The sequence below is a fragment of the Psychrobacter sp. R86515 genome, assembly GCF_042466315.1.
Classification (GTDB): Bacteria; Pseudomonadota; Gammaproteobacteria; order Pseudomonadales; family Moraxellaceae; genus Psychrobacter.
In genome coordinates this window covers 634386-1095758 of record NZ_JAXHCC010000001.1, presented here as the reverse complement: position 1 = coordinate 1095758, position 461373 = coordinate 634386, and the positions used below count along the sequence as shown (strand labels likewise).

376 protein-coding genes, 16 tRNA genes, 9 rRNA genes and 1 riboswitch (1 of these 402 cut by a window edge) are annotated in these 461373 nt (G+C 42.9%); of the genes, 188 read left to right on the top strand and 213 right to left on the bottom strand.

Features of this window, described 5'->3' with window-relative positions; genetic code table 11:
• From SJY28_RS04655 to SJY28_RS04620, 8 genes are all read right to left on the bottom strand, one after another.
• Positions 1–1179 carry the 5' portion of an NAD(P)/FAD-dependent oxidoreductase gene (locus tag SJY28_RS04655; RefSeq protein WP_379543613.1) on the bottom strand. It extends 18 nt beyond the left edge of the window, so the window shows 1179 of its 1197 coding nt (coding positions 1–1179); the start codon lies at positions 1177–1179; the stop codon falls past the left edge of the window.
• A 277-nt stretch (positions 1180–1456) separates the two neighbouring features.
• A complete protein-coding gene (gene acs / locus SJY28_RS04650; RefSeq protein ID WP_379543612.1) occupies positions 1457–3418 on the bottom strand; it encodes an acetate--CoA ligase in 1962 nt (653 codons plus the stop codon).
• Positions 3419–3832: 414 nt separating this feature from the next.
• Positions 3833–5071, bottom strand: a complete 1239-nt coding sequence (locus SJY28_RS04645) for an ABC transporter substrate-binding protein (protein WP_379543611.1) — start codon at positions 5069–5071, stop codon at positions 3833–3835.
• A 121-nt stretch (positions 5072–5192) separates the two neighbouring features.
• The gene (locus tag SJY28_RS04640; protein ID WP_379543609.1) at positions 5193–7169 is read right to left on the bottom strand and encodes an AMP-dependent synthetase/ligase; all 1977 of its coding nucleotides are present in this window, start codon (positions 7167–7169) and stop codon (positions 5193–5195) included.
• 5 nt (positions 7170–7174) lie between these two features.
• Positions 7175–7969, bottom strand: coding sequence for an ABC transporter ATP-binding protein (locus SJY28_RS04635; RefSeq protein ID WP_037032897.1), 795 nt, complete (start codon positions 7967–7969; stop codon positions 7175–7177).
• 47 nt (positions 7970–8016) lie between these two features.
• A complete protein-coding gene (locus SJY28_RS04630) occupies positions 8017–8784 on the bottom strand; it encodes an ABC transporter ATP-binding protein (protein ID WP_201548964.1) in 768 nt (255 codons plus the stop codon).
• The gene (locus SJY28_RS04625; protein WP_379543608.1) at positions 8781–9878 is read right to left on the bottom strand and encodes a branched-chain amino acid ABC transporter permease; all 1098 of its coding nucleotides are present in this window, start codon (positions 9876–9878) and stop codon (positions 8781–8783) included. The genes SJY28_RS04630 and SJY28_RS04625 overlap by 4 nt, the downstream gene beginning before the upstream one ends.
• A 76-nt stretch (positions 9879–9954) precedes the next feature.
• Complete coding sequence (locus tag SJY28_RS04620; RefSeq protein ID WP_057758078.1) at positions 9955–10833, bottom strand: branched-chain amino acid ABC transporter permease; 879 nt, start codon at positions 10831–10833, stop codon at positions 9955–9957.
• Between the two features lie 347 nt (positions 10834–11180).
• Here SJY28_RS04620 and SJY28_RS04615 point away from each other — a divergent pair, with 347 nt between their 5' ends.
• Positions 11181–12512, top strand: coding sequence for an NAD(P)/FAD-dependent oxidoreductase (locus SJY28_RS04615; RefSeq protein WP_379543607.1), 1332 nt, complete (start codon positions 11181–11183; stop codon positions 12510–12512).
• A gap of 241 nt (positions 12513–12753) precedes the next feature.
• Complete coding sequence (locus SJY28_RS04610) at positions 12754–13719, top strand: pirin family protein (RefSeq protein ID WP_379543606.1); 966 nt, start codon at positions 12754–12756, stop codon at positions 13717–13719.
• Positions 13720–13806: 87 nt separating this feature from the next.
• Here SJY28_RS04610 and SJY28_RS04605 read toward each other — a convergent pair whose 3' ends face one another.
• Both SJY28_RS04605 and SJY28_RS04600 read right to left on the bottom strand, forming a co-directional pair.
• Positions 13807–14910 carry an alkene reductase gene (locus tag SJY28_RS04605; RefSeq protein WP_379543605.1) on the bottom strand — a complete coding sequence of 368 codons (1104 nt, stop codon included), beginning with the start codon at positions 14908–14910 and terminating at the stop codon, positions 13807–13809.
• 250 nt (positions 14911–15160) lie between these two features.
• A complete protein-coding gene (locus SJY28_RS04600; RefSeq protein WP_379543604.1) occupies positions 15161–16084 on the bottom strand; it encodes a DMT family transporter in 924 nt (307 codons plus the stop codon).
• Between the two features lie 604 nt (positions 16085–16688).
• Between SJY28_RS04600 and SJY28_RS04595 the strand changes: the two genes are divergently transcribed.
• The 5 genes from SJY28_RS04595 (at position 16689) to SJY28_RS04575 (ending at position 19916) form a co-directional block, all read left to right on the top strand.
• Complete coding sequence (locus SJY28_RS04595; RefSeq protein ID WP_379543603.1) at positions 16689–17102, top strand: hypothetical protein; 414 nt, start codon at positions 16689–16691, stop codon at positions 17100–17102.
• Between the two features lie 104 nt (positions 17103–17206).
• Entirely contained in the window at positions 17207–17386 is a 180-nt protein-coding gene (locus SJY28_RS04590) for a hypothetical protein (RefSeq protein WP_379543602.1), read from the top strand.
• Complete coding sequence (locus SJY28_RS04585) at positions 17383–18387, top strand: lipoate--protein ligase (protein ID WP_379543601.1); 1005 nt, start codon at positions 17383–17385, stop codon at positions 18385–18387. Before SJY28_RS04590 ends, SJY28_RS04585 begins: the two co-directional genes overlap by 4 nt.
• Before the next feature lie 209 nt (positions 18388–18596).
• On the top strand, positions 18597–19013 hold the full coding sequence (locus SJY28_RS04580) for a VOC family protein (protein WP_379543600.1): 417 nt from the start codon (positions 18597–18599) through the stop codon (positions 19011–19013).
• A 129-nt stretch (positions 19014–19142) separates the two neighbouring features.
• On the top strand, positions 19143–19916 hold the full coding sequence (locus SJY28_RS04575) for a lysozyme inhibitor LprI family protein (RefSeq protein ID WP_379543599.1): 774 nt from the start codon (positions 19143–19145) through the stop codon (positions 19914–19916).
• 133 nt (positions 19917–20049) lie between these two features.
• Here SJY28_RS04575 and SJY28_RS04570 read toward each other — a convergent pair whose 3' ends face one another.
• Complete coding sequence (locus SJY28_RS04570) at positions 20050–22185, bottom strand: FAD-dependent oxidoreductase (protein WP_379543598.1); 2136 nt, start codon at positions 22183–22185, stop codon at positions 20050–20052.
• Positions 22186–22588: 403 nt separating this feature from the next.
• On the opposite strand from SJY28_RS04570, the gene SJY28_RS04565 reads away from it, so the two are divergent.
• Positions 22589–24253: an AMP-binding protein gene (locus tag SJY28_RS04565; protein ID WP_379543597.1), complete on the top strand. Its 1665-nt coding sequence runs from the start codon at positions 22589–22591 to the stop codon at positions 24251–24253.
• Between the two features lie 208 nt (positions 24254–24461).
• Here the strand turns inward: SJY28_RS04565 and SJY28_RS04560 are convergent, their stop codons facing one another.
• The 4 genes from SJY28_RS04560 to hemA form a co-directional block, all read right to left on the bottom strand.
• On the bottom strand, positions 24462–24881 hold the full coding sequence (locus SJY28_RS04560; protein ID WP_379543596.1) for a DUF6691 family protein: 420 nt from the start codon (positions 24879–24881) through the stop codon (positions 24462–24464).
• Positions 24882–24979: 98 nt separating this feature from the next.
• Positions 24980–25417 (bottom strand): YeeE/YedE family protein, encoded by a 438-nt coding sequence (locus tag SJY28_RS04555; RefSeq protein ID WP_165597767.1) that lies wholly within the window; start codon positions 25415–25417, stop codon positions 24980–24982.
• A gap of 234 nt (positions 25418–25651) precedes the next feature.
• Complete coding sequence (locus tag SJY28_RS04550) at positions 25652–26788, bottom strand: aminotransferase class V-fold PLP-dependent enzyme (RefSeq protein WP_379543595.1); 1137 nt, start codon at positions 26786–26788, stop codon at positions 25652–25654.
• 358 nt (positions 26789–27146) lie between these two features.
• On the bottom strand, positions 27147–28559 hold the full coding sequence (gene hemA / locus SJY28_RS04545; protein WP_379543594.1) for a glutamyl-tRNA reductase: 1413 nt from the start codon (positions 28557–28559) through the stop codon (positions 27147–27149).
• Between the two features lie 551 nt (positions 28560–29110).
• On the opposite strand from hemA, the gene SJY28_RS04540 reads away from it, so the two are divergent.
• The 10 genes from SJY28_RS04540 (at position 29111) to SJY28_RS04495 (ending at position 38117) form a co-directional block, all read left to right on the top strand.
• A complete protein-coding gene (locus tag SJY28_RS04540; RefSeq protein ID WP_379543593.1) occupies positions 29111–31066 on the top strand; it encodes a hypothetical protein in 1956 nt (651 codons plus the stop codon).
• Positions 31067–31257: 191 nt separating this feature from the next.
• Complete coding sequence (gene lolB / locus SJY28_RS04535) at positions 31258–31890, top strand: lipoprotein insertase outer membrane protein LolB (RefSeq protein WP_379543591.1); 633 nt, start codon at positions 31258–31260, stop codon at positions 31888–31890.
• A gap of 90 nt (positions 31891–31980) precedes the next feature.
• Positions 31981–32946 carry a 4-(cytidine 5'-diphospho)-2-C-methyl-D-erythritol kinase gene (gene ispE, locus SJY28_RS04530; protein ID WP_379543590.1) on the top strand — a complete coding sequence of 322 codons (966 nt, stop codon included), beginning with the start codon at positions 31981–31983 and terminating at the stop codon, positions 32944–32946.
• 167 nt (positions 32947–33113) lie between these two features.
• A tRNA-Gln gene (locus tag SJY28_RS04525) sits at positions 33114–33189 on the top strand.
• Positions 33190–33429: 240 nt separating this feature from the next.
• Positions 33430–33505: transfer RNA gene (locus SJY28_RS04520), tRNA-Gln, on the top strand.
• Positions 33506–33614: 109 nt separating this feature from the next.
• Complete coding sequence (locus SJY28_RS04515) at positions 33615–34562, top strand: ribose-phosphate pyrophosphokinase (protein WP_057758042.1); 948 nt, start codon at positions 33615–33617, stop codon at positions 34560–34562.
• Positions 34563–34983: 421 nt separating this feature from the next.
• Positions 34984–35664, top strand: a complete 681-nt coding sequence (locus tag SJY28_RS04510; protein ID WP_057758040.1) for a 50S ribosomal protein L25/general stress protein Ctc — start codon at positions 34984–34986, stop codon at positions 35662–35664.
• A 176-nt stretch (positions 35665–35840) separates the two neighbouring features.
• The gene (pth, locus tag SJY28_RS04505; RefSeq protein ID WP_101205142.1) at positions 35841–36422 is read left to right on the top strand and encodes an aminoacyl-tRNA hydrolase; all 582 of its coding nucleotides are present in this window, start codon (positions 35841–35843) and stop codon (positions 36420–36422) included.
• A gap of 100 nt (positions 36423–36522) precedes the next feature.
• Entirely contained in the window at positions 36523–36903 is a 381-nt protein-coding gene (gene panD / locus SJY28_RS04500) for an aspartate 1-decarboxylase (protein WP_010196068.1), read from the top strand.
• 188 nt (positions 36904–37091) lie between these two features.
• The gene (locus tag SJY28_RS04495) at positions 37092–38117 is read left to right on the top strand and encodes a calcium/sodium antiporter (RefSeq protein ID WP_379543589.1); all 1026 of its coding nucleotides are present in this window, start codon (positions 37092–37094) and stop codon (positions 38115–38117) included.
• 78 nt (positions 38118–38195) lie between these two features.
• Here the strand turns inward: SJY28_RS04495 and SJY28_RS04490 are convergent, their stop codons facing one another.
• The 3 genes from SJY28_RS04490 to SJY28_RS04480 all read right to left on the bottom strand — a co-directional run bounded on the left by SJY28_RS04490 (position 38196) and on the right by SJY28_RS04480 (position 39508).
• On the bottom strand, positions 38196–38858 hold the full coding sequence (locus SJY28_RS04490; protein WP_379543588.1) for an RDD family protein: 663 nt from the start codon (positions 38856–38858) through the stop codon (positions 38196–38198).
• Positions 38859–39160: 302 nt separating this feature from the next.
• Positions 39161–39237: transfer RNA gene (locus SJY28_RS04485), tRNA-Arg, on the bottom strand.
• Between the two features lie 181 nt (positions 39238–39418).
• Positions 39419–39508 (bottom strand) — tRNA-Ser (locus SJY28_RS04480).
• A 351-nt stretch (positions 39509–39859) separates the two neighbouring features.
• Here SJY28_RS04480 and SJY28_RS04475 point away from each other — a divergent pair.
• Complete coding sequence (locus tag SJY28_RS04475; protein ID WP_379543587.1) at positions 39860–40654, top strand: hydroxymethylpyrimidine/phosphomethylpyrimidine kinase; 795 nt, start codon at positions 39860–39862, stop codon at positions 40652–40654.
• A gap of 108 nt (positions 40655–40762) precedes the next feature.
• Here SJY28_RS04475 and SJY28_RS04470 read toward each other — a convergent pair whose 3' ends face one another.
• From SJY28_RS04470 to ppx, 5 genes are all read right to left on the bottom strand, one after another.
• On the bottom strand, positions 40763–41323 hold the full coding sequence (locus SJY28_RS04470) for a YggT family protein (protein WP_224737825.1): 561 nt from the start codon (positions 41321–41323) through the stop codon (positions 40763–40765).
• 128 nt (positions 41324–41451) lie between these two features.
• Complete coding sequence (gene proC, locus SJY28_RS04465; RefSeq protein WP_379543586.1) at positions 41452–42285, bottom strand: pyrroline-5-carboxylate reductase; 834 nt, start codon at positions 42283–42285, stop codon at positions 41452–41454.
• Between the two features lie 177 nt (positions 42286–42462).
• Positions 42463–44034 carry a tRNA lysidine(34) synthetase TilS gene (gene tilS, locus SJY28_RS04460; RefSeq protein ID WP_379543585.1) on the bottom strand — a complete coding sequence of 524 codons (1572 nt, stop codon included), beginning with the start codon at positions 44032–44034 and terminating at the stop codon, positions 42463–42465.
• A 166-nt stretch (positions 44035–44200) separates the two neighbouring features.
• Entirely contained in the window at positions 44201–45004 is an 804-nt protein-coding gene (locus tag SJY28_RS04455) for an acetyl-CoA carboxylase carboxyltransferase subunit alpha (RefSeq protein WP_379543583.1), read from the bottom strand.
• Positions 45005–45181: 177 nt separating this feature from the next.
• A complete protein-coding gene (gene ppx / locus SJY28_RS04450; RefSeq protein ID WP_201548998.1) occupies positions 45182–46747 on the bottom strand; it encodes an exopolyphosphatase in 1566 nt (521 codons plus the stop codon).
• 460 nt (positions 46748–47207) lie between these two features.
• On the opposite strand from ppx, the gene SJY28_RS04445 reads away from it, so the two are divergent.
• Entirely contained in the window at positions 47208–47543 is a 336-nt protein-coding gene (locus SJY28_RS04445; RefSeq protein WP_227511221.1) for a DUF962 domain-containing protein, read from the top strand.
• Positions 47544–47704: 161 nt separating this feature from the next.
• Here the strand turns inward: SJY28_RS04445 and hemL are convergent, their stop codons facing one another.
• Positions 47705–49006 (bottom strand): glutamate-1-semialdehyde 2,1-aminomutase, encoded by a 1302-nt coding sequence (hemL, locus tag SJY28_RS04440; RefSeq protein WP_379543582.1) that lies wholly within the window; start codon positions 49004–49006, stop codon positions 47705–47707.
• 103 nt (positions 49007–49109) lie between these two features.
• Positions 49110–49463: a zinc ribbon domain-containing protein YjdM gene (locus tag SJY28_RS04435; protein WP_101211332.1), complete on the bottom strand. Its 354-nt coding sequence runs from the start codon at positions 49461–49463 to the stop codon at positions 49110–49112.
• A 457-nt stretch (positions 49464–49920) separates the two neighbouring features.
• Between SJY28_RS04435 and SJY28_RS04430 the strand changes: the two genes are divergently transcribed.
• Both SJY28_RS04430 and SJY28_RS04425 read left to right on the top strand, forming a co-directional pair.
• Entirely contained in the window at positions 49921–50673 is a 753-nt protein-coding gene (locus SJY28_RS04430; protein WP_379543581.1) for a YgfZ/GcvT domain-containing protein, read from the top strand.
• Between the two features lie 93 nt (positions 50674–50766).
• Complete coding sequence (locus SJY28_RS04425) at positions 50767–52092, top strand: D-amino acid dehydrogenase (RefSeq protein WP_379543580.1); 1326 nt, start codon at positions 50767–50769, stop codon at positions 52090–52092.
• A gap of 91 nt (positions 52093–52183) precedes the next feature.
• Here the strand turns inward: SJY28_RS04425 and SJY28_RS04420 are convergent, their stop codons facing one another.
• The gene (locus tag SJY28_RS04420) at positions 52184–54382 is read right to left on the bottom strand and encodes a molybdopterin oxidoreductase family protein (protein ID WP_379543579.1); all 2199 of its coding nucleotides are present in this window, start codon (positions 54380–54382) and stop codon (positions 52184–52186) included.
• A 63-nt stretch (positions 54383–54445) separates the two neighbouring features.
• Positions 54446–55141 carry a TetR/AcrR family transcriptional regulator gene (locus tag SJY28_RS04415; protein ID WP_379543578.1) on the bottom strand — a complete coding sequence of 232 codons (696 nt, stop codon included), beginning with the start codon at positions 55139–55141 and terminating at the stop codon, positions 54446–54448.
• Positions 55142–55339: 198 nt separating this feature from the next.
• Between SJY28_RS04415 and SJY28_RS04410 the strand changes: the two genes are divergently transcribed.
• The 4 genes from SJY28_RS04410 (at position 55340) to SJY28_RS04395 (ending at position 59080) form a co-directional block, all read left to right on the top strand.
• Complete coding sequence (locus SJY28_RS04410) at positions 55340–56581, top strand: NADH:flavin oxidoreductase/NADH oxidase family protein (protein WP_379543577.1); 1242 nt, start codon at positions 55340–55342, stop codon at positions 56579–56581.
• Between the two features lie 437 nt (positions 56582–57018).
• A complete protein-coding gene (locus SJY28_RS04405; RefSeq protein ID WP_379543576.1) occupies positions 57019–57222 on the top strand; it encodes a CsbD family protein in 204 nt (67 codons plus the stop codon).
• 736 nt (positions 57223–57958) lie between these two features.
• Entirely contained in the window at positions 57959–58621 is a 663-nt protein-coding gene (locus SJY28_RS04400; RefSeq protein ID WP_379543575.1) for a hypothetical protein, read from the top strand.
• Positions 58622–58705: 84 nt separating this feature from the next.
• Positions 58706–59080 (top strand): hypothetical protein, encoded by a 375-nt coding sequence (locus tag SJY28_RS04395; protein ID WP_379543574.1) that lies wholly within the window; start codon positions 58706–58708, stop codon positions 59078–59080.
• Between the two features lie 142 nt (positions 59081–59222).
• Here SJY28_RS04395 and SJY28_RS04390 read toward each other — a convergent pair whose 3' ends face one another.
• From SJY28_RS04390 to SJY28_RS04380, 3 genes are all read right to left on the bottom strand, one after another.
• Complete coding sequence (locus tag SJY28_RS04390; protein ID WP_379543573.1) at positions 59223–59534, bottom strand: NGG1p interacting factor NIF3; 312 nt, start codon at positions 59532–59534, stop codon at positions 59223–59225.
• 37 nt (positions 59535–59571) lie between these two features.
• Entirely contained in the window at positions 59572–60204 is a 633-nt protein-coding gene (locus tag SJY28_RS04385; RefSeq protein ID WP_379543572.1) for a DNA-3-methyladenine glycosylase, read from the bottom strand.
• A 321-nt stretch (positions 60205–60525) separates the two neighbouring features.
• Positions 60526–61245, bottom strand: coding sequence for a tetratricopeptide repeat protein (locus tag SJY28_RS04380; protein WP_379543571.1), 720 nt, complete (start codon positions 61243–61245; stop codon positions 60526–60528).
• 49 nt (positions 61246–61294) lie between these two features.
• On the opposite strand from SJY28_RS04380, the gene SJY28_RS04375 reads away from it, so the two are divergent.
• Complete coding sequence (locus SJY28_RS04375) at positions 61295–61612, top strand: barstar family protein (protein WP_290178307.1); 318 nt, start codon at positions 61295–61297, stop codon at positions 61610–61612.
• Positions 61613–61950: 338 nt separating this feature from the next.
• Here SJY28_RS04375 and purC read toward each other — a convergent pair whose 3' ends face one another.
• From purC to SJY28_RS04350, 5 genes are all read right to left on the bottom strand, one after another.
• Positions 61951–62664: a phosphoribosylaminoimidazolesuccinocarboxamide synthase gene (gene purC, locus SJY28_RS04370; protein WP_379543570.1), complete on the bottom strand. Its 714-nt coding sequence runs from the start codon at positions 62662–62664 to the stop codon at positions 61951–61953.
• 128 nt (positions 62665–62792) lie between these two features.
• Positions 62793–63119, bottom strand: a complete 327-nt coding sequence (locus SJY28_RS04365; RefSeq protein ID WP_379543569.1) for a hypothetical protein — start codon at positions 63117–63119, stop codon at positions 62793–62795.
• A gap of 141 nt (positions 63120–63260) precedes the next feature.
• Complete coding sequence (dapA, locus tag SJY28_RS04360) at positions 63261–64166, bottom strand: 4-hydroxy-tetrahydrodipicolinate synthase (protein ID WP_379543568.1); 906 nt, start codon at positions 64164–64166, stop codon at positions 63261–63263.
• 449 nt (positions 64167–64615) lie between these two features.
• Entirely contained in the window at positions 64616–65824 is a 1209-nt protein-coding gene (locus SJY28_RS04355) for a hypothetical protein (protein WP_379543567.1), read from the bottom strand.
• Positions 65825–66101: 277 nt separating this feature from the next.
• Entirely contained in the window at positions 66102–67466 is a 1365-nt protein-coding gene (locus tag SJY28_RS04350) for a Do family serine endopeptidase (protein ID WP_379544919.1), read from the bottom strand.
• Positions 67467–68413: 947 nt separating this feature from the next.
• On the opposite strand from SJY28_RS04350, the gene SJY28_RS04345 reads away from it, so the two are divergent.
• Positions 68414–70687, top strand: a complete 2274-nt coding sequence (locus tag SJY28_RS04345; RefSeq protein ID WP_379543566.1) for a cation:proton antiporter — start codon at positions 68414–68416, stop codon at positions 70685–70687.
• 164 nt (positions 70688–70851) lie between these two features.
• Here the strand turns inward: SJY28_RS04345 and tmk are convergent, their stop codons facing one another.
• Positions 70852–71583: a dTMP kinase gene (gene tmk, locus SJY28_RS04340; protein ID WP_379543565.1), complete on the bottom strand. Its 732-nt coding sequence runs from the start codon at positions 71581–71583 to the stop codon at positions 70852–70854.
• A gap of 88 nt (positions 71584–71671) precedes the next feature.
• A complete protein-coding gene (gene mltG, locus SJY28_RS04335) occupies positions 71672–72961 on the bottom strand; it encodes an endolytic transglycosylase MltG (RefSeq protein ID WP_379543564.1) in 1290 nt (429 codons plus the stop codon).
• A 170-nt stretch (positions 72962–73131) separates the two neighbouring features.
• Between mltG and SJY28_RS04330 the strand changes: the two genes are divergently transcribed.
• Positions 73132–73896, top strand: coding sequence for a DpnI domain-containing protein (locus SJY28_RS04330; RefSeq protein ID WP_379543563.1), 765 nt, complete (start codon positions 73132–73134; stop codon positions 73894–73896).
• A gap of 5 nt (positions 73897–73901) precedes the next feature.
• On the opposite strand, the gene SJY28_RS04325 is transcribed toward SJY28_RS04330, so the two are convergent.
• Positions 73902–74387: a hypothetical protein gene (locus tag SJY28_RS04325; protein ID WP_379543562.1), complete on the bottom strand. Its 486-nt coding sequence runs from the start codon at positions 74385–74387 to the stop codon at positions 73902–73904.
• Between the two features lie 144 nt (positions 74388–74531).
• On the opposite strand from SJY28_RS04325, the gene SJY28_RS04320 reads away from it, so the two are divergent.
• Complete coding sequence (locus SJY28_RS04320) at positions 74532–74729, top strand: DpnD/PcfM family protein (RefSeq protein WP_379543560.1); 198 nt, start codon at positions 74532–74534, stop codon at positions 74727–74729.
• A gap of 3 nt (positions 74730–74732) precedes the next feature.
• Here SJY28_RS04320 and SJY28_RS04315 read toward each other — a convergent pair whose 3' ends face one another.
• Positions 74733–75725, bottom strand: coding sequence for an aminotransferase class IV (locus SJY28_RS04315; RefSeq protein WP_379543559.1), 993 nt, complete (start codon positions 75723–75725; stop codon positions 74733–74735).
• A gap of 3 nt (positions 75726–75728) precedes the next feature.
• Positions 75729–76391, bottom strand: a complete 663-nt coding sequence (locus SJY28_RS04310) for a hypothetical protein (RefSeq protein ID WP_379543557.1) — start codon at positions 76389–76391, stop codon at positions 75729–75731.
• Positions 76392–76881: 490 nt separating this feature from the next.
• Between SJY28_RS04310 and aroE the strand changes: the two genes are divergently transcribed.
• A complete protein-coding gene (gene aroE / locus SJY28_RS04305; protein ID WP_379543556.1) occupies positions 76882–77745 on the top strand; it encodes a shikimate dehydrogenase in 864 nt (287 codons plus the stop codon).
• A gap of 32 nt (positions 77746–77777) precedes the next feature.
• Here the strand turns inward: aroE and SJY28_RS04300 are convergent, their stop codons facing one another.
• Positions 77778–78899, bottom strand: a complete 1122-nt coding sequence (locus tag SJY28_RS04300) for an FUSC family protein (RefSeq protein ID WP_290178295.1) — start codon at positions 78897–78899, stop codon at positions 77778–77780.
• A 382-nt stretch (positions 78900–79281) separates the two neighbouring features.
• Here SJY28_RS04300 and SJY28_RS04295 point away from each other — a divergent pair, with 382 nt between their 5' ends.
• A complete protein-coding gene (locus tag SJY28_RS04295) occupies positions 79282–81102 on the top strand; it encodes an acyl-CoA dehydrogenase C-terminal domain-containing protein (protein ID WP_290178294.1) in 1821 nt (606 codons plus the stop codon).
• 123 nt (positions 81103–81225) lie between these two features.
• Here the strand turns inward: SJY28_RS04295 and SJY28_RS04290 are convergent, their stop codons facing one another.
• The gene (locus tag SJY28_RS04290) at positions 81226–81600 is read right to left on the bottom strand and encodes a 5-carboxymethyl-2-hydroxymuconate Delta-isomerase (RefSeq protein WP_101204592.1); all 375 of its coding nucleotides are present in this window, start codon (positions 81598–81600) and stop codon (positions 81226–81228) included.
• A gap of 204 nt (positions 81601–81804) precedes the next feature.
• On the bottom strand, positions 81805–82293 hold the full coding sequence (gene ybaK, locus SJY28_RS04285) for a Cys-tRNA(Pro) deacylase (protein WP_379543554.1): 489 nt from the start codon (positions 82291–82293) through the stop codon (positions 81805–81807).
• A gap of 247 nt (positions 82294–82540) precedes the next feature.
• On the opposite strand from ybaK, the gene plsB reads away from it, so the two are divergent.
• Positions 82541–85330 carry a glycerol-3-phosphate 1-O-acyltransferase PlsB gene (plsB, locus tag SJY28_RS04280; protein WP_379543553.1) on the top strand — a complete coding sequence of 930 codons (2790 nt, stop codon included), beginning with the start codon at positions 82541–82543 and terminating at the stop codon, positions 85328–85330.
• A gap of 103 nt (positions 85331–85433) precedes the next feature.
• Here plsB and ettA read toward each other — a convergent pair whose 3' ends face one another.
• On the bottom strand, positions 85434–87095 hold the full coding sequence (gene ettA, locus SJY28_RS04275; protein WP_101204595.1) for an energy-dependent translational throttle protein EttA: 1662 nt from the start codon (positions 87093–87095) through the stop codon (positions 85434–85436).
• Between the two features lie 450 nt (positions 87096–87545).
• On the opposite strand from ettA, the gene SJY28_RS04270 reads away from it, so the two are divergent.
• The 4 genes from SJY28_RS04270 to SJY28_RS04255 all read left to right on the top strand — a co-directional run bounded on the left by SJY28_RS04270 (position 87546) and on the right by SJY28_RS04255 (position 91298).
• Positions 87546–88748 carry a flavin reductase family protein gene (locus SJY28_RS04270; RefSeq protein ID WP_379543552.1) on the top strand — a complete coding sequence of 401 codons (1203 nt, stop codon included), beginning with the start codon at positions 87546–87548 and terminating at the stop codon, positions 88746–88748.
• A gap of 158 nt (positions 88749–88906) precedes the next feature.
• Positions 88907–90355, top strand: coding sequence for a fatty acid desaturase family protein (locus SJY28_RS04265; RefSeq protein WP_379543551.1), 1449 nt, complete (start codon positions 88907–88909; stop codon positions 90353–90355).
• A gap of 199 nt (positions 90356–90554) precedes the next feature.
• Entirely contained in the window at positions 90555–90848 is a 294-nt protein-coding gene (locus SJY28_RS04260) for a GNAT family N-acetyltransferase (RefSeq protein ID WP_379543550.1), read from the top strand.
• A 156-nt stretch (positions 90849–91004) separates the two neighbouring features.
• Entirely contained in the window at positions 91005–91298 is a 294-nt protein-coding gene (locus tag SJY28_RS04255) for a 4a-hydroxytetrahydrobiopterin dehydratase (protein ID WP_057757953.1), read from the top strand.
• Positions 91299–91395: 97 nt separating this feature from the next.
• Here the strand turns inward: SJY28_RS04255 and SJY28_RS04250 are convergent, their stop codons facing one another.
• Entirely contained in the window at positions 91396–91551 is a 156-nt protein-coding gene (locus SJY28_RS04250; protein WP_082624527.1) for a DUF1328 domain-containing protein, read from the bottom strand.
• 472 nt (positions 91552–92023) lie between these two features.
• On the opposite strand from SJY28_RS04250, the gene SJY28_RS04245 reads away from it, so the two are divergent.
• Both SJY28_RS04245 and SJY28_RS04240 read left to right on the top strand, forming a co-directional pair.
• Positions 92024–93310 carry a saccharopine dehydrogenase family protein gene (locus tag SJY28_RS04245; protein ID WP_379543549.1) on the top strand — a complete coding sequence of 429 codons (1287 nt, stop codon included), beginning with the start codon at positions 92024–92026 and terminating at the stop codon, positions 93308–93310.
• A 750-nt stretch (positions 93311–94060) separates the two neighbouring features.
• Positions 94061–94639 (top strand): hypothetical protein, encoded by a 579-nt coding sequence (locus tag SJY28_RS04240; RefSeq protein ID WP_379543548.1) that lies wholly within the window; start codon positions 94061–94063, stop codon positions 94637–94639.
• Positions 94640–94754: 115 nt separating this feature from the next.
• Here SJY28_RS04240 and SJY28_RS04235 read toward each other — a convergent pair whose 3' ends face one another.
• A complete protein-coding gene (locus SJY28_RS04235; RefSeq protein WP_379543547.1) occupies positions 94755–97301 on the bottom strand; it encodes a Tex family protein in 2547 nt (848 codons plus the stop codon).
• A 377-nt stretch (positions 97302–97678) separates the two neighbouring features.
• Here SJY28_RS04235 and ompR point away from each other — a divergent pair, with 377 nt between their 5' ends.
• Both ompR and SJY28_RS04225 read left to right on the top strand, forming a co-directional pair.
• Complete coding sequence (gene ompR, locus SJY28_RS04230) at positions 97679–98437, top strand: two-component system response regulator OmpR (RefSeq protein ID WP_057757943.1); 759 nt, start codon at positions 97679–97681, stop codon at positions 98435–98437.
• Between the two features lie 79 nt (positions 98438–98516).
• Positions 98517–99770 carry a CobW family GTP-binding protein gene (locus SJY28_RS04225; RefSeq protein WP_379543545.1) on the top strand — a complete coding sequence of 418 codons (1254 nt, stop codon included), beginning with the start codon at positions 98517–98519 and terminating at the stop codon, positions 99768–99770.
• Between the two features lie 81 nt (positions 99771–99851).
• Here the strand turns inward: SJY28_RS04225 and SJY28_RS04220 are convergent, their stop codons facing one another.
• The 4 genes from SJY28_RS04220 to ubiG all read right to left on the bottom strand — a co-directional run bounded on the left by SJY28_RS04220 (position 99852) and on the right by ubiG (position 102794).
• Positions 99852–100118, bottom strand: coding sequence for a DksA/TraR family C4-type zinc finger protein (locus tag SJY28_RS04220; protein WP_101204603.1), 267 nt, complete (start codon positions 100116–100118; stop codon positions 99852–99854).
• Positions 100119–100276: 158 nt separating this feature from the next.
• Complete coding sequence (locus SJY28_RS04215) at positions 100277–101113, bottom strand: YciK family oxidoreductase (RefSeq protein ID WP_379543544.1); 837 nt, start codon at positions 101111–101113, stop codon at positions 100277–100279.
• Between the two features lie 75 nt (positions 101114–101188).
• The gene (locus SJY28_RS04210) at positions 101189–101899 is read right to left on the bottom strand and encodes an HAD family hydrolase (protein WP_191114535.1); all 711 of its coding nucleotides are present in this window, start codon (positions 101897–101899) and stop codon (positions 101189–101191) included.
• Positions 101900–101966: 67 nt separating this feature from the next.
• Positions 101967–102794, bottom strand: coding sequence for a bifunctional 2-polyprenyl-6-hydroxyphenol methylase/3-demethylubiquinol 3-O-methyltransferase UbiG (gene ubiG / locus SJY28_RS04205; RefSeq protein WP_379543543.1), 828 nt, complete (start codon positions 102792–102794; stop codon positions 101967–101969).
• Between the two features lie 505 nt (positions 102795–103299).
• Here ubiG and SJY28_RS04200 point away from each other — a divergent pair.
• The gene (locus SJY28_RS04200) at positions 103300–103920 is read left to right on the top strand and encodes a thiol:disulfide interchange protein DsbA/DsbL (protein ID WP_057757933.1); all 621 of its coding nucleotides are present in this window, start codon (positions 103300–103302) and stop codon (positions 103918–103920) included.
• A 199-nt stretch (positions 103921–104119) separates the two neighbouring features.
• Here the strand turns inward: SJY28_RS04200 and yjgA are convergent, their stop codons facing one another.
• The 8 genes from yjgA to mazG all read right to left on the bottom strand — a co-directional run bounded on the left by yjgA (position 104120) and on the right by mazG (position 111744).
• Positions 104120–104632: a ribosome biogenesis factor YjgA gene (yjgA, locus tag SJY28_RS04195; RefSeq protein ID WP_057757930.1), complete on the bottom strand. Its 513-nt coding sequence runs from the start codon at positions 104630–104632 to the stop codon at positions 104120–104122.
• A 49-nt stretch (positions 104633–104681) separates the two neighbouring features.
• The gene (rapZ, locus tag SJY28_RS04190) at positions 104682–105647 is read right to left on the bottom strand and encodes an RNase adapter RapZ (RefSeq protein WP_379543542.1); all 966 of its coding nucleotides are present in this window, start codon (positions 105645–105647) and stop codon (positions 104682–104684) included.
• 52 nt (positions 105648–105699) lie between these two features.
• Positions 105700–106602 (bottom strand): pantoate--beta-alanine ligase, encoded by a 903-nt coding sequence (panC, locus tag SJY28_RS04185; RefSeq protein WP_379543541.1) that lies wholly within the window; start codon positions 106600–106602, stop codon positions 105700–105702.
• 66 nt (positions 106603–106668) lie between these two features.
• Positions 106669–107469 carry a 3-methyl-2-oxobutanoate hydroxymethyltransferase gene (panB, locus tag SJY28_RS04180; RefSeq protein WP_379543539.1) on the bottom strand — a complete coding sequence of 267 codons (801 nt, stop codon included), beginning with the start codon at positions 107467–107469 and terminating at the stop codon, positions 106669–106671.
• Positions 107470–107595: 126 nt separating this feature from the next.
• Complete coding sequence (gene folK / locus SJY28_RS04175) at positions 107596–108117, bottom strand: 2-amino-4-hydroxy-6-hydroxymethyldihydropteridine diphosphokinase (protein ID WP_379543538.1); 522 nt, start codon at positions 108115–108117, stop codon at positions 107596–107598.
• 1 nt (position 108118) lies between these two features.
• On the bottom strand, positions 108119–110353 hold the full coding sequence (gene pcnB / locus SJY28_RS04170; protein WP_379543537.1) for a polynucleotide adenylyltransferase PcnB: 2235 nt from the start codon (positions 110351–110353) through the stop codon (positions 108119–108121).
• Positions 110354–110519: 166 nt separating this feature from the next.
• A complete protein-coding gene (locus tag SJY28_RS04165; protein WP_379543536.1) occupies positions 110520–110894 on the bottom strand; it encodes a ComEA family DNA-binding protein in 375 nt (124 codons plus the stop codon).
• Positions 110878–111744, bottom strand: a complete 867-nt coding sequence (gene mazG, locus SJY28_RS04160; protein WP_379543535.1) for a nucleoside triphosphate pyrophosphohydrolase — start codon at positions 111742–111744, stop codon at positions 110878–110880. Before mazG ends, SJY28_RS04165 begins: the two co-directional genes overlap by 17 nt.
• A gap of 138 nt (positions 111745–111882) precedes the next feature.
• Here mazG and SJY28_RS04155 point away from each other — a divergent pair, with 138 nt between their 5' ends.
• Positions 111883–113370, top strand: a complete 1488-nt coding sequence (locus tag SJY28_RS04155) for a phosphomannomutase CpsG (RefSeq protein ID WP_379543534.1) — start codon at positions 111883–111885, stop codon at positions 113368–113370.
• Positions 113371–113472: 102 nt separating this feature from the next.
• On the opposite strand, the gene SJY28_RS04150 is transcribed toward SJY28_RS04155, so the two are convergent.
• From SJY28_RS04150 to sdhC, 25 genes are all read right to left on the bottom strand, one after another.
• The gene (locus tag SJY28_RS04150) at positions 113473–114831 is read right to left on the bottom strand and encodes a UDP-glucose/GDP-mannose dehydrogenase family protein (protein WP_379544918.1); all 1359 of its coding nucleotides are present in this window, start codon (positions 114829–114831) and stop codon (positions 113473–113475) included.
• A gap of 64 nt (positions 114832–114895) precedes the next feature.
• Complete coding sequence (pgi, locus tag SJY28_RS04145; protein WP_379543533.1) at positions 114896–116575, bottom strand: glucose-6-phosphate isomerase; 1680 nt, start codon at positions 116573–116575, stop codon at positions 114896–114898.
• 3 nt (positions 116576–116578) lie between these two features.
• Positions 116579–117472, bottom strand: a complete 894-nt coding sequence (locus tag SJY28_RS04140; RefSeq protein ID WP_102078662.1) for a UTP--glucose-1-phosphate uridylyltransferase — start codon at positions 117470–117472, stop codon at positions 116579–116581.
• A gap of 115 nt (positions 117473–117587) precedes the next feature.
• Positions 117588–118703 carry a hypothetical protein gene (locus SJY28_RS04135; protein ID WP_379543532.1) on the bottom strand — a complete coding sequence of 372 codons (1116 nt, stop codon included), beginning with the start codon at positions 118701–118703 and terminating at the stop codon, positions 117588–117590.
• 168 nt (positions 118704–118871) lie between these two features.
• Complete coding sequence (locus tag SJY28_RS04130) at positions 118872–119999, bottom strand: phytanoyl-CoA dioxygenase family protein (protein WP_379543531.1); 1128 nt, start codon at positions 119997–119999, stop codon at positions 118872–118874.
• 24 nt (positions 120000–120023) lie between these two features.
• A complete protein-coding gene (locus SJY28_RS04125; RefSeq protein ID WP_379543530.1) occupies positions 120024–121016 on the bottom strand; it encodes a GSCFA domain-containing protein in 993 nt (330 codons plus the stop codon).
• Positions 121017–121220: 204 nt separating this feature from the next.
• On the bottom strand, positions 121221–122378 hold the full coding sequence (locus SJY28_RS04120) for a tetratricopeptide repeat protein (protein WP_379543529.1): 1158 nt from the start codon (positions 122376–122378) through the stop codon (positions 121221–121223).
• Positions 122371–123297 (bottom strand): hypothetical protein, encoded by a 927-nt coding sequence (locus SJY28_RS04115; protein ID WP_379543528.1) that lies wholly within the window; start codon positions 123295–123297, stop codon positions 122371–122373. Before SJY28_RS04115 ends, SJY28_RS04120 begins: the two co-directional genes overlap by 8 nt.
• 120 nt (positions 123298–123417) lie before the next feature.
• The gene (locus tag SJY28_RS04110; RefSeq protein WP_379543527.1) at positions 123418–126366 is read right to left on the bottom strand and encodes a hypothetical protein; all 2949 of its coding nucleotides are present in this window, start codon (positions 126364–126366) and stop codon (positions 123418–123420) included.
• Between the two features lie 2 nt (positions 126367–126368).
• Complete coding sequence (gene pseI, locus SJY28_RS04105) at positions 126369–127433, bottom strand: pseudaminic acid synthase (protein WP_379543526.1); 1065 nt, start codon at positions 127431–127433, stop codon at positions 126369–126371.
• Positions 127430–128332, bottom strand: a complete 903-nt coding sequence (locus SJY28_RS04100) for an NAD(P)-dependent oxidoreductase (RefSeq protein WP_102078638.1) — start codon at positions 128330–128332, stop codon at positions 127430–127432. Before SJY28_RS04100 ends, pseI begins: the two co-directional genes overlap by 4 nt.
• Entirely contained in the window at positions 128329–129468 is a 1140-nt protein-coding gene (locus SJY28_RS04095; protein ID WP_290189875.1) for an acetyl-CoA carboxylase biotin carboxylase subunit family protein, read from the bottom strand. The genes SJY28_RS04100 and SJY28_RS04095 overlap by 4 nt, the downstream gene beginning before the upstream one ends.
• Positions 129469–129476: 8 nt before the next feature.
• The gene (gene pseF / locus SJY28_RS04090) at positions 129477–130163 is read right to left on the bottom strand and encodes a pseudaminic acid cytidylyltransferase (RefSeq protein WP_102078640.1); all 687 of its coding nucleotides are present in this window, start codon (positions 130161–130163) and stop codon (positions 129477–129479) included.
• On the bottom strand, positions 130160–131326 hold the full coding sequence (gene pseC / locus SJY28_RS04085; protein ID WP_379543524.1) for a UDP-4-amino-4,6-dideoxy-N-acetyl-beta-L-altrosamine transaminase: 1167 nt from the start codon (positions 131324–131326) through the stop codon (positions 130160–130162). Before pseC ends, pseF begins: the two co-directional genes overlap by 4 nt.
• Positions 131326–132324 (bottom strand): UDP-N-acetylglucosamine 4,6-dehydratase (inverting), encoded by a 999-nt coding sequence (pseB, locus tag SJY28_RS04080; protein ID WP_379543523.1) that lies wholly within the window; start codon positions 132322–132324, stop codon positions 131326–131328. Before pseB ends, pseC begins: the two co-directional genes overlap by 1 nt.
• A gap of 252 nt (positions 132325–132576) precedes the next feature.
• Positions 132577–133647 (bottom strand): UDP-glucose 4-epimerase GalE, encoded by a 1071-nt coding sequence (galE, locus tag SJY28_RS04075; RefSeq protein ID WP_379543522.1) that lies wholly within the window; start codon positions 133645–133647, stop codon positions 132577–132579.
• An 80-nt stretch (positions 133648–133727) separates the two neighbouring features.
• Positions 133728–134603: a succinate--CoA ligase subunit alpha gene (gene sucD, locus SJY28_RS04070; protein WP_101204626.1), complete on the bottom strand. Its 876-nt coding sequence runs from the start codon at positions 134601–134603 to the stop codon at positions 133728–133730.
• Positions 134604–134753: 150 nt separating this feature from the next.
• Entirely contained in the window at positions 134754–135920 is a 1167-nt protein-coding gene (gene sucC / locus SJY28_RS04065) for an ADP-forming succinate--CoA ligase subunit beta (protein WP_057757869.1), read from the bottom strand.
• Between the two features lie 157 nt (positions 135921–136077).
• On the bottom strand, positions 136078–137532 hold the full coding sequence (gene lpdA / locus SJY28_RS04060; protein ID WP_201547476.1) for a dihydrolipoyl dehydrogenase: 1455 nt from the start codon (positions 137530–137532) through the stop codon (positions 136078–136080).
• Positions 137533–137793: 261 nt separating this feature from the next.
• Entirely contained in the window at positions 137794–139041 is a 1248-nt protein-coding gene (odhB, locus tag SJY28_RS04055; protein WP_379543520.1) for a 2-oxoglutarate dehydrogenase complex dihydrolipoyllysine-residue succinyltransferase, read from the bottom strand.
• 155 nt (positions 139042–139196) lie between these two features.
• A complete protein-coding gene (locus SJY28_RS04050) occupies positions 139197–142073 on the bottom strand; it encodes a 2-oxoglutarate dehydrogenase E1 component (protein ID WP_379543519.1) in 2877 nt (958 codons plus the stop codon).
• 908 nt (positions 142074–142981) lie between these two features.
• A complete protein-coding gene (locus tag SJY28_RS04045; RefSeq protein WP_055123743.1) occupies positions 142982–143692 on the bottom strand; it encodes a succinate dehydrogenase iron-sulfur subunit in 711 nt (236 codons plus the stop codon).
• Between the two features lie 223 nt (positions 143693–143915).
• A complete protein-coding gene (gene sdhA, locus SJY28_RS04040; RefSeq protein WP_057757857.1) occupies positions 143916–145766 on the bottom strand; it encodes a succinate dehydrogenase flavoprotein subunit in 1851 nt (616 codons plus the stop codon).
• A 331-nt stretch (positions 145767–146097) separates the two neighbouring features.
• Entirely contained in the window at positions 146098–146502 is a 405-nt protein-coding gene (gene sdhD / locus SJY28_RS04035; protein ID WP_057762261.1) for a succinate dehydrogenase, hydrophobic membrane anchor protein, read from the bottom strand.
• 2 nt (positions 146503–146504) lie between these two features.
• Positions 146505–146891 carry a succinate dehydrogenase, cytochrome b556 subunit gene (gene sdhC, locus SJY28_RS04030; protein WP_082624524.1) on the bottom strand — a complete coding sequence of 129 codons (387 nt, stop codon included), beginning with the start codon at positions 146889–146891 and terminating at the stop codon, positions 146505–146507.
• Positions 146892–147908: 1017 nt separating this feature from the next.
• Here sdhC and gltA point away from each other — a divergent pair.
• Entirely contained in the window at positions 147909–149189 is a 1281-nt protein-coding gene (gene gltA, locus SJY28_RS04025) for a citrate synthase (protein ID WP_057757851.1), read from the top strand.
• Between the two features lie 132 nt (positions 149190–149321).
• Here the strand turns inward: gltA and SJY28_RS04020 are convergent, their stop codons facing one another.
• Entirely contained in the window at positions 149322–150254 is a 933-nt protein-coding gene (locus SJY28_RS04020; protein ID WP_379543518.1) for a hypothetical protein, read from the bottom strand.
• Positions 150255–150473: 219 nt separating this feature from the next.
• Positions 150474–151007, bottom strand: coding sequence for a type IV secretion protein Rhs (locus SJY28_RS04015; RefSeq protein WP_379543517.1), 534 nt, complete (start codon positions 151005–151007; stop codon positions 150474–150476).
• A gap of 437 nt (positions 151008–151444) precedes the next feature.
• On the opposite strand from SJY28_RS04015, the gene SJY28_RS04010 reads away from it, so the two are divergent.
• The gene (locus tag SJY28_RS04010) at positions 151445–152734 is read left to right on the top strand and encodes a replication-associated recombination protein A (protein WP_379543516.1); all 1290 of its coding nucleotides are present in this window, start codon (positions 151445–151447) and stop codon (positions 152732–152734) included.
• A 345-nt stretch (positions 152735–153079) separates the two neighbouring features.
• Positions 153080–154192, top strand: coding sequence for a bifunctional 3,4-dihydroxy-2-butanone-4-phosphate synthase/GTP cyclohydrolase II (ribBA, locus tag SJY28_RS04005; RefSeq protein WP_379543515.1), 1113 nt, complete (start codon positions 153080–153082; stop codon positions 154190–154192).
• Positions 154193–154335: 143 nt separating this feature from the next.
• Here the strand turns inward: ribBA and SJY28_RS04000 are convergent, their stop codons facing one another.
• The 7 genes from SJY28_RS04000 to SJY28_RS03970 all read right to left on the bottom strand — a co-directional run bounded on the left by SJY28_RS04000 (position 154336) and on the right by SJY28_RS03970 (position 160334).
• Entirely contained in the window at positions 154336–154827 is a 492-nt protein-coding gene (locus tag SJY28_RS04000; protein WP_379543514.1) for an acyl-CoA thioesterase, read from the bottom strand.
• A 52-nt stretch (positions 154828–154879) separates the two neighbouring features.
• Positions 154880–155200: a hypothetical protein gene (locus SJY28_RS03995; RefSeq protein ID WP_379543513.1), complete on the bottom strand. Its 321-nt coding sequence runs from the start codon at positions 155198–155200 to the stop codon at positions 154880–154882.
• 111 nt (positions 155201–155311) lie between these two features.
• Positions 155312–155905: a hypothetical protein gene (locus SJY28_RS03990; protein WP_379543512.1), complete on the bottom strand. Its 594-nt coding sequence runs from the start codon at positions 155903–155905 to the stop codon at positions 155312–155314.
• Positions 155906–155965: 60 nt separating this feature from the next.
• Entirely contained in the window at positions 155966–156961 is a 996-nt protein-coding gene (locus SJY28_RS03985) for a uroporphyrinogen-III synthase (protein ID WP_379543511.1), read from the bottom strand.
• Between the two features lie 110 nt (positions 156962–157071).
• Complete coding sequence (gene hemC, locus SJY28_RS03980; protein ID WP_379543510.1) at positions 157072–158106, bottom strand: hydroxymethylbilane synthase; 1035 nt, start codon at positions 158104–158106, stop codon at positions 157072–157074.
• A gap of 228 nt (positions 158107–158334) precedes the next feature.
• The gene (locus SJY28_RS03975; protein ID WP_102078269.1) at positions 158335–159072 is read right to left on the bottom strand and encodes a LytTR family DNA-binding domain-containing protein; all 738 of its coding nucleotides are present in this window, start codon (positions 159070–159072) and stop codon (positions 158335–158337) included.
• Between the two features lie 329 nt (positions 159073–159401).
• The gene (locus SJY28_RS03970) at positions 159402–160334 is read right to left on the bottom strand and encodes a histidine kinase (RefSeq protein ID WP_379543509.1); all 933 of its coding nucleotides are present in this window, start codon (positions 160332–160334) and stop codon (positions 159402–159404) included.
• Between the two features lie 332 nt (positions 160335–160666).
• On the opposite strand from SJY28_RS03970, the gene argH reads away from it, so the two are divergent.
• Together argH and SJY28_RS03960 are read left to right on the top strand one after the other, a co-directional pair.
• A complete protein-coding gene (gene argH / locus SJY28_RS03965; RefSeq protein WP_114701548.1) occupies positions 160667–162040 on the top strand; it encodes an argininosuccinate lyase in 1374 nt (457 codons plus the stop codon).
• Positions 162041–162357: 317 nt separating this feature from the next.
• Entirely contained in the window at positions 162358–162648 is a 291-nt protein-coding gene (locus SJY28_RS03960) for an oxidative damage protection protein (RefSeq protein WP_057757820.1), read from the top strand.
• 97 nt (positions 162649–162745) lie between these two features.
• Here SJY28_RS03960 and phoU read toward each other — a convergent pair whose 3' ends face one another.
• From phoU to pstS, 5 genes are all read right to left on the bottom strand, one after another.
• A complete protein-coding gene (phoU, locus tag SJY28_RS03955) occupies positions 162746–163528 on the bottom strand; it encodes a phosphate signaling complex protein PhoU (protein WP_057757817.1) in 783 nt (260 codons plus the stop codon).
• 119 nt (positions 163529–163647) lie between these two features.
• Entirely contained in the window at positions 163648–164484 is an 837-nt protein-coding gene (gene pstB, locus SJY28_RS03950; RefSeq protein ID WP_101204716.1) for a phosphate ABC transporter ATP-binding protein PstB, read from the bottom strand.
• A 172-nt stretch (positions 164485–164656) separates the two neighbouring features.
• Positions 164657–165562 (bottom strand): phosphate ABC transporter permease PstA, encoded by a 906-nt coding sequence (gene pstA / locus SJY28_RS03945; protein WP_379543508.1) that lies wholly within the window; start codon positions 165560–165562, stop codon positions 164657–164659.
• Positions 165563–165623: 61 nt separating this feature from the next.
• A complete protein-coding gene (gene pstC / locus SJY28_RS03940; protein ID WP_101204645.1) occupies positions 165624–166577 on the bottom strand; it encodes a phosphate ABC transporter permease subunit PstC in 954 nt (317 codons plus the stop codon).
• Positions 166578–166786: 209 nt separating this feature from the next.
• Positions 166787–167953 carry a phosphate ABC transporter substrate-binding protein PstS gene (gene pstS / locus SJY28_RS03935; protein WP_101211185.1) on the bottom strand — a complete coding sequence of 389 codons (1167 nt, stop codon included), beginning with the start codon at positions 167951–167953 and terminating at the stop codon, positions 166787–166789.
• A gap of 293 nt (positions 167954–168246) precedes the next feature.
• Positions 168247–168391, top strand: a riboswitch (TPP riboswitch).
• 248 nt (positions 168392–168639) lie between these two features.
• Between pstS and thiC the strand changes: the two genes are divergently transcribed.
• Positions 168640–170754, top strand: a complete 2115-nt coding sequence (gene thiC, locus SJY28_RS03930; RefSeq protein WP_379543507.1) for a phosphomethylpyrimidine synthase ThiC — start codon at positions 168640–168642, stop codon at positions 170752–170754.
• Positions 170755–170878: 124 nt separating this feature from the next.
• Here thiC and SJY28_RS03925 read toward each other — a convergent pair whose 3' ends face one another.
• Both SJY28_RS03925 and SJY28_RS03920 read right to left on the bottom strand, forming a co-directional pair.
• Positions 170879–171769, bottom strand: a complete 891-nt coding sequence (locus SJY28_RS03925; RefSeq protein WP_379543506.1) for a fructose bisphosphate aldolase — start codon at positions 171767–171769, stop codon at positions 170879–170881.
• Positions 171770–171945: 176 nt separating this feature from the next.
• A complete protein-coding gene (locus SJY28_RS03920) occupies positions 171946–172794 on the bottom strand; it encodes an EamA/RhaT family transporter (protein ID WP_379543505.1) in 849 nt (282 codons plus the stop codon).
• Positions 172795–173163: 369 nt separating this feature from the next.
• Here SJY28_RS03920 and SJY28_RS03915 point away from each other — a divergent pair, with 369 nt between their 5' ends.
• From SJY28_RS03915 to SJY28_RS03905, 3 genes are all read left to right on the top strand, one after another.
• Positions 173164–175080: an ABC transporter ATP-binding protein gene (locus tag SJY28_RS03915; protein ID WP_379543504.1), complete on the top strand. Its 1917-nt coding sequence runs from the start codon at positions 173164–173166 to the stop codon at positions 175078–175080.
• Between the two features lie 81 nt (positions 175081–175161).
• Positions 175162–176052 (top strand): alpha/beta fold hydrolase, encoded by an 891-nt coding sequence (locus tag SJY28_RS03910; protein ID WP_379543503.1) that lies wholly within the window; start codon positions 175162–175164, stop codon positions 176050–176052.
• Positions 176053–176072: 20 nt separating this feature from the next.
• Positions 176073–176690 (top strand): alpha-ketoglutarate-dependent dioxygenase AlkB family protein, encoded by a 618-nt coding sequence (locus SJY28_RS03905; protein ID WP_379543502.1) that lies wholly within the window; start codon positions 176073–176075, stop codon positions 176688–176690.
• Between the two features lie 32 nt (positions 176691–176722).
• Here SJY28_RS03905 and SJY28_RS03900 read toward each other — a convergent pair whose 3' ends face one another.
• The 4 genes from SJY28_RS03900 to SJY28_RS03885 form a co-directional block, all read right to left on the bottom strand.
• Positions 176723–177595, bottom strand: a complete 873-nt coding sequence (locus tag SJY28_RS03900) for an EcsC family protein (RefSeq protein ID WP_379543501.1) — start codon at positions 177593–177595, stop codon at positions 176723–176725.
• Between the two features lie 195 nt (positions 177596–177790).
• Positions 177791–178822: an NADP-dependent oxidoreductase gene (locus tag SJY28_RS03895; RefSeq protein WP_379543499.1), complete on the bottom strand. Its 1032-nt coding sequence runs from the start codon at positions 178820–178822 to the stop codon at positions 177791–177793.
• Between the two features lie 186 nt (positions 178823–179008).
• Positions 179009–179764 carry an endonuclease/exonuclease/phosphatase family protein gene (locus SJY28_RS03890; RefSeq protein ID WP_102078254.1) on the bottom strand — a complete coding sequence of 252 codons (756 nt, stop codon included), beginning with the start codon at positions 179762–179764 and terminating at the stop codon, positions 179009–179011.
• A 193-nt stretch (positions 179765–179957) separates the two neighbouring features.
• Positions 179958–181070 (bottom strand): hypothetical protein, encoded by a 1113-nt coding sequence (locus SJY28_RS03885; protein WP_379543498.1) that lies wholly within the window; start codon positions 181068–181070, stop codon positions 179958–179960.
• 490 nt (positions 181071–181560) lie between these two features.
• Here SJY28_RS03885 and SJY28_RS03880 point away from each other — a divergent pair, with 490 nt between their 5' ends.
• The 4 genes from SJY28_RS03880 to SJY28_RS03865 all read left to right on the top strand — a co-directional run bounded on the left by SJY28_RS03880 (position 181561) and on the right by SJY28_RS03865 (position 185318).
• Positions 181561–183771, top strand: coding sequence for a M3 family metallopeptidase (locus SJY28_RS03880; RefSeq protein WP_379543497.1), 2211 nt, complete (start codon positions 181561–181563; stop codon positions 183769–183771).
• Positions 183772–184029 carry a YheV family putative metal-binding protein gene (locus SJY28_RS03875; protein ID WP_101204656.1) on the top strand — a complete coding sequence of 86 codons (258 nt, stop codon included), beginning with the start codon at positions 183772–183774 and terminating at the stop codon, positions 184027–184029.
• Positions 184030–184171: 142 nt separating this feature from the next.
• A complete protein-coding gene (locus tag SJY28_RS03870; protein WP_379543495.1) occupies positions 184172–184720 on the top strand; it encodes a hypothetical protein in 549 nt (182 codons plus the stop codon).
• Between the two features lie 34 nt (positions 184721–184754).
• On the top strand, positions 184755–185318 hold the full coding sequence (locus SJY28_RS03865; RefSeq protein ID WP_379543494.1) for a hypothetical protein: 564 nt from the start codon (positions 184755–184757) through the stop codon (positions 185316–185318).
• Positions 185319–185437: 119 nt separating this feature from the next.
• Here the strand turns inward: SJY28_RS03865 and pnp are convergent, their stop codons facing one another.
• From pnp to tpiA, 14 genes are all read right to left on the bottom strand, one after another.
• On the bottom strand, positions 185438–187540 hold the full coding sequence (pnp, locus tag SJY28_RS03860) for a polyribonucleotide nucleotidyltransferase (protein ID WP_101204658.1): 2103 nt from the start codon (positions 187538–187540) through the stop codon (positions 185438–185440).
• A gap of 689 nt (positions 187541–188229) precedes the next feature.
• Positions 188230–188496 carry a 30S ribosomal protein S15 gene (gene rpsO / locus SJY28_RS03855; RefSeq protein WP_045443035.1) on the bottom strand — a complete coding sequence of 89 codons (267 nt, stop codon included), beginning with the start codon at positions 188494–188496 and terminating at the stop codon, positions 188230–188232.
• Between the two features lie 383 nt (positions 188497–188879).
• A complete protein-coding gene (locus SJY28_RS03850) occupies positions 188880–189056 on the bottom strand; it encodes a hypothetical protein (RefSeq protein ID WP_379543493.1) in 177 nt (58 codons plus the stop codon).
• A gap of 113 nt (positions 189057–189169) precedes the next feature.
• Positions 189170–189331 carry a hypothetical protein gene (locus SJY28_RS03845; RefSeq protein WP_341610002.1) on the bottom strand — a complete coding sequence of 54 codons (162 nt, stop codon included), beginning with the start codon at positions 189329–189331 and terminating at the stop codon, positions 189170–189172.
• Positions 189332–189428: 97 nt separating this feature from the next.
• On the bottom strand, positions 189429–189953 hold the full coding sequence (locus SJY28_RS03840) for a type 1 glutamine amidotransferase domain-containing protein (RefSeq protein ID WP_379543492.1): 525 nt from the start codon (positions 189951–189953) through the stop codon (positions 189429–189431).
• A 397-nt stretch (positions 189954–190350) separates the two neighbouring features.
• Positions 190351–191445 (bottom strand): tRNA pseudouridine(55) synthase TruB, encoded by a 1095-nt coding sequence (gene truB, locus SJY28_RS03835; protein WP_379543491.1) that lies wholly within the window; start codon positions 191443–191445, stop codon positions 190351–190353.
• A gap of 9 nt (positions 191446–191454) precedes the next feature.
• Complete coding sequence (locus tag SJY28_RS03830) at positions 191455–191844, bottom strand: ribosome-binding factor A (RefSeq protein WP_102078739.1); 390 nt, start codon at positions 191842–191844, stop codon at positions 191455–191457.
• A gap of 200 nt (positions 191845–192044) precedes the next feature.
• Positions 192045–194771, bottom strand: coding sequence for a translation initiation factor IF-2 (gene infB, locus SJY28_RS03825; protein WP_057757754.1), 2727 nt, complete (start codon positions 194769–194771; stop codon positions 192045–192047).
• A gap of 148 nt (positions 194772–194919) precedes the next feature.
• The gene (nusA, locus tag SJY28_RS03820) at positions 194920–196404 is read right to left on the bottom strand and encodes a transcription termination factor NusA (RefSeq protein WP_057757751.1); all 1485 of its coding nucleotides are present in this window, start codon (positions 196402–196404) and stop codon (positions 194920–194922) included.
• A gap of 135 nt (positions 196405–196539) precedes the next feature.
• On the bottom strand, positions 196540–197040 hold the full coding sequence (gene rimP / locus SJY28_RS03815; RefSeq protein WP_057757748.1) for a ribosome maturation factor RimP: 501 nt from the start codon (positions 197038–197040) through the stop codon (positions 196540–196542).
• Between the two features lie 452 nt (positions 197041–197492).
• Positions 197493–197569: transfer RNA gene (locus SJY28_RS03810), tRNA-Met, on the bottom strand.
• Between the two features lie 122 nt (positions 197570–197691).
• Positions 197692–197775 (bottom strand) — tRNA-Leu (locus SJY28_RS03805).
• Positions 197776–197916: 141 nt separating this feature from the next.
• Positions 197917–198225 (bottom strand): preprotein translocase subunit SecG, encoded by a 309-nt coding sequence (gene secG / locus SJY28_RS03800; protein ID WP_191114493.1) that lies wholly within the window; start codon positions 198223–198225, stop codon positions 197917–197919.
• 202 nt (positions 198226–198427) lie between these two features.
• Complete coding sequence (tpiA, locus tag SJY28_RS03795) at positions 198428–199252, bottom strand: triose-phosphate isomerase (protein WP_379543490.1); 825 nt, start codon at positions 199250–199252, stop codon at positions 198428–198430.
• Positions 199253–199636: 384 nt separating this feature from the next.
• Here tpiA and pilB point away from each other — a divergent pair, with 384 nt between their 5' ends.
• The 4 genes from pilB (at position 199637) to coaE (ending at position 204516) form a co-directional block, all read left to right on the top strand.
• Positions 199637–201352, top strand: a complete 1716-nt coding sequence (pilB, locus tag SJY28_RS03790; protein WP_379543489.1) for a type IV-A pilus assembly ATPase PilB — start codon at positions 199637–199639, stop codon at positions 201350–201352.
• 220 nt (positions 201353–201572) lie between these two features.
• On the top strand, positions 201573–202796 hold the full coding sequence (locus tag SJY28_RS03785; protein WP_201572148.1) for a type II secretion system F family protein: 1224 nt from the start codon (positions 201573–201575) through the stop codon (positions 202794–202796).
• Positions 202797–202803: 7 nt separating this feature from the next.
• Positions 202804–203703 (top strand): prepilin peptidase, encoded by a 900-nt coding sequence (locus SJY28_RS03780; RefSeq protein WP_379543488.1) that lies wholly within the window; start codon positions 202804–202806, stop codon positions 203701–203703.
• A gap of 126 nt (positions 203704–203829) precedes the next feature.
• Positions 203830–204516 carry a dephospho-CoA kinase gene (gene coaE, locus SJY28_RS03775; protein WP_379543487.1) on the top strand — a complete coding sequence of 229 codons (687 nt, stop codon included), beginning with the start codon at positions 203830–203832 and terminating at the stop codon, positions 204514–204516.
• Here the strand turns inward: coaE and rlmB are convergent.
• On the bottom strand, positions 204479–205249 hold the full coding sequence (gene rlmB / locus SJY28_RS03770; RefSeq protein ID WP_379543486.1) for a 23S rRNA (guanosine(2251)-2'-O)-methyltransferase RlmB: 771 nt from the start codon (positions 205247–205249) through the stop codon (positions 204479–204481). The two genes, coaE and rlmB, sit on opposite strands and share 38 nt — an antisense overlap.
• A gap of 221 nt (positions 205250–205470) precedes the next feature.
• A complete protein-coding gene (locus tag SJY28_RS03765) occupies positions 205471–205806 on the bottom strand; it encodes a pyrimidine/purine nucleoside phosphorylase (protein WP_057757729.1) in 336 nt (111 codons plus the stop codon).
• A gap of 764 nt (positions 205807–206570) precedes the next feature.
• Between SJY28_RS03765 and recN the strand changes: the two genes are divergently transcribed.
• The 7 genes from recN to SJY28_RS03730 all read left to right on the top strand — a co-directional run bounded on the left by recN (position 206571) and on the right by SJY28_RS03730 (position 212001).
• Positions 206571–208250: a DNA repair protein RecN gene (gene recN / locus SJY28_RS03760; RefSeq protein WP_379543485.1), complete on the top strand. Its 1680-nt coding sequence runs from the start codon at positions 206571–206573 to the stop codon at positions 208248–208250.
• Between the two features lie 167 nt (positions 208251–208417).
• A complete protein-coding gene (locus SJY28_RS03755) occupies positions 208418–208981 on the top strand; it encodes a YqgE/AlgH family protein (protein WP_379543484.1) in 564 nt (187 codons plus the stop codon).
• Between the two features lie 50 nt (positions 208982–209031).
• Complete coding sequence (ruvX, locus tag SJY28_RS03750) at positions 209032–209607, top strand: Holliday junction resolvase RuvX (protein WP_379543483.1); 576 nt, start codon at positions 209032–209034, stop codon at positions 209605–209607.
• Positions 209608–209693: 86 nt separating this feature from the next.
• A complete protein-coding gene (locus SJY28_RS03745; protein WP_201572155.1) occupies positions 209694–210188 on the top strand; it encodes a hypothetical protein in 495 nt (164 codons plus the stop codon).
• An 83-nt stretch (positions 210189–210271) separates the two neighbouring features.
• Complete coding sequence (gene tusA / locus SJY28_RS03740; protein WP_379543482.1) at positions 210272–210598, top strand: sulfurtransferase TusA; 327 nt, start codon at positions 210272–210274, stop codon at positions 210596–210598.
• 66 nt (positions 210599–210664) lie between these two features.
• A complete protein-coding gene (gene xerD / locus SJY28_RS03735) occupies positions 210665–211603 on the top strand; it encodes a site-specific tyrosine recombinase XerD (RefSeq protein WP_238052746.1) in 939 nt (312 codons plus the stop codon).
• Positions 211604–211671: 68 nt separating this feature from the next.
• Entirely contained in the window at positions 211672–212001 is a 330-nt protein-coding gene (locus SJY28_RS03730; RefSeq protein WP_379543481.1) for a DUF3817 domain-containing protein, read from the top strand.
• Positions 212002–212064: 63 nt separating this feature from the next.
• On the opposite strand, the gene SJY28_RS03725 is transcribed toward SJY28_RS03730, so the two are convergent.
• Complete coding sequence (locus SJY28_RS03725) at positions 212065–212508, bottom strand: PH domain-containing protein (RefSeq protein WP_379543480.1); 444 nt, start codon at positions 212506–212508, stop codon at positions 212065–212067.
• A 241-nt stretch (positions 212509–212749) separates the two neighbouring features.
• Here SJY28_RS03725 and SJY28_RS03720 point away from each other — a divergent pair, with 241 nt between their 5' ends.
• Complete coding sequence (locus tag SJY28_RS03720; RefSeq protein ID WP_101204678.1) at positions 212750–213358, top strand: class I SAM-dependent methyltransferase; 609 nt, start codon at positions 212750–212752, stop codon at positions 213356–213358.
• A 111-nt stretch (positions 213359–213469) separates the two neighbouring features.
• On the opposite strand, the gene lptG is transcribed toward SJY28_RS03720, so the two are convergent.
• Entirely contained in the window at positions 213470–214678 is a 1209-nt protein-coding gene (gene lptG, locus SJY28_RS03715) for an LPS export ABC transporter permease LptG (RefSeq protein ID WP_379543479.1), read from the bottom strand.
• Entirely contained in the window at positions 214678–215994 is a 1317-nt protein-coding gene (gene lptF / locus SJY28_RS03710; RefSeq protein ID WP_379543478.1) for an LPS export ABC transporter permease LptF, read from the bottom strand. The genes lptG and lptF overlap by 1 nt, the downstream gene beginning before the upstream one ends.
• Before the next feature lie 492 nt (positions 215995–216486).
• On the opposite strand from lptF, the gene SJY28_RS03705 reads away from it, so the two are divergent.
• From SJY28_RS03705 to sstT, 4 genes are all read left to right on the top strand, one after another.
• Entirely contained in the window at positions 216487–217104 is a 618-nt protein-coding gene (locus tag SJY28_RS03705; RefSeq protein ID WP_379543477.1) for a cysteine hydrolase family protein, read from the top strand.
• Between the two features lie 225 nt (positions 217105–217329).
• Positions 217330–218985: a leucyl aminopeptidase gene (locus SJY28_RS03700; protein ID WP_379543475.1), complete on the top strand. Its 1656-nt coding sequence runs from the start codon at positions 217330–217332 to the stop codon at positions 218983–218985.
• 7 nt (positions 218986–218992) lie between these two features.
• The gene (locus SJY28_RS03695) at positions 218993–219484 is read left to right on the top strand and encodes a DNA polymerase III subunit chi (RefSeq protein ID WP_379543474.1); all 492 of its coding nucleotides are present in this window, start codon (positions 218993–218995) and stop codon (positions 219482–219484) included.
• Positions 219485–219779: 295 nt separating this feature from the next.
• The gene (gene sstT / locus SJY28_RS03690) at positions 219780–220982 is read left to right on the top strand and encodes a serine/threonine transporter SstT (RefSeq protein ID WP_057757687.1); all 1203 of its coding nucleotides are present in this window, start codon (positions 219780–219782) and stop codon (positions 220980–220982) included.
• A 62-nt stretch (positions 220983–221044) separates the two neighbouring features.
• On the opposite strand, the gene SJY28_RS03685 is transcribed toward sstT, so the two are convergent.
• From SJY28_RS03685 to SJY28_RS03665, 5 genes are all read right to left on the bottom strand, one after another.
• Positions 221045–221488 (bottom strand): hypothetical protein, encoded by a 444-nt coding sequence (locus SJY28_RS03685; protein ID WP_379543473.1) that lies wholly within the window; start codon positions 221486–221488, stop codon positions 221045–221047.
• A 96-nt stretch (positions 221489–221584) separates the two neighbouring features.
• Positions 221585–221905 (bottom strand): chaperone modulator CbpM, encoded by a 321-nt coding sequence (locus SJY28_RS03680; RefSeq protein WP_379543472.1) that lies wholly within the window; start codon positions 221903–221905, stop codon positions 221585–221587.
• Between the two features lie 100 nt (positions 221906–222005).
• Complete coding sequence (locus SJY28_RS03675; protein ID WP_379543471.1) at positions 222006–223031, bottom strand: DnaJ C-terminal domain-containing protein; 1026 nt, start codon at positions 223029–223031, stop codon at positions 222006–222008.
• 151 nt (positions 223032–223182) lie between these two features.
• Positions 223183–225189 carry a DUF4105 domain-containing protein gene (locus SJY28_RS03670; protein WP_379544915.1) on the bottom strand — a complete coding sequence of 669 codons (2007 nt, stop codon included), beginning with the start codon at positions 225187–225189 and terminating at the stop codon, positions 223183–223185.
• A gap of 167 nt (positions 225190–225356) precedes the next feature.
• A complete protein-coding gene (locus SJY28_RS03665; protein ID WP_101204686.1) occupies positions 225357–225848 on the bottom strand; it encodes a DUF3015 family protein in 492 nt (163 codons plus the stop codon).
• Between the two features lie 499 nt (positions 225849–226347).
• Here SJY28_RS03665 and SJY28_RS03660 point away from each other — a divergent pair, with 499 nt between their 5' ends.
• A complete protein-coding gene (locus tag SJY28_RS03660; RefSeq protein WP_057757673.1) occupies positions 226348–226710 on the top strand; it encodes a septal ring lytic transglycosylase RlpA family protein in 363 nt (120 codons plus the stop codon).
• Positions 226711–226782: 72 nt separating this feature from the next.
• On the opposite strand, the gene SJY28_RS03655 is transcribed toward SJY28_RS03660, so the two are convergent.
• Positions 226783–228804: an ATP-binding cassette domain-containing protein gene (locus SJY28_RS03655; RefSeq protein WP_379543470.1), complete on the bottom strand. Its 2022-nt coding sequence runs from the start codon at positions 228802–228804 to the stop codon at positions 226783–226785.
• Positions 228805–229465: 661 nt separating this feature from the next.
• Between SJY28_RS03655 and erpA the strand changes: the two genes are divergently transcribed.
• The 8 genes from erpA to SJY28_RS03615 all read left to right on the top strand — a co-directional run bounded on the left by erpA (position 229466) and on the right by SJY28_RS03615 (position 237940).
• Entirely contained in the window at positions 229466–229846 is a 381-nt protein-coding gene (gene erpA / locus SJY28_RS03650; protein WP_057757666.1) for an iron-sulfur cluster insertion protein ErpA, read from the top strand.
• 353 nt (positions 229847–230199) lie between these two features.
• The gene (gshA, locus tag SJY28_RS03645; RefSeq protein WP_298810983.1) at positions 230200–231774 is read left to right on the top strand and encodes a glutamate--cysteine ligase; all 1575 of its coding nucleotides are present in this window, start codon (positions 230200–230202) and stop codon (positions 231772–231774) included.
• Between the two features lie 105 nt (positions 231775–231879).
• Positions 231880–232392 carry a disulfide bond formation protein B gene (locus SJY28_RS03640; protein WP_379543469.1) on the top strand — a complete coding sequence of 171 codons (513 nt, stop codon included), beginning with the start codon at positions 231880–231882 and terminating at the stop codon, positions 232390–232392.
• A 441-nt stretch (positions 232393–232833) separates the two neighbouring features.
• Entirely contained in the window at positions 232834–233472 is a 639-nt protein-coding gene (locus SJY28_RS03635) for a copper resistance protein NlpE N-terminal domain-containing protein (protein WP_379543467.1), read from the top strand.
• A 261-nt stretch (positions 233473–233733) separates the two neighbouring features.
• Positions 233734–235215 carry a UDP-N-acetylmuramate:L-alanyl-gamma-D-glutamyl-meso-diaminopimelate ligase gene (mpl, locus tag SJY28_RS03630; protein WP_379543466.1) on the top strand — a complete coding sequence of 494 codons (1482 nt, stop codon included), beginning with the start codon at positions 233734–233736 and terminating at the stop codon, positions 235213–235215.
• A 359-nt stretch (positions 235216–235574) separates the two neighbouring features.
• Positions 235575–235829 (top strand): GlsB/YeaQ/YmgE family stress response membrane protein, encoded by a 255-nt coding sequence (locus tag SJY28_RS03625; RefSeq protein WP_057757652.1) that lies wholly within the window; start codon positions 235575–235577, stop codon positions 235827–235829.
• Between the two features lie 234 nt (positions 235830–236063).
• Positions 236064–236618, top strand: a complete 555-nt coding sequence (gene def / locus SJY28_RS03620) for a peptide deformylase (protein ID WP_057757649.1) — start codon at positions 236064–236066, stop codon at positions 236616–236618.
• Between the two features lie 146 nt (positions 236619–236764).
• Positions 236765–237940, top strand: a complete 1176-nt coding sequence (locus SJY28_RS03615) for a type III PLP-dependent enzyme (RefSeq protein WP_379544913.1) — start codon at positions 236765–236767, stop codon at positions 237938–237940.
• 83 nt (positions 237941–238023) lie between these two features.
• On the opposite strand, the gene SJY28_RS03610 is transcribed toward SJY28_RS03615, so the two are convergent.
• The 4 genes from SJY28_RS03610 to SJY28_RS03595 all read right to left on the bottom strand — a co-directional run bounded on the left by SJY28_RS03610 (position 238024) and on the right by SJY28_RS03595 (position 241556).
• Positions 238024–238959 carry a hypothetical protein gene (locus SJY28_RS03610; protein WP_379543465.1) on the bottom strand — a complete coding sequence of 312 codons (936 nt, stop codon included), beginning with the start codon at positions 238957–238959 and terminating at the stop codon, positions 238024–238026.
• A 77-nt stretch (positions 238960–239036) separates the two neighbouring features.
• Positions 239037–239867: a 4-hydroxy-tetrahydrodipicolinate reductase gene (dapB, locus tag SJY28_RS03605; protein WP_379543464.1), complete on the bottom strand. Its 831-nt coding sequence runs from the start codon at positions 239865–239867 to the stop codon at positions 239037–239039.
• A gap of 172 nt (positions 239868–240039) precedes the next feature.
• A complete protein-coding gene (gene dnaJ, locus SJY28_RS03600) occupies positions 240040–241176 on the bottom strand; it encodes a molecular chaperone DnaJ (protein ID WP_057757637.1) in 1137 nt (378 codons plus the stop codon).
• Between the two features lie 251 nt (positions 241177–241427).
• Positions 241428–241556 (bottom strand): hypothetical protein, encoded by a 129-nt coding sequence (locus SJY28_RS03595; RefSeq protein ID WP_267442830.1) that lies wholly within the window; start codon positions 241554–241556, stop codon positions 241428–241430.
• A 43-nt stretch (positions 241557–241599) separates the two neighbouring features.
• Between SJY28_RS03595 and SJY28_RS03590 the strand changes: the two genes are divergently transcribed.
• Positions 241600–242250: a DUF2939 domain-containing protein gene (locus tag SJY28_RS03590; RefSeq protein ID WP_191114469.1), complete on the top strand. Its 651-nt coding sequence runs from the start codon at positions 241600–241602 to the stop codon at positions 242248–242250.
• Positions 242251–242404: 154 nt separating this feature from the next.
• Here the strand turns inward: SJY28_RS03590 and SJY28_RS03585 are convergent, their stop codons facing one another.
• Together SJY28_RS03585 and SJY28_RS03580 are read right to left on the bottom strand one after the other, a co-directional pair.
• Positions 242405–243481, bottom strand: a complete 1077-nt coding sequence (locus SJY28_RS03585) for a disulfide isomerase DsbC N-terminal domain-containing protein (RefSeq protein ID WP_379543462.1) — start codon at positions 243479–243481, stop codon at positions 242405–242407.
• Positions 243482–243858: 377 nt separating this feature from the next.
• Positions 243859–244563 carry a pseudouridine synthase gene (locus SJY28_RS03580; RefSeq protein WP_102091327.1) on the bottom strand — a complete coding sequence of 235 codons (705 nt, stop codon included), beginning with the start codon at positions 244561–244563 and terminating at the stop codon, positions 243859–243861.
• Positions 244564–244760: 197 nt separating this feature from the next.
• Here SJY28_RS03580 and SJY28_RS03575 point away from each other — a divergent pair, with 197 nt between their 5' ends.
• From SJY28_RS03575 to SJY28_RS03560, 4 genes are all read left to right on the top strand, one after another.
• Positions 244761–245363: a YigZ family protein gene (locus tag SJY28_RS03575; protein WP_379543461.1), complete on the top strand. Its 603-nt coding sequence runs from the start codon at positions 244761–244763 to the stop codon at positions 245361–245363.
• Positions 245364–245606: 243 nt separating this feature from the next.
• A complete protein-coding gene (locus SJY28_RS03570; protein ID WP_379543460.1) occupies positions 245607–246704 on the top strand; it encodes a YheT family hydrolase in 1098 nt (365 codons plus the stop codon).
• Positions 246705–246763: 59 nt separating this feature from the next.
• Positions 246764–247315: an acyl-CoA thioesterase gene (locus SJY28_RS03565; RefSeq protein WP_057757622.1), complete on the top strand. Its 552-nt coding sequence runs from the start codon at positions 246764–246766 to the stop codon at positions 247313–247315.
• Positions 247316–247492: 177 nt separating this feature from the next.
• Entirely contained in the window at positions 247493–247870 is a 378-nt protein-coding gene (locus SJY28_RS03560) for a DsrE family protein (RefSeq protein WP_379543459.1), read from the top strand.
• 140 nt (positions 247871–248010) lie between these two features.
• Here SJY28_RS03560 and SJY28_RS03555 read toward each other — a convergent pair whose 3' ends face one another.
• Positions 248011–248268: an abortive infection family protein gene (locus SJY28_RS03555; protein ID WP_379543458.1), complete on the bottom strand. Its 258-nt coding sequence runs from the start codon at positions 248266–248268 to the stop codon at positions 248011–248013.
• 216 nt (positions 248269–248484) lie between these two features.
• Here SJY28_RS03555 and SJY28_RS03550 point away from each other — a divergent pair, with 216 nt between their 5' ends.
• Positions 248485–249528, top strand: coding sequence for an NAD(P)H-dependent flavin oxidoreductase (locus SJY28_RS03550; protein ID WP_379543457.1), 1044 nt, complete (start codon positions 248485–248487; stop codon positions 249526–249528).
• A 25-nt stretch (positions 249529–249553) separates the two neighbouring features.
• On the opposite strand, the gene SJY28_RS03545 is transcribed toward SJY28_RS03550, so the two are convergent.
• Positions 249554–250273, bottom strand: coding sequence for an aspartate/glutamate racemase family protein (locus SJY28_RS03545; protein WP_379543456.1), 720 nt, complete (start codon positions 250271–250273; stop codon positions 249554–249556).
• Positions 250274–250610: 337 nt separating this feature from the next.
• Between SJY28_RS03545 and SJY28_RS03540 the strand changes: the two genes are divergently transcribed.
• The gene (locus tag SJY28_RS03540; protein WP_379543455.1) at positions 250611–250865 is read left to right on the top strand and encodes a DUF2798 domain-containing protein; all 255 of its coding nucleotides are present in this window, start codon (positions 250611–250613) and stop codon (positions 250863–250865) included.
• Between the two features lie 110 nt (positions 250866–250975).
• On the opposite strand, the gene oppF is transcribed toward SJY28_RS03540, so the two are convergent.
• The 5 genes from oppF to SJY28_RS03515 all read right to left on the bottom strand — a co-directional run bounded on the left by oppF (position 250976) and on the right by SJY28_RS03515 (position 256982).
• Positions 250976–251998: a murein tripeptide/oligopeptide ABC transporter ATP binding protein OppF gene (oppF, locus tag SJY28_RS03535; RefSeq protein WP_379543454.1), complete on the bottom strand. Its 1023-nt coding sequence runs from the start codon at positions 251996–251998 to the stop codon at positions 250976–250978.
• A gap of 3 nt (positions 251999–252001) precedes the next feature.
• Entirely contained in the window at positions 252002–253171 is a 1170-nt protein-coding gene (gene oppD, locus SJY28_RS03530; protein WP_379543453.1) for an oligopeptide ABC transporter ATP-binding protein OppD, read from the bottom strand.
• Positions 253172–253198: 27 nt separating this feature from the next.
• Positions 253199–254104, bottom strand: a complete 906-nt coding sequence (gene oppC / locus SJY28_RS03525; protein WP_057757598.1) for an oligopeptide ABC transporter permease OppC — start codon at positions 254102–254104, stop codon at positions 253199–253201.
• 98 nt (positions 254105–254202) lie between these two features.
• Entirely contained in the window at positions 254203–255123 is a 921-nt protein-coding gene (oppB, locus tag SJY28_RS03520; RefSeq protein ID WP_191114461.1) for an oligopeptide ABC transporter permease OppB, read from the bottom strand.
• A gap of 188 nt (positions 255124–255311) precedes the next feature.
• The gene (locus tag SJY28_RS03515) at positions 255312–256982 is read right to left on the bottom strand and encodes an ABC transporter substrate-binding protein (protein WP_379543452.1); all 1671 of its coding nucleotides are present in this window, start codon (positions 256980–256982) and stop codon (positions 255312–255314) included.
• Positions 256983–257900: 918 nt separating this feature from the next.
• Between SJY28_RS03515 and SJY28_RS03510 the strand changes: the two genes are divergently transcribed.
• The 3 genes from SJY28_RS03510 (at position 257901) to SJY28_RS03500 (ending at position 261057) form a co-directional block, all read left to right on the top strand.
• Positions 257901–258878: a zinc-binding dehydrogenase gene (locus tag SJY28_RS03510; protein WP_379543450.1), complete on the top strand. Its 978-nt coding sequence runs from the start codon at positions 257901–257903 to the stop codon at positions 258876–258878.
• Positions 258879–259070: 192 nt separating this feature from the next.
• Entirely contained in the window at positions 259071–260075 is a 1005-nt protein-coding gene (locus tag SJY28_RS03505; protein WP_379543449.1) for a YhdH/YhfP family quinone oxidoreductase, read from the top strand.
• Positions 260076–260208: 133 nt separating this feature from the next.
• Complete coding sequence (locus SJY28_RS03500; protein WP_379543448.1) at positions 260209–261057, top strand: HNH endonuclease; 849 nt, start codon at positions 260209–260211, stop codon at positions 261055–261057.
• A 212-nt stretch (positions 261058–261269) separates the two neighbouring features.
• On the opposite strand, the gene guaA is transcribed toward SJY28_RS03500, so the two are convergent.
• Positions 261270–262880: a glutamine-hydrolyzing GMP synthase gene (gene guaA, locus SJY28_RS03495; protein WP_379543447.1), complete on the bottom strand. Its 1611-nt coding sequence runs from the start codon at positions 262878–262880 to the stop codon at positions 261270–261272.
• Between the two features lie 221 nt (positions 262881–263101).
• A complete protein-coding gene (locus SJY28_RS03490) occupies positions 263102–264259 on the bottom strand; it encodes a MalY/PatB family protein (RefSeq protein ID WP_379543446.1) in 1158 nt (385 codons plus the stop codon).
• 366 nt (positions 264260–264625) lie between these two features.
• Between SJY28_RS03490 and SJY28_RS03485 the strand changes: the two genes are divergently transcribed.
• Positions 264626–265444, top strand: a complete 819-nt coding sequence (locus SJY28_RS03485; RefSeq protein ID WP_379543445.1) for a hypothetical protein — start codon at positions 264626–264628, stop codon at positions 265442–265444.
• A gap of 194 nt (positions 265445–265638) precedes the next feature.
• Here the strand turns inward: SJY28_RS03485 and SJY28_RS03480 are convergent, their stop codons facing one another.
• On the bottom strand, positions 265639–266439 hold the full coding sequence (locus SJY28_RS03480; protein WP_379543444.1) for a crotonase/enoyl-CoA hydratase family protein: 801 nt from the start codon (positions 266437–266439) through the stop codon (positions 265639–265641).
• 229 nt (positions 266440–266668) lie between these two features.
• Here SJY28_RS03480 and SJY28_RS03475 point away from each other — a divergent pair, with 229 nt between their 5' ends.
• Both SJY28_RS03475 and rlmF read left to right on the top strand, forming a co-directional pair.
• Complete coding sequence (locus SJY28_RS03475; protein ID WP_379543443.1) at positions 266669–267424, top strand: LysE family translocator; 756 nt, start codon at positions 266669–266671, stop codon at positions 267422–267424.
• Positions 267425–267511: 87 nt separating this feature from the next.
• Entirely contained in the window at positions 267512–268549 is a 1038-nt protein-coding gene (gene rlmF / locus SJY28_RS03470; protein ID WP_379543442.1) for a 23S rRNA (adenine(1618)-N(6))-methyltransferase RlmF, read from the top strand.
• A 106-nt stretch (positions 268550–268655) separates the two neighbouring features.
• On the opposite strand, the gene SJY28_RS03465 is transcribed toward rlmF, so the two are convergent.
• The 5 genes from SJY28_RS03465 to dnaA form a co-directional block, all read right to left on the bottom strand.
• Positions 268656–269282, bottom strand: coding sequence for a manganese efflux pump MntP family protein (locus tag SJY28_RS03465; RefSeq protein ID WP_379543440.1), 627 nt, complete (start codon positions 269280–269282; stop codon positions 268656–268658).
• 126 nt (positions 269283–269408) lie between these two features.
• Positions 269409–272024, bottom strand: coding sequence for a DNA topoisomerase (ATP-hydrolyzing) subunit B (gyrB, locus tag SJY28_RS03460; protein WP_379543439.1), 2616 nt, complete (start codon positions 272022–272024; stop codon positions 269409–269411).
• 511 nt (positions 272025–272535) lie between these two features.
• Positions 272536–273747: a DNA replication/repair protein RecF gene (gene recF / locus SJY28_RS03455; RefSeq protein WP_379543438.1), complete on the bottom strand. Its 1212-nt coding sequence runs from the start codon at positions 273745–273747 to the stop codon at positions 272536–272538.
• Between the two features lie 138 nt (positions 273748–273885).
• Positions 273886–275061, bottom strand: coding sequence for a DNA polymerase III subunit beta (gene dnaN / locus SJY28_RS03450; RefSeq protein ID WP_379543437.1), 1176 nt, complete (start codon positions 275059–275061; stop codon positions 273886–273888).
• Positions 275062–275221: 160 nt separating this feature from the next.
• A complete protein-coding gene (dnaA, locus tag SJY28_RS03445; RefSeq protein WP_379543436.1) occupies positions 275222–276661 on the bottom strand; it encodes a chromosomal replication initiator protein DnaA in 1440 nt (479 codons plus the stop codon).
• 590 nt (positions 276662–277251) lie between these two features.
• Between dnaA and rpmH the strand changes: the two genes are divergently transcribed.
• The 8 genes from rpmH to SJY28_RS03405 all read left to right on the top strand — a co-directional run bounded on the left by rpmH (position 277252) and on the right by SJY28_RS03405 (position 284706).
• Positions 277252–277386 (top strand): 50S ribosomal protein L34, encoded by a 135-nt coding sequence (gene rpmH, locus SJY28_RS03440; RefSeq protein WP_007394757.1) that lies wholly within the window; start codon positions 277252–277254, stop codon positions 277384–277386.
• A gap of 179 nt (positions 277387–277565) precedes the next feature.
• Positions 277566–277937 carry a ribonuclease P protein component gene (rnpA, locus tag SJY28_RS03435; RefSeq protein ID WP_379543435.1) on the top strand — a complete coding sequence of 124 codons (372 nt, stop codon included), beginning with the start codon at positions 277566–277568 and terminating at the stop codon, positions 277935–277937.
• Between the two features lies 1 nt (position 277938).
• Positions 277939–278319, top strand: coding sequence for a membrane protein insertion efficiency factor YidD (gene yidD, locus SJY28_RS03430; protein WP_379543434.1), 381 nt, complete (start codon positions 277939–277941; stop codon positions 278317–278319).
• Between the two features lie 215 nt (positions 278320–278534).
• Positions 278535–280217: a membrane protein insertase YidC gene (yidC, locus tag SJY28_RS03425; RefSeq protein ID WP_379543432.1), complete on the top strand. Its 1683-nt coding sequence runs from the start codon at positions 278535–278537 to the stop codon at positions 280215–280217.
• 280 nt (positions 280218–280497) lie between these two features.
• The gene (gene mnmE, locus SJY28_RS03420; protein ID WP_379544911.1) at positions 280498–281886 is read left to right on the top strand and encodes a tRNA uridine-5-carboxymethylaminomethyl(34) synthesis GTPase MnmE; all 1389 of its coding nucleotides are present in this window, start codon (positions 280498–280500) and stop codon (positions 281884–281886) included.
• Positions 281887–281971: 85 nt separating this feature from the next.
• Positions 281972–282430, top strand: a complete 459-nt coding sequence (gene nrdR, locus SJY28_RS03415) for a transcriptional regulator NrdR (RefSeq protein ID WP_057762240.1) — start codon at positions 281972–281974, stop codon at positions 282428–282430.
• 113 nt (positions 282431–282543) lie between these two features.
• The gene (gene ribD, locus SJY28_RS03410; RefSeq protein WP_379543431.1) at positions 282544–283599 is read left to right on the top strand and encodes a bifunctional diaminohydroxyphosphoribosylaminopyrimidine deaminase/5-amino-6-(5-phosphoribosylamino)uracil reductase RibD; all 1056 of its coding nucleotides are present in this window, start codon (positions 282544–282546) and stop codon (positions 283597–283599) included.
• 432 nt (positions 283600–284031) lie between these two features.
• On the top strand, positions 284032–284706 hold the full coding sequence (locus tag SJY28_RS03405; protein WP_379543430.1) for a riboflavin synthase: 675 nt from the start codon (positions 284032–284034) through the stop codon (positions 284704–284706).
• 105 nt (positions 284707–284811) lie between these two features.
• Here the strand turns inward: SJY28_RS03405 and SJY28_RS03400 are convergent, their stop codons facing one another.
• Positions 284812–287565, bottom strand: coding sequence for a response regulator (locus SJY28_RS03400; RefSeq protein WP_379543429.1), 2754 nt, complete (start codon positions 287563–287565; stop codon positions 284812–284814).
• A 327-nt stretch (positions 287566–287892) separates the two neighbouring features.
• Between SJY28_RS03400 and fmt the strand changes: the two genes are divergently transcribed.
• The 8 genes from fmt (at position 287893) to SJY28_RS03360 (ending at position 298096) form a co-directional block, all read left to right on the top strand.
• The gene (gene fmt / locus SJY28_RS03395; RefSeq protein ID WP_379543428.1) at positions 287893–288963 is read left to right on the top strand and encodes a methionyl-tRNA formyltransferase; all 1071 of its coding nucleotides are present in this window, start codon (positions 287893–287895) and stop codon (positions 288961–288963) included.
• Positions 288964–289028: 65 nt separating this feature from the next.
• Positions 289029–290612, top strand: a complete 1584-nt coding sequence (locus tag SJY28_RS03390) for a transcription antitermination factor NusB (protein ID WP_379543427.1) — start codon at positions 289029–289031, stop codon at positions 290610–290612.
• 45 nt (positions 290613–290657) lie between these two features.
• A complete protein-coding gene (gene thrC, locus SJY28_RS03385; protein ID WP_379543426.1) occupies positions 290658–292079 on the top strand; it encodes a threonine synthase in 1422 nt (473 codons plus the stop codon).
• A 331-nt stretch (positions 292080–292410) separates the two neighbouring features.
• A complete protein-coding gene (locus SJY28_RS03380; RefSeq protein ID WP_379543425.1) occupies positions 292411–293502 on the top strand; it encodes a LysM peptidoglycan-binding domain-containing protein in 1092 nt (363 codons plus the stop codon).
• 75 nt (positions 293503–293577) lie between these two features.
• Positions 293578–294828 carry a DNA-processing protein DprA gene (dprA, locus tag SJY28_RS03375; protein ID WP_379543424.1) on the top strand — a complete coding sequence of 417 codons (1251 nt, stop codon included), beginning with the start codon at positions 293578–293580 and terminating at the stop codon, positions 294826–294828.
• Positions 294829–294945: 117 nt separating this feature from the next.
• A complete protein-coding gene (locus SJY28_RS03370) occupies positions 294946–295575 on the top strand; it encodes an L-threonylcarbamoyladenylate synthase (protein ID WP_379543423.1) in 630 nt (209 codons plus the stop codon).
• Positions 295576–295865: 290 nt separating this feature from the next.
• The gene (locus SJY28_RS03365; RefSeq protein ID WP_379543421.1) at positions 295866–296876 is read left to right on the top strand and encodes a TIGR01777 family oxidoreductase; all 1011 of its coding nucleotides are present in this window, start codon (positions 295866–295868) and stop codon (positions 296874–296876) included.
• Between the two features lie 86 nt (positions 296877–296962).
• The gene (locus tag SJY28_RS03360; RefSeq protein ID WP_379543420.1) at positions 296963–298096 is read left to right on the top strand and encodes a metallophosphoesterase; all 1134 of its coding nucleotides are present in this window, start codon (positions 296963–296965) and stop codon (positions 298094–298096) included.
• Positions 298097–298132: 36 nt separating this feature from the next.
• Here SJY28_RS03360 and SJY28_RS03355 read toward each other — a convergent pair whose 3' ends face one another.
• Positions 298133–299545, bottom strand: coding sequence for an alpha/beta hydrolase (locus tag SJY28_RS03355; protein ID WP_379543419.1), 1413 nt, complete (start codon positions 299543–299545; stop codon positions 298133–298135).
• 433 nt (positions 299546–299978) lie between these two features.
• Between SJY28_RS03355 and grpE the strand changes: the two genes are divergently transcribed.
• Positions 299979–300578, top strand: a complete 600-nt coding sequence (gene grpE / locus SJY28_RS03350) for a nucleotide exchange factor GrpE (protein ID WP_057762215.1) — start codon at positions 299979–299981, stop codon at positions 300576–300578.
• A gap of 183 nt (positions 300579–300761) precedes the next feature.
• Positions 300762–302702, top strand: coding sequence for a molecular chaperone DnaK (dnaK, locus tag SJY28_RS03345; RefSeq protein WP_379543418.1), 1941 nt, complete (start codon positions 300762–300764; stop codon positions 302700–302702).
• Positions 302703–302945: 243 nt separating this feature from the next.
• On the opposite strand, the gene SJY28_RS03340 is transcribed toward dnaK, so the two are convergent.
• Both SJY28_RS03340 and SJY28_RS03335 read right to left on the bottom strand, forming a co-directional pair.
• On the bottom strand, positions 302946–303755 hold the full coding sequence (locus tag SJY28_RS03340) for a methyltransferase domain-containing protein (protein ID WP_379543417.1): 810 nt from the start codon (positions 303753–303755) through the stop codon (positions 302946–302948).
• Between the two features lie 71 nt (positions 303756–303826).
• Positions 303827–305059: an 8-amino-7-oxononanoate synthase gene (locus SJY28_RS03335; RefSeq protein ID WP_379543416.1), complete on the bottom strand. Its 1233-nt coding sequence runs from the start codon at positions 305057–305059 to the stop codon at positions 303827–303829.
• Between the two features lie 304 nt (positions 305060–305363).
• Between SJY28_RS03335 and SJY28_RS03330 the strand changes: the two genes are divergently transcribed.
• The 3 genes from SJY28_RS03330 (at position 305364) to SJY28_RS03320 (ending at position 307490) form a co-directional block, all read left to right on the top strand.
• Positions 305364–305903, top strand: a complete 540-nt coding sequence (locus SJY28_RS03330) for a porin family protein (RefSeq protein WP_201547565.1) — start codon at positions 305364–305366, stop codon at positions 305901–305903.
• Positions 305904–306133: 230 nt separating this feature from the next.
• Positions 306134–306613 (top strand): NfeD family protein, encoded by a 480-nt coding sequence (locus SJY28_RS03325; protein WP_379543415.1) that lies wholly within the window; start codon positions 306134–306136, stop codon positions 306611–306613.
• A gap of 16 nt (positions 306614–306629) precedes the next feature.
• Positions 306630–307490 carry an SPFH domain-containing protein gene (locus SJY28_RS03320; protein WP_057762202.1) on the top strand — a complete coding sequence of 287 codons (861 nt, stop codon included), beginning with the start codon at positions 306630–306632 and terminating at the stop codon, positions 307488–307490.
• 77 nt (positions 307491–307567) lie between these two features.
• Here SJY28_RS03320 and hemN read toward each other — a convergent pair whose 3' ends face one another.
• On the bottom strand, positions 307568–309061 hold the full coding sequence (hemN, locus tag SJY28_RS03315) for an oxygen-independent coproporphyrinogen III oxidase (protein WP_379544909.1): 1494 nt from the start codon (positions 309059–309061) through the stop codon (positions 307568–307570).
• Between the two features lie 431 nt (positions 309062–309492).
• Between hemN and SJY28_RS03310 the strand changes: the two genes are divergently transcribed.
• The gene (locus SJY28_RS03310; protein WP_379543413.1) at positions 309493–311076 is read left to right on the top strand and encodes a YifB family Mg chelatase-like AAA ATPase; all 1584 of its coding nucleotides are present in this window, start codon (positions 309493–309495) and stop codon (positions 311074–311076) included.
• Positions 311077–311125: 49 nt separating this feature from the next.
• Here the strand turns inward: SJY28_RS03310 and SJY28_RS03305 are convergent, their stop codons facing one another.
• Both SJY28_RS03305 and SJY28_RS03300 read right to left on the bottom strand, forming a co-directional pair.
• Complete coding sequence (locus tag SJY28_RS03305; RefSeq protein WP_379543412.1) at positions 311126–311809, bottom strand: phosphoglycolate phosphatase; 684 nt, start codon at positions 311807–311809, stop codon at positions 311126–311128.
• A gap of 117 nt (positions 311810–311926) precedes the next feature.
• Positions 311927–312427: a DUF4385 domain-containing protein gene (locus SJY28_RS03300; RefSeq protein WP_165597783.1), complete on the bottom strand. Its 501-nt coding sequence runs from the start codon at positions 312425–312427 to the stop codon at positions 311927–311929.
• Between the two features lie 122 nt (positions 312428–312549).
• Here SJY28_RS03300 and SJY28_RS03295 point away from each other — a divergent pair, with 122 nt between their 5' ends.
• Complete coding sequence (locus SJY28_RS03295; protein ID WP_379543411.1) at positions 312550–312990, top strand: hypothetical protein; 441 nt, start codon at positions 312550–312552, stop codon at positions 312988–312990.
• 124 nt (positions 312991–313114) lie between these two features.
• Here SJY28_RS03295 and SJY28_RS03290 read toward each other — a convergent pair.
• Positions 313115–313190: transfer RNA gene (locus SJY28_RS03290), tRNA-Phe, on the bottom strand.
• A 123-nt stretch (positions 313191–313313) separates the two neighbouring features.
• Complete coding sequence (locus tag SJY28_RS03285) at positions 313314–313736, bottom strand: hypothetical protein (protein WP_102091078.1); 423 nt, start codon at positions 313734–313736, stop codon at positions 313314–313316.
• 374 nt (positions 313737–314110) lie between these two features.
• Here SJY28_RS03285 and hisB point away from each other — a divergent pair, with 374 nt between their 5' ends.
• The 3 genes from hisB (at position 314111) to SJY28_RS03270 (ending at position 316173) form a co-directional block, all read left to right on the top strand.
• The gene (gene hisB, locus SJY28_RS03280; protein ID WP_379543410.1) at positions 314111–314776 is read left to right on the top strand and encodes an imidazoleglycerol-phosphate dehydratase HisB; all 666 of its coding nucleotides are present in this window, start codon (positions 314111–314113) and stop codon (positions 314774–314776) included.
• Positions 314777–314964: 188 nt separating this feature from the next.
• Positions 314965–315600, top strand: coding sequence for an imidazole glycerol phosphate synthase subunit HisH (hisH, locus tag SJY28_RS03275; protein ID WP_379543409.1), 636 nt, complete (start codon positions 314965–314967; stop codon positions 315598–315600).
• 204 nt (positions 315601–315804) lie between these two features.
• Complete coding sequence (locus tag SJY28_RS03270; RefSeq protein ID WP_224738026.1) at positions 315805–316173, top strand: hypothetical protein; 369 nt, start codon at positions 315805–315807, stop codon at positions 316171–316173.
• 51 nt (positions 316174–316224) lie between these two features.
• Here the strand turns inward: SJY28_RS03270 and SJY28_RS03265 are convergent, their stop codons facing one another.
• The 16 genes from SJY28_RS03265 to SJY28_RS03190 all read right to left on the bottom strand — a co-directional run bounded on the left by SJY28_RS03265 (position 316225) and on the right by SJY28_RS03190 (position 335172).
• Positions 316225–317547, bottom strand: a complete 1323-nt coding sequence (locus SJY28_RS03265; protein WP_379543408.1) for a valine--pyruvate transaminase — start codon at positions 317545–317547, stop codon at positions 316225–316227.
• Between the two features lie 317 nt (positions 317548–317864).
• Entirely contained in the window at positions 317865–318542 is a 678-nt protein-coding gene (locus SJY28_RS03260; protein WP_379543407.1) for a hypothetical protein, read from the bottom strand.
• Positions 318539–320020, bottom strand: a complete 1482-nt coding sequence (locus tag SJY28_RS03255) for an AAA family ATPase (protein ID WP_379543406.1) — start codon at positions 320018–320020, stop codon at positions 318539–318541. Before SJY28_RS03255 ends, SJY28_RS03260 begins: the two co-directional genes overlap by 4 nt.
• Positions 320021–320127: 107 nt before the next feature.
• Positions 320128–322770 carry an ABC transporter permease gene (locus SJY28_RS03250; RefSeq protein WP_379543405.1) on the bottom strand — a complete coding sequence of 881 codons (2643 nt, stop codon included), beginning with the start codon at positions 322768–322770 and terminating at the stop codon, positions 320128–320130.
• 19 nt (positions 322771–322789) lie between these two features.
• On the bottom strand, positions 322790–323509 hold the full coding sequence (locus SJY28_RS03245; RefSeq protein WP_290163936.1) for an ABC transporter ATP-binding protein: 720 nt from the start codon (positions 323507–323509) through the stop codon (positions 322790–322792).
• Positions 323510–323534: 25 nt separating this feature from the next.
• Positions 323535–324398, bottom strand: a complete 864-nt coding sequence (locus SJY28_RS03240; RefSeq protein WP_379543404.1) for a GDSL-type esterase/lipase family protein — start codon at positions 324396–324398, stop codon at positions 323535–323537.
• A gap of 329 nt (positions 324399–324727) precedes the next feature.
• On the bottom strand, positions 324728–325960 hold the full coding sequence (locus SJY28_RS03235; RefSeq protein ID WP_379543403.1) for a CynX/NimT family MFS transporter: 1233 nt from the start codon (positions 325958–325960) through the stop codon (positions 324728–324730).
• 396 nt (positions 325961–326356) lie between these two features.
• Positions 326357–326602 (bottom strand): (Na+)-NQR maturation NqrM, encoded by a 246-nt coding sequence (gene nqrM / locus SJY28_RS03230; RefSeq protein ID WP_057762175.1) that lies wholly within the window; start codon positions 326600–326602, stop codon positions 326357–326359.
• 200 nt (positions 326603–326802) lie between these two features.
• The gene (locus SJY28_RS03225) at positions 326803–327957 is read right to left on the bottom strand and encodes an FAD:protein FMN transferase (RefSeq protein ID WP_379543402.1); all 1155 of its coding nucleotides are present in this window, start codon (positions 327955–327957) and stop codon (positions 326803–326805) included.
• 123 nt (positions 327958–328080) lie between these two features.
• Positions 328081–328881 carry an SDR family NAD(P)-dependent oxidoreductase gene (locus tag SJY28_RS03220; protein WP_379543401.1) on the bottom strand — a complete coding sequence of 267 codons (801 nt, stop codon included), beginning with the start codon at positions 328879–328881 and terminating at the stop codon, positions 328081–328083.
• Between the two features lie 175 nt (positions 328882–329056).
• Positions 329057–330292 carry an NADH:ubiquinone reductase (Na(+)-transporting) subunit F gene (nqrF, locus tag SJY28_RS03215; RefSeq protein ID WP_102078341.1) on the bottom strand — a complete coding sequence of 412 codons (1236 nt, stop codon included), beginning with the start codon at positions 330290–330292 and terminating at the stop codon, positions 329057–329059.
• A gap of 122 nt (positions 330293–330414) precedes the next feature.
• Positions 330415–331023 carry an NADH:ubiquinone reductase (Na(+)-transporting) subunit E gene (gene nqrE, locus SJY28_RS03210; RefSeq protein ID WP_011281361.1) on the bottom strand — a complete coding sequence of 203 codons (609 nt, stop codon included), beginning with the start codon at positions 331021–331023 and terminating at the stop codon, positions 330415–330417.
• On the bottom strand, positions 331023–331694 hold the full coding sequence (locus tag SJY28_RS03205) for an NADH:ubiquinone reductase (Na(+)-transporting) subunit D (protein ID WP_057762168.1): 672 nt from the start codon (positions 331692–331694) through the stop codon (positions 331023–331025). Before SJY28_RS03205 ends, nqrE begins: the two co-directional genes overlap by 1 nt.
• A gap of 1 nt (position 331695) precedes the next feature.
• On the bottom strand, positions 331696–332598 hold the full coding sequence (locus tag SJY28_RS03200) for a Na(+)-translocating NADH-quinone reductase subunit C (protein ID WP_165598635.1): 903 nt from the start codon (positions 332596–332598) through the stop codon (positions 331696–331698).
• Positions 332579–333814, bottom strand: coding sequence for an NADH:ubiquinone reductase (Na(+)-transporting) subunit B (locus tag SJY28_RS03195; RefSeq protein WP_057762164.1), 1236 nt, complete (start codon positions 333812–333814; stop codon positions 332579–332581). Before SJY28_RS03195 ends, SJY28_RS03200 begins: the two co-directional genes overlap by 20 nt.
• A 5-nt stretch (positions 333815–333819) precedes the next feature.
• On the bottom strand, positions 333820–335172 hold the full coding sequence (locus SJY28_RS03190; RefSeq protein ID WP_165598636.1) for a Na(+)-translocating NADH-quinone reductase subunit A: 1353 nt from the start codon (positions 335170–335172) through the stop codon (positions 333820–333822).
• Positions 335173–336268: 1096 nt separating this feature from the next.
• Here SJY28_RS03190 and hisA point away from each other — a divergent pair.
• The 3 genes from hisA to SJY28_RS03175 all read left to right on the top strand — a co-directional run bounded on the left by hisA (position 336269) and on the right by SJY28_RS03175 (position 339126).
• The gene (gene hisA / locus SJY28_RS03185) at positions 336269–337006 is read left to right on the top strand and encodes a 1-(5-phosphoribosyl)-5-[(5-phosphoribosylamino)methylideneamino]imidazole-4-carboxamide isomerase (protein WP_102091064.1); all 738 of its coding nucleotides are present in this window, start codon (positions 336269–336271) and stop codon (positions 337004–337006) included.
• Positions 337007–337089: 83 nt separating this feature from the next.
• Positions 337090–338763 (top strand): mechanosensitive ion channel domain-containing protein, encoded by a 1674-nt coding sequence (locus SJY28_RS03180; protein ID WP_379543400.1) that lies wholly within the window; start codon positions 337090–337092, stop codon positions 338761–338763.
• An 81-nt stretch (positions 338764–338844) separates the two neighbouring features.
• Positions 338845–339126 carry a hypothetical protein gene (locus tag SJY28_RS03175; protein ID WP_379543399.1) on the top strand — a complete coding sequence of 94 codons (282 nt, stop codon included), beginning with the start codon at positions 338845–338847 and terminating at the stop codon, positions 339124–339126.
• A gap of 117 nt (positions 339127–339243) precedes the next feature.
• Here SJY28_RS03175 and rnr read toward each other — a convergent pair whose 3' ends face one another.
• The 4 genes from rnr to thrS all read right to left on the bottom strand — a co-directional run bounded on the left by rnr (position 339244) and on the right by thrS (position 345772).
• Complete coding sequence (gene rnr, locus SJY28_RS03170; protein ID WP_379543398.1) at positions 339244–341520, bottom strand: ribonuclease R; 2277 nt, start codon at positions 341518–341520, stop codon at positions 339244–339246.
• A gap of 139 nt (positions 341521–341659) precedes the next feature.
• The gene (locus SJY28_RS03165) at positions 341660–342904 is read right to left on the bottom strand and encodes a toxic anion resistance protein (RefSeq protein ID WP_298811134.1); all 1245 of its coding nucleotides are present in this window, start codon (positions 342902–342904) and stop codon (positions 341660–341662) included.
• A gap of 406 nt (positions 342905–343310) precedes the next feature.
• Positions 343311–343814 carry a translation initiation factor IF-3 gene (gene infC, locus SJY28_RS03160; RefSeq protein WP_057762155.1) on the bottom strand — a complete coding sequence of 168 codons (504 nt, stop codon included), beginning with the start codon at positions 343812–343814 and terminating at the stop codon, positions 343311–343313.
• 23 nt (positions 343815–343837) lie between these two features.
• Complete coding sequence (gene thrS, locus SJY28_RS03155) at positions 343838–345772, bottom strand: threonine--tRNA ligase (RefSeq protein WP_379543397.1); 1935 nt, start codon at positions 345770–345772, stop codon at positions 343838–343840.
• Between the two features lie 1131 nt (positions 345773–346903).
• Here thrS and SJY28_RS03150 point away from each other — a divergent pair.
• The 16 genes from SJY28_RS03150 to SJY28_RS03075 all read left to right on the top strand — a co-directional run bounded on the left by SJY28_RS03150 (position 346904) and on the right by SJY28_RS03075 (position 364656).
• Positions 346904–348442: ribosomal RNA gene (locus SJY28_RS03150) — 16S ribosomal RNA — on the top strand.
• Between the two features lie 75 nt (positions 348443–348517).
• Positions 348518–348594, top strand: a tRNA-Ile gene (locus tag SJY28_RS03145).
• A 9-nt stretch (positions 348595–348603) separates the two neighbouring features.
• Positions 348604–348679: transfer RNA gene (locus SJY28_RS03140), tRNA-Ala, on the top strand.
• Between the two features lie 347 nt (positions 348680–349026).
• Positions 349027–351882: ribosomal RNA gene (locus SJY28_RS03135) — 23S ribosomal RNA — on the top strand.
• A gap of 183 nt (positions 351883–352065) precedes the next feature.
• Positions 352066–352179 (top strand): 5S ribosomal RNA (rrf, locus tag SJY28_RS03130).
• 694 nt (positions 352180–352873) lie between these two features.
• A 16S ribosomal RNA gene (locus tag SJY28_RS03125) occupies positions 352874–354412 on the top strand.
• 74 nt (positions 354413–354486) lie between these two features.
• A tRNA-Ile gene (locus SJY28_RS03120) sits at positions 354487–354563 on the top strand.
• A 9-nt stretch (positions 354564–354572) separates the two neighbouring features.
• A tRNA-Ala gene (locus SJY28_RS03115) sits at positions 354573–354648 on the top strand.
• Between the two features lie 348 nt (positions 354649–354996).
• A 23S ribosomal RNA gene (locus SJY28_RS03110) occupies positions 354997–357852 on the top strand.
• 184 nt (positions 357853–358036) lie between these two features.
• Positions 358037–358150, top strand: a 5S ribosomal RNA gene (gene rrf, locus SJY28_RS03105).
• A 694-nt stretch (positions 358151–358844) separates the two neighbouring features.
• Positions 358845–360383 (top strand): 16S ribosomal RNA (locus SJY28_RS03100).
• A 75-nt stretch (positions 360384–360458) separates the two neighbouring features.
• Positions 360459–360535, top strand: a tRNA-Ile gene (locus SJY28_RS03095).
• A 9-nt stretch (positions 360536–360544) separates the two neighbouring features.
• Positions 360545–360620: transfer RNA gene (locus tag SJY28_RS03090), tRNA-Ala, on the top strand.
• Between the two features lie 347 nt (positions 360621–360967).
• Positions 360968–363823: ribosomal RNA gene (locus SJY28_RS03085) — 23S ribosomal RNA — on the top strand.
• A 185-nt stretch (positions 363824–364008) separates the two neighbouring features.
• Positions 364009–364122 (top strand): 5S ribosomal RNA (gene rrf, locus SJY28_RS03080).
• Together the 16S, 23S and 5S rRNA genes with 6 tRNA genes alongside form the textbook arrangement of a ribosomal RNA operon.
• A gap of 225 nt (positions 364123–364347) precedes the next feature.
• A complete protein-coding gene (locus SJY28_RS03075; RefSeq protein WP_379543396.1) occupies positions 364348–364656 on the top strand; it encodes a hypothetical protein in 309 nt (102 codons plus the stop codon).
• A 37-nt stretch (positions 364657–364693) separates the two neighbouring features.
• Here the strand turns inward: SJY28_RS03075 and SJY28_RS03070 are convergent, their stop codons facing one another.
• Positions 364694–364954: a DUF1289 domain-containing protein gene (locus SJY28_RS03070; protein WP_101206003.1), complete on the bottom strand. Its 261-nt coding sequence runs from the start codon at positions 364952–364954 to the stop codon at positions 364694–364696.
• A 187-nt stretch (positions 364955–365141) separates the two neighbouring features.
• Here SJY28_RS03070 and SJY28_RS03065 point away from each other — a divergent pair, with 187 nt between their 5' ends.
• From SJY28_RS03065 to SJY28_RS03055, 3 genes are all read left to right on the top strand, one after another.
• Positions 365142–365810, top strand: coding sequence for a YqiA/YcfP family alpha/beta fold hydrolase (locus SJY28_RS03065; RefSeq protein ID WP_379543395.1), 669 nt, complete (start codon positions 365142–365144; stop codon positions 365808–365810).
• Between the two features lie 110 nt (positions 365811–365920).
• Positions 365921–367807: a DNA topoisomerase IV subunit B gene (gene parE / locus SJY28_RS03060; RefSeq protein WP_379543394.1), complete on the top strand. Its 1887-nt coding sequence runs from the start codon at positions 365921–365923 to the stop codon at positions 367805–367807.
• Positions 367808–367972: 165 nt separating this feature from the next.
• On the top strand, positions 367973–368668 hold the full coding sequence (locus SJY28_RS03055; RefSeq protein WP_379543393.1) for a lysophospholipid acyltransferase family protein: 696 nt from the start codon (positions 367973–367975) through the stop codon (positions 368666–368668).
• Positions 368669–368849: 181 nt separating this feature from the next.
• Here SJY28_RS03055 and SJY28_RS03050 read toward each other — a convergent pair whose 3' ends face one another.
• Entirely contained in the window at positions 368850–369632 is a 783-nt protein-coding gene (locus tag SJY28_RS03050; RefSeq protein WP_057762139.1) for an SDR family NAD(P)-dependent oxidoreductase, read from the bottom strand.
• A 295-nt stretch (positions 369633–369927) separates the two neighbouring features.
• Between SJY28_RS03050 and SJY28_RS03045 the strand changes: the two genes are divergently transcribed.
• Positions 369928–371379 (top strand): hypothetical protein, encoded by a 1452-nt coding sequence (locus SJY28_RS03045; RefSeq protein WP_379543392.1) that lies wholly within the window; start codon positions 369928–369930, stop codon positions 371377–371379.
• A gap of 116 nt (positions 371380–371495) precedes the next feature.
• Here the strand turns inward: SJY28_RS03045 and SJY28_RS03040 are convergent, their stop codons facing one another.
• Positions 371496–373160 carry a mechanosensitive ion channel gene (locus SJY28_RS03040; protein ID WP_379543391.1) on the bottom strand — a complete coding sequence of 555 codons (1665 nt, stop codon included), beginning with the start codon at positions 373158–373160 and terminating at the stop codon, positions 371496–371498.
• Positions 373161–373616: 456 nt separating this feature from the next.
• Here SJY28_RS03040 and SJY28_RS03035 point away from each other — a divergent pair, with 456 nt between their 5' ends.
• Complete coding sequence (locus SJY28_RS03035; protein ID WP_057762133.1) at positions 373617–374348, top strand: FKBP-type peptidyl-prolyl cis-trans isomerase; 732 nt, start codon at positions 373617–373619, stop codon at positions 374346–374348.
• A gap of 140 nt (positions 374349–374488) precedes the next feature.
• On the opposite strand, the gene argA is transcribed toward SJY28_RS03035, so the two are convergent.
• Positions 374489–375811 (bottom strand): amino-acid N-acetyltransferase, encoded by a 1323-nt coding sequence (gene argA, locus SJY28_RS03030; RefSeq protein WP_057762129.1) that lies wholly within the window; start codon positions 375809–375811, stop codon positions 374489–374491.
• 398 nt (positions 375812–376209) lie between these two features.
• On the opposite strand from argA, the gene SJY28_RS03025 reads away from it, so the two are divergent.
• Positions 376210–376797, top strand: coding sequence for a hypothetical protein (locus SJY28_RS03025; protein ID WP_114701925.1), 588 nt, complete (start codon positions 376210–376212; stop codon positions 376795–376797).
• Between the two features lie 174 nt (positions 376798–376971).
• Here the strand turns inward: SJY28_RS03025 and SJY28_RS03020 are convergent, their stop codons facing one another.
• The gene (locus SJY28_RS03020; RefSeq protein WP_379543389.1) at positions 376972–377976 is read right to left on the bottom strand and encodes a patatin-like phospholipase family protein; all 1005 of its coding nucleotides are present in this window, start codon (positions 377974–377976) and stop codon (positions 376972–376974) included.
• A gap of 279 nt (positions 377977–378255) precedes the next feature.
• Between SJY28_RS03020 and recG the strand changes: the two genes are divergently transcribed.
• The 6 genes from recG (at position 378256) to SJY28_RS02990 (ending at position 388641) form a co-directional block, all read left to right on the top strand.
• Complete coding sequence (gene recG / locus SJY28_RS03015) at positions 378256–380607, top strand: ATP-dependent DNA helicase RecG (RefSeq protein WP_379543388.1); 2352 nt, start codon at positions 378256–378258, stop codon at positions 380605–380607.
• A gap of 539 nt (positions 380608–381146) precedes the next feature.
• Positions 381147–382439, top strand: a complete 1293-nt coding sequence (locus SJY28_RS03010) for an efflux RND transporter periplasmic adaptor subunit (protein WP_379543386.1) — start codon at positions 381147–381149, stop codon at positions 382437–382439.
• Positions 382436–385525, top strand: a complete 3090-nt coding sequence (locus tag SJY28_RS03005) for an efflux RND transporter permease subunit (protein WP_379543385.1) — start codon at positions 382436–382438, stop codon at positions 385523–385525. The genes SJY28_RS03010 and SJY28_RS03005 overlap by 4 nt, the downstream gene beginning before the upstream one ends.
• A 97-nt stretch (positions 385526–385622) precedes the next feature.
• On the top strand, positions 385623–386333 hold the full coding sequence (locus SJY28_RS03000; RefSeq protein ID WP_379543384.1) for a helix-turn-helix domain-containing protein: 711 nt from the start codon (positions 385623–385625) through the stop codon (positions 386331–386333).
• Between the two features lie 89 nt (positions 386334–386422).
• Positions 386423–387358 (top strand): DMT family transporter, encoded by a 936-nt coding sequence (locus SJY28_RS02995; protein ID WP_379543382.1) that lies wholly within the window; start codon positions 386423–386425, stop codon positions 387356–387358.
• Between the two features lie 281 nt (positions 387359–387639).
• Positions 387640–388641, top strand: a complete 1002-nt coding sequence (locus SJY28_RS02990) for an NAD(P)-dependent alcohol dehydrogenase (RefSeq protein WP_379543381.1) — start codon at positions 387640–387642, stop codon at positions 388639–388641.
• Between the two features lie 303 nt (positions 388642–388944).
• On the opposite strand, the gene glmS is transcribed toward SJY28_RS02990, so the two are convergent.
• From glmS to hisF, 7 genes are all read right to left on the bottom strand, one after another.
• Positions 388945–390789, bottom strand: coding sequence for a glutamine--fructose-6-phosphate transaminase (isomerizing) (gene glmS, locus SJY28_RS02985; protein WP_379543380.1), 1845 nt, complete (start codon positions 390787–390789; stop codon positions 388945–388947).
• A 168-nt stretch (positions 390790–390957) separates the two neighbouring features.
• Positions 390958–392334 carry a bifunctional UDP-N-acetylglucosamine diphosphorylase/glucosamine-1-phosphate N-acetyltransferase GlmU gene (gene glmU / locus SJY28_RS02980; RefSeq protein ID WP_379543379.1) on the bottom strand — a complete coding sequence of 459 codons (1377 nt, stop codon included), beginning with the start codon at positions 392332–392334 and terminating at the stop codon, positions 390958–390960.
• Between the two features lie 206 nt (positions 392335–392540).
• Positions 392541–393122: a phosphatidylglycerophosphatase A gene (locus tag SJY28_RS02975; protein ID WP_379543378.1), complete on the bottom strand. Its 582-nt coding sequence runs from the start codon at positions 393120–393122 to the stop codon at positions 392541–392543.
• Positions 393123–393125: 3 nt separating this feature from the next.
• Complete coding sequence (thiL, locus tag SJY28_RS02970) at positions 393126–394157, bottom strand: thiamine-phosphate kinase (protein WP_379543377.1); 1032 nt, start codon at positions 394155–394157, stop codon at positions 393126–393128.
• An 8-nt stretch (positions 394158–394165) separates the two neighbouring features.
• Entirely contained in the window at positions 394166–395008 is an 843-nt protein-coding gene (nusB, locus tag SJY28_RS02965) for a transcription antitermination factor NusB (RefSeq protein ID WP_379543376.1), read from the bottom strand.
• A 216-nt stretch (positions 395009–395224) separates the two neighbouring features.
• On the bottom strand, positions 395225–395743 hold the full coding sequence (gene ribE / locus SJY28_RS02960) for a 6,7-dimethyl-8-ribityllumazine synthase (RefSeq protein ID WP_057762077.1): 519 nt from the start codon (positions 395741–395743) through the stop codon (positions 395225–395227).
• 185 nt (positions 395744–395928) lie between these two features.
• Positions 395929–396711 carry an imidazole glycerol phosphate synthase subunit HisF gene (gene hisF / locus SJY28_RS02955; RefSeq protein ID WP_379543374.1) on the bottom strand — a complete coding sequence of 261 codons (783 nt, stop codon included), beginning with the start codon at positions 396709–396711 and terminating at the stop codon, positions 395929–395931.
• A gap of 185 nt (positions 396712–396896) precedes the next feature.
• Here hisF and SJY28_RS02950 point away from each other — a divergent pair, with 185 nt between their 5' ends.
• From SJY28_RS02950 to SJY28_RS02940, 3 genes are all read left to right on the top strand, one after another.
• A complete protein-coding gene (locus SJY28_RS02950; protein WP_379543372.1) occupies positions 396897–398060 on the top strand; it encodes a homoserine kinase in 1164 nt (387 codons plus the stop codon).
• Between the two features lie 68 nt (positions 398061–398128).
• Positions 398129–398458 (top strand): hypothetical protein, encoded by a 330-nt coding sequence (locus SJY28_RS02945; RefSeq protein WP_379543371.1) that lies wholly within the window; start codon positions 398129–398131, stop codon positions 398456–398458.
• On the top strand, positions 398459–399379 hold the full coding sequence (locus SJY28_RS02940) for a class II glutamine amidotransferase (protein WP_057762068.1): 921 nt from the start codon (positions 398459–398461) through the stop codon (positions 399377–399379).
• Positions 399380–399399: 20 nt separating this feature from the next.
• Here SJY28_RS02940 and SJY28_RS02935 read toward each other — a convergent pair whose 3' ends face one another.
• Both SJY28_RS02935 and SJY28_RS02930 read right to left on the bottom strand, forming a co-directional pair.
• The gene (locus tag SJY28_RS02935; RefSeq protein WP_379543370.1) at positions 399400–399972 is read right to left on the bottom strand and encodes a YchJ family protein; all 573 of its coding nucleotides are present in this window, start codon (positions 399970–399972) and stop codon (positions 399400–399402) included.
• 59 nt (positions 399973–400031) lie between these two features.
• Positions 400032–400748: a hydrolase gene (locus SJY28_RS02930; protein ID WP_379543369.1), complete on the bottom strand. Its 717-nt coding sequence runs from the start codon at positions 400746–400748 to the stop codon at positions 400032–400034.
• Between the two features lie 126 nt (positions 400749–400874).
• Here SJY28_RS02930 and SJY28_RS02925 point away from each other — a divergent pair, with 126 nt between their 5' ends.
• The gene (locus SJY28_RS02925; protein ID WP_379543368.1) at positions 400875–401954 is read left to right on the top strand and encodes a DUF3025 domain-containing protein; all 1080 of its coding nucleotides are present in this window, start codon (positions 400875–400877) and stop codon (positions 401952–401954) included.
• A gap of 296 nt (positions 401955–402250) precedes the next feature.
• On the top strand, positions 402251–405088 hold the full coding sequence (locus SJY28_RS02920; RefSeq protein ID WP_379543367.1) for an aconitate hydratase: 2838 nt from the start codon (positions 402251–402253) through the stop codon (positions 405086–405088).
• Positions 405089–405188: 100 nt separating this feature from the next.
• Here SJY28_RS02920 and SJY28_RS02915 read toward each other — a convergent pair whose 3' ends face one another.
• The 5 genes from SJY28_RS02915 to gltX form a co-directional block, all read right to left on the bottom strand.
• Complete coding sequence (locus tag SJY28_RS02915; protein ID WP_379543366.1) at positions 405189–405842, bottom strand: LysE family translocator; 654 nt, start codon at positions 405840–405842, stop codon at positions 405189–405191.
• Positions 405843–406134: 292 nt separating this feature from the next.
• Positions 406135–406210: transfer RNA gene (locus tag SJY28_RS02910), tRNA-Glu, on the bottom strand.
• A 148-nt stretch (positions 406211–406358) separates the two neighbouring features.
• Positions 406359–406434, bottom strand: a tRNA-Ala gene (locus tag SJY28_RS02905).
• 122 nt (positions 406435–406556) lie between these two features.
• Positions 406557–406922 (bottom strand): hypothetical protein, encoded by a 366-nt coding sequence (locus SJY28_RS02900; RefSeq protein WP_379543364.1) that lies wholly within the window; start codon positions 406920–406922, stop codon positions 406557–406559.
• 158 nt (positions 406923–407080) lie between these two features.
• A complete protein-coding gene (gltX, locus tag SJY28_RS02895; protein ID WP_379543363.1) occupies positions 407081–408604 on the bottom strand; it encodes a glutamate--tRNA ligase in 1524 nt (507 codons plus the stop codon).
• Between the two features lie 367 nt (positions 408605–408971).
• On the opposite strand from gltX, the gene rsmH reads away from it, so the two are divergent.
• From rsmH to SJY28_RS02855, 8 genes are all read left to right on the top strand, one after another.
• Positions 408972–410006, top strand: coding sequence for a 16S rRNA (cytosine(1402)-N(4))-methyltransferase RsmH (gene rsmH, locus SJY28_RS02890; protein ID WP_379544907.1), 1035 nt, complete (start codon positions 408972–408974; stop codon positions 410004–410006).
• 429 nt (positions 410007–410435) lie between these two features.
• Positions 410436–410918: a cell division protein FtsL gene (locus SJY28_RS02885; protein WP_379543362.1), complete on the top strand. Its 483-nt coding sequence runs from the start codon at positions 410436–410438 to the stop codon at positions 410916–410918.
• Positions 410915–413005, top strand: coding sequence for a peptidoglycan D,D-transpeptidase FtsI family protein (locus SJY28_RS02880; protein ID WP_379543360.1), 2091 nt, complete (start codon positions 410915–410917; stop codon positions 413003–413005). Before SJY28_RS02885 ends, SJY28_RS02880 begins: the two co-directional genes overlap by 4 nt.
• Before the next feature lie 66 nt (positions 413006–413071).
• Positions 413072–414784 carry a UDP-N-acetylmuramoyl-L-alanyl-D-glutamate--2,6-diaminopimelate ligase gene (locus SJY28_RS02875; RefSeq protein ID WP_379543359.1) on the top strand — a complete coding sequence of 571 codons (1713 nt, stop codon included), beginning with the start codon at positions 413072–413074 and terminating at the stop codon, positions 414782–414784.
• A gap of 82 nt (positions 414785–414866) precedes the next feature.
• Positions 414867–416315, top strand: coding sequence for a UDP-N-acetylmuramoyl-tripeptide--D-alanyl-D-alanine ligase (gene murF / locus SJY28_RS02870; protein ID WP_379543358.1), 1449 nt, complete (start codon positions 414867–414869; stop codon positions 416313–416315).
• 3 nt (positions 416316–416318) lie between these two features.
• The gene (gene mraY, locus SJY28_RS02865) at positions 416319–417437 is read left to right on the top strand and encodes a phospho-N-acetylmuramoyl-pentapeptide-transferase (protein WP_101205970.1); all 1119 of its coding nucleotides are present in this window, start codon (positions 416319–416321) and stop codon (positions 417435–417437) included.
• Between the two features lie 139 nt (positions 417438–417576).
• Positions 417577–418524: a putative RNA methyltransferase gene (locus SJY28_RS02860; RefSeq protein WP_379544905.1), complete on the top strand. Its 948-nt coding sequence runs from the start codon at positions 417577–417579 to the stop codon at positions 418522–418524.
• 379 nt (positions 418525–418903) lie between these two features.
• Positions 418904–419215, top strand: a complete 312-nt coding sequence (locus SJY28_RS02855) for a hypothetical protein (protein ID WP_379543357.1) — start codon at positions 418904–418906, stop codon at positions 419213–419215.
• A gap of 94 nt (positions 419216–419309) precedes the next feature.
• Here SJY28_RS02855 and SJY28_RS02850 read toward each other — a convergent pair whose 3' ends face one another.
• Together SJY28_RS02850 and SJY28_RS02845 are read right to left on the bottom strand one after the other, a co-directional pair.
• The gene (locus SJY28_RS02850) at positions 419310–420029 is read right to left on the bottom strand and encodes a hypothetical protein (protein ID WP_379543356.1); all 720 of its coding nucleotides are present in this window, start codon (positions 420027–420029) and stop codon (positions 419310–419312) included.
• Positions 420030–420529: 500 nt separating this feature from the next.
• Positions 420530–420620: transfer RNA gene (locus tag SJY28_RS02845), tRNA-Ser, on the bottom strand.
• 177 nt (positions 420621–420797) lie between these two features.
• On the opposite strand from SJY28_RS02845, the gene SJY28_RS02840 reads away from it, so the two are divergent.
• The 3 genes from SJY28_RS02840 to SJY28_RS02830 all read left to right on the top strand — a co-directional run bounded on the left by SJY28_RS02840 (position 420798) and on the right by SJY28_RS02830 (position 422623).
• Positions 420798–421643: a DNA/RNA non-specific endonuclease gene (locus SJY28_RS02840; protein WP_201548412.1), complete on the top strand. Its 846-nt coding sequence runs from the start codon at positions 420798–420800 to the stop codon at positions 421641–421643.
• Between the two features lie 71 nt (positions 421644–421714).
• A complete protein-coding gene (locus tag SJY28_RS02835; RefSeq protein WP_379543355.1) occupies positions 421715–421978 on the top strand; it encodes a hypothetical protein in 264 nt (87 codons plus the stop codon).
• Between the two features lie 261 nt (positions 421979–422239).
• Positions 422240–422623: a DUF2147 domain-containing protein gene (locus SJY28_RS02830; protein ID WP_101205965.1), complete on the top strand. Its 384-nt coding sequence runs from the start codon at positions 422240–422242 to the stop codon at positions 422621–422623.
• Positions 422624–422816: 193 nt separating this feature from the next.
• Here the strand turns inward: SJY28_RS02830 and SJY28_RS02825 are convergent, their stop codons facing one another.
• The 4 genes from SJY28_RS02825 to SJY28_RS02810 form a co-directional block, all read right to left on the bottom strand.
• Positions 422817–424079 (bottom strand): ammonium transporter, encoded by a 1263-nt coding sequence (locus SJY28_RS02825; protein WP_101205964.1) that lies wholly within the window; start codon positions 424077–424079, stop codon positions 422817–422819.
• 107 nt (positions 424080–424186) lie between these two features.
• Positions 424187–424525 (bottom strand): P-II family nitrogen regulator, encoded by a 339-nt coding sequence (locus SJY28_RS02820; protein WP_010197981.1) that lies wholly within the window; start codon positions 424523–424525, stop codon positions 424187–424189.
• Between the two features lie 479 nt (positions 424526–425004).
• Entirely contained in the window at positions 425005–425859 is an 855-nt protein-coding gene (locus SJY28_RS02815) for a universal stress protein (protein ID WP_102092102.1), read from the bottom strand.
• 174 nt (positions 425860–426033) lie between these two features.
• Complete coding sequence (locus SJY28_RS02810) at positions 426034–427533, bottom strand: SulP family inorganic anion transporter (RefSeq protein ID WP_057762027.1); 1500 nt, start codon at positions 427531–427533, stop codon at positions 426034–426036.
• A 689-nt stretch (positions 427534–428222) separates the two neighbouring features.
• Here SJY28_RS02810 and murD point away from each other — a divergent pair.
• Both murD and SJY28_RS02800 read left to right on the top strand, forming a co-directional pair.
• Complete coding sequence (murD, locus tag SJY28_RS02805; protein WP_379543354.1) at positions 428223–429647, top strand: UDP-N-acetylmuramoyl-L-alanine--D-glutamate ligase; 1425 nt, start codon at positions 428223–428225, stop codon at positions 429645–429647.
• Positions 429648–429927: 280 nt separating this feature from the next.
• Complete coding sequence (locus tag SJY28_RS02800; protein ID WP_179799106.1) at positions 429928–431124, top strand: FtsW/RodA/SpoVE family cell cycle protein; 1197 nt, start codon at positions 429928–429930, stop codon at positions 431122–431124.
• 132 nt (positions 431125–431256) lie between these two features.
• Here SJY28_RS02800 and gluQRS read toward each other — a convergent pair whose 3' ends face one another.
• The 6 genes from gluQRS to SJY28_RS02770 all read right to left on the bottom strand — a co-directional run bounded on the left by gluQRS (position 431257) and on the right by SJY28_RS02770 (position 437197).
• The gene (gluQRS, locus tag SJY28_RS02795; protein ID WP_379543353.1) at positions 431257–432252 is read right to left on the bottom strand and encodes a tRNA glutamyl-Q(34) synthetase GluQRS; all 996 of its coding nucleotides are present in this window, start codon (positions 432250–432252) and stop codon (positions 431257–431259) included.
• Between the two features lie 242 nt (positions 432253–432494).
• Positions 432495–432932 carry an RNA polymerase-binding protein DksA gene (gene dksA, locus SJY28_RS02790; RefSeq protein WP_057762021.1) on the bottom strand — a complete coding sequence of 146 codons (438 nt, stop codon included), beginning with the start codon at positions 432930–432932 and terminating at the stop codon, positions 432495–432497.
• Positions 432933–433415: 483 nt separating this feature from the next.
• Complete coding sequence (locus SJY28_RS02785; protein WP_379543352.1) at positions 433416–434255, bottom strand: metallophosphoesterase; 840 nt, start codon at positions 434253–434255, stop codon at positions 433416–433418.
• Positions 434256–434831: 576 nt separating this feature from the next.
• On the bottom strand, positions 434832–435635 hold the full coding sequence (locus tag SJY28_RS02780; protein ID WP_160022079.1) for a metal ABC transporter permease: 804 nt from the start codon (positions 435633–435635) through the stop codon (positions 434832–434834).
• A 113-nt stretch (positions 435636–435748) separates the two neighbouring features.
• Positions 435749–436546: a metal ABC transporter ATP-binding protein gene (locus tag SJY28_RS02775; RefSeq protein ID WP_379543351.1), complete on the bottom strand. Its 798-nt coding sequence runs from the start codon at positions 436544–436546 to the stop codon at positions 435749–435751.
• A 72-nt stretch (positions 436547–436618) separates the two neighbouring features.
• Positions 436619–437197, bottom strand: a complete 579-nt coding sequence (locus SJY28_RS02770; RefSeq protein ID WP_165598211.1) for a Fur family transcriptional regulator — start codon at positions 437195–437197, stop codon at positions 436619–436621.
• Positions 437198–437407: 210 nt separating this feature from the next.
• Here SJY28_RS02770 and SJY28_RS02765 point away from each other — a divergent pair, with 210 nt between their 5' ends.
• The 13 genes from SJY28_RS02765 to SJY28_RS02705 all read left to right on the top strand — a co-directional run bounded on the left by SJY28_RS02765 (position 437408) and on the right by SJY28_RS02705 (position 450501).
• Positions 437408–438301, top strand: coding sequence for a metal ABC transporter solute-binding protein, Zn/Mn family (locus tag SJY28_RS02765; protein ID WP_379543350.1), 894 nt, complete (start codon positions 437408–437410; stop codon positions 438299–438301).
• Positions 438302–438578: 277 nt separating this feature from the next.
• Entirely contained in the window at positions 438579–438977 is a 399-nt protein-coding gene (locus tag SJY28_RS02760) for an ATP synthase subunit I (protein WP_102092097.1), read from the top strand.
• Positions 438978–439653: 676 nt separating this feature from the next.
• Positions 439654–440520 (top strand): F0F1 ATP synthase subunit A, encoded by an 867-nt coding sequence (atpB, locus tag SJY28_RS02755; RefSeq protein WP_101205957.1) that lies wholly within the window; start codon positions 439654–439656, stop codon positions 440518–440520.
• Between the two features lie 33 nt (positions 440521–440553).
• Complete coding sequence (gene atpE / locus SJY28_RS02750) at positions 440554–440802, top strand: F0F1 ATP synthase subunit C (RefSeq protein WP_010197960.1); 249 nt, start codon at positions 440554–440556, stop codon at positions 440800–440802.
• A gap of 117 nt (positions 440803–440919) precedes the next feature.
• Positions 440920–441390 (top strand): F0F1 ATP synthase subunit B, encoded by a 471-nt coding sequence (locus tag SJY28_RS02745; RefSeq protein ID WP_101205956.1) that lies wholly within the window; start codon positions 440920–440922, stop codon positions 441388–441390.
• Between the two features lie 13 nt (positions 441391–441403).
• Positions 441404–442027: a F0F1 ATP synthase subunit delta gene (locus SJY28_RS02740; protein WP_057762004.1), complete on the top strand. Its 624-nt coding sequence runs from the start codon at positions 441404–441406 to the stop codon at positions 442025–442027.
• 93 nt (positions 442028–442120) lie between these two features.
• Positions 442121–443665, top strand: coding sequence for a F0F1 ATP synthase subunit alpha (gene atpA, locus SJY28_RS02735; RefSeq protein ID WP_057762002.1), 1545 nt, complete (start codon positions 442121–442123; stop codon positions 443663–443665).
• A 216-nt stretch (positions 443666–443881) separates the two neighbouring features.
• Positions 443882–444763, top strand: a complete 882-nt coding sequence (gene atpG, locus SJY28_RS02730; RefSeq protein ID WP_379543348.1) for a F0F1 ATP synthase subunit gamma — start codon at positions 443882–443884, stop codon at positions 444761–444763.
• 38 nt (positions 444764–444801) lie between these two features.
• Positions 444802–446235: a F0F1 ATP synthase subunit beta gene (atpD, locus tag SJY28_RS02725; protein ID WP_057761998.1), complete on the top strand. Its 1434-nt coding sequence runs from the start codon at positions 444802–444804 to the stop codon at positions 446233–446235.
• 114 nt (positions 446236–446349) lie between these two features.
• A complete protein-coding gene (locus tag SJY28_RS02720; protein WP_057761996.1) occupies positions 446350–446766 on the top strand; it encodes a F0F1 ATP synthase subunit epsilon in 417 nt (138 codons plus the stop codon).
• Positions 446767–447373: 607 nt separating this feature from the next.
• Positions 447374–448090: a response regulator gene (locus tag SJY28_RS02715; protein WP_057761994.1), complete on the top strand. Its 717-nt coding sequence runs from the start codon at positions 447374–447376 to the stop codon at positions 448088–448090.
• A gap of 329 nt (positions 448091–448419) precedes the next feature.
• A complete protein-coding gene (locus SJY28_RS02710; protein ID WP_379543346.1) occupies positions 448420–450117 on the top strand; it encodes an ATP-binding protein in 1698 nt (565 codons plus the stop codon).
• Between the two features lie 204 nt (positions 450118–450321).
• Complete coding sequence (locus tag SJY28_RS02705; protein WP_201548390.1) at positions 450322–450501, top strand: hypothetical protein; 180 nt, start codon at positions 450322–450324, stop codon at positions 450499–450501.
• Between the two features lie 38 nt (positions 450502–450539).
• Here the strand turns inward: SJY28_RS02705 and SJY28_RS02700 are convergent, their stop codons facing one another.
• Positions 450540–452015 carry an ATP-binding protein gene (locus SJY28_RS02700; protein WP_379543345.1) on the bottom strand — a complete coding sequence of 492 codons (1476 nt, stop codon included), beginning with the start codon at positions 452013–452015 and terminating at the stop codon, positions 450540–450542.
• Between the two features lie 426 nt (positions 452016–452441).
• Between SJY28_RS02700 and rpsP the strand changes: the two genes are divergently transcribed.
• The 4 genes from rpsP to rplS all read left to right on the top strand — a co-directional run bounded on the left by rpsP (position 452442) and on the right by rplS (position 454880).
• Positions 452442–452711: a 30S ribosomal protein S16 gene (gene rpsP / locus SJY28_RS02695; RefSeq protein WP_021812802.1), complete on the top strand. Its 270-nt coding sequence runs from the start codon at positions 452442–452444 to the stop codon at positions 452709–452711.
• 165 nt (positions 452712–452876) lie between these two features.
• Entirely contained in the window at positions 452877–453410 is a 534-nt protein-coding gene (rimM, locus tag SJY28_RS02690) for a ribosome maturation factor RimM (protein WP_379543344.1), read from the top strand.
• A 77-nt stretch (positions 453411–453487) separates the two neighbouring features.
• Entirely contained in the window at positions 453488–454252 is a 765-nt protein-coding gene (trmD, locus tag SJY28_RS02685; RefSeq protein WP_379543343.1) for a tRNA (guanosine(37)-N1)-methyltransferase TrmD, read from the top strand.
• Between the two features lie 205 nt (positions 454253–454457).
• Positions 454458–454880, top strand: a complete 423-nt coding sequence (gene rplS / locus SJY28_RS02680; RefSeq protein WP_057761981.1) for a 50S ribosomal protein L19 — start codon at positions 454458–454460, stop codon at positions 454878–454880.
• Between the two features lie 238 nt (positions 454881–455118).
• Here the strand turns inward: rplS and SJY28_RS02675 are convergent, their stop codons facing one another.
• Positions 455119–455679, bottom strand: a complete 561-nt coding sequence (locus SJY28_RS02675) for a DUF4442 domain-containing protein (protein ID WP_379543342.1) — start codon at positions 455677–455679, stop codon at positions 455119–455121.
• A gap of 512 nt (positions 455680–456191) precedes the next feature.
• On the opposite strand from SJY28_RS02675, the gene SJY28_RS02670 reads away from it, so the two are divergent.
• Together SJY28_RS02670 and uvrC are read left to right on the top strand one after the other, a co-directional pair.
• On the top strand, positions 456192–457715 hold the full coding sequence (locus tag SJY28_RS02670) for a DUF3360 family protein (protein ID WP_290178531.1): 1524 nt from the start codon (positions 456192–456194) through the stop codon (positions 457713–457715).
• A 154-nt stretch (positions 457716–457869) separates the two neighbouring features.
• The gene (gene uvrC / locus SJY28_RS02665) at positions 457870–459714 is read left to right on the top strand and encodes an excinuclease ABC subunit UvrC (RefSeq protein WP_379543341.1); all 1845 of its coding nucleotides are present in this window, start codon (positions 457870–457872) and stop codon (positions 459712–459714) included.
• Positions 459715–459847: 133 nt separating this feature from the next.
• On the opposite strand, the gene SJY28_RS02660 is transcribed toward uvrC, so the two are convergent.
• Both SJY28_RS02660 and SJY28_RS02655 read right to left on the bottom strand, forming a co-directional pair.
• Positions 459848–460420: a dihydrofolate reductase gene (locus SJY28_RS02660; protein WP_379543340.1), complete on the bottom strand. Its 573-nt coding sequence runs from the start codon at positions 460418–460420 to the stop codon at positions 459848–459850.
• A gap of 64 nt (positions 460421–460484) precedes the next feature.
• Entirely contained in the window at positions 460485–461354 is an 870-nt protein-coding gene (locus SJY28_RS02655) for a thymidylate synthase (RefSeq protein ID WP_379543339.1), read from the bottom strand.
• Positions 461355–461373: the final 19 nt, after the last annotated feature.

Here is a 461373-nt window from a genome sequence, read left to right as displayed (position 1 = left end):
GGTTTGCTGCGCCATTCGATAGCAGCTTTCTATATTACCTTTTGCACACCAGTCACCACTGACGATCCACTGCTTAGTTGCATCGATTAAGATGCCCAACTCTTCAGTATCCTTATTTACGATAGTAGCTGCATAGCGCCAACGATGGCAGTCTGTTTGACTAGGTGCGCTGTCTTCATTCCAATTTAATGCTTGTTTTGCCGCCTGTAATAATTGTTCTTTGACTGTCTCAATATCGTCATCGACATGGGCTTCTGACCAGTCATTACGTGCATGTATGGTGACACTTGGTAGTAGCTCATCATGGGCAGGTTTTTGATGCTCAATGAATATCCTATCGAGAATAGCGCTATTTAAATAAGCGACATCCCATTGCGGTGCTAGCTGACCCTTTAATGTCTCAGGTAGCTTTTGCACATCATCCCAACCAAGCATCAGCGTATAGCAGGCTTGCATTTGCGGTTTAGTAATTTTGTCTTGTTGAGTAAAGCCGCTATCTGCAACCAACTCTACCGCCTGACCATTTGGCGCTGTGCAGATCACCCAATCAAACCAACCCAGACTGGCGCCAGTTTCGTCAAATAGCTCAGTTTGCTTGCTGTTTTGATTATAAGTTTGTTTCTGGATCTGATGCTGAGCCTGCTGCGGGTTTTGAGACTGCAAATACTGAGTAAGCGGTGCGACACGCGTCTTAAATACTATGGTCGTGTGCTTGAGTGCGGCGGCCAATTCACGGCCCCAACCGGTCATTTTCGGTGTACTGATATAGCGCGCATGCACCGCGTCCCATTGTTCTTTACTTTGGATATTAGGCGGTTGCCCATTGTCATCTGCTGGGGTTAATTCAACCACTTCGGCACACCACGGCTGTAGCAACCCCGTATCTAGCCAAGGCGCGATAAATTGTTGAAAATCAGCAGTTTTCGCAGTGAAAAACTGCGCTCCGAACGACCATTGCCAGTTCTTACCAGTTTCACTATCGCGGCGATAGCGGGTCGCTAAACGGCCTACACTACGTGATTTTTCAAAGATAGTGATTTGCGGTGTGTTAGATGACGAGCTTGATTGGTTTGACGCACGCTCTAATAGTGTTGCTGTGAGCAATCCCGTTAGGCCACCACCGATGATGGCGATTTTTGGGGCAGATAGAACAGTTGAGCACGAAGCATGATCAGTCATGATGACAGTAGACCTTATAAAATATTTATGAGTCGCTACTATGTTAATTATCTAGCCTAGTAAGTACCGAGTGGCTCGTCAATTAATCCTCAATTAAAATGGTAGCGATGTTGTCTTGTTAGTATTATTGAACCTTCAAAGTGACTCAATATCAATATCGTCTACGTAAAAAAGCCATGCTATTCTCGATAACATGGCTTTTATTTAACTTTGATATGTAAATATTAATGGCTAGTACTGAATAACTATCCTTAACAATACAGGGTCGTTAGCAGACTTACTCTCCACGGCCCGCTTTGACTTCTTCAACCAAGTCATTAATTACTGAGCTATCAGCAAGCGTAGACAGGTCGCCCAGTCCCACATATTGCCCTGCTGCAAGATTACGCAAGATACGGCGCATGATTTTTCCTGAGCGCGTTTTTGGTAGTGCATCGACCATATAAATAGCATCTAACGTAGCAATTGGTCCAATCTCAGCACGCACATGGCGTTTTAATTCTGCTTTTAGATCGTTGGTCTTTTCTTCACCTGATTTTAGAATGATAAATGCACAGATACCTGTACCGCGTATCTCATGAGGCATACCGACAATTGCAGCTTCAGCAGTTGCAGGATGCGCAACTACGGCGCTTTCAATCTCTGCTGTGCCCAAGCGATGCCCTGCCACGTTGAGTACATCATCGACACGACCGGTAATCCAGTAATGCCCATCTTCATCACGTTGAGCGCCATCACCTGTGAAATAATGACCCGGATAATCGCTAAAGTAAGTTTTCAAAAAGCGTGGATGGTCATTGTAGATAGTACGCATCTGCCCTGGCCAACCGCTACTGATCACCAAATTGCCTTCTGCAGGGCCTTCTAAAATCGCACCATCACTATCGACGACTTCTGGTTTGACACCATATAGCGGTGTCATTGCCGCGCCCGGTTTGAGATCGACCGTACCTGGTATTGGCGCCATTAAGATACCACCAGTCTCGGTCTGCCACCATGTATCGACGATAGGACATTTACCATCGCCGACGACATTGTAATACCAGTCCCACGCTTCTGGGTTGATGGGCTCACCGACTGACCCTAGCAGACGCAAACTAGAACGATCCGACTCTCGAACGAAAGCATCGCCCTCTTTCATCATTGCACGAATGGCTGTCGGTGCAGTGTATAGGATAGTCACGTCATGCTTATCGATAATATGACCGATGCGCGCCCATGTTGGATGCTCTGGCACACCTTCGAACATTACCGTCGTCGTCCCATTGGCCAATGGTGCATAGGTTGAGTACGTGTGGCCAGTAATCCAGCCCACATCTGCCGTACACCAATAGACGTCATCTTCTTTAATATCAAACACATCACGGAACGTTGAGATAGCATAGGTGATATAGCCGCCTGTAGTATGCACTACACCTTTTGGCTTACCAGTAGAGCCAGACGTATATAATAAGAATAGCGGGTCTTCGGCATTCATGACTTCAGGCTCGCAGATCTCTGATTGACCATCGACCAAATTGTGATACCACACATCACGGCGACCACTCATCGGTATAGAGTTACCCGTACGATGAACGACGATGACTTTTTCGACACTCTCAGTGCCATCCATGTCGAGTGCGTGATCAACATTGGCTTTAAGCGGTGTGTGCTTGCCGCCGCGTAAACCTTCATCAGCGGTAATAACAACTTTTGAGCGACTGTCTATCAAGCGATTACCCAAACTCTCGGCAGAAAAACCACCAAACACCACTGAATGCACCGCACCGATACGCGCACATGCCAGCATCGCTACCATGGCTTCCGGTATCATCGGCATATATAACGTTACGCGGTCACCTTTTACAACGCCAAGCTTGCGCAATGAATTACCTAAGCGGCAGACAGCTTCATGTAACTCTTTAAAAGAAATGATTTTGTGCAATGAAGGGTGATCACCTTCCCAGATGATAGCCGGCTTGTATGGGTTTTCTTCAAGGTGACGATCAAGACAGTTGACTGAAATGTTCAGCTCACCATCTTCAAACCATTTGATGCGAAAATCATCTAAGTCATAATTGACGTTACTGACCTTGGTTGGTTTTTTTATCCAGTCGATTAGCTCAGCACGCTTCGCCCAAAAAGCATCAATGGCTTCGGCTGATTCGATAGATTGCTGGTAGTCTGTAAGGTACTTATCAGGTGTGGTATTGGCAGCAGCCATAAACTCGGCTGAGATAGGAAATGATTTCTGAGTCATAGTATTGGGTCCCTTTTAATTATTATGACCTACACGGATAAACGTCTATGACGCGCCCCATGTAAGCGATAAGAGTCATCTTCCATAATGTGTGACACTCATCGTTAGTTTGACAAATAAGCGTGACGGTTGCAAGACATCAAAAGCCAAACATAACAATTTCACTGTACATCTGTATGTTTAGGCACAAATAATCTAGTCGCTATAAGGAAATTGACTCATTATTCCAGTCAATTTTTATTGTCTATGACTTATGGCTTATTTTTATTGAGAAGGGTTTTGGACTTATAAATAATCGTAAAACAGTTAACATATAAAATGAAATTATTGCCAAACCCAAAGCGTATAAACGACACAAGCCATACTTATGTATGGCTTGCTGCTATCGAAAATTCACTAAACACCTAGGACGTATTATTTAAGCTGCGTCACCGTTTTCCATTGACCATTTTGTACTTGCGACAAGTAGATGTCATTGATCGCGACATGGCTCTCAGGCGTGATGGCAACTGTAGATCCTGTAACCCCATCGACAAAGCTGACGGTCTCTAGACCCTTATTGAAAGTGTCGGCATTTAAGTCAGGACCTGCTGCGCTTAGACCATCAACGGTTACTTTAGCGGCTAGATAACCAAGAATAGCACCTGCTGATACTTCCTCTCCTGTGGCTTTTTCAAACTTCTCAACCCAAGCTTTAGTCTCAGGTTCATTCGCTCTTAGTGCCAAATCATTGTAGTACGATACAGAGTATAGGCCTTCACTTGCGCCGCCTGGTGCCGCTGCAACTGCGGGATGGAAGCCCGTTACAGGAGCGATAAATTTCACATCACTCCAGCCCATAGCGTTTGCTGTACCGACCGCTGTGATAGCGCCGCGAATGGTTAGAGATAAGGCAATAAGCTCACATTTAGCGTCTTTTAACTTGGCCATTGCCCCAGCAAAGTCTGTTTCATCAGGACGATGTGAGCTGGACTGAACTAAAGTGACGTTAGGATTGCTATCGCTGATATCTTTAGCCGCCTCATTGGTCTCTTCACCGTAGTCTGACGGGATATACATGACACATAAATTGCTAACTTTGTTTTCGGCAATAAGGTACTCCATGCCTAACTTTATTGAATCATAATAGGTACTACCAGCGGTATAACGACGATTGAAATCCCCTTCTTCTTGCATAGCTCGAGCAAAAGTGAGCGGCATGATACTAGGAACATTGGCGCGATCCATAATAGGGAAACTCGCTAAGTTGTGTGGTGTGCCTAGCGACATCAGCATCGCAAACACTTTATCGCGGCTGACCAGTTTGTTCGCAGACTGTACGGCCTTTGGTACTTGATAAGAATGGTCCTCAACGATATAGCGAATCTTTCGTCCATTGACCCCACCTGCCGCATTCACTTCATCAAAATACATATTGGCTGCGGCGACTGCAGGATTACCAAATCCAGCAAACGGACCGGATAAATCATTTGCACCGCCTAAGATAATCTCAGTATCGGTCACGCCTTGTACTGGCATGTCACTTGTAGAAGTAGATGTAGCAGCCTCAGTATCAGTGCCCGTCGCTGCGGTCGTTTCTGGATCACTACACCCTACTAGACCCATCGTACCGACTGTGAGTGCTAGTAGCGTGGTCTTGAATGTCCATTTCATTGCCTTTCTCCTTGCGACTCAGTCGCTGTTAGTTTAATGCTCTTGAGATTAATACTTTCGAGGTTGAGACGATTTCAAAAAAGCTGAACGGTGCTAAGCTGAACTGTGTTAAAGAGCTAGATCAGTACATAGAGTCGATGAGAGCATGATGCTTTTTCTCAACCAAGTTTCTTTTCAATTTCATCGTCGCGGTCAATTCGTCATCTTCAGGACTGAGCAGCACATCTATAAGCCTGAATTGCTTTATGGTTTCTACTTGAGCTAGGGTTTCGTTAGCAGACTGTACGACGTCATCTATCAAGGCAATGACTTCTGGCGCGTGACACAAAGAGCGAAAATCAGAAAACATCACTTGATTGTCTTGCGCATATTTTTCGACGTTTTCTTGATCTATCATGATCAGACAAGTCAAATACTTTCGCTTATCGCCAATGACGACCGCATCTGAGATATAAGGTGAGAATTTAAGTTTACTTTCAATCGCAGCTGGTGTGACGTTTTTGCCGCCTGCAGTGATAATGATGTCCTTGATACGACCCGTGATGAATATATAACCGTCTCTTATCTCGCCAACATCCCCCGTATGTAGCCAACCATCCCGTAAATCCTCAGCCGTTTTTTCCGGCTTGTTCCAGTAGCCTGCAAATACGTTCGCCCCTCTTACTAGTATCTCTCCATTGTCAGCGATACGGACTTCAGAGTCTGGTAGTGCCTTACCTACGCTACCGGCCATCTGCGCTTCAGGGGTATTGACCGATATCACGCCCGCACTTTCGGTCATGCCATAGCCTTCATAGATAGGCACCCCTATCGCATGAAACCAGCGGATAATATCTAGCGAGATGGGTGCAGCACCAGTAGTGGCACGGCGAATATTACTCATGCCTATAAGGTCACGAATTTTATATAGCACCAGTCGATTCCAAAACTCGTAACGCAGTCGTTGACCTGTCGTAGGAGTATTGCCTGCCATGACGATATCAGCGTAGTCATGACCTGCTTTTATGGCTTGATCAAATGCCCAGCCATTGAATGCACTGGCGTCGCTACGCATATTACTGATAGAGGCGTACATTTTTTCCCACAGTCTAGGCACAGCGGTAAAGGTATCAGGTGAGACTTCTTTCATATTCTCAAATACCGTTTCTGTGCTCTCAGCAAAGTTAACGATACAGCCTCGATGGATAGGCAAATCCACTGACGTTAAACGTTCGAGTACATGGCATAAAGGCAGAAAACACAGCTGCTCATCAGTGGGCAATATAGGAAGAATATCTATGCTTGTTTTTAGCTCAAAGAGGACATTGGCGTGCGTTAAAATGGCGCCTTTTGGATTGCCTGTTGTGCCAGAGGTATAGATTAAAGTGCGTATGTCGTTAGGTGTACCTTGATCGATATAATCACTAAAACGCTCTCTTGCGTTATCAACACTTCGACCAATCGTATATAGCTCATCGAGGAAGATAACCTGATCATCCTCTAGGCTCCGCAAGCCTTTACGGTCAAGGACAATGACCTTTTTGACATGAGGTGTCTGCTCACGAATCTCTAAAAACTTATGCAATTGCTCATCGTTTTCTACAATCAGAAACTTTGAGTGGCTATCATTTAATATATAAGCAAGCTGCTCGGGACTGTCTGTCGTATAGACACCGTTAGGTATCCCGCCTACGCCGCAGACACCCATATCAAAATAAAGCCATTCTTTATTATCTTCACTCAAGATAGAGACAGTATCGCCTTTGCTCAGACCAAGTTCGACGAGTGCCATGCCGATATCGCAGCTATGATGATAATAGTCCAGCCAACTATAACTTTGCCAAATACCAAAGCTCTTTTCTCGATGAGCAATCCTGTCGCCTCGGCTCAAGCAAACCTGTCGCCAAAGTTTGCTTAACGTATCGCACCCTTCTAGAATTTGAGGTGCATGATCAAAAGGCGCATTGTGTATCTGTTGACCCGTATCGTAATCATAACTTTTAGAATTATCGCGAGACGATACTGGCGCAGCAGATGTTTCTTTCATGTCTGCTGCATCCGCAGGAGAAAGTGAAGTATTGTTTTCAGTATTAACATCAATATCAATGGAGGTCGTCATGATTATTATCGCCAAGTCTTTTTGCGTTTCCACCGAGTGGCTTCCGCAGTGTTATCTTTGGTTTGTCCCAAATAGAACTCTTTAATATCATCAGAGTGCATGAGTTTGTCCGCTGAGCCTGCCATGACAATACGCCCTGTTTCTAACACATAACCGTAATCCGCTGCTGCCAAGGCAACTCTGGCATTTTGCTCAACTAGCAAAATCGTCACACCTTGCTCTTTATTTAATCGTCGAATAATGGCAAATATCTCTTGTACCAATAATGGAGACAGCCCAAGAGACGGCTCATCGAGCAGCATAAGAGAGGGTCGTGACATCAGCCCTCGACCGATAGCGAGCATCTGCTGCTGACCACCAGACATCGTGCCAGCTGCTTGTGTACGGCGATCTTTTAGAATAGGAAAATACTCATATATCATCTCTACATCGCGCTGTATCTCAGACTTGTCACGCCGAGTATAAGCGCCCATCGCTAAATTTTCGGCGACATTCAAAAAGGGAAATACCTCGCGCCCTTCGGGTACGTGCGACAATCCTTTTTTGACCAAGCGATCAGGCTCAGTGCCATCGATACGCTCTCCGTGGAACCATACTGCGCCCTTGCGAGGATTGATGACACCAGAGATAGTCTTCATTAACGTCGTTTTACCTGCACCATTCGCGCCCAAAATCGTGACAACTTTGCCTTCGGGAACCTCTAGACTCACGCCTCTCAATGCCATCACTGGACCATAAGCGGATTCTAGATTTCGCACCTCTAGCACGTTATTCTTTACTTCAGAGTCGACCAAATTCATTTCAGTAGCAGGCGCGGCAGAGGATAGTGATTTTTTGATAGATGACATTACACACTCTCCTGTCCAAGATAGGCTTCAATAACCTGTGGATTGGCTTGCACCTCAGCTGCCGTGCCCTGAGCCAAAAACTTACCTTCAGCGACGGCCAATACTCGATCTGATACGCGATTCACAAGACTCATGTCATGCTCTACCATCAAGATAGTCAAGCCAAGATCCTTTTGCATATCTTCAATCCACCACGCCATCTCGGATGTTTCCTCCACGCTAAGACCAGAGGCAGGCTCATCGAGCAAAATAAGCTTTGGATTAGCGGCTAATGCGCGAGCAATCTCGACCACTTTTCTAATACCATAAGGCAGACCTGCAATGAGTTTATCTCGATAAGGCGCTAACTCTAAAAAATCTATAATCTTCTCAACTTGCAAACGATGCTCGCGCTCGCTACGGCGCACCTTTGGTAAAAACAGCAAGTCCTGTATCCATGACGTATTGCGCTGCGAATGGCGACCGATAAGTAGATTTTGAAGCACGCTTGAGTGATCAAACAACTCGATGTTTTGAAACGTACGGGCAATACCCAGTTTTGCGATATCATGAGCAGGTAGCTTGGTAATATCAGTGTCATCAAAGGTAATACGACCACTAAGCGGCTCGTACAAGCGACTGATTAAGTTAAAAATCGTGGATTTACCAGCCCCATTAGGTCCTACGATAGTAAATACCTCGCCCTCGTTTACCTCAAAACTAATATTATCAACGGCTTTTACACCACCGAACGCGATAGATAAGGAGTCAACTTTTAGTAAGCTCATCGCATACGCTCCGTTTTAAGATAAGTTTTAGAACGGCGAAACAGTCCTTTTCGATATAACGGAAACATCTGAAACCAAGTCCGTATCTTTATCCAAATGCCGTATATACCGCGTGGCTCATAGATGATCATGATGACAATAACTAAGGCAAACAGCGCCGTATCAATACCAGGAATACTGGTGATACTAGAGCCCGCACCTTGACCAACCATATCGCCTAAGATAGCAATCACTTGTGGCAATAAGACAACGACGACAGCACCAAAAAACGCACCATGTATGGAGCCCAAACCGCCAATGACAATTTGCAGGAGGATGGTGATGGAGATGATAACGGTGAAGCTCTCATAATTGACCGCTTGCACAAAATGCCCGTACATGGCGCCGCCAACAGCGGTAATCGCGCAAGATATGCTAAAAGCGAGCGTTTTGGCTTGCGGCACATTGACGCCAAGCGCGCGGGCCGATACTTCGCTGTCTCTGATGGCTAAGAACGATCGTCCAGTGCCGCTTCTGAGTAAGTTGATATACCCTAAGGTAACCAACACCACGAGTGCGAGGCATAAGTAATAAAAGGCCTTTGGCGTGATGTAGCGATCGATGGTGTAGCCAAACAGATTGATAGGAGAGGCAAAGGTGCCAGAGATTCCGCCCGTAATAGGCTCAGCCACGATAGCGATGTCCTCAACGATAATACTAAGTGCTAAGGTTGCGATGGCTAAATAGATACCGCTAGTTCGTAGGATAGGTCTGGCAATAATCGCACCGATAACCCCAGTGATCAGTGCACAGGCAATCAAAGCAGGGAAAAAATTCCACCCTCGAGCCATCAGTGCCATATGGCTAAATGCCCCTATTGCCATAAAGGCGGCATGCCCTAAGCTGACCTGTCCGGTATGCCCCGTCAAGAGCATCAGACCGAGTCCAGAGATAGACCAAATCAATATAGCGCTAAGCTCACTGATGTAATAGTTGCTCAACAACCAAGGCGCCATCAGTAATAGCAAGAGAAGCACGCCATATTTTATAAGTTGGCTTTTGTTATCGAAGATATTGATATCTTGATCATAGCTGTGTTTAAACTGAGCTTTCATGGGCAGTACTCATCCTTGAAAAGATTTGGAGGCCGCTTTGTCATCCTTGAATCAAAGCTGCCTTGGATCAAAGCTTCTATACTTTTTTCTGTTTGACCTGAGAAAAAATACCGCCCGGACGTACAATTAGTACGATCAACATAACCACATAAGGCGCAATTTGACTAAGACCTAGCGGTAGATAACGACCAGCAAAGGGCTCTATCACCCCTACTAGCAACCCGCCTGCCAGCGCACCAGGCAAGGAGCCTAGCCCACCGATTACCGCAGCGGCGAAGGCCTTGATACCGAACAGTAATCCGACAGAAGGTTCAATGGCGCCTTTGGCCGCAAATAGTATGCCGGCAAGTGCGGCAACCACCCCTGACAATGCCCAAACGATACCGTTGACCCGCTTGACGGGAATACCCATATAGTAGGCTGCCATCTGGTTTTGACTGCTGGCTTGCATCGCAATACCAAGCCGCGTATGGGCAAAAAAGAAGTACAAAATAGAGGTTAATGCGATAGTAGATATGATGATAATGATGTCAACATAAGCGATACTCAGCGAGCCTAATGCCAACATCTTGCCTGAAAACGGTGTCTGTAATGAGACTGGGCTATGTCCCCAGATAACACCAGCGACAAAGCGCATTAAGAAACCAAGCGAGATGGTAAGGATGACCATCGCAAATTGCGGTTGACCAAAAATACCACGTAGGATAAAGCGATCGAGTAAGTAGCCAAATGCACCCATGATGACAGCAGCAAAGGTGATGCCTAATAAGAAGGGAAGGTTTGCCTGATCGGCATTGATGAAAGATATGCCCAAAAAGGCACCGAGCATAAGCATGTCGCCTTGGGCGAAATTGACCGCTTCTGAAGCTTTGTAAATGAGTACAAAACCCAGCGCTAACAGCCCATATATACAACCATTAGCAATCCCGCTAATGAGCAGTTGTAGGATATCCATAAAGTCCCTTTTGTCTTAACATTATCATCCGTGACAATGTTTGAATAAGCGGTTCAATCGACTGACTTTTTCATCAACTACTTGTAAAGAAATTCATTTTCTTTGTATCAAAACGACTAGCGTTTTAGGAAGTAATCAATATGGCAGCAGTAGTAGCGAATAATATTCATATATTCACATTATACCAACTACGAATTATTGTCTATAGAAAAATCAAAGTTATTCAATGATTTATAGCAAGCGGCAAAAGCTATTTATATTACTTCCCTAAAAACACTGCCATTGTTGCCATGGTATAATTAGCTACTTTATATCGTCTATCCAAACCTATTCTATAAGTCATCATCATGAGTCAAATGTCAAAACAAGCAAAGCCAAGCAATTCATCAGTGGGTAATTCATCGTCAGTTAAGAAATCCATTGATAATCACTATGACGTCATCATCATCGGCGCTGGTGCTTCAGGATTGTATTGCGCACTGACTGCTGGTCGCCGTGGTCGCCGCGTATTGGTGTTGGATCATGCCAATAAAGCTGGCAAAAAGATTTTGATGTTGGGTGGTGGTCGCTGCAACTTTACCAATTACTTTGTGGAGCCTGAGCATTTTATTGGTGCCAACCCCCACTTCTGCAAATCAGCGCTAAGTCGTTACCCGAGTTGGGAGTTTATCGGTATGGTAGAGTCGCATAAGATTGCCTACCATGAGCGCGAACATGGTCAGCTATTCTGTGACGACTCGGCACAAGACATCTTGTCTATGCTGCTAGATGAGTGCGCGGCCGTAGGCGTACAAGTAAAGCTTAATGCTCAAATTGATCATGTTAAAACTGCTGCTCATGATAACGGCGAACGCTTTTATCTAACGACGAGCAAAAAGCTTGGTAAAAAAGACATCGCAAGCGGTACTCAGTCCGCGCAAACACGCTATAGCTGTGAGTCTTTGGTGGTCGCTACTGGTGGTCTGTCTATCCCGACCATGGGAGCAAGTGGTATCGGCTATGAGTTGGCACAGCAGTTTGGGCATACTCTCGTGCCTACTGATGCCAGTCTTGTGCCGTTTACCTTCACTGATAAAACAGGCGAGCTTATCCGTGCCTTGGCTGGTATCAGTCTGCCAGTTATTGCCAGTAACGAGCGTATCTCTTTTAAATTGCCCGTCTTATTTACCCATCGCGGTCTCTCTGGCCCTGCCATGCTACAGCTCTCCAACTATTGGCAGACTGGCGAAACCATCCGTATCAATCTGTTGCCTGAAATAGACGTCACTGATCTTTTACTGACTCGCAAAAAATCACATCCACGCCAACTGATTCGTACCGTATTGGCAGAAAACACGGACAATGCGCTACCCAAGAAACTATTAGCAGCGTTACAGACGCATCTATGGGAAGACATCAAAGATACAGAACTTGCCAATGTTAAAGACGAGCGACTTACAGAACTTGGAACTACGCTCAATGGCTGGCAGCTCAAGCCCTCTGGTACAGAAGGTTACCGCACTGCTGAGGTCACACGTGGCGGCGTCACCACTGATGAGGTATCTTCCAAAACAATGCAAAGCAACTTGCAAGATGGCTTGTACTTTATCGGTGAGGTGCTCGATGTGACAGGCTGGCTTGGCGGCTATAATTTCCAATGGGCTTGGGCCAGTGGTTTTGTCAGTGGTGAAGTCGTTTAATCACCTTAATGGCTTCACTATTTATAGCGACAATAATAGCCTTAATGACTGTCAGCATTTGAATAATTGAGCAGTATGCATATAATTGCTGACAGTATGTTTGATGATAGTTGAGTGGTTTTAGATACTAATCTTAGAGAGCAATGAGAATAAACAAAACATAAGTCTATTTTCATAGTAGAATTAACGTAAGGCATTCATCCTATTGATAGCAATGCCACTTAGACTTATGAGGTAATCCATGCGTCCAATCAAGCATATTCATGGTGATAAAAAGCCGCATTGGGTAGGTGATGGTTTTTTTGTAAAAACCCTAATCAATCATCTCGATGACAATCCTGATTTTAACTATAGCCATACCGATCCCTTTTTATTATTTGACTACGGTAAGCCTACGACCTTTTCGCCCAATCCTGATTATAAGCTGCAACCGCATGGTGTTGGACTGCACCCACACAAAGGTTTTGAAACCGTAACCATCGCTTATTCAGGTGAGATTAGTCATGCAGACTCAACAGGTGGGCGCGGCGATATTTTAGAAGGTGATGTACAGTGGATGACTGCGGGTCGCGGTATTCTGCACGAAGAGTTCCACTCTGAAGCATTCGGCCAACATGGCGGCGTCTTTAGTATGGTGCAGTTATGGGTCAACTTGCCAAGCGCCCACAAACTGACCGACCCCAAATATCAATCTATCAAACGTGCTGATATGCCTATCATTGATCTGATAGACAATAGTGACGAGCAAACTGTCATCGGTCAAGCTGCTATCATTGCCGGTGACTGGCATGGGCTAACGGGCGCGGCAACGACCTTTACGCCAGTCAATATGTGGGATATCGAGCTACATACAGCAGGTACAACCACGCTACAAGTACCAAAAACGCACAACACCCTACTGCTGGTACAAGAAGGTCAAGTATTGGTCAACGGTACAGCCGTCAGCGCAGGTAGTTTGATAGAATTTTCAGCGCCTATTCGAAATCACGTAGAGACTCAATCTGAACATCCATCATTACCTGCTACTGACACTATCGAATTGACCTACCCTGCAACTACTGATGACGATACCCCTATCAAATTGCTACTGCTAAGCGGCGAGCCAATCGGTGAACCGGTCGCAGGTCACGGTCCTTTTGTCATGAATACTCAAGAAGAACTACGCCAGACCTTCCGTGATTATCAAATAGGCATTTTCGGCAAATAATAAAAATCTAGGCTTAAAAAAAGCCGCTCAACTATTAATAGTTAAGCGGCCTTTTTATGTTGCGTTATTTAGTTAAAAATCTAACTATTACGCTTGGTCTAAAAATGGATAGTCGGTATAACCTTCAGCACCGCCACCATAGAAAGACTCTGGATGTTGCTCATTGAGTGGCGCGCCTTTTTGGATACGCTCAGCCAAGTCAGGGTTGGCGATATAGTCACGGCCAAAGGCGACTGCATCGATATAACCCGCTTTTACATTTTGCTCTGCTTTTTCGGCAGTGTAGCCACCAGCTGCGATAATCATTTGATCAAAAGCAGCACGCACACGCTTACGGAAGTCTTCGCTATAAGGCGTACCACCTGCCCAATCTGGCTCTGACAAATGCAGATACATGATTCCGCGTTTATTAATCTGCTCAATCATCCAGATATTTTCGTCTTCGTTATATCCAGCTTCTACGTTGTTGAACGTACCCAGTGGTGAAATACGAATACCGACATGATCTGCATCCCAAGCGTCTACGCACGCATCGATAACATCAAGCGTCAAGCGCGCACGGTTTTCGCGGCTACCGCCATATTCATCATCACGCTGGTTGGTTTGCTCAACCCAGAACTGATGCAATAGATAACCGTGAGCACCATGAATCTCTACCCCATCAAAACCCGCTTCTTTGGCGTTCTTAGTGGCTTGACCAAAGTCAGCGATAACTTGCTTGATTTCTTCAAGTGTGGCTGGACGAGGCGGCGTTGCATCTACACGAATGGCTTGGTTATCGCTGTCACGTAGCGAGGTACGTACACCAACATCAACGTTAGAAGCAGAGATAGGCGCTTTACCGTCTGGCTGTACACTCTCGTGAGAAACTAAGCCTGTATGCCATAGCTGTACTACGATTTTGCCACCTTTAGCATGGACATTATCTACGATGGTTTTCCACGCAGTGATTTGGTCTTTGGTATGAACGCCTGGCGCACCAGCATAACCTTTCGCTTGAAAAGATACTTGCGTCGCTTCAGTGATTACCAAGCCAGAACCTGCACGCTGTGAATAATATTCGCTTGCAAGTGCTGTTGGTACATCGCTTGGCTCGACCGAACGCAGACGCGTCAACGGTGCCATAATGATGCGGTTTTCTAGGGTTTGGGTACCCATCTTGACGGTTTCAAATAAATTATCGTGTGCCATAAAAAGCCCTGTTTATTGTTTTAAACCTTACTATCAGGTTTACTATTATTAGTAATAAATAGCACTTATATTAGTAGGTAGCACTTAGCTATCGTTCTATAATTTGCGAAGTACGCTACTCATAAGCCGAGTTCTTTATAGGGGGCAAATGCAATTATTCCAAGCAATATTTACAAACAGAAACACCAATATTTAGATATTTGAATCTTCATAATTAAAGGCTACGAAGACAGTTTACCAAAGCTTAAACTCACGTCGCCCGCGTGGGATTCTTTGGTTGTAGCATCTTTTTGACAGACAGCTCAAGTGACAAATATGTGCCAAACAATATCACCACTGAACCGATGATGGCTTGGATATTTAGGGCTTCACCAAGTAGTAGATACCCTAAAATAATAGCAAAAATCGGAATGACTAAAGTAATACTGGTGGCACGCGTCGGGCCAATATTTTTAATCAGCTGATTCATAAAGATAAGGGCGATGGCGGTCGAAAATACACCAATACAGATCACTGATACCCACGCCTTTATGCTGATATCTTTACCATAAGGGAACTCATTAAAAGCCACAGGCAGCATAATAATACTACCGATAATGAGCGAGCCTGCGGTGATAGCGACTGGCGATACTTCATACAGATAGTTTTTGGTGATGTTGGCCCCAAGCGCATAACCTACACAGGCTAGTAGCGCGTAACCCATCGGTAGGAGTCCTTCGACCAACCCTTTGCCTGGCTCGCCGCCACCAAATAAGCTTTCGCTCATCAGTATGATTACCCCGATCACCCCAATGACCAAACCAAGTGCTTGTTTTTTCGATAGTCTATCCTTAAAGAAGACTCTAGCGATAAAACCACTCATCATCGGTACAGAAGCATTTAGCACGGCTAGCACGCCTGCGTTCACTGATTGCGCGGAAAACGAGAACAACACAAAAGGTAGCGCTGCTGAAAACAAGCCAACGAGCGCTAGCATTTTCCAATGCTCCTTGATGCCTACTCTGTTTTTCTTATTTAATAATACAAAGACCAACATGACCAATCCGGCGAATATCACACGCAAACTGGCGAATGCCAATGAGCCAAACTCAGGCACGCCGATACGATAAAAAACGAAGGAGAGTGACCACATAAAAGAGAGCGTCACAAAGATGATGAGGTCACGGTTGGTCATTTGGTAATCCTATTAAGCGTTTAGACTGCGTTTGCCAACTCGTGTCGGTCATAAGCGTCTGATGCGTTGGGGAAATTATCATGTGATTAAAAACTCACGATGATAACTTTTTAATTGTTTGATGGGTAATTTTTTATAAAATTTATAGTGAGTTTTTATCCATTCATTAATTTTTTTAGTACAGTTTTAAGGTTTGCACCTTTTGATAATTTATAAATCTGGACAAATCCCTTTTAGTAAGCACCATACAGCAAGCAGCGCTGATCCTATATTTCTTATACTTTAGCTTATTCCAGCGCTTTTCTATTCACATACTAAAGAACTCCAAAGTCATCCTTAAGTAAACGATCAGATCAATACCTACAAAAACAGATTCACGGTCATAGTAAACCCTGCTTATATCACTACCTTATAACAGCTATTCTTAATAATACTGATGTTAAAAGTAGCTTTAATACATCAATTCAAGATTTTCTTAAAATATATTAGTTGATATTTGTTTACTAATTTTCTACTATCTAAAAGGTATTGGTTAGTATTTGGCAATACAAAAAATAGATGGCAAACATCATTAGTAGGATTTATAAATTATTGAGGAATGATTATGAAAAGGATAGCGTTATTTTTCGGTATGATGTCAGTTGCAACGGCAGGTTTTTGCGGGGTTGGTCAGTTCTCAGATGAGACCACTTGCTATGTTTATAAACAAGATAAACTGCAAAAAAAGCTAAACTGTCAGTATGAGGGCGCTGAGGGTGCAGCGATGAGTTATAGTTTTAGGCAGGTCTCCTATAACCTGCCAGGGTTTGGCAAAATGGCAACCTCTACCAGTGCAAACTATAATGACCGTAATGAAGTGACTGGATGGACGACCACCGTCAATGACGAGCCCGCGATCATCAGATATCGTCTGCCAACCAATCAGCGTATCGTCAGTGATGCCTATGCGCAATCTGGTAAAGCAGTTATGCAATGTTATCTTAGTACAAAATCGCAGTGGGAGATTTGTGCTAAATAGAACAAAATACTCTGGCAATTTATAGTGCAATAAAGCTGAGCGTTTTGCTTGGCTTTTATTGCCGCCTGCTAAAAACTGAAGCATCAACCTTAGCCCCATCCTCTATGAAACTTTCTCACAGTTTTTTCTATGTACTCAACGTCTTCACCACTGTCAAAGCCACTGATAAAATCAACCTCCCTGTTGGACAGCCATTGAATTACAACCCTGCATCAGTAAGAATGGTGCTACCTATTTATAAAACCTACTCACCAACCCAGTTTATTAAAGAGTCAAATACATGAAACTGCGCATCCTGAAATCTGCTGTGACCAATCCTTGGTTTAATCTTGCTACCGAGGATTGGATATTTAATACGCTCAATCCCGACTCTCATACCCTATTTTTATGGCGTAACTCTGAGACCGTGGTTATTGGACGCTCACAAAATCCATGGGTAGAGTGCAAAACCAATAAGATGGAAGCAGACGATGTGTTTTTAGCGCGGCGTCAGAGTGGCGGCGGCGCTGTATTCCATGACTTGGGCAATACCAATTTTACTTTTTTATCACCCAGTGATGCTTACGACCAAGAAGCAAACTTCACCGTCATCATTAATGCGCTTAAGAAACTCGGCATAGACGCCACGCTGTCTGGTCGTAACGATATGCAGGTCGGCGACCGCAAAATATCGGGCAGCGCATTTAGACATGCCGCCGATCGCAGCTTTCATCATGGCACATTGCTGGTCAATGCCAACATGCAAAAGCTTGGCGATTATCTGAATCCGCATCCACTAAAGCTCAAAGCAAAAGGCATCAAATCTGTGCGCGCTCGCGTAGCAAACTTAGTAGATTTTAATGAGACTATCAATCACGAGACATTGTCTGATGCGATTATCGAAGCGTTCTGTGAATATCATGGAGAGAGTGCACAGGTCGAGCAGTTAGATGAAGCCAGCCTTGCTAAGCAGCCGACGCTAAACGCTTACTATCAACAGATGGCAGACTGGGATTGGCGCTTTGGTAAAACGCCTGAGTTCACCCATCATATCGAAACACGCTTTGATTGGGGCATGATGGATGTGCATATGGATGTGAAGCAGGCAATGATTACCGAAGTTGTCATCTTCTCTGACGCGCTCAATGTTGAGCTTATTGATCTGCTTAAGAATACATTGACGGGCGTTAAATATAATAAGCCTGAGATTAAAAACAAGCTCGATGACCTAGCAATAGCGCAACCTGAATTGGCAACGCAAGTGAGCGATTTTGAAAAATGGTTGGTTGGTGAGATGGAAGGTTAGATTTTGCGACGTCAGATTTAATCTAGCAAGTATCCCAGAGTGTGCCGCTTGCACTGCTTGGTAAAAAGTTACTGACACAAATGCGCTGTATATAGTTAATGGTATTGATATCATACGTACGCCATTTTAGATTTTGTATATTAATGATGCATAAAAAGCACCCTGCCATTACTCCATTTTTTATTAATAATCAATATTAAGGTATTTTCATGAAGCACTTACATGCAATGATTAGAACCAACAAACTAGAAGAAACGTTATTTTTCTATTGTGACCTTATGGGCTTACAACTGCTAAGAAAGAAAGACTCTGAATCAGGCAGATTCAGCTTATATTTTTTAGCAACGCATGAGGGTGCGCCAGAGATTGAGGTGACACACAACTGGGATGAAAGAGAATATACCAATGGCGATAATTTTGGGCACTTTGCCTTTAGAGTCGACAACATATACACGCAGTGCGACACCTTTATACAGGCAGGAGTTGAGATATTAAGACCGCCTAGAGATGGCCATATGGCTTTTGTTAAAGACCCTAACAACATCTCAATTGAGCTGCTACAAAATGGCGAAGACTTAGAACCTATTGAGCCTTGGATTTCGATGGAAAATATTGGCAGTTGGTAAATGAGTGAGGCTGGTTAGTTGGGCTAGGATGGGTGGACTGATTCGTTTTTTGCAGATAGTGATGATGACACGTATATCACAGTTATAGCTTTCTTAAAATACAATCAAGCTCTAAAAAATGAGGGTAATATGAAAAAGTTATGCATCACCACAATCGGTATTTTAGGCACTTGCCTACTCTCCACTTATGCCAATTCAGCAAGTTTTGACTGCAACAAAGCTGCTAGCTGGGTAGAAAAAACCGTCTGTGACAGTCCTGAGCTTTCTAAGCTTGATGACGCAATGGCGAAGAAATATAAAATCAATCTTGGCGCTGCTCCTGACTATGAAGACAGCAAAGCTTTTAAAGATAGGTTCATTGCTAATCAACGCACATGGCTTACGTTTCAGCGTAATACCTGTAAAAGTGAAGAATGTCTGATACGTGAATATAAAGAATATATCGAAGAGCAAACCAATTACGGTGTGGCTTGGAATTTTTCAGATGAGTTAAGTCCTTCTGATTTACCGAGAAAAAGTGCCTTTGGTAAGTTTTCTCAAACCTCTCAAATCTCAATATATAATTCAGGTACTCAACGCTGGGAGGATACAGGAGAGGCGAAAAACACGGTATCGATTCATAGTGTCGCTAATAAACCTTACCTCTCCATTATCGAGGGTGTTTTGATTTTTACCAATGCTCATACCTGTGATTTGGGAGAGAGTAAAGCCATATGGTCAGAAAATCATTGGGTCATCAATGATGATCAGCCAGATAAAGCTGTTGAGCTGCGTTTATATCCAGCACTTTATAAAGGTAGGACTCAATTGTTATTAAGAGACATTGATAATCAATATAGAAGACTGCATTGTGGTATGCGAGGGTATTTTGACGGTATTGTATTAGAGCGTGAGGTGCGTTAGGTTTTCAAGATTCGAAGTAATGATAGGCTAGATTTTATCTCAATTGAAATAAAAACCTTGAGTTATATTTAAGCTCTAAATAAAAAAACGGCAAGATAATCAATCTCGCCGCTTTGATATTTAACTTAAAACCTTAGATCGCTGCTGCAACTTCAGCGCCATCACGAATCGCACGTTTGGCATCTAGTTCAGCTGCTAGCTTAGCACCGCCAATTAGGTGATATTGCGCGTCTGGTGCATCACCAACGTTTGGCATTAGCTCAACGACTGACTCTTGACCCGCACAGACAACGACACTATCGACACGTAATAACTGGCTTTGACCTTGTGGGTTAGTCACCCAGATACCTTCGTTGGTGATTTTGTCATATTGCACGCCAGCGACTTGGATCACACCATGAGATTTGATATGCGCACGATGTACCCAGCCTGAGGTTTTGTTCAGACCACTACCCAGACGACCTTTGCTACGCTGCATGAGATAAACTTGGCGAATTGGTTTGATCGCTGCTGGTCTGACCAGACCGCCATCATTTTGATAGTCGGTATCGTTGGTCACGCCCCACTCTTCGCGCCACTCGCTGATAGATTGTGGTTCAGGACGATAGCTTGGATCTTTTAGTCCCTCAGGGCCGATCTCATCCAGTGACTTACCATGATTAGCCGTTAGATATTCACTGACATCAAAGCCGATACCACCAGCACCGATGACCGCGACTGTGTTACCTACTGCTTTTTCGCCAGACAGCAGCTCAGCATAGCTCATGACTTGTGGCAGCTCAGCCCCTTCGAGCTTCCCTTCTAGACTTCTCGGCACGACACCCGTTGCCACGATGACATGATGGAACTTGGCTTTTTCGAGCATATCTTTATCGACTTTGGTATTCAGTTTAATCTCAACACCCAAATGCTCAAGCTCATTGATATAGTAGCGAATAGTCTCAAAGAACTCTTCTTTACCAGGGATAACTTTGGCGTAGTTAAACTGTCCACCAAGCACATCTTTTGCTTCAAACAGGGTCACGTCATGACCACGTAGGGCAGCTACATGAGCGGCTGACATACCAGCGACACCGCCACCGATGACGGCGACTTTTTTCGGCTTTTTGGTCTTTTTATAGACCAGTTCAGTCTCATAACAGGCTTGCGGATTGACTAAGCAAGTTGAGCGTTTGTTTTCAAACGTATGGTCTAGACATGCTTGGTTACAAGCGATGCAGGTGTTAATACGATCTGTCTGTCCGTTTTTGGCTTTATTGACCCAGTGCGCATCAGCCAAGAATGGACGCGCCATTTGAATCATATCTGCTTGACCAGTCGCAACGATTTCTTCTGCTGTTTCTGGCATGTTGATACGGTTGGCTGCCATCATTGGGATACTAATATGCTTTTTGATTTCAGCGGTGAAATCAACAAAAGCGGCACGTGGTACGCTAGTGACGATAGTCGGCACACGCGCTTCATGCCAGCCGATACCAGTGTTCATGATGGTCACGCCCGCTTCTTCTAGCGCTTTGGCCACGGTGATGACTTCATCCATGACGTTACCGTCTTTGACCAAATCAATCACTGATAAACGGAATAGAATAATAAAGTCTTCGCCAGTCGCCTCGCGTACCGCTTTGACCACGTCGACAGCGAACTTCATACGTCCATGAATATCACCACCATAAATGTCTTTACGCTTATTCACATGGCTCGATAAAAACTGGTTGAGTAAATAACCCTCAGAACCCATGATTTCGACGCCATCATAGCCTGCTTGCTTGGCAAGTTTGGCTGAACGAGCATAGTCTTTTACCGTCTGCTCGATGTTTTTGATGCTCATCTTGCGTGGCTTAAACGGTGAGATTGGAGATTTAATCGGGCTAGATGATACAGCAAATGGATGATAGCCATAGCGACCACTGTGCAATATCTGCATGATGATTTTGCTGTCGTGCTTGTGCACAGCACGAGTAACGCGCTGGTGGTTGATAACGTCAGCTTTGGTATTCATCGTTCCGCCAGCAGGCAACAACCAACCTTCGCGATTAGGCGAGATACCGCCAGTAATCATCATTGCCACGCCGCCCTTGGCACGTTCTGCAAAATACGCCGCCAGCTTCCCATAATTATAAAAACGGTCTTCAAGCCCAGTATGCATCGAGCCCATGACCATACGGTTTTTTAGCGTAGTAAAGCCTAAATCTAGCGGCTCAAATAAATGCGGATAGTGTTCATTGGTGCTAGCGGTTTGGATCGTATTGGCACTATGGCTGGCAGACATATCATTTTCCTTATGAATAGTTTATGAGGCTACTTCTTAAAAACGGCTTTTTAGAATTAGTGGAGCTAAGGGGTTTAGCATCTTCGATATCGTAACACACCGCGATTATTGTCAGCTATGCAGACAAGCGACTGATGAGTGAGCACTATATTAATTGCTATAACGAGCGGTACGGTGTATCAAGCTGTACTGTGGCATATGGTTAAGCAAACACCACAAAACCTAGCCAAATTTTGAGGTAGATTATATACCGTTAGTTTAATGTCACTTAGAGATTAGACTAAGATATAAATCGATAAATATCGACTTATGCCTATAATTTCTATGCTAGATTACTGTACTAAATAATATACTGACGTTAATGTACTGACGCATTATAGGAATACGATAAAGGACTATCATCATGACAGATTTCCATACAGGTCTCGGCAAAAACGCCGCCAACCATCAACCACTTACTCCTATTGATTTTATCATTCGCAGCGCGCAAGTTTACCCTAATAAGACTGCCATCATTTATGATGACCTAGAACACAACAACCTCACTCAGACGTGGCAACAGACCTATACTCGCTGTCGTCAACTGGCTGACGGCCTGCGCAAATTGGGTATCGATAAAAATGACACCGTAGCCGTGATGCTGCCAAACACGCCAGCAATGGTCGAATGCGCCTTTGGTGTGCCGATGTCAGGCGGTGTCCTCTGTACCCTCAACACCCGACTCGATATCAATGCGCTTACCTTTTGTTTGCAGCATTCCGAAGCGAAGGTTTTAATTTTAGATAGCGAATTTGCTGAGCACGCCGAGATCATCGATGAGACTTTTCCAGACTTAATCGTCATTCACTCAACGGACAAGGCTGTCGATGTCGAGCGTTTTGGGGACATAAGCTATGAAGCATTGATAGCCAGTTCAGACAGCTTGGATAATTGGGAGATGCCGACAGATGAGTGGGATGCCATTGCGCTGAATTATACCTCTGGGACGACAGGCAAGCCCAAAGGCGTGGTCTATCACCATCGCGGCGCAACTCTCAATGCTGTCTCTAATATTTTAGATTGGGACATGCCCAAACACCCGATGTATCTATGGACGCTGCCACTGTTTCACTGCAACGGTTGGTGTTTTCCGTGGACCATCGCCGAGCGTGCTGGGGTCAATGTATGCTTGAGAAAAATTGATGCTGATTTGATATTGCAGCTGATTGCCAAGCATCAAGTTAGCCATTACTGCTCTGCACCGGTCGTACATAATATGATTGCAGGCGGTAAGCCTGAGTATAAAGACGCTATCACCCATACGGTCAAAGGCTGGGTCGCTGGTGCACCACCGTCCGAAACCATGCTGGCTGCGATGGAAGCGATGGGCTTTCATATCTCGCATGTCTACGGTCTAACTGAAGTATATGGGCCCGTGACGGTCTGTGCTGAGCAGGAAGAATGGGATGAGCTTGATGTGGCCACCCGTGCTCAAAAGAAATCGCGCCAAGGCATGACTTCTCACTTGATGGCAGGGTTTGAAGTATTTAAGCAAGGTACGACTGAGCCAGTCGCCGCTGATGGCGAAGAGATGGGTGAGCTGGCACTGCGTGGCAATATGGTGATGAAAGGCTATCTAAAAAGCCGCAAGGCTACCGAAGAGGCTTTCGCTGATGGCTGGTTCCGCACGGGTGATTTGGGTGTTAAGTACCCTGATGGTTATATCAAAATCATGGACAGACTAAAAGATATCATCATTTCAGGCGGTGAGAATATCTCTAGTATCGAGGTAGAAAACGTCTTGTATAAACTACCTGCGATTGAGAGCTGTGCCGTCGTTGCCGCGCCACATGATAAATGGGGCGAAGTCCCCGTTGCCTTTATCGAGATTCACGCCGGTAGCACCTTGCAACGTGATACGGTGATGGAGCATTGTAGTCAGCATCTAGCAGGTTTTAAAGTGCCGAAATACATTGTCTTTGCAGAAATACCAAAGACCAGTACCGGTAAAGTTCAAAAGTTTGAGCTACGCCAAGCGGCTAAGTCGTTGGCACACGAAACGCCAAAAGTAACTGCCAGTGCTAAATGATCTGACAATATATTAAATCCTGTCCCAAATTAATATTCATAAAAAAGGTCAATCACGTATAAGTGACTGACCTTTTTTTCGAGTGCTAGCCTATTTATACTATAGTTGGTTCAATATAATTTGGAGACAAGGAAGCTAAGTGAAAGTACTACAAATAGTAGACTAAGCGAGGCTGACACCGTATCCAATTTATAGAGAACTAATTATGTTAGCCAAGCTTAGGTTCAAGCCATTGATAAACTAGCATTCCTATAATTATCGCAGGAATAAAGACATAGGCTTGCCATTGGCCAGTACCGAGCAATACAATTCCTGGTCCTGGGCAAATACCAACTAGCCCCCAGCCGATACCGAACAACATCGCACCGATAAGCAATTTTTTATTAATGACAGTTTTGCTTGGCATATCAATCGGTGTACCAATCCAGCTACTTTGTTGACGCTTCGCTAATCGCACACCAAAGAATGCCACTATCAGACCACCGCCCATCACCAGTGCAAGGGAGATATCCCATGCACCAAATACATCCAAAAACCCTTGTACTTTCACAGGATCGGTCATACCTGACACCAGTAGTCCGAGTCCAAACAGTAATCCTGCCAGCAATCCGATTATATTTTTTAGCATCGTCGTATCTCGCTATTATTATTTTTTATTAACCATCATATGTCGTTCGCGCATGAACCTGGCCATCAGTCTTCATCTGACAATATGCCATGAGTTCGCTATAGCAGGCCTAGTACGTGACGACCGATATAAACGGTCACAATTCCAAACAGCATAAAAGTGACAGTCGCTGCCAATGACCGTGGAGACAGCCGTGCATTACCGCAAATACCATGCCCACTCGTGCATCCTGAACCTAAGCGCGTGCCGAAGCCGACCAATAACCCTGCACCAATCAATAATGGCACGGAAGTACTGATAGCTACCTCAGGTAGCGGTCTTGCCAACTGATATAGCAGTGGTGAGATGACCAGACCCAGTATAAACAGCACCTGCCACATCTCTACACGCTTGGGTTTTAGTAGGCTTGAAAAGATGCCACTGATACCTGCTATACGACCGATACCTAGCAGTAAGATAACCGTCGCTACGCCTAGCATCAGACCTCCTACCAAGGAGATCGGCGTAAATGCTTGCCAGTCTATTTGTATGCTCATAACGGACTACCTAATTAAGTTCATTAAATACGTACTTGAATATTAATTTATAAAAATACATTATATTATAAAATATAATAAAAAGGTAAAAAAATACTGAACCTAGCATGACACTAATAGTTCAGTATTTTTTATAACTGTTAAGATAGTACTGCAAAGGCTTTAAAAAGGGCAGTGAAAAAACTTAATAAGCTATCCTATTACTATCTTTATCAGCCCTCTTAATTGGTATCTTTACTGGCTCAGCACTTTATTAAGTGCCGTTTCAAAACGCTCGACTGTGCCATCGATATCAGTCAATTTATCCAAGCCAAATAGACCCAAACGGAAAGTTTTGAAATTATCAGGCTCGCCCACTTTCAATGGTACGCCAGCAGCAATTTGCACTCCGATTTCAGCGAACGCGCTACCTTTATGCATGTCATCACGATCAGTATAAGAGACGACAACGCCAGGTGCTTTAAAACCTTCGGCAGCAACGCTCTCAACGCCTTTGGCTTCTAGTACTTCGCGGATACGTTTGCCAAGTGTCCACTGCGCCTCACACAGTTTATCAAAACCGATTGCTTTGGCTTCATTCACAGCATCACGGAACTGACGTAAGCTGTCTGTCGGCATAGTCGCATGGTACGCATGACCGCCATTTTCGTAAGCAAGCATGATGTTCAACCATTGCTTTAGGTCGATACTAAAGCTATCAGATTCAGTGCTGTCCACTTTTTTGACAGCAGCATCGCTTAGCATGACCAAGCCAGCGCCCGGCGTACTGCTCCAACCCTTTTGCGGTGCGCTAATCAGCACATCAATACCCAATGCTTTCATATCTAACCATACGCAACCTGAAGCAATACAGTCAATGACTAACAATCCGCCAACGCTATGCACAGCTTCGCTCAACGCTTTGATATAGTCATCTGACAAGATAATACCCGATGAGGTTTCGACATGCGGGGCAAATACCACTGCTGGCTTTTCTTCTTTGATTTTGGCTACGGCAACGTCGATATCGACTGGAGCAAACGGCTTTGACGACTCACTATCATCGGTACGATTGGCGGTGAGGACTGTAGATGATTTGGCGATTTTGCCTTTTTCTAAGATTTGCGTCCAACGATAGCTGAACCAACCATTACGAATGATTAGGCAGTCTTCATCATTTGCCAACTGACGAGCGACTGCTTCCATACCATAAGTACCAGAACCAGGAACGATCACCACTGCGTCAGCGTTATACACAGATTTTAGGTCACTAGATAGGTCGTTCATCACTTGCTGAAAGGCTTTTGACATATGGTTCAGCGCGCGATCGGTGTAAACCACTGAATACTCTAATAAGCCGTTTGGATCGATATCTTGACGTAATGCAGGCATTGAACACTCCTAGTGTATGGTTAGATAATATGCGACATGGATTAGATAGCACTATAATCAAATGCTATTATTTTTGATGGTGAGGTCTTGCACTGTCTAAAGATGCATTATTTTTAAACAAATAAAAAACAACGAACACTGATGAGGTCTACTAACGTGAAGTTAATATATTTATAGTCATATTACGAGCAAACACCAGCACATATCTTGACCTAAGCCATCCATGAGAGCTTGATATTAGCACTGATACTGAAGGTTGACAACGATACGCTCAGGCAGCGATATGACTTGCGCTATCGAACATTTATTGGTAGGTATTGGTTGATAAGTTTTGATTTATAAAGCCACGATAAAAACATCAATGCCCACGATGAGCATCTTGCAATCCTGATACCACGAAGTCTAGCAACTCACTATCGCCTTCGCGTGCGGCTTTGCGCATCAGTTTCGATGGTGCATGGGTCAATGTTTGGGTCAAACGTCGTGACAGCTCAGTGATGATATCTTCTGGACTGACATCGTCTTGTTGCAGCTTAGCAATAGACTCATGCAGCAGCTTATCGACTTGACCTTGAGTACACGCACGATACTGCTGAATGTCTTTGCCAACTTGGCGAACCTGAAAGCGACGGTCTATCTCAACCACCAATTGGCTCACTAGCAGTTCAGCATCTACTGCGGCTTGGCGACGCTGCTCGATATTACCTGCAATGACATGCTGCAAATCATCGACAGAGTACAGATAAACATCATCAATGCGGCTAATAGTCGAATCGATATCGCGCGGTACGGCCAGATCTATCATAAGCATCGGCTGATAACGGCGACGCTTTAGCGCTTGTATGGTCATTGTCTTATCAATCAACAAATCCATACTGCCACTACAACTGCTGACAATATCGGCTTCTGCCAATACTTGCGGCAATTCTTGTAAGGGTCTAACGTCTACGCGGCGATTAGGGCCACGTAGCTCAGCCGCTAATGCTTCGGCACGTTCGGGATTACGGTTACAGATAATGACTCGTCCGACCCCTAACCCTGCGATATGAGTGGCAACTAAGCGATTCATCTCACCTGCCGCAACGACCAAAAGCGTACGACTAGGTAAATCATCAAATATCTGAGTGACCAGTTTAGCTGCGGCAAAGCTAAGCGATACGGCCTGGGCGCCAACCTGCGTCTCGTTACGCACTCGTTTGGCGGCAGCGAAAACTTGATCGATGATCCAGCCGAGCTGATTGCTGAGTACTTTTTGGTCTTGAGCCAGATGCACAGAGTTTTTGATTTGACCGAGAATCTGCGGCTCACCCAGTATCATAGAGTCGAGACCAGCCGCTACTCTTAACCAATGAGTCAATGCATGAGTGTCACGATGTACATAGAGATAAGGATCAATATCAACGAGTGGTAGTTGCTTGAAGTCAGCCAGCCACGTTTTGATTTTGGTAATATGTGCACTAATCGCAGCAGATGAGATATTCATGCTACTACTAAAAGTATTGTTGGATGATGATTGGCCAGCAGCTTTGACATCTTGTATATCGGATGATTGTGAGTCAGATAGTTGGCTATTAGCGTGCTGCGACGTTGGCGTTTGTGGCACTAGCGCATAGATTTCAGTGCGGTTACAAGTAGAGACGATCACGCTACCATCAGTAAAGGCTTCTATTTGTTTGAGTGCGACATTTACATCGTCACCCACAAGCGCCAAGCGCTCTCGCAGAGCGACTGGTGCAGTTTTGTGATTGACCCCAATGACCACTAATCTCATTATCGATAGACCATAAACATGACGCTCAGTTGCCTCTTACGCTATCTTATTATTTTTAAAAGACAGTTTTTGACGACAGCGCTAAAAAGGAAGACCCTAAAAACCGCCTATTATATCATTATTGCGGGCTTTAATTAACACTCACCCATCTATGATAACCATATCTCTGTATCTGGTCGCAAATGTAACAAATCAACTACTCATACAATTTATAAAATCAATAGCTGGGTTTTGACTTATGGTCAATAATGTAATGTTAAATCATTCGCTTACTCTATCTTAACTTGTTATATTTCTATAATATTCAGTTCGACAGACATAACTGTATTTAGTCATCTTCAGTGTCGTTCTTTGGCAACGTGCTCGCTACTAGTAGCATATTCATACGGTCAGACATGCCAATATCTGAGTAACACGGATGCTATTGTTTATCTCATCGGTCTACTCTTATAATGTTTGTCATGGGTACACATTGCCAATATCTAACGTAAAATGATTAAAACAAACTTGCCTTATCTGTGTAGGTAAACCATGGGCGAATACGGCTATCTATGATTTTTTTTGGGTCATTACTTCGGTCTCCACATTCCTATAGCGAATACTCTAGCTTCCGTGCTTTATTGCATGTCACTATTGAGCGCCTGTGTCAACGGTATAAGCTAGCGTTGTCTCTAGCCGTGTGCCTGTGTTTGGCAGCCCCTGTCCATGCCAGCCATCCCGATGTATTGCTAGAAGCAAAAATTCCTAAAGTATCCGTTGCTACCGATACTAAAGCAGCTAACAGTACGCTAAATGGCAATAAAGTAAATGATAGTAGTGCTGCGATTGATACACCTTATAATGAAGATACGCTTACCATAGAAAACGTAAAAAACATCAATGGCTTAGCGCCAACCAGTCTATGGCAGCCTGAGCTTAGTGAACCAAGCTTGTACGCTCTACTGGATGCCGAGTTTGCTGCTGATCGCGATGACAAACGACGTGCGGTCTCTATTTATAAGCAACAGTCTTTTAAAGAAGATGCGACAGCGGTGTTTGAGAGAGCGCTTAGCCTGTCTTTGCGTAACGAAAGGGTTGAAGACTCATTACAGTTTGCCAAGACATGGCAGGACCAAAACCCTGACCATGTGCCTGCGTGGTTTTATGTCGCGCATTTGGCTTTACGTGCCCACGACTACATATTAGCGGGTGAAACTTTAAACCGTATCTTGCGTTACGACCCACGCGCAGACTTAAGCGAAATCCTCATAGGTATTTATCCAAATAATGATGACGATAAACGAGAGCTTCTTGCCGCGTTGCAGCCCCTAGATAGCGAGCAAAATGCCTCATTGTCGGTATTAAAAGCGGGTTTACTCTATCAGTTTAACGAACCTGAAGTGGCTATCGTTCATATCAATCGAGCGCTAGAGCGTCAGCCAGACTACGTGCCCTTTGTTACGTTAAAAGCGGATATATTGCGTAAAATCGTGACCGCAGAAACCGTCATCAATTATGTCAGTCAAGCTCGTCTACGCAACCCTGATAGCAAAAGCTTATATTTATATGAGATTCGCTATCTATTAGATTTAAAGCAAAGCGAACAAGCTTGGAAGTTACTACTTGAAGCGCATAGCCGCTTCAGTGATGATTCTGAAATTACTCTGCTCGCAGCTTTAGTGAGCCTAGATATCGAAGAGTACGCTAGTGCTGATGAGCTACTCAATATGCTTGCCAAGAGTCCAGCTTATCTTGATCAAGCCTACTATTATCTGGGTATCAGTGCTGAGCGTCAGCAGTTGTTCGATCAAGCCAAATACTATCTCAATGGCGTCATGCAAGAGGATTTGGTATTAGAAGCGCGTAGAAAGGTAGTGGCGTTTGAATTACTCGATAACGACGTCGATGGAGCAATCGCGACTTTAGAGAAGCTGCGCAAAGACTTCACAGTATTCGCGCCTGACACTTTTGTCATGCAAGCCGATATCTTGTGGCAACAAAACGAATCTGATGAAGCACTGCGTCTACTAACTCGTGCCGCTCGTAAATATCCTGACAATGAGATGCTACTCTTTGCACGGGCTCAGCTTTTAGATGATAAAGAAGACTATGTCGTTAAGCGCACCCTGCTCAACCATTTGCAGGCTTTAGATCCTAGCAACTTGTCCTATCAGTTAAGCTATGCACAGTTACTGCTGGCAAATGAGCGCAGCTCAGAGCAAGGTCTAGCGCTAGCTACCGCAATTATCCAGATTCGCTATGATGACCCACGTTATGATAACGACCTACATCTGCAAGCCCTAAATGTCTTGGCAGGCAATGCATTAGCCAAAGAAAACTATCAGCAGGTTATCGACTATCTACAGACACCTTATGATGTGCTACCAACTCTGCGCTCAGGCACGCTGTTATTGCGCGCCTATCAAGGCTTAGGTAACAATGACAAAGTTGAGGCATTACTCGCAGATTTGCAGCAGCGCTTCTCATTTGGACAGCACAATATCAATGACCGCATACAGCTGTATTAATAGCGCTGATTTTGGATATGCTTTTTGGGTTTTGCGATTACAGAGATATGATAATTGATAAGGTTTTTATAAAACCGAAGCATTTATAAATTACAAGGTCGTTATAAGAAGCTAACAGCCGTGCATAACCGAGCAACAAATAACGCTTAAGCTAATATCTTTGTTCATCTTTCCATTTTTGAGAAACTATTATGTCAGCATCAATCACTTCTTTTAAACCAAATAAATTGGCTCTATTTACTGCTATAACTGCAGCAATGGTCATAACCTCTGGCTGTCAGTCATTAAAAACGGCCAACGCGACCAACCAGCCAACGACTACTGTACAAGGTCAAAACGCTGATCAACCCAAAAAGCTAGAGAGCTTTAATATCACGGGCAAGATTGGAGTGACGACACCTGCGAATGATTCGACCGGTACCCAAGGTGGTAGTGCGTTCTATGCATGGGGTCAGCAAAATGACCGATTTGCCATTGAGCTGATTGGCGCACTTGGTATTGGTAAAACCAACATCGAATACAATGGTCAGACCGCTACTCTAGTTAGCGAAAAGACAGGTACATTGACCGCTGATGATCCCGAAACCTTGCTAAAGAAAGCCACTGGTTGGCAAGCCCCAATTTCACAAATGCCTTACTGGATTTCTGGTCGCCCAGCGCCTTCAGATAGTGCGCCACAGCTGGATGATCAGAGCCGTTTAGTTAGCTCAGTCAATGGTGAGTGGACAGCCAGCTTTACTTATAAAGGTACGAATAAGCTACCTAGTAAAATTAGTGCAGTACAGCCACAAGGCAACAAAGTTGTAATGACGATCAATCATTAATCCATCTTTCATTAACAACAGAAAGCCTGCTAAAAACCATCATTGCTAATTAAGATAGCTGTTTATAACTGCACCTTATGATAAAAAAATATGACTGAAAATATAGCCGAACCATCTGTTTCTATGATTACCCGTTTATCACCTGCAAAACTCAATCTATTTTTGCACATCACGGGTAAACGTGCCGACGGCTATCATAATTTGCAAACGGTATTTCGCCTGCTCGACTGGGGCGATTATTTGCATTTTTCGGTCAGCGATAATGCCGTGATTTCTACTATAGATAGTGAATTAAGCGCCGATCAATTCTGTCATCAGCTACTGATATTGGCTGGTGCAGAGGCTATCACTATTAGTATAGAAGACAATTTAATTTTCAAAGCAGCGCGCGCACTGCTAGCATCTGCCATACAGTCAAACACTTTACCTGAGCAATTAGCAAAAGTGCGTATCATTTTAGACAAGCACTTGCCAATGGGTGCAGGGTTAGGCGGTGGCTCATCTAATGCAGCAACGACTATGCTAGTGCTCAATGAGATTTGGCAGCTTAACTTTACTTGTGCTGAGCTCATAAAGATTGGCACGACTGTGGGTGCGGATGTACCTATATTTATCTTTGGGCAAGACGCTATTGCCATGGGAATTGGTGAAGAACTGACTACGATTGAGTTGCCTGACCAGCAATATTTAATCTTAACGCCTAACGCTCATGTAAATACTGCCAAACTATTTGCCCATCCTAAACTACAGCGAGACATCACGCCCCTATCGATTGAAACCATTCAAAGCCAATACGCTGATTATGTACAAACGCTCACTACGCCTTATCATAATGTCTTTACCCCAGTGGTCACAAGCCTTGCTCCTGCTGTTGCAGATGCCTTAAGTTATCTACAGGGGTTAGAAGCGCAAGCACTAAGCACAGCACGAATGACTGGCTCTGGTAGTGCCGTGTTTTTACCGTTGGATGCGAGCGTGGCCACTAATGAAAAGCTTGTAGCGAAGTGGATTGCAGATGCGCCTTGTACGGCATATATCGTTGGAAACTTAAAATAGCATATACAACCTTTAGATTTCTTATCATCTAAATAATGACAACGGTAGGATTGCCGATTTTAATTTGCTAAAATAGCGCCAGTAGTAACCTATGATGAATAAATACCAGAAAAAGCCGCAAATGACTTGCAAAATCTGAAAATTTACTTATAATAGGTCGCCACAATAGGGGTATAGCCAAGTTGGTAAGGCATCAGGTTTTGATCCTGACATCCGTTGGTTCGAGTCCAGCTACCCCTGCCATTTTTTAGTACGAAGCGTTAGAGATACATCGAGTATAAGCGGTTTATAGACAGCCACTTATCTTATTGTCATTGACAACGTTATCCCAGTTTCGGTATAGTTCGCAATGGACACCGCTAGGGAAAAGTTATGTTTTAAACGGTTTATCCGTTTTTTAGATAACTGACAGGCCATGACACCATATTAAGAACGACTACTTAGTCGCTATTAACTATCGGTTGTTCATAGCCTAGACATTACAGGGGTATAGCCAAGTTGGTAAGGCATCAGGTTTTGATCCTGACATCCGTTGGTTCGAGTCCAGCTACCCCTGCCATTTTTTACTGTAATAGTATACTTCAACACCTTCACCACTCTTTTCTTAATTTGAGCAGTTTGACACTGCTTAGCGGTCGCTGCTTGAGTCAATCAATAGGACTTCTGTCATGCCTTATTTGGCGATTTTTACGGGTAATGCCCACCCAGAATTAGCAAAAACCGTAGCCGATCATCTTCACATACCTCTTGGTAAAGCTGACATCACGCGTTTTTCTGATGGCGAAATTGCCGTGGAAATCAAAGAACACGTACGTGGTAAAGATGTGTTTATCATGCAGCCTACTTGTGCACCGACCAACGACAACTTGATGGAAATCATGATGATGGCTGACGCTTTGCGTCGCTCTAGTGCTGGCCGTATCACAGCTGTCATGCCATATTTTGGTTATGCTCGTCAGGATCGCCGTCCACGCTCAGCTCGTGTACCTATCTCGGCTAAAGTGGTCGCTGACATGCTAAACATCGTCAGTATCGATCGCGTAATGACTGTTGATTTGCACTCAGATCAGATTCAGGGTTTCTTTGATATCCCTGTAGACAATATCTACGGCACACCTGTATTGCTAAACGACCTACAAAAACAAGATTATGACAACATCATGGTTGTTTCACCTGACGTAGGCGGCGTGGTTCGTGCACGTGCAATGGCCAAGCAGTTAGGCGATACCGACATGGCAATTATTGATAAGCGCCGTGCTCGTGCCAATGAGTCACAAGTAATGCATATCATTGGTGATGTTCGTGACCGTGATTGCGTTATCGTTGATGATATGGTCGATACTGCAGGTACATTATGTAAAGCCGCTGAAGCATTAAAAGAAAATGGTGCCCGTCGCGTCTTAGCTTACATCACGCACCCTGTACTATCAGGTAACGCACTGAAAAACATCAGTGAATCTGCATTGGATGAAGTGGTTGTGACCGATACGATTCCATTATCTGCTGAAGCCAAAGCCTGTAGCAAAATCCGTCAGGTAAGTATTGCACCGATGCTAGCTGAAAGCTTACGCCGTATCAATAACGAAGAATCTATTAGCGCGATGTTTGACGCTTAATTTAATACAGCTGCTTTTTCAACAGCTATTGCAGTAATTCTTAGTAGCAATGACTGCTGAAATATATCTTGAATAGTTAAAAAACAGAGCGTCAAGTATCCTTACTTGGCGCTTTGTTTTGTGTAGGCATTTTGCGTAGGTCTTTATTATTGCTACAGAATCACGTATAATGCGCGCCTGTGCTGACCTTTTCGTTGTTTTTATTAGGCTAGCACTATCAAAAGTGCTGATCATGCTTAACAGCAACCATCGTTATGGTAATTATCATAGCGAGCACTGCTATAAGCAAATGGCTAAGCTTAGACATTACGAGTTTTATTCGTAACGATAATTTTAGCTATCATCACGTATTAGTGGATTGGTCGCAAATCCACTTTTTTATGACCAGACACTTCATCATTTTTTTTATAGGATTATATCCATGAGCATTAATCATTTTGAACTAAACGCCGTTGATCGTGCTGCTGAACTACAAGGTAAAGGTGCGAGCCGCCGCCTACGTAAGCAGAACCTAGTTCCTGCTATCATCTATGGTGGTAACGAAGAGCCAACAGCTATCTCTATCAAGCTTAACGAACTAGTAAAATCACTAGAATTCGAAGCGTTTTTCTCACACATCTTGACTATCAACGTTGACGGTGAAGAGCATCAAGCAGTTATCAAAGACTTGCAGCGCCATCCAGCTAAAGGCTTCCCAATGCATGCTGATTTCCAGCGCATTGTAAAAGGTCAGAAAATTCACATGAACGTTCCTGTTCATTTCACTGGTCGTGAAGATGCGCCTGGTACTGCTGCTGCTGGTGTACTATCTACTCTAGTATCTGATATCGAAGTTATCTGCTTACCATCACAACTTCCTGAATACCTAGAAGTAGATGTATCTGGCATGGAAATCGGTGACTTGTTCCGTCTATCAGACATCAAACTTCCTGAAGGCGTTGTTATTCATGAGCTTGAGCTAGAAGACGGTCATGACCGTACTATCGTTAACATGCAGCCACCAACAGTAGAAGAAGTTGATGCTGATGCTGACGTTGATGCTGATGAAGTACCAGCAACTGAGCAAAACGACGGTACTGAAGAAAACAAAGACAGCGAGTAATATACTATTTCTAACTAGTGCATTATTTTGTGCTGGTTAGTGATACATTCGTTTAGTCAATAAGACAGCAGGTGATTAAAATCTCCTGCTGTTTTTGTAAGTAAGGTTTGAAAATAAACTGTCTATCAGTACTTTAAACCTTACCCCTATTTATCAAATTCAAGCAGGGTGTTTTTATGGCCATAAAGCTTATTGTCGGTCTTGGTAATCCTGGTCAGCAGTATATGTTTACGCGTCATAATGCAGGATTTTGGTTTGTCCATCATTTGGCTCAGCAGTTTAATATCACGCTCTCCCCTGATAAGAAGTTTCATGGAGTGACAGGGCGTGGGCAAATTCATGGGTCTGATGTGCGTTTACTTATGCCGCTGACGTTTATGAATAAATCTGGTCAGTCAGTGGTGCCTATGGTAAATTTCTATGGCATCAAAAATGATGAATTGTTGATTGCTCATGATGAGCTCGATATTCCAGCTGGTAGTATCAAACTCAAAACAGACGGTGGACATGGTGGTCACAACGGCCTACGTGATATCACGCCGCATATTGGCAATGATTTTCATCGCCTGCGTGTGGGTATCGGCCATCCTGGTCACAAGTCTAAAGTTAGTGGACACGTTCTCTCTAAAGCATCTCCCGATGAGCAGATTGCGATTGATAGCGCGTTGACAGCTGCTTTTGAAGCGCTCCCATTATTGTTAGATGGTGATGTCGAAAAAGCACGTTCACAAATTAATGGCTTTAAATTACCAGAATAATATAGTCGTTCAATGATAACGACCTTTTATTTTGGCAGTTTTATCCCCATTAACCTTTTGATTTAGTTAATTAATATCAGTTACGCCAAGGAACCAACCTATGCTACTTAATATGCTTAAATGCAAATTACACCGTGCCCGTGTTACCCATGCCGAGCTTCATTACGAAGGCTCTTGCGGTATCGACGGTGATCTATTAGATCTTGCTGGTCTACGCGAAAATGAATCTATTGATATCTATAACGTGACCAACGGTAAGCGGTTTCGCACCTATGCTATCCGTGCTGAAGCAGGCTCTGGTATTATCTCATTGAATGGTGCTGCTGCACATATGGCAGATTTGGGCGATATCGTTATCATTTGCGCATATGCACATTTTGATGAAGTTGAAGCGTCAACGTATCAGCCAAAACTGGTCTATTGCAACGAAGACAACACAGTTAAAGACACAGCAAATATCATTCCTGTACAAGTTGCTTAATATGACAGGATGGTGAGGTTTTGGTAAATTTAAGATAAACACAAAGTTACATCTTTGAATTAGCTGCTATTATTACTAAAAATCTCGATGCTAAAGGGAAAGCTGAATCTAAATCAAGATTCGGCTTTTTTTATGCCACTTTTATTTATCAAATTCACATTTTTTATCATATACAAGGAAACATACTGATGTGGTTGGCCGCGCTTGCAATACTGATTGGGTTAGCAATTTTAGTTTGGAGTGCCGATGTCTTTATTGATGGGGCGACAGCACTAGCAAAGAAGTTTAGTGTGCCTAGCTTCTTAATTGGTGTCTTAATATTGGGTATAGGCACGTCAGCGCCTGAGATGGTGGTATCAGTACTAGCAGCAATAGAAGGCAGTCCTGAGCTGGCTCTAGGTAACGCTTATGGCTCAAATATCATCAACATCGCATTGGTACTCGGTGCAACCGTATTGATTAGTCCTATTATCATCCGTAGAGGCATCGTAAAGCGCGACTTGCCCTTGCTGCTACTGATTACTGTCATCGCCGCTTGGCAGCTACGTGATGGGACACTGAGCCAAGCTGATGGTATCGTACTATTAATACTATTGGTTGCCGTCTTAGGACTACAGATCATAATGAGTATACGCGAAGGCTATCATGAGCACGAAGACGATATAGTCGTGGCTAATGCTGACTCAGAGCACTCAAATAACTTAGAGCACTTAAATAACTCAGAGAGCTTAGAAAAGCTAGAACCAAGCGTAACGCGTGGTCTTGTCAGTTTAATTATCGGTATGCTAATGCTAGTAGCTAGCTCACGTGCTATCGTTTGGGGCGCTGTCGAGTTAGCAACGCTATGGGGGCTCAGTGAGCTTATCATTGGTCTAACGATTGTCGCAGTTGGGACATCATTACCTGAACTGGTATCGAGCTTATCAGCAGCCCGTAAAGGCGAGCATGATATGGCACTTGGCAATATCATCGGCTCTAATATTTTCAATACTTTGGCAGTTGTCGGCTTGGCAACGGTCATTGCTCCTATCGCCGCCGATCCAGTGATTTTGTCGCGTGATGTAATGGCAATGGGACTATTGACGATATTGCTAGTTACCCTGTGTGTATTTGCCTTTAAAACAAAACGCCAGTTTGGTCGTACGTCAGGTGCCACGTTGGTGCTGTTCTTTATGGGCTACACCGCATGGCTGATTCAAAGCGTCAGTGTGTAACTATTTAGGCTGAACCAGCTGAGCAGTGGTACAACTAAATTTTACGTCAATAAAAGTTATTACGTTAATCAAATCAGACTACGATTTTTTCTTACGATTTTTAAAACCGCGCCATAGCCCTTCATGTGCCACTTTCGGCATTTTTAGGGTGATGGTGTTGGATAGCATATCTTGTACTGCCAGACCGCGAGGGTTGAACAGACAGAACACATAGTTGAATACCAAACCAAGAAACGCGCTGGCCAATAAGGCGGCGCGTGATCCATCAATAAGACTGCCAATAATGCCAAAAATCAGCGGCATCAAACAAGCGGCCAAAATACGCTTAAACGACTGACCCCACGTTAGCCATTGACCCGCATCATTGATCGTTTTTAACCGCCACGTCTGCATACCCAATGTCTGACCACCACGGCGCCAAAATATCCCATAGAATGCCACGAGCGTCAGTACAAATGACGGCGTCATAATGGCGTTCTGATACCAAAGCGGCAGTGATTGAGCTTGTGATGACTCGGTACCCGTCTCCATAGTCAACAGCGTACCAACCACGGTTAGTATCGTCCCTACCAAAAACAGTAATGCTAAAATCAGCATGCCATCATAGAGAATCGCCACGACACGAATCATAGGCTTAGCGATGGTTGGCTCTTCGTTAGGATCTTGCTGTACAGGCGCACTCGATAGAGGCTTTGATTTGCGAGTGGTTTTTGACGGACGTTTAGATGGACTTTTTGACATGGTACAAGCTCATAGCAAGCAGTGAATAGTAACGCTATTGTACCGTAAATGGTGGGGCTATCGTACATTATCCTAGATGACTATTTAACATCGTAGATGGCCTAACATCGTAGACGACTGTCCAATATCATAGATTGCTCTTTAATATTATTAGTTGGCTATCCAATCATGCTATATACAAGAGATGGTCGTAGAATAAATAAGTAGAAGGGTAAAAGTTACAGACATAAAAAAACCGCCAATTGTCATAAGACAGGCGATTATTTTAATAATTTTTAGCTTAAGTTAAGCTATTATGCAAATGGTGCGCCTGGAGAGATTCGAACTCCCGACCCCTTAGTTCGTAGCCAAGTGCTCTATCCAACTGAGCTACAGGCGCGTATTTTGCACTTTATCCACTGCGAAGATAATATCTTTTGCAGTAAATTAGGTTGGTCATTATATAGATAATATCGCTTGTGTCAACATTTTTTTTAATTAAAACAAATTATTTTTTGAATTAATTATTAAAATGTTTAACGCAGTATATTGCGTTATTACTCTAATAACAACTGAATAAATGGCGGTGAAGGAGGGATTCGAACCCTCGATACGCTTACACGTATGGTTCCTTAGCAGGGAACTGGTTTCAGCCACTCACCCACTTCACCTAACGATTCAAGACATTTATAAAATTTCTATAAACATAGTATTGATGCTAACAATACGTCTCATGTCGTGGGCGAGTATTATAACAAAGCCAAAACGAATTGCAAGCGTTGTCTACAGATTTAATGCGGCTTTTATCAAAATTATAGATATAAGTACTTATATTGCATTTTTATACGGAAAATTGCGACATATCATTGCTAAATACAACAACTAAACTGCTTATTAATATTAGTTTTCATCATTCTACCGTCTTATACCTAATCGACAAGCATAAGACTATGATAGATTTTTTAGTAGTAGGTGGCTATAGTATTTGTCACTTACTTCAAAATATCTCAAAAGGAGCTGTTATGCGACCTGTCGTACTGTGTTTTTCAGGATTAGATCCTTCAGGCGGTGCTGGATTACAAGCGGATATCGAGGCCATTGGACAGTCAGGGGCACATGCAGCCATCGCGTGTACAGCAGTCACTATCCAGAGCTCACAGCAGGTATTTGGCTTTGAGGCTTGTGCGGCATCATTGGTAAAAGCTCAAGCTACTGCAGTACTTGATGACTTACCTGTTAGTGCTATCAAATCAGGTATGCTCGGTACCACTGATAATATCGCAATGTTGACCGAACTATTTGCTAATCAAGTTATCGATAACGACATGCCATTTGTCTTAGACCCTGTACTAGTCGCGAATAGCGGGGGCAGTTTGGGCGATGAAAAAACTTTGGTTAGCGCCTTTAGACAATTGCTGCCCTACGCCACTTTAGTCACCCCAAATACTCACGAGCTACGAGCGCTTAGCGGAGAGCAAGACCTGCATGTCGGTGCACAAAAGCTATGTGCTCAAGGCGCTCATGCGGTACTCGTAAAAACCTCACATGATTTTGATAGCGGTGACATCGAGCAGTACTTATATATACAGGGGGAAATGGTCCATAAAAGCACCTTGCCGCGCTTAGATGGTGAGTTCCATGGCTCAGGATGTTCACTCGCCAGCTTTATCGCTGGACGCTTGGCAATGGGCGATGTTCTTATCGATGCTGTGCAAGCGGCAGACAGTTGGATTACCCAGACATTGCGGGCAGCTGATGCACCGCATCCTGATGATGCTCAAGCTCAGGTCATACCAAATCGCTTTGTTCGTTTTTAGCATATCTAACAAGCTATAGCTTACCCAAGTAGCAGACGCAAAAAAGGCGCTCTATATTTTTATAGAACGCCTTTTTTATGACAGTTTTTAGATTTAATTCTATTAGGGTTAACCCAAGGTTGGCAACACACTCGCGGCCAAACCACCGATGAATATCTCTAGCAAATAAAATGCTAAGAAAGCCACCATTGGCGATAAATCTAGCATACCTAAATTCGGCGTAATACGACGAAACGGAGCCAAAATAGGCTCAGCCAAATTAATGATAATGCCAATAATCGGATGCTCAGATCTGGTAAACACCACAATCCAGCTAACGATGATAGAACCAATCACCAAGTAGCGACACATGCGTAAAAAGTCTAATAATAAGCTAGTCGTACCCGTAAAGAATAGCGGTACAGGGGCAATACCTTTATGCGTCAATGCGGCTTTTCCAGAAATGTCGATTAGACGAATCAAAAACATTAGTACGATAGCGGCAATACTAATACGACCCTGTGCAACAGTCGGGAAAATACGCCCAAACACATCGACGATATGCGTTGCTTTGTAAGCAGGTGCAATCATCGGATTGCTCGCATCCATTCCTGCAAACTGCAACATAAAACGAATAAACACCAGCATCATAGCGAATGTGGTGACCAAATCAAAAATTTGAAATAACATGTTGTTCATGAAGTGCTACTCAATGTGACATTATTAACAGATTCTAGGATGACAAATGTCATTATCAGACGCTGATGATTACATAAGGTGTGTCGTCAGTGGTGACTCACAGCACACCTTGTTAGTGTTTACTTACTCATCTCTTCACTTAACGCTTGGCTACGAGCATAGCAAGCTTGCATGGCCTCGCTGATTTGACGACCAATCTCATTGGCTTGCATTGACTCGACCGCTGCCTGAGTAGTACCGTTCGGCGAAGTAACTTTACGGCGCAGTTCAGCTGGTGCATCATCACTGTTCATCGCCATTTTTGCAGCACCTAACATAGTCTGCATAGCAAGCGCTGAGGCTTGTTCTTTATCCAGCCCTAATGCAACTGCCCCATCGACCATCGATTCAATGAAGTAAAACATATACGCTGGCGCTGAACCTGATACGGCTGTAACGGCATGCATATGCTCTTCGTCATCAACCCACATGACCAAACCTGAGGCTTCCATAACAGCCGTTGCTAGCTGCTTCTGTTCTGCTGAAATGTTATCTGTACCATAAAGGCCAGTTGCACCCATTTGAATCATAGAAGGTGTGTTTGGCATTGCACGGACGATATTGTTATAGCCGCCTAGCATGTTTGACAAAAGATCAGTCGACAAACCTGCCGCTACTGAAATAACCAATTGAGTGTCTAGTACATCAGCAAAAGCACTTACCACTACTTTCATCATTTGTGGTTTGACTGCTAGCACTACGATATCCGCACCGATCACAGCAGACTTTGGATCAGCCATTGGGTCAACAGTATTTAGACCTTTGGCAGCTAATTGCTCACGTGCATCGCTGCTAGGATCGGCGACCGTGATTAAGTTTGGTTTGATGCCGCAACCCACAAGCCCGCTAATGAGCGCTTGTGCCATGTTTCCGCCACCAATAAAACTGATTTTTTTATTATCTAATACCGACATACTTGTCTCCTAGTCACAAAATTCAAAGGTATTCAACTTAACATACTGATATGTAAAACGACACTCAGTTTATCATACTGCCACTATCACCGTTTGATAAATTCAAAATGTCACAGCTAACATCAACCTGATAAAAATCAATGAGTCAGCCAACGGATATTAAACTTTTGACGCTTTCTATTTTAGACTAAGCTCACTTGCAATGTACTCAGCCAATTGATTGCTTTTAGCATCGCTATCGGTATCGTTATCGGTCTGCTCAGAACTCAAGAGCCAACTCTCAAATGGCGACGCTAGTAATAGAGGAATATCAGTTTGTATATCACCTCCATCTTCAGATTTTTTTATAAAGGTAATGCTGACTACCATTAAGCTTTCCCGTAGCCATAGTGGAATCCCAAGCGTTTGATACAGTTTTTTGCCTGCTTGTGGGCGCGCAGCCATCTTAGTCTTTAACCGCTGTTTACGGTCTAACGGTGCTATTTTTAACACTGCCTGCTGTGCTATACCGTCCGCACTATTTTCTAACAATCGTACCAGCGCATCTACTTTCACTTGCAACTGCCAAGTATAACGATCACTGCTACGCATGATGATTGATGTTAAATTATCAGCTGAATGACTAAATAAATTATTAGATAAAGTCAGCACCTGCTCGGTCAGCGGTACGTTTAGCCAAGACAGCCATTCGCTGCTCATACGATAGAGCTGCTGACGATAGCGGCGAACGGTATAAGATGCCTTACGACCTTGCCAAAACAGTTCTGTTTGATGATCTTGGTCATCACGTTGGCTGAGAGTTAGCACATCATCGACGAGTTGCTTAGCAGGCGGTAACGGCTCATCTTGACCGAGCCAATAGTGCAATAATTGCCGCTGACGATACATGGGTAGCTTTTGCAACACATCGACATTTAGCGAGCGCTGTGCGGGTAAAAATTGCAGGTCTGCACTCTCCGTCTGCTGCATGTCCTGCATAGCTTGAGCATTGACTGTTTCCTGTGCATCACTTAACAGCTGCGTACTTCGAGCGATATTATCAATGACATTAGGATTGTATGTAGCCAGTATTGGCATAATGTCGCGGCGTAGCCCACTACGTACGTTGTCGCCGCTGTCATTGGTAGGATCATCTATATAAGGCAACTCTAAGCGCTTGGCGTAGGCGCTAATAGTGGCTCGTCGTATCGTGAGCCAAGGTCGCCACAAGATATTGCGCTGTGCGCCCTGCGTTTGCACTCGCCATGGCTGCATACCAGAGAGACCATTGACTCCAGCGCCTTGAATGAGCCGCATTAATACCGTTTCAGCTTGGTCATCAGCGTGATGCGCTAATAGCAATACATCGTCTTGGTTGATATGAGCACGCATGATGTTATAGCGGGCTTGCCGAGCAGCCTGCTCATCATGTCCATTCACTTGCGCCTGTAAAATGCGACAAGGTATCTGCTGCGCTTGCGCCCAATTGGTAACATGCTTAGCCCAGTACTGACTATCCGACTGTAAGCCATGATCGACATGTAACAGCTGCGGCAGACATGGCAATTTATCTTGTCGGTAGAGCTGCACACACAGCGCCGCAAGTGCCAATGAATCACGCCCACCACTACATGCCAGCCAAAGACGACGACCATGCAACTGATCACTATAAACAGACATACTGCTCAATAATGCGGTTGCTAGTGTCTCATCAACTGGCAAATCGGAAATTGATTTAATAGGATATGAGATGATTGCACTGCTGGTCATATTCAGCCTTATTTTTAGTTACGTTATATGCTTCATATAGTAACAGCCATAAAAAAACGTGCCATTAAATGACACGTTTTTATTTTAGCATTAAGACTCAGACTCTAATATGAAAAGCCTATTATTAATAATAGCGACTTCACAATGAAGGCGCCATAGCAACCAACTAAGCAGGCAACATCACTTCTGAGTTGAAAGACTTTAGCTTTTCATAGCGTAGTTCGCAACGCTCTTGAGGATCTAAATCTTTGATTTCATCAAGCTGCTCAGTAATCAGTGCTTTTAGTGCATTCATTACAGGTTGTGGCTGCACATGTGCGCCCTCGCCTTCTTCGATGACAGCGTCAATCAAACCCATTTGATAAAGGTTAATGGCGTTTAGTTTTAGCGCTTCACTAGCGTCTTGTGCTTTTTCAGCGGTTTTCCAAAGAATAGAAGCGCAACCTTCTGGCGAGATCACTGAGTAAATGCTGTTTTGTAGCATATTTACTTTATCACCAACCCCAATTGCCAATGCGCCACCTGAGCCACCTTCACCAATGATAGTCACAATTACAGGCACTTTAAGGCTAGAAAATACAGCAATGCTTTCTGCAATCGCTTGCGCCTGTCCACGCTCTTCTGCGCCAATACCAGGATAAGCACCTTGGGTATCTACAAAGGTCATCACCGGAATGTCAAAGCGCTCGGCCATTTTGACCAAACGAATCACTTTGCGATAGCCTTCAGGGTTGGCCATACCAAAGTTATGAGCAATACGCTCACGGGTACTACGACCACGATGCTGACCAATCACCATCACAGGCTGACCATCAAAACGCGCAAGACCACCTAAAATGGCTTTGTCATCGGCAAAAGCACGGTCGCCATGCAACTCGTCAAATTCGGTAAAAAGCTGATTAACATAGTCCATAAATAATGGACGCTTGGCGTGTCGTGCAAGCTGCACACTATCCCAGACAGTGCTCATAGACGCTTCCCTTTAATAATTATACTTAATGTATTTATGTTTAAGAATAATATCGTTATCCGTGTTCAGATAATGAAAGTACAGTTGTAAACTCAATAGAAGCTATAGTAGCACATCTTAAATAGCATGACATTATCGACAACGCCGCTTTTGTTACGTTAATCTTTAACTCAATACTTACAATGGTAACTGCTCAACCTCTGGAGTCTCAGCCTCTTGAGCTTCAATCACACTAAGCTGTACGCCCCATTTTGCGAACTGGTCAATCTCCGTACGTAAATCTGCGAGCAAGAACGCATAATGCTCACTGCTATCCGCTAAGGTGATTTGCCAGCTGTTTTCAGCGACTACCTTTAGTTCTAACTCTGGTAGCGCATAATCACTGCGGCTATGATGTGCCAGTACGGCGAGGCGCAACAATAAGCAGAGATAAACCAACTGATCACCACCAATCTGACAAGTCTGCTCTAGCATATCGGCTTTGAGCTTGCGGCGATGATTAAGCATCAGCTGCGCCATGCGTTTTTGATCGACTTGCGAGAATCCTGGAATATCAGAGTATTCAAGTAAATATGCGCTGTGCTTGTGATAACTGCTATGACTGATTGCCAGCCCTATCTCATGCAAGAAAGCAGCACGTCTAAGCAAGTCGCAATCATCATTGGACAGCGCAAGCTTGTCTTTTACTTGTTCAAATAAATGACGGCTGGTTTTCACCACTTGCTTAGCTTGCTTTTTGTCCCCTGAATAACGCTTGATTAACGCCAATACACTGCGGTCACGCACATCTTCACTAGCAAAACGACCAAGCATATCGTACATAACACCTTCGCGTAATGCACCGTCTGAGTAGGTAATGGTTTCAACGCCCAGCACTTTCATCACCGCGCGCAATACTGCCACGCCAGCAGGAAATACGGCTTTACGATGTTCTTTGACGCCTTCTAACTCGATATCATCAATATTGCCAATCTTAATCAGCAATTTCTCTAACTTTTTGACACCTTTATAGGTAATGCGTTCTTGCTCATCGGCCCAACCTTTTGACACTAGGACATTGCGTACCGCTTTGATCGTACCGCTTGAGCCAACCACACTGCTCCAGCCCGTCTTTTGATAGCGACCATTAATCGCTAAGACTTCTTTGCGTGCACCTGAAATCGCGCTATTAAAAGCTTCTTTAGTAATCAGTCCGTCAGCAAAGAATTTTTGGGTAAAAGAAACACAGCCCATTTGTAAACTTTCAGTCAACAATGGATCGAAATTTTGACCAATAATGAACTCTGTCGAACCGCCGCCAATATCCATAACCAAGCGTTTATCACTACTCTCGTTGGTATGCGAGACACCCAAATAAATCAATCGCGCCTCTTCGCGGCCCGCAATAATCTCAATAGGCTTTGGCAGGATTTTATTGGCACGGGAAATAAAGTCGTTGGCGTTTTTGGCTTGACGCAACGCATTGGTCGCAACCACACGAATACGCTCTGGCGGTACTGAATCCAAGCGCGCCACAAAGCGGCTTAAACAGTCAAGACCGCGCTGCTCAGCGGCTGCGCTTAGAATATTATTTTCGTCCAAACCGGCGGCGAGCTGTACCTTTTCAGACATCGAGACTACTTTTCGCACTTCCCCATGGTCAAGACGAGCAATAGCTAAATGGAAACTGTTGGAACCAATATCGATGGCTGCCATCATTTCATCATCGCCAATTGGCGGATTCGTAAGGTAGTCAATAGGCATAGGACAAGTCGTCACCGTGTTAGAGAGAGTGGATAGTTTACCAAAATCACGTGCTATATAGTTATAAAATCACATGTATAGAAAAAAGTCATAACCACAAAAATCAGGGCAATTTTATCATTAAAGCATTTATGCCAAACACTCGCAAGCAATGCAAAACTGTAGTGGGGACATCGAAGACCACCCTATGAGCTGACAGGTAACGGCTCAGCATCTAGCGCTTGTGTTACGCATATCGGTTTGCTACATTGAAAGCTATCAATATCATGATAAAAAACCGTTATTTACAGAATTTTTATTCGTATCACTCACTTCAAAAGCCACCAGCTAATCGGTTAAAAACCATCTGCAATTAATAGTTATCAAACCCACCAGCAAGGAAGCTAGTCACATGAATCAGACCACTACAAAAGACGCTACCCAAACTACTGAGACCCCTATCAGTAGCGCTAAAAAAGACATGGTAAAAACTGAAAGTTCGCCTAAACAGGCATTTTATGATTTTTACTTAGATGAGCATCAAAACATGGCCTGTCGCCGTCTACATTTCGCAGGCAGTAGCTTTGGCTTACTTGGACTGGCAAAGTCTGTCAAAACTGGCTCAGCTAAGCCTTTGGTAAAGGGGATTGCCGCTGGATATGCTTGTGCATGGGTTGGACACTTTTTCTTTGAAAAGAACAAACCTGCTTCTTTTAAGTTTCCATTGAAAAGCTTTGTCAGCGATTTTCGTATGTATAGCGATGTGCTACGAGGCAATCTAAGCTTGAGAGATCGCAAGTTTGATAAAGCACGATAACGTTTAGTCGTCATATAAGTTAAATGACAAACTTTATATTCTTCCCAATACGATTATAAATAAGATATCGATAAACAAAAAAACCAGCAGAGATCACAGGACGATCTTGCTGGTTCTTTAAGCTTTAACTTTTTAGTTAGCTAATAACTTACATGGCTAAACTATGCCTTTGCCATTTCTGCAAATATCTCATCAGCCGCTTTGATTGACGCATCAATGTCTTCATCGCTATGTTTGATAGACATAAAGCCTGCTTCATAAGCTGATGGTGCCAAATAAATACCGCGATCTAGCATACCGTGGAAGAAAGTATTGAATACGTCCATATCGCACTCTGTCACGTCATCGAAGTTTTTTGGCGTTTCGGTTGCGTTATCTTTGACAAAGAACATGCCAAACATACCGCCCAACTTGTTGGTACGTAGATGGATGCCATGTTTATCAGCTGCTGCTTGGAAACCGTCTACTAGACAATCAACTTTCGCTGCTAACTTGTCGTAGAAACCTTCTGCCGTTAAGTCTTCAAACATAGCGATACCAGCGCGCATTGCTAGTGGATTGCCTGATAACGTGCCAGCTTGATAGACGCCGCCAAGTGGCGCGATGCAGGACATGACTTCTTTTTTACCACCGAAAGCACCAACGGGTAAGCCAGCACCGATGATTTTACCGAAACAGGTCAAGTCTGGGTCAATACCAAAATGGGCTTGCGCACCGCCAAGACCAACGCGGAAGCCAGTCATCACTTCATCAAAAATCAATACTGCGCCATTATCCGTACATTCTGCACGCAACGTATCATGAAATTCTTGTGTTGGGATAACCATGTTCATGTTGCCAGCGATAGGCTCTAAGATAACGCAGGCAATTTCTTCACCCCATTTCTCAAAGCAGTCCTTAATCGCTTGCGGATCATTATAAGGAATCGTAATCGTATGCTTAGCAAAATCTGCAGGCACACCTTTTGACGTTGGCTCACCAATATCAAGCATGCCAGAGCCTGCTTTTACCAATAGGCTGTCTGAATGCCCATGATAACAACCTTCAAATTTGACGATTTTGTCACGCTGAGTATAACCACGTGCCAAGCGAATCGCACTCATGGTCGCTTCTGTACCAGAGCTAGTCATACGAATCATCTCAACGCTAGGCACGATTTCACAAATCTTGTCAGCAACGGTAGTTTCAAACGGTGTTGGTGTACCAAAGCTTAGACCATCATCAGCGGCTTTTTTTACCGCATCGATGACTTTTGGATGCGCATGACCCAAAATCATCGGGCCCCAAGAGCCAACATAATCGATATAGGCATTGTCTTCGGTGTCATAAATTTTGCTGCCATTGGCGCGGTGCATAAAGATTGGCGTACCACCGACCCCTGCAAAGGCGCGGACTGGTGAGTTGACACCACCTGGGATATGTTTGCGTGCTTGCGCAAAGAGCTGTTCGTTTTTAGTACTCATAATTATTCTCTACTTATAGCGACATTTATAACGACAATGTTTTGTGATTAAACGTCTGCTTTATATTTGTTTATTATCGAATCTTTCAAGAAATTTTTACAATTTAAGCTTTTTTGACCACAGAAGACTTAAGCTTCATTGGTCCGTAGCCATCAAGTTTACAGTCGATATCATGACCGTCAGTAGCATCTGGCAACAGGCGAATACTTTTCGCTTTTGTCCCTACTTTAATCACGAGTGAAGAGCCTTTGACTTTTAGGTCTTTAATGACCGTCACCGCATCGCCATCCTGCAGCTCATTGCCAACAGCATCACGTATAACTGCGTCTTGGTCTTCAGCTTGTGCTGCATCAGTCTCAGCCGCCGTCCATTCATGAGCACACATAGGACATACCAGTAACGCACCATCTTCGTACGTATATTCAGCATCACATTTAGGGCAATTTGGTAAGCTCATTATTTCCTCGGCAGCCATCGTACATTAGGTTAATTGTAGAGCTGATATTGTACCGTAACTCACCATCTTTAACCAATTTGCACGCTTGAAAATCAAACGCTATGCCCAATTTAACACTTAACTCATCGCTTACTGATGACGTTTTTTATGGCAGGGTTTTTTGTGGTACTCTTCTTAGCCTCATTTAAATTTATATGCACAGATACTGTCAATGATAAAAGCGCCCATATAATTTTTTATCACTTCGATTTACCCTCTATATTAGGGCGTGTCCCTATTTTAAAAATGGCGATAAAAATGAGATAAATCGCAGGAAAACAAGGAAAATAGCGCAGGTAATATCAAGCTATTTGACGCCGTTTGCTAAAGATATATCCATTTTTAGCCCATTTAGTCATAAACATTTGAATTAGGGACATGCCCTAATAAGTAAGCTCTCATCAGAAGGATAATAACAATGACTCAGTCTTCAAATTTATCAGCCGTACCGCAGTTTTCGCAATTAACTATCCAAGGCGAAGACGCCGAAAAATTCTTGCAAGGGCAATTAACTTGTGACGTTACCAAGCTCGGGCTTAGCTATCAGGCAGCCGCCATCGGTAACCTAAAAGGTCGTATTGAGTTTGGTATCTGGATCAAAAAACAAGCAGAGAAACATTATGATGTGGTCATAAGTAGCGACTGTGCTGAGTCTTTGCAGGCGCATCTCAATAAGTACGGGGCGTTTTCTAAATTTGAGACCAGTGCACCAGCAGCGGTTTATCCTTGCGTGCTAGCAAATGAGCCAACTTTTAGCCATAAAGACGACCATAATACTGCTGAGGATACGCAGGCTTGGATGGCATGCAGCCTAGCTACTGGTAATTATTGGATTGTGGCCGCGACTCAAGGTGAGTTCCAACCACAAGAGCTGCGTCTACATCAACGCGGCGGCATGGACTATGATAAAGGCTGCTACTTAGGTCAGGAAGTCATCGCTCGCATCTACTTTAAATCTGCACCCAAAGCATTTTTGCACTATGTACAAGGCATCGGTGCAGCACCAAGCGCAGGTGACAAGCTCGATAAAATCCAAGTGGTCAATGCGATAAAAAATGACGATGGCTTTACCGCTTTGGTCGTAGCGCGTCCTGAACAATTGGCAGAAAGCAATTTGAGCATATTGGACTTGCCAACTGCACTACAAGTAGATGTTGCGCGTCCTAAGTAAAAATAGAAATCGAATCAGGCAAGCGACGCAGCTAAGTTGACGGTAGTTTAATACAGAGCTCCTGTCATGAATAACATGAGCATAGAGAATCCTATGACACATATTGCGGTACTCGGAGCAGGCGTGGTGGGCGTGACCACCGCATGGTATCTACGTCAGGCAGGCTATGATGTGACTGTGATTGAGCGCGAATCAGCAGCAGGCATGCAGACGTCATTTGCCAACGGCGGTCAAATATCGGTCTCACATGCCACGCCTTGGGCCAATCCTGCGACCCCGATGAAAGCGCTCAAGTGGCTGTTTAAAGAAGATGCTCCGCTACTGTATCGCTTGCGTGCGGATAAAGCGCAGCTCAAATGGGCCATGCAGTTTTTGCAAGAGTGCCGCGCCGATAGAGCCGATGCCAATCTCGTGCAAATGGTGCGCTTAGGTCTATATTCAAGAGATACCTTACAACAGCTGCGCGCGGATATTGGCATCAACTATGAACAGCAAACACGCGGTATCATGCACTTTTATACCAATCAGGCAGAGTTTGATGCGGCTATCGAACCCACTGAACGCATGCAAGCGCTTGGTTGTGAGCGCCATATCATTGATATCAATAATGCTGTCAATTTAGAGCCAGCGCTCTACCCAATTGCGCATAAGCTCACTGGGGCGACCTATACCAGTCGTGATGAGTCTGGCAATGCACACTTATTTACTCAACGGTTAGCACAGTGCTGCATTGATGCTGGCGTACAGTTTTTATATGATACCGAGATTTTGGCACTCAATGCTGATGCTGACTCTGCCCGTCCGCATGTGCACAGTATTACTATCCGTCCAAAAGGCGAAAATGCGCAGACTTTCACGGCTGATAGCCATGTGGTCGCGCTTGGCAGCTATAGCGTACCTCTGCTAAAACCTTTGGGCATACACGCGCCAATATTTCCAGCAAAAGGTTATTCGGCTACTTATACGGTGAATCCACGTGCGCCGCATTTAGCGCCTTTTGTTAGTCTAATTGATGATGAATTCAAACTGGTCACCTCACGATTGGGTGACAAATTGCGAGTCGCTGGTACCGCTGAATTTAATGGCTATAACTTAGACTTAAATGCCACACGCTGTGAAGCCATTACTCGGCGCGTGCAGCAGTTATTTCCAAAAGGCATTATTGCAAACTCGGTACAATATTGGACAGGACTGCGCCCGATGACCCCATCGAACGTACCTTTGATTGGTCGTGCGCACTGCGGTCAAGTCAAACATGGCAGTCATAACGCTTCAGCGACTTTTGATAATTTATGGCTCAATACAGGACATGGTACATTGGGATGGACACACTCTTGCGGTTCTGCAAAGGCCCTTAGTTTATTAATCCAAGGCGAAACCCCTAATGTCGATTTTGATTTTATCGGCCTGAGCGTTTGATCGGGTTAGCGATGTATTCAGATTACAAACAAAAAAGGCGCTCACTTTACGTGAACGCCTTTTTTGTTTGTCTATGAACTTGCGATTAACTTTATGCTAATATGCCTTCCGCTACAGTCTCTGTAGCAGTAGATAAACCATCTATACCCATATCCAATGCTTCTAATTGCACAGGCACACCATTAACGGCAGCATTACCACTCAGCTGGTCAATTAAGGTCTCATCAGTCAAATCATTAACGCTGACACCTGCATGCGCTTGCGCAATTTTCTGCTTCACCCCTTTACGACCGTGACCAAAACCATGCGGGATACTGACCACTCCTGGCATCAGCTCATCCGTCACTTCTGCTGCAATGACCACGCTACCTACTCGAGAAGTTACTCTGACATCTTGACCATCTGCAATACCATGTTGCGCTGCCGTTTGCGGATGCAACATCAATGTACAGCGAGATTTACCTTTTACCAATCGATGGCTATTGTGCAACCATGAATTGTTGCTACGTACATGACGACGACCGATTAGCAAAATCTCATTACTGTTGTACTGTTGCACCATCTTTTTGACACGTGCCAAATCTGACTGATAAAAATCAACATGAAGATGAATTTGTTTATCAGCGTGTTTAATAGCCTCTGGCAACATACGATGCAGCGGACCTAAATCGATACCATGTGGGTTTTCGATCAGTGCTTCAAATGTCACGTCTTTATGAGGTCCATACTTTAGACCTTGCTCTAACAAGAACTTAGGACCAAAGGCTTTTGTCGCGGCACGTTCTTTTTGCGTTGCTTCTGGCGCATCTTTGTCTAAGCGCTCTGCCAATCCTAAATAAATCTCCCAGTCATGCTTGGTATCATCAGTTTTCTCAAACAAAGCAGGCGAATATTTGGCGACATTGTGCACGGCAAAGCCGTTAAAAGTAATGTCATAATGGTCGCGCTCTAACGGCGATACAGGTGGCAGAATAATATTGGCATGGCGACTGGTCTCAGTCACAAAGTAATCAAGCGAAACCATAAACTCTAACTGAGATAGTGCTTCATCTAACTTTTCACCATTTGGGGTGCTCAGAACTGGGTTACCAGCGACCGTGACGAATCCCTTTAACTGGCCTTCCCCCTCTACCAACATTTCATCCGCCATCGCAACCACGGGATACTCACCATTAAAATCTGGCAAGTTGCTGACGCGGCTATGACGTTTACCCAGATAGCCTGGGCCAGAACTGTTAACAACATCGACGGCAGGATTTGGGAACATGAGTCCGCCCACTTCATCTAAACGACCCGTGACGATATTGATGACCATAGATAGATATTGGCTGAGCAAACCAAACTCTTGCACTGAGATGCCCATACGGCCATAACAAACTGAGCTTTCCGCTTCACAAAACTCTTTGACGATACGTTTGATCTCAGCTGCGGTAATACCCGTGATGTCTGCAACTGACTCAGGCGTGTATTGTTCAGCAAACCAAGCAAGTCGATTGATCTCAGGTGCCAAGGCAGCCACTCTAGTATCGAGCTTGGCATAACCCTGCGTATAGATTTCATTGAGCATGGCCAATAGCAGTAATACATCCGTCGCTGGACGAATAAAGTGGTGCTCACTAGCGATGTCTGCAGTTTCGGTACGTCTTGGATCAACCACTACTATTTTACCATCGCGCGCTTTGATATCTTTTAGCTTTTGGCGCATGTTGGGCGCAGTCATGATACTGCCGTTAGAAGCCAGCGGATTGCCACCGATGATAAGCATGTATTGTGTGTTATTGACATCAGGAACTGGAATACGCAGCATGTGACCAAATAGATGCATGCTAATAATATGATGCGGCAGCTGGTCGATAGAGGTGGCAGAAAAACGACTGCGCGTCTTTAAGCTAGTAAGCAGTTGTTTGATGGTTAACATACCGCCCATGTTATGTACGTTAGGATTACCCAAATAAACGCCCAATGCATTTTGACCATACTTTTGCTGTATGGATTGAATACCTGCGGCGACTTTATCTAACGCTTCTGGCCAACTAATAGATTTCCAACCGTCTGCCGTTCTTTCTACTGGCTGACGCAAACGGTCAGGATCTTCATGCAAATCTTGCAAAGCGGTGGCTTTCGGACAAATATAGCCTTGCGAAAAAGGATCGTTTTTATCTCCTTTAATCGACAAGACTTTTTCGCCATCATGTTTTATTTCGACACCGCACATCGCCTCGCACAATGTACAAGTTCTAAAATGCGTTTGCGCTTCGCCTAACGTTGGTGCAGCCGTGGTGGTGGCCATAGTCACTCTCCCTGTTGTGTTTTTTGTTCTAGATTTCATGGCAATAATTTTTGCTTATTATCATTACTGACTAGTATTGCTTCCGTGCAAAAAATTGGCGAACAGTGCGTCAAAGCTGATACTCAAGGTGGCAATCGCTTGTTGTCTTGAGTATCGCTGCTGATGACAGCCCAATATCAACTCATGTACTTGTGCCGCCGCCATATCGACGCATAGATTGACAGCACTGCGCTCGCAAGTACGATTGGATAACTGCAATCCTTGAATAAATATCTCTGTCCATTCTTCTTGTATTTCGGTAATCAGATTGCCCAGTCCATTATTTAATGAAGATTGGTTTTCTATACTGTCACTAAACCGTGGGCGATCCTCTAACAAATGCTGAAACAGCGCGATATTCTCAAATGCAGAATCAAAGATCATAATCAGACATTGTCGACATTGCTGATTATGATCTTTACTCAACAGGTCATAATCTTTGAGCATATTGACCCATGCCAATCGCATCGGTGATAGATAATTGTCTTTTAGTTGGGCGCTCAGCTCATTTTGTAGCGCCTCTAGGCTCTCAAAATGATTGTAAAAACTGGGCTGTGCAATACCTGCACCTTTGGCAACTTTATTCATACTCATGCCCTGAGCACCTTCCAAACTGTACAACCGCAAGGCACTTTTTAATAACGCACGCCGAGTCTTGGCTTTTGCTAGCTCACGTTTAGATTCTACTGGGACTGTCAAATCTTGCGCTAATACATTCAATGCAGAGGTATTCCTATTCAATAGATAATGATATCGACACACCAGTAATTTACCTTAGGTGCTATTGTGCCGAAAAAATGTGATGATAATGGTCAATTGCCGATAGCGAATATCTTAGCTATAAGGTTATAGTCATTTAAACCATATGTCTATAGTAAAACTCATGCTTCACAAAACAACTATTTTTAGGCTGCTATCATGACATCACCTGTATTCTCCCCTTTAGTGCTGCCTTGTGGCGCTACCTTACCCAACCGCTTAGCGAAAGCTGCCATGGAAGAAAACATGGCTGATGTCGGTCAAGTCCCTGGCCCTACTCTGCTCCGTCTATATAAAAACTGGGCAGAAGGCGGTACAGGGCTGTTAATCACTGGAAACGTGATGGTAGATGGCCGCGCTATGACAGGGCCTGGTGGTGTCGTATTGGACAAACACAGTGAGATAGCACCTTTTAGAGCATGGGCAAATACTGCCAAGCACAACAATACACAGGTTTGGATGCAGCTCAACCATCCTGGCCGTCAAGTATATGCTGCTATGGGTGGCGATGTGCTATCACCTTCTGACGTGGCTATCGACTTGGGCAAGCACTCCCATCTATTTGGCAGACCTCGTGCGATGACGCAGCAAGATATTGAACAATTGATCCAGCGGTTTGCCGATAGTGCACTAAAAGCAGAGCAAGCTGGCTTCGATGGGGTACAAATTCATGCCGCCCACGGCTACCTAATTTCTCAATTTTTATCACCGCTTACCAATAAACGTAAAGAGGAATACGGCGGTTCGATTGAGAATCGTATGCGACTATTGATCGAAGTAATCAAAGCCGTTCGTGCTCAAGTTGCGCCTACTTTTGCAGTCGCTGTGAAGATAAATTCGGCCGATTTCCAGCGCGGAGGATTTGATGCAGATGATGCTAAAGTGGTTATTTCAGCGATGAATGAATTGGCCGTAGATTTGGTCGAATTATCAGGTGGCAGCTACGAAAGCCCAGCCATGCAAGGCAGCGCAGCAGATGGTCGCACGTTGCAACGAGAAGCTTACTTTTTAGACTTTGCAAAGGAGATTGCTCAAGTCGCTACCATGCCTATCATGACGACAGGTGGCGTTAGGCGATTGGCTGTCGCAGAAGATGTACTGGCGCAAGGGATTGACGTGGTTGGTATGGGAACCGCATTAGCCATGTACCCAGCTCTACCAAACAACTGGAAAAATGATAGTACGCTTAGTGCTCACAATCCTGTGGTACGCTGGAAAGATAAAACCTTGAGTGCGGTTGCTACAATGGCGGTCATCAAGCGACAATTACAGCGTATGGGGCAAGGAAAATCGCCCAAACCAAATGCCTCGCCAATTTTCTCATTGATTTCTGATCGTATACGAATAAAAAAACTCACCAAACGCTATCATCAGTATTTGAATAAATATTCGACGAAATAACTTTTAATCAATTTTAAAAATAATAAAAAAAGCAGCTACTCTATTTTTGAGTAGCTGCTTTTTTATTTGCATAAGTATTTTTGAATAAATAATATATTTTTTTAATATTCATATAAAAAACAAGTTCATAGAATAAATTATTCTCACGCATAGTAAACGCAATTTACGTGGCACTACTACAGCAGCCTTGTAGATAACACTTAGTAAACGCCCACTATAATTAAGTAACACTATAAACATAGCATATACAGACAGCTGAATTGAAAAGTCCTATATTTAATCTCACAAGATATTTGGAACCAATCATTTATCCTTGTGCAATACAATTAAAATAAAAATTAAATAGTAGTATCAGTAATCGATATCGTGAAATAAAAATCAAAATGGTGATTAAGAAATAAATCAAACACAATGAGTTCAATAAAAGGAATAATACAATGAACGAACATACTCTAAAAGGCGAATGGAACCAAGTGAAAGGTTCAGTTAAACAAAAATGGGCTGAACTAACAGACGACGATCTTACCCATATCGAGGGTAGCCGTGACAAGCTAGTAGGCCGTGTACAAGAGCGCTATGGTCATGCCAAAGAAGACGCAGAGCGTGAAGTAGATGACTGGCGTTTGGAAAATAAATATTAATATATTTGTTGCATACTTATCCGCTGCATAATTACTGTACTAAATAAACCGAAAAACCGCATAGAAATATATGCGGTTTTTTTATAGCAGATTTATACTGTACAGATAAGCTATTGGAGAAATAAATTACCATTCTCCAGACACGATAAAACCGCATAGCAATCAATTGTTATGCGGTTTTATTGTTAACTATCCATGTTACCTATCACGACTGCTTTTCATGCATCCTTGCACAAATATTCAGTATATTGTGATACTGGGCATCCTGCCCTTTTTACTACACTACAGCTTCAGTATTACTTGCTGCTATCAGCAAAGGGTATGTGTCCTTACTTCAATCGCTATTGTCATCCTGACGCTAGTTATCGAATCATTATCCTTAATGCGGTCAACTCAATCCTTGAGTCACATTCCCTAATGCCGTGTGACTATAATGCCTAACTCTCACTCGTATGTTAAGTCGCGTAAACGTCATTGCGTGTAAGCATATGCTTACAACAATCTATTTTACTTGCCACAATTATTACAACTTATTAACGCAAATGACACCTACCGCAAAGTTTTGTACTCTATTATAGATAATGTAAGGAAATATTTCGAACAATAAATCACTAGAGATATTTGCTAGCTGCTAGCTAACTTGACGTAAAAATGTCTTTAAAATTTTATAGTTATAGCAGATATAGATATTTCCAACATATATCGCCTACTTAATACCATCATAGGATATTGCCTCATGAAAACGATAAAACCCTTCTCTATTAAGGCCACTGTATCTACTGGTCTTGTCGTTGCATTATTGGGTACGACAGTGGGTTGTGCGGTTGTAGGTCCAGGATATGACAATCAGCCCGTCTATCGTGGTGATAATAATAGCCAGAATAATAATTTTAATCGCGTAAGTCAGCAGCTTCGACAAGACTTGCGTCGCAAAGGCTATCAGGTTATAGATATCAGAGCTGATAGTTACCGTGGTGATCGAGCTCTTACGGCTTATGCTAAAAAGAATAACCAAGCCTACGAGTTAAAATATACTTACCCTACCCTAAGACTCATCAGCTCAAGCAAAAGAGCATGGCCAGATAACTGGGATAATAATAAGTCGCAAAAAAATAATGGCCGCTATAAAGAAAACAAGCATAAAGATAATTATCAGAATGGTCAGCGCTATAAAAAAGGCGATGTCGAAGACGCTATAAAAAGAGAATCACGTTACCCAGCTATCAAACGCCGTGCTATCAACAAAGTAAGAGCTATGGGCTACCGTGTTGAAGATATCGAGCTTGAAGAAAAAAATAAGCGCGGTGTCTTTGAGATTGAGGCCAAACGCGGCTCACAGAAGTATGAGATATTATTAAGTTATCCAAATTTAGATGTGATCAAAGTCAGAAAAGATTGATCGCTTTCAGCATTTTCAGCTAATAACCTCAGTACATTTAACTCTTACCCATATTGAGCAACGATATATTATTAGGAAATTATTATGAAAACTCTATCATTTTCGACGTTAAAAACGGTAGCGACTGGCAGCATAGTCGCAGCTTTATTGGTAGTGACCACAGGCTGTGTGACTGCACCGAATGGCTACAATGGCTATGACGACCTATACGAGCATACTCATAAGGACAATAAAGGCCATAAAAAACACAAAGACAAAAAGAACGATAAAAACAGCTATGTCTCCGTTGTCGAGCAACGAGCTGCTAGTAAAGTCCGTAGCATGGGATACCGTGTCAAAGACGTCAAATATAAAAACGGTGATCGTAAGATTAAGATAAAGGCTGAACGTGGACGCGACGATTATAAAATCGAGCTAGGCTATCCAAGCTACAACGTGATTAAACTTAAAAAAGATTAATCAGTTATTAGGATCTGATATTCACTGTTAATACTCAGTTGAAATATCAAAAATTTTATAACCAAATAAGTCATCAAATGGCTTATTTGGTTTTTTTATGAGAATTCTTACACTCAATGAGCTAATATATTTCTATATAAAACTAAAAATCCAAGACTTTTATTACATCATAAGCTGGTGTTTCATAGGGATGTGCCTTTTTTAATGCTGCAATGGTAGCATCGATAAAAGCTTCATCTACCACCATTTCAACTCGCCACTCATCGACCATTTCTAAACTATCCTGTGTACCAATGTGCGGCTCACTGCCTGATAGTGGCATAAACTGACCAGCTCCTTGTACCTGCCAACAGCATTGCTCATAGTTTCCAATCTTTCCAGCGCCAGCAGTAAATAGAGCAGACTTTACTTGGTCTAACGCAGCATCAGGAATAAAAACAGTCAATTTATACATAGGTTTACCTCATAGAATGGTTTTGAGTATCAATCTGCTAGTTCTTAGACAAGGAAGCATGGTCAGTCCATATATAACGTAGCAGCCAGTCTTTGGCATCGCCTGCATAATCAATACCAATACGTGGGCGTAGTGATACAGGTGGCTGACAGCCATCATCTTCTATCCAAACTTCTGATGCCGGCGAAATAGGTTTGCCATATAAATCGCGATCAATTTGCAAGCGTTTAGTCAATTTGCCAGGGCCTGCGAACTGCTTAGAATGTGTAAATTGCTTATCTGGGCTGAGTTGTTGCTCTTCAATCAGACGGTCACTATCATCGGTCAAAAACCCAGCGCGGATCAATACCGATTCAGGTGACTCTACAGAGCCGCTAATCAAATTTAGCATATGATGCACGCCATAGGTCAAATAGACATAGAAGACACCGCCTTGCTCATACATAATTTCTGTGCGCGCCGTTCGAGTACCTGCATGTGAGTGGCAAGCGGGATCATCTTGACCAATATAGGCTTCGGTCTCAGAGATACGCATACGTAGCGTTTTTTGCTGTCCATCGCTATCGGTTAGCTGTCGACATAAGACTTTACCAATCAGATCAGCAGCGACCACACAGGTCGGACGAGTGAACCAGTCAGGCTCCAAAACAGTTGATGAGGCAGTAGACATTAGCGAAACCTTTTTTATTTTTATGGTCTAATTGATATGAGTAAGTACTAACAAATTAGCATAAAAATAAGATAAGGTATCGAGGACAGTGTTAACGCTATGTTTGATTTTTTATACGAGCTAAACTACAAGCCTGTCCCTAAAGAATGATACTGGTTGATAAATAGATAGGAATTGCAGTCTGTTATAAGTAGTTCCATTATAGTGGTCTGTTTTGGGTGGTCTATTCATTGCTTTAGAGGTCTGTTTGGTTGGTTCCGATGGGGTATACCCTTTTTGCCGCAGTTATAAAACAAGTTTGTCAGTTTCAAATATCTAAACTCAATTATACTTTGTTAAGCGATCATAGTCAGCGCAACTAGACTCAATACCGTTACTACAAGCTTTATTAAACCACTCTTTTGCCTTAGATAAATCTCTTCGAACACCTCTACCCTCTTCATACATAATACCTAAGCTATTCTGAGATAAAGAATTATCTTGTTTCTGGTTTGCTGATTTGAAGTACCATTCGAATGCTCTTTCATAATTCTGGCTGACTCCCACCCCATTCTCATACATATCTCCAATATTATTTTGTGCTCTAGAATACTCTTGATCGCTGGCTCTTAGATACCATTCAAGGGCTTTACTATAATCTTGCGCTACGCCTCGTCCATGGTGATGCATTAGTCCAACTATAAATTGTGCTTCTACCATTCCCTGATCAGCCGCCTTCTGATACCAATTTAGCGCCTTTGTATAATCTTGATTGACGCCCAAGCCATCATAGTAAAGCTCAGCTAGGTTATATTGAGCAGAGGCTAACCCTTTTTCAGCAGCTCCCTGATATAACTTGAAAGCCTCATCATAGCTTTGCGGGACGCCCTGACCATACTCATATAATGAGCCGAGATTATTTTGAGCTTCTATGTTTTCCCGTTCGACTGACGTTTTAGTAGTTATAGAGCTGCATGCCAAAATAGACATAGATGTACTTGCCATAAAAATAAGTAGAGTTAATTTGTAAATTCCTTTGTATACTAGATGCTCTATCTTCATGAGGTATCTTGGTTAGGTCAGACTACACTTAAAAAAATGGTGATAATATATGGAAATGGTTATAGATTTTAAAGGTGTTGATACAGCAGACAAGATGCACACAAAATTAAAGCATGCTTTTGGTTTTCCAGATTTTTATGGTGCTAATATTCATGCCTTAATGGATTGCTTAGGTGACATACGCTATCCAGAATACGGCATGTCGGAGGTTACTATAGGAGAAAATGAAGTGTTAAATCTAACGATTAAAAACTTTCCTTACGAGAACGACATAATTATAAATATTTTTTTTCTTGCTATTAAATATGTTAATGCTAAGTCGATTCGAAATGAAGAAAGTCCTTCGATACATTTGATACTAATTTAGGTCAACTAATAAGTGACCCCTGCCGTCAATCCCATAGAAATTAACTTGGAAGATTCTAATCATACAGCTCGATAATCCTATGCTGTGGGTTTTATAGTAATTAAGTTCACATATAACACTAGCAGCTCGATGCCTGTATAGCGCACCGATCATAGATAGAGTATGTATGGTAAGTACACCATAAAGTACACTGTGGCTATCTCAGTAATTCAAAACCTCGATATCATTAGCCTACAGTCAAAGATTCAAGTCCTCACTAGGGAACCATCATAAATATAATGCCATAAAAAAACTGAGCACACGGCTCAGTCTTTTATTTTATGCTAAGTATCAGATACTTATTTTAATGGTACACCAATACGGTCAGCCACTTCTTCATAAGCTTCAATCACATCACCTAATGACTGACGGAAACGGTCTTTATCAAGTTTCTTCTTGGTGTTCTTATCCCAGATACGGCAGCCATCTGGTGAGAACTCGTCACCTAATACGATACGGTCATGGAATACGCCAAACTCTAGTTTAAAATCAACTAGAATCAAATCACCCGCATCAAACAATGCCTTTAATACATCGTTGACTTGATAGGTTAGCTCTTCCATCTTAGCCAATTGCTCTTTGGTTGCCCAACCAAGAGACACAGAAAGTGATTCGTTGACCATCGGATCACCTAGCGCATCATCTTTATAAAACAGCTCATAAGTCGGCGGCGTCAATGCCTGACCTTCTTCTAAGCCTAAACGACGCACCAAACTACCAGCTGCAAAATTACGAACCACACACTCTACAGGAATCATGTCCAAGCGTTTAACCAACACTTCGTCATCAGACAATTGCTTCTCGAAATGTGTTTCGATACCAGCATCAGACAATTTTCGCATGATAAAAGCATTAAAGCGGTTATTAACCACACCTTTACGTGCTAATTGTTCGATACGCTTACCATCAAGCGCTGAGGTATCATCACGGAAGTGCAAAATCAGAAGATCATTGTCCTCTGTTTCATAGACAGATTTGGCTTTACCTTTATACAGCAGTTGTTGCTTTTGCATTATGGGAGTTCCTGTTCGTTCAAGCTTATGTGGTAAAAACGCGCAGCTACCGCTGACTGATGTAAGACACATGGTTTGCGGCTATGATAAAGAACGCAAAAGTCAGCGATATAGATAAGGGAATAAGTTTAGTTCGAAGTGTTGCTAACAGCACGCTGAGGTTTTGGCAGCTGATACTGATTGCCTGACTCATTTTGTAGTTGGAGCGTGTTTGCTCCAGCATTAGGTGTTGAATACAAAGGTACAAAAGGTGCCGTTTCTTGGGCAGCAGGTAGCTCTATCGGTGCAAGCTTTTTGCTTTGCTGATAATCTAAGCTGCCGTTATCACGTTTACCAAGCAAGTTTTTGGTCGCTTGACAGCCGCTTAATACCAAAGTGCTACCCAAAACCAAGGTCAGCATTGCTGGAAATAACTTTGTCGTTGATGATACTGTTTTTGATGTTACTGTCATCATGTTGTCTCTCTGAGTTAGCAGTTATTGCTCATGTAGGCGATTGACTTATCGTGATAAGTTGACTTGCTGCTAGCTCGAATGGCACTTATCTAATGTGCAGCAAGTCTTAAATCGCCGAATATCAATTGGCTAAGTATCAATTTATCGTATGTTTGCTCGAACCAATGCTTCATCGATAGTCGCATGATGCTGCTCGGCGAGCCAAACCAATGGCAGACGGATACCTTTATCGATAATGCCCATTTTATGCAATGCGTACTTCGCTGGGATAGGACTTGATTCGATAAATAGGTCACGATGCAGATGCTTGACCACGTCATGGATTTTACCAGCCGCTTCAAAATCACCACGTAAACCCGCAGAAAAAGTCTCACTCATGGCTTTTGGCGCCACGTTAGCAGTGACTGAGATATTACCTTTGCCGCCTACTTTCATTAGATCAAGTGCAGTGCCGTCATCACCAGATAGTACAACCATTCTGTCACCAACAGCTTTGATCAATTGCTCACCGCGACCGACAGATCCTGTCGCATCTTTGATAGCAACGATATTATCGATGTCACACAAACGCTCGACCGTGTCTTGAGCAATATCAACCACTGTACGGCCAGGTACGTTATACAGCATTTGCGGTATATTTACGGCTTTGGCAATGGCTTGATAATGCTGGAATAAGCCTTCTTGTGGCGGCTTATTGTAGTAAGGAGCGACGAGCAACGCACAGTCTGCACCTGCATCGGCAGCATCCTGAGTCAGCTTGATGGCTTCCATCGTGTTGTTGGCACCAGTACCCGCGATGACCGGTACACGACCTTTGACATGCTGGACAAAATAGCGAATGACATCGCTATGCTCTTGCATAGATAGGGTCGCTGATTCGCCAGTAGTACCAACAGCTACAAGGCAGTGTGTGCCCTGCTCGATCTGCCAATCTATGAGATCTGCGAGACGTTTATAATCGACCTTACCGTCAGGGTGCATGGGCGTTACCAAAGCTACCATTGAGCCTTGTAGTTGGGTTTTGATCTCGTCGTATGCTGTGCTCATAACCGTGCCTTACTGTATTATCCTAGCTTTTATTAAAGCTGTCACATGATAGGTCGTTTGCAAGTGGCCATTGCTTTATATGCGTTGATAAACGCTGATGGCGTAACTTACTTGATGTTAATGCTGCGTCTCTACTTACTATAATAGCGTTTTTATCATAGATTATTACATCTACGATATCAGTATCGTGATGGCAATTTACCAAGAGTAAAGGCCTGCTTACTAACCAACAGAAATATAATAATAAGAGTGCTCGTTAGTGTAGCATATTTTGATTTGACAGCTATCAATCAATTGGCAGTCAGCCCATAAATTTAGCACTAAAAAAAGGGGATTATTCTTCCCTTAAATATATAAAGCTTGGCTTAAAATCTTGTAGATGAATAGTTACATCATTAAAGGAGCAGTTTAGCGTAATCAACTTGCGCTGATAAGTCTCTTATGTAATATTAACGAATCGTCAACACATCGATAGTAGGTCGATAGAATCGAAAAGGCAACCCTCTCGTACCGATGCCGCTACTAACAAATATCTGTGCACTTGCATGTTGGTATAGGCCGCGCTGCTTACCCATGCGACTGTTATATAGCAATGTTGATTGCTCACTACTGCGGCGAATATCGTTCTGTTTTTGAGCAAGCAGGATATTTTTTTGAATAGCTTTTGCAGCACCGGTTATCAACAAAGGGCGTGGTTGTAAAGATTTTGGCAGATCACTGATACTATCAAATCGTGATGCCAAGATAATCACTGGACTGGTGGCATTGGCAATCTCCGATCCAAGTATTGCTTTATCAGTCGCCTCTGACGTTTCAATATCTGTAGATTGCTTAGGCACATCTTGCCAGCCGCAAAGCACCGCTACTAATGGATTTATATTCGAGTTTTCTTGCTCAACACTGTCTTGATTATTAGTTCGATAAGTCAACTGATTGACGACTGACTGCTTATTTGTTGTTCTTGCACATTTGAGTGGCAGCGACGTACATTGCTGACCGATATAGTTAATATCGAGTACATCAAAAGTACTGGCCAATGTATCTTCTAGTAGCGGCTGACCTTGCTTGGTCGTATTCATAGATTGATAACGCAAGTCCGAGGTGCTCATGACTGTATAAACAGGTTTATTCACCCCTTTAAACAGCATTAATTGACCTACTAGATCCGCACTTGGATAGTATAGCCAGTCGCCAGTAATCAGTACGGCATCTGCTGATAAGGCGTTGATAGTAGAGACTAGCTTTCGGATATGACGCGGCTTACCACCGTATATTCCTATACGTAAATCTGCTAATACAGCGACTTTAAGCGGTGTAGACAAGTCTAAGTCAATAGAATGATGCTCTAATCGTAAGCGGTTGGGTTGTACAATAACAGTAAAAAAGTATAAACCCATCATCAATATTGCCATCAGTACGGCAGGTAATGATAGCTGCGCTAACATCGGTATCAGGTCCTGTGACCAAACCATGATAAGCAATATCACCCAAACAGGCATCGTGTAAGCGGCATAATATAATGCGAGCTTCACCCAAATACGCATAAAGCGCTTGGTAGGATTAGCATTAAACGTTTGTAGCCCTGACCACAGTGCAATGTACGCTAGCAATGCTGCTGACGTCGTTGTAATAAGCGTATGTAGAGCGGGGTCAGTCATAATTACCTAGCGGTTGTATAATGGTACGAGCCTACTAAGCGACTCGGCCCACCTTAGAGCCTATTGATCGATCAATAACTCATTTAACGAATGAATTACTGTTGAGGTCTTACTCTTAGCTGTTTGATAAAAAACCAAACATTATAGAGGTCGACCTCCATGATAGACAAGCACAATTATTGACGTGCGCGCTGCCTTTATACCCTGAACCGTAATCTGAGTTACATTATTAGTCACATTAACAGTGACATTCACAGTCACGCTTTAATCATGACACCTACTCAATACGTAGACCAATAATAGCAGGAATGCCTTGGCGTATAACTTCTATAGTGACCACGCCTTTTTTAGGAAGAGATGAGATAGCACCTGAAAAGTCTGCCACTGTTTCGATCGGCTTTTGATGAAAGTTAGTGATGACATCACCTGCCAGAATACCTGAGCGCGCGGCCAATCCAGTAGGATCCACCGTGGTAACCAATATGCCCGTTTTATTATCGACGGCGATTTCTGCTTGTTCATCCGCCGTCAAATCTCGTAAACGCAAGCCCAACTGTACATCATCATTTTGCTCATTACCGCTCTGTGCTCTTACATCATTAGGCGCATAAGCGAGCTTGCCGTTAATCACCATCTGCTTACCGCTACGCTGAATCCGTGCACGGAAGGGATCGCTTGGACGCGCTCGATTAAGCAAGTTCAGCAAATCTGATGCCTCCATGATTTGTACGTCATTGTATTGCAAAATGATGTCACCAGGTTTTAGGCCTGATTTTTGTGCTGGTGAGTCTGGTGATACACGAGTAAGTAAGGCACCTTGAGGACGTTCTAAATTGTAAGCCTCGGCCAGATTGCGATCGATATCTTGTGGATAGATTCCTAGATATGCACGCGCCACTTCACCATCATTTTTTAGCTGCTCATAAATATCCATGGCAGCGTCAATAGGAATCGAGAATGACAGACCCATATAACCTCCAGTACCACTGAAAATACGCGAATTGATTCCAATCACTTCGCCGCGCTGGTTAAATAGTGGCCCGCCAGAGTTACCCGGGTTTAATGCTACATCCGTTTGGATAAATGGTACGCTGGTCTCACGCGAAAAACTACGTGACTTGGCACTGACAATACCAGCAGAGGCTGAGTAGTCAAAACCAAATGGCGAACCGATTGCCAATACTGGTTCCCCTACTTTTAGACCACTTGAGTCGCCAATAGGCAGGGCTGGAAATTGACTGCCCTCAACTTTTAACACGGCCACATCTGAGCGCTCGTCACTACCGACCAAGGTTGCATCAAGCTCGGTTCTGTCATTGAGCGTCACAGTGATTTTGTCCGCACCTGCGATGACATGATGGTTGGTTAGCATATATCCATTGGAGGTAATAAAAAAGGCCGTACCATAAGCGTGTTCAATCGCTGGCGTCGCAACTCGATCAGGAATACGTAGACGATCACCAAAGAACTGACGTAACACTTCAGCAGTCTGAGCCTTAGCGAGCTCAGCTTCACTAATCGTTTTGGTGACATTGACGCGTGCCACTGCTGGCGTGACTTGTTGCACCAAACCAGAGAAATCAGCTGTAGTGACTGCAGCCTGAGCACTGTTTATCGTCGTGACATTAATACTAGCGAACATCGCGGTACTAACAGCGAGTGCCAGCGCACTACGTTGTAACCAGCGCTGCATATTGGCAGTGGTCTGTCCTTTGAACATATTGATAGGCATTTTGTGTCCTCCATATGAGTAATCGCTGTTGTTAACAGCCACGTTATGATTGTCAGCGATAGTGACTACACCAAGCGGCATGCCCCTATTCGTTACTATTTGGTGAATTATATTCTTTTATCTATTTATCTTGTCTATTTATGCGGCGCAGCACTTTTATTCGAACTTATTGTCATACCTATTTAGCCGTTACTTTACGCTTATTTTTATCACTACTCACTACTTGAATATTTATAGAGTGCCTGTCTTTAGAAGATGGTTAATAGTGTCGTATAAAAATAAATACTCTCAACGTTCAGTATATGACATTTCATGGCGCTAACACTATTATCCTGTGCGCGACGTGCATGCCCCACGCAGCTACTGTATGATAAATAAAAACTTAAAGTATGATGCTAATGCCTTTTGCATAGTGCAGGATAACCCAAGGCAACGTTATTTCATATGGGCTTCGTATACTTTCGTGGCCGTGACATAGCTTTTTAGCAGGTACGGCTTACATCAGCTTGAAATAAAATCATGGTATGATGTCAAACCAAATATTTTACTAAACAAACAAAAGTTAGCTTGTATATAAGACTGTTTATTGCAGGTTTATAAACTGGCTATCATCACTCTTGTTTTCCATCTTTTGCATTTCTAGCGTATTGTGATTTATCTAGAAACGCTTTTGTCTTTGCTACTTTATAGTAGTTATATCATATCTAGCTTATGTTGTGATTCATGATGGCTATCAGTGCGATGGCTTAGCTACAACAGAAACGGATAACAACTTATTGTTAAATAAACGGTAGCGACTATCTTATAACAGCTATCAATAGATATAAAATATGACAAGATTATAAAAGGATTAATTTATGGATACCGCCCTTTTGCTATCCGGCGTGGTTGGGATTGGCATTGCCGCCCAATGGTTGGCTTGGTATTTAAAGCAACCATCCATTTTATTTTTATTACTGATTGGTATTATCGTCGGCCCAGTGCTGGGTGTATTTGACCCAGACTTGGTGTTGGGCGAGCTGATGTTTCCTTTCATCTCTTTGGGCGTAGCGATTATCCTATTTGAAGGATCGTTAACGCTAGAGTTCGATGAGATTAAGCAACATGGTACCGTGGTACAGATGCTGGTATCGGTCGGTGTACTGATTACCATTGCTATCGTGGCCCTATCGACTTATTTACTATTCGATGTCGATCCATTGATTGCTCTACTATTCGGTGCGTTAGTCTGTGTGACTGGTCCGACGGTTATTATGCCGCTGCTGCGCAGTGTACGCCCCAACAAAACTATTTCCAACATCTTGAAGTGGGAAGGTATTATCATTGACCCAATCGGCGCTATCGCTGTGGTATTGGTCTATGAGTACATTATCTCAGGCGGCGAAGCCAGTAGTATTCTACTGTTTGCTAAGATTGTCGTATTGGCTACTGCAATGGGTATGGCGGGCGCTTGGCTACTTGCCTTCCTTATGCGCCGTCATATGATTCCTGAGTTCTTACGTAATGTCTTTACCTTAGCATTTGTACTGGTGTTATTTTCGATATCGAATCATCTAGAGCATGAATCTGGTCTATTGACCGTTACAGTATTGGGTGTGGCGTTGGCAAACTGGCCAAAATTCCCCCGTGAGACGATTTTAGAGTTCAATGAATCGTTAACTATTCTGCTGATTTCAGTGCTATTCATTATTCTGGCGGCGCGTGTAGAGCTAGCAAGCTTGCTTAGTGTGGGTTTTGCAGGGCTAGTGCTGCTCGCTATCGTGATGTTTGTCGCACGTCCACTATCAGTCTGGGCATCAGCTATCGGCTCTAACCTTAAAACCAATGAAAAGCTGATGATTAGCTGGATTGGGCCACGTGGTATCGTTGCCGCTGCCATCTCATCTCTGTTTGCGATTCGTTTGCAAGAGTATGATATTCAGGGCGTAGAGCTACTTGTACCTCTCGTATTTATGGTTATCATCGGTACGGTCATGATTCAGGGCCTGGGTGCAAAAGTAGTCGGTAATTTACTTGGCGTACGTGAGCCTGAGACTAACGGTATCCTTATCGTTGGCTCAAACCCAATTGCACTATTGATTGCTACCTCTCTCAAAGACCAAGGCTTTGACGTCATCGTTGCGCACAATAACTACACCAATATTGCACGCGCACGCATGAGCGGTCTGCGTACTTATTTTGGTAACCCTATCTCTGATCACGCAGATCATCATCTGGATCTAATCGGTATTGGTCGCTTGTTTGCGATGAGTATGGACAAAGAAATGAATACGTTGTCCGAGATTCATTATCGTCATGAATTTGGTGAGCGTAAGCTATACCGTCTCAAATTCAGTGACGAAAAAGTCAAAAGCGAGCGTGATGATAAGCAATCGAACTTCCATTCACAGTGGTTGTTTGGCAAAGATGTGACCTATACCAAGCTTGCCAGTATGCTGTCCAAAAAAGCTCGAATTAAGATTACCAACATTACGGATAGCTATAGCTTTGAGCAGTATAAAGCGGATAATAAGCAGTTCGTACCGTTATATACTGTCGACAAAGAAGGCAAACTGCACGTTATCACCGATAAGTTTGACGGTACTGTCCCTCGTGACCGTAAGCTTATATCGCTAGTGGTAGACGATGAAGTACAGCCGAAGCCAGTCGATGTAACGCCTAAACAAGAGCAGGCTCGTATGGCAGCTGATGCTAACTTTGAGTCAAACTCAAAAGCACCTGAAAAGCGCAAAGAGCAGGAGCCTAGCCCTGATGACAGTCAGACAGCAGCACCAGAGCCTTCGGTAGATAGTGACAAAAGTGATGAGCAAAACACTGCTAATCAGTCATCAACCACCCAAAGCAGTAACACCGAGACTAAGTTACCTTCTAGCACTACCGTAGAGAAAAGTGAGCCAGTAGAAGAGCCAAAAACATCTGCTACTAATGGGGATAATAAAGGCGTCATGTCTGCAAACTCGACCGCGACTTCGAAGACCAAAACCTCTACGAACAGTAATGGCAATGGTAGTGCCCCTAAAAACAAAAAAGGAGCGCTTGACCCAAATCGTCTACCTGACTCTGCTCAAGATAGCGACGCCTCTATCGCTACTACTGAGGATGTAAAAGTAGATAAAATAGATGACAAATAACGTGCATAGTTATCCGCTTTATTGACCTAAAGATAAAAGATTTACCTTAACAAAAAGCCCCAGCATATTGCTGGGGCTTTTTGTTGGGGCTAACTAACTGACTGCCTGCCTGACTGGCTATCGATACATCTAACTGCCTTATAAATCTACTTGGCAAAATTTAATTATTTGATATCGAATCTGTCCATAACTGTCTGCCATATACGCGCACTCACATCATCCGTACTGCCCGATGCATCAATACGCTGTATACGCTCAGGATACTCGCTCGCAAGCTGACTAAAACCAGTATGCACCCAAGTAAAAAACTCGGTAGCCTGCTGCTCAAAACGATCGGCCGCACTGCGCTTATTGGCACGTTTCATACCTTCTGCTACTGGCAAATCCAACCACAATGTCAGCTCAGGAAGCTGCGTCACAAATTGTTTGATAAGCATATCTATTTTGCCGCGTACCAACTCGTCGCCATACGCACGCCCAAAGCCCTGATACGCGATAGTAGAGTCGGTAAACCTATCACATATTACCCAAGTACCATTTTGGAGCGCTGGTAAAATGACTTGCTGCATGTGATCACAGCGCGCAGCAAACAATAGCAGCAACTCGGTATCGTCTTCGATATCCGTCGCTGGGTCCAATAATATGTCTCGCAATTGCTCTGCAAATGGGCTACCACCCGGCTCACGAGTACGCAGATGTGGAATGCCATTAGCTTCTAAGCGCAAGCACAACTGTTCAATCGCAGTAGTTTTTCCCACGCCTTCGGTCCCTTCAAAACTAATAAAGCGGCCTAACGTAGGTGCCGTCTCCGTATTTAAAGCACTTGATTCAGGTAGATTCGATGATGGGGTGTTGGTATGTGACGGTGTTGCGCTGGTGTGCATAGATACTGACATGATATGACCTTATGTCATTGATGAGCGCTACCTCTATTTTGTAGCACTCAATAAACGATAAGTTTTTTAAGAGGATTAAGAAGGAATATTACTGCGGCGGCGTTTGAGATTTTTTCTCACGCATGACACTAAGGTAGTCTTTTACCGCTTGATTGTGCTCAGCCAAGCTATTGGTAAATTTGTGCCCGCCATTGCCCGTTGCCACAAAATACAACGCCTCACTATCGGCAGGATGTAAGGTCGCTTCGATAGAAGCCGCTGATGGTAGCGCAATTGGCGTTGGCGGTAAACCATCAATTTGATAGGTGTTGTAAGACGTTTTCTCATCGATGTCTTTGCGGCGGATATTGCCATCATAACGACTGCCCATACCATAGATGATGGTCGGGTCCGTCTGCATACGCATGTTTTTATTCAAGCGATTTCTAAATACGGCAGAGACTAAAGGACGTTCATCAGCAACGCTGGTCTCTTTTTCGATAATAGATGCCATCACTAACGCTTCATAAGGACTCTTATAAGGCAGATTCGGTGCACGATTTTCCCACGCATCAGTCAGTACCTGCTGCTGACGCTTATACAAGTCAGTCAGTACTTTTTTATCGCTGGTCCCTTCACCATAATAATAGGTATCAGGCGCGAACCAACCTTCAAGATTATAATTAACAATCGGGTCACTGCTATTAGCCACACTGTCTGGCAATACACCTGTCAAATCCAATGCTTGGGCGATACTGGCATTGTCACTATCTGCGGTCAGTACTTCTTTTTCGATTTTGTCATTATCGCGCAGCGCTTGATAAAGGTCTTTAGATGTCTTACCTTCGATAATCTGTACCTTGACCATGGCCGCTTTTGCGCCTTGACCTAGTATTTGTAGCGCCTCAGCGATAGTCGGGTTTTCAGGTAGTTGATACGTACCAGCATGCAACGGCGCATCGACTTGTGACTTGATATATAGCTTAGCCACGCCTGCCGAAAACAGCGGAATCTGCTGCTGCCACTGCGGTAGTAGACCGTAATACGTCTGACCTGGCTCAATCGTGACCATTTGCTGCGGCTGCTCGATACGACCAAACAACGTCTGATAAACCATGACTAAGAAAAATGCGGCAATAAGCCCCAACACTAGCAGCACTTGATAGCCGCGTTGCATAAAAAACGACGGGTTATTGACTTTATATTGACGCGGTTTACTGTTGCCGCTGATGAGCGAGACGTTGGTTGCTGGCGTTGCTGATGTGTCTTGCACCTCATCTACCACTGGTTGCGCGTCCGGCAGCGTGGTATCGACACGCTCCTCGACTGTGCCATCTTGTTTGTTTGACGACGACTCATTGGGACGTTCAGGTGGTATATTGGGTGTAGGCTTGCTCATGGCAACTCGCGAGGCAGATGTTTGCTAGAATTTAGCACTGAACCGTGCGATTTTCAATGGTATTTGCTTAGCTTATGAATTATCTTGCTATTGATAGCAGTTTATATGGCTTAATACTTAGGCGTTTTTTTCAGTATTCTCAGCTTATCTATTAATAATGAAAATATCTTATGAACCTACATTTTAACCAAAGTCTCGCTAAAAACTATCACTCTGAACCTCAAAAAGTTCGTGTACTTAGTGAAGCATGGGTAAAGGAAAATAGTTACTGCACCAATTGTAGCGCCCAGTCGCTAGCTGAGTTTGCTAATAACAAACCTGTTGCTGATTTTTATTGCGAAAATTGTAATGAGCAATATGAGCTAAAAAGTAAAAAAGCCAAGTTAAGCAATGTTGTCAATGATGGCGCTTATAAGACGATGATTGAGCGTATCAATAGTAAGGATAATCCCAGCTTTTTCTTTTTAACCTACTCAAAAGAATACACCGTTAATAATTTTCTAATTATTCCCAAGCATTTCTTTACGCCCGATATTATTGTTAAGCGTAAACCCTTATCAGTGAATGCCAAACGAGCAGGTTGGGTTGGTTGCAATATTGACTTACGCCACGTACCCGAATCGGGCAAAGTATTTTTGGTCAAAGACCAACAAGTTATACCGCGTGAAAATGTCACCCAACAGTTCCAAAAGACTTTGTTTTTACGCAAGCAATCTATGGCTTCACGCGGTTGGACACTCGATGTCTGGCAATGTATCGACCGTCTCGATGTCAGTTTTTCTCTCAATCAAGTTTATGCTTTTGCTGACGAGTTGCAGCTCAAACATCCTGAAAACAACCACGTAAAAGATAAAATCCGCCAACAACTACAAGTACTACGAGATAAAGGCATCATTGAATTTGTAAGCCGTGGTCATTATCGAAAGTTATACTAAACTTATCAATTGTCCCAAAGTGGTAAATTTGCGCTTGATACCAGAGTTTCATAAAACCTATGCGGAACATAGTCTTTTTCTAACTCACCATGTAGTAGAAATAAAGAACTTAAGTCATCTTCAAAGCAATTACTGACTTTATTCTTCACATATTTGTTCCAGTCTATAAGCAATCCTAGTGGTGTTCGAACAGATCTAGTGAAGGGCTGCCCTTTGACAGTAATCTGGCACATTGAATAATCACTCTTTATTGGAACATTAAAATCGTACTTAATGCCTTCCTCTGATATATACGAATATTCAAACACACTACCGTAAGCAACATACTTCTTACTTTTGCTAAAATACATAACACTAAATGCTAGTTGCGATTTAGTATCTACATAGACATTTTCATAAGGATATTGTTTTGCTTTAAGACAAATTTCACTAAATATCATCAATCGACGTACTTGTAGTGGGATTCGTTTATCTTCATAGACTGAACTCATTCGATTTTATCCTTTTAAAAGAAAGGATCATTGATCGATTTGCTTTATGACACAAGTCTGCGTAACAAAAGACGATCACTTCTTTTGAGGGCTTTTGCTAATCTACTTGGTATTGATGACTGAAGTGATATACGAGAACCGAGCGTGAATATAATAGAAAAAAATGAGAAGGCAGCACAAACCTTTCAAGTTGAAATTGTCGAAACATTAAGCACTATCGTGGATGTTGTCGCAGAAGATAAGCAAAGTGCCCTTTTGAAAGCGCAAAAAATGTATAGAAATGAGCAAGTGGTTTTGTATCCTGATGACTTCATTGATACCAAATTCAATATTTTTCAATAATAGCTAAAACGATCGAAAATCCACAACATCACCTGACAACAACGTCAGACTGCTCATTGGCATGATACCGCGCAGTGCATTGCAAAAGAAAAGCTGCGTTAACTTAGGTAAATCCTCATCTTGTATTGACCTGATTATGACTGGATACTGTGTTGTAGATAGTGCATCTATAATTACCTGACGCATGACGCCAGCAACGCCCGATTGAGCCATAGAAGGGGTGTACCACTGACCAGTGGTTAGATAATCTTCATCATCTTTATGAATACTAGAGCTAGTTTTGGATTCTGATAGTGGTGCTTCTGCCAATTGATAAAATACATTACTCATCGTACCCTCAACCCACTGCCCACTCATATCGCGTAGCAGACCTTCACCAAGTGTTGAAGCAAGCTTTGATGCCAATGGCTCAGCTTTTATCCGTTGTAGCTCACCACTAGCGAGGACATTATCTAAACGATTAAGACTCTTGAGACCTGCCAGCGGTGGCGGTAAGCAAGCAATCTGAGAAGACAAACATATTGCCGAAGCATAAGTTTGAATGGGTACTAAGTTTCCATTAGGCAAGGACAATTGCAGCGCCGTAGAAACTCGCATTGCCGCAACCTTTAACCATATTTCACAGTCGCTACCATTTGTACTAGGTGTATAACCATAACCGCGTATATTCTGCGCAGCGCGAGTGACTACTAGCTTGAGCATACCCTGATCTAACTGCTGGGCATACAGTTGCAGTACGGCTAATAGCTCTTCGCTATTTATGTTTAGCTGCAAGGCTTTAGCATGAGAGACGAGCCGCTGATAATGATAATCTGACCACAGTATCAACCCATCGATGACACCCATGGTGGTAAAAAAACCGTCAGCGTATGCCAGTCCGCGATTATCTAAAGACATCGTTACCGTTTGGCTAGTCGACCTATTATCTTCAGTCAAACTGCTGACTTGTGGGTACAGACACACCCAACCGTTTGGCACTGACGTCGTATCGGTCATGATTTAGCTATTATCTGTTTGAGCGGCGGCTTTATTGATAACCAGCATGCAACTGTAGAACTCACATTTTGCTAGCTCTATCTTTTGTCCACCGACGATTCTATTTTTGATGATTTGACTATTGAGCATATCAGCAACCATTTTTCCGCCATCATCGCCCATCAATTGACGCGATAGCTGATAGGCTTTTTTGGCGTGGTTTTGGCTCAGCTCTTTTTCTTTGTCTGTATCAGTAGGATTGGCATAGTACCAGCCAAGCTCTAGATATTTTTCAGAGTCGATGATATCTAGATAAGGCGCATCCGTTTTCATAAAGCGGTATTTTGCCGCTGGATTACTGGCATAGTCTAGGCTGTTTTCGTCAGTACTCATCACTTCGCCAAACACAGATTTTATACTATCTAACTCATCTACCGCGAGCGACTCTACCTTATCCGTACCCCATGCTGCGACATCATATCTCACTGGCGTGCCTTGCTGAGCAGTGGCACCGTCTAGGTCAGGATTGTTTGCGCTGTCCTGTACTGGCTCATTCGTTGTTGCTTGCTCACTGGTCTCAGCATCTGGATTTGGAGCATCTTCTTTGGTGCTGTCACAGCCACTGAGCGTCACACCAACTGCCATTATCATACCGACTAGAAGGGTCTGTAGGTTAGGATTCCACATGGATAATTTACTCACACTTTTAGATTGATCTCGAAATAGTATTAACGAGCTGGCAGGAACGCCGCTGATAACGAATAGTTTTCAATAAAGAGCATATTTCACAAACATTATAATCTAGCAGTCATTACAGCATATTGATATAGGTTTCCATATTTTATAGTTTACCCAACTGCTCAGCACTTGACTACCTTTTACGTTACGCGGAGCACTCCCCGAGAGTACAGATTTGTTAAATATATAACGTACCAAAATAGTCTTCTCTTTAGTAGAAAGTACAAAACTACTTGCGCGTGTTTTGCATATGCTTGCCTCAATGTCACAATTTATTTTCAAAAGCGATAAGGCAGCCTCTGATTAACACTGTCACTTTCTAATAATCAATTGGTGATAGCCTCTTGGTTTGTCAATCATAGCGTTATCCCTTATGATGATTGAGCGCCACTTATTGCTTCTTTGATAGTATTTCTCTTCTCTAGCCAGCGGACTATTTATGACCCAACACTTTATCGTTATTGGCAATCCAATCGCCCATAGTAAATCTCCTGAGATTCATGAGCAGTTTGCTGTACAAGCAGGGATTGATATTAGCTATCAGCGGCAGTACTGCCCTGATGATGCCGCTAGTTTTACGGCTGTTGTTGAGGCGTTTTTTTGCGGTGGCGGTGTGGGCGCTAACGTAACGGTTCCCTTTAAACAAGTCGCTTATGATTGCTGTGCGGCGCGTGGAGGTTTATCAGAACATGCCAAGACGGCAGGCGCGGTCAATACATTACTGTTGAACAAAGCACTATTAGAAAGCGGCGTACCAACTACCGAAGCACTCTATGGTGATAACACGGATGGTCAAGGACTTATCAATCACATTACGAGTATGGACTGGCCGCTGACCGATGCTCGTGTGGCCCTAATAGGTGCAGGCGGTGCAGCGCGTGGTGTAATCTTGCCATTATTTGAAGCAGGTATTAACTCTCTCACGATTGCCAATCGCACCGTGTCTAAGGCAGCCGATTTGGAAAATGAGCTCAGTGCGGCCAGCTCAGTGATCGATGAACAACATATCGAGGTTTGCGCGACCAATGAACTTAGTGGCTCTTTTGATATCATCATTAATGCCACCTCTATCGGTTTATCAGGTGATACGTTGCCGTTGGATGATGCTCTAAACTGTCAGTACGCTTACGACATGATGTATGGTCGTCCGCTACCGTTCTTGCATCATTTTGCTGCTCGTGGCGCACAGACCTCTGAAGGCTACGGTATGCTTATCGGTCAGGCTGCTTTAAGCTTTGAGCGTTGGACTGGGCATACTATCGATGTCGCACAAGCAACAACAGCGCTAAATAAAGACCGTTAATCAAAGAGAAATCTTTGTAAAGCTCTACCCTATTAACTAAAACGTAGTAACAGCCAATTTTCAAAACGGCGTAGCGGTACACGCAATCGCGTAGAGTGTATCGCTAGACCACCACTCAATCCAATCACGCAGCCGAGCGCCGTATCAATCATACGCGCTTGGATAACGTCTCCAGCGACTGGTGGCACTGACATCGTACTACCATACTCAGCGATAAATATCGTCAGCGGCGTGATAAATATCACCGCCAGTCCATAATGCCGATCCACAAATGACTCAATCAAAAACATCATACATAATATCGCGATAGCGATGCCCCATCCTGATAGTCCCCAAGACAGCATCCAACCTGCCACGCCCATGCCAGCCAATGTACCTAATAATCGATGCAACTGTTTGATCCACATGGTTCGTAGCTGCATACCTTGGATGATAATAAAGCAGCTCATCGCTGCCCAGTATGGATAAGGCAGCTCTAACAGAACGGCAACGACCAACGCCAAACTAACGAAACTTACCACGATAAGACTATCGCTAATCATATCAGGCTGATAGTCATAGACAGGTACAGAAGCAACAGGACGCGTCGCCAATAAGAACAAACTATAGAGTAGCGCCAGCAACATCGAGGAGCCACTACCCAATATCACAAGCCCTATCGCTGAGAGCACTTGATCAATCGGCACGGGGATAAACAATGCAATCGCACCCGCCATCAACACAAACAATCCTGCGGGTGGTGGTTGCCGATAGTAACGACCTAGCATCACTACGCTAATACCAATCAGCATAAACACAGGCAGCCGAAGTACTGGTAATAGCTGCGCGATCAGACCCAGTGCAAAGCTCAGTATCATCGCAAACCCCCAAGCCATAACTGTCACTAGCCGATGTGGTAGCCCGCCTGCAAATGGTAGGTTTAAAATAATCATTGAGCCTAGCGATGCTTTGATACCTGAAGACAAGTCACCAAAATAAGCCCCTACAAACACTGGAAAGCTAATCGCAATCGCCGCGATGACTGGCATATGCCATGGTCGATGGCTACGATTGACTGTGAGTAAATGATTCAGCTCACCATCGATTAACCCCTTAATACGAGTTAACAATGTGCTCAACCAAGAGGCTCGCTGTTGCTTTTTTGAGGTGCTCATAAATGGCTTTTCCTATTTGATAAGTCCATTTGTCTCTGAATTTAGATGAGTCTACATAGCCCTTTATAGAATAATTTCAAGCGAAGATACAATTTACCTATACAAACTAAAATGAATTAATAACATAATTAATCATGAATAATAGTTATTAGTTGTATATTTGTCGCTGTAGAAGATTTATAATCATATCAACGCCATAACAGCTGTCCGTCGCTAAAGACGTTCTAATAACTAATACACTGGAAAGCTGTCCACTAATAACTCACTTGATGACTAATATAACGTCTAGCTCATCTAAAATAAGTAAATATCGCTTACATAAGTTGTGACTCAGATATTGCGCCATAAGTCTATGATAGCGAACTAACCAAAGAGAGCGATTATGTTAACTTACAAAGCCCCCTTACGTGATATCAAATTTTTGATCAATGATGTATTTGACTATCAGACGCATTATAAAAGCTTAGACAACGGCGAAAATGCTGATCCTGAAACTGTAGACATGATTCTACAAGGTATGGCTGATTTTGCTGAAAACGTCATTGCCCCGCTCTATCAATCAGGTGGTGAAGAAGGCTGTCATTTTGAAGATGGCGTCGTGACCACGCCAAAAGGCTTCAAAGAGGCTTATGACCAGTTTGTAGAAGGCGGCTGGCAAGGTATCTCATATCCTGAAGAATTCGGTGGTATGAATCTGCCAACGTCAATCAACCTTATTAAAGCTGAGATGATCGGTACTGCTAACTGGTCATGGTCGATGTATCCTGGTCTATCAACAGGTTGTATCAACACATTGCTTCAGTACGGTACTGACGAGCAAAAAGCACTGTATTTACCTAAGTTGGTCGAAGGCTCATGGGCAGGTACCATGTGTCTGACTGAACCACAGTGTGGTACGGATTTGGGTCAAGTTAAATCAAAAGCCATCCCACAAGATGACGGCACCTACAAAATCAGCGGTACCAAAATCTTTATCTCAAGCGGTGAGCATGACTTAACAGATAACATCGTCCATATCGTCCTAGCACGCCTACCAAATGCACCAGAAGGCACACGCGGTATCTCACTATTTATCGTACCAAAGTTCACCCCGAACGCTGAAGGTGAAGCTGGCGAGCGCAATGCCGTTGTTTGTGGTTCAATTGAGCACAAAATGGGCATCAGCGCATCTTCGACATGTGTATTGAACTTTGACGGCGCAGTCGGCTACTTGATTGGCGAACCGCACAAAGGCCTAAAAGCCATGTTCACTTTCATGAACACGGCTCGTATCGGTACTGGTATCCAAGGTCTGGCGCATACTGAATTGTCTTTCCAAAACGCCTTACCATATGCCAAAGAACGCCGTTCTATGCGTACGCTATCCGGTACTAAAGATCCTGAAAAAGTAGCTGATGCTATTATCCATCATGCTGACGTACGCCGTATGCTACTGACGCAAAAAGCCTTTGCTGAAGGTGGTCGCTCAATGATTTATCATTCAGCACGTTATGCTGACAAAATGGCACAAGGTATTGTCAATGGCGATGATGAAGAGTTCGAAAAATGGGACGACAAATTGGGCTTCTATACGCCAATTCTAAAAGGCTTTTTAACTGAGCTAGGTATCGAAGCTGCCAAGCATGGTCAGCAAGTCTATGGTGGTCACGGCTACATCAAAGAATGGGGCATGGAGATGATCGCTCGTGATGCTCGTATTGCGACGATGTACGAAGGGACTACTGGCGTACAAGCACTTGATCTACTAGGTCGTAAGGTTATCTTACAGTCTAAAGGTAAGATTATCCGTGATTACACGTCAAGCATCATGAAATGGTGTGGCGAGTACGCACTCGATAAAGAAATGCGTAAATTCGTTTGGGCACTGACCAAGCTATGTGCTGAGTGGAATACCTTGACGGTACGCTTGATGCTGATGGCACGTAAAGACCGTGAAATTATCTCAGCAGCATCAGAGGACTTCCTCATGTACTCAGGCTATGTGATGATGGGTTATCATTGGGCGCGTATGGCAGCAGTAGCTTACGAAAAGCTAGAAAATGGCGGCACAGAAGCACCAGAGTTCTACAAAGCAAAAATTCAGACTGCTGAATTCTACTTTGATAAGTTGCTACCACGCACGTCTGGTCACGCAGAAGCGATGGTTGCCCCAAGCGAAAGCATGACATCAATGGAAATCGATCACTTTGCATTCTTAGACTAAAATTAACTAATACCGCATCTATAATCAATAAAAAAGCGCCTATCATTTAGGCGCTTTTTTGTGTTTAACTGAAAATATGCTTATACATAATAAAAAGCAACTAGCTGTTTAAGGCGAGTACTATTAACTACCAAGCATTTTCTTATGATACACCGCACTTATCTCTTCAACTTCTACACATATCTGCAATGCTGCACGTCCTGACTGCTCTGCGCCTATTTTTTCTTCGATAGTAGCAACCAACAGCTCAGCCAACTGGTCACGAGTGGCCATATCACGTCCGCTCATGAGCTTTAGATGAGCATAAATAAATCCATTGGCTTGTTCATCGTCTTCAACACCTACTAGAAATGACTTAATAGGTACAATGCGGGCTTTGATATCAGTAGGCAACTTGAACTGACCACTATCCCACAATGCTTTGTTTAGCGATTTGAGCAGTGATTCTTCGTGAGCGATACTGACGTTGGGTGTCACTTGAATGGTTAAATGTGGCATGAGCATGTCCTTAAATGTAGATAAAAATAATAGATAAGCTGGCGTACAAGTCTACGCCTTATCGCTATGGTCAATCTACAACAATCTTGCGCTAAAATATCTTCAATACAAGCAAAACCAGTATAGATTACTCATAAATATGCTTAGCAAAATTGTCGATATGGCCATTTTGTACTAGGCAGATTACAGCCTCCATAGAATCTTTTATTCATCAGTGATATCACTAAAGCAAGCATCAAGCGTCGCGGCCAACTGTGCAGGCGGCAATTCAATCTCTAGACCGCGGCGACCACCACTTACATAGACTGCGGGCTGATCTTGAGCTGTACTATCTATCACGGTTTTTAGTCGTTTTTTTTGACCCAGTGGACTGACACCGCCCAACACATAGCCCGTGCTACGCTCTACTTGTTTGGGGTCGGCCATCTGTACTTTTTTGCAGGATAGCAATTTGTTAGAAGATAGCGCCTTCGCCATTTTTTTAAAATTAAGTGTCTTGTCGACTGGTAATATCGCCACGGCAAGTACGCCAGTATCGGTGGTCACTACTAAAGTTTTGAACACTTTTGTCACCGCTACGCCAAGTTTTTCTGCGGCTTCTAAACCGAACGATGCGGCATTGCTGTCGTGAGTATATTCGTGTACTTGGTAATCAAGGTTACTTTTTTTGGCAAGATCGATAGCTGGAGTCATAAGTTTTAGGCTTAATAAAATGAAATTGAAAAATAGACGCTATATTTATGAGTCATCGGTGATAAAAATATATTATTACGCTAAATATATGAACTTTCAAATGTTTGAGCATTTTGTATAATCTGTCACTCACTACAGCGTAACCAAACCGTATTAATATTGGTAGTATATACAGACACTATATATCGCTTTGGTGGCTTTTATGGCATCATAAGCGCAACATATTTGACTATTTTTGATACTGATTATGATACCGAAGTTCCTAAAAAAACGGATTTTTAAAGCACCGGTCGCGACTGAGCGTGCGTCTGAAACTGATGGCAATGCAATCGCTACTAAGCCTTATTCTAATGCACCGATCAATCAGCTGTATCGTAAGCTGTCAGGTCAGATGCTCGATATCGCCGTAAAACCTAAGTTATTAGGCGAGCTACCTGAGTTCGACAATGATGATCAAACGCTACGGTTTTATGTACTACAGGACTATTCTCGTTCCAACAGTATTCTGATTGATTTGCAGACGCAAGAGCACAACTTACCGCCAGCACTGGTTGGAGTAAATGATGCCGCCCATAATATTAAAGAAAATGCGGCCATCATATTTTTGAATCATCCAAGTGCCAAAGACAGCCAATTGTCTCCTCGCCTTTCTCGCTTAGTATCTGCTGTATTGCAATATCCAGAGTTAAAGGTACGTCTAGTACCCGTATCGATTCTGTGGGGACGCGCACCTGAAAAAGAAGATTCGCTATTTAAGCTGCTAACTGCTGACAACTGGCAAGACCCTAGCATTACCAAGCAACTATTTAATATTGGAGTAATGGGCCGCGATACTTTCGTACAGTTCCACCCACCGCAAGACTTACGTACCATCATCAATGATAATCTTAAAGGCGACGTGGAAGGACCTGCTACCTTTGATTCAGTTGCTACAGATGTCCTTAAAGCAGATTTAACAGCGACGGATTCAGTCGATACAGAGTCAACGGCTACTAACAGTGATGCCGCAGCTGACGCTGAGCAGACACCAAGCTATGCATTAGTCGCATCGGCTGATAGTAATCGTGAACTGGTTCGTATGTTGCAGCAGCAATTGTCAATTTATTTAGACAAGCAGCGCGCCAGTATGCTCGGCCCAGATCTATCAGATAGACGTAACTTGGTAGACAAACTGGTGTACTCGCCAGCGATCAAACATGCAATCGAGATGGAAGCGGCCGAAAAAGGGACCAGCGTTCGAGAAGCTCGTAGTCAGGCTAGAGGCTATGCTAATGAGATGGTCAATGACTACTCTCATTCCATTATTAGAGGCTTTTATAAATTTTTGACATGGTTATGGACGCAGTTGTATGACGGCGTAGAAGTCCATCACTTCGAGCGAGTACGTGACCTTGCGACCGATTATGAGCTGATTTATGTGCCTTGTCATCGCAGCCATGTCGACTATCTATTACTGTCTTATGTCATCTACAAACGCGGCCTGAGTATCCCTTATGTCGCAGCAGGCGACAACTTGGATGTGCCTGTATTAGGCCCACTATTACGCGGTGCCGTTGCTTTTTATATTCGTCGTAGCTTCCGTGGTAACGCACTATATACTGCTGTACTGCGCGAATATATGCATACCCTGATCACGCGTAACACCCCGATTGAATACTTTATCGAAGGTGGTCGCTCACGTTCAGGTCGCCTACTACCGCCGAAGATGGGTATGCTAGCGATGACCGTCCATAGTCAGCTACGCCAAACCAATAAGCCTGTGGTATTTATTCCAACTTATATTGGTTACGAGCGTATTATGGAAGGCGGCACTTATGTCGGTGAGCTAAAAGGTAAGCCAAAAGAATCAGAGTCTTTGATTGGACTACTCAAAGTTGGCCGTAAAATCGAGCGTATCTTTGGTAATGTGCACTTGAGCTTCGGTACGCCATTGCACCTTAGCGATTTCATGACGAAATTCGATGTGCCAGCCAATAGTTTGCCATCCGATCGTACTGACTCGCCACTTGATGAAAAGACCAGCGCCATGGTTGATAACATCGGTGTGAAAGTCATGCAGCATATCAATAAAGCTGCGGTCGTCACCCCTGTCTCGCTGTTGTCATTAGTTTTACTATCGGCACCGAAAGCTGCATTGGATGAAAACATCTGCCGTGAGCAAATCGCTTTGTATCAAGGTCTGGCTCAGCAGCTGGTCTACTCGGATGATACGGTTATCACTGATATGACGCCGCAGCAAATCATTGATTATGGTATTAAGCTAAAACTTATTGAGCGTACGCCGCATATCTTGGGCGATATCATTCAGGTCGCAGGCAAGCAAGCGGCACTACTAAGCTACTTCCGCAACAACATTTTGCATGTCTTTATCCTGCTGTCGTTCCTATCTGCGCTAGTCGCACGCAACGGGCGTATCAAACGCAGCCGTCTCGATAGTATCGCTGAGCAGCTATATCCGTTCTTACAAAGTGAGCTATTCTTATATTATCCAGCACATGGCTTGGCTGATACGCTTAATAAGAAAGTTGATAACCTGCTGTCTCATGGACTTATCGTTGACTTGGGTGATGATACGCTCAGCGTTCCTGAGTCTAATAGTAAGCACTATCAGCAGCTGCAAGTGCTTGCGACTCCAGTTGGACAAAGCCTTGAGCGTTACTTTATGACGCTTGCTCTACTTGCTCAGCAAGGTTCTGGTAATTTGACTGAAAACGAAGTTGTGGACCTGTGTCACCTGCTCGGGCAGCGTTTGTCTGTGCTTTATGCAGATGATATTCCTGACTTCTTTGATCGCGCCTTGTTTACCAGTTTCATTAGTGCGTTGACTCGTCTTGACTATCTACAGAAAGATGACGAAACAGGCATACTGACTTTCGATCATCGTATTAACGACATCGCTCATCATGCTAAGTACGTGCTAACGCCTGATATGATGCAAATCTTGCAGCAAGTCGCTAGTTTGGATGAAGAAGAAATCACTCACGCCATTACTGAGATTAGTAATAAAAAACAGCGTAAGTTTGGGCGTAAGCGTTAATTTTAACGACTACCCATACCCTTTAAGATTTTAAGCTAAACAAAAAAAGACCGCTAACGATTAGCGGTCTTTTTTTTGGATTGGACTATATTAAACAGCCGTATTAGTTAGTAATTTTCTTATACTTGGCACGTTTAGGACTGGCATCATCACCCATTGTCTTTTTACGATACGCTTCAAACTCAGTATAGTTACCATCGAACCAAACTGGGCCTTCTTCTTCGAATGCCAAGATATGAGTCGCGATACGATCAAGGAACCAGCGATCATGCGATACGACCATTACTGTACCTGGGAATACTTGAATCGCATCCTCTAGTGCACGTAAGGTTTCGATATCCAAATCGTTTGATGGTTCATCGAGGAGCAATACGTTTGCGCCTTGCTTTAGCGTTTTCGCCAATTGCAGACGGTTACGCTCACCACCTGATAATTGACCGACGTGCTTTTGCTGATCTGAGCCTTTAAAGTTAAAACGTCCGATATAGGCACGGCTTGGCGTAGTGTAGTCACCAACGGTAATGATATCAAGGCCGTCAGAAACTTCTTCCCATACGGTTTTGTTGTCATCTAGATGATCACGTACCTGACCGACATAGGCAACTTTAACACTTTCACCCAAATCAACTGAACCAGTATCTGGGGTATCGCGCTCAGTAATCATGTTAAACAGCGTGGTTTTACCCGCACCATTTGGACCGATAATACCAACAATCGCGCCCGCTGGGACGTTAAAGCTTAGGTTTTCATATAACAGACGATCGCCAAATGATTTAGAGATGTCATTGATCTCAATAACCTTGTTACCCAAACGTGGACCAGGTGGAATATAAATCTCAGAGGTCTCATTACGTTTTTGGAACTCAGTTGAGTTCAATTCTTCGAAACGCTGTACACGAGATTTAGATTTGGCCTGTTGGCCTTTTTGGTTTTTGCGAATCCACTCAAGCTCTTTTTTCAGCGCTTTAGCAAATGACTCTTCTTGCTTATTCTGCTGCTCTAGACGCGTGTTCTTTTGCTCTAGCCACTCAGTATAGTTGCCTTCATACGGATAACCATGGCCACGGTCAAGCTCCAAGATCCACTGAGCAACATTATCCAAGAAATAGCGATCATGGGTAATGGCAACGATAGTACCGCTATAGTTCTGCAAGAACTGCTCTAGCCATGCAACAGACTCGGCGTCCAAATGGTTGGTCGGTTCGTCAAGTAATAGCATATCAGGGCGCGACAATAGTAGACGGCATAGAGCCACACGGCGCTTTTCACCACCTGACAGTTTGCTAACGTCAGCATCCCATGGTGGCAGACGTAGCGCATCGGCCGCTTTTTCTAGCTGGTTATTTAAGTTGTGCGCATCCCAAGACTGGATGATATCTTCCATCTTGCCTTGCTCTTCAGCAAGCTTATCAAAATCAGCATCAGGCTCTGCGTATTCAGCATAGATAGCATCTAAACGTGCTAGCGCATCTAACGCTTCGCGCATACCGTCTTCGACATTACCACGAACGTCTTTGCTATCATCTAGCTGTGGTTCCTGTGGTAGATAGCCAACTTTGGTACCTGCCTGCGCGCGTGCTTCACCACTAAACTCAGTATCCACGCCTGCCATGATACGTAGCAAGGTTGATTTACCTGAACCGTTGATACCCAAAACACCAATTTTGGCACCAGGGAAAAACGATAGGTTAATATTTTTTAGGATTTCACGCTTAGGGGGAACAAGTTTTGACACGTTGTTCATCGTGTAAATATATTGAGCCATTAACACTCCGATAGACTGCATAGAAGAGAACAGCAAATGCAACTCAGCGATGATGCCAAGCGTGCTGTACCTCAAAATCAGGGTTACAAATTATAGGTCATTATCGCATTGTGGCGCATACCCTGCAAGCTGACAGGTTTTTTTACCAGTTGTTTTACTGTTTTTGACAGCAGGCTATGCCCTTTGGCTATAAAACTCGCTTTAAAAAATAACTTAGGAGGTCTTATCTTAATGAACTAACTTAACATTTTGATTCATTAGCGTTTTATAAAGACCACAAAAAATAGCATCAAAACTTTCGCAAATTTAATCAATAGCCGTTAGCATGTTAGTGTGGCTTAACAAGGTCTATCGGCTCGATTTCATGTTCGATTATCAAAATCGATTGATCATCTGACCTTATGTTCGTCTCAACACCTACTTCATAGCAATCATACAGGTACTGATAATATGGCCAACGGCTATCGCCCTGAAATTATTCAACGTGCGTTTGTCGATTTTATCGGATCGCGCTTACATCCGTTTTGGTCATTGACGATTCCTAAGTTACGCCTGATCGCACGCTATACATTAAGTGATGATTTAATAGCACTTCGATTCGAAACCAACAGAGCCTTCAAACAGCAGACTTCTGAGGTGATGGGTGGTTGGCAAGGCGGTCAATATCTTGATTTACGCGTTTGTATCGATGGAGTTTATTATCAGCGTAGTTACTCAATAGTGGGCTTGGCACATCAACCACTCTGGTGGCTCAACGATAATACCGAGAGTCATACGGCAGACCAATGCCATACGGTAACTATCGCGATTAAACCGCAAGGATTGGTATCTGACTATTTAACCAAGCAGATGCCACTGGCTAGCGTCATTAATACAAGTCTGCCACTTGGGCATTTCACTTTGGAGCAGACCTCGATACTAAGGCATGAAATATCTGATAATAAGCAGCTCACTCCTTTGCTATTTATCGCTGGTGGTAGCGGTATCACACCCATGCTCGGACTTATTACTCAGGCCCTGAGTAATGGACATCATGTGACGCTATTGCATTACAGCCGGACTGTTTCATACCAGCTTCAACATCAGTGGCAACAGCTGAACGAGGCACATCCAGACTTTATTTATCATCTAATCCATACTGAAGGGCCGACTACCTATTTGGCTGACACAAGATACTTGAGTGCAGAGAGTCTGCTGTCGCTAAACTTATCTCTAGCAGATACGCAAATATTTGCCTGCGGTTCACAAGCGTTATTAGCTGGCTTATATACGGCCGCCGCAGAGATAACTTTACCTATAGACAAACAGCTGCGCGATAACATCATCGTAGAGAACTTTGGTAACTCCCTAGCTAATGTTAATAACGGCAGCAATCAAACATTCGATAAGACGATACCTGTAGAAGAACACACTGTCTATTTGCGATCACGGCAGCGGCAATTTGTCAGCGACACGACCATACTGGCTGCTGCAGAAAATGCAGATATACGGCTAGCACATGGTTGTCGACAAGGTATTTGCCAGTTGTGCCGCTGTAATAAAGTCAGCGGCGTGGTCAAAAACGTCCAAACAGGGAAAGTGAGCGGGGATGGTTACGAGTCTATTCAGACTTGCATCAATATTGCCATGACTGATGTGGTTCTCGATGTTTAATGACTGGCTTAATAGAACAACTGGCTCAATAGAAAGCATATGCCAAACAACCTATGAGAAATAGAAGACAAGCGTTACTTTATAGGCTAAAACTCAGATAACTTATCAAACCGGATGCAGTACTGCTTATTCATGCCGTTTCGGTTAAGGATTTATTTATGCGCTTATTACCACCCGTCACTACGCCACAATCTGCCGTGCCTATTTTGACGCCAATGTCCGATGCACAGCTAGCAAAAAACGCGCCTCTGCCTTTGACGCCGAAAACGCCGTACTCACAGCTTAATGATGAACCAATCAATGATAGCGATCAGTCAGACACGTTAATACGGACTCGCTACCCAACAGTAACCCACGCACCATTAACAAAAGCGCAAAGTGATGCCTTGGCAGTAGAATTAAATGCGCTATATAAAGGTGTAATGGACTCGCTAGGTAGTGAAGATGCACGCTACATACAGCGGATATATGCCACCGTGGTATATAGTGAAGTTATTGCCCGTGGTCTACTTGCAGCGGCTGGGCGTATGCCATCGAAACGCAGTCTGGTCGCTACTTGGCTACTAGGAACCTCTTTACTTAGCTTTAGCAAAATATTGAACAACATGGAGCTGGGTCATAACGTCATGCATGGTCAATATGACTGGATGCAACACCCGCACCTTAATAGTCAAAAATTCGACTGGGATATTGTCTGCCCTGCTCCATTATGGCAACACTCACATAATTATTTACATCATACTTTTACCAATATTGTAGGCCGTGATCATGACGTAGGCTATCACTTGATTCGAGTGACTGATGAGCAGCCTTGGACGCCAGAAGATCGCTACAATATGTTTAGTACAGCGGTACTGGCATTTGGATTTGAATGGGCGGTAGCCTTTCATGACATCCAAATCAGTGCAGATGAATACGCTGACTCCCCTGATCTGCACAAAATCATGCAGCAAAAGTCTCGCGCGTTATTTGCCAAAATTGGACGACAAATAGGCAAAGACTATATTGCACTGCCGTCTGTGGTAGCGATGGCGCTAGGTCGTCGTAGCGCCTTTAGTACGCTGAGCGGCAACATGACTGCCAACACTGTCCGAAATCTATGGACGTGGGCAGTGATTTTTTGCGGGCATTTCACCGAGCAAGCGCATATCTATACCCATCTCGATGCCAATGAAAGTAAAGGCGATTGGTACGTACGCCAAATCCTTGGCTCTAGCAATATCAAAGGCAGCAAATGGTTTCATCTTTTGACAGGTAATTTATCTCATCAGATTGAGCATCATATATTTCCTGATATGCCAGCCGGCCACTATGCAAAGATTGCGCCGCAGGTACAGACCATATGCCGTAAGTATGGTTTAAGCTATAACACTGGCCGCTTTGGTACGCAACTCAAGCAAGTACTCGGACGTATTTATCACTTTAGCAAACCTAGTGAAAAAGAATGGCAAGCCTATGTACAGTCAGTGGAAAATGCAGATAGTACTACTCTTAGATATGATAGGTCAGCGGCCGATTTAGAAGACAAATTAGCGATAGAAAATACTGGTGGTCTCACTCGCTTTTTGCCTCCAGTCGTTCGTAAAGCCATATCGTATGCATGGTGACATATTCAGATTTGCAACTAGATACGGCCATGATAAGGTAGGACAACAAACATAGGTGACGTTAACAGTCGTCCTATCAACCATTACGGTAAGCGTCTAGATTGTTAAGCATCAAACCCACATACTAAACTGGCACTATTAAATTAATAAAATATTTAGTTCATAATAAAAATTTGATAATAAGAAATGGAGTATATTAATGAGTAATCAAGCCTCTAAACCAAATCTAGAAATTGTTCACAACCAAGCAGCAAAACGTTTTGAGACCTCTATCGATGGTCAGACAGGTTATATTAGCTATCAGGAAAATGCTGACAAGTTGGTTTACGATCATACTATCGTACCGCAGCAGTTAGGTGGACGCGGTGTTGGTTCAGCACTGGTAAAGCACGCATTGAATTATGCGCGCGAGCAAAACAAAAAAGTGATACCGCAATGCTCATTTGTCGCGTCATACATTAGTAAACATCCTGAGTATCAAGATTTAATTTAACTAGCTAAGTAATCGGCTCAATTAATTCGTTAACGAGACTCAGTTAAGTGATATCAGGCGAAGCAGAAAAGTATGTAGATATTTATTTCGCATAGGAGAGATACCACAGCACCACTTTTAATAAACCAATTCGACATAACAATAAAGGTTATTAATATGAGTAGTTTATCTGACAAACAAATCAATCTACAACTAGAAGAGCTTGCTGGCTGGCAACGTGACGGCAATAGCATCGTCAAAACCTATCATTTTAGTGATTTTATCGAAGCTATGAGCTTTATGAATCAAGCGGCATTTCATGCTGAAGCGCTTGAGCACCATCCAGAATGGCGTAATACCTATAATATCGTAGAAGTTCGTTTAACCAATCATGATACAGGCGGTATCTCTAGTCTAGATATTCGTTTAGCCAAACGTATGGAGCATATTATTCAGCCCAAACGTTTATAGGATATTTATAATGACTGCTGTATGACCGAGGCCTCTTCGGTGAGACAGACAAAAAAAGACCCTCAATTGAGGGTTTTTTTATCTGAAAAATCTGTGTTTACATCTTACGACTGACGAATGCGACGATAAATAAGATAACAGCGACTGCTAAGAAAATGTATGCCAAATTAGCAGACAATCCTGCGACACCGCCAAAACCTAGGAAACTCGCTAATAATGCGATTACTGCAAAAATAATAGCCCAACGAAACATAATCTTCTCCTCAAATAATGGTAAAAAACAGATATTAGAATTTATATAGCATCTATTTAACTTGTTTTTATCTAATGCTAGTTATTACTGTTTACGCTTATAGATTAGCAATGTTCGCCTCTAAAAAACGTTCATTTTAGTAATAATATCGGTAGGTTATGTAAAGTTTGTAGTAACTGTTAATGTCTCATACCTCTTTTTCTTTAATAGATGATATTTTCGAAATAGAATTATATTTCTGGATACAGCGTTATTTAACTGAGAGTTGTTTAACTGCATGCTCTTTTACTGGACTCTGTTCCTCTAACTGCAGGCAGAACTATTTTAAATTTCTCACGTTATATGTGAAGTAGTATGTGAGGTAGGCTGCAAACTATAAACTGTAGCGACCTCACAAACCTCTAACCTAATCAAACGACTTGGTTTATAGTTTACTATCCACTTATTCTGAAATCTATTAAGGACAATACATATGGATACCAATACGGATACTGAAAACCCTATACAAAAAACCAGCGGCGACACACGCCCTTATGCAGTTGTTCTATATGGCGCGACAAGTTTCGTCGGTCAGATCACTGCCCACTATTTAACCAATTTTTTATCAAATAATAAGAAAGAAGATGGCTCAAACGTATCATGGGCAATCGCAGGTCGCGATGAAGACAAGCTCAATAAGCTACAGGCCAAACTTGAGAGTAAGGTAGACATTATTATTGCCAACAGTAACGATGCTACCAGCCTTGATAAGATGACCAAACAAACTCAAGTCATCATTTCTACTGTCGGCCCATATCTGAAATATGGTGAGCCACTGATCAAATCTTGTGCTGAAAACGGTACGGATTATGTCGACCTTACTGGTGAGGCTATTTTCATCAAAGATATGATGGATAAGTACCAAAACACTGCCAAGCAAAGTGGTGCCCGTATTGTTAACTCTTGTGGTTTTGACTCTATCCCGTCGGATTTGGGTGCGTACTTTACCCAAGCCAAAGCAGAAGAGAAGTTCGGCGAGACCTGTAATGTCATCCATATGCGTGTCAAAGCAGCCAAAGGTGGTATCTCAGGCGGTACTATCGCATCGATGGCATCAATATTTGAAGAAGCTGGTGAGGACAAAGCACGTCGAAAACAAGTGGCCAATCCTTACTTGTTAAACGATGATACTGATGCACCAAACGTACGTCAGGACAATGTCAGCAAACCAGTATATGACAGCAATCATAAGCGCTGGTTAGCACCGTTCGTCATGGCCACCATCAATACGCGTATCGTCCATCGCACTAACCAACTACTCAGCTATGAGTACGGTCGCGATTTCAAGTATGACGAAGCAATGTGGATGAAAGACGGCGTCAAAGGAAAACTGTCTAGCTATGCTATGAGCGCAGGTTTATTGGGCTTTGCCACTGCGATGATGATCAAACCAAGTCGCGAGTTACTATCCAAGCACGTCTTACCAAAAGCTGGCTCAGGCCCTTCTAAGGACGAGCAAGAGAACGGCTACTTTGATATTCGTCACTTTGGACAAACGGCCAAAAATGACACTATTACCGTTAAAGTAACAGGTGATCGAGATCCTGGTTATGGCAGTACCTCTCGTATGATTTCGCAGGCGGCATTATGTCTGGCACAAGATATCAGCAAAGAGGACGTTGGCGGCGGGTTCTGGACACCAGCATCTGCGATGGGTAATAAGCTTATAACTCGCTTAGAAGCACATTCTGGTCTTAGCTTTGAAGTGATTGATAGTTAATCTATCGCATGATGACAAAGGCTCAATGTTTTTACGACCGTATCTTATTTTCAAGATACGGTTTTTTATTATCTACTTTAAAATTTTAGCTAGAATTAAATTGAGAACAACGTATTTTTTTGGTGAACAATGTTTCTGTTTCCCGATTATTTAATACTTTATGATACTAACCATTAATCCAATATTGCTACTATCATTTTATAGGTGTTGTAGAAAAATTATATGTAAACATTAGTTTAATTAAATACATATAACCAAAAAATTTATATACTAGAATTTAAGAGTTATCTAAACACTGGCTTTCAATTATAAATAAAAACTACTGATAAAAGTCTCTATAATACTGACAGATAGCACTAAAAAAACCATTAATAACAATCAGCTAAGTTTAAACAACAACTATAAGTAATCAAATATTCATATGTTGAATACTAGAGACATTGGTAGATATTTATAATTAACAGATTCATTTATTAACAGCTTTAATAACAAAATCAACCTTTGCTACTAATGAGTTTTTGAAAAATCTAGAAGTTAAAATATCAGCTAGACTTTAAGTATGACAGTTTCATAACGTCACAAGAAAACATTAAACTGTTAGAACATTAATGAGTTTGCTACTGAAATATAAACTACATCGTTGATAATTTGCATACAGTATTTGTAGAGACTTTTAAATAAAAACGGCTCAACATTAAATATGAGTTATCGTTTTTAACTATTGCTAATTATGTATCATGGAGTTTTATAATGAAAAAGAATGTTTTATCACTAATCGTCGGCGCTACCCTTGTACTACCAACTATGGCAATGGCAGCACCCGTTAACAATAGCGATCTAATGCCAGCAGATATGCGTAATGCTGCTGTCGAGAGCACTGTGCAAGCCGAAATAGGAGGTCCTGATGGTGAGTTGCTCGCGACTCAACCTGGCGCTGTAGATGTCGAAGAGTCAAACACTGCTGATGTCGATATGGACATGGGTAATGAAGCAGATGAAATGAACGACGAAACTGACGATATGGATAATGAAGCAAGCGATGATAACGCAGCTTTGATAAATAACGCTCAAGCAACAACCAATGCGGCAGCAATGACTACTGCTACAACTGCTCAGGCTCCTGTGCAGAACGCTCAAGCGCCTAACATGCAACACAGTAATGCAGACTATCAGCCGTTAATCGCTGGTGAAGCGGCTATTGAGAATAAAGTTGCAGATGCTGCTAGTACTTTGCAGGAAAAGAAAAAAGACAAGCGTGGTGAGTTATTAGCTACTCAGCCAGCAAATGTACAGTTCAAAGAAAACCGTCGTATCGCTGTATCACGCTAAGCAGATAGGTAGTTTATTTGATTAGTTTATAAGCGTACTACTTATATAAAAAGGCAGCCATATGGCTGCCTTTTTATTGTACATGATTATAAATTTTAGCTATTTTTATCAGTATTTATTTCTTAGTTTTAGTCACACCAGCTTCTTGTAATAAAGCGCCGAATGTACCCATTTTACTTGGGGCTTCAGCTTTATCATTTTTCACTGGCTTACTACGATTGCTCGCGTTGTCTTTATCCTGACGTTTTCCACGTGGCTTAGACGGACGTTTGTCAGCAGCTGGACGGCTATTATTTGGACGGTCACTATTGGTATTATTGTTGCGTGCGCGACTGGTTTTCTCGCCATCTGTATTAGCTGTCGTAGACTTAGCAGCCGTACGGACAGGTTTTTCAGATTCAGGTTTCATGCTAAAGCCGATACGACCACGTTTCTCATCGATGGAGATAACCCGTACCGATACGATATCGCCAGGTTTAACACGATTCATAGGATCTGCGACAAAGTCATTGGCCATCTGCGAGATATGTACCAAACCATCCTGATGTACGCCAACATCAACGAAACAACCAAAGGCCGTTACGTTGGTGACTACCCCTTCTAACGTCATACCTTCGCTCAAATCTTTGATGCTATTGACGTCATCACGGAAATTGGCCGTTTTAAACTCAGGACGAGGATCGCGAGCAGGTTTAGCAAGCTCTTCGATAATCGCTTTTACGCTGACATTATCATCGTTAGCAGCCAGTGTAGTCGTATCGATAGTATTTAACACGCCATCATTACCGATGACTTCTGACAACGGCTTGCCAGCCTGTGCGAGTAAGCTATCCACCAATGCATAACTCTCTGGATGCACACCAGTGGCATCTAATGGATTGCTACCATTATGAATACGCAAGAAACCGGCTGCTTGCTCAAATGTCTTAGCGCCTAGACGTGGGACGTTTTTGAGCGCTTCACGGCTATCAAATGCACCATGCTCTTTGCGATAAGTGACGATTTGCTGCGCCACATTGCGGTTAAGACCTGCGATGTGAGCTAAGATAGCTGGACTGGCTGTGTTTACATCCACACCCACGGCATTCACGCTATCTTGAGTTACTTTATCCAGACTGTCTGCAAGCTGGTTTTGATTGACGTCATGCTGATATTGACCAACGCCAATTGCTTTTGGATCAACTTTAACAAGCTCTGACAATGGATCTTGCAAGCGACGCGCAATAGAAACTGCACCGCGTACAGAAACGTCTAGATTGGCAAGCTCATCACTAGCAAGTTCACTCGCTGAATAAACAGACGCGCCCGACTCATTAACAATGACAGCTTTGGCTTTTAGTGCATCGTTCGCAGCCAAAATCTCTTTGATCATCGCATCTGTTTCGCGACTTGCCGTACCATTACCGATAGCGACCAAATCAACGTTATAAGTACTCAACAGCGCATCGATGACTTTTTTGGCTTCATCCATCTTATTATCAGGTGCAAACGGATACACTGTCGCTATGACAGGCTTCTCTTCGCTATCTGACATGACATGACCTTGCGCATCGACGATGGCCATTTTTACGCCATGACGGATACCAGGATCGACACCCAAGATTACTTTAGGACCTGCAGGTGCAGACATTAGCAAATGCTGTAAGTTGCTAGCGAACACATCAATCGCATCCGCTTCTGCGGCTAGGCGCTTTTCAGTTAATAGGCGATGCTCGATATGCGGACGCCATTTGTCTTTCCACAAGCTACTGGCGGCCTCTGCCAAAAACTCACGGCGTGCTGCTGGCGCTTTGGCATCGACATCGAAATGACTGATGATTTTTTCGATAAAGGGTGCGTCTTCGCCTTCAATCTTTAGACCCAAGACGTTTTCTTGACGGCCACGTAACATCGCCAATAGGCGATGATTTGGCAATCGAGCAAGGTTTTCGCTATGCTCAAAGTAGTCTTTGAATTTTTCACCAACTTCGCGCTTTTCTTCGCTCGCAACGCTCGATACGATACTAGCAGTTTTGGCAAAACCACTGCGTAAGTTATCTAGCAAGCCCAATGCTTGTGTCCATTCATCAACGATAATCGCTTGTACGCCAGCAAGTTGTTTTTCGATATCGCTAAAATCAACCTCGATTTCATTACCACTGTCATCAGTGATACTTGACTGGACTTGATAATCAGCCAAGGCCTCCGTCGGGGTGATTTCTTGGGTCAAGACTGCTTGGGCAGCAGTATCGAGACCAGCGACGCGAGCTTTGGCAGCAGGTGAACGACGACGCGGACGGTATGGCAGATAGATGTCTTCAAGCTCAAGCTTAGACGTCGCATTATCGATACGCGTCTGTAGCTCGTCAGTCAGATTGCCCTGTGTGCTTAACAACTCAGTAATTTTGAGACGACGTGTTGCCATGTCACGCTCATAATTAAGAGACTTCTCTAAAGCACGTAGCTGCGCATCATCAAGATTCTGAGTCTTTTCTTTGCGGTAACGCGCAATAAAAGGAACCGTCGCGCCTTCATCATAAAGTTTGACAAACGCATTGACTTGAGCAGTCTTAATGCCAAGCGCGCGAGCAAGCTTGTCGTGAATATTCGCGTGTGTGGTTGCATCTAAAACCTGTGCATTTGTCGAGGTTTGAGATGACGTTAAGGTATCAGTGCTACTCATATACGTATCAATCGTTGAGAAATGTAGCTTTGCATTATAGCAAAAGCTGCATGAATAAAAATCCTTTTTATCTTTTCGTTATTTATTGCGCATTTTAGGACGCAAATCGTTCTATATCCACATCCTATGGACTTGTTAAACAAACGCATACAGCATTTATTATCATGGGTGATGCAATTCTCGGTGCAATCTTATACACTAAAGTATCAATAACACAAATATTGATATGTGCTGACATATTGAACAATAGTTTTTAATTTTATGAAGTGCTTATTCGTAACCAATAATTAAATAATGATAATTAGTGGCAGTGTTTTTGCTCATAGCTATTTACTTGTAGTTTCTGATAACAATAATTTTTATAAAAGGATGCCTGTATGACTGATAACAACAGCCCTGACACGTTGACTCAGCGTATTTTAGTCGTCGATGACGACGCTCGTCTGCGCTCTTTGTTGCAACGCTTCCTAGAAGACGACGGTTTTGTCGTTCGTACCGCTCATGATGGCAGTCAAATGGACAAACTCATGCAACGTGAGCTTTTCTCTTTAGTCGTGCTTGATTTGATGCTGCCAGGTGAAGACGGTATCAGTATCTGTAAGCGTCTGCGTGAAGACAATGCAGATATTCCTATCATTATGCTTACTGCCAAGGGTGGCGATGCTGACCGTATCGCAGGTCTAGAAGCGGGTGCAGATGATTACTTGCCCAAGCCTTTTAACCCAAAAGAGCTATTGGCGCGTATCAAAGCTGTATTACGTCGTCAAAACCGTGAATTGCCAGGTGCGCCAAGTCATCAAATGGAAGTGGTCGAGTTTGGTCCATGGACATTAGATTTATCAACTCGTACGCTCAAACGTGATGGCAACGTAGTCACTTTGACAACAGGTGAGTTTTCAGTATTAAAAGCGCTCGTACAGCATCCACGTGAGCCATTGACCCGCGATAAGTTGATGAACCTTGCTCGTGGTCGTGAATGGGGTGCGATGGAGCGTTCTATCGACGTCCAAGTATCACGTCTGCGTCGCCTGATTGAAGACAACCCTTCACAAGCGCGTTATATTCAGACCGTATGGGGCGTTGGCTACGTGTTCGTTCCTGATGAAGCCGAGGTAGAAACCATCAAAAGTGAATAACTTTTGACTGATCTAATTTCTTTTAATATAGGCCGTGTTTGGTTACTCTCAAACACGTGCCAATATGATGAGCATACCTGTGAAAAACCCAATTATTTTTCAAAACATACCCTGCACGTTAGTGACAGGGTTTTTAGGTGCTGGCAAAACCACCGTAATTAATCAGTTACTGGCCACAAAACCGAATGACGAGCGCTGGGCCCTCTTAATCAATGAGTTTGGTCGTATCGGTATTGATGGCGCACTCCTAGCAAGCTCCCAAGATAACGAGCTTGAGCAAAAAAATATCGCCATTCGTGAGGTCAGTGGTGGCTGTATTTGCTGCACCAGTCAGCTGCCCTTACAAATTGCGATCAGTCGTCTGCTCAGTGACCATCATCCACAGCGATTGTTAATCGAGCCCACAGGATTGGCACATCCACGTGAGCTGATATTACAACTCAGTGCGCCGCATTGGCAAACTGCCCTAAAAATGAATGCGGTGATAACCGTACTGAGTGGCGAGCAGTGGCAACAGATTAAATATCGTGACCATGACGGTTTTCAAGCGCACGTCCGTGACGCCGATGTGCTGATAATCAATCGTTATACCCAATTAAATACTAGCGAAAAACAGGTCTTGGTAGAATGGATAACCAAGCTAAATTCACAAGTAAAAATTATTTGGGCAGCATCAGGACTAACGGCATCTGAGGTAACAGACTCATCAGACGTCCATTCATCAGATAAGTTTGTAGCAAATAAACTTGTAGCAGATGCATACTTGTCTACGTTAAACGACCAACTGACTCAGCCCAGCTCTATCATTTCGAATCAACGAAAAGTAAGTATCTCTAATCCTAAAAAATCGATGATTGGTTTACAGTCTCAAGCCAACTCTTTAGCAGTTGCCTCATCATCAAGTGCTTCTACCGATGAGACCGAAGCTCAGGTCAATCCTCAGCCCAGTGCTGATAGCGACCTCCCCTATCGCTACCATGAAGAGCAACAAGATTTTCAATTGGCTGGATGGCGACTACCTGCACACTACATACTAAACGCTGACGATTTACAGGACTGGTTGTTAGCATTGCCAAATTGGCAACGTATCAAAGGCGTGGTACATACTTTTGATGGCTGGCTGCAGATCAATTTTAACCCTGGTAGTCTAACCACTAAAACCATTGACCCACAGACTGATAGTCGATTGGAAATTATTTTGCAATTAGGCAATACTCTCGATACAAATGCTGCCGATACAGATATAGAAGAAACTGAGAATGATGCCAAAGCGTCATCACTATTGATAGATTGGGAAGAGTGCGATCGCGAACTGATGGCACTGGTTATATAGCAACAGACAAAGAAAGGGCGGACATTGCTATTTTATCTAGCAATGTCCGCCCTTTCTTTTTTCAACATAATTAACTATTTTTTAACGCAATTGACTGTCTTTACTACCACGACGGTTAAATAGCTCAGCCGCTTTTGCTTCCTGCTCAAGCTCCGTCTGACAGCTAACACAATGCTGAATACCGGGCACCGCCAGTCGCCGAGCCTCTGGAATAGGTTTACCACATTCATCACACAGCTCAGCACTCACACCTGTCGGTAACGAACGTCGCGCTCGCTCCAACGCATCATTGACCGTTGCATCCATCTGTTCGTGCTCAGCACCATCTCTTGACCAGCCACCTGCCATAATCTTATCCTATTTTTTATTCATTATAATTAGACAATACAAATGTCTTTAATAACAAATAGATGGGGCTAGCTATGGTTAATTGCAACCTGCGATAGTATATAAAATCATCCATAAAGAGCGACGTAATTATTTTGACTCACCTGAAAACTTTGCTACTAATCTTTAGGTTGTAGCTCAATCACTTGACCACGTACGCCAATGCTCTCATCACTCATCAGACAGACATAGCCTTCCATGATATCTTCAGGTGTTTTTAAGCTCATAGGGTTTTCACCTGGATACGCATGCGCACGCATGTTAGTGCGAGTACCACCTGGGTTGACACAATTGAAACGTAGATTGGTGGTGTTCTGAGTCTCTTGAGTAAAGATATCACTCATACCTTCTACTGCTTGTTTGGAAAGTGCATAAGCACCCCAAAATGCGCGAGGATGTGTACCTACAGTGCTAGAGGTGAAAACAACAGAGCCATGCTCAGCATCTTTTAATAGCGGCAATAGCGCTTGAGTCAGCATAAAAGTCGCTGTGAAATTGACTTTCATCACTTGGGCAAAAGTATCGACGTCATACATCTCAAGCGGCGTCAGTTGTCCTAATAAACCAGCATTATGCAAGATACCATCTAACTGGCCGACTTCTTTATTAATCAGCCCCTCAAGCTGCTGCATTTCGGCGTAAGTCGCCCCTTCTAGATTCATCGGCAACATAGCAGGCTGCTTACCACCAAGACTCTCAATCTCATCGTAGACGTATTCAAGCTTACTGCTAGTGCGGCCTAACAATAAGACAGTGGCACCATAACGCGCATAGGTCAATGCCGCAACACGACCAATACCATCCCCCGCTCCTGTTACCAAAATAGTCTTACCATCTAGGCAATTACTGGACGGTACAAAGCTACGAATATCATCATGAGTCAAAGGCTGAATAGGACTTTGAACAGTTTGTTTATTGTCTTGTGGATCGACTGGTTGATTATTATTGTCACTCATGGCATTGCTCACTACTTATCATTAAATCATTGAGGATATGTGCTTATGGTTGTAAATCTGGTGATATGTAGCAGTCTATAAATACTCAAACTTACCAGACGATAGCAGTAATTTATTTAACTGCTCAGGCGTATCTGTAATATAGTCGGCGCCCCATTTTTTCAAAGACTTTTGATCTTCAGGTGGAATATACCCATAAGCGGCCAAAATCGTTGGCATGCCAGCGGCGTTGCCAGCTTCAATATCACGCACATGGTCACCGACATAGAGCACGCAGCCTGCCGCCCCTCGCGGAATACCGAGTTTTTCTAGCGCCATATACATTGGCTCTGGATCTGGTTTGGTACGTGATACATCATCTGGACAGACCAAAACTGCACAGCGCTGATCCAGTTGCATCTCACTTAATAGCTTTTCGGCTAAATAACGCGGCTTGTTGGTAACGATACCCCATGGCACGCCCTTTGCTTCAAGTTCAGTCAGTACCGCTTCAAGCGCCTGAAACACGCAGCTATCGACACAGATATCTGCTTCATAATCATCTAAGAACTGCTGACGAAACTCAAGCAACTCTTCCTCGCTGACTTCGAGTTGATCGTTATGTCTTAGCATCAATTGCACCATGGCCGAGGCACCCGCAGAGACTTGCTCGCGGATTTCCGCTTCAGGCGGTGCCTGCCAGTCATTTTCGAGACTCATTTTACCAATGATACGAACAAAATCAGCAGCAGTATCGATTAATGTCCCATCAAGGTCAAATAAAACAGCTTTTACAAATTGGGTCATAGTGAATGCTCTTGAGATTGATGACGTGTTTAGTGAAAGTATGGCAAATAAATGGCTGCGTGCAGCATTAAACCAATGGCTTTTGTACGGCTATCATATAATTAACATCGACGTTTTGGGCAAGCCAGTAGCGTTTGGTCAGCGGATTATAATGCAAACCGATAATATCCTGACGAACAAATCCAGTGTTGAGTGCCATTTTGTCTAATTCTGCTGGCGTAATAAATTTAGCATAGTCATGGGTACCGCGATCAAGCAACCGCAGTACATACTCTGCACCAACGATGGCAAACAGATAAGACTTAGGATTGCGATTAATCGTTGATAGTACACAGACACCGCCAGGAGCTAACAACTCATAACAAGCCTGCACGATCGAGCTAGGATCTGGCACGTGCTCTAGCATCTCCATACAAGTCACTACATCAAACTGACCAGCATGTGTTTTTGCCAACTCTTCAACGGGTATATGCTGATAGCGAAGCGTATTCTCTAACTGGCTTTGCTCTGCATGTAACGCAGCAGCTTTTAGGTTTTCTGTACCTAAATCAATCCCTGTCACATCAGCATCGCGGCGTGCCATAGATTCTGACAATATTCCGCCGCCGCACCCTACATCGAGTACTTTTTTGCCAGCAAGTCCTTGCTCAGCGGTTTTATTAGCAGCGTGTTGATAGCCGCGTTTGACGTTTTCTTCTATCCAGTTTAAACGTAATGGATTGATCTCGTGTAGCGTTGCAAACGCCCCTGTGTTGCTCCACCACTCACTCGCCAAGTTATTAAATTTTTCGACTTCGCTAGGATCTACGTTGATGGTGGTAGACTCTGTACTATTGAAAGCGCTATTATTATTTTGATCATTTGAAGTTGATGAAGAATTTAAAGCAGAGCTCATGGTATATTCCTTGATTGTCACTATCGTTATTATCGTTTACAGTGCACGATTATGTGCTTAATATTAGCATGAGGGTAGCAGTTTTGTCGTAAGCACATCGTCACCGATTGTGAATAGACTCAAACTTTACCCTGTTTTTTGGGCAGTATCTTGATATAGAAAAGATACATATCTTCGTGACAATATCGCATCCTGATACTTTTAAATCTCTTAAATTCCATATAGAAATAAAGCAGACGTTTGAGAAACAGTAGGTTCAGAAAGTAACAAGCAATATACCTTAAATAATAGCTAACAGCTTTACAACTATCGGTTAAGAATGCGATTCACAAGTACATACATTTTACGTTATCATAGTCGATACTTTGCTATTGTTCGATTATACTCGACACTGTCTGGTTTAGACGCTTTAAAAGCTATATATTTTAAAGTGTCACATGTTTAATAACCATATAGACACCAACCTCTTAACCCATTCTAAGTCTCCACACCTCAAGGATAAAGTATGAAACGTGTCATCACACTGACTGGTCTAGCCATGGCCATTGGACTTGCCTCTATGGGCGCACAAGCTGCAGATTATGTCGCTGGAAAAGATTACCGTGTGCTAGACAACCCAGAGAAAATCAGCGGTGATGCTATCATTGTTCGTGAATTCTTTTGGTATGGTTGCCCACATTGTAATGCGCTTAACCCGCACATGGAAAAATGGGCAAAAACCAAAGACAAAGATGTTGCCTTCTTTAAGACACCAGCAGCACTTAACCCTGTTTGGGAAGCCAATGCACGCGGTTTCTATGCGGCTCAGCTTTTAGGCTTTGAAAGCAAAACTCATGACGCATTATTTGACGCTATCCATAAAGATGGTAAGAAACTGTTTGATCAAGCGTCACTAAGCAAATGGTATGCATCAAAAGGCGTTGATGAAAAGAAATTTAACAGCCTATATAACTCATTCGCTGTTGGTACAAAAATCGGTCGCTCTCAAGAAGGCGCCAAGCGTTATCAAATCACTGGTGTTCCATCTGTCGTGGTACAAGGCAAATATGTGGTAACTGGTGAAAACGCTAAAGTTGCTAAAGTTGTTGACTATTTAGTTGACAAAACTCGCGCTGAAAAGAAATAATTCGAGCCATAAGTACTTGAATAACTCACATGACGTACAGCATATCTGTATGTCGTGCATAACAAAGCCAATCATAAATTGATTGGCTTTTTTGCATCTTAACCTTTTAGCTATACGTCTTTTAATTACTCATTTTTAACTACTAATCTTTCAACTAATAAAATTCTAATTAATAGATTTCTAGCTTGGTATATAGATGTTATTTTTTCAGCTGCGATAAAATAGCCACTTCACGAATATAACTTGCCAAATCTGCTTTAGATTCTGCCAACAACTCATCATCTTGCATGTGTTTGGCATATTCTATCCATAATAACAGTTGATACATACTGTGGTGCTCAGAAGCCTTATATTGCTTCACAAACTGCTTGAGCGTACCTTCATCATTGATATTCAGACGCTCGTACCAGCTCTCTATTTTTGAGACTTGCTCTTTAGGAAAAAAGGCATCAAATAGTGCCTTTATCAGCTCATGACGATTTTCTTCAATCATCAGCTTGCCAACACGTTTGGTCTGACGGTTGCGAGCATTAGCGCTGGTAATATCAGCCAATGCCATTAACTCCGCCATAAAATAATCACTAGCAGGTAAAGCTTTTAGCTGTTTTTTCGATAAGCTAGCAAGCGGTATAGATAATTGCTGCAAGCGCTCATGGGCTTTTTTGAGTTCTGTGCGCGAAACGCGCATATCCTGTTCTTTCCAGTCAATCATAAAAGCTTTCCAAAATAATAATTAATAAATTAAATAGTGTCTGATATCATTACCAACGACTTTTTTCCCGGTGTTTTGCCAATACCTTCACGCCTTTAGGCATGGCCTCAGCAAGGCGGCGTTGTAGATGATCAGTGATAAAAACAGAGCGATGTTTGCCGCCCGTACAGCCTATGGCAACCGTGACCGTATGACGATTATTGTGCAAAAACTCTGGTAGCCAGCGGGTCAAAAACTTATCAATATCACCCATCATTTCTGCTACTTCTGGATAATCTGAGAAGAATGCACCTACCTCAGTATCCAGACCTGTCGAGTCACGTAACTCAGGGTTCCAGTGCGGATTCGGTAAAATTCTAACATCGAATACAAAGTCGGCGTCGATAGGGCTACCGTATTTAAAACCGAAAGACAGTAGATTGATGACAATCTGATTGTCCATACCTATGTGTTCACGCAAACTGTCTTTTAACTGATGAATATTTAGGCTACTGGTATCAATCCTAATATCAGCATGACCAGCAATTGGCTCTAATAGCTCAACTTCTTTTTTGATAGCAGCGGGTAAATTAAAGGCAATATGCTTAGCGTTATCGCTGTCAATATCTTGTGACATTAGCGGATGTACGCGTCGCGTCGCATTGAAACGAGCTATCAGCGTACTCTCTTGTGCAGTCACATATAAAATCTGTACCGCATGCGACCCATAAGTCTCCTTGAGAGAAGCATATGTCACTGCAAAGTTAGATAAATCCGCACGTGGCGTTCGAATATCGACACCCAGCGCAATACGATAAATGCCGCTTTCATTAACCAGTTTATGAGCAGCATTAGGTAACAAAGACAGCGGTAGGTTATCAATAGAGTAATAGCCTAGATCTTCTAAGATGTTCAATACTGAGGTCTTACCAGATCCTGAACGCCCTGAGACCACCAATATACTGAGCTTATTCGTAGACGTCTGATCCGCTATCGTTGCTGCCGCATTACTATTTTGATCCTGACTTACACCCATGATCTACTCATCCAAGTCTATTGTATCTAGTCTACTGCTATGTCATAAAAGCCTAACTTACCACTACCAACTGATTGTCTAACAAGCGCGCTTTTCCTAGCCATGCTGCGACTAAAATAACGACATTTTTGTTTTCTATATTAAAGGTTGTAGAGTCACTTACGACAGAACCTAACTCCTCAGTCTTTATTTCCAGATAATCAATAATAAAACCTGCGTCACTAATACGTGTCCGCGTCTCTACTAATAGCTTATCAAATGCTTGCTGACTAAGAGCCGTACTTTTCAAACGCTTCGCTAATTCTTGCAATGCTTGATGTAATACAGGGGCAGCTTGACGCTCATCTGCACTTAAGTATTGATTCCGCGATGATAGCGCTAAGCCATCATCAGCACGAACAATAGGTGCGCCAATGATATTAATAGGATAACTCAAGTCACGTACCAACTGTTTAATGATAGCAAGCTGCTGATAGTCTTTTTGTCCAAATACTGCCACATCTGGTTGTACGATATTGAATAATTTAGCGACAACAATACCAACACCATCAAAGTGTCCAGGACGTGATTGACCGCATAACTGATTGGCAACAACCCCTGCCAACACAGCAGTAGGTGGTGGTAATACTGGGTACATTGCATCAATGCTAGGTGCAAACACATAATCTGCATCCACTGTCGCAAGCTTAGCTACGTCTGCATCTAATGTACGTGGATAGCTATCGAAATCTTCCCCAACGCCAAACTGAGTAGGATTAACGAAGATACTGACCACCACTACATCTGCATGCTGTTTGGCAATTCTTACCAACTCAAGATGACCGTCATGTAGATTACCCATCGTTGGTACTAGCGCAATGCGCTGCTGACGGTCTTGTTTGTCACATTGCTGGCCACGATAAGGCTGCAGCGCTTCACGTAGTGACGAGATATCATGATAAATAATTGGAGACATGATTACTTTTCTTCTATTCAAACGTTCTGTTGTTCAATAGCGTAAATAACTTTAATAACTTCAAAATCAGCTAAATTGGTGCTGCTCAGTCGGGAAACTACCTTCGCGTACTGACTGCTGATAGAGCGCAAAAGCACCTTCGATACTGTGTGCACTATTGCGATCATCTGTTAAAAAATCATGGATAAAACGTGGCACTCGGCCATGCGCCATACCTAGCATATCGTGCATAACCAATACCTGACCATCAGTATCGGCTCCAGCACCAATACCGATAACTGGCACGGCAACGGCTTCAGTAACGGCTTTTGCAAGTGCGGCTGGAACACATTCTAATACCAGCAGTGCGGCACCAGCGGCTACAACTGCCTTGGCATCAGCAAGCAGTTTATCAGCCGCCTCATCACCGCGACCTTGAATTTTATAACCACCAAACACGTTGACTGATTGCGGAGTCAAACCAAGATGCACACAAGTTGGTGTACCTGCTTGCGCTAAGGTCGTTACTAATTCACACAGCTCGCTACCGCCTTCGATTTTTATGACATGCGCCCCTGCTTGCATCAGCGTGCGGCTATTAGCAACGGCTTCTGGCAGTGTCACATAACTCATAAACGGTAGATCAGCCAATATCAGCGCGTGTTTATTGCTACGGGCAATATTGGCAGTGTGATAAGCCATATCGTTGACTGTCACAGGCAATGTTGAATCATGACCTTGTACAACCATGCCCAAGCTATCGCCAATTAGAATCGTGTCAATTTCGGCTTTTTCCATCATTCGTGCAAACATCGAGTCATAGCAGGTCAAGCACGTGAACTTGATACCGTCTTTTTTAAACTTATTTAGAGTAGATAATGTCGTCATATGACCCTCAATTAATCTGCAATGCCTTTGATTATCAATATTGCTACTATAAGAGCTATGCTTGAAATACGTTAGACGAATCTTTCAAACATTTAATGTCTATCACTTAGCATCAATTACTTATAATCAATCGCTTGATAATAATGTTAAACCTGTCCAATCGCGACTTTGGGAATAGTCACCTATCGACTTACCTGCGATGGTTAAGTTTGGTGCCAACTCTCGCAGTGGTATTAAGACAAAATTGCGCTCACCTAAGCCAGCATGCGGTATTGTCAGTGTTGGATCAGTAATCTGCGTCTCGCCATATAGCAAAATATCAACATCTAGACTACGTTCACCCCAACGACGCAAACGTGCCCGCTTGGCCATGCTCTCTAACTGCTGACAAAAAGCAAGCAGCTCATAAGGGGTAAGTGTCGTTTCAAAACCAGCTACTGCATTAACAAAATCTGGCTGATCTTGCGGACCCATCGGTGCTGAAGCATAAAAAGAAGAGACACTTACTTCACGTACCTGCTCATGTGCTCGCATTACTGCAAGTGCCTGCTGCAAATGATCGGCAGGCGAACCTAGCTCATTAGCGAGGTTGCTACCCAAGCCCACATAACAGGTAACCCAGTTACTATTATCTGTACTGTTATTCATATTATGCACTTTCAGTACTAGGCTGACGGCGGCGGCGCTTCGATGGTACAGGGCCTTTGTTATCAGTTACTTTTATAGCAGGTATCTGATCGCTCGTATCTTGCTTCGCTTTAGTAGCCTTTGTAGTAGTTGCTTTCACCGATTTCTTGGCTCTCGCAGGTGCAGCGGTTTTTGTAGCGTCTTTGCTATCTACTGCCTTGCTAGCTACTTCCTTTACACTTTTAGTATCGCTTTTATCAGTCGATTCAACTGCAGGTTTAGGCGCTTTTTTCGCATACTTCGCTGCTGGCTGTGCTTTGCCATTACTGCCCTTCGAATTATTACTGCCTTGTACTTCGATATTGCTCGCACTATCTACAGTAGGTTGACGACGGCGACGCTTGTGCGGGATCGGCTCGTTATTCATACTGACTAACGCAGGTGATCTTGCGATTGAGCGAGCTGGTCTAGCCTGACTAGCTGACGCTTGAGCTTCTGGCTGGTTAGCATTAGACGGCTGAGTGCTACTATCTACGCGCTCAGCTTTAGCCACTTGTTTTGGTGCATTTTGATTGGTTGATGCTGGCTTTCGTACAGGTGCTTTGCTGCGCTTCGATGTATCATCAGCTGACAGTTGCTTCTGCAATGGTGGCACTACGTTCTCGTGCTCTATAACAAATAACGGCTTAGGCTTTGCCTGTTGACTTGCCGATTGTTTGTTATTAGCAAGAGACAACTGCTGTAGCTGAGCAAGCTCGTTATTGTCTTGCTCTACTTGTTGCTGCACGTTTTGTCTTCCGCTGTCAGTGCGGCCAGCTTTAGTTTGGCTGGCAGCGCGGCGGCGGCGGGCTGGAATATTTGACGAATCATTTACCATTGTTTGATCATTTCTACCTTTTTCAGGACGGTCATCGGCTTTGTTTTGCTTTGTACTGTTCTGATTAGGTGTTGCGTTATCAGTAGTCTGTGTTTTTGATTCTTGACGATTACGTCCGCGCCCACGTTGCCCTTTTTTATAAGCACCTCGGCGAATATTTTCGTCAAATTCATCAATCGCCTGCTGCTGCTCTTGTTCAGACAAGGTTTGATACGTCTGCCACCAGTCACCCATATCGTTGGTTGACTCTGATAGCGGATGCTCTGCATCGCCACATTGCTCACGCAACAATAAAAAGTCAAAGCCCGCACGGAAACGCGGATGCTCTGATAGCTGAACGATTTGTTTGCTACGCGGGGCTGCAAGTTTCGGCTGCAATATCCAGATATCACGGATAAATTGCTCAGCAAATTTCGGAATAGCGGTTTTGATACGCTGACGGTCAATGACTTTACCAGCCGCATGCATTTGCGCTTCGGCAAACGGCATATTACGCTTCTTGGCTTTTGCCAATTGATGCAGGTAATTTTCCCACAGTAAGGCAGCATAGAAGAACGCAGGGTTGATACTCTTGCCCGCTGCAATACGCTTATCGGTGTTGATAGCTACCTGATTGACTAAAGCACTTGGCTCAGACGGTGGATAGATAATGAGACTATCAATCGCACCTGATTCAAACAATAATGGCAATAGGGGTACTAGATAGCCACCGGTAAACATCTTTTGCGTTTCATCATAGAGACGATGCGGTGATATTTGCTCAAGCAGCGCCCAGTTCCCATCATTAAATTGAGCAGACAACGCTTCATCAAACTCAAAACCCAACTTGGCTTTGAAACGTAAGGCACGTAACAAGCGCACAGGATCTTCTTCGATACGTACTGGCGCATTGCCCAATAGACGAATGATTCTGTTATCAATATCATCAAGCGCGCCGCAGAAATCATGGACGATGCCTTTGAGCGGTTGATAATAAAGCGCATTAATAGAGAAATCGCGACGGGAGAAATCTTGTTGAATATCGCCCCAAACATTGTCGCGCAGAATCATACCGTCTTGATTGGTATTGGCATCACTGGTTGGTGGACCACGGAAAGTAGCAACTTCAATTAACTCGCGACCTGAATATACATGCGCTAACTGGAAGCGGCGACCGATAATGCGGCAGCGCTTACCAAAGACATCTTTAATCTCATGTGGCTTGGCATCGGTGACGGCATCAAAGTCTTTCGGGCGCAGACCTAATAAAGTATCGCGCACACCACCACCGACGATATACGCATCAAACCCAGCACGGGTCAATGTGGCAATCACTTCAGTAATGGAATTGGGTAATTCAGATTTGTTCAGTTCTAACTGCTTGGCGGCACGCTCGGCCATGCATCTACTCCTCGCCGGTATTCTTTAACTACCCCTGAATAACACAGCGTTTATCAGGCGGATGTACCCGCTAGTTTAACAAATTTTGGACCTACTGGGGGTGTTATGACATTTACTTACATGCTATTTTGTCAATATTGGGGTTAATTAATGCAAAACACCCTCATTAATCGCGCACGCTTAAACGTCTTTGGTTTTTCTCGACCGTTTTTGCACCGATACCTTTCACTTTTGCTAACTCATCCACTGTCTTAAAATCGCCAAACATATCACGATATAAAATTATCGCCTGCGCTTTACTGCTACTGATACCATCTAACGAAACCAGCTCGCCTTCATTGGCTCGATTGATATTGATAACTTTCTGCTCACGCGCTTGTGTAACAGCTGTTTCTTTCGCGATCAAATACTCATAAGCACGTTTAGGGTCGTCAAAACAAGGGTCTGCATTCGCATTACTGAGTGCGACCACAGACAATAGGAGACTAAAAGCGGTGGTCGTCAGTAAGCTGGCAAATGAAAATTTACGATGAGCGTTCATGTTGTTTCGCCGCTTCCCACAGTGCATCCATTTCAGTTAAGTCGCTGTCCTCTAACTGCTTGCCAGCGAGTTCTAGTTGCTTCTCAATATAACCAAAGCGAGATTTAAACTTGTGCACACAGGTTAAGGTAGCCGCTTCTGCATCAAGGTTTAGTTTACGTGCAACATTGACCAGCGCAAACATACAGTCGCCTAATTCTTTTTCGACCTCTCTGATGTTAGCTTTAACCTCAGCTGTAGACTTATCTGTTAGCTCATGTTTTAGCTCGGCAATCTCTTCATCTAGCTTATCCACTGCCCCTGCAATACCTTCCCAATCAAAACCCAACTTTGACGCTTGCTTTTGTACATCTTGCGCCTGCATCAATGCGCTACCCGCTTTGACTTGATCTAAGCGACGCTTTGATTTACCACGTGCTTCGCGTGCCTGCTGCTCCTCAAGCTTGATTTCGTCCCAGCGTACTTTTACTGCCGCATCGTCTTTGAGCGTTTCGGCTTCAAACACATGCGGATGACGGCGAACCAGTTTTTCTTGTAAAGTGGTAATGACATCACTCATATCAAAGCGCCCCTGCTCCGCATACATCTGACAATGAAACACCACTTGCAGCAGCACATCGCCAAGCTCACCTTTGATGTCCTCATTATCGTCGCTTTGTACCGCTTCGCCTAGCTCATAAGCCTCTTCGATGGCATAAGGAATAAGACTATGATTGGTTTGCTTTTTGTCCCACGGACAGTCTGCTCTTAGTCGTGCCATCAACGCTAACAAATCATCAAGCTGGCCAGTGGCGTCTGGCGTTCCTTGTACAGGCTTAGGCACGGTAATTTTATTGTCTGAAATACTCATAAGGGCGGCTCTTATCGTTTTATGTGTTGTTTGCTGATTCGTCTAATAGTTAGTGTATCATTGAACACAGCTTGGCTTATAATTGTGCTACTGACGACTTCATTTTACCACTGCTCATGCGCGAGGAACTTTATCATTATGTCCACTTCTGCGACCACCAACTATCAACTAGCTGCGACATTCGACCCTATTACTATCAGCTCATTTAAGGCCTATGATATTCGCGGTGAGCTTGGGGTCAATCTCGATGAAGAGATTGCCTACCGTATCGGGCGCGCGTTTGCACAGATTTTATATCAGCGTTATCAGGCAGCGGCTCAAAATCAAGTCGATGATATAGCAACTCTAAAACCTGCTATCGTTATTGGTAGTGATATTCGCCACTCTAGTGAGCAGTTAAAACAGGCTGCTATCATAGGTATGATGGATGCAGGCGTTGATGTGATCGACTTGGGTATGAGTGGTACTGAAGAAGTATATTTTGCCACCAGTCACTATCAGGCGTTAGGTGGTATTGAGGTAACTGCCAGTCACAACCCTATCAACTATAATGGTTTAAAACTGGTTAAAGAACATTCAAAACCAATCAGCGCCGATGATGGGCTGGCAGAGATTCAAGCACTGGCAGAATCTGGGCAATTCACTACGGACAACCAATCAGGCAAATTGCAGTTATTGACGAATAAAAGCGCGTACATCGATCATGTCATGACTTTTATCGATACTGATAAACTAAAAGCACTTAAACTGGTCGTTAATTCAGGCAATGGTAGTGCAGGTCCTGTGGTCGATTTATTAGTTGATAAATTAGCACAAGTAGATGCACCGATTGAAGTGATTAAATTGCATCATACACCAGATGGTAGCTTCCCTAATGGCATCCCCAATCCAATGATTGAAGCCAATAGAGTGGCTACCCAGAAAGCCGTTTTGGAAAACAATGCTGACCTTGGCATTGCCTTTGATGGTGACTTTGATCGCTGCTTCCTATTCGATGAACGTGGCGAATTTATCGATGGTAGCTATATCGTCGGCATGCTCGCTCAAGCTTTTTTAAATAAATACCCGAGTGAATCAATCGTCTATGATCCACGAGTGATTTATAACACCGAAGCAGTGATAGAGGAACATAACGGCAAGGCGGTCATTAGTAAATCTGGACACTCATTTATCAAGCAAGTCATGCGTGACTCAGGTGCTGTGTACGGTGGTGAAATGTCTGCCCATCACTACTTCCGCGACTTCTTCTATTGCGATAGTGGCATGATTCCATGGTTATTGACCATTGAGCTGTTGTCTATCACTGGTAAAACCTTATCAGAATTGGTCACAGGCTATATTGCCGCCTATCCTAGCTCAGGCGAATTAAACTTTCGTCTCACAACCTATGACGCACCGACAATTATTAGCGCGATTGAAGCCAAATTCAGCAACGAGCAACCAGTTAAATCAACACTTGATGGTTTAATTCTTAACTTTGGAGAGTGGCGCTTTAATTTGCGAGCATCGAATACCGAACCGCTTATCAGATTGAATATCGAAAGTCGCGGTGATCAACCGTTACTGGCTGCTAAAACTCAAGAAATTCAGCAATGGCTAGCAACGCAAGGTGCCGTACCAGCATAAAGTCATTAACCCAGTAAAAATCATTCTGATTGTCAGTCGAAAAAGGCTCGCCAATGAGTATTAGCGAGCCTTTTTTCTATACACAGAAAACCTTAAATCAAACTATTTAGTTCGACCAATACCCATATAGTCACCTACTAAGCTATTAATTTGCGAGCGTGTCAGGGCATTTTGCGCATCAAATACAGGCATGGCTTGTTGATTGATTTTGCCAATATCTAATTGATCTCGCGGTGACCAACTAATGATGAAAATAGCATGGGTATCGCAAAGCTGTTGATAGGGACTAGTAATCAGCTCAAGCAATGGCTGTTGCTGATAAAGCTCGGCAAGCTCGTGCTGTGCCTTGTCACTATAAACCAGTGTGCGAATATTATAAGACCATAGTAATGCTAATAACGGATGAATAGCTGAGCCAGCAGTACGTCCTGAGCCTGACTTATAACTACCGCCCCAAATCATGACTGTTTTATTATCGATAAAACCATCAAAATATTGCCAAAACTTACGGAATATCAGTTCTTTCTGATCTTCATTAATATGCACGATAGATTGTAATAAAGGCATATCTAAACTGTGTGTACGGCTTGATTGTTGCAATTTAGCCAGCTCAGTGGGCAAAGTATTACCACCGAAGCCCCACCCTGCTTTTAGATAACTACTGCCTACCCGCTCATCCAATCCCATAATGCGACTGACTTGACTGATATCAACATTTTGACTATCAGCCAAACGTGACATCTCATTCATAAAGCTCACTCTAGTCGCTAGCATCGCCATGATGCTGCTACGGGCAAACTCTATCGTTGCGATATCCGCATGATGAGTCGCGCGTGCGTGCTGCATTAAAGGCTTCAACACATTCAAGTGCTGGCTGCTACTCACTGTCTTTTCACCCAGTAGCCATAATGAAGGGTTCAACATCGAGCTATACGCATCGCCATCTTGTAAGAATACAAATGGCACGTAATAGACCCAAGCACGCTGTAAACGCTGAGCCAAACCGGCTACATGGCCTAATTGCTCAATGCCGCTCATAATCACAGGTAGCGCCTGCTGATGACTTTGATTAAATGCGGTAATCCAACTGTCTTCTGTCCATGCTAGCTTGACACTGTCTAAAAACAACCAATAAAGCGTCACCGTACTTTGAACATCAGTTTTGTCATAGCCTACTGCTTCATAACCTTTTATTAGCATATCGGCACTAGCTGGTAGGGCTTTACTAATAATAACCTGCTGCTGCTCATACATTTGCCATAGCGCTTGCAGATGATGCTCAAAACTATACTGTTGTATCTGCTGCGTCAGTAGCGCCTTGTCTGCATAAAGATGCACACACTGACCAAGACTTGCCAGCACCACTGCACTGGTAATCGCCTCTATACTGTGACCAATAAGCACACAAACTGTAGAGTCAGTTAATTGGTTTGGTTCAGATTCATTATTGTATTTATTCATATGGCTACCATCTAAAGCCGTCTCCATGAGCGTGCTTTCCTATATTATTGACGTATCAATACTACTAAGACAGCTGCTTAATACGCTGTAATAATTGGTCAGTAGATGTATCGAATAGACCTTGAGCATCTTTTTGCATGTGCTGCATAGCATGGTGTACGGAGTCTGCCATTTGCTTGCCCATCTCAACGCCCCATTGATCAAACGGATTGATATCCCAAATGCTGGCCATGACATAGACCTTATGCTCGTAAAGCGCTATCAATGCGCCTAAGCTATGCGGCGTCAGCTCATCAATCAGTAATGTGGTTGACGGTTGATTCCCATGGTAGTACTTATATTTATCCGCATGAGATACTGTCTTTGGATCGGCCAGATCTGTTACAGCCGCATTGCCAAATGCCAATACTCGACTTTGCGCCAGACAATTCGCTAAAGACAATTCGTGCTGTTGTTGCAATGATGAGTTTCGCGCCTCATCACCGTAGCGACGTACGCAAGCGATAAAGTCACAGGAGACCTGCTGCGTGCCTTGATGCAGCAGCTGATAGAATGCATGTTGCGCATTTGAGCCAATTTCACCCCATAGAATTGGACACGTATCATAGTCAATATGATCCCCATTCCGAGTAACTGACTTGCCATTACTCTCCATCTCTAGCTGGGTTAAATAGCTGGGTAAATATCCCAATCGACCGTCATAAGGCAATACGGTGTGTGCATTTACTTGTAAAAAAGTACTATTCCAAACAGCCAGCAAGCCTAGCAATACTGGTAAATTATCAGCAAAATCAGCCTGTGCAAAATGCTCATCCATACTATGAGCACCGCTTAACAAAGCCTTAAAGCCATTCATACCGATACGAATAGCAATAGCAAGGCCAATCGCTGACCATAAAGAAAAGCGACCGCCGACCCACTCCCAAAGCTGCAACTGATGCTCAGGATGAATTCCCCAAGCACTCATTTTTTCACTATTGGCTGAAATGCCAATAAAATGCCGACGCAATACACTATCTTCTGTACCTGCACGGAGCTTTGCCGTTGCAAGTAGCCAAGATAATGCTGTCTTAGCATTTGATAATGTGTCAACCGTACCAAAGGATTTGGAAGAGATAATAAATAGCGTGGTTTCAGGGTTTAAATGCTTAAGCAAATTATCAAGCTGAGTACCGTCCATATTAGAGACAAAATGCACCTCAATACTGGTATCCGCCCATTCATCAAGCGCCGTAGTCGCCATGAGTGGGCCTAGATCAGAACCGCCAACCCCAATATTGACAACATCTGTAATTGCCTTGCCAGAAAACCCGCGCCATATACCATTGCGCACGCGCTCAGATAGGCGCGCTACTTGTGACAAACTATGATGTACATCAGCGACGATATTTTGTCCATCGACTTGTAATGTCGCTGTCGCTGGCAATCGTAATGCTGTGTGCAATGCAGCACGCTGCTCGCTGGTATTTACCATCGCCCCTTGTAGTAACGAATCAATACGAGCATCTAGCTCACAACTATCAGCCAAACTCAGTAAGTTAGATAATACTGCCTGATCGATACGCTGCTTACTAAAATCCATATACAGCGCACCAGCCTGCACGCTAAAATGCTTAGCGCGATAATCATCTTGCGAGAATAGCTGTGCAAGCGACCATGGATGTTTTGCAAGCGTCTGTAGTTGCTGCCAGTATTTAGAATGTCGAGCACTGCTATATGTCTTGTCGCCCTTTATCTCATTCATCAGCTACTCATCATCTGCTAATTGCTGCTCGGCAAAGTAGATGAATGCCTGCATATACGAGCGCATACTGCCTGCATCGTAGCTATCACCACGCATGGTCGTGACATGGACACCATATTCACTAATGAGCGCGTCAATCGCATCTGTCAGCTGAATCTCACCACCGACAGATGCTTTCGTATTGGCTAAGTAATCAAAGATATGGTTACTAAATACATAGCGCCCTACCACAGCCAGATTTGAAGGAGCATCATCTAGATTGGGCTTTTCTACAAAACCAGCCACTTTAAAGCTGACATTAGTATTTACTTCTTCATCAATCTCATTAGTGTCACTTAGCTTTTCATCTAGTTGAGCAATACCGTATTTATGTACGTCTTCATCCGCTACTTGATCGACCAATATCTGTGAGTGACCATCTGTAGCAAAGGCATCTAGCATAAAGGCCAAATTATCAGCAGACATATCAGTGGTAAATGGATCAAGTACGACATCAGGCAATAATACGGCAAAGTCATGCTCACCAATGATTGGTCGCGCTGCCAGTACTGCATGTCCCAAACCTAACGCCTTACCTTGACGTATCATCGACACAGTCACATCTTCTGGCAACCAGTTTAAGCTATCAGCCAACTCATCTTTGCCTTTATGACGTAATTGATTGTCTAACTCTGCATTGATATCAAAATAGTTTTCAATCGCGCTCTTTTGCGCATGACCGACCAAGACAATATGCTTGATACCCGCAGCGATGGCCTCTTCGACCACGTAATGAATAGCAGGACGATTACCAAGCGGTAACAACTCTTTTGGCACAGATTTTGACAATGGCAGCATACGTGTACCAAAGCCTGCGACAGGAATAACGGCGTGAGTGATGTTGTTAGGTCCAATCATATAAATACAGCACCTTGTTAAGAAAAGTTTTATCTTTCAAAAGAATATCATTATTTTAAAAGTAATAATAACTCCAATAAGCCCTAACTAAAATATCGCTTGAACTTCCTACTTCTTAGCCTTCAAGATCAGAACAAGCCACTTTCTCAGCCAATAACTTTTTAATAACGTCTTCTACTTCAACTGTTTCATTTTTATCAAAATCAAAATATTTAGGATACAGGATATAGGCAGCAGCAAGAATCTCTTCAACTGTTCGCTTTACTTTCCGCCGCAAGTTTGGCTGACGATCATCGGTGACACCCCAACCAGAATAAAAAGGACAACCGAAAGTTGTAACTGATATGTTCCTTAGTAGCGCCTCAAACCCTGCTTGAGAGGTTATCGTATACACATGATCAATTGTTTCTAATGACTGTGCAAGTGGAATATCATCTACTAATACCTCACAGATATCGGCGACCTCCTTTGGGTCTGAAAGCATTTTACGCTTTTGAAGTAAGACATCTGGATGAGGTTTGTAGATAACTTGAGAAGAAGGATTTTCACTTACTGCTAAACGTACTAAGTCATTGTTTGTAATCGGGCTTGCGCAACCATATTTTATAGATGCATCATCCTCAACTTGTCCAAGAACTAAAACCCGTTTTTTAGTTTTTTCTCCATAGATACTATTTATGTCAACATCAGAACTATGGTTGTACTTGCTTATGCCAGTATTTAATAGTGTGCTTTTTAGTCGTTTAGCACGGGCTAACAACTCTAAATCTGAGGCAAAGTCATAATTATTGAGGATATCTTCCAACTCTGATACTTGTTGTGCATTAAAGTAGATTGTTTTGGAATCAAAATTTAATGACATAGGTGGAGTATGCTCAGAACCCAAACCTATTGAACGTATAAAACCATCTTCGACATATGTAATTTTTGCACTACTGTCTCTAATGACTTCAGGTAAAGTCATACCCCAAACCAAAACCTCAATATTATTATCGATAATATGAGGCAGATACTTTCTTTTAAGTAAAGACCCATTCAAGTTTAAAGGAATATATACAATTGTTTTATTTGGATAAAATTTCTCTAAATAAGGTCGTTTCCACTCTTTAATATTAAAAGCAAATACAGTTTTTTTTGGGTCTACTTTAAGGTGTTTGCGATTATTGATAAAGTCAATAAAGAACTGCTTTGGATTTAATACTAATTTTCTGGTTAAGCGATATAATACCATTGAAAACCTATTAAGTAATTTCTATAAATAAAACTCGTAAAATGTCTACAGTCATACGGTAATCCCCCCAATAAATAAGAACACTTACAAATAGTTAAACCTTTAACTTACCCTAAAAATTCAGGCCAGCAAAAGCTGACCTGACATTATAAAGTTATAAAATATTAATTAAATATAGTTCTGCATGAAACGGACACCTGATCGCTGTGCATATCTTCGAACTAGATCAGCAGCTTGATTTAATGTTCTATTTTCACTTGTTGCAACACGAGAAATCTTCCGCTCTGTTTCAGGCCAAGGTCTGCCAAATAGGGAATTGGTATATTGAACCTGTGCCATCAAACGATGATTACTGATCGGGTTAGCCCCTTTATGTAGCGCACTTGTATCTACTAAAAAAACTGTTCCTGCTGGACCAACAATATTAACCTCATTATCCATTAGCCCTGACTTGATTACTGCGCCATCTGTATGCCGACCATCTGACCACATTTCTGAGGGTCTATTACGGTGTGTACCCGGAATCAATGTATGTGGACCAGACTCCATATCTACATCCGTTAAATATATGAAAAGTTTCACAAACTGCAAGCGATGCATATCATGGTGGTAGAGCTGTGCCGTATCTGAAAGTTCTCTTTGTGACTTGACTTTACGGGCCGAATTTAAGAAAGCGACAGGAGTATTGAAAATTGGCGGTACACCCATATACTCTTGAACCATTGCTAACAATATAGGGTCACTTGAAATTTCATACATTTCTTCAAACGTAGTTAATGGACCGTGCTTTCCTTTAATTTGCAAAGGAGCATCGTCCGTTCCAAAAATAGCCTTTCCAACATCACTTCCATGGTCAGCTTCCATGCTATTCAAAACTTTATTTTTCAGGCTTTCAACTATTTCAATTGGTACTTGAAGCTTTGTTTTGTAAAAGCCATAGTGCTTAAGATGATAAAGACCAGTTTTAACAGTGTTAGCAGCGTCCACGTCTTCACCAAAAATAGTCTGCGAAAAGTCATATTCTGTCTTACCGATATGATCAGCAATCACATTACTGAATACACGATTACTACGACCTTCAGTTTCACTAAAAGCTTCTCGAAAACGCATATAAGTCAGTTCATCATTGGTACCTGTCTTGGCATAGCGCTCATAGCCTTCAAGCACTTTACGTACTGTCCAAGAAGGGCTAAGATAATTATCAAGATTCATTGATAAATCTTGGGCAGCGCTAGCCTCAAGTCTAACACTATAATCTCGAGCTTCAATTAGTAACTTATCAATTGGCTGATACATCAGTAATCCTTGTAATTGAACCGATCAATTTGAGTCTGTATGCGTTTCAACAAATGCATCGACAATGCGTTTAACAACCCAATCTGAAACATGACGGCCATCATCCTCACGGAAACTCTCAGGAGCGTTGTGCATAACAATCTCATATGATGGAAAATATGAAACTTGTTCATACTCTCTAGCAATTTGTCCAATTGCTGCTCGCAAAATTCCTTTACCTTCAGAGTTTGCGACTAAAATGTCGTTATCAGAGAAGGTACGAGCTAAACTAACTGGAGATAATGTGAAAACAATCTGGGCATTTGGTCTAACCGCTTTAATGATTTCAGTGATTCTTTTCAGATTATCGTAATTTTCAGAGAAAGTAGACATATGAAATTCTGTTTCAATCTCTCCTGCACCACCTGAGTAGCCAGGCTTTTGACAAGCAATTTTTCCACTAGAGAGGTTTCGGAAAACTTCTGCCATACCAAAAGTTATGATAAACAAATCCGCTTTTCTAATACCTTCATCAATAGCATTGTTGCAGTGAGATACCGCTTCTCGAAGGTCCTCGGGTGTACGCCCTATTACCATACGACGATAAGGGTCTTGATATACCCTGTTACCACCCCAATATGGATCTTTATTAATAGTCCAGTAGTCATCATCCGCTTGCTTCCATTCTCCGATATGTCGTTCAAATTCTTGACGTACAGTGAAGCTATTGAAATAATCCATATGAGGACGACTAGGAAGACGATCAATCTTAAAACGTTCCGTATCCATTACAATATTTTGCATTGGGGGCCCAACTTCAAAACCTTGACCATTCAACGCTGTACGTATGCGTTCTGCAAAACAACTACCAACAGCAAAGATACTATCGTTCTTGCTAAAAATGGGCTTTTTTGTTGTCGTTAATAGATTATTTTTGAAATGTGTACTCCATCGTGGGTTTGGCTTATCTCTAGCTTGGATTTTATCAAGTCTAACTATATGACTGTCAGAAATATCAGCCTTTGGTACTGTATTCATTCTAAGTTTTCCTTTTATTACATTATGAAAGTTGAAAATAATTCTTACATTTTATAAATGATGCAGAATAAAGATAATGCTCTTTTACTAATAAAAACAAGGATATACATACACTATATTTATAATTTTACCTTAATATAATAAGAGCTTTTGTTTAGGGTACTCGGCTATTTGTGTATCAGCTGCTGATTAAATTTTAGACAATCATTCTAGTTTGCGACGTAGTACATAATATCTTTTTTCAAATTTTTCATTCTTATTATTTAGTGAGAATGCTAGCTTAAATGATTCTAGAGCCTGCAACTCATTACCCTCTTCTATTTGCATATTACCTCTAGCATAATAAGCTCTAGCATAGTTTGGGAATTTTTGAATCAAAGTATCTAAAATATGTAGACTACTCTTCTTATCACCTAGCATTCTAATAGCATGTGAATACTTAAATAAATAGTCTGCATTATTAGGAGCTAATATGATTGCTCTCGCCAGATAATTCGTTGCTAATTGATACTCCTCCTTCTGTAAATAACTGTCTCCAATTATATACAACGCACTTTCGAAAGCGGGAAACCTAGTGAGTATTCTTTTGGCATAAAAGATGGCCTTTTCGAAATTAGCAGAACCAAAATTCTGATATGCTTCAGCAAGATCGGCAAACAACTCATCATCGTATAGATTGAAATTTCCTGAGTTCGAAAACAGCTCCTTTTGAACCATACCCGTAGAGACAAAATTCATCAACAATGTGTATAGCTTACTAGAACGTGAAATCACAGAAGGTACGTAATGATCCGTTCCTAATAATGAGTAAACTTTAACGTTTTCAAAACCCCTTATATAACCTGCATTAATCAGGTCTTTAGGTGTAGATTCACCGATTATCATATGTATCGTTCTATCAAAATTGGCTATTTTTTCTAATAGAAAATTTTTCTTTACTATATCCTGCTCCAAGTTTTGAATGCTTCTAGAATACGGCTCTCCCAATATAATCTCAGCTGGAAATGATAGTATATTGGCATCTAATTCTATCCCATAGTGAATGGATGCATGACCACCCATACTAGTTCCAACAGTATACACCTCTTTGACATCTAAATGATTTATCCATTTTTTAAGACATAGTATTGTCTGATCCAAACTTGCTCCTAAGCTTGGAATACCATTTAAGTACCATTGATTAGAAGGATCGTTTACAAAAATGACATTCTCATCAATTTCTCTGCCTAGTTGCCAAAAATTAAATTGATTTTCTTTCATATTAATTGCAGCAAAGAAAATAACTAACTTTGATGAACTTGGTCTGACAAATATAGAATGATTATCACCTTTCAAAGATGTTGGAAATTCACTGTTACTCATCGTTCAACAGCTTATCGAGTATTCTTTCATAGCCATGCTCATCAATAATAGTTTTTAGATTTTGTCTATGTGATTCAATTAGGCTAGGCTCACTCAAGAAGCTTTTTAGATTCTCTGCAAACTTAGCATCATCAAGTTCATTAAAGTTTGAAACATATGTCATACCGCCCAGCTCATCCCAACCTATACATTGATTTATTTGGTTATCAGCAATAGGTATTAATAGTGCCGGAATACCTAGATAGGCAGCCTCAAATATAGTAGTTCCACCACCTAAAACTGCAAAACTACAGGTAGACATTATTTCTGCCATATTTTCAGGACTGATCATAAGCTCAATATCTTTAGAGCCCTTTGAGTTTATCCAATTAGATATGTCTCCAATATTTTCATTCTTATCACTAACTACTATGGTTAATTTCCAATTATTGTCTGCAATAATTTGATAGAAGTTTTTTAAAATGTAGAGAATAACACCTCTATCACTACCGCCACCAAATGTCATCAAGATTCTTTTTTGCTTATGGCATTCTTTGAGCTCATCATTAAAGAATATTGGTCGCAGTATGCAATATTTAGGACCTAATAAAAACTCTACATCATTATACAAAACATCTTTTTTATAGAATTCCGCTCTTTCATGTGGGCTACCGTTTACTACCAGATTAGCCGCAAAATTTTGCTTTTTACTAGCATCATATTGCTGAACGATCCTTACATTTTCTTCGCGCAATCTTTTCTGATGTTCTCCATCAGATCGATAATCATCAATAATAATATGCTTTGAATTGTATTTTTTCAAAACACTAAGATGAAAGTCAGCTTCACTTTCAGAGCTTAACCAACTCTCTCTGGGAATCCATTCAAGAAAATTGGTTTCGTCAGTTTTATCTTTTAAGCTAAGAGGTGGGCCAATCATAATCACGCCATACCCTCTTTTACATAGCTCCGTAGCAAGCACTCTACATCTAACCAAATGGCCAAATCCAACGTTAGTACTTGCTGAACACCTTATAACGACTATATCCAATTTATAATCCTATTCAATAATTTCTAATGCCAGCTTTCTTACATTCTGATCGCCCTTAGTCAAATAACGATTTACATCCTTATTAAACCAATACGGAGGATATAGTACTTTATTAGTGACAGGTCTTGAATGGTATCTATAGTCTGTTGTGAACAAACTACTCCCCATATAAAAAAGCCATAATGCTGATTTGTATCTCAACTCATCGTCACATTCAAGTTCGACTTCACCTTTTAACATTTGTTCGAAATGCAATCTATCGTTTGGCGAAGGGTGCCCGACCGGGTAGTCGACCGTTCCGAAATGTCCACATAGAATAGCGGGTATATCCATTACACCTAGCTCAATACTAGACGTACCGTTATAAACGATTGCAAAGTCTATCAAATCTTTCAAGTCATGCATTTTGAACCAATTATGGTCTAGAAATATTACATTCTGGTTTTCTTCCTGAATAATATCTCTAAATACGGCATTCCCAAATGTTGAAATTTGCTGATTTAATTCATGTGGATGAGGCTTGATAAGTAGTAATGTATCTGTGCCATTAACCGTTTCAATAGAATGATTGATCCAGTCCTTCATGTCTGAATGTGCAGCACCTCCATCAAATGGAACTCCTGAATCATAGACAACCTTGCCAAATGCACAAACTACTTTTTTGCCAGCTGCTCTCCAACTATTAATGTATTGAATAGCAGCTCTCTTCTCAACAGAATCGTCATCATAAGAGACGGATCTCTTTACATTTGTAACGCCACTTACCGTTTCTAAAATCTCTTCAGCACGATATTTGTTTTCTTGGTAAAAAACCTCAAACTCCTCTGGTAATGGGAAGCTAGCAGACCGTGTATGAGGGTACTTCGTCATATTTCTAACAACACACTTAGAAGATATATTAGTAGAGAAGTTAGAAAAGTAATTTTGATATCCATTTGCAGAATGTATGCAAAAGAAATCTTTAGGATCTCCATATTCTTCGCAATAAAAACGATAGAGCGCATCTGGTAATCTTGCATTAAACTGTACGATAAAACCGATTCTTAATCCAATATCGTCTTTTAGCTTATGAATATTGTCTAAAACAGTCGCTGCCGACTTTGTTGTAGTGTAAATATTTCCTAAGTAGTTGTTTAATGCTGGGCAAGTGTAATCTACGTCATAGATACGTTTGTTAATAGCTGATTCTTCCCACAAAACATGAGATAGATCAATATCTTTCCACTGCATTTTACCTTGACTCAAACTGATATCGAATTCTGTATCAAGTTCAAGCTTAGAGTCTCTCTTTATTTCTCGATTCATCGTTATGACATCGATGAACTCATTGATATATACATTGTTCGTTTTTTCTGTCGGCAAAAGACCTTCTGATAAAGGTATGACCGCCCAACCCAATCTTTTAAGCTCCATGAGAAGAACGATAGGCGTTTTTCTCAACTGCTCTATAGATCTTGGAGTAATAAAAATTACTCCCTGTGGATTTTTGGGCTGTGGAATACTTTGATACAGTACGGCCGTATCCTTTAAAAATTTAAGCTCGCCTGACCGTTTGACCAATGACCAACTAGTATACGGACATAAATTATGGCTCCGAGATAAAAGAGAAATGTGAACTCCTCTAGTTATCTCTTCTGCTTCTTTAAACTTTTTAAGTCTATGAAGAATTTTTACATAAGAAAGAGCACTCTTTGACTCCTGTACTTTTCTTGGCTGCTTTGAAAAGAATTCATAAGCTAATTGATACTCTTCTGCTAATATAGCCCAATCCAGAAAATGCTGAATATCTGATGCATGCTGAGGTTTTTTATCATTCAAATTCAGTATTGTTTTAGATATTTCATAATTGTCTTTACCATCTTCCATAAGTGCAAAGGCGGCAGTCCATACTGTTGACTGACCTGCATCTGACATTGCGATTTGAATAATTGCCTCTTTAGCCGGTCTATATATAGCCTCCTGCCCCAAAGACCTTCCTACATTCATTATTGTTCTTAGAGTTTTTACATTCTTTAAGGTTCTGTCTAACAAAGATTGATTAACAAACTCGTTAATTTCATCCTCTAATGAAACATATAAAGCTATCGCCAACTCATAGTTTTGATGATAGCTAGGAAGACGCCTAATACCTTCTCGTCTAAAAGCATAAATAACTTTGAGCTTTTTATCTAAAGTCTTTGCTTTATCAAATGCTAATTGACATATATTCAAATAATCATGATGAAGCTTACCCTGCAAATATGGCTCAGCATAAAATAGAATAAGATCAGAGGTCAACTCAGGATCTTCTAAGTCATGATCGGATAACAAGAACTCTAACTCATCGTAGTTTTTGTTCTTTAAATTATCACCATCTGCCCACTTCATATTTTCTCTTGCTACAAGATCGAGAACTCTCCAAACCTTTAGCAAGGCCACTAATTGTTTATCTCTGACCTTAATATTTTTAGTTTTATTTAACTTGAGCTCTACAACTTTACTTGAAATTAAATCAGACGCTTCTTCAAATCTCTCTTGCTTAGCTAGAGAGATAACTGACAAATATATCAGTAGAATACTATCAGGGTTATTGCCTATCAGTCTTTCAGCAACTGCGCCTAAGTCTTTTAGGCCTTCTTCTGAGTTCAGTAGCTTTTCAAGATGCAAACCATACTTTCTTTGAGAAGTAACCCGTAGCTGCTCATTACTTACCAGCTCTTGCAATGTTTCTTCTATATCATGACTAGGACTTTGATTCACTTTAGTGATTAAGAAATCTTTGGCCTTAAAAAACTCTAATTCTTTAGCTTTTAAGAACTCTTTTGCTTTCGAGAACTCTTTAGAATCCAAGAGTTCTTTTACTTTTGCAAACTCCTTCTTCTCTAAAAAATTATTCGTCTCCAAGATTTCTTTCGCCTTAGAAAACTCTTTAGATTTCAAAAGACTTTTTTTTGCTTTTTTGAGCCAGTAATGAGTCATAATCAATTCTCTAATTTATTCCAATCTAACGGTGTGCCTATACTCATATCTGATGCAGCTCTTTTACCAATTACTTCATCAAAATATTTCGGTGCTAAACCATGTCCCGGTCTTATTCTTCTGATATTTTCACTTGTAATCAATTCACCAGCTTTGATATCACTAACAACATAAATAGATCTTCTATTTTTTCTTGCTAGTGTATCAGCATCACTTACTCCGTAAGATACGCAACCCATAGCCTCAGCAGCAGTTTTGCATTCAGTCACAAGCTGTTTAAATTGGCTCGGTGTCAATGAGAATGCTGCATCGATACTACCCTCATCGTCTTCTAGCTTAAAATGTTTTTCAATAACAGTTGCACCTAGCGTTGTAGCAGCTATTGCAGCACCTATGCCTAGCGTGTGGTCAGACAAACCCACCTGACAACCAAACAACTCTCTCATATGGGGAATGGTTCTTAAATTTGCTTCTGATGCAGGAGCTGGATAACTACTAGTACACTGTAAAAGCGTCAGCTGAGAGCAGCCATTTTTTAGAGCTGTATTCACAGCCAGGTCGATTTCAGAAATAGATGCCATTCCAGTAGAGATAATCATTGGTTTCTTTGTTTGAGCAACATATCTAATCAAAGGAATATCAACACATTCAAAAGAAGCAATTTTATAAGCTGGAACCTCTAACGACTCTAGAAGGTCTACTGCCTCTTCATCGAAAGGAGTGCTAAAACATAAAACATTTTTTTCACGTGCTCTATCAAATATAGCCTTGTGCCACTCATACTTTGTTTGGGCTTCTTCATATAAGTCGTAAAGTCTTCTGCCATACCATAATGACTTTTTGTTAGTCACTTTGAAATGGTCGTGATCTAAATTTAAGGTCATCGATTCTGGTGTAAAGGTTTGCAACTTTAGAGCGTCTACACCTGTTTGTGAAGCGTGATCGACAATCTTTAGTGCTTGTTCTAATGAGGCCCCGTGGTTCCCTGACATTTCTGCAATGATAAACGGAGTTGGATCATTTGCTTTAGCGTCACCTTTGTATAGAGCTTCCTTCAATGTATTCATTTCAACTCCTTATTTGCATTATAAGTATTTCTCATATCAACTAAAGCCTCTTTTAAATTAAACTTAGGTGTCCAATTTAATTGATTCTCTATTTTCTGAGTTGATAGAAAATTATCTACGTTTCTAATTTTTATATTTGAGATGATTTCAATGTTATCAGTATTATCAAAAACTTCATTAACTGTTTCTGCCATTTCTAAAATAGAGTATGCTTTACCACCGCCAACATTAAAAGTACCTGCTACTTCTTTAGTAATGGATAAGATTATTGCTTCAACAACATCCTTAACATACACCTCATCCAAATAAAACTCGTTATCTTGGGCGGTAAGCTTTTCTTTGTTTCTAGCTAGCTTTACAAACCTCATTAGGACTGGAGAGTCCTTTTCTCCTACACCAAAACACTGAGACAGTCTAAAAATAGTACTTTTGACATTGTTTTTTTGACAGTAATAGGTGACTAGCTGCTCCCCCATTAACTTTGATAATCCATATATAGTATTGGGATGTGTAACCGCATCTTCTAAATATGGCGTTCTATCCATTTCGGAATATATTCCAATGGTAGAAGTCAGAACAACTTGCCTGATTTTTGCCTCACATGCTGCTAAAAGCAAGTTTTCGGTCATCTTTATATTGGAATCAATAAAGCCACTTAGCTTAGGTTTTTCTTCACTTCTAGTTAATCTTTGACCAGCTAAGTGAACCAACACATCACCTTCTCGAAAAATATTTTCTAGACTATTTAGCTCATAGTCTGTCTGAACAAAACTTACGCTTTGATTCTCACCATTTTTCTCGTTACTTCTCGTTAAGCAGATAATTTCAAAATTCTGCTGAGCGGACTCAACTAAATGCCTACCAATAAAACCTGTCGCACCTGTGACTATGAGTCTCATTCATCTTCCCACTTATCTTTTGGAAATTCAGCAACGTAGTAACCTACTACTTCTTTTTTGCCATTGATGATATTAATCGCTTCTCCATTAGAGTATCTATATTCATGATATAGAGCATCTACTGGAATAGGGAAACGTTCTTCTTCAAATGTTTGACTCGGTTGTGAATGTTGAAAAATCAATTCGTAGTATTTATTATCTTTCAATTGCACACGCTGCATACTTTGATGCTTATTTAATAACACCTCAATTGTTTCAACTAGAAAGCTTCTATTTGTGGCATGCTGAATAAGTCTCCACATGTGACAGCCATCCAATCTCGGAGCGATTTCGATAATTTTGACTCCGTTCGTAGTCGCTTTCATTTGAAAATATAAAGGTCCGTTTTCAATTTCTAATGCTTTTACTACATTAGAAACCAATTCAACAGCTTCTTTCTTAGTATCTTCGTCAATGTTTACACAAGGAATTAGATGTCCTATTGGTATACCAAAATATTCATCGTTATAAGTTAAACGTTCAGATAGTATGTCAAATACAATTTGGCCTTCTGAAACTAGCACATTACACGATATCTCCACTCCATCTAGAAAGTCTTCAATCACTGCAGTGTTGTTTGACGAAAATTGTTTAGCATTTATAACTGAGTTCTTTAGCTCATAAGCATTGTTAACTTTTTTTACACCTCGCTGACCTTGTGCATTAGATGGCTTTACGATACATGGGAACGTATTCCATTTGTTACTGTCATCAATGTCATCAACTTCTACATAGTTAACAATACTAAGCTCAATGTTATTCAAAAAACTTCTTAAATCTTGCTTATTATCAAGTAATCGGATTAGCTCTTCTGAATAAAAAGTAGGCAAGTTGAGTTTGCTAGACACCTGTACTACTGATTTAATCGCTGTATCTGATGATACTGAATATACTAAGTTAACATTATTATCTACTGCTATCTTTGATACTGCTTCAATATCACGAATGTCAACTTCATAGAATTTGTCTGTGTATTTAACGCCAACTTCATCAGATCTATTTGAACAACCAATAACATACCAACCCAACTCTTTCATTGTTTTGATTAAATCAAGTTGCCCTGAGTTTGTACCCAGAATTAATATTGTATTATTCATTATTTGTCCTATCTATTGATTAGCTGATACATATATTCGGCTCTTTCCCAATCTTCTAATGTATCAATATCTTGTACGAAATGTCTTGGTATAACTATCCCGGCACTATCAGAGCCAAACATGTTTTTTGTAGAGGTGGTTTTTAGATTTCTCCAGTAGAACTGACCTGCATCTTGATAAGCCTCTTCCAAATCTTGGCTACGACTACTGAAGTTTTCTGGCCAAAACATTTCGCATCGATCATCATGCCCTAACTTGAAAGTTCTTTGTATAGGAAATGGCATCGTTGTACAGCTAAATACATTTACTACATTAGAATTCTGTAGCTTGTTATGACCTTCGACAAGATATTTTTTTTGAAGAAGTGGCGCTGTAGCATAAATAGTACAAAGATAGTCATAGTCATCATCAGTTTCTTTTAAATACTCTAGAAAATGATTAATTACATCCTTCGTTGTTGCAAAGTCATTACTGATGTATTCAGGCCTCAAGAAAGGAACTTCGGCACCATATTTTTCAGCTACAGTTGCAATTTCTTGGTCGTCTGTTGATACGACTACCTTATCAAAGCAACCACTTTCTAGGGCTGATTCGATAGAATAGGCAATAATTGGCTTTCCACAAAAGTTCTTTATATTTTTTCTAGGAATACGCTTACTTCCACCACGAGCAGGAATCAAAGCTACACTACTCATATTAGAATACTCCTTAGCGTTTTTACTACATACTCCTGCTCTTGTTCTGAAAGTTCAGGATACATAGGCAAGCTAATTGCCTGTGCATAGTATAACTCTGCTTCAGGAAAGTCCCCTAACGTAAACCCTAGGTTTTGTTGATAGTAAGGTTGGAGGTGTACAGGGATATAATGAAGATTGACACCAATATTCGCAGCCCGTAAATCATCAAATACTTCTTTTTGGGTTCTTTGCGCTTGTTTAGTTTCAATACGTATCACGTAAAGGTGTAGTCCTGAATATCCATCTGAATGTTGATAAGGAGTTATTACAGGTAGATCAGCCAATAAACTGTCGTATGTTTTAGCAAGTTGATGGCGTCTGTCAGTAATAGTATTAAGACGTTTAATTTGAGAGACACCTAACGCAGCCTGCATTTCAGTCATTCGATAATTAAAACCAAGCGTAATTTGTTGATAGTACCAAGAGCCATCTGGCTCATGAGTCATTAGATCAGAATCACGAGTAATACCATGACTACGTAACAACTCCATCTTTTGTGCTAGCTCTTTGCTTTTCGTGGTCGCTACGCCGCCTTCAGCAGTCGTAATTATTTTCACTGGATGAAAGCTGAAAATCGTAATATCCGAATATTGGCAGTTACCTATTGGCTGATTTTTATACTTACCACCTATAGCATGTGAAGCATCCTCGATAATAGAAAAGCCATACTTTTTAGAAAGTTGATATATCCTCTCCATATCACAAGGCTGACCACATAAATGCACAGGAATCACTACCTTCGGTAATTTACCTTGCTCTTTAGCAGCTTTAAGCTTATGTTCTAGAGACTGAGTAGATAAATTATAGGTTCTTGGATCAATATCTACGAAATCAACTGTAGCACCACAATACAAAGCACAGTTTGCAGATGCTACAAATGTAATAGGAGTCGTCCAAACAATGTCACCTTTGCCCACATCCAAAGCCAAACATGCAACGTGGAGGGCTGAAGTAGCACTGTTCATTGCCAGAGCATATTCAATATTACAATGTTTTTTGATTGTATCTTCGAATTCTGGTACTTTAGGACCTTGCGTTAAATAATCAGACTTGAGGACATTGACGACTGCGTCAATGTCCTCCTCTGTAATATTTTGGCGACCGTAGGGAATAAAATTCATTAGATTTTACCAATATTATCTTTGTTTTCTTGTATCCAAGATTCGAGCTCTTCTCTTGGCATCCATTCAGTATTATTATCACTTGAATAAACAAAACCTTCTGGAACTAATTTACCATCTTTCACTCTTTCAGGTGAATGACCCCAATTGTTAATAGTAGGTAAGATTTTGAAGTGTTCAGGGTACTCATAGGTATAATAAGAATCTTCAGCACCAATCATTTGCTCATGTAGCTTCTCACCAGGTCTAATTCCAACTACCTTAGTGGTAGCTTCTGGCGCTACAGCTTTTGCTACATCCATAATATTCATTGATGGAATTTTTTTAACGTAAATTTCACCACCTTCCATATCTTCAAAAGCATGCCATACAAGCTCAACACCTTCTTCCAAAGTAATCATAAAACGTGTCATACGATCATCAGTAATAGGTAGCTCGCCTCTTTCTTTAATTGATAAGAAGAAAGGGATTACTGATCCACGTGATCCCATCACATTACCATATCTTACGACAGAGAATTTGGTCACATGCTGTCCGCTATAAGCATTTCCTGCTACAAATAACTTATCAGAAGTGAGTTTAGTAGCACCGTATAGATTTATAGGACTACTTGCTTTATCAGTTGATAACGCAACTACACCCTTAACACCTTTATCTATGCATGCGTCAATTAGGTTCATTGCCCCATGTACATTTGTTTTTACACATTCAAAAGGATTGTATTCTGCTGTTGGAACAATTTTGGTAGCAGCAGCATGCACGACGTAATCAACTCCATCTAAAGCACGATATAGCCTTTCTTTATCTCTTACATCGCCAATAAAAAAGCGCACACGTGGGTCATCTTGAAACAGTTTAGCCATTTCCCATTGTTTCATTTCATCTCTTGAAAAAATGATGATCTTTTTAGGATTATATTTTTCAAGGGTCATAGGTATGAATTTATGTCCGAACGAACCTGTACCACCTGTCACTAATATAGTTGAATTACGGAGCATGTTATTTTTCCTTGTGTATTTGAATATAAACTTCAGTAGAAAACCCATTTTTTATGAGCAATAATATATTTTTCCAACATAGTTTTAGTAGGTACTTTGCAAACCTATATTTTTATGAGTAATTTGATAATTACTTATTTAATTGTAATAACGAAAACAACACTATAGAAAATTCACATAAATAATTACAAATATCAGATTGTACCTATTACAAAATTCGTTAAAGATTTAAATAGCATGAAATTTCGATGTTTAATCATAACCATTTGGATTGAGAATTTGCCAACGCCAAGAATCTTGGCACATATCGTGAATCGATAATTTGGCTTTCCACCCTAATAAGAACTTTGCTTTATCGATATCTGCATAGCAACTAGCAATATCACCTAGACGACGATCCGTAAACTGATAAGAAATATCTCTCCCAGTTACTTCAGTAAAGGCATTTACCAACTCTAATACTGAGGTACCTCCACCCGTCCCCAAGTTAATAGGTAAAAAACCTACTGATTTTTTTTTACTGATATTTATCTTATTTGAACTGATTTGCTGTTCTAAATAATCCAGTGCGGCTACGTGACCTTGTGCCAAATCAGTAACATGTATAAAATCACGCACACCTGTCCCATCTACAGTAGGATAGTCATTTCCAAAAATACTGAGCTTTTCGAGCTTACCGACAGCGACTTGAGAAATGTAAGGCATCAAATTATTTGGAATACCATTCGGATCTTCCCCAATCTGTCCTGATGAATGTGCACCTATCGGATTAAAATATCTCAATGCTATTAGATTCCAGCTATTATCAGCCTTAGCCAAGTCTTCTAATATATATTCGATAGCAAGCTTACTTTGTCCGTAAGGATTGGTGCAAAAGCGCTTTGAGCTCTCATCAATAGGTAAAGTATCAGGATCACCATAAACAGTAGCAGACGATGAAAATACTAAACTCTTCACGTCATATTCTGCCATAACTTCTAGTAAGATTATGGTACCGCCAACATTATTGTTATAATATAACAATGGTTTAACGACTGACTCTCCAACAGCTTTTAATCCAGCGAAGTGAATGACACCAAAAAACTCATGCGAAGCAAAAACTTGTCTGAGTAACTCGGCATCTCGAATATCACCTTCAATAAATTCTATTTTCTGCCCAATAAGCGTAGAGACACGGTTAATAGCTTCACGGCTACTATTGGATAAGTTATCGTATACAGCAATATCATAGCCTGCTTCATGCAATGCTATACAAGTATGGGAACCAAGATATCCAGCACCGCCAGTAACTAATATTTTATTCTTCATAAAATTTTCAGGCATAAAAAGACACCCCATTGTAGGGGTGTCTTTATCATATTTCAATGTAGATTTAGTAGTTTAACTGTAGACTAATGCCTATCTTACCAACCAGTAACTTCTTTTAGCTTGTCGCCAAGCTTAGATGGGTCACGTGTATACGCGATACCAGCATCTTCAAACGCTTTGAATTTCTCTTCAGCAGTACCTTGACCACCAGAGATAATAGCGCCAGCATGGCCCATACGCTTACCTTCTGGAGCAGTAACACCAGCGATATAACCAACAACTGGCTTAGTCACATGGTCTTTGATGTAAGCAGCAGCTTCTTCTTCAGCAGTACCACCGATCTCACCGATTAGAATGATAGCTTCAGTTTGTGGATCAGCTTCAAATAGCTTCAGTGCGTCAATCTGGTTCATACCAGGGATAGGATCACCACCGATACCGATACAAGTTGACTGACCAAAACCAAGCTTAGTTGTCTGAGCTACGGCTTCATAAGTCAATGTACCAGAGCGTGAGATGATACCCACTTTACCTGGCTGATGGATATGGCCTGGCATGATGCCGATTTTGCACTGACCTGGAGTGATAACGCCTGGGCAGTTAGGACCAACTAGACGCACATCGCCAGCTTCTTCAAGATAGCGTTTTGCTTTTAGCATATCGATAGTCGGTACGCCTTCAGTGATCACAACGATCAACTTAACGCCAGCATCGATTGCTTCAACGATAGAGTCTAGTACAAATGGTGCTGGTACGTAGATAACAGAAGCGTCAGCTTGAGTCGCTTCCATGGCTTCCGCCATAGTGTTAAATACTGGTAGGCCTAGGTGCGTTTGACCGCCTTTACCTGGAGTCACACCACCAACTACTTTTGTACCATATTCGATGGCTTGTTCAGAATGGAACGTACCATTTTTACCAGTAAAACCTTGTACCAATACTTTGGTATCTTTATCGATTAATACACTCATTATATTTTCCTTGTATTCGGTTGTCTTGTAACAGTGGTCTTTATAACTATCACTATCAAGTTTTGATAACCAACTTTTATTATAAAAACCACTATTACGATTTGACTACTATGCTTAAGCGTCTATCTCTAAACACTTATAATTAAAGACTTACGCTTTAACAGCATCGACAATTTTTTGAGCCGCGTCAGATAAACCTTGAGCTGAAATCAATTTCAGACCAGACTCTTCTAGGATTTGTGCGCCTAGCTCAGCGTTGTTACCTTCTAAACGAACAACAACTGGTACTTGTACGTCAACTTCTTTGATAGCAGCGATAATAGCTTCTGCAATCATGTCACAACGTACGATACCGCCGAAGATGTTGATTAGAACGCCTTCAACACTGCTGTCTTCTAGGATGATTTTGAACGCTTCAACAACGCGATCTTTAGTTGCGCCGCCGCCAACGTCCAAGAAGTTAGCAGGCTTGCCGCCATACAATTTGATGATGTCCATGGTCGCCATTGCAAGACCAGCACCGTTAACCATACAACCGATGTTACCTTCTAGAGCAACATAGTTTAGGTCAAATTCAGCAGCTTTAAGCTCACGCTCATTTTCTTGAGTTTTGTCTTGTAGCGCTGCGATTTTTGGCAAACGATATAGTGCGTTTGAGTCGATACCGATTTTGCCATCAACACAAACGATTTCGCCATTTTCACGAACAGCTAATGGGTTGATTTCCATTAGAGCAAAGTCGTTTTCAACGAATGCTTTATAAGCGCCTGTCATCAATTTAACGAATTGATTGATTTGCTTACCTTCTAGACCAAGTTTGAACGCAACGTCGCGCGCTTGGAAAGGCATTAAACCAACTAAAGGATCAACATTTACTTTGAAGATTTTTTCTGGAGTGCTGTGTGCTACTTCTTCGATATCTACACCACCTTCGGTAGATGCCATGAAAGTTACACGACGAGTTGCACGATCAACGACTGCGCCAAGATATAGCTCAGTTTGTACTGGATACATGTCTTCTGCAACCAATACGAAGTTTACTGGCTGGCCATCAGCATCAGTTTGGAACGTTACTAGGTTAGTACCGATCAGCTCTTCAGCAACTTGCTTAGCTTCTTCACGAGTTTTAACCAGCTTTACACCACCAGCTTTACCGCGACCACCAGCATGTACTTGCGCTTTGATTACCGCAATGTCAGTTGGGGTTTTGTCAAAAGCTGCAGCAGCTTCTTCGCCGTTATGAGCGATGATGCCTTCTTGAATTGGCAAACCGTAGCTTTTTAATAGCTCTTTTGCTTGATACTCATGTAAATTCATTGATTGTATCCTTTATTTTTACAATTAATAAAAAGTGAAATCAAGTGCGCACATATACATATTAATCATACGTCTGACGCACTAATGATTGTGGCATCACCAAAATAGCGATACCCCAATCAGGTTGTAAATCGATAATAACTAAACGAGCAACTACTTATTTCTTACGTTTTTTGCGCTGGATGGCGTGAATTGCGCGACCATCTGCAGATAGAGCAGCTTCATGCACTGCTTCTGAAATAGTTGGATGAGCAAATGTCATCAACTGCAAGTCTTCGATGCTAGACACAAATTCCATCGCGATCATACCTTGATGGACGATATCACCAGCACCAGCAGCGATAGCATGCATACCTAATAGACGATCTGTTTTCGCATCAGCAACTACTTTCACAGAACCTTGCGCTTCACTTTGCGCTAATGCACGACCGTTGGCAGCTAAGTTGAAAGAACCTGTTTTAACTTCATAGCCAGCTTCTTCAGCTTCTTGCTCAGTCAAACCTACCCATGCGATTTCTGGGTGAGTATAAATGACATTGATGATAGTGTCATAGTTAACTTGAGGTTTTTCGCCATGAATACGCTCAACAGCCATCATGCCTTCTTCCATAGCTTTATGCGCAAGCATAGGACCACGGACCAAATCACCGATAGCATAAACGCCATCAAGATTGGTTTTGCACTGGTCATTGACATCGATAAGGCCACGTTCAGTCAACGTGATGCCACTATCATCGCCAAGCAATTTTTCAGAATAAGCGCGACGACCAACACAAACGATTAGCTTATCAAAGCTCTCCTCGCTCGACTCACCTTTGCTTTCGCTAGTGACGACAACTTGGTCACCTTGAACTTCAGCATTGGTTACTTTGGTATCGACACGGATATCAAGACCTTGCTTCTTCAGCATTTTGCCAGCTTCTTTTGAGATGTCTTTGTCAGCAGCAGCTAAGAAGCTAGGAAGTGCTTCATATACCACTACTTCTGCACCTAGACGACGCCATACTGAACCAAGCTCAAGACCGATAACACCAGCACCGATAACGCCTAGACGCTTAGGTACTTCAGTGAAATCAAGTGCGCCAGTTGAATCAACAATGCGGTCACCGTCAGTTTTGGCAACAGGAATCTCGATAGGCACAGAACCTGCCGCAAGAATGACATTCTTAGCAGTGATCGTCGTTTCGCTTTCGTCTTCTAGAGCAGTAAATTTGACTTTTTTGTCAGCGCCTTTACCGTCGACCAATGTACCCCAGCCTTGTAGCCAGTCAACACCATTGCCTTTTAGCAACGCTGCAACACCACCAGTCAACTGCTTAACAATACCTTCTTTACGCTCTATCATTTTTTCGATATTGATAGCAACGTCACCAGTACTGATACCGTGCTCGTCAAGGTCATGCTTAGTAGCTTCGTAACGATGTGAGCTATCAAGTAGGGCTTTTGATGGGATACAACCAACGTTTAAGCAAGTACCGCCAAGTGCTGGCTCGCCTTTATAAACGCGCTTTTCGATACAAGCAACACTCATACCGAGCTGGCCTGCACGAATAGCTGCTTCGTAACCACCAGGACCGCCGCCGATGACGACTAAATCATAATTGTCTTTCATAGTACGTTCCTATTTTTAATTGTATGTGTCATTTAAACTGGTTGTTATCTTGCTGATAGATCAGCGTTATCTACACTGAACAGTTAATACACTATGTCAATGAGATAGACTCACACATCGATAATCGATAGCAAGTCACCATTATTAAATTTATTTAAATACAGTTATCAGCGCATCAAGTAATCGCTGACTAATAAAAATCATTATCTATACCAAAGTTAAAAAGCTTGTATCAGCGGTTGCCAATACAAGCTTAAAAGCTTACAGGTCTAGTAGTAGCATTGCAGGGTCTTCAACCAACTCTTTGATAGTTACCAAGAACTGTACTGCTTCTTTACCATCGATCATACGATGGTCATAAGATAATGCTAAGTACATCATTGGTAAGACTTCAACTTTACCATCGACTGCCATTGGGCGGTCATTGATAGCATGCATACCTAAGATAGCAGTTTGTGGTGGATTCAAGATAGGTGTTGACATCAATGAACCAAATACACCACCGTTAGAGATAGTGAACGTACCGCCAGTCATGTCTTCTAGACCAAGCTTACCTTGCTGTGCTTTACCGCCAAACTCACGGATTGTGCTTTCAACGTCAGCCATACTCATGCGATCAGTATCACGTAGTACTGGAACAACCAAGCCACGATCTGAAGATACTGCTACACCGATATCATAGAAACCATGATAAACAATGTCATCGCCATCTAGTGAAGCGTTTACTGCTGGGAAGCGTTTTAGCGCTTCTGTCGCTGCTTTTACGAACAATGACATAAAGCCTAAACGTACGCCATGACGTTTTTCAAACTTCTCTTTGTACTTAGCGCGCATGTCCATCAATGGCTTCATGTTCACTTCGTTAAACGTCGTCAACATCGCTGTATCTTGTGATGCTGATAATAGACGCTCAGCAACACGCTTACGAAGACGAGTCATTGGAACACGTTTTTCAGTACGCTCACCCATTGATTCAGCAACAGGACGGCCGCTATCAGACTTGATGCTGCTGTCTGATTTCAATGTCGGGTTAGCCATATCAGTTTTGGTTACACGACCACCGCGGCCACTACCTTCAACTTCTTTAGGATCTACGCCTGATTCTTTTGCTGCTTTACGAACTGCTGGGCTTTGATCTTTATGATCAGCTTCGCCTTTCTTATCTGTTACTTGAACAGGCTCGCCACCATCGGCAGCTTGTTTTGCTTGAACTGGCGCAGCTGGTTGATCAGGATCTACTGCTGGCGCTTCTTCTGCGCTAGCACCAGCACTTGCACCGGCTTCAAACTGAGCGATAAGCTCATCAGACAATACAGTATCGTCAACTTGCTTTACGATTTTGGTCAATATACCATCATCAGGTGCTACAACTTCTAATACAACTTTATCAGTTTCAATTTCAGCCAATAGGTCATCACGATTAACTTGTTGACCTTCAGTGACGTGCCACTCAACGATTGTGCCATCGGCAACCGATTCTGGAAAAACGGGGGCTTTGATGTCAGCCATCGATATACTCCTTAGATTTGGATATTCATACTTATTATTAAGTCGTGATAGGCAGTCAGTAGTTTTCTAATAACTTTGCTTATATTTTATTAAAAAACACTGACTGTCATCGCCTGATTCATTTATCTTCTATAATCTTTTGATTAGACAAGGTGTTACTGAGCTAATTCATCAACACTTATGCCAAGGCCACCAGCAATGAGTGCTTGCTGTTGTTGAGCGTGCAGTTTCGGTGATCCTGTTGCAGGGGCTGCACTAGGAGGACGCGCTACTGGCTCCATGACTTTTGCTTTGGTTGGATGCGGTACGACAATACGGAACATATGCGGTGCTAAATAGTACCAAGCGCCTTGGTTCAATGGCTCTTCTTGCGTCCATACGATTTCAGTTAGGTTACTGTACTTTTCGATTTCAGCGATTAAGCGAGTCTCTGGCAATGGATACAATTGCTCAATACGAACGATAGCCACATGGTCAAGACCTAACGCGCGGCGCTGCTCTAACAAATCATAATAAACCTTACCACCACACAGAACCATACGAGTCACTTTGTCTGCGTTGTGATCGTCCATCTCTGGCAATACCGTCTCAAACTTACCGTTAGCAAGCTCTTCTAGGTTAGAAGTCGCTAGCTTATGACGTAATAAGCTCTTTGGTGACATAACGATCAGTGGCTTACGGATAGGACGTACTGCCTGACGACGTAATGCATGATAAATTTGCGCAGGAGTCGTTGGCGTAATGACCTGCATATTGTCTTCAGCACATAGCTGTAAGAAGCGCTCTAGACGTGCAGATGAATGCTCAGGGCCTTGACCTTCAAAACCATGTGGTAACAACATCGTCAAACCACAAACACGCTGCCATTTGGTCTCGCCGCTTGAGATGAACTGGTCAATCACAACCTGAGCACCGTTAACGAAATCACCAAACTGTGCTTCCCAAACGATCAATGCGTTCGGTACGGTGGTCGCGTAACCATATTCAAAGGCTAGTACCGCTTCTTCTGATAACAATGAGTTGTAAGTAGCAAAGCGTGCTTGGTTCTCACTTAAATGAGACAACGGTACATACATGCTGCCATCATTGACATTGTATATTTCGCTGTGACGATGTGAGAAAGTACCACGGCCAACATCTTCACCAGTAATACGTACTAATACGCCATCGTTATCGACCAATGATGCATAAGCCAATGTCTCAGCGGCACCCCAATTAAGAGGCTCTTCGCCCGTTTGCATCGCTAGACGCTGCTCAACGACTTTTTGAACCTGACGTTGTAGCTTATAACCTTCTGGCATTTCGGCCATACGGCGTCCATAACCTTTCAGCTTTTCGATATCAACACTGGTGTCCCAGTCATCAACCAAGTCATGACCTAGATAAGGTTTCCAGTCTACGAACAACTGTTCGTTAGGCTCTTGAACCAATGAGCTAACCACATAATCACCACGGTCTAAAGACTCACGATAGTCATCTTCGTACTGTTTCTCTTCTTCAGCATTCAAGATACCTTCTGCGATAAGCTTCTGCGCATACAGAGTACGAGTAGTTGGAAGCTTCTTAATAACAGCATACATCAATGGCTGAGTTGCAGATGGCTCATCTGCCTCGTTATGGCCATTACGGCGATAGCAGAACAAATCAATGATGATGTCTTTGTCAAACTTATGACGATAATCTAATGCTAACTGAGCGGCAAATACGACTGCTTCAGGATCATCACCGTTTACATGTAGGATAGGAGCATGAACCATCTTGGCAACGTCAGTACAATATTCAGTTGAACGAACATCTTCTTGACGGCTAGTAGTAAAGCCAACTTGATTATTGATCACGATATGCACAGTACCGCCAGTGGTATAAGCACGGGTCTGTGACATTTGGAAGGTTTCTTGAACCACACCTTGGCCAGCAAAAGCAGCATCACCATGAATCACGATCGGTAATACTGAATTACCACCAGTATTATCTAATAGTGGCTGATCGTTACGGCGTACTTGACGGGCACGTACTGAGCCTTGTAGTACTGGAGCTACAATTTCAAGATGCGATGGGTTAAATGCTAAAGCCAAATGCGCTTCGCCACCTGGTGTCATCACATTAGATGAAAAACCATTGTGGTATTTAACGTCACCTGAACCTTTTTCTGGCTGCACTTTACCATCAAACTCGTCAAACAAATCTGCAGGATTTTTACCTAAAATGTTGACTAGTAGGTTTAGGCGGCCACGGTGAGCCATACCAATGACCATTTCTTTTGTGCCATAACCACCAGCACGTTGAATGATTTCATTGATAGCAGGAATGAAGCTCTCACCACCTTCCAAACCAAAACGCTTAACACCCGTGTATTTACGAGCAAGGTATTTTTCTAGACCTTCAGCAGCCGTTAAACGCTCAAGAATAGATAAACGTTTTTCTTTGTCGAATTTGATATAACCTAGATTAGTCTCTAGGTATTCTTCCATCCAGCGTTTTTCTGTACTGGTGGTAACATGCATGTACTCGACACCGATATGACCACAGTAAACACGTTCCATGATTTCGATGATTTCGCGCAGTGGCGCTTCGTCTTTACCGATGACTAAATCATTGGTCGGGAATACGGTATCAAGATCAGCTTCTGACAAATTATGATAAGCAAGTGTCAAATCTTCTACTTCTGCACGTGGATGCAAATCTAAAGGATCAAGCTTAGCACGGCGATGACCGCGACGACGGTATGCTGAGATTAGTTGCTGTACGCCCATCTGCTTAGGATCACAGTTGGCAGAGCTGCTAGAGTCGGTATCAGTACTGCTACTCTTATTTGCCGTTTGATTACGAGCAAGTAGTAAGAACTGATCTTTGATAGCGTTGTGCTGAGCATCGTTCTGCGACTTATACTGTTCAAAGTACGTTTGCCAGTCAGTATCAACACTATCAGGGTCTGTTAGGTATTGCTCGTAGAGAGCTTCTATATAGTTGGCGTTATCGGCAGCCAGTTCGGTATGTACTTGGCCAGATTTTTCTTTGGTTATACTATTCATAATAATCGTCTATTTGATAGATAAATGAATGGAATCGTGCTTATTATTGTGTCAGTCGTTGTATGCCCAGGTAGTTAGACAATGTGTCATATCCTGTTAAATACTATTCGATAAAACACTTTTATCCCTAAGTATTGCCATCACCATAGAATATTGCTGTCATTGTCTACAAGAGCAAGTGATGCTAAATAGTGGTAACAAGTCTTATTGCAATACCCGTCTAAAAATAAAACTATTTGTGAACGCTCAGTTTTCTTATCTAGCTCGTTTCACAACATTAATTTATATATACTTCTTTGAGTCATAACCAATCCATTAATGATAAGCTATTAATAGATAATTATATTTTCAGCTAACCTATAAACTGGTTATTGATGCTGAATTACCCTAAATTTGCTGATAAATCCTGCCTTTTCAGACAGACATACATTGCTGTATAGATTATCATGCCCATTTTTTGCGACATAGTTTGTTTGTTCAATACTAGGTATTTATGTAATGAATATCTATCATCAATTATAAACGCATAATCATTGTGCGCATAGTATTTTAGCCCGATAATGTCATAATGTGTTCAAACGGCACATATTAAGCGCTAAAAAAGACGCTTTAATTATCTCATCAAATACAATTATACCAAAATTCGACTATGTCTATATTCGATTATATAGGGTGATTGTCTATATATTATTTCTTCTTACATACGACCAACGTATTGACCATACAGTTTTACTCTTAAATCGTTTGATACCTATTTTTCAATAGACCGAATTTATCCTATTCTTTAGATAACAAGTTAGCTATAAAAAGTAGTAAACCTATATATCAGCTTTTTAACTAACAAAAACACCACCTAATGAATAGGTGGTGTTTTTCGTATAGTAACTATAAAGATCAATTATTTATGCTTAACCAGCTTGGTCAATCAACATATTACGTAGATGACCGATCGCTTTGGTTGGATTCAATCCTTTTGGACAAACTGATACACAGTTCATGATACCGCGGCAACGGAACAAGCTAAACGGATCGTCTAAGCGAGCTAAACGTGCTTGAGTATCACCGTCACGGCTATCAGCAACGAAGCGATAAGCATGTAATAACGCTGATGGTCCTAGGAACTTATCAGGGTTCCACCAGAAAGATGGGCAGCTGGTTGAACAGCAAGCACATAGAATACATTCGTATAGACCGTTCAGTTTTTCACGCTGTTCAGGTGACTGTAAACGCTCAGTTGGCGGTGCTGGCTGATCATTGATCAAGTACGGATGTACTTTTTCATATTGCTCATAAAACTGGTTCATATCGACAACCAAGTCACGAACCACTGGCAGACCAGGTAGCGGACGAACCGTTACTTTTTCTGGTAGCGTGTTCATGTTGATCAAACATGCCAAACCGTTCTTACCATTGATGTTCATGCCGTCAGAGCCACAAATACCTTCACGGCAAGAGCGACGGAAAGTAAGCGTTTCGTCTTCTTTCTTTAGGCGTAATAGTACGTCAAGCAACATACGATCTGAATCAAGTAGCTCAATCGTATAAGTTTGCATGCGTGGCGCTGCGTCCAGATCAGGATCGTAGCGATAGATTTCGATGGTGCGAGTACCTCGGCTCATAATGCTAAACTCCACACGTAGGTGATGGCGGGCATACAAAGATTGCAACATATTTGCGCTAGCTATTAATCAGTACTGATAACCAGTATCGGATACCAATTAATAGCGTAGTAGCGCTGGCATGAGCATGTAGCTGGCGGTCACCTTTTTAATAAATTAATAAGGGATAAAACGTTAACACTGCTGTTATCTATCAACTATATATAAAGTATGCAGTCTAGAATTAGTAGACGCGGACTTTTGGTTCGATATAATCAACGGTTAATGGCACTTTACGTACTGGCTTGTAAATGATGCGATTGCCTTCAGAGTACCATAAAGTATGCTTCATCCAATCGTGGTCATTACGGCCGTTAGGTGCGTAATCATCATCTTCTGGACGATCATAGTCAGATACACTGTGCGCGCCGCGGCTTTCATGACGCTTCGCTGCAGATATCATTGTCGCTTTGGCTACTTCATACAAGTTAGCAACTTCGAATGCTTCAATACGTGCTGTGTTGAACACTTGTGATTTATCGCCAAGATGGATCTTGTCGATTTTTTCACCTAGCGCTAGAATCTTCTCAACGCCTTCGTCCATCATCGCTTGCGTACGGAATACACTAGCGTGTTTTTGCATCGTAGCACGAATCTCATCAGCTACGTCTTGAGCGTTGTAGCCTTCAGTAGACTGTTGTAATTTGTCTAAACGCTTCACTGTAAAATCAAGGACGCGTGGATCAAGCGGCTTGTAGTTGTGATCTGCATGATGGAACTCATCAACAATATGCTTACCAGCTGCACGGCCAAATACCAATAGATCTAGTAGAGAGTTCGTACCTAGACGGTTAGCACCATGTACACTTACGCAAGCACATTCACCGATTGCATAAAGACCTTTAACCACATTGCCTTTAGCATATAGGCCGTCTTCATCAGTACCTGCTTCTAGATCCGGTACAATCACTTGACCATGAATAGTAGTTGGAATACCGCCCATCATGTAGTGAATGGTTGGGATTACTGGAATTGGCTCTTTAGTGATGTCAACGTTGGCAAAGTTTTTACCGATTTCAAATACTGATGGTAGACGCTTCATAATGGTTTCAACACCTAAATGCGTCATGTCCATTACGATATGATCAGCATTAGGACCACAACCACGGCCTTCTTTGATTTCTTGGTCCATTGAGCGCGATACAAGATCACGTGGTGCCAAGTCTTTCACAGTTGGTGCATAACGCTCCATGAACGCTTCGCCATCTTTGTTACGCAAGATAGCACCTTCACCGCGGCAACCTTCAGTCAATAGTACACCTGCACCATGAACACCAGTTGGGTGGAATTGCCAGAACTCCATGTCTTGTAACGGAATACCAGCACGTACTGCCATGCCAATACCGTCACCAGTATTGATATAAGCATTAGTAGAAGCTGCGAAGATACGACCAGCACCACCTGTCGCTAGGACAGTAATTGGTGACTGGAATACTGCAATCGTACCCGTTTCTTGCTCAAGCGCGACGACACCATTGATGTTACCAGCTTCGTCTTTGATCAAATCAAGCGCAATCCACTCGATAAAGAACTCAGTACCTTGCTCTAGGTTTTTCTGATATAGCGTATGTAGTAGTGCATGACCTGTACGATCAGCAGCGGCACAAGCACGTTGTACTGCTTTTTCGCCATAGTTAGATGTGTGACCACCGAACGGACGCTGATAGATCGTACCATCTTCGTTACGGTCAAACGGCATGCCCATGTGCTCAAGCTCATAGACTACTTTTGGCGCTTCACGGCACATATATTCAATAGCGTCTTGGTCACCTAACCAATCTGATCCTTTAACGGTATCATAAAAGTGAAAGTGCCAGTTGTCATTGCTCATGTTACCCAAACTTGCACCGATACCACCCTGAGCGGCAACCGTGTGCGAACGCGTTGGGAATACTTTGGTAAGGACTGCAACCTTCATGCCTGCTTCCGCTAAATGCAATGAAGCACGCATACCTGAGCCGCCGCCACCAACGATAACTGCATCGTAGTTTAGGGTCTTGATATTACTAATGGTATTGTCTTGTCTAGTTGCCATTACGGTTTTCCTAATGCCTGTTAATGCGTAAAAGTAAATCAAAGACTGTTTAAGACATCTCTATTGCAGCTATAAAGGCTTACTATTTGGCCATTTCATATGCTTATAAAATAAAGAGTCTTAATAGTCGTTAACCACTTAATTTGCATATCTATCGTTATACTGAACTAAGCCTACTCAACTATAATCAGATTAGCTGATCAGTAATGCTAGTCCAATGCTATGACTATTCTTGGCTATCAACGGATGACTCTAAAATACTTTGCCAACTAATGTAGCAGTTGGATGCATCCGTCGTTATATATAGATATCAGAGCTTTTTATGAGATGGTTAAACGGCAGCGATACCGAAACCGTTACCCCAAAAAATCATGATGCCCCAAAATAGAAATACTAAAATAGCGATAATCATCAATGACTGTAGTACTAAACGTAAACCTGCTGCGCTTGAGCCCAGTTTGCCTGTTGTAATATAGTCAGTAAATACTGTCCACATCCCAACCCAAGCATGTCCAGCTAGTGCAAGTACTGCAACCAAGCTGAATAGACGCATCGGTAGGCTGGTCATAAATGATGACCATTCAACAAAAGTGACATCGCCATGGGTCAAAAAGAAGCCCAGCAACACCACACTATAAACGGCTAAAACAACAGCACTAATACGCTGAATAATCCAATCACGTGAGCCTGAACCTGTCAGACCAGTAGCACTTTTGATTCCTGAATCATTTTTTATCATTAGAACATCACCCATACAAATGACGCGACAACTAAAATCGCTGCAATCACAAAACTAACCATAGAGGCAGTGCGGCCAGATTTTAGCTCTTCGTTCATGCCCATATCAGCAAACAAATGTTTGATACCCATTACAAAATGATATGCAATGGCGGCAACAAATATCCATGCCAAAAAGCGCACAAGTACATTGTCAAATACGGTCGCAAAACTCTCAGGCGATGCCAATGAGTTCTGTAGTATCCATAACATGACAGGAATCAGTAAAAATAAAATAATGCCAGAGATACGATGCAAGATAGAAGCGATCGCGATCGGTGAGCGATTAACGCTAATCACTTGGCTTAAAGGCAGATCAATAGGTCGGTTGCTTTTCACAGCGGGCATCCTTTTGCGGTTATACTCCTGTATCTGCTATCAACGCCTGACATAAATAGTGCCAATTGAGCATTGAGCAACACACGAGACGAATAAAGTAAGGAAGAGCTAGCTGACTTCGTTTAGTTTGCGCTAAATATGAAGAAAGGATCATGTATATAAAGGTATTGATAGACTGTTCAATGCCGCTTGTCGAATCGACAGGCCTATCAAACAACCTATCTATTATACAACAAAGAGAATAAACATGAGTAACATCGACTAACCAGTCTATTTTAGAGGTCGTATGAATAGTAAGACAACGTTACTATGTCTTCTATATCAGAGCAGACCTTATATTAGGCACTTGAAATCTTGTGCCAAACAGATAAAAAAGATTGGTTAAGAAGAAAGTTCAAACCATAGAATGCGGTTTGGTCTATCGTAACACCAGACAATCGTAAATAAGCATGAATAGAAGACGCTCTGAACGACACTATAACATGGTCATTTATTAATTCGCGCAAAGCTAGTGCCAGTTAATTCCTACAATTATAAAATGCCTGAGCAATAATTACAAATTTATCCATTCAGTAAGAATATATACATATTTAATCAATAAATGAATGGATAAGAATAATGCTAGTTTTAACAGTGATTATTATGACAAACTTTAATCCGCTTACTAGGCATAGTCTGCCAGTTTTTGGTGTCATTATTTATGAGTTTTGTCTCTAAAATATATTTAGAAACCCAAAATATTGCTCCGATAATGCTGCTATAAACTTGCTCAAAAACAGAGGAATTTTAAGCAAAATAACCTGACAGACATATTTTGATACAAAAATTACAGCGAATAACTACCGCCACACCGCGCCAATTGGACACATGGTCCATAAAAGTTTTTTCAAATCATCAAGAATTGCTGCTAATATACCCTGCGTACTAAATGAGTTGAATGCACTTTTACCGTTCAACCGACAATGACGCGAGGGTATGCGTCTGTAGTAATTTATTCTAACAAGTCAAACCAATGGAGAGCAATTTATGGCTGATACTAATGCCAAACTAACCGTGAATGGTGAAGAATACGAACTTCCTATTATTAAAGGTACTTTAGGGCGCCCAGTTATCGATATTGCTGCTTTACAAGAATCAGGATTTTGGTCTTATGACCCTGGTTTTAAAGTAACTGCTCCTGTTGAATCAAAGATTACTTATATTGATGGTGGCAAAGGCGAGTTATTACACCGCGGCTACCCTATCGACGAGCTAGCGAATAATGCTGAATACCTAGAAGTTGCTTATGCACTTTTACATGGTGATCTACCTACTGCTGAGCAAAAAGCAGAATTTTTTGAAAAAATCCGCGAACATACTCCTGTTCACGATCAATTGCGTAAGTTCTTTGAAGGCTTCCGCCGTGACGCGCATCCAATGGCTATCATGGTTGGTGTCGTTGGTGCCTTATCAGCGTTCTATCATGAAGATCTAGACGTGAGCAATGAAGAACATCGCGAAATCACAGCTATTCGTTTGATTGCTAAGATGCCTACGCTTGCTGCGATGAGTTATAAATACTCACAAGGCGAACCGTTCATGTATCCGCGTAATGACTTTAACTACGCAGAAAACTTCTTATACATGATGTTTGCAACGCCTGCTGACGTAGACTACGAGAAAAACGACGTTATCACTCGCGCAATGGACAAAATCTTTACCTTGCATGCTGACCATGAGCAAAACGCTTCTACGTCAACAGTACGTTTAGCTGGTTCTACTGGTGCAAACCCTTATGCGTGTATCGCTGCTGGTATTGCAGCCCTTTGGGGACCATCACATGGTGGTGCGAACGAAGCTGTTCTTGAGATGCTAGACGAAATCGGTACTGTTGAGAACGTGCCTGAGTTCATGGAAAAAGTGAAGAGCCGTGAAGTGAAGCTAATGGGCTTTGGTCACCGTGTTTACAAAAACTTCGATCCACGCGCTCAAGTAATGAAAGAGACTTGTGATGAAGTACTAGAAGCACTAGGTATCAACGATCCTAAGCTTGAATTGGCAATGGCATTAGAGAAAATTGCGTTAGAAGACCCGTTCTTCATCGAGCGTAACCTATATCCAAACGTTGATTTCTACTCTGGTATCATCTTGAAAGCCATTGGTATCCCAACGTCAATGTTTACTGTAATCTTTGCATTGGCTCGTACTTCAGGTTGGATCAGCCATTGGTTAGAAATGCACAGTGCACCGTTCAAAATCGGTCGTCCACGTCAGTTATACACTGGTGAAACGCGCCGTGATTTTGTAAAAGTTGAAGATCGCAAGTAAGCAAAAGTAATCGTTATCCAATAAAAAATCCCGCCATCGTGCGGGATTTTTTATTGTCTTAATTGTCTTTATTCGATACTAACTGTTTTATAAGAAATGACTAACTAAATCAGTTCATAAAAATATAGTCAGTTACTGAAACTCTTTTAACGTTTGCTCATATTTGGCAATCTGTTCATCATATCCTTCGATAGTTTCATTAAACTTAGCCATTAGCGCTTCAAACTCTTGTTGCTGCTTCTGTTTCATTTGCTGCATATCAACCACTTGTTGGGCTTCTATTTGTTCCCATACCTGATGCTGAATGATTAAACGGGCAAGTGCTGGACTTTTTGCACTTACTCTACCAGCAATCTCTGCATGCTCAAATAACTGCGGAACCAACGTCGCCATATTGATTAATGTATCAGAATCCTCTGCGCTCAGCGGTGTTGTCACCGGTTGATATAAGGCATCCATGGTTTGCTGATAGCGTTCAATGATTTGGTCCTCGGTCAACATAACAGGTTTACGCGGCTCAAGACTGATGCGTTTTAACACCGTTAAATCACGCTCACCAACTTCAGTGCTAGTATTGACGTCAACCTCTGCATCTACATTTGGATTGCTGTCTATCGGGGCAATATCGATATTCGATGACACCACTTCTTCAGAACTGGTAGCGGTAGTATTTGCGTTAGGATCGGTATTATCGGTCGGTACTTCGTTATTACTATCTGTATTTTCACTATTATTAGTATTCAGTAATAAAAGCTCCTCACTGTCTGACGCATCTGCTGCTTGCAATGACTCATACTCTGCTTGCAATCGTCTCTGTAAACTTTGCGCCTGTGCGACATATATCGGCTGAAATTGTTCTATGCGCGCAGCAGCTGAGTCACTTTTTGGCATAGGCTGACTGTCTTCTACGCTCGTTTTTTCACTGGTTTGACTGTCATCAGCTACAGGCGATGTGTCAGACTGCTGACAGCCTGTCAAAAAAAACACTCCTGACAGTGCGGCTACAAGAAAAGTCGGTGGGTAGCGGGTATCAACATTAGGCTTTACTGACAAAAATTTAAACATGAGAGTGCATATCCTTTGGTAAAGCAAAATTATAAAAGGGTAAATTACAACTGCGGTTCATTATTCTTTGATTTTTAGTGACAAAACTGACTGTTAAATCGTCCAATATAGTTATCCAGTATTTACCCAACTGACCTATGTTTCAGTTAATGTATAGCTCAATCGTTCTATAATTCGGTTATGACTTATCATAGCCAAGCTTACTGTTACTTTTAAAAATTAGATGACTGATGGATTATCAGTATTTTTTGTCTTAACAATAGACTGCACCGTCAAGAATGGAATACAAGCTTCCCACTCTTGGCAGCTCTGACCACGCTGACGACGTACAAAATAGTCTTGAACCATGCGTGCTTGCTGCTCAATACTATACTTAAAAAATGATTTACCTGTTTCTAACAGGTAGTCGTATTTTCGGTTGGTGATTGCTCCACGTACCACTTTTAAACCTTGCTGTAACTGCCATACGTGCGTTAGCTCGTGTATAAGCCAGCTTTGTTTGCTCAATGGAGCTTCGCTAAAATCCGTAATCCAATCGACTGAATTAAAGTAAATATTGCCATTGGGGCTGACGGCATAATGTTTTAGTACCCACCACGCTGTCTTTAACTGCACTTCATCAAGTTTGATGCTGTCACCAAATACTGAATAAGCCAATGCTATCTCGCCAACTGTCAGATAACGTGATTGCTGCTTGCCTGTATCACTACGCAAGTAACGATTGAATAAGCGTTTAAGAGTCGATTCAGACATTATTAATGTAATACCTCATACTTGATAAGCTACTTCTAATAGTTAACAGTCGTGATTGACTAGCCTTTGCCATCGATACGGTAGAACTGTTAATAGTAGAACCGTTAATATAGGTAAATGATGAAAACTAAAGTGCTCGGGACACAAGCTATACGCTTAGTTAGCTTTCATTAACATATTTTTGCGTTAACCTAGCGCGTATGATTTATAACAAGTACCATCCTTATAAACTAGCCTACTTCTACTGCTGATGTCTAATACTCATTGCTATTATAAAATTGCTGCGAAAATCATGCCAAACATATATGAGTGTCGAAACCCAATGAGAATGATGGAGTTAGACTAGTATGCTGTTATTTAGATTTAACTATAAAGACCTTGTCATTACTACCATTGCAGCTAGTAGATAGCTTTTTTATTTTTCGATAGAGAATCTTATGCCACCTAACTTCCATGCCGATACTCCACTTGCTCAGCGTATGCGCCCTACTTCTCTTACCGAAATCATTGGTCAAGAGCACTTGCTGGCGGCTGGTGCACCGCTACGACGTTTAGTAGAGCAAGGACACCTGCCATCTATTATCCTGCACGGTGAAGCAGGTATTGGCAAAACAACCATTGCGATGTTGTTAGCCGATGCCGTTAATCGACCTTTTCATGCGCTCTCCGCGTTAAATACTGGGGTCAAACAGTTACGCGAAGTCCTAGATAATAAAGATTCACTGGCATTTGAATCACCTGTGGTCTTCATTGATGAGATTCATCGCTTTAATAAAGCACAGCAAGATGCGCTATTGGGGGCGGTAGAGTCTGGTGATATTACTCTGATTGGTGCCACTACGGAGAACCCATCATTTAGTGTCAACAATGCTCTACTATCACGTTGCCAAGTATATCGTTTAGAGCCGTTAACACCTGAGCAGATAAGTGCCGTGCTACAACGAGCGCTCTCGGAAGATAATATACTCAAAAAACTAACCGTCGACTTACAAGCAAAAGATACCATTAGTCAATTGGCTCATGGTGATGCTAGAAAAGCGCTAAATTTATTAGAGTTAGCCATTCAGACCGCTGATGCCAAGCAGTCGCCATTGATTATCGATGATGAATTGGTCAGCCGAGTGGCACAGACTGCTTTGGTAAGATATGACAAAGATGGTGAGCAGCATTACGATATTGTCTCAGCAATGATAAAGTCAGTCCGTGGCTCAGATCCCGATGCGGCATTGTATTGGATGGCACGTATGCTGGTAGGCGGTGAGCCTGCTGATTTTATTGCGCGGCGCTTAGTGATTTTAGCCAGTGAAGATATTGGTAATGCCAATCCTAATGCCTTACTCCTAGCTGATGCAGCATTGCGTAGTGTGCAATCTATTGGTATGCCAGAGGCACGTATTATTTTAGGGCAAGTTGTGGTGTATTTAGCGACCAGTGCCAAAAGCAATAGCACTTATAAAGCGATCAATGCTGCGATGGCGTTGGCTGAAAAAGATGCCTCACCTGTACCGCTACACTTGCGCAATGGCGTGACCAAACTGATGCGTAGTCAAGGCTACGGTCAAGGTTATGCTTACCCGCACGATTATCCTAACCATTACTATCCTCAAAGCTACTTACCAGATAATTTGGTTGGTACCAGTTTTTACGAGTTTGCAGATAATCAGCGTGAGCAGCACAGTAAGCAGTTTATGGACTGGCTAAAAAGCCAAGCAGCGAGCAATGATTAACTGCGATATAGATTAATAAAAATATAACGCAGAGATTTATGAGTCAGTTTTAATGCTCATTGATAATATTTATGGCTATTTTTGACATACTGAACGATATAGTGGGAAGATGGCGCAGCACGTGACGCTGAAAAGCGTTAAAATAACCTCATAATGATATATATAAGCAATTAAGCGAGTCACTTTTATATCAAATGTTATTGCTTATAGCGCGATTTACTTGACCGTAGTAGCGCTTTGCTTGACCGTAACAGCGCTTTGTATTATCTACTGCTACAATAAGCAGATAGAGCCCTATATTCCAAATGATATCTATTTATAAATAATAAAATATTGAGATTTACTATGAGTTTAAATGCAATCCCTGAGATTATCGAAGACATTCGTGCTGGAAAAATGGTCATCTTGATGGATGATGAAGACCGCGAAAACGAAGGTGATATCATCATGGCAGCGACGCATGTGCGCCCTGAAGATATTAACTTTATGATTACTCACGCGCGTGGCTTGGTTTGTTTGACCTTATCACAAGCACGTTGCCAGCAATTAGCACTGCCACTGATGTCAGATCGTAACGAGGCGAAGTTTAGCACCAACTTTACTGTATCTATTGAAGCGGCTGAAGGCGTCACTACCGGTATTTCTGCTGGTGATCGTGCACGTACTATTCAGGCGGCGGTATCTTCGTCAGCAAAGCCAGAAGACATTGTTCAGCCTGGACATATTTTTCCAATTATGGCACAAAACGGCGGTGTTCTTCACCGTGCAGGCCATACAGAAGCAGGTTGTGATTTAGCACGTTTAGCGGGTCTAGAGCCTGCAGCGGTGATTGTAGAGATTATCAATGCAGATGGTACGATGGCGCGCCGTGACGACCTTGAAATATTTGCAAAAGAGCATGACATCAAGATAGGCACCATTGCTGACCTTATCAATTATCGTATCGCTAATGAGCAAACGGTAGAAGAGATTGAGTCACATCCGTTTGAAACTGAACACGGTACTTTTACGCTACATCGCTTCCGTGAGTTTGGGGCTGAAGAAACACATTTAGCCTTGGTAAAAGGTGATGTCAGCGAAGGCGTCAGTACCGTACGTGTTCATGGTTTCCACCCATTACGCGATTTGTTTGCAGCTAAAAACGATATGACTGGCCGCAGTGGCTGGAGCGTACAGTCAGCACTAGAAGAAATCAGTGCTTCAGATCGCGGTGTGCTCGTATGGATTGGTAGCAATCAGCCAGTTGATTTGGGAGATGCGCTGGACAAAGCCGCAGACAACGAGTCGCAATCAACCATCACGCAGCAACCTTATCGTAGTATCGGCGTTGGTGCACAGATATTACGTCATTTGGGTGTCCGTGATATGCGCTTATTGTCATCACCAATGAAGTTTTTTGCTTTATCAGGTTTTGATCTAAACGTGGTTGAATTTGTTCATGCGCCGCAACAAGATTAAAAATCTGTTTATGAAACTGGTTGAATAGAGTGTGATAAAAAAGGCACGCTGACATTATGTTAGCGTGCCTTTTTTTGTTTTTGGCTTTTAATTTAGGATAATTTTTTTAAAGAAATGAACAATCGGTTCATATAGAAACCAACCTAAAGCTCAGGCGTATGACCAAACTTGGCTTCCAGTGCTAGCAGCTGTTGACGCTCTGCTGCCGTCCATGGCAATTTACCTTTTCCATCACTATCTAGACGCACTACGACTGCCTCTGCTGTAGCAACGATAATCTCTTGTGCGGTACTATAGTAACTATATTCCATCGCCATACTTGTATTGCCTAAACGCTTGCAGCGAACACCTAATAATAATGTATCAGGATAGGTAACTGGGCGTAAATACTGACAGCTAGACTGAGCTAAAACAGTGACCATACTGCCATCAAACATACCTAGCGCATGCAGATAACTTATGCGTGCTGACTCAGCGTAACGATAGTAAACCACATTATTCAGATGATTGAAGGCATCCATCTCGCCCCACTGTATCAGCTGATGATGAATAACAGGATAATGAGCTAATAATTCAGGGCGGTGTTCGTTTGCTGTATCAGATATAGATGTTGAGCTTTCATTAGAATAAGTCATTGCTTACCTTACGTTTTATATTTTCTGTATTAACTATTGTGACTAGCTTTCGTTAGCGTTGCGGCTTGTCTAAGATTTCTGTCGTCAATAATGGCGTTGGTTTTGGTGCATGAGCAATCAATTGATTTAGCCATACAATTACTTCTGGTATGTCACTCGGCGCTTTCATTGTCTCAAGATTACTTTGACCATCGATTGGTTTTTTATCTGCTTGTACAATGCCAATCGCGCTAGCTTGTACTGACTTTTTATTATCGCTAGTTGAGGCCTTAGGCACCAACGTTTTTAACTGTTTGCGTGCCTGCGTCAAATAGCTAACAAGTTGATCTTGCTTACGCATATTGCTGGCTTGGCTTGCTAGATTCAACGTCATGATGACTTCATGGATAGTGAGCTGACGACGCGTTAAATTTGTACCACTAGTCGCTGAGGTATCAGTTGCTTTAGGCTGCTGTTTATTTTCAATAGCTGCATCTACCAGCTCTCAACGCTGTAGATCCGTACCTTCATAACTGCCAAGACGCTCATGACTATGCAAAAACTCCTGAATGTTTTGAATCGCCAGATTTTGTATCTGCCACGGGCTTGGCTGCGAGCTTTGCGCTTGCAGACGCTCAATATCTTTGAGCAAACTTTGCTTGATAACGATGGTGAGCGCAGGTGCAATCTCATTACTGCTTTGCGACAACTGCCAATGTAAACCTCGCAATAATTCAATCGCGGCACTGTCATTACTATCCGCCAACAGTCTATCAGCAGCTTTGATTTGGATACGCAATAGGTCCAACTGATTCTGAGCTTGGCTACTGGCCTTAACTCTAGGCTCTGGCAGCGTCTGCTGACTCATGGCAAATAGACGATCGTCCATTTCGTTTAGTCGACTGATTACTTGCTCATTACTCTGCAAACGATCGTTGACACTATGCTGAAAGCGCTGCTGACTGATATATAGCCACAATAATGCAGCGATCAGTAATAAGATAACCAGCCATTGCATCCGTAGCAGCAAAATATTTGCTTGCCGGCGCTGCTGAACAGTAGAAGGATCCTTAGATAAGGACTCAGAATTCATTGACATAAGGCAGTACCGTTATTGGTATAGATAAACATGTTTAAAGCAAATGAGAAGTTTTAGGTGTTATATTTTAGAATGAATGGCTGAGAGAATCGTATCTGGCGATAAATCCTCTACTCGCCAGTAGCTCAACTGCTGTGCGGCAACCATATTGGCCAAACGCTCACCCAACACAACGTAAGAAAAATCTTTTAGCGTAAGCAAAGGCCTCTCTGCTATATCAGCCACTGCATCAGAATTTTGCTTTTTGTCTAACGTCTTTGATTGGCCGTTATTGACGATACTTGACCAATGCTCAAAAGCTGCCGCACTACTGATTACGACTATTGGCTTTGACTGCTGTGATGACGCACTACTATGAGTAAGAAATGCTTGTTGCCACTGCTGATACTCAGCCATTGCATCCATAGGTATCGTACGCTCGTACCAAGCAATACTATCGATATGTACACCGCGCGCCTGCAATGTATCAACTAATAATCGTCGACCACCAAGCCCGCGCCATATCAGTAATTTATCGCCTGCCTGTAAGCCATCGATTTCAGGCATTGCTAGCATGCCTTCGTTGTTGGCCGTCTCAGGCTGAAGTATTTGATAGCTTGTTGTATCTATACGCACCTGACTAAACTCTGCCGCCGTTGCTTCACCAACCGCAATTAGAGGACTAGGTAGTGACAAACCTTCTGATAATTTCTGCACATACTTGCCACTACTGTCTTCTGCTTTGTATTCACGCCCTTTATAGTCACATTCAAGTGACTGCCAAACGGCTAGTCCTGAAGCCGCCGCAGTTGGGCTAACGACAACAAGCGCTTTGTACTCCCCCGCCAACCACTGACGCATTAATGCAATATCTAGATCAGTTGTTGGACGTGGTTGTAGCGTCAACATTGGCATCTCAATCACTACCAATCCTGCCGCTTGCAAATGCTGCGTCAACGGTGCTGCTCGCTCTACTGGGCGAGTATTAATGATAATTTGCGGCATTACTTTTGACTTCTCATTAGCATAATTTTTATGAGAAGTTGTGTATGTAGATTGAGTTGGCATTGATGACATCGATATACCATGACAAAAAACGAGTGAAAAAGGCTTAAGTATACAAAAATGGCTGATGCTTAGATCAGTCTATCTTGCGATTAATCAAGCCTATAGCGACTGTACTTTTACTACTCAGGCTGATAGATCGCTGACAAAATAGCGCCTGCGCCATCGGCAAGTAGCATTTCTGCAACATCGATACCCAATTGATTGGCTTGGGCTTCTTGCTCAGCTTGTGTCCCAACCAACGTAGCTCGTTTGTCTGCCTTCAACAATTCGCTACCATCGGCTTGACCCACTCGACCGCGTAGCCACAGCACATTCCCACTATCGTTATTGCCATTATCACCATTGTTATCATTATTAACACTGGTTTCTTCAGCTGTCTGCAGAACTGCATAAGCGGCAATCGGTACTTGGCAGCCGCCCTCTAAATGACGGTTCAGCGCGCGCTCAGCGATAAGTCGAATACGAGCTTTATCATCATTGAGTGGTGCAAGTAATTTGAGTACTTCTTCATCGCCTTCACGACATTCGATCGCTAAGGCACCTTGTCCAACTGCAGGCAAGCAAGCTGCAATGTCAAGCTCACCGCGTATTCTCTCGTCCAACTCAATACGTTGCAAGCCGCTCGTTGCCAGAATAATGGCATCGTATTCACCAGCATCTAGCTTGCCTAAACGAGTGCCAACATTGCCGCGCAAGGTTTTGATTTGCAGGTCAGGGCGATAGGCTTTGATCTGGCATTGACGACGTAAACTCGATGTCCCAACGACTGCACCTTGTGGCAACTCATCAATATTATTATAAGTGTTTGAGACAAAGGCATCTGTTGGTGAGGCGCGTTTACAGTAGACGCCTAATGTCAGGCCTTCGGGAAGCTGCATCGGTACATCTTTTAGCGAATGCACTGCAATATCGGCTTGTTTGTTATACAGCGCTTGCTCAAGCTCTTTTACAAACAACCCTTTACCACCGATTTTGGCCAAAGGTGTGTCCAAAATCTTGTCACCCTTAGTGACAATTTTTAGTAAATTAATCGTCAGATTGGGATACAACGCCAATAATCGATCACGAATATGCTCAGCCTGCCATAAGGCTAGAGGACTTTGACGTGTAGCGATATTTAGAGTAGTCAAAACAGGTTGCTGCGGATTGCTCATAAAGGGCCTCAATAAGTTCGATATTAATATTGTAGTGGCTATAGTCCTAATGTCAGTACTGTTCATATTTATACTGAATAATATCGATATTACTCGATAGGGCAAGTTTGCCAAAGAATAGGCGACTCAAATGATTAATAGTAGATGCTGACGCAAAAAAATACCCCTATTTAAGCATAAATAAGGGTTTGATGATATGGAATGATTGGTCGCTATCAGGACGGCCTATTACATGCTTTGGATTTTATCACGTAAGGCAGGTAAGTGACGACGGCTTACCGCTAGCGTCTCATCAATACCTTTAAAACGTATCTGATACTGGCCTGCGTCTAGGGTTTCTAAAAAGTCCAAATAACTAAGGTTGATAATGGCATTGCGATGTACTCGGAACAGACGATCATCAAATTCTTGCTCTAACTCTTTTAGCGTTTCATCAATCAATACCATGCCATCTTTGTGACGCACTTTAACGTATTTTTGATCTGCTGCGAAATAATAGATATCTTTTAGCTTAATCAGTTCAACACCACGATGTGTACGAGCAGCGATATGTTCACGTATCGGACGTGCTGTCGGGTCTTCAAGCTTGCGAATTTCGTTTAGTTGAGCGGCATTTAAGTTCTTTGCTTTGTTTAATGCCTCTAGTAGCTCATCTTTGTTCGCAGGTTTCAACAAATAGCCAATTGCATTGGCTTTTAACGCTGCGATCGCATAATGGTCGTATGCCGTTACAAATATAATCGCTGGTGGATGCTCAAGTTTGGCAAGCTCTTGAGCACAGCGCACGCCGTCCATCTCAGGCATTCGGATATCTAATAATATAATATCTGGCTGTTGGGTTTTTACAGCGACGATGGCTTCTGCACCTGTCGTGGCCTGAGCAACTACCTCATGGCCTGACTCCTGTACAATTCTCACCAAGCGCTCACGCGCTAGGGGCTCATCATCACAAACTACGATACGCATGCAAACTCCCATCCAAGGACATACTTAATATTTTTTTCAATAGTATTACGGCTATATTAGCACTCATTATCAATCACTTAGAATATAAAATCTAAATTATTTAATAAAATTCTGACAAAAACTACCAATTTTTATAGCGGACAATATACTCCTGCTATAGGTAGATTTTATATGGTGTAATTGTGTTTCACGGTAGTTATGATATTACTGATTCGTAATCATTATTTATCAAACATAAATTATGACGTCTATACATGGTTCTGCAATAAGTATGCCACATAGGCTTTTAGGAGTTGAAAAAATGGAGAAAGCTAATAAAGAACAGTAGGTTATAAACCGACGTCTTGTAGAGGATAGTCGATGATGGTGATAATTTGAGTGCTGGCTACCGAGCTTTGAATGTCAGCACTTTGTCCAAAATGGGCGCGCAAACGATCAGCTTGAATATAGAAATTCATATGTTGGCGCAAATCATGATTGATAATTAATGTCTTTTTGGGAAGCGCAACATCAATCATAATTTTAACTCGGTGTTGTTCCCACGTGACTTCGATATTAATGCAGATAGTTTCTGTCGTCATCTCTACCACATTGAGCAGTATTTTCTCTAGCACGCTTTGTAGCGTTAGCGCAGTGATAACCATGTCGTACATGATATCTTCTTCAGGTAACTTCCAATTGACTTCGAGCTTGTCTGCTAAACGACTAGATTCGATTGCCAAATAATGCTCACAAAGATCGACCTCTTCTTCAAAGCTAATCTCGCGTGTACCACTAAAACTAGCACGGAATAGTGCAGAGACGTGCTGTAATAAGTCAGCGGCTTTAGGCGGGTTCGATTCAATCAGAGATACAAGTGTATTGATAGTATTAAAGAAAAAGTGCGGGGCCGTACGGGCTTTTATTAGATCATTTTGCGCAGTCAATTTATATTCAAAGGACAACTTAAGCGCATTAAGCTCACGGTAGCTACGCAAAAAATATAACAGAAACACAGTTGTAAAACCGCCAGATAACACTGTATTAAGCACAATATTTACTACAAACGTGCGACTATCATATGCTAGCCAACCGAAATTAATCATAGACAATGTTACTAACGCCATCGAAACTGCAGCAGCAAACATCAGTAACAGCACTATTCGCATACTTACGCTAAGAATACTGGCATTTTTAAATGCAGGGCGTAGGTAGTCAACTAAATACAGTGAGGGAATAACTGTTAGAGCGTTTTGAATGAAACTACGTAGAAACTGAATCATGAAATCTGACCAAGTGGCTAAGCTATGGCGCTCCATTACCGTTAGGAACAAGGACCAAAAAAAGATATATGTCAGCCACTGCCAAGGCCTCATGATTTCCATGAGTTTAGGAATAAAAAACTCTAAGCGTGTAGCTAGTAAGGCAACCTCATCATTTGCTATACTCGAGTTCTTATTCTTTTGACTTGTCTTGTAACGATATGAACGCCAATTCTTCAAAACCTAGTAATCCTGAATCAAGTAAAAGTTCATCTGACTCTGATTTTAGCACAGATGCTCCTATAACAAGTACCACAACGCAGACTACGCCTGCTAGTAGCCAAGGCCAACAAATGTGGGGCGGGCGCTTCAGTGAAGCGACAGATAGCTTCGTTGCCGCCTTTACTGCCTCTGTAGGCTTTGACCAACGCTTTGCTCGTCACGATATTCAAGGCTCGATTGCGCATGCAACGATGCTAAAAGAATGTGACATTTTAACTGCTGATGAAGTTGCCACTATTATTGATGGCTTGCAGCAAGTATTGCGCGAGATTGAAGCAGGTGAGTTTAACTGGTCGATTGCTCTCGAAGACGTGCACATGAATGTCGAGTCACGTTTGACTGACATTGTAGGTGCCGTTGGTAAAAAACTACATACTGGTCGTAGCCGTAACGATCAGGTAGCCACAGATATTCGCTTATGGTTGCGCGAAGAGACTGATAATATTATTGAGTTATTAGTACGCTTGCAAAGTGGTTTACTTGATTTAGCTGAGCAACATACTGATACTATCATGCCAGGCTTTACTCATTTGCAAACAGCACAACCTGTTAGCTTTGGCCATCATGTAATGGCATGGTTTGAGATGTTATATCGTGATACCGAGCGTCTTGTCGATGCACGTCGCCGTATCAACCAGATGCCACTTGGTAGTGCAGCACTTGCTGGTACGACTTTCCCAATCGATCGTACCATCACTGCTGAATTGCTAGGTTTTGAAGGTATCTGTCAAAACTCACTCGATGCCGTTTCAGACCGTGACTTTGCGATTGAGTTTACTTCAGCGGCTTCTATCTTGATGATGCATATGTCGCGTATGAGCGAAGAGATTATTCTTTGGATGTCAGCACAATTTAATTTTGTGCAGATACCAGATCGTTTCTGTACGGGCTCATCGATCATGCCGCAAAAGAAAAATCCTGACGTACCTGAGTTGGTACGCGGTAAAGCGGCACGTGTCTTTGGTCAGTTGATGACTTTGCTTAGCCTAATGAAGAGCCAGCCGCTCGCCTACAACAAAGACAACCAAGAAGACAAAGAGCCTTTGTTTGATTGCGTTGATACGTTGACAGGTTCACTATTAGCGTTTGCTGATATGCTACCAAATATCACGCCAAACAAGGAAAGCATGCGTGCTGCGACGATGAAAGGCTATGCGACTGCCACTGACTTGGCAGATTACCTAGTACGTCAAGGTGTGGCATTCCGTGACGCTCATGAGGTCGTTGGTAATGCTGTTGCTTTGGGCATCAAAGAGGGTGTTGATCTAAGTGACTTGTCATTGGCACAGCTACAGCAATTTAGCGATGCCATCGGTGAAGATGTCTTCGACTATCTAACGCTAGAAGGCTCATTAGCAGCTCGTGACCATTTAGGTGGTACTGCGCCAAACCAAGTCAAGCAAGCAGTGGTCAATGGACGTGCTCGCTTAAAAGCTTTTGCTTAATCATTAATTTGCAAATAACAGCTAACCTGCTAATATAAATTTAACACCCGCTATCTATGCGGGTGTTTTTATTTGTCCTATGACCTCTACTGGTTTGGCCAATGTCATTATCAAAATATCACTAGCTTTGAAAATTCAAATAAAAAGGCTGAACGTGGATAGCATTTGTTTTATATCAATAATCAATGATGCTATAACAAATGGATAGAAGTCTAATGATATACATTAGTACCCTTTGCTAAATCTACCAAGACCGTTATCATAGAATCATATGATATTTGATTTAATCACTTAATATAATGAATAAGGAATGCCTTATGACTGAGACTTTTAACCCTCAAGCAAATACCGTGTTTTGCCGTAAATATAAGCAAGATTTACCGAAGATGCCGCATCCACCCTTCCCTAATAAAAAAGGTCAAGAGCTGCAAGAGACTGTGTCTGAAAAGGCGTGGAAAGAATGGCTTGAGCATCAAACCATGCTTATCAATGAGAATCATCTAAGCATGATGGATCCTGCTGCTAAAAAGTTTTTAACAGAGCAGCGTGATAAGTTCTTAGACAACGAAGACTATGAGCGCGCACAAGGCTGGACACCAGAAAGCTAGTATTTACTCACTTTCTACTAGCTACATTTAGTAGTTATAAAAAAACGCGCTTACTATAGCGCGTTTTTTTATAAGATGAAAATCACAGTCATTCTTATCAGCCTTCATCACTATCTGACGTTTCAAGCTCATTGGCTGATAACGTGCTAACTTGACGAGCAGCTAAGCGATCATTGGCTTCCTGCACCGCTTTTTCGACCATCGCATAGTCTGAATGACGCACGTCCTGCCCACTGATATAGTTAATGACTAGCTCTGCGACATTTTGTGCATGGTCACCGATACGCTCAAGCGATCGTAGTATCCACATAATATTAATGACTTTTGATACATGGCGTGAGTCTTCCATAATATAGGTCATCAAAGCACGAATGGCTGACTGATATTCGGTATTGACCGCGCTGTCATTACGCATCACTTCAAACGCTTGCTCCGCATTCGATTGACTAAAAGCTTCTAGCGAGTTGTTTAGCATCAGACGAACTTGATTGCTCAGATGCTGAACCTCAGCATAGCCGTATGCTGATTTGCCTTCTGCCGCTATTTTACTGGCCATTCGCGCAATTTTTACCGCTTCATCGCCGATACGTTCCAAATCGACCACACCTTTACTGATCGACATGACTAAGCGCAAATCACTGGCAGCTGGCTGGCGCTTGGCGACCAATAATAAAATGTGCTCGTCGAGTTCGACCTCCATTCGATTGATATCGAAATCCATATCGATGACTTCTTGTGCCAGTGTTTCATCTTTATCGATCAGAGCATGAATGGCTTTGGCCACTTGGTTAGCCGCGCTATCACCCATGTATAAAAATAAACGGATGGCTTCATCAAGATCTTGGTCAAAACTTTTGGAGATATGCTTATCACTTTGCATGAGAGGTATTCCCTAGAATCTATATTTTAATAGCGCAGTGTGCTTGTGAAGTTAGAAAGTCGGCTTATGACATGCAAATCAGCTTTGTCTGCTTGTACCGACTTCAATCTCAATCAATGTTAGCCATAACGACCTGTAATATAGTCTTCTGTCGCGGTTTGGGTAGGTTTGGTGAATATCTGATCGGTTTCACCCATCTCGATCATATCGCCTAGATACATATAGACCGTATAATCAGATACGCGAGCTGCTTGCTGCATATTATGAGTGACGATAGCGATGGTATAGTCGTTTTTCAGATCTTCGATTAAATCCTCGATAGCACCCGTCGAGATAGGATCCAGTGCTGATGTCGGCTCGTCAAGCAACAGTACTTCAGGCTTGGTAGCTACACTACGTGCGATACAAAGACGCTGCTGCTGACCACCTGATAACGACAGTCCTGATGCTTTTAGCTTGTCTTTCACTTCTGGCCATAGCGCTGATTTTTTCAAAGCCCACTCTACACGATGATCCAGCTCGTCTTTGCTTAATTTTTCATATAGTCGTACGCCAAAGGCGACATTGTCATAGATTGACATCGGGAACGGCGTTGGCTTCTGAAAAACCATACCAACTTGTGCACGCAATAAGTTCACATCGATATCTTTACCCAAGATGTTTTTGCCATCTAAATTGATATTGCCCTCTGCACGCATACCTGGATATAGATCGTACATGCGGTTAAAGGTACGTAGTAGCGTAGACTTGCCACAACCTGAAGGACCAATAAAAGCGGTCACTTTTTTATCAGCGATATCGATATTGATGTTTTTTAGTGCCTGAAAATCATCGTAATAGAAGTTTAGATCTCGAACTTCCATTTTTGCAGCAGGCATATTCTTAGGAATATCTTGAATCGTTTGTTTATTAAAATCAGCAGTGTTTGGTTGCTGAGCTTGGGCGCTAGTAGACATGGGTCTATTTAATAGGCTGCCTGTTGCCGTATTAAAGTTGTCAGCAGTCGTGTTCGTACGGACGTTGCTTAGGACATCATTCATAATATTTCAACCTAGCTCAATTAATTTCATATAAGTTTAAGTAAATGCTTAACGTGTAGCGTGCTACGGTCTGGTCTGCTCTCAGCCCTTATTTGGGCTGACCTCTACCACCGATAAATCTTGCCAAAATATTCAACACTAGGACAGACGCGGTGATAAGTAGTGCTGCAGCCCAAGCCAATGTATGCCAGTTATCATAAGGACTCATCGCAAACTGGTAAATGGTATTGGGTAAGTTAGCAATAGGCTGACCCATATCTGTACTGAAGTATTGATTGTTAAGTGCGGTAAATAGTAACGGTGCTGTCTCACCAGTGATTCGAGCAAAAGCCAATAGCACACCTGTGGTCAGTCCCGCTCGTGCAGCTTTTACCGTAACCTGAGTGACCAGTTTCCATTTAGGAGTACCGAGTGCATAGGCCGCTTCACGTAGACTATTAGGTACCAGATTCAGCATGTTTTCTGTCGTACGCACGACCACTGGAATAACAATCAATGCCAATGCCAACGCGCCTGCCCAACCAGAGAAACTTTGACCTTTTACCATCAGCGCATAGATAAATAGACCGATAACAATCGATGGCGCTGACAATAGAATATCATTTAAGAAGCGTGTGACCTTGCCAAGCATACTGCCTTTAGAAAACTCAGATAAGTAAATACCTGTCATAAGGCCAATAGGGGCACCAATGAACAATCCTGAAAACGCCAACATGACCGAACCAACAATGGCATTGCGCAAACCGCCTGCACTCATCGGTGGCGGCGTATCAGAGGTAAAGATTGGCAGCTGTACCATGCCTTGGAAGCCTTCAACAAACAAAGTCACCAAAATCCATGATAACCAAAACAAGCCAAAAATCATCGCTGACATGGCAAAGCCTAGACCTAACTTGTTGGTCAAACGACGCTTGTTATAAAGGCTCTGATTATAGCGGGTAGCGCCGTTTGGCTTAGTAGGTAGTGGTGCATTGATCGCATTGTTAGCAGGCATAATATTTATTTCCCATATCTTTTATCAATATCTATCAAGGTCTCATAAGTCCTTCTCAGACTTATCGGTTACCTGCTTTGTGATCCATGCGCATGAGCATCAGTTTTGCTAAAGACAGCACAATGAAGGTGATGACAAATAAGATTAAGCCTAGATGTAGTAAAGACGCAAGATGTAGCTCACTAGATGCTTCAGCAAACTCATTAGCCAAGGCCGAGGTAATCGTCACACCAGACGTGAATAGGCTTGGACTGATATTAAACGCATTACCAATCAAGAAAGTAACCGCCATCGTCTCACCCAATGCACGACCAAGACCCAAAATTACGCCACCAACGACACCAGCTTTGGTATAAGGCAGGATAATCTTGAACATGACTTCCCAAGTCGTCGCGCCCATGCCATATGCTGACTCTTTCAGTAAATCGGGTACAACAGAGAAAACATCGCGCATGGTGGCAGCGATGAACGGTATGATCATAATGGCAAGTACTAGGGATGCGGTAAACATACCTAGCCCCATAGGCGCACCTGCAAACAGTTTACCGATAATAGGCAAAGGGCCGACGTGCTCAATGAACCATGGCTGAATGTGATCACCAAAAAATGGCGCAAATACGAACAATCCCCACATACCATAAATTATAGATGGGATACCAGCCAACAATTCAATGGCGATACCAAGTGGTTTTTTGAGGAACTTAGGGCACATCTCGGTTAAAAATATCGCAATACCGAAACTGACTGGAACCGCGATAACAATAGCGATAAACGACGTGACTAAGGTACCGTAAATAGGCGCTAATGCACCGTACTCATTGGCGACTGTATCCCAGTTATTGCTGGTATAAAATCCCAAACCAAACTCTTGAATACTCGGCCATGCTCCAACAATTAGAGACACCAAAATGCCCCCTAAAGATAGGAGGACGAGTATGGCAAACGCTTTGGTAGAGTTCACAAATAAAGCGTCGTAACGTTTTTGTTTAGCCAGTTGGGACCTTAAGTCTGTCATAAGTGTCTCAGCATTGAATGGGATGAATCGAAATATTAGAAAGATGTATCTCAGGACTTAACACAACAAACTTAAACGGTGTGAGTAAACATATCTATCGAGATGTATTCATCAAATTTGCTGTGTTAAAACCCCTCAAACAACTACCGGAGAATAGTTATTCGAGAGGATAACTTGTCGGTTGCTAAATAGCATTTAGCAGAGACAAGTTACTGAGCTGGCTTGTAGACAGGCTGTCCATCGCTACCTTTTACTTCGTTCCACTTCTCTTTGAACAAGGCCACTGCCGTGTCAGAGAATGGTACGTAGTCTAGTTCCATGGCGCTGTCATCACCTTGGGTATAAGCCCAGTCAAAGAAGTTCAACACGCCAGCGACTTGTTGAGGATTTTCTGGTTGCTTATGTACCAAGATAAAGGTCGCAGCAGCGATAGGCCATGCTTGGTCAGTTTCAGAGTTGGTGATGACTTTATAAAAGCCTTCTTGTTGTGACCAATCGATATCACCTGCCGCAGCAAACGTCTCAGCAGATGGCTGTACGATGTTACCAGCTGCGTTTTTCAGCGCAGTATGTGACATCTTATTTTGCTTGGCGTACGCATACTCAACATAGCCGATAGAGTTTTTCATGCGGTTGACGTAGCTCGAAACGCCTTCGTTACCTTTACCGCCTGCACCAGTAGCAGAAGTCGGCCATTTGACGGTTTTATCAACACCAACAGTGTCTTTCCAGTCTGGTGAAACCTTGGCAAGATAATCAGTGAAGTTGAAAGTCGTACCTGAACCGTCTGAACGGAATACTGTTGTGATTGCTGCATCTGGCAAGGTCAAATCTGGGTTCATCGCCTTAATCGCAGGGTCATTCCAGTTACTGATTTTACCCAGATAGATATCAGCCAACGTTGTGCCGTCTAGTTTCAGTGCACCAGGCTCAACACCATCAATGTTGACGATTGGTACAACACCACCGATGACTGTTGGGAACTGAATCAAACCTGCTTCGTCTAACTCTTCAGGCGTCATTGGGGCATCAGAAGCACCAAAGTCTACTGTTTTTGATTGAATTTGTTTGATACCACCAGATGAGCCAATCGACTGATAGTTGACTTGGCCGCCGGTCGCAGCATTGTAATCATATGACCATTTCGCATAGATAGGCTGCGGGAACGACGCACCTGCACCTGTAATATTCATAGCGATATTTTCAGCAGATTTAAAATCTGACGTAGCAGAAGATGCTGTCTGAGAGGTTGTTTCAGCTGTTGTCACAGCGCTACTGCTAGTATCAGCAGTTGGCTCCGCCGTATCTGTTGACTTATTACACGCCGTAAGCATTAATGTACAACTGACGGCCACTGCTAATAACGAATAACGCATGTAGGACTCCTGAAGTTTAACAACGGTATAAAAAAGCATTGCTTGTGATATGCGTGTTATCTTGCCAAATCTTTATGACAGTTTAATGACAACTTCTATAATCCTTCATTCGCTTTACATAATATTTGAATAATTTGTCTACAACCTAGTAATACTAAGCATCCTCATCTATCAACATTCAGAAAAATTATTCACAAAAATATTGAACCGTGTGTTTGACACAGAATATTTGTATCCAAATACTATTAGCCGTTGGTACAGAATTTTGTTAATATGAAGGCTGATTTACAACACTGACAGACTCGGGGTGCGGTGTATTTTTGGCTCACTTTATTAAACTTGCTTTATTAAAGTAGTCGCCTTGATACATTCGCTGAGAGATCACCCGCCGAACCTGATGCGGTTAGTACCGACGCAGGGAAGTCTTAAGCACTTTGTTATTTATGACAAAGGGCGCGTAGAAATACATTTTTATCGTCACTACTGTCTTGATATGCGTGATGCATAACCGGATAAGAAGAGAGGATATAAATTTGCGTCCAATATTTGATGAGCACCATGCGCGACGATACTTTTTGGTCGAAGTTGTGGGTTCATGATATAAATTTGTCTAGATGATGGATGCCTACCCCCGCAGATACTGGCGGTGTTGATTTTATTCAAAAACCAACACGCTAGGACAGCATATGACAACTGCAGACACTACCTCAATTGCACCGAAAGCCCAAACGCATAACCCAGCCGACAACTCAACGCTTGCTTCAAATGCTGCTGACACGACCAACGTCAAAGCAGATAAAAAAGCAGATGCGTTAAAAACCCCTGCTCACCGTGCCGCAAGTGATGCCCGTTTCGAAGAAGATGCGCGCGACTTGCACCGTATTTTACCTGCCTCAAGAAAAGTCTATATCGAAGGCTCAAGACCTGATATCCAAGTACCGATGCGTGAAATCAGCTTGGCTGATACACCTGTTGGCGGCACTGGAGATAAAGACGGTGAGCATAATCCACCGTTTTATGTGTATGACACTTCAGGTGTATATACCGACCCTAAGGTCGATATCGACCTCACACGTGGATTGCCAAAGTTGCGTGAAAGCTGGATCGCAGAACGTGGTGATACCGAGCAATTAAGTGGCCTATCCAGCTCATACGGACAAGCACGTGCCCGTGATATCAGCACTGCTAACCTTAGATTTGCTCATATTGATAAACCGCGTCGCGCCAAAGCAGGACAGAACGTCACGCAAATGTACTACGCGCGCCGAGGCATCATCACCCCTGAGATGGAATATATCGCCATACGCGAAACGCAGAAGCAACATGAACTGACCGATATGCGTCAACACGATGGCGAGAGCTTCGGTGCCAATACGCCTCAAACCATCACCCCTGAATTTGTTCGTGATGAAGTGGCAGCTGGACGCGCAATTATCCCAAACAATATCAATCACCCTGAGTCTGAGCCGATGATCATCGGGCGCAATTTCTTGGTGAAAATTAATGCCAATATCGGTAATTCAGCGTTGGGTTCGTCTATCGATGAAGAAGTGTCCAAAATGACGTGGGCAACACGTTGGGGTGCGGATACTATTATGGATCTATCAACGGGCAATCATATTCATGAAACCCGTGAATGGCTAATCCGTAACTCTCCTGTACCGATTGGTACGGTACCGATTTATCAAGCATTAGAAAAAGTCGATGGCGTCGCTGAAGATCTTACATGGGAGATATTCCGTGATACGTTGATCGAGCAAGCAGAGCAAGGTGTCGATTACTTTACCATTCACGCTGGCGTGCTATTACGCTATGTGCCGCTCACCGCAAAACGTTTGACAGGTATCGTCTCACGCGGCGGCTCTATCATGGCGCAGTGGTGTCTGGCACATCACAAAGAAAGCTTCTTATACACGCATTTCGAAGACATTTGCGAGATTATGAAACAGTACGATGTGGCATTTAGTCTAGGTGATGGCCTACGTCCTGGCTGCTTGCAAGATGCCAATGATGAAGCGCAGTTCGGTGAGCTACGTACGCTTGGTGAATTGACCAAAGTCGCATGGGAGCATGATATACAGGTGATGATCGAAGGCCCTGGACACGTCGCGATGAACCGCATCAAGGAAAACATGGACTTGCAGCTTGAGCTATGTGCTGACGCGCCTTTCTATACTTTAGGGCCATTAACGACAGATATCGCCCCAGGTTATGACCACATCACTAGCGCCATCGGAGCTGCAATGATTGGATGGTTTGGTACAGCGATGCTGTGCTATGTCACGCCAAAAGAACACTTAGGCCTACCGAATAAAAAAGATGTTAAAGACGGCATTATTACTTATAAAATCGCTGCACACGCTGCTGACCTTGCTAAGGGTCATCCAGGAGCACAGGCACGTGACAATGCACTATCTAAAGCACGTTTTGAATTCCGCTGGGATGATCAGTTCAATCTTGCGCTCGACCCTGATACGGCACGCGAATATCATGATGAGACGTTGCCAAAAGACGCACACAAATCGGCACACTTTTGCTCCATGTGTGGCCCTAAGTTTTGTTCAATGAAAATCACTCAAAACGTACGTGAATATGCAGCAGGGCTGGATAAAGATGCCGCTAACCAAAAAGTAACGCCGCAAACGGGTGACCTAACCGATGCTGGTCACCTAATCAAAGAGGTAGATACAGAGCTTGTCGGACAAGTTGGTGAAGCCACTGCTGAGGAAATTCGCCAAGGCATGGCGGAGATGACTAAAAAATATAACAACGAAGGACGCCAGTTATATAAAGAGGTGTAGGGTTAATAACCTATACTTTTAAAATAAGAAAAGCCCTACTATTTAAGTATTTTTACACTTATCTAGTAGGGCTTTTTTTGGCTTATTTACTCATGATTTATGTGCGAAGTTTTATTTACTACGTTTACACTTTTGACGCTTCATAAATCTCTTCAATTGAGGCATTAATGGTTTCAGCAAACTCGCTATCGCTTTGTTGCTTACTCAAGCCTTCGGTAAAAGCACGCGAGAAGCTCGCAATCATACCTGGGTTTTGTTTGAGCTTGGCACAAGCATCGCTACGACTATAACCACCAGACAGCGCCACTACTTTGAGCACTTTAGGATGATCAATCAGCTCCTGATAAAACCCAACCTCTTCAGGCAATGTTAGCTTGAGCATCACTTGCTGCTCATCGCCCAAACGCTCAAGGTTACGTAGGATGTCGGCTTTTAACAACACTTCGCAATCATGCTTTTGTGCACTGTCAATATTGACCTCTGGCTCGACAATAGGCATAAGGCCTTTTGAAATAATCTGCTTCGCCACATCAAACTGCTGCTGTACCACAAGCTCGATACCATCGACGTTTGGCTCATAAATGACTGAGCGCATTTTAGTACCGAATACAGGATAGTTTTTTGCTTTATCTAATAATAGATCTAGATTCGGGATTGGCTTCATAACTTGCACGCCGCTCATTTGCTCAGCCAGACCTTTATCTACCTTTAAAAATGGTACGATATTTTTATTTTCCCACAGATAGTTGGCCGTCGACTTGCCATTAACTTCGCGCTCCATGGTATCTTCAAACAAGATTGCACCAAGTACACGCTCACTATCAAAACAGTCACACGTCATGATACGAGCACGCATTTCATGAACCAAATCAAACATGGCCTCATCATTATCATAGTCGTCGCTGCTGACACCATAAGTCTCTAACGCTTTCGGTGTGCTGCCGCCACTTTGATCAAGAGCAGCAATAAAACCTGAACTATTTTTTATACGCTGTAATTGCTTATCGTATTCCATTGAGCCTGCATCCTATTTTTATTGGTTAAGTTAAGTATCATAAACTAAGCTTTTTCATTCCATACAAGCCCTGTTATTTGTAGATAACCTTATCATAGGATGATTTGTATGCCTATATAGGATACGTGACAATATAGCTAAAAAATCATGAAGCCGATACTTTTGGACAGTGTGCATTACGCCAAAAATAGTACCCCTACACAGCAGACTGCCAATACTAATCCTATTATATTGATACGGTTCAGCTGCTCTTTAAATACACCTACGCCAATCAATGTCGCTACGGCAATAACACCGACATTCATACCAGTAAAGACGATGCTAGGAGAATCATGCAGCACTTGGTGTGCCCGTATATAAGCATAAATATTGCCCATGTTTAATGCGCCGAGCAGTAGACCTGTCATAAGTGCTTGTTTTTGCCAACGTACCCGTGTGGCAAGCAAATAGATTAAAAGCAATACACCTGCTACGCCAAAACTTACCAATAGAGTCAATGGAAAAGCTGCCCCTTGTTTGGCAACTTGTTTGAACAAAATATCAATAATGCCGTAGCCTGCCCATACCCCGAATAACCATAGCGGCGCATGCTTTGCTCGCCGAGTAATATCGTTATGCTGTGGTCGATAGACAAGCGCACCTAATGCCAAAAAGCCTAACGCCAATCCAAGTATACGTGTACCAGTCAGCACCTCACCGAATAGCAAGAAAGCCGCTACGATAGGAATAATGAGTGATAAGCGCTGAGACGCGTCGGTTGCTACCATCCCCACCGCTTCAATAGCTCGTCCGAGAATGATAAATACAGCAGGTAATAGTACTCCAAGCGCAATGATGATGCCCCAAGCGCTATCAAGCGCATGAATGGCACTTACATCAGGTTTTAGTAATATCCAAGTCAGTAAAAAAGCCACAGGATAGCCTGCCACGATGGTCTGACGAATATCTATATTTTTCTGGCGCAATATTTTCAAAAGTATGGAGACGGCGACGCTACATAGCACCGCTATTATTAAATACATCATTCACTGCTACCTTTTGAACTTCAATGTTGAGTTATTATTGTTCGTCTATTGATAAAGACCATTAAATAAAATGCCTGCTAATCAGCTGATTTTTGCAATAAAATCATAGTTATAAAAGCAATTTTTAAACCATGAATAAGTTTGGATGTAGAATGTAACAAAATATGTTTTCCACAGCAAACTATTTATTATGGTTATGACTGAAGCTCTCAAAACATAGCTATTCTTAAGCAAATTACAATTAGCATGCAGGTATGATTAGTAATTTTGCTAAAATAGCACCTAATCCCAATCACAAAAGTAAAGATTCTAGATAACGAGTCCTCTCGTTCATCTTGACGTACTGCTATTGATGTTTTATTACTGCCTATGAATGCTTTATTTCGCTTTTTCGAAAACCGCCTACCCGCCTTTCCAGACACACCTATGCCATTGCCATCACCTCGCGATGGTATGCTGAAGTTTTTGTGGGCATGTACCAATGGCCTACGCGGCTGGCTACTAATCTTTATGATTTTGTCCGCTGGTATCGGTATTTACGAGGCCATGCTGTTTGCTTGGATAGGTAATATCGTCGATTGGTTAGGCGTTTATACACCGCAAAACTTATGGGTAGAAAAAGGCGATATGCTGCTCATCATGCTCGCTGTCATGATAGTAAGCCCATTGTGGATTGCCTTGTCATCGTTTATCCACTTTCAGACCTTGCAAGGTGTATTTCCTATGCAGATGCGCTGGCGTTTTCATCAGCGCATGCTTGGGCAATCCATGCAGTTTTATCAGGACGAGTTTTCGGGTCGCGTCTCAGCTAAGGTAATGCAGACAGCCCTAGCAGTACGCGATACCGTGATGACCGTTACCGATATGTTTATGTATGTCTCTGTCTACTTTATCACCTCAGGGGTGATTTTGTTTAATTTAGACAGCTTACTACTTATTCCATTTGTCATTTGGCTGGTCTTGGTTGCCATTACCATTTGGTACTTTATCCCTAAGCTCAAAGAGACAGCGATTGTACAAGCGGATGCCCGTGCCTTGATGACAGGACGAATTACGGATGCTTATGCCAATATCATGACCGTTAAGCTATTTAGCCATTCGCGTCGTGAGCTTGGCTATGCCAAAAATGCTATGGGACAATTTCTAGGTACGGTGCATGCACAAATGCGCTGGGTCAGCTATTTAGAAGTATCGACCCATCTTATCAGTGTGATTTTGGTCAGTAGTACTGCAGGTATTGGATTGTACTTGTGGCAACAAGGCGCAGTTGGTGTTGGTGCCATTGCCGCTGCGACAGCTATGGCATTGCGTCTAAATGGTTTGACGCGTTGGATTATGTGGCAGACAGCCAGTTTGTTTGAGAGTATCGGTACAGTGCAGGACGGTATGCGTACGTTGTCAGCACCGCAGACAATCATCGATAAACCTGACGCGCCAGCGCTGGCCGTCACGGACGGGCGTATCGTATTTGACCATGTTGACTTCAGTTATGAGAATGATGAAGAAGACAATGGACAAACTGGTGAGACTGTTGATAGTGCAAACATTGCTAAACGCGCTCCTAACTCATATATCAAACTGTTGGATAACTTCCACTTAGATATTAAGCCGGGTGAAAAGATTGGTTTGGTTGGGCGTTCAGGTGCTGGTAAATCAACCTTGGTCAATCTGCTATTGCGCTTCTTTGATGTCGATAGCGGTAAGATTCTGATTGATGGTCAGGCTATTGATGCGGTTACGCAAGAATCGTTGCGTCAACAGATTGGTATGGTGACTCAAGATACGTCATTGCTACATCGTACTGTACGTGAAAATATCGCTTATGGTCGTCCTGATGCTACTGATGAAGAGATTATGATCGCTGCCAAACAAGCTCAGGCATGGGATTTCATCAAAGATTTGTACGATGATAAAGGCAATACAGGACTTGATACCCAAGTAGGTGAACGCGGAGTCAAACTATCTGGCGGTCAACGTCAACGTATTGCTATCTCACGTGTTATGCTAAAAAATGCGCCGATTTTACTTTTAGATGAAGCGACCAGTGCGCTAGATTCTGAGATCGAATATGCCATTACCGAAAGCTTAAATGACATCATGACCGGCAAGACCGTTATTGCTATCGCCCATCGCCTGTCTACTATTGCGGCACTGGATAGACTGGTCGTTATGCATCAAGGCCGTATCATTGAGCAAGGTAGTCATGATGAACTATTGGCATTGAATGGTGTCTACGCTCGACTGTGGCAGCGTCAAAGCGGTGGCTTCTTAGGTGAAGACAATTAGGATTCATTAAGTCAGCTCAATCATAAGAAGACAAACTACAAAAAAATCACTCAAAATAAGTCACAAGGAAGTGTTTATTTTATGGAAGCATTCACAAACCGTATTAATCTTGGCGGAAAACAGGCACGCTATTATGACCTTAGCCATTTTAATCAGCCGCTAGATTCAAGCTCTACTCCCCGCGCGCCAGCACATTTTTATAGTGGTAATAGTTTTACTGTTGGTACTTATACGCCACTATTAAGTAAGCTAGCCCCTGAGTTTGATATCAGCTCACTTGCCCTACGTGGCTACTGGTATGATAAGCCGCAAAGCCGTCGTCTGACGCGTGAGCAAGATGCTGATATGCTGATTGAGTTTTTAGAAAAGACGCAAGACAAGCCTGTCGTAGGTATTGGTCACTCGCAAGGCGCAACAGCCACAGCAATGGCAGCTGCCAAACGTCCAGAGCTATTTTCACAGTTATACTTGATCGAGCCTGTCACATTTACCAAACACCAAGCCACTTTTTATAACCTGTTGCCACGCTCTGTCCTATTGAGCCGCGAGCCTTTCAAAAGCACGTTAACCAAGCAATCTACTTGGCCAAATACCCATAGTTATTACGAGAGCCTACGTGCGCAGCGTGCTTATAAGCGTATTAGCGATGAACACTTGCAAGTATTTGCTGAGCAAAGCCTGAGCAAGAATGCAGATGGTAGCTATACGCTTATGTTTGCACCAGAACAAGAGCTGGCCAATTATTTTGGCGCTCCTCATATCGATGCTGCACTCAAAAAACTACGCTGTCCCTACACGTTGATTACAGGCAAGCCTACCCTGTTCATCAATGACAAAGTACGAAAGCAATGGAAAAAGTTTGTCCCAGATAGCAGTCTTATTTCGCTGTCAGATTACGGTCATCTATTGCCAATGGAAGCGCCTGAACTATGCGCTCAAATTATCAACGAGCACTATCAAAGCAGCAAATAAGGATTTACAACGACTAAATTATGACTGACCTCTTTGCCCCTGCACCCACGGATAACTTACTACCCTATGATGGTAAGGTGAATGATCTAGGCGTGATTATCGACGGTACCACTACCCTTTATAGCTTCTTGCTAAATGAGCTACCTTGGCAGCCAGACATCGTGACGTTATTTGGTAAGACCCATATAACCACTCGAAAAATTGTCTGGATGGGAGATACAGATGCAGACTATCAATATTCAGGGAACGTGCGGCAAACTGTTCCATGGTCAGATATAGTGTTTCACGTGAAACAGAAAATCGAACAAGCTTTAGCAGAGGTTGGTGTCACTGCCAATTTTAATACCTGCCTACTTAATTACTACCCTTCTGGCGCTGATGGTATGGGCTACCATGCTGATGACGAAAAAGAGCTCGGTCATCAACCAGTCATCGCCTCCTTATCGCTTGGTGCCACACGCAAATTTGTTTTTAAGCATAAAAAAACTCAAGACAAAGTTGAACTTTATCTTGAGTCTGGTCAGCTCGTTGTGATGCATGGTGATACACAAACCTTTTGGAAGCATACGATTACTAAGACAAAGACGGTCGATGCTGGACGAATCAGTCTAACGTTTCGGTATATGCTTACATCTTGATACTATCGCTGACTTAACGAGTCATCTAATTCTTACGCGAGACGATCTAAAAAACGCTCACGGTAACACTGATAAGCAGCTTCACACACATTGGTAGTGTAGCTAGCATTAACACCACCTGCGACTACTGCACCCACCGCTGGAATAATTTGCGCCGCTTTTGTCTTAACGATGTTAGTGGCTACTTTAGTCGCTGTCTGACGCAGTACACGAGACATGACTTCTTCATTAATCTGATTGAATGCCTGAGTTTCTGGATCTTTAATCATCGCATGAGTGTCATCTAACGCCGCTTTACGCTCTTCAACAGAGGCAGAAGTTGCTACAGCCAACAAAGACATCGCAAATAGCTGCTCGCCTTTATCATTGATATCAAAGCCATAGTACGTTGCATATTCTCCAATCGCGCGTAGATTAGCTGTAATAAGCCCAACGACATCAGCAGGGATACCTGCCCAGCCTACGACCCCTGTAGTCACCCCTTGCGCACTGGTTAGCGCTACATATTTGCTTTTGAAAAACTTAACTTGTTTATCTACAACCGCAATGGGTAGACGTTTAATATCAGCTAGTGTTGCAATCGAGGAGCTATCAACATCCGCTATCTCTTGATAGCTATCGATAACGTTTTGAGTGTCCAATGTCCATTTGGCCGCATCACTCAAAGCAGTAATCGTTTCCTCAGTTGCTTTTTTTAGAGAATCGCCAAATTGTGGAGCCTCCATTAACGCATCACCGGCTGCTACCACAGGGGTATTAAGCACTGCTAGCGTCTTATCCAAAATCCCTTTATCAGGGTTCTTCCATGCTTCTATTTCTTCACGAACTTTGGATTCATAAGCAACCTGGTCATCTGTTTTTTCATTGCTGGTATTATTATTGATAGTCTTATTGTTGATAGTCATATTATTCCCTTTATAAGTATGGTTCGCTTTCTATCCTATGATAAATAAGCAAAGACTACAGGGACGTTCTGTTGTCCAAAATAAAACTTTTGTATGATTTGTTAAGTCATCAGTTAAGTTTACTGGGTTTCAACAGACATCCCCTTACTAATAAATCCTATCAGGCACTACCTAATACTTGGGCAATCTCGACATTCACTCAGCCGCTGCTAAGACAATCTTGCCAAAAGCATCGCCTTTTTGTAGCTCGTGATGCGCTGCAACAACTTCTGAGAGTGGATAAGTTTTTTGAATTTTTAAAGTTAGCTTACCATCGGCCACTTCCTGTAAAACACGCGCCATATCTTGACCACTACGCTGCGCTTTATAGCCTGCTACTTCTAAGTCTTTTTGCTGACCGGCTTCTTTGAGCTTATCAACCCAAATAGTTGGTAACACATTCACGCGGGCACCTGATTTGAGAACGCTAAGCGCACGGACACCTGCTTCATCACCGACTAAATCAAGCAGCACGTCGGCTTGCAGGTCAGGGAACGCTTCATCTTTGGTATAATCTACCCAACCCGCCAGCCTAGATACGTCTATCAACTCATCAAGCTTGGCATACTTTTCTGGCGAGCAAATTACCGTTACCTTGATGTTATCTTGCGCCACCTTATTCATGAGCAATTGGATTAGTAAATGACCGACACCGCCTGCTGGTGCATTAATCACCACATGCTCGCCTGTTTTTATATCAGCAAAATCTACAAACTGTAGTGCCGTTTGTCCGATACAAGGCAAAGCACCTGCCTGCTCTAAGCTGACATTATCTGGTACTTTCGCAAGTAACTTGGCATCTACTGCCACATATTGCGCATAGCCACCACCGCTAAAGGTCAAAGCCGCTACTCTATCGCCCACAGCAAACTCGTCGCTATTGCTGCTGACTACTTCGCCTGATACATCGAATCCTAAAATAGCTGGCTGATCATTCTCAAACTTGTCTTTACGAATGTTCTCTGCACCCCAGCCTTTACCTTGGCGGGTCTTATAATCGACAGGGTTAATTCCAGCATAGGCAATTTTTACTAGTACTTGATCGTCCTGTAGCTCAGGGACATCAGCACCGTCTTGGTATTTCATTACTTCAGGCTCACCAAACTCGCGTATGAGTACGGCGTGCTGTGTCTTAGGTATGTTGTGGTTAGCTTGTTGATTATTATCAGTAGTAGACGCTGTTGCCATCGTAGAATATCCTTATATTTTGTTTATTAGGCTGTACTTGTTATTCATTTTATTGAAACGTTGTACTGTTAATAGCACTTTCAATCGAGAACATGGTTAATCAATAAGATGATCAATAAAGACAATTGTTCATATATCGATAGATTGCCAATATAATACATTTAGACAAATTATTATAGTTAGGTATTATGGCAGCATCAGTTCTGCACTAATGGGCAGATGATCTGATAGCGATGACCAAGGTTTTCCAGTGTGTACCCAAGCATCCTTCACAAGCAAATTGCGCACATAGATACGATCCAAGCTGAGTACTGGTAGCTTTGCTGGAAAGGTTGGCAACAGCTTGCCATGACAATGCTTGAACGCTTCTATCATACCGAGATCTGACGCCAGTTTGTCACAAGACATCTTTTTCCAATCATTAAAATCGCCTGCCAAGATAAGTGGTTGATCCGGCGCAATCTCATTTCGCACATAATCACTAATCGCTTGATACTGCTTGATACGATCACGCTCAAACAAGTTCAAATGTGCACACAATACGACAACTGGCATCTCCCAACCGATAGGTTGTACCTCACAGTGCAAGACACCACGCTGCTCAAGCTTGTTGACCGTAATATTTACATTGTGTTTGGGGTCTAGCGGAAAGCGGCTCAATACTGCATTACCATGATGGCCGTTTTCGTATTCGGAGTTTTTACCGTAACTGTTTTGCAAATCTAAAAATTCGCCGAACCATTCATGCTGTGATTGATCTGGGTACTCGTTATATTGCATATTACGTTTGAGGTTTTGGCCTTGCACTTCTTGCAAACACAAGACGTCTGAACCCACAGACTCTAGCGCCTGAGCAATACCTTGCATCTTCACTTGGCGATTCAGCGGTGACATGCCTTTGTGGATGTTGTAGCTGGTTAAAACAAAAGAGGTGGTAGTCATAGTTTGGTTAGTTGTACGCTCATTATTTATGGAGTAAAGATCAATAGCTCAGCTACGATAGCACCCATAGTGATGGTAATGACAGACATAAAAAGAGCACTGGCTCGTATTGAACCAATGCTCTCATATTACACCTATGTATTATCAATGGCTAATTCATAAATGAACATCGCGCATAGGTGTCATCGTCAGATTAGTAGCGAGTTACTAGCGCTATTGGTTGATCTTCACCCATGATATCTTGTGGCATAAATACAGCTTCGCCGCCATTGTGAATGACGTGTTCGATGATTTCACCGATTGCATCATCTGTGATGCCTTCCGCAGTAGCATCATTGGCAGGGCTTAACGTTTGTGCCTTTTCGTCAATCTTAGCGGATTGTATATAGCCACGGCGTACATAAAGTGTCTCGCCAGCCCCTTGGAAGGCACTGCGATACACTTCCTGCAGATCAGTCTGCAACATATTCGCACCGCGAGCTTTGTCGATTTCACCCAGTGCAGCTTTGTGCAGTGAGGTACGATACTCTTCTACGGCTTCTTGCACACTATCTACAATATGCTGAGCACTACCGTCTTCTAGATTGGTCGCATTCGATACTGTAGCGATGATATTATCTGGACGATCACAGACTTCTTTATAGTAGCCAATATTTTTTGCATCACCAACTATGACAAGAGGCATTTTGTGCTCGCCCCATAGCTCTTGGACGCTTTTATCAACTTGGTTAAAGAATTCTTTTAAGTGACTGCTTTCATTATTTGATGAACGATCTGAGCCACCGTCCCCTGTTGTGTATAGTCCATTATTTTCGACAGGGAACTGAATGTTCTCCATGTTGTTTTGTGCATCGTCATCTTTATCGAATTCTCTCACAACACGGTCATTAGACGCTTCGATCAAACGAGCATTGTCACGGGTTAAGACCACAGTATAATAATGAACTGCACTTGCCATATCACGTACCAAATCTCGGGTCGCAAATCTATCTGAAATCACAACACGTTCTGTTGTGTCAATTGGCATACGGATAACTTGCACATCATCCGTACTAGCAAATATAGCTAACGTATCGAGATTATAATTGTGATTGAGCTCACTGATTTTATTTTGAATGTTATCTAGAATGGTAGTCGCTGTGCGTTTATCGTACTCTTTTGTCAGACGATCTTCGGCAACTTTCAATTGGTTTTTTAAAGCGATAGGATCTTGCTCATTAGCTGGGTGTTCACGATGCGTTTTAACAAAGATACTTACTGCAGGGTTAGCTTTAGTTTCACGTAAACTTTTAAGAGTCGCTTTCATATATTGCTCCTTGTTTTATTGTCGTTCATTTTCAACTTTGTATATCCCTTTACTCATATGTTTTTATGAGCTTGGAAATTTCTATCCGTGTTTTTCTTGCATCTTATTGATACATAATATTTAAATTCCATTATCTTGATGCTAACAGCTATACCCCACTCCCTGTAGGGTTAATTTGCAAGCAAATGATAGCGCTTTGTAAGTAGAGCACTCTATATTGTTAAAGGACTGCCTTAGCGAGCATAACTACATATTCAGATAACTATCTTGAGAAGTAGAATCTAAGTATCAGAATTTCGATATTTACTTCCAGATTGCTAGCACTGTCCTAATTACTTGAATCGTATAAAAATGCTTAGGTTGTATTTTTACCAAACGAACCCATCTTTTATATAATCTATATATAAAATAAGAACACACTGTATATTTCAATAGTAGCCAGACTTATCTCATTTTTATTAATAATAATTCATTGATACCGGATACCTATATGACATCTTCTCCTTTAGATTTACGCCTTGTCGATTTTACCGACACTGCGCCACATACGTTACAGAACCAAGTGATTGACGCTATTGATGCTGCCAATGCTTTTTTAGATACCTTAACCGTGATAGAAAGCGACAGTGCTGAAAAAACAAGTGCTGAAAAAATAAACGCTGAACAAGCTTTGGCAGATGTGATGAGCTTTGACCATATTAATCTGGCATTAGATCGTAGCTGGGGTATTTTGTCGCATCTCAATAGCGTGATGAGCAACGATGAAATTCGTCATGTTCACCATGAGCTGCTACCAAAGCTATCTGCTTACGGTACGCGAGTGGGACAGCATCAGCCGTTGTTTAATCGCTATCGAGTTATCGTCAATGACACAGATTTCTTTGCTACGTTAGAGCCTGCTCGTGCACGTGCAATCGAACTGGCATTACGTAGCTTTGAGTTATCAGGCGTTGCATTACCTCAAGCTGAGCAAGAAAAATTTGCCGCTATCCAAAGCGAGTTATCGACCCTGTCTGCTACCTTTTCGGACAATATCTTGGATGCGACGCAAGCATTTGCCCTACCTTTAGAAGACTCACAGTTAAAGGGTCTAACAGAGAGTGGTTTGGCCCTACTGGCAGATGCAGGTGAGCAATACAAATCGCGTGAGCTTGCTAGCGGTGCCCTTAGCCAAGCCGATATAGATGCACTTCCTACTCCTTACTATGTGGCCAGTTTAAATATCCCTGTATATCTAGCGATCATGACTCATGCGGACGATCGTGGCTTACGGGAAACGCTGTATCATGCTTATGTCACACGCGCCTCTGAGTTTGATACGCATACCAATGCAAAAGGTAATTCATTAAATAATGCTGACAATATGAGTCAAATACTCTCATTACGTGAGCAAAAGGCTAAGCTACTTGGTTTTGCAAATTATGCTGAAGTATCCCTATCGACCAAGATGGCAGACAGTGTCTTAGAAGTTGAAACATTCTTACGTGACTTAGCAACGCAAGCAACCCCTGCTGCCAAAGCAGATTTGGCACAGCTACAGAAATACGCAAGCGATTATGGCATTGACGAGTTGCAACCGTGGGATAGCGCCTACATCGCTGAAAAAGTAAAACAAAGTGAGTTCAGCTTATCGCAAGAGGAAATTCGTCCATACTTCCCATTACCCAAAGTGATTAATGGCTTGTTCACTATCGTTGAGCGTCTATACGGTATTAAAGTACAAGAGCAAAGCCATAAAAATACAGAAAGTGACTCAGTCTCTCGCTGGCATGACGATGTAAGCTTTTATCAATTATTCGATGCTGATGATCGCTTGCTCGGTGGCTTCTACTTCGACTTATTTGCACGTAGCGGTAAGCGTGGCGGTGCATGGATGAGTGGTTTTCAATCTCGCTACAGCTATGAAGAACAAAACCATCAACAGCTGCCCGTCTGCTTTATGGTTGGTAATTTCACGCCAGCACTTGATGGCAAACCTAGTTTATTGACCCATGATGAAGTATTAACCTTATTCCACGAGTTTGGTCATGGCTTGCATCATTTATTGACTCAAGTCACGGTCGGTGATGTCGCTGGTGTCAATGGCGTCGAGTGGGATGCGGTCGAGCTTCCTAGTCAGTTTATGGAAAACTGGGCTTGGGATGCTGAAGGTATCGCGCTTATCAGTAGTCATGTTGAGACTGGTGAGCCATTACCTAAAGACAAATTGGATGCACTATTAGCAGTGAAAAATTTCCAAAGCGGCATGCAAACGCTGCGTCAGATTGAGTTTGCTCTATTTGATTTGCTCATTCATGCTCATACGCCAGCACTTAATTACGATGGCATTTTAGAGACGCTCAATACTGTCCGTAATGATATCTCCGTTATGCAAACACCTGACTATAACCGTTTTGCTAATGGTTTTAGTCATATCTTCGCGGGTGGTTATGCTGCAGGTTATTATTCATACAAATGGGCGGAACTGCTATCAGCTGATGCGTTTAGTAAGTTTGAAGAAGACGGTATTTTCAACCCAGCGACAGGCAAAGCGTTCCGTGAGTCCATCTTATCTGTTGGCGGCAGTTTCCCGGCCAAGACCAACTTTGAAAATTTCCGCGGTCGTAGCGCCAGTATCGATGCCTTGCTACGTCATAATGGTTTCACTGATGCTGAAAATATTGATGCCGCAAATACTCAAACGACGCGCGAGGTCATTTAAATGCGTTATCAGTCATCTAGTCCTAAGCGCCGATTTTTAGCAGGGGTACGTTGTCCGAAATGTCAGGAGATGGACGCTGTGGTGCAAGTTAATATCGTGACTCCTGCCCCAGATGAGTATATTGAATGTACTCAGTGCGGACACACAGAGCACCGCCCCGATCCTGATGCCATTAGCGCCAAGAACCATTTAGAAGATCAAATGGCACGTGATGCGATGGCGACTGGCACTAGTGGTACCGTGAAATTTAAGTCTTAATAATTTAGTTTTCATACTTAAAAACAGATTAAATACTTTATTATTTAATGGTCTATTAAGCCTATCTATCAATAGATAGGCTTTTTATTTTGAGTTTGCTATAGTATGGCTACTTATATTCTTGACATGAATCGATCATAATATGAAACGAGAAAACATTCGTCCTTTACCCACTCACGCTTCCAAGAAAAAAGCGACTAAAACACGCCGGAAAATTTGGACAGTATTTATTTTAGTACTGCTGATTATTGCCATCGGCTATTTAATTTTGGGTAACTCTGACACAGAATCTACTTTACCTGCTAACACTGCTACTTCAGCACCAATAACTGAGCAAACGCCGACAGAGTCAACAACAGACAATATATCTGAGACAACAGATGACTCTGTGATTAACGATGGTGTGCTCATGGATGAAAACTCTGGAGAAGTAAATAATGACAGTAACGCGATACCAAATCCTACTGCTATATTAGATGCGCCTCTACCAGAAAACGATAGCTTGGCGAAAGAAGAGATTGATCGTTTAGAAGATGAAAGTCAGCGACTGGCCGAACAAGAGAAGTTAGCAGCTGAACAAGTGGCTATGAATAAGCAATTGACTGATATGAAGGCAGAACAAATTGCGCTACTCGAACAACAAATTGCTCAATTAGAAGCAAACGACTCTAATAAAGCGACGATTCAATAACCGTATACTTGATTTGGTTATAGAGAGGCTTACGATGGCGATTTTACAACTCACACATGCCTCTATTTTAAATAGTAATGCACAGTTGCTTATTTTACCTGTCAACAATGCTGGTGTCGTTTTAGATCCTGTACTCACACGAGCGAAAACTCTATTTCCTGATAATTATAGTCGCTATCATCGCGCGTGCCGCGATGGTAGTCTGAATGTTGGTAGCTGCTTAATTAATAAGCGTACACGTGAGCAGGTCGGACTTGGTATCAGTAGTAACGGTAACCAGCCAAACTATATTGTCAACCTTGTGATATCAAACCATCCTTATCATCCAGCGCGCACACGTTGGCTGACTGCTGCCTTGATTGATTTGCAACAGCAAATAATGCCGCTTATACGTTACCAAGGCATACGCAGAGTTGCATTACTTGCACGGCCACTTATCTCAGGCAGACCACGTGATATCGTATCCAATGAAAGCAATACAGTAGATACCCTGCCTTTAGACTGGCATGCTGATACTTTGCCATTACTAACTGAGTACTTACAAGACCTACCAAAACTTCGTATCGATATACACCTGCCTAAAAGCATTGAGTTATAAATGGCCTTTTAGCTAGCCAGTCATCATTTTTTTGGACACATAAAAGAACCGCCTTGAATACTCATAACGAGCATTTCAAGGCAGTTTTTTATTATTTAAACCACATCAGATATTGAGTATTAGTTCTGCTCAACACCTTTCATAGTCAGTTTGATACGACCACGGTTATCAACGTCTTGTACGAGTACTTTAACGACCTGACCTTCTTTTAGGTAGTCTGATACATTCTCTACACGCTCTTCTGCGATTTGTGAAATATGTACTAGGCCATCAGTGTTTGGCAAGACATTTACAAATGCACCGAAGTCGACGATACGCGCAACGGTACCTTCATAAGTTTTACCAACTTCAACTTCAGCAGTTAGTGCTTCGATTTTGCCGATAGCTGCCTTGGTCGCTGCTTTGTTTTCACCAAAGATACGGATAGTACCAGCATCATCGATATCGATAACCGCGCCAGTTTCTTCCGTTAGCTGACGGATAGTTGCGCCGCCTTTACCGATAACGTCACGAATCTTGTCTGGGTTGATTTCGATAACCGCGTAGTTTGGTGCATGAGCATTGATTTCAGTACGGCTCTCAGGCAATACTTGGTTCATTGCTTCTAGGATATGGATACGACCTGCATGAGCTTGTTTAAGCGCTTGCTCCATGATGTCAGGGGTAATACCTTCGATTTTGATATCCATCTGAAGTGCAGTGATACCGTTTTTAGAACCAGCTACTTTAAAGTCCATATCACCTAGATGATCTTCATCACCCAAGATGTCTGACAATACAGCAAAACGATCACCTTCTTTAACCAGACCCATCGCGATACCAGCAACTGGTGCTTTTAATGGTACGCCTGCGTCCATCAATGCCAGACTTGCACCACAAACAGAAGCCATAGAAGATGAACCGTTAGATTCAGTGATTTCTGATACCACACGAATCACATATGGGAAACGCTCACTATCTGGCAACATTGCTTGTACACCGCGGCGTGCTAGACGACCATGACCGATTTCACGACGTTTTGGAATACCTTCACGGCCCGTTTCACCAACTGAGAAATGCGGGAAGTTGTAATGCAGCATGAAATGGTCACGAATCGTGCCACCTAGTGAGTCAATCATGTTGACGTCACGGCTGTTACCAAGTGTGGTAGTAACCAAGGCCTGCGTCTCACCACGTGTGAACAATGCTGAACCATGCGTATACGGCAATACACCAACTTGTACGTCAAGCGCACGAACTGTCTCAGGGTCACGACCATCGATACGCGGCTTACCTGACAAGATGTTGTCACGAACAGTACGATATTTAAGGTCGTTATAGATTTCTTTAAGCTCAGATACGGTATCAGCATAAGTTTCTGACTCAGCATCACCAGCAAGTGCATCAATAATTGATTGCTTAATTTCATCAAGCTTCGTGTAACGTGCTTGCTTATCAGTAATGGTATAAGCGTCAGCAACTTGCTCGCCGAACTGCTCTTTCATGCTGCTAGTAAGTGCTTGGTCACGCTCAGGAGCAGAGTATTGCTGCTTAGCAGTGCCGATTTCTTCAGCCATTGAAGCAATGTTATCAATAACAATTTGTTGTTGCTGATGACCGTACAATACTGCACCTAGCATCTGGTCTTCTGACAGCTCTGCCGCTTCAGATTCAACCATCAATACTGCAGACTTAGTACCAGCTACAACCAAATCTAGATCACTGGTTTCAAGCTGCTCAGACGTTGGGTTTAGAACGTATTCACCGTTAATGAAACCAACACGAGCGGCAGCAACAGGACCATTAAATGGCGCATCAGAGATAGCCAGTGCTGCTGAAGCACCGATTAGTGCAGCGATATCTGCAGACTGAGTTTTATCTGATGATACAACTGTAGCAGTGATTTGTATTTCGTTTACGTAGCCTTCTGGGAATAGCGGACGAATCGGACGGTCAATCAAGCGTGAAGTCAACGTTTCAAATTCGCTCGCACGGCCTTCACGTTTGCCGTAAGCACCTGGAATTTTACCTGCTGCATACATTTTTTCTTGATAATTAACCGTTAGCGGAAAGAAGTTTTGACCTTCTTTAGCTTCTGATTTTACGACTGCTGCAACTAATACTGTTACGCCGCCCATGTGTACTAAAATAGAGTTTGCTTGACGGGCAATACGGCCTGTCTCGATAACAACCTGCTGGTTGCCATATTGAAATTCACGCTTAATGGTGTTGAACATTGTCATATAATCTTCCTAATGTTGACTGACAAAACTGATATCAGCGTCAAAAAAGCTGATATCTGTCATTAAAATTCTGTGTATATGGCTATCAGTTGACATGCTTTCTATTAGAAATCATCGCAACCAATGCCAATAACGTTACTTGGTTATCTCATATATTTGTCTGAGTTAGACATCGTACTATTATGTATATTCGGTCGTGCAATTTTGGCTTTACTATAAATACTATCAAAAAGACATTAAGTCAAAAGACTTCGATGCTAAAAACCCTACAGGCTATTTTCTGAGCTTTCAAATATCAGCTATCTGCGCTGATTACCAAGCCAAATAATGAATATCTTATTAATAATCGCCATATCTGTAGCAGATGCGCTATCAAACTCACAAGGCATTATTTTACAGTGATTTATAGCCATTGACCAATTAATTGCACAGTAGCGCAATTATCGTCAGAAAATACCGTATTTGGGGCTTGGCTAGTACAGTTTATACCAATATTCCTCTTAGCTATTCCATAAAAGGAGTTACAGCTCTTACTATTTGAGCACGGTGTCTAAAACGAATAAGCATAAAAAAACGGCGTGAAACTATTCCACACCGTTTTTAGAAAAATTTATTTTATCGATAACAACAAACAATTTCCAAGCGATTTAGCAAAAAATTCAGCCTCCACTCGTACTATTGTCGTTAGATTAACGACGTAGACCTAACTGGCTGATTAGAGTAGTGTAACGACCAAGGTCTTTACCTTTTAAGTAATCAAGCAGTTTACGACGCGTGTTAACCATACGGATAAGACCGCGACGGCTATGATGGTCAGCTTTGTGTGCTTTAAAATGGTTCTGCAAATCATTGATACGAGCACTCAACAAAGCTACTTGAACTTCTGGAGAACCAGTGTCATTTTCGCCACGTTGGTATTGAGCGATGATTTGTTCACGATCGGTATTAGTTAGCATAAATATCTCCGGCAATGCTAAAAACTTTAAAAAACGGACTGCAATTTGAGTCAGTATTAAAGCAATAGAATAATAAATAAAATAACCTGTACGCCATTCAGGACAACCCTGCATTACTAGAGTTGACCTAGTGTACGACAAGCTCAGTTAACTACCATTTAGTATGTTTTGAATCGTACATTGTATTTAACTATAGCACTACTTAATCAAAATAATGGGCTAACTACAGTACATCATTCAAAACCTAATTTAAATGTGGGGGTAATTATAACAAAAAACTGCTGAACTAGCAGCAGTTTTTCATAATACTTGTAAAGCAACATTTAATTTCTAGTAGCTAGTATTCTATAGATAACTAGCTATTAACATCCTACCTAAGCAGACTATTTGTTAACATCAGCTTCTTTCGCATTGCCGCCTAGTTCATCATCTTCAAGAGGCGCGGCAGTAGTCACTTCCGCTAAGCTGTCTGGGGCAGTATGCTCACTTGGATTGATTTCTTCAGCAAGCTTTTCAATCTCTTTTTCTTGCTCGTCCATATTGTTCGGTGAATTACTCATATTAGCTCCTGAATTATTATTTTGTGGACTAACTGTCGTTGCACTCATCGATCATAAGACGTGCAAACTATAAACATATCAATGCCACCCATTACAGGTGGCATATTAAAAACCTACTTATCTTCTTTCGCATTTTCTAAGTTAGCTGCGATACGTTCTGCTGCTGCTTCGCTGTTTTCACTATGATTGTCTTCAGTTTGACCTTTAAGTGCTGCTCCTGCTGAATCAGAACGTTGTTGCTCAAGTTTAGTATCGTTTGGATTAGAGTTTGACATAGTATCTTCCTTAGTTATGGTTATAAATGTTAATTATAAAAATTTGAAATTTAATAGTACTTAATTAATTGAACTTGTTTAATTAGAATTCAAAATTCTAAGATAATGCTTTATCTATAGCATTAACAAAATTGGGTATATCATCTGGGTTACGTGAAGTAATAAGATTGCCATCTATTTGTACTGTCTTATCTACGTAGTTTGCTCCAGCATTTTCTAAATCTAGTTGCAACGTAGGGTAAGCGGTAAGGGTTTTGCCTTTAGCAATACCTGTATTGATAAGAACCCAAGGAGCATGACAAATAACAGCTAATGGCTTGCCTGCTTCATTAATAGCATTGATAATTTTATGAGCCTTTTCGTTGCCACGAATAGTATCTGCGTTGACAGTACCGCCTGGTAAAACCAATGCATCATACTCAGAAACGTTAGCATCTTCTACAAAGATATCGGCAGTAAAAGTATCACTCTTATCTACGTCTTGCTGCATGGCTTGCACTTCTTTTTTATCATTTGTTGTTATGAGAAGTGTCTTGTAGCCTTTGTCTTTTAGCTGATTATTGACGTCTTCGTACTCTGCTTGTTCGAAGTGGTTATGTAGTAAAAAAGCGATCGTTTTCATAACTTTCCTTCTTCTTATCTATTAGTTTTTGTGAACCATTATATTTTTATAAGCTAGTTTTATTATTATTTGGTATTACATTTTCCTTTGAACTATTTTATTTTTATTCAAATGCGTCCTTTCTGCATTACTTTTTTCTTCTAATTGGTTACTTTTAATTGGCTATTATTTTAATTATTTGCTTTATAGCAATTTTTTATTTTTATACTACTTATCCATTTTGTTTTTTAGCTCAGCATTCCCTATCTGATGAATCTAGAGTACAAAAAAAACAGGTTTCACCATAGGCGAAACCTGCAATAAAATGTGACGGTATGTGATTAGTGTAAACTATTAGTAAATCAGGCCAATGTTAGGTGGTATTTTTTCTATTTAAGTAACATTGGTGAAAACGTTACTATTGGCGCTGAATCAATTTCTTAGGTTGTAAACGTCCGTTTAAGCTCACAGACCCCAAACCAAGAAACTCTCCCTGCTCATTGAGTAAACGTATATCAACAGGTATTTCGTGCTCTAGTAGCTGAGACGCATCAAGTTCAGTATCAGCTTTACCATTGGTACTAGCGTCATCATTGGTACCGACAGAACTATTATTAGATAGTTGGTCAGAAACTATATTAGCAACATAATCTTTGAGCTTACCTGTTAGCTCATCAAATACGTTTAGGCGCTGCCCCATATGTACGCGGGCGCATTGTTCCTCTGTCAGCATCAGTTCAGCATCGATATCAATACAAGCATCGATAGGCAGCAGCCAAGACTGACGCTCCTCTAAACCATGCTCTTCTAATGAAGGTAAAGCGATCGCATCATCAATGCTGAAGTTCCCTACCTGTGTACGACGCAATGCCGTCAAATGTCCTAGCGTACCTAGCTGCTTTGCAATATCTTCCGCTAATACACGTACGTAAGTACCTTTCGTACAAGTAACCGTTAGATTAATCTGGGTATCGTCTATCATCTGTAGATTGATTGCTTTAATCGTGATATCTCTAGGCGGTCTATCAACCTCAATACCTGCACGAGCATATTCATACAGTTTTTTGCCATCTTTTTTTAGCGCTGAATACATCGGTGGTATCTGCTGCTGAGCACCTAAAAACTGCTGGGCAATAGTCGCTAATGAGTCTTCATCAAATACTGGAATAGAAGCCTGCGTTACGATTTGGCCATCAGCATCACCAGTATCGGTTTGACTACCTAGCAAGATAGTCGCTTGGTAAGATTTATCAGCATCCAGTTGATAATGGCTAAACTTGGTGGCTTCACCCAAGCAAATAGGCAACAGGCCAGTTGCCATCGGATCGAGCGTTCCTGTATGTCCTGCCTTTTTACTATCGTGTATCGGTGATTTAAATAAATACTTCACTTTTGACACGACTTGCTGCGAGGTCATACCTTTGGGTTTATCCACCAATATGACACCTGAAACTTTTACTTTATCAGGCACTTTATTGGCTTGTTTATCAACTTGCTTAGACGCTATAGACATAATAATAATTTACTCGTCATTCTCGTTTTGCTCAGTTTTAGTCACGGCCTTACTAATCAAGTCCATCATGTAGTTACCACGAGCAGTTACTTCATCATAATGAAAACGTAGGCGCGGCGTAGTACGTGTCTTTAAGCTATGGCTTAGTTCCGTACGCAAAAATCCTGCCGCTTTGTTCAATACTTTGATGCTTTCTTCATGGTTGGTCTTGTTCATAGCATCATTGAGCTCAGGCTCCATGATAGTGACATAGACGTCCGCATAGCCTAAATCTGGGCTAACTTTAACACTAGAAATCGTGACAAAACCTGTTAGACGAGGATCATTAACTTCATCGCGAATAAGAACAGCAAGCTCACGCTGAATCTGATCCGATAATCTTTGTAAACGTTGGTTCATGTTATTACCTTACTTTAATGGGCTTATTTTATTACTGTATGAGTCTGCTGATTAATAGATGTTGCACTGATATGTGCTAAAAAAGGCCTAGCAGGATGTACCTGTTAGGCCTAAGTACAGCTGAATATTAGCAAAGTATCTAAAAGCTCAGCGGATTACGCATATTGCATTAGTACATATTCTGCTATCGAACAGCAGCTTTAGATAGTACGTGCGAACTCTTGAATTTCAAAGACTTCGATCTTATCGCCAGCTTCAACATCATAACCACGAACGGCCAGACCACATTCCATACCAGTACGTACTTCATTAACGTCTTCTTTATAGCGACGTAATGATTGCAATTGACCAGTAAAGATAACTTGGTCATCACGCAATACGCGGATAGGTTTGTTGCGATAGATTGTACCTTCGACCACCATACAACCGGCAGCAGCACCGAACTTACTAGAACGGAATACTTCACGAACGTCTGCAACACCAAGGATTTTCTCACGATGTTCAGGAGCAAGCATACCGCTCATTGCTGATTTCACATCATCGATCAAACCATAGATTACGCTATAGTAGCGAATATCCATGTTAGCAGTATCTGCTTTACGACGTGCGGTAGCATCTGCACGAACGTTAAAGCCTAACAATACCGCTTCACTAGATTCGGCAAGGGTTACGTCAGACTCAGAGATAGGACCAACGCCTGAACTGATCACTCTGACTTTTACTTCATCAGTAGACAATTCATTTAGGGCAGCTAGTAGTGCTTCCAGTGAACCACGTACGTCTGTTTTCAGTACGATATTCAAGAATGACACATCGCCTTGGCCCATCTGATCAAACATGCTTTCCAAACGCATGGCATTTTGACGCTCAAGTTGACGCTCACGCTCACGATTGGTTCTAAAGTCCGCAACTTCACGAGCTTTCTTCTCATCCGTCACAACTAGGAACTCACTACCAGCAGCAGGTGTCTCAGGCAGACCTAAAATCTCTACAGGAATAGAAGGACCAGCTGACTTAATACGTTGGCCATGCTCGTCAGTCAATGCACGAACTTTACCATAATGCTCACCAGCTAGAACCAAGTCGCCTTGTTTCAATGTCCCTTTTTTCACTAGGACACTAACAACAGGACCACGACCTTTTTCAAGTCTTGATTCAATAACCACACCCTGAGCAGCACCGTCTAGTGGCGCTTCTAGTTCCATTAGCTCAGCTTGTAAGCTAATGAATTCTAGTAGGTCTTCGATACCTTCGCCTGTTTTGGCTGAGATACGAGCCATTGGTGTATCGCCGCCCCATTCTTCTGAAACAACTTCTTTCGTCGTTAATTCATTAAGAACACGGTCAGGATCAGCGCCTGGCTTATCCATTTTGTTGATAGCAACAATAATCGGCGTACCAGCTGCACGTGCATGATCAATTGCTTCTGCTGTTTGTGGCATCATGCCATCGTCAGCCGCAACCACCAATACAACGATATCAGTCGCTTGAGCACCACGTGAACGCATTGCGCTAAACGCTGCGTGACCTGGAGTATCAAGGAAAGTAATAACGCCGCGATCAGTTTTTACATGGTAAGCACCAATATGCTGTGTAATGCCGCCCGCTTCACCATTCGCAACTTTCGTTTCACGAATTTTATCTAGTAGTGAGGTCTTACCATGATCGACGTGACCCATAATAGTCACTACTGGTGGACGAGTCTGGATGTTACTACTACGCTCATCAACTGCGTACTGTAAGTCATCTTCGACTTTAGTATCACTAACTGGTACTGGGTTGTGGCCCATTTCTTCAACAAGCAAGCTTGCGGTTGCTTGATCAATCGTATCTGACTCACGAGCCATTTCACCCATTTTCATAAGTAATTTGGTTACTTCGCGAGCTTTAACCGCCATACGCTGTGCAAGATCGGCAACTGAAATTTGCTCACTAATCTCGACATCATAGACAATTTTTTCAACAGGTTTTTCAAACTTATGCTGTGATGCCTGAGTTGAACGCAAACCGTTTTTGCGGTTTTTGATTTCGCGCTCATCTTGGTTCTTACGACGACGACCACGAGTACCAGTACTGTTCGAACCGCGTTTGATTTCGCGACGCTCTTTTTCGAAAGACTCTTCTAGTGCATCACCGACCAAACCTTCAGCCAATGGCTCATCTTTACGTACTTCAGTAACAGGCTCACGATCTGTATATTTACCAGCCATTTTGCGCATTTGCTCAAGTGTACGCTTTTGCGCTTCTTCAGCTTGTGTGCGGCGAGTTTCTAATTCAATTTCACGCAGACGCGCTTCTTCTTTCTCACGAGTCTCGCGAGCTTTACGCTCAGCAGCGGTTTCAACTTTAGGCTTGGTTGCAGCAACCTTTTTCTTCGGCTGCTCTTTAGGCTTAACTTCAGCCGTCGCTTTACCGCCTTTTTTGACGACAACTGATGTAGAAATATCATCATTTTTGTCGTCTGATTTTTTGCTAGAGCCTAAGCTTGCACGCATTGCTGCTAGCGTTGCTGCTTGACGCTCTTCCGCTTTTTTCTTGGTAGCGGCGCGTTCTTCAGCTTCTTTTGCAGCACGTTCTTGAGACTCAATCAGAGCCTGCTCACGAGCGGCTAGCTCTTCAGCCATTTTTTCTGGATCAGGCTTTTCGAATACTTTCTTTTTACGCACTTCTACGTTGACGCTCTTAGATTTACCAGAAGAGCCGGTCACACGTGCAGTACTGGTCGTCTTAGATTTAAGACTAATACGACGCTTTTCTTGTTGACCATGACTTTGCTTTAAATACGTCACCAGCTTTTCTTGCTCAAGCTCGGTGACTAGGTCATCCTCTGCGCGAGCAGGCAGGCCAGCATCTACTAATTGCTGCTTTACAGCATCTGTAGTTTTGCCTACCATTTCTGCCAGTTCTTTGACGGTCTTATCTGCCATTTATTATCACCTACTGTCTATTATTTGCTATATGTTCAATTCAGTTGTTGGCTACAAATGATTGGGTTAAGGCTGATACTTATAAATAGATATCAGCGCTTTATTCTCAATAGCATATCACCAAAAGACAGCGATATGCAGTTACCGCTTATTCATCGAACCAAGATTCCCGAGCTTTCATGATGAGTTTTCCTGCAGTTTCAGAGTCTAATCCTTCGATATCTTCTAGATCGAAGACGGCTTGTTCTGCCAAGTCATCAACAGTAATAATGTCTTTTTGCGCCATTTTATAAGCCCAACTGACTGTCATACCTTCAAGCTCTTGAAGCTCTTGACTTGGCTCTTTCATGTTCTGTTGTTTGACCAGTTCATCAGCGATGACGACTTCTTTAGCACGCTCTTGAATCATATCAATCGCTTCATCGTCTAGACCTTCGATATCATAGAAAGTCTCAACTGGTACATAGGCAACTTCTTCAATACTGGTAAAACCAATATCAACCAATGCCTGTGCTAAATCTTTATCTACTTCTAGGCGCTCATAGAATAATTCAATAAACGCTTTTGATTCGTTTTGTTGACGTTGCTGATACTCTTCTTCAAGCATCATATTCAGCTTATAGCCCGTCAACTCAGAAGCTAGACGTACGTTTTGACCTTGTGATCCAATAGCACGCGCCAACTGATCATTAGTGCTAAAGATAATATCTGCCGTTTGCGTATCTTCATCTAAAATGATACTGCTTACGTCAGCAGGCTCTAGAGAGCTGATGATGAACTGGGCAGGATCATCTGACCATACCACCACATCAATACGCTCACCGTCTAGCTCTTGCTGTACTGCTTGGATACGTGTACCACGCATACCAATACAAGCGCCAACTGGATCAATACGATGATCGTTGGTTTTCACGGCTATTTTAGCACGAGTACCTGGCAGACGAGCGACGTTACGAATTTCGATAATTTGTTCTGCAATCTCAGGCACTTCTTTTTGCATCAATGCTGATAGCATTTCAGGATGCGTGCGAGATAACAGTAACTGCGCACCGCGGTTTTCACGGTTTACATGGTACAAGATAGCGTTGATACGCGATTTTGCACGGAGTTGTTCGCGTGGCAACATTTGATCACGTGACAAATAACCTTCAGCATTGTCACCCAAATCGATGATATAGCCATCACGAGTCTGTTTTTTGACTTCGCCATACATCATCTCACCAACACGTGGCTCGAAAGCGTCTGCAACTAGTGCACGCTCAGCTTCACGAATCTTTTGGATGATAACTTGTTTGGCTTGAGTAGCAGCAATACGACCAAATTCGATTGATTCGATTTGCTCTTCTTTGATATCCCCAATTGACCATTCTTCTTGATCAAGATCGGTGATAGCAAGCTGACAAGCTGGCATTTCATGGTCTTCATCTGCAACCACTGTCCAGTAACGATAAGTATCGTAATCGCCAGTTGCACGGTCGATCGCTACTCGTACAGCCACTTCTGGCTGCTCGGTATATACTTTTTTCTTAGTCGATACCACTAAAGCATCTTCAATTGCTTCAAAGATATCTTCAGGATTTAAGCCCTTTTCATTACTGACAGTTTCTACTACCGTTAAGATTTCACGACTCATGCTATACCTGTCCTATCATTTTTTAATTGACTTAAATTTTATAATTTGGGTGCTGCTATTATATAGTTGCTATAAGCCACATAAGCTATTGGAAGATAAAACTGTCTATCTATAAACAGTTACCCTAGTAAAAATCTAGGCATCTTCATAAATCAAATTGGCTTTATCAATATTACTTAATGCAATCTCAAACTGCTCGCCATCGCTTGACGTCAGTTTTAAAGAGTTTTCATCAATACTATCTAAAGTACCTGTGGCTTTACGACGTTTTTGATCGCCTGTACCGATGGCTTGAATCAGACGCAAGCTCACAGTTTGACCAACATATGCATGCATTTGCTCATCTGAGAAAAACGCACGATCAAAACCAGGCGAAGATACTTCTAAGATGTACTCACCAGCGATAGGATCATGAACTTCTAAGATACCGCTTACTTGATGGTTTACTGCCGCGCAGTCTTCAATCGTTACTTGTTTATCTTGGGCTTGCTCTTCTGGCAATGCCTCAATATAGATACGTAGTAAAGAGCGACGACCTTGTGGCGCAAACTCGATACCCCATAATGACACATCACAAGCGGCCACGGCAGGGGCAATAATATTAGTCAGTTCTGCAACTTTAGTCGAAAGCTTCATAATCTCTTTGTATTTTCCTATTCACTTATCTATCGTACTTAGTAAACCGTATTAAAAATTGACTCTTATCTATATATAGCAATCTTATGATGATAAGAATCACGGTCAGTATATAATTTTAAATCACAAATATATGATACATATTGTGCATTTATATAGGGACGAGCGTAAAAAACATCAAGCTCGGCCAAACAATGCTTTTATTATTTATAAAGCACTACTATCGATAAAAGTATGAGGAATAAAAGATAGTGTTGCTTAAGAAGCATCGTGCCGGTAGCGGCCGATGATGACCAGTGACGAGTAATATCGTACTCTATAGACTTAGAGCTTAGCATAAGTAGGATAGATACCGCGATAACACTGACCTTCAGATACAAAAAAACCCACAAACATAATGGTGGGCTAATCGGTACTGACAAATTTAGTGTACAAAACATCAGTATAAAAAGTGGTAGCGGGGGCTGGATTTGAACCAACGACCTTCGGGTTATGAGCCCGACGAGCTACCAGACTGCTCCACCCCGCATCAATCTAGAACGCATATTATAGGGAGGTTTCGTAGAAGTGTCAATACTTTTTTAAATTAATTATAAAATAAGTATTATCTGCTAAAAATCCAACCTGACGTTATGCTACGTCTGTAAAACTTGGTGCGATTGGGGGGACTTGAACCCCCACAGCTTTCGCCACCACCCCCTCAAGATGGCGTGTCTACCATTCCACCACAATCGCATTGTACTGCTCTGTCTCTATCGTCCAGTCTATAATCAATGATGCTTAAGGTAGGCATCTATAGAACAGGAGTTGCGAAAACAGGAAAGCATTGTAAATCTAACCTACCAAAATAGCAAGCGCTGCCTACTTAAAAGAGGCTTACTCGGAATGTTGAGTCATTGGGCGCGGCGTTTGCGGTGCTGAAACTGGCGCATCTAGACGAAACTGATCTTCTGCTTGCTTACGAGCATGAACAGCAAGCGTCATACTCGTAATAAAAAATATGACCGTTAGTACTGCCGTGGCACGCGTCAAGAAGTTAGCAGTACCTGCTGCGCCAAATACTGTACCTGATGAACCGGCACCAAAAGAAGCTCCAGCGTCTGCCCCTTTACCATGCTGTATCAGGATCAAGCCGATCATGGCAATGGCCACAATAATATGCAGGGCTAATATAAACGTAAACATGGTGGCCTCTTTTGCCGCGTAATGACGACTGATAACGGAAAATAAAACGTAAGGTTAATAGAATGACAATCGGCATGATTAAACGCCAAATCGACTATATAAATAAGGCGCATTGTACACGATTGCAAGGGCAGTGTTAAACCTACTTTTACTAACCGATAAAACCATACCCTCTATAAGCTATGATCTTGATATATGAGCGTTATTTATTCATTTGAGCATTGGCTTGGTTAAAGGCATCGGCAATCGCTAGGAAGCTCTCTGCTTTTAACGAAGCACCGCCCACTAATGCGCCATCAATCATAGCGTCAGAAGCAAAGCTATTAGCATTATTAGCATTAACACTACCGCCATACAGCACGGTAATCGTATCTGTTATAACAGCAAAGCTTGCAACCGTCTGCTTGATATACTGATGAGTCTTACTCACTTCTGCCACAGTAGGCACTTTACCTGTACCAATGGCCCATACAGGTTCGTAAGCGATGAGCAGCTTTTCAGATAACGATGATGCTAAATCTGGCTGCTGAGTCAGTAAGTCCTTAATAACCGAGAGTTGCTCATTGATAACGTCGATTGTTTGACCATTGTCATACTGTTCTTGTGTTTCGCCGATGCAAAACACCGCGCCTAAGTTCTGAGAAAACGCATGAGACAATTTGCTTATCAGGCATTCATGAGACTCTTTGTGATATTGACGACGCTCAGAGTGGCCAAGTAGCGTCCAAGTAGCACCTGCATCTGCTACCTGCTGTGCTGAGCAGTCACCAGTATAGGCTCCTGTACTTGCACTATAGGTACTAACGTCCTGTGCTGCACAAAGTATTGAGCTATCTGCTAGACGCGTACTCACTGTACTTAAATGAACACAACTTGGTGCTACCATTAATTTACAGCGGTTTTCTAATGTCTGCGAGTTGGCTTGTTCTTCAGTATTAACTTTAGTCAATAAGTCGTCCAATAGTGCATTGACAGCACTGTTAGTCGCAGGATTCTGTTTCCAATTGCCAATTACCCAAGCTTGCATACTTATTTACCTTGTCTCATGTATTCATACCAATTCGGCTAATATGCGCGTCAGTATAACAAATAATTCGTAAGTGCTATAGTAGCGTGCCACCATGAGCAGAATCACTTCTGCAAACTTATCTACAGACAATGTATCAATCGACCGTTATTTTTACGAGCTAGTCGTCTAATGGTATATATAAATTTTTCAAACTAAAGTAAAGTTCTATACTACAGAATGTATAAAATCAAATATTGTTGCTAGTTCTATATATAGATATACAGGTAGATAAGATAAACAAAGCAAGACAGTTATAGCGAGTTATCAACTAGAAACAACAAGTATATAGCGGGCAATACCAAGCAAGTCTACAGAATATTTTGTATCAAAGGAGAGGTTATAATGTCTATCGCAACCAGTAAGTACGGCGGTCTAGCGCAGCAACTGATTAGCGACGGTGTCGTTAGTGAAGCGAATATGAAGACGGCACAAATTGAATCGCAACAGCAGCAAATAGGATTGGTACCCTATCTAGTAGACAACAAATTGGCCGATGCTTATCATCTTGCCCAAATGCTATCCCAAGCTTTCGGCGACCCTCTATTCGATCTTGATGCATTAAACGTTGATGTTATTCCAAAAGACTTGGTTGATGAAAAAATCGTTCGTAAGTTTAATGCTTTACCACTCTTTAAACGAGGACAACGTCTATTTGTCGCACTAAGTGATCCCACACGCGTTGATGCTATTGATGCGATTGCCTTTAATTCTCGACTGTCGATAGAAACCATTGTTGTCGAAGAAAATAAGCTTAAAAAGCGTATTGAAAATATTTACGCGGATACGATGCAAAGTTTTGATAGCTTTTCTGATAATGATTTAAGCGTTGGTTTTGAAGATGGTGATGAAGATAAAGAGGATGGCGAAACTCAGCTGAGCGACGGCGTCGATGAAGCGCCTGTCGTGAAATTCGTCAATAAAATGCTAGTCGATGCTATCCGTATGGGTGCTTCTGATTTACATTTCGAGCCATACGAAAAATCTTTCAGAGTACGATTTCGTGTCGATGGCGTCATGCAAAAAATGGCCAATCCACCGGTTCAACTTGCGAATAAAATTGCAGCACGTTTAAAGGTCATGTCTCAGATGGATATCTCAGAACGTCGGGTACCACAAGATGGGCGTATTAAACTAAAAATTTCTAAAAATAAAGCGATTGATTTCCGGGTAAACTCATTACCGACGTTATTCGGTGAAAAGCTTGTTTTGCGTATCCTTGACCCATCATCAGCCATGCTAGGTATTGATGCATTGGGCTATGAACCAGATCAGCAGGAAATGTTTTTAGAGGCATTACACAAACCACAAGGCATGCTGCTTATCACTGGTCCTACTGGTTCTGGTAAGACGGTATCACTTTATACTGGTATCAACATCTTGAATACTGGTGCAACCAATATCTCAACGGCTGAAGATCCAGTCGAAATTAACCTTGAAGGAATTAACCAAGTCAATGTCAATGCCAAAGTTGGTCTAACGTTTGCTAATGCGCTTAAGTCTTTTTTACGTCAAGACCCTGATATTGTCATGGTCGGTGAGATTCGTGACCTTGAGACTGCTGAGATCGCTATTAAAGCTGCGCAGACAGGCCATATGGTTCTTTCTACTTTGCATACTAACTCGGCACCTGAAACATTAACGCGTCTACGTAACATGGGTGTTGCCTCTTTTAACATTGCCACATCAGTCAACCTAGTTATTGCCCAACGATTGGCACGACGTCTCTGTAAGAACTGTAAAAAACCTATTGGCATACCGCGTCAGAGCTTATTAGAGATTGGTTTTACTGATACTGATCTAGATAACACTGATAATGTCATTTATGAACCAGTCGGCTGTAATGAATGCCGTGAAGGTTATAAAGGCCGTGTAGGTATCTATGAGGTGATGAAAGTCAGCCCTGATATTTCACGCATTATCATGGAAGATGGTAACGCAATAGATATCAAAGACGCTGCCATTAAAAACGGTTTTCGCGACTTGCGACGTTCTGGAATTTTAAAAGTATTGCAAGGTGTCACGAGTATTCAAGAAATGATGCGGGTAACTTCTGAATAATAAGTGAAATCATAAAATATATGCTATGTCTTAGTATCTTGACTTTTAGTTGCTAGAAAAGTTATAAACTAGCAATGTTCTTTATCGTATAACTTTAAAAATAAAACAGATAGACACTGGTTTTTTAAGCTAAAATAAAGTACGCCTGACTAATATTTCAAGTCTGGTATTTTATTGTAGGTTTACAATATCTATATTGGACCATTTTGAGGGTAGTAACATGGCAAAAGCTAAGACCGATATGTTGTTGGACTTTGTTTACGACGGTGTGAATCGACGCGGGCAGAAAGTTAAGGGCGAAACTACCAGTCGTAGTTTAGAACTGGCAAAAGCGACCCTACGTAAACAAGGTATCACGGTTAAAGGGATTAAGAAAAAACCAAAACCACTTTATACCTTTAAAAAAGCCATTAAAGCCATTGATATTGCTATTTTTGCTCGGCAGCTAGCAACAATGATGAAAGCGGGCGTACCTTTAACCCAGTCTTTCGAAATTGTCGCCGACTCCCTTGATAATCCAAGTATGAAAGACTTAGTATTGCAAATCAAAGCAGATATTGAGGCAGGTGGTACCTTTGCTTCTGCACTGCGCAAACATCCGCGCTATTTTGATGATTTATTCTGCTCCCTCGTCGAATCTGGTGAACAATCAGGTGCACTTGAGACGATGCTTGAACGAGTAGCTACTTACAAAGAAAAGAGTGAGCTTCTAAAAGCAAAAATCAAAAAGGCGATGAAGTACCCTATTGCTGTTATCGTAGTTGCTATCATTGTCACTATAATTTTGCTCGTAAAGGTAGTACCTGTATTCTCTGGATTATTTGAATCATTTGGAGCGGAATTACCTGCTTTTACTCAGATGGTAGTAGCGATGTCTGAATGGATGCAGGCATGGTGGTTTATTTTGATCATCGTCATTGGTGGATCAATTATCAGCTTTACTGAGGCTAAAAAGCGCTCTAAAAAGTTCCGTGACTTTTTGGATCGGGCTACGCTCAAAGCTCCGATATTTGGAAACATTGCTTATCAAGCAATTATTGCTCGTTTCGCTCGTACACTATCTACAACTTTTGCTGCTGGTGTGCCGCTTATCGATGCCTTAGATTCTACTGCTGGTGCGACCAACAATGTTGTTTTTTACAATGCTACCCAGCAAATTAAGAGTGACGTATCTACTGGCCAGCAATTACAGTTCTCTATACGATCTACAAACTTATTCCCAAGTTTAGCTATTCAAATGGTTGGTATTGGCGAAGAATCTGGTAGCTTAGAAGAAATGTTAGATAAAGTCGCTGTCTACTATGAAAACGAAGTTGATAATGCCGTCGATGGTTTAACCAGCTTGATGGAACCACTCATTATGTCCGTATTAGGTGTATTAATTGGTGGCCTAGTCATTGCAATGTACTTACCAATCTTCCAGATGGGCTCAGTAGTAGGATAATTATTTAATGCAATTTATACAGTTACTACAAGAGAATATTGCCCTAGCTTTATTCGTATTTGGCCTATTAGGTCTTTGCGTTGGTAGTTTTTTAAATGTTGTGATTCATCGCATACCGCTGATGATGGTGTATGGTTGGAGACAAGAGTGTAGCCAATTTATGTCTGAACAGACCGATATGCCACGCGAGCATACGCTACCCATAGCAAGTATTGTCGCTACTGACCAACCAATTACTTTAAGTCGACCTGCCTCACGCTGCCCTCATTGCGCACATAAAATTAAGTGGTATGAAAATATCCCTTTAATAAGTTGGCTGTTATTACGCGGACGCTGTTCAAGTTGTAAAGCCGCTATCGGTCTGCGTTATCCTCTCGTTGAACTAGTAACTGCCCTCTTATCCGTATTAGTAATATATAAGTTTGGGGTAAATACTACAGGCTTGTCCGCATTGGTTTTAGTATGGACACTGGTTGCTCTAACAGGTATCGACTTTGACACACAGCTACTACCTGATCGCCTTACCTTTCCTTTAGCAGGCTTAGGATTGGCGGTAAACTCACAAAGCTGGTTCGTCTCACCAACACAGTCGATATGGGGATTACTACTTGGATTTTTATCGCTATGGATAGTAGTCAAAGTGTTTTACTTAATCACTAAAAAACATGGAATGGGCCAAGGGGATTTTAAATTACTAGCAGTATTAGGTGCTTGGCTTGGGCCTATGATGTTACCTTTGATTATTCTACTATCGTCTTTACTCGGCTCTATCGTTGGGTTGATCTTGATGAAACAACAAGGTGAAAGCCGACCTTTTGCTTTCGGGCCTTATATCGCTATCGCAGGTATCGTTGCCTTATTATACGGCTCAGATATCGTCAGTTGGTATCTCGGTATGTATGTCTAATAATTGACAGCGTACACTAGATTATTGTAGTAAATTTTCGGCAGTGACCCATGAACGAAACCTTAAAAGGCCGATTGTGAGTTCAAAACTGCATTCATTGTTCTATCTGTCAGATAAGCCATTATTATGTCAAAAAATACATCGCACTCTTATTCACACCAACCACAAACCACTCAACCAAAAAATAAGAAGCTTGTGGTTGGTTTGACGGGTGGTATCGGTAGCGGTAAATCTGCCGCTAGTGCTTGGTTTGCCGAGCAAGGCATCGATATTATTGATGCAGACGTGATCGCCCATGAGACTGTCGCTAAAGGTAGCGTCACTCTGCAGAAAATCCAGAAAAAATTTGGTGATTGGATACTGACGGATGATGGTGTTATGGATAGGGCTGCTGTACGTACACACGTATTTGCAAATCCTGAAGCGCTGATTGAGCTTGAAGCTATTACTCATCCAGCGATACGTGAGACAGCAAAAGCACAGCTAGATGCTAGTACTTCACCGTATATAATCTTGTCTGCGCCCCTACTTATAGAGGCGGCAGAAGCAGGACTGGCCAATTTATGTCAACGTATTTTAGTCATGGATGCGACCGAAGACACGCAGCTTGCGCGTGCCAGTCAGCGTGATGATCAAAGCATACAAAAGATTAAAGCCATTATGACCAACCAGCTTAGTCGTGAAGAGCGTAATCGTCATGCAGACAATGTCATACTCAATGAGAGCGACCTTGCCTCTCTATATCTACAACTAGAACCTTTACATCAAGAGTATCTTACGCTTGCCCAGCAGCTAAAGTTCGCTGGCGATTAACCTCATACAATGCTATGCCAGTAGCAACACTCACGTTTAGGCTCTGTAGATTACCATGCTCGTTTCCTGACATTGGAATATAAACCAACTCATCACAGCTTTCCATTGTCAGGCGACGCATACCCTCTCCTTCTGAACCCATAATAATAGCGGTCTTGCCAGTTAGGTCAGCGGCATGTATTGGCTTAGCCTCTTCACTAAGTGCCGTACCAAATACGAAAACGCCTGCATTTTTGATTTGCGATAACGTGCGTGCTAAGTTCGTAACGCTGACGATCGGCATCATCTCTGCTGCGCCAACCGATACTTTAGCCACTGTTGGCGTTAGACTCGCTGCATGGTGTTTTGGACAAACCACTGCATCCACACCCATAGCCACTGCGGTACGTAGGCAAGCGCCAAAGTTATGTGCATCGGTGATTTGATCTAGTACCAATAATAAGCACTGTTCACGGCCAATGATAGTATCAAGTAAACCTTCATCAGCGAAACCTAACGGACGAGCATTGAGTACCACGCCTTGATGCTGCGGACTGCCACATAACTGCGTCAGCTTGTCTTTTTGAGTTGGTTGAATGCTAATGCCGTTTGCTTCAGCTTCAGCCATGATAGCTTGTACATGACTGTCACTCTCACGCCCTTGCTGTACAAACAAGCTAAGACCATCAAGAGGACGATGTTCAAGTAACGCATCAATTGCATGAATGCCGTAAAAATAAATGGGTTTTGCCATAATAGGCCTACTAAATATAAAGTGGATATCGCACTAGGCGACGGGATAAAAGAGGATAACGTCGACTTTAAATGTCATAGCTCATTGATGATGAGAGAACAGTAAACCAAACGTCAAAAAAGAAATAAACAATACCAATCCGATATTGTTTATTTTCTCGAAACACTAATGTGTGATAGAACAAGCGCTAGAATGAAAGCTCAAGCGCCCTATTAATAATATCAGCCTTCTAGATGACAGACATATTGAACAATTTCTTCAGTACGTAGGTTAAAACCGCTATTGCCTTCAACGACAAATGATTGACCTGCACGGTAGTAGCTGAATTCATCGTCACCATTAATTTTCACTTCACACTCACCACTGGTGATTTCGATACGCTCAGAAGTGTTGGTGCTAAAGTGATAATGCTCAACCAAGTTGTCACAAGGTAAGATCACGCCTAGCGTTTTATGGCGGCCATCCTCAAACATAATGGTATGGCTTGAGCAGCGACCATCATAAGATACTGTCGCTTGGGCATTAACTGTTACGTTAGTAAATTGCGCCGCTGTCATAGTGGCTTCCTTATCAAATAATTATGGCAAAACTAAAAAATAAGTAACGGGTTAAAGTACTGACAGAGTTGCACTGGGCTTCAAATACGCGACCAGTAAGCAAACATGCCTGCTTTAAATACTTTATCCCTCTATAGTAGATATCTGCGCGCTAAAGGTAGCCACAGGTTCTATGAAAACGCTTTTGAATAATGATTGAGTGGCATGTTTTTACCACTATACGCCTACAATTTTACAAAATTGTGACTCGTTATTAGGTTGCATAGCGCATCAAACTCATAAGAAGAGTTTATCATTATGTGAGATTATGCTACCACATTATATCTATAAAGTTTGTTAAAGCGACTAGGAAAATTCTATTTGATGGCAAGTATCTACCCGTTCTTTTAATATTCATTTGGTGTTTTTCTAGGCGGATGCTATGCCACTAACTTAGGTGGATTTTTATCATTATTAGTCAAAATACTTCTTTGCATACTATGCTTATCTTTAGATATCCAATTACCCTAACAATTAATATTATAGGTATTATGTTGATGATTTATTGTCAGTTTTTAATAGTTTTATGGTAATCTCCCAATAATAAATTCTGTTATACCTCATCTTAAAGTTTGTATTTACGCACATTTAACACCATACTATTTGCCTACAATATTTATCTAATTAGCAAGTTTAAACAGATATTTTCACTTCCTCATTTATCCTATTTATAGATGGCTTCCTAAGATTTATATGATGTCCATTGTCTGTCCTGAGAGGCGTTGATGCTAGTATCGTTAACTTTACATCAGTTTGCGTTGATTGCTCAGCATGAGCTGAGCGTGGCTGAAGGTTTTAATGTCATCACTGGTGAAACAGGTGCTGGCAAGTCGTTATTGCTAGATGCACTATCACTATGTGTCGGTGAGCGAGCAGACAGTGCGATGGTCAGGCATGGCGCTGCGCATGCAGATATCTACGCTCAATTCGATGTAGAAAATAACAGTATCGTCGCTGAGTGGTTTACCAAAAATGAGCGGCCGCTAGAAGAGCCTGAAGTACTTATTCGTCGACAATTAAGCAATACTGGCCGCTCAAAAGCATGGCTAAATGGTTCACCGGTTAGCTTAGCGGAGTTAAAGAGTTTAGGCACTTTACTGGTCAATATACATAGCCAACATGCTCAGCAAGCATTGCTTAAGCCGCAATTTGTGGTGCAATGGCTTGATGAGATGGCACAGATAACACCGTTAGCCATCCAAACTGCCAGTAGCTATCAAGCCTATCAGCAGCTAAAACGTCGAGCGGATGACATCGCGAGCCGCGAAGCCCAGCGTCAAGATCGTATTCAGTTGTTGCAGAGCCAATTAGCAGATATTGCGCCGTTATTGTCTGTGGACTACTCAGAAGTTGAATCTGAACATGAAGAGCTCTCCAATATTGAAGCCTTGATGCAAGAGGCCAGTCACGGTCTGCATTTGCTCGACAATGATACTGACGAGCCAGATGTCATGACCTTGCTCGGACAAGCGATTAAACTCTGTGACAACCAAGTAGGCGTCAGTCAAACGTTTGAACAAGCTTCTGAACAGCTCCATCTAGCACAGCAGCAAATCACTGAAGTGACTGCCCTGCTATCAGATTATGCTGAACAGCAGCTACCTGATCCTGAACGCTTACAGACATTAGACAACCTAATCAGCTTAGGACATCGTCTGTCACGTAAGCATAGCTTGCCAGCGAGTGATTTAATTGATGAAGCAAAAGGCTGGGAGGCGCAATTAGAGCAGCTAGAGAACGAGCCAAGCAGTGATGCAATGGCAGCGCAAATTGATCAGGCTTGGCAAGACTATCTCGCTCTGGCGACACAGTTAAATAAAGAGCGCACAAAAGCTGCTCCAATAATTAGTAAGCAACTTATCAAACAATTACAACCGCTGGCGCTACCCAATGCTCGCTGTGAATTTGTCTTTACCAAAAAATCTGAACCTAGTCAGTACAATGCCCAAGGTTGTTTCGATATTGATTTATTATTCAGCGCCAATGTCGGTATGCCAATGCAGCCTCTACATAAAATCGCCTCAGGTGGTGAACTGTCACGTATGGCGCTCGTGATGCAAGTCTTACAAGCGACCAATGCTGATAACAACGCTGCCAAGCCTATGTTGGTATTTGATGAGGTCGATGTCGGTATCAGTGGCGGTACTGCGCAAGTGGTTGGCGAGCTGCTACGCTCACTTGGCCAAACACAGCAACTGCTAGCCATCACGCACCAAGCACAAGTCGCGGCGCAAGCGCATCAACATATCTTGGTACAAAAGCACCATCAAGAACAGACCGAAAGCGAGCTACTCATACTGACCAACAGTGCGCAAGTAGACGAGTTGGCGCGTATGTCTGGTGGTGTCATTATTACTGATGTCACGCGCGATCATGCCCGCAGCTTATTATCCGATGTTAAATAACGCTCTATCTGACCTATCTAACGTTAAATAACCGTCCGTTTTCATCAAAACGGATGGTTATCTGAGTCTGTATGATGGTCAGTAGCAATTAGTGCGAATCTTGCTTTTCTGTTGATTATCACCATATAGTGGTCTTTCACCCTTATTATTAGGTTGCATTTGTTTCTATGTCTAAAACCAATTTGACCCATCATTTTTTGATTGCAGCACCAGAGCTGTCAGACCCAAGGTTTGAGCAGGCACTTATATATATTTGCCGTCATGACAAGCATGGTGCACTAGGTCTGATGGTCAATCGTCCGCTCGAGCAATCTCGTGTAGGTAAGCTGCTAGAAGATTTAGATATTGAAGTGACCAATCCGCAGGTGATGGAAGATGTGGCATTAGAGGGCGGCCCTATGTATCCTGAGGTCGGCTTTGTGCTGCATACTGGTCAGCCAGAATGGGCGTCTTCTTTTGCTATTTCGGAGAACGTTTGCATCACGACTAGCCAAGATATTCTAAAGCGTATCGCCGCAGGGCAAGGCGTCGGTCACTATCAGCTGTGCCTAGGTCATGCCAGCTGGGGCAAAAAACAGCTAAACCACGAGCTGAGTAATGGTGATTGGTTAGTCTGCCCTGCTGATCTGAATTTATTATTTGATACACCGTTTGAAGAACGCTGGCAAATCGCAGCCGACAAAATCGGTGTCAACTTTGACTATCTTAGTAGTGACATAGGTCATGCGTAATATCATACGCTCTACGAATTTAGATAAAGACATAAAGGACACCCATTACTATGGTAGATAGTACTTTTACAGCGAATAGCACAGACGCTATAGATAATGACATTGATATTGATACTCTCGATAAAGATATTAATATCATTGCTGAAACTATTGAGCCAGAGGTAAAGCCGCATCTTATCTTGGCGCTAGACTACGGCGTCAAAAAGATGGGTATGGCGCTCGGTAATACCATTACGCAGACAGCGCGTGCCTTTGACATATTGGCGATGAATAACGGTCAGCCAGATTGGGACAATCTAATTGGTATCATCAAAGTCTGGGGCGTGGCGCAAGTCGTGGTTGGTCTACCGCTTAATATGGATGGCACTAGCTCTATGCTTTCAAAACGAGCGCACAAATTCGCTCGTCGTCTGGCCCATAGAGTGATGGAGCAACATTTGCCAGTGACCGTATCATTGTGTGATGAGCGGCTGACTTCAATCGAGGCAAGAGAAATCGCATGGGACAATGGTTGGATCAAAAACGAACGCGACCCAATCGATGATATCTCCGCTTGTATCCTAATGTCGACCTATTTTGCTGATCATAATAGCAGTATCGCTATCGATGCAATCAAAGCAGAATAAAGCAGCCAAATAGGTAAAAGACACGCGTGCGGCTATAATGTCACTTCGATACATCGTACCTCTTAACGGATAAATGACTGATTACTATGACCACTGTCTCAGACCAACCCTCGCAACATAAGTCACAGCATGGTTTTGCTCCACTTGCTATTGCCCGTATTAAAGGCGCCCAACGTGCCAACCAAATAGCGATTTATCTCATTTATGCGGCTATTTTTGCATTTGTGGTCTTTGGCACGATTGCTAGTATCAAAGCTTTCCATGACAACCAGCTGCTTTATCAGTTATTTTACAATTTGCCCTACGCCCTGGTAGCCCTCACGATACCCATTACTATTTATGATGCATTGGTCGTTTATCGTTATCGCTTAAACCAACCGTCGATGATTGCCATGAGTATTGGCGTATCGACTATTATATTGGTTGGTGGATTAATTTTTGCCGATACTGCATGGTTGGGACTATCTTGTTGGCTAGGTGTGGCATTTTTATTTAAAGTAAGTTTTAAGCGGTTTTTTAACTTTTTAGAAGTAGCTGATACGCCTGATGCCGACGAAGAGGCTGAAAGTACTAAAGCATAGACGATCTACAAAGTACGCCATGATAAGCACTTAAGCAAACTACTTACCCTCAAATTCACTTATTTAGCTTTACGATAATGACTATGACCACTTCGATACCAGACACGCTTATCCACCATCACTTAGATACTCAAGGGCTCATTTGTCCTGAACCCGTCATGATGCTACACCGCGTCATTCGCAAAGCAGATGGCGGTGAAGTGATTGAGATATTGGCGACAGATCCAGCTACCACGCGCGACATTCCGAATTTCTGTCGCCATTTGGGGCATGAGCTAATAGGCCAAGAAACATTGGCTGAAAACGTGAGCTTAGACGCTGATCCTGATGAAATTACCATCGATAGCGATGATGATACGCTTGCAAGCGTAACGCTATATCGCTATCTGGTTAAGAAAAAAATGGCATGATAGGTTTGGCATTATTTTAATAACTGTCTGTTATTGCTAACTTAACCCCTACCTGAGTATTGTCCTATGAGCCGTGATCGTGCCGTGCAACAGCGTCAACCTAAAGCATTGGCGGTCGATGATGAGCCAGCTTATATGACTGAGTTTCGTCAAGCCATGCTAGCGCGCGGTCTAGCGACGCGTACTCGTAATGCTTATGTGCGAGACCTACGCTCTTGTGAGCTGACCAATTCTATTGCCCTGACACGCTGGCAGCCTGATGATGTGTTGCACTGTCTGTCACTCCTTGCTAAAGATGGCAAAACCCCACGTACACAAGCACGTATGCTCTCAAGCTTGCGTCAGTTTTATCTATGGATGATCGCTAGTAATCTGCGTGAAGACAATCCTTGTGAACGTATCAAAAGCCCAAAACTCGGACGTCCGCTGCCAAAAGACTTAGCCGAGGCTGACGTCGATAATCTACTTGCCGCACCTGATACCGGCACCGCGCTCGGTCTCCGTGACAAAGCCATGCTAGAAGTGCTTTATGCCTGCGGTTTGCGAGTGAGTGAGTTGATTAACCTCTCATTAGAGCAAGTGAATCTAAACTCAGGCTGGCTACAAATCACGGGGAAAGGGAATAAAACGCGACTGGTGCCCCTCGGCGAATATGCAGCGGATGCATTGGAAGATTACCTTTCTCATGGGCGTGGAGACTTGATTGCTCATTTAAAATCGGGGAATTGCCAAGCGGTATTTTTGACGGCGCAAGGCGGTTATATGACACGGCAGAACTTTTGGTATCTACTTAAGAAGTACGCCAAAGTTGCCAGTATCGATAAAGAATTATCCCCGCATACGTTACGTCATGCATTTGCCACGCATTTGCTCAATCATGGTGCAGATTTAAGAAGTGTGCAGTTATTGCTAGGACATAGCGATTTATCAACCACGCAAATCTATACTCATGTTGCAACGGCAAGATTACAGAAATTACATGCCGAGCATCATCCACGTGGGTAGCCTTACCATATTGTCATATGGGCAGCATTGAAATCTAATATTATTGATGATTGTAAAAGGAATATATCGTGTCGCAAGCTCAACCGTCTGCTTTAACGAAGCGTCAAAACTCTGCACTTAGAAACCTCACTATCATGGGTTATTTAGAAGGTACGTCTTTTCTATTGTTACTTGGTATCGCGATGCCACTCAAATATATGTTCGATATTCCAGAAGCGGTAAGCTATGTCGGTCCAGTGCATGGGGTATTATTCGTTGCTTATGTCATGGTATTAATCATCACCGCGAGCAGAATAAAAATGCCGCTTTGGGCGCTACCTGCTGGTGTGATTGGCTCGTTTTTGCCATTCGGACCATTTATATTTGATCATTTATTAAAGAAAAGTTTGAGGAAATAATTTCAAGAGAAATTCACTATCAGGAACGATGTATAGCTGAATCCAGCTAACGATAATGCCATTCTATTCGCCTGCAGTATCTATCACTATTCTAGGATTACGTGCCTGTATCTCGCGATAAAAACGTGGTTTATCTTTTGGTGAAATTAGTATTTCTTCATCTTGATATGATATTTTAATCCTATCTAATGATAGAGCTGGCGCAGAACTCATACTTCGAGTCGGCATAATATAGGTGATATCTGTAATCTCAATTTTTTGAACAGAGAATCCACTATCTACTTGTAGCTGTTCGTTCGTTAATATGTACTTAGTACCGAAAAAAGGGATGAGCATTAGTGCTGCAATAGGTCTGAGAGTAACCGTCATTAATATGGTTTGTATGAGGGATTTGTGAGCACCTCGCTTCCACTGCCATAATGGAACAGACACAGTAAATAAACTCAAACCCCAAAGTAACAGTGCAAGCCAGAAGTCTACTTTAGATACGAATGTAATGTCTGGCATAAATAATACTTAGCGACTATCAGGTTAAATTCGATTCTATCTTAAGCGATACCTCTTATCTAATATCTCTAGCATTTTTTCTTAAAAATTTTTGCAATATAGCAAAATGCAGTTCTAGAAATAGATAGCTGCAAACCCATCCTTTTCTCGTTACAATACCCTTATTAAAGTGCGTCATGATATACATGCTGCCTAAATGGGCTGCGCACTACCTTTTTCCTATCTATTATCCGAGAATCCCATGAGCCATAGACCACCTGCTGACCTATTAAAAAACGCCGAACACTGGCGCGAAGATATCAATTTTCGCCAAGAAGTGCTGGGTAAGCCGTTTGATTTTGCGACCACGTGGGGCATTTTTTCACCGCAAAAGCTCGATGATGGTAGCTTGATGCTGCTTGATTATGTAGATTTTGAGCAAGATGATGATTCGATCGATTTAGGCTGTGGTTATGGTGTACTTGGTATGACGGCAGCACGTGAATGTCCAAATGGTCAGCATACGCTGATTGATAAAGACTTTATGGCAGTAGAATATGCACGCCGTAACTGTGAGAAAAATGGTCTAAACAATGTCGATGTGCATTTATCAAATGGTTTTAATCATGTGGCAAAAGACAAAGACTTTAGCCTTGTGATGTCAAACTTGCCAGCCAAAGTGGGTAAAGAGCAGCATTATTTATACTTCCTCGATGCCTATGCACGTATGCGTAAAGGTGGCCGTTTTTATGTCGTCACCATCAACGGTCTGCGCCAATTTGTGAAACGCTCATTTACCGAAGTTTTTGGCAATAGCGATAAAATCAAACAAGGTAAAACCTATACGATTACGATGGCGACCAAAGACTAGTTTTAGCTTCTGATCGATTTTCAGTCATTTAAACTAAAATTGAAATTGACATAAAAAAGCACGCTAAATTAGTTTTAGCGTACTTTTTATTTGGTATAACCAACTGTCTTTTTACATCTGGCGTTTTATCAAGTATCCACCCAATAGCGCGCTGCCGATAATCGGCAATAGCACCATGAGCATTGGTGAAAAGCCTGTGGCTAGCGATACAAAACCGACTAAATCTTGTATATAGCTAAATAGCAAACCAAACAACAATGCCACGACGATACGCAAGCCTAAGCTGTGCGTCCGTAGCGAGCCAAAGACAAATGAGCAGGCGACAATCACTAGCGACAATATCGACAATGGCGATAGTAGCTTTTGCCAAAATGCGACTTCATGATCTAAAGAACGATTGCCCTGCTGACGCATAAACGTGCGATGCTCATACAGCTGCGTCAATGATAAATCTTCTGCCTTACGCGTTAGCAGATACACAGACTCTGGGGCAAAGGGTAAGCTTAGCGTATCTGATGGTGAAATGGCTTGGCTACTTTCAAAGCCCTGATTGATGGAGAGCTTAACCATATCATTTAGCTGCCACTCGTAACGATACTGCTCGCTTGGCTTTTCACTATTCACATCAATTGGTTCACGGCCAGTATATTTCCCACCTTCCGCATGGACAGCGGTTTGCAAATTTCCGTTGTTATCCAAATGCCAGCGTTTCACTTCGCCAATATTGCCTGCTACATCAGCATAATCAATATATAAAACGTCGCTACCATCAGGTGTAGCACTGCCATCTTCTGCGGTTTCGAATCGTGGTTGTGTCGTCCAGTAGCCGCGTACCGAAGTGACCAGTGAGGTACTGTCCTCATCATTAATCTGTTTTGCCAACTGATTAGAAGACGGTAGAACGAACTGATTAATAGCCAAGGCCAACAGTACAAATATCAAAGCGGGCTGCAATACCCAGCCGACGATGCGATAGATACTGACCCCAGCCGCGCGCATGACGACCAGCTCACTTTTATTAGCTAGCAAACCTAAGCCAATAACAGCACCCAATAGCGCACCCGTTGGGATAAATTGCTCTAAAAAGTATGGCGAACGATAAAAGATATATTTGAGCGCCTCGCCCATGGTGTAGTTATCATCTAACGAATCAAGCTCTGATAAGTAAGAAAAAATCAGCTGCAACGCCCATAAGCCAATAACGGCAGCGATAATAGCCAATAGAGCGTTGAGTTTAACATAACGACTGAGGACTTTTAGATTGGCAGGTTTTTTAGCCAATTGATTAGACTCGGCTGATTTGGCAAATAAAGAGCGCATTAAGACTGCCCTCCTTGTGAGCTGTTGTTCTGATTGTCTATGTCGCTAACTGAACTAGTTGCGGCAGCGGCTAGCCTATTTTCTTGTTTGCGAAAGCGCAATCGATGTTGCACACGGCTACCCCAATTCATATAAAGCGCCAATGCCATAAATCCTAAGATAAGCCATGCATACGCCCATACGCTGATGCTGTCTTTGCTCACTGCGTTTTTGAGCGAGATGATACCTAATGCACAGCTGACAAATAATAAAATAGAAGGAAACAAGCGTAGCCAACGTCCTTGACGCGGACGGACTTGCGCCAGTGGCACTGCCAACATAGGCGCGATAATCATCAGCCATGGTAGCGCCAAACGATAGCCAAGCTCACCTTGTGCAGCGCGCATTGCATTATTCGTGCCTGATGGTGAGCTACTCGTTGCGGCTTGCCACAATGGTCCTATCTGTTGCGTTTCAATATTGTCTTCGGTGATGATTTCCTGTGAAGACTCAGTCAAGGTGATACGATAACGATCAAAAGCGACTTGATTATATTTCAGACTGCCTGTGCCAACTTCGTAACGGCGTCCCTGAAACAGATCTAACTGAGTCACGCCGCTATTGCCAGTATCTACTTGCTCAGCACGCTTAGCCAGCGTGATAGTGTCTTTACTAATGTCCTTTGCACCACTATTTATAATATCTTTTGGGATATCAGAGATACCAATTTGTTCGGCCGTCTCACTGTCAATCGTGTTATTCATATCAGTGGCAGTAGCAGTAGCATTAACACTTTCGGCAGCACTACCTTTTTTCGCCGGTTCAGATTGGATCAATATCACATCTTGCAATTTTTTCTTATCATCGCTGAGACTACCCACGTATAAATGGTAATTACCGCTACTGATAAACTCGTTCGGACGAATCAAATCAAATGCACTGGTCAATGCTTGCTGCTGCCACACAGCCTCAGACGAGCGTACGCCCCAAGGTTTGCCAACGATAGATAGCGCCGCTTCACCAACGAACAGCGCCAATATTAATGGCGTCATCAACCGAGCAAGTTTACCGCGCGACACGCCACTAGCATTGATTACTGCCATTTCTTGATCGACATACAAGCGACCAAATACCAGCATCAAAGCGATAAAGAACGCTAGCGGTAAGATGAGTTCCAAAAAGTACGGTAGGTTATACCCAATGATCGTAAACAGTAGGCTGACGTCCAAACGACCTTCAGCAGCGATGCCAAAATAGCGTATCAAACGACCGCCAAGCATCATCACTACCAAAAACCCCAACACTAAGGCAGTGGTCGAGGCAACTTGTTGTGTCATGTAGCGGCGTAATATCACAATGGGTACTCTTAAACGGTTGGTATGTGCGCAATTGGTGATAAGCTTATTGAATATTTAGGTCTTACGACGATATATCATCGGCATGATATGGTCATTTAGATGCTTAAATAACGGTAAACGTTATTAAGCGACTGGTTAGCCATATTCAATAAACACAAGCGACAGATATAACCGCTAATGCTAGCATGTTTTGCCCAAAAATGGCTGTGAAATGTGTTTGTAAACATTACCTACACCTTGCTGAGAGCGCATTATTGACAATAATTAACAAATATAGCAAATATTGGATAAATAATTGATAAAACCTCAAATTACATCGAATTGATAGTATTTCTAGCGCTAAGTTTTTGCTTTATTTATTTTAGAAAGGTTTGTTTGTCATTCGTATCATCGAACATTTATCTCTGTTATTAATTGCTAGACTGACTGATAGAAAAATATACTTATATTGTTAAACGGAGAATAATACTAATGAATAAAACGATCTCTACACCCTCTACCCTACTTGAGCTCGCTGGCGGCACATTCGAAGCGCTTGATTGGTCAAATTGCGCGCTTGTTCTTATCGATTATCAAAACGAATACGTCGATGGCGCTATGCCATTAGGGGACGCTGGGGCAAAAGCCATCGCCAATGCGCGCCTACTACTCGATAGAGCGCGTCAGCAAGATTTACCTATCTTCCACATTACCCATCATGGCGCCAAGAATGGCAATGTCTTTGATCCTTTATCAGCTAATGTTGAGATAGTCGAACAGTTGCAGCCGCAAGATGGCGAAACAGTGATTGCCAAAAAGCATCCGAATGCCTTTTATGATACGCAATTACAATCATTGATCTCAGCAACAGAAAAAAAGCAGATTATTTTTGCAGGTTTTATGAGTCATATGTGCGTCAGCTCAAGCGTCCGCGCCGCATTTGATTTAGGTTTCGATAGTTTTGTCTGTCACGATGCCTGTGCCACTCGCGACTTACCTAGCGCTACAAGAGAGCCGATAAGCGCTGAAATCATGCATGATACTGCCATGGCCGCACTACAAGACAGATTTGCCGCGATGGTAACGACCGATGAATTGGTCAATGGCTAGTATGTTGGCATCATCGGAGAATGATAATGTAACCGTTAAACCATAGCGTAAGTTAGTACAGCATAATAATTCAAACGTATTACCTAAGACTTGCTAACTGCGCACAATTATCGCAATATGCTACACTACTGTGATTGCTCAACAGACCAAATAATCTAATAATATGACAGGTATAAGCAGTCATACAAATCCTGCAAATTTCATAACTCTAATAAGGATAACTATATGAATATCAAATTATCTCAGCATTTACCAAAGACCCATACGCAGAAAATCCTGAAAAAAGAAGCCAAAAGTAAAGACGATGCTTGTCTGGTTGTTTTAGTCGATGACAAGAAAAACATTCTGGCTGAATCTGTGCTAACGGAATATACCACTCGTATTGAGCAGCTGATTGAAGTATCACATTTCAAGGGCACTACCTGTGAGACTGTTGCTGACTATGCGCTGGCAGGTGATAAAAAAACCACTAAGCAAAACCCTGTTCAACTGCTGTTGGTCGGTGTAGGTAACACTGATAAGTTTAACAACACAATACTGCAAAAAATCGCCAATACTATCTATAGCAGCACTCAAAAGCGTGTGTCTTCTATCACTGTCGCCTTGGGTGATGCATTAGAAGAAAACCATTTTGGTCAATTTGCCCTTAATCTGTTGGCAGCAAGCTACCGCTTTGACAAGTATAAGTCTGAGCAAGCGAGTCCTGTATTGACTGATGTCTATCTGTTAGCTGATGAGTCACTACAGCCTGCACTTGCCTTTGCTCAGTCAGTATTTGCTGGTCAGAGCCTCACTCGTGATGTGGCCAATGAACCTGGCAATATATGCTTCCCAGCTTACATGGCTGAACAAGCTCAAGAACTTGCAAAAACTTACCCTGACCTATTAACCGTGAAGGTACTAGGTGAGGACGAGATGTCAGCGCTAGGTATGCATTGCTTCTTGGCCGTTGCACAAGGCTCTACCAAAGAAGGTAAACTGGTACTCATGGAGTACCGTGGTAAATCAGAATTTAGTTCAAATGCAGGCACTACCGAGCACACCACTAGCAACGCAAAAGTGAGTGGTCTAAAGGCATTGGCCGATAAACTACCAACCAAAAAGTCAGCTAAAAATGCAAGCAAAAATAGCAATGACCATGTACAAGCGACCAATGACGACGCACCTATCGTATTAGTCGGTAAAGGCGTAACCTTTGATTCAGGCGGTATCTCAATCAAGCCAGGTGCGGCGATGGATGAGATGAAGTTTGACATGGGTGGTTCGGCGTCAGTACTTGGTACAATCAAAGCGTTGTGCGAAGCTCGTCTACCAATCAACGTCGTTGGTGCGCTAGCCTGTGCTGAAAACATGCCATCAGGTGATGCAACACGTCCAGGCGATATCGTCAAAGCGATGAATGGTAAATCAGTCGAAATCTTAAATACTGATGCTGAAGGTCGTTTAGTACTAGCAGATACCTTGTGCTACGTGCAGCGCTATCAGCCAAAAGCCATCATCGATGTTGCCACCTTGACTGGCGCTTGTGTGGTTGCACTAGGTCATGTTCGTTCAGCAGTATTTAGTAATGATGAAGATGTCCTGTTTGATTTAGAAAATGCCAGTAACCTATCAGGCGATCTTATTTGGCATATGCCTTTGGATGATGAATATCAAGCTCAGCTTGACTCACCAATCGCTGATATGCAAAACATCGGTGGTAAAGGTGCTGGTGCGGTAACTGCTGCCTGCTTCTTATCGCGCTTCATTGAAGAAGGTCAAGCATGGGCGCATTTAGACATCGCTGGTACTGCATGGAACTCAGGTAAAGACAAAGCAGCCACTGGCCGTCCTGTACCATTGTTTATGCAATATCTAAAAAACAGCGCAGAGATGGCTTAATCCATTTATGAAAATTAGTTTTTATGTATTAAGTGAAAGTAAGGCCCAAGATTTCTTGGGCTTTATTTGTCAGCTGACTCAGACGGCGCTTAACAAAAGCGCTCAGTCTTTGCTGATTTTAATTGAAGATGAGACATTATTAGCAAATCTAGATACGGCGCTTTGGGCACAAGAGTCCACGAGTTTTATACCGCATCAATGTCTTTCTGATAATGACAATAAAAGTACTAATGATAGAGATACTGATGATAGCAACGTTGCTACTTCTGAAGTATCAGCGCCTGTACTGCTAGGCAATCATATGCCAGCTGATTTTAACGGTATCGTGCTCAATACGACGACACGTCCCGTCAACGATTTTATGGCTGCTACTAATAATTCAAAACCCTCCCGAGTCCTTGAGCTGATTCTACCTGATGCCACAAGTACCCAAGAAGGTCGCAATAAATATAAAGCCTACCAGCAATTAGGTCACAATCTGACCCACTTTAAAGTGTAGCTTTGCCGTTTATTTCCCTCTTACCTTTCATAGCGAAATCTCTTCCTAACCTATATATTACTACCTATATCGCTGCTTTTACTCTCCTATAAATGAGGTATTCTGAGTAGCTAGCCCTTGCCTATAAGTGCTGCATTCTTTTTTATACTGATTATATAACTCTGCTAACTCTCCATTTGCGCACAGTAGCTACTGCTATGAGCGGTATGCGAATATGTCAAAAAATGCTACCATCCTTCGATAAATTTTCTGTTGTGACAATTCACTTACTTTTAACGGACTTGAGGGTGTACAGATGCGTTCATTAATTGCGATGTATCAGCGTATAGGGCTGGTGCCGCTTATTATTATTGGTTTGGTGTTAGGGGTATTGATTGGTTGGCTGGCGCCAAGTATCGGCACCGCCATAGGGTTGCTTGGTACACTCTTTGTCGGCGCACTAAAAGCAGTCGCTCCCATTCTAGTATTTATTCTGGTTATGGCAGCCATTAGTCAACATCGCAGTGGCAATGAAGTCTACGTAAAGCCGGTGCTTATCATGTACATGTTCGGCACTTTTTTGGCAGCACTAACGGCAGTCGGTGCCAGCTTTTTGTTCCCGACCGAGCTGGTCTTGATCAACGCCGATATTGCACAAGTACCACCTGCTGACCTAAAAGAAGTCTTGACGAACTTGCTCATGAACTTGGTCGCTAACCCTATCAATGCAATCGCTGAAGCCAACTACATTGGTATCTTAGCATGGGCAATTATTATCGGTTTTGCATTGCGCCAAGCCAGTGATACTGCTCGCAATGTTGTCGGTGATTTTGCTGATGCCATCTCACAAGTGGTTAAATGGATTATTGCTTTAGCCCCATTTGGTATCTTAGGCCTAGTCGCTAGCACGGTTGCTGAGACAGGCTTTGCTTCTTTGGCAGGCTACGCGCGTATCTTAATGGTATTAATCAGCTGTATGTTATTCATTGCGTTGGTCGCCAATCCGCTTATCGTCCTTATTAAAACGGGCAAAAATCCTTATCCACTCGTATTCAGATGTCTGCGCGAATCAGGAATTACTGCCTTCTTTACACGCAGTTCAGCGGCCAATATTCCAGTCAACATGAACCTTGCCCGTAAGCTTGGATTGCATGAAGACACTTATTCGGTGACCATTCCACTAGGTGCCACTATCAATATGGCGGGTGCTGCGATTACCATTAATGTCTTAACGCTTGCTGCTGCTCATACGTTGGGTATCGAAGTGACGTTTGCATCAGCGCTGCTACTCAGTCTGGTTGCTACGATTAGTGCTTGCGGTGCTTCTGGTGTTGCTGGTGGTTCGTTGCTATTGATTCCACTCGCTGCTAGCTTATTTAGCATTCCAAATGATATCGCGATGCAAGTAGTTGCGATTGGCTTTATCATCGGTGTGATTCAGGATTCAGCTGAGACTGCCTTGAACTCTTCAACTGATGTATTATTTACCGCAGCAGCTGATCCTACTTATTCACGTTAATTTTTAGCAAAGCAGTTTCTGTAAATAGAAAAAAGGGCCTTTAGCGGGCCCTTTTTTGATGTTCATTGATTCAGTTTACCAAGCATCCAATACGTCAACATAGATAATAACGCAGTAAAAAATATTGAATATTTCAATGTTGTCTTATGACGTTTGACTTCCATCATAGTGTCTTCATAACTATGAATAACTTTATCACCTGATTTTAGAGTAACCATCTGTAACCTATTATTTGTATACCCTAAAATACCGTATTGTCTATACCATCCAATAGTTGCCATCTTACCAACATAGGGCTCAAAATCATTGCTTGAACCACAGCTACGATCGGATGTACCAAAAAATGCTTGTGAATATGCGCAGGAAAACTCCAGTATTGTTTTGGTTTTTTTATCGTAAAAAGCCAAGTACTGCTCTGTCGACTTTGAATTGTGATCTGTTCTTACATTTAGAACATCTAGCTTGCCAGAATAATAATGAAGTTCGTTCTCCTTAGGGATGCTCATATCAGGATATGTCGTTATTAATACGCAACTTCCTACGAAGAGACTCACAGCTAGAAGTAAGTCGACTTTTCTAATAGGATAAAATCTTCCCATTAATTATTTATCCTCAATATTCACTTCTATAACGGGCGTTGACTGCGCTAGTTGGTGCTTGAGCTGACGCAATTGCTCAACCTCATCTAACAGCTCAAGTATCAAACCAATTGCTGGTACGCTGGCTTCAAAATCACGACTCAAACGCGATGCACGGCGCACTGTCGTCAGCTGATAACCAGTAAATTTTTCATGCTCTGGTACATCATACTCAATGATATTTTCTTCGATTAATTCGATGACCCATTGGCGCTCTTGGCCACAGGCAGAGACCAGTTCATCTAAGCTCATGATGATGTCTGTAAATTCAGTCGAGTGGTTCATAGCTATTATCCTCGTTTTCTCTTTATTTCATCGGTATCGTATTCATCTCTGCTATTCGTTTATTACTTCAGTAATAAGTAATGGTTGTTCATAATCTTGTTTAACGACTAATATTGGTATCAGCAAAGGCTTGCTTTAGCTGCTCATAAGCCTGTCTCAACACATCACTACTGACATCAGGATTGACGATATTTAAAGTTAGATACAAATCACCTGCTTCCTTGGCAGGGATACCTTTGCCTTTAAGACGTAAATTGCTACCAGACTTGCTATTCTTAGGAATGGTCACACCAAGCGTACCCGCTGGCGTACTGATGTTGATTTTTTCACCCAATGCTGCTTCCCACGGTGCAATATTCACGGTTTGATAAACGTCTGCGCCTTCTATACGAATATTGGCATCATGACGAATTTTAACCTTCAAAAACAAATCGCCATTTTTGCCATTACTGCTACCAGCAGCGCCTTGCCCTGCCAAACGAATTTGCTTACCGTCAGTGATACCTTTAGGAATTTTTATCTTAAGGGTTTTATTGTCGTAGTCGACATTACCATTGGGCTGACGAACAGGGACGTTTAGCTTAATACTATAGTCGTCGCCACTATAGACTGAAGACAAATCAACGGTAATCTCGGCATGCTGATCCTGACCTTTGCTATCTTGCGTCCCAAAGCCACCACCAAACTGATCAAAGCCGCTGCTTTGAGAGCGACCATCCGTCTGCTCACCAGCTGACCCACGTGCGCCGCGACCAAATGCTGAAAAGATATCATCGAAGCGGAAACCACCATCACCAAAGGCCTCACCGTCACCAAACTGATCTTTGATATCTTCCCAGCGAAAACCACCTTGACCCGCACCAGTTTGCCCATTGCCACCAAACCCACTTGATCTACTTTGACCTGCAAACGGATTATTGAGCATAGCGTCATATTCGGCGCGCTTGTTTTTATCTCTGATCGTTTCGTAAGCATTGTTTATTTCTGCAATTTTATTATCAGCGTCTGGATGATCACTGACATCGGGATGGTATTGACGAACAAGCTTACGGTATTTTTTTTTGATATCAGCGTCTGAGGCGTCTTTTTTGACCCCTAAAATGTCATAGTAGTTTTTCTCTGCCATGTTATTTTCCCCAAAATAAAAACATATTAGTGGTATCAGTCTGCCAATTTCAAACGATACGGTATAAATAGCTACTAGATTTTGCTATAGCAATTTTTGTAGCCTACTTATCATCATAACAATAATTACAACAAACACCGTTATATAAATATTACCAGTAGTGATGCCAAGCGATAGCAGCGTCTATCGTATTTGAATCACTTAACACTACGCTATTATTGGTCATCACAGTGTCTGAATATGTCATTATAAGTCTGGCGTCGTTATTCTTTGATAGCTGCTGGCGTAATGTCAATTTGGTAAAATCAATAGCAGCGCGCCCTTCTCGCTTTGAAGTGACGTAAGACAATTCAGCACTTTGGTTATTACGTTTCATACGTAAGCCAAGCTCAATACCGATATCTGCGTGTTTATCTTGATCATGGACCGTCGCATTGACCATACTATAGCCAAGTATATGCTTACCAAACTTAGCGCCTGCGCCAACGCCAGCTTGTGCGTAAGGGCTATGTCGCTTGCCAGTAAACATGTCTGTACGAGCGCCTGTTTTCAGTTGCCAAGACAGTTTAGGTTCGCCTGATAACGGTTGTCTAAGATCTTCAATCTGCTGCATGTCTAAAAATACGAAATCCGTCAATGTCCATTGATGCACATCAAAGCTATAACCCAGTGACGCTTTTACGGCTTCAAAACGTTTATCAATATCTGTATGAGCGTTAAGTGGGTCTTTTACAAATAACGATAAACCAACTTCTGCCCTCTCGTCAGATAAAACGACGGTAGTCTGCGTGGTTTTGTTACTCAATGCTGGAGAGGGTTTGTTCGGTACAGTCAGCTGAGCCAAACCATTGCTAGCTGGTAGCGCAAAACGCTGACTGAGCAATTCGCTTTTGAAAGCTCGCTGCTTCAGTGTCTTGTCTTGTGTGATTTTATAAGTACGATGTAAGATCAGAAAATCAAGCGCAACTGCCTTATCGTCCGCGTTTAAAGTAGCAAGTGGGGCAGTGTTTTCTGTACGAATGACAGAGTTTATGATGGCTTGTATTGGCTTAGATAATTGTACAAACTTCTCGCGCAGTTGCGTTTGTTCAGAGGGCAAATAGCGTACTGAAGACACTAAGAAATCAGCGCCGTTGTCGTGTTCTAATAGCTGATCGAATACATAATCTGGCGCATACCAAGGACCTACTCGCTCAGTCGTTTTTATGTCGCTTATCAGCTCAAGCATCTCTCCTGAGCGATAACCACAATTTTGTTTGATAAAATAATAGTCAAATCGAGCAGACTTTGCTTCGTACAAATGATAGTTCAATAATTGTGTTTCAAAGGTATCTAGATTGAGCACGTACTCCCACATATCACGTTGCTCGTTCTTGGAATATACCGCGTCTTGTTTAAAAAATTCCGTCTCTGAAAACCCAGCATCATAAAACCCAAATAGTCCTTTTAGCGCATACATCGCACCGTTCTCATTTTCTGGAATACGAGCACCGAAGTTGTATGAGTTATTAAGTAAGTCCTCGCTAGATAACTCTCTGACATCACTGTTCGTATTATTTGCATTATCTATAGGCGTGTTGGTTTTGACCAGTACATGACCAAATGAAGAAGCTGGGTTTTTTAGGTAGCTGCTTACTAGGATAAGGCTTATTTCTTGATTTGCATCAGGTAATTTTGAGCAGTCTTTGAGATCAACGTTCAGCTCTGGTAAATGGTGATTAAGCCATAAATATCTGGCTGGATACTTACAAACTACGCCCTCATTATTTATTTGCTCTATCGTTGCTATAAGCTCTGCATAGGGATCAAAATTACGTTTCGAACGAGGCTTAGGATTGGTTAAATAAAAATATGGTGAGATGACTTCAGCCTTGCCATTTTTATAAAACAATAAATGTTGCCACTGGGAGTGCTTAGCCAATGATTTTAGTCTTATGGGGTCAATAGCGGTATCTTTTTGAGAGTTCCAGTTTTGCTCCTGTACCTGCGCTTCATTGAGTCGTTGTACGCTTTGCACAGTATCTGACAAGTTCTCGGGATCACTTAAAGCCAAGTCTGCTGCGATAGCCGAATCATTACTAGAAGAGAATTTATCTACTGTTACGGGCGCTACAGCATAGGCTTTCGTTTCATCAACTTCTGCGTTGCAAATAGTCATTGCAGACAAACAGGCCACCCATAAAAACATCTTTTGCATTTTATTTAGATACCATAAATACATGAGCAATAAAAAACACGTAAGCACTAGGTTTACGTGTTTTTATCATTAAAACATTAAAAGTTTGAGTATTAAACTAAAAATTTAATACCTAATACTTTCAATATTTAGATAGCACAGCTTTGTTTAACGATGCTAAATAGCGTCTCAGCATTTTGATCTTGCGTAGCAGTACGATAGGCAGAAGTCTGAGTATATTGACCATATTGTGCGCGTACACTAGCGGCTGAATCACAGTTAGCAACACTTTGTAAGGCAGATAAATGAGCTCCTTGACCTGAAGCTAAGTCTTTTTCCACACTTGGGAATGCTTCTTTGATCAAAACAGCTGCTCTAACATTGCCACCTTGGCAAGTTTCAGGAGACATAGAATTAGAAGTCGCAGCGGTAGTACCCCAATCCCAAGTCACATTAGAGATAATAGCAAGGATAGGGCTTGAGTTACCGAACAAAGCGCCACCAATACCACATTCTTTATATACTTGCTCAATCGTACGACCAGTCTCTACTTTTTTAAATTTAGAGCCAAGATCAGCATTCGCTGTACTAAATGGAATCATTGCCGCGACAACTGAAGCGAACGCAATTTTTTTCAACATAAAACTTCCTCGAAAGACGATAAAAAATAGATTATTTGACCAAAAATCAAACTTATCATGAGTGTATTTGATAGATACTCTAGAATAATGTTTAACCTTATGCATTCTACAAAATAGTAAGAATATAGCAAGGTTTTTTTACATTATATTATCTATTTCTATTTGAGCTTTCATAACGTTAATTATGCTATATCGATAGATTTGGTCTTTATATATTACCTATTTATATTACGTTCTTAGCTTTCCAGTATTTTGTCGGCTTCTTTATGAGAATCACTCTTTATAAGTCTATTTTTAGTACCTACGTCATCATTATTCTTGCTAAAAAATAGCTATTTTTCCTTAAAAAACAGCTATTTGACCTCATGAGTTTTTTACACGACAGTAATAATATGACAAGCTAGCTCTTGTAGAATCCCCTATTATTCATACTCATAGGGAGTATAGATAACGTAGGCAAGAGCATCTGTCTATTTTATTAATTGCTTAAAGGTATTAAATGTCTTATTTAATCAAGTCTTTGGTTGTCACTTTATCGCTACTACTTAGCACCACAGTTTTCGCTGCCAATACCAGTTATTACGGTAGTAAGTTTCATGGCAAGCGCACAGCGAGTGGTAGTATCTTCAACATGAACTCTTTAACCGCTGCACATCGCACGTTACCGTTCGGCACGAAGGTACAAGTAACCAATCAAAAGACAAAGCAGAGCGTCGTTGTAAAAATCACGGACAGAGGACCTTTTATTAGAGGTCGTATCCTTGATTTATCCAAAGCCGCTGCTGGTGAAATAAACTGTCAGCTTTGTACGACCACGATGGAAATACTGTCGTACGGCGATGGCAAATATCGTAAGGAATAATGTAATAAAAAAGGGATGGCTTATGCCATCCCTTTTTTATGTCTGCTTATATTACTAACTATCTAGAACGCTTTATGCGAACTTAGCTTCCATCTCTTCTAAGGTCGTCATTGATAGTAGTAACTTCTCTTCATTATCACTATGCTGCTGCTGTAGCGCCGTTTGCTCATTTAGCAATACAAGCAAGTCAGACTTACGGCTCTCTTCGTACAGCTCCGTATCAGCCAGTTTTTCTTCAAGCGTCACAAGCTGCTTATCAATCTTAGCCAGTGTCTTTTCTGTTTCCTCTATCTCGCGGCGGATAGGTGCTGTCATTTTACGCTGTTCAGCCGCTAGCTTACGCTGCTCTTCTTTACTAAGTGCAGGCGTCGCAGCCTTACTCTTTGATGAGTTATCAGATGCTTTGTTGCTTACTTGGCTATTATCTGTTTCACGTGAAACAAACTTCTTACTCTCTTTTTTACTTTTTTTCTTACCGGTATTCTTATCTGATGCATTCTCTTGCTTGCGCTTCTCTGCTAGCCACTTACCATAGTCACCAATGTCGCCATCGAACTCTTCGATGATGCCATCATGTACCAGATACAGCTCATCACAGACATTAGCAATCAATTCTCGATCATGCGAGACTAGTACCACTGCGCCCTTAAAACCTTGTAATGCAATCGTCAATGCTTGACGCATTTGCAAGTCTAAATGGTTGGTTGGCTCATCGAGTACAAGGACGTTTGGACGTTGCCAGACGATCAGTGCCAAGGTCAAACGCGCGCGCTCGCCACCTGAGAATAGCTCGCTTGGTGTATCAATACGCTCACCGCGGAAGTCAAAGCTACCCAAGAATGAACGTAGCATCGCATCAGAGGTTTTGCCTGCTAGGCGACGTAACATCTCTATAGGCGTTGCTTTGGCATCTAGGATATCCATTTGATGCTGATTGAAATAGCCAAGCTTTAAGGTATCCGAAACACGATACTTTCCTGTTAGTACGCCAAGCTCACCGACTAATGCTTTAATCAGCGTTGATTTACCAGCGCCGTTCATACCCAATAAGCCAAGACGGGTGTCAGGGGTTACCTGTACATTGGCATTGTGTAGAAGCGGTGTCTCACTATAGCCAATATCTGCGTTGGTCAGCTCAATCAGCGGTGAGCTCATGTTTGCAGGCTCGTAGAACTGGAACGAGAAAGGATTGTCAGCCATCATTGGTGACAGTTCTGCCATACGCTCTAACTGCTTAATACGGCTCTGTGCTTGCTTAGCTTTACTGGCTTTAGCACGGAAACGACGAATAAAGTCATCCAAGTGAGCCTTGGTCGCTTCTTGCTTTTCAAACGCTTGCTGCTGCTGCGCCATACGCTCGTGACGGGTACGAATGAACTGCTGATAGTTACCAGTATAAAGGGTTATTTTTTGTTGCTCTACATGCAGGATATGACCGACTGTCGCGTCCAAAAACGCTTGGTCATGCGAAATCACAATGACCAAACCCATATAAACATTGATCCATGTTTCAAGCCACAGAATAGCGTCCAAGTCCAAATGATTGGTTGGCTCATCGAGTAACATCAAATCAGCACGGCTCATCAAGGTTTTGGCGAGGTTCAAACGCATACGCCAACCACCAGAAAACCCTTCTACTGGCAGCTCATGCTGGCTAGTCTTAAAACCAAGACCTGCCATAATTTGTGCTGCTTTGGTCGGCGTACGATATCCGTCGATTTCATCGAACTGTTGGTGTAGCACACCAATTTGCTCATCACTGACACTGCTCAAATCATTTAGTGCAGCATTAATTTCATACCACTGCTCATCACCGCTCAATACATAATCGATTGCAGACTGCGTCGTAGCACCAACTTCCTGTGCCATGTGCGCCACATGCCAGCTATCAGGAATACTGACCTCACCTTTATCAAGGGTGACCTCTGTATCGCCTGTACCCATCTGCGTCAGTAGTAGCGCAAATAAGGTAGATTTGCCTGTGCCGTTGTTGCCCGTCAGTCCAACTTTGTGACCTGGATGGAGCTGAAAGCTTGCACCTGCAAACAATTCACGACCATCACGGCGAACACCAACGTCTTTAAATTCGATCATATAATTTCTTCATCTCAACAATAATATAGGTATAGGGCAATAAGAAACACACATAGGGTATGCCAACTGGCGGCTATTATTTCAAACGCTTGCTCCATAGGCAAACAATTAAATAACTATTTCAAAACTAAGTATTTATTACGCTAAACACCTTAAGTTGCACAAGCGACTCTTGAGCTCATACATGGTTGTTACTATTATAAAGGTTATAGCCGTAAAATACCGTAATATGACTAATAAGCTTTAAGACTGCCTAATATTATTAAGTAGTGTTTTATATAGTCACACGCTATTATTTTTTAGTCTGGTTATTGGTTTAGCCCCTTGACGCAGTTATTTTAAAAAACACAATATCAAAAATGGAACACTGCTATTCATTAGTAAAATTCAGTAGTTGCATCACTCTTGACAAACGAATCAGCACCCCCATTATGATATACTGCTAAAAGATAAGTGCCCACTATCAATAGAGCCAATAAAACGTTGTAGTAGCACAAATACTATTTTGAAATTGTACAAACAGCTTATAATGCACCAATAGCTTTGCCATAATGACAGCACCCAATTAAATCAAACGCCGTGCGTATCTTTATTTGCAAGTACCCTATTGCAAACCCAAACAGGACGACGACCGCATTTGATCCTAGCAACTGAGGTAGATATGAACGAATCAGCCAACCAATTTAGCCCAAGCTCAAGCCAGCCAGTAGACCCAACCGTATTAAGCCTAACCGATAGTGCGGCGCAAAAAGTACGCCGTCTACGCGAAGAAGAAGGCGATAGCGATCTTATGTTACGTGTCTATGTGACAGGTGGTGGTTGTTCTGGTTTCTCTTACGGGTTTAACTTTGCCAACGATCTAAACGAAGACGATGCCAATTTTGATAATGGTGATGTGACGTTAGTCGTCGATTCGCTAAGCTATCAATACTTGCAAGGCTCGACCGTTGACTATACTGAAGGACTGGAAGGGGCACGTTTTGTCGTGACCAATCCAAATGCCACGACCACTTGCGGCTGCGGTTCGTCATTCTCTATATAAGCCAAATAGACGCGGTCGCGCTATGATTATTAAGATAATGCGATAGTGTGCCAATACTATGTCAAATGGCTTGTAGGCATAATGAACAAAGCATCTATCTCTCAGGTAGATGCTTTTTTTATCAAACTGTCTGGCCAGAATAACACTATATTCGAGATGAATTTGTATTAAAAACAGGGTCAAAATCCTCACAAATCGCTTTGCCTAAAGCTTATCGTATTTGTAATTGTCCGTGGTTTTCAAGACAGCTTTGAGCTAAACTGACGGAATTATTGACCTAACATTTACCTATTTTATGGACAAACGCTTATCGTGTTTTGATCCGCCATAATAAATAACAATAGATGACTATTATGAGTAATTTTGCGAGTAGCTTTGTTAATTTCGAAATCCCTAATTGGTTTGATAGCCAACACTTAACGGGTATGCTCCGCGGTATTGAAAAAGAGGGCCTGCGCGTAAAGCCTGATGGTTTCTTGGCACAGACCCCGCATCCAGCCAAACTTGGATCAAAACTTACCCACCCTTTTATCACTACCGATTACTCAGAAAGCCTGCTTGAGCTCATCACTGAACCAAAATCCTCACCAAAAGAAACCCTCAATATGCTGCGCCAATTGCACGTATTGGTCTATCAGGGCATACCTGAAGGTGAGCTGATGTGGCCATTATCGATGCCTTGCATGTTGTCTTCTAAAGATGAAGATATCCCACTAGCTGATTATGGTAGCTCTAATACGGGTAAGCTAAAAACCCTATATCGTAGTGGCCTTGGTATCCGCTATGGTCGCCGCATGCAGACGATTGCTGGTTTGCATTACAACTTATCTTTTGGTGATACGTTGTTTGAGACATGGCAAGCCAAAACGCCGACCGCACAAAGCCAAACGTTGACAGAGTTCAAAAACGAAAAATACCTAGGGTTGATTCGTAACTTTAAACGTCTGACCAGCCTTGTTTTGTACTTACTGGGTGCCAGTCCAAGCGTATGTCCTTGTTTCTTGGCAGGGCGTGAGCACGATTTAGAATTGCTTAATGATTCGACTTATTACAAACCTGCTGCAACTAGCCTGCGTATGGGCAAGCTTGGCTATACCAATAGCGTGCAAGAGCAGCTTGATATCCGTTACAACTATCTGCCAGAGTATGTCGATGGTCTGCGCCGTGCCATTCAAACACCGCACGAAAGCTTTGCTAAGCTTGGCTTAGAAGACGAAGATGGTAACCCAATACAAATTAACAATCATATTCTGCAAATAGAAAACGAGTACTACAGCCCTATTCGTCCTAAACAAATTGCGATGAGCGGTGAAACACCGACCGAAGCGCTTGAACGTCGGGGTATCGCCTATGTTGAGTTCCGTGCTATCGATCTTGACCCATATAGTGACGTTGGTATTCGCCTCTCTAGTGCTTGCTTCTTGGAAGTGATGGCGCTGTATTGCCTGTTCAGTGACTCACCAGACCTGCTACCTGAAGAAGAAGACACGCTCGCTATCAATCTTGAACGTGTGGTCAATGAAGGTCGCCGTGATGATTTGCACATTATCAATAATGGTCAAGAGCAGTCACTTGAAAGCTGGATGCTCACGCATCTAGAACGTATGCAGCCGCTTGCTGCACTGCTTGATGCTCACTACGGTGGTAACGATTACCGTGCGGCCGTAGCATTGATGCAAGGCAAAGCAGGACACTCTGAGTCGACTATCTCTGCACAAGTAAATTCCGATAGCAAACGCTTAGGCAGCTTATGGCAGCTTGGATTTACATTGGCTCAGCAGCATCGCGAGTCTTTATTACAGCAGACACTTAGTCCAAATACCCAAGCGAAATACGAAGTATTGGCAGAAAAATCTATCTTACAGCAAGCTGAGATTGAGCAGTCTGAAACAGAAGACTTTGCGGAATTTTTACAGCAATATCGCTAAGTTGCTAGTTATTAATTGCTAAGTCCTGACTGTGAAGTTTTGACCGCCTAATCTTGATTGCTACCCTACATCTATTATAGATAAACCCATAAGAGTAACCGCACAATGCGACAGCTAACCACTTACCGTAACCTGCAAGTATTTTTGGTGATAATGGCCATCATAGGCATGAGTTTTGCGCTGTTTTATTTACAGCGTCATCTAGGGCTTTCACCTTGCCCGCTCTGTATTTTTCAGCGTGTTGGCCTAATCGTAATGGGCGGATTCGCCCTAATATCAGCGTTGTTTAATCCTAAATCTAAAGTGATAAGACTACTGCTATGGCTTGGTAGTCTAGTAGGTATCGGCTGGGCAACTGCGGTAGCAGCACGCCATGTATGGCTGCAACACTTGCCTGCTGACCAAGTACCTTCTTGTGGTCCAGGACTGAACTATTGGCTTGATACCCTTCCTATACTACAAGTATTCAAGGAAGTATTTGCAGGATCTGGCGAATGTGCCTCTGTTGATTGGACATTTATGGGATTAAGTATTCCTGAGCAGTCGTTGATTCTATTTAGTGTACTGCTGATCGTACATGTGTTGATATTAATGCGTATCGTAAAATCTTCCAAGTAGTATCTTATGACTCAATAAGACGTTAGGTTTCTTTCCTAGTTCTGCTTTTAAAATAGACATTGCTATCTTCGATACAATGTCTTTTTTTTGTCTACTATTAACCCGCCCTTACAACCCATATTAGCGATACCAACAGGTATCGCTAATGCCAACTTATGCCTTTTAGATATAAGGCCAACAACAAAAAGCCCACAGAGATATTTTCAAGCCTTTGATATCTTTAGTCAGCTTACCTTATAAACAGATAAGCATCAGATATTTGTCGCTTTCTGCTCATAAGCTATCTGTATTTTGAATATAAGATAATGCTATCAAGTTCTTAATTTATATTATTACTACGCGCCCATGCCTTATTATCCTTATCTTTGACAATGGCTTTACGTTGTCGATAGTATAGATGAGCTTGAAAAATACTTGTTAAAAACTGTTTTTGGTATGACCATGATATATTTTGCTCCCGTTCGCTCTACTACGCTTGCTATCGTAAAACGGTGGCATCCTTCGTTACTTGTAGCGTCACTATGCGTGCTACTCGTAGGCTGTGATAGTGCATCGTCCAATACCGATAAAGACATGGTATCTACGTTCGCGTCGACTGGTTCTGAATCGCAAGAGACTTCACAATCATTGCAAGATGGCAATGCTAGAAATGCTGAGCTAGCGAGTGATGATGAGACAAGCGAAATGGTGGAGGGGCAATCACTGATTGCTGCTGCTCAGTCAAATAAAGATACCTATGCAGACAGCTCTATGGAGCGATCAGAAGCAAAAAGCAGTATGCTGCAAGCGACATTGATGGGCGATTATGGCGGTATGGTCTCTTGTACAGATTGCGACAGTATTGATGTCACATTGAACCTATTCGCTGATGGTTCCGTACTAAAAGCAAGTTATTATCATAATCCTGAAAAACCAAAAACACCCCTACTCGAATCCGGTATCTATCGACAAGACAATGACAAAATTACCATTGTCTATGAAGGAAAAAATATCGAGACATATCATATCCAAGATAACCACTTGATACGGATTGATGAACACGATAATTTAGAGGATGACTATACGTTATCTCGCAAATAAAAGCGTCATCATGCTGACGGTTAGTTGGCGTATCTCTACATACTAAAACGCCCAAATTACGTTAGCTACATAGCGCCTACTTGTTAGGCGTTTTTTATTGGTCATCGAACAGGGTTTACTTTACAATGATTGCTTGTTTGCCAAGCTGATAGGTTGATCATTGTTTATCAAAGTGGTTATTTTTACTGATGACAGCTAGGCACTTCATACTTTATTTTATCAGCTCTCTATTCTTTTCATTCAAGCGCGTACGGAACGTCTATGCATATTCATATCCTTGGTATTTGTGGTACTTTTATGGGCTCACTGGCATTGCTAGCACGTGCGCTTGGGCATACGGTTACGGGTTCAGATGCCAATGTCTATCCTCCTATGTCCACCCAACTCGAAAATGCTGGCGTGACTATCGAAGAGGGCTACCTAGTAGAGCACTTGCAACCAACGCCAGACTTAGTTGTCGTTGGGAACGCGATGAAGCGCGGCATGGATGTGATTGAGTACATGCTAGATAATGGCTTACGCTATACCTCAGGTCCGCAGTTCTTATCTGAGCAAGTATTGCAGTCACGTCACGTAATTGCCGTTGCAGGTACGCATGGTAAGACCACAACCACGACGATGCTTGCGTGGATATTACATTATGCTGGTATTGATACAGGGTTCTTGATTGGCGGTGTACCACTAGTTGATACGACTGACGAGCAGCTACAGCAAGTGTTCGCGCACAGCAGCTATTTGGGTGCTGATAAAAGCGATGATGATAAATCTGGTTACTTTGTGATTGAAGCAGATGAGTACGATTCTGCGTTTTTTGATAAGCGTTCGAAGTTCGTTCACTATCGTCCGCGCACTGCTATTTTGAATAACCTTGAGTTTGATCATGCAGATATTTTTGCAGATCTCAATGCAATACAAACTCAGTTCCATCATATGGTGCGCATGATTCCAAGCACTGGCAAAATCATTATGCCAGCCGCGACCATCAGTTTAGAAGATACGCTAGCGAAAGGGGTTTGGACACCTATTTGGCGTACTGCTGTCATCGACTCTACTTTAGCTGATACCAGCGAAAATGCGCGTGCTCTAAAAGATAGTAGCGACTGGCAGGCTGAGCTGATTCAAGAAGACGGTAGTAAGTTCAAAGTCAGTTTTGCTGCTAATGAAGATGCCTCTGCTATCGTAAACTGGTCAATGAGCGGTATCCATAACGTCAACAATGCATTAGTTGCTGTGGCTGCGGCCTATGATGTTGGCGTCAGTGTTGAGACTGCCTGTGCTGCCTTATCAGATTTCGCTGGTATCAAGCGCCGGATGGAGCTGATTGGCGACGTCAATGACATCTTAGTCTTTGATGATTTTGCCCATCATCCAACAGCTATTACAACCACATTGGATGGTGCCAAAAAGAAGCTGGCTGATAGACGCATTTGGGCTATCATTGAGCCGCGTAGTAACACCATGAAAATGGGTATTCATCAAGACAGTTTGGCTCAATCAGCGGCACTTGCTGACTACACATTATGGTACGAGCCTACTGGTTTGGAATGGGGCTTAAAAGAGGTCATCGAACAAGCTAAGGCTACTAGCGACGCTATCGGCAACCAACAAGTGTTATCAAGCATTGATGCTATCATTGAGCATATCAGCAGTCACGCAAAAGCAGGTGATGCGATTGTGGTCATGTCAAATGGCGGTTTTGAAGGAATTCATCAGCGTTTATTAACCGCATTGCATAACGGCTAACGCTTCTAGCTAAGATAAAGAAGCAGCTCTTATAAAGAAATAACCCTTCTTATTTTCCTCTATACAAATGCAGTTTATCTAATAGATGGCTGCGTTTTTTATTTCCAATATTTATATGACTTCATTTATATGAATTCGGCACTACAGGTACCACGTTAATAAACGTTGTTAGCACCACTGCTACCTTTGTAACCTTTCGTTTACTTATTGCCCTTACTCGATAGCAAATCGGACTTTTTCCTCACATAGCCCCTACAGTAGTAACATTTTATGCTTACTTTTGCGTCCGAGGAGTGTTTACAATAGATTTATCAAAACTTGTAACACATTATAAATATTAATAATATTAGGAGAATAACATGAGCTTTATTTGGATGATTATTGTAGGTTTAGTCGCTGGTTTACTAGCACGTGCTATCAAACCAGGTAATGACCCTATGGGTTGGATTATGACTATCGTATTGGGTATCGTTGGTGCAATGCTAGGTGGTTTCCTAGCTGGCCTAATCGGTATCAACGCTGATGGCGGTTTCACTGGTCTTATATTCTCAGTAATTGGTGCAATTATCTTACTGTTCCTATATGAAATGATTGTAAACAAACGCCGTGCATAATTGGTCATAAGCCATGCATAGTTTAGTCATAAATGATTACTAGCTAACTAAAATACTATATAAACAAAGCCTTGCATTAAGCAGGGCTTTTTTATGCCATTTATCATCGATAATTTAGTCTTTCTATATGCATATAGCATCATATGACTGCGAAAGTATTGATAAGCATTACTTTTGTCCCCATTTATCTTATAATATCAACCCTATTTTGTCCTTATCATTGAGGTGAGCGTTATGGCACTACTCCCTATCTTAAGTTACCCAGATCCTCGCTTGCGTACTATCGCCAAGCCTGTTAAGGAAGTGACTGCTGAAATCAAAACCTTAATCGCAGACATGATCGAGACGATGTATGATGCTCAGGGCATCGGCCTTGCAGCCAGTCAAGTGGATCATCATATTCAGCTTATCGTTATGGACTTGTCTGAAGACAAAAGCTCTCCTAGAGTTTTTATCAATCCAAAAGTCACGCCACTGGTAGAAGAAAAGCAACCGTATGAAGAAGGCTGCTTATCCGTACCTGATGTCTATGACAAAGTCGAACGTCCTAATAAAGTCCGTATCGAAGCGTTAGACGGTAACGGTGAGGTCATCGATGAGGTAGTCGAAGGACTGCTTGCTGTTTGTATCCAACATGAAATGGATCACCTAAATGGCGTAATCTTCGTTGATTACTTGTCTCGTCTTAAACAGACTCGTGCTCGTGATAAAGTCCGTAAAGTTCTTAAAATACGCGAAAAGCAAGAAGCACAATCAGCAGAAAAACAGACACAAGCCGTCAATTCTTAAAGCTCTACTCTTTATTCTTATCTTTTTATTTCGTCTTTATCCTTCACATAGTTACGTCTACAGTGAGTGTTAATATTTAGCATTCACTGTTTGGCGATAATTTTTCTAACCGATACAGTTTCCACAAAAGGTTTACTACTATGACAATGATCAAAATTGACCAATATTTTGAACCTGCCAGCTGGCAGAAATTTACCAAGGCTGCTGAAGGTCGCGAGACGCCTTTCTTAGTAGTTGACCTTAGTCGTATCGAAACCAAATACCATGAAATGGTAAGCCTGTTTCCTAATGCAAAACTGCATTATGCAATGAAAGCTAGCCCTGCGGTGGAAGTAATCGATCTACTAGCAAACCTTGGTTCTAACTTTGACTGTGCCTCTATTTATGAGCTTGATCGTGTGCTTGGTTGCGGCGTTGAGCCATCTCGTATCTCGTATGGCAACACCATTAAAAAAGCTGAGCATGTTAAATATGCCTTTGAAAAAGGCATCGATCTATACGCGACCGACTCAGAAGCAGATCTAAAAAACATTGCCAAATACGCTCCAGGCTCTAAAATATTTGTTCGTATCTTGGTTCAAGGCTCAGAGACAGCAGAATGGCCATTGTCACGTAAGTTTGGTTGCCATCCTAATATGGCAATCGACCTACTGGTTCAAGCACGCGAGTTGGGCTTAGTGCCTTATGGTATCTCGTTCCACGTTGGTAGCCAGCAAAAAGACGTCGCTGCATGGGATGATGCATTATCCAAAGTTAAATATATGTTTGACTGGATGAAGAACGAAGAAGGTATTAAGCTACAAATGATCAATTTGGGTGGTGGCTTCCCGACCAATTACATTAGCGAAGTCAATCCTATCAAAGTCTATGCGGAAGAAATTACCAGCTATCTGACTGATGACTATAATGATGACGAAATGCCGGAGATTATTTTGGAGCCGGGTCGTTCGTTGGTTGGTGGTTCAGGTGTGTTGGTCAGTGACGTGGTACTGATCTCTCGTAAGTCTGATACCGATTTGACTCGTTGGGTATATACCGATGTTGGTCTATTCCAAGGCTTAATCGAGACGCTAGGTGAAGCCATCAAGTACCCTGTATATACGCCTAAAATGGAAACCTCTACTAGTGAAGGCACAGTAGTACTGGCAGGTCCAACTTGTGACTCAACCGATATCATGTATGAAGAAGCAGGCTATCAGCTACCAGAAGAGCTTGAGATTGGTGATAAAATCTATTGGCTCACTACTGGTGCTTATACCAACTCGTACTCATCAGTAGAGTTCAATGGTTTCCCACCGCTCGAAGTGGTTTATATTGACTAGTACTTAATACTGTTCCACAAAAAAGCGCGGCACGGTTAACACCCGTATCGCGCTTTTTTGTTCTTAATGATTTGATTGTTCAACTAGTCAATTCTTAAAGAAATAGGCACGCTATTATTGTTATTAATAGTTCGGCTACCGTTACTGGTACTACTGCTTGAGTTTTGTGAAATCTGTCCAATCGTTACCCATTGTCCACGTGGCACGATCATCGTACTGTTCAATCTTTGACCTCGAACAGCATTGCTAGCACTGCCAGTGGAATTGTCAGTAGAACTCATTTGATTATAAGGTGAATTCGGCTGCACTAACCTTTCTTCCACTTGGAAAAGTTGTACTTCCATTTGCCCATTGGGCAGCAGTCTTGGTGTAACGGCAATCCCTTGTGTCGTTGGCAGTAATATTTGCTGCTGAATCACAATCTGTGGTCTTAGGTTATCGTTAGCTGAGCGATGATAAGTTGAATAGTTATTAGCATTATAGGTTTGAGTCAGTGAGTAGAGCGTACCTGTGCTGATACTCGCCGCACTGCCAGATAATGTTTGTACTTGATATAGATTACTACTCTGCTGCAAGCTGCTACGCTGACTAACAACCCCTGCACCTTGGATACCGCGATTGGTGATAATGACCTGACCCTGCTGAATATTACCTTGCCCGCTACTACTATTGCCAACACGTACAGCGACCGTCAATGCCTGTGGCTGACGGTCAATTTGAGACAACAACTGCTGTACCGCCTCATAATTGCGTGCCGTCGTCCGCAGTACCAATTTATCTTGATACGTAGTCACCGTACCACCGTCTGCGCTACTATTTAATTGCTGCCTTACTGCAGGTAGTAGGCTAGCCCCGCCATAAGTATGGATAACATAGGTTTGAGAGGTGCTGGCTTGTATGGTAATTGGTAGAACCGCTAAACTCAGCGCACCGACAGACAAACATACACGGCTCGTAAGGTTGATGGTACAAATAGCACTAATCATTTTATGCCTAATACAACGTTTGATACTATTCATACCCGCTCCCTTGCCACTATTAAGTCATCGAGCTATCAGTTATAACGCTAAACTTGACCGTCAACCATAAATAGTCGTTAGTCACTTAATCCAAGTACATCTTGCATGTTGTACTGACCTACTTCCTGCTCAACAACCCAAGTTGCGGCACGTACTGCACCAGCGGCAAATGTCATGCGCGCGCGTGCACGATGGGTAATCTCGACCACTTCGCCATCTGCGATAAACATCACAGTATGATCACCTACGATTTCGCCACCACGTACTGCGTGGATACCAATTGTTCCAGATTCGCGCTCGCCAGTTTGTCCTTCGCGGCCATAGATAGCGACGTCTTTTAGGTTCTGTCCGCGCGCTTCTGCGACGGCTTCAGCCATCATATATGCCGTACCAGAAGGTGCATCGATTTTGTGCTTATGATGTGCTTCGATGATCTCTACATCAGCATCATGACCAAACGCTTTGGCGGCCATACCGAGTAGCTTCAATGATAAATTAACGCCTGTCGAATAGTTACCCGCATATACGATAGTTATTTTCTCACTTGCTTTTGCCAGTACTTGTTCTTGCTGTTCATTGAATCCTGTCGTCCCGATGACCATAGCGACGTTATGCTCAGCACAAACTTGCATGTTTTTTTCAGTAGCGTCAGGCAAGCTAAAATCAATCAGCACATCGATATCATTAATCACAGCGGCTAAGTCATCAACGATTTGTACATTTAAATGACCGATAGCAGCAACTTCGCCTGCATCTGCTCCAACTAGGCTAGACCCTTGACGCTCAATCGCTGCTTTTAATGTAGTCTGTGCATTATTCTGTACTGCCTCGATGAGCATACGACCCATACGTCCGCCTGCACCGATTACCCCAACGTTGATAGATTTATTATTCGATTGTTCGCTCATGTTTTTACCTTAGACGTTTTATATTTGGTGAAATTATCTTTGACCATATTTATCGTAAGTTTAGCAAATATCATCACACGAAGGGCTTTTTATACTATCAATAAAAAGCCCAAAGGTTTCATGTGAAACCTTTGGGCTTAGTTTAATACTAGCTACTTAGTTAGATTATTTCTTAATCGAATAAATCGCCGATTTTTTTGAAGAATGACTTCTTATGTGGCGACTGTTGATGCTTGCTATCGTCATCCAACGTGTCTTGGAATTGGCGTAACAAGTCTTTTTGCTCACGAGTCAGATTCACTGGCGTTTCGATAACCACACGGCAAATCAAATCACCTTTCATGGTAGTACGGACTGGCGTTACGCCTTTGCCGCGTACACGCAGTAACTTACCGCTTTGCGTACCTTCTGCCACTTTGATTTTTACTTTGCCATCTAAGGTTGGGATTTCAACTTCTTTACCCAATGCTGCATCAGTAATGCTGACGGGTACATCCATATATAGATCAGCACCTTGACGGGTAAAGACATTGTGCTGTTTGACGCGTACTTCGACATATAGATCGCCGTTTTGTACGCCAGCGCCGCCTGCTTCGCCCTCGCCTGCTAGACGAACGCGATCACCATCATCGACGCCTGCAGGGATAGAGACTTCTAACGTGCGTGATTTGTCTTTTACGCCATTGCCATGACAGTCCGAACAAGGGTTTTTGATCTGCTTACCAGTACCGCCACAATGAGGACAAGCTTGCTGTACCGCAAAGAAACCTTGCTGCATACGTACTTGACCTTGGCCATGACACGTCTGACAGGTAACAACATCAGAAGCATTTTTTGCCCCTTTACCATCACAGGTATCACAAGGCGCAGGAGCCGTAAAACTGATTTCTTTTTTGCAGCCACGTACAGCTTCTTCTAATGTCAGCTCAATCACATAACGCAAGTCAGAGCCGCGACGCGAACGCCCACCGCCGCCACCACGCTGCTGACCGAAGATATCACCGAAGTTACCAAAGATATCGCCAAAGATATCTTGGAAGTTACCGCCACCTGCGCCGCCGAAGCCGCCGCCACCCATACCGTTTTCAAAGGCTGCATGGCCCATACGGTCGTAGGCTGAACGTTTCTCTTCGTCGCTCAATACTTCATAAGCCATTGAAGCTTCTTTGAATTTGTCTTCCGAATCAGGATCATCAGAGTTGCGATCTGGATGGTATTTCATGGCAAGCTTACGGTAGGCTCGCTTAATTTCTTTGCTGTCAGCGGTCTTGCTGACACCTAATATTTCATAAAAATCGCGCTTACTCATGCTCTCTCCTATCGTCTTTACAGCCACACCGGTTCGTCAAATCATCAGCTCAGTTGATAATTGTCTTAATCTTATTCGTGGTTCTTAGCTAGTGGATATGTATTACGTTTCACATGAAACATAATAACTCACCAAGCTATAGAACCATAATGCTTAGACTTAACCAACAAATACGGTGAAGGCTGCTTAGCCAAATCAATTATAAAAAGTTTGCGCTATTTATGGAGATGGTCTGCTGATTTATCAAGCTCTTAAATGATGAAATTAGCAGTTGGCATCGCTGCGGCAAAAGCCAAACGATTCATTAAGGTTACTGCAAAGCTTTTCGTACCTGAGCGGTGCATAGTCGTGCTAATATTTACCGTCACATCTACGGTCATTTATACTCATAGTGATGACGATTGCGACAAGGTATCAAGTCTTATGAAAAAGCTGGTTATTCTATTAATCATCATTGCGGTAGCAGTGTATGCAGGCTCGCCTTATTACAGTGCTTATCAGCTCAAAAACGCTTATGACGATAAAGATGGTGCCACTATCGCAGCGGCTATTGATTATGAGCAAGTGCGACCAAGCGTCCAAAACCAGCTAACCAGCCAATTTGCGACGACAATGACTAAGTATCCATTAATTTCTGAATTGGGTGGTGAGCCGTTGACCCAAGCCGCGAATGGTTTTATCGCGCAGGCAGTTGAAGGGGCCATCACCCCGCAGAATATCGAAAAAGTGATTAATACCCAAGGTCAAGCCAATACAGCAACCAAAGAGCTAGCCGCAGCATGGGCCATCGCTAGCAATCAAGTTGACTTGAAAAACCTAATTCAGAGCTTAATTATTCAGCGCGGTGATGTCGATGCCGTGGTCAAAAGCCAAATGCAGCAAGTCATGAAAAAACAAGCTGCCGAACTTGAGCAGCAAGTCGCCCAAGGCAATGACAGCGAGAAGCCAACGCTGAGCTACTGCGGTATTAACTGCTTTAGTATTAGTGGTCAGGTAAAAGGCTATCCTCTCACTATCGAGATGCAGCGTGAAGGGCTTATCAATTGGAAAATCGTTGATATCGTCTTACCATAAATTATTTAAGACAGCTTTTGAGACGCAAAAACCTCTGAATAGAACCAAAAAAAACCGCCTTATGAACTGATTCATAGGGCGGTTTTTTTACTTTGTTTAGCAGTCCAATACCTTAAAGTTTTGAATTGCTAGAACACTTAACCCTACGAGTTGATTATTCAACACCCAAGAACTCTAGAAATTCTGGACTCTCAAAACTCGCCTGATATAGCACGCCATCTTCACGATAGATTGCAGGCGTCGCCATTACCGCGAGTCCAGCTGCTTTTTCACGATTGGGTGTTACATGGTCAACTGTACAACTTGCTGATGCAGGCGTCATTTCACCCTGTAGCATCGCCTTATCAAATGCCTGACGACGACTGTCTTCATCCGCTTGGCACCAGATACCACGCATCTGTTTTGGTGACGCCTCATATATCGGATAGCCGATGACATTGACCGTCACGCCTTTTGCATTGAGTGAGGGCACTTGCTGATGTAATCGGCGGCAATAAGGGCAGTTCACATCATCCGCCACATAGATAACAGCTCTTTCAGTAGTGGTTGCTGGATAAGTAATCAGCTGGCTTTTGTCTAATGACGCAAACACAGACTGGTTTTTATGTTTTTCAAAGTTCTCATCGAGGCCGATAAATTGACCATTTTCGATGACTGATATTTCACCATCGGTAATGTACTGCGCATCATCTGATAGTAAAAACGGCACCCCTTCTAGCGTTGCTCCCCAGATAACACCTGGTACTGCGGTATAAAAGAATGGTGTTTTAGCGCTCATGTTCTTAAGCGCAGCCATATTTGCTAGCATATTTGATTTGACTGAGGCACTGACAGGTTTACCTACTTTGCTACTGTTGCCCGCGCTATCACTACGCGTTGGCGTTTCGGTGATAACTTGCTTACTTGGGTTTTTCTGTAGCTCACCTTGTATGACGTAGCGACCATCTTCGGTGATGTGCAGCGGCAACTGGCCGGCCAAATTCACTTGATACATATTGGGCAGTTTGGATGGCACAATAGAAGTAATCTGTGTTTTGATGCCTGCTTGGGTCAGTACTTGGCGTAATCGCTTATCAACAGTCGCACTCACTGTCTGAGTTGCTTGCGAATTTGTAGTGCTTTGCGTTACGTTATTACTGTTGGCATCCGCTGAACTTGGCTGAGCACAAGCAGTGGTTGCTAATAGTATGACGCTGATTAGACTAGTGGACTTTAATACAGGTAATGTCACAGAGAGATTCCTATCTGGTTTTTAATGATGGCAGTTTTCAATATTAAGACCAATTCCAAATCTACTACTAACTGAAAGGTAGCAATACATTTTCTGATTAGTCAGATTTTTAGAGTTGGTTTCAGGGTTGTCTATCATAAAAATATAGATAAAAAAGACTGTAGCATATGGGATAGTTTTGCAAAGCACTAAATGGCTAATGTCGCAAAACTGCTACTTATCTTTAAGAGATAGGCAACACAGGTAGGTAGTAGACATAAATACAATATAGCAGACCGCAAAAAGCAGCACACTGGGTAGCGGCTGCTAATGGGTTTAAAACGATAGTTTCAAGACAAATACTAAGGCCAAAGCTTAATAGTTTCAGTGCTTATTTCTTAAAACTTGGCAACTTCTTCTGGCGTTAAGAAACGGCTATCGCCTTTTTCTAGGCCTTCTAGATTGATATGACCGATACTAGCGCGGTGCAGCTCAGTTACTCGATTACCGAAGTAACCCATCATACGTTTGACCTGATGGTATTTGCCCTGCTCCAATGTTAGGCGTGCATGTTTTTCATCGATGAATTCAAGAATAGCAGGCTTGGTTGGCTCATAATCACCTTCAAGCAAGATGCCTTCAGCCACTTTTTTCACAGCTTTTTCTTGTGCATCACTATCCATTGCATCTGCCAAAGTCAGCTCGTACACCTTTGCATGTTCATGCTTAGGACTGGTGACACGGTGCAGCCAGCCGCCATCATCACTCATCAGCAATGCACCAGTAGTATCGACATCGAGACGTCCAGCGATACGCAAGCTGCCCAATTCTGGTACAGCAATCAGTTCAGTGACAATTGGATACTCTTTAACTTTTAGCGTGCACTCAAAGCCTTCAGGCTTATATAACAAGATATAGCGATTACCCGCAGCGACCGACAACGGCTCGCCTGCCCACATTACATCATCATTGACCACATCGACATGTAGGCCAGGATCTTTAACCACTTGATCATTTACGGTGATTTCGCCGGCGTGCATGATCTTTTTTGACTCTTTACGCGACAGCTCAGTGGCTTTACTAATGAATTTATCTAAACGCATACTATTTACTACCATCGGTTTTATTATACCAGCCCTAAATTAGAAACTAACGACGCCAGCACTCAGCCGTGAGCGGTTCGTTATCTTCGATGGTTAGAAATGGTACTATAATGAAAAATTAAATGAACACTGTGCTCAATACAAAAGCCAGTGAAAGTCAGACCAGTTTAACATATCCAACCTAAGCCTGATGAAATATGAGCTATCAAACGTTAAAACGTGCCGTTACCACGCGACTCGAAATTAAAAAATCTGAGTTTATCGCTTACGCCTATCCGGTGACTTCTCGCGAGCAAGCAATGTTTCACGTGGAACAACTACGAGAACAATATCCCGATGCCCGCCATTTTTGTTGGGCATACATCATCGGTGATCCAGATAATACCACCAGTGCTGGTTTCGATGATGATGGTGAGCCAAGCGGTACGGCAGGCAGGCCGATATTGAATGTACTGCAGCATAAGTCGATCGGCAATGTGATTATCGTCGTAGTACGTTACTTCGGTGGTATCAAATTGGGTGCTGGCGGTCTTACCCGTGCTTATGCGGGCTCTGCTCAAGCGGCCGTCGACGAGATGATATTAAACCCTTATGTACCGATGACCCAGATTCAGATACTGGCAGAGTTTGCGACCGAAGCGCAATGCCGCTATATGATAGAGAGCCTTGGTGGTCATATCGACGATGTTGCCTATAGTAAGCAAGTAACCCTAACCGCTACACTTGCTGAAGCAGATATCGAAAACTTAAAAGCGCGCTTAGCAATGGATGGTCGAGTATTGGATAAACCAGAATACTAAAAATCTGACTAGCTACTCTCATCGGCCGTTTCAGATAGTTTTCTTTTCAATATGCTTATTCGTTAAATTGTTTCAGGAGCTGCTTCTCAGTAACTGCTTTGAGTAGCTAATTTCCAGTAGCTGCTTTCAGTAATCATGCGTTCACTGAAAATCATTGGTTTTCACAGGTACTGGCGTTATGATAAAAAACCCTTACCACGCTACTCTATTCGTTTTTCCACGATTATTAAATAAGACCAATATATGCCAACTTCAACCAAACCTTTTTCTCCAGCACCTTTTAAGCCACCATTTTGGCTGACCAATCCACACTTGCAAAGCATCTTACCTAAGTTTTTTGCGCCAAAGGCACCGACCTACCGCCGCGTGGTCGAAAAAGACTCATTGGACGAGAGTGATATTGCCTATGACTTTTATGATGCGCATCCTGTAGAAGTGTCAAAAAATGGCGAGCTTGAGCAAACCCCATTGATTGTCTTATTTCATGGGATGGAAGGCAGTAGTGACAGTCATTACGCTCGCGCACTAGCGTACCAAATGCACGCGCAAGGCTGGCATTTTGTGGTGGCACATTTCCGTAGTTGCGGTGGTATTCCTGCTAGTGGCACAGTATTTTATAATGCAGGCGACACTGACGAGGTGCATCATGCGCTACAGAATTTGCGTGAGCAGTATGCCAATATCTATGCCGTTGGTGTCTCATTAGGAGGCAATGCACTGGCCAAATACATGGGCGAATATGAGGACAAAGTCCTATGTAAAGCTGCCGTTGTTATCTCCGCGCCAGTCGATATGTCTTCAGCTGCCATTACTATGCACAGCTTTTTGAGTCATCGTATCTATACGCCTTATCTGCTTAACCCAATTATCAAAAAAGCATTGGCAAACGATCTTACTCAAGATGAAATCAACTCTATCAAAGCTGCCAATCGTATCAGTGATTTCGATGACATCTTTACCGCGCCGCGTCACGGATATCGCTCCAAAAACGACTATTATCATACCGCATCCGCCATGCCGTATTTGCGCAACGTCACTCACCCTCTGCTATTAATCAGTGCAAAAGACGATCCTTTTATCGGGTTCACTGCTACCCCAAATGATGTCTCTGAGAGTGTCACTATCTTAGATACTGAGCACGGTGGGCACATCGGTTATCTGCGTTATCGCTCAGACAACGGTCAGTCCAAAAGCAAATCGTCTGTCACCAATGATAAAGAGTCAAAGACTTCAAAGTTCGATATCAACTGGATACCTGAAACTGTCAGCGCTTATTTTAATTGGATTGGTGTTCCTTCGACTAGCGAACCTTCTCAAGATGTAACCTCTGACAATAAATAATCACTGTCATCAATGACAAAATAATAAAGCCAACGTTTATAACCTTTTGAGAGTGTTTTATGTACCCATTTATCCGTTATGCTAGCACCATCGCTCATGCTGCCCTAAAAGCAAAAAAAGGCGACACACTGACGTTTAAGGACACCAGTGAGATTCAGTTTCGCTGCCGCTTATCCGATATAGATAATTTTTTGGAGATGAATAACGGCCGCGTATTTACGCTGTATGATTTGGGTCGTATGGACTTTGCGGTGCGGACTGGGCTTGGCAAGCAGTTGTTAAAACAACGCTGGGGTTTGGTCATCGCTGGCAGTACTATTCAATACCGTAAGCGTATTCGCGCCTTTCAAAAAGTCACGCTCAAGACCAAAATCGTCGGTATCGACGCGCGCTGGCTGTATATTGAGCAATCAATGTGGGTCAAAGGACAGCCCTGCTCATCTGGTCTACTGCGTACCGGTGTAACCAAAGGTGGCAGAGTGATCGACACGGCACAAGTATTGGCTGCACTTGGTCAATCTGACTGGGATCTACCGCCAACAGGTTACGTGGCTGAGTGGATCAAAAGTGATGCTGATCGTCCGTGGCCACCTGTCGATACAGCTGACTAACTAGACTTGATAAAATAGTAATCCATTACTTTTATCTTATCTAACAGATAGTACAAGCAAGCAACCTTATAGCTACTATTTCATAACAACTCATTATATAAATACATATAATAAATGTTAGGATAGTAGTGAGTACATACTCAGACAAAACAAATATAGTCTTATAAGGAGAATAATATGGCTAATACAACAGATTATGTCGGTACGTTATTTGATAATAGCGAATCAAACCCAAGCAAAATTACCTTAGCGTTTACCATGGCAGGCGTAGCACTGAAAAAAGACCATTCTGCTACTGTGATATTAATGGTGGATGCGGTGCATTTGGCAAAACCAAACGCGCTAGACAATGTAGATATCGGCGATCCGTTTGAGCCAGCTGGTGAGTTACTAGAAGCCTTTATTGAAAAAGGTGGTCAAGTATTGGTCTGCGGTGCTTGTATGAAACACAATGGTGTAGAAGAGTCAGATATCGACAAGCGCTTTGAAGTGATTAGCGGTGATGATGTGGTTGAGCTACTGATGAGTGCTAAAGGGTCTTTGCAGTTGAATTAGGACATAAGCAAATTCAGTTAATCAAGCTATAGAAGTGAGTCAGTTTCTTAGTCATCGTTTTGGGTGGTTTGGGAGCTGACTTTTTTCATCTTTTGAATAAGTACGATTATTCTAATGAATACTAGTGTAGTGGTGAGGTTCTAACTCTCTTTTCTCATTTCATGTGTTTCCAGCAAATATATTGCTAGAGTGGAAGCAGCTCCGACCGCCAGTTTAGCATGTCTAGGTTGCAAGCCTTTAAACTGGCTATCTTTGCCATGACCACTACCATATTCGTTTCTAACCTCTGCAATGCCTTGGACAACAGCGGACAAACTACCTAAAATCTGTCTTATTGAGCTCGCTGCTTTTGCCTTGTTAGATATGTCACGTCGAGTAATTTGAGATATTTTACTCATTATTTATTTCAACTTTCTTTGGCTAGATATTTAGTGATCTCAAGTATATGTATTAATAAGCTTTAACTACAGTTTTGTAGTCAACTATCTTAACTACAAAACCGTAGTCAAAACCCACTACCCTATTCAGCAACTAAATAAACACTATCTCACATACTCTTTACTCAGCTCTGTTAAAGTAAGCCATGTAAATATCCTAATAAAAAGGAACCATTCATGACCTTACTTGATATGCTTAATATCACCTACCCGATCATCCAAGCGCCAATGGCAGGAGCAACCACACCTGAACTGGCAGCGATGGTCAGTAACTTTGGTGGACTGGGCTCATTAGGATCTGGCATGACTGCGCCAAATGTTTTGACCAGCCAAATTGATACCATTAAATCGCTCACCGACCGTCCGTTTATGGTCAATCTCATGGTATTGTCTGAGCAAGAATCCACGACCTTTGATACCGAAATTCCCGCTTGGCTGAGTGAGTACTATCAAGATAATAATATCGAAATTGCACTACCTGAACGCCCAGCGCAGAGCTTCGCAGAGCAGCTACAAGTGCTCTATGACAATCCCGTTCCCGTTGCCAGTTTTACCTTTGGCATTATCAGTGCTGAGCAAGTTCAGCGTCTGCAAAGTCTCGGTACACGCGTCATCGGCACCGCCAATCATCCACTAGAAGCGCAAGCATGGAGCGAAATTGGCGCAGATGCGGTATGTGTACAAGGGGTCGAAGCAGGAGGTCATCGCGGTGGTTGGTTACCGCAAAGTGAAAGCGATCCATTGGGTTTATTGACGCTGATTGGCCAGACCCGCGCCTGTACTGATATTCCTTTGATTGCAGCAGGTGGCATTATGACGGGACAGGATATCAAGGCAGTACAAGCGGCAGGTGCTGAGCTTGCACAAATGGGGACGGCGTTTTTGACCACCGACCAATGTGGTATCAATGATACTTATAAACAAGCCTTACTCGATGCCAGTCACAGCAGACGCAGCTCAGAAACGCGCTTAACTCGATTATTTTCAGGTAAGCTCGCTCGTGGTTTATTAAACGCTTATCTATTTGATTTTGCTCAATTTGAAAGCGCTGATGAGCTACCGCCCTACCCACAATTAAACGCCATGTCCAAATCTATGCGAGCTCATGCCTCTAAAAATATGGATGCAGAACATCAATCTTTATGGGCAGGACAAGGGGTAACTTTGGTCAAACAAGAGAGCACGCTTGAACTGCTTGAGCGACTGGTAAAAACATTATAGGCTTAAATATTTCTATCAGTCCGCACTACTCTAATACAAAATCTACCGCCGCAGCTGCATGAATAGCTGTGGTATCAAATACAGGTATCGGGCTATCAGCCTGTTTAATAAGTAGACCAATCTCTGTGCAGCCCAAGATCACACCCTCTGCCCCTTTCGCTGCCAAATCTTTAATCACTTGACGATAATACTCTCGTGAGCTGTCTTTAAATTCACCAACACACAGCTCTTTTTTGATAATGCGGTGCACTTCTGCTCTCGCCTCATCTTCTGGTATCAATACTTGTAAACCCGCATCAATAAGACGCTGCTTATAAAAATCTTGAGTCATCGTAAACTGAGTACCAAGTAAGGCTATTTTAGTAAGATTTTGTTTTTTGATAGCATCAGTAGTCGCATCAGCGATATGAGTCAACGGTAAGTCTGTGGCGGAGCGCACGTCATCGACCAGTTTGTGCATCGTGTTAGAAGCAATCATGATTCCTTGTACGCCAGCTGCTTGTAGACGCTGAGCACTGCTAGCCATTATCACGCCTAGCTCGTCCCATCTGCCTTGCTCCTGTAGCGCATTAATCAACGCAAAATCTACACTATGAATCAACAAATCTGCTGAATGTAGTCCGCCAAGCTGATGCTTGACACCTTCATTAATCAGACGATAATAGCTCTCGGTACTCTCCCAGCTCATACCACCGATGATTCCTAATGTTTTTTGTGGAGATCCTCGTTGTTCTTGAACTGCCATACTATACTCCTATTTGTTTTTGGTCTTAGTTATAGTAAGTTATCGTAGCAAAATCGACTGTTGAGAACGCACTGTTTTTAGAGATATTCCTTTTAGCAATAATCTCTTCAAAAAGCTTTAAAATGCTGCCTTAAAGACAATAATCATATTAATAACATATCGCAAACCCTACCATTAATAATAACGATTTTACCCGTTCGGCATCACAGAGTATGATGGACGCTGGTAGTTACCACCCTATTTACTATAACTACTCATTACCTGACTATTATATTTACAACGTATGCCCGCATCATAGGTTGGGCATAGCTAACACTATGTAGGACAACCGAATACTATGGCCAACTTCCCCACTATCAGAATACGTACGCGCCGCAAATATTATCGCCTTATCTTTACAGGTCTAATGGCGATGATGATGTCACTGATTATCTCAACAGCCCTGTTGGTGGTCAAACAAGGCTTTATCGACGGATTTTTTATGGAGTTGATGCATTCGTGGGGACTGGCCTTTATGTTTGCGTGGCCAAGTGCGTACATCTGCGCCTATCTAGTACAAGAGCACATACTTAGTAGAATAGAATTTTATTGAAATATGCCCTACCGCAGCTAAAACCACTACATAGTGGACATCACTGACTACGCTGACGAATTATCTATACTAGTGTTCTTTATACCGATAGCATCATGGATGTAGGTTAATTAGAGCTCAACCTTATTTTTTAAACAAGCCACTCTATGGTCCAAAGTACCTTCTAACACAGGTTTGATTTGTGCACACTCACTATCCGCTATTGGACAGCGAGTACGGAATACACAGCCTGATGGTGGATTGATTGGACTTGGTAAGTCGCCCTCTAATAACTGAATGACCTTATTACGTTCGGCAATAGGATCAGGTAATGGCACCGCTGACATCAGCGCTTGTGTATAAGGATGCGTCGGATTTCCGTACACAGCTTTGTTTATACCTAGCTCGACGGCATGGCCTAAATACATAACAAGCACTCTATCCGCGATGTGTTTAATCACTGATAGATCATGGGCGATAAAGATAAGCGCCAACCCCATCTCTTGCTGTATGTCTTGCAACAAGTTAATGACTTGCGCTTGAATCGAGACATCAAGAGCCGATACTGGCTCATCACAGATGATGATTTTAGGCTTTAGTATTAGGGCGCGAGCGATACCAATACGCTGACACTGACCACCAGAAAACTCATGCGGATAGCGGTTAATCTGATTAGACAGTAGCCCAACCTTTTTCATCATTGTACGTACTTCATCTTGTACATCAGATTTTTTCATTTCTGGATAGTAGGTACGCAGTGGTTCTGCGATGATATCGCCTACCGTCATGCGTGGGTTAAGCGACGCTAGCGGATCTTGGAATATCATTTGAATGTCTTTGCGCTTTATTCTCATGGTTTTCTTAGAGGCGCCTACTATCTCTTCATCACCAAACTTTATGCTGCCAGCATTGGCTCTCACTAAGCCGATAATCGTTCTTGCCAGCGTTGATTTACCGCAGCCCGACTCACCTACTACGCCCAAAGTCTCGCCAGCGAATAGCTCAAACGAGACGCCATTGACAGCCTTTAAGGTGTCAGGCTTTTGCCAAAAGTACGTCCCTTTTTGTTTGATATTAAACGTCGTATGCACATCCTGCACTTGTAGTAGCGGAGCTTGGCTTTCTTTGACTATGCCTATATTAGATAATATCATGTCCTAGCCCTCCAATGTCGATAGGTTATTGATATTAGTCTTAGGGTCAGTATCTGTTGCCATACCCTTGGTAACGTCTGCTGAATCATCAATCTGCATCTCAGGATGCCAATGGCAAGCACGTTGACGCTCGTTTGGTAAAAACTCAAGCGGCGGTGGTACATCACGGCAGATATCCATGGCATGCGTACAACGCTCATGAAAAGGACAGCCAGTCGGTAGATTCAATAAATTGGGCGGACTGCCAGGAATGGTTTCAAGCTTACCTTTATCATCATCAAGACGCGGAATAGCTTTTAATAATCCAATAGTATAAGGATGCGTCGGCGTATAGAAAATCTCTTCCGTTTCCCCATACGCCATGGTACGACCAGCGTACATTACGAGTACCCGATCACAGATACCAGCTACCACACCCAAGTCGTGAGTAATCATAATAATAGTGGTACCAAAGTCACGCTTTAGCTCATTTAACAGCACCATAATCTGTGCTTGTACGGTCACATCAAGCGCCGTCGTTGGTTCATCGGCAATCAATAATTTCGGACGACAAAGCAGCGCCATCGCAATCATTACCCGTTGGCGCATACCTCCTGAAAACTCATGCGGATACATACCAATCCGTTTTTTTGCCTCAGGAATCTTGACCGCATCTAACATACGGATCGACTCCTCCCACGCATCTTTTTTGCTCATACCCTTATGCAGAATCAACACTTCAGCAAGCTGATCGCCTATTTTCATATAAGGATTAAGGGAGGTCATCGGATCTTGGAAGATCATAGCGATTTGCTCAGCACGAATCTTATTCAATGCTTTTTGCGATAAACCTAATAGCTCATTGCCTTCAAATTTTACGGAACCTTTGGTACGGCCGTTCTTTGCCAGCAAACCCATGATGGCGAACGCCGTCTGAGACTTGCCAGAGCCTGACTCACCGACGATGCCCAACGTCTCACCCTCATGCAGGTTAAAATTTAAACCGTTCACTGCAGTCACAAGTCCATCTTCGGTCGTGAATTGCACAGATAAATCTTTAACTGCTAATAAGCTGCTTTCTTGACTAACTTTTTTGGCCTGATTGGCTTGGGTATTGAGCACTGAGTCAGCGCCCACTTTACGGACAGTAGAGTCTATTTTCTCAGGTGCGCTATTGCTATCTTGCATTGACATGATGTTGTTCTCCTAGCGAGCTTGAGTCTAGCGGTCTTTAGGGTCAAACGCATCACGTAGACCATCACCGATAAAGTTAAAACAAAATAAAGTAATGACTAAGAAAGCCGAGGGAATTAAAATTTGCCAAGGCGCGACTTGCATTGTTTGTGAGCCCTCTTGGAGTAGCGCACCCCAACTGGTCATTGGCTCCTGCACACCAAGTCCTAAAAAGCTCAAAAACGACTCAAATAAAATCATCGTTGGTACTAGCAACGAGGCATACACAACAACCACACCAAGCACGTTGGGTACAATATGACGCAAGATAATGTTAAACCCTGATACCCCACCAACGTGCGCCGCTTCGATAAACTCTTTACTCTTCAGACTCAATGTCTGACCACGGACAATACGAGCAACATCAAGCCAAGAGACTAAGCCGATAGCGACAAAAATTAAAATAAGGTTACGACCAAATATCGTTACTAGCAAAATCACAAAAAACATAAATGGAAAGGCGCTTAGAATCTCCAAAAAGCGCATCATAATCATATCTACTTTGCCGCCTAGATAGCCTGACGTTGCGCCATAAACCGTACCAACCAATACCGCCACCGTTGCACCAGCAATACCCACCAATAGTGATATTCGCCCACCGACTGCGGTACGCACGAGTAAATCACGACCGAGTGAGTCCGTACCGAAGTAGTGCTTGTTTTCAATCGATGGCGCAGATTGCATAAAGTTCCAGTCGGTTTCTGCATAACCAAAAGGTGCTAGCATGGGCACAAAGATGACAAACATACCGACGAGTAATAAGATAAAAAAGCTCGTCACTGCCGCCTTGTTTTGATAAAAACGGCGCCATGCATCTTGCCAAAGGCTACGGCCTTTTATCTCTTTGATAGGCAGTTCCATAAGCTCGGTTGGCTGGTCTACGGTCAGGCTCATAGTCGTCCTTTTACTCATTTAATTGAGAATCTGATATGTATTTTTAAGTGATAATTAGCATTTATATGGTGTGCTTTAAGTGTCCATTAATACCAATATCAATACTGGATTTTTGGATCAATAATGGCGTATAGAATATCGACGATGGCATTGAAGGCAATCGTCAATACACCAACCAAAATGGTCAAACTAAGCACAACACCATAATCGCGATTCAGCGCACCATTCACAAATAACTGCCCGATACCTGGTAAACCAAAAATAGTCTCGATCACGATAGAGCCAGTGATAATGCCGACGAATGCAGGACCAAGATAAGAAATCACAGGTAGTAATGCTGGTCTGAGCGCATGTTTCATCACGATTCGACGCATTGGCAACCCTTTAGACTTTGCCGTACGGATATACTGACTATTCATCACCTCAATCATCGAGCCACGCATGATACGTGCAATACTAGCGACGTAAGCCAATGCTAAAGCTGTAACGGGCAGTATCAGGTTTCGCACTGCTCCATCATTCCAGCCACCAGCTGGCAGCCATTGTAAAAGAATCGCAAACACCAGTACTAATAAGGGGGCTTTTACAAAGCTTGGAATCACAACACCCGTCATAGCAAACGCCATCAGAATATAATCCATCCAAGAGTTTTGCTTGAGCGCAGCTATCACCCCAAGAATAAGCCCTAACACCAGTGCTAATATAAAAGCGTACAAGCCAAGTTCCATTGATACCGGAAAGGACTGCGATAACAATTCATTGACCGTATAGTCTTTATACTTAAAGGATGGTCCGAAATCGCCTAGAGCCAGCTGCTTTAGATAATTAACATATTGCAGCCACATAGGATCATTGAGATTGTATTTGGCTTCGATATTGGCCAATACTGCTGGCGACAAACTACGCTCACTAGTAAAAGGACTGCCCGGTGCCAAACGCATCATAAAAAAAGACACGGTTATCAAAACAAACATGGTCGGAATGGCTTCTAAAATCCGCCGAAAAATAAGCTTTAGCATAATGCCTCTTTATAAGGTTACCTGTACAACAACGCTTGATTTCAAAATGCTCGTTTTGAGTACTTACGCCACTTTCAGACTTTCTCTGGTCCATAGCAAACGGACGCTATCAATCGGAATTGCTCCTTTTCATAGCGCCTGCTGATAAGACTATTGGATGTCATTCTTTGATAATCAGTGCTTAATGATCAGTGCTTGGCGATAGAGATATCTTTACCTTGCCAGTTGTCTAGAGGATCTTTCGTTGAAAAGCCGATGACGTAAGGTTTTACCAAACGAGGGCTGACATAGTGATAGATATTAAGTAGCCCCATATCCTGATCTAACTGTGCTTCCGCTTTTTGATATAAGCTTGCACGTTGCTCAGGCGTGACGCCCGCTTTTAACGTTTGAGCCATTAAGCTATCAAAATTGGCATTGGCGTACTTACCGTAGTTACCGCTATTGTCAGATTTGGCAATATTCAAAAATGCTGAAGGTTCGTTGTAGTCGGCACACCAACCAGCACGAGCGATTTGATAATTGCCGTTACGGCGCGTATCAAGATAGGTTTTCCATTCTTTATTGGTCAAGGTTACATCGACAAAACCGAGCGCTTGTTTCCATAACGAAGTGGCGGCAACTGCGACCTTTTTATGATTGTCATTGGTGTTGTAAAGCAGCTCAAAGGAGAGCGGATTACTCTCGTTGTAACCAGCTTCATTTAGTAGTTTTTTGGCTTCAGCAATACGCTTCTCTTTATCCCACGTTGACCATTCTGGTTTGTTTTCTACCTTGCCATTAGCTGCTATAGGTGTGAGCTGATAAGCCGCTGTTTGGCCTTGTCCAATAACCTTATCGGCAATGGTGTCACGATCTAGTGACAAGGCTAAGGCACGACGTACTTTAGGGTTGTCGAAAGGAGGCTTGACGGTATTGAACTCGTAATAATAGGTACAGAGATAAGGTGAAACTCTAAGCTCATCACCATTTTTCTCTTTCAAAGAAGCAAACTGCTCGGTTGGTATTTCATTATAAGTGACATCCACTTCACCAGCCTGATAGCGTGCTACATCGGTGGTGCTAGAAGGAATAGGTAGCATCGTGATGGTATCAAGCGTTGTATTGGCATCATCATAATAGGAGGTATTACGTGACAGAACGAGCTCATCGTTAATTTGCCATTTACTGACTTTATAAGGGCCGTTGACGACGATATTGGCAGGATCCGTCCATTTATCACCAAATGCTTCGATTGTTTTTTGATGCACAGGTTTGACGGAATTATGAATAAGCATATCTGGAAAATAAGGTACTGGCTCTGACAAAGTGACCTGCAGTGTTTTGTCATCGATTGCCTTTACTCCAAGTGTATCTATACCTGCAGCACCTTCAACGATTTTATCAGCACCAACTACTTTAGCATCAACCAAATAGCTTGAATAAGGCGACGCTGTATCGGGATTGACTAGGCGGCGCATGCTATAAACAAAGTCTTGCGCAGTAACCGGATCGCCATTTGACCACTTGGCATCACGTAATTTGAAAGTCCATACTTTGTTATCCGGACTCTCCCACTCAGTTGCGATTCCTGGGATGGTTTTACCGTCTGCATCGGTATTGGTTAGCCCTTCAAATAATTGACGACCAATATTAGACTCAGGTACACCAGACACTTTATGTGGATCAAGCGATTCAGGCTCTGTTCCATTATTAATGACCAACTCTTGAGTATCTGCTAGTACGTTTGGATCAATATTAGCTGATGAGTTAGTACTATTAGTGGCCGCATTATCACTACACCCTGTCATAAACATGGCAAGTACAAGAGAGGTCGGTAAAAATACAGTAGTACGAAGGGAGACAGAGTTGCGGGTCATATGGCGTCCTAGCAGGCAGGTGGCGATCAGATTAACTAATCTAGTAGTAAATCCATTTACAGTTAATATATCGTTTTCATATGCATTATTTACGTCGTTAAAGGCCATCATCTGACCATCTATTAATAATAAACGTTAGAAAACTATTGGTAATAGTAATAGTAAAAAAAGTTATCAATGTCAACAATTTTTCAGTTCATAGAAAAAACGTGAATTCAGTCAAACATCTGCATATACTATTAATGAGTAAAAAAGAACAAAAAACATACTAATTTACGGAATTCTACAAGGATTTAACCGGTTTTTTTATGAGAAACCCATCACTCGTTAAAATTCCACTCTTATGTTATAAATTGTATCTGACATATGTTTGACATTTTATAGTGTTTACGAACTAATACTTGGAATAGCATTCTATTATTAAGCGTAAGACATTTGATAATTTAGATAATCATATGAAAGACCATTCATGTGATACGTTCTAGTGCGACCTTGAGTAGCATGGTGATTCATTAAGATATTCGCTGTAATTCATTGAGTCATGTTACCAATGATTTTTCTTTTCAGTTTTTCTATAAAGAGCCCTATTCGTTAGAAAATCATGCTGAAACCCATAAACCAAATAACATGAACAGCTCTAGATCAGTGTGAGCAGTAACACAAAGAATATTACTGATGTAAGCCAAGCTTTCTATAACAAAATTCCGTTAGCGCAAATGTATCCGACTCCTAGACGACCAGTCTATTTTTAAGTATAGTGTCTTTGTTAGTCGATAACCTCTAAGCATCATTATCATGATATCGTTTCTACTAGAAGAAAAAATACATTGATGAGTGATCTCAATGACATGATGTTTATAGTCGGTTATTCATCCACTTATACATAAATTAAATCATAAATATATAAAGGAAATCATCATGCGTAGTGCTATTCATAACAGCTTTGGCAAACCCTCCAACGTATTGAGCGTTGGCGACAGTCCCGTACCGCAGCCTGCTGCCAACGAAGTCCGTATCAAAACCATTCTCTCCCCTATTCATAACCATGACTTGCTAACCGTAAGTGGTCAATATGGCTATAAGCCTGAGATGCCAGCCATCGGTGGTAGTGAAGCGCTAGGTATTATCGATGCCGTGGGCGATGATGTGACAGATCTAAGTGTTGGTCAACGTGTGGCTTGTGCCAGTGTGCACGAGACGTGGGCGGAGTATTTTGTCGCCCCTGCCAGCATGGTATTTAACATGCCTGATAGCATCGAAGACGAGTTGGCTGCCCAACTGATTGCTATGCCGCTGTCTGCCCTAATGCTATTAGAGTTCCTAGAAGTAGATAGCGGTCAATGGATTATCCATAATGCGGCAAACGGCGCTGTCGGTAAGACCCTTGCCATGCTCGCAGCAGCACGCGGCGTGAATACGATTAACCTCGTCCGTAGTAAAGACGCGATAGAAGAGCTGACCTCACTCGGTATCAAAAACAATGTCGTCACAGCTGATGATGACTGGAAAGATCAGGTCCGCGCTATCATTGGTGATGATAAGATTACAGCAGCCGTCGATTCAGTCGGTGGTGAGTCGAGCAACGAGCTACTATCATTACTTGGCAGCAAAGGCACGCTGGTCTCATTTGGTATCATGTCAGGCAAGCCAATGGCATTAGACGCTGGTAGCTTGATCTTTAAGCAAGCCGTTGTAAAAGGCTTCTGGGGCAGCAAAACTAGCCAAGAAATGGATCTAGAAAACAAACAACGTCTAATCGATGAGCTACTAGAGCGTGCTTCGAATGGCGATCTAAAGCTCCCTATCGAAGCCATTTATAGTCTGGACGACATCACAACTGCCGTCTCTGGAAAAGTACAATCAAGCAAAAAAGGTAAAGTTATCTTAAAGCCTTAAGCGATACTCTAATCTTGCATTGATTGTCATTAAAGGCATCATAAATATGAAAAGTCCATTTGTATTACTCGTTAGATAATACTATGGGCTTTTTTATTTTAACCATGCTGTTGCCATAATGATTCTGATGTAAACATATACATAGGCAATTACCTATCAACTCAAATAATAATATTTAATAAGGATATAACCATGTCAAACGATACAACGTTCAAAGCCTTAGTTGTCGAAGAAACCAGCGATGGCGAATTCAAAAAGAGCATTCAAGAGCGCAAAGTCAGTGACTTGCCGGAAAATGACTTGCTCATCGAAGTGCATTATTCATCGTTAAATTTTAAAGATGCGATGTCAGCCACGGGCAATAAACGAATCACCAAACAATATCCGCATACCCCAGGTATCGACGCCGCTGGCGTGGTCGTCAGTGATAAGTCAGGCACGTTTAGCGCAGGACAAGAAGTATTAGTATTCGGCTATGATCTTGGTATGGATACGGATGGTGGCCTTGGTCAAATGATCTCTATACCCGCCGATTGGGCGCTGCCTTGCCCAGAAACACTGACGCTAAAAGAAGCAATGACCTATGGTACTGGCGGCCTAACCGCAGCACTAAGTGTGCAAAAGCTAGAAAAAATGGGTGCAAAACCAAGTGATGGCCCAGTTGCTGTGACTGGCGCAACAGGCGGCGTAGGTACGATCAGTATCGCTATCTTAAAGCAGCTCGGCTATGAGGTGATTGCGTTCTCAGGTAAGCCAGAGCAAAGCGAGCATCTAAAAGCATTGGGCGCAAGCGAAGTGCATCATCGCGATACCATCAATGAAATCGGTAATAAGCCTGTCGGCCGTGAGCTATGGGCAAACGCCATTGATACCATCGGTGGTGATTACCTATCTAACTTGCTCAAACAAACTAAAGCGGGCGGCGCGGTGACGAGCTGTGGTCTAGCAGGTGGCGCTGAGTTTTCGATGACGGTCATGCCATTTATCACTAGAGCGGTATCATTATTGGGTATCGACTCGGTCTATATTCCACTAGCAGATAAAGAAGCCATCTGGAAACGTGTCGCCACTGATATGAAACTGCCTAATCTTGAAAGCTATGGTGAAGAGATTACACTTGAGCAAACGCCAGAATACTTAGATCGCTTTATGTCGAGCAAAGTGGTTGGGCGTTATGTGGTGAATATGAAGGGTTAGATTTTCTTCAAGACAAATATTATAAGCAGTAGCGGTGCTCTTTATCTGAAAGAGCACCGCTTTTTTAATTGACTTTAACGAACTTAAGTTTACTATATTGATTTTATGGAATATTAATAATAAGGAAGTTAAATTGTTTGAGATAGGAGAAATTTATAATAGGCGTGCTGATATACATGGTAGATATAAGGGCCAGCAATATGGAGGTATAGCTACTCCTGCCGCTCATCCATATATATTTATATTTACAGGTGATTCTGGTAACGAGTATGGATATATTGATAATTTTGATCCTAATGGTACCTTTAAATACACAGGTGAAGGACAAGAAGGTGACATGAGAATGTCTAAAGGTAATTTAGCTATTCACGATCATCAAAAAAACAATAAAGAAATTCTACTTTTTGAATATACATCACGAGGTTTTGTACGGTTTTTAGGAACATGCAATTATGTTTTCCACCACATTGAAGAGCGGCCAGATAGAAATGGTAATCTTCGTGAAGCTATCGTTTTTCATTTAGATATAGTTAATACTCAAAATATTGATGCAGTTCAAGCTCTAACTTCCGAGATAGTTGAATCTCCCAAAGCTATGTACATTACTAAGCCTAGCAAAGGTCATTCATTACAGAAATTACGAGAGATTGCCTTGAGTGCAACGCCAACCCAAGCAAGTACACAAGAGAAAATCCAGTCTATCCAAAACCGTAGTGCGGCAATTAAATTTTATGCTAAGAGAAGAGCTAATGGTATATGCGAAGGATGTAATGAGATAGCTCCATTTAAAACTAAATCTGGACCTTACCTTGAAGTACACCACTTAACTAGGTTGGCAGACGGTGGGGCAGATTTACCTCAAAACGTTATCGCGTTGTGTCCTACCTGTCATCGAAGAGCACACTACTCTTTAAATCATTTAGAATTTAATAGTCAGTTGATAAAAGAAGTTGCTGCTATCGAAGCAAAAATTAATGAGTGAAACGCTTAACTTTTAAACCAAAAAAACACCCAACCAAGTTGAGTGCTTTTTATTTATGGCAAGATGCATATCGATTCAAAAAAGCTGAGTTGAATAGCTATTTAGATAAGTTTACGTAGTCTAAGATGGTAACAAGGCAACCGAGCGCAGATAATACGTGTTTGTATATCTAGCGAGGTTAACACCGTTACCGTTTAGAATACGTAAACGAATTATTCCCACTCAATCGTTGCAGGCGGCTTGCTCGAAACATCATAAGTCACACGCGATACTTCAGCGATTTCATTCATGATACGGTTCGATACCGTCTCGATCAAATCATACGGCAGATGCGCAAAGCGAGCCGTCATAAAGTCTACGGTCTCAACTGCACGTAGCGCGATTACCCATGCATAGCGGCGGCCATCGCCGACCACGCCGACAGATTTGATTGGTTGGAATACGGCAAATGCTTGTGCAGTCTTGTCATACCAGCCTGAGCGCTCAAGCTCTTGCATAAAGATTGCATCTGCCAAACGCAGGATATCCGCGTATTCTTTTTTGACTTCACCAAGGATACGCACGCCCAAACCTGGACCTGGGAACGGATGGCGATAGATCATTTTGGCTGGTAACCCTAACGTAATACCAAGCTTGCGTACTTCGTCTTTGAACAAATCACGTAACGGCTCAATCAGTTTAAATGCCAAATCATCTGGCAAACCGCCTACGTTATGATGGCTCTTAATCACGTGTGCTTTGCCTTGATGTGACTTAGCAGATTCGATAACGTCTGGGTAAATCGTACCCTGTGCCAAGAACTCAACGACTTTACCATCGCTCTGCTCGCTCACTTGACGCGCGCTATCAGCGAATACGTCGATGAAGGTTTTGCCGATGATTTTACGTTTTTTCTCTGGATCAGACTCGCCTGCCAATGCATTTAAGAATAAGTCTTCTGCATCAACACGGATGACTTTTACGCCCATGTTTTCTGCAAAGATTTGCATCACTTGGTCGCCTTCGTGCAGACGCAATAGACCGTTATCGACGAACACACAAGTCAGCTGATCGCCGATTGCTTTGTGCAATAGCGCGGCAACGACTGAACTGTCCACACCGCCCGATAGACCTAGTAATACTTGCTTATCACCGATTTGTTCTTTTAACTGTGCGATACGCATATCAGCGATATTGTCTGGCGTCCACTCACCTGCACACTCACAGATTTGATGAACGAAACGACCAAGCAGCGCTTGACCTTGTAGCGTATGCGTCACTTCTGGGTGGAACTGTAGACCGTAGTATTGCTTATCATCATTTGCCATAATCGCGATTGGACAGCTTGGCGTGCTAGCGATGATGTCAAAGCCTTCAGGTACTTCGATGACCTTGTCACCATGACTCATCCAAACGTTTAGCTTGGCAGCCGCGCCGTCAGTCTTACTGTCTTCGATGCCGTCAGTCAGCTGCGAGTGACCATTTACTTCGATAGTCGCCGCACCAAACTCATGAATATCACTGGCATGAACTTGCCCGCCAAAACGGTCTGCCATTGCTTGCATACCGTAGCAGATACCTAGTACTGGCACGCCTAGATCAAATACCGCATCGTTGATACGCGGGCTGTTTTCTGCGTGGACGCTCTCAGGGCCACCTGACAAAATGACGCCTTTTGCGCCAAAATCGATGATGCGCTGAGTGTCGATATCATAAGGGAACATCTCACAAAACACCCCAGAATCGCGCACACGGCGGGCGATTAACTGGCTATATTGCGAGCCAAAATCGAGGATTAAGATGCGATCTTCTTTGATTGCAGGAGTGGCAGCAGCAGTGGTCATAAATCGATATCCATCAATAGATAAATTGGTGCCCTATTTTAACAAGTTTACGCCCTCTATTGGCTATTAGATGGTTAATTATTCGCGATTATTATTAGCGCATACCTTCAATTTGAATAATTACTCTCTAAGCAATGACAAAAATAAGCAAAGAGTAGACAGTAAACCCAATTATTAGCAAACTATCTTCCTCTATGTTCATCAATCATTTGCTAGGTTTACTACGTAATATCACCCAACGCTGAGTGCATACGACTCAACCCTTCTATCAATACTTCTTTAGGGCAGGCAACATTTAAACGCATCTTTAAATGTCCTTCCTCGCCATATTTAATACCAGCATTAAGCTCAACTCTAGCAGCTCTAAGCGCGTCATACAGCGCCTGATCGTCTTGGCTATATGCTGAGCAATCTAGCCAAATTAGGTACGATGCTTCTGGGCGCATGATTTTAATATCAGGCAAATGCTCATTTAAAAACTGCATCGTCAATTCAATATTGGCTTCGATATAACTAAGCGCCTGCTCTAGCCACTCACCACCATGCTCATAAGCACTACGCATGGCTGTATACGCAAATAGATTCAGCTCGTACTCATCATTTAACTGCTGCTGCTGACCGATTTTTTTGATTAGCGCTTTATCTTTAGCAAATATCATCGAGCCTTTGATACCTGCGATATTAAAGGTTTTGGTCATCGAAGTCAGGCTGACTACATTGTGCTCATAGCCTTTTGCCAGTGTTAAAAACGGTATAAACGTATGACCAGTCAAGGTCAAATCTTGATGAATCTCATCACTAACAATCGCCACGTTGTGCTTTTTACAAATCGCAAGTAGCGCTTCCAGCTCGTCCCTCGTCCATACACGACCACCAGGATTATGCGGATTGCAAAGTAGATAAAGCTTAACCTCATGCTCGATAATTTTGGCTTCGATATCAGTCAAGTCTAAATGATATTTACCTTCGACTTCCTTCAGTGCAGAAAGTACAAGCTTGCGACCATTTTGCTCAACCTTGCTCATAAAAGGCGTATAGATAGGATCGTTGACCAATACTGCTTCGCCTACCTTGGTAAAGACATTCATCATCAGCGCTAGGCTTGGCACGACACCCGGGGAAAACAAGATATCTTGCTTCTCTAACTGCAAGTCATAACGACTGCCATGCCAGTTAATAATCGAGTCGTATAAAGTATCAGTAGGCTTGGTATAACCCAAGATACCATGCTGCATGACTTGCTCAACCGCGCTTAATATCGGTGCGGCAGCCTTAAAATCCATGTCCGCCACCCATAGCGCAATCGTGTCATCGTTATAGTACCACTTGAGTGAGCCTGTATCGCGTCTGTCGATTATTTCATCAAAGTTATATTGCATTGGTACTCTTCTTATTTAGCATAATAATGGTTTGGAACGTCAAAAACACAGAGCAATATGTGCACTATATTATCAATATACGCTACGCTATCTGCTCTAGTAGATTAAGGCGTATTCGATTTTTCACAAATAATTAAAGTACTTTTAGACCTTAATTATCCATTTATCGGCTTAAATAACCTTCAAAGATATAAAGTAAACATTATTTCAATAATGGTTAAAAAATAATGCTACATTAAGGTTTCGGACTCTATCTATCATAAAGTTATTTGTGCCAGAGTGCGCTGATGTTGCCATGATTATAATCTATCAACATCTACCCAGACTATCTAATAAGCCATTAAGGCTAACAAAAAGGAATGAAGAATGAAAATGGACTTGTTACCGAAATCAGTACTAAAGATTAGTGCCCTCACCTTTGCCATTGCCGCAACCGCTTCTTGCACTGCTATGGCAACAGGAACTGACCATCAGACTGCAAACGCAACTAGCAGCACTGCTATCACTCTCGGCAATGCTGCCACGACTAGCGGCACCAATGATACCGTTGCCATCGGTAGTCAGGCCAATGCAGGATTAAACTCAGCTACTGCCGTTGGCGGTCAAGCTAACGCTGCTGGTCTAGGCTCAACCTCTATCGGCTGGCAGTCAAAAGCCACCGCTGAACGTGCACAAGCGTTTGGTCATCTAGCCAATGCTAGCGGTGTGCGCTCTACTGCTGTCGGTGAAGCAGCCATGGCAGGTGGCAATAATGATACGGTTGCTGTCGGTAATAAAGCCAATGCAGGTCTAAATTCAGCCACTGCCGTAGGCGGTGAAGCCAATGCTGCTGGTCTAGGCTCAACCTCTATCGGCTGGCAGTCAAAAGCCACCGCTGAACGTGCACAAGCGTTTGGTCATCTAGCCAATGCAAGCGGTATGCGCTCTACCGCTGTTGGTGAAGCGGCTATGGCACAAGGCGCAACTTCGGTGGCGGTCGGTAATAAATCTATGGCAGGCGGCATGAACAGTATCGCTATCGGTAACGAGGCGAAAGCATCCAAAGACAATCAAGTCGTCCTAGGTAACGCTGGACAAGTGCAGTCGAGTACCGCAGCACAATCAGGTACGGTCAGAATCGTCACGATCGATGACAACGGCACTTTGGGTACTATGATGGTTGACTACTACCAAAAAGCTAAATAATTATAGTTGAGTGGTCAACACTGACGCTATTGTAGTCAGTCATACTCGATAAAATAAAAAAACCTCGCGATTGCGAGGTTTTTTTAGATGGTATGTTCGACTAAATATGATCTATACGGAAGTTTAAAATATAACTCCACATATCGATCTTTTATCTTTTGCGTATGAGAAATAACTCTTAAAGCATATTAGTATTAATACCCCTTAAACTCAGCTTCCCTTCTCTCAACCATCGCCATTACGCCCTCTTTTGCATCTTCTGAATGAAACAGCGGCGGCAGATAGCTATGAATATTAGCCAGTGCCGTCGCTGCGCCATTACGGCTCGCATCTTGTGCGGACGATAACGCGCCTCTGACACCTAAAGGTGCAGCTTTACAGATCTCTTGGGCAAGCGTTAATGCACGCTCATACTCAGTCCCATTTGCCACCACTTCACTGACCAAATTCAGTCTATCTGCCGTTTGCGCATCGAATGCTTTACCAGTAAGCAGATACGGCATGGCTTTTTGCCAGCCTGCCGCTGCGACAAAGCGTACCGTTGCCCCGCCAAATGGCATGATACCGCGCTGGACTTCCATTTGAGCAAAGTTGCAGTTATCACTAGCGATGACCACATCACTATTTAGCATCAGCTCGATAGCCACAGTGAAGCAAGTACCTTTTACCGCGACGACCACTGGTTTGGTACGCAGTTTTCCACTGATACCCCATGGATCGATTTGATCATCACTAAACTCAAACACGCCATCGTTTAGCTTGTCTTGTAGCTCTACCAAATCTAGCCCAGCGGTAAAGTGATCACCATGGGCAAATATCAGCGCACAGCGTAAGTTATCGTCCGCCTCGTAACGGGTCATGGCGTCAGACAGTTGACCAATCATATGACTGTCAAAGGCGTTGCGTTTATTGGCACGGTTTAGCCCGACAAGGCAAACATGGCCTTGCGTGTTATAAGTGATGCGGTTTTCTGTGGCGTTACTATCCGTAGTCATGGTTCCATCCTTGTTAAAGTAATCATTGGCAGATAATGAGTGGTTATATAGTCAAATCTCGATAATTTATCGGTAGAGATTGAGTGATAAGTCACCTTTAATATAGACACCCTCTTTCTATAACACAAGCAATAGAGATGACTCGCATAGTACAAAAATCGATAAAAGTTGACCTCATTTACGATAAGTGCAACTATGTTGCAGGTCTAAATATGGTTCAGAGTATTTTATGGAATTTTGGCACGGTTTTTTGCTCATCACCAGCGTACATCTATTAGCTGCGGCCTCGCCTGGCCCTGATTTTGTCTTAGTCTCGCAGCAGACATTAGCAAAAGGCCGACGCACAGGTTTGATTTGTAGTCTCGGTATTACCTTGGGTCTTGCCGTTCATATTATCTATTCTGTATTAGGACTGGCGACTGTTATTGCTCATTCGCAGCTGTTATTGACTACTATTAAATGGTTGGGTGGCGGCTATCTGATTTATTTAGGTTGGCAAGGTATCCAAGCTAAGCCTAAAAAACCAGCAGAGTTAGAGACCGTTCAACTTTTTGAAAAAACACATCCTTTGGAAAAAGCAGGCCCGCAAGTAGGTTCAAGTGCTCACGTTTCACAAGATTTGCTTACTAGCCAAACCACACCTACAGCCAAAGAAACCACTATCGAAAAATCGCCTAGTAATGGCGAATCTACCTTTGCAACGTTGCGTCGCGGTTTCCTTTGTAATGTCTTTAATCCTAAAGCCCCTGTCTATTTTGTAGCCATTTTTACTCTTGTATTATCGCCTGACATACCGCTTTGGCAATTGGCTATTTATGGTGTATGGATGATGGTGTTACAGATGGCGTGGTTTAGTACGGTCGTCATGCTACTCTCTATCCCTGCGGTACATCGACGCTTCCAACGATTTGAGCATTGGATCGACCGCGTATTGGGTACTGCGATGATCGTATTAGGGCTTAACTTGATATTGCGTCACCGATAAGCGACCGATAAAGCGCGGATAAACAATTAGCAACCTGCGAAATCTGCTACACTGGTTACTTATATCCATATATCGTAGCCTGACATTATGACAAGTAAGCCCATGACCCGTAACCCTGCAAATAGTAAACACAGAAACAGATCTCCTGCGACCGCAAAGAAACTCGGTCAGCTGCACCCACGCAACCCGCACCAAGGTCGTTACGACTTTGCGGTATTGACTCGCGCCTTACCCGAGCTTGCTGACCACACCATTACAAATCCTAAAGGTGAGTCGACGATTAACTTCTCGGATCATCAGGCTGTTCGCGTGCTGAATAAAGCACTGTTGGCGAACTATTACGGGGTTAAATTTTGGGACATTCCTGAAGGCTATCTATGTCCGCCTATTCCTGGACGTGCCGATTATATTCACTATATCGCGGATTTACTGGCGCAAACCACTCACGTAAACGCCGATAACACACCGCCAACAGGTAAAGAAATTCATGCGCTTGATATCGGTACTGGTGCCAGTGCTATCTACCCTATCGTTGGTAGTCAAAGCTATGGCTGGCGCTTTACAGCAAGTGACATTGACCCTATCTCAGTCAACACCGCAGCGCTGATTTGTGAAGCCAATCCAAAACTAAAGAGTGCGGTCAAAGTAAAGCTGCAGCCTGAGCCTAAGTTTATCTTTAAAAACATCATTGGTCGTCAAGATTATTTTGATGTCGTGGTTTGTAACCCTCCATTTCATGCTTCATTAGAAGAAGCGATGGAAGCCAACAGTCGCAAGCAGCACAATTTACAGCGTCATCGTGGTAAGAATGAAAGCGAGCAAATCAGCCGCAGTTCAACCAAATCAGGCAACGCTGCGCAAAACCTAAACTTTGGTGGTCAGCACAAAGAGCTATGGAGTGAAGGTGGCGAAATTGCGTTCTTGACCAAAATGGCAAAAGAAAGCCAGAGCTTTGCAGAACACGTTGGTTGGTTCACAACCTTAGTATCGAAATCTGAAAACGTTAAGCCATTGCAATTATTATTAAAGCAGCTAAATGTCGCTCAAATACGTATTATCGAAATGAGCCAAGGTCAAAAAAGCACTCGTGTACTAGCTTGGCGTTTTGACACTGACGAAGAGTAATCACTAAGCAAAACTACTAACTTGAGTTTCACGTGAAACAAAAAAGCACCGTTTAGATATTCAAAGCGGTGCTTTTGCATTTATGGAAAGTGAAAATCTAAATGACTTAGCTAAAAAACATCACTTTTAGACCAATCGCGATAAGCACGATACCGCCCAATGCTTCAGCTTTATTTTCTAGCCATGTGCCTGAGCGATGTCCCAAATAGATCCCGAGCCAGCCAAATATAGCGGTTACTACAGCGATAATCAAGCAAGCTAACCACGCGTTCAGTACCAATAAATTCAGCGTAAACCCTGCCGCCATTGCATCAATACTAGTTGCAACTGCTAACGTAAACATAGTGCGGTGATTGATATGTCCATGCTTACTCGTGGCTGTTACTGTATCACTATCAGTGTTAATAGCATCATCATTGACGTCCAGATCATCATTGTCAGTATCTGACTCATCGGCAGTAAACACTTCGTAAAGCATTTTGCCACCTAGAGTAATCAAAATAGTGCCGCCAATCCAAGGTGCAGCAGCGGCCAGCCAACCCAACATTGCTGCACCCAATAAGTATCCAATAAGAGGCATGATACCTTGAGCGATACCAAAGTAAAGCGCAGCATAGATAGCCAAGCGCAGTACATATTGACGACTGTATTTTTGAGCCTTAGCACCCAACCCTATCGACACTGCAAACGCATCCATCGCTAAAGCAATAGCGAGTAAAATTACTTCAACCATTTGATTCCCACAAATTATAATTATTAAGTAATAGCAACGCTAACAAATGAGTTTCACGTGAAACAAAAATACCGCCTTGAATATCAAAGCGGTATTTTTATAAATTATCAGTAACCAGTTTCAAATTTAGATATCTAAGTTCGACACTGTTAGCGCATTTTCTTCAATGAAGATACGACGCGGTTCAACGTGATCACCCATTAGACAAGTAAACATGTGATCAGCAGCGATAGCATCTTCGATAGTGACGCGTAGCATACGACGGTTTTCAGGATCCATCGTCGTATCCCATAGCTGATCGGCGTTCATCTCACCTAGCCCTTTATAACGCTGGATAGCTAGACCACGACGCGCATCGAGCATCATTTGTTGCCAGAGGTAATCGAAGTCGCGTACTGGGATGTCTTTAGTCGTCCCTGCACTTGCTTCACGGCGGATAAAGGCATCGCTCTCAAGCAACGTATTCCACTCGCTTGATAGACGTAACAACTTGCCATACTCACCCGAGTTGATAAAGCTAGCATCTAACAGATAATGGTGTGCCAGTTGATGCACATATACCGTAACGCGTGGTAGCCACTGTGCCTTGGTAGATAAAGCTTCACTATCTGACGCTTCGCCTTCTTCAGTACCTACTACTGGCGTCATACCCAATAAATCTGCTGCGGCTGCATCCATATTTTTTGGCTGCGGCGCATGGATATTAACCAATTCAATCTCAGGGCTTAGATCGCTACCGAAGTAATCCAGCTTAGTCTGCATTGCTGCTTTCCAATCCTGCATAGCAGACTCATCATAAGTCATATCAGTGCTAAGTTTTGGCGTATGCGTCAATGCGTCCAAAATCACCGCTGGGAAGCGAATCTGCAAACGCGCCTTGATCAACTGTGTCTGGTTGTAGTCGTTAAGCAATGTCTCAAGCGCTTGACCAGTAATCGCAGGCGCATCAGCACTGATATGTAGCTTGGTATTGTCAATTGTTGAAGACAATAGATACGCTTTAAGCGCTTCGTCATCTTTTAGATATAACTCTTGACGACCTTTTTTTACTTTGTATAGCGGTGGCTGAGCAATATATACATACCCGCGCTCGATTAATTCAGGCGTTTGACGGAAGAAGAACGTCAATAACAACGTACGAATATGCGATCCATCAACATCGGCATCGGTCATGATGATGATTTTGTGATAGCGTACTTTGTCAGGATTATACTCATCAGGACCAATACCACAACCTAATGCAGTAATCAGGTTACCCACTTCAGCAGACGATAGCATCTTGTCAAAACGAGCACGCTCGACGTTTAGAATCTTACCTTTTAGTGGCAAAATTGCTTGTGTTTTACGGCTACGACCCTGTTTAGCTGAGCCACCTGCAGAGTCACCCTCCACAATGTATAGTTCAGATAATACTGGATCTTTTTCTTGGCAATCGGCTAACTTACCAGGCAGACCTGCGATATCCAAAGTGGTCTTGCGACGTGTCATTTCACGCGCTTTACGAGCCGCATCACGTGCACGCGCTGCATCGATAATCTTGTTAGCAATAGCTTTACCAGCACTTGGATTCTCTAACAGATAGTCATTGAACTTGTCATGCATGGCTGATTCAACAGCAGATTTCACTTCGCTTGATACTAGCTTGTCTTTGGTCTGACTTGAGAATTTTGGATCTGGTACTTTTACAGAGACAATTGCAGTTAAGCCTTCACGAGCGTCATCACCCGTTGCAGCAACCTTTTCTTTTTTAAATAGGTTTTCACGATCCATGTAACTGTTCAGGCAACGCGTCAATGCTGAACGGAAACCCGATAAGTGAGTACCACCATCTTTTTGCGGGATATTGTTAGTGAAGCACAATACTTTTTCGTTATATGTATCTGTCCACTGTAGCGCGACTTCTACGCTGATACCGTCATCTTGCTGACTGGTAAAATGGAATACTTCATTGATGCCGTCTTTACCAGCATTAATGTAACTAACAAACTCTAGCAAGCCACCTTTATGCTCAAACTCGTGACGCTTATCAATACGCTCATCAGTCAAAACAATACGCACACCAGAGTTCAAAAATGATAGCTCACGTAAGCGTTTTGCCAAGATATCGTACTCAAAGATCGTACCAGTAAACACATCACTGCTAGGATAAAAGCGGATTTGTGTACCTGTTTGATCGGTTGCTTCCATCTGTTGGATATCGCTATCAGGTACACCATCAGTATAAGTCTGATGGTAGTGATAACCTTCACGCCAGATATTCATCTCAAGTTTTTGAGACAAAGCGTTAACTACTGATACACCCACACCGTGCAAGCCACCTGACACTTTATAGCTATTGTCATCGAACTTACCGCCTGCATGCAAGACAGTCATAATAACCTGTGCCGCTGATACACCTTCTTCTGGATGAATATCAACAGGCACCCCGCGACCGTTATCCATCACACTGACAGATTCATCTTCGTGGATGACAATATCAATCTGATCACAGTGACCGGCAAGCGCTTCATCGATAGAGTTATCCACTACCTCAAAGACCATATGATGCAAGCCTGTGCCATCATCGGTATCACCGATATACATACCAGGACGTACACGTACGGCCTCTAACCCACGCAATACGCGAATATCTTTAGAACTATAATCAGAAGGCAATACTTCTGAGACTACAGTAGGCGCAGCCGCTTCAGTAGCACCGTTGTCTATCAATTGCTCGTGGTCAATAGGTAATGAATCACTCATGTACATTCCTTAATCTAGCCATAATCAGCCATTTACGATTAGCGCACTTATAAAAAGTCCACTACATAATGGCATCTTAAAATTAACGTTTATTATTCATAATCTAGAGTGCATGTGAGCAGCTAAACCACTAACCACCGTTAGCCTTAAAAAAGGCTGCACAGAGATAAAATCAACAAATTACTTATTAGTAATAGTCTTTGTTTTTCTAGCCATTGTTAAAACTATTAAAATAAATAAAATACATAATTATCAAATACTTATAGATAATTTAAAAATAGAAATTTTTTCTATGATGCTATCAAATAAATTGCTGAGCACAGGACAAAAATAAAGGGTTATTTTAACATTTTTTTGCTTCTAAGTCACTGTTTACTGAGAGTTTTACGGTCTGAGGAAGGTTGTTTTAACATAGTAATTGTTAAGACAAATAGTAGTGGCTAGTGTACTGAGTAATGAGAGGTGAAAGTAGATAGGTTATGGTCAAAAGTATAAGCAGAAGAATGAAATATTAGTTAGTAAGCAGAATCTCACCTTGTTTCACGTGAAACACATTTGGTTGTGGCCAAAGTTCATTAACTAAAGGTAAAATATCATCTGTCAGACTGGTCATGAATACTTGGCAAGGGAGTTTAGCAAGGGTCGATAGTAGTATTTCTATAGCTCTATCATCTAGTTCTGCAGTGATATCATCTAAGAGCACAATAGGTGTCGCTCTCGATGATAAATCATCATTGAGTGAGCTACTGCGCTCTTCATCGTTTAGCAACAGTGGCAGTTGCGATAGGCGCAGTGCCGTGATGAGCAGTTTCTTTTCACCGCGAGACAATACATTTGCTGCCTGCTCTTTCAAAGTCGGTAATTTGGTTTGAATACTATGTGCTGAAGCTGCTGTTCTGTGATCTGTCGTTTGGTCGCTTATAGACTCATCAGAACGCCAATGTACATGAATATCAGCACGATGATTGCCTATACGGGTATATCCCAATTGCAAATCCTGCTCTAACCGCTCATTAAGCTGCACATCTAGTGCGACACTGGTGTCGTAACCAGCGTTATAGCTTAGGCTCAGTTGCTCAGCATAAGATGGCAATAGCTGTATGATGCTCTTGGCAAAATAAGGCTGCCATTCAGTAAATACTTGCTCGCGATAATGATGAATCAAAGCAGCATGATTGCTCAGTCCTTTATCCCATGATTTCAGCTCAGCAAGCTGTACTTGGGTTAAATGACGAGTAATTTTTAGTAAACTATTGCGCTGTTTTAGGAGACGTTGATAAGCCATCCATTGTGGATGGAACCCTTGTTTCATGTGAAACACTAACCAATCTAGCAGCTGTCGACGGCTCGCACTTCCCTGCTCCAACATATCCATTGTCGATGGATCTATCAGTAACGTGGGTAACTGCTCTGTTAAGATACTTTGGTTGTAAACAGTGGTTTGATTGAGACGTAGGATAGTCGTAGCATCGGCTTGCTTTTGAATCGCTAAAGTACGACTATCATTGAGCTTAGCATGAACAGTCGTGTTATTTTGATGATGCTGGATATAACGTTTAGGCTGGTGATGACGAAAGCTCTTACCTCTTGATAATAAGAATATAGCTTCTAGCAACGAGGTTTTACCGCTGCCATTTGCACCGATAATAACGTTGCAAGCAGCAGGCTCTAAGCTAATTTGAGTAAGGTTTCTAAGATGGGATATTTGTAGACGTTCAATCATAGTATCGATAGCCGCCCATTAAAGCCTGCTATTTCATCAGGCAAAAGTTTATTAAAAATAAATATTCAGTATTGGAAACCAAACTCTTTGAAACGTACTATTTCTATTCGATTTTATTTATTTCCAAAGAAAAACTCACTATATACGCATTGGCATAATGACATACTGATGGAACTCATCATTTAGTTGATTGACCAATACAGAGGCATTCGATTGGCTCATATGCATTTGTAAATCGCCTTGGATGACACCTAATACATCTTGCAGATAAGCAGCGTTAAACGACAGCTCCATCGGCTCACCTTGATACTTAGCTTGTATCATCTCTACTGCTTCATCCTGCTCAGCATTGTTGGCACGTACTTCGACCATACCATCGCTAGCAAAATTAAAGACCACACCACGAGATTTTTCATTACTCAAGATGGCAACACGACGTAGTACGTCTGTCATTTTTTCTTGACTGAATAAAGCCAGCTTGTCAGTATTGCTCGGCATCACACGGCGATAATCAGGGAACTTACCATCAATCAAACGCGCGGTAAATGTCACCATTAGATCTTGGCTAACTTGCCCTGCACTATCGACATCACCAAATGGTAAGCTTACTTGTAGAAACTCTCGACCGAAGCTCAGAGTAACTACGTTATCCTGATCACCCAACATTTTACCAAGCTCAGAAGCTAAACGCTCAAGTTCGATCACTGCCTTACGTGGCAAGATAGCTTGCATATTGAGATCTGCACTTACATTGATAACACTACGGGCTAATGCCAATCTATGGCCATCTGTTGCTACCGTTGTCAGTTGCTGCTGTGAAACGTCAAACAACATACCTGTTAAGTAATAGCGTACATCTTGAATTGCCATCGCAAACTGCGTTTTGTGAATCAAATCTGTCAGACGATTACGGCTAATAGTCAGAGGGGTGATATTTTCAGGGTTACCCAAGCTCGGATAGTCTTCGCTTGGCAATGTTCCTAATGTAAAACGGCTTTTACCACTAGTTAACAAGCAACGCTCATTTGCTTGAGTTGCTAGATTAACTTGCGCCTGTGCAGGTAGCGATTTACAAATATCTTTTAGCTTGGTTGCAGGAAGCGTCGTTGTACCTGCTTCTACACAAGCACCCGCAGGCAATTTCAATATCGATGTCAGCTCTACCTCTAAATCTGACGCTGTTAAGATAAGCTCAGAATCTGATAGCTGTAGCTTGATATTACCCAATATAACCATATTGTGGCGTTTATCAGCGGCTTTGGCGATCAAGTTGATAGCTTTCAGTAACGATTCTCGATTGATCGATAATTGCATGCTTAGTTACTCTTATTTGAATGATTCTTTTATAAAAATTTGTCGTAATGACTCAATAATACCTTGTCTGCTGACGATAATCTACAGAGCATCTGTGCACTTGTATTTTCGATATTATAAACCATCTGTATCTACTAAAACACAATGATATCTGGCGCTTTTATCCTGCCTGTAACATTAGAGCTAGGGTTTTATAATCCTTATCAAATGCAGGATCGGCTGCTCTTAACTCATTTACTTTATCGCAAGCGTGCATCACCGTCGTATGGTCACGTCCACCGAACGACTGACCAATTTCAGGGAAGCTATCGCCTGTTAATTCACGCGATAAAGCCATCGCTATTTGACGTGGTCTTGCAATACTACGCGTACGTTTACGTCCCATGATATCTTTGACCGTGACATCATAGTATTCAGCAACTATCTTACGAATGTTATCCATATTTACTGCCTGCACACGCATCGCAACGATGTCTTTTAGTGCGTATTGCACCATCTCAAGAGTAATCTGTGCCCCTGTTAAGTTAGCATTGGCAAACACTTGATTTAAGGCACCTTCTAAACGTCTGACATTAGACACCACATTTTGTGCAATGAATAGTGCACATTCCTTTGGCAATACCATACCGTAGGAGGCTGCTTTTTTCTGCAGAATTTGCACTCGAGTATCAATTTCAGGAGGATCAACGGCGACTGTCAAACCCCAAGAAAACCGCGATCTAAATCGTTCATCAAATTCTGTCATTTGAGAGGGATGTCGATCAGAGGCTAAAATAAGTTGTTTGTCTCCACTAGTAAAATCTGCAAATAATGTTAGAAACTCATTACTACTTTTAGTCTTTCCTGCCAATACATGAATATCATCTACAATCAATAAATCTACTTTTTTTATTTTCTTTTTGAAATCTTCTATTTTATTATTTCTTAATGAATAAACTAATTGATTTATAAATTTCTCAGAAGTGAAATAATAAAAACTTTGATTATTTTTTAAATAACGATGAGCTACAGAATGCATTAAATGCGTTTTTCCCAATCCAGAATGGCCGTATATAAATAAAGGATTGTGACGATTTTTTGATTGGCGCTTACCAAGCTCATAACAAGCCTTGTAAGCCAGATTATTGGATTTACCTGTCACAAAGGTTTCAAAAGTAAATTCGGGGTTCAGATAGCTTAATGACTTTGTATCAGCAGACTCAACTGGTTCATTATGACGCATGTTCGCGTCGATATCTGCTTTTGCATTGTTATGATGAATAGATTCAAATTTATGTTCGGATGGGGTAGGGGAGACCTCATCTTCTACAAACAAAGAACCTGATTGACTGTTATCTTCTGCATTGCGGCCAGCATTATCAACACGTACGACGACCTCTTCAATACTACCTTGACTGTGTTTGGTCACCAACTGCTGAATATCTTGAAGATGATTCTTCTTGATATACGTCACAAAATAATCATTGGGAGCAAGAATAATCAAAGTTTGTGCTTCTTGATGAGCTGACAGAGGTCTCAGCCACATAGTAAACACGTTGTCTTTGACGTTATAACGCAAATCGTTTAGACATTTATCCCAAATATTTGCTGTGTCTATCATGAAAAGTACTGACCTTGTAATCTGAAATAATAGTTATTTTTTAGCAATATAAATTGCTACCTAAGCCTCGATATTACACGTAACAACTAACCAAAGAGTTCGTACTGATATCCTATACGAAGGTGCATATCAAGTAGCGCCTAATTTAACACAGATACCCTGTGGATAAAACCTTGTTTTTTGTGGATAAGACTGTGGATAGTTTTGTGCATAACTTTCATAAGTTAGTTATCCATATTTAACCCACAGTTTATCCACAGGCTTACCCATAGCCTAGTAAATTGATAATAAAAGGGAAAACAGACTTAACCACAGATAATCATGGTCCCAATAATAACAATATTATATTTATATTAATTAATTATTATTATAGTGTTTGAACCAACCTGTGGATAACTTTATAAATTATAGAATATATAACTATAAAATTTGGTTAACTAGAAATAGGTTTTAAGGAAATATCTTTACTAGATTCGTATGAGGTAGCTCCTATTTAGGGACAAAGCAAATTAGTTTATTGACCAAAACTATACTGAATGGTATAATCCTCCGTTATTACGAATTTAGTCCATTATTTTGATAGGTGAGTTATGAAACGTACATTCCAACCAAGCGTGATCAAGCGTAAACGTACTCACGGTTTCCGTGCTCGTATGGCAACTAAAAAAGGCCGTCAGGTCTTAGCTCGTCGCCGTGCTAAAGGACGTCATCGCCTTACTGTATAATCAGTAGATTGCGATAAGCATGGCTAATAGTGCTTGTTGTGTTCTTATTGTTTATAGATTGCGATAGTCAATCATCACAACTAACACTTAGCCATATATTAAAAGCGCCCACATAGGCGCTTTTTTTGTCTCTATAATTTGTTATTATCTTTCCTATCGTTATTCTACTAGGTCGTACTATGTCCAATACTCTATCAGATACACCTGCAGCTAGTTTCACTAAACAGCAACGCCTGCTTACCCCTGCAGCCTTTCGTGAGGTATTTGACACACCTGAGCGTAAGATTCATCAGAGTCATTTAATGGCTTTTGTACGTGCCAACGAGCATGTACAGCCGCGAGTCGGTATGGCTATTACCAAGCGTAAAGTACCTACTGCTGTCGCTCGTAATCTAATCAAAAGGTACGTGCGTGAAGAGTTCCGTACCAAAGCTTTTAAAATGGAAAATAAAGATATTGTTTTTATTGTCAAAAAATCTATTAAAGATATAGATAATAAAGAAATAAAAAATCAAATAATTAATATATTTAAAAAAATAGAAAAAAAATAAAATGAATATTTTATTAAAAATAAAAAATATAAATAAAATTTTCTATAAAATATTTTTTAATTTAATTGTTTTTTATCAAAAAATAGTTAGTCCTACAATACCTGCTCGTTGTCGCTATTATCCGACATGCTCAAATTATGGCAAACAAGCTTTGACATGGCATGGCGCTCGTAAGGGTGGTTGGTTGTTGTTAAAACGTCTTAGTAGGTGTCACCCTTTAGGTGGGCACGGTATAGACTTTGTACCCTTACCCTTAGCTTCTTATAGATATCAATACATATCTTTTACTGATATACCAAATACTGACAATCAGGGTTTGGGTGTCTATCGAGACAATACTAGTTATGTTTCACAGCTTAATTATTTGATGAAATTAACATAAAGTCACTTTCTATAGTCTCAGATAGATACTCTGTTGAGTTACCCACAAGTTATCCACACTCTTTGTATCATTTGAGACAGATTTTTAGTAAAATGATGCACATTTTATGTAAATGACTACTGATTCAGTTGCAATGTGACAGGGCAGCTGTGTAGTACAGTCATGACACATGCCCTAATTTTTCATTCCCTAATTTTTTAATCTAGGAAAGGTTTATGCAAAAGATATTTCGGGTGATGATCATCATTGCGATGCTAATTACCGCTTATCTGCTGATTTTGGCATGGCGAGATGATTATGCCGATGCTCCAGCTGTAGATGCGGTGCCAGAAACTACAAGTTCGGTAGGTGCTGACATTCCTTCTACTACTGGTGCAGCAGGTGATATCCCGGTACAGACATTACCTGTGGATAATGGTGCTGTGACAGCGACTCCTGCGAAAAACGCTGGTCTAATCACGGTAACAACTGATCGCTATGATATAAAAATCAATCCAGAAGGCGGTGATATTGTTTATGCTGCACTCAAGCAGTATGACGCAACGCTCGATAGCGATAAGCCTTTCGTATTGTTAGAAAACAATAGTAACCGTGTGTATGTGGCTCAATCTGGACTTATTGGTCAGAACGGTATTGATACAGCAGAAGGTAGAGCAACTTATAACCATACTGCTAACAATTATGTGATGGAAGATGGACAGCAAACGTTGTCAGTGCCGCTTACTTATAAAAAAGACGGCGTGACGATTACCAAGACTTTCACTTTCACTGAAAATAAATATCCAATCGATATTAGCTATCAGATCCAAAACGCGTCTACCAATGCTTGGCAAGGTCAGATGTTTGCGCAATTAAAGCGTGATGATAGTAAAGATCCTGGTATGTCTGATAAAGGCGCGCTAAGCATGGCGACTTATCTAGGCGGCGCTTGGGGTACCCCGGATGATCCTTATAACAAGCTGAAATTTGGCGACTTTAGTGATGGTGAGTTGACGACGACTAGCGATAAAGGCTGGGTTGGTATCGTACAGCATTACTTTGTATCTGCTTGGACGCCTGAAAACTTCACTGGTAAATTCTTTACTCGTGAAACAGGTAGTGATTACTTTATCGGCTTCAATAGCCAACCGGTGAACGTAGCACCAAACAAACAAGTTACTTTAAATGCAACACTATATGCAGGTCCAAAAGTTCAGTCTGAGCTAAAAGACGTTGCGGTAGGCCTTAATAAAACAGTTGATTATGGTCTGCTATGGCCAATATCAAAGGTCTTGTTTGCTATCTTGGAAGGTGTGCATAAGGTTGTTGGTAACTGGGGTTGGTCAATTATTTTACTGACTATCTTAGTAAAAATTGCCTTAATGTGGTTCTCTAATAAGAGCTATTACTCGATGGCTAAAATGCGTGCCATTGCGCCGAGACTCAAAGTGCTTAAAGAAGAGCATGGCGATGATCGTATGAAAATGTCGCAAGAGATGATGGCGATATACAAAGAAGAAAAAGTCAATCCGATGGCGGGTTGTCTACCGATCTTGATGCAGATGCCTATTTTCTTAGCTTTATATTGGGTGTTGGTAGAGAGTGTTGAGCTGCGTCATGCACCATGGATTTTGTGGATTCAAGATCTATCAGCGATGGACCCATGGTTTATCTTGCCGTTGCTAATGGGTGCGTCGATGTTTGTGCAGCAGCAGTTGAATCCGCAGCCAGCAGATCCGATGCAAGCAAAAGTCATGAAGTTCTTGCCGATTATCTTTACTGCATTCATGCTGTTCTTCCCAGCAGGTTTGGTTTTATATTGGACAGTCAATAACTTGTTTAGTATGACTCAGCAATATATTGTCAATAAAAAAGTCGATGAAGAGCAAAAGCGTCGTACGGTAAAAGTGGTCGATTAATTAGTTCTTTATCAGAAACACCAAAAACCATCGCGCAAGCGGTGGTTTTTTTATAGGTGGTGGATAAGTAGTAAATGTTATCCACAGCTTATCAACATCATCCACAGCTTATAAATATTGAAACGAAAATATATCTGCTGCGGCTACCTTTCAAAGTTTGCTTTGTCAGTATGAGTCCAGACGTCTATAATGGAGCTTTTAAACATTGAGAGTCATTGTGGATTCCTTAGAGACAGCATTAGCCGTACCTAATTCTTCTGAAAAGTCTAATACATCTGGATTGGCTACAATTGCTGCGATTGCAACGCCGCTTGGGCGAGGAGGTGTGGGTGTCATACGTCTGTCAGGTAGTCGTGCTTACGACATAGCATGCGCTCTAACAGGTAAGTCTACTTTTACGCCGCGGATGGCCAGCTTTTGTCGTTTTTATCAAGCTGACGGCACTGTCATCGATGAGGGATTGGTCTTATTCTTCAAGGGCCCACATTCATTCACAGGTGAGGATGTGATTGAGCTGCAAGGGCATGGTGGTGTTATTTTGCAAAACCAGTTGCTTGCACGAGTTTTTGAGCTAGGTGCCAAGCAAGCAAGTGCAGGAGAGTTCTCTTACCGTGCTTTTGATAATGATAAGTTGGACTTGGTGCAGGCAGAAGCGATCGCTGATGCGATTGATGCGACCAGTGCTGCCGCGGCCAGTAGTGCAATTCGTTCTTTAAGTGGTGAGTTTTCACAGAAAATTAACCAACTATTAGAACAACTAATTCACCTTCGTTTACATGTTGAAGCTGCGATTGATTTCCCTGATGAAGAGGACGTGGACTTTTTGTCTGATGGAGTCATACAAAGCAAGCTTGAGCAGGCGCAAGATAAGATACAACAAGTTCTAGCAACGGCAAAGCAAGGTCAGCTTTTGCGCGACGGTATCCATGTCGTGCTAGCAGGTAGGCCAAACGCAGGTAAATCTAGCTTACTTAACCGCCTTGCAGGACAAGAGCGTGCTATCGTGACTGATGTCGCGGGTACTACACGTGATACGTTGCAAGAGACAGTCGTACTCAATGGTTTGACGCTACATCTGACTGATACGGCAGGCCTACGCGAGACAGAAGACACTGTGGAGCGTATCGGAATTGAGCGTGCCCGTACTGCCATCACGCAAGCTGATATGCTACTGATGGTCTACGATGTGACTCGCGATGTTGAAGAAGAGAGCACACCGTTACAGCTTGCTGAACAGTTATTTGGTGAGTTACCAGAAGCTAAACGCTTACTAATCATTGCTAATAAAAGCGACTTATTGAGTGATAATGATAGAGAAGAAAGTGCTGCTAAGACCCAAGCTGAAATCAAAAATAGAGGTTATCAGCAAGTTAATGTTTCATGTGAAACAGGTATTGGTATCGATAATTTGGTTGAAGCACTATGTGAGAAAGTAGGCTTTCATCCACCAGAGAATAGCTTAATCGCTCGTACCAGACATTTAGATGCCCTTAGACGAACTGCTAGTTTCTTGGAAGAAGCTCATGAACAATTAACCGTATTTGAAGCGGGTGAGTTGGTTGCTGATAGCTTACGTCAAGCACAGCAGAGTTTGGGTGAAATCACAGGTGAGTTTAGCGCCGATGACTTATTAGGTAGGATATTTGGCAGCTTTTGTATTGGTAAATAACTAGTAAACGGTGTTCTTCATTATTAATGAATTAGCTATCTTGAAAACACTGCTCTTATTCTCAATCGTCAAATAAGGAAATGCTATGCACTGTCCGTACTGTAATGCGTCAGAGACCAAGGTTATTGACTCACGTCTTGCTGCGGAAGGTGCACAAGTGCGTCGACGCCGTTCGTGTAACAGCTGCCAAGAACGTTTCACGACTTTTGAGATGGTAGAAGTAGTCATGCCAAGAATTATCAAATCAAGCAACAAGATTGAACCTTATGACAATGAAAAGCTGCGCCGTTCTATTTTACTACCTTTACAAAAGCGTCCCATCACTATCGATGAGCAAGAGGCGATGATTAGTCGTATTGAAAAGCGTGTTAGGCAGATGGGTGAGCGAGAAATCAGTAGTAAAGTCTTGGGTGAAATCATCATGAGTGAACTCAAAACTTTGGATGATGTCGCCTATGTACGCTTTGCTAGCGTGTATCGCGACTTTCAAGATATCGATGCATTTCATCAGGAAATTGCCAATATTCGTCCAAATGAAAAATAAGCGAAGCAAGCTTTTAAGTAAGCCCTAGTTGATAATTGAATCCTAATTACCAATCAGCTTTCAACGCTTATTTTCTTATATAGAATTCTCAACTATTTATTAAGCCTAGCCTTATGTCTATTCAAAGCCATACTCAAAATGCTCAAGACCGCTACTTTATGATGCTTGCTATCGAACAAGCGAAGCGTGGTTTGTATACTACTAGACCGAATCCTGCAGTAGGCTGCGTTATTGTTCAGACAGAGCAGATTGTTGGTCAAGGGTTTCATCCGAAAGCTGGTGAGCCACATGCAGAAGTGTTTGCGTTGAAAGAAGCGGGTATACGAGCAGCAGGAGCAACTGCTTACGTAACATTAGAGCCCTGTAGTCATACAGGACGTACGCCGCCATGTGCGTTGGCGCTAGTTGCTGCTAAGGTAAAGCGCGTTGTGATTGCAGGTCTGGATCCAAATCCGCAGGTCGCAGGTCGCGGTGTGAAACTATTAGAACAAGCTGGCATTGAGGTAACAGTCGGTGTCCTGACAGAGCAGGCAGAGGCACTAAACCGTGGTTTTCTAAAAGCCATGCGCACTAAAATGCCATACATACGATTGAAAATAGCGACCAGTCTAGACGGTCGTACAGCGATGGCATCTGGTGAATCAAAGTGGATTACCTCGACAGCTGCCCGCGAAGACGTACAAAAATTACGAGCACAAAGTGGCGCGATTATCACAGGCAGTGAAACCGTAATAACTGATAACCCGCAGCTCAATGTGCGCTCAAGACAACTGGACGTACCACCTGAGAAAATACCTAATCCCAAAATAGTCATACTTGATAGGCGTCAGCGTTTAAAGCACAGCCTACAGTCTGATTATCAGCTGTGCCGGCATCCAGATACTATCTATTGGCATAAAGATGATTTACCAGCGTTGTTAGCAAAGTTAGTCAGTAAGCATCAATGCTATGACGTGCTAGTAGAAGCAGGTGCTAGTGTTGCAGGTAGCTTTTTGAGTCAACGGTTGGTAGATGAGTTAATCGTATATCAAGCACCTTGCTTACTTGGTGATAACGCTCGTCCAATGGTTGATTTCAATCCTATGTTCCTTGCTCAGCAGTTACGATTTGATATAGAAAGCCATCAGCAGCTTGGCTCAGATCTCAAGTTAACCTTATTACCTTTATAAATATTCTCCGTATAAGTAGGTTTTCCACAAATTATAAAAAAAAGCTTGGAATATGGATAAATCAATTATTAATTTACGTGTTTCACATGGAACTGTGTATAACTTTGTTTCACATGAAACACAAAAGATGTTTCTATTTCGATTATTTTAATAAATATCTATATAAATCAATACTTTAACATTTTATTTATAAATAAATAGGTTTCATGTGAAATTTTCATTTGTTGTGGATAACTATGTATGTATAGCGACTTCTAGCTATACCTCTATTGATTTATCCTTACTTATCCACAATCTATCCTATTAAAGGTCAAGCCTAACGATGTTTCACTGTCAGTTATTTGAACAAGTTGTGATAAAGAATTGGTTGATGATTTGATAAACTAAAACATATCGCCTATAACGGCAATACTGTAATGAGATGAGGATAATATGTTTACTGGAATTATAGAAAGCGTTGGAAAAGTTAAATCTATGCAGGCTACAGGCGGTGATATACGTTTGACAGTAGAGTCTGATGACTTAGATTTCAGTGACGTGAAGCTAGGCGATTCTATTGCATCAAATGGTATTTGTTTAACCGTGGTGGAGCTCGGAAGTAATTACTACTCTGTTGATGTCTCACGTGAAACTATTGCTAGAACAGCATTAGAAGGGTTAAAAGCAGGTCATACAGTCAATCTAGAAAAGGCCATGCTACCGACGACTCGTTTTGGTGGTCATATCGTCGCTGGCCATGTAGATGGAGTAGGGGTCGTTAGCAAATTACAACAAGATGCTCGTTCTATTTATATAGAGATTGAGATACCGCAAGAGCTAGCGCACTATACAGCGACCAAAGGCTCTATCACAGTAGATGGTATTAGCCTAACGACCAATTTAGTACGTGACAATATTGTCTCTCTAAATATCATTCCGCATACTGCTCAAGTGACGAATATTGCTAAGCATTGGTTAGTAGGCAACAAAGTGAATATTGAAGTAGATATCGTTGCCCGTTATCTAGAACGTCTACTAAATAAATCTCAATCTGGCGGTATGAACGCATCAAGCCAGCAAAGCCAAATCACAGAAGTATTTTTGGCCGATAATGGGTTTATGAAATAACAACTAAGCTTACCGAAATATCATCCTCGCACCAAGTTTTTGACCCTATCGATATTATTTTGATTAAGTGATATCGATAGGGTATTTTTTATTTGAACTAGAGATTTATTGTATAAAACTCTGCAAAACAGATTCTAAGTCTTTTTTGCTAATGGGTTTGGATAAAAACTCGTCCATACCAACTTGCATACAAGCCTCGCGATCTTCTTCTGTATTATTTGCAGTTAGCGCCACAATCGGTATTTTATCACCTTGTGAACGAATCACTTGTGTGGCTTGTAAGCCATCCATAATGGGCATTCGGCAGTCCATCAAAATCAAAGAAATCTCTTCACGTTGGCTTTTGAGTTTCTCGAGTGCTTGCTGTCCATCTTCTGCGACAATACTACGATAACCAAGCTTACTTAACATCTTACAGGCTATCTTTTGGTTAGTAGGACTGTCTTCTACGACCAAAATCAATGGAGACAAGGTTTCTTTCTTAGGTATATCTTCTACAAAAGATAGACTGCTGTCATATTGATGTTTGACCAGTATGTTTAGCGTTTTCCTTGCAAACAAGGTTAAGCGTAGCAGTTCAGAAAGTAATAAACTTGCGTCCAAGGGTTTAGTCAAAAATCCATCGTATTGGCCTAGTAAAGTAGAAGGGATATGCCTTTCAAGTTTCATGCTAAGTAATATCTTCGGTAGTGAAGGCGTAGTGACTAGGTCATTTAATGCTTCTTGCTGCTCGCTATACTTGTTGCTCGCATGAGTTGATAAAGTGATGGATTCACTGTATTCATAATCTAATAACAAGACAGGAATGACGGTTTGCTCATCTTGCCTTAATTTATTTTTTAGCTGCTGTACAGTCGCTCTATCTAAAGTGCTGTAGATAGTCACGGATATCGTTAAGTACTCACACAAGCGTTGTAAATGTTCAGCAACTAGAGGCTGATTGATGATAGCGATAAGGTGAATATGGGGCAGCTGCGAACAACGATGATATACCGATTGATAAGTGGTATGAGGATAAGGAAGGTAGAGGCTAAATATTGTTTCTTTATCCACCGTATTACTTAGTTCGATGAAACCGCCGAGTAACTGAGCAAAGCTATTGGCATCACTCAAGCCAATATTACTGTCTTCAACTAAGTTATGAGTGCTTTGATTCAAGATATTGACTAATTGATTTTTTCTCTCAGGAGTAATAGTTGCTCCAGTGTCTTTTACGCTAAACCGAATCCAATAAGATGTCTGCGCAGGCATTGTCGTGTCATTGTTAGGAGTTAAAGGCTGATTACTTATTCGCGTTACTTTATCTTCAGGTACACGATCAACAGTGAGCGCGACATAGCCTGATGTTGTAAAACTAATAGCGTTTTTCAATAGGTTTAATAGGATATGGTGCAGTCGAATGTAATCAGTTTCGATGTAACGAGGACAGTCCGGTGCAAAGAAATAGATCAATTCTAACCCTTGTTGTCTTATTTCTTTTGTGACTAAATTGCTAACCTCTTTGCTTACCTTATAAATATCAACCGTTTCGATACTTAGACGTGTTTTTCGGACTTCAATCTCCTCTGTGGCTAGTGTCTCATTGAGCACAGTCAACATGCTTTGACTGGTTGTAATCAATGTATTTAGAGTCTTTTTGCCTTGAGCCGTCAATGTTGAAGGGTCGATGGGTTCCAACGAATCAATTATCTTCTCTAGTGGTATCCTTAACTTACGACCTATAGATGCTTGGGCTTCGTTTGATTCATCAATTTGTAATTGCAGTTGTTGGTTGTGCAGCTGTAATTGCTCAGATTGATGGAAAATCTCATCGACATTATTAAAAATCACAGTAAAACCGTGAACTTGCCCATGTTCGCCGAACCATGGTGTTATGTGTAGTTGGTAGGTTTGTTTGTTCTCCAAGCCATATACTATCAGTGTGCGAGTAACGCGTAAACTTGAGATGGTTTTTAAGAGTATTTGAGTGGCCTCATCTTTCCCTTCAACGAAATCAGTCAGCTCATAGCTCTGTTCCCTCTGGGTAGGAGGGACAAATACTTGCTCAAAGCGTTGATTATAGAAACTAATTTGACCATGTCGTATACTCATCAACATCGGTAAGGGTGCCTGATCAACTAAGCGTTCTAAACGATGAGTCAATGTTTTTATACGCCGATAGTCATTATGTAGTTGGTAGCTGACACGACTTAATGCATGACCTAACAGCATGAACTCTGTAGTAGATTTCTTTTGTAGAAACGGCGGCGGCGTATAAGATTCTTTTGCGCGGCTACTCAAATTATCGGTATAAACCAGTAATTGCTCCCAGTTAGTACGACGATTGAGCATATAGAGCAATGCCATGAAGAATAGTATGATGGCGACCATCAAAGGGAGCCAATAACGGTAAGATATCCAGTCAACAACAAAAGGCTCATGACGTAATACGATATAAATCTGATGTCCGCTTTTTAGATTAATGATCCCTGTTAGTTCATTACTATTGACAGTATAAAAGCTATGGTCGCTGCTGCTAGAAGCTGATGTACCGATGGTAGGGAAAGCAACGGTAGAAAAAGCAGATTCATTAGGACGAGTATTATGATGAATATAGGTCTGCCCAGAAGGCATCATCAAAATCAGCTGATAACTCAGTTGATCAAAAGTAGGTTGTTCTAAGATTTTTTTTATTTCACTATCTACAGGTGCTGCATGCTCAATAATACTGTGCTGTAGGGCATAAAAAGTATCTATGCTATGTTGCTCACTATGTTTTTTTATCCCATCAAACAGTGTGACATAGTACAGCAGTAACATAACCGTGAGAGACAAGGTATAGAAAATCAATAAGCGCTGTAAGGACTGAAACTGTTGCATGAAAGCGTGGCCCTATCTCGACACGAAAGAATATAGTGAAATAAAAATGAAGTTTCTACATATAGTAGGTGAATTATACGACAGTTGAATTGTCTAAAATTTTTAGTGTTACCTTCTATTTATAGCAGAATAACGGCTTACTGTTTACAGAGAGTGGTTATTAACACCAAATTGTTTTGTAAAAGATATAAATAGAACGTTCGATGTCCTTGATATTATAAAGGCAAATAATGTCATTGGTGATCATGAAGTGAGGTCATTACAATCATGGCACTGCGCCGTAAACTCACCTATAATGAACAAATAAACCTTATATAATGCATGATTATGACTACAACTGCTCCTACCTTTGATACATCTAACTCGCTTACTGACTATGATAACCCAACTACTAACCGATTAAGGGTAGTATTTGCGGGTACGCCTGAATTTGCTGCTATTAGCCTTGAGTCGTTAATTAAGCAGCAAGAAGCGCTGAATATAGAGATAGTCGCTGTTTATACGCAGCCTGATCGTAAAGCAGGTCGTGGTCAAAAGTTGTCAGCCTCCGCGGTAAAAGAAGTTGCATTGGCACATGATATCGCTGTCGAGCAGCCAGTCACTTTTAAAAAGTCTAGTGCAGAAGGTCTAGCTGCTAGGCAAACTCTGCGTACCTATCAACCAGATGTGATGATTGTCGCCGCTTACGGGTTGATCCTACCTATCGGTGTATTAGAGACGCCTACTCATGGTTGCTTGAATATTCACGCTTCACTGTTGCCACGCTGGCGCGGTGCTGCACCTATCCATCGTGCACTCTTGGCCGGAGATGATGAGACCGGCATTACCATTATGCAGATGGACAAAGGTCTTGATACAGGTGATATGCTTTATAAAGTCAGCGAAAGTATTGCCTCTGATGATACCGCTGCTAGCCTACATGATAAGATGGCGGCACTTGGTGCGACAGCCATTAGTACGGTATTAAAGGATTTGCACACTTATCAAGCGCAAGCTATCACTCAAGACGATAGTCAAGCCAACTATGCTGAAAAGCTGGTCAAAACGGAAGGTGAAGTTGACTGGTCGCAGCCTGCTGCCGCTATTGAACGCCAAATTCGTGGGCTGACACCATGGCCAGGTGCTTATACTTTCCTAGCAGGGCAGCGCGTTAAAATACTGGCTAGCTTACCTGTAAATACATCGCAGCAAACCAATGAGCCTGCTGGAACTGTTATCAGTGTCGGACGAAAAGCGATTTTAGTCGCTTGTGGCAAAGAGAGTGACGCTGAATCATCAGCCACCACTTTAGCCATTACTCACTTGCAGTTTGCGGGTGGTAAGCCAATGACAGCTGAACAAGTTTGCCATGGCAACCAATTAAATGATGGCGATCAATTTACATCAGAAACAAAATAACGTTACTTATATCTAACCTACTTGCACAAGACGCTATCGATCATACGTCAAGGAAATGAAATTTAATGAGACAAAACAGTACTGCGCCTAGAAACAATAAGCTCAAACCATCAAGCAATCTTATTATGAATGGCAGCGTACGCGTGCGTGTGATTCGTACCTTACTGGCTATTCAAAATGGTCAGTCGCTCTCAAGCGTCCTTGATCCATTGCTAAATAGTCTGCACGATGGTGACAAAGGCTTTGCTCATGCATTGCTGCTCACGACATTGCGCCAGTGGCACGCGTTGGCACGTTTGCTCGATAGCTTAGCAGACAACCCTATCGACGAAGTTGAAGTTCGTACCACCATTCAAGTCGGCTTAGTACAGTTGCTTTACTTAGAAGTGGCTGACCATGCTGCGATTCATGAAACCGTTGAAGCTGCCAAAGAAATTGAGTTCGCTCATTCGACTGGTTTGGTAAATGCTATTTTGCGTAAAGTTGCCAAGAATCCAAGCAAATTCCGTAAGAAATGCGATAAAAAGCATAGTCTACCGAATTGGCTCGCTTATCAGCTTAAGCAAGATTGGAGCGAACAGTATGATGAGCTGACACAAGGCTTGCGCCAACCAGCCCCGATGTTTTTACGAGTGAATTCTGCGGTTACTTCGGTAGAAGATTATCAGCATGCATTGGATGGCGCAGAAATTGATGCTGATATCGTTAAGCTAACGACTGGCTTTAAGGTAACGAGCTCATCAGAGTCTACCGCTGCTACGATATCAACCAAAGGTCTTAGACTACATCAAAGCACTGCCGTTAACGCTTTGCCTGATTTTGCTTTAGGAACGGCTAGCGTCCAAGACATGCACGCCCAGCTAGCTGCACCGATTATCAATAAAGCATTAATGGCTAAGCTCAGTGCTGAAGAATCTGATACGGAAAATACGAATAATGAGATACACATTTTAGATGCTTGTGCGGCACCTGGTGGCAAGCTTGCTCATTGGTTAGAGCTCATGAGCGCTAGTGACAAGTCATCGTTGTTTCACGTGAAACAAGACAACAATGAGATATCATCCGAAACGTCACCTGCGATTACTGATATCAAAGTAACAGCTATCGATAATGAAGCACCACGTATCGAGCGTATTCGTGAGAACTTACAGCGCCTAAATTTAAGTCAGCATGATTTGCAGCAAGCGGATAACAGTATCGCATTGAATATTGTCTGTGCAGATGCGACCAGATGGCAGCATGGAAAAAATAAAAAAGCAGCTACCAATGAGCCGGTATTTGATGCGATATTATTGGACTCTCCTTGTACTGCGACTGGCGTGATTCGCCGTCATCCAGATATCAGTATCTTACGTACTGAAGAAGACATCGAGCAAACGGCACTGGTGCAAGCAGATATCTTGCATAACTTATGGCCACAACTCAAAGCTGGCGGTTATCTGCTGTACGTGACATGTTCCATCTTAAAGCAAGAAAACGTCGAGCAAATGCAGGACTTTATCACTCATCATAATGATGCAGTAGTGATCGAGTTTACTGAAGATTGCAACTGGGGTATCGAACAAGCAATCGGTCGTCAGTGCTTGCCGATTGATAGCGCGAGTGGCGATGGTTTTTATTATGCATTGCTACAAAAAACTGCTGAATAAACCGTTTTAATTATTGAATAACATTATTGTAGACAGGACAATCTAATGAAATATATCAGTACCCGTGGTCAGACAGCGCCGATGGATTTTAGTGATGTGCTTTTGATGGGTCTTGCCCCAGACGGTGGTTTGATGTTGCCTGAGCATTATCCAAATATCGATAGTGCAACCCTTGATGAATGGCGTATGCTCAGCTATCCGCAGCTTGCGATGGCGATTATGCAGCGTTTTGCCACTGATATTCCTATGGCGGATTTGCAAGATATCATTGAGCGTACTTACACTGCTGATGTGTTTGGTTCCGACGAGATTGTTCCTGTCCGCAAGCTCGAAGATAATTTATATATTCTAGGATTATCAAACGGTCCGACATTGGCATTTAAAGATGTTGCCATGCAGTTTTTGGGCAATGCGTTCGAGTATGTACTTAAGAAAAAAGACGCACGTATTACGATCATTGGTGCGACCAGTGGTGACACGGGTAGTGCAGCAGAGTATGCATTGCGCGGTAAAGAAAATATCGAAGTCTTTATGCTGTCACCACATGGCAAAATGAGTGAGTTCCAGCGTGCGCAGATGTATAGTTTGACCGATGCTAATATTCATAACATTGCTATCGATGGGATGTTTGATGATTGTCAAGACATCGTTAAAGCGCTACAGCAAGATGCCGAGTTTAAAGCGGCTTATAATTTAGGCACGGTAAACTCTATCAACTGGGGTCGTATCCTAGCGCAGATTGTTTATTACTTTAAAGCTTACTTTGCGGTCACGACGAGCAACGATAAAAAAGTCAGCTTTAGCGTACCATCAGGTAACTTCGGTAATATCTGTGCCGGTCACATCGCTCGCGAAATGGGATTGCCAATTGAGCGTCTGATTGTCGCAACCAATGAAAACGACGTTTTAAATGACTTTTTTAACCAAGGTGCTTATCAGCCGCGTCCGACTGAAAAAACCTACGTAACCTCTAGTCCGTCGATGGATATTTCAAAAGCATCTAACTTTGAGCGTTTTGTTTATTTGCTATTAGAAAAAGACAGCGTACGCGTTCATGAGTTATTTGAAGGGGTGAAATCTGGTCAAGGTTTCGATTTATCTGAGCTAATGGAAGCAGTTAATAATCGTTATGGCTTTGCTGCTGGTAAATCTACTCATAGCGACCGCTTGCAGACTATCAAAGCGCTTTATGAGCAGCATGGTGAATTGGTTGATCCACATACCGCAGACGGAATTAAAGTCGCTAAAGAGCTACAGCTAGATGGCGAAATCATCGTTTGTGCAGAGACAGCATTACCCGTTAAGTTTGCGGACACTATTGTTGAGGCTATTGGTCAGATAGATATCGCTCGTCCAGCACATACTGAAGGGTTAGAAGATTTATCACAGTACGTAGTGGTACTGGAAAACAAGGCTGAACTGGTTGCTGAACAAATCCGCCAACATGTCGCACCGAATCCTGCTTAAGTAACTACGGTCTTTAGACTCATCATTGACAAAGAAAAGTATCCGCGTGAAAGTTACACCATTGTAATAAAGTGTTTATGATTGTGTTATGGTAGATATAATTGTAATATTAGAAACGGCGTCAGCAAGTCATCATCGTGCTAGGCGCTTTTTTAGGAATTATTCTAGCCAATTACACTGAACAGTTACCCTATAATTTTCATAAGAATTTTATTAATAAATTACTGATATAGTTAAATTTTTATTAATTTAAAGTGTTTTTACAGTGATAAGTTAAGTACGGTTCTTTATGACAAGCACAGTGGTACATATTGTGGATATAACGATGAAGATGAGCTTAAAAAAGATAGCAAAAGCACTATTAATTACGACGTTTAGTAGTGCCATGTTGATGACCACAGCCCACGCAAACAATCCACCACCTACTATCAAGGCAGATGCACCCAATCGTTATATCGTGAAAAAAGGCGATACATTATGGGATATCTCAGGTCGTTATCTAGATAGCCCTTGGCGTTGGAAAGAAATTTGGGCCACTAATAAACAAATTAAAAATCCAAACCTTATTTACCCTAATGATGTTCTCATACTTTGTGTGATTCAAGGTAAAACGCTAATTGGTGTTGATACAGGTGAAGGTTGTGCTGGCGTTGAAAAGCAGCTTACTGCGAATGTAAGTACAAGTACTGTGGCTCTTACCTCAACGGCTAACAGTGTTCCTCCTATTCCATTATCTGCTATTCAGCATTGGCTTGATAAAACACTTATCGTTAATCCTCAAGACTTTAATACCACGCCTTATATTTTGGCTTCTAAAAACCGTAACTTGATTACTGCGAGCGGTGATAAAGTCTATGCTAAAGGCGTACCGCTTATCGTAGGCCAGCGTTACGGCGTCTACCGTGAGGGTGAGCTATATGTAGACCCCAAAACTCAAGAAGTGATGGGTTTAGAAGTTACGCAGGTAGCGACAGGACTAGTAACTTCTACAGAAAGTAATGGTGTGACTAGCTTGCAGCTTATTGATAGTTATGGCAAAGAAGTGCGTGAAGGGGATCGCGTATTCGTAGAGTTAGATAACGCTATTCCTCCCGTCTTCTATCCAACGCCTGCAAGTGTTAGTCGCGGCGGTATGATCGTACGTGTGATGGACTCTATCAGCTCGGCTGCGAAGGGTAGTGTGGTCGCCATCAATTTAGGTAGTTTACAAGGTGCTAAGCCAGGTGATGTGCTGACGGTTTATCAAAAAGGGCCTTTGGTACGTGATACTAAAGACAATGACACACCAGTACGTTTACCAAACGAGCCTAGCGGTATGGTGATGGTTTTCAATACCTTTGACCACATCAGCTATGCTTATGTACTAGACTCTGAGCTACCACTCAATATTGGCGATCAGTTATTACCACCCCCTTATTTATAAATAGCTATAAGGCTTTATTAAGTAATATATTAAACTGAATCCTAATCTAAGCTTGCCTATACGAGACAGATGATAATGACGGCAGTCACCTCTTCTTTATCCGACGATCAGCGCGCTATCTTAGCGCTGTGGTACGAGGTGAATGCGTCGTTATCTGCTTATCACAAACTGATCACTTCTTTTGGTTATCCGCAGCTTGCTTGGCAAGCCAAAGTAGAGGCATGGAAGCAGCTAGGTATTCACCACACCCATCTCAAACGTCATGAGCAGCCAGAGCAAACACTCGCCAATATCGATAAGATTCAGCAAGCATTGGTAGATGGGCGTTATGGTTTGCTATTCGCTGATGACGCCGATTATCCTGCCCAACTCTCACAAATCTATGACCCACCGCCATTATTATTTTATCGTGGGAATAGTGCGCGCCTGCATCAAGCACAAATCGCTATAGTAGGTAGCCGCAAACCCACTGCACATGCGCAAAAAATCACGTTTGATATGGCGCAGTACTTAGCGCAAGCAGGTTATATTGTTACTAGCGGTCTGGCTATGGGTGTAGATAAACGCGCACATTTAGGCGCGCTAGCACAAGCAGACCCTGACTATCAGGGACGGACGGTTGGTGTCATGGGTACAGGGATCGATGTGAACTATCCCAATCATCGGGATCTGTTATTTACTCAAATTATTGAGCAAGGTGGCTGCATCATTAGTGAGCTACTACCACACACGCAGCCGCATAAACATACTTTTCCGCGTCGCAATCGTTTGGTAGCTGGGCTGAGTCTGGCGACCATTGTGACGGAAGCGACAATCAAAAGCGGCTCGCTTATCACAGCACGCCTCACGTCTGAGCAAGGTAAACAGGTCTTTGCTATTCCTAGCCATATTGATAACAGCAATGCAGAAGGTTGCCATCATTTAATACGTGAAGGCGCGACCTTGGTTTATCATCCTCAGCAAGTACTAGAAGACGTCAATGGTCAGCTTGACTATGATAAAGGCGCTTATAGAACAGCGAACGCTACTAACTCTAATAGCAATCACTCGAATGTCATTCAGACTTCCGATGCGTTTGAGATAGAGAAAAACTCAATCAAATCTACTAGCCAGCAATCATCCTCTGAGATAAAGCCTGCGCGCAGCACAGTCGTTGTGCCTGAGCATTTAACTGCAATCTATGAGCAGCTTGACTGGCATGGGCAAGATTTAGATGCGCTTATTAGTGCAACCAAGCTTGCACCGCCGCAGTTGATTGGACAGCTAATGGAGCTTGAGTTAATGGGTCTTATCAGCGAACAAGGTGGACGATATTTACGCGTTTAAAGTATCGTAAATATTCCTTATTGGACACTGGCATAGATAGTACTTAATTATAGTCTCTCCTAGATAATATCTCTCTTATGGTATTATTAGAATTTACTTCTACGAACCATTTAAGTCATGAATCAACCCACACCTCTTATTACTGATTCCGCTACCCAAGCCGCTAAGTGGCTAAAAGAAGGGCAACTGCTCGCGTACCCTACAGAAAGCGTTTGGGGTATTGGTTGCGACCCTTATGACCAAGCAGCTGTTCAGCGTATTTTGGATATCAAACAACGTCCACAAGCCAAAGGCATGATAGTTGTAACTGATAGTGCGTCTCGCTTAGCACCTTTGCTAGCCTCTTTAAATGATGTTCAGCGCCAGCAGGTTATTGATAGCTGGCAGACAGACGATAGTAGAGATGAACAGCACAATCGCCAAGCACATACTTGGTTATTACCGATTCCTCAGCCGCTTGCGAACACTGTGCCCACTTGGATTACCGGTCAGCATCAGACTATTGCTGTTCGAGTTATCTCGCATCCTACAGTTCGTCAGCTTTGCCAGCAGGTGGTCAGTGAGCAGAACCCATTTGGTCTATTGGTTTCTACAAGCTGCAACCCGTCAGGTCAAATACCTGCTAGCACTTTTGAGGCCGCCTATGCTTATTTCGAAGAGCAAATTGGTTATTTGCAGGGCGATACTTTAGGTTATACCTTGCCTAGCCAGATTCGTGATGCAACGACAGGTTTCGTCGTTCGATAGCGTTGTCTATTAAAATTCTTGAACCTCTCAGAAATGATTGCTTGCAATGCAAAGTGATAGATGTCGCTGCGACTTATTTACGTGAGCGTTTACAGATTAACCATTTGCTAGCTTGCCTATTTTTCTACCTTCCTTTACCAAAAGCATGTAAAAGTCGTTTTGATAAAAACTACAAAAAAGCAGACGATGGTTATAACGGTCTGGTTTTTATTGAAAGATAAGTACTTCAGCGATAAGTAACTCAAAGATAAGTCATAGTGGTGATATTTGAGGCATATAGGGAGTAGGGTATGAATGTTTTGATTAGTGGCGGTTCAGGGTTTTTGGGCAGTGCATTTAGTCGAGAGCTACTAGCACGGTCTCGCGTGCAAAATAAAGACGTGACGATTACTTGGCTAACTCGTAATAGCGGTCAATCACATCCCGATGATATTAATATGATGACTTATGACGAGTTTGCGGTGTCTGATATGAGCTTTGATGTCATATTAAATTTAGCAGGTGCTGGGATTGCTGACTCTCGTTGGAGCGATGAGCGAAAAGAACAGTTGATGGCGAGCCGTATCAAACCTACTCAGTCGATACTGGATTTTATAGCACGTACTAGCACCAAACCAAAGTTGCTGGTGAGCGGCTCAGCAATCGGCTGGTATGGCACGCAAGGCGACAAGCCACTGACTGAAAGTAGCGATTATGAGACGGATTTTGCTCATACATTATGTGATGAATGGGAGCAATTAGCACTTAAAGCGACCGATTACGATGTTCCTGTAGCTATTGTCAGAACAGGTGTGGTTATTCATCCTGAGGGCGGTATGATGGCGAAATTGTTGCTACCATTTAAATTTGGTGTCGGAGGGCAATTAGGTGATGGACAACAAATCATGAGCTGGATCAGCCGTGAAGATTGGGTTAGTGCGGTTATCTTTATTATCGAGCAGCAGCTTGAATTTACTAACGAATCAGACGTTAATCACATTGAAAGCTTAGCCCAAGACAATGCACCTGTTAGTGACAGCACTATCAAGACTACAAGCGGTACCGTAAATGATACACATACAGTCGTATATAACTTTACCGCTCCAAATCCTGTGACCAATCATACTTTTACCAAAGCACTTGGCTCATGGCTACATCGCCCCACCTTTTTTACTTTACCAGAGTTTTTGCTTAAGCTGATGTTTGGCGAAATGTCGACCTTACTTATCGATGGTCAAAAAGTGCTGCCACAAGCGCTATTAGACGCAGGTTATTCGTTTAAACACTCAACACTGCAGCAAGCATTAGAAAACCAAAAATAGTTATATAGCAGTTGTTTCATGTGAAACATTAATAACTATCTTCTGATAATCAATTACTGAACCGTATTTATGTTTAAGGCCAGTCCATGCGTTACGCATTTTTCTTCACCATCTTTCTGTTATTGCAGTTATTTAGCTTAGGTACAGTATTGAGCATACAGTGGTGGCTTCAGCCTTGGATAACGCCAACATTACAAACAGTGATATGGGTCAGTGTATTTATTATTACTAATGGTCTATTAGTATTGAGCGTAAAGAGAGCATTTGCTAACAGTTATCGCTGGGTTAGTGGGTGGATGCTGATCATGCATTTTATGATACTGACAGCGTTGGCAGTGAGTCTACTCTACGGAGGGTATTTACTAATAATTTCTTTATCAGGCACTACGTTGCACCAATCGAATGAGATGACTATAGGGCTAAGAGTACTAGCGCTATTCCTATTTATAGGATTATTTATTTATTCGCTATATAATGCCTATGCTCCTGTTATACGCAAGCTGTCTATTAAGATAGATAAACCTTTAACCAAGCCGCTACACATTGCAGTTGCTAGTGACTTGCATATAGGGCGATTATTTGGTGTGAGAGCCATAGATAGATTGCAGCAACTTATGATTCGCTCTGGTGTAGATATGCTGCTGATGCCAGGGGATATTATGGATGATAATACAGATGCCTTTAATGAATATCATATGGAGCGAAACTTAGCAGAACTGTGCCGTAGTCTGCCACGTGGTGTCTATGCGACATTGGGTAATCATGATTTGTATGGTCATGAGCGACCTATTAGCGAAGCGCTGCAAAATGCAGGTATACAATTGTTAAACGATGAGGTGCTCTGTATCGAGCATGAGGGTCAACCAGTATGGTTAGTTGGACGTTTTGATAATCATAAACGTCAACGTGTAGCAACTACCGAGCTACTTGAGCAAGTAGATACGTCACAGCCAGTGATATTGTTAGACCATAGACCGAGCGATATAGATAACCACAGTCAATTACCTATAGATTTACAAGTCTCGGGACATACCCATAACGGTCAAGTATTCCCTGCTAATTTCATCGTCAATGCTATTAATCCTTTGGGTTATGGTTATGAGCTGATTGGTAAAGGACACTTCGTCGTGTCCTCTGGTTATGGTTTTTGGGGCATTCCCTTTCGATTGGGATCGCGCTCAGAGATTTGGTTAATTACACTATCTGGCAATACCAATTAATCAGTTATACAAATCATTAATTAGGTAGCAAATGGTCTATGCCGCTAATTGGGATTGTGTACTGATGATCTCACGTACAAAGCTGCTAAAGCCATGAATGATATTGTTTGTCTCTTGTCCAAGACCTTGGTGAACACTCATAAAGTGAATAAAGCCATGCGGTGCACCAAGCACAGTATACGTCTCTACAGCAACGCCGTAACCTTTCAGCTGCTTTGCATAAGCAAATGCCTCGTCACGCAATACATCGAGCTCAGAAGCCACAATGTAAGTTGGGCAAACTTTACTATTATCACCGAGCATAGGTGAGTTCAGTATATGCAATCGGGGCAGCGGACTATTTTCCAAGCAAGCAGCATCAAATACTGCTACATCAGCATGATCTAATAGTAGACCCTCACCATATAGCTCCCAACTAGGATAATCTGTTTCAATATCAGTAACTGGATACAAAGGCATCTGCGCTAGAGGTTCGGGTAGTTTTTCTAATAGATTAAACGTTTTCTGACCATCTATCCCTAGGTCTGCCCATGCGCTTTTGCTCGGTGCGGTCAGCTGCTGCGCGATTAAAGTTGATAAACCACCACCTGCGCTATCACCTGCTAAAACGATACGAGAAGGTAATGCGCCCAATATGTGACAGTGCTCAACCAACCAATCATACGCAGTGATACAGTCTTTTAATGCTGCTGGAGCAGGGCATTCAGGCGCTAAGCGATAATCGACACTAACCACAGACCAGCCAGTCTGCTCACATACCGCATGACAGAACTCATGATGTGTATCGACATCACCAATGCAGAACCCACCACCATGAAAAAACAGCATGACTGTTTCATCAGGATTATGGATACGTTTTCTTCTAAAACCAGATTTTTTGCCGCCTGCTTTATAGCAACGAACAGTCATGTCGCCATTATCCGCATTGGCAATCGTTTCATCTTTCCAGCTAACAGGTGAATCACTTTTTTTAGTGAAGGGCTTTATATTGCTTAGCATAGTCGTATTGGCTTGTTGCCATACTCTAGGTGATTGCATGGCTACCGCATCAGCAGTAAATCTCTCACGCAATTCGGGCATTGGGGTTAATTCTAACGGCGTTTTGAGGTAGCTATTTACTGCAAGGATGAGACGCAGGTGAGCGTTTGCATGTAGGTATTGTTTTGAATTAGGGCCTTTAAGGTAACCAATTACACCTTCCAAAATAGGGTCTGGTAAGTAGCCCAGACTTTTCATTGCATAATGCAATGTATGCGGCTGGTAGTTTGCTACAGGGTTATAAGCGAGTATTTTCTCTTTAACGCTCAGACGTTTTTCTAATGAGTCATATGCTTGTGCATCTTGATTCGATGACTCTTGTGACGCTGGATGTTCTTTTGACGCTAAGTGCAATGTCATTAATGCTTTATTAAGCAAAGTATTGATAGATAAATTTTTTGAATTAGACATAACAGCTCTCATAAATGATTTTTAGCGTGCATTTGAGTGTAGGCGATAGTATTTATAGCAATGATAAAATAGCTAGCAGAATAATAGGGTATCGTTTGGTAATAGCTTGATTAACAAGCGTAAAGCAATTGGAATAAATAGCGGTTTTTTGTTCTTTTTGTGAGCGAATATTGAGATTTATTGACATGGAACAAAAACGTTTGACGTATCTCTTTAATCAGACTCCACAAATATTTGTCATAAATGGTAAAAATTCCTTTGTTCTAGGCTTGAAATTTGTACTTATCACCTTTATCAAGCAGCTATTGAAGCGTATTAAAAAAACAATGAGTTAGAAACATCGAGCATTTAATAATGGCATAGTAGGACCAGTAATTATTCGGTCTACTGTGCCGTCTCTTAATCTTCATTATTGAAATTCCAAGGAGCTATCATGAGCGAGCAAAACCCGAACCACGAAAATCTTGACCAGAATGTGGCACATGAGAATATTGATCACAATGACAGTATCTTAGAAGAAACCATGAAAGAGTTTGATCCACAGAATAATTCAGGTGAAGAAACGACTATCGAAAACGAAATCAACCTTGATACTTTCAAAGCGCGTATTGCTGAGCTAGAAGGCGAAGTAAAGCAAGCCAAAGAAGGTACTGCACGTGCTAATGCTGAAGCTTACAATGCGCAAAAACGCATGGAGCAAGAAGCGGATAAGAGCAAAAAGTTTGCACTACAGAAATTTGCTAAAGAATTGTTAGACATCGTTGACAATTTAGAGCGTGCTATCGAAAATGCCGATGCCAATGATCCAGTCGCTGAAGGTGTTCAATTAACGCACAAAGCGTTGGTTGCAGTATTGACCAAAAACGGCGTAGAAGTGGTCGATCCACAAGGCGAAAAATTCAACGCTGACTTTCATGAAGCAGTGGGTATTGACCCAGAAGCAGCGGCAGATACAGTTGGTACGGTCTTACAAAAAGGCTATAGCCTAAACGGTCGTCTATTACGTCCAGCTATGGTTCGTGTTGGTCAGTAATATTTTTAGGGCTAAACCCTACTAATATGAAGGTTTTTCACAAAAAATGACATGAAACACAGTTTTTGCGTGATTATCGCCTTGAAAAATACGACGGGTAAACCGATATATAGCAACAAGTGACCGACTACGGTCTGGATAAATAAGTATTTATAGTTAAAAACAAATTAGGAGCAATTGATTATGGGTAAAGTAATTGGTATTGATTTAGGTACTACTAACTCATGTGTAGCAGTAATGGAAGGTGACAAAGTTAAAGTCATCGAAAATGCTGAAGGTACTCGTACCACACCATCGATCGTCGCTTATAAAGATGACGAAACGCTTGTTGGTCAGTCAGCTAAGCGTCAAGCAGTAACCAACCCAAGCAACACTTTGTTTGCAATTAAGCGTTTGATCGGTCGTCGTTTTGATGACAAAGTCGTGCAAAAAGATATCGGCATGGTTCCTTACAAAATCGCTAAAGCAGACAACGGCGATGCATGGGTAGAAATCAACGGTAAAAAGCTTGCGCCACCACAGGTTTCTGCTGAAATCTTGAAAAAAATGAAAAAAACAGCAGAAGATTATCTTGGTGAGAGCGTGACAGAAGCAGTTGTAACTGTACCTGCTTACTTCAATGACTCACAGCGTCAAGCAACTAAAGATGCGGGTAAAATCGCTGGTCTAGATGTAAAACGTATCATCAATGAGCCAACTGCTGCTGCACTTGCTTATGGTATGGACAAGAAGCAGGGCGATAGCACTGTTGCTGTATATGACTTGGGCGGTGGTACTTTCGATATCTCAATCATCGAAATCGCAGACGTAGACGGTGAGCAACAGTTCGAAGTACTAGCTACCAACGGTGATACTTTCCTAGGTGGTGAAGACTTTGACTCAGCATTGATTGATTTCTTAGTTGCTGAATTCAAAAAAGAGCAAGACGTTAACCTAAAAGGTGACTCTCTTGCGATGCAGCGTCTAAAAGAAGCGGCTGAGAAAGCGAAGATTGAGCTATCAAGTGCACAAAGCACTGAAGTGAACTTGCCATACATCACTGCTGATAGTAGTGGTCCTAAGCATTTGGTTGTTACTATCAGCCGCTCGAAACTAGAGAGCCTAACTGAAGAATTAGTACAACGTACAATGGGTCCTTGTAAGACTGCACTTGAAGATGCTGGCCTAAAAATTGGCGACATCAACGATGTAATCTTGGTTGGTGGTCAGACTCGTATGCCACTAGTACAGCAAAAAGTACAAGATTTCTTCGGTCAAGAGCCACGTAAAGACGTGAACCCTGATGAAGCAGTTGCAGCTGGTGCAGCGATTCAAGGTGCCGTATTGTCTGGTGACAAAACTGACGTATTGCTACTTGATGTAACGCCATTGACCCTAGGTATCGAAACGATGGGCGGTGTCATGACGCCAGTTATCGAGAAAAACACCATGATTCCTACTAAGAAATCACAGGTATTTTCAACGGCTGAAGACAACCAGCCAGCTGTAACGATTCAGGTATATCAAGGTGAGCGTAAAATCGCTAACCAAAACAAAATGCTTGGTCGTTTTGACTTAACGGATATTCCACCAGCACCACGTGGCCTACCGCAAATTGAAGTGTCTTTCGACATCAATGCTGATGGTATCATGAACATCTCTGCAACCGATAAAGGTACTGGTAAAGCGCAAAGTATCCAAATCAAAGCGGATTCTGGTTTGTCGGACGAAGAAGTCGAACAAATGGTTCGCGATGCAGAAGCCAATGCTGCTGAAGATGAGAAGTTCGCTAACTTAGCGCAAGTTCGTAACGAAGCAGATGGTCGTATTCATGCCGTACAAAAGGCGCTAAAAGAAGCAGAAGATAAAGTCACTGATGAAGAAAAATCAACAGTAGAATCTGCTATCACTGAGCTTGAAGCTGCAGCGAAAGAAGATGACCATGACGAAATCAAAGCCAAGCTTGAAGCATTAGACAATGCATTCTTGCCAATCAGCCAAAAAATCTATGCTGATAGCGGCGCTGGTGCAGAAGGTATGGATCCAAGCCAGTTCCAACAAGGTGCAGACCATGCTGGTAGCAACAAAGCTGATGATGACGTTGTTGATGCTGAGTTCACTGAAGTAGACGAAGACAAAAAATAATACCAAATTCAAAAACGCGATTAGCTGCGTCAAACTCGCTTAGTCTACCCAATGTAGTACTTACGCTCGTTTTCCTTACTACTCAAGTTTTTGAAAATGGTATAGTCGATGCAAATCGATAAGTAGTTAAATGAAAAACGCATCCTTCGGGGTGCGTTTTTTTATGGCTACTATTTTTAACTATTGTCGTGCCTACTTGCGATCATTCCTGCTAGCTATTATTTTTCTTAATAAGGTACGTGCTTATGGTTTAAACGCGCTCACTATGAGAACTTCATAGGTTAAATTAACCACGAGCTGTCCTGTTTCGTCCTCTTCTGAAAAATGTTGCCAATAGTCTGACTCAAATTGCTGTAAACGCGATTTTGTCCATATAAAGGTTCGGCTATCTTCTGATTTAACTTGCGTTTGATTGGTCGATACTCCGGTGAGTTTCATATGCTTCAAGATAGCGTAGGGGGTTGGAAATGGTAAATCAAAGCGCTGAATTGAGAGTTCGATATTCTCAAAGCCAGCACTATCTAATGCCAATTGCCATTTATCAATATCTGGATAGTGAAGTCCTTGGCCAGTAAGAGTCTTAATTTGCAAAAAGTTATTTGGCGTAAATGTGCTAAAGAGCAGCTGACCTCCTGATTTTAACCGCTGCGCTGATTGTGTGATGAAACTCAACGGACTATCAAACCATTGCACGGCATTAGCACTGACTATTAAGCTATGATTTTCTGCTAAATCTATGGTTTCAGCATCGCCAATCATTACGTCAGCAGTTGGCAGTATTGATTGCAATGTAGCCGTCTGCTCATTACATAACTCATTAATGATCCAGTGCTCGCTCTGTATATGCTCAGCGAGTAGGCGCGTCATTTGACCTGTACCTGCACCCACTTCTAGCACACTACTTTGCTTGGTATGAGCAATACTGTCTAACAAGTACTGACAAACGATCTGTTGAATACTGGCGTGCTGGTCATAGTCGCTTGCATTGGCAAAGTGGCGAGCGATGGTTTGTTTTCTAACACTGAGGTCATCAGCTGTGTCGAGTGTTGTCATAGGCTTTATTATGTCCGAGTGCGCCAGTTATCTATCGATAGTAGGAGTAAATTCTGTGTTAAACGATAAGCTTACAACTGCTGTATCAGTCGCTCGCAGTCTTCGTTAGTTAGTTTGGCATTCATAACTAAACGAATGCGAGCAGTATTTGCAGGCACAGTAGGCGGCCTGATAGGCAGCGCGTAAAATCCAGCTGCTTGTAGCTGTTTTGCTTTGGCAAGGGTACTCGCATTATCGCCTAATATATAAGGAACGATAGGGGATTCATAATCTATATCTTCTACAGTTGGCGATACACGGTGCCGTGGGTCAATGGCTTGACTAAGCATGGTAGATAGCTGTGCTAGATGCGCACGTTGATCAGTTAAGGCCGGCATCTTTGCTAAGATAAATCGTGTCCATGCGTGATTGATAGGAGGGAGTGCCGTACTAAAAATTAGTGGGCGCATCGTATTAATCAGCCATTGTTTGACGGCCTCATCACACATGATGTAAGCACCAACTGACGCAAAGGCTTTCCCAAATGTCCCCACCAAATAATCAATATCGGGCAACGTATTTGTTTCTTCTGCTAAGCCCAAGCCAGTATCACCCAATATCCCGACAGCATGAGCCTCATCGACATACAGCTCAATGCGAGTATCTTTGGATTTTAATTGTACTAGTTGAGGCAAGTCAGCACGGTCACCATCCATACTAAATATACTCTCGGTGACAATAATGATGCGTTCAACCGTCTCATCTGCTTGTTCAATAAACTTGGCCAAATGCCCGTAATCGTTATGACGGTAACGACGATAGGTGACAAGTTTACTTTGGCTCAGGCGCATCCCATCGATAATGCTGGCATGTACTAGTTTGTCAGCCAGAATGAGAGTTTTGACGGGTAAAGCTGTCAATGCTGGCAAGATACCTAGGTTGGCGTGATAGCCACTGTTCAACACCAGCACCGACTTTGAATCGGTTAAACTCTGTTTCTCTATGACACTGTGATACCAGTTTTGTAGTTCTTCTTCTAGAGCTTCTAACTGTATATCGTTGCCTGTCAGTAGGCGTGAGGAGGTGGCACTCATTTTAGGAGTGTGCGTAGTAGATAGCTGTCCCACTTGAGCTAGAAATTCAGCTTGCAGCTCAGTGTCACCGCTTAAACCCAAATAATCATTACTCGCGATATTAAGTAACGCCTTACTTGCACTAACGACGTATCGTCCATCATGCTTTAGGTTTGGTAATTGACGATACTGCTGCTTTGCTTTTAAGTCTGCAAGTGCGCTTTGCAAGCGCTCAGTGATTGGATTTTGCATTTTTTCTCTCTAATTATTGTTATATCAGCCATGTTTAGCCGATTTGTCTAGCAAGTAAACTGTGAAATGAGTACGAATTATTGCATAAACTGGTTGGATGTAACAAAAGGTTTCATATCTAAGCCTTTGTAACCCACACAATGATAAACGCTTTCAATTCTTAACTCTCATACCATTAAACACTGACAGAGTGTCTGAAATAGTTTGTTACTATGTATTCATCGTTAGCAGACAAGGCGATAGGGCCACAAGGCCAATATAAATAAATAACTTGTTTGTCCAAATTTCTTTCAAGGAGCTAATAATGAAAACTCTACAAAAAACAATACTTGCACTAGCAACTGGTTCTTTACTTTCTGTAGGTGCACAAGCTGCTGTTAACTATGGCAACGGCTATACAGGTCAGCCGTACGTTGCTGCTAAAGTTGGTCAGTTCGATCTAGATGTTGATGGCGCTGATGATCCAACTGCATACGGTGTAACTGCTGGTTATAACTTTGATCCTAACTTCGGTATCGAAGCAGAATACGTAGGTTCAGATGATGCTGACTATAGAGGCGGCGACATCGATGCTAAGACATACGGCGCTTATGGTACTTACCGTTATGCATTCCCAAATAGTGGCTTATACGCAAAAGGTAAGCTAGGTGTTGCAAAAACTGAAGTAGAAGCTAACAACACTAACTTTGCTGGCGCTTCTGATTTCTCAGACGACGATACTAACATCGCTGGTGGTGTAGGTCTTGGTTACGCAGTAAACTCTGACTTCAGTGTCGAAGCTGAATACGACATGCTAGGTAGCGACGCAGACCTTATGACTGTTGGCGCACAGCTAAAATTCTAATTACTTAGAAAATAAGCTTTTAGCTAAACAGCTATAATAAAGAAACGATCACTTTAAGTGGTCGTTTTTTTTTGCTTAAAATTTATGCAGAAGCTTTTAGGACGGTAATTTATAAGTAGCTAATAAGCAATATATCATTACTGTTAAAGCGTTGTTATCCTTAAAAATGTGCTACATTAAAAACTGGAATGATAAAGATAGGAATGGTGGCAAGGATGGAGATACTTTGGATGATTGAACCTTGGCATTGGTTAGTATTAGGCCTCTTATTACTAATCGTTGAGATGTTTGTACCGACGTTTGCCAGTCTGTGGTTTGGTGCCTCTGCCATCATCGTTGCAGCGCTATCATGGCTGTTACCTATTTCTGTTTCTATTCAGATTATCGTCTGGTTAATGCTCTCTGCTGTGTTTTTGCTGGCTTGGTTTAAGTTTATTAAACCGTTGTCAGTAGATCGTACCAAAGCTGGGCTGGGCGGTAGTGTCATAGTCGGTGAGGTGGGGATGATTATCGTGTCACCGCAGCTAGATAAAGCTGGCACGGTTAGATTTAGTGTTCCTATCGTTGGTGCGGCTGAATGGATGTGCCGTACGAGAGGGGAGCAAGTGGCAATCGGCGATAGAGTGGTAGTGACTGATATCGTTGGCAACGAGCTGATTGTGAGCAGTACAAAAGCGCAGGCAGCGATGCATAAAAGTATGCAGGTATAATAATAAGGGATGAGTTATGGAAAGCTTTAGTATTGTCATGGTGGTATTGATTGCACTGGTGGTATTCACCGTGTTTAAAGGCGTACGTATTGTACCGCAAGGTTATAAATGGGTCGTACAGCGACTGGGTAAGTATAGCCAAACGCTAGAGCCTGGGCTCAACCTCATCATCCCTTATGTAGATGATGTGGCTTATAAAGTAACGACCAAGGACATCGTACTCGATATTCCGTCACAAGAAGTCATTACTCGTGACAACGTCGTTATTATTGCAAACGCTGTTGCTTATATTAATATCGTGCGTCCTGATAAAGCGGTCTATGGCATCGAAGATTATGAGTACGGTATTCGTAATCTGGTACAGACGTCATTGCGCTCGATCATTGGTGAGATGGATCTTGATAGTGCATTGTCCAGTCGTGACGAGATCAAAACCAAGCTAAAACATGCGATTTCAGAAGATATCGCCGATTGGGGTATTACTCTTAAGACAGTAGAGATTCAAGATATTAATCCTTCGCAGACCATGCAAGCATCCATGGAAGAGCAGGCAGCGGCAGAGCGTTTACGCCGTGCAACTGTGACCCGTGCTGATGGTCAAAAACAAGCTGCTATCCTAGAAGCGGATGGTCGCTTGGAGGCTTCACGCCGTGATGCTGAAGCGCAGGTAGTACTAGCCAGAGGTTCTGAAGAGTCGATTCGTTTGATTACTAGTGCGATGGGCGAGGAAGAGATGCCCATTGTATACTTGCTTGGTGAGCAGTATATCAAAGCGATACGAGAGCTGGCTGAATCTGACAACTCCAAAATGGTGGTGTTACCTGCTGATATTTTAAGTACCGTAAAAGGTATGGTCGGTGATAAATTAAAAGTGTAAAAAGCCACAGCACTATTAAAAAAAGACCTCGTTTGAGGTCTTTTTTATGTTTAATAATTGACGAATGACTCGCTAACTTAGATAACTTTCGAAAAGCGGTTTTGGTGTTTATTTTCTAAGTATTCATCAAATACCATGGCGACGTTACGACCAAGCAAGCGACCTCTGGGTAAGACGCGAATACCTGCTGCATCCATATCTATCAATCTGTCGTCTTGCATAGCGCCCAACTGCTGAATCTCATTAATAAAATAGGTGATGGCATCGATACCAAATTTTTGATTCACATCTTTAAAATCGAGATAGTCATGACACAGTAGGTTCATGATGACGTATTCACGCAAACGGTCTTTGATAGAGGTTTTTATGTACTTTACTGCAGGCATGACAATTGGATTGATTTTCGCCATATCAATCTTGGCTTGATAGTTCTGTAGTTCAGTATCGTTTTGCAAAATATAGCGCGTATTGGCATTAGAAATCTGACTGATTGATGAGACACCAAAGCCTAATAAGTCACAATCACCCATGATGGTGTAACCCTGAAAATTACGATGTAATTTACCTTCGCGCTGGGCGATAGCCAATTCGTCATCAGGTTTGGCAAAATGATCGATACCGATATATTGATAGCCAGCTTCGGTCAATGTGTTAACAGTATTGCCGAGCATCGTCAGTTTGGTAGCTGGGCTGGGCAAGTCTTCATCTTTTATCTGACGCTGGGCCTTAAATCGTTCAGGCAAATGCGCATAGTTAAAGACCGACAGACGATCTGGCGACATCTCGATGATACGATTTACGGTTTTGCCCAAAGTATCAGGTGTTTGATGCGGCAAACCATAAATCAAATCAATATTGATAGAGCGAAAACCAAGCTCACGTGCTTCTGTTAGTACACTTTCAATAAGCTCTGCTGAGTGCACACGATTAACGGCGATTTGCACTGTTTCATCTAAATCTTGCACGCCTAAGCTGATACGATTGAAACCGAGATTACGCAATATTTTCAGAGTGTTTTCACTCAGCTCACGAGGGTCAATTTCGATAGAGTAGTCACCTTCGTCTTCTGGCAAAAACTCAAACTGAGTTTGTAAAAACTCCCATAATTGCACCATCTCTTCGTCACGCAAAAATGTTGGTGTACCACCGCCTAAATGTAGCTGTTTGACCAATGGTTTGTCGCTGCCTTCTGGCGTAGATAACAGGCGGCGCTTATGCGTAATTTCAGCGATTAAATACTGCAAGTAATCGCCAGAATCGCTATTTTTTTTGGTAATAATCTTATTGCAAGCACAGTAGTAGCAAAGGTGGCGACAGAATGGAATATGAAAATATAGCGATAAGGGAGCACGCGCTTCACGATTTTGCAGGATTTTTGTCTCAAGACCGATAGCCTCAAAGCTGTTTGTTTCAAAGCTATCCGGTATTGGAGTAAATTCTAAAGCAGTCGGATAAGAGGTATAACGTGGCCCTGAGCGATTGTATTTATTGATAATCGCTTCATCAAATGTTGGTAGCTGCTTGCTAGTAATACTGCCGCGTGTACTGGCATAAGGGTTGTCAGGTTGCATAACAGGGCGCACAGTCGTGGGCGGCTCGTCCGCACGGTTGTAAGGTTGCTGAGTGTTCTGTTCTGAATAATCTGTCATGCGATATTCCTCGTTTTTACTCTAGATACTGCTGATTTCTATATGATCAATGATTTCGGATGTGTTGTTTATTTTCAAATTTTATAACTGATCGATAATAAGATTTGAATACGTCATCGGCAGCAGTATGTATCGCCAAATGTATAGTAGATAGTATAACAAATCCTTGTTAGCAGTGGGGTGGTCGGTGAGTATTCTTAAATATTAGAATAGAGCTATCATTTACACATAAAAAACCCCAGAACGACGCTGAGGTTTTGGTGATTCTCTCTACACCAGCAATAAAACACGACATTTGCGCGTTGATAAATAATACTTTATTATCAATGACACTCTGTATTAGGAAGATGCTGATGTCGTTTGCCCAAGTCTATACCCGTTCGGTGGTTGGTCTGCATGCTCCCAAGGTCATCATTGAAGTGCATCTATCGCAAGGATTACCTGCATTGACCATCGTTGGCCTACCTGAGGCCGCCGTGCGTGAGAGTAAAGACAGGGTGCGCTCTGCCATTCTTAATTCAGGTTTCCAGTTTCCTAATCGACGTCTAACGATCAATTTAGCCCCTGCTGATCTACCTAAAGATGGCGCGCGTTTAGACTTACCAATTGCTATCGGCATACTGGCAGCAAGCGGACAGCTTGAGCCAGAGGTGCTATCAGGATTTGAGTTTATCGGTGAGTTAGCGCTCAATGGTCAATTGCGACAAGTAACTGGTAGTTTGGCAGTCGCACGAGCAATTAAAGCTGAGAAATTGGCATTAGCATTGTCGAAGTTAGTAGCAGAGAGTGACCAAGGAAAAAATAATTCAGATACTCCGCTACAGACAACTTCGCAATTGATCGTACCGATTGATAATGGTCGTGAGGCCAGCCGCGTTGATGGCGTAACGATACTAGCTGCTCAGAGTCTAAAAGCGGTTTGCGACCATCTGCAGTCACTCGTTGACCCAAGTACAAGCTATGCAAGTTTGTCAGTGGTACAGCATAGTCCTGCGCAGCAGCATGTTGGCTATCAAGTGGATTTAGCTGATGTCAAAGGACAGCATCATGCTCGCCGCGCGTTAGAGATTGCCGCTGCGGGCGGTCATTCATTGTTATTTACAGGGCCACCGGGTTCTGGCAAGACGCTTATGGCGTCACGATTGCCAACGATATTGCCAGACTTAAGTGATGAGGATGCGCTAGAGGTGGCTAGTACGTATTCGGTGGCAGACAGCGACTACGACTATGGGACGCGGCCATTTAGACAGGTGCATCATACGATATCAGCTGTAGCATTAGTCGGTGGTGGTTCACGGCCAAAACCGGGTGAAATTACACTAGCTAATAAAGGCGTGTTATTTCTAGATGAGTTACCTGAGTTTGATCGGAGTGTGCTGGAAGTATTGCGTCAGCCGCTAGAAGCCAAACAAATTACTATTAGCCGCGCTAACTCTCAAATGACCTTTCCGGCGAATTTTCAACTGGTCGCTGCGATGAATCCTTGCCCATGTGGTTATGATGGCGATACATCAGGACGTTGTCGCTGTCGACCTGAGCAGATCAAACGCTATCAAGACAAATTATCTGGGCCTCTCTTAGATCGTATTGATTTGCATATCACCGTGCCTGCGTTACCGATTGCCGATCTGCAAAATAGTCAGGTAGGTGAAACCTCCAAGCAAGTACGGGCTCGCGTAGTAATAGCGCATCAGCATCAAATGCAGCGCCAGCAAAAGGTTAATAATGAGCTTAGCCCTAGCGAAATCGATGAATATATCCAGCTAGGCGACAATGAAAAGCAGTTATTGCAACTTGCTCAGCAGCGTCTGAATCTATCAGCGCGTGGCTACCACCGAGTATTACGGGTGGCTCGTACAATCGCGGATTTGGCTAACAGTACCGATATCAACAGCGCCCACGTATCTGAGGCGCTGAGCTATCGTAGTAAAGCATAATCTATGTTTGAGAAAGTTACACTGTGATGAAAGATAGACTTCATATAGACTAGACTTTATCTTTCATAATCCAAGCAACCAAGTCAGCAAAGTGATCAAATGCTTCGGTTGGGTTTAGCTCTCGAATATCTTGCCCATAGTTATAACCATAAGACAGGCCGAGCGTGTCCATATTGGCGTTCTGTCCAGCCAACATATCGTTTCTAGAGTCTCCAATCATCACTGACTGATCGACACTGACATTGAGAGTCTCACAGACGTGTAGCAGGGGCGTTGGGTCTGGTTTTTTGACAGGCAAACTGTCGCCGCCCATCACTTCACTAAACAAATCTTGCCAGCCAAATGACTGCAATATCTTCGGTACAAAGCGAATGGGCTTGTTGGTGACTAAAGCAAGCGTATAACCAGCTGCGTGCAGTTGTTTCAGTCCGTCATCGACATCTGGATAGGCAACGGTTTTGCTACCACTAAGATTCTTATAAGCCTTAAAAAATATTTGCTCTGCGTGATCGGCTTCCTCAACCGTTAGCTCACCTTCTGCTACTTCCACTTTACCAACCAAAGCGCGCTCTACGAGCAGTCGTGAACCATTTCCTATCCAATTGCGTATCGTCTCGATAGGGTAGGTGTCTTTACCCAATGTGGTTAGCATAGCGTTGGTTGCATCGGCCAAATCAGGTACGCTATCAATGAGCGTTCCATCAAAATCAAAAATCAAAAGCTGCTTATTCATTGTTCCTCACTATTGGAAATCGTTATATTTATTATATTGGTCATACCTTAGCACAGTAGTATTTCGAGACCAGTCAATTTAGTTATCTGTTGTGCTTAATGTCTTGAGTATTAGCAACTATTCGACATCTTTATAGCGTTCACGATGCTCTTTCTTCATTCTTAAATAGTCTTCGTTCTCACGGCACTCGTCCCACTTAACTTTAAAAATCCGTGCGGATTCTGCTTTGACTGGGTCTTCCTCTTGTCGTGGCAATTCTTCGCGGCCATGAGCGCCGCTTTGACCTTTTTTATCATCAGGTACCGCGCCTTTATATTTTTTACCGCCTTTATGATTGGCATAGCGACGAGCGCGGGTATAGCCCATTTGTATAAACTTACGCGCCATATCTGCACCGACGAAGTCGTCGTCAGCCAAGTAATCTAAAAACATCTGATAGATAGCTTCACTACTCTCGCGGGCGATGTCAGGAGTCGCAAAGCGCCAATGGGGTAAAATCTCAGACTTATAAGGCTCTACAAGTAATACGCCTTGCTCACCGCGACCGACTCGGTATAACTCAGGTTGAGCGCGCAAATCCAAACTCTTATAATCTAAGTCGTAATCAAACTCTCTCATAGCTATGACCTATTATTTTTATCTACTCGTATATGGTTATTGAGTATACTTAGCCAAGCTGTTTAGAAAAAAGCACAAAAATGTTATGCAACCGTGACAGTAGGTAGTTAGCATCAAAAGCGATGAGTGAAAATGGTTATGGTAAAGTCAGCTGTGAGACGTATGAAGGCTATGAGTATGACGAATACAATGCTACGAGAGATGTTATGTTGAGAAATAAGATAAATGTAAATGAGCTCAGCCGTTTGCGATTGTCCAAAAATATACTGGTAGCGTGGCTATTGCTAACGACAAGCATACTAGCCAATACGACTGCCCATAGCGCGTGGTTTGAACGTTTGATTCCGCAAGGGGAAACGTATACGGTACGCGAGATAGATCGCGATTTGGCATTTGTGATAGATGGCTTTATCTATGATGCGCGTACGTCTTGTTTTTTGGCAGTGGGCGACCGAGTGATATTTTTTGAAGGGCGTCACGGTATTGATTACCGCGCAACTATATACGACCTAGATTCGCGTGAGCGCTGTAATTTACTATTACGTGGTCGTTTTTACGAATAGTGGTCGGCTATACGAATAAGAACAATGCATAAATAGAATGAATGTTAACGAATACGGTAAAATTTAAACATAAAAAAAGCCCCGAACATCGCTGTTCAGAGCTTTTTAGAATTCTATTAACGAATGGTGGCTCGAGGCAGGATCGAACTGCCGACACACGGATTTTCAATCCGTTGCTCTACCTACTGAGCTATCGAGCCGTCTTCGTTGAGGTCGCTATTAAACTAAATATACGCGCTTCTGTCAAGCTGTTTTTGCATTATATCTGATAAAAGACGATAAATAATTAGATATTGGCAAAATTAACCATTTTAGCGCTCGGTTTAGTCTTTTACACGCAACAGTTCGTACTCGCTCATGATACGGTGAATATCAGCGTCAGCAGGGACAAATTCACGTACGCCTTTTCTAACTTCGCAATCATAGACCAGTTTAATAAACTTGGCATCGATAGCACGTTTACGATTCTCTGGATGCACCGTGAGATATTGCAGGCGCTTAGCATTGGTCTGCCCGTCATCAAAGCAGGCGACCGCAGCGATAGGCTTATCATTGAACATCCCGACATAGAGATACTGTCCACGTTTAAACCCTTGCTCAACGATATTTAATACCTCGAGACCATCAGGCTGTGCATCATCACTATCGTACAACGCCTGCAAACGCTCTGCTAGCTCATTGTCGCGAGCAGGTTTTTTGATAAGTGGCGCATCCAAACTATTAATGGCGATCGCTTCTAAAGGCATAGCAGTTCCTATAAATAGAGGGTTTCTATAGTATAAATTAGCAATATAAGACAGCACGATGTTATAGCGTGTAGTGCCGTAAGTAAGGGTCTTCAAAGTCAGCGCGATTCATGATTGATAATACTAAACACACTATTTTAGCAGAATGACGTGATTTTGTGCGTGGTTTACCGCTTGGTCGTGGCAGTAAATGTTAGGGTTTGCTATGATGAGGCTATATAATATTTAGTATGTATAAACCCTAATATGTTGATATCTTTTGTATATATCATTTTCTGCTAAGGTCTGTCCCAGACACTAGTGAAATATTTTGGGCAGATTTTTGCCTTATTTATTGACCGCTTTTCACTGATAAAAACTGATAGAGAGTAGCCATGACAGCCAATGCAACGACGACTGCTGCCACACCTGAGCAAACTGAGTCAAAAAACGTAAATCTATATGGTCGCCCTGAACGTATCGCGACCGTTGAACGTATCACTGCCGAAACGCAAATCACCTGTACCGTTAATTTAGATGGTACGGGTAAAGGTACGGTAGACACTGGTGTGCCATTTTTGGATCATATGATTGATCAAATCAAGCGTCACGGTTTGTTTGATTTAGATATCAAATGTACCGGTGATACGCTTATTGATGACCATCATAGCGTCGAAGACACTGGCATTACCCTTGGCCAGGCATTTAACAAAGCATTGGGTGACAAAAAAGGTATTCGTCGTTATGGGCACTTTTATGCGCCGCTAGATGAGTCATTGACCCGTGCTGTCGTCGATCTGTCAGGACGTCCTGGTCTACACATGGATATCCCATTTACACGCTCGCACGTCGGCCGTTTCGATGTTGATTTGTTCAGTGAGTTCTTTTACGGGTTCGTCAATCACTCATGGATGACTGTGCACTTAGATAATCTAAAAGGTAAAAACAGCCATCATCAAATCGAATCAACCTTTAAAGCCTTTGCTCGTGCGTTACGTATGGCCTGTGAGTACGATGAGCGTGCGTTGAACACCTTGCCATCGACCAAAGAGGCTTTCTAAGGCGCATTTAAGGCTCTTCTACGGTGTCAGTCAAGCTTGGCGTACTAATTGTACAGCCTGCGCTTGACTTCCTTGTAGCAAAACCTTATCTACACCCGCGATAATAGAAAGGGCAGTAGCCAACAATATAAATGGCTAACGATATAAATAGTACAGTAGTCAAAATATCTAAAAATGAGAACCAATCGATGACTAAAGTAGCACTATTAGATTATGGTATGGGCAACCTGCACTCTGCTAGCAAAGCCTTATCAGTAGTTGGGGCAGAAGTCTCTATCACCAATGATCCAAAAGTCGTCGCGGCGGCTGATAAAATCGTTTTCCCTGGTGTGGGTGCGATGCGTGACTGTATCGCTGGCATGCACGGGGCTGGAATTGATGAGGTCATACGTCATGCAGTGTTTAACAAGCCCGTTATGGCCATCTGTGTGGGCATGCAGGCGTTGTTTGAGCAGTCAGCTGAAAATGGTGGCACGGACTGTTTGGGCGTCTTAAACGGCACTGTAGAAGCGTTTGACCCTACGTGGAAAGATAAGCAGGGCGCAACGATAAAAGTACCGCATATGGGTTGGAATACCATTAGCGGTATGGATTTTGACCATCCGCTCTGGCACGGTATCGAAGACAACGCGCATTTTTACTTTGTGCATAGTTATTACTGTGAGCCTGCTAATAGCTCACAAGTAGCGGCGGTATGTGACTATGGTCAACCGTTCTGTGCCAGTGTGATCCAAGACAATCTATTTGCCACCCAATTCCATCCAGAAAAGAGCCATACTGCTGGCTTGCAACTGCTTAAGAACTTTGTAGAGTGGAATGTGTAAGTAGTTAATAAATGTGAAGTGAATATTTAATTTAGTAGAAGGTAGATTATCAATTGTATAATCTACCTTTTTTATGCTCAGCCATCACTTTGTAGCTGCTATTCTGTGGCTATTATAGTTTAGCCATCATGGTTTAGTGATACGCTCAGTTATTTTCTACTCGCTTATATTTGGAATATCTCAGTGGATTTTACTGCCTTTAAAATGAATGTTGTGGAAACAACTGGCCTTGCCAAAGATGCCTTACATATCTATGTCGGTGTGGGTGTTTATCTGCTGTGTCTGGTTGCGCTGCGACCTATTATCAAAAGCCAAGGTATTCGATCATTTATCGCTCTGATCGTCGTGACTTGCATTGCGCTGTTGGGTGAGTATTTGGACAATCGAGATACGATTGAATCACTTGGATTGGCAGGCTTAAGCCGTGACCAGATACTCGCGAGTATCCGTGATTTGATTAATACTTGTATGCTGCCGTATGTGCTCTTTGCGCTGAATAAGTGGACGACTATATTTCGACCAACCAATAAATCGACCTCACTGACCAAACGCCATAAAAAAACGGACTATTAATTAGTCCGTTTTTTCATTTTGCTATTTGAATTTATAGTTTTAGTAGCTCATTTATTTTTTGGCTTCATCATACAGCTCACGTACCACTTCACCAATCGCTTTGATACCATCAGTCAGTGTCTGCTCGTCAGCCGCGATACTCATACGGATACATTCGTGCGCATGCTGATAATCGCTGACATCGACACCGGGGAAGAAGTATTCGCTTGGTACAATAAGCGTGCCTTTTTCTTTTAGGCGCTCGTATAGATCCAGCGTGCTAATCGGCAAGTCTTTAAACCATAACCATAAAAATATCGCGCCTTCAGGCTTATGAATGACCAAAGGATAATCGCCCAAGGCTTCTTTTAATAGCTTCACCGCGAGTGTCGCCTGCTTTTGATAAAACGGCTTGATGTCGTTATCAGATAATTGCTTAATACGATCGTTTTCTACCAATGGCGTGGCAATCGCTGCACCAAAGCGTGTAGGTGCTAGATTGACCACGGCATTCATCGCACTGACCGCTTCGATTACTTTGGCATCGGCCACGATAATACCAGTACGCATACCAGGCAAACCAATCTTTGACAGGCTAAAGCAAAGAATCGTATTGTTATCCCAATTCAGGTGCGCGTCAGAGTAGATGATATTGGGGAAGGGCATGCCGTAGGCGTTATCGATAATCAGCGGTATGTCATAGCGTTTGGCAATCTCGGCCAAATGCGCCATTTCGTCATCAGTCAACACGTTGCCAGTCGGATTGGTCGGGCGTGAGCAGCAAATAGCCCCGATACGTCCTTCCTTTAGCGCTGGCAAGTTTTCTAACGCGTCAAAATCGACACGATATTTAAAGAAGCCTTCCTCACCATCATGCGTCACTTCATCGATATGCGGTAATACGGCGGTGAAATGCTGACCTTCCACATGCACATCGCTATAGCCAATATACTCAGGGGTCAATGGCAGTAGAATAGACTTGTCGATAGACTCGCTATTCTCATCAGCGAACGCACCGCCAAACAGATTAAACAGATAGAAAAAAGCATTCTGTGAGCCATTGGTCAGAGCGATGTTTTCTGAGGTGAGATTCCAATCGTAATGACGGTTAAAGAAGCCAACCAACGCATCGATAAAGGCGGCATCCCCTTGCGGATTAGAGTAGTTCGCCATACTGATAATCGCGCTACTGTTGGGTACGCCTGCGTCGTTATCAACGCCCAGCGCCTTATAGGTCTCCAAAAACAACTCATTGACGGCATCAATTTTGGCAGGGTTACCACCGCCCAGCATGTTGACTGGTTGATCGCTTTTTAGCGCGTCGCCCAGATCATCCATCAATTGTGAGATGCCAGTGGGCTGGGTAAATTTTTGACCGAACTTTGAGAATTTCATAAGGCTACCATGCTGTTTGGGAGGGAGTTATAAGTTGGTATTTAACCGATAAAGTTGGGCTAGTATAGCAAATGAGGGCTATAAAATAAGCAAAGTGCATGGCTGATATTGACTTATATGTTTATACACTTTTTGAAGCAAAAAAACGCCTTCTACATGAATAGAAGGCGTTTTGTTTTGAGATATTAGGAAATGAGGTTTTGTAGCTAAGTCATTACGATCCGTCAAAAACATTAGGATGTCAGCTATAATCGATACTCAAAATCAACCAAAGGCATGGTTTAAGAAAATAGTTAATATCGATAGGATTTAATATTTTACTTTATACTCACGAATTTGGTATTGTTGAGAGAATAAGGGTTACTTAAGAATGTAAAGTTTGACTGATAACTGGTGATTAAGATAGAAGGTTTTGGTATCTTGAAAAGCAATAATCGTCCAATATTGTTGCTATTGCAGACAGGTACATCTCCCATCATTCCTCTTAACCTGTCACATACTATTTGTAACTCCTTCATGTCAGTTCCATCTCTTAGAACTATCAAAAATTTACACTCAAAATCATCTTCAAGACTAATCTTACGACTGTATTTTTCTATTACAATTCTCGAACCTAACCACTTTTTTTGAAACTCATTAACAACATCTTCCCATAGTTTTTTTATTGTTATCTTCTTAGCTAACTCCTTGTTTTTATTAAATAATTTTGCGAGAGATTCTTTTTCCTTACCTACAATTATTTCAGCTTCTCTACAATCTTTTATAGTTTCAGTTAAATCAGTGAATTCAATAATTTGTGCTATATTTTTTAACTCGTTTATCAAGATATAGTCAGCTTGACTAGCTTCATTTACCTTTACACCTAATGCAGTGCCAATTCCATCAGCTTCATCCATTTTATAAGCATAAAAGTTGCAGAATTCAATACCCGTATCTTTTCCACGTTTATGATGCATATGCTCTGCAAAATCTTTCAAATTTAACGTGGCAGTCATAAACAGTAGCCTCGCATCATTAACTCTTCGTAAGTTTCCAATAGTTTTCTTCGCGCCATTTCAATAGGAGAGAATTTATCATCAGTCATATTAAGTAGCTTACCATCTGATTTGAAATAATAAGTAGATATTTCTTTATCTACCTTTTGTTCTCTTGTGCTGATATCAAAGGCTTTTAACATATCACTACTGTGAGTAGTAATAATTATGTAAACCCCATTCTTAGCAAGTTGTACTAGTACGTTTGCTAGAATTGCTTGCCATTCAGGGTGTAAATTAGACTCTGGCTCATCAATGAAGACAAACGATCCTTTATTAATAATGTTCTTGCTAAGGACAGCTTGAATGATACCTATATTAGTCATGCCAAAAGAAACTAAATTTTTAGGAATGTTTTCACCATCACTATTTTCGAAAGTCAGGTCAGAATCTGAAGGCTTAAAATGACCTTTTAAATGTTCTTTAAGGTCAGCAGCACAGCTTACAATGAATGGAGGACGTTCCCCTTCCTTAAAATTAGTGAATAGAAGTTTTTTCAGATCATAAAAATATCTAGGTATGCCTGAAAGTATTTCAGGTTGATTAGTAGAAAATTTCCTACTATTATCTAAGCCATCAATTATAGGTAATAGTCTCCAATAAACTGGAGATTCGAAAAATAGAATATGTTTCGTTCTTTTAAATCTAGATAGACTTTCTTTTAATTCTATCTCAGCTTTCAAGCCATCTTCTTTATCAATAGTTATTTTTATTAGGTCTTTAATAAAAAATAAGCAGTATTCTTCTGAAGTATTAATCAGGTGTCTAATATCTGATATCTGAAAATTTTCTTTTAATTCATCAGTTATATGGTCACTAATTATTTTGAGATAGCTAGATTCAGGATTTTCTAAAATTTCAATTAAGTTATTAAGAATATCGTTACTATTGCTTAAAAGTCTTGTAGGACTTCTAAAATTTCGAAAAATGTTGAGATGGTTTTTAAAAATATCAAGAGTAGAACTTAACTCTTTATCTTTTTTCCCTATAATATCTATTAATTTAACTAATCTTGGTAAGGTATTGGTTTTATAAGTAGTTGCTTTTTTCTGAAATCGGAAAATAAAATCTTCATCAAATGCATAGTAGTCTGTTTCAATTAACTTTATTGAATTCGCTAAATTTTGAATACTTTTGTGAAAGTCTTTTAAAAAAATAATATCTTCTTCGAAGTCAATCTGTGTACCTATTTCATCGTCTTCTGATGACTCAACCAAAAAGTCATTAATTTGAGCAAGCGTACTGCTAAGGTTGTTTGCTATTTCAAGAGTATGGTTGGAATAAGTATCTACATTTATTACGCTTAGTACAGAATACAAGAACTTCGTAACGAAACTCTTTCCTGTGCCATTCTCACCTGCAAGAATAGTTAACGGTGTGATATTGATATTAGATCGTCTAATAGCACCCAAGTTTTCAATATATATATCGTAATTCATTATAGCTTTCCCACATTTAGTAAAGCAGATTTATAGCTTAAGTAAGAGATAGACAAATTCCGTGGTTATTCTGCTATTCTAACTGATGTCAAGCGTTTATATAAGACCTAAATCATCGCCCTGACCCTTGCCATAATCCCGCGCCCAATCACCAATCTCACATAAATAATAGCAATGGCAAACAGCAATACGATTAATGCCGCCCCGCCAATAGCTAAACTCGTCCATGGCACACTAAACTGTAGATTAAACCATTGCGTGATAGCTGCCCATGCGCCAACGCTAGCGATGACGACGGCAAATGTCGCCGCGCTAATCCCAAGCACACCCAGTTCTAAAATATTGAGCATATACAGATCGCGCTTTTGCATACCGAGCAGTCTAAATGACGCGCTGTCTTTCATACGATCTTGCGAAGTAGATAGAAGCGAGCTGATCAGCACCATGACCCCAGTGAGTAGGGCAAGCAAGGTGAACACATAGACCAAGCGGCTCATTTGTACCACTAGCTCTTGGATTTGCTTGGCAATAGCAGTGCCATCGATTGTGGTGACCGCAGGGAACTCGCGTACCAGTTTGCCTTGTAGTTCTGGAATAGCATCTTCTGATACGTGCGCAGTAGCAAATTGAATCTGCGGGGCAGCGGACAGCACGGACGGCTCAAACAAGAAGTAAAAATACGGGCTTGGGCCACGCTCATAGCGCGTGCGAATACTGGTAATCTGCCCGATGATTTCGATACCTTGAATGTTAAAACGTACCTGATCGCCCATACCGACATTGAGCATACCCGCGGCAGTGTCCAAGATAGACAAGGGTTTGATTTGTTCATTTGTCGCATCGATAGGGGTATATAGCGCGTCGTCTGTGAGCGATTCAGTGATGTACTCGGTCTCCATGACCGTATCTGCGTAGCTCAAATTAAAGACACGCGTAGGATCATCAAACCCATCAGCAGGCTCGATATCTTTTGCAGCCACATCATTTGCCGTCTCTACACGCGCACGAATGACGGGATAATAAGTGACGGGCGCCTCAATGATTGCATCAATATCATCATGCTGATCGCTCTGCACATCGAGCAAAAACAGATTGGGCGCATCTTCAGGATAGGCATTGATAAACTGCGCATTGATACTGTGATTGAGTGTGGTGATAAGCGTCAGCACTGCCACCGATAGTGATAAGGTGACAAAGAACAACGCTGATTGGTTGCCTTTACGTGCAAGGTTATGAATGGCGATACGCTGCATCCAACTGACCTTGGTATTGCTCGCCAACTTGTTAAGTAGCCAGAGCCACCCACGGGCCAATAGCCAAAATATCGCCACAAAGCCAATCAAGCCGCCCAATAGCTGTGCGCCTAATGACAGTGAGCCAACTTCATAAGCAAAGAAGGCATACAGCCCTGCCAACACCAAGCCATACCATAGTAGCGGCACGCGCCGATACCAAGGCAAGTTTTGTGTTTGCGTGCTCGCTCCTTGATTGAGTAGGGTAGCGGGTTTGGTCGTGTTAAGCGCGCTGAGACCACGCTGCGCAATCAGTAGCGTCAAGGCTAAAGCAATCACAATGGTTTTGATCGCGCTGATTGGATTGATGGCTAGGCCAACGTCGGCAGGCAAGATAGCCACCAGATACGGCTGGCCTATTTTAAGTAAGCCCAGACTAAGGGCAACCGCTGCGATACAAGCAATGACAGTCGTGACGATAAGCAATTGATAGTAGCTACGTTTGAGTGAGCCAAGCGGCTCGCCTAACGCCAAGCGAATGGCATTATTGGACTGCTGCTTACTGACAAATGCACTAATGACGCCATACATAGCAACCGCAGATAGTAGCAACACCGCAATGACTAGCAATTTTAAAAACATCAGCACATTGTCAGATATACGCGAGACAGAAGTATCTGCGGACTCTGCATCAGAGAGCTCGATATCAGGATAATTGGTCAGGATATCTGTAAGCTGTTCACGCTGCGTGGTTATCAGCTCGGGGTCGCCTGCCATCTCGATACGATAGTTTATTCGGCTACGTTGACCCAATAGGTTGGTTGACGGAAGTGCATCTTGTTTCATCAACACACGCCCACCAAAACCAAAGGTAGTCAGTGGACGGTCAGGTTCTTTGGTCAGTACATCACTGATCGTGAACTGCGCATCGCCAATGGTAATACGGTCGCCGACATCGGCCTGTAGACTACTGAGTACTTCTGGCGCGACGATCACACTGTCAGATGTTAGCTGATCCCACAGCGGCTGTCCTGAGGCAAGCTCCGCTGTGCCGTATAGGGGATACGACGGCGAGACGGCTTTGACGCTGGCAAGCAAGGTTTGCTCATCATTGACCAGCATGGCGCTAAACTGATAGTCATACACGGTCTGGGTATCAGCGACAGTTTCTACCTGTGACAATACTTCGCTTGGCCAGTCTTGCTTACTGTTTAGGATTAGATCCCCACCAACGAGTGCGCGCTGATTGTCATTGATGTAGCTATCGACAGACTGCTGCACAGAATCGAGGGTCAGGTAGGTTGCAAGCGACAAGGTCAAGGTCAGTAGAAACAGCACGGGATACACCCAGCGTTGCCACCAGCTACGGCTGAGTGCTTGCGAGCCTAGTGTTTGAAAACCTAGGGTACGAGTAAATAGTTGACTAAGGATGCCGCTAGGATAACTGGACTCTTGATGCATACTGGTAGCAGTATTTTTTGTATCAGTCGATTTATTGTCTGTGGGCTTACTATTCATTAAGATACAATCCAGTTATTCATGTAGGTACAATGCGGCCGTCATGCATGGTGATGACGCGATCTGCCATCTCGGCAAGTGCAGGGTCATGAGTCACGACAACCAGTGCCGAGCCAACTTGTTGGCGTAAATCCAATAGCAGCTGCATAACTTGATCGGCGTTTTGCTCATCTAAGTTACCCGTTGGCTCATCAGCAAACACAATCTTTGGGTGCGATACCAGTGCTCGTGCTACTGCTGTACGCTGCTGCTCACCACCTGATAATTGATTGGGTAAGCTGTTACGTCTATGACCTAAGTCGACCGCATCTATCAGCTCGTCTACCCGTGATGGGTTTGGACGTCTGGCAATATCAAGTGGAAAGGCGATATTTTCAGCGACGGTCAGTGTGGGAAGTAGATGAAATGACTGAAAGACAAAGCCCATATCCTGCTGACGAATGACGGCTAGCGCATCCTCGTCAAGACTGCTAAGCATTTGACCTGCCAGCGACACCGTACCACTATCGGGATAGTCTAATGCTGCGAGTAAACCTAACAAAGTAGATTTACCCGAGCCTGATTTACCCATGATGACCACAAACTCGCCCGCGTTGACATAGATATCTACGTCTTTAATGATGGACAACTTTTGCTCACCGACTTGTACGGTTTTATTTAACTGTGAGGCGGTCAGTAGTGCCTGTGTCTTAGCGTCTGCTTGTGGCGTTGCTGTGGCAGTCGAAAATGATGATGTCATTACAGTATCTCGTTTAATGGTCTCGTTAAGTAGTCTCGTTTGTCTTATTTTTTATCGTATTGTCTTGAGCCGTTGCAGCTGTATTATCGGTAACGGCTGTTTTTAACTCTTGTAGTTCTTCTAACTCTTTTAACTTAGGCTCTAGAATAGGTAGGATATTGTTATTAACGATAATCTCGTAGCCTTCTTTGGTTGGATGAATCGCATCTGCTTGGTTGAGCTCTCGGTCACCGCCGACGCCCTCTAAGAAGAACGGAATGAGCGTTAGATTCATGTCTTTCGCAATACGAGGATAAATGTCTGAGAATGCCGCAACGTATTCACTGCCTAGATTGTCATAGATCGACATACCGCCTAAGATGACGACACTACCATTGTCTTGCAGATGTTTAACCGCAGTACGAATATTGGCTTCAATGGTCGCCACATCGATGCCGCGTATCGCATCGTTAGCACCGATAGTCAATATGGTGATGTCAGGTTTGGTTTGCGATACCCAGTCCAGTCGATTGACCAATCCTGTACTGGTCTCACCGCTTAAACCTGAGTTGATAACTTTGGCGTTAGCATAGCCCATCTCTTGCAGACGATCTTCTAACTGAGCAGGATAGTTGTCTTCTTTATCCACTCCCAGACCTTCTGTCAGTGAGTCACCAAGCGCTAAAATAGTAAGTGATGAGGATTTGACCTGCTGATCAGTTGTTGCTGCGGTTTCAGTGGCTACTGGAGCAGTGCTGGTTTGACTGTTAGTCGCTTCAGTACTGGTACTCTGCGTGTCAGTAGCAGATGTCGTTTCAGCTTCTTTTTGACAGCCACTGATAGCCATTACAGCCGCGAGCATGGCGATAGCAGGCAAGCTCTGAGCAAAACGAGAGGGAAATTTCATCATGGGTGTTATGTCCTATATGCAATCAAACCAGTGTCTAGTCAAATCCTATCTAAACCAGATACAGTCTCAGTCGGATGAATCCTCAGGCGCGCTCAGTCTACTATTGGTAGTACTTTCACTCACCTTCCTTGTATCCAGCTTACATTGAGTATCCAGCTTACATTGAGTATCCAGCTTATATTAAGTATCTAAGTTATATTAAACTGACTATAGCAAAATAAGACAGTGACCTATATTGGCCTAAGGTTAATTTAAGGCCGCTTTATTGCGCGTTAGCAATCATAGCCTTGTAGACCACAAAAACTGATAGAAATGAAAGCTGATAGCAATCAAATATATTTACCATCGACCATTACTGGACGACTAACAAGCCAAGCAATCACGACGTTGACAATCATCAGTATCAGCATAATAAAAAGCGGCATACTCCAACTACCAGTCATTTCATGTAGCCAACCTGTACCTAACGGTCCAAAAAACGCAATGACATAACCCACTGCTTGAGCCATACCAGACAGCTCACTGGCTTGATTGGTCGTATAGGTACGCATAGAGAACAGCATCATGCTCAAGGTAAAAATTGCCGAACAGCCCATGCCCATCATGCCTGACCATAGCCATGCCAAGTCAGTCGATAGATAACTGACGCCCAATATACCAATGACATTTAGCACAGCAGCAAATACCGCCAACGCCTGAATAGGGCGGCCGCGATTGACCAGCCAAGTTAAACTTAATATAGAAACCGGTGCCATAAACTGAAATACAGAACCCATTTGTCCAGCACTGACGGCGGATAGTCCCTTACTGACCCAAATCGACGGTAAAAAACTGGCAACGGTATAAAACAATAATGACTGCAAACCCATAAAAATAGCAATCTGCCACGCAAAGGTGGTTCGCCACATAGAGATATCAGAAGAACCTAAAGCCGCAGGGATAACCGCTTGATGGTTGGATGAACCCAAACGTACACGTAAGAACAGCCAAATAACAAAGGCAAAAACACCTAGTATCGTCCAACCACCCAATGCCCACTGCCAACCAACTTGCTCCGATAATGGTAGTACTACACCTGCGACGATACCTGCTGCTGTGGTCATCGTTAGACTAAACAACCCTGTAATCAGCGGAATATGTTGCGGGGTACGCTGCTTAATGACCGGTGCTGCTAAAGTATTAGCGAAACCAATGGCGAGGGTAAGCAACAAAGTACCAATTAAAAACCCACTCCACGTCGGGATAGCGGTACGAATAATTATCCCTACCGTCAATAGCCCAATCATAGCAATCAGTGTGTTTTCTAGTCCGAACCGCTTGCCAATGGTTGGGGAAATCAGCGCACCAACGGCAAAGCTAAGCATAGGCACGGCCCCTAGCCAACCTATCTGAAACTCAGAGATATCAAGCGCGTCCTTTACCACTGGGGCGATAGAACCTAGCGCGACGATAGGTGCACGCATATTGGTGGCTAGTAGAATCATGGCACACAGCACCAACCAAAAGGTAAAGCGTGAGGAGGGCAGGCTAGATGAAGCAGATAGATTGGACGAGGTAGACATAGCAGCACAACGATGACAGCGAAAAAGAACACGTTATTAAACAGCGTCAAGCAATTGCCGCTTATAAAATAACACCAGAGAGCATTTACTCAGACACGTACCTAAACGGTAAGCGATATCGTAAATCAGACCGAAAAATATATGTAGCGCGTAAGACACAAAATTTGCTGAACTGACTTTGCTAAATTGGCAGGCAGCTTAGTCAAAATATATGTGTGGTTACTTCGAGTTACGGCTTTAAAATCGTGATGATAAGAGATGGCGATAATAAGCAATCTTAAATAAGCAGCCTTATCGCACAATAAAAATAGCGCCAAGTCACTTTTGAATGACTTGACGCTATTATAAGAACATATGTTAGGTAAATGCTACCAGCGTATGGTAACCAATAGGCTATTAAACCGATTTACCCAATTGAGCAGCTCTTAATGCATTCTCTTGCTGTTCAGCGATTAATGAATCGCACTTATTGGGATCATTACCACAAAATGAGCAATTTTCGTCACCCATCAATTTGGCAACACCGCCACAAGATCCTCTAAGCGGCTTTTTTTTGACCATATAACCGACGCCCATAAAAATGAAGAATAGGACAAATACGGTAAAAGTAATGGCAAGCATAGGAAGCAGTTGGCTAAGCATAGAGGAAACCTCATTTTAAAAAATAGGGCAGTTATTAGTAGTGCTGTCTAAGTTCATGACAGCTAAGCACCGTTAATAACAACTGTATAATAGTATAGCAAATTTTAGTGCAGCTCGTTGTGCGTTAACGTATTATCTTGTTTCACATCTATCACTTACCAATGGCTTTTAGAATGTGCCATCTAGAGTTTGAAGTATGTTTATAGCTTTTTATCAGCACGTAACGCTTTCATCGCTGGTGTCTGTACCACTTGCCAATCGTCAATGTTATCGTCAGCAGCTTCGTTGGACATATCGTCAGAACCCTTTGCTTTTACATCGTCAGCTAGTACCACGAACATAGCCGCTAGATTTTGCGTTTTAGCGACGTTTAGTGCTTTGTGATAAGGCATCGCGGTAAGGGCAGTTGCCCACGCATCCGCCAATGCAACCGAATCAGCTGCGACAGTAACTGAAGGTGCACCGCCTGCAATAGGGTTGCCCGTTGTCGGATCGATAGTATGGCTATAGCGTTTGCCATCGAATATGACAGAGTTGCGATAATTGCCAGAGGTCGCTAGATGCATTTGGCTAGCCGTGTTTTTTGGTTGGCGAATAGCAGATATGGTCTGACGTTCGCTGACAGTACTGCCTTCAATAGGGGCGTCAATCGCAATTTGCCATGGCTGCTGTTGGTTATTCACACCAGAGGTGGCAATTTCACCGCCGATCTCAACCATATAATTACGAATTTGATAATCATCTCTCAGGACATCAGCGATAACATCGACGCCATAACCTTTGGCAACAGCAGAAAAGTCTAAACCAACGCCGTCTTTGGTTTTGTAGATGGTATCGTCTTTCTTTATGATGCTCTCAAAATCGACCAATGCTTTGGCTTGCGCAATCTCAATGGCAGTTGGGGGGCTTTGTAGTCGCTCGACCGTCATGGTACTCCCAAAACCCCATGTGTTTACGAGTGGCATAACGGTAGGGTCAAAAGCACCGCCAGATTGCTGATAGACAATTTGTGACACATCTAGCACATGACTAAAATCCGCATCGATAGTGATAGGTTTGTCTTTGCCCAAACGATTGAATGTAGATATCGTTGAGTCATTTTGATAAGTAGACATGCTATCGTTAATTTGTTTTAGGCGCTCGTCTACCGTAGCTTGTATGGCAGCTTCGTCCGCATCATCAGGCAACTGATAGCTAATATGGTAGCTCGTCCCCATCGTCTCACCGATCAGATAGTTATAGTCTGGGGTTTGCTGGCAAGCGCTGAGACCTAAAGTACTGGCAAGACCAACGACGCTTACTAAGGTAAGATGTATAGGTTTTTTGGAAGATAAGCTGGATATAGTGTTTTTCATAATATTTTCGGTATGGCGTAGAAATGAGTAGGGTGTAAAACAAGCCACGCTTATTTTACACCCCTTGAACCCAAAAATACTAATGAAGGCACCATTCAGCGACAATTCGTTCGGTTGAGTAGTTTACTTCACTTGTGACTCACGTATGAGCTTATAGAGTTTTGGCGGAGAAACACGGTTGACCCGTGTGGCCAGTTTTTCTTTACGACCAGCGACGATGATATATTCCTCTCCCTTGGTGAGCGCCTTCACGACTTGTTTGGCAAACTTAGTCGCAGTCAAACCGTTATTGGTTGCCTCATCCATCGTACCTTGTGCGCTACCGTCGCCAGTCAACGCATTGATAGAGATACTGGTCTGGATAAACCCGGGGAATATCGTGGCTACTTCGATACCTTGGTCATGTAGCTCAGCCCGCAAGCTGTTTGCCCACATATGCAGCGCTGCCTTGGCTGCCCCATAAGCACCTCGATATTGTGTACCCAATAAACCTGCCACACTCGAAACCATTACTACTTTGCCGCCGCCTTGTGCAATCATATCAGGCAACGCCAGTCTAGTAAGACGCGTCTGAGCAAAATAATCTATTTCCATGATTTGGCGTTCAACTTCTTCAGCCGTGTCCATGATAAGCGAACGCTGACTAATACCAGCGTTATTGATGAGCCAGTCGATTTTCCCCGCCTGAGCTTTAGCAGTGTCATAAGCGTCTTTGGTTTGACTAGCATCACTGATATCAAAAGGAACGACAATGTGCTTGTTAGCACGTTTGCAGCTGTTTTTGACCACCTCCAACTTATCACTGTCACGTCCACTTAGAATAATCCTAGCGCCGCGTTTGGCGAAGGCAACGGCTAATGCTTGCCCAATACCGCTAGAAGCACCGGTAATCCAAATGGTCAAATCTTTGTATTTCGTTTTCATAAGAGTCCTTTCTCAATGTTTAGATAGTCCATCATATAGGATAATAAAGCGACTCTACTAGCTAGATTTGTAGTCTGCAAAGGCACTACTATGTGTAAAAATCGCACAAAAAAAGAGCCTCAATTGAGACTCTTTTTTTATTCTTAGATTTGTGCTGTCAGATTAATTCTCTAACTTAACCACCGAAATCATCAAGCATGATGTTTTCGTCTTCCACGCCCATGCTGTGTAGCATGTCGATTACGGCAGCGTTCATCATCGGTGGCCCACACATGTAATATTCACAGTCTTCTGGGTTTGGATGATCTTTCAGATAGTTTTCGAGCAATACGTTATGGATAAAGCCTGTTGGACCTTCCCAGTTATCTTCTGGTAATGGGTCAGACAGTGCAACATGCCACTCAAAATTATCGAACTCTTCTTCTAGCTGATCATAGTCTTCAACGTAGAACATCTCACGAATAGAACGAGCACCATACCAGAAGCTAATCTTACGATCAGTATTCAAGCGTTTGAGCTGATCAAAGATATGTGAGCGCATCGGGGCCATACCAGCACCACCACCAACAAAGATCATTTCAGCTTCGGTCTTCTTGGCAAAGAACTCACCATAAGGACCTGAAACTGTCACTTTGTCACCAGGTACTAAGCTAAATACCCATGAAGACATTTTGCCTGGTGGAATACCGTCAGGACCACGTGGCGGTGGACTTGCGATACGGATGTTAAATTTGATGAGGCCTTTCTCTTCAGGATAGTTGGCCATTGAGTAAGCACGGATAACTGGCTCATCAACTTTTGAGACATAGTTGAAGATACCGAATTTTTCCCAGTCTTCTCTATACTCTTCATCAACCACAAAGTCTTTGTAGTGTACTTCGTGCGGTGGCGCTTCCAACTGTACATAACCACCAGCGCGGAAGTTTACTTCTTCGCCTTCTGGAATTTTTAGTACCAGCTCTTTAATGAAAGTGGCAACGTTATCGTTAGAGATAACTTCACATTCCCATTTCTGTACATCAAAGAACTCAGGGTCAATCTCAATTTTCATGTCTTGCTTAACAGCTACCTGACAAGCTAAGCGCATGTGATTGCGGATTTCACCTTGGGTAAAATAGCCTTCTTCGGTGGGCAAAATAGAACCACCACCTTCAATAACGCGGCAACGACACTGCGCACAAGTACCACCACCACCACAAGCTGAAGATAAAAATATACCTTCGCCCGCTAGCGTTTGTAGTAGTTTGCCGCCAGCTGGTGTCACCACATCATTATCGGGATTATCATTAATATGGATAGTGACATCGCCTGAACTGACCAGTCTTGAGCGTGCCGCCAAAATAATAGCGACGAGGCCCATGATGATCAAGGTAAACATAGCAACGCCACCAATCGCCGTAGCGTAATCCATGGTAGGTATCCTTAATCTATGGGGTAGCGGTGTGGGGGCATAATCTATGCTGTACCCAAACCTCTACCGAATAAATGAATTAAATAAGTCAAATAGCTATTGAAAGCTTTGAGCTTAGCGGTTTAGATGGACATACCACCGAACGACATAAAGCCGAGCGACATAAGACCAACCGTGATAAAAGTAATACCAAGACCACGCAGCGGTGCTGGAATATCTGAGTATTTTAGCTTTTCACGGATACCCGCCAATGCTGTAATAGCAAGTGCCCAACCGAAGCCTGCACCCACACCATAGACAACAGATTCACCAAAGTTATAGTCACGCTCAACCATAAATAGTACACCACCTAAGATGGCACAGTTTACGGTGATTAGTGGTAAGAATACCCCAAGTGCGTTATATAGACTCGGTACAAACTTGTCCAAAAACATCTCTAGGATCTGTACGGTGGCTGCAATCAAACCGATATAACTTAGCAATCCTAAGAAGCTCAAGTCGATATCAGGGAAACCTGCCCATGCCAGCGCACCGTCTTTTAGGATGAACTGGAATAGTAAATTATTTAGTGGAACGGTAATTGCCATTACGACAACAACCGCAACACCTAGACCAATCGCTGTAGAGACTTTTTTGGATACGGCCAAAAAAGTACACATGCCTAAGAAGTAGGCAAGCGCCATGTTCTCAATAAAGACTGAGGTTATAAATAAACTAACATAATGTCCCATTAGTGACCGCCTCCATGTGCCATGCCTTTAGACTGCGGCTTCATTACAAACTCAGCTTCTTCAACTTGTTCTGGTTTCCAGATACGGACAACAGCGATGAACAAACCAATGATAAAGAACGCTGATGGTGGTAACAGTAATAGACCGTTTGGTATGTACCAACCGCCATCAGTGACTGGCTGTAGAATCGTAATACCGAACCAAGTACCAGCACCCAATAGCTCACGGATAGTTGCAACGAATAGTAGTACTGCTGAGTAACCAAGACCGTTACCAATACCGTCTAAAAAGCTTGGGATTGGTGGGTTGCTCATAGCAAATGCTTCAGCACGGCCCATAACGATACAGTTCGTGATGATCAAACCAACGAAAACTGACAAACCTTTACTGACGTCATAAGCAACTGCTTTTAGTACCTGATCAACCAAGATAACCAACGAAGCAATAATCGTCATCTGTACGATGATACGAATGCTTGATGGAATTTGTTTACGGATAATCGAGATAAAGAAGCTTGAAAATGCCGTTACCAAGGTCAATGCCACACACATAACCATAGCGTTAGCCATGCTGGTGGTGACAGCCAATGCCGAACAGATACCAAGAATCTGTAGGGCAATAGGGTTATTATCAAAGATAGGCGTGGTTAAAATGCTTTTAGTGTCAGCCATGTTATGCCTCCTTGCCGTTTGCTACTGGTAGCTTGGCTGCCAATTCGGTTTTAGGTTGAGCTGCCAGCTTTGATTGATTTGCTTGCGTGTCTGCACCTTCAACCGTTTGGCCGCTCTTTTCGCGTAGCGTATCTAGATAAGGTTTATAACCTTGCTCGCCTAACCAAAACTGAATCATGTTGCTGACGCCGCGGCTAGTCAATGTCGCACCGCTGATGCCATCAACCCAGTTCTCTTTTGGGTTACCAGCTTTGGTTACACCAGTGGCAACGTTACCATTCTCGTCATAAGACTCGATACCGCTCCACTTTGCACGCCACTCTGGCTCTTCGATACGAGCGCCAAGGCCTGGGGTTTCTTTATGCTCGTAGAAACTGATACCTTTGATGGTATTCATATCACTTTCGAGCGTTAAGAAACCATAGATAGTGCCCCATAGACCGTAGCCTTGAATTGGCAATACAACCGTTTCTGGCTGACCTGCGTCATCATTTTTGACATAGACTTTGGCATATTTTGGCTTACGACCAATACCAGCAGGATCGTTGTCACCCAAGTCTTCACTTAAAGCTTGGTTTTTTGTCGCTTGACTGGCGTCATAAGCATTACGATCAGGGATGCCAGCAGTTTTTAGCGCATCGTCATCGAGATAAGTACCTTCGTTTAGATCAATGATTTTTACTTCAAAGTCTTTAAAACGTTCGGCGACATCATCTGCTGTATCAGACTCAGCGTCATACATATCAGCCGCGACTAAGATGTTTTTGTTGCGGTCTAAACGAGCGTTTTCAACTTGCGCAGGCTTTAGACCAACAGCCACTGCTGAGACCAACACTGAACACACCAAGCATAGCGTCAAAGCCACACTGATGGTTTTCGCGTTATTACTTTTGGGCTTGGACATAGCGAACCCTCCGAGCGGTTTGGCGTTTGATATTTGCTTGAGTCACAAAGTAATCAAACAATGGAGCAAATAAGTTGGCGAATAGAATGGCCAGCATGATGCCTTCTGGGAAAGCAGGGTTGATGACACGAATCAATACAGTCATAAAACCAATCAAGATACCGTAAGCCCAGCGGCCTTTGTTTGTATGCGCAGCTGATACTGGATCGGTTGCCATAAATACAGCACCGAAAGCAAAGCCACCGATAACTAAGTGCCAGTAGAACGGCAAGCTCATCATCATGTTGTCTTCAGAGCCAATCATATTGAACACAAGAGACGTAGCAATCAGACCGACCACACAACCTGCCATAATGCGCCAAGAAGCAATACGCGTCCATAGCAACACTGCAGCACCCATCAGGATGGCTAGTGTCGATACTTCACCAATACTACCTTGCATGTTGCCTAAGAATGCATCACTCCACGTGATGGCATTACCATAGACGTCGACGAAGTCCTGAGGAACCACACCAAGGGCTGCAAGGCCAAGAGGGGTTGCACCTGAGAAACCATCTACTGCCGTCCATACTGAGTCACCAGACATATAGGCTGGATAAGCAAAGTATAAGAATGCACGACCCGATAGGGCAGGGTTAAGGAAGTTCTTACCAGTACCACCGAACACTTCTTTTGCGACAACCACACCGAAGATAATACCTAGGGCAACTTGCCATAAAGGAATATCAGGTGGTAGACATAATGCAAATAGAACTGAAGTCACAAAGAAACCTTCGTTGACCTCGTGCCCACGGACGACAGCAAAGATAATCTCACAGAGAATACCCACTGCAAACGTCACGATATAAATAGGCAAGAACTGCATCGCACCATAGACGAAGCTTGCCCAGATACTGTCTGGGTTATAGCCTGCCATGCTAGTGATCACAGTACGCCAGCCTTCAGGCTGCAAGCCAAGCTGAGCGATAGCGGTTAGTGCTTGATGACCAATGTTGTACATACCCCAAAACATTGCTGGGAACGTACATAGCCATACGGTAATCATAATACGCTTTAGGTCAATCCCGTCACGTACATGCGATGACGCATAAGTGGTTGAGCTTGGTTGACGTAAGAACGTATCAAACATCTCAAAAATAGCGTAGTACTTTTCGTGTTTGCCGCCTTTGGTGAAAGATGGCTCCATACGATCGAACATATTGTGTAAAAATTTCATCGTGGTTAGCCCTCCAGCTCAATGCGCGTTAAGTTATCACGCAAAATATCACCGAATTCATATTTGCCAGGAGATACAAAGGTGCATAGTGCCAAATCTTCTTCGTCCAGTTCAAGCACGCCCAAATCTACGGCGCTAATGATGTCTTCGACGATCAATGCACGTAGTAATTGAGTTGGTAGGTAATCTTGTGGCATGACTTCTTCATAGACACCGATTGGTACCATCGCTCGTGGTGAGCCGTTACTTGTGGTAGTAAAGTCGTACTTTTTGCCACCAAAGAACTGCGAAATATAGATAGGCAGTTTTGAGAAGCGGTTTTTACCTGGAGTAAAGAAGTGGAACGCAGGACGCTCACGACCTTCAGTCAATACGCTGATCTGATTGTGAAAACGACCCAGATAGGCGATGTTTTCAAACACTTTGCGACCGGACAATACTGAACCTGAAATGATACGGTTCTCGCCAGCAGCCAGTTTACCTTTGGTCAATGCAGTAATATCAGCACCACGCTCAGTCATAACCAAATGCGGGTTAGTGACAGCAGGTCCTGCTAAGCTCACCATGCGGCGAGTATATAGACGACCTGTCGTGAACAATTTACCGATGGCAATCACGTCTTGGTAACCAATCGTCCATACGGTCACACCGCGGCTGATAGGGTGCAAAAAGTGAATGTGCGTACCAGCAAGACCAGCTGGGTGCTTACCAGCAAAACCATGATACTCAGTGACGTTATTCGCTGCAGTTTTTGCAACTGGTGTCAGTTGGGTATCGCCATGATGGCAGACAAAGGTCTTTGGACTAAGCGTAGATAATACAGCAAGTCCATCATTGAACGCTTGTAGCTGCTCATTGATCACAAGCATCGGGTCAAAGGCAAGTGGATTGGTATCCATTGCTGTGACAAAGATGGCATGTGGACGAGCGCCGATTTCGGGTGCGCGGCTATAAGGACGCGTCCGGAACGCGGTCCATTCGCCAGAGGCAATCAGTTGGGTTTCAACGACTTCAGAGTCTAGGTCAGCAAGCTGCTGTGAGTCATAGCGCTCAAAGTCTACTTCTTCACCATTTGGGTCGACCGCAATCACAAGACTCTCAAACACTCGACGTTCGCCACGTTTAACAGCGACGACCTTACCGGCAGCAGGGGCAGTGTAGATCACGCCAACACGTTTTTTGTCTTCATAAACGGGCTGACCTTTGGCTACAATGTCACCTTCTTTGACATTCATAGTGGGCTTCATACCCACATAATCATAGCCAACAAGTGCTACATGTGTCGGTTGGTGCTCAGATATCTCGCGGGAGGGTTCACCAGTGATGGGCAAATCCAAACCTTTTTTGATGGTAATCATAAGCGAAAACTTAGTCCATAGTCTAAAACGATACCAGACGTCCTGTTTGGTATATCGGTAGCATGAACATTTGTATCACTCAATAAAGCCTTCAATCGTCTATTTCCTTTATAGTGAAATAGGGATGAAAGCTCTGTGAAGACAATACATGATCATAACTACTAGTAAGAGTATTAACGCTGACCTTAGACTCCTTAACAACACGTTAATGTCTTATTCGAATTACCAAAGTGGCGACTGGCTACCAAGGTGTATGCTAAAACCGTTTCATCGAAATCAATCGCTACAGCACATGGCTAAAAGCGACTGGTTTAAATACAAATGGCTTTATCACACGTTTCATTGAAATTTAAAACTTGTAACACCAGTATGTTTGACCATCTCTCGTTCACTAATACCGTTTAAAGGTATTCGATAGAATAAGAGTGTGGCCAAATAACGATCTATTAAGGTAGATGATATACTGGTTAAAAGACAAACTAGCTAAGCAACTGATAAGCAAACCTCGCTTATTATAAGCTGCTATAGTTTTAATCGTAACGGTTTTAATCTAGTTAGCTAGTGATAGGGACTTGCAAGACATCTAATTAAGGTTAAATACCGCAGAATCGATGGTTTAGAGACTATTGGTTGAGATTTTTTCAGATAGTCCTTTTTAGCAATTTCTTGGCCAATATTTTATTGGCGTATTGAAGGATTGCTCGATCCATCCTGATCACCATGCTGTATTAGTGAGTTGTAACAACTCAACAAAAAGCGTAACACATGGTTACTATCACATAGAAACAAATAAAAATTTACCTAGGATTATACGCTAAATTGACCTAAAATTGCCAGTCAGTAATAGAATTTAACGATTGTTGGTAGTGATTCTACGTACTAAAACTTATGGTTATGATTGTCTAGTTTCTGTCTTTCTTATTTATATTCAAACAGATTGTTAACTTAGCGATGTCTTGGTTTTCGATCTGTCCATAATTTATGCTACTTTTAAGCAGCGTTTTCTCTCGTTATTTGATGCTTCGATAACGTTTCATTCTCAAAATTTTAATTTACTAAATTTATTGCCAATCTTGTGCTTTATAAGGAATGCTATATGTGTGCTGTGCCTGTCATTATCCCGGCTATTGATTTAAAAGATGGTAAGTGTGTACGTTTAAAACAAGGCCGTATGGAAGATGATACGGTGTTCTCTGATGACCCAGTTGCTATGGCAGCGCGTTGGGTAGATGAAGGCGCGCGTCGCTTACATTTGGTCGATTTGAATGGTGCTTTTGATGGCGTGCCAGTACATAGACAAGTGGTCAATGATATCACCAAAGCCTATCCGAACCTGCCTATTCAATTGGGTGGCGGTGTACGCAACATGAATACCATCGAGCAGTATATTACCGCAGGTTTGACATATATCATTATCGGTACAAAAGCCGTTGAAGATCCTGATTTTGTCGCGGAAGCTTGCCGCGAATTTGCAGGGCATATCATCGTCGGTATCGATGCCAAAGACGGTATGGTAGCCACTCATGGCTGGGCAAACGTGACAGATACCAAAGCGACCGAGCTTGCTAAGCGCTTTGCAGATGTAGGCGTGTCTTCAATCGTTTATACTGATATTGCCCGCGATGGCATGATGCAAGGCGTTAACGTCGAACAAACTGTTAATTTGGCGCGTGAAGGCGGACTACCTGTGATTGCATCAGGTGGCGTTACTGACATGAAAGATATCGAGCTGTTAAAGCCGTATGGTGATTGTATTGAAGGTATCATCACTGGTCGTGCTATCTATGAAGGCACGCTGAACTTGAGCGAAGCACAGCTTTATTTAGATAGCTAAATAAAGCTAGGCAGATAAAATCAGACAGCTAATTATCAGCAATCAGCTAAGCGAGAAAAATCCGTAAAAAGTAAAGGATGCTTATGGCCACTTACATTGACCGTCCGATAGTACGCAGTTTTATAAAAGCGTGGGGTCAAATGGTGTTGCTACTAAGCATCCTTTTTGCGTTCTCAGCACATGCTGCCAGTGAAGAAATTTCTGGTGTCGCAGCAGCGTTAGGTATAGAGACGACTGAAAGTGTAGATACGACAGAGGCAAGCGTATCTAACAATGATTCTGCTATATCAGAAAATGAGACATCAACAGGTAATACCACAGAACCTGCTAGCTCATTGCCAACGCCTGCTCCGCCGCCAGTCATCAGTGGCGAAAGCACTAATAATGCTCAAATCGAGACCACACCTACTCCGCAAAAAGACAACGATATTCGTCAACGTATCAGCGGTATTTTCTCTGAAATCGAAGGCTTACAAGCCGTCAACGTTAGTGTCACCCAAGGGGTCGTTACCCTAACGGGAGAAACAGCCAACGAAAAAAAAGCACAGCAAGCGATTAACTTAACCAACCGACTAACAGATGTCGTCACTGTAGAAGATAGAATTAACCGCACGCTAGATGTTCAAGAGAATGTCTCAACGGTCTATCAAGGTCTAAAAGCGCAGGTGACCAATCTTGTGAAGGCTCTGCCGCTACTATTGGTCGGCATCGTTATATTTGCCTTGGTAGCATGGTTTGGCAGCTGGTTATCTAATCGCAAAAAAATGTGGCAACGTCTGACGCCCAATCCATTTGTCGCTGAGCTGCTGTCACAAACGGTCAAAGTCATCTTTATTATCTTTGGTCTGATTCTAGGACTAAGTCTGATAGGTGCAGAGACGATTTTAGGTACATTGCTTGGTGGTGCAGGTGTCATTGGTATTGCGGTTGGTTTCGCAGTCAAAGATACCATTGAAAATTATATCGCTTCACTAATGCTGAGCATTCGCCAACCTTTTCGTGCTCGTGACCATATCGTGATTAATGGACAAGAGGGCATCGTGGTTCGTTTGACCTCGCGCGCGACGATACTGATGACACTGGATGGTAATCAGCTGCGCATTCCTAATGCTGAAGTCTTTAAAGGTACCATTCTAAATTACACCAAAAATCCTGAGCGCCGATTCACCTTTGAGCTAGGCGTTGATGCCAATGATGATCCTTTAGCAGCAATTAAAGTAGGGCTAGATGCGATACTTACACTAGCGTTTGTCTTGGACGAGCCCAAAGCGATTGCGGTCATTACCAATGTGGGCGATTCTAATATTGTTTTGGAATTTCAGGTTTGGGTAGACCAATCAGAGACTGACTTTGCCAAAGCACGCAGTATCGCCATTCGTGAGACCAAGCATGCACTAGAAGATAAAGGCTTTAGCTTACCTGAGCCTATCTATCGTCTGCGCTTCAACAATAAGTTAGAAAAAGCCTTTGAGCACATGCAAAGCAGTGTCAGCAATGCTAATAATATTCAATCTGATATGACGATTACTCCGACTATCCCTAAGCCTGCTGAAACAAATCAGGTCAGCGAAAGTCATACAGATGACCAAGATAAAAAACAAGCCAAGGCTCGAGCCAAGACCATTTTACAAGGTCGCAGTGCTAATGAGGTTCTCGATGCCCGTCCTGACGATAAACTGATGGAAAAAGTCGAGCAAGAGATTGCTCAAAGCTCAGATGAGACCGATTTATTGAATAATAATAGCCCGCAAGAATAGGTACTAGACGTTAAATAAAATTTAGGCATAAAAAGTGCAACAGAATCTATATTTGGTGGTTATTCGAATACGGGGCTTTTTATGGAAATGAAACACGTCATTATCTTTGCAGTAATTGGTATTGTAGCATTGCTTGGCTTTAACATTATTAATGGCAATAGTCGTGAACAAAATAGAGAGATTGCAGCCAGTAGTATAGCCGCTGAACAGTCTGATTCTACAATAGTTACCTCTGATACAGATATTACTAGCCAGCCACTTAGTCAACAGCCGAAAGCTATCGTAGATAGTGCTACCAGTAAAATTGACCAAGCGCAGCAAGCCGAGCAAGACCGTGTAAACCAATTGGACGATGCGCAATAGGCACAATAAATAGCTATATCATTGATGATTGAAAAGTACATAGCATAAAAAAGGCTAACGATCACGTTAGCCTTTTTTATAGTATTACAACATCAGTATCTAAGTATCAGTCTAAACTTAGCTTTTTTTGGCAGCGCCTCTGCGGTTGCTGCTTCTTTTTGCTGGGGCTTTCTTAGGCTGCTCTTTCTTCGGTTGACCTTTTTTAGTTTGGTTCATTGCACTAGATTGCAATTTAGCCTTCAAATCAAAATCAATCTGTAGCAGATCCATATTGACACCCGCAACCTTAACTTTAACCGAATCACCAAGTCCAAATAGCGTGCCTTTATCTTTACCAATAAGCTGCTGTTGCTGCTCATCGTAAACAAAGAAATCATCGCCAACGTTTGAGATATGAACCAAACCATCGATATATAAGTCAGTCAATGTGACGAATAGACCAAAGCTAGTAACCGTAGTCACAACACCTTCGAACTCTTCACCGACATGATCCGTCATATAGTGACACTTGAGCCAAGATTCTACATAACGTGATGCTTTTTCTGCACGGCGTTCTGTATCTGATGTTTGTGTACCAGCACCTTCAAGAGAAAAGTCCATAACAGGCTGTGGGCTATTGGTGACTTTTGCCTTAATCGCACGATGCAGCATCAAATCTGGATAACGGCGAATCGGCGAGGTAAAGTGGCTATATTCGTCATATGCTAAGCCAAAGTGACCAATATTGTCAGGTGCATAGTTTGCTTGCATCATTGAACGCAGCAGCATGCTATGAATACTGATAGCATCTGGTCTATCTTTAGTCGCTTCGATAATGCGCTGATAATCCGCTTGCGTTGGATTCTCTTCTGGGAATGGTAAGCCAAAGTTTTTTGCATATTCATGAATACGCATCGACTTCTCATTATCAGGCTTATCATGGTTACGATATAAGACTGGTAACTCATGCTTAAGCGCGAAGTTTGCAGCACAAGTATTGGCAAGCAGCATACACTCTTCGATTAGCTTCTGAGAGTCACCACGAGTGCGTGGTAAAATCGCTTCGATTCCGCCTTTCTCGTTGAACTTAATATACGTTTCAACCGTTTCAAATTCCATTGCATGACGTTCTTCACGCTTTTTAAGCAGTAGCTCATACAATTGATGTAAGGTATCAATAGATTTTTTAACGTCTTTATTACCCGTTAGTGATTTAGGTAATCTCTTATCATTTGGGTTCACAAGATAATCATTTACTTGATTATAAGTTAAACGGGCTTGTGAGTGCATCACTGACGGATAGAACTCATATCCAGTCACTTTACCGGCGCGCGATATCTTGATATCAGCAACCATACATAAGCGATCTAGATTAGGGTTCAGTGAACACAGACCGTTAGATAACACTTCAGGCAACATCGGAATCACGCGATGCGGGAAGTATACTGAAGTACCACGCTCATAGGCATCTTGGTCAAGTGGTGAATTCGGTGTCACATAATAGCTGACATCCGCAATCGCAACCACAACACGGTAGTTACCACCAGAGCGCTTTTCAGCAAATACAGCATCATCAAAGTCACGAGCATCTTCGCCATCGATAGTGACAAGCGGTAGATGACGTATGTCTGTGCGACCTTTTATATCTTTTTCGGTTGGCTCTTGATAATCATCAGCTTGTTTAAGAGCAGTTTCGCTAAAATCTGATGGAATATCATAGTTGAGCAGGGTAGTCTCAATAATTAATTCACGATCATTATCGTCAGACAGCACTTCAGTGATTTTACCAGTGGCAAATTCATGCTGGTTTGGCCAGTCAATGATATCGACTTTAACAGGAGCGCCTTGTTTGATATTTAGCGCCTGAACATTGTCATCAGTAACCGTAATCGGTTGATGATTGTTTGGGCTACCAAGCTCAACACAATAGCCGTCTTCATCACGAGCAAGTGTACCGATAAAGTTGTTTTGACGACGTTCGACAACATCGACGATACGCCCTTCGGTACGTCCACGATTGTCTGTCGAAGTGCCGACGGCTGCTACTGTATCGCCATTGAATACCCAGCGCATTTGTTTTTCATGTAAAAACAAATCTGGCATATCACTCAACACCACAAACCCAAAACCCTTTGGATGTGCAGACACCATACCTGTGACGATATCTTGCTTGGTCACTGTGCGATAGCGATAAGGACGACCATCACGGTTTACTTGTCCATCACGCGCCATTGCCTTTAGGCGATTGCCTAAAGCATCGAATTGATCTGGATCGTCAATATTAAAGGCTTTTGCCAATTGTTGATGCGTGACTTCCCCATGCTCGTTAATCGTGCTGAGTATCAGCTCACGACTAGGAATCGGGTTGTCATATTTTTTTGCCTCACTTGAGGCGTTTGGATCATTCCAACTCATAAATTACCGTATCTATTTTTAAAATTATTAATAGTGGCTATCTTAACACGAACGACGTTGCAATATCTTGCGTCAATTGTCTTATGTGTATTCAGTAGCAGGAAGCGGTCAGTTTTCTGACGACCGCTATAGGGATAAATCAAATATCAATATCGACATTGCTCGATTGGTTAGTGATTTTTTTACTATCCAACTCTTTTGAGACTTCTAATACCGTAGTCTGATTTGATTTATCCAAGTATTTTTGTGCTTTATCTACTTCAGTGGTCAGTGTATTGACCGTTTGCTTCATATTCTCTAGCGCTTCAATTTTATAATTACTAATCATATCCATAGTGTCATAGACATTATTAAAGGCATTTTGCAGTTTATCAAGCTCAATGCTACTGCTAGTCGCCTGCTCATGAATCTCACCTGACTGACGCTTGAGCATCGCTGAAGTTGATTCAATCAAACTACTGGTGGTTTTGTTCAATGCAGTAATTTGATCTAATACCAATTTTTGATTGGTCATTGCTTGAGCAACGACCACAGCCGTGCGTAATGCAGACACAGTAGTCGTGGTTGCGCGATCGACCCCTTTAATCAGCTCTAAGTTATTGCGGCGAATAGTATCAAGCGCCAAATAGCCTTGTACATTCACTGCTAACTGGGTTAAAAAGTCAGTGTTTTTTTGACGGACATAAAACAGCATTTCTTCTTTAATGATGCGCGCTTTTTCTGGATCTGTTGCTTCTATCGCATAGACCTTTTGCTCAAGTTGCTCATCAATCTTTTTGCCAACATAGACATACTGGCGAATAGACTGCATCAGCTCCCACATATTGACTTTTTCTTGCTCAATCATTGCATTGTCTTTAAGCAATTCATCTTTACCATTGTAGAGACTGGTCACAACGGCATTGATGTGCGACTGCGCTGACTCATACTGACGGAAATAATCTTGTACTTTGTTGCCGAATGGAATGAGACCGAACAGCTTGCGGGAACTGGTCAGCTCCTTTTTGCTCGGATCTAAGTCCTCAACAATACCACGTAGTTCCGTTAGCGATTTGGCGATAGGAGAGTTGTCGAATAAGCTGTCATTCAGACTTTTTGCGGGCAAATCTAACATTCGATTAGATACTTGCGCAGATTCACGAATCTCTTTTGTACCTAGATTATGAATAGACTGTACGTTCTGTCGAAACTCATCACTATGCACAGAGTTGGTAATCACATGATCGACAAAAGCATCAACCTTGGCATCGAGCTCAGGAATTTGGCTTTCATCCAATTTGACCATCTGATCTGCTTCACTTTTCTGTATTTCTTTCACAGGTTCAGGCGCTGTTAGAGAGATACTGGGAGTTGTAGCGTTTTCTGGTGGTGTCAATTCTTGCATGAAATATCCTCTGATATCGGAGAAGGGAAGTGTTTGTTGTCAACGACTCTGACAGTCGTGATATACATTGTTTTTATCTATACACTTAGCTTTTTTGCACTTATAAATTGTCTTTAGCTCGTACTAATTTTTATCAAATGATCATTAGTTACTGCTAAATACTGACGAGCAAATATCACTAGATCTTTAGATTACCGTGTAATCAGAAAGTTGAGAAGGTGGATTTTGTAAAATAGCGTCAGTCAATGATACTAGGCTATTTATGTTCAATATAGCTATGTTCATTACAGCAGTTTTTGAGTCCAAATAATAAAAAACCATCAATATCCCGCAGCATATTGATGGTTAGAGTTATAAATAGCTATATAGACTAACAGCCACCACTCAAAGCAATCCAATAGACAGATTACTTTTTCTTAGTGGGTCCAAGCAGCATACCCATCTGACGACCTTCCATCTTAGGGTACTGTTCGACGTTTGAGATATCAGCAGTATCTTCAATGATACGATCAAGTTGTTTGCGACCGATATCTTGGTGCGCCATTTCACGTCCGCGGAAACGGATGCTAATTTTAACTTTGTCTTGATCTTCCAAGAAGCTCACGATTTTTCTCAGTTTAACCTGATAATCGGCCTCTTCGGTACTAGGACGTAGCTTCATCTCTTTAAGCTGAGTCTGCTTTTGGTTTTTCTTAGCTTCTTTAGCCTTTTGCTTTTGATCATAGAGGAAGTGCTTATAATCCATGATCTTACATACTGGCGGCTTAGCTTCAGGAACTAATTCAACCAAATCTAGATTTTCATCACGTGCCGCTTTCATCGCGGTTGCGATATCAACCACGCCCATTTGCTCGCCATCTTCTTTAACGAGACGGACTTCTTTGACATTGATATCTTCGTTGATGTTCAAACGGTTGGACTGTTTAATAGGTATTACTCCTCATCTGTTTTTGGGGTCTGTCGGCCTTTTTTACTGACAGCGGTCTGTACTAATGTAATAAATTCAGAAACACTCATCACGCCAAGGTTCTCACCTTCGCGAGTTCGGACGTTAACACTGCCCGATTCGACTTCTTTATCCCCTAATACTAGCATATAGGGAATACGTTCTAATGTTTTCTCTCGTATCTTAAATCCAATCTTTTCGTTACGCAAGTCGCTAATAGCACGCAAACCTGCATTTTTGAGCTCGCTAACCACGTTTTCACATGCATCAGCTTGTTTGTCAGTGATGTTCATGACCACAACTTGCTGCGGTGCTAGCCATACTGGCATCCAACCGGCATAGTTTTCGATCAAAATACCGATGAAACGCTCAAACGAACCTAAGATTGCACGGTGCAACATAATAGGTACTTCACGATCGTTTTGCTCATTGACGAACTCTGCATCGAGACGCTCAGGCATGTTTGGATCAACCTGAATGGTACCGCACTGCCAAATACGTCCTAATGAATCCTTTAGACTAAACTCAATCTTTGGACCGTAGAATGCACCTTCGCCAGGTAAGTAATCCCAGTCTAGCCCTGAGCTATCAAGCGCATCTGCTAGCGCTTTTTCTGCAAAGTCCCAAGACTCATCACTACCAACGCGTTTTTCAGGGCGGGTAGAAAGCTTCATAATAATATTATCAAAGCCAAAATCTTCATAGACCGCAAGCGTTAGCTTAATAAAGTCAGCGACTTCTTGTTGAATCTGTGCCTGCGTACAGAAGATATGCGCATCATCTTGAGTAAAACCACGTACACGCATCAAACCATGCAATGAACCTGACGGCTCATTACGATGACAAGAACCAAATTCAGCCATACGTAGTGGCAAATCACGGTAAGACTTTAGGCCTTGGTTAAACACTTGCACGTGACAAGGGCAGTTCATTGGTTTTACCGCATAATCACGGTTTTCACTAGAAGTCGTGAACATATTGGTTGCATAGTTGCCCCAATGTCCTGAGCGCTCCCACAAACTACGATCGACGATTTGAGGTGTTTTAATCTCTTCATAGCCGTTGTCGTATTGTACTTTGCGCATATATTGCTCAAGTACTTGATAAATCGTCCAACCATTAGCATGCCAGAACACCATACCTGGCGCTTGCTCTTGCATATGAAATAGGTGCAGCGCTTTACCGATTTTACGATGATCACGTTTTTCTGCTTCTTCAATACGCTGAATATAAGCTTTTAGCTGTTTCTTATCAGCCCACGCAGTACCATAGATACGTTGTAACTGCTCGTTTTTTGCATCGCCGCGCCAATAAGCACCTGACATTTTGGTCAGTTTAAATACTTTCAAAAAGCGAGTGTTTGGCACATGCGGGCCACGGCACATATCGACGTATTCTTGGTGATGATACAAGCCAAACGCTTCTTCACCTGGCATATCATTAATAAGTTTTAGCTTATAGTCTTCGTTACGTGATTCAAATATCTCAATCGCTTCGGCACGTGGCGTCATTTTTTTAATAACGTCATAATCTTGCTTGATCAGCTCCATCATGCGTCTTTCAATCGCTTCCATATGCTCAGGCGTAAATGGCGTTTCACTAAAGATATCGTAATAAAAACCATCATCAATAACAGGACCAATTACCATTTTTACATCAGGGTAGAGCTGTTTAACAGCATGACCTAACAGGTGAGCGCATGAGTGACGAATAATATCAACACCGTCGTCATCTTTTGGCGTTACGATTTCAACATTGGCATCAGCGACGATAGGATCATGTGCATCTACCAGATGACCATTCACACGTCCAGCAACCGTCGCTTTAGCGAGTCCTGTCCCAATACTTTGTGCCACTTCCATGACTGTTGTATAACCTTCAAAGTCTTTTACACTACCATCGGGTAAAGTAATCGCTACCATAATCTATTCGCCTATTATTGAGTCCGTTGGCAGTGATGATTGCAACCATCAATCATATAACCGTGAGACAACATCAATTATATCTAATCATTGTGATATGTTGTGAAAAGGACGCATTACCTAGAGTCTTACTATGACTATATATGCTAGAGCTGATGTAAGGCTTAAAGCCAGTTAATCAATAGCATTACAGCAAAACGCATTTCGCTATAGAAGCAATATAACAGCCAACATATATAAGTAATGCAGCAAAATACCTATTATAGCAAAAACCGTCTCTTAACACTAGATATCAAGGGATTGCGCGACGACTAATATAACAGCCATATCTTATGATAAGGGTAGTATCAGATACTGCACTATATAGAACAATACATTGAAAGCATCATATAAACCCGAATAACTTAGCTCCTATATAGTGCTACTTATATGAATATCAACATTGAGAAATATGAGAGACAATTTACTTAGAAGGGACATGCAAGAAGATCAGGATGAATAAGCCTAGTTATTATGATTAAATAAAGCCTACCTTTATTAAAAATTGGTGAATTAAATCGTATTACACACTAGTATTAAAGAAATAAAGAACCTCAATTCTATAACCCATTGAAAGAAATACAGATTTATTCATCTACTAAAATAAGATTAAAAACATTAATAAAACGGGTTGACACAAAAGTTAAACCGTCTATAATACGCACCTCATCAAGACGAGCTGGAAGTAGCTAGTGTGTAGATTACACATTAATAACCCAGTTAACTTGTTGAAACAAATTAAAAAAAGAAGTTGACAGACTATTAAAACATGATATGATGGTCAGCTCGCTAAATAGGATAAGCCATATTGGCTGACTTATTTAGTTTGAAATACTAGCACTGGACGACAGTGTCAGACATTATTTAAAAGCATAACTAAAGAACAACTTGTGTGGATTTTTGCTGATTCAGAATGCTAAAAAATAAAGTTGACTATCTTTTCTTTTCGGGAAGATTATTAACTATAAAAATTGTCATTTAAGACAGCAGAAAAACTCAAAGTTAATTCATTACGAACATAATTTTTAGCGATTTTGCCAGATTAAATGAGCCAAGTTTAGAAGCTTCTTTAAAGAGCTTCATAGCAAGATTAAACTGAAGAGTTTGATCATGGCTCAGATTGAACGCTGGCGGCAGGCTTAACACATGCAAGTCGAGCGGAAACGATGGTAGCTTGCTACCAGGCGTCGAGCGGCGGACGGGTGAGTAATACTTAGGAATCTACCTAGTAGTGGGGGATAGCACGGGGAAACTCGTATTAATACCGCATACGACCTACGGGAGAAAGGGGGCAGTTTACTGCTCTCGCTATTAGATGAGCCTAAGTCGGATTAGCTAGATGGTGGGGTAAAGGCCTACCATGGCGACGATCTGTAGCTGGTCTGAGAGGATGATCAGCCACACCGGGACTGAGACACGGCCCGGACTCCTACGGGAGGCAGCAGTGGGGAATATTGGACAATGGGGGAAACCCTGATCCAGCCATGCCGCGTGTGTGAAGAAGGCCTTTTGGTTGTAAAGCACTTTAAGCAGTGAAGAAGACTCTTCGGTTAATACCCGGAGACGATGACATTAGCTGCAGAATAAGCACCGGCTAACTCTGTGCCAGCAGCCGCGGTAATACAGAGGGTGCAAGCGTTAATCGGAATTACTGGGCGTAAAGCGAGCGTAGGTGGCTTGATAAGTCAGATGTGAAATCCCCGGGCTTAACCTGGGAACTGCATCTGAAACTGTTAGGCTAGAGTAGGTGAGAGGGAAGTAGAATTTCAGGTGTAGCGGTGAAATGCGTAGAGATCTGAAGGAATACCGATGGCGAAGGCAGCTTCCTGGCATCATACTGACACTGAGGCTCGAAAGCGTGGGTAGCAAACAGGATTAGATACCCTGGTAGTCCACGCCGTAAACGATGTCTACTAGTCGTTGGGTCCCTTGAGGACTTAGTGACGCAGCTAACGCAATAAGTAGACCGCCTGGGGAGTACGGCCGCAAGGTTAAAACTCAAATGAATTGACGGGGGCCCGCACAAGCGGTGGAGCATGTGGTTTAATTCGATGCAACGCGAAGAACCTTACCTGGTCTTGACATATCTAGAATCCTGCAGAGATGCGGGAGTGCCTTCGGGAATTAGAATACAGGTGCTGCATGGCTGTCGTCAGCTCGTGTCGTGAGATGTTGGGTTAAGTCCCGCAACGAGCGCAACCCTTGTCCTTAGTTACCAGCGGGTTAAGCCGGGAACTCTAAGGATACTGCCAGTGACAAACTGGAGGAAGGCGGGGACGACGTCAAGTCATCATGGCCCTTACGACCAGGGCTACACACGTGCTACAATGGTAGGTACAGAGGGCAGCTACACAGCGATGTGATGCGAATCTCAAAAAGCCTATCGTAGTCCAGATTGGAGTCTGCAACTCGACTCCATGAAGTAGGAATCGCTAGTAATCGCGGATCAGAATGCCGCGGTGAATACGTTCCCGGGCCTTGTACACACCGCCCGTCACACCATGGGAGTTGATTGCACCAGAAGTGGATAGCTTAACCTTCGGGGAGGCGTTCACCACGGTGTGGTTGATGACTGGGGTGAAGTCGTAACAAGGTAGCCGTAGGGGAACCTGCGGCTGGATCACCTCCTTATAGACGCATTCGGTCAGCAAGAATTCACAACAAGTTGTTCTTTAGTTTAAGCTTACGTTTTTAACAAACGTATTAGGGTCTGTAGCTCAGCTGGTTAGAGCACCGTGTTGATAACGCGGGGGTCGGTGGTTCAAGTCCACCTAGACCCACCATTTTACAATGGGGCCATAGCTCAGTTGGTAGAGCGCCTGCCTTGCACGCAGGAGGTCAACGGTTCGACTCCGTTTGGCTCCACCACTACTAAGACGGTTAAGTAAGCTTTAGATGCCAATAAATAAATAGGTATTAAATAGAAACAAGTGATTGTGATTGATTACTTCTTTCTGTTTTATACAGAATCTGTGACTCGACGAGAGCATAGAGACTATTTAAAAACATAGATATGAGTCTGGGTTAGGAAGAGCGTGTTCACGCGCACTTCTTAACCTTAATAACTCACCTCTTAACGACATCAGTTGTTATCCCAGGGGTGAGTTATTAAAAAAAGTAAAGAGAACTGAATCAAGCGTATAAACATAGGTGATATCGTTATCATAATTAGATTGTATGACACTTAGAAGTCGAAAGACTACTTGGGGTTGTATGGTCAAGTAATGAAGCGCACATGGTGGATGCCTTGGCAGTCAGAGGCGATGAAAGACGTGACAGCCTGCGATAAGCTTCGGGGAGGCGGCAATATCCTGTGATCCGGAGATTTCTGAATGGGGAAACCCACTTACCATAAGGTAGGTATCCTAATTTATTAGGAAGCGAACGAGGGGAAGTGAAACATCTCAGTACCCTTAGGAATAGACATCAATTGAGATTCCCCTAGTAGCGGCGAGCGAACGGGGAGAAGCCGATTAATTCTAATGTAGAAGAACAGCGTGGGAAAGCTGACCGTAGTAGGTGATAGTCCTGTATTCGAAACATTAGAGTTAACATATTAAGTAGAGCGGGGCACGAGAAATCCTGTTTGAAGATGGGGGGACCATCCTCCAAGGCTAAATACTCCTGACTGACCGATAGTGAACCAGTACCGTGAGGGAAAGGCGAAAAGAACCCCTGTGAGGGGAGTGAAATAGAACCTGAAACCGTGTGCGTACAAGCAGTGGGAGCCCACTTGTTGGGTGACCGCGTACCTTTTGTATAATGGGTCAGCGACTTATATTCTGTAGCAAGGTTAACCGTTTAGGGGAGCCGTAGGGAAACCGAGTCTTAATAGGGCGTTTAGTTGCAGGGTATAGACCCGAAACCGAGTGATCTATCCATGAGCAGGTTGAAAGTGCCGTAACAGGCACCGGAGGACCGAACCCACTGTCGTTGAAAAGCCAGGGGATGACTTGTGGATAGGGGTGAAAGGCTAATCAAACTCGGTGATAGCTGGTTCTCCCCGAAAGCTATTTAGGTAGCGCCTCGGACGAACACCATTGGGGGTAGAGCACTGTTTCGGCTAGGGGGTCATACCGACTTACCAAACCGATGCAAACTCCGAATACCGATGAGTGATATCCGGGAGACACACGGTGGGTGCTAACGTCCATCGTGGAGAGGGAAACAACCCAGACCGCCAGCTAAGGCCCCAAATTCCTAGTTAAGTGGGAAACGAGGTGGGAAGGCATAGACAGCTAGGAGGTTGGCTTAGAAGCAGCCATCCTTTAAAGAAAGCGTAATAGCTCACTAGTCGAGTCGGCCCGCGCGGAAGATGTAACGGGGCTCAAACTAGGAGCCGAAGCTGCGGATTTGAATTTGTTTTCAAGTGGTAGGGGAGCGTTGTGTAAGCCTGTGAAGGTGTGTTGTAAAGCATGCTGGAGGTATCACAAGAGCGAATGCTGACGTGAGTAACGATAATGCGAGTGAAAAGCTCGCACGCCGGAAGATCAAGGGTTCCAGTCCAACGTTAATCGGGGCTGGGTGAGTCGACCCCTAAGGCGAGGCCGAAAGGCGTAGTCGATGGGAAATCGGTTAATATTCCGATACTTGTTTATAATGCGATGGAGGGACGGAGAAGGTTATGTCAGCCTGGCGTTGGTTGTCCAGGTGAAAGGATGTAGGTTTATAGCTTAGGTAAATCCGGGCTATTTTATACCGAGATCTGATAGCAAGCTGTACTTGTACAGCGAAGTGGCAAATACCATGCTTCCAGGAAAAGCTTCTAAGCAATAGTTATAAACGAATCGTACCCTAAACCGACACAGGTGATCAGGTAGAGAATACCAAGGCGCTTGAGAGAACTCTGCTGAAGGAACTAGGCAAAATGGTACCGTAACTTCGGGAGAAGGTACGCTGTTGATGGTGATAGGACTTGCTCCTTGAGCTGTTGGCAGTCGCAGATACCAGGCTGCTGCAACTGTTTATTAAAAACACAGCACTCTGCAAACACGAAAGTGGACGTATAGGGTGTGATGTCTGCCCGGTGCTGGAAGGTTAATTGATGGGGTTAGCGTAAGCGAAGCTCTTGATCGAAGCCCCAGTAAACGGCGGCCGTAACTATAACGGTCCTAAGGTAGCGAAATTCCTTGTCGGGTAAGTTCCGACCTGCACGAATGACATAATGATGGCAGCGCTGTCTCCAGCAGAGACTCAGTGAAATCGAAATCGCAGTGAAGATGCTGTGTACCCGCGGCTAGACGGAAAGACCCCGTGAACCTTTACTACAGCTTTACATTGAACTTTGACCTGACTTGTGCAGGATAGGTGGGAGGCTTTGAAGCCGAGACGCTAGTCTCGGTGGAGCCAATCTTGAAATACCACCCTGGTCATGTTGGGGTTCTAACTCAGGTATAACAATACCGAGGACAATGTATGGTGGGTAGTTTGACTGGGGCGGTCTCCTCCTAAAGAGTAACGGAGGAGTACGAAGGTGCGCTCAGACCGGTCGGAAATCGGTCGTAGAGTATAAAGGCAAAAGCGCGCTTAACTGCGAGACCCACAAGTCGAGCAGGTACGAAAGTAGGTCTTAGTGATCCGGTGGTTCTGTATGGAAGGGCCATCGCTCAACGGATAAAAGGTACTCTGGGGATAACAGGCTGATACCGCCCAAGAGTTCATATCGACGGCGGTGTTTGGCACCTCGATGTCGGCTCATCTCATCCTAGGGCTGAAGCAGGTCCTAAGGGTATGGCTGTTCGCCATTTAAAGAGGTACGCGAGCTGGGTTTAGAACGTCGTGAGACAGTTCGGTCCCTATCTACCGTGGGCGTTGGAAATTTGAGAGGATCTGCTCCTAGTACGAGAGGACCAGAGTGGACGAACCTCTGGTGTTCGGGTTGTCACGCCAGTGGCATTGCCCGGTAGCTACGTTCGGATGGGATAACCGCTGAAAGCATCTAAGCGGGAAGCCCACCTCAAGATTAGATTTCCCTAAAGAGCCGTTCAAGACTAGGACGTTGATAGGCAGGGTGTGGAAGCGCAGCGATGCGTGTAGCTAACCTGTACTAATTGCTCGTTTGGCTTGACCATACAACACCCAAGTGGTTTGTATACAAGTCTAATTAATCTATCTTGTATAGCTCAGGCTATAGAATAAGAAAGAATATTTCGATATCACCTTTAACCTTGATTCAGTAGGTTACAAGTTGATCGACAACAAGTTCAAACTTGGTGTCAATAAAAACAACAACAGACTCATATCTAACCCCCTTTGCTGACGACAATAGCGCGATGGCCCCACCTGATCCCTTCCCGAACTCAGAAGTGAAACATCGTAGCGCCAATGGTAGTGTGGTTCGCCCATGTGAGAGTAGGTCATCGTCAGCTCTCTATTCTAGATAAAGCCTCCTCCGCTAACGCGGAGGGGGCTTTTCTTTGTGCGCGGTTTGGTGATAATTCTTCGATTAACAGCCGCCAATCCCGTTCAGTAAAATAATTATAAAAAAAGCTCAATTAACCTTGACCCAGACTCAAACAAGCGTATAATGCCACCCAGTCGAAAGGGAAGTGGTTTACTGATTTGAATGATTCAGATTGTTTGAATTAAATGAAAATACTTCTTGACTAAATAAATATAGCGTCTATAATACGCACCTCATCAAGACGAGCTGGAAGTAGCTAGTGTGTAGATTACACATTAATAACCCAGTTAACTTGTTGAAACAAATTAAAAAAAGAAGTTGACAGACTATTAAAACATGATATGATGGTCAGCTCGCTAAATAGGATAAGCCATATTGGCTGACTTATTTAGTTTGAAATACTAGCACTGGACGACAGTGTCAGACATTATTTAAAAGCATAACTAAAGAACAACTTGTGTGGATTTTTGCTGATTCAGAATGCTAAAAAATAAAGTTGACTATCTTTTCTTTTCGGAAAGATTATTAACTATATAAATTATCATTTAAGACAGCAGAAAAACTCAAAGTTAATTCATTACGAACATAATTTTTAGCGATTTTGCCAGATTAGATGAGCCAAGTTTAGAAGCTTCTTTAAAGAGCTTCATAGCAAGATTAAACTGAAGAGTTTGATCATGGCTCAGATTGAACGCTGGCGGCAGGCTTAACACATGCAAGTCGAGCGGAAACGATGGTAGCTTGCTACCAGGCGTCGAGCGGCGGACGGGTGAGTAATACTTAGGAATCTACCTAGTAGTGGGGGATAGCACGGGGAAACTCGTATTAATACCGCATACGACCTACGGGAGAAAGGGGGCAGTTTACTGCTCTCGCTATTAGATGAGCCTAAGTCGGATTAGCTAGATGGTGGGGTAAAGGCCTACCATGGCGACGATCTGTAGCTGGTCTGAGAGGATGATCAGCCACACCGGGACTGAGACACGGCCCGGACTCCTACGGGAGGCAGCAGTGGGGAATATTGGACAATGGGGGAAACCCTGATCCAGCCATGCCGCGTGTGTGAAGAAGGCCTTTTGGTTGTAAAGCACTTTAAGCAGTGAAGAAGACTCTTCGGTTAATACCCGGAGACGATGACATTAGCTGCAGAATAAGCACCGGCTAACTCTGTGCCAGCAGCCGCGGTAATACAGAGGGTGCAAGCGTTAATCGGAATTACTGGGCGTAAAGCGAGCGTAGGTGGCTTGATAAGTCAGATGTGAAATCCCCGGGCTTAACCTGGGAACTGCATCTGAAACTGTTAGGCTAGAGTAGGTGAGAGGGAAGTAGAATTTCAGGTGTAGCGGTGAAATGCGTAGAGATCTGAAGGAATACCGATGGCGAAGGCAGCTTCCTGGCATCATACTGACACTGAGGCTCGAAAGCGTGGGTAGCAAACAGGATTAGATACCCTGGTAGTCCACGCCGTAAACGATGTCTACTAGTCGTTGGGTCCCTTGAGGACTTAGTGACGCAGCTAACGCAATAAGTAGACCGCCTGGGGAGTACGGCCGCAAGGTTAAAACTCAAATGAATTGACGGGGGCCCGCACAAGCGGTGGAGCATGTGGTTTAATTCGATGCAACGCGAAGAACCTTACCTGGTCTTGACATATCTAGAATCCTGCAGAGATGCGGGAGTGCCTTCGGGAATTAGAATACAGGTGCTGCATGGCTGTCGTCAGCTCGTGTCGTGAGATGTTGGGTTAAGTCCCGCAACGAGCGCAACCCTTGTCCTTAGTTACCAGCGGGTTAAGCCGGGAACTCTAAGGATACTGCCAGTGACAAACTGGAGGAAGGCGGGGACGACGTCAAGTCATCATGGCCCTTACGACCAGGGCTACACACGTGCTACAATGGTAGGTACAGAGGGCAGCTACACAGCGATGTGATGCGAATCTCAAAAAGCCTATCGTAGTCCAGATTGGAGTCTGCAACTCGACTCCATGAAGTAGGAATCGCTAGTAATCGCGGATCAGAATGCCGCGGTGAATACGTTCCCGGGCCTTGTACACACCGCCCGTCACACCATGGGAGTTGATTGCACCAGAAGTGGATAGCTTAACCTTCGGGGAGGCGTTCACCACGGTGTGGTTGATGACTGGGGTGAAGTCGTAACAAGGTAGCCGTAGGGGAACCTGCGGCTGGATCACCTCCTTATAGACGCATTCGGTCAGCAAGAATTCACAACAAGTTGTTCTTTAGTTTAAGCTTACGTTTTAACAAACGTATTAGGGTCTGTAGCTCAGCTGGTTAGAGCACCGTGTTGATAACGCGGGGGTCGGTGGTTCAAGTCCACCTAGACCCACCATTTTACAATGGGGCCATAGCTCAGTTGGTAGAGCGCCTGCCTTGCACGCAGGAGGTCAACGGTTCGACTCCGTTTGGCTCCACCACTACTAAGACGGTTAAGTAAGCTTTAGATGCCAATAAATAAATAGGTATTAAATAGAAACAAGTGATTGTGATTGATTACTTCTTTCTGTTTTATACAGAATCTGTGACTCGACGAGAGCATAGAGACTATTTAAAAACATAGATATGAGTCTGGGTTAGGAAGAGCGTGTTCACGCGCACTTCTTAACCTTAATAACTCACCTCTTAACGACATCAGTTGTTATCCCAGGGGTGAGTTATTAAAAAAAAGTAAAGAGAACTGAATCAAGCGTATAAACATAGGTGATATCGTTATCATAATTAGATTGTATGACACTTAGAAGTCGAAAGACTACTTGGGGTTGTATGGTCAAGTAATGAAGCGCACATGGTGGATGCCTTGGCAGTCAGAGGCGATGAAAGACGTGACAGCCTGCGATAAGCTTCGGGGAGGCGGCAATATCCTGTGATCCGGAGATTTCTGAATGGGGAAACCCACTTACCATAAGGTAGGTATCCTAATTTATTAGGAAGCGAACGAGGGGAAGTGAAACATCTCAGTACCCTTAGGAATAGACATCAATTGAGATTCCCCTAGTAGCGGCGAGCGAACGGGGAGAAGCCGATTAATTCTAATGTAGAAGAACAGCGTGGGAAAGCTGACCGTAGTAGGTGATAGTCCTGTATTCGAAACATTAGAGTTAACATATTAAGTAGAGCGGGGCACGAGAAATCCTGTTTGAAGATGGGGGGACCATCCTCCAAGGCTAAATACTCCTGACTGACCGATAGTGAACCAGTACCGTGAGGGAAAGGCGAAAAGAACCCCTGTGAGGGGAGTGAAATAGAACCTGAAACCGTGTGCGTACAAGCAGTGGGAGCCCACTTGTTGGGTGACCGCGTACCTTTTGTATAATGGGTCAGCGACTTATATTCTGTAGCAAGGTTAACCGTTTAGGGGAGCCGTAGGGAAACCGAGTCTTAATAGGGCGTTTAGTTGCAGGGTATAGACCCGAAACCGAGTGATCTATCCATGAGCAGGTTGAAAGTGCCGTAACAGGCACCGGAGGACCGAACCCACTGTCGTTGAAAAGCCAGGGGATGACTTGTGGATAGGGGTGAAAGGCTAATCAAACTCGGTGATAGCTGGTTCTCCCCGAAAGCTATTTAGGTAGCGCCTCGGACGAACACCATTGGGGGTAGAGCACTGTTTCGGCTAGGGGGTCATACCGACTTACCAAACCGATGCAAACTCCGAATACCGATGAGTGATATCCGGGAGACACACGGTGGGTGCTAACGTCCATCGTGGAGAGGGAAACAACCCAGACCGCCAGCTAAGGCCCCAAATTCCTAGTTAAGTGGGAAACGAGGTGGGAAGGCATAGACAGCTAGGAGGTTGGCTTAGAAGCAGCCATCCTTTAAAGAAAGCGTAATAGCTCACTAGTCGAGTCGGCCCGCGCGGAAGATGTAACGGGGCTCAAACTAGGAGCCGAAGCTGCGGATTTGAATTTGTTTTCAAGTGGTAGGGGAGCGTTGTGTAAGCCTGTGAAGGTGTGTTGTAAAGCATGCTGGAGGTATCACAAGAGCGAATGCTGACGTGAGTAACGATAATGCGAGTGAAAAGCTCGCACGCCGGAAGATCAAGGGTTCCAGTCCAACGTTAATCGGGGCTGGGTGAGTCGACCCCTAAGGCGAGGCCGAAAGGCGTAGTCGATGGGAAATCGGTTAATATTCCGATACTTGTTTATAATGCGATGGAGGGACGGAGAAGGTTATGTCAGCCTGGCGTTGGTTGTCCAGGTGAAAGGATGTAGGTTTATAGCTTAGGTAAATCCGGGCTATTTTATACCGAGATCTGATAGCAAGCTGTACTTGTACAGCGAAGTGGCAAATACCATGCTTCCAGGAAAAGCTTCTAAGCAATAGTTATAAACGAATCGTACCCTAAACCGACACAGGTGATCAGGTAGAGAATACCAAGGCGCTTGAGAGAACTCTGCTGAAGGAACTAGGCAAAATGGTACCGTAACTTCGGGAGAAGGTACGCTGTTGATGGTGATAGGACTTGCTCCTTGAGCTGTTGGCAGTCGCAGATACCAGGCTGCTGCAACTGTTTATTAAAAACACAGCACTCTGCAAACACGAAAGTGGACGTATAGGGTGTGATGTCTGCCCGGTGCTGGAAGGTTAATTGATGGGGTTAGCGTAAGCGAAGCTCTTGATCGAAGCCCCAGTAAACGGCGGCCGTAACTATAACGGTCCTAAGGTAGCGAAATTCCTTGTCGGGTAAGTTCCGACCTGCACGAATGACATAATGATGGCAGCGCTGTCTCCAGCAGAGACTCAGTGAAATCGAAATCGCAGTGAAGATGCTGTGTACCCGCGGCTAGACGGAAAGACCCCGTGAACCTTTACTACAGCTTTACATTGAACTTTGACCTGACTTGTGCAGGATAGGTGGGAGGCTTTGAAGCCGAGACGCTAGTCTCGGTGGAGCCAATCTTGAAATACCACCCTGGTCATGTTGGGGTTCTAACTCAGGTATAACAATACCGAGGACAATGTATGGTGGGTAGTTTGACTGGGGCGGTCTCCTCCTAAAGAGTAACGGAGGAGTACGAAGGTGCGCTCAGACCGGTCGGAAATCGGTCGTAGAGTATAAAGGCAAAAGCGCGCTTAACTGCGAGACCCACAAGTTGAGCAGGTACGAAAGTAGGTCTTAGTGATCCGGTGGTTCTGTATGGAAGGGCCATCGCTCAACGGATAAAAGGTACTCTGGGGATAACAGGCTGATACCGCCCAAGAGTTCATATCGACGGCGGTGTTTGGCACCTCGATGTCGGCTCATCTCATCCTAGGGCTGAAGCAGGTCCTAAGGGTATGGCTGTTCGCCATTTAAAGAGGTACGCGAGCTGGGTTTAGAACGTCGTGAGACAGTTCGGTCCCTATCTACCGTGGGCGTTGGAAATTTGAGAGGATCTGCTCCTAGTACGAGAGGACCAGAGTGGACGAACCTCTGGTGTTCGGGTTGTCACGCCAGTGGCATTGCCCGGTAGCTACGTTCGGATGGGATAACCGCTGAAAGCATCTAAGCGGGAAGCCCACCTCAAGATTAGATTTCCCTAAAGAGCCGTTCAAGACTAGGACGTTGATAGGCAGGGTGTGGAAGCGCAGCGATGCGTGTAGCTAACCTGTACTAATTGCTCGTTTGGCTTGACCATACAACACCCAAGTGGTTTGTATACAAGTCTAATTAATCTATCTTGTATAGCTCAGGCTATAGAATAAGAAAGAATATTTCGATATCACCTTTAACCTTGATTCAGTTAGGTTACAAGTTGATCGACAACAAGTTCAAACTTGGTGTCAATAAAAACAACAACAGACTCATATCTAACCCCCTTTGCTGACGACAATAGCGCGATGGCCCCACCTGATCCCTTCCCGAACTCAGAAGTGAAACATCGTAGCGCCAATGGTAGTGTGGTTCGCCCATGTGAGAGTAGGTCATCGTCAGCTCTCTATTCTAGATAAAGCCTCCTCCGCTAACGCGGAGGGGGCTTTTCTTTGTGCGCGGTTTGGTGATAATTCTTCGATTAACAGCCGCCAATCCCGTTCAGTAAAATAATTATAAAAAAAGCTCAATTAACCTTGACCCAGACTCAAACAAGCGTATAATGCCACCCAGTCGAAAGGGAAGTGGTTTACTGATTTGAATGATTCAGATTGTTTGAATTAAATGAAAATACTTCTTGACTAAATAAATATAGCGTCTATAATACGCACCTCATCAAGACGAGCTGGAAGTAGCTAGTGTGTAGATTACACATTAATAACCCAGTTAACTTGTTGAAACAAATTAAAAAAAGAAGTTGACAGACTATTAAAACATGATATGATGGTCAGCTCGCTAAATAGGATAAGCCATATTGGCTGACTTATTTAGTTTGAAATACTAGCACTGGACGACAGTGTCAGACATTATTTAAAAGCATAACTAAAGAACAACTTGTGTGGATTTTTGCTGATTCAGAATGCTAAAAAATAAAGTTGACTATCTTTTCTTTTCGGAGAGATTATTAACTATAAAAATTATCATTTAAGACAGCAGAAAAACTCAAAGTTAATTCATTACGAACATAATTTTTAGCGATTTTGCCAGATTAAATGAGCCAAGTTTAGAAGCTTCTTTAAAGAGCTTCATAGCAAGATTAAACTGAAGAGTTTGATCATGGCTCAGATTGAACGCTGGCGGCAGGCTTAACACATGCAAGTCGAGCGGAAACGATGGTAGCTTGCTACCAGGCGTCGAGCGGCGGACGGGTGAGTAATACTTAGGAATCTACCTAGTAGTGGGGGATAGCACGGGGAAACTCGTATTAATACCGCATACGACCTACGGGAGAAAGGGGGCAGTTTACTGCTCTCGCTATTAGATGAGCCTAAGTCGGATTAGCTAGATGGTGGGGTAAAGGCCTACCATGGCGACGATCTGTAGCTGGTCTGAGAGGATGATCAGCCACACCGGGACTGAGACACGGCCCGGACTCCTACGGGAGGCAGCAGTGGGGAATATTGGACAATGGGGGAAACCCTGATCCAGCCATGCCGCGTGTGTGAAGAAGGCCTTTTGGTTGTAAAGCACTTTAAGCAGTGAAGAAGACTCTTCGGTTAATACCCGGAGACGATGACATTAGCTGCAGAATAAGCACCGGCTAACTCTGTGCCAGCAGCCGCGGTAATACAGAGGGTGCAAGCGTTAATCGGAATTACTGGGCGTAAAGCGAGCGTAGGTGGCTTGATAAGTCAGATGTGAAATCCCCGGGCTTAACCTGGGAACTGCATCTGAAACTGTTAGGCTAGAGTAGGTGAGAGGGAAGTAGAATTTCAGGTGTAGCGGTGAAATGCGTAGAGATCTGAAGGAATACCGATGGCGAAGGCAGCTTCCTGGCATCATACTGACACTGAGGCTCGAAAGCGTGGGTAGCAAACAGGATTAGATACCCTGGTAGTCCACGCCGTAAACGATGTCTACTAGTCGTTGGGTCCCTTGAGGACTTAGTGACGCAGCTAACGCAATAAGTAGACCGCCTGGGGAGTACGGCCGCAAGGTTAAAACTCAAATGAATTGACGGGGGCCCGCACAAGCGGTGGAGCATGTGGTTTAATTCGATGCAACGCGAAGAACCTTACCTGGTCTTGACATATCTAGAATCCTGCAGAGATGCGGGAGTGCCTTCGGGAATTAGAATACAGGTGCTGCATGGCTGTCGTCAGCTCGTGTCGTGAGATGTTGGGTTAAGTCCCGCAACGAGCGCAACCCTTGTCCTTAGTTACCAGCGGGTTAAGCCGGGAACTCTAAGGATACTGCCAGTGACAAACTGGAGGAAGGCGGGGACGACGTCAAGTCATCATGGCCCTTACGACCAGGGCTACACACGTGCTACAATGGTAGGTACAGAGGGCAGCTACACAGCGATGTGATGCGAATCTCAAAAAGCCTATCGTAGTCCAGATTGGAGTCTGCAACTCAACTCCATGAAGTAGGAATCGCTAGTAATCGCGGATCAGAATGCCGCGGTGAATACGTTCCCGGGCCTTGTACACACCGCCCGTCACACCATGGGAGTTGATTGCACCAGAAGTGGATAGCTTAACCTTCGGGGAGGCGTTCACCACGGTGTGGTTGATGACTGGGGTGAAGTCGTAACAAGGTAGCCGTAGGGGAACCTGCGGCTGGATCACCTCCTTATAGACGCATTCGGTCAGCAAGAATTCACAACAAGTTGTTCTTTAGTTTAAGCTTACGTTTTTAACAAACGTATTAGGGTCTGTAGCTCAGCTGGTTAGAGCACCGTGTTGATAACGCGGGGGTCGGTGGTTCAAGTCCACCTAGACCCACCATTTTACAATGGGGCCATAGCTCAGTTGGTAGAGCGCCTGCCTTGCACGCAGGAGGTCAACGGTTCGACTCCGTTTGGCTCCACCACTACTAAGACGGTTAAGTAAGCTTTAGATGCTAATAAATAAATAGGTATTAAATAGAAACAAGTGATTGTGATTGATTACTTCTTTCTGTTTTATACAGAATCTGTGACTCGACGAGAGCATAGAGACTATTTAAAAACATAGATATGAGTCTGGGTTAGGAAGAGCGTGTTCACGCGCACTTCTTAACCTTAATAACTCACCTCTTAACGACATCAGTTGTTATCCCAGGGGTGAGTTATTAAAAAAAGTAAAGAGAACTGAATCAAGCGTATAAACATAGGTGATATCGTTATCATAATTAGATTGTATGACACTTAGAAGTCGAAAGACTACTTGGGGTTGTATGGTCAAGTAATGAAGCGCACATGGTGGATGCCTTGGCAGTCAGAGGCGATGAAAGACGTGACAGCCTGCGATAAGCTTCGGGGAGGCGGCAATATCCTGTGATCCGGAGATTTCTGAATGGGGAAACCCACTTACCATAAGGTAGGTATCCTAATTTATTAGGAAGCGAACGAGGGGAAGTGAAACATCTCAGTACCCTTAGGAATAGACATCAATTGAGATTCCCCTAGTAGCGGCGAGCGAACGGGGAGAAGCCGATTAATTCTAATGTAGAAGAACAGCGTGGGAAAGCTGACCGTAGTAGGTGATAGTCCTGTATTCGAAACATTAGAGTTAACATATTAAGTAGAGCGGGGCACGAGAAATCCTGTTTGAAGATGGGGGGACCATCCTCCAAGGCTAAATACTCCTGACTGACCGATAGTGAACCAGTACCGTGAGGGAAAGGCGAAAAGAACCCCTGTGAGGGGAGTGAAATAGAACCTGAAACCGTGTGCGTACAAGCAGTGGGAGCCCACTTGTTGGGTGACCGCGTACCTTTTGTATAATGGGTCAGCGACTTATATTCTGTAGCAAGGTTAACCGTTTAGGGGAGCCGTAGGGAAACCGAGTCTTAATAGGGCGTTTAGTTGCAGGGTATAGACCCGAAACCGAGTGATCTATCCATGAGCAGGTTGAAAGTGCCGTAACAGGCACCGGAGGACCGAACCCACTGTCGTTGAAAAGCCAGGGGATGACTTGTGGATAGGGGTGAAAGGCTAATCAAACTCGGTGATAGCTGGTTCTCCCCGAAAGCTATTTAGGTAGCGCCTCGGACGAACACCATTGGGGGTAGAGCACTGTTTCGGCTAGGGGGTCATACCGACTTACCAAACCGATGCAAACTCCGAATACCGATGAGTGATATCCGGGAGACACACGGTGGGTGCTAACGTCCATCGTGGAGAGGGAAACAACCCAGACCGCCAGCTAAGGCCCCAAATTCCTAGTTAAGTGGGAAACGAGGTGGGAAGGCATAGACAGCTAGGAGGTTGGCTTAGAAGCAGCCATCCTTTAAAGAAAGCGTAATAGCTCACTAGTCGAGTCGGCCCGCGCGGAAGATGTAACGGGGCTCAAACTAGGAGCCGAAGCTGCGGATTTGAATTTGTTTTCAAGTGGTAGGGGAGCGTTGTGTAAGCCTGTGAAGGTGTGTTGTAAAGCATGCTGGAGGTATCACAAGAGCGAATGCTGACGTGAGTAACGATAATGCGAGTGAAAAGCTCGCACGCCGGAAGATCAAGGGTTCCAGTCCAACGTTAATCGGGGCTGGGTGAGTCGACCCCTAAGGCGAGGCCGAAAGGCGTAGTCGATGGGAAATCGGTTAATATTCCGATACTTGTTTATAATGCGATGGAGGGACGGAGAAGGTTATGTCAGCCTGGCGTTGGTTGTCCAGGTGAAAGGATGTAGGTTTATAGCTTAGGTAAATCCGGGCTATTCTATACCGAGATCTGATAGCAAGCTGTACTTGTACAGCGAAGTGGCAAATACCATGCTTCCAGGAAAAGCTTCTAAGCAATAGTTATAAACGAATCGTACCCTAAACCGACACAGGTGATCAGGTAGAGAATACCAAGGCGCTTGAGAGAACTCTGCTGAAGGAACTAGGCAAAATGGTACCGTAACTTCGGGAGAAGGTACGCTGTTGATGGTGATAGGACTTGCTCCTTGAGCTGTTGGCAGTCGCAGATACCAGGCTGCTGCAACTGTTTATTAAAAACACAGCACTCTGCAAACACGAAAGTGGACGTATAGGGTGTGATGTCTGCCCGGTGCTGGAAGGTTAATTGATGGGGTTAGCGTAAGCGAAGCTCTTGATCGAAGCCCCAGTAAACGGCGGCCGTAACTATAACGGTCCTAAGGTAGCGAAATTCCTTGTCGGGTAAGTTCCGACCTGCACGAATGACATAATGATGGCAGCGCTGTCTCCAGCAGAGACTCAGTGAAATCGAAATCGCAGTGAAGATGCTGTGTACCCGCGGCTAGACGGAAAGACCCCGTGAACCTTTACTACAGCTTTACATTGAACTTTGACCTGACTTGTGCAGGATAGGTGGGAGGCTTTGAAGCCGAGACGCTAGTCTCGGTGGAGCCAATCTTGAAATACCACCCTGGTCATGTTGGGGTTCTAACTCAGGTATAACAATACCGAGGACAATGTATGGTGGGTAGTTTGACTGGGGCGGTCTCCTCCTAAAGAGTAACGGAGGAGTACGAAGGTGCGCTCAGACCGGTCGGAAATCGGTCGTAGAGTATAAAGGCAAAAGCGCGCTTAACTGCGAGACCCACAAGTCGAGCAGGTACGAAAGTAGGTCTTAGTGATCCGGTGGTTCTGTATGGAAGGGCCATCGCTCAACGGATAAAAGGTACTCTGGGGATAACAGGCTGATACCGCCCAAGAGTTCATATCGACGGCGGTGTTTGGCACCTCGATGTCGGCTCATCTCATCCTAGGGCTGAAGCAGGTCCTAAGGGTATGGCTGTTCGCCATTTAAAGAGGTACGCGAGCTGGGTTTAGAACGTCGTGAGACAGTTCGGTCCCTATCTACCGTGGGCGTTGGAAATTTGAGAGGATCTGCTCCTAGTACGAGAGGACCAGAGTGGACGAACCTCTGGTGTTCGGGTTGTCACGCCAGTGGCATTGCCCGGTAGCTACGTTCGGATGGGATAACCGCTGAAAGCATCTAAGCGGGAAGCCCACCTCAAGATTAGATTTCCCTAAAGAGCCGTTCAAGACTAGGACGTTGATAGGCAGGGTGTGGAAGCGCAGCGATGCGTGTAGCTAACCTGTACTAATTGCTCGTTTGGCTTGACCATACAACACCCAAGTGGTTTGTATACAAGTCTAATTAATCTATCTTGTATAGCTCAGGCTATAGAATAAGAAAGAATATTTCGATATCACCTTTAACCTTGATTCAGTAGGTTACAAGTTGATCGACCATAAACTAAACATTTATAGTCAAACAATAAAAATAACAGACTCATATCTAACCCCCTTTGCTGACGACAATAGCGCGATGGCCCCACCTGATCCCTTCCCGAACTCAGAAGTGAAACATCGTAGCGCCAATGGTAGTGTGGTTCGCCCATGTGAGAGTAGGTCATCGTCAGCTCTCTATTCTGAAATATCCCCCGACATTAGCTTGTCGGGGGATTTTCTTTGTGCGCGGTTTGGTGACGAATCTACTGATTTTAGTCTAATTTATTCTAGTAAGCGTATTACTATGTTTATTATAAAAGAACTTGAATGTATGCTATTTTCTATTAAAAGCGCTTATAACTTGTAGAAAGCACTGTATTAAAGACAAAGCCATCATTAGACTAATAAGGAAGTATGTGTGTCAATTTGGTTGCTAGTTCTAATATCATTTATGCATATTACTATTGGCGGGGCTTTTGCCTTCGGGTTTCTTTTCTATATGTGTGCAGAGGGAAGCCCAAGCTTAACCAAAATTGAGAATAATATTCTCTTTACCTTACTGATTGGATATGCAGCTTCACTTGTAATCAGTGTTGGAATGGCTGTTTATTTTTATGTATTTACTACTAGTGACTTATATTATTGGTGTTTCGCCGTACCGTGGGTACTACTGATTCTACTTTTAGGTTATTGGGCATATATTTTAGCGAAATTTAACGCATTCTAAGGATACTGTTGGCATATCTGGTCTGATTAATTATTTTTCAAAACAACTCACCTATCTCAGGTATCTCTTCAAAATCAAATCCTAACTGTTCATCTTTACGCTGTCTCATTTGCTCTATACGTAGCTTACGTCCTGCGATAAGCCTTAGCACCTCGCGTTGCTGCTCTGTCGTCATGTCATGCCATCGCTGGCGCTCAGTTCGACTACGCAGGCAACCAAAGCAATAACCCTTCTTATTGCTTTGACAAAGACCAATACATGGGTTGGCAATCTCGAACAGCTCAAACTGTTGATTCATGACTCCTCCATAATGACTATCGTCATTCCTTTGACCTGCATAAAATCACTGTACAACATTATTATGTCGCAAATACTGACTAATAGTGTGCCATTTTATTGTTATTATTTTCGTCTAGCGGGTGCTATGCTTAGCTTTGATAGCCTTTATAAGATAATCATAACAAAATTAATAAGTGAGATGATACGTGAACTTGATTTATATCCATGGATTAGACAGTGATGCCAACTCAACCAAAGGGATGTTGTTAGAAAAATATTGCCAGCTTCATTATCCTGATATTAATGTGCTGCGTCCTGATTTAAATAAGACCCCTGCACAAGTGTGTGAGCAGTTACTATCTTTAATCAAATCACTAAATAATAGTGCAGATAGAAAATCAGCAAATAATCAGACTGAGTTATCAAATACGGTATTAATCGGCAGCTCGCTAGGTGGGTATTTTTCTACTTTGATAAGCAATCAGATAGGTTGCCCAGTTTTATTGCTTAATCCTAGTATCCAGCCCCATATAACTTTAAAGCGTTTCTCTAATCAACCAGCATCAAGTCAAGATAACTTAAATAAATCACTTATTAGCAAAGTCCTGCATACGACAGCGGGCGGCTGGAGTATTACGCCTGCAGATTTAAAGTGGTTTGCAGATAATCAGCTGTTATCAGTAAATTATCCTAATAAAGTTGCTGTGCTTTTAAAAGAAGGCGACGAGCTGTTAAATTCTGAATTGTCTAAAGCTTTTTATCAAGGTCAGGGCGCATCGGTAACTGTGCAAGAGGGTGGCGATCATCGGTTCAGTGACTTTGATGAGCAGTTGCCCATGGTGATGAATATCTTACAGAGTTTAGTACAGCCTTAAATAGACGACATTATATGACGTAAGCGATGGAGTATTGACGTTAACGTCGCTATTTTTCGTTATAATGGTTTAATAGAATTAAACGCACGCGAATAGTTAAGGATGCATTTGTGAGTCAATATAATGCGCAATCGTTAGAAGTTTTAGAAGGTCTTGAGCCAGTCCGTCGTCGTCCAGGTATGTATACCGATACCACGCGCCCGAATCATTTGGCGCAAGAGGTTATTGATAACTCAGTTGATGAAGCGTTAGCTGGTTATGCTAAAACCATCAAGGTGCAATTGCATAGTGATGGGTCGTTGTCTGTCGAAGATGACGGGCGCGGTATGCCAACTGATATTCACCCTGAGTTTGGTCAATCTGGTATTGAGCTGATTTTGACCCGCTTGCATGCAGGTGGAAAGTTCTCAACCTCTAATTATGAAGTGTCAGGTGGTCTACATGGAGTGGGTATCTCTGTCGTCAATGCGCTATCAACTCGCGTTGAGGTTACGGTATGGCGTGATAGCACACAGTTTGATATGGCATTTGAAAATGGTGCACCAGTTACGCTATTAACGGAAGCAGTCAGCTCAAATAAGCGTAAACGTGGCACTAGAGTACATTTTTGGGCAGATGGTAGTTTCTTTGATACACCCAAATTTAATGTAAAACAGCTCAAGCATAATTTAAAAGCAAAGGCTGTTTTGGCCGCTGGACTGACGATTGAATTTACTGATGACATCAATGATGAAAAGGTCGTTTGGCAGTTTACGGATGGGGTAGTCGAGTATCTAAGCGAACAGTTAGATGGTTTGGAAACATTGCCTGAAGCACCATTTTATTATAATTATGATGCGAAAGCAGGCGAACGAGCGGCTATTACCTTTGCGTTGTCTTGGTTGCCTGATGGTGGTACACCGATTCAAGAAAGCTATGTGAACCTTATTCCGACAGCTCAGGGCGGTACGCACGTCAACGGACTACGCACCGGCATTTTAGAAGCACTGCGTGAGTTCTGTGATATTCATAATTTGCTACCACGTAGTGTGAAGCTAACCGCAGAAGATGTCTGGGATGGGGTGAACTATATCCTGTCTCTTAAATTCTCTGAGCCACAGTTTTCTGGACAGACCAAAGAGCGTTTATCTAGCCGCGAGGCTGCGGGCGCTGTACAGACATTGGCAAAAGATGCCTTTAGCCTATGGTTAAACCAGCATGCGGAAATGGGTACGCAAATCGCTGAATTGGCGATTAATAAAGCAGGTCGTCGTCTAAAATCTGCCAAAAAAGTTGCTCGTAAAAAGATTACTCAGGGGCCAGCATTGCCTGGTAAATTGGCTGATTGCCGTGGTGATTTGCGTGATGGCGCTGAGCTGTTCTTAGTAGAGGGTGACTCTGCGGGTGGTAGTGCTAAGCAAGCAAGAGATCGTCATTATCAGGCGATATTACCTCTGCGCGGCAAAATCCTGAATACGTGGGAAGTATCATCAGATACGGTGCTATCAAGTCAAGAGATTCATGATATTGCCATTGCTATCGGTGTCGATCCTGCCTCTGATGATTTGTCCGAGCTGCGTTACGACAAGATATGTATCTTAGCGGATGCTGACTCTGATGGACTGCACATTGCGACATTGATCTGCGCGCTGTTTGTGAAGCACTTCCCTGCGCTAGTGGATGCGGGTCATTTATTTGTGGCCATGCCGCCATTGTACCGAGTGGATGTAGGTAAAGAAGTTCATTATGCGTTGGATGAGCCTGAGCTTGCACATATCTTGGCTAACGTAGCGGGAAACAAAAAAGCTCAGATTACACGCTTTAAAGGGCTTGGTGAAATGAGTGCTGAGCAACTACGTGAGACGACGATGAGCCGTGATACACGCCGCTTAGTACAGTTAGATATGGATGACATGGTACTGACCAATAGCGTAATGGATATGCTACTGGCTAAGAAACGTGCCTCTGATCGTAAGTCGTGGCTTGAGAGCAAAGGTGATTTGGCCGATATTTCTTAAGAATTAGCAATAAGTCTAAAGAAATATGGGTGCAGAATATCGGGATAGGTCATTACTTATATTTATGGCTAAACGATCTATCACATAATAAAAGCACGCAAAATTCAGCCTCGCCACAAAAGCTTAATGGTATTATGTCAGTACCTTTCATTATATTGTGCTGTCATGATACCGAAGATTTTTAACCGTTCTGAGTCTGTTGTTTCTAAACCTGCGCGTTCCAAAGTACTCCCAAAACTTAGCAAAAAGCATTTGGGAGATAAGGTTCCTAAGCGTGGTAACAAGTTTGCGCCTGTTATTGCATCCACACTGTTAAAGGCGTCAGGTTGGCGTACGGTAGGTGAGATTCCAAATATCTCACAAGCTGTAGTGCTTGCTCTGCCGCATACTTCTAATGTGGATGGTATTTATGCGATTCCAAGTCTGTTTGCATTAGATGTTAAAATCAGCATTATGGGCAAGCACACGCTATTTAAAGTTCCTGTGTTTGCACAGTTATTAAATTGGATAGGGGTTATTCCTATCGATCGTGGTAATAAAGGCTCTGTACTGCAAGCCAGTATTGATAAGTTCAAAACTGGTGAACCATTATTTTTGGGGTTATCACCAGAGGGGACACGGCAATATACTGAGTCGTGGAAGACAGGTTTTTATTATTTAGCGGTGGGCGCTGGTGTACCGATTTTACCAGTAGCGATGGACTACAATACTAAAGAAATACGGTTTATGTCGCTGGTTTATCCTACAGGTGATATTGAAGCAGATTTACCAAAAATATATTCTCAGTATAAAGGGGTACTACCAAGACACCTTGAGCGTTTGTCGCAGCCACTACAAGATATTAATAATGCAGCTGAATAAGCTAGATAGTATCAATAATAGTTCAATTAGTTGAGTTAAAATCACTGGTTGTATGACAGGTATATATATTAAAAGCTACCTCTTCAATTAAGTTTTGATAACTGTTGTTGAAAAAGCCCCTGATATGATGGTATCAGGGGCTTTTTTTAAGTGATATTTGGATGTCTATCAGTGTAAAGCTCTAAAACTGTGGCTGTCCGTTAGAGGCACTAACACCGCCGTCGACAGGTAGGTTGACACCAGTAATCATGGAGGCGTCATCACTTGCTAAGAAGGTAATGGCAGCGGCGATATCCTCTGGAGTTGCTAGACGTCCAAGCGGACAGCGAGCTAAGAACTTATCCGTTTTAGACTCATTGTCTTGGATAGCCGTGGTCATATCGGTTTTGGTGACACTCGGATTAACCGCGTTGACGCGAACACCATCTGAACCATGATCCAATGCCAATGTGCGGGTCAAATTGGTCACACCCGCTTTAGCGGCATTGTAAGCAGCCATGTTCCAGTCACCACCCACACCTGAAAGCGATGAGATATTGACGATATTACCCTTTGATGCAATCAAGTGAGGCATAGCTGCTTGAGAGACATAGAAAGTCCCGTTTAGATTTACATCGATAGCAGAGCGCCAATCATCAGCAGATAATTCTGTGATTTTACCTTGAGTTGCTTTGCCAGCATTGTTTACCAAGATATCAATCTTACCGAATTTGTCGATAGCACGCTCAACCATCTCTTGTACTTGGCTTTGGACACTGATGTCGCATGTAATAATGAGATAATTATCGGTATGAATCCAGGTACGATCTTGCGGCAACTCTTTTGCAGTTTCTTCTAATGTTGCTGCCGTACGTCCTACTAAAACCACACTAGCGCCTTCCTCGGCAAAGCGAATGGCAGTCGCACGGCCAATACCAGAACCTGCACCCGTTACGACGACGGTCTTTTCTTTAAAACGCTTCATAATGTTTAATCCTTATTATTATATAATAGTCATTAAAAATTCGATGATTAAAATTTCAATGACTACGGTTTCGATAAATACAACTAAGTACAGTTTGTCATCCATAAACTTGCACGCAAGCAATACTGCTTTGATATCATCATAACAAGTGATCGCTTTGAAAGCGACTGTCTCTGATAGTGCTTATGTAGCATAATTTTACGTCATTCAGATATTTGTAATACGCGATAATGATGTTGTTATTAGGAGCTGGCATGTGCGATATTCACCATACGATAATAGAAGGTTGGAACTTGTGTCCCATTCGATTACTACTATGCCCGACTGGGGCTATCTGACGACCGAGCTAGTCAGTTATTTACAAGCAGATGCTATGGCAGTGACTTTAGCAGGCATGCATACGATTGAGCATGAATACAATGCTCAGTATATCGCTCGTCACTACCAATATCAGCTACCACTTGGCAAGCTACAGCTGTTGGAGCTGACACTATATCTACCCTATGATACAGAATCAGCTGATATTGAGGCTGTACGCATGACTGCGGTCAAGTCAGCACTTACATGGTACAAATCATTATCATCTCAAAATGAAGACAATGCTTCAGTTGGTTATGAAGCTATGATTTTTGACATTCAGCTTGTTGGAGGAAGTAGCCATCTTAAGCAAGATGATAAAGATGACAGTGCAAACCATTCAAACAGTGCTCTACAGCGACTTAAACACAATTTTGGGGTTCGTTACTTTTTAGAAGACTTAGTTGTCGATATGAGCGAAAGCATGCAGCAGCTACAAGTATTTAGCTGGGATGATTGGTACTCAATAGCAGCAGCGGTACGAACCCCATGTGAGTTATGGCGTTTCTTAGCTTATCACTTAGAGCAGCTGCAGCAGTCGGCTATAAACCATATTCCAAGTTTCGAGTCAGAAGACGCTTTGGTTGAGCGTTTTTTACAAAGTCCAGACCTGTTTGCTCCTGCCATTGTAGTCGACAATGCGCTCATCAAAAACGAAGTACAAGACCAACCTAACTCAGCACTGGTAGCCATCACGCTCGCTTACAAGAACCAAAGTTCAACTGCTCAGATGTACCATCAGCATATGATACAAGCAGCCACGATATGGTCTCAGCTAAGTATGCAGATGATAGATACCTATGGTAAAAAGCACATAACTAACAGTGACGAACAGACAGAAACACCGCTCGCTCACTGGCAACAGCAACTGCTAGATGAGTCTTTGTTTTCACGTCACGAGCTTATCCGTACGCTATATAGACATCCTAAGCAGAGCGCAGCGCTGCAAAAAGATGGATATGTGGTACATCAACATTCTTATGAGAGTTTGGGACGACATTATGTACTGGTTTTTTATGGTCAAGAGTCAAAAGGGCCTAATAGTAAAGCCGCTGTCCAACCGAAGCTAGCAAAGATCGCACAGGACGTTGCCACACGTTTGCCAATTGTTGAACTACATCATATAGTTGTGCTTGGTATCGACTTTATCACTGAGAATAATGAGAATTTTTTCGATATTGATTTGTGGATTCAGCCAGTTGATGCGATGACTCAAAGGGAGCGCCAACTTACTAAGCAAATGCAAAAACTAAAACAACAAGAGTTAGATAAGCAAAATACGCCACCTGCTAGTAGCGTGGAAGAGAGTAAACCTGCGAGGGCGCAAAAAGAAAAATTACCTCAAGTACAAATGAGCTTAACAATTCCAGCACGCAAAGATAAGCAGTAGATTGTAGCGTGAAATTGCTTGAATGAACTTTGATAGTAAAAGCTATATATTTACTGACATAAAAAAAGACAGCCTAGGCTGTCTTTTTCGTATCTAAACTAAACAATCAAAAATACTTATTTATTGAGGTCGTCATTGAGACCGCTACCAGGAAGTACGTCATCACTGTTGTAGATGTCATTAGTATCAACACGTGGTGTATCAACTACATCGGTACGTAAATCAGTGGTAGGTGTGCTAGCAGCAGATGGTGTGTTTTCACGAACTGAATCAGCAACTTTTTCTTGAGTTGATGAACTTGGCTGTAGCGCAGATTTTGCTTTCGCTTCAGTGCGTTCATGATCCATCTTATCCTGCATTTTACGTAAGAAGCGAGCTGCAGCTTCTTGACCACCAAGACCAAATGATAGGGCAAAGGCAACGGCTACCGCGCCTAATGTTAGACCAAATGCTAAGTTAACAATTGAATCGGCAATACCCATCGCTTTTAGACCCATTGCTAATACTAGGCCCATGATCAATACGCGTACGATGTTTGCTAGGAATTGTGAACCTTGCTCAGAACGTTCAACCACACCTGCAATGATATTGGCAAGCCAGAATCCGATGAATAGGATAATTGCGCCTAAGATGATGTTTGCACCGAATGCGATAAACATCGTGATAATAGCTGAGATAGGCTCGAAACCTAACAAGTCAGCGGCTGCAATAGCAGCAAATAGCATAGCAAAGAAGATAATCGCATAACCAACTAGGTCAGAAATTTTCTTATCACCCATGGTTTCTTGTAGACCAACTTTCGCAGGTAGTTGATTGATTTGAGTGTTCTCAATCAAACCTTTGATGATGTTGGCAACCATACGTACAACATAGAAAGTTACTACTAGGATAGCGACTGCCATAAAGATGTTTGGCAAGGCTTCCATGATTTTGTTAAGCATATTGGTCGCAGGGCGAGCAATCACTTCGATTTTTAGTGCATTTAGAGCAGCAATAATGGTTGGAATAATAACCACTAAAAATGCTAGAGAGCCTGCAATGTTAGGTAAGCTGTTTTGCTCACTTAAACCTGCTTTTGACGCCAATTCTTGTACATTAAAAGTAGAAACAAGATTGGTTACGATGCCGCGTACGACTTTGGCAATGATATAACCAACGACGAAGACCACACCAGCAATTAAGATATTAGGGATGAAGCTAAAGATTTTGTCGACCATATTAGTTAGTGGAGCGAACAAACCATCAAGTTCTAATTGACCAAGTACCATGGTCAACACAACCAATAAGATGAACCAGTAAACCATATCAGCAATCGTACTGCTCATTGGTTTTACACCAGCTTGTGCACTTAAACGCTCATCCATAGAGGTCTTCGCAAGAGCTGCGTTGATCGCTGTGCGTGCAACAGTAGCCACGACCCAACCGATCACACCAAGTGCGATAGCGCCGATAAGATTAGGGATAAATGCCAATACTTGATTAACCATATTTGCGAATGGTGCTGAGATAGAGTTTAAGTTTAATTGGCTAAGTGCGCCTGAGATAGCAATGATGAAAATAAACCAGAAAACAATCTTGGAAATGATACCTTCAAGGTCGTAGGTCTTACCAGTTGAAGAGTTCATACGTTGATTGAGATTAACTTTAGAGAGTACGCCGCGTACCAGTGCTGCGATACCAAGGGCTACTAGCCAACCAATAACGAATATCAAAATAGCACCAATGATGGAACCGATAGGTCCACCGAGATAGCCGTTAAAAGATGTGTACATTGGGTTCATCTTATCCTCCTTGAAGCATCTTATATAACTCGCCAAAAACAATGTTCATACAGCGATTAGTGAGCAAGACATACAGATGGTTGTCATAAATAGTATTTTTAGAATCAGTTATATAGAGATATTATCGTTTTTGAGCATAAATTATTATCAGCAGTATCTCTTATTTATATTACAGTGACTTCGCTATCGATATCTGCTTATTTTTGATAAAAATTAACGCTCGGTTACTTATCTCCTTAACTAATTCAGCTTAGCTGATGTATTGATGGATTTAAAGACAGAAAGCTTTACCTGTTACTATATTTGTGTGATAACTTGTTATTATGATAGAAGATATTAACATAGACTATACATTGACCCGATAATTTCGTGCAAAGCGTGGTTCCCAAAACTAAGATTTGTTATTATAGAGAAATGTGACATCTCGCCACTATTCTTACAATTAGAGAGTACTTTATGAAAAAAATCACTACTTTAGGCGTTAGTGCACTTGCTAGCGCTATGTTGTTAGTAACAGGCTGTAGCACCAACAATGGCAATCAAGAAACAGCCGCTCAAAGCGTTTCCATTACTGAACAAAGCTCAGCTAGTGAAAAAGTAGGTTATAGCTTAGGTTTCATGATGGCAGAAGGCAATAAAGACGCTGTCAAAGATCTAGACCTAAATACTTTTGAAAAAGGCTTCCGTGATGGCTACGAAGGCAATGAATCAGCATTGACCCAAGAGCAAATGCAACAAGTATTGATGGACTATCAAAAAGAACAAGAAGAGCAATTCGTTAAAGACATGGAAACCAAAGCGACAGAAAATAAAGCCGCTGGTACTGCATTCTTAGCAGAAAACGCCAAAAAAGAAGGCGTGAAGCAGACAGAGTCTGGTTTACAGTATAAAGTTATCAAAGCAGGTACTGGTAAATCACCAAAAGCAACTGACGTGGTTGAAGTAAACTACGAAGGTAAATTGCTTGATGGTACGGTATTTGACAGCTCTTATGAGCGCGGTGAGCCAATCGAGTTCCCACTAAACCAAGTAATCGCTGGCTGGACTGAAGGTCTACAGTTGATGAAAGAAGGCGGAAAATACGAGTTCTATATCCCATCAGACATCGCTTATGGCGAAGCGGGTAACGCTGGTATCGAGCCTAACAGCACCCTTATCTTTACGGTTGAGCTATTAAAAGTAAAATAAATATCTAAAGAAAATATTGTTTAATTTAGGTACTTAGCCTACAAAAAAGCCTTCATATAATTATGAAGGCTTTTTTACGACTAATATTTTACCTCAGATTGATATCGAGCTTACAAAGCAAATATCAAGTTGGCGATAAATTATAGATTCTTTTGAAAGACTTTAGAGTTACGGCCATTATGGTATTTCTCTAAACGTGCTTCAGGCAAAGCGCTGGCTTCAACTTCAGCGAAGCCTTGCTCAACGAACCAATGCGCGGTACGAGTAGTCAAAACAAAAAGCTTATACAAACCATGACTGCGCGCTTGCTGTTCTAGAAACGCTAGTAAATCTGCACCGCGGCTACCACTACGATACTCAGGACGTACGGCAACACAGGCGACTTCTGCTGACTCTGAATCTAGCGTATGCAATGCTGCACAGCCCAAAATCATACCATCACGCTCAATCACACTATAATTATCAATCTCTTGCTCCAAGCGCTCGCGCGAACGACTGACCAAGATACCTTGCTCTTCTAGAGGTGACAGCAGCTCAATAAGTCCGACTACGTCATCGATATTGGCACGGCGAATTTCTTCATAAGGATCATGGCTAATCAGCGTACCAGAACCATCACGTGTGAATAGTTCTTCTAGTAATGCGCCGTTTTTGGCATACGAGATAATATGCGTGCGATGCACACCTTGACGACAGGCCAAACTTGCACAGTTCAAGAAATAATTGATTTCGCAATTTAAATCACGGTCACGTAAGAAGCGATCAACTTCGTTTGGAATCATTTCACGTAATAAACGATCGTCGTCGTTGATACCCGCTTCTTCACCTAAGAATATAAGCTTGTCAGCACCCAGTGCTACGGCAGCGCTTAGGGCAACATCTTCCGCCAACAAGTTAAATACTTCGCCAGTTGCAGAGTAGCCCATCGAGCCTAGTACAACGATATGGTCATGAAGTAGGTTATTTTTGATGGCTTCCACATCGATAGAACGCACTTCACCCGTCATTTGGTAATCAATACCTTCACGGATACCGTATGGGCGCGCTGTCACGAAATTACCTGAAATCGCATCGATACGCGAACCATACATCGGAGAGTTGGCCAGCCCCATTGATAGCTGAGCTTCAATCTGTAAACGAATAGCACCAACGGCTTGTAAGATAGATGGCATCGCTGCACGTGGCGTAATACGGATGTCTTGATGTAGCGGCGATTCAATATTAGCGTCTTTTAAGTTCTTCTCGATTTGCGGTCGTGCCCCGTGTACCAGTACTAGCTTGATGCCCAAGCTATGCAACAAGGCAAAATCATGAATAAGTGTGCTGAAATTCGCATGATTGACCGCTTCACCACCAAACATAATCACGAAAGTTTTGCCGCGATGAGTATTAATGTAGGGTGCAGAGTTACGGAACCAATGGACGTATTCAGGGTTGATCTGGGGCATGGAGCTAGTAGTCATAATGGGAGCAGTAGTCGTTAGAATAAGAAAAGGGGCGCAGCAAAAAAATGCCTAACGCTAAAGATTTACCATAGCAAAAAACGCGGTTATGAGCTATCTTTTATTTCAGCTGTATTCAAGCATTCTGATTGCCAATCGCTGATATACACAACCTCAACACTGGGTTAATGTACGTACAAATGCTTTTTGTTATGCTAAGCGCTATTGCTTTACAGATGCTGAGCGAAGATAATCAGGTTAGATAAGTGAGTTCGTGTGTTTCATAGATTGCATGAACTATTTCACAGCGATATCTTATGTACATCGTAATGCTTTTTATCTGTTGAACAAATTATAAAAATAACTTAAGTTGCACCATCTGTGTTTTACCGATATATCAACCAGGGATAATGAAAATCATGAAAAAAAGTAACCAGTTTGCTAGCCCGTTCAGTGCTTGGAGCGGCCACCGCTTATTTCACGTTGTTGCCGGTACGCTCATCGGTGCAATGGTCGTTACACAAGCCTCAGCGATGCTGCCAACACCAGAGCAAGCGGTTGATAGCTCGATGGCTATTCAGACAAATGCCAACAAGAGCAGTAACTCAAGTGCTCAAGCCGTTAACAGCAGAATTACAGCGTCGTTGGTCAGCGTTGATGCCAATGGTCAAGAAGTACTCGTCCCTGTAGATACCAATACTCGTTTGCAGTCAGGCAATGTATTGGAGTATCAAGGATACTTTACCAATACCAATGCAGACCGCGTACGTAAAATGACCGTTACGATGAGCATTCCAGAGCAGGTAGAGCTATTAAAGACGGTTGCTCCTGAATTCCCATATGGCAGTGTCGATGGCAATAATTTTGCTCGTATGCCATTACGTACCAAAGTAGATAATCAACTACAAGACGTCGCGCTTAAATACTATAAAGCGGTACGTTGGGATCTAGAAGGCGTAGGTCTAAATGATACCGTCGCTGTAAAATATCGCGCGCGCGTTAAATAGTCCTGAATTTTTGGATTAGAATTTAGCTAGTACTGATGTAGTTAGCACTGAAAACTATCCATTTAGTATTGAAAGCTATCAATAAAAAAGCACCACAGTTTATAGCTGTGGTGCTTTTTTACTGTATGTCAGGACGTTTGATAATTTTGCTGATAAGTAAGTAAAAATACTCAGCTACAGCGTGGCATATTGGCTACTAGATTTCTCTTGGATAAGTTGTTTAATGGCATTGATTTGTGGCGTTGTAGCTTGAGCGCCTGCTTGTATTAGACTGCGTCGCTGCCTAGTATCTATCGAACTGTTACGACTGACATTGGGAGTAATAACAATATCAGCTCGATCCCGCTCATTCTGACTTGATACGGAGCGATTAGCAGTCAGGTTGGTAGCTAGAATATTGGTTTCAAGAAAGCCCCAAAAGTCACTCAATGAGTTCATAGTCGGTATTTGACTATTAGTACTATCACTGCCTTGAGCTCCCGTCACGTCTACAGCAATGACAATATCCGCACCCAAGTCATAGGCGCTATCTACGGGTACTAAACTGACTACACCGCCATCGATATATTTTTTACCGACCTTTTCAGGAATGCGCGGGGCAATAAAAATATTGGGTACGCTACAGGACGCTTGTACGGCAAGCCCAGCGTCACCAGTGGTAAAGACTGTTTTGTTTAGAGTGTGTTTTTCTGCTGCGATTGCCGCAAAAGCAATGGGGAAGTCTTCTATGGCTCGCGCATTCACTTTGCTATTGATAAAGTTTTTTAACTTAACACCTTCGATAAATCCTTGATTGGACAAAGTAAAGTCTGTGAGCTGGCTATCAGTAGTGGTCAATGCCAATTGCTCAAGCTGTGCAGGCGTGTAACCACTGGCGTATAAGCTGCCGATCAAGCTACCCACACTCGTACCGACCACCAATGTTGGTTTGATACCGTTTTCTTCTAGCGCCTTAATGACACCTACATGGGCAAACCCTTTTGCGCCACCACCACCCAATACCAGTGCGACAGTAGGAGTCTTAATAACAGGCTCTGGCGTTGCAGGAATAGTCGATGGCAACGTGCTACAGGCACTGAGATACAAACCGAGTATAGGTATTAAGCTCAACCTCAGTAGTTTTAGATTACGACAAATTAAGTTATGAAGCAACTGACGAGGCAAAATAGAAACAAGCATAGAAAAACACCTTATGAAATTGCCAGAATTCAAAAAATCAGACATCAGTTATTGATATGATGAGAAGAAGCGGTTTATCTATAGTAGATGGACTGTATAGATGCTATTTTACTAAATAGCCTAGCATAAGCAATTGTATTGTCAGCTATAATGAAATGAGTCGACTTTTTATACGTACTATCGTTATGGCTATTCTGTGGTACAAGTCATCATGTGCAACCTATTAAAAATGCTCGATTTAGCATACAAAAATTAAAAATAATATTGTTAGGATCTTTAATGCCAATATCGGAGAGCCATGCCTCAGCCAACTCATTAGATCACTTTAGATCTGACATGCCGCTGTCAGCACTAGATATGCCAGTGTCTGCGCTAGCAGGTGTGGGGGTAAAAGTGGCAGAGCAGTTGGCGCAATTGAATATCAAGCGGATATTCGATTTGCTATTACATTTGCCCCGTGATTATGAGGATCGTAGTCGACTGGTATCAATCGCCGATGTAGAGCATGGACAATCTGCGCTAATTACTGGTCATATCGTCCATGTCGATACCAAGCGCAGTGGGATGACTGTGACGGTGGACGATGATACGGGTACGATATCGTTGCGGTTTTTTAAGGTCTATCGTGGTCTGGTACAGACCATGAATTTGGGGACACGCTTACAGCTGTTTGGTGAGATCAAGGTCAGCCGCTACGGTAAGCAGATACATCATCCTGAATATCAAGTTATCACTGACAATACAGTCATGACCGATACGGGATTGCAGCCTATTTATCCTACAGTTAAAGGCTTACATCAAAACAAGCTGCGCACTTTAATTAAACTGGCATTGCAAACGGTTCGGAGCCAAGGTCTACCCATGACATTGTTTACGGCTGAAGATTTTGCAGTTGTATCTGATTTGCCATTAGTACCTTTTGAGCCATCTAAATCAGCGGTGACAGAGGCTGCATATACCGAAGATATTTTTTCAACGTTAGCACGCAGTGTGCCTGATAATGCGATTGGCAATAGCGTATACAAGCCTAATCCTTCTACCTATCAGGCAGATAATGACATACATAACGTCGCTGCCAGCATTGCTCAACACAATGTCTATAATTTAACGATATTTGAAGCATTGGTACTGTTGCATACGCCGCCTACTTATACCAGCGCGTCTCAGCAATACAAACTATTCACCCAACTCAGTGCCCGTACGCATGCTGCTTGCCAGCGCTTGATTATTGAAGAGTTGACTGCGCATCAGCTCAGTTTGCTATATCGTCGCCAACAGCTACATCAGCATAAAGCGCCCAAATGCACTACCAATAGTCCTCTTGCTGACAAGCTGTTTTCTGCATTGCCTTTTGATTTAACGGGTGCGCAAAAAAGAGTAATGAAAGACATCACTGCGGATATGGCGACCTCAATTCCGATGCTACGACTGGTACAGGGAGATGTGGGTGCTGGTAAAACATTGGTGGCAGCAGGGGCGGCAGGTTATGCGCTCGATAGTGGTTGGCAGGTCGCGGTCATGGCACCGACTGAGATTTTGGCAGAGCAGCATCTACTGAATTTTAAGCAATGGTTTGAGCCATTAGGTATTGGTGTCGGTTGGCTCGCAGGTAAGCAAACGGCCAAACAGCGCCGTGAAGCTTTGGAAGCTGTCGCAGAAAATACCGTGCAAGTGGTGGTCGGTACTCATGCACTGTTTCAGGAGCAAGTTCAGTTCGCTAAGTTAGGTTTAGTAATCATTGATGAGCAGCATCGATTCGGTGTTGAGCAGCGCATGGCATTGACCAATAAAGGCGTGGCTAACAGTACCCCGCATCAGCTAATCATGACCGCAACACCGATTCCAAGAACCTTAGCGATGAGTGTCTATGGCGATATGGATACCTCAATCATTGATGAATTACCACCGGGGCGTACCCCAATTACGACGGTAACCATCGATCGCAATCGACGCGACGAGGTAATAGAACGTATTGCGATTAATTGCGAAGCGGGCAGGCAAGCGTACTGGGTATGCTCACTGGTAGAAGCGTCTAGTGTCTTGGATGCGCAGGCAGCCGAAGCCACTTATGAGGACTTAAATGAACGTCTAGATATTCGTATTGGACTGGTGCATGGCAAGATGAAGTCCGCCGATAAGCAAGCCATTATGCAGGAGTTCAAAGCAGGTAATCTGGACTTGTTAATTGCGACAACTGTCATCGAGGTAGGGGTTGATGTGCCCAATGCATCGCTCATGGTTATCGAAAATGCGGAGCGTTTGGGATTATCCCAATTGCATCAGCTGCGCGGGCGAGTCGGACGTGGCTCGACCAAAAGCTTCTGTGTACTATTGTATCAAAAGCCGCTATCAGAGACTGGCACAGAGCGGCTAAATGTCCTACGCGATAGTACTGATGGATTTGTCATTGCTCAAAAAGACTTAGAGCTACGTGGGCCAGGAGAGCTGTTAGGCAAACGTCAAACGGGTAACGTTGGCTACTATCTAGCCGATCTAATCCGTGATGAGCAATTATTTGCTATTGCCCAGCGGTTAGCGAAGCATTTGATAGCAGACCCTGCGCGAAAAGCAGATGTCAGTCAATTGATTCATCGCTGGATGCCCGAGGCAAGTCGCTATACCAATGCTTAGCGTTTAGTAATCAGTGCTTAGTATCCAGTGTCTAGTGATCAGTGCTTAGTGCTTAGTGCCTGCAAGTGGGTTCATTATGTCATTGAACACATTTTTAATTATCGTTAAACAGCATGGCCGAAACGTTGACATTCTTTATAGACAACACTCCATCCATAGTCAGTCGTTGAATACATCAAAGATTCAACGACTGGCTGCACGCGCTCTTATTTCTTTAAATTGGTAGATATACCTTTAATACTGCATATATATTCGGTCTAAGTTTCAATTAAATTTATGAACGCTAGACGCTATATATAAAAATAAGATGATGACTAAATATATGCTATTCTCGATAATTTGATGAACTATTATAATAATAAACAGTGCTTTAGAGAACATCGTAATACTCTCTGTAAGTAACGCTCATAGCCATATATCAGGCTGTCCAAACATTGCTTCGATTGCGTGCCACTTTTTATTATTACTGTGAATGATTGATATTTTTAGTCATTCTATATCGAGTATTTCAATATTGACTGTACCTACAGAGAGTTATCATGAGCGATTTTGAAGAAACCCATTCTAAGCCGGCAGCTGAATCTGAGTTGCCGCCATATCGTCAAACTGACACTTTATCTCAAAGGCCATCTTCAAAACCACCAATATGGTTGTGGCCCGTATTGGCAGCCGTGCTAGTGATTGGGGTGCTGCTTGGCAAGTATTGGGGCAATGATGGTAGTGCCGCTACAGATGAGTCAGCAGCTTCTAATTCTGTCGCAAACGATCAGGCAACTGGTAGCGATGCCAGTATTGAGCAATCGGTACTCTCAGTAGAAACAGTCAGTCCAAGCCAAGATGATATCGGCAGCACGCTCAGTGCCGATGGAACCATCAATGCTAAGGATACTGCGAACGTCAGTGCAAAAGTCAATGGTGTGGCTATCGAGCGTATTTTGGTCGAAGAAGGCGACCGCGTCAGAGCGGGTCAGGTATTAGCCGTGTTCGACACCGATGCTATGGAGCAGCAAGTATTACAAGCACAAGCAGATGTCGCAGAAGCGGAAGCCACCCTTGCCAATGCCAGCGCTGACGCTGCACGTGTGCTTCCATTGATCGATATCGATGCCATCAGCAAACAAGAGGCCGATCGCTATCGTACCTCGGAAGTCCGTGCCAGAGCTTCTTTGCAAGCGTCTAAAGCTCGTTTGAGTAATCAGCGTTTAACATTAGAGAACGCAAAAGTCGTCGCTCCTGTCAGCGGTATTATCAGTGAAAAAATGGTAGAAGTCGGGCAGGTGGCAGGCGGGGATCCACTATTTACGATTATCAAAGGCGGCGTTTTGGAATGGCGAGCAGATATAGATCCTAAGCTTATCGGTGATATAAATGTCGGTACGCCTGTACAAGTCAGCCTACCCGGTGGTGATACAGTGATGGGGCAAGTAAACCGCATCGCACCTACCGCAGACAACAACCGCCAAATTACGATTTATGCCAGCCTAGCTGCCAACTCAAAGATACGTGCAGGCATGTATCAAACAGGCGAGTTTCTATTGGGAAGTACCAGTACGCAAACGATTCCTAATAGCGCAGTAGTCAGCAATGATGGTTATGATTATGTGATGCTCGTTACCGAATCGACTACTCGAGATGATCGATCCATGGGGCGTATCAAGCAGCAGCGAGTCACGTTAGGTGAGCGATTGGGCGAGAGCGTAGCAGTGCTAGAGCCTTTGCCAAGTGACAGTCGTATCGTAAAACAGGGCGGCAGCTTCTTAAATGATGGTGACCTAGTACGTGTTGTTAATGGTGTAACCCAAACCAGTAAGCCAGTGCAGGCACAGCCATGAGCTTAAACGTCTCCGCTTATTCGATAAAGAACCCGCTCGTCGCTATTTTGCTATTTGTGCTGCTGACGTTGGGCGGCATTTACGGTTTCATGAAAATGAAAGTCCAGCAGTTTCCGGACATAGATTTGCCAGCGGTGGTAGTGACAGTCACGCTACCCGGTGCTGCGCCTTCACAGCTTGAAAACGATATCGCCAAAAAGATTGAAAACAAACTGACCAGTATCGAAGGCGTGAGTCATATTCGCACCACGCTACAGACGGGTGCGGCAACCATTGCTACTGAATTCACCTTAGAAAAAGACATTCAAGAAGCGGTAGACGATGTGCGGTCAGCAGTCGGTGAAGTACGTGGTGATCTACCAGCTGCGGCCAACGATCCTATCATTACCAAAGTATCTACCGCAGGGTTTCCAGTGGTTACGTACTCTGTCGCTGCTGAAAATATGAGCGTGGAGGATCTATCGTGGTTTGTCGATGATACCGTTACCAAGCGGCTATCTGACATACCAGGCGTTAGTACCGTGAGCCGTGTTGGCGGGTTGCAGCGTGAAATCACGGTTGCTGCCGACCCAATTGCGTTAAGTGGTTTGAAATTTTCTATTTCGCAATTATCGCAGCAAATCGCTGGTATCCAACAAGACAGTTCTGGTGGGGAGGCGGAAGTTGGCAATACGACTCAGACCATCCGTGTTCTCGGCGCTGTTGAGCGAGCGAATGAGCTAAACGATTTGCAAGTAGCTGTCCCTACGGGGGGCACACAAGCTTTAGGTCGTATGGCAAAAATCACTGATGGCGCGGCAGATCCAAGCTCGATTGCTAAGCTAGATGGTCAAACCGTAGTGGCATTTAACATCACTCGCTCGCGCGGTGCCAGTGAAGTCGATGTGATGGAACTGGTTGATGAGGAGCTTGCCAAGCTGACTGCTGATGTCGGTAATATCAGTATTGAAAAAGTCTATGACCGAGCCACACCCATTGCAGAAGATTATGAAGCTTCATTAAGAATGCTCATCGAAGGTGGTTTGTTGGCTGTAGTGGTAGTCTTCCTGTTTTTGCGCAATATTCGAGCGACTATCGTTGCCGCGGTCGCTTTGCCGTTATCAGTGATTCCAACCTTTTTGGGTATGTATCTGTTTGGCTTTAGTCTTAATATCATCTCACTACTGGCATTATCATTGGTCATTGGGGTGCTGGTCGATGATGCAATCGTTGAAGTCGAAAACATCATACGCCATCTACGCATGGGTAAGACGCCTTATGAAGCGGCGATGGAAGCCGCTGATGAAATCGGTCTGGCCGTTGTCGCCACAACTTTTACTTTGATTGCGGTGTTTTTACCAACGGCCTTTATGGGCGGTATCGTTGGACAGTTTTTCCGTCAGTTTGGTTGGACGGCTGCCTTATCAATTTTTGCCTCGCTGATGGTAGCGCGCCTGATTACCCCTATGATGGCAGCTTATATCTTACGACCTGAGAAAAAGCACGTCGAAAAACAAAGCTCGATGATGAAGTACTATCTTAAGATTGTGTCTTGGACCCTACATCATCGTTGGCTAACCATGGGTGCAACGCTTGTTTTATTTGTGGCATCGCTAGCTCTAGTTAAGCTGTTACCCACTTCATTTATCCCTGATAATGATATCGATCAAACTCGAGTGGCTATTGAGCTGACACCTGATGTATCGTTGGCAGATACTGAGCGCGTGGCAGCGCTAGCGAGTGCTCGTATTTTGGCCATGCCTGAGGTGACCAATATCTTTACCTCAGTGGGAGAGGCGCAGGCGTCGATGGGTGCGTCAGATGGTGGCGGCGGTAAGGCTGAAAACATCGCGGGCCTGGATATCGTGCTTGCTCCGCGTGCAGAACGAGGTACCAAGCAAGAGATAGAGCGCAAAATTAGTAAGCTAATGACAGAAGTGCCAGGAGCACGGTTTACAGTCGGGCTATCGAGTGGTGGTGAGAGCGGCTATAATTTTTCATTGACTAGTACCAATCCGCAACTGCTTGAACAAACTGCACAAAAAATCATGTCTGAGATTCGAGGTCTGCCAAGTGCAGGCGCTGTAACCAGTGATCGCAGTCTACCACGCCAAGAGCTAAAGGTAACGCCAGATAGATTGGCAATGGCTGACAAAGGGGTGACCACGCAAGATATCGCTACGACTCTACGTGTGGCGACTGTAGGCGACTACGAGCAGCAATTGTCCAAGCTCAATCTTGATACGCGTCAAGTACCAATCGTGGTACGTTTACCTGATGTGGCTAAGCAAAATGTTAGCCAGCTAGAAGGTTTGTACGTGCCGAGTACCATGCCTGTAGGTCAAGGCGTGCGCGTCGGTGAGGTTGCTACGCTAGACTTTGGCACTGGGCCTGCACAAATTAGCAGATTGGATCGAGAGCGTGCTATTAGTATCACGGTACAACCTGCGAGTGGCGAGCTTGGCGATTTGGTGCAAGCGGTCAAAGCAGTGCCGACCATGCAGCAACTGCCGCCTGCAATTACCATCATCGATCAAGGCCAAGCCGAAAACATGGCAGACCTCTTTAGTGGCTTTATCATTGCGATGTCCGTCGGTGTGGTTTGTATTTTAGGCGTGCTGATTCTACTTTTTGGTCGTTTGTTGCAGCCTTTTACCATTCTTATGGCGTTACCTCTGTCGATTGGTGGGGCGTTTGTTGGCTTGGTTATTACTAATAGTAGCTTATCGATGCCTTCGATGATTGGCTTTATTATGCTCATGGGTATTGCGACCAAAAACTCAATCCTATTGGTCGATTATGCATTGATTGCCCAGCGCCGAGGGCTAGCACGCTTTGAGGCTATCGTAGATGCATGTTGCAAGCGTGCACGGCCTATTATCATGACGACTATTGCGATGGGTGCAGGTATGTTGCCATTGGTATTTGGTTGGGGTGATGCAGATCCTACCTTTAGGCGACCGATGGCAGCAGCGGTACTGGGTGGTCTGGTAACCTCTACGCTATTGAGCTTGGTTGTTATTCCTGTCGTCTATACCTTCATGGATGATCTATCGGGATGGTTTGCTAAATGGTTAGCTCCACATGGCAAACCTAGTGACTTCTAATAGTGACTTCTAATAGTCACTTCTCATAGAGAGCCAAATAGCTAACCAACTAATGAGCTAAGACACGACACAATAGTAGCAATGTGGAAAATGATGCATGATTAACACGCTCTCAATTAGGTCATATACTCGCCAGACTCGAGGGCATTCTCATGACTTTCATCAGATTGTTTTGCCTTTGCGAGGGGCAATCAATATCGAAGTTGGGAGCTATACTGGAAAAGTTATCCCAAGCGAATGTGTTGTCGTCAAGGTAAATGAAAAGCACTACTTTAGCGCTGAGGAGAATGCAAAGTTTATCGTTGTGGATACAGATTTATTGCCAGAAAATGTGCTTCATTCATCACAAATTGTTTTTTCTATAAGTTCGCCATTGTTGGCATTTTTGGAGTTTTCAGAGAGTCAGTTAAGGTATCAAATCAATCCTGAAGTTGAGAGACTGATGTTTGATACCTTTTATAAGCTTCTAGAACAACAAAATCTATTTGTGCAATATGACGCTCGAATTAGAGAAGTGGTAGCGTATATTCACCACCATTTTGCTAAAAACCTTTCTGTCGAAGTGTTGGCGGATATCTCTTGTCTCAGTGCCACACAGTTTAAAAAGAACTTCAAATCGCAAACAAACCAGACCGTCACTGAGTACATCACAAAGATCAGAATGCAAAAGGCGCAAGCTTTGTTACTACATACTGATTCACCTAACGCTATCATAGCCGAACTGGTTGGTTATACGGATGTTAGTGCTTTTAGCCGCCGCTTTTCTAAATATTTCGGTATTGCCCCTTCCAAATTAAAACACGTCTAACCAGACATACAAACCGTCTAATCTGCAAAAATAGTAGTCTATAACTCTCTATAATAATATTATTTATTATAACGTTAGAGGTAGCTACTATGCTGCAGAATAAATCTAGTCTAAGTGCTATTTTATGTGTGATAGCTGCCAGTGTCCTTTGGGGAACGACAGGTACAGCCTCTGCTTTTATACCTGATGTTAGTCCATTAGCCGTTGGTGCGTTTTCGATGGGGGCAGGCGGTGTATTGCTAGTATTGAATGCTAAGAATAATTTATTAAGCGATAGACAAAAACTACTTTCCAAACCCAGTCTCTTATTCATCGGTAGCCTATGCGTTGCTATTTATCCTTTAGCTTTTTATTCCTCTATGAGATTGGCAGGTGTCGCTATTGGTACAGTGATCTCAATTGCTAGTGCACCATTTTTCACTGTTATCATGGAGCGTCTGATTAGCAATAAAAGAGTCACTAGTCGATGGGTGGTAAGTTTTATATTTGGTGTGGTTGGCGTTATTTTTCTGACTTTAGGGAAAACCCAATATTTAGATATAAACGCACAAGCAAATAATCGAATACTAGGCGTGTTGTTAGGGTTAGTTGCAGGATTGGCCTATGCCACATACTCATGGACAGCACGTCAAATGATAGAGAATGGGGTAAACTCGAAATCAGCGATGGCCAGTATGTTTGGTCTGTCGGCAATCTTATTGTTGCCATCATTATTATTAACAGGGGAAAACCTGTTTTTAGATGCAAAACATATAAGCGTTGCCCTATATCTGGCAATTGCGCCGATGTTCTTTGGTTATTTACTTTTTGGTCAAGCGTTGAGAGTAATTGAGGCGAGCAAAGCGACGCTTATCACGTTATTAGAACCTATCGTGGCCACTATATTGGCTATCATTATAATCGGTGAAACATTCTCTCCTATCGGCTGGCTAGGAATGTCACTCATGATAATCTGTCTTTTATTACAGGTAATGAAGCCGCCAAAAATAACAAGGTATCTAGGAAGGCGTGCACTATATAAGTAATCAAACAATTAGCAAAACAATGTTGCTGATAACAAGCAGTGCTTTTGATGAGTGACTGCCTGCTAAGTATGACTCTTTGTATGACGTTAGTCTAAAACTGGTAAGTTGAATGGATTAGTTGGGACAGTCTTTGCTATAGTCTGTCCAACCAAATTAATTGAAGAAATTGTTTATCTCTTGTAGCGCTATTTTAATTTTACTAATAGATAAGCAGCTATTAGAACGATAAACCAATCGCTATAAACTAACCTCTAAAAAAAACTAGAAAATAAGGAATAACTATGATTAACGCATATGCAGCAAAAGAGAAAGGTGGCAAATTTGAGCCTTATGAATATGACCCAGGTACTCTAGGCGATCACGAAGTAGAAATCGAAGTACATAGCTGCGGTATCTGCCACAGTGATTTATCGATGTGGCAAAATGAATGGGGTATGACTCAATATCCGTTTGTCGGTGGGCATGAGGTTGCAGGTAAAGTCCTCAATAAAGGCAAGCACGTCAAGCATCTAGAGTTGGGCGATAAAGTCGGACTTGGCTGGCATAAAGGATACTGTAACGTTTGTGATCTATGTATCGATGGAGACCACAACTTATGCCCTGAGCAAGAAGGTACGATCATTGGTAACCACGGCGGCTTTGCAGATAAGGTACGCGCAAAGGATACTAGCGTCATCAAGATACCTGAAGGGCTTGATTTTAACGCGGTAGGACCACTGTTATGTGGCGGTGTCACAGTGTTTAACCCACTTATGCAGTACGACATCAAACCAACTTCTAGAGTGGCTGTAATTGGTATTGGTGGCTTGGGTCATTTGGCATTGCAGTTTGCCAATGCGTGGGGCTGTGAAGTAACGGCATTTACCAGTGAATCAAAAATGGAAGAAGCAAAAGAGATGGGCGCTCACCATTCACTAAACTCAAGAGAGGATAGCGAAATTGAAAAAGCCGCAGGTTCTTTCGATCTAATCATCTCAACAGTGAACGTTGATATGAACTGGGATGTCGTGATCAAGACGCTAAGACCAAAAGGTAAGCTGCATTTTGTTGGACTGTTAGAAGCGCCATTAGAGATATCGGCTGCACCAATGATTATGGCTCAAAACAGTTTATCAGGCTCGCCAGTTGGCTCACCAGCGACGCTGCGCAAAATGCTAGATTTCGCTGCGCGCCATAATATTCAGCCAGTCACTGAAACATATAAAATGTCTGAGATTAATGAAGCATTTGAGCGACTAGAGAGCGGTAATGCTCGCTATAGAGTGGTGCTAGAAAGAGACTAAACGTCTTTACAGGCAACTAAATGTAGCCACCAAATAAGCACAATAATAGTGATACTCTAGTTAATAGATAGAGTGTCACTATTTTTTTGTATCGAAATTCTACTTTTCACCAGTTTTTAAAATATGAGGGTTATTTGGAACTGGGTCTAAGTGTTTTTATTTGATTCTTTACTGATGTAGTTCTTACTGCTTTTTTCTAAACTGCTAGTAGGTCGTTTTAAAATTATAAAAAAACCCTGCTACTGAGTTTACAATAGCAGGGGTAAATATTTGTCTTTTCAGGTTAGTGTAGAGTAGTTTTTCTTATTCTACCGTGACTGATTTTGCCAAATTGCGCGGTTGATCGACGTCTGTGCCACGCATTACTGCTACATGGTATGACAACAGCTGCACAGGCACGCTGTAGACGATAGGGGCGAGCGTCTCGCAGACATCGGGTACATACACTAAGTGGAGTCTATCTTCAGCGACCATCTGACTGGCTTCACTAGCGAATACAAATAGCTCACCATGACGCGCATGCACTTCTTGCATGTTAGCTTTTAATTTATCAAACATACTGTCTTTGGGCGCTAGTACGACGATTGGCATGTCTTTATCGACCAATGCCAATGGACCGTGTTTGAGCTCGCCTGCCGCATAACCTTCTGCATGAATATAAGAAATTTCTTTTAGCTTTAACGCGCCTTCTAGCGCAATCGGGAACTGTAGCCCGCGACCTAAAAATAGACAGCTTTTCTTATCTTCAAAGCTTTCACTCATGGTCTTGATAGGAGCATCAAGGTTTAAGCTAGCGTAGAGTTGTCCTGGTAATTGATGTAACTCACTTAATAACGTATTCAAGTGTTCGTCAGTCATGCGCTTCTGCGTGACGCCAACTTTTAATATTAACAATATCAATGCCACAAGCTGAGTGGTAAATGCTTTGGTAGAGGCGACGCCAATCTCAGGTCCTGCCAACGTCGGTAAAAAAATGTCTGTTTCGCGTACCAGCGATGACGTCGGTACATTACATAGTGCCAAGCTGACTAAGCCTGCTGGCATTTGCTTCTGGATATCACGTAACGCTGATAAGGTGTCAGCCGTTTCACCAGATTGAGAAATACAGATGACCAAAGTATTATCGACGACGACAGGATTGCGATAGCGGAATTCGCTGGCAACCTCGACCGAGCAAGGTATACGGATAAGGCTCTCAAACCAGTATTTTGCGACCATACCTGCATGGTAACTGGTACCACAAGCAATCACTTGTACATGACGAATACCTGACAACAGTGTCTCATGACGCTGTAAAAAATCGTCGCGTAGTTTAGTCGTTTCGCCATTATCCAAAGCCATCTCTATCGTACGAGCGACGGCATCTGGCTGCTCATAAATTTCTTTGAGCATATAATGCTTGAACTCGCCTTTATCGGCATTGTGCTGGGTTGCATCAATCTCATGTATCTGACGTTGGACTTCAACACCATCTGCATAAACTTGAATGCTATTACGAGTTAATTTGGCGATATCACCTTCTTCTAGATACATAAAGCGGTTAGTCACCGGCAGCAAAGCCAACTGATCTGATGCGATAAAATTCTCACCGATACCGACACCAATCACTAAAGGTGAGCCTAGACGTACAGTAATGAGCTCATCAGGGCAGTCTACGTGGACGATACCCAATGCAAAAGCACCGTGCAATAACGGAATGATTGTGCGGACCGCTTCTAATAAGTCAGGTGTCTTTTTGTAGATATCATGGATTAGATGCGCCACAACTTCAGTATCTGTCTGTGAAGTAAACACGTAGCCTTTGGCCATTAGCTCTTCTTTTAATTCAGCGTAGTTTTCGACGATACCGTTATGAACGACCGCAATTTTGCCTGACACGTGTGGATGCGCATTACGTTGTGCTGGCTCACCATGGGTTGCCCAGCGCGTGTGAGCAATACCAATATGACCATCAAAAAACTCTGGATTGATCGCAACGGCATTAACCAGTGCCTGTACTTTACCCACTTGGCGCTCACGGTGTAATTCACCATCACGAATAACCGTCAGGCCAGCTGAATCATAGCCGCGATATTCTAAACGCTTTAGGCCTTCAAGTAAGATATTAGCGATATTTCGCTCAGCAACGGCGCCTACAATTCCACACATGGCTATTCCTTAGATTCAATTTTTAGTAGTTCAATATATAATAGTATACGAGCAAAAAATTTGGTTGGTCATCAACAGATAAATACGATGAAGCAGTACCACAAAGATTGCCATACTGCTTAGGTTTATTCAAAAATGACTGAGGTTGGCTAAACCACCAATGAGCAATTATTTTTTAGTGGGTCGTTGAAAGTCGTTTTTTTGTACTTGACGCGCACGACCAAACGCTAAGGCACTACGATCAACGTCTTTGGTAATCACAGAACCAGCGGCAACGGTAGCTGTATCGCCAATCGTCACTGGCGCGACTAAGCTAGCATTGGAGCCGATAAACGCATTGTCTTCAATGATGGTTTGCGATTTATTAGCACCGTCATAATTACAAGTAATGACACCAGCACCGATATTAACGCCTGTACCGACAGTTGCATCACCGACGTAGCTTAAGTGATTTACCTTACTGCCTTTGCCGATAGTCGATTTTTTAATTTCGACAAAATTACCAACTTTGCTGTTATCAGATAGTACGGTATCAGGACGCAAATGCGCAAAAGGCCCGATATCAACACCCGCACCGATATTAGCGCGATCGATCACGCAATATGGTTTGATGTAGCAAGCATTACCAATCTTGGCATTTTTGATAACACAGCCCGCTTCGATATAGACGTTATCACCCAAGGCACAGTCACCTTCAAACACCACATTGACGTCAATAAACACATCTTGACCAGCGGTCAACGTACCACGAATATCGACACGAGTAGGGTCGGCGAACTGTACGCCAGCTTCTTGTAAGTCAGCAACTAGCTTGCGCTGCCAAGTGCGTTCTAGACTAGCAAGCTGTTGACGATTATTAACCCCTTCAATTTCAAACGTATGCTCAGGCTCAATCGCTGCGATAGTAATACCATCGGCAACTGCCATTTTGACAATATCCGTCAGATAATATTCTTGCTGTGCATTGTCGTTAGAGAGCTCAGGTAAATATTTGTGCAGTAGCGCATTGTCGACACAGTAAATACCGCTATTAATTTCTCTAATGCTTTGCTCTTCAGCATCAGCATCTTTTTGTTCAACGATGGCTTCAATATTACCTGCTTGGTCGCGTTTAATACGACCCAAGCCAAATGGATTATCGACTGTCAGCGTCAGCATAGACATGCCATTAGTATTGGCAGTTTTTAATGCTGTTAGCGTCTGACAGCTTACCAATGGCACATCACCGTAAAGAATGAGACTTTGTCCTGACTTAGGTAAATCAGACAGTGTCACCTTGACCGCATGGCCAGTTCCCAATTGCTCAGTTTGAGCAACCCAAGTAATCGAAGCTTGTGTATATTGATTGGTAATTTCTGACTTTACTTGATCACCACCAAAGCCATGAACAATGATGGTTTCATCAACAGTTAACTGATGACAAGTATCTAGCACATGACCTAATAAAGACTTCCCAGCCAATGTCTGCAATACCTTTGGCTTTGCCGATTGCATACGTGTGCCTTTACCGGCAGCTAAAATAATTACAGAAAGAGGAGATGTCATAATAGGCTCGCAAATGTAACAAAATATAATATTGAATTATAGCGCAAATGTTTAGTTATAAAAATGCTGTGATGTGCAGGCTTTGTAATACAACCTGCTAACAATAGATCAATTGTCTATGCAGGAGAGTAGCGTTCAAATCGATAACGTTGCTAGGATTAGCGGTTGTAGAGTAGCCACTTCAGTATCGTGGTAGTTGGGGTAGCTTATAACAGCACACCAAACATAACCGCTACCCATACTACTGCTGCCATGATACCGGCGATAATGTCATCGAGCATAATGCCTAACCCACCAGCAACTCTTTTGTCAGCCCATCCAATCGGTGGCGGCTTAACGATATCAAAAAATCGAAATAAGATAAAAGCGAAAACAATGGCGAAAATAGAAAGCTCTTGAGACATATTTTGCCAGAAATTATCGTCAGCAATCCCCATATAAGAAAGAGGTAGGAGGGTAATCCAAATACCTGCCCACTCATCCCAAACGATATGCGGATCATCATGACCTTGCATAAGCTCAGCAGTGCGTCCGCAAATCCAAACGCCCAAAATACAAGATAGAATTGTCAAAATGAGAAAAGGTATAAAGCCCAAACTCAACAATGGTATTGCAATGATCAGCCCACCAACGGTACCCCAAGTGCCAGGTGCACGGCGCGGCAAACCACTACCTAAACCGATACCGAGCCAATAAACCACACGGTCAAGCGCGTTAGCACCGACCGGTAAAGGTGGGCAGTCATTTGCTTTACGGATGTCAGGCTTAGATAAGTCGTGATCAGTCATGGATTAGCCTGTAAAGTGTTGGTAGCCAGTAAGGTTGGGCCATATTGAAAACGGTGCGGGCTGAGTTGGCGTCACTGACTGATTTTGATAAAACAGTTCAAGACGTGAGTTATCAGGAGACTTGGTATCTGTCGCTATCGGATCTGCTAGTGCAATTACCTCGCCAATACAGGTAACAGGCGTATTGCCTATAGGCGGTTTGATATGAGCAGGCAAAGTAAATGCCAATTCATAATCATCGCCGCCCGCTAGTTGACCTAACAAGCGATCAGACAAACCGACAGTAGATAATGACTCGCTACTCGGTAGCTTGTCTAAATGGATGCGCATGCCTACAGAGCTTTGTTGACAGATATGGCCAAGATCTTGATAAAGGCCGTCGGAGATATCTATCATCGCTGTTGCTCCGATCTTTGCCAATGCTGCACCTAGTGCAATACGCGGCGTTGGCATATGTAGACGATGTGCCAATTCGATACCTTGTGCGCTGTCAGGATACTGTAAAGCGAAAGCGGCATCACCAAGGGTGCCTGATACATAAACTTTGTCACCAACTTGCGTACCTGATCGATAAATGGCTGGTGTATCTGCGGCGAGTAACCCTTGCGCGCTGATACTGAGTACTAAGCGCTCACTACGTGTGGTATCACCACCTATCAGCGTCACGCCAAACAGCTGACACGCATGAAACAGCCCTTTGGCAAATTCAGTAAGCCATTCGTGATTTGCCAGACGTTCAGGTAATGCCAGTGCTAGCATAATGCTATGCGGCGTCGCACCCATAGCTGCAATGTCTGAGACATTAACAGCCACGGCTTTATAGCCAATCGCAAATGCTAGTTCATCAACTCTTTGCCAATCAGCATGAAAGTGACGACCTTGAACCAGTGTATCAATACAGCTAACCAAGCGTGATCCTGCTGGCAATGCCATCACAGCCGCGTCGTCACCGATACCTTTTTCGATACCAGTTAATGGCGCATGCGTGGCCTGCATCTGTGAGAATATACGCTCAATCAGCTCAAACTCGTTCATGGCTAGTCTTAGTCTTTGGTATCGTTAGCGTTTTTCTTGCTCGCCTTAAAGTCACTGATATTTGCACTGGCTTTACTGGCACTATTGCGTTTGACGTTGGCTTTGTTAGCACTGATACGCGGCTTGTTTGATGCAGTCGGCTCATCGACGATAGCACTTTCTGTTTCAGCAGCAGTTTTGATATTATCGGCTGAACTTACTTCAGGCTGTTTAGTCGCCGCTTTTTGTGACGTACGTAGATTGGCATTGGTATCCGCTTGCACTTCGACTGCACGCAGCTCACCGGCCATTTTATCCAGTACCGCATTAATCAGTTTGTGAGCATCAGTCGCCCCAAAGTGATTATTTAGCTTCATCGCTTCATCAAGCACGACTTTATAAGGAATCTCTACACGGTTTTGTAGCTCATACGCGCCAATCAACAAGATAGCGTGCTCAACCGTATCTAGCTTATCAACCTCACGATCGAGATGCTGACTGATAAGCGCATCGAGAGCTTCAATTTGCTCTGGGATGTCGCGCATCATTTCATGATAATAACCGATATGGACGGTATGCATGGCATTGGTTGCACGCGTGCGAGCAGCAATATCGTGCGGAGCATTGGCTTTCCAGCCAAGCTTACCATCTACATCAAAGCGGCGATCAGTGACGAGCCATTCGTATAGGCCCTGCATCGCAAAGCGACGTGCCTTACGAATAGCAGTGTGACTGGTCTTGTAAGAAGACTCACTCATATCGAATGTTTGATCACCCGCACTACTGCTCGCTATACGGGTAGCTTCAGCTTGTCCATCATTGGCTTGTGCGGTTTTCGCAGCGCTAATAGCGCGCTTGAGTTGGTCAGTCATAGGGGGTCTGTACCTAAATTTTTGAGATGATACCCAGTCAAAATATAAATTAGCAAAGTAACTTTTTAGCTATGCTGATTTAAAGCTTTAAAGGGTATAGAAATACGGCGAAAATTCAAAAAGTAGCCAATTGTTTCGATAGCTGGCTAGTGCTATGAGGTGCTGTTATTACTAAATAGCAGCACCAGTTAAACTAATAAATTTGAGCTTTAAAGCTTACGCTTCATCGATATCATCAATATCAAGTTGTGACAAAACAGCGATCATTTCTAGTACAACCATCGCAGCTTCAGAGCCTTTGTTGCCCGCTTTAGTACCAGAGCGCTCAATGGCTTGCTCGATGCTATCAGTAGTGATGATACCGTTAGCAACAGGGATATTATAATCCATTGCAACAGCGCTCAAACCTTTGGCAGATTCGCTAGCTACAATATCAAAATGCGGCGTGCTGCCACGGATGATTGCACCCAGTGCCACAATCGCGTCAAAACGATCTGATTCAGCAGCACGTTGGGCCACAAGTGGTAGCTCAAATGCACCAGGTACACGGATAACAGTAATGTTGCTACCTAATACACCATGACGGAGTAGGGCATCGATTGCACCATCAACTAATGACTCAACGACGAAACCGTTAAAACGACCAACAACAATACCAATGCGAGCATCAGCGTTTTGATGTAGGTTACCATCGATATGAGTCACGTCGTTGCGCTGCTGTTGTAAGTTCGACATAAAAAATCCTTTGCTTAATAAGCGTTCAATTGAAATATAGGCGTCAATAAATAGCTAAATAGTCTGATGCGTTCAATCGATTCGGTCGCCTATTATTTTGGCGTTACCCTAGTTAATTGAACGAAAATAAATGGTTAGCGCTATGATAGCATTTTTTTGGGTTTTATTTGTATATTACGAGCGTGCTAAAGACGCATCTGTATTCCTTGCGCTGCCATATACTCTTTGGCCTCCAATACCGTGTACTCACCGAAGTGAAAAATACTGGCGGCAAGTACGGCATCTACGCCGCCTTCTAGTACGCCTTCTGCTAAATGTTGCAGGTTACCGACGCCGCCTGAAGCGATAACTGGTACATTAACGCGGCTCGTAATTTGCTGCATGAGTGCCAAATCATAGCCTTTTTTGGTGCCATCACCGTCCATCGAGGTGACCAGTAATTCACCAGCGCCCAGCTCTGCCATTTTGCTCGCCCAAGCAACGGCATCGATACCCGTTGGCTTACGACCACCATGGGTGAAAATCTCCCAACGTGGCATGACAATACCACCGACGTTGATATCAGCGACGCGTTTGGCATCGATAGCAACGACGACACATTGGTTACCAAATTTCTGCGCGGCTTCACCAACGAACTCCGGCGTAAATACGGCTGCTGAGTTAATCGCGACTTTATCCGCGCCAGCATTGAGCAAATTGCGGATATCAGCGATTTTTCGAACACCGCCGCCAACAGTCAGCGGAACGAATACCGTTTCTGCCATGCGCTCAACAGTATGATAAGTGGTATCGCGCTCATCATTGGTCGCAGTAATATCCAAAAAAGTAATCTCATCAGCGCCCTGTTCGTTATAGCGTTTGGCTACTTCGACAGGATCGCCTGCGTCTTTTATATCGACAAATTGCACGCCTTTGACCACGCGGCCATTGTCAACGTCCAAGCAAGGAATGATACGCTTTGCTAACATAGGGTCTTTCACCTTATAATCAATTCATAGGCGCTAGTCTAGCAAAATCACTGCTATTTCAGGCAGGTTTTCGCAAGATTATTACGCTTTTCACCATAGTTTTATCATGCGCGGTACAATTGCTGTCATTACCGCATAAACTTATCCTATTTAACTTCTTATCCAATTGCTATAAGTGAGATGTCATGTCCGTCTATACCCAGTTAACCGATGATCAGTTTGCCGCCTTTTGCCAAAGCTTTGGTGTGTCGTTTGCCCGCGCGATTCCGATCACTCAAGGTATTAAAAACTCAAACTGGTTTATTCAAGCGACTGACGATGTAGACGGCACATACTCTTACGTATTCACTTTATTTGAAGAGCGTCCGCCCGCTGATATCGAAAAAATGGCCGTTATCCTCAATCAGCTAAATGGCAAGTTACCAGTCGCCGCGCCGCTAGCCGTTGTTGAATCAACTGGTTCGCAAACGGATGGCGACGATAAGCGCTATGTCATCCACTATGAAGACAAGGCAATTACTTTAGTGCCGTGTTTAGCAGGCTCACATCCTGATCAAACCACGCAAGCGATGTGTCATGACATTGGCGCGGCATTAGCAATGTTGCATGAAACGCTACAAGCATTGCAGCCAAGTGAGCAGTACGGCGTGCCTTTGTACCCATGGGCAGATGTGCGCGACCGTGAAATGCAGTTCATGCCAGGTGACGAAGCCAAGCTGATGAGCGATATCTGGCGCTCTTATTCAGAATTACCACTGGCAACTTTGCCAAAAGGTCTGTGTCATTTAGATATGTTTGCTGATAATACCTTATGGAACCTACAAAAAGGCGAAGCGCGGCTGACGGGCCTGTTGGATTTTACCGAAGTCAGCGTTGAGCATTATGTGATGGATATTGCGATCACTATCAATGATTTTTGTACCACGTGGGGCGTTGCAGAACAAGGCGAATCCGTTAACTTTGATCGCAGTAAAATGGCGGCGTTCTTACAAGGTTATGAATCGATCCGCCCGCTAAACAGTGATGAAAACCGTGCACTACCTGTTATGCTAGCAAAGGCCGCAGTGATTTTCTGGTTATTACGCCTAAATGTGATTCACTACAACCGTACCGAAGGCCGTACGGGTGATAACATCATGGTCAAAAACCCTGACTTGATGAAACGTCTGGCGGCTTACCATTGGGCGCATGTTGAAAAGTCGCAAAATACCGTATTCGTACTATTAAGCAAACCAGACAATCAAATAGTCGGCGTGTTTAGCAGTATCACGCAAGCTGAGCAAGCGCAGGAAACATTAAATAGTAGTGAGTTTGCAATCAAAGAATATACGTTAGATCAATTGTCTTAAGTATTGCTTATTTATTCTAGTACCAATGCTAGTACTAATTTTAGTACCGAAACCTTAGAGGCGACCCCATGACCGATCAAGTTGATAACTGGCACAAACTGGCGCGCTACGATACCAATATGCAGGGTGAGCTGCACGCCAACCTACTACGTAATAACGGCATCACCGTGTCCTTGCAACCGCTCAGCGCTATCCCTGGCATGAACTCGGGTATCGTTCTCTGGGTAGAAAGTACTGATCTGGCAGAAGCTCAGCGCATTTTGGATACCATCCCAACTGATGGGGCCGCTTTGCTTGATGAAATGAGTGATGCTGACTTTGATGCGCTATCTGCTGCTCAAAGCAATCCTATTCAAGGTAACTCGATAATAGACGACGATAACGGCGGTAATGATTAAATGTGTCAACTCTTAGGAATGAACTGTAATACCCCAACGGATATTGGCTTTAGCTTTGCAGGGTTTCGCAAGCGCGGCGGGATGACGGACAGTCATGAAGATGGCTTTGGTATTGCCTTTTTCGAGCGCAGCGAATGCAGCAATAATGACAAAACCAACGATGAGACGGCAAATGACTCAACGGGTTTGCGTTTGTTTCATGATAATCGTCCAAGCCATCTGTCGCCAGTTGCTGATTTGGTTAATAATTATCCAATCAAAGCCATGAATGTCATTGCGCATATTCGTAAGGCAACGCAAGGGCAGAACTGCTTGGCAAACACGCATCCATTCGTCCGTGAAGTCTGGGGCGAGCAGTGGGTATTTGCGCACAATGGACAGATGAATAGCGAATTTATCAAACGCTGTCAGCGCCTACAAGACAACGGCAATGCCTCACACTGTCAGCCCGTTGGTTCAACTGATTCTGAAATGGCATTTTGCTATTTGGTCAATCGTCTAAAGAGTAGCTTTAAGTCACGCCCTGATGACAAGACACTGTTTAATTTTTTGACTACGCAATGTCGTTATCTATCTGCCAATGGGTTATTTAATTGCTTAATATCGAATGGCAGGTGGCAACTGGCTTATGCGGGCAGCTTACTGTTTTATCTCACGCGTAAAGCGCCATTTGGTGAAGCGAAACTCGCTGATGATGATATGGCGATTAACTTTGGTGATGTGACTACAGACACGGATAAAGTCACTATCTTGGTCACCGTGCCATTGACTGAAAATGAGAAATGGCAGCAGTTAGCGGTCAATGAGTGCTTAATCTTTCAAGACGGCGATGTCATTTATAAAGACAGCCCAAGTCAGCGCAAGTTTTTAACAGTGGACGAAGGCATTGCGATTGCACGAGCCGTTGGGGCGAGTGTTTAGGGAGCGATAATTAATGTTGTTTAAATAAAACCCCCACAACACCGTTTAAATTTCTCACCAGACCCACAAATGCACGGTTGTTTTTGGCTGACAGTCATCGCAACCGTCGGGTCTAAGAAATACCAGCGCGCATCGCTATTAGCCTTGTCTTCTACCTTTACGAAGGTGGACAGCTCATGATGCGCCTGTATTTTTTCTGCTAAATCAACTGCATTATCTTTGGCATTAAAGTAAGCCTTAAATTCAACCTGTGCATGACGTTTACCCAGTTTTGGCGTGTGCTCTACAATCTCTAGTCCTGCCCAATCTGTCTCTTTTGCCCAACTGTCAATCGCTACAACATCAAGTAATGCTTGCTGAGCAGGCACTGTGGTCTTGACGATATACTCTGGTTTTATGAGCACAAAGGCACTATAGCGCGTGCGCATAAGCCGTTCGGCTGTCTCCGCTTTTATACCATCTGCTTTGTCAACCTCATCATTATAAAAAGCATCATGATAAGGCTGGCAGCAGTTTTGATAGGATAGCTGCGCGTCTGTCGTCTCTGCTGTTGGATTGATTTGGCAAGGGCAAGTATCTGGGTAAGATTGCATGTTTTACTCTAATTTTTGTTTGGACTCATTCGTTTAGGCTTAATGGCCTTATGATAATTTTATTGCAGCATGCTTTTTATTAATTCTGGCAATATACCGACTTTGAGCTGCGCCCATGCGGAAGGATCACTTAATCGTGACCAAAACATCTCAAAAGGTGGGGCGGCGTATACCAGTAGTGCAAGGATAGTATATAAGAGCAAATACCACCATTTGTCTTTTGGCTGATAAAACTTCATTGCCGTGCCCGATGAACGTTTCATTTTCATATTGGACAAGTTGACGCTATATAGCTCATCCAATGATAAGTGCACCATTGCGCCACCAAATAAAAACAGACCATAAAACCAACTGGTCGTCAGTGGTAGGTGCAAGCCATAATAACTTAGGCACGTCAGACCCAATCCCAGTATCGCCATATACGGCACAGAGTGGATGACGCCGCGATGCACCGTCATAGTAGTAAAAATATGAAAGACGACGTAACGCATAAAACCGTAGCCAGCCAACCACAATACTATCAATGCCAGTAAGCTCAAGTCACTACGCCAATGCATGACCAGCCCAAAGGCAAATATAAACGAGGTGATATTAAAACCGAGCTTAATCGGTGTTGAATTATCAGAGTCCAAGTCTGGCAACAATCCACCGATAGTACCAAGCGCCACGCACACCAAAAATCCCGAATCATCAATCAATCCAGCTTTATAAACCGTCAAACTCAGTGTGCCGCTGATCATAAAGGCGACATTTAAGTGGGTATTAAAATTTGCCATAAAACTCATTCATCCATAGCGCTCAAAAAGTCCTTTCGAGCGGCGTATCTAGCAGTAAAAAAGCGCACCATGATACCATAGACCATCCATACGTCTAATAGAGATAGCCTGTAAGAGAGAGCTTCTATGCCTGCCAGTGATTTACCCGCCACACTTAACTCTGACACTCATACTAAGCAGCTGCCTGTAGTAGAAGGTCAGCTTGATAACAGCTTTGCTACCATTGACTGGCAAGTGCCTTGGTTGTCGCATATTACTCAATTGAGTTATATCAGCAACACGATTGAGCGGCTTAGTCGCTCGAAATCACAGAGAAATAGCTTGGATAGTTTAAGTAATTTGGGTGATTCAGAAGGTTTGGATAATGCGAAAAGCCCAAATAAGCACGATATAAATGCTTCTGAAATCAATACGCCTGACACGATTGCCAAAGTCTTAAAAACGGCGATGGCGCAGCAGTCAGATCACTTACAACAGTCATTGCCGCATACCAAACCTGCCCATGGTCATGCGCCTCAAACGCTACAGTTTGTCTCTCAAAATGCATTGCCTGAAGGGGAAGCCTATGAGCATTTCATCGGCACGAGCGGTAACATCCCGACCCGTGACAACTTACATGATTTATTTAACGGCAGTATTTGGCTGACTTTTCCGAAGACTAAAGCTATGCTCAATTACTACCATATGCTAGAAATCGCTAAGCAGGGTATTAGTGAGCGTCGAGGGCGTGTGCGCGACACCATTACTGTCTTTGATGAGAATGGGGCAGTGCTAGTGACTTCTGATGCTAGTATCGGTGAGGCATTAATCAATTTCGACTGGCAGGCAAGTTTGGTGAAACCACGTGCTAAATGGGACAACCCAACCCAGCCTGATAACAGCGCTCAAGCCGCAGTCTATATCTTCGGCCATGCATTGCTTGAGCAGTTGGTACACCCACGCAAACCTCTATGCGCTCACAGCATTGTCATTCACGTTGCACAAGAATTCTTTACCTTATCATTAGCTAAACGTATGCGCTATTTGGATGACAAGGTTGCCAAATACATGGACACATTATTATCAAATGATGAAGTCAAACCGCGCCAGCTTGCGCCGTTACCTATTTTAGGGGTGCCGCATTTTTGGGCAGAAAATGCCAATACTGGCTTTTATGAAGACAGCTACGTGTTCCGCAGTGGACGACGTAAAAAAGACAAAAAATAAATAGAAAGGGATTGCTTAAAAATAGCTCGCTAAACCGTTGTTACGTTTACGATTGTGCCACGATTCGACAACGTCCAGACGTTAACAAAGCCTTATATGTTTGTTATGGTAAAAGGGAGTTTCTGTTAATCACTACAGATATGATTATCTCTTTTGTTAACACAGACTTATATCAGACAGTTTTGCGAAACTGCTCTGCTGATCCAAGACAGATCAATCATTTATTGAGCCACCAGTCATACATAAACTTATAATAATTTATGTCCAGGATTTATAACAACGATAAGGAAGCTATCATGAGTGATATTTTTGATGTAAAAGACACCCTTTCGGTTGCTGGCAAAGAACATGCCTACTACAGCTTGCCAAAGCTGACCGAAACTTATGAGCATATCAAGACACTACCATTTTGTATGAAAGTGGTATTAGAAAACTTATTGCGTAACGAAGACGGCGGTCAGTCGGTTGGCAAAAACCATATCGAAGCGGTTGCCAACTGGGATGCAGGGGCTGAGGCGTCAAAAGAAATCGCCTTTATGCCAGCGCGTGTGGTATTGCAGGATTTTACTGGTGTACCTTCAGTAGTCGATTTGGCCGCGATGCGTGATGCAGTGGTCGAGCTTGGCGGTAAGGCTGAGCAGATCAATCCGTTTATCCCTAGTGAGCTGGTCGTCGATCACTCTGTACAGGTCGATGCTTATGGTCGCGAAGATGCGCTAGATTTGAACGAAAAAATTGAATTTAAGCGTAACAATGAGCGCTATGAGTTTTTGCATTGGGGCAAGCAAGCCTTTGAAAACTTCGTCGTGGTACCGCCAGCGACAGGTATCGTGCATCAGGTTAACCTTGAGTATTTAGCCCGTGTGGTGATGGCAGCAGACGTCGATGGCGAGCTGACGGCTTATCCAGATACAGTGTTTGGTACAGACAGCCATACCACGATGATTAATGGCATTGGCGTGCTTGGTTGGGGTGTGGGCGGTATCGAAGCTGAAGCCGCAATGCTAGGCCAACCGTCATCGATGCTGATTCCACAAGTAGTTGGTTTTGAGTTGAAAGGCAAGCTAACTGAAGGCGTCACCGCAACCGATTTGGTACTACGTGTCGTTGAGATGTTGCGTGCACATGGCGTAGTAGGCAAGTTTGTCGAGTTTTATGGCGAAGGCTTACATAGTATGCCGCTAGCGGATCGCGCTACCATTGCCAACATGTCACCAGAGTATGGCGCGACTTGTGGTATTTTCCCAATTGACCAAATGGCGATTGATTACCTGCGTCTATCAGGTCGTGACGAAGAACAGATTGAGCTGGTCGAAAAATATGCCAAGGCGCAAGGCTTATGGCACGATGCCGATACACCTGCGGCGACTTATTCAAGCAAATTAGAACTAGATTTGTCATCAGTACAACCAGCACTAGCAGGGCCAAACTTGCCACAGCAGCGTATCAATTTGTCTGATATGCATGAGAAGTTTGGCGAAACGCTAGAGAAAATGACCAAGGATCGCAAGTCAGAAGTAGAAGGCAAAGTACGCTTTGATCAAGAAGGCGGCGAGCAAGAGCAAGCTGAACACTTAGCGGCTGAGCCAAATATCGAAGTTGATACCAGTGATGATAACACAGGTTATGCGCCAGCAAACAATGTCTTCTCAAATGTCAGTATCGATGATAAGCAACACAAACTACGAGACGGGTCGGTAGTTATTGCCGCCATTACTTCTTGTACCAATACTTCAAACCCAGCGGTAATGATTGGTGCAGGTCTAGTGGCCAAAAAAGCGGCTGCCAAAGGTCTTAAAGCCAAGCCTTGGGTTAAGACATCGCTTGCACCGGGTTCTAAAGTGGTCACCGACTATCTTGAGAAAACCCATCTGATGGATGAGCTAGAAAAAACAGGCTTCTACTTAGTAGGTTATGGGTGTACCACGTGTATCGGTAACTCAGGGCCATTATCAGAAGAGATCGAAAAAGGCATTGAAGAAAATGACTTAGTCGCGGCGGCAGTACTGTCTGGTAACCGTAACTTTGAAGGTCGTATTCACTCGCATGTCAAAGCCAGTTACTTAGCGTCACCACCGCTAGTGGTTGCCTACGCGTTGGCAGGTACAGTGGATATCGATCTGACCACTCATCCGCTAGGACAGGATCAAGATGGCAATGATGTATTCCTAAAAGATATCTGGCCGACTTCAGAAGAAATTAACGAGTTAATTGCCAACAATATCGATGCTGATATGTTCCGCAAGAACTATGGCGAAGTGTTCGATGGTAGTGCCGCGTGGAACGCGATTAGTTCAGCGGATAGCCAATTGTATCCATGGGATGAAGGGTCAACATATATCAAAAACCCACCGTTCTTTGATGGTATGACCATGGAGCCAGAAGGTATCCCTGATATCGAAGGCGCGCGTATCCTAGGTCTATTTGGTGACTCGATTACTACCGATCATATCTCACCAGCAGGTAATATCGATCCAGACTCACCAGCAGGTAAGTACTTGCAAGAGCGCGGTGTGATGGAAGCAGACTTCAACAGCTATGGTTCACGCCGTGGTAATGATGCAGTCATGACCCGTGGTACCTTTGCCAACATCCGTATCAAAAATACCATGATGGGCGGTAAAGAAGGCGGCTATACCTACTACTTCAAAGATGACAGCGCTACGCTACAAGATGGCGAAGAGATGCCTATCTATAACGCAGCGATGAAATATAAAGAAGACAAGCTTCCGCTCGTCGTACTTGGTGGATCAGAGTATGGTTCTGGTTCGAGCCGTGACTGGGCAGCTAAAGGTACTATCTTGCTAGGCGTAAAAGCGGTATTGACCAGCTCGTTTGAGCGTATTCACCGTTCAAACCTCGTCGGTATGGGCGTGCTACCATTGACGTTTAAAGATGGTCAAAATGCAGAGACATACAAACTAGATGGTTCTGAAGTGCTGAGCATTACAGGGCTAGATAATGGCGAGAGTAAAACAGCCACGGTTATGGCTACACGTGCTGATGGTTCGGCAGAAACCTTTGAGGTAAATGTCGGTCTACAAACGCCAAAAGAGCGCGAATATGTGCGTCATGGCGGCGTATTGCACTATGTACTACGTCAACTGGCTGCTGAGAGCAAAGAAGCTGGCTAGTAGTTAGTTAAGCTTTATATGATAAAAAGCCCAATCTCCGTCAAAGTAGGGGATTGGGCTTTTCTATGGAAGACGTTTTTTCTTCTTGTTACTTTACTCTTCAAGCCTTCTCAGTCAACAGCTTAATTCCTAGCCCCATAAATACGACACCACTTATTTTATTCATCATGGATTCAATTTTTGGATTCTCTCTTAGTTTTTTGCTGAACTTTGACGCCAACATCGCCAAACATAAGCACCATATAAAGCCAGTGGTGGCAAAAGTCAGCCCCAACATCAAAAATGACAGCATGCCATAAGCATAACTAGCGTCGATAAACTGCGGGAAGAACGCCAAGAAGAATAAAGCGACTTTTGGATTAAAAGTATTGGTTAACACACCTTGCTTATATATTTGCCAACCATCTACAGCCTTTTGGCTAGTCACGTTCTGATCTTTGGATAAATTGTTTGCAATCGAGTTAGAGTTTTTGCTCGTCAGCATCTTAAAGCCTAAATAACACAAATAGCTGGCTCCAATATATTTAACAATCATAAAAGCGGTAGGGGAGTTGGCAAGTAATACGGACAATCCAAACGCTGCCAATAACGTATGTACCAAAATACCCGAAGTAATGCCAAGAACAGAATAAAACCCTGCTGTTTGCCCCTGTGAAATACTACGGGTGATGATGTACATGCTATCTGTACCTGGCGTTAGGTTTAACAAAATAGCCGCCAAGATAAACCCTAGATAATTTTCGATACCAAACATCGCAATCACTTCCCTTTAATCACGCCAAGCCCCATCATTTACAGGATGTGGCTGCACTTTATAAATATGCTTATCAGGTCGATATTAACGAGTATTAAATAGGTTGGCAATAGTGCTATCAACAGTAAGCTAGCAGCTATTAATAATAAGCTAACGACAATAGAATATAGGATGTTGAGAAACGACAGACATAAAAAAGCCCAGTCACCGTATGATGACTGGGCTTTTTTATTGTTCGCTTATTAGTCTAATCTGATGCTAAGCAAAAGTGCTAATAAGTGACGCCGAATAGTGGCGTCCCCAGGGGGATTCGAACCCCCGTTACCGCCGTGAAAGGGCGGTGTCCTAGGCCTCTAGACGATGGGGACGCATAGAGTGTTATAACCAGTGGTTACAACGGTACTTCACAATATCAGATAGCTTAGTAAATAAGCATTGCCTAGGTGCTGATATCGTCCTACTAGCGAGTATTTATTATTACGTTTCAGTAATACTGAGCGTTGCTATAAATAAGTATGGTGGAGCTAAACGGAGTCGAACCGTTGACCCCTTGCATGCCATGCAAGTGCTCTACCAACTGAGCTATAGCCCCTCGCTAAGAGTGTGCGTATTTTATGTAAGAGCAGCAGTCTTGTCAACAACTATTTTAAAAATAATGCATAAATATGCAAAAAAAAGTGATTTAGCCTATTTTAAAGGCTCAATAAGCCCAAATTAACGTGGATTTTGCTTAAGTGCAATCTCTTTAATGGCTTTATCGGTATAAAACTCTTCTTCGCTACCATCAGAAAAAATAATTGCACAGCATTCAGTTGGCATATATTGACCGCCTTTTTCTCGAATCGTTCTGATACCTTTGACGCCAATGATGTCATATTCGCCCAATTTATCTAGATTATGCTTGGTGTAACTACAGTAAGTGCTGTATATCCATTTTAAATCTTCGAAGTCTTGGCCCTTGATCAGGGTCAAAGTTGCATCAAAAAGCTCCTTTACGATGGCATCATAGTATTTCTGTGCTTCTTTTAGGGTATTAAAGACATAGTCTTTGCTTTCTATCGTGACGGTTTTGGCGGCCATGTTTATTTCCAATTGAAATATTTAATAAAAGATGTCTAATAATACGAGGGTAGTTGTACTGCCTAACAACGAAAAAGGGTCAGAGATGGCCTGACCCTTTTACATTCGACAAGTTTAGCTAGTTAACTGTTTAGTAGATAAGCTATTCAGCTTCTAAACTATTCAGTAACAGCCAAAAAATCTGGCAACTCTGCTGCTTGTTTCTCAAGTTTTTTCAGTTTCTTTTTACCAAGGCCACCCAGTACATCAACGGCGTGACGCAAGCGAGTCAATGTCATATCGGCGCCGATAATCGCCATAGAGTTCATGACTGGCGTAGACGAGGTGCTACCAGCGATAGCGATAAAGAACGGCGCCATAAAGTCACGCATTTTAATATCAAGATGAGCAGCAAGGCCTTTTAGCGTGGCATAGATGTTTTCTTCTGACCACGTTGGTAAGACTTCTAATTGCCAAAGCGCTAATTGCAGCATCTCGATAATTTGCTCAGGCGTGAGTGATTTATGAGTGAAGCTCTCAGCATTGATATCAGGTAGGTTTTGGAAGTAGAAACCGCCCCAATTAACCGCATCAGACAATAGCTCGATACGTGGCTGAATCGCCGCTGCGATAGCCGTTAGCTTATCACTGTTACTAGCCCATTCAAGGATTTTATTCTTTAGCTCTTCAGGGCTAAGCGCACGTAGCCATTCTGCATTGAGCCAGTTTAATTTTTCGATATCGAAGATAGGGCCGCCAAGCGACACACGCTGAATATCAAAGCTGGCAATCATTTCTTCTAGTGTGAATTGCTCAGCATCATTAGGCATTGAGTAGCCCATACGACCGAGATAGTTTAGCAGCGCTTCAGGTAGTACGCCTGCATCACGATAGTAGGTGATAGAGGTTGGATTTTTACGCTTAGACAGTTTTGATTTATCAGGGTTACGCAGTAGCGGCATGTGGCAAAGGGTCGGCATTTCCCAACCAAAATAATCATATAGCAGTTGATGCTTAGGCGCAGAGTTCAGCCACTCTTCACCGCGCATCACATGAGTGATTTCCATCAAATGGTCATCGACGACGTTGGCTAAATGATACGTTGGCATGCCGTCTGTTTTTAGCAGTACTTGCATATCGACTTGAGTCCAAGGGAACTCAACGGTGCCACGTAGCATGTCTTGTACCTGACAAGTGCCTTCGGTCGGTACACGCATACGAATCACGTGCGGTTTGCCCTCGCTTACCAATTGCTCGGTTTTTTCTGGTGCAAGATGGGCACAGCGACCATCATAACGAGGGGTCTCGCCATTGGCCATTTGTTCAGCGCGCATAACATCTAACTCTTCACTGGTACAAAAACAGCGGAACGCATGATCTTTTTCTATGAGTATCTCAGCGTGCTTTTTATAGATATCGCTACGCTCGCTCTGACGATAAGGGGCGTGTGGGCCGCCAATATCTGGGCCCTCGCTCCAATCCAGACCAACCCAACGTAGGGCATCCAAAATCATTTGTTCTGATTGCTCAGTCGAGCGAGTCTGATCAGTGTCTTCGATACGTAAGATGAATTCGCCACCGTGAGCTTTGGCAAAAGCCAAGTTAAACAGGGCAATATAGGCAGTACCTACGTGTGGGAAGCCAGTTGGCGATGGGGCGATACGCGTGCGCACAGGGCGCGTGCTGTCAGTAGAGGTTTGCATGGTAAAAGTCTCAAAGTTTGCTATCGATATAAGCTATTAGTATAAATAGCGATGAAAGATATGAAGTCGATGTTAAGAAATAGCGTAAAATATAGCGCTAGTATAACAGAGACATGTGATATTTTTAATGAAAAGCCCTTCTAGTGCTTGACTACAGGTGTATCCTTGCGATAATAATGCAAAGCAAGTCATAACTTGTTTATTTTCATCTAATTACTGGCCAGTATGGTCGTCATCTATTGAGTTGTTTGTGTCCCTATCAAAGTCTAAGCCAAAATCGAAAGCCAGTCCTTCTGCCGCCGCTGATCTCTCTGAGTCAGTGTCTAGTCCTCCTGCTGTAAAGGATGCGTCTACGCAAGATGTCGATCTGGATGTTACTCACACCCGTCATGAGGACAATATCACGTCTGATGAATTTAGTTTCGTCCATGATGCGGTGCTGCTGCAAGAGACCGTCGCAGCAGTACTAGGTGTGAAGTCCTTGCCCAAGCAAACAGAAGGCGACCAAAATAGCTTAAATATAAGTGGTATCTATGTTGATGCGACCTTTGGTCGTGGCGGCCATAGCCGACTGCTATTAAGTCAACTCGCAGATGATGCCACACTGATTGTTTTTGACAAAGATCCGACCGCCATTAGTGTGGCGCAAGAGTTGGCAAGCAAAGACAGCCGCGTGCGTGTGGTTCACGATAGTTTTGCGACGTTGACTGACAGTCTGGCTGCTATGGGCATCAGTGAAGTTGATGGCTTAATGGCAGATTTAGGCATTTCATCACCGCAGATTGATGATGGTAGTCGCGGCTTTAGCTTTATGCGCGACGGGGCAGTAGATATGCGTATGGACACCAGTCGAGGCCAGTCAGTTGCCGAATGGCTCGAGAAAGTCGATGATGAGACGTTGGCCAATGTGCTTTATGATTTTGGCGAAGAGCGTCACAGTCGCCGTATTGCTCGTGCTATCAAACAGATGGAGAGCTACGAGTCTACGCTTGAGTTGGCAGAAGTGATCAAAGTAGCGCATCCCAACTGGCAGCGCGGCAAACATCCAGCGACGCAAAGCTTTCAGGCCATGCGTATTTTTATTAATAATGAGCTGGGCGATGTTGATGACTTTTTAGAGCAAAGCGTTCCTATCTTAAAGTCAGGTGGGCAGCTTGCGGTCATTAGTTTTCACTCATTAGAAGATCGCCGTATCAAGCAATTTTTGCAGCGACATAGCAAAGGCCAATATCCAGAAGACGAAAACCTGCCAATGCCGCCGAATCGTCCGCGCTATTTTAGCAAGCCAAGACGTGTCGGCCCAAGCAAAGCTGAGACGAGTCAGAATCCGCGTGCGCGTAGTGCATGGCTGCGTATGGCAACGCGTACTGACACAGCTTATGAGCAGACGCCAGCACCATAGAACATCATGCTGCCACAAGCCATAGTCGAATATGATTATTGAGTAGTCTAAGATTGCTAATGTTTGTCTAAATGATGCGCAAATGTCCTAATGGCTACGCCACTGTTAAAAATCTGTAAATATTGTCTGTTAGGCTCAGCAGTTGGTTTTTATCTGCATGATAGTTGCACAGATTTATATGTAGTATAGCCATGCAATGTGTCTGGTTGTGGTATGACCTATTGATAGCCATGAGTTGTAATGATTTATGGCTCCTGAATAAATTAGCTATCGAATATATTTTCTATGTTCGGTTTTTTAGGTTTAGTTTTTATACTTATAAGTGTCTTTGGTTTTATATTTATCGATGGTATGACCGAAGAATGACACGTTCATCTTTCGCAATCCGTTATCTACTCTATCGTTTACGTTCACCTTTTTGAGATCGTCATGGCAATATCTGACAAACCTGCGAATCGCCGCACTGCTACACCTTATAATACCGATGTCGGCGAGCTGTTCGTGCGCCGGTTTAATGTGGTGAGCATTTATGTGGTCGTGCTACTGCTATTGGCAGCCACGATTGTATGGAGTGGTATCAAAACTGCCGAAGAAGTTCAGCAATATCATCAGGACTACAAAACCTTGCAAGACATGAAAAAACAAGAACGTAAGCTACAAGTAGAGCATCAGCGTCTATTGATTGAGCAACAAACCTTTAGTGCCACGCCGCAGATTGCCAGTCGAGCGGTTGCTGAATTGGGTATGTATTCGCCAACATTAAAGGATAAGCTGATTATTCAGCCTGGTGTCGCTACTGCATTGGTGCCAGTGGTTACGGAAGACTCAGATGAAGATTTAACTGAAGTGATTGGGCCACGTGCCTCTACTGACATCTCTCCTGAAGAACCAGCGACGGAGGCAGGACAATGAGTGAGAAAAAGCCTAAATCCACCGCAAAAAACACCAGTAAAAAACCAGCCAGTGGCAAGGTAACCAAACCTCTCCGCCGAGCCAGTGCTGCTAAATCTGGTCAGACGTGTAGCAAACCTGATAAAGCTGCAAGTAATCGTAAGGCCAAATTGTTTGGTCGCATCAAAAAAAGTGACACCCAAGGCGCTTATACCAGTGTAAAAAACCGCAAAAGTAAAATGGTTTTTTCGAGCAAAGCGTCAGGTGCGTCAGCTCTCGGTGGTTTCGAACAAGACAAAAACCGTTTTCGTATGGTTTGGGGTCTAGCACTGGTCATATTAGCGCTACTGATTAGCCGCGCCTATTATATTCAGGTTGCCAACGCACAGTTCTATCAAGACAAAGGCAATGAGCTCATTACCAGTGAGCGTACCCAAAAATCTTATCGCGGTATGATTACCGATCGTAATAATCTACCGCTTGCAGTCAGTGCGCCGCTCGCGACAGTTTCGTTTAGTCCGCATGATTATTCGCGTGAATATTACGAGCTAAAGCGCATTATCATTACCAATCCTAGCAGTCCACAATTACAGGCGCGTATGCAGAAGCGTCTAGATAATATGGATCTGACAAAGCTAGCCGCTGCTGCCAATATCTCGGTCGATGAACTGAAAAAAGTCACTGCTATTGATGACAGTATCGATGTGACCGATGAGAAAGCCGTAAAAGCAGCTTTGCCATCTGGTGCGGGCTCACACTATTTGCCACTACTTAATAAGGTCACGCCTGAGATTGCCCAAAGCGTTAGCTCGCTTGACTTCCCTGGCGTCTACGAAAAGAATTTCTTTCAGCGTTATTACCCGCAGCCACAGTCTAATGCACAACTGCTGGGCTTTATGGGTCAAAACGCCAAAGATCCTGAAGGCGGCTACGAAGGCCGTGCTGGTATTGAGCGTCAATACGAAAAAGAGCTGGCAGGTGATGACGGTAAAGTTCTGGTTCTAAAAGATGCCAAACAAAACAGCCTAAAAGAAATCAAACAAATCGAGCCAGAAGTACCCGGCAAAGATGTGGCGTTGACAATTGATTCGCGCTTACAGTATTTGCTGTATAAAGAGCTAGAAAAAGCTGGGCGTTTGCAAAAAGCCCGTTGGTCAACGGGTATGATCGTTGATGTACAAACTGGTGAAGTGCTGGCACTATCGACATGGCCGTCGTTTAACTCGAACAACCTTAACGAGATGACGGGTGAAAACCAGCGTAACCGCGCACTGTTAGATGTGTTTGAACCAGGCTCGGTGATGAAACCGTTTACCGTTGCAGCAGCGCTAGACTCGGGTAAATATACGCCAACGACTTTGATTGATACCAATCCTGGTTCGATTCGCGTACGTGGCTATACCATTCGAGATCATAATAATTTGGGTATGATTAACATGGCCACGCTACTACAAAAATCCAGTAACGTGGCCTCCACCAAGATTGCGCTATCACTGCCAGCCGATGCTATTAGTAATATGCAACGACAGTTTGGCTTTGGCTCAAAGACACCTTTACAGTTCCCAGGTGAGGGCAGTGGTTTGATTGTCACGCCAAAAGAAAAAGAAACCTCGCGTCGTGCGACGGTTAGTTATGGTTATGGTCTGCAAGTGACATTAGCACAGGTTGCACAGGCGTATTCAGCCCTAGCAGCAGGTGGAGTCATGCATCCATTAACTTTAATTAAAGATGATAAGTCACAGCCAAGCAAACGCATTATGGCGCATGAGCAGGCAATGTCGATTGTACAGATGCTTGAGAGCGTGACTGAGCCTGGTGGTACGGCAAAAGCTGCTGCTATTGATGGATATCGCGTGGCAGGTAAAACGGGTACGTCACGCCGCATCAATCCAGACGGTGGTTACTATACGGATCAGTATCGTAACGTCTTTGCTGGTATGGCGCCTGCATCTAATCCAAAGCTGGTAGGTGTGATGCTTATCGAAGACCCGCGCGGTCAGATTTATGCTGGTTTAACGGTCGCACCTGTCTTCCATAATGTGATGAAAGAAGCATTGCGATTGTATAATGTGCCTTTGGATAAGCCACTAAAAACGGAAGCGCAGTAAGCGTTCAATTATTTTAAATGTCCAGCTCTACTGAGCTGACACGTTTTAACTGTTTAGGATTTATCTATGACTATATCATCGCTAGATAGCGCTACTGTTACTTTACAACAGCTTATAGATGCCAATAAAAGCCAGCAGCAAAAACTGGCTGAGCAGCTTACAGCGATGATAGCAGCATCGATTCAGGAAGCATCCAATCAGGTATGTTCAGGTCAAGCTCAGTCTATTGCCCATATTCCGTTTCAACAATTTCGCTTAGACAATCGCCAATTGGATGCGAATGACGTATTTGTCCTTTTAAAAAGTCAAACAGCCAACCCTCAAAAAAGTCGCGATTATCTACTGCAAGCCGCTGAGCAAGCCGCGTTTATTCTCTCAGAGATTGACCCTAGTATTTTGCTTAGCGAAGCAACAAATCTCTCAAATACCAGTAGTGAACCTAAGACAGATAGTATCGCTAGTATGCAGCAACTAGCAGCATTGCCATGCCCTGTCTTATACGTTTCTAATATCCGCGACTTTTTAGGTAGCTTAATTCAAGCGCGCCTGCAATATCAGCAGCAAGTGACTCTACCGACCGTGGTTGCGGTAACTGGTACTAATGGCAAAACAACCATCAGCCAATTAGTAGCACAGCTTACTCAGTTGATGGGTCAGAGTAGCGCGGTGATGGGTACGGCAGGTAATGGTAGACTTGGCGCTTTGGTGCAAGCCAGCCATACCACGGGCGATGCGTTAGCTGTCCAACAGTTCTTATATCAAATGGGAACGGAGCAGGCAGAAATATTGGCTTTAGAAGCTAGCTCTCATGGGTTGGATCAGCAACGTCTACAAGGGATGCCAGTCACTGTAGCGATTTATACCAATCTGAGTCGTGACCATTTAGACTATCATGCTGATATGGCAGAATATGCTGCTGCCAAAGCAAAGCTGTTTGATAAAGTCCATTTTCCAGATTTGACCCATGCCATTATCAATATCGATGATGAGCACGCTCAGGTTATGTTAGATACGGCAAACGCCAGCGGTTTGACGGTATGGACATACAGTTTGGATTCATCAAAAGCTGCTACTTTTGTTGCCGCTGATATCATACCGAGTCTGCAAGGCGTCCAAATCAACCTGCGTATTGAGTTTGGTAATGAGAGAACTGACAGCATGGAGATTGTTAGTCCATTATTAGGTCGCTTCAATGTAGCCAATTTGCTCGCAGCGATAGCAGCTGTCGTAGCACTCGATGTTGACTTGGCTATGAATATCGAGCGTATTGCGCCTGCTGTTGCACAGTTGCAAGGTGCAGTTGGGCGTATGCAGCGTGTACCATCAAATGATGGCTGCTTTATCGTTGATTATGCACATACTCCAGATGCGCTGAGCCAAGTGCTGGCAAGTTTAAAAACCCACTGTAAAGGTCAGCTATGGGCAGTATTTGGTTGCGGTGGAGATCGTGATGCAGGCAAGCGACCGTTGATGGCGCAAGCAGGTCTGGCAGGTGCTGATCAAGTTGTTTTGACTGCGGATAATCCTCGTACCGAAGACCCCAATGTAATTTTGCAAGATATGCAGGCTGGTATGACAGCTGAGCAATATCAACGAACCCATATCGAGCCTGCCCGCCAAACCGCTATTGAATATGCAGTTAGTTACTCAGGTGTAGATGATATCGTTGTCATCGCAGGCAAAGGTCATGAAACCTATCAAGAGATTAACAACGTTCGTTATGATTTCGATGACAGTGTTGTTTTGCAAAAGGCATTGAGTCAAGCTGGACGTGTGTAGTTAATTGGCTTTCGATACATGTATTAGTAAAAATTGATCATTAAATATAAAAATTAAGTAGTCATCATATAAGGTAATCATTATGACAGCCGACACCGATAATACTGCCCAGTCGCAAGGGCTCTATGTCTGGCAAATGGACAATATGCTCGCAGCGACCACGTCGCTTGATGGGCATTGGCAACTACCACAAGGCCATGCAGCAGAACAGACGGCCTTGTCCAGTAAACGTATAGCCACCGATACCCGTACGATAAAGCCAGGCGATATATTTTTAGCGCTCAGCGGCGATAATTTCGATGGTCACGATTATATCGAGACAGCAATATCAAAAGGCGCTGTTGCCGCTGTCGTCTCGCGTCCTATTTCGTTTTCCGGCTCAAATGCTATTCCGCAATTGGTGGTCAGCGATACCCGTTTGGCGCTAGGTCAATTGGCAGCATATCGTCGTCAGCAGCATACAGATTTAACCGTGATTGCTATTACGGGCTCTAGCGGCAAGACTACTTGCAAAGAAATGCTAGGCAGTATTTTTGGTAGATTGGCACCGACTTTGATCACTCGTGGTAACCTCAATAACGATTTGGGTGTACCAATGATGCTGCTTGAGCTATCAGATCATCATCGTTATGCTATTTTGGAGTTGGGCGCAAACCATATTGGCGAGATTGCTTATACGACTGAAATCGTTCAGCCTGATGTGGCCTGTATCTTAAACATCGGTACAGCGCATTTGGGCGAATTCGGTAGCCGTGAAGGCATCTGCCAAACCAAGGCTGAGATTTACCATACGTTGACGGACGCGCAGTTTGCGATTGTTCCTGATAAGGATGATTTTACCAATCAGCTACGTCGTATCGCTGAAAAGCACACCTCGCATGTGATTGGCTTTGGTAATACGGATGTAAGTGCAAGCCATCTAGACGTAGAGCCTGAACGTAGTGAGTTCAAACTACATATTGGTAACCAAATCCATGATATCAACTTGCCATTGGCAGGTGAACACAATGTCAATAATGCCTTGGCCGCTGCTGCCTGTGCGCATGCGCTAAACATTGAGGTGAGTGATATCGTCATTGGGCTAGAAAATGCGCGCCCTGCTAAAGGTCGTCTAAATAGCCAGATACTTGGTATGCATCGTCTCATTGATGATACTTATAATGCCAACCCTCATTCGGTACGTGCCGCCGCCAAAGTATTGGCCGCGCAAACAGGTACGCAGGTCATGGTACTGGGCGATATCGGTGAGTTAGGCGAGGCGGCCATCAGTGAGCACCAAAGCTTGGGCCGTACTATCGCAACCACAGGTATCAATGTGCTGCTTTGTGTTGGCGAATATGCTCCTTATACCGTCGCGGGTGCGCAAGAGGTATCTGATATCAGTGCTCATGCTTTTGCCGATAAAGACAGTTTATTACAGTATTTACAGCCGTATTTGCAAGCGCAACAAGCTAAGCCTTGTACTGTGTTGTTCAAAGGCTCTCGTTCCATGGGAATGGAAACACTTATTCATGCGCTAGTAGAGGAGTAGGCGGTGTTAGTTTGGTTGTTCGGCTGGCTTGGCCAGTATTATACGCCGTTTTCTGCGGTTTCTTCGTTGACGCTGCGAGCATTGCTTGCCGTTGTTACCGCCCTTGTATTTAGCATGATGTTTGGTGGCCGTGTCATTCGGCACCTACGTTCGCTCAAATATGGTCAGGCCATTCGTAATGATGGGCCTCAGTCACATTTGGCAAAGACTGGTACACCAACCATGGGCGGGGTATTGATCCTCAGTGCGATTGGCATATCGACGCTACTATGGGCACGATTAAACAATCCTTATGTTTGGATTTTACTCGTGGTTATGGTTATCTTTGGTGCCGTAGGTTGGGCTGATGATTGGCTAAAAATTAAGTATAAAGATCCAAAAGGCTTAATCGCTCGCAAAAAGTATTTTTGGCTGTCTATGGGCGCACTGTTTGTCGGTGTATCTTTGTATTATATCGCCACGCTACAACCGGATATCAACACCACGCGTGAGATGCAGGATCTGCTATTGCCAGTATTCAAAGACTGGATGATTCCATTTTCAGCAGTGCCATTTGGTATTGGCTTTATCATCTTTACCTACTTTGTGATTAATGGCGCTTCTAACGCAGTCAATCTAACCGATGGGTTGGATGGTTTGGCGATTTTGCCAGTCGTTCTCGTCGCTGCAGGTTTGGGTGCGATGGCCTATGTATCAGGCGATGTACGCTTTGCTGATTACTTACATGTGCCTTATATTCCTTACAACTCCGAAGTCATCATCGTCTGTGGTTCAATGGTCGGAGCAGGTCTTGGTTTCTTATGGTTCAACGCGCATCCAGCACAAGTATTTATGGGTGATGTTGGCGCACTAGCACTGGGCGCAATGCTAGGTACTATCGCCGTAATGACCCGTCAAGAGATTGCCTTTGCGATTATGGGTGGTTTGTTTGTCGCAGAAGCGTTATCGGTGATGTTGCAAGTTGGCTCGTACAAACTGCGCAAAAAACGCGTCTTCCGTATGGCACCGCTGCATCATCACTTTGAGGAAATTGGCTGGAAAGAAACGCAAGTGGTGGCGAGATTTTGGATTATTGCCATTATCCTTGTCATCCTTGGGCTAATGACGCTAAAACTGCGTTAAGCTATAACCGCCAAATATCTGTATAGATATCAATTTGCAAAACTCTAAAAAGCCGTTTCAATCATGATTGAGACGGCTTTTTATCGCTCAAGGCAGATGAATTTTGTTAAAATGCGAAGCATATTGCTATCAATTTGAGATGCCCGTGTCGTTATTTATTTGTCCACTTTGTCAGTCACCACTACAGCCTACCGCAGATACTTGGCGCTGTGATGGCAGTTTGCACCCCAAACAAACTTCACATCCCTTTGATGTGGCGCGTCAAGGCTATGTCAACTTACTACCAGTACAACAGAAAAAGTCCAAAGCACCTGGGGATAGCCAAGAGTCTATTGATGCGCGTAAACGGTTTTTGAATCATGGTCATTATGCACCGCTCCAAAAGCTAATTAATCAAAAAATGACAGAGTTATTGTCTAACGATGAGTTAATAGATAAGCAAGATAGCAAGCCAGTCAATTGGCTTGATATTGGCTGCGGTGAAGGCTACTACACGCAAGCAATGGCGCAAATGGGATCGGATGTCATAGACACACTGATAGCCGCTGACATCAGTAAGCCTGCAGTGGTTGAGCTGGCCAAAGTCAGTAAACTAGCAGGTCGTCTATGGTATCAGCCGCGCAAAGAAGATACTGCCAAGACGACAGCGGTCTATCCATTAGTGACCAGTGCTGCACATCTACCGTTACGCCCGCACAGTATGATGGGTATTAGCAGTATTTTTAGCCCTATTTTGCCCGAGGCGTTTGATAATATATTGATGGATGGGGGCTATTTAATTATTGCCAAACCTGATGTTGAGCATTTGGCAACGATGCGTGATGCGCTATTTGATGATGTACGTGAGCATGATTCTGATAAATTCTTACAAGAATTGGTACCGTATTTTATGTTGGTTGAGACCTGCCGTGTCAGTACAGAACTGACGTTATCCGCAGAGAATTTGGCTGATTTGATGACGATGACACCTTATGCGTACCGTGCCCGCAGCGAAAAAAGGCAAGCACTATTGGCAGCTGTAAAAACAGCAGCATTTAGCACAGAGGCGAAGTTTGTGGTTTATATTTTGCAGAAAACGTCTGTTTAGCACATTTAGAGCATAGCAGTATGAAGTATTGCTATGCTCGTGTTAAACATTAGCCAACAACTTCACAGTGTCCGTATTTGCATTCGTTATCAACTAGCTAGTCATTCGCTTTTCTATAAATATCCTGTCTACGATGCTTACCGATAAAGCGTAAATACGCTGTCATTTAACCAAACATTACGCCAACACCTAACATGTCTTTAATCGCGCATGCCCTCGTAACAATCGCAACCTTTCTTCAAGTTTCATAAATCTACTTAATACTAGAATCATTTATCATTCTCTTTGTCGATAGAGTAAAGCTTTATCACGATAGTTCATTTAACACTAAATGCATTATCTATAACTACTCTAAATATGAATTCAAAGGAATAAAATGATGAAAAAGATACTAGTTAGTTCGATTTTAGCCGCTACTGCTTGTTTGTCGATGGTGGGTCAAGCCAATGCTGCCCCTAATTTTGATAAGCATCATTCAGCTCAAGTACAGCAACAAAAACACAGCAGCAATAAAGCGAGTAATAACTATAAGCATGCCAAAGCTAAGGCAGCACAGTCACATCACAAAGCGAATGTAGTGGCTGCTAAGCACAAAGCAATAGCCAAAAATGTTCATGCTAAAAACAGCAATACTAAAAACAGCCACGACAAAAACAATCATGACAGAAACAACCACGATCGTCGATCGTAAAAATACAATCCTACCATCCAAAAGTAGCGCCTTAATGAGGCGCTATTTTTTTGTTCTCATATGACGCAATTGAGCGTTACTAGTTGAGCAAATGCTACTGACTGATAAACGTCATTGATTTGGATGTACCGCTTTTATTAGGCTGAGTGAGTGTGACTTTGCTACTCAAAACATCGCCTTTGGCATTGATTTTATAGCATTCTGAAGACGTACCTGCAGCACCAGAAGTCAAAAGTAGATTGCCTGAGGTTTCTATACAGAGCCACGCCGTGTTATTTGTATCTTGTGTGAGCGACCAGTCCTGCTTATAGGTAGCGGTTTTCTGACGCATACTGCTGTCAGCATATACGTTTTCAGTGATGAGCTGATTTGAGTCGCCCACCGTAGCTATCTTAGGGATACTCGTCGTTTGGTTGGCGATTGAATACTCACCCGTACTATCCGTAAAACCATGGAACACCAATGGATTTAGCGTAAAGTAATTGATAGCGACTGACTGATCCGTGATCTGCTGATTCACTGTGTTGATTGTGCTGACTTCTGCGCCTTGTACCATTTTATTATTAAAACGCATGTTGCCTTTAGGGGTGATTTGAATATCTGCGGCTACGTTTTGGCCGCCGACAGTAGCGACCAGTTTTTCACTACGTTGTTTGGTATAGATATTGAGTAAGGCAGTCTCAACTGGATATTGAGTGACTACTTTATCAGAGCTGTTATTTTGATTGGTATTACCTGTTGCCATGCCGCCCATGCCAGTAGCGCAAGCACTCAATCCGAGTCCTGCTACGATACACATTCCTAGTGTTTTCATCGTTGTATCCTTTAGTTTATTTAAATAAATATTACCAATATCTACTATAATCCAATTTTTGGACAATGGCATCTGCCGAGTATCAGTGACTCTATTGTGATTACATTTTTGTACGGTATAGCAATGATGGTAAATATAGATACAAAGCTAGATTGAATGCCACAGGAAAACTCAAAGCCTTTTCGTATAAGGGTCTAGAGATAAAATTAAGCTGATAATAAAACGAATGGTAATAAAGTATCTACTCATTTTATGAGCCACTCTCAACCCATGATATGATTTTTTTAGCTTGGTCAATTAATGTGTTATTAGAGTAGATATATATTTATTAGATTTAAACAACACACGGAATTAAGGCTTAAAAGGAATGTTTCAGACAGCAGTAGAGGATGAGTATAGACTGAAAGTCTTACTGTTAAGCTGTTAAAAGATATAAAGAATATTTAGAGAAGGGTAAAACAAGATAGAAAAACTGAGGTTTTGCTTAAGTAGAATAAGATTGGCGGTGAAGGAGGGATTCGAACCCTCGATACGCTATGAACGTATACACACTTTCCAGGCGTGCGGTTTCAGCCACTCACCCACTTCACCGTTTTTTGAACGCCTAAGTATAGCGGATACCATTTAAAATGTCACGACTTGCGCGCTATCTTTCTTTATTGGCAAGCGCCTGCTAGGATAGCAAGTATGTAACGGCAAGTATAAATGGTTGAAAGTTGAATGATAAGTTTTAGTAGGCTTAAGTACGGATGTAAGAATAGTGCGCTGATGGCAGTATTACTTGTCGCGACAGGTATTACCCAAGCACACGCTGATGATTTGACCCAGTGTAGCCAGTCTTTTTATGGGGGTGTTTATCCTGAATTTACCAATACCAAGCTAAAAAAAGACACACAAGCGCTATGCATGGATGGCTTTGCGGTTATGTATTCAGGAGTATCGCGTACACCGCTTTGGTCAGCAGAGCATCTCGATCGCACACGTCTGCAACAAGCTAAGCAGATCGATCGTGAAGATAGCTTCCACGAAGAGAGTAAACTACCAAAGTCAGCACGAGCCTCATTGTCTGATTATTCAGGTTCTGGCTATGATCGAGGTCATTTGGCACCCAATGCCAATATGGCCAATCGCAGCCAGCAGTATGATAGTTTTAGTTTAGCCAATATTGCCCCGCAGTCACCACGTAACAATCGCTACATTTGGCGTAATATTGAATCTGCCACTCGGTATTTAACGCAGCAATACGGTGAGGTGTATACCATCACGGGTGTGGCATTTACTGATAAAAAAACCAAGCAGCTCGCTAACCGTGTCCTTGTGCCTAGCCATTTCTTCAAAGCTGTATATATCCCAGCAACCAATCAAGCAGGCGTGTATTACGCACCAAATGATGAGTCAGAACGCATCGATGTGATCAGTATCGATGAGCTGACCACTGAGATTGGCATCGATGTATTACCTATGCTAGATAGTCAGTCCAAATCTCAAGCGTTTGATTTACCATTGAAGGCAGGTGAGAGCTCAGATACCCCTGAGGCACCTGTGGAGGAGCCTGAGTGGATGCTATTTGTCTGGGCTATTTTAGAATGGTTAATTGCACAGTTGCAAGCTTAAGCTGAAAGTAAGACCCAAAAATATCCACATTTCGAAAAATATAAAATGTTACTGATAATAAGGATAATCAAATGATTGAGCCATTCGCAAACAACCACCAAAGCATGCAGATAGGCGAGCTGGTTATTGAAAATCAAGAAGACAAGATTGTTATTTATGGTGATATCGATCTAACTTTAGATGCGTCAGGATACGAGCAAGCCCAACAGCTACATGAGCTGTCGGAGAAAATCGTACAAGCATTTGCAGATAAAAATCTATATAGTAAGAACGATGCTAAGTCAAAGGAAAATGATGACCAGTTGGGCAAAGATATCGACAACCCTTTCCTGTAAGTCTTTGATATAGTTTTATTTTTCCAGAAATAATAAAGTATAAAAAAATTACTAGGCAAAACCTAAAAATTGCTTATAATGAGTTAAGACATCGCTTGTGTCGCTCGAATCTTTAACCAAAAGCTTATAAGTTGTCATGGTAACTATCATTGAAAAAGGTCGAAACCGTAAAGCTCGTAATGAAAGGTTCTAGCAAAGGATAAGCATAGGACAACAGAAACATAACGTTTCGCGTAATCATTGTATGAAGGGAGTCAATCTATGAAGTTATTTACAAAGACCACTTTAGCAGTTGCTGGTATTGGTATTGCTAGCATGGCATTCGCCGCTGACCCATTAGCCAACACTACTTGGCAGACATATGATGAAGGCAAGCCAAAAGGTACGGTAAAAATCACTGAGTCAAATGGTGTGTTGACCGGTACTCTTATTGCTACTAACTCAGCTAAAGGCAAAAAGCACGTTGGTACGACCATTATTAAAGGTCTAAAAGCTGACGGTGGTGGTAAATATAGTGGTGGTACGATTACTGACCCTGAAAAAGGCAAAGACTATCGTATGACTGCAAGCTTAAGCGGCAACACATTGAAGCTAAAAGGCTATATCGGACCATTCTCTCGTAGCCAAGAGTGGAAAAAGAAATAAACTAAAAAACTAGTTTCAGCGTAATACATAAAATCCCGCGTTACCGAAAGGTCTCGCGGGATTTTTTACGTTTTAGATTTAAGCTTATGGCTTCAACAGGGGAGAACTTTAAACACTAAAATTATAAACGCCGATACTACAGTGGGTAGTATCAGCGCATTTAACATCAATCTTTAGCTTACTTGAAAGGAGCTTATCTTATAAATTCTGGGTAAGCTTCCATACCACATTCTGCAATATCAGCACCTTCGTATTCGTCTTCTTCAGAGATACGTAGACCGATAACTAGCTTGATGATAGACCAAACCACTAGGCTGGCAATGAATACCCAAGCAAAGATGGTTGCAGCACCCACAATCTGACCGATAAAGGTAGATGCTGGGTTAGTAATAGGTACAATTAGCAGACCAAATAGACCGACCACACCATGAACTGAGATTGCACCAACTGGATCATCAATTTTGATTTTGTCTAAGGCTAAAATAGATAGCACTACAATAATACCGGCGATAACACCAAAAATAGTGGCTTGTAATGCAGAAGGAGTTGAAGGCTCAGCAGTAATGGCAACTAGACCTGCTAGTACACCGTTTAGAAGCATGGTTAGATCCGCTTTACCAAAGATGATGCGGGCTAAGATTAAGGCACCGACAGCACCGCCAGCAGCAGCAGCATTAGTGTTCAAGAATACCATTGCAACAGCATTAGCACTAGCGATGTCGCCTAATTTAAGCACTGAACCACCGTTGAAACCGAACCAACCCATCCACAAGATTAGTGTACCGAGTGCCGCTAATGGTAGGTTGGCACCAGGAATAGCACGTATCTCGCCATTAGGGCCATATTTACCTTTACGTGAGCCTAAGAGCAATACACCTGCTAGAGCTGCTGCAGCACCGGCCATATGTACAATACCAGAGCCTGCAAAGTCAGAGAAGCCCATGTCGCCTAGGTTAAATAGACCAAAGACATCGTTGCCGCCCCATGTCCAGCTACCTTCTAGTGGGTAGATAACACCAGTCATGACTACAGCAAACAATAAGAATGACCACAGTTTCATACGCTCAGCAACGGCACCTGATACGATTGACATACAGGTCGCTACAAAGACGACTTGGAAGAAAAAGTCTGATGCGGCAGAGTAGACAGAGTCGCCACCGAAGCCATTTTCAGCAGAGGCTGCTAGAGCGTCTTCTACTAACGTATCACCGCCTGCAATTCCGCTTAAGAATAGGTCGCCACCATACATAATCGCATAGCCGCATACCATATACATGATACTAGCTGTTGCAAATAGTGCGACGTTTTTGGTTAAGATTTCGACTGTATTTTTTGATCGGACCAGTCCGGCCTCTAACATAGTGAAGCCTGCTGCCATCCACATGACCAACGCACCACATATCAAAAAGTAAAACGTATCGAGCGCATATTGGAGCTCAAAGATTTGACTTTCCATTTAAATTCCCCCTTGAATTTATAATATAGATATCGGCATTACCGATAGATAAAAATGCTGTAAGAGTCTGTACCTATAAGTTTATGCCCGTAGGTAGGTCTTCAAATTTAGATAGCGTCAGGTCCCGTTTCACCCGTACGGATGCGGATAACTTGCTCAAGTGCAGTGACGAAAATCTTGCCATCACCAATCTTACCAGTGCTAGCGATACGAGTGATTGCCTCGATAGCAGGCTCAACCATCTCGTCGATCACAGCGACTTCGACTTTTACTTTAGGTAAAAAGTCCACCACGTATTCTGCGCCGCGATAGAGCTCTGTATGACCTTTTTGACGACCGAAACCTTTGACTTCAGTGACAGTGACACCTTTAACACCGATGTCGGAAAGCGCTTCACGCACGTCGTCGAGCTTAAACGGTTTTAAGATCGCAGTGATTAGCTTCATAAAAAATTCCTTATTTGTGTGATGCCGCAGATTGATAGAAGTACTATGATGCATCATCATATCTCTGCCTTGCTTACTGTAAGTTATTCAAGAACTATGCCAACCTACTCAAGGGGGGAGGTAGAATTGGTATTGTTCATTAAAAAGTAATGACAGTAGTAACATAGAATATGGGCTACGATGCAACGATTAGAGCCATTGCTACAAGCATAATAAAGGTGAATCAATCTTTAGCGTTTGGTTAACGAAAACTTTATTATAACCAACTTTTTGAGTGCTTGGGGAGGCTATCCCTTTATTTCATGTGACGATTTGCTAACTTGAGTTTGGTCGTTAGCTTGGCCTTTTCATGCAAGCGTATCAAAGATGAATGGCGAGAAGGTAGAGAGAAAGTAGAGATAAGCGATAGAGCCTAACATAGTAGTTAGACCCCTGTGCTTGGGTAGATAAAGGGTTTGGGCGTGTTTATATATAAGTCGCTATGCTTTAGGAAAAAGTAAATAAGGGGTTTTTGTGCTGACCAATAGCTTTTTTGTATCGCTACCTTGTAGTAATTCGCGTAGACGAGATTGGCCAAAAGCCCCAGTCATAAGTAAACCGATATCATGCTGGTTTTGATAGTAGTTCAAAGCTGCCGCGACATCACGGCAATCCAGCAATGTCTTTTTGGATTTGATGCCCGCCTGTTTGAGTTTGGCATAGGCTTCACGCAACGCATCACAGTTATCAGAAGTTTCCTTGCCAACCATCACAATATGAACCGTTAGTGCACGCACCAGTGGCGTTTTACACAGCCAGTTTAGTAGTTTATGGCACGTTGGACTGTTATCAAACGCAAATAAAGCGGTAGTAGGGGGCAAAAATGGTGCATGTGTCACCAAAATGGGGCAGTGACTGACTCGAATAAGTTGGCTTAATGTTGATTTGCAAGTGACATGATGCCCTATAACGATCAATTGTGCTTGGTCATCGACGTAATCAATGCTCTGATTGAGGTTCTCATGACGATGCAGTGTATATGTCTTTAGCTTATGGCGTTGCTGCTCACAATACGAGGTTGCTTGAGATAACAGCAATCGCCCCTGTGCTTTTAGCTCACAGTTACTCAGATGCTCTTTGGATGTGAACTGTTCGAGCAAAGCATTTTCGTCATCAATATTGAGGCAACCAGAATAATTAATAGCGGCTTTTTGCTGCAAGCTTGGCATCGAGTGCAATAAGCCAACAGGCGCGCGCAGGCGAATAGAAGCCCACATACTGGCCTCTAGTACCGCTTGAACATGATCAGGACAGTCCAAGCAAGCAATCACACTATCTGGTTTTAAATTACTCATAAAACGACCACATCATTTTAATAATAAAAATCTGCTATCTCAGTTTAGGGTTGGCGTATGAAAAATACATCCAACCCTTTTACCAATATAACTGTCTATTAATATCCGATACATCAGCCATGGACTAATAATATAGCCACATGGCAACCGCGTAGATTCGCTTAGCAGTTTTGCTTAGTCTAACAAGCCAATGTCTCGGCGGTCATGAACAGAGAAGCGATCAATCAGTGTTCGACTCGCATTGTTGAGTCCTACCACTTTGACATCAATGCCTTCACGTTGCAAGCGCATCACTAGCTTGTCTAAGGTATCAACAGCGCTGACATCCCAAAAATGTGCTTGGCTCACATCAATCTGAATACTATCTACAGCTTCTTTGGTATCGAAACTATGCAAGAACTGGGTGGTAGAGGCAAAGAATACCTGCCCTTGAACATAATAGTAGCGGGTATTGCTGCTGTCATCATATTCACTAAAAATGGTTAAGAACTGACCAATTTTGTTAGCAAATGCTAAGGCAGATAGTAAGACACCTACGCCGACACCGTAAGCTAAGTTGTGAGTAAAGACGGTAGTCAGTACAGTCGCTAGCATGACAATATTGAACGACATTGGATGCGTTTTAAACTCGCGAATAGACTGCCAATTAAACGTACCAATTGATACCATAATCATGACTGCAACTAGGGCTGCCATTGGAATTTGACTGACCCATTCACTTAAGAACACAACCATAATCAGAAGGACAACACCAGCCATCAAAGTAGACAGACGCGTACGACCACCCGATTTGACGTTGATCATTGATTGGCCAATCATCGCACAGCCTGCCATACCGCCAAAGAAACCTGATACGACATTAGCCATACCTTGACCACGACACTCTTTGTTTTTATCACTCGGTGTATCGGTCAATTCATCGACGATCGTTGCTGTCATCATAGACTCTAAAAGACCAACGATGGCAAGCGCGATAGAGTATGGCGCAATAATCAGCAAGGTATTTAGGTTTAACGGAATATCAGGTAACAAGAATACTGGTAATGAATCTGGCAAGTCACCCATGCTGCCAACGTTGCGAATATCGAGATTCATATACATTGCAACAGCGGTCAAACCTACAATACAAATAAGCGGCGAAGGAACGATGCGACCGATTTTAGGAATAAGTGGAAACAGATAAATAATCGCCAAACCAGCTGCCGTCATGATATAAACGGTCATACCAACACGCTCAGTCATTGGGTTCAGTTCTGGTAATTGCGCAGCAAAAATCAATATTGCTAGGGCGTTGACGAAACCGATAACCACTGAGCGGGAGACAAAGCGCATCAGGTTACCAAGCTTTAGAATGCCCATCACGACCTGAATGGCACCGCAAAGCAAAGTTGCGGCAAGCAAATATTGCAGACCGTGGTCAGCAACTAGATCAACCATGACCAGTGCCATAGCGCCAGTCGCTGCCGAAATCATACCCGGACGGCCACCGACAAAACTGATCACTACGGCGATACAAAATGAGGCGTATAAGCCAACCTTTGGATCAACACCAGCGATAATAGAAAAAGCAATGGCTTCTGGAATAAGGGCTAGGGCTACAACCAAACCCGATAAAACGTCACCGCGAACATTGGAAAACCACTCGTCACGCAAGTTATCAATAAAAGATGTCATAAGTAAACTACATAGGGTTAGAGGCAAAAAAAGTAATCATTACTCATTTATAAAATGATCGCGTCGCTAATAATAGCTATTCATTTTTCTTTTACTTCAACATGCACTAGGTCATGTTGCTGTGTTGGATTGTGGGAAACTAATAACCAAGATATCTAACTAATAACCGAGGTATCTACTGATTTTTTTGGTATCAAAAATACGCTCATCAATAATCAATACGATGATATGGGCAGTAAATTACCTAAAAATATTTTTTAAAAGATTGCTTAAAATAGGCAACTAGATAGATGTACCTACAATAATATATAGAGTCAGCAATCACTTGCTGTAGTAGAAGGTGATATATCACTCGTCAAATTATCAAAATTGTCTGATACACCCTTATCACAACAAGAATCGTTGATGAAGAGGCGTGACAATCGCGCGATAAATGTGACAACATGCTAAACTAAAATGCTTGAGCAATGTGCTCAGCAAAATACTGATAAATATTAATCAAGCTGACTATTATAGCATTAGCCACTTAATATAAAAACAGGCGAATAATAGCATAAACTCATAAAAAATCAGTACCGAAATCTGAACGATGGCGTTAAGATGCTGCATATCTTAGCAGCGCAGATTAGAGTCGCTATACAGCAGGTTTATTTGATACAACTTTTCTCGTTTATATAGAAGGAATAGATATGACCACTAATACAGCAACAGAAGCCTTACTTCATAAGGGTAGTGGTCTACAAGTCGTGGTGGGTTTGGGGCAGTCTGGATTGTCAGTCGCGCATTATCTGGCCAAGCAAGGCTATCAAGTCGCAGTCACTGATGCTCAAGTTACCCCTAAATTGGCCGATCAATTGCCAGCCGAGATAGATATTCGTCAGTTTGGTGAGATAGATGCCGATTTATTGCAACAAGCCGCACGTATTATTATTAGCCCAGGTATTTCTCTTGAAACTGCCGCTGTGGCTGTTGCTCGCCAAGCTAATATTCCTGTAGTCAGTGATATTCAACTGTTCTGTGAAGCGTGTACCGCACCCATCGTAGCGATTACAGGCTCTAACGCTAAAAGTACGGTCACTACGTTAGTTGGTCAAATGGCGGCAGATGCTGGCATTAATGTGGGTGTCGGCGGCAATATCGGTGTACCCGCTTTAACATTGCTAGATAATCCTGATATGGAACTTGCGGTACTTGAGCTGTCTAGCTTTCAGTTAGAAACCGTCACTAACTTGGGCGCAAAAGTAGCGACTGTGCTCAATATGTCGCCTGATCATTTAGATCGTCATGGAGACATGCTTGGCTATCATCAAGCCAAACACCGTATATTCCAAGGTGCCAAGTCGGTGATGATTAACCGTGAAGATGCGCTCACTCGTCCATTGGTCGCGGACAATCTACCGAGAATTAGTACGGGTATTCATGCCCCTGATAAAGGTCAGTATGGTCTTATTACCGACACAGAGGGCCAAACTTATCTTGCTCGTGGTACAGAACGATTACTGTCGGCAGACAAACTGTTGATTAAAGGTCGTCATAATCTACTGAATGCGCAAGCGGCTTTGGCCATTGGCGAGCTGGCAGGATTACCGCTAGAGAGTATGCTAACCACTTTGCAGCAGTTCACAGGTCTTGAGCACCGTTGCCAATATGTGGCTAACGCTGCTGGTATTGATTATTTCAATGATTCTAAAGGCACCAATATTGGTTCGACCATAGCCGCTATTGAAGGCTTGGGTGCAGTCTATGCGCCAAAAGACGGTAAGCTATTATTGATCTTAGGTGGGCAAGGCAAAGGGCAACAGTTTGGTGAATTAACGCCTTTTATCAATCAATATGTGAGCCAAGTCTTGTTTATTGGTGAGGATGGTCAGCAGATTGAACAACATCTCAGAGCTGCGAAATTGAGTGATGATGTCGCACTACATCAGTGTCAGACACTAGAGAATGCCTTTGCGACTATTCAACAAGTCACTACCAGTAGTTTATCGCAAGTACAAGCTGTATTGCTGTCACCCGCTTGTGCTAGCTTTGACCAATATAGTGGTTATGCGGCTCGCGGTGAACACTTTAGCCAACTGGTCAATCAATTAGACACCGCACAATCAGAAGCTTGATAGGTAGTCGAATATATTAAGCAGCTATATAGGTTGGCATAGCAGATGTCTATTCTCTAGCAACAGCCAGTATTTTCTGGATAAATGATTGTTTTGCTTATAGATTGCTGCTACTGTCAAGCATATAATCCTGATTACTAAAATAGGTGCTAGCTAAGGCGTTTGCCGAGGGTTACAGGTTTCCTATCACCATCTATTTAGTACGATTTATTTTATGATTTTTTAAACGGTGGCGTTTCATAGACGCCGTGTTTTTTCGTTTGTTAGTGTATATAAAATTATGGCGCTCTCTTCTTTTTTTCGTTCCTCGCCCCAAACCAAGCAAACCTCTGGCTCAGACGGTGTTCTGTCTATGCCCTCAGCGCGCGCAATTTTATTATCGAGCGTCGGCTGTATGATGGTGCTTAGTCTGCTGATGGTTGCTTCTGCTTCTATTCCTTTTGCGCTTAGCCGCGGTATGACCGAGCTGTATTTTTTCAAAAATCAGCTGTTGTATATGACGATTGGCTTAATTGTTGCGGTCATTCCTTATTATGGCGTGTCTTTACGCACCCTATATAAGACCGAGACCCAGTTTGCTTTGTTAGGCATCACAGGGCTATTACTTGTTGCCACACTGTTTAGCACACCAATTAATGGTTCTAAGCGCTGGCTTACGGTAGGCGGTTTTAACTTTCAGGTAGCTGAGTTGGCCAAACTGGTCATGATTGTGTTTGTATCTGACTTTGTGGTGCGCCGATCTTTTGAAGTTCGTAATGGCCTAGATGGTTTCTTACGAATTATGTTGGTAGTGGCGCTGATAACGATACTACTATTGTCGCAGCCAGATTTTGGTTCTTTTGTCGTCATTATTGGTACGCTGTTCGCGATTTTTTATATCGCTGGGGCACCTTACAAGCACTTCTTAGCATTGGGTGCTGCTGCTATCGGTGGGGCGGTATTGATGGTGACTACGGCAGAGTACCGACTAGTGCGTGTGATGTCGTTTATGGATCCATTTGACGATGTACAAGATACTGATTATCAGTTGGCGCGTAGTTTAATCGCCTTTGGCCGTGGCCAGTTCACGGGTGTCGGCTATGGCGAAAGTGTACAGAAACTGTCGCATTTGCCTGAGGCGCATACGGATTTTTTATTAGCCATTACGGGTGAAGAGTTGGGGTTCGTCGGTGTCAGCATGGTACTGATACTTGAAGCGCTGATCATCGGTAGTGCGATGCGTATCAGCTACAATGCGCTGAAACGTCGTCAAATGCGCATGAGCTATACTGCTTTCGGAATCGGTGTAGTATTTATTGCCCAGACGATTATTAACGCTGCGATGAATATGGGTGCTATTCCAACCAAAGGTCTCACTATGCCGTTCTTTAGTTATGGTGGATCGTCTATGTTGATTAGCTTGGTTATGGTTGCGCTATTATTAAAGATATATAAAGAAAGCCCTGAAATCGAGAAAAGCCAATGCCGTTATTACTAATAGGCTTTGCCTATAATTGGCTGAGTGTCATGTAACTTTAAGATTTCGGTAAATCATGCCCAGTACGATTGGCATCAAAGCGTCACAAATGGTGGCGCTTTTTATTGTCTATTTATAGCTTTTGAACTCTTATCAGTAGGACAAGTTTAACTGTTGCTTGCCTTGTAACGGGGAGTTATCCCATTGAGCAATGGCTTGTTTGAGCATGTTTTCTGGGGTATCAATATCGACCTTTGCTTGCTGCAGTAGCGATAGTGCTTCAGCAATAAGTTGGCTCGGGTCTGATGTGTCGATGGGTTGAGCAAGATTTTGCTTAGAGAGTTTTTGGCCATCGGCATTATTAATCAATGGCAGATGATACCATTGGTCAATAGTGGGTAGGCGGGCTGCTTGCATGATACCGATTTGCGCGGTCGTCATAGGTAGAATATCAAGGCCACGCATGATATGAGTAACCTGCTGTAGACCATCATCGAGGCTGGCCGCCAGTATATAGTTAATCATGCCATCCTGACGACGAGCGACCATATCGCCTAACGTCTGTTGCGGATTATCCCACTGCAATCCCTGAATACCGTCATTGAAGCCAATCCGATAGTCTGGTAGCTGAATACGTAGCTTATGTTGCTGTCTATCAAGGTCAGATGCCACACAGCGACGTGGATAGCGCTGCCGATTTGGCTGTACTTGGTCAATTGATGAAACTTGTTCGTCTAACGATGTCTGGTCGGTCAGCGCAGCTAAGCTAGCACGACTATGGTTTCTACTTATCTCTTCTTGTACCCAGTACTGTTCTAAGTCCTTACGGGAACATTGGCAGCCATAGGTCAATGGTCGCAGGTATGATGATAGATAATCATTATAGATATCAATGCGCTCAGACTGATAAATAACATCACCATCCCAATGCAATCCAAGTGCCTCAAGATCCATCAAAATTTGCTCAGTGAACTGTCTATCACAGCGTTCAGTATCGGTATCTTCCATACGTAAAAGCCACTTACCACCGATTGATTTGATATGGCAAAAGCTGGCAAGCGCGGTGGTTAGAGAGCCAAGATGTAACTCACCCGTTGGTGAAGGCGCAAAGCGACCAATGGGCTGTGATGGTGGCGTTTGAGTCGGCATGGCTGTAGGCATTGTTTTCAAAATAAATGGCTGTCTATAAAAGGTGATAAAGATAGAATAATAAATATAAGTATCAAAAGATATTCATTAAATGAGATTGTTTTGTTAGTCATGTCATTATTCAAGCGATTGTGTTTTTCAGAGCAAAATTAGTAATGCAGCAAAATAGTGACAGTCTAAAATACAAAAAGCGACCTATTATAAGGTCGCTTCTGCTTACATTTATATCTGTAATATCTGATCTAAGCGCCTTGGTTTTGACGTTCTTTGATTTCAGATAAGGTTTTGCAGTCGATACATTGGGTAGCGGTTGGGCGTGCCTCAAGGCGACGTAATCCAATCTCTACACCACAAGTCTCACAAAATCCATAGTCATCATTTTCGATTTCTAACATAGATTTGTCGATTTTGCGGATAAGTTTGCGCTCACGGTCACGAGTACGTAATGCCAATGCAAACTCTTCTTCTTGAGTGGCACGGTCATTGATGTCTGGCATGGCGCTTGACTCATCTTGGATGTAGTTTTTGGTACGATCCGCTTCGCCAATCAGTTGGTTTTTCCAATCCAATAAAATAGCCTTAAAGTGCTCCAACTGCGCATCAGACATATACTCTTCGTCTTTGGCCGGCACATAAGGAGTAAATTTAACTTCACTCGGATTCGTGGTCAGGGTGCTCATATGGGTATCCTACTTTTTCAAATTAATTCAATAAAACGACGTATCAAAAGACAAGACGTTATTAACGCTACAATTTGTCCTTTTATCAAACGTTTCACCACTTGGTAATACAAGTAACACAGCTGATCAAATAATATCGTAGACTTTATATCTTGACAGTTATATACCGATTGTTAGATAGGTTGTTATATAAACTTCGGTTTTAATAATACTGTCTAAAGCATGCCGTAGGTCATTGATTGTGAAAACTGAGCTTGTGGTTAATGGGCCATCCTAGCTATCGTGCAGTGGCTTCATATTAGATATTGGGCCACCCTTGCTTTATTTCATAAGTTGTATCATTGTTTGTAATAATAATGAAGTGATTTTTTATACTGAATGCATATTTTATTTGTTTATTACTGTGTTTTTTATCGAAAAATATTGGTGAAAGCTATAAGTATAAAGGGCTAAGACTTATACCAGTACCAATAATTCTGGGCATCAAGTATCCAGTCTTTCAACCCAGCTTGCAACTGTTCCATTGTTGGCTAATTGCAACCAGCGATATCCTGGTAATGCATGCTCATCATAAGAAAAATCATCTTCATAGGGTTTGAACTGATAGCAGGTAGATGGCGTGCTATACACCGTGACGCCTTGGCGCAGTCGAACTTGCTCTTGGTGAGTATGGCCACTGATCACCACTTGTAGCTGTTCAAATGGTGCCATATGCTGCCAAAAACTCTCAGTGTTTTCTGCCATGTGGGTATCAATCCAGTCAGAATCGACTGGAACAATATGATGGTGTAGGGCGATTAATGCGGGCTTATCACAGGTGCTGAGTCTCTCACATAGCCAATTGATATCAGTGGGCGTGATCTCGCCTGCAACCTTACCAGAAATGGAGGAGTCTAATAACAACAGCTGCCAGTATTCAGTCTCAATGACATGACGACTTAACAAACGTGAGTCAGCAGGTTGAGCGACAAGCTCTCGCTGAAAAAACGGCAAGTCTTTACCATTCTCGTCCGTCACATCATGATTACCAGCAATACAAGCAAAAGGAATCTGAGTCGCTTGTAATACAGTAAAGATATGATCGTAAATTGAAGACTTTACTCGATTGACCAAGTCACCGGTTACAATAATTAAATCACAGCGAATATCTTCACTAAGCGCCTGCTGAAGCACGGCTTCAAAACTACGCTGACAAGTTACGTCATCACTATAGGTGTTACTTTCATCAACAAAGACAGGCGTCGATAAATGCAAATCAGTAATCTGTAAAATATTTATCGTTTGGTCAGAGGTGCTTAACTTATTGGCAGGATAGTTTGGCATTGGTTCAGTCCCTTATCGAATCACAACAATAATTATTGTTAGCGCGAGTATGGATAAATGAGCTACTATTTTTCACTGGGTATTTATAATTATTATCAATCTACTATAAAAGAGCACAGCGTTTGCCTTGAGCTTACTTTGACTCGAATCAATGATATTTATACTATCAACTAGGGCGTGTTGAACATTCAAATATTAGGACTGCTGATAGATAAAATCGCACCAAACTAGGCGTAAACCGACGATAATGTCGAGGCCTTAGCTAGGTTTACAACACCGTTTGGGGTGATTTTAGCATCAGCCCTTTGGGGCGGGGCTCTTTTTTGCCAATACATGGCGAAATTGTCTATCCTAGAATGACTAGGCTTCGAAAATTTCACTGCGTATTGCCTGTAAAATAGCCGCCGCCAGTGCCACATTTGAATGTTCAACACGCCCTAGTAATATCGAAGTTAGAGCCAACTTATAGTAATATTGAACTAAAGTATTCATTATATTAATAAAATAAAGTCGAACAAAAAGATAGCGAAAAACAGTCATGTTTTATTTATTATAACGTATTTACAGCGACGCTAACTAAAGTTTTATCTTTATTAACTTTGAAAAAATGAGTGCAGTAAAAAATAAAGCCGCTAATATCAAGACGATAGAAAGACCCGTTTGAATATCTAGCCAAATACTGCCCCACACACCAAGTGTCACACCCAGTTGAGCGACTATCAACGCTATAATCACCATTTGTTTTGGCGATGCCGACCATAGACGTGCGGTCAGTGCAGGTAGCACTAATAATCCGCTGATTAATAGACTGCCAACTGCTTGTAGAGCAATCGCACAAAACCCTGCCAGTACACCCATAAAAAACAGCCGTTGCCGTGTTGGGTTGATACCTTGAATACGTGCCAATGCTTCATGCGTTGCCAGCTTGATTTGCGCAGGCCAAATGTAGATAAGCAGTCCCAAGCCAGCTAGTACGCTACCAGCAAGTAAAGGCAAATCTGCCCAATCAAGATCCAACAAGTTACCGAATAAAAACCCGAGCACATTGGCCTGTTGGTCAGTCAATTGGGTCAAAGCCAGTAAGCCTAGGCACAAGAGCGACACTGACACGACTGCCAATACAGCATCCACTGGCAGACGCTCATCATCAATCAAGACCAGTCCCAGTACGACCATGACACTGACTAATGCAATGCCGATACCCATTGGTAATTGCCACCACACAGCCAAAGCCACACCTAGCAACGTGCCATGAGCTAAGGCATCGGCGAAAAACGCCATGCGCCGCCACAATACCAAGCAACCTAACGGCGCTGATAATAACGCTAATATACTGCCAGCGATCCAAGCAGGCGCAATGATGGCTAACCAAGCAGTCATAATGAATGTCCGTAAAATTTTTTATAAAAGAGTAAAGCCGTATTATTTATATGTTCAATATTTTTGGCTTTAATGAGCTGGATTTTGGCGATTTTGAGCCTTGATTACTAACGCTATAACTCGCTTGGCGCATGGTGTTCACAGGCATGAGGCTGATGCACGTATGGCTGCTCATAATGATGACCAAATAGCTTTTGAAATTCAGTACTAATGGCCAGCTCGCTTGGTTGTCCTTCACAGCAAATATGCTTATTCAAACAAATGACGCGGCGGCTGCCTTTCATGACCCAGTGCAAATCATGAGACACCACTAGCATGGCGCAACGTAAGAAATCAGGCAGCTCATCAATAAACTGATATAGCCAAACTTCAGTATCGGGATCGAGACCTTGCATCGGCTCATCTAAAATAAGCAAGTTAGGTTTGTCTAGTAGCGCTCTAGCTAGCAACACGCGCTGCGTCTCACCACCTGATAAATGCAACATCTGCCGTGACAGTAAATGCGTTAATGATAAGTTATCAAAGATAAACTGTCGCTGCTCAGAGGTTAAACGTTTTTTATCTGCTTGCCCCAACAAGTCGCAGACACGCAGTGGTAATATCGGTGGCACAGCAAATCGCTGCGGTACATAACCAAGCTGTAGCGGCTTATGTGCTGTCATAGAGCCATCAGTTGACTCAATCAAACCTAAGATGAGTTTGACTAGTGTTGATTTACCAGCGCCATTGGGACCGATAAGACTGACCGTCTCATTAACAGCAATGTCAATATCGATGTGAGAGAGCAGACGTTGAGGCCCAATATGGTAACTGATATTGTTTAAGCTCAATAATTTGTCAGCATTACTCACAGTACTGCTATTCGCAACAGTAGTATTTAACTGATTAGAAGGTAGGGTAGAGATATTCATAATATGACAACGCATAGTTAAATAGACAATCGACGAATCATGCTTAAAACTTTTACACGAACCACAGTAGCCTTACTGACAAGCTTGGCAACGACCGCTAAGCTCAATGACACTACGCTCAACAACAAACCCTACATCTTGCTCGGCAAAGCTCATCATTTCCTGAACGGGCAGGCTGCTGCATTCTTGCACCCGTTGACACTGATCGCAGATCAAAAATGCGGCTGTATGCTGGGCGCGAGGATGACAGCAAGGAACATAAGCATTAATAGAGGTTAATTGATGAATCAACCCTTCACTTAGCAAAAATTCTAAACTGCGATAAACCGTTGGCGGCGCGACATTTTTCGGCGTGCGTTTTTTGGTTATCTTAGTTTCTACCGACACTGTTGGTGAACTCGCTACTTTTTGAATATTACTATCATTAGGTATAGACAACCGCATTTGCTGCAACTGAGTGATTAGGTCATAAGCGCCAACGGGCTGATCTGCCTCTAAGACTAATTGGTATATCTGCTGACGCAAAGGCGTAAAGCGCGCGCCATTTAGACGGCAATGCTCTTTAGCTGCTGCTAAGCGTTCATGAACATCATGCGGAGTCAGATCTTGCACATCATGCAAATGTTCGCAGATCGATGAAGTAATAGACATGGTACAAGCTCCTAAAAATAGCATGGTAATCGCATGACGTTCTTTATGATAGCGTTTTTTATTGTTATAGTATAACATACTAAAATAAGAAATGAGTTAATTGTCTTATAGTAGTCTTGTATATCTACCCTTTTTACAGGAGTGGGGCAAGACACTATTACTCATACGTTCGTTATCCAACAATGCTATCTAACAATAAAAGAGCTTACTATGAACGCTGTTTTTACTTACTCCGTACGTTCGCTTATCACATTACAGCGCTTGCTAATGACAGGATTGATAGTCCTAGGGTCTTTCACACTGAGTGCACAAGCTGCAACGGTCAGTGTTAGCAATTATCCGCTATTCTTGTTAAGTGAAGCAGTAACAGAAGGCGCGCCGTCAGCCAAACGACTATTGCAAGCGGGGGAGGTGGGACATCATGGTAGTATCAGCCCAGGTGATATCAAGGCAATCAAAGAAAGTAAGTTTGTGGTATGGTTTGGTGAGCCGCTAGAAAACAATCTAGCAGCAAGTCTAAAAACAGCCCCAAATGCCATTGCTTTATTTGAGTTTGATGCATTCAATCGTCATCCATTACGTGATGTAAAGGGCGACGCTATCGCGGGTACACTAGATCCACATATTTGGTTAGACCCTGAAAATGCCAAAGCCATTACCCGTGCATTGGCTGTGATTCATAGCCATGCCAATCCGCAATATAAAGACCTATACCAAGCCAACGCGAAAAAATTTGCACAGCAACTAGACAAAGAAGTTACTGCATTTGAGCAAAGCTCTACTCAAAGTGCCTCAAAAACACGACCTTATTGGGCTTATCATGATGCTTATCAATATATCGAAGACAGCTTACACTTAACGCTCGTCGGTAGCCTTAGCGTAGATCATCATCTATCACCCAAAGCAAGCCAACTACGTTGGTTAAACGAGCAACGCCCAGCCAAGCAAATGTGTTTGGTTAGTCCAAGTGAGCCAGCAAAAGGCTTACTTGCGAAGTTACAACCAGTGAAGAATACGGTACAGCCAGAAGATATGAGTAGTAGCGATGACTTTATCAGCGGTTGGCAGAATATGGCCAAACAGATATATCAATGTATCTCGTAATGTAGCCAAAAACAGCAATTTGCTAGGATTGTTTGAGTTGGTTGTATAGCTTCGCTTCAAGCATTTATTACAGACCAAATAATATAATAATCTTAGCAAAATGCGTTAGGTGACTGATAAAAGTCATATTTTACTTGCTTAATAGTTACGCTCTACCTATAATAAGTAGCGTTTTATTTTGGCCGAAAGGTAATGCCTGTAGAGTAAGTCATTCACGGATAAAATTATCATAAGTATGATATATTGTCCCAATGCTGTAAGGGCTATAGGAATACCGATGACCAAGCCTGCCAAACGCACGCAAAAAGACAAGATTGGCATCTATATTAAACGACAAGCATGGATACTATTTATCCTTATTATCATTGCTTGGTTAGTAGATACTATTTGGTTACATAGTGAGCTTACGATAGCAAAAAGCACTGCAATTGGTGCGCTACTAAGTTTTATCACTCAAGCAGTATTTGCGTTTTTTATTTTTTGGTACACCGGATATCGCGCGCGCCAACACATCGTTAGCCAGCTATATCGGGGTCAGATGTCAAAATGGTTATTGACCGTGTTTGGTTTTGCACTAATTTTTATTACCGTACAACCCCTATCTGCGCCAGCGCTGTTTATCGGTTTTATGGTAATGCAAATTAGTCACAGTTGGATGTTGTGGCATATACGCTAGCGCTAATAAATGATCGCTAAACAGATGGTTTATTAATAGTACTGGCAAGTCACCCTGCCGTCCAGCTTCTCTATGACTAGTTCGAAAAGTCGAAGCACAACGCTGTCTTAGGATAGCACCAGTGATTATAAAGACCGCACTATGAGTCTCAATGTTAGACGTAGTATGCAGTGAGAGGGTAGGGGTTATTCAACTATCTGTATCGCTGATAATTAGATTACTGATATCTAATTATGGTTAGTGGTTATATTAGCAAGTAAAACTGGTGGCTAACTTATTCATACAGTGGATAAAAAAATCACAATTGACTTTACACGAATACAACGCTGCATTAATATAGGCGGCTAAATATTTTGCTTATAAGCGCTACATTAAGCGCCGATCGTAAAAAACGGTCAGTGGGCAAGCACATATATAATAATTTTGCGTATAAAAATGCAAGGGCTATTACTGAGTTATCATAAGCCCTTTTTTGATAGCTAAAATTTATCTCACGCTATCAAATACTGCATATTAGTAATAGAACTATGGGTTGGATGTTGTTGGTTACATGAGTGATTTAGTACGGTTTATTTGTTTGCTTAATAGCAAGATAGATATCCATACTACACCTCATCAGATGACAACCATATTTTTGGTAGTTGATTAAATCGTTGATTAATAAGAAGCTTACATTATGGCATCCGAGCAAACATCATCAGAATATATCTCTCACCACTTAACGAATTGGACGTATGGCTATCTGCCGGGCGAAGGTTGGAAAGTTGCTCATACTGCTGAAGAAGCAGGGGCAATGGGCTTTAATGCTATCCATCTTGATTCTATGCTATGGTCGATTGGTCTAGGTATCTTATTTTGCGCCGTCTTTTGGATGGTTGCCAAAAAAGTCACTTCAGGTGTGCCAGGAAAAACTCAGGCAGCAGTTGAGATGATCGTTGAGTTTGTTGATAACAACGTTCGTGATTCATACAGTGGTACATCAAAACTGATTGCGCCATTGGCGTTGACCATTTTTGTCTGGATCTTTTTGATGAACTTGATGGATTTAATACCTGTTGATTTCATTCCAGGTATTGCTGGGCAAATCGGTGCCGCTATGGGCCATGATCCACATCATGTTTTCTTTAAGATCGTTCCAACGACTGATCCTAACATCACGCTTGGCATGTCGTTCTCTGTCTTTGCACTGATTATCTTTTATAGCATTAAAGAAAAAGGTTTGGGCGGCTTTATCGGTGAATTAACACTACATCCGTTTGGCGCCAAAAACCCAATCGTACAAGCGATTTTGATTCCCATCAACTTCATCCTAGAAGCAGTTACTCTAATAGCCAAACCTGTATCACTTGGTTTGCGTCTATTCGGCAACATGTATGCTGGGGAATTGATTTTCATACTGATTGCTCTAATGCCGTTTTGGATTCAATGGGCGTTATCGGTACCGTGGGCTATCTTCCACATCTTAGTTATTACACTTCAAGCGTTCGTATTCATGATGCTGACGATAGTTTACATGTCGCTTGCATCATCAACTGAACATTAATTAGACATTCAATAGGTAAATGAGGATACATCAATGGATCCAGTATTAGGTGGTTACACAGTTATCGCAGTAGCACTACTTATCGGTCTTGGCGCACTTGGCACAGGTATTGGTTTTGCTATTCTAGGTGGAAAATTCTTAGAAGGCGTTGCGCGTCAACCAGAGCTTGGCTCACAATTGCAAACTCGTATGTTCATCGTAGCAGGTCTTCTTGATGCTATTCCGATGATCGGTGTTGGTATTGCTATGCTATTGTTGTTCGCTAACCCTCTAGCAGGTTAATCCGAAAGCTCAGTTGTAAATGTTTGGTATTCGGAGACTTTCTATCAAATATAGTCAAGATTTGACTACCAAACATGATCAATGAAACTGATTTTTCATTAACAAAGAGGTGATCACGTGAATATCAATTTTACCCTCGTCGGTCAAGCCATTGCTTTTGCAATATTTGTGATTTTTTGCATGAAATTCGTGTGGCCACCACTTATCGGTGCCATCAATGAGCGTCAGCGTAAAATTGCTGAAGGTCTGAATGCCGCAGAAAAAGCAAAAGCAGATTTGGCGACCGCGGAGCAAAATGTCCAGCAGGAACTTGATCTTGCAAAGACCAAGGCTGCCGCTCTAATCGAGCAAGCGAACAAGAGTGCCAATCAGCTCGTCGAAGATGCAAAATCGCAAGCCCAAGCGGAAGGCGAGCGCATTCGTCAACAAGCGCAAGCATCTATCGATCAAGAAATCAATCAAGCGCGTGAATCATTACGTGCCCAAGTTGCTGAACTGGCTGTACTTGGTGCAGAGAAGATTTTGCAAGACAAAGTCGATGTGCAAAAACATGCCAGTATGTTAGACCAACTGGCGGCGAAGCTGTAATTGTGAGGATATAATGGCTGACTTATCAACCTTAGCACGACCGTACGCTAAAGCCGCGTTTGACTATGCCAACGAAAACGGCGCAGTCAACGAGTGGGAAAACTTCTTACTTGTTGCTAGCACTGTTGTCAATGACAAGTCGTTCAGTACTTGGCTAGACAATCCAGCTGTTTCTGCTGAGCATAAGTCAGCTGCTTTGGTCGATCTTTATGATACGCAAGTAGCTAGCGCTAATGATTCTGCTTTTAAGCAGTTATTAAGCGAAGCTCAAGGGACTAGCCTTGACAGTAACGTAAGCTATCCAAAAGTATCAGTAGCACTTAGTAACTTCGTTAAACAGTTATCAGAACAAGAGCGTCTGGCGCTGCTTCCTGAAGTTTATGAGCATTATCGCCGTCACAAGGCAATAAGCTTAAAGCAGCTTGACGCATATGTGACCTCTGCCTACCCATTGACTGATGAACAGCGTCAAACGCTACAAACGCGTCTTGCTGCCTCGCTAAATGCTAGTGTAGTGATTCACGAATCAGTTGATCCAAGTCTATTGGCAGGCGCTACAATCAAAGTCGGTGACAAAGTCATTGATGATTCGATGCGCGGCAAGTTACAACAGTTAAAAACACAGCTAACTGCCTAATGCCAATCATCAATACAGTCAAATATTGACTGTATGATTATAAGAGCAATTAAGTCAGTGGGCGGGTTATCATAAATTAAAGGAAACAAGGCAATGCAACAATTGAATCCAGCGGAAATCAGTAACCTGATTAAGCAGCGTATTCAAGACCTTGATGCGGGTGCAACTGCAAAGAATGAAGGCACGATTGTCAAAGTATCTGACGGTATCGTGCAGATTCATGGTCTTGAAGATGCCATGTACGGCGAAATGATTGAGTTTGAAGGCGAAATCTACGGAATGGCTCTAAACTTAGAGCGTGATTCTGTTGGCGCGGTAGTACTTGGTGATTACCTAAAGCTGCAAGAAGGTCAAAAAGCCTATTGTACTGGTCGTATTCTTGAAGTACCAGTAGGTCCTGAGCTGTTAGGCCGTGTTGTTGATGCTTTGGGTAATCCTATTGATGGCAAAGGTCCTATCGATGCCAAGATGACTGATAAAGTCGAAAAGATCGCTCCAGGCGTTATCGACCGTCAATCAGTAGATCAACCAGTAATGACTGGTTATAAAGCCGTTGATACCATGATTCCAATCGGTCGTGGTCAGCGTGAGCTTATCATTGGTGACCGTCAGACTGGTAAAACAGCGATGGCTATCGATGCGATCATCGCACAGAAAGCGTCAGGCATTAAATGTGTATACGTGGCTATCGGACAGAAACGTTCGACTATCGCTAACGTCGTACGTAAACTTGAGCAAACTGGCGCACTAGAATATACCACTGTTGTGGTTGCTTCAGCATCAGAGCCTGCAGCACTTCAGTATATCGCACCGTACTCAGGTTGTACGATGGGCGAATACTTCCGTGACCGCGGCGAAGATGCACTGATTGTATTTGATGACTTATCAAAGCAAGCAGTTGCTTATCGTCAGATTTCACTACTATTACGTCGTCCGCCAGGTCGTGAAGCTTATCCTGGTGACGTATTCTATTTACACTCACGCCTACTTGAGCGTGCATCACGTGTAAATGCTGATTATGTAGAAAAGTTCACTAACGGTGAAGTGAAAGGTAAAACTGGTTCTTTAACCGCACTACCAATCATTGAAACACAAGCTGGTGACGTATCTGCATTCGTACCAACTAACGTGATTTCGATCACTGATGGTCAGATCTTCCTAGAGTCTAGCTTATTCGCCTCAGGTATCCGTCCAGCAGTAAACGCTGGTATCTCGGTATCTCGTGTGGGCGGGGCCGCTCAGACTAAGATCATCAAAAAGCTATCTGGTGGTATTCGTACCGCTCTAGCTCAGTATCGTGAACTAGCAGCATTCGCTCAGTTCGCCTCAGATCTTGATGACGCAACTCGCGAGCAGCTTGATCATGGTGAGCGTGTGACTGAATTGATGAAGCAGAAGCAGTATCAGCCGATGTCAATCTCTGAGCAAGCAGCCGTTATCTATGCTTCAAACGAAGGCTTCTTAGCTGACGTACCTGTCGAAAAGATTGGTTCTTTCGAAGAAGCGTACTTACGTTATATGCATGATGAGCAAAGTGAATTGATGCGTGAAATTGATGACACTGCGAACTACAATGATGATATCGCAGGTCGTTTAAAGTCATCTCTAGAGACCTTTAAACAAAATCACAGTTATTAATTTAACGGGTTAAGCCGAATTGGTTATAACTGTAGCTTAGAGCTGATAAAGTGGCGCGTTGTCTGACCAGATATTTGCGCCACTGTTTTAACCATTACCGGTATTAGATCGCGTAATGCCACAAGATATAAAATGTTATTCTGTAGGATTGATGTTGTATATCAAACGATTGTCGCATGCGCCAATGCTTTTTAACCCTCTTATATTGGAATCATTATGGCAAGCTTAAAAGAGATACGTGCCAAAGTCACCAGTATTAAAAGCACCCAGAAAATTACTCGTGCTATGCAAATGGTAGCGGCAAGTAAAATGCGCCGTGCGCAAGAGCGCATGGAAGTGGGTCGCCCGTATGCTGATAGTATGCGCCGGGTTATTTCACATTTGGTGCATGCCTCATCAGACTACAAACATCCGTATATGGTATCGCGTCCAGTCAATAAGGTTGGCTATATTGTCATTACCTCTGACCGTGGCCTAGCGGGTGGTTTGAATATTAACTTATTCAAAGCCCTAACTAAAAGTATCCAAGATTATCAAGATCAGTCTGTACAAGCTGAGTTTGCAGTCATCGGTGCCAAAGGTGTGAGTTTCTTTAAAAACTTTGGTGGTAAAGTTACATCGGCTGTGACCGATTATGGCGATAAACCAACGTTTGAACAATTGAATGCACCGGTTCAAGCGATGCTTGAAGACTATAGTAACGGCAATATTGACCGTATCTATGTGGTCTATAACCGATTCGTCAATGCGATGACTCAGAAACCAACAGTTAATCAGTTGGTTCCTCTACCAGAGCAGTCATTTGATGATGAAGACAGTGGTCTACAGACAGAACTTAGCTGGGATTATATCTACGAGCCTGACATCAAGACGTTAATTGATGAATTGCTTGGTCGCTATATTGAGTCGATTGTTTATCAAGCGGTAATGGAAAACGTTGCCTCTGAGCAGTCTTCACGTATGGTTGCGATGAAAGCGGCAACAGATAATGCTGGTGACCTTATTAACGATTTACAGTTGGTTTATAACAAGCTGCGTCAAGCGGCGATTACCCGAGAAATCTCGGAAATCGTTGGCGGTGCTGCTGCTGTTTCATAATTGACTACACCTATATATAGAAGTTCAAGGAGAACGCAATGAGTAGCGGTCGTATTGTACAGATTATTGGCGCGGTTCTTGACGTTGAGTTCAACCGTAATGAAGTTCCTCAAATTTTTGATGCCTTGCAAGTAGACGGTACCGAAACTACCCTAGAAGTACAGCAACAGCTAGGTGACGGTATTGTACGTACTATTGCAATGGGTTCAACCGAAGGTTTAAAGCGTAACCTACCTGTTACTAATACTGGTGCACCTATCTCTGTGCCTGTTGGTACTGGTACGCTAGGTCGCATCATGGATGTTCTTGGTCGTCCTATCGATGAAGAAGGTCCTGTTGTTGCTGACGAAAAATGGTCTATCCACCGTGAAGCACCAAGCTACGCGGATCAGTCAAACAGCACTGAGCTACTAGAGACTGGTATTAAAGTTATCGATCTACTTTGCCCGTTCGCTAAAGGTGGTAAAGTTGGTCTGTTTGGTGGTGCTGGTGTTGGTAAAACCGTTAACATGATGGAGCTGATCAACAACATCGCTCTAAAACATGAAGGTTTGTCAGTATTTGCTGGTGTTGGTGAGCGTACTCGTGAAGGTAACGATTTCTATCACGAAATGCAGGAAGCTGGCGTTGTAAACACTGAAGACTTCAGTAAGTCTAAAGTAGCAATGGTATATGGCCAGATGAATGAGCCACCGGGTAACCGTTTACGTGTTGCACTGTCTGGTTTGACCATGGCTGAGTACTTCCGTGATACCAAAGATCCTGTTACTGGCAAAGGTCGTGACGTACTATTGTTTGTTGATAACATCTACCGTTATACACTAGCGGGTACAGAAGTATCAGCACTACTTGGTCGTATGCCATCAGCGGTTGGTTATCAGCCAACACTAGCTGAAGAGATGGGATTACTACAAGAACGTATTACGTCAACTCAGTCAGGCTCTATTACTTCAGTTCAGGCGGTATACGTACCTGCGGATGATTTGACCGATCCATCACCTGCTACAACGTTTGCTCACTTGGATGCAACAGTTGTACTAAGCCGTGATATCGCATCACAAGGTATCTATCCTGCGGTTGATCCATTGGATTCAACATCACGTCAGCTAGATCCACAAGTAATCGGTGAAGATCATTACAATGTTGCTCGTGGTGTTCAGGAAGTTCTACAGCGTTATAAAGAGCTTAAAGACATCATCGCTATCTTGGGTATGGATGAGTTATCAGAAGAAGATAAACTGGTTGTTTATCGTGCTCGTAAGATTCAGCGCTTCTTGTCTCAGCCATTCCACGTAGCTGAAGTCTTCACTGGTGCACCTGGTAAATACGTACCACTACGCGATACCATTGCTAGCTTTAAAGCAATCATCGCTGGTGAATACGATGACCTACCAGAGCAGGCGTTCTACATGGCTGGTAGCATCGATGAAGTAGTCGCTAAAGCTGAAAAAATGAAGTCTAAGTCAGCGTAAGTTGTATAAGCATAAGCTAACGAGTAGATATAATATAAACCTTGTATCTACTCTTCAGTAACGCATCGCAGTTTTACTGTTTTTTGATCGCGCTTTGATGGTAAGGAATTAAGTATGGCAACGTTACAATGTCGCGTCGTAAGTGCTCGTGAAGAGTTGTATTCAGGCGAAATTAGCATGTTAATAGCTACTGGTACCGAAGGCGAGATTGGTGTATTGCCAGGTCACACACCGCTTATTACTTTGCTAAAGCCAGGTGCAATGCGAGTGCAAACACCAAACGGTGAAGAAGAAGTAATTTACGTCTCAGGTGGTGTATTAGAAGTACAGCCTAAGATGGTTACGGTATTGGCTGATACAGCCATGCGTGCACACAATCTTGACGAAAGCAAAATCGTCGAAGCACGTAAAAAAGCTGAGCAAATGCTAGTTAACCAGTCTGATACGCTACAAACCAATGCGGCTTTGGCCTCACTTGCAGAGTCAGTAGGACAATTACAGACTATTCGTAAGTACAAAAACCGCGCGTAATTTATTACTGATAGCTCTAGCTAATCATTTAGAGTTATCGCTAGAAGTAATGATAAAAAACAGTCCATTATATGGGCTGTTTTTTTATATCTATTCATTATGAAATTAACGGTTCTGCGGTAAATACACATAGTTATTACTTCGATAGTATTTGAGTATTTGTGGCAGTTCAATTTATTCTCAGGAAAAATCTTTTGTTATCAATGAATCATCCTCCATTGGAATTTTCTTAAAAAGACACTGGCGACAACGGTAATATATGGTTATATTAGACATAACGTATTATAAGTAACGAGCAGTAACTGTACGCGATAACGTTGGCTCGATGGTTTGGGTAATTAGCAAACGATAGATAATACAAATTGCGATGTACTAACGAAGTAATTGGTGTAATTTCTGGACGCAAACTAAAGTTTTGATAGGGGTAGTTTATAGGTTTTGTTACCGACTATCAGCTATAGTACAGGAAGCTGATAATTTAATAGTATACTGTGCTACCAAGTTTGTAACAGCTATACGAACATCAATTGTGCCACTATATGGTGCTATTAATTTTACCGCTCTTACTTTTACTGCTTTTAAATTAGATGTATTAGAGGATATAACAATGACAACGAATGAAGAAGACAACACCCCCCGAATCTTGATTGTTGAAGATGATGAGCGTCTGGCCATGTTGACTCAAGATTACTTGGTCAAAAATGGTTTAGAAGTGGCAATTGAAACTGATGGTAATCGTGCTATTCGCCGTATCGTCAATGAGCAACCAGATATGGTTGTACTTGATGTCATGCTACCTGGTAGCGATGGTCTGACTGTCTGCCGTGAAGTGCGCCCGCATTATCAAAACCCAATTTTGATGTTGACTGCGCGTACTGAAGACATGGATCAGGTATTGGGTCTTGAGATGGGTGCTGACGACTATGTTGCCAAGCCTGCTCAGCCACGTGTATTGCTTGCCCGTATTCGTGCGCTACTGCGCCGCTCAGAAAATGCACCATCAGAAGATGTGCCACAACGTCTAGAGTTTGGCGAGTTAGTAATTGATAACGGTGGTCGTTCAGTTAACCTAGGTGATGAGTTGGTTGATTTCACCAGTGCTGAATACGATTTACTATGGTTGCTTGCTTCTAATGCAGGTCGTATTCTATCTCGTGAAGATATCTTTGAGCGTCTACGTGGTATCGAATATGATGGTCAAGATCGTTCAATCGACGTGCGTATCTCACGTATTCGCCCAAAAATCGGTGATGATCCAGAAAATCCAAAACGTATCAAGACCGTACGTAGTAAAGGTTATCTATTCGTAAAAGAAGGCAACTAATATTGTTGCTTCTATAGGTTGATTAATTATTAATCACTATTCGAAAAAACCAGCAACGATGCTGGTTTTTTTGTGGCTAAATTCTAATTTTTAAACTTAAATGCAGTGTTATGTGGTTTAATTAACTCATTATTATAGACGCTGACTAAATATATGTCATACATATAAGTCTTTGGATGATTGCCACATATGAATTAAAATGCGGTAATTAAAAGTCAAAGTTAAAGTCTATCCCTATTCGATCATGCTCGATACCATCAAACACATAGCACTATCTATATGTTTGATGATATTAGCAATCTCTACTTATTAAGTTGGTCACGGCACGTATGTCATTAGTCTCTTCTTTAAAACACAGTATTTTTGTTCGTATCTATGCTGGGCTACTTATAGTCTGCTTGTGTGTGGCATTGTTTGCGCAGTTATTGATGGATACCATTAATAAGGAGCGTGTGCAGTCCTATCGTGAAAATATGGCAATGGGGGCGTTCCATTTGGTGAGTGAAGGAATTGCTCACCAAAATAGCGAGGAAGAGCGTGAATACTGGCTATCAGATGCGAGTAGTTTATTTGGTACTACTTTTAAAGTCTTGCCTATTGACGAAGTAGACTTTAGTGCCAGTGAGCTACGCCGTTTTAAAAATGATAATACCGTTGTACGTTATTTTAACCAGCCTGTATATGCAGATGTTTATTATCGCTTACCGGACAACAAGAGTGTGTTAACAGCGAGAATCTCTCAAGTTACCGAACAGCAAGTGCGGGCAATCGCGGTCTTTTTGTTAGATGATTTGTCTTATCACATGACACTATCGGACAAGCGCGCACGTTTGGCTGAATTGGAGAAGAAGTTTTCTTTTCCTTTAGCATTCAAAGCAGTCAATACGCTTGAGTTAGATTCAGATCAGATGGCTCGTCTGCGCCGTGACGAAGTCGTCATATCACTACAAGATACTAACAGTAGTACGAGTAACTCTGCGATTAGGGTAGTGGTACCATCCGAAATCAATGATATGGCAATTTTGATTGGGCCTATACCTTTATTTAACTGGTTCCCACTTAACTTAATTATTAGTATGATTCTTATTAGCATGTTCCTAATTAGCTTAGGTGTATATGCGCTCATCTTCCCGCTTGAACGTAAGCTACAATTGATTCAGGTAGGTGTCAATGAGGTCAGTCAAGGTAACCTTGATATTCAAGTACAGGTTATTGGTCAAGATGAAATAGCGCGTTTGTCAGCGACTTTTAATGCCATGACCTCGCATATTAAGCGTTTGATTGAATCACAGCGCGAGCTTACCCGAGCGGTCTCACATGAGCTTCGTACGCCAGTGGCTCGTATTCGATTTGCCGTAGATATGCTTGCTGATACAGATGACGAAGACTCACGTTTTATGCAGCGTGACTATATTGATGAAGATATTGAATCGCTTAATGGTTTGATTGATGAAATTTTGACCTATGCTAAGCTTGAGGAAGGGTCACCAAAGTTAGATTTAGAACCAGTAAACTTAAGAGAGCTGTTAGAGCAGATCGAGCGCGAAACCAATGCGCTAGGTAAACCTATCAAAATAGTAACAAGTTTACCAAATGCAAAAGTAACAGCAGTGGCAGATAGACGCTACTTACACCGTGTGATTCAAAATCTTGCAGGTAATGCATTACGCTATGCAGAAACAACCATTATCATTAGTGCAGGTGTCAAAAAAGGCAATGCCTTCGTTAGTGTCGAAGATGATGGACATGGTATTCCTGAAGCAGATCGCGAAAAAGTATTCATTCCATTCTCACGCTTAGATGACAGCCGTACACGCGCGTCAGGTGGCTATGGCCTAGGCTTGTCTATTGTATCGCGTATTGCCTTTTGGTTTAATGGTAGTATGAAGGTAGATGAGAGTCGTGAGTTAGGCGGTGCAAGGTTCGTGATGACGTGGCCTATTAAACCATTGACGCAAATTCTTGCTGCTGATGAATTGACGCAGGAGAAAAGCGAGCGCGACTTCGATACTAAGTTGTCAGATTAGACCAAGTTATAGGGCTAAGCTATAAGAGCAAGCTATCAGACTAAATCATCAGACTAAATTATCAGGCTAGGCCATAATTATTAGTCATGATACTAAAGACAATCAGCGCCATTTTAATGGTATAACAGGATACAGATTTATAGCTAGGTGACGCGCTCGTCGCTATTTTTAAGACAGTTGGACAATGTCATAGGAGGGCATAGGATGCCATATTTATTTGGTGGCTTGGTAGTGTTGAATGCCATTACGCTAGGCTATTATTTATTCTTAAAACAGCCATCAACGACCCAAACACTACAAGCAGCTCAGGCTGAAATTACCCAGCCACTAGCTTTTACTAACAGTGCTGAGTATATTCCGCCGGCTATTGGTAGCAAAGACTAGCGTTGACCTCTTTGCTTATTCAGATTAAAGTCTCATTGCTATTTTGAGTTTGGCATCGTACCGTCTACCTCAGATACCTTTTCTACGTCAGCCGCCAATGTAGTATCTCCAGTGACTTTAGAGAGTAGGGGAATGCGTACGCATACTTGTAGCCCACCTTCAGGGTGGTTAATGGCTTCGACGGTACCATGATGTAATCGTGCAATACGATCAACAATCGCAAGACCTAGTCCGCTACCTTGAGTAGTCCGTGCCGTCTCTCCACGTTCAAACGGTTGCATAATCCGCTCTAATTGATCGTCAGCGACGCCATCACCGCAATCTCGTACACAAATCACTAACTGTTCTTGAGCTTCTTTGTTCACCACATTTTCGCTGACCACATCCGTATCTTCGTCTTCGACAGTTTCTATAAATGTTGGTACAACCGTCGCCGATAAATAAATAGGTGGCTTTCCATAACGATTGGCATTATTGACCAAGTTGATAATCAGACGCTTGATGGATAATGGACGTACGGGAACGACCTTGTCGCATTCTGACTCATATACAAACTTCATTGGCGCAAACTGCACCATAATTTCATTAAATATAGTGTCTAGGTTGGTCAAGCTGACTGGCTCATCAGAACCGTCTTTCATAAATGAGATGAACTGCTCCAAAATAGCATCCATATCCTCAATATCGTAAATCAGCCCTTCACGGAAAAAATCATCTGGTAGCATTTCTGCGGTCAAGCGCATACGTGTCAACGGCGTCCGCAAATCGTGTGAGATGCCGGCAAGCATGATTGTTCGCTCTTTTTGAGCTTGGTTCAATGTCGTAAACAGTCGGTTAAACGCCATATTAACTTGGCGTATTTCTGTGGGGCCTTTCTGAGTGGGCAGTGTGGTTGCATGACCGAGACGAATATAGTTAGTAGCTGCCCGCTGTAGGTAGCGTAGCGGGCGATTTAACTGACGCGCTAATAGAATAATCGTTAGTAGCGATAGAATAGGCAGTCCAATCAAAAATAGCACCAGTAATGTCGGGCTATATTGTGAATAGTAAACCACAGGCTCGCGCACCCAAAAACTGTCATCACGGCTATCTTGTACCCATAGCTGCGGCGTTGGCTTAAATTTAAAATAGACCTCTACAGGACGACCGAGCTGCGCACCGATTTCACGTTGTAGTACGTCAGTGAAAAAGCTCACGAATGGCTTGTCAGCGACTTCTGGAAAGTCACTAGGGTTGTTTACCACGACGACATGAGAGTGCTGGTAAATCCATTGGCGTACTTCGGGACGACCTTGCCAGTCTTTATTAACGCTATTGATCAGCTGCAACTCACTCGTCAAATAACGAGCATGGTTTTTTAACTCTGGCAGATACAGACTGCGCCAAAAGAACAGAATTGATAAGCTCACACTGATAAGCACGATAAAGGCAACCATCAAGGTCGTTAGCCAAGTGTTGGAATAAGAGCGTGGCAGCCAACCTTTACGACGCGGCTTTGGGTTTGGGGAAATCATATGTGTCCAACAGAGTAAAAGAAAAGTTATTGTGATATAGCGTGTAGTTCTCTAAATATGATTGTCTTAAAGCTAGTCTGTGCATCAATCTATAGCGATATATCATAGAATAGCATAATCAATAAATAGTACTGATACAGTATGCAATCGACGAGCGAGCCAGATAGTTATTGAAATAGGTATAAAGTTAAGCTTAAGGATAAATGTATTTAGCAATTGTCTATTTTTCAGAAAGAGCGATAGTAATTTATAGAATCTAAAGAAAAACTTTAAAAATAAGCCATTATCATCAGTTATATTTTACTTAGGTCGACATTTAAGCTATTGTTAATAAATAATTAAATATGCACAGTTTATGTTTTCAACAAATAAAGACTGTGATATAATTATGCCCTTTTTGGTATACCTGCGAAAGAGAGAATTCACATGGTTGTTATTCGTTTAGCACGGGGCGGTGCCAAGAAACGCCCATTTTATCAAGTAGTTGTTGCTGATCAACGCCGCGCGCGTGACGGTCGCTATATTGAAAACATCGGCTTTTTTAACCCACTCGCTAAAGAGTCTGAAGAAGCAGTACGCCTAAACATGGAAGCGTACAATGCGTGGATCGCAAAAGGTGCACAACCTTCAGATCGCGTTGCTTCATTAGCAAAAGCTTACAACAAGTCTGCAGCTCAAACTGAAGCAACTGCTTAAGTTTTGGTTGTTACTGAGACGTTCGTAGCAAAACTATGACATGACTCAGTAGACTTTAGAATACATAGCGTAACTGGTCTGACCAGGGTGCGCCATTAACTGTTTATCGCTTTTGACGCAATTGTTTTTGCAATTGCTGTTTTAATCATTGTTAGGTTAGCTGCTATGTCATCTGTTCCAAACGCTAGTGCCCTTATGAAAATTGGTCAGCTTAAGAAGCCTTACGGCATCAAAGGCTGGCTTTGGGTATTCAGTGATACGGATGACCGCACAGCGATATTCGACATGAAGCCGTGGTGGATGAAAACTGCCACTGGCATGAAACCTTTGACTGTGAAGGCTTGGCGTGAGCAAGGAACAGGAATTGTGGCTCAATTTGAGCAGATTCCTGATCGTAATGTTGCTGAGACTATGAACGGTGTTACCGTTTGGGTCGAACAAAACGTCCTACCTGAAACAGGTGAAGACGAATATTATTGGTCGGATTTGGTCAGTCTGCGCGTGATGAACGAGCAGGATGAGTATCTAGGTAATATCACTGAAATGTTTGAAACCGGTGCCCATGACATCATGCGTGTAACGGCAAATTCAGACAGTTTGGACAATGAAGAACGCCTGATTCCATGGCATAAGCAAACTGTGATAGAAGTCAATATGGCTGAAAAAACAGTGCTTGTGGCTTGGCCGAGTGATTACTGATAGCGTTTCTGGCTTTTTAGTCAGACGTTGTTATTACTTACACCGATTGTTTTAGCCTTAACGCAAGTAGACATCAGATGTATTTTGCCGTAATTAGTATTTTTCCTGAGATGTTTGCCACGATTCGTGAGTTTGGAATCACGGGCCGAGCAGTGACTCAAGAGCAAGTTACGATTGAATGCATTAATCCACGTGATTATACCACCGATAACTATCGCCGTATCGATGAGCGCCCTTATGGGGGTGGTCCTGGGATGGTGATGATGGCTGAGCCATTATCGAAAGCCATTGAGGATGCACGATTGCGTGCCAGTCAACATGGTTGCCGTGTCGATAGTGAGCACTGTCCGGTGATTTATATGTCGCCGCAAGGACAGACGCTTAGTGAGAGTAACGTAGTCAATATGACTGATTACGATGGCATGATTTTATTGTGCGGTCGTTATGAAGGTATCGATGAGCGTTTACTATCACAATATGTCGATATGGAAGTATCGTTAGGTGATTACGTGTTGACTGGTGGCGAATTGCCAGCAATGGTGCTGATGGATAGTGTGATACGTCGTCTGCCCGATATTATGGGTGATGACAAGTCAGCGGAGCAAGACTCTTTTGTCGATGGCTTGCTTGACTGTCCACACTATACTAAGCCGCATGAGTTTGCGGGTATGGCGGTTCCTGAGGTGTTACTTTCAGGTCACCATGCCAATATCGCTAAGTGGCGTTTTAGTCAGCAAGTCAGTCGTACGCAAACGCGTCGTCCAGACTTATGGCAAGCGTTTACCCCAACGGTAGAGCAAGCGAAGTGGTTGAAAGCATTGGCCAAAGCAGATAAAAAGTAGATTTTTAGAATCTGATTTGATCGTTACTAGGTTTGATAAACAGTTAAGAAACAGAATTTTGAGCAATAATAAAACGAGTCATAGCATAGTGGCCGTTGGTTATAACCCATTTACGTTGTGTCTCACTATAAAGAGATGCGATTAATTATTACAAACAGGTGATATGCGTCAAGCCTCTATTATCTAATGTGAGGAGATAACTCTCATGAGCAACAAGCATCCATTGGTTCAGGTCATCGAAAACGCTCAATTGCTTGAGCGCCCAAGCTTTGCACCCGGCGATACCGTTGTGGTACAAGTAAAAGTACGTGAAGGTGAGCGTGAGCGTTTACAGGCTTTTGAAGGCGTTGTAATTGCTAAGCGTAACCGCGGTTTAAACTCAGCGTTTACCGTACGTAAAATCTCAAGCGGCGTTGGCGTTGAGCGTGCATTCCAATTGCATTCACCAATCATCGAGAGCATCGAAGTCAAACGTCGCGGTGCTGTTCGCCGTGCGAAACTATACTACTTACGTGAGCGCTCTGGTAAATCAGCACGTATCCGCGAAAAACTTGGTGCTCGTCCAGTTGCTAAGAAAAAAACTGACGCTGGCGTACCTGATGCAGTTGATACTGCACCTGGTATCTAAGCACAAGTTTGCCGTTTTGAGTTAGTCCTATATGTTAGGATTGGTTCAGGACAAGGTAATAGTAGATACAAGCCCTTATTCATAGGTTTATTTATAAATAAGCGGGCCATACCAAAAAAGACGAAACCCCAATCTATGCGAAAGCTAGATTGGGGTTTTTGTATGTATAGCATTAATAATTTGAGTTTTATCAGCTCCGATATTATCAGCTCTAATAGTGCCAGTTATAAGCTAAAGCTTATTGAGCATCAAACGTATCGATGCGATTTACTTGCTCTTTGGACTTACTGTATTTGCGCAGTCTAATGTATAACGTCTTGGTAACGGTCGCAATGAGCTTTTGCTGCTCATCCACGATGTCGACTTTATATTCACGGAATACCGCTTCACCTTCTTTTGCCAACTCTTGAATAGTAATGATTTCAGAGCTAGGTATCTTCATGCGTGCTGTGACTTTGCTATTGCCAGGCGAAACAAAATCAATATGTGAGCTTTTGTCCCACACCACGTAATTGCTACCTAGTTGATGCATCAGCATGAGCATATAAAAAGGGTCAACCATCGAATATAAGCTACCACCAAACTGGGTACCGACGATATTTTTGTTCAGAGTGTTTAATCCCATGCTTACCACGCACAAACCCTGATCGAGACTGATATGATCGATTTTGATACCTGCACCAATGTATGGTGCATAAGTATTAAGGCGCAGCTTTAATAAATGCGGTGTCAGCAATGGCATGATGCTTTGCTTGGCCCGACGTTTCAAGGTCTCAAGGTTGGTAGGTAATACGCTCATAAACTTGTCCTGTTGCCTTTTCTCAATTTTTTGATTGTATCAATAATGCGGTTTTACACAGTATTACTGAGAAATAAATCGATAAAAAGTATTTATCATAATTAAAAAGTACTCAGCCTGCTAGCTCTAAAGCGTAACCAAAATGACATATTTATGCCCACTTATAAGTAACGATCGTTATTTATTATAACTATCTTTGCTATTCATCTATGTGATAAAAATCCACCTAGATGCAAATCGTTATCAATAAAACGGTCGCTTATTCTAATTCAAAGTCTATAACAGAGAGGTTTTTTCCTCATGGTTTTCTATTAAGGTTAATTTTGTCTCAAATAGAAACTTTAGTTTATATATTATAATGAGATACATAGTATCTTTAAATGGTTTTAGGTTCGCATTTCATCAAGTCTTGGCATACAATAGTTCGCAGTTTGTAATAGGCGCTTTGGTCTATAACATTAGAGCAGAGCGTGTGTAGTCAATCAAAGACGTAATCGACACAAGGAAATGTGATGAGTAACCCTCAGACCCCCTCTTCAGGGTCTAATACGCCGACCTCGAACGTAAACCACGACAGTCAAGTACAAGGCAGTTATGTAGATTTGCATAAGCCCAGCTCTAGCTTCGACAGTCGTGATGCTTATTTAAACCATGAATTACAAATCATGCAGCCGAAACGCTGGCGTCCTAATTTACCATTCCGTGATTACCGTTTTGAATACGAAGATACTATTCCAGCAATGGCCGCGACCATCGGTAAAGTCGTTATGGTGGGCGCCATTGCAGCAACCTTTGCAGGTCCACTCGGCTTAGGTGATGCGTTTGTCTTAGAAAACGTGCGCTACGAGCTATTGATCGTCTCCTTCTTTATTATTTTATTTTCGGGCTTTCTACTGCCGACGGCCAACCTCGCTGGTACTCACGGTCCACTTATTCCTTTGATTCCTATTGTGGTAGCAGCTGGTGGGCACCCGATGGCCTTTGGTCTGCTTATTGGTGCTTTTGGTCTGCTCCTCGCGATTAGTAAAGGGGGGAGTCTGCTGGCTAATTTAACCAGTAAGGGTGTGTGCGGTGGCCTCTTGATTTACTTGGGCTTTATCGGAACCACATCACAGGTCAAAAATCTCTTTGCTTGGGCAGAAGGGATTGGCATGTCGCATATCGCTTTCTTTATTATTCTGGCGACTATCCTGCTATATGCATTGCTTGAGCATTGGCAAAAACGCTGGCTCGCGGTTCCGCTAAGCTGTGTGTTAGGTGGTGGCCTTGCATTTGCATTGGGCGCACCTTTTGCGTTCAAAACAGCACCAGGTCTACCAAACATGAATCCAATGTATTGGTGGGGCGAGAACACAGGTTGGATGTTAGGTCTGCCGACGATTGAAAGTTTCATTGTAGTATTACCGTTTGCTATTTTGGCCGTGGCAATGTGGTCGCCAGATTTCTTGGGCCATCAAGTATTCCAAAAAATCAGCTATCCTAAGCGTACTGAAAAAGTACTTATGGATATCGATGACACGATGACCAGTGCTTCATTTCGTCAGGTAGTCGGCTCTGTATTGGGCGGCGCCAACTTTGCGTCATCGTGGGGAACGTATATTGTTCCTGCAGCGATTGCTAAACGTCCTATTCCTGCTGGCGCTTTATTGACAGCTCTATTCTGTATTATCGCAGGTGTCTGGGGCTATCCAATGGATTTGGCCATTTGGCAACCAGTGATGTGTGTGGCTTTGATCGTTGGGGTGTTTATTCCATTACTAGAAGCTGGTATGGAAATGACGCGCGAAGGTAAAACCACGCAGTCTGCTGCAATTGTGGTATTTGCGTCGGCATTGGTTAACCCAGCCTTTGGTTGGTCGCTCACGTTGTTGCTTGATAACTTGGGCTTGATTGGCTCTAAAGAGCGTAGTGCCAATTTGACTAAGATGAGCCGCTGGATCATACCAGGTATTATGTTTGTGGTACTGACAGGCGTCATGGCTATCGTCGGTATGCTGCCGGGTATCCCAGCATTGATGGCAAACTTCCGTCATTAGTAGTATGTTGTTACATACACGATAATAGAACAAACTAAGCCGGCGAAAGCTGGCTTTTTTATGGGTAGCGCTGCGATAATAATTGGCTTGTAAAACAATGACTCCCGCCCCATAACTAGCAGTATTACTAAGATTTTTAAGAGCAATAAATTCTATGGTTAATGTCTCAGAATCGAGTCCTGTCGATGATAAAAAAGCCCGTCTTAAGCATTTGATTAAACGCCTACCTAACTTGCCAGGGGTGTATAAGATGCTGGGTAAGAACGGCGACATCTTATACGTTGGTAAAGCTAAGTCGCTAAAAAGCCGAGTAAATAGCTATTTTGCCAAGACGATAGATCATCCAAAGACGCGGGCGCTAGTGGCGCGGATTCATAATATTGAGACTATTATCACGCGTAGTGAAACCGAAGCGCTGTTGCTTGAACAGAATCTAATCAAAGAACATCGACCGCCCTATAACGTGCTGCTGCGTGATGATAAATCCTATCTTTATGTGTTTATCTCAGCCGATAAGCCTTATCCACGTTTGGCTTACGGCCGCGGCAAAGGCAATCACCAAAAGGGTCGATTCTTTGGCCCGTTTCCCTCTGCACATGCGGCAAAAGAAACGCTAGTATTGATGCAAAAAATGTTTCAAATGCGTCAATGTACCAATACCTTTTTTAAGCAGCGTCAGCGTCCTTGCCTTGAGTATCAGATCAAACGTTGCCGTGCGCCCTGTGTTGGCTTGGTATCGCCAGAAGAGTACGCAGAAGATGTGAATAATACGATTCGTTTTCTAAAGGGCGACTCTAGCGATATTCATAGTACGCTGATTGAAAAGATGGAAGCGTCAGCTGAAGCGTTAGATTTCGAAAAGGCGGTATTTTATCGCGATCAGCTGTCTATGCTACGTGAAGTACAAGCAAGGCAAGCGGTCTATACCGTACAAGGTGAGGCAGATGTGATTGCCATTGCTAGTCAGGCTGGCATGACCTGTGTGAACGTGCTGACGGTACGTGGTGGCCGTGTATTGGGTGGAAAAAATTATTTCCCAGATGTGGATAGTAGTGAGTCGTTAGCAGACAATTTATCGGCTTTTATTACGTCATTTTATTTCCAAGTGACCGATGATTTGCCTGCCGAAATCATATTGAGCCATCAGATACCAGATCAAGTGGCAGTGAGTGAAGCATTGGCAACGCACTTTGGCAATAAAGTAGTTATCAAGACCAATGTGCGTGAGCACCGTTCAGAGTGGCTAGACTTAGCCACTCTGAATACCAGTAATGCACTAAAAACCAAGCTTGGCGATTATCTAGAGCTGCATGCGCGCTTTGGTGCGCTAAAAGACGTATTGGCGACTGTCACTGATCGGACGATTGATCGTATTGAATGCTTCGATATCTCACATACGATGGGTGAGGCGACCATTGGGAGCTGCGTAGTATTTGATCAAGGTGGCTCGCGCCGTCGCGATTACCGTCAGTATGCTATCCATGATATCCAAGGTGGCGATGACTACGCTGCGATGAAACAAGTACTGACTCGACGTTACAAGAAACAGCCGTTACCAGATTTGCTATTGGTTGATGGTGGTAAAGGTCAGCTTGGTATTGCCAAAGAAGTATTAACTGAGTTGGGTACTCTTGGCGACACCTTGCTCATTAGTGTGGCAAAAGGGGAAGGGCGCAAGGCTGGACTTGAGGTATTGCACTTTATCGATCATGAGCCGTTAGATTTACCGATGGATAGCAAAGCATTGCACTTGCTGATGCATATTCGTGATGAGGCGCATCGTTTTGCGATTACCGCTCACCGTAAAAAACGCGATAAGCGTCGCTCGTCATCAGTACTAGAGGTAATACCGGGACTGGGTGAAAAACGTCGTCGTGACTTGCTCAATCACTTTGGTGGTATGCAGCAGCTGCTTGGCGCTTCACAGCAGGAGTTGGCAGGCGTACAAGGCATCGGACCAGTACTCGCAAAAACGGTTTATAAAGTATTGCATGAGTAATGGATGAGATATTATCAAGCAGCAGTTTTTATTGATTGTCTACAAATAAAACTGTGTGAAGATTAAATAAAAAAAGGGGCAGTCTTAGATAATTCTACTTATCCAAGATTGCCCCTTTTTTAATAGGCTTTTACTACTTATCAGTTGTTACTTTATAAGTGGTAAATTTAAAGCTTAAATCGCTTTTTTCATCGTGCATTTGCTTAGATTCGTCTGCTACTTTAAAGCGTTCTGGGAGCTCAGGATAAAATGCATCGCCGTCAGCAATATCAGTATCTACATGAGTCAGCTCAATACGGTCGGTGTACATCAGAGCATCACTAAATACTCGCTCACCGCCAATCACCCAAATCGTATCGAGATGCGCGCCATGAGCAAGGCTAGCTGCTTGTGTCAGAGCATCGTCTAAGTTGTGTACCACATAAGCATTGTTGCTATCTGCAAGACCTTTTGTCTCAGCATAATCCATCTGTGTCGTGACAATAAAGCTCACACGCTTTGGTAATGGTTTACTCCCCATTGACTCAAATGTCTTACGACCCATAATCACGATACCTTGAATCTTGCTATCATTTTCTTTGGTCGTCATGCTTTTGAAATGTTGCAAATCTGCTGATATATGCCACGGTAGCTCATTGTTTTTGCCGATACAGCGATTGCTACTAATGGCAGCGATTTGGGCAACTTCGGTATGGGCATAGCTCATAATATATCCTTTTTATTATATTCTTAAATTTTGCTCTTATTTAGCGTAGTTAACCAGACTAACTTTATACGGCAACTTTTGCTTTGATAGCAGGGTGCGACTCATAGTCATTGACGCTAATGTCTTCGTACTCAAACGCAAATATGTCTTTAACATCAGGGTTCAAAGACAATGTCGGCAGTTTATATAGCGAGCGTGTTAACTGTAGCTCAGCCTGTTCACGGTGGTTTTGATAGATATGGCAATCACCACCTGTCCAAACAAACTCTCCAACTTCTAGACCACACACCTGCGCGATCATATGAGTCAATAGCGCATAGCTCGCAATGTTAAAAGGCACGCCTAGGAATAAGTCAGCCGAACGTTGGTAGAGCTGGCACGACAGCTTGTTGTCTGCGACAAAGAACTGAAATAAGGTATGACATGGTGGTAGGGCTACTTGCTCTGCTTCACCTGGATTCCAGCCAGAAACAATCAAACGGCGCGAATTCGGATTGGTCTTTATCTGTTCAACGACTTGTGCGATTTGATCGACGCCATCAGCGTTATAACTGGCATCTTCATTTTTGGTCGCACCATAATTACGCCATTGATGACCATAGATAGGACCCAAATCGCCAGCAGGTCTGTTAAAGCGCGCGGTCTGTTCTGCTGTCGCCCACTCATTCCAGATACGAACGTTATTCTGTTGTAGATAGTCAACATGAGTGCTGCCACTTAAAAACCATAATAGCTCATAAGCGATAGATTTGAAGTGAACCTTTTTGGTCGTTAGCAGTGGAAAGCCTTCTGCTAAGTCAAAGCGTAGCTGCGCGCCAAAATGGCTAAGCGTACCAGTACCAGTACGATCGCCTTTTTCAGTACCATTGTCGAGAACGTGGCGTAGCAAATCAAGATATGCCTGCTCGTTATTACTTTGGGTGCCATTGATCATAAAATGCTCTTTAGTTACT

Excerpts from the sequence above, each read along its gene's own strand:
- acs (WP_379543612.1), bottom strand. The coding sequence starts at position 3,418 with ATGACTCAGAAATCATTTCCTATCTCAGCCGAGTTTATGGCTGCTGCC.
- SJY28_RS04645 (WP_379543611.1), bottom strand. The coding sequence starts at position 5,071 with ATGAAATGGACATTCAAGACCACGCTACTAGCACTCACAGTCGGTACG.
- SJY28_RS04640 (WP_379543609.1), bottom strand. The coding sequence starts at position 7,169 with ATGACGACCTCCATTGATATTGATGTTAATACTGAAAACAATACTTCA.
- SJY28_RS04635 (WP_037032897.1), bottom strand. The coding sequence starts at position 7,969 with ATGAATTTGGTCGACTCTGAAGTAAAGAATAACGTGCTAGAGGTGCGA.
- SJY28_RS04630 (WP_201548964.1), bottom strand. The coding sequence starts at position 8,784 with ATGAGCTTACTAAAAGTTGACTCCTTATCTATCGCGTTCGGTGGTGTA.
- SJY28_RS04625 (WP_379543608.1), bottom strand. The coding sequence starts at position 9,878 with ATGAAAGCTCAGTTTAAACACAGCTATGATCAAGATATCAATATCTTC.
- SJY28_RS04620 (WP_057758078.1), bottom strand. The coding sequence starts at position 10,833 with ATGGATATCCTACAACTGCTCATTAGCGGGATTGCTAATGGTTGTATA.
- SJY28_RS04615 (WP_379543607.1), top strand. The coding sequence starts at position 11,181 with ATGAGTCAAATGTCAAAACAAGCAAAGCCAAGCAATTCATCAGTGGGT.
- SJY28_RS04610 (WP_379543606.1), top strand. The coding sequence starts at position 12,754 with ATGCGTCCAATCAAGCATATTCATGGTGATAAAAAGCCGCATTGGGTA.
- SJY28_RS04605 (WP_379543605.1), bottom strand. The coding sequence starts at position 14,910 with ATGGCACACGATAATTTATTTGAAACCGTCAAGATGGGTACCCAAACC.
- SJY28_RS04600 (WP_379543604.1), bottom strand. The coding sequence starts at position 16,084 with ATGACCAACCGTGACCTCATCATCTTTGTGACGCTCTCTTTTATGTGG.
- SJY28_RS04595 (WP_379543603.1), top strand. The coding sequence starts at position 16,689 with ATGAAAAGGATAGCGTTATTTTTCGGTATGATGTCAGTTGCAACGGCA.
- SJY28_RS04590 (WP_379543602.1), top strand. The coding sequence starts at position 17,207 with ATGAAACTTTCTCACAGTTTTTTCTATGTACTCAACGTCTTCACCACT.
- SJY28_RS04585 (WP_379543601.1), top strand. The coding sequence starts at position 17,383 with ATGAAACTGCGCATCCTGAAATCTGCTGTGACCAATCCTTGGTTTAAT.
- SJY28_RS04580 (WP_379543600.1), top strand. The coding sequence starts at position 18,597 with ATGAAGCACTTACATGCAATGATTAGAACCAACAAACTAGAAGAAACG.
- SJY28_RS04575 (WP_379543599.1), top strand. The coding sequence starts at position 19,143 with ATGAAAAAGTTATGCATCACCACAATCGGTATTTTAGGCACTTGCCTA.
- SJY28_RS04570 (WP_379543598.1), bottom strand. The coding sequence starts at position 22,185 with ATGTCTGCCAGCCATAGTGCCAATACGATCCAAACCGCTAGCACCAAT.
- SJY28_RS04565 (WP_379543597.1), top strand. The coding sequence starts at position 22,589 with ATGACAGATTTCCATACAGGTCTCGGCAAAAACGCCGCCAACCATCAA.
- SJY28_RS04560 (WP_379543596.1), bottom strand. The coding sequence starts at position 24,881 with ATGCTAAAAAATATAATCGGATTGCTGGCAGGATTACTGTTTGGACTC.
- SJY28_RS04555 (WP_165597767.1), bottom strand. The coding sequence starts at position 25,417 with ATGAGCATACAAATAGACTGGCAAGCATTTACGCCGATCTCCTTGGTA.
- SJY28_RS04550 (WP_379543595.1), bottom strand. The coding sequence starts at position 26,788 with ATGCCTGCATTACGTCAAGATATCGATCCAAACGGCTTATTAGAGTAT.
- hemA (WP_379543594.1), bottom strand. The coding sequence starts at position 28,559 with ATGAGATTAGTGGTCATTGGGGTCAATCACAAAACTGCACCAGTCGCT.
- SJY28_RS04540 (WP_379543593.1), top strand. The coding sequence starts at position 29,111 with ATGATTTTTTTTGGGTCATTACTTCGGTCTCCACATTCCTATAGCGAA.
- lolB (WP_379543591.1), top strand. The coding sequence starts at position 31,258 with ATGTCAGCATCAATCACTTCTTTTAAACCAAATAAATTGGCTCTATTT.
- ispE (WP_379543590.1), top strand. The coding sequence starts at position 31,981 with ATGACTGAAAATATAGCCGAACCATCTGTTTCTATGATTACCCGTTTA.
- SJY28_RS04515 (WP_057758042.1), top strand. The coding sequence starts at position 33,615 with ATGCCTTATTTGGCGATTTTTACGGGTAATGCCCACCCAGAATTAGCA.
- SJY28_RS04510 (WP_057758040.1), top strand. The coding sequence starts at position 34,984 with ATGAGCATTAATCATTTTGAACTAAACGCCGTTGATCGTGCTGCTGAA.
- pth (WP_101205142.1), top strand. The coding sequence starts at position 35,841 with ATGGCCATAAAGCTTATTGTCGGTCTTGGTAATCCTGGTCAGCAGTAT.
- panD (WP_010196068.1), top strand. The coding sequence starts at position 36,523 with ATGCTACTTAATATGCTTAAATGCAAATTACACCGTGCCCGTGTTACC.
- SJY28_RS04495 (WP_379543589.1), top strand. The coding sequence starts at position 37,092 with ATGTGGTTGGCCGCGCTTGCAATACTGATTGGGTTAGCAATTTTAGTT.
- SJY28_RS04490 (WP_379543588.1), bottom strand. The coding sequence starts at position 38,858 with ATGTCAAAAAGTCCATCTAAACGTCCGTCAAAAACCACTCGCAAATCA.
- SJY28_RS04475 (WP_379543587.1), top strand. The coding sequence starts at position 39,860 with ATGCGACCTGTCGTACTGTGTTTTTCAGGATTAGATCCTTCAGGCGGT.
- SJY28_RS04470 (WP_224737825.1), bottom strand. The coding sequence starts at position 41,323 with ATGTTATTTCAAATTTTTGATTTGGTCACCACATTCGCTATGATGCTG.
- proC (WP_379543586.1), bottom strand. The coding sequence starts at position 42,285 with ATGTCGGTATTAGATAATAAAAAAATCAGTTTTATTGGTGGCGGAAAC.
- tilS (WP_379543585.1), bottom strand. The coding sequence starts at position 44,034 with ATGACCAGCAGTGCAATCATCTCATATCCTATTAAATCAATTTCCGAT.
- SJY28_RS04455 (WP_379543583.1), bottom strand. The coding sequence starts at position 45,004 with ATGAGCACTGTCTGGGATAGTGTGCAGCTTGCACGACACGCCAAGCGT.
- ppx (WP_201548998.1), bottom strand. The coding sequence starts at position 46,747 with ATGCCTATTGACTACCTTACGAATCCGCCAATTGGCGATGATGAAATG.
- SJY28_RS04445 (WP_227511221.1), top strand. The coding sequence starts at position 47,208 with ATGGTAAAAACTGAAAGTTCGCCTAAACAGGCATTTTATGATTTTTAC.
- hemL (WP_379543582.1), bottom strand. The coding sequence starts at position 49,006 with ATGAGTACTAAAAACGAACAGCTCTTTGCGCAAGCACGCAAACATATC.
- SJY28_RS04435 (WP_101211332.1), bottom strand. The coding sequence starts at position 49,463 with ATGAGCTTACCAAATTGCCCTAAATGTGATGCTGAATATACGTACGAA.
- SJY28_RS04430 (WP_379543581.1), top strand. The coding sequence starts at position 49,921 with ATGACTCAGTCTTCAAATTTATCAGCCGTACCGCAGTTTTCGCAATTA.
- SJY28_RS04425 (WP_379543580.1), top strand. The coding sequence starts at position 50,767 with ATGACACATATTGCGGTACTCGGAGCAGGCGTGGTGGGCGTGACCACC.
- SJY28_RS04420 (WP_379543579.1), bottom strand. The coding sequence starts at position 54,382 with ATGGCCACCACCACGGCTGCACCAACGTTAGGCGAAGCGCAAACGCAT.
- SJY28_RS04410 (WP_379543577.1), top strand. The coding sequence starts at position 55,340 with ATGACATCACCTGTATTCTCCCCTTTAGTGCTGCCTTGTGGCGCTACC.
- SJY28_RS04405 (WP_379543576.1), top strand. The coding sequence starts at position 57,019 with ATGAACGAACATACTCTAAAAGGCGAATGGAACCAAGTGAAAGGTTCA.
- SJY28_RS04400 (WP_379543575.1), top strand. The coding sequence starts at position 57,959 with ATGAAAACGATAAAACCCTTCTCTATTAAGGCCACTGTATCTACTGGT.
- SJY28_RS04395 (WP_379543574.1), top strand. The coding sequence starts at position 58,706 with ATGAAAACTCTATCATTTTCGACGTTAAAAACGGTAGCGACTGGCAGC.
- SJY28_RS04390 (WP_379543573.1), bottom strand. The coding sequence starts at position 59,534 with ATGTATAAATTGACTGTTTTTATTCCTGATGCTGCGTTAGACCAAGTA.
- SJY28_RS04385 (WP_379543572.1), bottom strand. The coding sequence starts at position 60,204 with ATGTCTACTGCCTCATCAACTGTTTTGGAGCCTGACTGGTTCACTCGT.
- SJY28_RS04380 (WP_379543571.1), bottom strand. The coding sequence starts at position 61,245 with ATGAAGATAGAGCATCTAGTATACAAAGGAATTTACAAATTAACTCTA.
- SJY28_RS04375 (WP_290178307.1), top strand. The coding sequence starts at position 61,295 with ATGGAAATGGTTATAGATTTTAAAGGTGTTGATACAGCAGACAAGATG.
- purC (WP_379543570.1), bottom strand. The coding sequence starts at position 62,664 with ATGCAAAAGCAACAACTGCTGTATAAAGGTAAAGCCAAATCTGTCTAT.
- SJY28_RS04365 (WP_379543569.1), bottom strand. The coding sequence starts at position 63,119 with ATGATGACAGTAACATCAAAAACAGTATCATCAACGACAAAGTTATTT.
- dapA (WP_379543568.1), bottom strand. The coding sequence starts at position 64,166 with ATGAGCACAGCATACGACGAGATCAAAACCCAACTACAAGGCTCAATG.
- SJY28_RS04355 (WP_379543567.1), bottom strand. The coding sequence starts at position 65,824 with ATGACTGACCCCGCTCTACATACGCTTATTACAACGACGTCAGCAGCA.
- SJY28_RS04350 (WP_379544919.1), bottom strand. The coding sequence starts at position 67,466 with ATGTTCGCTAGTATTAATGTCACGACGATAAACAGTGCTCAGGCTGCA.
- SJY28_RS04345 (WP_379543566.1), top strand. The coding sequence starts at position 68,414 with ATGGATACCGCCCTTTTGCTATCCGGCGTGGTTGGGATTGGCATTGCC.
- tmk (WP_379543565.1), bottom strand. The coding sequence starts at position 71,583 with ATGTCAGTATCTATGCACACCAGCGCAACACCGTCACATACCAACACC.
- mltG (WP_379543564.1), bottom strand. The coding sequence starts at position 72,961 with ATGAGCAAGCCTACACCCAATATACCACCTGAACGTCCCAATGAGTCG.
- SJY28_RS04330 (WP_379543563.1), top strand. The coding sequence starts at position 73,132 with ATGAACCTACATTTTAACCAAAGTCTCGCTAAAAACTATCACTCTGAA.
- SJY28_RS04325 (WP_379543562.1), bottom strand. The coding sequence starts at position 74,387 with ATGAGTTCAGTCTATGAAGATAAACGAATCCCACTACAAGTACGTCGA.
- SJY28_RS04315 (WP_379543559.1), bottom strand. The coding sequence starts at position 75,725 with ATGACCGATACGACGTCAGTGCCAAACGGTTGGGTGTGTCTGTACCCA.
- SJY28_RS04310 (WP_379543557.1), bottom strand. The coding sequence starts at position 76,391 with ATGTGGAATCCTAACCTACAGACCCTTCTAGTCGGTATGATAATGGCA.
- aroE (WP_379543556.1), top strand. The coding sequence starts at position 76,882 with ATGACCCAACACTTTATCGTTATTGGCAATCCAATCGCCCATAGTAAA.
- SJY28_RS04300 (WP_290178295.1), bottom strand. The coding sequence starts at position 78,899 with ATGAGCACCTCAAAAAAGCAACAGCGAGCCTCTTGGTTGAGCACATTG.
- SJY28_RS04295 (WP_290178294.1), top strand. The coding sequence starts at position 79,282 with ATGTTAACTTACAAAGCCCCCTTACGTGATATCAAATTTTTGATCAAT.
- SJY28_RS04290 (WP_101204592.1), bottom strand. The coding sequence starts at position 81,600 with ATGCCACATTTAACCATTCAAGTGACACCCAACGTCAGTATCGCTCAC.
- ybaK (WP_379543554.1), bottom strand. The coding sequence starts at position 82,293 with ATGACTCCAGCTATCGATCTTGCCAAAAAAAGTAACCTTGATTACCAA.
- plsB (WP_379543553.1), top strand. The coding sequence starts at position 82,541 with ATGATACCGAAGTTCCTAAAAAAACGGATTTTTAAAGCACCGGTCGCG.
- ettA (WP_101204595.1), bottom strand. The coding sequence starts at position 87,095 with ATGGCTCAATATATTTACACGATGAACAACGTGTCAAAACTTGTTCCC.
- SJY28_RS04270 (WP_379543552.1), top strand. The coding sequence starts at position 87,546 with ATGGCCAACGGCTATCGCCCTGAAATTATTCAACGTGCGTTTGTCGAT.
- SJY28_RS04265 (WP_379543551.1), top strand. The coding sequence starts at position 88,907 with ATGCGCTTATTACCACCCGTCACTACGCCACAATCTGCCGTGCCTATT.
- SJY28_RS04260 (WP_379543550.1), top strand. The coding sequence starts at position 90,555 with ATGAGTAATCAAGCCTCTAAACCAAATCTAGAAATTGTTCACAACCAA.
- SJY28_RS04255 (WP_057757953.1), top strand. The coding sequence starts at position 91,005 with ATGAGTAGTTTATCTGACAAACAAATCAATCTACAACTAGAAGAGCTT.
- SJY28_RS04250 (WP_082624527.1), bottom strand. The coding sequence starts at position 91,551 with ATGTTTCGTTGGGCTATTATTTTTGCAGTAATCGCATTATTAGCGAGT.
- SJY28_RS04245 (WP_379543549.1), top strand. The coding sequence starts at position 92,024 with ATGGATACCAATACGGATACTGAAAACCCTATACAAAAAACCAGCGGC.
- SJY28_RS04240 (WP_379543548.1), top strand. The coding sequence starts at position 94,061 with ATGAAAAAGAATGTTTTATCACTAATCGTCGGCGCTACCCTTGTACTA.
- SJY28_RS04235 (WP_379543547.1), bottom strand. The coding sequence starts at position 97,301 with ATGAGTAGCACTGATACCTTAACGTCATCTCAAACCTCGACAAATGCA.
- ompR (WP_057757943.1), top strand. The coding sequence starts at position 97,679 with ATGACTGATAACAACAGCCCTGACACGTTGACTCAGCGTATTTTAGTC.
- SJY28_RS04220 (WP_101204603.1), bottom strand. The coding sequence starts at position 100,118 with ATGGCAGGTGGCTGGTCAAGAGATGGTGCTGAGCACGAACAGATGGAT.
- SJY28_RS04215 (WP_379543544.1), bottom strand. The coding sequence starts at position 101,113 with ATGAGTGACAATAATAATCAACCAGTCGATCCACAAGACAATAAACAA.
- SJY28_RS04210 (WP_191114535.1), bottom strand. The coding sequence starts at position 101,899 with ATGACCCAATTTGTAAAAGCTGTTTTATTTGACCTTGATGGGACATTA.
- ubiG (WP_379543543.1), bottom strand. The coding sequence starts at position 102,794 with ATGAGCTCTGCTTTAAATTCTTCATCAACTTCAAATGATCAAAATAAT.
- SJY28_RS04200 (WP_057757933.1), top strand. The coding sequence starts at position 103,300 with ATGAAACGTGTCATCACACTGACTGGTCTAGCCATGGCCATTGGACTT.
- yjgA (WP_057757930.1), bottom strand. The coding sequence starts at position 104,632 with ATGATTGACTGGAAAGAACAGGATATGCGCGTTTCGCGCACAGAACTC.
- rapZ (WP_379543542.1), bottom strand. The coding sequence starts at position 105,647 with ATGGGTGTAAGTCAGGATCAAAATAGTAATGCGGCAGCAACGATAGCG.
- panC (WP_379543541.1), bottom strand. The coding sequence starts at position 106,602 with ATGTCTCCAATTATTTATCATGATATCTCGTCACTACGTGAAGCGCTG.
- panB (WP_379543539.1), bottom strand. The coding sequence starts at position 107,469 with ATGACGACATTATCTACTCTAAATAAGTTTAAAAAAGACGGTATCAAG.
- folK (WP_379543538.1), bottom strand. The coding sequence starts at position 108,117 with ATGAATAACAGTACAGATAATAGTAACTGGGTTACCTGTTATGTGGGC.
- pcnB (WP_379543537.1), bottom strand. The coding sequence starts at position 110,353 with ATGGCCGAGCGTGCCGCCAAGCAGTTAGAACTGAACAAATCTGAATTA.
- SJY28_RS04165 (WP_379543536.1), bottom strand. The coding sequence starts at position 110,894 with ATGAACGCTCATCGTAAATTTTCATTTGCCAGCTTACTGACGACCACC.
- mazG (WP_379543535.1), bottom strand. The coding sequence starts at position 111,744 with ATGAGTATTTCAGACAATAAAATTACCGTGCCTAAGCCTGTACAAGGA.
- SJY28_RS04155 (WP_379543534.1), top strand. The coding sequence starts at position 111,883 with ATGTCCACTTCTGCGACCACCAACTATCAACTAGCTGCGACATTCGAC.
- SJY28_RS04150 (WP_379544918.1), bottom strand. The coding sequence starts at position 114,831 with ATGAATAAATACAATAATGAATCTGAACCAAACCAATTAACTGACTCT.
- pgi (WP_379543533.1), bottom strand. The coding sequence starts at position 116,575 with ATGAATGAGATAAAGGGCGACAAGACATATAGCAGTGCTCGACATTCT.
- SJY28_RS04140 (WP_102078662.1), bottom strand. The coding sequence starts at position 117,472 with ATGATTGGACCTAACAACATCACTCACGCCGTTATTCCTGTCGCAGGC.
- SJY28_RS04135 (WP_379543532.1), bottom strand. The coding sequence starts at position 118,703 with ATGGTATTATATCGCTTAACCAGAAAATTAGTATTAAATCCAAAGCAG.
- SJY28_RS04130 (WP_379543531.1), bottom strand. The coding sequence starts at position 119,999 with ATGTATCAGCCAATTGATAAGTTACTAATTGAAGCTCGAGATTATAGT.
- SJY28_RS04125 (WP_379543530.1), bottom strand. The coding sequence starts at position 121,016 with ATGAATACAGTACCAAAGGCTGATATTTCTGACAGTCATATAGTTAGA.
- SJY28_RS04120 (WP_379543529.1), bottom strand. The coding sequence starts at position 122,378 with ATGAGTAACAGTGAATTTCCAACATCTTTGAAAGGTGATAATCATTCT.
- SJY28_RS04115 (WP_379543528.1), bottom strand. The coding sequence starts at position 123,297 with ATGATTGGCCCACCTCTTAGCTTAAAAGATAAAACTGACGAAACCAAT.
- SJY28_RS04110 (WP_379543527.1), bottom strand. The coding sequence starts at position 126,366 with ATGACTCATTACTGGCTCAAAAAAGCAAAAAAAAGTCTTTTGAAATCT.
- pseI (WP_379543526.1), bottom strand. The coding sequence starts at position 127,433 with ATGAATACATTGAAGGAAGCTCTATACAAAGGTGACGCTAAAGCAAAT.
- SJY28_RS04100 (WP_102078638.1), bottom strand. The coding sequence starts at position 128,332 with ATGAGACTCATAGTCACAGGTGCGACAGGTTTTATTGGTAGGCATTTA.
- SJY28_RS04095 (WP_290189875.1), bottom strand. The coding sequence starts at position 129,468 with ATGAATAATACAATATTAATTCTGGGTACAAACTCAGGGCAACTTGAT.
- pseF (WP_102078640.1), bottom strand. The coding sequence starts at position 130,163 with ATGAGTAGTGTAGCTTTGATTCCTGCTCGTGGTGGAAGTAAGCGTATT.
- pseC (WP_379543524.1), bottom strand. The coding sequence starts at position 131,326 with ATGAATTTTATTCCCTACGGTCGCCAAAATATTACAGAGGAGGACATT.
- pseB (WP_379543523.1), bottom strand. The coding sequence starts at position 132,324 with ATGCTCCGTAATTCAACTATATTAGTGACAGGTGGTACAGGTTCGTTC.
- galE (WP_379543522.1), bottom strand. The coding sequence starts at position 133,647 with ATGCCTGAAAATTTTATGAAGAATAAAATATTAGTTACTGGCGGTGCT.
- sucD (WP_101204626.1), bottom strand. The coding sequence starts at position 134,603 with ATGAGTGTATTAATCGATAAAGATACCAAAGTATTGGTACAAGGTTTT.
- sucC (WP_057757869.1), bottom strand. The coding sequence starts at position 135,920 with ATGAATTTACATGAGTATCAAGCAAAAGAGCTATTAAAAAGCTACGGT.
- lpdA (WP_201547476.1), bottom strand. The coding sequence starts at position 137,532 with ATGAAAGACAATTATGATTTAGTCGTCATCGGCGGCGGTCCTGGTGGT.
- odhB (WP_379543520.1), bottom strand. The coding sequence starts at position 139,041 with ATGGCTGACATCAAAGCCCCCGTTTTTCCAGAATCGGTTGCCGATGGC.
- SJY28_RS04050 (WP_379543519.1), bottom strand. The coding sequence starts at position 142,073 with ATGAATAGTATAACCAAAGAAAAATCTGGCCAAGTACATACCGAACTG.
- SJY28_RS04045 (WP_055123743.1), bottom strand. The coding sequence starts at position 143,692 with ATGAGCCGAGGTACTCGCACCATCGAAATCTATCGCTACGATCCTGAT.
- sdhA (WP_057757857.1), bottom strand. The coding sequence starts at position 145,766 with ATGGCAACTAGACAAGACAATACCATTAGTAATATCAAGACCCTAAAC.
- sdhC (WP_082624524.1), bottom strand. The coding sequence starts at position 146,891 with ATGCCCGCTGTGAAAAGCAACCGACCTATTGATCTGCCTTTAAGCCAA.
- gltA (WP_057757851.1), top strand. The coding sequence starts at position 147,909 with ATGGCTGATACTAATGCCAAACTAACCGTGAATGGTGAAGAATACGAA.
- SJY28_RS04020 (WP_379543518.1), bottom strand. The coding sequence starts at position 150,254 with ATGTTTAAATTTTTGTCAGTAAAGCCTAATGTTGATACCCGCTACCCA.
- SJY28_RS04015 (WP_379543517.1), bottom strand. The coding sequence starts at position 151,007 with ATGTCTGAATCGACTCTTAAACGCTTATTCAATCGTTACTTGCGTAGT.
- SJY28_RS04010 (WP_379543516.1), top strand. The coding sequence starts at position 151,445 with ATGCCACCTAACTTCCATGCCGATACTCCACTTGCTCAGCGTATGCGC.
- ribBA (WP_379543515.1), top strand. The coding sequence starts at position 153,080 with ATGAGTTTAAATGCAATCCCTGAGATTATCGAAGACATTCGTGCTGGA.
- SJY28_RS04000 (WP_379543514.1), bottom strand. The coding sequence starts at position 154,827 with ATGACTTATTCTAATGAAAGCTCAACATCTATATCTGATACAGCAAAC.
- SJY28_RS03995 (WP_379543513.1), bottom strand. The coding sequence starts at position 155,200 with ATGACGTTGAATCTAGCAAGCCAAGCCAGCAATATGCGTAAGCAAGAT.
- SJY28_RS03990 (WP_379543512.1), bottom strand. The coding sequence starts at position 155,905 with ATGTCAATGAATTCTGAGTCCTTATCTAAGGATCCTTCTACTGTTCAG.
- SJY28_RS03985 (WP_379543511.1), bottom strand. The coding sequence starts at position 156,961 with ATGTCATCAATGCCAACTCAATCTACATACACAACTTCTCATAAAAAT.
- hemC (WP_379543510.1), bottom strand. The coding sequence starts at position 158,106 with ATGAGCAATCCGCAGCAACCTGTTTTGACTACTCTAAATATCGCTACA.
- SJY28_RS03975 (WP_102078269.1), bottom strand. The coding sequence starts at position 159,072 with ATGCGTATCGTAGTTTGTGATGATGAGCCCCTAGCGCGTGAGCGCTTG.
- SJY28_RS03970 (WP_379543509.1), bottom strand. The coding sequence starts at position 160,334 with ATGATTCAGTTTCTACGTAGTTTCATTCAAAACGCTCTAACAGTTATT.
- argH (WP_114701548.1), top strand. The coding sequence starts at position 160,667 with ATGTGGGGCGGGCGCTTCAGTGAAGCGACAGATAGCTTCGTTGCCGCC.
- SJY28_RS03960 (WP_057757820.1), top strand. The coding sequence starts at position 162,358 with ATGACTGAGACTTTTAACCCTCAAGCAAATACCGTGTTTTGCCGTAAA.
- phoU (WP_057757817.1), bottom strand. The coding sequence starts at position 163,528 with ATGCAAAGTGATAAGCATATCTCCAAAAGTTTTGACCAAGATCTTGAT.
- pstB (WP_101204716.1), bottom strand. The coding sequence starts at position 164,484 with ATGTCTACTAGCGCCCAAGCTCAGCAACCAAACACTGCTGATTTTAAT.
- pstA (WP_379543508.1), bottom strand. The coding sequence starts at position 165,562 with ATGCCTGCTAACAATGCGATCAATGCACCACTACCTACTAAGCCAAAC.
- pstC (WP_101204645.1), bottom strand. The coding sequence starts at position 166,577 with ATGACAGACTTAAGGTCCCAACTGGCTAAACAAAAACGTTACGACGCT.
- pstS (WP_101211185.1), bottom strand. The coding sequence starts at position 167,953 with ATGCGTTATTCGTTATTAGCAGTGGCCGTCAGTTGTACATTAATGCTT.
- thiC (WP_379543507.1), top strand. The coding sequence starts at position 168,640 with ATGACAACTGCAGACACTACCTCAATTGCACCGAAAGCCCAAACGCAT.
- SJY28_RS03925 (WP_379543506.1), bottom strand. The coding sequence starts at position 171,769 with ATGGAATACGATAAGCAATTACAGCGTATAAAAAATAGTTCAGGTTTT.
- SJY28_RS03920 (WP_379543505.1), bottom strand. The coding sequence starts at position 172,794 with ATGATGTATTTAATAATAGCGGTGCTATGTAGCGTCGCCGTCTCCATA.
- SJY28_RS03915 (WP_379543504.1), top strand. The coding sequence starts at position 173,164 with ATGAATGCTTTATTTCGCTTTTTCGAAAACCGCCTACCCGCCTTTCCA.
- SJY28_RS03910 (WP_379543503.1), top strand. The coding sequence starts at position 175,162 with ATGGAAGCATTCACAAACCGTATTAATCTTGGCGGAAAACAGGCACGC.
- SJY28_RS03905 (WP_379543502.1), top strand. The coding sequence starts at position 176,073 with ATGACTGACCTCTTTGCCCCTGCACCCACGGATAACTTACTACCCTAT.
- SJY28_RS03900 (WP_379543501.1), bottom strand. The coding sequence starts at position 177,595 with ATGACTATCAACAATAAGACTATCAATAATAATACCAGCAATGAAAAA.
- SJY28_RS03895 (WP_379543499.1), bottom strand. The coding sequence starts at position 178,822 with ATGGCAACAGCGTCTACTACTGATAATAATCAACAAGCTAACCACAAC.
- SJY28_RS03890 (WP_102078254.1), bottom strand. The coding sequence starts at position 179,764 with ATGACTACCACCTCTTTTGTTTTAACCAGCTACAACATCCACAAAGGC.
- SJY28_RS03885 (WP_379543498.1), bottom strand. The coding sequence starts at position 181,070 with ATGAAAGCGACTCTTAAAAGTTTACGTGAAACTAAAGCTAACCCTGCA.
- SJY28_RS03880 (WP_379543497.1), top strand. The coding sequence starts at position 181,561 with ATGACATCTTCTCCTTTAGATTTACGCCTTGTCGATTTTACCGACACT.
- SJY28_RS03875 (WP_101204656.1), top strand. The coding sequence starts at position 183,772 with ATGCGTTATCAGTCATCTAGTCCTAAGCGCCGATTTTTAGCAGGGGTA.
- SJY28_RS03870 (WP_379543495.1), top strand. The coding sequence starts at position 184,172 with ATGAAACGAGAAAACATTCGTCCTTTACCCACTCACGCTTCCAAGAAA.
- SJY28_RS03865 (WP_379543494.1), top strand. The coding sequence starts at position 184,755 with ATGGCGATTTTACAACTCACACATGCCTCTATTTTAAATAGTAATGCA.
- pnp (WP_101204658.1), bottom strand. The coding sequence starts at position 187,540 with ATGACAATGTTCAACACCATTAAGCGTGAATTTCAATATGGCAACCAG.
- rpsO (WP_045443035.1), bottom strand. The coding sequence starts at position 188,496 with ATGCTAACTAATACCGATCGTGAACAAATCATCGCTCAATACCAACGT.
- SJY28_RS03850 (WP_379543493.1), bottom strand. The coding sequence starts at position 189,056 with ATGAGTAATTCACCGAACAATATGGACGAGCAAGAAAAAGAGATTGAA.
- SJY28_RS03845 (WP_341610002.1), bottom strand. The coding sequence starts at position 189,331 with ATGTCAAACTCTAATCCAAACGATACTAAACTTGAGCAACAACGTTCT.
- SJY28_RS03840 (WP_379543492.1), bottom strand. The coding sequence starts at position 189,953 with ATGAAAACGATCGCTTTTTTACTACATAACCACTTCGAACAAGCAGAG.
- truB (WP_379543491.1), bottom strand. The coding sequence starts at position 191,445 with ATGTCTATAGCGTCTAAGCAAGTTGATAAACAAGCCAATAAAGTGCCT.
- SJY28_RS03830 (WP_102078739.1), bottom strand. The coding sequence starts at position 191,844 with ATGAACCAACGTTTACAAAGATTATCGGATCAGATTCAGCGTGAGCTT.
- infB (WP_057757754.1), bottom strand. The coding sequence starts at position 194,771 with ATGGCAGATAAGACCGTCAAAGAACTGGCAGAAATGGTAGGCAAAACT.
- nusA (WP_057757751.1), bottom strand. The coding sequence starts at position 196,404 with ATGAGTCGTGAAATCTTAACGGTAGTAGAAACTGTCAGTAATGAAAAG.
- rimP (WP_057757748.1), bottom strand. The coding sequence starts at position 197,040 with ATGAAGCTTTCGACTAAAGTTGCAGAACTGACTAATATTATTGCCCCT.
- secG (WP_191114493.1), bottom strand. The coding sequence starts at position 198,225 with ATGTTTACGTTTATATTAGCCCTGCATATTATTGTGGCCATTGCCATG.
- tpiA (WP_379543490.1), bottom strand. The coding sequence starts at position 199,252 with ATGCAAGCTTGGGTAATTGGCAATTGGAAACAGAATCCTGCGACTAAC.
- pilB (WP_379543489.1), top strand. The coding sequence starts at position 199,637 with ATGTCTATCGCAACCAGTAAGTACGGCGGTCTAGCGCAGCAACTGATT.
- SJY28_RS03785 (WP_201572148.1), top strand. The coding sequence starts at position 201,573 with ATGGCAAAAGCTAAGACCGATATGTTGTTGGACTTTGTTTACGACGGT.
- SJY28_RS03780 (WP_379543488.1), top strand. The coding sequence starts at position 202,804 with ATGCAATTTATACAGTTACTACAAGAGAATATTGCCCTAGCTTTATTC.
- coaE (WP_379543487.1), top strand. The coding sequence starts at position 203,830 with ATGTCAAAAAATACATCGCACTCTTATTCACACCAACCACAAACCACT.
- rlmB (WP_379543486.1), bottom strand. The coding sequence starts at position 205,249 with ATGGCAAAACCCATTTATTTTTACGGCATTCATGCAATTGATGCGTTA.
- SJY28_RS03765 (WP_057757729.1), bottom strand. The coding sequence starts at position 205,806 with ATGACAGCGGCGCAATTTACTAACGTAACAGTTAATGCCCAAGCGACA.
- recN (WP_379543485.1), top strand. The coding sequence starts at position 206,571 with ATGCTAGTATCGTTAACTTTACATCAGTTTGCGTTGATTGCTCAGCAT.
- SJY28_RS03755 (WP_379543484.1), top strand. The coding sequence starts at position 208,418 with ATGTCTAAAACCAATTTGACCCATCATTTTTTGATTGCAGCACCAGAG.
- ruvX (WP_379543483.1), top strand. The coding sequence starts at position 209,032 with ATGGTAGATAGTACTTTTACAGCGAATAGCACAGACGCTATAGATAAT.
- SJY28_RS03745 (WP_201572155.1), top strand. The coding sequence starts at position 209,694 with ATGACCACTGTCTCAGACCAACCCTCGCAACATAAGTCACAGCATGGT.
- tusA (WP_379543482.1), top strand. The coding sequence starts at position 210,272 with ATGACCACTTCGATACCAGACACGCTTATCCACCATCACTTAGATACT.
- xerD (WP_238052746.1), top strand. The coding sequence starts at position 210,665 with ATGAGCCGTGATCGTGCCGTGCAACAGCGTCAACCTAAAGCATTGGCG.
- SJY28_RS03725 (WP_379543480.1), bottom strand. The coding sequence starts at position 212,508 with ATGCCAGACATTACATTCGTATCTAAAGTAGACTTCTGGCTTGCACTG.
- SJY28_RS03720 (WP_101204678.1), top strand. The coding sequence starts at position 212,750 with ATGAGCCATAGACCACCTGCTGACCTATTAAAAAACGCCGAACACTGG.
- lptG (WP_379543479.1), bottom strand. The coding sequence starts at position 214,678 with ATGCGCTCTTTATTTGCCAAATCAGCCGAGTCTAATCAATTGGCTAAA.
- lptF (WP_379543478.1), bottom strand. The coding sequence starts at position 215,994 with ATGACACAACAAGTTGCCTCGACCACTGCCTTAGTGTTGGGGTTTTTG.
- SJY28_RS03705 (WP_379543477.1), top strand. The coding sequence starts at position 216,487 with ATGAATAAAACGATCTCTACACCCTCTACCCTACTTGAGCTCGCTGGC.
- SJY28_RS03700 (WP_379543475.1), top strand. The coding sequence starts at position 217,330 with ATGAATATCAAATTATCTCAGCATTTACCAAAGACCCATACGCAGAAA.
- SJY28_RS03695 (WP_379543474.1), top strand. The coding sequence starts at position 218,993 with ATGAAAATTAGTTTTTATGTATTAAGTGAAAGTAAGGCCCAAGATTTC.
- sstT (WP_057757687.1), top strand. The coding sequence starts at position 219,780 with ATGCGTTCATTAATTGCGATGTATCAGCGTATAGGGCTGGTGCCGCTT.
- SJY28_RS03685 (WP_379543473.1), bottom strand. The coding sequence starts at position 221,488 with ATGAGCATCCCTAAGGAGAACGAACTTCATTATTATTCTGGCAAGCTA.
- SJY28_RS03680 (WP_379543472.1), bottom strand. The coding sequence starts at position 221,905 with ATGAACCACTCGACTGAATTTACAGACATCATCATGAGCTTAGATGAA.
- SJY28_RS03675 (WP_379543471.1), bottom strand. The coding sequence starts at position 223,031 with ATGGCAGAGAAAAACTACTATGACATTTTAGGGGTCAAAAAAGACGCC.
- SJY28_RS03670 (WP_379544915.1), bottom strand. The coding sequence starts at position 225,189 with ATGACTATTTGCAACGCAGAAGTTGATGAAACGAAAGCCTATGCTGTA.
- SJY28_RS03665 (WP_101204686.1), bottom strand. The coding sequence starts at position 225,848 with ATGTTGAAAAAAATTGCGTTCGCTTCAGTTGTCGCGGCAATGATTCCA.
- SJY28_RS03660 (WP_057757673.1), top strand. The coding sequence starts at position 226,348 with ATGTCTTATTTAATCAAGTCTTTGGTTGTCACTTTATCGCTACTACTT.
- SJY28_RS03655 (WP_379543470.1), bottom strand. The coding sequence starts at position 228,804 with ATGATCGAATTTAAAGACGTTGGTGTTCGCCGTGATGGTCGTGAATTG.
- erpA (WP_057757666.1), top strand. The coding sequence starts at position 229,466 with ATGAACGAATCAGCCAACCAATTTAGCCCAAGCTCAAGCCAGCCAGTA.
- gshA (WP_298810983.1), top strand. The coding sequence starts at position 230,200 with ATGAGTAATTTTGCGAGTAGCTTTGTTAATTTCGAAATCCCTAATTGG.
- SJY28_RS03640 (WP_379543469.1), top strand. The coding sequence starts at position 231,880 with ATGCGACAGCTAACCACTTACCGTAACCTGCAAGTATTTTTGGTGATA.
- SJY28_RS03635 (WP_379543467.1), top strand. The coding sequence starts at position 232,834 with ATGATATATTTTGCTCCCGTTCGCTCTACTACGCTTGCTATCGTAAAA.
- mpl (WP_379543466.1), top strand. The coding sequence starts at position 233,734 with ATGCATATTCATATCCTTGGTATTTGTGGTACTTTTATGGGCTCACTG.
- SJY28_RS03625 (WP_057757652.1), top strand. The coding sequence starts at position 235,575 with ATGAGCTTTATTTGGATGATTATTGTAGGTTTAGTCGCTGGTTTACTA.
- def (WP_057757649.1), top strand. The coding sequence starts at position 236,064 with ATGGCACTACTCCCTATCTTAAGTTACCCAGATCCTCGCTTGCGTACT.
- SJY28_RS03615 (WP_379544913.1), top strand. The coding sequence starts at position 236,765 with ATGATCAAAATTGACCAATATTTTGAACCTGCCAGCTGGCAGAAATTT.
- SJY28_RS03610 (WP_379543465.1), bottom strand. The coding sequence starts at position 238,959 with ATGAATAGTATCAAACGTTGTATTAGGCATAAAATGATTAGTGCTATT.
- dapB (WP_379543464.1), bottom strand. The coding sequence starts at position 239,867 with ATGAGCGAACAATCGAATAATAAATCTATCAACGTTGGGGTAATCGGT.
- dnaJ (WP_057757637.1), bottom strand. The coding sequence starts at position 241,176 with ATGAGTAAGCGCGATTTTTATGAAATATTAGGTGTCAGCAAGACCGCT.
- SJY28_RS03595 (WP_267442830.1), bottom strand. The coding sequence starts at position 241,556 with ATGACCGTAGATGTGACGGTAAATATTAGCACGACTATGCACCGCTCA.
- SJY28_RS03590 (WP_191114469.1), top strand. The coding sequence starts at position 241,600 with ATGAAAAAGCTGGTTATTCTATTAATCATCATTGCGGTAGCAGTGTAT.
- SJY28_RS03580 (WP_102091327.1), bottom strand. The coding sequence starts at position 244,563 with ATGCGTTTAGATAAATTCATTAGTAAAGCCACTGAGCTGTCGCGTAAA.
- SJY28_RS03575 (WP_379543461.1), top strand. The coding sequence starts at position 244,761 with ATGAGCTATCAAACGTTAAAACGTGCCGTTACCACGCGACTCGAAATT.
- SJY28_RS03570 (WP_379543460.1), top strand. The coding sequence starts at position 245,607 with ATGCCAACTTCAACCAAACCTTTTTCTCCAGCACCTTTTAAGCCACCA.
- SJY28_RS03565 (WP_057757622.1), top strand. The coding sequence starts at position 246,764 with ATGTACCCATTTATCCGTTATGCTAGCACCATCGCTCATGCTGCCCTA.
- SJY28_RS03560 (WP_379543459.1), top strand. The coding sequence starts at position 247,493 with ATGGCTAATACAACAGATTATGTCGGTACGTTATTTGATAATAGCGAA.
- SJY28_RS03555 (WP_379543458.1), bottom strand. The coding sequence starts at position 248,268 with ATGAGTAAAATATCTCAAATTACTCGACGTGACATATCTAACAAGGCA.
- SJY28_RS03550 (WP_379543457.1), top strand. The coding sequence starts at position 248,485 with ATGACCTTACTTGATATGCTTAATATCACCTACCCGATCATCCAAGCG.
- SJY28_RS03545 (WP_379543456.1), bottom strand. The coding sequence starts at position 250,273 with ATGGCAGTTCAAGAACAACGAGGATCTCCACAAAAAACATTAGGAATC.
- SJY28_RS03540 (WP_379543455.1), top strand. The coding sequence starts at position 250,611 with ATGGCCAACTTCCCCACTATCAGAATACGTACGCGCCGCAAATATTAT.
- oppF (WP_379543454.1), bottom strand. The coding sequence starts at position 251,998 with ATGATATTATCTAATATAGGCATAGTCAAAGAAAGCCAAGCTCCGCTA.
- oppD (WP_379543453.1), bottom strand. The coding sequence starts at position 253,171 with ATGTCAATGCAAGATAGCAATAGCGCACCTGAGAAAATAGACTCTACT.
- oppC (WP_057757598.1), bottom strand. The coding sequence starts at position 254,104 with ATGAGCCTGACCGTAGACCAGCCAACCGAGCTTATGGAACTGCCTATC.
- oppB (WP_191114461.1), bottom strand. The coding sequence starts at position 255,123 with ATGCTAAAGCTTATTTTTCGGCGGATTTTAGAAGCCATTCCGACCATG.
- SJY28_RS03515 (WP_379543452.1), bottom strand. The coding sequence starts at position 256,982 with ATGACCCGCAACTCTGTCTCCCTTCGTACTACTGTATTTTTACCGACC.
- SJY28_RS03510 (WP_379543450.1), top strand. The coding sequence starts at position 257,901 with ATGCGTAGTGCTATTCATAACAGCTTTGGCAAACCCTCCAACGTATTG.
- SJY28_RS03505 (WP_379543449.1), top strand. The coding sequence starts at position 259,071 with ATGTCAAACGATACAACGTTCAAAGCCTTAGTTGTCGAAGAAACCAGC.
- guaA (WP_379543447.1), bottom strand. The coding sequence starts at position 262,880 with ATGACCACTGCTGCTGCCACTCCTGCAATCAAAGAAGATCGCATCTTA.
- SJY28_RS03490 (WP_379543446.1), bottom strand. The coding sequence starts at position 264,259 with ATGCAATATAACTTTGATGAAATAATCGACAGACGCGATACAGGCTCA.
- SJY28_RS03485 (WP_379543445.1), top strand. The coding sequence starts at position 264,626 with ATGAAAATGGACTTGTTACCGAAATCAGTACTAAAGATTAGTGCCCTC.
- SJY28_RS03480 (WP_379543444.1), bottom strand. The coding sequence starts at position 266,439 with ATGACTACGGATAGTAACGCCACAGAAAACCGCATCACTTATAACACG.
- SJY28_RS03475 (WP_379543443.1), top strand. The coding sequence starts at position 266,669 with ATGGAATTTTGGCACGGTTTTTTGCTCATCACCAGCGTACATCTATTA.
- rlmF (WP_379543442.1), top strand. The coding sequence starts at position 267,512 with ATGACAAGTAAGCCCATGACCCGTAACCCTGCAAATAGTAAACACAGA.
- SJY28_RS03465 (WP_379543440.1), bottom strand. The coding sequence starts at position 269,282 with ATGGTTGAAGTAATTTTACTCGCTATTGCTTTAGCGATGGATGCGTTT.
- gyrB (WP_379543439.1), bottom strand. The coding sequence starts at position 272,024 with ATGAGTGATTCATTACCTATTGACCACGAGCAATTGATAGACAACGGT.
- recF (WP_379543438.1), bottom strand. The coding sequence starts at position 273,747 with ATGATTGAACGTCTACAAATATCCCATCTTAGAAACCTTACTCAAATT.
- dnaN (WP_379543437.1), bottom strand. The coding sequence starts at position 275,061 with ATGCAATTATCGATCAATCGAGAATCGTTACTGAAAGCTATCAACTTG.
- dnaA (WP_379543436.1), bottom strand. The coding sequence starts at position 276,661 with ATGATAGACACAGCAAATATTTGGGATAAATGTCTAAACGATTTGCGT.
- rpmH (WP_007394757.1), top strand. The coding sequence starts at position 277,252 with ATGAAACGTACATTCCAACCAAGCGTGATCAAGCGTAAACGTACTCAC.
- rnpA (WP_379543435.1), top strand. The coding sequence starts at position 277,566 with ATGTCCAATACTCTATCAGATACACCTGCAGCTAGTTTCACTAAACAG.
- yidD (WP_379543434.1), top strand. The coding sequence starts at position 277,939 with ATGAATATTTTATTAAAAATAAAAAATATAAATAAAATTTTCTATAAA.
- yidC (WP_379543432.1), top strand. The coding sequence starts at position 278,535 with ATGCAAAAGATATTTCGGGTGATGATCATCATTGCGATGCTAATTACC.
- nrdR (WP_057762240.1), top strand. The coding sequence starts at position 281,972 with ATGCACTGTCCGTACTGTAATGCGTCAGAGACCAAGGTTATTGACTCA.
- ribD (WP_379543431.1), top strand. The coding sequence starts at position 282,544 with ATGTCTATTCAAAGCCATACTCAAAATGCTCAAGACCGCTACTTTATG.
- SJY28_RS03405 (WP_379543430.1), top strand. The coding sequence starts at position 284,032 with ATGTTTACTGGAATTATAGAAAGCGTTGGAAAAGTTAAATCTATGCAG.
- SJY28_RS03400 (WP_379543429.1), bottom strand. The coding sequence starts at position 287,565 with ATGCAACAGTTTCAGTCCTTACAGCGCTTATTGATTTTCTATACCTTG.
- fmt (WP_379543428.1), top strand. The coding sequence starts at position 287,893 with ATGACTACAACTGCTCCTACCTTTGATACATCTAACTCGCTTACTGAC.
- SJY28_RS03390 (WP_379543427.1), top strand. The coding sequence starts at position 289,029 with ATGAGACAAAACAGTACTGCGCCTAGAAACAATAAGCTCAAACCATCA.
- thrC (WP_379543426.1), top strand. The coding sequence starts at position 290,658 with ATGAAATATATCAGTACCCGTGGTCAGACAGCGCCGATGGATTTTAGT.
- SJY28_RS03380 (WP_379543425.1), top strand. The coding sequence starts at position 292,411 with ATGAGCTTAAAAAAGATAGCAAAAGCACTATTAATTACGACGTTTAGT.
- dprA (WP_379543424.1), top strand. The coding sequence starts at position 293,578 with ATGACGGCAGTCACCTCTTCTTTATCCGACGATCAGCGCGCTATCTTA.
- SJY28_RS03370 (WP_379543423.1), top strand. The coding sequence starts at position 294,946 with ATGAATCAACCCACACCTCTTATTACTGATTCCGCTACCCAAGCCGCT.
- SJY28_RS03365 (WP_379543421.1), top strand. The coding sequence starts at position 295,866 with ATGAATGTTTTGATTAGTGGCGGTTCAGGGTTTTTGGGCAGTGCATTT.
- SJY28_RS03360 (WP_379543420.1), top strand. The coding sequence starts at position 296,963 with ATGCGTTACGCATTTTTCTTCACCATCTTTCTGTTATTGCAGTTATTT.
- SJY28_RS03355 (WP_379543419.1), bottom strand. The coding sequence starts at position 299,545 with ATGTCTAATTCAAAAAATTTATCTATCAATACTTTGCTTAATAAAGCA.
- grpE (WP_057762215.1), top strand. The coding sequence starts at position 299,979 with ATGAGCGAGCAAAACCCGAACCACGAAAATCTTGACCAGAATGTGGCA.
- dnaK (WP_379543418.1), top strand. The coding sequence starts at position 300,762 with ATGGGTAAAGTAATTGGTATTGATTTAGGTACTACTAACTCATGTGTA.
- SJY28_RS03340 (WP_379543417.1), bottom strand. The coding sequence starts at position 303,755 with ATGACAACACTCGACACAGCTGATGACCTCAGTGTTAGAAAACAAACC.
- SJY28_RS03335 (WP_379543416.1), bottom strand. The coding sequence starts at position 305,059 with ATGCAAAATCCAATCACTGAGCGCTTGCAAAGCGCACTTGCAGACTTA.
- SJY28_RS03330 (WP_201547565.1), top strand. The coding sequence starts at position 305,364 with ATGAAAACTCTACAAAAAACAATACTTGCACTAGCAACTGGTTCTTTA.
- SJY28_RS03325 (WP_379543415.1), top strand. The coding sequence starts at position 306,134 with ATGATTGAACCTTGGCATTGGTTAGTATTAGGCCTCTTATTACTAATC.
- SJY28_RS03320 (WP_057762202.1), top strand. The coding sequence starts at position 306,630 with ATGGAAAGCTTTAGTATTGTCATGGTGGTATTGATTGCACTGGTGGTA.
- hemN (WP_379544909.1), bottom strand. The coding sequence starts at position 309,061 with ATGCAACCTGACAACCCTTATGCCAGTACACGCGGCAGTATTACTAGC.
- SJY28_RS03310 (WP_379543413.1), top strand. The coding sequence starts at position 309,493 with ATGTCGTTTGCCCAAGTCTATACCCGTTCGGTGGTTGGTCTGCATGCT.
- SJY28_RS03305 (WP_379543412.1), bottom strand. The coding sequence starts at position 311,809 with ATGAATAAGCAGCTTTTGATTTTTGATTTTGATGGAACGCTCATTGAT.
- SJY28_RS03300 (WP_165597783.1), bottom strand. The coding sequence starts at position 312,427 with ATGAGAGAGTTTGATTACGACTTAGATTATAAGAGTTTGGATTTGCGC.
- SJY28_RS03295 (WP_379543411.1), top strand. The coding sequence starts at position 312,550 with ATGAGTGAAAATGGTTATGGTAAAGTCAGCTGTGAGACGTATGAAGGC.
- SJY28_RS03285 (WP_102091078.1), bottom strand. The coding sequence starts at position 313,736 with ATGCCTTTAGAAGCGATCGCCATTAATAGTTTGGATGCGCCACTTATC.
- hisB (WP_379543410.1), top strand. The coding sequence starts at position 314,111 with ATGACAGCCAATGCAACGACGACTGCTGCCACACCTGAGCAAACTGAG.
- hisH (WP_379543409.1), top strand. The coding sequence starts at position 314,965 with ATGACTAAAGTAGCACTATTAGATTATGGTATGGGCAACCTGCACTCT.
- SJY28_RS03270 (WP_224738026.1), top strand. The coding sequence starts at position 315,805 with ATGAATGTTGTGGAAACAACTGGCCTTGCCAAAGATGCCTTACATATC.
- SJY28_RS03265 (WP_379543408.1), bottom strand. The coding sequence starts at position 317,547 with ATGAAATTCTCAAAGTTCGGTCAAAAATTTACCCAGCCCACTGGCATC.
- SJY28_RS03260 (WP_379543407.1), bottom strand. The coding sequence starts at position 318,542 with ATGACTGCCACGTTAAATTTGAAAGATTTTGCAGAGCATATGCATCAT.
- SJY28_RS03255 (WP_379543406.1), bottom strand. The coding sequence starts at position 320,020 with ATGAATTACGATATATATATTGAAAACTTGGGTGCTATTAGACGATCT.
- SJY28_RS03250 (WP_379543405.1), bottom strand. The coding sequence starts at position 322,770 with ATGAATAGTAAGCCCACAGACAATAAATCGACTGATACAAAAAATACT.
- SJY28_RS03245 (WP_290163936.1), bottom strand. The coding sequence starts at position 323,509 with ATGACATCATCATTTTCGACTGCCACAGCAACGCCACAAGCAGACGCT.
- SJY28_RS03240 (WP_379543404.1), bottom strand. The coding sequence starts at position 324,398 with ATGATGAAATTTCCCTCTCGTTTTGCTCAGAGCTTGCCTGCTATCGCC.
- SJY28_RS03235 (WP_379543403.1), bottom strand. The coding sequence starts at position 325,960 with ATGTCTACCTCGTCCAATCTATCTGCTTCATCTAGCCTGCCCTCCTCA.
- nqrM (WP_057762175.1), bottom strand. The coding sequence starts at position 326,602 with ATGCTTAGCCAACTGCTTCCTATGCTTGCCATTACTTTTACCGTATTT.
- SJY28_RS03225 (WP_379543402.1), bottom strand. The coding sequence starts at position 327,957 with ATGAAAAACACTATATCCAGCTTATCTTCCAAAAAACCTATACATCTT.
- SJY28_RS03220 (WP_379543401.1), bottom strand. The coding sequence starts at position 328,881 with ATGAAAACGAAATACAAAGATTTGACCATTTGGATTACCGGTGCTTCT.
- nqrF (WP_102078341.1), bottom strand. The coding sequence starts at position 330,292 with ATGGATTACGCTACGGCGATTGGTGGCGTTGCTATGTTTACCTTGATC.
- nqrE (WP_011281361.1), bottom strand. The coding sequence starts at position 331,023 with ATGGGACATTATGTTAGTTTATTTATAACCTCAGTCTTTATTGAGAAC.
- SJY28_RS03205 (WP_057762168.1), bottom strand. The coding sequence starts at position 331,694 with ATGGCTGACACTAAAAGCATTTTAACCACGCCTATCTTTGATAATAAC.
- SJY28_RS03200 (WP_165598635.1), bottom strand. The coding sequence starts at position 332,598 with ATGTCCAAGCCCAAAAGTAATAACGCGAAAACCATCAGTGTGGCTTTG.
- SJY28_RS03195 (WP_057762164.1), bottom strand. The coding sequence starts at position 333,814 with ATGAAATTTTTACACAATATGTTCGATCGTATGGAGCCATCTTTCACC.
- SJY28_RS03190 (WP_165598636.1), bottom strand. The coding sequence starts at position 335,172 with ATGATTACCATCAAAAAAGGTTTGGATTTGCCCATCACTGGTGAACCC.
- hisA (WP_102091064.1), top strand. The coding sequence starts at position 336,269 with ATGTGTGCTGTGCCTGTCATTATCCCGGCTATTGATTTAAAAGATGGT.
- SJY28_RS03180 (WP_379543400.1), top strand. The coding sequence starts at position 337,090 with ATGGCCACTTACATTGACCGTCCGATAGTACGCAGTTTTATAAAAGCG.
- SJY28_RS03175 (WP_379543399.1), top strand. The coding sequence starts at position 338,845 with ATGGAAATGAAACACGTCATTATCTTTGCAGTAATTGGTATTGTAGCA.
- rnr (WP_379543398.1), bottom strand. The coding sequence starts at position 341,520 with ATGAGTTGGAATGATCCAAACGCCTCAAGTGAGGCAAAAAAATATGAC.
- SJY28_RS03165 (WP_298811134.1), bottom strand. The coding sequence starts at position 342,904 with ATGCAAGAATTGACACCACCAGAAAACGCTACAACTCCCAGTATCTCT.
- thrS (WP_379543397.1), bottom strand. The coding sequence starts at position 345,772 with ATGGTAGCGATTACTTTACCCGATGGTAGTGTAAAAGACTTTGAAGGT.
- SJY28_RS03070 (WP_101206003.1), bottom strand. The coding sequence starts at position 364,954 with ATGAATCAACAGTTTGAGCTGTTCGAGATTGCCAACCCATGTATTGGT.
- SJY28_RS03055 (WP_379543393.1), top strand. The coding sequence starts at position 367,973 with ATGATACCGAAGATTTTTAACCGTTCTGAGTCTGTTGTTTCTAAACCT.
- SJY28_RS03050 (WP_057762139.1), bottom strand. The coding sequence starts at position 369,632 with ATGAAGCGTTTTAAAGAAAAGACCGTCGTCGTAACGGGTGCAGGTTCT.
- SJY28_RS03040 (WP_379543391.1), bottom strand. The coding sequence starts at position 373,160 with ATGAACCCAATGTACACATCTTTTAACGGCTATCTCGGTGGACCTATC.
- SJY28_RS03035 (WP_057762133.1), top strand. The coding sequence starts at position 373,617 with ATGAAAAAAATCACTACTTTAGGCGTTAGTGCACTTGCTAGCGCTATG.
- argA (WP_057762129.1), bottom strand. The coding sequence starts at position 375,811 with ATGACTACTAGCTCCATGCCCCAGATCAACCCTGAATACGTCCATTGG.
- SJY28_RS03025 (WP_114701925.1), top strand. The coding sequence starts at position 376,210 with ATGAAAAAAAGTAACCAGTTTGCTAGCCCGTTCAGTGCTTGGAGCGGC.
- SJY28_RS03020 (WP_379543389.1), bottom strand. The coding sequence starts at position 377,976 with ATGCTTGTTTCTATTTTGCCTCGTCAGTTGCTTCATAACTTAATTTGT.
- recG (WP_379543388.1), top strand. The coding sequence starts at position 378,256 with ATGCCAATATCGGAGAGCCATGCCTCAGCCAACTCATTAGATCACTTT.
- SJY28_RS03010 (WP_379543386.1), top strand. The coding sequence starts at position 381,147 with ATGAGCGATTTTGAAGAAACCCATTCTAAGCCGGCAGCTGAATCTGAG.
- SJY28_RS03005 (WP_379543385.1), top strand. The coding sequence starts at position 382,436 with ATGAGCTTAAACGTCTCCGCTTATTCGATAAAGAACCCGCTCGTCGCT.
- SJY28_RS03000 (WP_379543384.1), top strand. The coding sequence starts at position 385,623 with ATGATTAACACGCTCTCAATTAGGTCATATACTCGCCAGACTCGAGGG.
- SJY28_RS02995 (WP_379543382.1), top strand. The coding sequence starts at position 386,423 with ATGCTGCAGAATAAATCTAGTCTAAGTGCTATTTTATGTGTGATAGCT.
- SJY28_RS02990 (WP_379543381.1), top strand. The coding sequence starts at position 387,640 with ATGATTAACGCATATGCAGCAAAAGAGAAAGGTGGCAAATTTGAGCCT.
- glmS (WP_379543380.1), bottom strand. The coding sequence starts at position 390,789 with ATGTGTGGAATTGTAGGCGCCGTTGCTGAGCGAAATATCGCTAATATC.
- glmU (WP_379543379.1), bottom strand. The coding sequence starts at position 392,334 with ATGACATCTCCTCTTTCTGTAATTATTTTAGCTGCCGGTAAAGGCACA.
- SJY28_RS02975 (WP_379543378.1), bottom strand. The coding sequence starts at position 393,122 with ATGACTGATCACGACTTATCTAAGCCTGACATCCGTAAAGCAAATGAC.
- thiL (WP_379543377.1), bottom strand. The coding sequence starts at position 394,157 with ATGAACGAGTTTGAGCTGATTGAGCGTATATTCTCACAGATGCAGGCC.
- nusB (WP_379543376.1), bottom strand. The coding sequence starts at position 395,008 with ATGACTGACCAACTCAAGCGCGCTATTAGCGCTGCGAAAACCGCACAA.
- ribE (WP_057762077.1), bottom strand. The coding sequence starts at position 395,743 with ATGTCGAACTTACAACAGCAGCGCAACGACGTGACTCATATCGATGGT.
- hisF (WP_379543374.1), bottom strand. The coding sequence starts at position 396,711 with ATGTTAGCAAAGCGTATCATTCCTTGCTTGGACGTTGACAATGGCCGC.
- SJY28_RS02950 (WP_379543372.1), top strand. The coding sequence starts at position 396,897 with ATGTCCGTCTATACCCAGTTAACCGATGATCAGTTTGCCGCCTTTTGC.
- SJY28_RS02945 (WP_379543371.1), top strand. The coding sequence starts at position 398,129 with ATGACCGATCAAGTTGATAACTGGCACAAACTGGCGCGCTACGATACC.
- SJY28_RS02940 (WP_057762068.1), top strand. The coding sequence starts at position 398,459 with ATGTGTCAACTCTTAGGAATGAACTGTAATACCCCAACGGATATTGGC.
- SJY28_RS02935 (WP_379543370.1), bottom strand. The coding sequence starts at position 399,972 with ATGCAATCTTACCCAGATACTTGCCCTTGCCAAATCAATCCAACAGCA.
- SJY28_RS02930 (WP_379543369.1), bottom strand. The coding sequence starts at position 400,748 with ATGGCAAATTTTAATACCCACTTAAATGTCGCCTTTATGATCAGCGGC.
- SJY28_RS02925 (WP_379543368.1), top strand. The coding sequence starts at position 400,875 with ATGCCTGCCAGTGATTTACCCGCCACACTTAACTCTGACACTCATACT.
- SJY28_RS02920 (WP_379543367.1), top strand. The coding sequence starts at position 402,251 with ATGAGTGATATTTTTGATGTAAAAGACACCCTTTCGGTTGCTGGCAAA.
- SJY28_RS02915 (WP_379543366.1), bottom strand. The coding sequence starts at position 405,842 with ATGTTTGGTATCGAAAATTATCTAGGGTTTATCTTGGCGGCTATTTTG.
- SJY28_RS02900 (WP_379543364.1), bottom strand. The coding sequence starts at position 406,922 with ATGGCCGCCAAAACCGTCACGATAGAAAGCAAAGACTATGTCTTTAAT.
- gltX (WP_379543363.1), bottom strand. The coding sequence starts at position 408,604 with ATGCAAACCTCTACTGACAGCACGCGCCCTGTGCGCACGCGTATCGCC.
- SJY28_RS02885 (WP_379543362.1), top strand. The coding sequence starts at position 410,436 with ATGGCAATATCTGACAAACCTGCGAATCGCCGCACTGCTACACCTTAT.
- SJY28_RS02880 (WP_379543360.1), top strand. The coding sequence starts at position 410,915 with ATGAGTGAGAAAAAGCCTAAATCCACCGCAAAAAACACCAGTAAAAAA.
- SJY28_RS02875 (WP_379543359.1), top strand. The coding sequence starts at position 413,072 with ATGACTATATCATCGCTAGATAGCGCTACTGTTACTTTACAACAGCTT.
- murF (WP_379543358.1), top strand. The coding sequence starts at position 414,867 with ATGACAGCCGACACCGATAATACTGCCCAGTCGCAAGGGCTCTATGTC.
- SJY28_RS02860 (WP_379544905.1), top strand. The coding sequence starts at position 417,577 with ATGCCCGTGTCGTTATTTATTTGTCCACTTTGTCAGTCACCACTACAG.
- SJY28_RS02855 (WP_379543357.1), top strand. The coding sequence starts at position 418,904 with ATGAAAAAGATACTAGTTAGTTCGATTTTAGCCGCTACTGCTTGTTTG.
- SJY28_RS02850 (WP_379543356.1), bottom strand. The coding sequence starts at position 420,029 with ATGAAAACACTAGGAATGTGTATCGTAGCAGGACTCGGATTGAGTGCT.
- SJY28_RS02840 (WP_201548412.1), top strand. The coding sequence starts at position 420,798 with ATGGCAGTATTACTTGTCGCGACAGGTATTACCCAAGCACACGCTGAT.
- SJY28_RS02835 (WP_379543355.1), top strand. The coding sequence starts at position 421,715 with ATGATTGAGCCATTCGCAAACAACCACCAAAGCATGCAGATAGGCGAG.
- SJY28_RS02830 (WP_101205965.1), top strand. The coding sequence starts at position 422,240 with ATGAAGTTATTTACAAAGACCACTTTAGCAGTTGCTGGTATTGGTATT.
- SJY28_RS02825 (WP_101205964.1), bottom strand. The coding sequence starts at position 424,079 with ATGGAAAGTCAAATCTTTGAGCTCCAATATGCGCTCGATACGTTTTAC.
- SJY28_RS02820 (WP_010197981.1), bottom strand. The coding sequence starts at position 424,525 with ATGAAGCTAATCACTGCGATCTTAAAACCGTTTAAGCTCGACGACGTG.
- SJY28_RS02815 (WP_102092102.1), bottom strand. The coding sequence starts at position 425,859 with ATGAGTAATTTAAAACCAGATAGTGTGATTGCTTGCTTGGACTGTCCT.
- SJY28_RS02810 (WP_057762027.1), bottom strand. The coding sequence starts at position 427,533 with ATGACATCTTTTATTGATAACTTGCGTGACGAGTGGTTTTCCAATGTT.
- murD (WP_379543354.1), top strand. The coding sequence starts at position 428,223 with ATGACCACTAATACAGCAACAGAAGCCTTACTTCATAAGGGTAGTGGT.
- SJY28_RS02800 (WP_179799106.1), top strand. The coding sequence starts at position 429,928 with ATGGCGCTCTCTTCTTTTTTTCGTTCCTCGCCCCAAACCAAGCAAACC.
- gluQRS (WP_379543353.1), bottom strand. The coding sequence starts at position 432,252 with ATGCCGACTCAAACGCCACCATCACAGCCCATTGGTCGCTTTGCGCCT.
- dksA (WP_057762021.1), bottom strand. The coding sequence starts at position 432,932 with ATGAGCACCCTGACCACGAATCCGAGTGAAGTTAAATTTACTCCTTAT.
- SJY28_RS02785 (WP_379543352.1), bottom strand. The coding sequence starts at position 434,255 with ATGCCAAACTATCCTGCCAATAAGTTAAGCACCTCTGACCAAACGATA.
- SJY28_RS02780 (WP_160022079.1), bottom strand. The coding sequence starts at position 435,635 with ATGACTGCTTGGTTAGCCATCATTGCGCCTGCTTGGATCGCTGGCAGT.
- SJY28_RS02775 (WP_379543351.1), bottom strand. The coding sequence starts at position 436,546 with ATGAATATCTCTACCCTACCTTCTAATCAGTTAAATACTACTGTTGCG.
- SJY28_RS02770 (WP_165598211.1), bottom strand. The coding sequence starts at position 437,197 with ATGTCTATTACTTCATCGATCTGCGAACATTTGCATGATGTGCAAGAT.
- SJY28_RS02765 (WP_379543350.1), top strand. The coding sequence starts at position 437,408 with ATGAACGCTGTTTTTACTTACTCCGTACGTTCGCTTATCACATTACAG.
- SJY28_RS02760 (WP_102092097.1), top strand. The coding sequence starts at position 438,579 with ATGACCAAGCCTGCCAAACGCACGCAAAAAGACAAGATTGGCATCTAT.
- atpB (WP_101205957.1), top strand. The coding sequence starts at position 439,654 with ATGGCATCCGAGCAAACATCATCAGAATATATCTCTCACCACTTAACG.
- atpE (WP_010197960.1), top strand. The coding sequence starts at position 440,554 with ATGGATCCAGTATTAGGTGGTTACACAGTTATCGCAGTAGCACTACTT.
- SJY28_RS02740 (WP_057762004.1), top strand. The coding sequence starts at position 441,404 with ATGGCTGACTTATCAACCTTAGCACGACCGTACGCTAAAGCCGCGTTT.
- atpA (WP_057762002.1), top strand. The coding sequence starts at position 442,121 with ATGCAACAATTGAATCCAGCGGAAATCAGTAACCTGATTAAGCAGCGT.
- atpG (WP_379543348.1), top strand. The coding sequence starts at position 443,882 with ATGGCAAGCTTAAAAGAGATACGTGCCAAAGTCACCAGTATTAAAAGC.
- atpD (WP_057761998.1), top strand. The coding sequence starts at position 444,802 with ATGAGTAGCGGTCGTATTGTACAGATTATTGGCGCGGTTCTTGACGTT.
- SJY28_RS02720 (WP_057761996.1), top strand. The coding sequence starts at position 446,350 with ATGGCAACGTTACAATGTCGCGTCGTAAGTGCTCGTGAAGAGTTGTAT.
- SJY28_RS02715 (WP_057761994.1), top strand. The coding sequence starts at position 447,374 with ATGACAACGAATGAAGAAGACAACACCCCCCGAATCTTGATTGTTGAA.
- SJY28_RS02710 (WP_379543346.1), top strand. The coding sequence starts at position 448,420 with ATGTCATTAGTCTCTTCTTTAAAACACAGTATTTTTGTTCGTATCTAT.
- SJY28_RS02705 (WP_201548390.1), top strand. The coding sequence starts at position 450,322 with ATGCCATATTTATTTGGTGGCTTGGTAGTGTTGAATGCCATTACGCTA.
- SJY28_RS02700 (WP_379543345.1), bottom strand. The coding sequence starts at position 452,015 with ATGATTTCCCCAAACCCAAAGCCGCGTCGTAAAGGTTGGCTGCCACGC.
- rpsP (WP_021812802.1), top strand. The coding sequence starts at position 452,442 with ATGGTTGTTATTCGTTTAGCACGGGGCGGTGCCAAGAAACGCCCATTT.
- rimM (WP_379543344.1), top strand. The coding sequence starts at position 452,877 with ATGTCATCTGTTCCAAACGCTAGTGCCCTTATGAAAATTGGTCAGCTT.
- trmD (WP_379543343.1), top strand. The coding sequence starts at position 453,488 with ATGTATTTTGCCGTAATTAGTATTTTTCCTGAGATGTTTGCCACGATT.
- rplS (WP_057761981.1), top strand. The coding sequence starts at position 454,458 with ATGAGCAACAAGCATCCATTGGTTCAGGTCATCGAAAACGCTCAATTG.
- SJY28_RS02675 (WP_379543342.1), bottom strand. The coding sequence starts at position 455,679 with ATGAGCGTATTACCTACCAACCTTGAGACCTTGAAACGTCGGGCCAAG.
- SJY28_RS02670 (WP_290178531.1), top strand. The coding sequence starts at position 456,192 with ATGAGTAACCCTCAGACCCCCTCTTCAGGGTCTAATACGCCGACCTCG.
- uvrC (WP_379543341.1), top strand. The coding sequence starts at position 457,870 with ATGGTTAATGTCTCAGAATCGAGTCCTGTCGATGATAAAAAAGCCCGT.
- SJY28_RS02660 (WP_379543340.1), bottom strand. The coding sequence starts at position 460,420 with ATGAGCTATGCCCATACCGAAGTTGCCCAAATCGCTGCCATTAGTAGC.
- SJY28_RS02655 (WP_379543339.1), bottom strand. The coding sequence starts at position 461,354 with ATGATCAATGGCACCCAAAGTAATAACGAGCAGGCATATCTTGATTTG.